The following is a 461,373-nucleotide window of genomic DNA, read 5'->3' as shown; positions in this document are numbered from 1 at the left end:
AGAGTCACCATGAGGCGTTGGCTACTGGCTTTGGGCGTGTGCGTTTCCACCGCGGCGTGTGGTAACGGATCGAATGGGGACGCTGCCGCGAGCGGGGGCGCGGTTGGCACGGACAGCGGTGGGACGGGCAGCGGGGGCACGGCCTCCGGTGGTGCGACGGGCTCTGGGGGAACGGCCGAAAGCGGCGGCGCATCCAGCGGCGGCGCATCCAGTGGTGGGGCTGGCGGCTCGGCGTCGGGCGGCTCAAGTGGGGCCACGGGTGGCGCGGCTTCGGGCGGGCAATCGGGCAGCGGCGGCCAAGGAAATGCCGGAAGCGGCGGCACGACCGGTAGCGGCGGCACGACCGGTAGCGGCGGCACGACCGGTAGCTGCGTCGGCGACCCGTTCCCCACGGCCGATCCTACCAAGACGGGCCCCTTCTCGGTCACCGCAGACAAGAACGTCGGCCCCCTCGCCGGCGTCGTTCCCGATCCGATCTATGGGGACGAGCAACAGCGCTTTCACGTGTACCGCCCGAGCAATATCGCAACCAGCGGCCACTGCCATCCGATCCTGATCTGGGCCAATGGCTACCGGGACAATCCGGAGCAGAACCCGCCGAAATGCGTCGTCAACGCCGGCAGCAATCAGTGGTGCGGACAATACGGACCGATCGTCAACCATCTCGCGTCCCACGGTTTCGTCGTGGTGGCTTCTCTCAGCACCGCGACCGCCGAAGGCGATCCTCTTCCCACGACCGCGGGCCTCGATTGGATCTTGGAACAAGCCGAGGATGCGAGCAGCCCGTACTATCACGCCCTCGACACCACGAAGATCGGCCAGCTTGGCCATTCCTATGGGGGCATGTCGACTTGCAAGACGGCCTCCGATCCCCGTTTCTCGGCCCTCGGCACGATTTGCGGCACCAGTGCCCTCAAGGGAGTGCACACCCCCATGTTGTTCTTCTGCGGGGGGAACGACTCCACGGTGAAATGCAGCGGGGTCCACGATGTCTTCAAGACGGTCACCGATCAGCCCGCGTTTTTCCTCAACGAGCTCAACGCGGATCACGGTAGCTGGGTCTATCAGGGCGCAAATGGCGTGTCCCTGTCGTCGGCCGCGGCCTGGTTCCGCGTTCATCTGATGGATGACACAGCGAACAGGAACTTCTTCTACGGCGACAACTGCAAGTTCTGCACCGATGGCCGCGTGCAAGCAGAGCAGAACGCCCTGATGAAGGTCCCCTGAGCGACGGGGCCGATCTGGCTAGGCTTCACTGACTCACGAACGTCGTCACGCTCATGGCTTCGAGGGCCATCGGGAGCGTGGCGTCCGTTACGGTGACGGGAGTTCCTTCGGCCCGGTTCTTCGAAGCGGCGGCGTTGAGAGTCAAACTGGTTGATGCTCTCTCGCTCGGCCTGGCTGATGGCCATCGCGACAGTGAGCGGGCCTCGGTCACAGGCGTGATGGTCGGCCCATCGCGTCCTGAGTGTGCCGGGGTGCTCGGGCGCGTCAAGGGTTCCCTCGCAGGGCTCGGCGGCTGCGCCGCCCTTGACGCGCCTCGCTCCTGTGCCGCCTCGCGGCCAGCGTCCCGCCGCCGCACTTTCACACCGTCAAGTACGCTGGCGTGCTCGCCTCGGCAAGTCGCCCACGTTGGCGCGCAAGCGCATCGGACCGCGCCCTGCGAAGCCACAAGAGCCTACGAAGGCGGACGATGACGCCGCTCCGAAACGCAAGCGTGGCGGCTATCGACCGTGGGCCGAGATCTTGCGCCGCACATTTGCGATAGATGTCCTCGAGTGCCCAGCTTGCAAGGGGCGGATGAAGCTCGTCGCCATGGTCAGGCGGGCGCCGACTTCTTCCGCGACGTGTTCGCCCGGCCGCACACTGTCAGCCCCGACCGCTTGGAGCAGGCGAACGTCCCGGTCGCCATCGACGAGGTGGAGTCCCTCAAGCGGTTCACCGATCTGGCGGGACGGGAGGTGGAACTCCACGTGATCGAGACCGAGCACGCGCAGGGGATGGTGGTCGTGTACCTGCCCGCGGAGAAGCTCCTCTTCAACGCCGACCTCTTCAGCCCTGGGGGCCCGATCAACGAGAAGTCGGCCGGCGAGCTCTACGACGCGATCACCCGCCTGAAGCTGGACGTCGAGCGGATCGTCGGGGCGCACGGCGCCGGCGCCGCGGGCCCGGTCGCGACCCTGGCAGCGCTGAAGGAAGCGGCGAAGCGCTGAGACGACGAGGCCGAGCACGAACGAGCCGGCCTCGGGCGGCCGCCGATGCGAGCGCCAGCGCGGCAGACGCGTGGGCCGGGCAGCGCCGCGGCTCACGCGTTCGGCTCCTCCTGTCCGCCCCGTGGGCCCGCGGATCACGGCCGGAAGACCCGACAGCGATCACCGCACGATTTCAGCGAGTTGTGCCAGAGCGTGACAGCCATGCCACACGCAAGAGCTGGAGTGCCCGGGCTTTTTTTCGGCGGCCCTCATCTTGCAATGCCGTTGCGCAGAGAAGGGTGAATTATGAAACTCTCAGCAAGGCTCTTGGCCGGTGTGGTCCTGTCAGCGCAGATGTTCTCCTGTACCGTGGATGGGGACGGTGGCGAATGCGTCAGCCCCACGCAGAACCTCGACACGGCGTATGCGCCAGGCGCGGTCGGCTGCGCCTGCACCGACGCGGACGAGGACGTGTGCGTCGATGACAGCACCGGGCGCGGGGTCGCCCTCGTCTGCAACGACGGGCGCTGGGACGCCGTCGAGGATGGCCCGTGCGCGCCTCTCCCTCCCGTGTGCTTCAGCCCCACGCAGAACCTCGAGAGGGCGTACGATCTCGGCGCGGTCGGCTGTGCCTGCGCCGACACGGACGAGGACGTCTGCGTCAAGGATAGTCACGGAAGAGCTGTCGCCCTCGTCTGCGAGGGCGGAGCCTGGCTCGCCGTCCTGGATGGCCCGTGCGGCGGCCGCTGAGGGACTGCTCGATACCAGCGCAGGGCGCGCTCTCGCCGATCGCCGCGTCGCCCCCTGGACGCGCCCCGCGCGCGTCCGCTGGAGGCCGCCGCGGGGGATTGCCCCTTATATACGCCCTGTACGTACTCGGTGAGCATCTTGATCTCGGCCTCTTGCTCGCGGCTCGCCCAGTGCACGAGATCGCCGATCGAGATCATGCCGACCACCCGCCCGCCCTGATGTGCGCGAGGCACGTGGGCGCGTTGCTCGTGAGCATCGACTCGTCCCCGAGCGGCATCCTCAGCGAACGGGACGTGATGAAGCTCGTCGCCATGGTGACCGAGCCAAGGAACATCGCCCGCTTCCTCTCCGCGCTCGGCGAACCGACCGATGTTCCAGCACGCTCTCCCAGCGCCGACGCGGCGGCCGCCGTACTGGAAGAGCACCGTTCTGCGCCGCAAGGCGCCCGGTGACGCCGCATAGCGTCTCGCGACGCGCCTCCCGGGCCAGACCAACGCCCGGACGGACACGTGGGCCCACGGCACGCCGATGCGCCCCGTAGCGCGCTCGGCGCCGCCCGGACCACGCTCACGACGCTCGCGGTCCCACCCTTTCGGTTTGCTGCGCTACACTGCTTCGCGCTGCGATCCGGCTTCTTTTACCTACGCGCTGATCGAGCGCCGGCACCGGCGGCCCACCCTGTTCCTGCCGCCGCAGACTGTGGAGTGAACGCGGCCCCGTTGACGACGCGGCGACGGAGGGCGCCCCGTTGGGCCACATCGGAGCCGCCCTGGGCGGGGAGACAGGCGGAAACCATGAAAATCGCTACTGTTTCCGGCGACCGCTCGTCATCGACCGATGTTTCTGGCGGGATTTCTGACACGCGGAGCTATTCCTCCGGCACCGGCGGGAAGTAGACCTGCTTGGGACCGATGGCGTGCCCGGCGGGGATGGGGGTGCCGAGCTCCTCGAGGCGGAAGACCTCCGGCGGGAGCCGGAGCGACTCCCGCAGCCGATCCATCGTGGTCGGGACGAAGGGGTAGAGCATGATCATCAGGTTCTTGAGCACGTAGAACGAGGAGAAGAGGGCGTCGCGGCGGCCCTCCTCCGGGTGCCGGTCGTCGTGCGGCTTGAACTGCGCGAAGAGGCTGTTGATGACGCGCGCGTAGTTCTCGATCTCGAAGAGCAGCGTCGGGTAGTCGGCGCGATCCATCGCGCGCACGTAGCGCTGGACGATGCGGAGGGTGTCCGAGGCGACCTTGTCGAGCAGCGCGCCGTGGGGCACGCGCCCGTCGAACTTCGAGTGCGCCGCGGAGATCGGCCGCTCGAACGCCGCGTTGAGCGGCCCGGCGAGGAACCGGTTGCGCTCGTCGAGCTTCTCGAAATCGAAGTTCGACGGCTTCTCCGCGAGGCCGAGCAGCGCCAGGTAATAACGGATCTGGTCCGCTGAATACCCCTTCTCGTCGAGGAGCTGATCGGCGGTGAAGAAGTTTCCGCGCGACTTGCTCATCTTGTCGCCCCCGACGAGCAGGTGGAAGCACCCGAGGACGTCGGTGAGCTGCAGCTCGCCGGGCGCCGGCATCCGGCGCGGATCGGGCTGCGTACCGAGCCACATCGCGCCCTGCATGAGCACGTAGAAGAAGACGTTATCCTGGCCGAGGAACTGGTAGATCCTGGCCTCCGGATCACACCAGAAGTCCACGTACCGGGCCGGATCGACGCCTCTTCGGGCGAGCGCGACCTGCGAGAAGGCGATGGGCGCGATCAGCGAGTCGGGCCAGACATAGAGCGTCTTGCCGCAGAGCTCCGGATCGAGATCCACCGGCAAGGAGAGCCCCCAGGCGACGTCGCGGGTGATGGCGCGATGAGCCCAGTCCTCGACGGGCTCGCTGGGGACGCCATGGCGCGAGAGGGCGGCGCGCGCCTCCTCCATCTCCGGCTTGCTGCCGAGCTGCAGCAGGACCTTGCGATCCTGCGTGAACTTCGCCTTGTGCTTCGGCAGCGACGCCTTGATCTCCTTGTAGGTCGGGGCGAGGTCGGCCTCGAAGCGGAGCGACGGCATCACGGTGTTCAGCACGTCCGCGAGCACCGCCGGGCGCCACGCGCCCTGCTTGCCCTGGATCCAGCCCCGGAGCGTCTCGGACACGGCCCACATGTCGAGCCACCAGTGCGCTGTGTCGCGCATCACCGGCGTGGCGTCGCTGAGCGCGCTGCGCGGACTGCCGAGCTGTGAGGGCGCGTGCTGGTGACCGCAGCGGTCGCACTCGTCGCTGTACGCGTCTGCGTTGTCGCACTTCGGGTTGGGGCAGCGCCCGCGCACGAAGCGGTCGGGGAGGAAGCACTGGAGCTCCGGATCGAACCACTGGCTGCTCGTGCGCTTCTCCAGGAGGCCGTTCTCGTGAAGGCGCCGGAGGAAGCCGTGCGCGAGCTCCTGCTGAATCGGGAGGCACTCCGGCCGCGAGGTCCCCGAGTAGACGTCGAGATCGATGTCATACCGCCGGAGGCTCGCGCGCTGCTTCTCGTGGATGCCGTCGATGAACTCGCGTATCGACACCCCGGCCTGCCGCGCCGCGATCTGGCTGGCGGAGCCGTGATCATCGGTGCCGCAGACGAAGAGGACGTCCTCGCGGCCGATCAAAAGGCCTAGCCACCGCGCGTGGATGTCCGCAGGGACGTGCGCCCCCGCGAGGTGCCCAAGGTGCAACATCCCGTTGGCGTAGGGCATGCCTGCGGTGACGACCGCCCGCCTGGGCCTGCGGACCTGGCGAAGGACCGAGGCGACGTCGGTCGGGGCGCCGTGATAAGATGCCATCGAAGCTCGCTATACCCCAGCGGGCCCATCAGCACAACGCTCGCGCCAGGCTTCCTTCGTCGCGTCCGTCGCGTCCGTCGCGTCCGTCACGTCCGTCGCGTCCGTCACGTCATGCGCGCGGTGAAGCCGCACCTGCAGAGGGCTCGGGCCTTGCCTGAGCTCCGAGGTGGCCTGGTCCTGAAGCATCCCCTCGAATAGTCCGGGAGAATTCACAGGGAGACGGGGAGGCGGGGAGAAGAAGAATAAAATCCCATCAATCTCCCCGTCTCCCCGCCTCCCTGTTCAATATTTCTCTAAAAAAATGCCGACGAGATGAAGGATCTGTCAGGTCCTGCTCGATACCCGTACTCCGTGCCGCGATTCCCCTCCTTGCCCGCTCGAACGGACGTCGTGAGGTTACGTGTCCACCGGTGTCCGCCATCCAGAGTGCCCCCAGGAGGACAGGAGGGAGGCCACTGAAGACTTCCACCTTCACGGCGATCAGGTTCCCTCGGATGACGCGCAGATCGCGGCGCGTGTCGTGTGCTCCTCCGGCGTTCGCTCGCTGGTCCGGGACCACCCGCCCATCGGCGCAGCCAGCGAAGGCGACAGCTCCCCACGGGTGGGCATCGACGCGACGAGGCCCGGCCAGGTGGGCCTCCAGGCCACGCCCATGTGACACCGGGACGCGCCGCCGCCAGGCCGCCGGCGGGCCTCTCCGGCGTCGCCTTGCGTCAGGCTCGGCGGGGCCGATCCGTCGCGCCCGGAACCCGCTTCTCGTCTAGACTCGCCGTCGATGGCCGACCTAGCCAGGCAAGCCGCCCCGGACCAGGCACGGCAGCAGGTACCCCCGGAGAGGCCCACCCGACGCTGTCCCGTGTGCGGCGTCCGGTACCCGCTCGACTTCCTCGTCTGCCCCATCGACGCGACGGCCCTGGAGCTCCAGGGCGTGACCGCGACCGACCCGATGGTCGGCGAGCTGCTCGCGGGCAGCTTCTGCATCACCGGCGTGATCGGCGCGGGCGGCATGGGCCGCGTCTACGTCGCCGAGCACATCCGCCTGCCGAAGCGCTTCGCCGTCAAGGTGCCGCACGAGCACTTCGCCAGCCACCGGGAGGCTATGGCGCGCTTCGAGCGCGAGGCGCAGACGATCGCGCGCGTCGGCAACGAGCACGTGATCGACGTCGTCGACGTCGTCCGCCTCAAGGACGGGCGCCCGTGCATGGTGACCGAGCTGCTCAAGGGCGAGGACCTCGGCGGCCTCCTCGACCAGGTCGGCAAGCTGCCGCTCCCCACCGCCATCACGATCTCGCGCCAGGTCTGCCGCGGCCTGGCCGCGGCCCACGCGACCGGCGTCGTCCACCGCGATCTCAAGCCGTCGAACCTGTTCCTCATGCGGCGCGAAGGGGGCAGCGTCCACGTGAAGATCCTCGATTTCGGGGTCGCCAAGGTGCTCGACGGCGCCGACCTCACGCGCACCGGCTCGGTGGTCGGCACGCCCCAGTACATGGCGCCGGAGCAGGCGCGCGGCTCGGCCGACGTCGACTCGCGCGCGGACATCTACGCGGTCGGCGCCGTGCTGTACCGCATGCTGACCGGCGAGCGGCCCTTCCCCGAGGAGGAGCCGACGCGGACCATGCTCCGCCTGCTCACCGAGGACCCCCGGCGCCCGCGCGACATCGACAAGACCATCCCCGAGGGGCTCGAGGCGCTGATCCAGCGCGCCATGGCCCGGGCGCGCGAGGACCGGCCGCCGTCCGCCCAGGAGCTCGATCGCCTGCTCGCGGACTTCGATCTGCAGGATCCGCTCGCGCCTTCCCGCGCGCTCGGCGTGGGCGTCGCGGCGACCGAGGGCGCCCCGAACGACGAGCGGGCCACGGTCGTCATCCCGAACGCCCAGGGCCAGAGCGCGGACGACGTGACGCGCAAGGCGCGGCGCGCTCGCCCCGTCGCGTCGCTGCTGTCCATCGCCGTGAGCCTCGCCGCGGGCGCGGCCGTCTTCACCAGCGCCGCGATGGTCCTCCGCAGGGTCTACGGCATCACCGAGCGGCGGGCGCTCAGCCAGAGCGAGGTCCTCCTCGCCGCGGGCGCCGCGGGAGCGCTGGCCTTCATCGCCCTCGTCGCCACCCTCCGGGTCCTCGTCGGCCGCTGGCGGAGCGCGCCGGCCATGGAGCGCCTCGGCCACGGCCTCCTGGGCGCGCTCGTGTGGCTGTTCGTCTCGTGCGGCGTCCTCGCGCTCGGCGCCGCCGCCTACAACGCGTTCGCGCTGCCGATCCCCACCCTGGGCCTCGACCCGGCCGAGTGGCTCGGCTGGATCGACGTCGGCGTGATCGCCGTGCCGACCCTGATCGCGCTCGTCGCGCTCACCGTGGCGCTGCGGCGCGTGACCCGCGTGTCGTAGAGCGGCGGTCACCCGCTTCGGATACGGGCCCATCTCGTCGTTTTCGGTGCTCAGCGCACAGGAGTGCGCTTCCGCGCCGAAAACGCCGATCTGGGCCCGTCTCCTGTGCGGGAGACCGCCGCTCTGCGTCGCGGGTACCAAAGGGGTGGCAACCGCTCCAGAAGCGGGCAGGTCGGCAAATTCTGCTCATCCCGCGAGCCCGCCAGCATTGTCGCATGCATTCGATAGCTTGTAAATAGTGGCTCTCTCGGCCAGATCCGCGTGCCCGCGAAGCACCCCACGAGGAGGCGAGCTCATGTCCGCACGATTCAGGCCCGAGGTGTATGCCGTCGATTTCGGTACCTCCAACTCGCTGCTCTCGGCGGCCAGCGCGGAGGCGACCTGCCCGCCCATCCCGCTCGACGCCGCGGCGGCCGATCCGACCGTCCTCCGGAGCCTCCTGTTCTTCGGGCAGGAGCGGTTCTCCTGCGGCGCGGCGGCGATCAGCGACTTCGTCGCGAACGGCATGCAGGGCCGCTTCATCCGCTCGATCAAGAAATACCTGCCCGATCGCAGCTTCTCCGGCACGCAGATCGGGCACCGGGTCGTGACCATCGAGGACCTGATCGGCCGCTTCCTCCGGGAGATGCGCGAGCAGGCGAACCGCCACTTCGACGCCGACGTCGCGCGCGTCGTGCTGGGCAGGCCGGCGAAGTTCTCGGCCGAGCCGGCCGACGATCGGCTCGCCGAGGAGCGCCTCGAGCGGGCGGCGCGCATCGCGGGCTTCCGCGAGGTCTCGTTCTGCCCCGAGCCGGTCGCCGCCGCGCACGACTTCCACCTGGAGCTCGACCGCGGGGCCGTCGTCCTCGTCGCCGATTTCGGCGGCGGCACGTCCGATTACACGATCGTCCGGATGCGGCCGGAGGGGTTCTCCCCGTCCGACGTGCTGTCGCTCGGCGGCGTCTCGGTCGCGGGGGACGCGCTCGACGGCAGCCTCATGCGCCACAAGATCGCCCGCCACTTCGGCGCGGAGGTCACCTACCGCGTCCCGCTCGGCTCGAACCAGCTGACCATGCCGCGATCCATCGCCGAGAAGCTCTGCTCACCGGCCGACATGACGGTGCTCCAGCACCGCGATGTCCTCGCCTTCCTCCGCGACGTGAAGGCGTGGTCCCTCGGGCCCGAGGATCGGGAGCGCATGGACCACCTGCTCTGCCTCGTGGAGGACTCGCTGGCGTTCCGGCTCTTCGAGGAGATCGAGCGCAGCAAGTGCGCGCTGTCCGGCGAGGCGGCCACGGAGTTCTGCTTCGATTACCCGTCGATGCACATCCGCGAGCGCATCGCCCGGGAGGAGTTCGAGGCCGGGAGCGAGCGGCAGATCGACGCCGTCCTCGGCGCGCTCGACCGGACGGTGGCGGACGCGGGCCTGTCGTTCGACGACGTCGACGTCGTGTGCTGCACGGGCGGGACCGCCAGGGTGCCGGCGCTCCGGCGCGGCATCGAGCGGCGCTTCGGCGAGGGCAAGGTGAGGCAGCTGCGGAGCTTCCACTCCGTCGTCCAGGGGCTGGCCGAGCGCGCGCGCAGCATCGCCGCCGCGTCCTGATGCGCGGGCGCCGGCCCCGCCGGGCGGCGCGGCGGCGTCCGCGGGCGGCGCGTCCCCGTCCGTGGGAGGCGCGGCAGCGTCCGCGGGCGGCGCGGCGCCGCCGTCGAGCCAGCGGGGATCACCCTCGACGACCCACGGGTACGCCTCGTGGAGCGCGCGTTCCATCAGGCCGCCGTAGGTGTGGCCGGCGCCCACGGCGTGGACGACGCGCGCCGTGACGCCGCCGCGCTCGAGCACCTCCCGCGTCTTGCGCGCCTGCGCCGCGCAGTCGGCCCGCCCGCACGCGAGCAGCACCCGCGCCCCGCCGCCCCCGCGAAAGCGCCGGGCGGCGCCGGGCGTCCACTCGTCGAAGCTGCCGTATCCACCCTCGATCAGCGCCGCCCGCGCGAAGCGGGCGGGATGCCCGGGCAGGAGCAGCGCGCCCATGATCGCCCCCTGCGAGTACCCCGCATAGATCGGGTCGCGGAGATCCACCCGATCCCCGAAGCGCGCCGACAGCGCCGAGACCGCCGCGGCGACCTCGCGGCTCAGCGCGTGATGGTCCGGGTAGTAGAAGATCCGCCCGGCGTCCGGCGCCCGGACGTCGATCGGCTTGCCGCGCGGGCAGAGCACGAAGCCGGCCCCCCTCACGATCCCGCGCCAGATGTCGCAGTGCCATTCGGGCCGATCACCCGCGCCGTGCGCGACGACGAGCAGGGGCCGCGGCCCCTTGCCTCGCGGCGTCACGACCACCGCGGGGCCGAAGTCCGGGACCTCGAGCGCGATGAGCTCGGGCTCGTCCGCGGCCGGCGGAGGCTCCGGCGCAGGCGGAGGCGCGCTCTCCAACCCGCGCCCGCGCTCCTGCTCGGCGGCGGGCGGATCGCTGCGGCCGACACGGCCGAGAGGCGCGGCGAGCGGCGCTCGCGCGCACCCCTCGGCGCCGATCGCGAGCGCGATCCCGAGGAGGAGCGCCCGCCGCGGGCGCGGGGCGGTCAGCGCGTGTCGACGTGCCGCACGTGTTGCGCTCATCGCACATCGGAGGGTGGACACCCTCAGCACGGGAATCAAGAACCGGAGAACACGCCACTCCCGGAGACCCGCGAGCGCCCGGGCGATCGCGGCGGCTCTCCGCGGCTCGACGGCGGGCTCGACCGTCCGCTCGCCATGCGAGCTCGACGGGGACGGCGTCGGGTGGTGACGTCAGGCGGCGACGAGGACGATGCGGCTCACCTCGGGCGGCGCTCCGACGCGAGCGGGCGGCCCGGCGGTGCCGAAGCCGCGGTTGATGTAGAGATGCGAACCGCCACGCTGGTAGAGCCCGGCGACGTAGCCGTGGGGGAGCAGCAGATCGGCGGGCCGCACGAGGAGGTTGATCTGGCCTCCGTGGGTGTGGCCGCTGAGCTGCAAGGCCACCTCTCCGGCCGCGTCCGGGAAGAACACGGGGTTGTGGCAGAGCAGCACGCGCGGCAGATCGCGGGGCACGTCCGCGATCGCCCGGCCGAGGTCCGGACCGCCGCCGGGGACCCGCCCTCGCGCCCACACGTCGTCGACGCCGAGCAGCGCGAAGGCGCCGCCGGGCCCACCCACGACGCACCCGCGGTTGCTCAGCACCCGGGCGCCGCCGCGCTCCAGCGCGCCCAGCGCCGCGTCGATGCCGGCGAAGTGGTCGTGGTTGCCCGGGATCGCCGCGACGCCATGCCGGGCGAGCGGGCCGAGCCTCCGCGTGAGGCGCCCGAGGTGATCGGCGTACCTCGGATCGAAATCGACGAGATCACCCGTCATCACGACGAGATCGCCGCGGGCCTCGCGCACGAGATCCTCGGCGGCGCGCATCTCCGGCTCGCCGACGAACAGCCCGAGGTGGATGTCGGACAGCTGCACGATGGTGAACCCGTCCAGGCTCCGCGGCAGGCCCGGTATCGGGATGGCGACCTCTTCGATGGTGTAGTCGTGTCGCCCGAGCAGCGCGCCATACACGGCGCTGCCCCCGCCGATGAGGAAGGCGGAGCCAGCGGCCCCGGTCGCGAGGAAGTCGCGGCGGGCGATCGCCGGCCGCTCGACCGGCGGCGGGAGCGGCAGGGCCGCGGGGCCGCCGTCCTCCTGCGCCCCTCGCTCCGCGGGGTGGGGCGCCGTGTCGGCGGCGCGGGCGTCCCCGCCGTCCGCGAGCGCGGCCGCCGTCGCGCGCCCGAGCGCGGCGCGCACGAGCCGCGCGATCAGCCGACCGAGGTCGACGACGGCGAGCAGGACCGCGGAGATCAAGACGCCCAGCGAGAGCGTGCTCCCGCCGAGCCCCATCCCGCGGAGCACGCCGTCGGGCAGCGCGCCGCGCCCGAACCGCGCGGAGACCATGGCGATGATGCCGGCGGCCAGCAGGCACGCCAGCGCGCGCCGGGCGCGCACACCGAGGCCGAGCAGCGTGGAGGCGCGCCGGTGCACGTACAGGCCCAGGACGCCGAGGACGAGGGCGAGGATCAGCGAGAAGACCGCGAAGCGCATGGGCAGCTCTGCACGAAGGGGGACGGAAGCCTAACCGATCGGCGACGGTCGGCCAGAAAGCCCTCCGTGACGGCCCGATGGCGGCAACGCGCCGCGACGGCGCCCCGCGACACGCGCCCGACGCGGCTCGGGATCTCGCCCGCTGTCACGCCATGCATCTCGGCCGGGGGAAGGTCCGGGCGCGCGAGGCCGGCGAGCGGCGCACTCCGCACCTCGACATCGGACGCGCCATGGCGCTGTGCGTCGCCCCCTCGCATGACGCCAGGCGCGGAGCTCCGAGCAGAAGCCCCGGTGTGTGTCATCGCTCGGAGAGGCGGAGTTTGTCGCCACTGACAAGCTTGGAAATAGAACTGAAACCCTTCTATTCGTCTGCCGTGTCACATCCGGACCCAGCCGTGCTTCAACCCAAGCTGTGGAGTCGTGGTGATTGCGCGTTGCGTTGAATGGACGGCGTACGCCCCCGTAACCCGTGGCCGGTGCGTTCTCCCCTTGCAGAACCGCCGCCCCCCCGCGCGCGGGGGCGGCAAAGGGAAGGGCAAGGGAAGGGCAGGGGATGGGCACGGCAAGGGCAGCAAAACGCACGCGTGACGCGCGTCGATGAGGTGTCGGACGTTCTAGCTGATGTGAAAAAATACCTGTACGACGTACTACGATGTAGCCGCTCTGGCGTGGGATAGCCGTCGTTTGTCCTTGCTCCAGAGGGGCCTTCGGTCTAAATTCGGCCCGCTATTTGACGCGTTGAATTGGCCTGGTTTCTTCATTGAAGTAATGAAAGGCTTAATATGCTGAGAAGGAATGCGCATCAGCTGGGGTTGGCAACGTCGGTTGCGGTCATCCTCGCGCTCGCGGCGTGCGGGGACGGCGGGGGTGGTGACAACACGACGGCGGGGGGCACGGGCGGCAACACCAGCGGCAGCGGCGTCGGCGCGGGCAACCCGACGAGCAGCGGCAACGTCGACCCGACGACGAGCAGCGGCAACGTCGACCCGACGACGAGCAGCGGCAACGTCGACCCGACGACGACGAGCACCGGCAACGTCGACCCGACGACGACGAGCACCGGCACCGTCGATCCGACGACCAGCGCGGCTTCGGGCGGCGGCAACTGCTCCCCCGCGGTCGACATCGCGGCGCCCAGCGGCAACCCGTTCGCGGGCGGGCACCTGTTCGTGGACCCCGGTTACGTCAAGAAGGTCGACTCGTCGATCGCGCAGGTGACCGATACGGCCCTGAAGGCGAAGATGGAGAAGGTCAAGCAGATCCAGACGGCGTTCTGGCTCGACCGGATCGAGGCGATCAAGGAGCTCCCGGCCTACCTCGACGCGGCGCTCAAGCTCCAGAACGAGCTCTGCGAGCCGGTCACTGCGCTCATCGTCATCTACGACCTTCCGAACCGCGATTGCTTCGCCGAGGCGTCGAACGGCGAGCTCCACCTCGATCAAAACGGCACCCAGCGGTACCGGGAAGAGTACATCGCCCCGATCAAGCAGATCCTCGCCGCTCACTCGGGTCAGCGCATCGCCGCGGTCATCGAGCCCGACTCGCTCCCCAACATCGCGACGAACCTGGGCGGGAAGCGATGCGACGAGACGACGGCGCAGTCCTACCGGGACAACGTCGCGCACACGCTCAAGGAGCTCAACATGCCGCACGTGTACCAGTACATCGACGCGGCGCACTCGGGCTGGCTCGGGTGGCCTGACAACCAGAAGAAGGGCGCCCAGATCTTCGCCGAGGTCATCAAGGCCGCCGGCAGCCCGGCCAACGTCCGCGGCTTCGCGACCAACGTGGCGAACTACACGCAGCTCAGCTACAGCTCGGAGAGCTACGATCAGCAGGACAATCCCTGCTTCGGCGAGTTCGACTACGTCGATGCCATGGCCTCGGCGCTCGCGGCCGAGGGCCTCGGCGACAAGCACTTCATCATCGACACGAGCCGCAACGGCGTCGGCAACATCCGGGAGGACTGGGGCTACTGGTGCAACAACATCGGCGCCGGTATGGGCGAGCGGCCCAGGGCCAACCCGGGCGGCGCGACGAACCTCGACGCCTTCGTGTGGGTCAAGCCGCCGGGTGACTCCGACGGCGTGGGCCAGGAGGGCCAGCCGCGCTACGACCTGTTCTGCGGCAAGGAGAACGCGGACACGCGCGCACCGCAGGCGGGGCAGTGGTTCCACGACTACTTCGTGGAGTGCGTGAAGAACGCCAAGCCGGCGCTTTGACGGGCGGGTCGGCCTGCTTCAAGCTGTGACGAGCGCGCTCGGCTGAGCGCGCGGCCGGCGGCCGGGGCAGGCGAGGAGCGTGAGAAAAAGGGGTCTACCTTCCCGCGGACGACGCGGGCCCGCTGGAGGGTAGACCCCTTGGGAAAACGCTCCTCGCCTGCCCCGGCCGCCGCGCCGCTTTCAGGGACATCACCAGCGCAGAGGGCCCGCGATCTCTGGCGCGCACGCGCGCATGCACGCGCGCACGCACCCCTACGACCGAACCACGCTGCGCCGCGCCGTGGCATGGTGAAGCGCGGTGCACGACTCCATCACGCTCGAACAGCTGCGCACGTTCATCGCGGTCGCCGACGAGGGCAGCTTCTCGGCCGCGGCAAGGAAGCTCCGGCGCGTCCAGTCGGCCGTGAGCCACGCGATGGCCAACCTGGAGAGCCAGCTCGGGATCGCCCTCTGGGACCGGTCGACGAGGATCCCGGCGCTCACCGAGCACGGCCGCGTCCTGCTCGGCGCCGCGCGGCGGGTGTGCGCCGACGCGGACGCCCTCAGCAGCGCGGCGCAGCGGCTCGCCGGCGGCCTCGACCCGCTCGTCTCGCTGTGCGTCGACGCCATCTTTCCGCTGTCCGCGCTCGTCGATCTCTGCGTCGAGTTCGCGCGCGCCTACCCCACCGTGGAGCTCGTCGTCCACACCGAGACCATGGCCGCCGTCGCCGATCGCGTCCTCGACGGGACATGCCAGCTCGGGGTCGTGGGGCCGGCGGCGACGGCCCAGGGGCTCGAGCGCCAGCACCTCACGTCGGTGCGCATGGTCGCGGTCGTCGGCGAGGCACACCCGCTCGCCGCCGCGGCGCCGCGCGGCGCGCGTGTCGCGACCGAGCAGCTGCGGGAGCACGTGCAGATCGTGCTGAGCGAGCGCGGCGGAGCGCGCTCGCCGGAGCAGGCCGTCCTGTCCCCCCGCACCTGGCGCGTCGTGGATCTCCAGACCAAGCGAGAGCTCCTGTGCGCGGGGCTCGGCTGGGGGAACCTGCCAGAGCACATGATCCGCGACGACCTCAACGCCGGGCGCCTGGTGCGGATCCGGCCGGCGGCGTGGGGGGACGACGAGCACGTCCTGCCGCTCGCCGTGGTCCACAGGCCGGGCCTCGTGCAGGGGCCCGCGGGGCAGTGGGTGCTGAAGCGCCTCGTCGAGCTCTGCCGCCAGCACGTGGGGGGCCCGGAAGCGCCGCGGTGACCTGACGTCGAGCGGGGTCGAGCAGGGAGGAGCGGCGAGCGCGCGCCCATCGCCCATGCACGCTCGCGCTCGCGCCGGGCTCCCGGAGCCGGCGCGGGTGTCAGAGCGAGAGCCGCGACAGCAGATCGTTCACGCGGAGCGCGGCCGCGACGCTCCCGGCGTCGTGCGCGAAGTCCATGGCCGCGAACAGGTGGGTCTGCTCGAGGTCGAGCCGCTCCGGAGAGCGCTCGAGGAGCGCCATGTAGTGCTCGAAGAAGCGGCGCTGATCCATCTGCGTGCGCTTCAGAACGGCGTGGCGCACCGTCGCGTGCAGCGCGAAGCGGCCCGCGAACGGCTCCTGCACAAGCCGGAAGCGGCGCAGCGAGGCCAGCGCGTCGCCGGCGCGCCGCCCGGCCCGCGCGAGCTCGGCGAGGGAGCCCTCGTCGATGTGGTCGCCGTTCGAGTGCGCCAGCACCGCGAGCATCCGCCGCGCCGGCGGCGAGAGCCCGCGGAAAGCCCACGCGACGAGCAGGCCGACCTCGGGGAGGTCGTCCTCGTGATCGATGACCCGCACGCGGTCGACGCCGCCCGCCACGAGCCACCGGTGGAGCTCGGCGACGTCGGCCGCGCCGCTGCCGACGATCGCGTCGGCGAGCTCCAGGGAGACCGGGTTCCAGCGGAGCAGGCGGGTCAGCGAGGCGACCGCGGGGAAGGGGCTCCGCCCCGAGGTCACGAGCGGCGCGATGACCGGAAAGATGGAGACGCCGGCGACGAGGCAGCGCCGCGCCGTGATGACCCAGGTCACCGCCTCGTCGCGGAGATCGTCGAGCAGCTCGGCGACGGCGCGGTCGTGCTCGTGGTTGTCGAGCACGATCAGCATCTCCCCGAGCGCCCGCAGGCGGCTCCGCAGCGCGGGCAGCGACGGCGACGGCCCTGCCCCGAAGCGGAGCGAGAGCATGCCGCGCAGCGTGCGCGCGTCCCACGCGCCGACCCGGAACCAGTGGATCCCGCCGGGGAGCTCGCGCGCGAGCTTGTGCCCGAGCGCGCACGCGAGCGTCGACTTGCCGCTGCCGCCGGTGCCGACGAGCGCGACGCGGGTCGGGCGCGACGCGCGGACCGTCGCCAGGAGCGTCGCGAGCTCGCGGCGACGGCCGCGCAGCGAGGGGGGGCGGGGAGGGAACACGAGCGGCGATGCGGTCATCCCCGCGCGAGCGTACCAAAAAGCGCGCGAGGCGCTCGGCGCGGCGGTCGCGGCGGTGCGCCTGCGGCATCGCGGCGTCGCGGCGGTCGCGGCGGTTCACCCGGGCGGCTGCGGATCGAGCATGATCTGCTCTATCGCGCGGGAGATCGGCTCCGGCGACATCGAGGTGAGGCGGAGCCGGAGGGGCTCCTGCCCCTCCCGGATCAGGAACAGCGCCGGCACGCCCCGGACCTGGAGAGCCGCCGCCTCGGCCCGCGCGGCCTCGAGCTGCTGCAGGACCTCCGGGCTGTCGCGCTGCGCCATCGCCTGCTCCGCGTCCACGCCCGGCACCTCGGAGGCGACGCGCAACAGCAGCTCGTCCGTGATCACCGGGCGCTCGCGCGCCTGGAGCCGGAAGAAGCGGTCGACGAAATCAAAGAGCCGATCCTGCATCCCGACCGCGGCGGCCATGCGCGCGGCCTGCACGGAGCTCGGACCGAGGAACGCGAGATTCCGGAATACGAGCTTCACCTGCTTCGTCCTCACATGGCGTTCGAGGATCACCGGCAAGATCTCGAGCCCGTAATCCCGGCAATGCGAGCAACGCAGATCCGAGAACTCGACAAGCGTGATCGGCGCGCTCGGCTCCCCGAGGACGATGCCGTCCTGGGGAATGCCGGAATAGAGGTCAATCCCGCCGGTGATCGCGCCGGTGGGCTCCTGCACCGGCGTCTCGCCGGCGTCGTGGCACGCCGAGATCCCGAGCAGGAGCGCGGCGAGCAGGGCGCCGCGCCGCGCCACCGAGCCAGAGCGTGAATTGCGTGAATGAGCGAGTGCGTATCGTTCGAACAGCTCAGGATTCATTCTCGAGCGTGCGGCACGAACCGTACCTCGATGGGGCGTGGGAGAGATGCTTTCACGAGGATCTCGGTAAACGGTGCTGGGGGAGGAGCTCCAGGCGAGGAAGGACTCCTCTCCACGGCGCCGCGCGGCGCGAGGAGCGACACCGGCGAGCGCCGAGACCGCCGGAGGGGTCAGGACATGGAGGTCTTCTCTCGGCGTTCCTCCCGCCGCGGAGGTTCGCGCGGCGGCGCGCCCGGCGCGGGCCGGCGCGACGCCGCGCCGGGGCGCTTGCATGCACCCGGTCCCATCCGCAATGCTGTTGCGGAACCTGCGTGTCCTCGGAATGCCCTCAGCTCAGCGCCGCCCTGGGCCGTGACCGTGAACGGGGCGGCGCCTTCGCCCCGCGCGGCGCCGCGAAGCGAGCGGGCGCGCCCCTCGATGGATCCGCGCCGCCCGCCGACGGCGTGGCGCGGCAGCTCCGCGAGCAGGCGCAGGGCGCGCTCGGCGAGGTCCTCCGCGGCTTCCAGGCGGCGGATCCGCAGGGCGGCGACGTCGCGTGCGCCGGCTCCGCCGAAGGGCGGCGGCGCCTCCGCGCCGGCCTCGTGTCCGCGTTGATGCGGCTCATCTTCCTCCTCTACGCCGAGGCGCGCGGCCTGCTCGCGGGCGTGGAAGGCGGCGGCGCGCCGCTCGCACGGCTCTTCGAGGATCTCCAGGAAGAACGGCGACGGCAGGGAGACGACCTCGAGCGCCGTCACGGCGCGTGGGCGAGGATCGCGGCGCTCTTCCGCGCGCTCCGCGATCGCGGCCCCGGGGGCGCGCGCGGCGGCCTCTGCGATCCGGACGCCCATCCCTTCCTGGAGGGGAGACCGTGGCTCAGCGACGGCGCGCTCCACCGGGTGCTCTCGGCGCTCCTCGTGCACGACGGCGTGCCGTTGCGCTACGGCGAGCTCGAGGTCGAGCACCTCGGCACGCTTTACGAGGGCCTCCTCGCGTTCGACCTCGAGGTCGCCGAGGGCGAGTCGATGGCGCTCTTGCCGTCGCACGTCGTCGTGGATCTCGAGGCGCTCCTCGCCCTCCCCGGCCGTGACCGGCTCGCGCGGCTCGAGGCGGCGGCGGACCTGAAGCTCGGCGCGCGGCCTGCCGCGCGCGTCGCCGCGGCCGGCAGCCTGGACGAGCTGTCGCAGGCGCTCGCGCGCCGCGCGTCCCCGCGGCAGCCAGACCGGATCGCGCGGGGCGCGCTCTACCTCCAGCCCGGGCAGCTCCGGCGGCGCGCGGGCTCGTACTACACGCCGCGGGAGATCACGTCGCATGTCGTCGAGCGCACGCTGTCGCCGCTGCTCGGTAGGGACGGCCGGCCGGCGGCGCCCGCGGATGTCCTCGCGCTCGCCGTGTGTGATCCCGCGATGGGGTCCGGCGCGTTCCTGGTGGAGGCGTGCCGCCAGCTCGCCGCGCGCCTCGTCGACGCATGGCAGAGCGCCGGCGCGGCGCCGCCCCTCGCCCCCGGCGAGCCGCCGCTCCCTCGCGCCATGGCGCTCGTGGCGGAGCGCTGTCTGCACGGCGTCGACCTCGACCCGCTCGCGGTCGACCTCGCCAGGCTATCGCTTTGGCTCGTCGTGCAGGACGCGCGCCTCCCGCTGAGCTTCCTCGACGGCAAGCTCCGCTGCGGCGATAGCCTCATCGGCGCCGAGCGCGCGGAGATCGGCGGCTTCCCGTCCGCCGCGAGGCTGCCCGGAGGCCCCGGGGAGCGGCAAACGCGGCGGGCCCTGCTGCGGCAGGCTCCTGCGCTCCCGCGGCCCGAGGGCGCGCCGCCGGAGGGCGCGCCGCCGGAGGGTGCGCCGCCGGAGGGCGCCGCCGGAGCGCCCCGCGCCGGGCCCGAGGGCGCCGAGGGAGCGGATCAGGCGGCGCTCGACGCCTGGATGGCCCTGTGGTTCTGGCCGCCGGCGGGTGAGCTCGCGGCCCTGGCGCCGGCGCCAGCCACGTTCGCGCGCTACATGGCCGCCGCGCGCGAGCCGGCCGATCCGCGGGCGGCGCTGTCGCGGCGTATCGCCGAGGAGCGCCGGTTCCTGCACTGGGAGCTCGCGTTCCCCGGCGTCTTCGATCGCCCCGAGCCGGGCTTCGACGCCGTGATCGGCAATCCGCCCTGGGTCGCGTACGTCGGCCGCGCGGCGCAGCCGATCGCGCCCGAGGTCTTTCGCCTCCACCTCCGGAGGAACCCGGCGTTCCACGGCTACCGATCGCTGCACGGCCTGTTCGTGCACAGGGCCGCGTCGCTGCTGCGGCCGGGCGGGCGGCTCGGCCTCGTCATCCCGACGTCGGTGTCGGATCTCGATGGATACGGCCCGACGCGGCGCGCGCACGACGCGCTCTGCGCCGTGGACTCCGATCTTCCGAGCTTCGGCAGCGACGCCTTCGACGGCGTGTTCCAGCCGTGCATGGGCCTCCTCTCGACCCGCCTCGCCCTGGCCGCCCCGCGGGCGGCGGAGGCCGCCTCGTGGCCGCTCGCGCGTTCGGATCTCGACGTCGTGTCCCGCCGGCTCCTCGAGCGGCTCGGCGCGCTGCCCCCGCTGCCGGCGGCCCTGTTCGGCGAGCGCGGGTTTCAGACGACGGCCGAGGACGCCGAGCGCATCCGGCGCGCGGACGCCCCGGAGCCGCCGTTCACCTGCCCCATCCGGGAGGGCACCGACGTGGGCGAGCTGATCGCGCGCGCGCCGCGCCACCACGTCGATCGGGCCGGCGTGAAGGGCCGCTTCCGGAAGGACGAGGACTGGAAGGCGGTGCGGCTGCTCATCCGCCAGACCGCCCGCTATCCGATCGCCGCGCTGAGCGACGGCCTCCCGTTCCGCAACTCGATCCTGGCCGGCTTCTCCGACGCCACCTGGAGCGAGTTCGCGCTGCTCTGTTACCTCAACTCCTCTCCCGTCCGCTGGTGGCATTACACGCGTCACCGGGACGCGCGCGAGGGCATGCCGCAGGTGAAGATTGCGCACCTGCGTGCGATCCCTGCGCCTCCGCCGGCGGGAGCCGGCCTGATCGCGGCGCTCGACGCGCTCGGACGGGAGCTCGGCCCGGCGAACGCGGGCCTGCCGGCCGACGCCCGGCGCCACCTGGACGGGATGGTGGCCGACATGCTGGAGATGACCGAGGAGGAGCGGGGCTGTGTCGCGCGCTGGGCGGCGGCGACCCCCCTCCCGCGGCCGGACGGCTGAGCGGCGGCCGAGGCACCCGGAGGAGCGCTCCTCGTCAGTCCTCGTTGGTCTTCTTCAGTAACCGCCGTCGAAGCCGGGCGCGTCCTTCAGGTTGAACAGCACGCTGCGGAGATCGTCCAGATCGAACGGCTTCTCGAAGACGGCCGAGGCGCCCAGGCTGCGTGCGGTCGCGTGGAGGTGCGGGTGGCCGAACGCCGTGATCAGGATGACCGGCGGCCGCCGCCTCACCTCGGCGAGGCCCTCCAGGATCTCCATGCCTGAGAAGCAGGGCATCTGGATATCGCTGACGATCGCGTCGATCGGCTTCGGCGGCTCGTTCCCACCGAGGCAGGGCGCCACCTTGTCGAGCAGCTCGAGGCCGTTTCGCGCCTCGGACACCTCGAACCCGTCGCTGCGGAGCGCCATGGCGATCGTGGACCGGAAATCCTCGTCGTCTTCAGCCAGGACGATATGCTGACCTTTGCCGAACAAGCCGCAAGGCGGGACCAAGGGCTTATCGCCAATCCAGCTTTCCGTCAGGTTCATGGCAACTTCTCCTTCTTCTGGCCCGCCAACGCTGCGTCGTTGGACCGCCTACCGCGGTCCTCGGAGCTCAGCCCCGCAGGATTTGCAGCGCCCGTGCCATGCTGTCCTGTCTTGCGGTGGAGCGGTCTCGACGGGCTCGACCCCGCTCCTTGGCGGGGCGCTGTTCGAGGCGTAGGCGGCGCCTGCAGGGGCCCCCTTCGGGGCGGCAGGGGCAATTTGTCGCGCGAGGGGCAGAACACGCCCATGCGGGGGTGTGGAGGTGTTCGCGGGCGTCGAGGGACGTTCCGTCCCGAGTACGAGGCGGCCCGCCTGCCAGGGGTGAGGAGAGCGATGGCGGAGGGAAGGGAGGGGGAGGCGGGGAGGGGGAGGCGGGGAGGGGGAGGCGGGGAGAGGCTGGGCCAGCCACGGCGGCTCTCCAGGCTGGTCGCCTGGAGCGGGCGCTGGCCCGGGGGCGCTCGCGTCTACGTCTCAGCGGCCGCAGCCGCGGTGATGGTCGCGATCGTTGCGGTTGTCCTCGCAGTCAAGGTCGTCGCGGTGGGGGGCGCAGAGATAGCCGTTGTTGTACTTGTCGAGCATCTCGGACAGGGGCTTGCCGGTCACCCACGGCGCGTTCCTGCTGCAGTTGTCCTTCACGTTGCTGCCGAGCTTGTGCTTCTTGAGCCAGGCGTCGGCCTTGGCGATGGTGTCCTCGATGCAGCTCGACCGGTTGCCGATACCGACGTTGAGCTTGGCGACGATGAGGTGCTTCGCGATGATGTAAGTGACGTCACCCTTGGTGGGACGGCTGATGATGTCGAGGAGCTGGGACTTCGTATAGGTCTTGCCGCCGATGGTCAGCTTCGTGATCTTCCAGGCGCTCGCGTGGTTCTTCCAGTAGCCGGGGGAGCCGGTGCCGGGGGAGGAGCACTTGCAGACGCCGCAGTCGGCCGCGCAGCTCGAGCAGTTCTCGACGCCCGCCTTGCAGACCCCGTCGCCGCAGACCGGCGGGCAGGCGCCGCAGTCGGCCGCGCAGCTCGAGCAGGTCTCACCGGCCTCGCAGACGCCGCTGCCGCAGACCGGCGGGCAGACGCCGACGTCGCTCGGGCACTCGAGGCAGTTCTCGCCGGCCTCGATGACGCCGTTGCCGCAGACCGCGGGGCAAGCGCCGCAGTCGCCGGTGCAGTTCGAGCAGTCCTCGCCGTTCTCGCAGACGTTGTTGCCGCAGACCGCGGGGCAGGCGCCGCAGTCGTCCGAGCAGGTGCCGCAGTCCTCGCCGGCCTCGCAGGTGCCGTTGCCGCAGACCGGCGGGCAGGCGCCGCAGTCGTCCGCGCAGGTGCCGCAGCTCTCGCTGGCGTCGCAGGTGCCGTCGCCGCAGACCGGCGGGCAGACGTCGCAATCCGCGCTGCAGCTCCCGCAGTCCTCGCCGGCCTCGCAGGTGCCATTGCCGCAGACCGGCGGGCAGGTGCCGCAATCGACGGCGCAGCTGGAACAGCTCTCGTCACCGCCGCAGACGCCGTTGCCGCAGGAGAGCTGGTAACCGAAGTCCGCGTCGAGCAGGTCCTGCGCCCAGCCGAGCGAGACAACGCCCACGTTGTCGAGCCCGCCGTCGGGGTCGGCCGTCGGCTCCTGTCCAGCGAGCGGACCGCTCGCCATGAAGTTGTCGGGCGTGACGACCACCGAGTAGGTGCCCGCCGGGAGCGTGTCGAAGAGGTAGAAGCCGGGCTGGCCGGTGTAGGGGCTCGTGCCGGTGATCGTGAAGTCGATGAGCAGGGACCCCTGGAACAGCTCGACACGGACGCCGTTGACGCCGAGCTCGCCGGTCTCCGGCTCGTAGAGCCCGTCGGCGTCGCTGTCGAGCCACACCGTGTCGCCGATCGACGAGTACGTCACGTAGCCGAAGTCGGCGTCGGCCACGTTCTCACCCGCGTCGAGGGACACGCCGAGCGGCTCGTCGTCGCTGGTCAGGACATGGCCGAGCGGGAGCGTCGCGTCGTCGACGTCGACGACGTAACAGCCCGCCTCGAGCTCGGTGAAGCGGTAGACGCCGTTCGCGCCGGTCACGGCCGTCTGGAGCAGGGCGCCGTCGGCGACGCCGTCGCAGTTCGCGTCGCCGAAGAGGTCGACGACGACCCCGGAGATGCCGAGCTCGGAGGCGTCCTCGATGCCGTCAGCGTTCGCGTCGAACCACACCTTGTCGCCGATCGAGCCCTTCGGCGCCGTGTAACAGACCTCGAGGAGAGGTCGATAAGACTCCTCGGTGTGGGCGCTGCCCTTGTACGACGTCTTCCCGCTGGCGTCCTCCTCGAGGAGGATCCCGTGGCTCGGCGCCGTCCCGTTCACCCAGTCCTGCACGATCCCGGTGAGGTCGACCGAGCTCCACCCGGTGACGTTGGGCACGAACGAGGTGAACGCGGCGGGGTCCATGCCGCCGAAGTTGTTCCACGTGACGAGATCCTCGCTCCAGGGGGCGAGCACCTGGTGGACGTACACGGTCTGCGCGGTGCTCGTGTACGTCTGGGCGTAGAACGTGGCCGACGTGACGAGAGAGCCGGCGGGGATGGGGCTGAGATCGAAGCGGAACAGGGCGCGCTTCTCTCCGACCGAGCTGGAGTACCCGGTGTTGACCTCGAAGGGGGTCGGGACATGGTAGCTCGGGGCGAGGCTCCAGATCTCCGCGTTGTAGACGTCGCCCAGGACACCCCGCTTGATCACGGTGCAGGTGGGAGACGGAGCGGTCGTGTTGGCGAGGCTGGTGGCGGTGATGAACAGCGTGGCGAGCGCGACAGAAGATGCGAGTGCGAACTGCTTCATTGGTAGCTCCTCGAGGTCCTCACGGGTGAACCATTGCTGGAGCGTCATCCGAATAGCAGGCGCCATGACACACGGGCCAGGCGAGGTCGGTTTCGCGGGCTCCGGTCGGAATGAGCCCCGCGGGCTGATCAGGATCGGATCAAGTACGCGGGTGTTTGTGCTTCGATCGGAGAGCGGATGCGCAAGGTAACAGTGTGTAAGTTAGCAACTCAGAGGTGGAGGTGTCCAGATCTTTTTGGTGGTAGGCGCGAGAAAAGTGTCGAGTTGCGCGGTGACAATTTTGGGTCGTGCGGTGACGCTTTTGGGCTGGTCGCGGTCTGGTCGCGGTCTGCTTACAGTCTGCTTACAGTCTGCTTACGGTTCGTCGAGACGAGCGCAGTCTGGCGCATCGAGTTCCGATGCTCAGCAGCCCTCTCCGACCCTCCGCAGGGGTCGAGGGACGAACAGGATCGGATCAGGTACGCGGGAGTTCCTGACGAGATTTGATGCAGAACGCGCACGGGACCATTTTTCAAGATAAAGAGTCTTTGCTTTGCCTGTCTAGATCCTTTTTCGAGGGCGCGAGCTTTTTTGTGCGGCTCTGGGTCTCGGGCTCGGTCTCGGGCTCGGTCTCGGGCTCGGTCTCGGTCCCGCGCGCGGGTCGGCCCGGGCGTTGCGTGTCAGGCCGCACGGCACCGCGCGCGCGGGCGGCGCTTCGAGCCTGCCGGCTGCCGCCCGCGCGCGGGCGCTGCTACGGTTCGCCTGTGCGACGCCCGCTGCTCGCCTCGTCGGCCCTGACCCACGCGCTTCGCCTCGCGTCGCTCGCGTACGCTGCCCTCGCCGTCGCCATCCCTCGCGCGGGCGCCGCGCAGGACCTGCCGACGCTGAGCGGGTCCTGGACCGCGAGCGCCCTCACGGAACAGTGGTCGGTCTCCGCCTGGGGGCAGGCATGCGGGCCCAGGCCTCGCCCGCAGGGCGCCCCGGGCGGCGCGGTGCAGATCCAGCAGCACGGCTCGGAGCTCTCGATCTCGGGCGCCGGACGGTCGTGGAGCACCGCCGAGTGCTGGGAGCAGATGCCCGGGCTCGCGCGGAGCAAGCACTCGGCGTCTGGCAACGCGCGCTCCTGGCAGACCCGCTGCACGACGCCGGCCAGCGATCCCCGCCGCGCCGTGGTCACCACCACGACCCAGGCGACCGACGCCAGCATCAACATGGTGGAGACGGGGCAGTACCAGTTCATCATCCAGGACACGACCTGCAGCGCGTCCGTCACGAGGACGCGGACCTACACGCTCGTCCGGCGCGAGGGCGAAGCGCCCCCCGCGGCGAGCGCCCCGCCGCCGGTGGCGAGCGCGCCGCCGCCGGTCGGGAGCGCCCCGCCCGCGGCGCCCGCCGCAGCCGAGAAGAAGCCCGCGGCCTCGCGCACCTGCGACGCCCCCGGCGAGCCGGCGCGCCTCGAGGTCACGCCGTCGCGCAAGCTCATGCGGCCGGGCGAACGCTTTCAGTTCCGCGCGCTGGTCATGGATGCGGAGGGGTGCGCGCTCCCGACGAGGCCCACGTGGTCGATCGCGCCGGGGCCGCTCGCGTCCGCCGCGACGGTCGACGCAACAGGCGCCCTCTCGCTCGGCGCCGGCGCGGGGGAGGGGGCGCTCGGCCTCGTCGCGTCCGTCGCCGGCAAGGGGGTGACCGTCGCGATCGAGGTGACGAGCCCCGATCGTTACGACGCGCTCCTCGCGGCGAGCGGGCTCAACGAGGCCGGCGAGAGCGAGCAGGCGGCCGTCGTGGTGATCGCGGCCGGCACCATCGGCGGGCGCACGACCTCGGGCGAGGACCTGGGACGCCAGCGCAAGAACCTGTTCGTGGCCATCGTGGGCGGGGTCGCGGCCTGCCTCGGATTTGCCGGGTTGATCCTGCTCCGCCGAGGCCGCCGGCGGACAGGAGGCGACGTGGAAGGCCCGGCCTCCACGGCCGGCGCCGCCGGCGAGCGCGACAGCGCAGGCGCCGAGGGCGCGCCGGCGCCCTCGGGGGCCTCGCCCGCGGGCGCCGCAGGGCCAGCCGCTGGGCCGGTCCGGCCGGCGCTGCGGACTCGTGGAAAGATCTGCCCTACCTGCGGCGACCGCTATCCGAGCGAGGCGATGTTCTGCGGGAAGGACGGCACGCAGCTGCTGCTGCTCAATTGATCGCGCCACACTGCGCGCGCCGCGCGAGGACGTGGACGCGCGCTGCGTCATCGCGCGGCGCTGCGCCGGCGGCGATCATAAAAGAAGTCGCCGCCTTGATCGGCCTCGCGCCGTCCCGCTATTCTGCGTCGACCGACCGGGCCGCGTGATCGTGCGCGTGTGTGGTCGTTGAACCCATGCCCGCATGCCGGAACGGGAAGGGCGACAGTCGCATGAAGATTACGTGTGAGTCGTGCCAGGCCAAGTACACGATTGCCGACGAGAAAGTCGCCGGCAAGACGGTCAAGATCAAATGCAAGAAGTGCAACCACTCCATGGTGGTCCACGGCGCGAATGAGGCTGCCCCGGCCGCACCGCAGGACGCGACCGCGGAGCAGCAGGGCGACCTGTCGGATGACGCCGAGGCGAAGCTCGTGGCCGATGTGGGCGGCGCGCCCGCGGCGGCGCCCGACACGTGGACCGTCAACGTCGCCGAGGGCGACGAGCGGACCATGACGACCGCCGAGCTCGTGGCCGAGTACGCGCGCGGAGGCCTGAGCAACGACACGTACGTGTGGAAGGACGGCATGGGCGACTGGCTGCCGATCGCCAGCGTCCCGGAGCTCAAGGAGCGATTCTCCTCGCAGGAAGACGCGGCGCCCGCGCCCGCGGCAGCCGTCGCCGCGGCGGCGCCCGCTGCCGCGGCGCCCGCGATCGCGACGCCCATGCCCGCTGCCGTCGCGCCCGCTGCCGCGGCCGTCCCTGCTGTAGCGGTACCGGCGGCCGCAGCGGCGGCTCCGCCCGCAGCGGCCTCTGCGCCGGCCGCCGCTCCGGCGCCTGCCGTTGCCGCTGCGCCGGTCCCCACGGCTCCGGCGCCTGCTGGGCTCAGGTTCGGGCCCGAGGGGACCGTGGTCATGAAGGACTCGCGGCGCGCCCTGAACCAAGCGGGGGCCGCGACCCCGGCGCCTGCAGCCGTCGCCTCGGCGAAGGCCCCGGAAGCCGCGGCGCCGGCGAGCCCAGCGGCCGCGGCGCCGGCGAGCCCAGCGGCCACGGCGCCGTCCCCGGGCGGCGCACCGGCGCCAGCGGCTGCGCGTCGCGCGGCCCGGGGGGCCGCGGTCGACGTCTTCAGCGCCGCGGAGCGCGCCGAGAACCCCGCGTCCGCCCCGCCGCCGGGCCTCGATCGCCAGGTGGGCGAGCGCAACGAGAACTCGGTCCTCTTCTCGCTCTCGGCGCTCACCGCGACCGAGAACGCGGCGGTGGCCAAGCAGAACGAAGAAGACGAGCTCCCGTCGGGCCGGCGTCCCTCGAACCGCCCCTCGAAGAACAACGGTCGAGCCGGCTATGACGACCTGCTGAACCTCGGCGGCGGCCCCATCGCCTCCGCGCCGATGCTCGCTCCGCCGCCGTTGCTGGCGCCGGTGACGGACTCGCGGCCGCCTCCCTCGATGTCGCTTCCGTCCAAGGCGTCGGTGCCGCCCGCGTCGCTTTCGTCGCTCTCTCCGCTCACGGCGCCGGAGGCCTCGGCCAAGAAGGGCCGCACGGGTCTGATCGCGGCCGCGATCGCCGCGGTCGTGCTGATTGGCGGCGTCGCCTTCTTCTTCATGCAGTCGCCGACGCCGGAGGCGTCGACGGCCACGCCGGAGCAGGTGAACACCGCCCCCGCCGAGGTGCCAAGCCCTGCGCAGACGGCGGCACCGGCGCCGACGCCTGCCGAGACCGCAGCGGCCGCAACGCCGTCCACGGCGGAGACGGCGGCGCCGTCCGCGGAGCCCACCGCCAGCGCCGAGGCCCCGAGCGCCGCGACGCCCGCCGCGGCGACGCCCGCCGCGGCGGAGAAGCCGGCGTCCGCGCCCGCTGCCGCGGCGGAGAAGCCGGCGGCATCGAAGCCGGAGCCGGCGGCGTCCAGCGGCGCCGAGTTCAACCGTGGCGCCGCGAGCTCGGCGCTCGGCGCGGCCGCCGGCTCTGCCAAGAGCTGCAAGAAGGCCGGCGGACCGACCGGAACCGGCAGGGTCAAGGTCACCTTCGCGCCGAGCGGCAGCGTCACGTCGGCCGAAGTCCAGGGGGCGCCGTTCGCCGGGACCAGCGTCGGCGGCTGCGTCGCCAGGCTGTTCCGCAGCGCGCGGGTGCCTGCCTTCGGCGGGGGCTCGGTCACCGTCAGCAAGTCCTTCACCATCAACTGATCGCGGCCCGAGCACGGGCGCTCCCGCGGAGAGGCCCTCGCGGCGTGCTGGAGGGTTTCCTTCGGGCGCGAGGGCCCGCGGCAGCGGGGGGCCGAGGGCTCCTGTCGCGCGCAGAGCCTGGGTTGCGCGCCGGGAGGCTTCTGGCGCGCCCACCAAGGTCTCTGCCAGCGGCGCGGGAAGGCCTCCGATGCGCGGCGCCCGGAGCTCCCGTCTCACCGGGGAGGAGGAGACGACATGGCGGTGCTCGTGACCAGGGCGGAGCGGCTCGGGCGGGCAGCCACGGCGCCGTCCAGGGGGACGGTCCCCGGGCATGGCGAGCAAAGCGCCTGTTCAGCGCAATCCCAAATCACTCGGCAGATATCCCCGTAATTCATGGATGACGCCACGTCGCCTGTGCGCGGCGCCTTCGGGGGCACTCGATGACACCCACTTCTTCTTGTTGGCCTGCGGGACGGCAACGTTGTCCTGAGGCAACCGAGCCAGGTTGCGCCAGCAGCACGGGCGCGTGTGAGGGTGTGAGGGACGATTGTGAGACGAGGTGGCTTGTATTGTCGTAATTGGGCGACACCGCTCGATGTCATCTCATGAATCGTATCCAGAAATAGATTTCTTTTTCATGGGCAATCTGTCTGCGACTTGCTAGCGAATCGGTCTCAGAGACGGCGCGCCGCCGTGACCAGCGGGAGATGTGTGAGCTCGGCGAGCTCGCAGCCAAGGTGCGCGCCGGCAGCGGTGGTGAACGATGACGCCTACCCCTCATGACGCTCTGTCCAAGTCCACGTCTGGACAGCCGGAGCACGCGGCCGGGGCGCTGCGCCAGGCGCTGCCTGCCGCCCTGGCGGCCCGCATCGACTTCGCGTCGCTGGCGTTGCAACCTGGCAGCTTCATCGATGAGGCGCTCGCCGCGAGCCATAGCGATCTGCTCTTCACCGCCAGGCTGGAGCGAGCGTCGCTGTTCGTCTACGTGCTCTTCGAGCACCAGAGCACGACGCACCCGCTGATGGGGCTGCGCTCGTGCGCGTGTGGCGGTATATCTTGAGCATCGCCGACCCGCGCGAGCCCGACAAGCTGCTGCCGAGGCTGCTCGTGGCGGCGGGACCGGATGCCGAGGAGGAGATCGTGACCATCGCAGATTACCTTCGCGAGGAGGGGCGCCGGGAGGGCCGGCTGGCAGGCGAGCGGGAGGGCCGGATCGAGGGGCAGCGGAGCACGTTGCTGAAGCAGCTCCGGCTGCGCTTCGGCGAGCTGCCGGAGCCGATCGAGGCGCGCATCCGCGCCGCCGACGCCGCGCAGATCGAAGGCTGGACCGAGCGTGTGCTCACCGCGCCCACGCTCGACGACGCCGTGGCCGAGCGCTGACGCGGCGGTGATCGTCTACCCCCTGCGCCGCCGGCGGAGCAGACCCGCCAGCGCGAGCCCCGCGAGCCAGCCGGCGCTCCCATCCCGGCCTCGCGGGCTGGCCGCGCAGGGGCCGAGCATGCCGCTGCCGGCCGCGTAGAAGGACTCCGGCTCCACGGCGAGCTCGGTCGGCGGCGCGCCCGGGGCGTCGCCGTTGCCGTCCGTCGGATCGGCGCTGACCGGCGCGCCGAACGCGCCCGCCGCGGCGATCTTCGCCTGGTTCTTGATGAGGTCCGGCGCGTCCGCGTCGACCGTCACCTCGAAGCGCACCGTCACGCTGCCGTCGACAGGGATGCTCCCGCCCTGCGCGCCGTCCGCCCCGTCCCCGAGCCAGAACGTGACGGTCCGCGTCGCGGGATCGTACTGCCCGAGGTCGTCGCCAGGCGCGTCCGTCTGGGGACCGGCGTTCGGCCCATCGACGATCGACAGCGAGCCGGGGACGAACGTCACCCCGGCAGGCAGCGCGTCCGTCAGCACCGCGCCCACGGCCTCGTCATTGCCCGTGTTCGTCGCCGTGATGCGGTATTCGACGGCGTCCCCACGGTAGGTCGGCAGCCCGCCGAGATCCGTGGCCACCTTGCTCGATTTGCTGAAATCAGGCCCATAGTTGGAGATCGACGTCACCCACCCCGCGAGGAAATAGAGCTCGTCCCTGCTCGTGGCGACGAGCGTGGCCCGATCGTCCCCCGGCTTGAGCTTCGCGCTGACATCCACGATGTCGATGTCGACCCCCGACATGCTCTGAGGCGTGCCCGGGATCCTCGGGAGATCGCCCTCCACCGACACCGCCTTTCCGAGCGCCGAACGGGTGCCGTTGAAGAAGTTGTCGGCGGGGTTCAGCTCGTCGCTCAGCGCCTCGGCCAGATCGGGCTTCCCCGGGTTCTTGGGGTTGAAGAACACGCTGTCCCCGGTGTTCGAGTTGTCGCCCTCGAACGCGACGATGCCCAGCTTCGCCACGAATCCGGCGTCGGGCACCTTGAAGCCCGAGAGCTCGACCTGCTGCCACCCCACGTCGGAGACCCGGTCGAGCCCGTCGAACAGCGCGAGGTTGCGCATCGGCGATCTCGGCGCCTCGTAAAACACCACCATCCACCACGCCACGAAGACAACGTCGTCGTCGCTGTCCCTCACGTCGACGACGTCCACGCCGCCCACCCGGTAAGCCCCGGCGCCGCTCTCCTTCACGATCGAGGTGATGTCGGCGACCGACTGGTAGTTGTGCGACTCGTTGGGTTTCCCCTGGTTGATCACCGTCTCGACCGAGTCGATGGCGGTCACCGTGCCGTCGTAGCCGCCCGCGTGGTGGAGCTCCACCTCCAGATCGGCGCCGGCGGTGTTGCGCGCGGCCCAGTACAGGAACGCGTGCGTCACCGTCGCCCCGTCGGGCAGCGTCAGCACCGCGGTCGTGCGCGCCATCTCCGGGGTGATATCGAGGTTCGCCTCCGCCCTGCCGTCAGCAGGCGAGTCGGACCTCCAGAAGAGATCGGGCCCCGACTCGACGGTCGACTGGCCGCATGCGCCCATCGTGCCCTCCGTGGGCCGCGGCGTCGCGGAGCGGCACTCCTGCCCGATCGAGCTCCCGATGAGGGCGAAGTCGCCCTGCTGATCGACCTGTACACGCAGCTTGGGCTCGGCCGTCGCGCTGGCGGTCGTGAGCCCGATCAGCGTGAGGGACGCGAGCCCCGTGATGCTCAACTGCTTTCTCATCGATCCTCTCCGGTCTCATCAGCCTGCGGCTTGTACGCGGCCTTCTTGATGATGTTGAACTGGACTCGTCGGTTCCGCTGCCTCCCGGCCTCCGTCGCGTTGTCGTCGATGGGCTGCTCCCGGCCGTAGCCCTGGGCCGTCAGCCGCGTCGAGTCGATGCCCCGGCGGACCAGCGCCGCCATGACGGAGTTGGCGCGGTTCTGCGACAGGATCCTGTTGTGCTCCACCGTGCCCCGGTTGTCGGTGTGACCCTGGATCTCGATGAGCACGATCTCCGGGTGCTCCTTCAGCACCTCGGCGACCTCGTCGAGCAGCGGATCGCTCACCGGCTTGATGGTGGCCTTGTTCGTGTCGAACTGCACCTGCTGGAGGATCACCACGTGCTTCTCGGTCACGCGCACCGCCTTCGGGCAGCCGTGCTTCTCCGGGTCCGGATCCGCGAAGCCCTTCTCCCTCGGGCAGGCGTCCGTGTCGTCGCGGAACGAGTCGCCGTCGGTGTCGCGCGGGCAGCCGTTCTTCGCCGGATCCTTCGAGCGGACCCCCTTGACGTCGGGGCACGCGTCCTCGGCGTCGGCCACGCCGTCGTCGTCCCGGTCCGGCGGGCAGCCGTTCTTCTTCGGGTCGTCGCTGCGCACGCCGGCGACGGCGGGGCAGGCGTCCTCGGCGTCGACGATGCCGTCGGCGTCGCGATCCGGCGGCGGCGGGCAGCCGTTCTTCTTCGGGTCGTCGCTGCGCACGCCGGCGACGGCGGGGCAGGCGTCCTCGGCGTCGACGATGCCGTCGGCGTCGCGGTCCGGCGGCGGCGGGCAGCCGTTCTTCTTCGGGTCGCCGCTGCGCACGCCCGGCACGCTCGGGCACGCGTCCTCGGGGTCGCCGATGCCATCCCTGTCCTGATCGGTCGGCTGCTCCGGCGTGAAGGCGGCCATCGCGACGGCGCGCACGTCCGGCGTCCCGATGCCCGAGGTGATCCCCGGCCCGACGCCGATGCCCGCCTCCATGAAGGGCAGGAATCGATACCTCGCGTCGAGGAGGAGCTCCGCGTTGGTCGAGCGACTGCTGATGTCCTCGAGCACCATCGCGGCGCTGAGCTCCGGCCCCACCTGGAGCCGGCCGTCCATCGCGAGGAACCCGACGCCGCCGCCCAGCGTGAGCATCGTCCCCTGCGCCACGCCGCCGAACGACTGGGAGCGCCGGACCTCGGTGCCCAGCGCGGTCGACCAGACGAGCCGATCCATGCGGCCGCCGGCCGCGACGTACGGCATCGCCCGGACGCTCCCGTCGCTCACGAACGAGTCGTCCGCGCCGGTCGGCAACCAGACGTAGGCGCCGACGGCGAGCTGGAACGGGTCGTGGTACGCGCCATGGATCTGAAAGCGCGCGCCGAGCCGCACGTCGCCGAGCGCCGCGCCGCTCGGCGACGGGAACTGCTGGCCGCCGCCGCTCGGGCTGTCCCCGGACTGCAGCGCGGTGAGCGGCGCATCGAGGTCGACGCTCAGCTTGTTCCAGAGCGGGAGCGACGCGCCGAGGTGGAACGTGAGCTGATCGCTGACGACCGCGCCGATCTCCGCGCCGTCGCGCTCGCGCCGCAGGACCAGCGGGTTGCTCGCGTAATCGGCGAGCAGCATCACATGCGGTGTGAGGTGCCCTGCCACGAACGGCGACGACACGCTGAACATGCGGTCCCCGGCCGGCGCCGGCACGAAGCGGCTCAGGGCCATGCCTCCGGGGTTGACCGGCGCGTCCTGCCCGTGCGCGGGCGCGGGAAGCAGAGGGACGACGACGAGGGCGGCCAGCGCGGCGGCCAGCGAACGGAGAGGCCAAAGTCTCATGAGGTGGCACCCTGCATCGGCGGGTTTCGCATGACGATATAAGACGCTGTCGCGGACGAGTATACAGGTCGGCAAGTGCGGAGTCTTGAGCAACGAGCGACGTCGTCGGCATGTTCGTAGGACTTGCGCGTACCTCCCCGGACCATTCCCCGGACGATTCCGCGCCACCCGACCATTCCGCGCCACCCCCGGCGCATTCCCCGATCCGCTGAACGAACGAGAGGCGATCGCGCGCAGGCGGCGCGCGCTTCATCGCAGCGACGCCGCCGCGAGCGGGCCGTGCCGCGCGGGCGAAGCCGACCTCATCAGAAGAGCGGATATCCCGCGCTGCGCGCCGGACGACTGAACGAGAGGGAGCGTCGAGCCGCAGAGAGGGCCGGGAGAGCCCCTGTCGTGAGGCGGGCGCCCGGGCCGGCAGCGCGGGATCGCCGGCGGTGCGGCGGCGCGCCGCACACCTCGCCCGGCGCGCCCCTCGTGGCGCCTGCCCGCCGCGCAGCGGGCGCGCTCGGCGCACGCAGCGGGCGCGCTCGGCGCCCGCAGCGGGCGCGCTCGGCGCACGCAGCGGGCACGCTCGGCGCACGCAGCGGGCACGCTCGGCGCACGCCGCTCACCGAGCGCATGGCACGCCGGGCGCTCGAACCGACGCGGCCTTCGAGGGCGAGCCTCGGAGGCCGCGGGCTCCCATCCGGACGGAGGACCTGCTGGACGGCACAGGGGGCGCTCGGCGCCTGCGCTCTGGACGCCGAGCGGCTATGGTTGGCGGGACATCGCGATGGGCACCCTCCTCAAGCGCGCGCTCGACCAGGCGGCGGTCTGGCATCGATCCCAGAAGCGCAAGTATCCGAACGCCGACGTCCCCTACATCAGCCACCTCGCCGGCGTGGCGGTCCTGCTCGCGCGCCACGGCTTCGACGACGAGGTCGTCGCGGCCGGCGCGCTGCACGACGCCATGGAGGACCAGGGCGTCACGTTCGACGAGCTGAGCCAGCGCTTCGGCGAGCGCGTCGCCACGCTCGTCCGCCACGTGACCGAGCAGGACAGGGCGCTGCCCTGGGAAGACCGCAAGCGGCTCTATCTCGAGGCGTTCCCGAAGAAGCCCTGGGAAGCGCAGGCGATCACGCTGGCCGACAAGATAGACAACTTCCAGTCGATCATCGTCTGCGCGCGCGAGCACGGCGATCCGTGGTCGATGTTCAAGCGCGGCAGGGACATGCAGCTCGCGAGGTTCGAGGAGCTGCGCGCGATGTGCCGCGGCCTGCCCCCGCACCCGCTGCTCGACGAGTACGGGGCCGTGCTCGACGAGCTCCTGTCGACGGGCTGAGCGCCGGATCCGCGGGGGGCTCGGCGACGCGCTCCGGAGCGTCGGGCCCGGCGGCGAGCGGAGCTCCGCCCGCGGCCAGGAGATCCTGGAGACCTGGGCCTCGGAGACGCGGTGTGTCTCGAACGTGCGCGAGGTGACGGCGACGCGCGCCGGATCCCGGAGAGGCCTTCTCGAGGCTGCGCGATCGGCGAGAGCAAGCGTGAAGGGGCCAGGGCTCCGGTGAGCCACCCTGCCCCGCTCCGTGCCGGATCGGGCTCACTCGCGCCCTCCGCTCCCTTCGTGTGAGCACGACGAGCACCCCTCCTGCCCGTCCCGGGCGCGCGACAACCCCGCTGATCCTGGCCGGCGCTGCGTTCCGGAGCGGCCGGGGCGCGCGCGCCGACAGCCGCTCACCGGCACATGCGATGCACCGGGTGAGGGGAGCTCCTCCAAGGAGGCACCGATGAAGCTTCTATCTCCCCGCCACCATGGATACGTCGATTACGCGGTCGTCGTCCTGCTCGCGCTCGCGCCGCTCGCGCTCCGCCTCGACCCGGTGCCCACGGCGGTCTGCTACGTCGCCGCCGTGGCGCAGCTCGTCGTGACGCTGCTGTCCGATCAGCCGCTCGGCGCCGCCAGGATGATCCCGTTTTCGGTGCACGGCGCGCTGGAGACGTCCCTCGCCGCCGCGCTCCTCGCGTCGCCCTGGCTGTTCGGGTTCTCCGCCGACCTCCCGGCGCGGACCTTCTTCGTGGTCGCCGGGCTCGCGCTCGTGCTCGTCGCCCTCCTCACGAGGTACTCGACAGGCGCCGCCTCCCGGCAGGAGCCGTACGACCGCTACGATCGCTGAGCCGCGCGGGCGGCGCTCAGCAGGCGGAGACGGCCGCCTGCGCCTCCCGCATCACCTCGGGCCAGGCCGGATCCGCGCGCGACACCTCCATGGCGATCGCCAGCGGATCCTCGCCGGCCGCGATGGCGAGGCGCGCGGCGGCGGAGCCGGTGAGCAGATCGAAGGCCGGGATCGTGTCGACGTACTCGTAGCGCTCGGTGCGGAAGCGGAACTGCTCGGGCTGCTGCCTGCAGGCGAACGCGATGAGCGCGACGTACGTCGCGACAGGGCGGAAGGCGCGCGGATCGGTGACGTGGATCTGGACGCCGCCGCAGATCTTGCCCGCGTGCTTCTGGAAGGTGGGCCGGAAGGTGAGCGGCCGCGCGACGAAGCCCGGCAGGGCCGTGGACGCGAGGCGCGCGGCGAGATCGTGGCCGTCGAGCCAGGGGGCGCCCACGATCTCGAACGGGCGCGTCGTGCCGCGGCCCTCCGACAGGTTCGTCCCCTCCAGCAGGCAGCCGCCCGGGTAGACGAGCGCGGTGTCCGCCGTCGGCATGTTGGGCGACGGCAAGACGAACGGGCGATCCCACCCGGACGCGAGCGCCTCCCGGCGATGACCCTCGACCGCCACGACCTGCAGCCCGCAGGCGACGTCGCCGAGCGGGATGCCCTCGCGCCGCGCGAAGAGCGCGACCAGCTCGCCCATCGTGAGCGAGTGGCGGACGGGCACCGGCTCCAGGCCCACGAACGACAGGAACCCCGGCGCCTGCGTCGCGCCCTCGACGCTCTCCGCCGCGCCCCCGAGGGGGTTCGGCCGGTCGAGCAGCACGACGTGCACGCCCGCCGCGTGGGCCGCCCGCAGCGCGAGGAGCGCCGTCCAGACGAACGTGTAGTACCGCGCGCCGACGTCGGCGAGATCGATGAGGAGCACGTCGATCTGCGCGAGATCCGCCGCGGAAGGCGAGAGGTCCTCGAAGCTCTCGCCGTACAGGCTGACGATGCCCGCGCCGGAGCGCGCGTCGACGCTGCTCATCACCGTCGCCATGTCCTGCGCCTCGCCGCCATAGCCGTGCTCCGGGCCGAAGAAGAGGCGCGGGCGCACGCCGAGGCGCTCGAGGACGAAGGCGATGTGGGTCAGCTCGCGATCGACGCTCGCCGGGTGCGCAAGGACCCCCAGGCGAGTCGAACGGAGGCGCTGGAGCTGCGGAAGATCCGAGAGGCGGTCCAGTCCGACGTGCACGTCGCTGTGGTACCAAGGCGAGCGCGGGCCGTCCATGTGTCCGCGGTGGATTCTGTGTGACGCGCGGCGAGGTCCACCGGCGCGGCGTCACTCCTCGGGGGCGCGCTCCGCCGGCGCGTCGAGGTCCACCGGCGCGGCGTCGTCCGCCGAGCCTCCGTCGGAGGGCCCCGCCGGCCAGGCCTCCTGCCCGTCGTCGCGCAGGTGGATGCGCTCGAGGTAGAGCCCGTCCGGCGGCGCCGTGATCCCTGCGTCGCGCCGGTCCAGCGACGAGAGCGCGCGCGCGATCGCGCCGGGCGCGAGGTGGCCGCGCGCCACGTCCATCAAGGTGCCGACCAGGATGCGCACCATGTTGTGCAGGAACGCGTTCCCCTCGACGTCGATCCGCACGACGCGCGGGTCCGCGGGATCGAGCGACAGCTCGACGCCGTACAGCGTCCGCACCGTGGTCGTCCGCTCGTCCGCGCTCGTCCGGAACGCGGCGAAGTCGTGGGTGCCCTTCGCGGCGAGCGCCTCGGCGCGCGCCCGCTCGATCGCCTCGTCCGTGATGCCCTCGACCCGCCAGGCGCGACGGCTGAGGAACGGGTCGCGGACCAGATCCCGGAGGACCAGGTAGCGGTAGCGCTTGCGGAGGCTCTCGAAGCGCGGCGAGTACCCGAGGCGCACCACGGCCGCGCGCCGGATCACGATCTCGTCCGGGAGGTGGCGCGCGGTCGCGAGGACCCAGCCGCGCGGCGGCAGCGGCGCCGTCGTGTCGAAGGCGACCCGCTGGTCGCGCGCGTGGACGCCCGCGTCGGTGCGGCTCGCGCCGCGGATCTCGCGGATGCCGGGGTCGATGACGCGCAGCGCGCCGAGCAGCTCTCCCGAGACCGTGCGCTGGTCGCGCTGGCGGGCGAAGCCCGCGAACGGGCGCCCGTCGTAGGCGACCGAGAGCAGGATCCCCCGGCTCGAAGCGGCGCTCCTCGCCACGGCGCGATCGACGCGCGCGGCCTAGCCGCCGCTCCCCCCGGCGCCGCCCGCGCCACCCGAGCCGCCCGCGCCACCCGAGCCGCCCGCGCCACCCGAGCCGCCGCTTCCCCCGTCGCCGTCCGAGCCGCCGTCGCCGCCCGTGCTGGCCGAGCCGCCGTCGCCGCCCGTGCTGGCCGAGGAGGTGCGCGACGCATACCCCTTGACGCACTCCAGGTTGACGAGGCCCTCCGCGTTCTTGCAGCACTCCTCGGGGGCCGCCAGCTGGCCATTCACCACGCAGGACGGGAGCTGATAACAACCGGCCGGATCGTTCTCGATTCCCTGGTCGGCGTTGAGGTTGTTGTCACAGAGCGCCGTGGTTCCTTCATCGACGTGGCACGCGGCGCTCTGCAGGACGAGCGGCGCGGGCGCGAGCGCGAGGAGGAGCAAGCTGGCCATCCGGGAGGGGAGCGTTCGCATCGGCTGCTTCCTATTGCTTGATGGTGAAGTTGATCGGAACGTTCACCACGACGCATCCGCTCTGCGGCGGAGGCAGTGATTTGCCGCGGAAACGTCCCAGGACGCAAGACGCAATCTCGCCCGAGCCCACCGTGTCGTTGAGGATCGAGGCGCTGCACACCGCGCCGTTGGAGGCGACCTGCACGCTCACCGTCAGCTTGCCGGAGACCTCCGAGGTGCGCAGCGCGCGGTTATAACAACCCTGCGCCGAGCGAGCGAGCCCCAGGACGGCGGAGTCGAGCGCGGGCGAGGTCGCGCCGTCGCCGCACTTGCCGGAGCAAGGCGACTTTCCGGTGGTGGCCGGGCCCTGCCCCGACGCGACCTTGCCGGCGTCCGCGCCGGCGTCCTCGACCTCCTCGACGGGCGGCGGCGGCGGGGGCGCGAACAGCGGCGGAGGCTCCGCGGGCTTCGTCTCGGCGGGGACAGCGGCGGTCGGCGCGGCAGGCGGCGCGGCCGGCTCCGGGCGAAGCTTCCAGTAGAGCAGGCCCGCCATGAGCGCAGCAAGGACGACCATTCCTGCGATGTAAGGCCCAGGGCCGCCGGATTTTCCCGGGATCTGCTGGGACGACGGAGGCATCGATGCGGACACGTTGAGAAGTCCTCCCGGAGAGACGCGCGAGGTCCGGCCGCTTCGGCGGGACCATCGTGCGCCGGAGCCGAGACGCGGGCGCGTCCGGCGGGGGCGAGTCTACAAGGGCGGGCAGGGAAGCGCGCCAGGAAACTGGATGCGGATGAACACGACAGCGCCGCGCAGTGGGCTGCTCGCGCGTGGCTGGCGCGCGCAGGCGGCTCAGCGCGCGTGGCTGGCGCGGCGGCTCAGCGCGCGTGGCTGGCGCGCGCAGGCGGCTCAGCGCGTGTAGAACGACACCGCGGTGTCACCGTAGGCGCGGCTCGCGGCGCAGGTGAGCCCGGCGATCTCCGGGGAGGGATCGCGGCGCGCGTGCTCGAGGACGAGGCGCCCTTCCGGGGCGAGCAAGCCGAGCGGGCCGGCGAGGCGCGCGGCCGCGGCGGCGGCCCTGGCCAGGACGGCGTAAGGCGGATCGAGCAGGGCGAGGTCGAAGGGGCCCTCGTCGCGGAGCAGCTCGAGCGCGCGCTCGACGGGGAGCGGGACGACCCGCGCCGCCTCGTCGAGGCCGAGCGCGGCGAGGTTCTCGCGGAGCACGGCGAGCGCGGGGCGGCCGCTCTCGACGAAGACCGCGCGCCGCGCGCCGCGCGAGAGCGCCTCGATGCCGAGCGCGCCGGTGCCGGCGTACAGGTCGCAGACGAGCGCGCCGGTGACGTCGCCGAGCGAGGAGAAGAGCGCCTCGCGCACGCGGTCGGCCGTCGGCCGCGTGCCCTCGCCGCGCGGCGCGGCGAGCCTCCGCCCGCCGAGCCGGCCGGCGATCACCCGCACGGTCGTCCCCCCGTCATCGCGGGCAGCGAGGCAGAGCTCACCAGCGGTACGTCACGTCGACGCCGCCGCCGCCGAGGCCGACGCTGGGCTGCACGCTCCAGCCCGCGCGCTCCGAGGTCTGGCCGTCGCTCGTCACGAGCAGGTACGCGCCGACACCCGCGGACGCCACCGCCAGCGGGTAGAAGACGTACTGGAGCGCCATGAACGTGTCGGCCCTCTCGCAGAGATCGATGCCCTTGCGGGCCGTCTTCGCGTCGGCGTTGAAGTCGTCCTGGATGGCCCTGCGGTTCTCGAGCGCGCAGACGTCCTCGACGTTCTCCGTGAACAGCCCTCGATAGGCCACGTACCGCGCGTCGCTCTGGATGCTCGCCACCTGGACGGAGCTGATGACGGCGACGGAGCCGAACACCGCCCCCGCGCCGAGGCCGATGAACCCGCCCATGCGCTTCCAGTTGGTCCGCGTCGATTCGGCTGGCATCTGGCTGAGCGCGACGTCCGTCGTGGCGACGGGCAGGACGACGACCGACGCCTGGGAGTCGAGGAAGCCGGCCGACTTCACGCGCACGTCGTGCGGCCCGGCGGCGACCGTGAAGGTCGCCTCGCCGTTGTGCACGTTGCCGGCGGGCTTTCCGTCGATGAAGACGCTCGCCTGCGCGGCGCCCGTCCTCACGCGGAGGGCCCCGCTCGGCGGCCCGCCGGTCAGCTTCGCGATCGCCTCCGCGGCGATCTTGCGGAGCGGCTCGTCGTTGGCCTCGGTGAGGTTCGCGCTGTACTTCACCGGCACGCTCGATTCGGGCTTGCCGCGGGTCCAGAGGTGCAGCTCGCCCTCGACCTCGGTGTCGCTCTTGCGGAGCATGCCCCAGATGTAGCGGTCGCTCTTGATCTGGTCGGCGATGCGCGCCTGGCAGCCCGCGTCGGGACGATCGTCGCACTGGAGGGAGAGCGTCAGGACCTCGAGCGAGAAATCCTCCTCGCGGACCGACCACCCCGGGGCCTCCTTGATGGCGGAGCGGAGCGCCTGGGTCAGCGCGCCGGCCTGGTCGTAGGCGTCGTCCGTCCGGAGGACGACGACGGTGATCGGTAGGGCGGTGGGCGACGGCTCCGCCGCGCGGGCGGCGTCGCTGCAGGCGAGGAGGGCCACCACGGCAGCGAGACCGGTCCTCTGTGCGCGCGTCATCATGTGGTCCTGGGCTCCACGCGCCCAAGTTACCCGCCCGGCGGCCAGGAAGGCAATCCGTGAGCCGGCGAGGCGGCGCGGCGGCGCGATCGCGATGTCGGCGCGGCGAGGGGCGCGAGCGCGGTGACGGGCGGTGACGGCGCGGCGAGGCGGCGGCGAGCGCGGTGACGGCGCGGCGAGGCGGCGGCGAGCGCGACGACGGGCCGGCGAGCCCACGCTGCGCGGGCGGCGTTTTTCGTTTCGCCCACGATTGCGCCGTGTCAGAGCGTCCTGGGCGCGGGCGCCGCGCGCTCCTCTGCCTGGTCCATGAAGGTCCCCAGACACATCTTCCGCGAGTACGACATCCGCGGCGCCGCCGAGCGCGACCTCACGAGCGAGCTCGCGCGCGAGCTCGGCGCCGCGTTCGCCCTGCTCCTCGGCCGCGAGCTCGCCGCGGGGGCGCCTCCTCGCCGGGCTCGGCCGGAGGTGGCGGTCTGCCGGGACGGCCGCCTCTCGAGCGACCGGCTGTTCTCCGCCCTCACGGACGGCCTGCTCGCGGGCGGCGCCGACGTGATCTCGGCGGGGGTCGGGCCGACGCCGCTGCTCTACTTCGCGGCGCACCACCTCCACGCCGACGGCGCGATCATGATCACGGCGAGCCACAACCCGGCGCCGGACAACGGGTTCAAGCTCATGCGCGGCAAGGCCTCGTTCTTCGGCGAGGACATCCAGGCGCTCGCCGACCTCATCGAGCAGGGGGCCGATGGCCCGAGCGCCGCGGCGGGGCGGGGCGCGCTCACCGAGGTCGAGCTCACGGAGGACTACATCGCGGCGGTGCGCGCCGCGTCCCGCCTGTCCGGCACCGACGTCCGCTTCGTGATCGACGCCGGCAACGGCGCGGCCGGCCCGCTCGGCGTCCGGACGCTCGAGGCGCTCGGCTTCGCGCCGGACGCGCTCTTCTGCGACATCGACGGCCTCTTCCCGAACCACCACCCGGACCCGACCGTGCCCGAGAACCTCGACGCGCTCCGCGCCCGCGTGCTCGCGACCGGCGCCGCGCTCGGCGTCGCGTGGGACGGCGACGGCGATCGGATCGGCGTCGTCGACGAGCGCGGCGAGGTGCTCTGGGGGGACAAGCTGCTGCTCCTGTTCGCGCGCGCGCTCCTCGCGGAGCGCCCCGGCTCGGCCGTGCTCGGGGAGGTGAAGTGCTCCGAGACGCTCTACGCCGACATCGCCGCGCGCGGCGGGCGCCCCATCCTCTGGAAGACGGGCCACTCGCTCATCAAGACCAAGATGAGAGAGGAGGGCGCCCTGCTCGCCGGCGAGATGAGCGGGCACATGTTCTTCGCCGATCGGTGGTTCGGGTTCGACGACGCGATCTACGCGACGGTCCGCCTGCTCGAGATCGTCGCCCGGGCGCGGCGGCCCCTCGGCGAGCTGCTCGCCGACGTGCCGGAGACCTTCGCCACCCCCGAGATCCGCGTCGACTGCCCCGACGCCGTGAAGTTCGAGGTCGTCCGCCGCGTGACCGAGCACTTCCGCCGCGCCCGTCCGGTCGTGGACATCGACGGCGCGCGCATCGACTTCGGCGGCGGGGCCTGGGGCCTCTGCCGCGCCTCCAACACCGGCCCGATCCTGGTGCTGCGGTTCGAGGGGCGGTCCGTCGCGGACCGCGACGCGGCCCGCGCCGAGGTCGAGGCCGCCGTCACCGCCGCCGTCCGCGACGCCGTCGGCGCCGCCCCGCTCCCGTGACCATGTCCGAAGGCGAGCAGCAGAGCGAGGCCTGGACGATCCGGCGCGTGATCACCTGGGCCACGGGCGACCTGAAGAAGCGCGGCGCGTCCTCGGCGCGCCTCGACGCCGAGCTCCTGCTCGGCAAGGTGCTGGGCATCGATCGCGTCGGGCTGCTCATCGACGCCGAGCGGCCGCTCGACCGGGCCGAGCTCGCCGCCTACCGCGAGCTGCACCAGCGCCGCCGCGCCGGCGAGCCGGTCGCCTATCTCCTCGGTGTGCGGGAGTTCTACGGCCGCCCGTTCCGCGTCGATCCGCGCGTGCTCATCCCCCGCCCCGACACCGAGATCCTCGTCGAGGTCGGCCTCGCCCGGACGAGGCACCTCGCCCTCTCCGCGCGCGTGCTCGACCTGTGCACCGGGTCCGGCTGCGTCGCCATCAGCCTCGCGTGCGAGCGGCCGACGAGCCGCGTCCTCGGCGTCGACATCTCGGACGGCGCGCTCGCCGTCGCCCGCGAGAACGCGCTCCGCCTCGGCGCGGTCAACGCGGGGTTCCTGCGCTCGGATCTCTTCGCCGGCGTGCCGTCCGGCCATCGCTTCGACCTGATCACCGCGAACCCACCGTACATTCCGGACGAGGACGTCGCCGCGCTGCAGATCGACATCCGCGGCTACGAGCCCCACCTCGCGCTCGCGGGGGGCCCGGACGGCCTCGTCTTCACGCGCCGGATCGTCGCGGGCGCGCCGGCCTTGCTCGCCGCCGGCGGGGTGCTGGCCATGGAGGTCGAGGCCGGCAAGGCGGGCGCGGTGGCAGAGCTCTTCGCCGCGGCGGGGTTCGGCGGCGTCTCGAGGCACCTCGACTACGGCGGGCACGAGCGCGTGGTCTCCGGCGTCCTGCCCTGATCGCCCGCCGCCCGAGGCGCGCGCCTCGGCGAGGGCCGCGCAGCGCCCGTGCCTCCGCGAGGATGGGGCTGGCGCGCCGTATGCACAGCGACGCACGGCGAGGGTGGCGTGGCGCAGTCGGTGGCGGGGCCTCGGTGGTGACCCGCGCGCCGCTGCCTGCGCCGCCCCCGAGCGCGTTCACGCCGCGAGGCGAAGAGGTGTCCCATGAGGCAGGTGGATCCCAGGCCGGAGAGCTCGACGGCAGATCTCGTGAAGGAGGCGATCGCCGAGGCCAGGGAGCTGATGCAGGTCGAGGTCGCGCTGGCGCGCGACGAGATGAACGAGGAGATCGCGCGGGCGAAGGCGTCGTGCGTCGCTCTCGGCGCCGCGGCGGCCGCGGCGCTGCTCGGGGTCGCGCTGGTGCTCGTCGCGATCGCGCTCGCGATCGCGCCGGAGCCGCTGCCGGCGCTGCTGATCGGGCTCGCGTTCATCACGCTGGCGATCGTGGTGGGCATGGTCGGCTACAAGCGCGCGCCGAGGAGGCCGCTCGAGAGGACCCGGGGCCGCCTCGGGGCGGACGTCCGGCTGGTCCGGGAGCTCGTATGAAGGGGCTGAACGGTCAACGCGCGGACTTCGAGCGCAGGGCGGACGAGCTGCGCGACCGGCTGATGCACACGATCGAGGCGCTCGATCGGCGGCGCCACGCGCTCGTCGACGTGCGGTCGAAGGTGCGCCGGCACGGCCCCGAGGTGCTCGCCGGCGGGCTCGTGCTCGCGATCGCGGGCGGCGTGGCGGCGATCGCGCTGATCAAGCAGGCCCGCGCGCGCAGCGAGCGGCCGGGCGGCGAGCGCCTCCGCGCGCTCGTGCGCTTCTGGCGGCACCCGGAGTGGGTGGCGCCGCGCGGCAAGCCGAGCGTGTCCCGCGAGATCGGCCGGAGGATCCTGGTGGGCATGGCGTCGTACGTGGCGATGCAGCTCATCCGGCGCGGCGTCCGGCGCACGCTGGCGCTCCCGGAGGGGGACGCGCAGGCGCGGCGGAGCCCGCTCGAGCTCGGCGCCGCGGCGTCGAGGACCAGGCCGCCGTCCGGTCAGGGCCCTGTGTAGAGGGCGGTGCGCCACCCCAGGTAGAACCCTGGCTGGCGGACGGACGTGCTCCACGTGTAGTCGGCGTAGAGCCACGGGCCCATCGCCACCTTCCAGAGCCGGATCCCCTCGTAGAACACGCCGCCGCCGATGCGGGCCGGCAGGGCGCCGTCGATGACCTCGGCGCCGCCTGTGTCGGCGGTCGTGTACGCGACGCCCGTGCCGGCGTCGAAGGTGACGCCGACGTCCCTCCACCGATCCGCGAGCGAGAAGAGCGGGAAGACCTCGGTGTGGAGCATGAACCCGCCGGCGAGGGAGGTGTGGTCCGCCGCGCTCAGGCCGTGTCCGCCGAAGGCCGCGCCGAACGTGAGCCAGTCCGCGAGCGCGCCGCCGATCCAGACGTAGCCTCCGCCGCCGATCCCGACGCCGGTCTCGGTGTAATGGCGCTCGAATCCGATCTTCTGGACGTCGTTCGGGAAGCCGGCGGCGCTCCCGAGCGCCAGGCCTCCGGCGATGCCCGCGGCGAGCCCGCCGCGCCGCACGGCGGGTCTGGGCGCGAACAGCGGGCCTTCGGCGGGCGCCTCTCCGGACGCCGCCGGCTGCGCCGCGGCGGCCGCGGGGAGCAGGCTGAGGCCAAGGAGCACCGGCAGCGCGGCTGCGCGGCGGAGGTGGGGACACGTCGCCATGGGCTCCCTTTCCTATACGATGACGCGGGGCTCGGCATCGCAATCCGGCGGCGCGCTTCGCTGGTGCGCCTCGTTTCATCCAGCGGTCGCGACGAGCTCACGTGAAGCCCGGCGGTTGCCCCCAGGGGGCACCGCCGGCCTGCGCGTCTCTCCCGAACGATCGCCGCTCGGCCGCCTTCTCGCGTCGCGTGTCGGCCACGCGCTGATCCAGGTGGCCCCGTAAGGAGGAGGCGATCGCGGGGGCGAAGCGCCTCCGTCAGGTCGCGGGGGATGGACGCTGCGATGTGCTGCCGCTGATGGATGGGCCGCCACCCTCCTGAGCGCGCCAGCTGCGAGCGCTACATTGACACAAGAATTGTTCAATGTGACGGCTGTCTGAAGCCTCCGGTCTGAGTTTCAACTCTCCGGGGAGGCTCTCGACAGCCTCCGGTTTGAGCTTCAACTCTCCGGGGAGGCTCTCGACAGCCTCCGGTTTGAGCTTCAGCTCTCCGGGGAGGCTCTCGACAGCCTCCGGTTTGAGCTTCAGCTCTCCGGGGAGGCTCTCGACAGCCTCCGGTTTGAGCTTCAACTCTCCGGGGAGGCTCTCGACAGCCTCCGGTCTGAGCTTCAACTCTCCCGGGAGGGTGCGGGTACCCTCCCCTCGGCGGTCCGAGCGTCGGAGCGCGGTGGAACCGCCCCCTCGACTCCGAGCGCTCGCTCCCTCTTGGTGCCGAAGTTTCACTTTTCGTGAGAAAGCACGGCGCGAAGACGCAATGCCAGGTCACCGAAGCCCTTGCTTCCTGACCGGCTATTCCTGACTGCCCGGATCGGGTACAAAGCAATGCCGTGCTGAATTGGGTCGGCACGGCGTAGGGTCCCCCTCGTTGGGGCCGAGGTGAACCGTGAGTGGTTCTGCACGAGTCGTCTTCGCATCGACAGCAGCAGCCTTCCTGAGCCTCGTTCTCGCCTCCCAGGTCCACGCGGCGGACCCTCCGCCCCGGTCACCAGAGCTGCAGGAGCTCTTCCGGCTGGCCGACGCGGCCATGAAGCGGGCGGACGTGGCCGGCGCTCGCGAATACTGGGCTCGGATCAACCATCTCGAGCCAACGACAGCGGCTCTCTGCCAGCTTGGCCAATTGGATCTCCGTATCGGTCGCTGGGATGCTGCCGCGAACGAGCTATCCCTTTGTGTTGAGCAGATGCCCGCTCCGAAGAACGACGCGGAGCGCCGCTTCTACGAGGTGAGGCACGCCGACTTTGCGGCCGCGCGGGGTCATGTGGGCGAAATTCGTGTCCTGCCGCCGCCGCGGTCGACACGAAGCCTGGTGGACGGCAAGGAGGTAGAAGCAACCAGGAGCGTTTATGTCCTTCCTGGCCAGCATGAGATCACTGCCACGGGTCCACAGGGAGAGATCGCGCGCGCGCTCGTGAAGGTCGCAGCGGGGGATTCTCTCCGTGTGCCTCTCACGTTCGACGCTCGACCAGCGGCGGCGGTGGCCAAGGCGCACGCCGTTCCTGCGCGGATCTCCCCGAAGCTCAGGGAGTCTAGCGACGGCCCGAAGCCGTGGCTCGTATGGACCGGCGCCTCCGCCGCGGTGATGGGGCTCGCCGTCGGAGTCGGGTTCCACGTGGCCGCGGATTCTGCGGACGATGAGTCGGATTCGATAAAGGAGAGCGCGCTGGACGGAAACATACCCCGATGGGATCCCGTGTATGGATCGCTTTACGAAGAGGCGAAGAGCGCACACGAGCGGGCCAACACGCTCCACGCCATCGGCACAGCGGCCGTCATCGCCGGGGCCGCGCTCGGCGCCGCGACGATCGTGGTTGTCGCGCTGCCTCGCAGGACCGAGGTTGAGCTTCGGGCACGAGGCAGCTACGCGGAAGTGAGGCTCGCATGGTAGCGGTCGGGGAGATCTGGGAGGGGCACGAGCTGATAAGCGAGCTTGAACGGGGCATGGTGCGAACGTTCCTCGCGCGGCCGATCGGAGATCCCAAGGGCCTGGTTTGGCTTCACGTCCGAGAGAGCGCGCGCATGGACCGAAAGCTGTTTGCGTCCGAGATCGAGCGCTTGCGGCGGCTGTCGGACAAGGTCCCGGAGATCGCGCGGGTGCATTACGGCGGCGTCAGGCAGGATGCAGCGTGGGCTGTGTCCACCTTTCACAAGGACGCGATTCGACTCAAGGACGCGACGCGCGGCGCGGACCTCGGCATGACCGCGATCGACGAGGTAGGTGAGATCGGCATCCTCGTTCAGAGGGCGAATGACCTCGGCTTCGTACACGGCGCCCTGAGCCCCGAGCGCGTGCTGATCACCGCCGACAAGCACTATGTCATCACCCACTTCGGATTCCCTCGGCTCTTTCAGATCAGCGGAGAGGAGGCCGTCCGGGAGCCGCGCTATGCGGCGCCTGAGATGGTCTTCGAGGGTGATATCGGCCTTCGCACCGACGTGTACGGGATCGGCACGATCTTGTATGAGCTCCTGTGCAATCGCGCGCTGTACTCTGATTCAGGACCAGGCGAGGCCGAGGGGCCCTCAGGCAAGCTCTGGGAGCCACGCATTCCCGTCTGGGTGCCCCAGGCGCTCGTCCATGTGATAAGGAAGGCTCTCGCGAAGGATCCACAGGAACGGTACTCCAGCGTCAGAGCGATGCTCCTGGAGCTCGCGGTTCGAGAGCGCGAGTTCAGCGACTTCTTCTCGCGCTCGCATCCAAACCGCGAAAGGGAGACAGACGTCGCCGTGCCGTTCGTCGCGCGCCGTCGCAGGCCGCGCGCGGAAGTGGCGGAGAGTGAGGATGACGCCTGGGAGCCGTTCGTACGTCCGGCGAACGAGGGCAGCGATGGGCTCGACGCGTCGGAGGAGGAAGACGGAGGCGTGGAGCGGCCCTCATCGCCCATCGTTCCGGCGTCTCCGGCAGTACAACCTCGTGAGCCTGCGCCGGCGACGGGCGCCACGACGCCCCAGGATGGCGTCGCCGGGCCGCTGTCGGATCCAGGGTTCGACGTGCCGGAGCTCGAGCCGCTGCCGTCCTCGCCGCGAGTCCAGCCGAGCCCTGTGCGTGGAACCGAGCGGACGAGCCCCCGTGGCCTCGCCCGCTTCCTGGCTCTGGCGCTCTCGCTGGTCAGCGTGCTCGGTACCTTCATGGCGCTCCGCTGGTCCGAGCGTCCCGTCAAGCTCCAGGCGCGCCTTCCGCGCATCGCAGGGTTGCCGGTCCCGCCGCCTGGCGATCTGCGTCCACGCGGCCCCTCCGCGGCCGACCGGCAGCCACCCTGCGTGGCGCTGGTCGGTGCACCGCGGCAACCCGCGAGGGTGCGCGACGCAGCGTCGAGGCGTCAACCTGCGGAGGCCCCGACATCGAAGGGCGCGAAGCTGGGCGCTGACGGCATCTATCTCTATGGCGGGGACACATCGTTCTGACACGACGCAAGGGGTCATGGCGCGAACGTCCGTCTGCTCGTTGGTAGTAACGCTCGCGCTCGTCGCGTGTGGAGATGATTTCGACATGGCGCCTCCCACGTCGAATGCACGTCCGATGTGGCTTTGGACGGGCCGTGATCCGGCGGAGGCGCCTCCGTGTCCCGGGAGTTCTCTGCCCCGCTGGGAGGGATGGGCGAACGAGGTCGCTTCGGCCGATTGCGGCGCCTGTGAATGTCAACCGGCGTCTTGCCTTCTCGCGCCGACGGTAGCGGCGCAAGCACCCATCTGCACCGATGGCGCGGGGCTTCCGATCCGCTTCGACGCCGGAGATGGGTGGAACGGTACGTGTGCCGCACCCGCTCCAGCCATCCCCGCGAGCGCGTTTGGTTCGGTCATCTACGGACCGCCGACGCTGGCCCCTTGTACCCCATCTCCTACGCCCGATCCGCCGCCGATCACTGGGACCTTCGCGAGAGCCTGCGAAGCCGATCCCCATTGGGTGCAGCCCGTCGACACTGTCTTGTGCATAACGCCTGAGGAGGACGGATCCTGTGCGGAAGGGTTTCGGACGCGGAGAGAGTTTGCGACGCAGCGTGTCGACAACCGGACCTGTACACCTTGCGAATGCGGCGAGCCGAGCGGAGGGAAGTGTACTGCCCGTGTCACGCTCTACGCGGATGCCACATGCGGAGCCGAGTTCGCCAGCTCAACGCTGTCAAACATCGATGCTCCACTCTGCCAAGACATCACGGTGGGTGCGCCGCTCGCGGCGATACGGGCCGAATTCACGGAATGGATACCGGCGGCGTGCGCTCCAAAGCACGCCAGGTCGGTCGTGCTCGGTACAGTGGAGCGCCCGTCCGTAGAGTTGGCCTGTTGTGCAGATTGAGCAATGCGTCCGATTGCACCGTATAGGAGTTGAGTTCCAATGCTCGGTACACAGACTCATGGGCCTAGATTCCGCCGGCTCGTCAGCTTGACACGCGGAAGGTTCCTTGGTCCGATGTGCGTCTTCGCGATGGCGCAGATCGGGTGCGGCGAAGACGAAGTGACGACCCAGATCAGAGGCAAAGCGGTTGGCACCATCGTATCGGAAGTGTCAGGTGTGCCTGAAGTCAATAAGGTCTTCGTCATGGACACTGGGAACACTGGTTCTACTACGGTAAAATCCGGCGACAATTGGGGTATTAGGTGCCGCGCCGGTGGCGACATGGCGCCGTGGTTTGAGCTGGTGAACGAGCAAACTATACGTGGAACCCCGCCGGATCAGTTCCTTAGCAGTGACTTTAATGCCATATTTCTGAGGGAATCCGACGGCGTGATCCAGGATCCACCTCAGGAGGCCAACGTTACTGTTATGCTAAGCGGATCTCTCTATTCCGGAATTTGCGAGGTCATGTTCACCAAGACGAATGATCATCCTTACGAGGCCGACGTTTATTCGGCGATATGCCGAGATCTGAGGGACGAATGGGGTACTCCGGCCCGTCTCGAATCCGCCGACTTTCACATCACGTGCTGCCAGGATGATTGCTAGAACACCGATCACGTCGATCGAGCGAGAAGTGAACCGCCAAGGCGCCATAAGACGCCAAGATTTTTGTGATTTTTTGGCGTCCTTGGCGCCTTGGCGGTTCGAATTCTGCTCTCTTCTGGCGGTTTCAACCCGTTTGTCGCTCTAGCGGGGCGACGCCCCCGAGCTCCGCCGCCCCGGAGCGGCAGCGGGGCCCCGTCAGGCCGCCCCGAGCGCGCCGCGCCGGGCGAGACGGCGCCGGCGCTCACCATCGCACGCTAACCCCCACGCCTTGCGTTCCCGCCCCGATTTGCGTGTCGTTCGGCAACACCACGTACAAAAGTGTGCCCACGCCCGCTATCGCGCCCGCGAGCATCGCGCCGGTCCCGAGGATCCTCATCAGCTTCGCGCTGCCAGGGTCGTCGATGCTCGTGCGGGAGTCAGGCGGGGGCGTCGCGCCCGCGATCCTCGGCTTGCCTTCGTGAACCTCGGCGGCCTTCGCCTCCTGCTCAAGCCGCTGCGCGCTCCGCGTGCACACGGCGCTCGCGGCCAAGAGCCCCGCGGAGCTCAGCGCGCCCATCACGATGAACCCGAGATCCGGCCCGGGACGGGCCACCCCCTGCGGCGGCCCTTTCGGCGCCGCCGGCCGCGGAGCCCGAGGCTCCGGCGCACCCTCCGGCGCCTTCGCGCGGTCCTCCAAGGCCGGCGCCGGCTTCGCCGGCTCGTCGAACGTTAGCGGCACCGGCTTCGACTCGCCTGCTCCCACCTTCACGGTCGCGCGCGCGACCTGCCCATCTCCACCGACGGCCGTCGCCTCGTGCTGGCCGGGCGGCACGTGGACGCGGCTGCTGCCGTGCTTCACCCCGCCGCCGTTCACGAGCATGCCCACGACACCAGGCGCCGGCACGAGGACCACCTCGCCCACCCGCGCCTGGGCACGGGCGAGATCGGCGTGACGCCGCTCATACAGGCTGCGCTCCTCCTCCGTGCGCGGGGCCGGCATCTCGTCGACACATTGCGACAGCTCCACCACGGCCTCCGCCCAGCGGTCCATCCGGGCGTCGAGCTGGCCCATGGCGCATACCGCGACGTTCGATCGGTCGATCTCGTGGACCACGGCCCACAGCGCCCGGGCCCGCGCGATATCGAGGCGAGCCTCGGCCGCCTCGGCCTCGCGGATGAGCTCCTTGACGGGCCGGGAGCGCTCGGGAGGCGCCGCCGCGCGCGCGGTGGCGGGCGCGAGCAGCGCGAGGAACAGCGCTGTTCCTGATAGAACCCAGGTCGCTGGCCGAGGACCGCGCATACACCACCCTTGGTCGACCGGCGGCGCTCGCCGCACGCGACAGCATGCGGCGGTGCAGCGTGCCTCTTCACTAACATCGGCCGTGCGAGCGTGGCCAGACGTTTCTGGAGTGCCGGCGGCGCGGAGGGACATCGCGATGTGCATTGCGCGTCGGGGAAGGAAATCCTCATCCGACGAGCGTCGAAGGTGGTCCCATGAACGCATCACCGGTTCTGCCGGACCGGCGAGCTTATGTACTTTGGGACGCGACAGGAGGGGGCGCCATGAAGGCGCCGGTAAGGATGGGGGCGGCGAGCCCCCGCGCGCGGCGAGGTTCGTCGAGCGACCGGCTGGTGCCGGTCCAGGTGTCGAAACCTACGGAGGCCGTCATGAGAAAGCCGCTTGGCATCATGGTGTTCGTCTGCGCTCTTTCTGTTGCATGGTCAGGCTGCGCGGTGCGTGCGTGCCCGGTCATACCGGAGCCAGACTGCGACAGGAGGGATCCAAACCACCATTGCTCGGCGGGAGTCCGCATGAAGGCGGGGAGGTCATTGACCCTTTCGTCCCGCCTACATGATCGAATACGACCACGACCACGACTAGGAGTACGGCCGCGCCGGGCTGAGGTGGGGACGGGGTGAAGAGCGAGGCGACGGGGCGCGGCGCTCGCCGCATCGAGCGCCGCGCCCGGGCGTTCGCGCTATAGTCCGGCCGTGACGCACGAAGCTTCCCTGGAGCGGGCGCCGGCGGGAGGGATCGTCCTCCGGTGGCTCGTCGGACTGCGCTGGGCGGTGTTCGCGCTGCTCGCGGCGACCCTGGCCGTCGACGAGGCGCTGTTCGGCTATCACGTACGGTACGCCATCGCCGTGCCCATCCTGGCGCTGGCCGCCGGGCTCAACCTCGCCCTCGACCGGCGGGTCCGCTCGGAGCGGGGCGCGCAGACGGCCCTCGTCGCCGGCGTCGTGGCGCTCGATCTCGTCGCGATCGCCGGGGTCCTCGCCGCGTCGGGCGGCGCGGGCAACCCGTTCAGCGCCCTCTTCTTCGTGCACGTCGCCCTCGCCGCGGCGCTCCTGCCGCCGCGGACGACCTTCGCGCTCGCGGCGCTCGCGGCCTGCCTCTTCGCGGCGCTCTTCGCGCTCCCCGCCGGCGCGTGTTGCCCGAGCCACCCGGAGCACGGCGCGTTCTCCACCCACCTCTACGGGATGCTCCTCGCCTTCGTGCTGAGCGCGGCGCTCGTCGCCCACGTCCTCCTGAAGATCCGCCGCGCGCTCGACGAGAGCGCGGCCGAGAACGCGGCGCTGCGCCGGCGCGCGGAGGAGGCGTCCCGCTTCCAGGCGCTCGGCACGCTCGCGGCCGGCACCGCCCACGAGCTCGGCACCCCGCTCGGCACGATCGCGGTGCTCGCCGGGGAGATTCTCCGCGACCCCGGATCGAGCGACGCCGCGCGGCGCCGCGCCCGGACGATCGCGGAGCAGGTCGAGCGCTGCCGCGTGGTGATCGCGCGCATGCGGGCGGACGTCCGGGCGAACGACCTGCGCGCCGGGGTCGAGGTCGGCGAGGCGGCCCGGCGCGGCGTCGAGGCCTGGCAGGCGGCGCACCCCGGCGTCGCGGTCGAGGTGCGCGGCGATCTCGCGCCGCGCCGCACGGTGCCGCTCGACGCGGCCGACGTCGAGGCGGCCCTGTTCGCGCTGCTCGACAACGCGCTCGCCGCGCTCGGGCCGAGCCCCGCGGCCGCGGAGCCGATCGTGGTCACCGTCGGGGACGAGGGCGGCGCGCCGGTGATCAGCGTCGAGGACGGCGGCGCGGGCGTCGCGCCCGGCCTGGAAGGGCGGCTCGGCGAGCCGTTCGTGACGACCAAGGCGCCCGGCGAGGGCATGGGCCTCGGGCTCTACCTCGTGCGGACGCTCATCGAGCAGGTCGGCGGCTGCCTCACCGTGTCGCCGAGGCAGGGGCCTGACGAGCGCGGCGCGCGCGGCACGCGCGTCGCCCTGCGCCTCGCGCCGGTGGACTCATGAGCTCCGAGGCCGCCGGCGAGCCGACGCTGCTCATCGTCGACGACGACGCGACCTTCCGGACCGCGCTCGGGCAGGCCCTCGGCAAGAGCGGGTTCGCGGTGTCCCTCGCCGAAAGCGCCGAGGAGGCCGCGGCGATGGCGCGAGGGCACGTGTTCGAGTACGCGCTCGTGGACGTCCGGATGCCAGGGCAGAGCGGCATCGACCTCGTGGGGACGCTGCGGAGCATGGATGACGGCATCCGTATCGTGGTGTTCACCGGATACGGCACCATCGCGAACGCGGTGGCGGCGATCCGGGCCGGGGCGGTCGATTACCTGACCAAGCCGGTGGACGCCGCCCAGTGCGCGCGGTCGCTGCTCGGCGTCGCCCCGGCCGCGCGCGGCGACGACGACGAGGACCTGCCGTCGCTCGATCGGGTGGAGTGGGAGTACCTCCAGCGCGTGCTCGCGGACTGCGAGGGGAACATCTCGGAGGCGGCGCGCAAGCTCAGGATGCACCGCCGCTCGCTCCAGCGGAAGCTCTCGCGCCTGCCGCCGAGGTCGTGAGGGCGGGCGGGGAGGATCCACGAGAGGCGGTTCCGCTCGGTCGAGCGGGCCCCTATGATGGAGAGGCCATGCCCTACAAACCGATCGAGTCCTACGGCGTCATCGGCGACATGCACTCCGTCGCGCTGGTCGGGATGGATGGATCCATCGACTGGTGCTGCCTCCCCCATTTCGACTCCCCGAGCGTGTTCGCGGCCATCCTGGACGACGAGCGCGGCGGCCGCTTCGCGCTCTCCGCGGCGAACGGCACGTCGCGCAACAAGCAGATGTACATGCCCGACACCAACGTCCTGCTCACGCGCTTCCTCGACGTGGACGGCGTCGGCGAGGTCTGCGATTTCATGCCCATCCACCGGGACACGTACGGCGCCTACCGCCGCGGGATGCACCAGATCGTCCGCGTCGCGCGGGCCGTCCGCGGCGCGGTGCGCTTCCGGCTCGCCTGCCGCCCCGCGATCGACTTCGCCCGCCGCCCCCACCGCCTGATCCTCGACGACCCGCGCGGCGCCGTCTTCGACTCCGATGGAGTCGACCTGGCGCTCATCAGCCCGGTCCCCCTGTCGAGCGACGGCGCCGGCGGCGTCACCGCCGACTTCGTGCTCCAGCCCGGCGAGTCGGCCACGTTCTCGCTGCGCCAGGTCGAGGACTGGACGACCAGCGACGATCTGCTCGCCACGCCGATCGACGGCGAGGACGCCCTCCGGCGCACGGTCGCGTTCTGGCGGTCGTGGCTCGCCCGCTCGCGCTACAAGGGGCGCTGGCGCGAGATGGTCGACCGCTCGGCGCTCGTCCTCAAGCTGCTCACGTTCGAGCCGACAGGCGCGATCGTCGCCGCGGCGACGACCAGCCTGCCCGAGGAGATCGGCGGGGTCCGCAACTGGGATTATCGCTACGTCTGGGTGCGCGACGCCGCGTTCACGCTCTACGGCTTCCTCCGGCTCGGCTACACCGAGGAGGCCGCGCGCTTCATGGAATGGCTGAGCGCCCGCGTCTCCGAGGAGGACGGCCCCACCGGGCCGCTGCAGCTCATGTACGGCATCGACGGACGCCACGAGCTGCCCGAGATCGAGCTCACCCACCTCGACGGCTACCGCGGGTCGCGGCCTGTCCGCGTCGGCAACGGGGCGACGAGCCAGCTCCAGCTCGACATCTACGGCGAGCTCATCGACTCGGTATATCTCTTCGACAAATACGGATCTCCCATCTCTTATGATTTCTGGCGCGAGCTCCGGCGCATGGCGGCCTGGGTGTGTCAGAGCTGGGAGCAGGCGGACGAGAGCATCTGGGAGGTGCGCGGCGGCAAGCAGCAGTTCGTCTACTCGAAGCTCCAGTGCTGGGTCGCGCTCGACCGGACGCTGCGGCTCAGCGACAAGCGCTCTCTGCCGCTCGACAGGCAGCGCGTCGCGCGCGCGCGCGACGACATCTACGAGGCGATCATGGCGCGCGGCTGGGACGCGCGGCGGAGGACGTTCGTGCAGGCCTTCGGCTCGAGCGCGCTCGACGCGAGCAACCTGCTCATGCCGCTCATGCGCTTCATCTCCCCCACCGATCCGCGCATGCTCGGCACGCTCGACCGCACGCTCGAGGAGCTCGCGAGCGACACGCTCGTCCACCGCTACGAGCTCGGCAAGGGCGCGGGCGACGGCCTGACCGGCAAGGAGGGCACGTTCAGCATCTGCACCTTCTGGCTCGTCGAGGCCCTCGCGCGCGCTGGCCGCCTCGACGACGCGCGCTTCATCTTCGAGAAGATGCTGACGTACGCCAACCACCTCGGGCTCTACTCCGAGCAGATCGGGCCGAGCGGAGAGCTGCTCGGCAACTTCCCCCAGGCGTTCACCCACCTCGGCCTGGTCAGCGCGGCGTTCTACCTGGATCGCGCGCTCGGTCAGGGCGGCTGAAGGTCAGGGCGGCTGAAGGTCGGATCTGGGTCCTCGCGCGCTCCCCGCCGGCGAGCGGCGGGGCGTGGCTCATGCGCGAGCGGTGGAGGGGAGAGGGCGTCTACCGGCAGCCCGGGATATCCAACCCCGGGCGGCCGGCGCGCGCGAGCCTCGTCAAAGGAGGGGGCTGGCGCGGCGCCGAGGGATCCTGCGACGTGGAGCCCCTGGCGCCGGCCAGCAGGGTGAGGTCAGATCACCAGCCGCAGCCGCCGAAGCCGCCGAAGCCGCCGAACGTCGGGATGATGGCCGTCGTGCAGCTCGTGAACGACGAGACGAGGGCGCCGCCGCCGAAGCCGCAGCCGAGGCCGCCGAAGCCGCCCCAGCCGCCCCAGCCGCCGAAGCCGCCGAGGCCGCAGCCGCCGCCGAAGAAGCGCTCGCCCTCGCGCTGCCCGGTCTCCTGCCCGACACCCACCTGCCCCACGCCGGCCTGGCCGATCTGCGCCGGTCCCGCCTGGCCGATCTGCGCCGGTCCCGCCTGGCCGATCTGCGCCGGGCCCGCCTGGCCGATCTGAGCCTGCGAGAGGTCGGACGCCTGGCCGAGCTGCGCCGGGCCTTGCTGCGCGTATCCGCCCTTGGTCGGGTAGCCGCCCTTGGTCGGGAGGCCCTTGGTCGGAAACTCACCCTTGCTGGGAAGGAGCCCGCCCTTGCTGGGCAGCTCGCCCTTGCTGGGGAGCATCGGAGCGCCCTTCGAGGGCAGACCCTTGCTGGGGGGCAGACCGAGCTTGCTGGGCCCCATCTGGCCGACCTGAGCCTGAGCCTGCGACTGGGTCGCGTACCCGCCGCGCTCGTCCGCCTCCAGCGCGCTGTCCGCGGAGTCGACGCTCTCGTCAGCCATATCGAAGTCGTCGTCCGCGCCGACCGCGCACCCGGCACCGAGCGCCAGCATCATCGCGAAACCCATCGTCTTGTGCATCGAGATCATTGGTCCTCCCCGGTGTTCCTGATGAGCCTTGCGGCCCCCGAACACCTTGGTGCACCCAAGAGCAGGCTGTGTGCCTCGCTCTTCTGTGCAGAGGCTGCCGCTTCGCACAGCATGGATTCGCGGGATGGCGCCCGCGAATCAGGCGCTCCTCGCATCTGCGCTCCCCTGGGATTTCTCCGCGATTCAATCGCGGTGGATCCGGGCGAGCGCGGCGCTCGCTGGAGCGGCGTCGCGATGACGATGGATAGGATAGAAGGCGCCCCGCCGCGCGCCGCGGGGCCGCGCGGGAAGAAGGAAGACGCGAGCGCGGCGCCCCGCCGCGCTGATCGCGCGCTCCCGCGCGGTGGCCGTGGCGAGCGGAGGTGTCCTCGAAACAGGGTGAACCTCCCTCCGGATCCAGAAAAGAGCGGGCTCACGACGCGTCGACATCACGGGACGCAAACGGACGTGATCGAACCCAAACGGACGTGATCGGACGTGATCGGACGTGATCGGACGTGATCGGACGCAGGCGGATGGGATCGGACACAACCGGACGTGATCGGGCGAATTCGATGGCGCCGTCCAGGCGAGACATGCGCCCTGCGCCCTGCCTGCTCAGCGCCTCGCGTTCCGACACGTTTGTGCATCCTTCTGCCCGTGAGAGCGGAATTATCGCTTCCGGTCGGAATCGTCCGCCGGGGCGCGACGCGACGCGGCGAGCGGGCGACGAGACCGCCCGCGTCGCAACAAGCCACTCCCGCTGCGCCGCTTTCCTGCTCCGGCGGCGGACGGAGTCGAATCGGCTGTTATTCCCACTTGCGCAGGACGTTCTGTAAATGGTCCAGTGGGGGATGTCGGTGACGGGGAGGGAGCATCTGATTGTGTAGTTTGCCCCACGGCTCTCGACGACTCGGTGGTGGGTTGTCTCATGTCGTCCAGGACGCTGGCTCTCCAGCGTGCTCGGCGTTGGCCGAACGGCGGTGGTGGAGCGCCGGATCGAGCTGCCCTGGCCAAGGTTTGCAGCATCGGCGCGCGCTGGTCGCGGCGCCGTAACAGAGCAGAAACATGGTCCAGCGTCGCATCGCGGCCGTCGCCGCCTATCTGCCGGAGCGCGTCGTCACGAACCAGGAGCTCATCACCAGCTACGGTCTCCCTCACGCCGCGGACTGGCTGCGCGAGGCGACGGGGGTCGCGGAGCGGCGCTTCGCCGGCGCGACGGAGACCACGCTTTCCATGGCCGCGGCGGTGCTGCGGGAGCTCATCGAGGTGGGGCGGCTCCGCGATCCCTTCGTCGATGTCCTCATCATGACGGGCGACGACGGCGGGGGAGGGGACGGCAGCGGGGCGGCCTTCGCCGCGTGCATGGCCGGCCTCGTGCCCGCGCTGACGATCGATCTCACGCCCGCTCAGGGCGGTTTTGCCGCGGCCGTCGAGCTGGCGAATCGGCACCTCGACAGGGGGTGTCGGCGCGTGCTCATCGTGGCGAGCGACGTGCGGTCGCGGCGCCTGCGCGAGGGGCAGCCGTGGGACAACCACCAGATCACGGAGATCCTGGGAGACGGCGCCACGGGCGTGCTGCTCGAGCGGGTCGACGGCCTCGGGGCCGAGGTCCCCCCGCGCTGCGCCGAGCCGCCCTCGTCCCGCGGCTCCCAGCCTTTCCTCTCCGCGGCTCACGTGAACCGCGGATAGACCTCCTCCTCGAAGAGCGCCTTCACCTGGTCCCCGGGGGCCTCTGCCACGAACTCCTCGTAATCCTCCCGCACCGGCACCCTGTATCCACCCCTCCACGGCGCGACCGAGTTGAGCCACGCCGTGTGGAGGGTCAGCCCCGGCCGGAACGTCGGGTGTCCCAGCTTGCAGAGCGGCCCTCGCGCCAGGTTCGTCGCGTCGAAGATCCAGACCTCCGCGCGGCACGGCGTCGCGACGATCGCCACGACGTACCCGTCCGTGTCGGCCCCGCTGCCGCCGCGCCGCGGGACGAACTGCAGCGAGCTGAGCCAGGACCCCACGGCGCGCCGCGGGAACTCGTAACGATCCTCGATCCGCATCGCGCGGTGGTTGAACCGGAACAGGCTGTCCGGGTGGCCGCCCTCCGCGCGCATCCGGCGGAGCGCCGGGAGGGGGAGCGACCTGTGCGGGTGCGCCGCATAGAGCCGGTCGATGAACTCGGTCGACAGCTCGTCCCATATCCCGCCGCCGCGCCAGTAGACGTTCTCGAGGCGATCGGGCGGCATCCACGACGCGCCCGTCTCCCGGTACGCATAGAGGCCGACGCCGAGCGCCCGCGCGGGATCGGCGAACACCGCCTGGTCCACGACGCGCTCGGCCGCCGCGTCGAGGGTATACCGGCCGATCCGGTTCACGTCCGCCTGCCCGAGCGGGAACAGGCCGCGCAGGCGCGGCGGCGCCGGCGACTTGTCGGCGGCGTGCCGATCGCAGGGCCGGAGCCACTCCCCATGATCGGTCGCGCAGTTGTGCGCCGCGTGCACGGTGATGCGGTCCCCCGCGTCCTCGTAGTCGACGAGGAAATGGAGAGTCTCCAGCGGGACGACGACCCGCTTCACCACGACAGGCCCGCCGCCCGGCCGCAGCGCGTCCCTCCGGACAAGGTAGAACGTCGTGCTCGGCTCGTGGGGCATCGTGAGGAGCGACCGGACGAGGCGCTCGACCCCGGGGCTCTCCTTGGAGCCCCGGAACGCCACGCTCTCCAGGCCGATCCTGAGCGCCGTGTCCGCGAGCACGACCCAGCGCCGCGTCAGGCCGATCTGGTGCACGCTCTGCTCGATGCGCACCGGCGCGCCGCTCGGCAGGACCAGCGCGTGCCGCTCGGGCTCGTTGTGGCCGTCCCATCGCAAGAGATGCACGAAGTCGCCCGCCGGCTCGTCGAGCGCCACGCCGCCGAAGCGCGCCGCCTGCCGCGCGAGGAGATCGCCCGGCCCAGGCGGCGCGCTCGGGCGGAGGCGCGCGGGCAGGAGCTCGAGCGCCCGCTTGGCGAACGCCTCGATCCGGTCCGCCCTCGGGCGGACGAGCTGCTGCTCGATCATCGACGCGGCCGCCGCGGCGAGCCGATCCCACGAGCGCGGGAGCGCGCCGAGCTCGTCGAGCCGCGGCAGCGACGCGACGAACAGGTGGAGGAGCGAGCGGCCGTAGTTGACGGTGACGAGCTCGCCCCGCTCCGCGTCGAAGCACGGGTGCGCGCTCGAGAGCGTCATCGGAAAGGGGTGATCGACGGGCGCGGCCGGGTACCACGTGCTGTTGCGCCCGACCGGCGTGACGAGCTCCAGCGTGGCCGGGTCGATCTCGTAGGGCCTGCCCGTGTCGCTCGTGACGAGCAGGCGCGCCGGCGCGCGCGGCGCGTGCATGGGCACGAACGCGGTGTTGAGGTGGTTCCGCAGGCCGAGGTGCGGCGAGAAGCGGAGCAGCCCTGCGTCGCGGAAGCCCAGCGCCTCGAAGCGCGTGCCGGGGCGCGAGGCGGCGTCCGCGTGATAGCAGGGCGTGCGCGCGATCTTCGAGGTCAGCCGGACGGCACCGCCGCGGCCGAAGTCGAGCCGGTAGATCATCCCATTGCCATTGAGGATCGGCGCGCCGTCCGCTCTGGGCAGGTCGCCGTCCACCGAGCCGACGGGCCCGATCGCGAACACGTGGCCCGTGAGGTCCCTCGGCACGCCGCCCGAGTGGGATGACTCCAGGACCGCGAGCTCGACCTTCGTCAGCTCTTCCGTGCTCGCTGCCATCAATGCATCGGGGACGCGCTGGCGCATGACGACCTCGGTCACACCAAGCTACGCCAATCCGCGCGCGGCGTGGGCGCCGCGCAGCGCTGCGCGCCTCCGAACACGCTCCCTCGCCGTGACTCCCGCCTGGGACGGACGCGCGCTGGCGCCCTCGCAGCGCCGCGCCCCCCTCTGCATTGCGCGGCGGCGCCGCGCGGCTGCCCTGGTCTTCCGCGCATTGGCGCTGTCTCGGCGGCTTGCGAAGGTGCTTGTCGGCCCCATCTGTACCTGTGGATCAGGAGGCACATGTTCGACCAGGGGCTGACAGTCCTGCGGATCCGCGGAATCCCGGTACGGCTGCACATCACATTGCTGATTTTCCTGCCGTACGTGGCCTATGTGGCGTCGTCGCAGTTCTCGTTGATCGCGTCGTCGCTCGGGATTCCGCGCGAGGAGATGCGCCTGCCGCCGCTCGCCTGGGGGGCGATCCTGGCTGTCGGGCTGTTCGTGGCGGTGCTCGTGCACGAGCTGGCCCACTCGTTCGTCGCGCTCAAGAACGGGATCCGGGTGCGCGCGATCACGCTGATGATGCTGGGCGGCGTCTCGCAGATGGAGCGCGACGATCCAGAGCACGAGGCGTGGATGGCGTTCGCCGGCCCGCTCATGAGCTTCGGTATCGCGCTCGCCAGCTACGTCGCGTATCGGCTGCTCCCGGCGCCGGCGGAGATCGGCGCCGCGCTCGTGGCCTTCGCGATCACGAACGCTCTCCTCGGCGCGTTCAACCTGCTGCCGGCCTTCCCGATGGACGGCGGCCGGGTGCTGCGCGGGCTGCTCCTGCGCCGTCTCGGGCGGACCCGCGCGACGCGCATCGCCACGGCGACGGGCAAGGTGATGGCGGTGGCCTTCGGGCTCTTCGGCTTGCTCTCGTGGAACCTGATCCTGGTGCTCATCGCGATGTTCGTTTACATGGGGGCGTCGGCCGAGCAGACGCGCTCCAGCACGAACGAGCTCCTCCGCGGCATCCCGGTCGCGCGGTTCATGACCGATCGGCTCGGCGAGGCGTATGCGGACGAGAGCCCTCGCGCGGTGGCCGAGCGGCTCCTGCGCCACAACCTGGTCGGCGCGCGGGTCATCGACGATCCCCGGGACGGCGCGGGGCGCCGCGAGATCGGCGTCGTCACGGTCTGGGATCTCGCGCGCCAGCTGCAGGGCGGCGCCGCGCCGGCGACGGTCGGCGCGGTGATGCCCGTGGATGTGCCGAGGGCGCACGCGGACGACGACGCGTCCCGCTCGTTCGACGCGCTGGCGAGCGGCGAGGCGAGCGTGATCGCGGTGCTCGACGAGGGCGAGCGCGTGATCGGCCTGGTGACGTCGGCGGAGATCCAGCGCGCGCTCGCGCTCGCCGGCGCGCTCCGCGCGGCCCGGTGAGCGCCGCGCCGGCGGAGATCCGGAGATCTCGAGTCGCGCCGCGCTGGCACTCGCGTTGCTGAGTCGCGCTCCGAGGAGCAATGACGTGAAGCAGAGCAACAACGTGACTCCGCCCGTGCGAGGGCGGTCCAGATCTCTCGGTGTGACGAGGGCCTCGCTCGCCGCGGCCGCGCTCGCGGTCGGCGCCTCGCTGCTCATGGGGTGTATGGGCACGGTCGGGACCGAGGGTGGGTTCGTCGTGTCCGGCGTTCCGGCGGTGCGCGCCGAGGTCGTCCCGGTGGAGATCGCCGCGTATCCGCGCGTCTTCTTCCGCGGGACGTATGCGTACCTGGTCGACGGCCGCTGGTATTACCCGACGAACCGGGGCTGGGTCATCTTCGAGGAGGAGCCCACGGAGCTCGAGCGCTACAGGCAGACGTACCGGACGTCGCCGCGGTACGTGCCGGAGCGCGAGCTGAGCTATCCGCGCGAGCGGGGGCGCCGTTACTACACACCGCGTTGACGGCGGGGCAGCAGCGAAAGGACGGGTACGAGGATGAATCAGGACAAGAGCGTCTTTCCCCTCTGCGGCCTCGCGTTATCGAGCTTCCTGGCCCTGGGGTGCATCGTCGACGTGGAGCCCAGCTCCCAGCGCCGGCCGCGGCCCGTGCAGGCCGTCGGGAGCCTGACGGTGGAGTGGACCGTGGCGAGCCGGATCGATTCGCGGGCGTGCTTCCAGCACAGCCGCGGAGGAGCGGATTTCGAGCTGATCGTTTACCGGGGCAGCCGCGAGGTGGCGAGAGACTACGCGCGCTGCGACGACTTCAGCATCACCGTGGATCTCCCGCCCGATGAGTACACGGCCACGGCGACGCTCGTGGAGCGCGGCAACGACCGCCCCGTCACCACGACGAAGCAGGTGGAGGACATCAAGATCCTGCGCGGCGCGACGCTCAACCTCGACATCGATTTCCCGTCGAGCTCGTTCCTGCGCTAGCAGGTCGCTCGACTGGATGTCGACGGCGAGGCGTCAGCCCGATCGCGGGATCGTGAGCCGCACCCGCGTCTCCCCCCGCGGCCCGTCCTCGATGGCAATACCGTAGTTGGTATGCGCGGCGATCGCGTGCGCCGCGATGAGCGGCAGCGCCGGCGGGCGGCCCTGGGCGACCGCCTCGAAGTCGCGGCTCAGCACGACGCTCCGCGCCGCGGCCGGGAGCGGCGGACCGGCGTCGTCGAAGGTGATCTCGACCCCGCTCGGGCCCTCGGCGAGGGAGACGAGCACCTCGCTGCCCGGCGGCGACGCGCTGATGGCGTGATCGAGCAGCGCGTGCAGCAGCACCGTCAGCGCGCCCTGCGGCACCACCTCCTGCGCGGTCTCCGGCGCCTCGACCACCACGCGCACGTCGTGGCGGGCCGCGCGCGCGAGATCGTCCTTCACGACGTCGCGCAGCACGTCGGCGACGTCGCAGTGGCGCGGGAACTCGTGGAGCGGACACGCCCCCAACCTGGCGAGATCACTGACGATTTCTGACGCCGCCGTCACGTGGCGCCCCACCGACGAGGCCGTCTCGCCCGCGTCGCCGCCGTGGGTCCGGAGCGGCGCGATGTCGCGGCCGATCGCCGACAGGATGCCGCGCAGCTGCGTGCCGAGCACGCGCACCGCGGCGACGAGCACCGCGAGGCTGTCGCCGCTCGGCGGCAGGTGCGACACCGGCTCGCTGCCGCCGAGCCGCGAGATGACGCCGGACAGCGACCCGCGCTCGCGCTCGCCCTCGACCCGCGAGAAGACCGCGGCGAGCTCGCGCGCGTACGCCTCGCCCTGGGCCTGCGCGGCGGCGAGCTCCTTCTTGAGGCTCTCGACCTCGAGGCGCTGGAGATCGACCTCGGCGGGCAGCGTCAGCGTCTGCATCAGGCCGTCGAGCTCGAGCCGGCCGCCGTAGCGCAGCGCCATGCGCGACAGCCACACCCGCTCGGTCTCGAAGTTCACGGGCGTCTCCGGGCCGAGGTTGACCCGGACGCTGACCTCGTCGCCGACGCGGTGGATGCTCACGTCGGGCGCCCCGGTCAGGCTCGAGGGGTCGCCGCCCTGCGCGATGAGCACCTGGAGCATCCGCCGGAGCTCGGTCTCGTCGCCGAACACGGTGGTCCCTTCGCCCATCTCGATCTGCACCCGCGCCTCGGGCGCGACCTCCCAGAGGAGGGCGGTCAGGTCGACGCGGCCGCGCCGCCCGCGCGGCAGGGGGCGGCCGTGGAGCGACGCGAGCATGCTCACCGCCTCGTCGAGCCGGTTGAGCGTGCTCTCGACGCCGCCCGAGCCGTCGTCCGGCGACGGCGTCGGCGGCGGCGCGCTCTCGGTCGCGATCATCCCCACGCCCTGGCGGAGCTTCTGGGCGGCGCTCCGCGCCTCCTGCGCCAGCAGCCACGTCAGCTCGGGTCGGGTCAATCTGTCGCTGGTCACCCTGTTTTTCCCTCTATCCGCGACGCTCGGCGGAATCGCGCGCCATGATGCCAGACCAGGCGGTGCCCTGCTACGCTCATTGCCGCTCACCTCGTTCGATGCGGACTCACACTTCCTCCTTCTTGATGCCTTCCTTCTTGACGCGTCTCGCTCTCCTCTGCGGAGCGGTCGCCGCGCCGGCGCTTTCCGGCGCCGCCTGCGCCTCGAGCGCCCCGAGCCCCTTCCCGTCGGCCGGGGTGGGCGGCGAGGGCGGTGAGGGCGGCGCTGGCGGCGCCGGCGGCGAGCAGGCTCCAGCGGACCCGACGCTGGGCGGCCCGTGCGTCGACGACGATCAGTGCGAGGACGGATTTCCCTGCACCTTCGATGCGTGCGACACCGCCCTCGGGCGGTGCCGTTTCACGCCGGACGACAGCGCCTGCCAGAACGACGTCCACTGCGACGGCGTCGAGCGCTGCAACCCGCGGATCGGCTGCGTGCCCGGCGCGCCGGTCGCGTGCGACGATCAGAGCACATGCACGATCGACGCCTGCGACGAGGCGACCAAGACGTGCTCGAGCGCGCCGCGCGACGCCGATCTCGACGGCGATCCCGACGAGCACTGCGGCGGGGGCGACTGCGACGACGCCGATCCCACGGTGTCGTCGGCGCAGCCCGAGGTGTGCGGCAACGATCGGGACGACGACTGCGACGGGCGCGCCGACGAGGGCGGCTGCGTGTCTCCGGAGCACGACACGTGCCTCGACGCGCTGGAGATCTCGGCGCCGGGCTCGTACGCGATGACGACGGCGGGCGCGGGCTTCCACTACGCGAGCTCGTGCGGCCTGCCCCGCCCTGCGAGCACGCACGACGTCGTGGCCGCGGTGATCTTGCCGCCGGGGCCGCCGGTCGACGTGGAGGTGACCGCGCGGACGGAGGCCCCCGATGCGGAGACGGAGGCCACCGACGTCGCCGTGACGCTCGCCGGCCAGTGCGGCGACGCCGCGACCGAGCTCGCGTGCGGGGGGCCGCACGCGACGGCGGACGGCGGCAAGCTCGCGAAGCTCCGGGCCCGCGGCCTCGGCGATCCGGAGCGGGCGACGGCGCTGCCGCTCTACGTGACGACGAAGGTGGGCGCGCCGGTCATCGTCGACGTGGCGTTCCTGCCGCCTGCGCCGGCGCCGGAGAACGAGACGTGCGGCACGGCGGCGCCCCTCTCGCCGGGCGCGCCGGCGCTGGCGACGATCCTCGACGCCGCCCAGGATCTCGGGACCGCGTGCGAGACAGGGCTCGGGGAGCTCGTGTACACGTTCGAGCTCGCCGAGCCCCAGGACGTCGATCTCTACGCGATCTCGACCGACGGCGACGGCGATCCCTCGCTCTCGCTGCGGAGCGCCGCGTGCGCGCTGCCGGAGGACGAGCTCGCCTGCCAGACGGCGGCGGCGCCGCACCTCTTCCGGCGCGCGCTGCCCGCGGGGGTGTACGCCGTGGCGGTCTCCGCGACGGCGCCGACCTCGGTGCTCGTCACGCTGGAGCTCTCGCCGCCGACCGAGCCGCCGCCGGACGAGGCGTGCGAAGGGGCGGCCGAGCTCGCGCCGAACCGGACGGTCTCCGTGTCGCTGCTCGGCCACCAGGACGACGTGGATCTCGGCTGCGGCCCGGCGGCCGTCGACGCCGTGTACGCGCTCGAGCTGCCGGTCGCGTCGGACGTGCTGCTCGTCGAGAAGCTGTCGGCCGGCGACACCGGCGCGATCGCCCTGTCCGCGCCGGCGTGCGGCGGCGAGGGCGATCGGCTCGCGTGCGGCGAGGGTGCGGTCACGCCGCTCCGGAGCGCGCGGCGCAACGTCGCGCCGGGGTCGTACCGGGTCGTGGCCGAGGCGCAGCTCGGCCAGCCCGTGAGCGTGACGGCGTTCGTCCGGCCGGCGGTGCCGCCCACGCTGGTGCCCTTCTCCGACGCGTGCGAGGGGGCGCTGGAGATCCCGGAGAGCGGCGGCTTCTTCCAGGGCAACACGGCCAACGCCGCCGCGGACTTCGACGCCGGCTGCGACCGCGCCGGCACGGCGGAGGGCGGCGCCCGGGACCAGCTCCTCCGGCTCACGCTCACCGCGCGCCGGCGGGTCGTGCTCGACATGGCCGGCTCGAGCTACGACACGCTGCTCTCGGTCCGCCGCGGCCCGGGCTGTCCCGGCGTCGAAATGCCGCTTTCTTGCACGATCGGTACGGATCCCCAGCGGAGCTTCCTCGATCTCGTGCTCGATCCTGGCGTCTATCACCTCCAGATCGACGGCCACGCGCTCGCGCACGGCCTGTGGTTCCTGGACGTGCGGGTCGTCGACCCCGGGGACGGCGCCGGCCCCTGACCCGCGGCCCTTTCAAGCTCCCCCCGTCCCTTGCTAACGTCGCCCCGATGTTCGGCCGCATCTCTGCGATCGCCCTCAACACCTACCGGGAATCGCTTCGGGCGCGCATCCTCATCGGCCTCGCGGGCGTCGCCTTCGCGGTCGCGTTCTACTCGATCATCGTCGGCGCCTACACGCTCCGCAACGGGGCGCGGGTCGTGAGCGACCTCGGCGTCGCGTCGATCTCGCTCTTCAGCATCGCGGTCGCGGTCATCATCGGCGCGACGTCGCTGTACCGCGAGCTCGAGCAGAAGACGATCTTCCCGATCCTGGCTCGCCCGGTGCGCCGCGGCGAGTACCTCGTGGGCAAGTACCTCGGCACGCTGCTCACGCTCGGGGTGTTCATCCTGGCCGACGCAGGGCTCGTGCTGCAGATCAGCGCCGTGCTGGCCGGCCGTCCGCTGGCGCTCGTGGCGGGCGCCGGGGCCGCCTCGCTCGCGGCGCTCGGGCTCGTGGCGTGGCGCTCGCCGCTGGCGCGCACGTACGGGTTCATCCCCTGGGCGGCGGTCTTCCTCGTGCTCGGCGCGCTCTTCTCGGACGGCGCGCCGACCGAGCGGCGCGTCGTGCTCGCGGGCAGCGCGCTCGCGTTCCTCGAGGTCGGCATCGTCGCCGCGGTGGCGACGCTGTTCTCGTCGTTCTCGACGCCGTTCCTGTCCTCGCTGCTCACGCTGGGCGTCTTCCTCATCGGGCGCAACGCCGACTCGCTCGCCCGGCTGCCGGTGAAGTACTTCGGCCCCCAGATCAGCGCCGCAGGGCGCGCCTTCTCCAAGGTGGTCCCGAACCTTCAGATCTACGTGCCGCCGCGCCCGTTGCTCGCGGGCGAGGTCGCTGACGCGAACCTCCTCGTGTACCTGGGCTGGGCGGCGATCACGTGCGCCGGGTGGGCGCTCGTTCTTCTGTCGGTGGCGGCGTTCGTCTTCAAGAGACGCGACTTTCTGTGAGGCTCTCGGTCGTGCTCGGCGTGCTGCGCGGCCTCGCGGTCGCCGGCTTCCTCGTCGGCGCGGCGTCGCTGCGGGTGGTGGCCGCGGGCGAGCGGGAGATCGCGGAGAGCACGGACGCCCTGCGCGCCGGCGACGCGCACGCGGCGGCGCTCCACGCGCGGCGGGCGGCGGGCTGGTACGCCCCCGGGGCGCCGCACGTCCGCGTGGCGTACGAGCGGCTGATCGCGCTCGCGACGGCCGCGGAGGGCCTCGGTCGGGCCGACACGGCGCTCTTCGCGTGGCGCGCGGTGCGCACGGCCGCCCTGGAGACGCGGTGGCTCACGACGCCGCACGCGGAGGACCTGGAGCTGGCCAACGCGGCCATCGCCCGCCTCTCGGCGGCCGCGCCGCGCCCGCCGGGCACCCGGACCGAGCCCGCCGCGGCGGTCGAGCGGCAGCACCTCGCGGCGCTCGCGCGCGACGAGGCGCCGCGGGTCGGCTGGGTGGTCGCCCTCGTCGGGGCGTTCGCGGCGTGGGTCGCGGGCGCCGTCTGGGTGGTGCGGCGGGGGGTCACGGTGACGGGGCAGTGGGTGTGGCCGCGGGCGGCGCCGGGGCTCGCGGTGTGCGCGGCGGGCGTCGCGGTGTGGCTCCTGGCGATCTGGCAGGCGTGAGGCGCGCTGGCGGGCGCATTCCGCGCTGAGCTCGCGTATCGCGGTGCCAGAGGTGGAATGGACCGCGAGGCGAAATGGGGCGGCGGGGCGAAATGGGGCGGGCCAGCAGGGCTGGCGGTCAGGACAGCCACAGGCGGGAATCCGCCGGACACGACATCTGCTGATCGGGGCGCGCACGGTATTGCAATGCGACGCGCGCGACACATCGATCTCGGGGGAGCGGCTCTTGCAGCGCTCCGTTCCGAGGAGGGAACGAAGTTCATGAAGAATCAGATCAAGACGATCCTGTTGCTCGGCGTCATGTCGGCAATCCTGGTGTCCATCGGCGGGGCGCTGGGGCCCGGGTACCTCGTCTTGTTCGGCGTGCTCGCGCTCGCGATGAACCTGGGTGCGTATTTCATGTCCGACCGCATCGTGCTCGCGGTGCACCGAGCCGCCGAGGTCTCGCCCTTCGAGGCCCCGGGGCTGCACCGGATGGTGGAGGAGCTCTCGAGTCGGGCGGGGATCCCGAAGCCCCGCGTCTATGTCATCCCGGACGCGCAGCCGAACGCCTTCGCCACGGGGCGCAACCCGGAGCACGGCGTCGTGGCGGTGACCGAGGGCATCATGCAGCTCCTGAGCGAGCGTGAGCTGCGCGGCGTGCTGGCCCACGAGATCGCGCACATCAAGAACCGCGATATCCTGGTATCGACGATCGCGGCCGCGTTCGCCTCGGGCATCACGTGGGTGGCCCATGCCGTGAGCTTCGCCGGGATATTCGGCGGGGCGTCGGACGACGAGGAAGGCGCGAGCCCGCTCGGCGGGCTGGCCCTCGCGATCGTGGCGCCGATCGCGGCGACCCTCGTGCAGCTCGGCATCTCGCGGTCGCGCGAATACATGGCGGACGAGCTCGGCGCGAAGCTGTCCGGGGATCCGGAGGCGCTCGCCAGCGCGCTGTCCAAGCTGGAGCACGGCGTGGCGCTCGTGCCCCCCGAGGCGGCGCGCCCGGCGACGGCCAGCCTCTTCATCGTCAACCCGCTGGCCGGGGCTGGCTCGGTGCTGAAGTGGTTCTCGACGCACCCGACGACCGAGGAGCGCGTGAGCCGGCTGCTCTCGATGGCGTCGAGCGGCCGGACGGCGCGAGGCTGGACGAGCGTGATGGCCTGACGGCGGGTAGCGGCCGCCTTCACTCCACGGATTGCGGATCCTCGTCGTCGTCGCTGTCGCCGTCCTCGCTGTCCTCGCCGTCGTCCTCGTCCTGCTCGGGGGGCTTCGGCGCGAGCGCCACGCGCGGGTAGCGCTCGCCAGAGGCGTCACGGCGCCCGGCCTCCCAGGCATCTTCGAGGTGGACGAGCTCATACCAGCCAAGGCGATTCACGGCCTCGAAGAAGAACTTGCCATCGGCGCTCGGCTCGAAGCTGAGGGGCTCCGGATCGAGCTCGGCGAGCGTGCGGACGCCGTCGTCGTAGACGCCCCAGACCCGGATGGGCTTGCCTTCGGAGACCTCCAGCACGGCCACGCGGCCCCCCGCGGCGCTCTCCACGACGCGCAGATCCAGGTCGCCGCGCGCCTCCAGCCTGGAGGCGCCGCCGCTGACCGAGAAGATCCAGGTCTCCGACGAGGTGCCGACGATCACCCGCCCGGAGGCGAGCGCCTCGAGCGTGTAGATCTCGTCCTCGCTCTCCTCCTTGCTGAAGTCGTGCACGAGGATCGGCTTGCCGTGCGGGAGGTCCACCCACCAGAGCTTGGCGTCGCCGTCGGTCGCCACGAGCGCGGCGCTCCGATCCGCGCTCACAAGGCCCGTCGACGAGGGGGAGCTCGCCTTCACCGCGGTCTCGATGAGCTCCCCGTCCTTCAGCACGGCGAAGACGAAGGAGCGCCGGGCTTCCTTCTTCCACCCGATGTACACGTCGGCGGGGCGGTAGCGCTCGAGCTCCCGCGCGCCCGCTCCGAAGCGCGCGCGCACGTCCTTCGGCACGTCCTCCTCGTCCTCCGGCAGCGGGCGCTGCTTGCCCAGGTAGCGCACGCCGACGCGGCCCGGCGCGGGCTCGATGGCGTACTCCTCGGGCGCCTTCCTCGGGCCTGACGCCGGCGCCTCGTCGTCGTCGTTCCCCTCGGACGGCGTGTACACGGCGACCTCGGGGAACGCGTCGGGGGTCGTGGCGAGCCGCTCGACAAGCGTGTCGAGGCCGAGCAGCTCGTAGGTGTCGCCGATGTGATCCATGAAGGCCCGGCCCTCGGCGATCCGGACGTCGCCCACGGAGGCCTTCACGCGGCCCACGCGGCGCAGCTTGCTCCCGTCGAAGCCGACGAGGGTCAGCCCGTCCTCGGAGTCCTCGCCCTCGTAGATCTTGACGAGGAGCAGCCGGCCGCCGAAGGCGGGGGTCAGGCCGTAACCGTTCACGTCCCAGCGCTGCTCGAGGACGGCGCCCTCTCCCTCGCGGCGGTAGACGTCGAGGGACTCGCCCGTGGCGAGGATGACGCGGCCCTCCGGGCCGTAGGCGATGTCGGAGATCGACGCCTCGTGCTCGAAGAGGCGGCGCAGCTTGCCGTCCGCGAAGGAGAGCTCGGCGACGAGCTTGTAGTCGAACCCGTACAGCACCGCGCCGCCGTCCTCCCGCGCGGCGATGTAGCCGTGGGGGCTGGGCAGCGCCTCGCCCTCGGCGCGCTTGAGCTCCCCGCCCTCGACCCAGGCGGCCGTCGCCGGCTTGCGCCGGAGCTTCGCGACGCCGTAGACGCGGCCGCCGGGCGCCACCGCGACGCACGAGGCCGACCCGAACAGCTCGCGCTCCGCGCGCTCGATCTCGGGCTCCGGCGGCACCTCGCGCGACCTCCGCCGCTCCAGGTGGAGCGCGCCCTCCAGCACCTCTGGCCGGGATTCCTCGTCCTCGTCGCCCTCGCCGGAGGCGCTCTCGTCCTCGTCTCCGTCCTCGTCCTCGTCGCCGGGGTTGCGCTTCTTCAGCTCGGGGAAGGCGTCCGGCTGCGCGGCGAAGCGCGCGGCGAGCTCCTCCAGGCCGAGCAGCGCGTAGTACTCGCTGCCGTCCTCCACCGTGACGCGGGCGCCTTCGATCACGATGTCGCCGATCGAGATGCGCACGCGGGCCAGCCGGCGCATCGTGGATCCGTCGTAGCCGAGGATCGTCACGCCGTCCGCGCTCTCGTCCTCGTCGTCGAAGCACTTCACGAGGAGCAGGCGTCCGCCGAACACCGACTGCATCCCGTAGCCGTCGAGGTCCCAGCGCCCCTCGAGCGCGACGTCCGAACCCTCCCGCCGGTAGGCGTCGATCGAGCCCGCGAGCACGAGCACCCGGCCCTCCGGGCCGTAGGCGACGTCGGAGAAGGGCTCGTCGTGCTCGAAGAGGCGCCGCACGGAGCCCTCCGCGAACACGACCTCCCATACGGCCTCCGAATCCTCCGCGATCAGCGCCGCGCCGCCGTCGTCGCGCGCGGCGACGTGAGCGTCGGTCGTGGTGGCGAGCGGATCGCCCTGCGCGGTGCGGAGCTCGCCGCGCTCGATCCACGCGGCGACAGGCGGCTTTCGCTTCGGCTTGGCGACGCCGAAGACGAGGCCGTTCGGCGCGATCTGCACCTCGCCGCTCCGCCCGAAGAGCTTCCGTTGCTCGTCGGGAAGCTCGGGCGCCTTGTACCCCGGCAGGCGCTCCAGCCGGAGCCCGCCGGAGATGACCCTGGGCGTGTCGTCGTCGTCGCTGGCCTCCTCGTCCGCCTCGCCCGCGTCGTGGTCGTCGCCCGCCGTGCTCGCCGACGAGCGCTCCTCCTCGGGGGGCGCGGCGCGCGCCGCCTCGCGCGCGGCTTCGACCGCCGGATCCACCGCGCACGCGGCCTCGAAGCGCTCGCCTCCGCCGAAGCGGGGCAGCTCGACGGGCCACCTCGGGCCCGTCGGGGGCTCGGGTCGTTGCTCGGTGGACCAGGCGTCCCAGTCGCTGTCGCTCTCGATCGCCTCGGCCAGGGAGGCCGCCTCGATCGGGTGCGCGCCGTGCACCGCGGCGAGGGCCTGCTGGACCGCGCGCGCCATGTCGGCGACGCACGCCTTGCTCCACCCCGCCGGCCGCACGCGCACGAGCGCCCAGCGATCGGCCCACTGGAAGGGCTCGCAGCGCTCCACCGCGCGCGCGTCGAGCGCCCGCTCCCACGCCTCGCCGACGGCGCGCCGCGCGGCCGCGTCCGGGGGCGCCACGAAGCAGAGCTCGTAGGAGAACAGGTCCCCTTCGAGGTCGAACCAGTCGCTCGGCGCTGCCCCGAAGAACGCAAACGGATAGGGCGGAGATCCCGGCATGGGGGCGGACGGTACCGCAGCTCCTGGCGAGCGTGCAGGCGTCAGGCGCGCTCCCGGCGTCGATCCGGGCCCTCTCAGGAGGAGCGGCCCAGCAGCCAGTCCCGGTGGAGCATATAGGCCCGCCGCCATGCCTCCCCCGTCGCTGCCTCCGCCGCGATCCGTGCTCGCCAGTGCTCATCCGCCTGCGCTCGTGTCGCCTCCGTCAGCCCGTAACGCGCGATGATCTCCGGCGCTTTGTCGGGGGCTATCGCGATCTCCGCGCACATCGCCGCATGTCGCTGGAGCGACAGCACCGCGGCGGGGGGTGCAGCGCCGGCGGGCGCCCTGGGGAAGGGCAGCGGATCCTGCTGGCCGAGCGCCGAGGCCACGGCGGTCGACAGGTCGGCGGTCTCGCCCCCGGGCGGGGCCGCGACTCGGGCAGGCGACGTCGACGACCGAGCGCGATCCGCGAGGGATGTCGCGCGCGCGTCGCCCTCGCCAGGGCCTCCGGGCGCGCGGGGCGCGAACGGGAGCGCCGGTCTGCGCAACGCGTCGGACGAGGCCTCCACGGTCTCCCGCAGGCTCGTGAAGTGCCGCATGCCCGGCGGGACCGCCACCAGCGCCGGCGCGATCGCTGCCGGCAGCGCGCCGAGCGACGCGAGCGCCGGCTGCTCGCGCCGAAGGCGCGCCTCGGCGGCGAAGGCCTGGCAGAAGCGGTTCGAGAGGGCCTCGCCGCCGTCGGCGCACTCGTCGGCGAGCGCGTCGGTCCACCCGCACACAGCGGCGTCCCAGTCCGCGTCCGCGACGTTCAGGCGGGCGAGGACCTCCGCCTTGGCGGATCGCGGGAAGCGGCGCAGGTGCGCGGAGATCTCGCCATACCGCTCGATGGTCAGCCCGCCGTGCGTCGTCTCGGGGGGATCGGCCGGTGTCGTTCCGGACGCCTTCGTTGCGTCTCTCGCCATCTTCCTGGTTCCTCCGGCGCGCGTCCTCTCCGGTCGAGCCGATCAGCTGTTGAGGTTCACGACCGCGCCCTTGATCGTCACGGTCCCATCTCCGGTGACGTTGACCGTCCCTCCGGAGACGTTGATCGTGCCGCCCTTGATCGAGATCGAGCTTCCGCCGTTGATCAGGACGGTCGCGCCGCCATTGACCTCGACGAGCGCGGCGCCGGCCCGGAGCTTCGGGCCTCCCTTGATGTCGATCCAGGGGGCGTCCACGTTGATGTTCCCTTCGCCCGTGATCTCGATGATCGGCGCGCCCAGCGACAGGTGGGATCCGGCCGTGAGGGTGTTGTTGCCGCTCGCGCCGAGCGACATGTTCCCGCCGGCCGAGCCGACGAACGTCGTCCCGGCCGAGAGCGTCATCCCGGTGCCGGAGTGGACGCCGACCGTGGTCCCGGCGCTCTGCGCGATGGATCCCGCGCTCGTCGACTGGGATCCGGCCACGCGGGTGCTCTGGTCCCCGCCCACCTCGGTCGCGTCGTCGACCCCGACGGTCCGGCTCGCGTTGCGGGTGATCTCCGTCGTGAGATCGCGCGCCGCGTGCAGGCGGATCTCCTCCTCGCCCCGGGCGTCCTCGAACGACAGCAGGTTGTAGTTGCCGTCGAACGGGCTCGTGTAGCTCTTGATGGCGCTGTACGTCGGGCGCTTCGTCGCGTTCTCCGGCGGGAGGTTGATCCCGTTGTACACGCGCCCCGTGATCAGCGGCCGGTCGGGGTCGCCTTCGAGGAAGTCGACGACCACCTCGTCGCCGACGCGCGGGTGCCAGACCGCGCCGTGCCCGCGCCCGCCGGCGAACATCTGGCTGACGCGCACCCAGCACGACGTCGCCTCCCTCTCGTGGCGGCCCACGTCGATGTCCCAGTGGAAGCGCACGCGCACGCAGCCGATGGCCGAGGGCCCTCCGACGTTGATCTCGGCCTCCGGATCGGACGGCTCCGCGGTGACGATCGCCGTCTGGCTGCCGTGGATCCGCGGCCGCGGCGTGATCCGGGCAGGGACGAAGCGCGACGCGGCCTCTTCCCCGTCCTGGCCGCAGCGGACGGCCTCGAAGCGGCACCGATACGGCTCCTGCTCGCCGCCTCCCGCCGCGAAGTGGCCGCGCTCGTGCGCGAGGTGCTCCATCGCGGTGACGAGATAGGACCCGTTCCATTTCGAGGTCGGGTGCTCGAGCGTGAACATCGCCCCGGCGCCCAGCAGCCGGCACGCCCCGCTCGCCGTCGCCCACGCCCGCTCGGCGGCGAGGCGCTGGGCCCGCTGCTCGGCGAGGCGCTCGCCCGTCTCCTTCGACTCCTCGTAGCGGCCCGGGTGCTCGTACACGGCGGCATCGGTGGCGCCGGCCGGCGCGGACGCGAGGAGATCGAGCTTCGGCTTGCGCCAGTTGTAGTCGCTCAGGACGACCGACGTCGGACGCACCCGGCTCCCCATCCGGACGTCGCTGACCTCCCGCCCGAGCAGGCCCGGGCCGAGCGGCCGCGCAGGGTCGAGCCGCGGGCGGCCCCCGTCGTTGTCGATGAGCACCAGGATGCACTCGGCCTTCGTGTGCTCGAAGTGGTACGAGATACCCTCTTCCTCGAGGAGGCGAGAGACGAAGTCGAGGTCGCTCTCCTGGTATTGCACGCAGTACGGCCGCGCCGCCACGTCGGCGATCCGGCCCATGTCGATGACGCGCCAGGCGAAGGTCGCCCTGGCCGGGCGGAACGCGCTCTCGTCGCCGTCGTCCTCGGCCGGCTGGGACGACGAGGGGACGAGCCCGGCGCCCCACGAGGTGCGGGTGAGCGCTTGCTCGACGATCTGTTGAATCGTCTTGTCCAGGTAGATGATGCTCTTCTTCAGCATCGTCGCGCGCCAGAGCGGCGGCGCGAGGGTGACGCGGTACCGCGTGCCCAGCTGGACCTCGCCGAGCTCCTCGGCGGCCGCGATCTGCCCGTGGACGAGCCGGAAAGGCGGGTTGTCTTTCGTCGCGATCCGCAGCGAGGCGGGTCTTCCCACGAGATCGGTCACGTCGACGTCCGGCGTGTGGTGCGGGCGCACGAGATCGATCTCGAACGAATAGAGCGCGCTGATCGCCTCGCGCCCGCGGATCTCCAGCACGCGGAGGTGGTGCCACGGGCCGTCGTCGGAGAGGTTCGCCCCTTCCCAGGCGAAGGTGAAGTCGCTGGCCATGCTGGTTGTTCTCCCGCCGTCTCCGGTGTCAGTTCAGGTGGATGTTCTCGCCTTGCACGATCACGTCGTCGGCCGCGTTCACCCGCACCTCGCCTTGCCGCGCGACGAGATCGATGCTCCTCGCGCTGATGCGGAGCGCGCCCTTCAGCTCGATGTCGGCGTCCTCGGTCATGAGCCGGATCACGGGGCCTGTCTCGGAGGCGAACACCTCGACGAGCGGCTTGCCGTCGGCGGCGGCGACCCGCAGCGCCTCGTCGCCGTGGAGGGTGAGGCGCGCGGCCTCGGCGAGCGGGGGCTCTGGCCGCAAGGCGAAGCCGTCGACGACGCCGGTCACGAGGGGCTCTGGCCAGTTGGATGGCTGGGAGACGAGCACGCGATCCTGCGCGCGTACGGCGAGGCCGTGGAGCGACGGCAACCAGCGCTCGTGCGCGCCGCGGGAGGTCGTCCAGCGGACGAGGAGCCGGCCGGTCAGCGTGGGGTGCCGCGCGTCGAGGCACTCGCCGACGAGCACCTCGCCCGGGCGCAGGCCCGTGATCGGCTCGGGCGGCGCTTCGTCGGGGCGCGGCGGGGAGGCGGCGACGAGCTCGTCGACGGGGGAGGGCGCTTCGTAGAGGACGGAGGTTTCGCGGTCAGAGCTGCGCTGCATGGGTCACACCGCCTTCCAGGCTGCTTGCGGGCGCGGGGCGCCGAGGGGAGGGGCCGATGACGTGTCCAGGGGATCGACGCTCAGGAGGGTACCCGTCTGCCTGGCCATGTAGAGCCGGTAAGGAAGATCGGGCACCAGGGCGCGATAGGCCTGCTCTTTTACCCGAAACCTTCCCTGCTCGACGACGAAGTAATGAAAGTGCTCCCACTGCCTCGACTCGTAGGGGCTCGCCCTGACCTGGACGTGACGCCTCACAAGACCGTCCACGGTTGCCACGCGCCGCGTGAACAGGTCGCGGATCGCCCAGAGATAATAGAGGACGGCGCCCACGGCAGCGGGACCGATGATCGTGAAGGGGACACGGCGCTCCATGACGTGCTCGATCACCGCCGAGATGGCCGTTGCGAACGCGACGACGGCCAGGATGCCGAACGGCGACATGAGACGCCGGCGCACCTGCCGCGGGGACATCATTCCTCGGCGGTTGTGATCGAGATCCTCGGCGTCGAACCCGAGCGCGCCAGCGAGCGCGCGGAGCAGCTCGGCGCGGTCGCCGATGTGCGGCGCGAGGGGGAAAGGCTGCGCGAGCGCGATCGTCCCAGCGCGTCTATGGAAGAGCCCCAGGTGTTCGTCAGGGACGCCGAGCGAGATGGACCAAGCGCCCCCCGGGACGACGGTCGATTCGGCGGCGATCAGCAGCCGGGAGCGCGGGAGGAGATAGCCGCGGTAAGGCCCAGGCGGGAGCGGCGCCGAGCCGGCATGGACAGGCGCCGACCCGTCCGCCGCCTCCATCACGTAGTCGCTGCCGAAGCGACGCGCGCGCCAGACGACGCGGCCGGGCAACACGACGACGTCGCCAGCGGCGATGTCCGCACGGAGGAGGGCGCGGAGGCGGCCGAGGCGCACTGGCGTCCACATCGTCGCCAGGCCGCCTGCTGCCATGAACGCACAGATGAGCTGTACGGCGAGATCATGCCTCAGATCCCTTTGCGCGAGGGCGAGCAGGACGGCGGCAAACACCACCGCGGCGATCACCGCCCCCCCTGTTTCGAGTCGCCGGACCGCTACGAGCCTCTCGAGCAAGGCTCGCTGCGCCGCGGAGAGCCGCCCCGCGCGGTTCCGCGCGATGTCATCGGCGAGCCAGGGAGGCATGTCCCCGGGGCTCACGGCCGTCCTCCGTGGCTGGCCGCTCTGTCAGCGCGCGGGGCGCCGCCGGGGTGGGTCGACGGAGCGTCCGCGAGCTCCGCGCTGAGCGCTCTTCCCGTGCTCTCCCAAAGATAGAGCCGGTATCGCAGCCTGGGCACGATGGCTCGAAACAATTTCCTGGGGACAGGGATCCTGTCGCCATGGATCAAGAGCCAATAGAGATTATTCAAATCCCCAGCCGTCACCGCATTGATCACGTGGCGCTCCACGACGCCCTCCACGCAACGAACGCGCCTCGTGAGCACATCACGACGGATCCAGATGCAAATGATCGCGGCGAGAAGGATAGGTATGGCGAGGATCGATGGGAAAAGTCCGAGGGCGACCGTCGCGAACGTCGCCGGGACCAGCCCGAGGCTGGTGATGAGCACGAAGGGAACGGCCGCGGAGGCGAGGCGCCGGCGCACCTGCCGTGGCGACGTGGTGCCCTGCCGGTTGTGCCCGAGATCCTCGGCGTCGAAATCGAGCGCAGCCGCCACGGCGCGGAGCAGCTCGACGCGGTCGCCGATGTACGGCGCTGCGGAGAACGGCTCGGCGAGCGTCCTGCCCGCGCTCCGGGTGAAGCGGAAGCTGAGCCCCATCTGTCTGGGATCGGTGAGCGAGATGGACCAGACGCCTCCGGGGACGACGGTCGACTCGGCGGCGGTGACGACCCGGGAGCGAGGAAGGCAATAGGCGCGGTACGGCCCGGGGGGGAGCGGTGCCCATCCGGCGAGGACGGGCGGCGTCCCGTCCGTTGGCTCGAGAGCATAGTCGTTACGAGAGATGCCCGCTCGCCAGATGACGCGACCGGTCAGCGCCACCACCTGGCCAGCGGCGATGTCGGAGCGGAGCGCTGCGCGGCGTATCGCTGCGCGCAGCAGCATCGCTGCCCACCCGAGGGCGAACGCAAGGAGGATTGCCATCGACATCAGAGCTACCTTCGCGTTCTCGTTGCCGGGCCTGAGCTCCGGCAGCATGGCCGCGGCGGCCGTGGGCGGGCCGATGAGGCCGGCGACGAGGGCCCGCCACGCTCCGCCTTTCATCCGGACCGAAGCCGCCCGATCGAGCGCGGCTCGCTGCGCTGGCGAGATGTAGCCCCCCCGGTTCCACGCGAGATCGTCGGCCAGCGAGGACGTGGCGGCTCGGTAACTCATGTTCGCTCCCGCGGCTCATGCCTCGATGACATCCGCTCGCGCATCGTGCGGGGAGCCTCGTAGTGGATGGGCCGATCGCCATCGACCGTCACCGCGACCGGGATGTGCTTGTGGATGCCCGGGATGAAGGTGCGCGGCAGATCCACCGTGGCCCCGTAGACGAGGGAGACGCGCTCGACGGCGGGCTCGACGACGATCGTATGGATGCGGGGGGCGGCGGGCACGCGGCGGCCTTCCAGCGTGAACTCGATCGACGGTGAGCCGGGCAATGTGAACTCGACAGAGGGCCGCTCCGCGTGCATGCCGTCGACGCGGACGACCTCGTCGCCGCGCACCGCGTCGCGCACGAAGCCCTGCGGCGCCTCCTGGCACAACCGGCGCGAGACCCCGGGCTCGCGCGCAGCACGGTAGCCTGCCGGGAGCACACCGAGGCGCACCTCGGGCGAGCGCTCATCGTCCGGCGCGGGGAACCACGGCTCGACCGAGGGCCCGAAGCCGAGGTGGCGCGGGAACGCGAGAGGAGGCACGAAGTCGAAGCACGCGGGGAGCGGCTGCCGGTACCAGAGCGCCGGGTCGCCGGTCACGAGCCGCTCGGGCGTGAGCCGATCGAGCGGATCTTCGAGGTTCGGCATCTCGGCTCCATGGAGCGGCGCGGGATCGACGAGGTAGCCCTTGCCGAGCGGATTCCGCGGGTACATGCCCGGGTGATCCGCGCCCATCGACGCCAGCGCGAGCTGCGACAGGGACACCTCGCCCCGGAGCTCCACGCGTGTATCGGTGCCGCCGTAGGCGAGCTCCCAGATCACCGGCATGACGGTGAACGGCTCTGGGTCGTCGATGACCGGCCTACCTCCAGCGGTCCAGCGGATCTCTCGCCGGCCGAAGACCGCGATGCGCTTCGACGTGGCGCCGATGGAGGCCTCCACGAGCATCTGCCCCGTCGGCCGGCCAGAGGGCGCGTACGCGGCGCCGCGGACGATGAAGTCGGTCGCCGCCTTGCTCGGCCAGAAATCGACGCCGGCGGGGAGGCGCGGGGCGAGCCGCTCGTCCCGGGGATCGTTGAGCAGAGGTCGCGGCGGCGCGGGCGCGCATTGCCGCCCGGCGATCGTGAACGTCTTCTTCACCAGCACGTACGCCGTCGGTCGAACCCCCTCCCAGGGGCCGAGCTCGAGGACGGCGTCATACGCCTCGCGCGCGGGGGTGCGTTCGATGCTCACAGCGGAGGACCCCAGACGTCGGATGCCGGTGTGCCCACGGCACGGGGCGGGCTGCCGCCGCGGCCAGCCTGCTCCGGGAGCGCCATGGATTCACCCGGCTCTTTACGGGTCGTCAGGGTGATCTTGCCGTCGCTGTTCTCGACGACGGTGGTCGTCCTGCTTCCGTCGGGGTTGTTCACCGTGGTCGTCCGCCGATCGCCGCTCCAGGTCTTCGCCACCGTCTCCGTTTGGCTCGATGTCCGTTGTCCGTCAGGGGCTCCGGGGTTGTAGTCCCTCTGCTCGGACTCCGACCCGAAGGGCGTCGCCGCTTCTTTCTTGAACGTCGCCTTGCCACGCTGTCCCTCGGGAGCGTCGGGGTGGTACTCGCCGCCGGCGGTCGCCTTACCGCCGAGGCCAGGAGCCGCCGTCGCGACGCCGACCTGGCCCTTGTACCCCTCCTTGGTCGTGTCGCCGCCGGCGTCCCACGTGTACTCGCCGGAGGCGCCGATGCTCGCCGCGCTGCGCTTGAGTGGATCTTCCCACTTCTTCTCGATGCTGATCGAGAACTTCTGTGGATCATTGCGCGTGTCCGCAGATCCCGCAGAGACGCTCATCTTGATCTCGGTGCCGAAGGGACCCTTCGTCGTGGCATCGACGCGCATCGGATACCGCGGATCGAGCGCGTGTTGAACGACGCTCGCGAGGAGGCTCGCGGCGGCTCCAGCGAGGCTCTTCTCGGACTCCTCCTGCGCCGTCAGGCTCACCCCAGGCGTCCTGACGTAGTAGCGCTCGATAGCCATCGTGGCGGCTGTCCGGACGATCCCGCCGATCAGGTCGGTTCCTGACATACCGACGTGGACGTTCGTGCATACGTTGGTGAACGTGAACGTCGCGGGCATCGACATCGGCTGACCGCAGGTGAGCAGCGGGAGCGGCGGCCAATGGCTCGTGCACGCCGTCGTCTTCCCGTTCATCCGGACGGAGAAGCAGGTCACGATCACCGCGCGCTTCGACTGCAAGAGCTGCATCGGGATGAACGAGTTCGCCGGCGGGATTGTGATCTGCGCTACGAGGGGCCCGCAATCGTGCTGATCGAGCATCACGTTCCTGCCGTTGGCGAAGACGGTCGTCGTCTTCTGGACCCTTCCCGCGCTCTCGCCCGGCGGCCACCCGTGCGGGATCGGGATCTCGAGCGCAGGCACGAACGTCGGCGGCGGCGCGGGCGGGATCGCCAGGAAAAGGTGGCTCGAGGAGCCCGCGCTCAGATCGTTCGACCGGGTGACGGGAACGGGAATCACCATGTCTCATGCTCCTCGGCCGGCCGGCTTGTACCAGCCGCCCCGCTCGACGCGCAGCCGCATCGAGCGCTCCGCGCTGGGGTATTCGTAGGTGAAGGCGTGGCGGAACACGAGGTAGAAGCGTCGCTCCTCCGGGAGCAGGACGAGCGCGTGGGGCCGAAGCTCGCGTGTACCGGTGCGGATCCCGGACACGTAGTCGACGAAGATCCGCACCGCCGGAAGCGCGAACGAGAGCGGCTCCGGCCCCGGCGTCAGCCCCGTCATGGTCACCGTGCTCCTCGCCGGCGGGAGCGCGATGACCCATTGCGGGTGCGCCCGGTGATACGCGCCTTCACCGAGCTCGGGCAGCCCCGGCGCGGATCCCGCGGGCGGCGGCGCCACGGTGCGCGCCGCCTGGAGGGCGGAGTCGACCGGCACCGCGCCCCAGTACGCCGGAACCGGCGAGTCCTCCGGGCGGCCGATCGGCGCCCTGGGATCTTCGATGTTGGGTAGCCGGCGGATCTCGTCGTAACGCGGGTAGCCCTCGGGCGGATTCAGCATCTCCACGAGCGACCTCACGGCGGGCGCGGGATCGAAGCCGCGCCCGGCGCGGTTGCGGGCGTCCATCGCCTCGACGAACGCCTCCCGGTCGACCTCGACCTCCACCGTTCCCCCGAAGGCGCGCTCGTGGGTCAGGGGCATCCGGGTGAACGGCACCGGCGCGCTGATCCGCGGGCTGCCGCCGCGCTCCCAGGTGCGATCTCCGGAGACCAGGAGCTCGCGCCGCTCGTCGCCGACGGCGAGGGACACGGTCCTCCGGTCGATCGGCCTGCCGTCGACCGTGTGCGCCGCGCCGAGCAGGACGACCTCGAAGGCGTCGTCGCGCCGCGGCAGATCGTCGCGCGGCACGAGGCCGAGCTCGGTCGCGCGATCTTCGTCGAGCAGCGGCCAGGGATCTTGCGTGTCGAGCTCGGTCCCGCGCGGCCCGATGCGGAACGTCGCTTTGGCCACCACCATGCCGATGCGGTGGGTCGCGCCGAAGAGGCGCGACGTCATCAGCTTGGCGGGGACGGCGGTTGCGTTGACCAGATGCATGACGCGACCGGCTAGGTCACCAGAGCGCGCCGCAACGTGTCAAGCCGATCGTGTGGGGTGCTCCCACCGTCACCTTCAGGCACTTCTATGAGCGGTGTCCCTGGCCGGACTCCTGGTGGGTGGAGCTAGGGACGCAACAGGAGCCGCGAAAACAGGCTTCGCTACGACGCCGCGCGCGGCGCCTCGCCGAGGAGCTCCAGCCTGGCCAGGCTCCCGCAGGTCTCCGACAGGGCGCGCATCAGCCGCAGCCGGTTGTCCCGCACGGCCGCGTCGTCGGTCATCACGAACACGTCGATGAAGTACTGGTGCAAGAGCGGGGCGAAGTCCGCCACCGCCCTGAACGCTGTGTCGTACGAGCCGCTCCGGACGTCCGACGCGATCTGCTCGCGCAGCGTGAGGTACCCCGCGAAGAGCGCCGTCTCGCTCGGGTGCACGTCCTGCCCGAACGGCGCCACCGGCTCGCCGGCAGGCGCCTTGTCGGCGATGTTCGTGGCCCGCTTGAAGACCTCGCCTACCCGCGCGCGGACCTCCGGGCTCAGCGCGTCGATCGCGCGCACGCGGGCCCTGAGATCGAGCGGGCGATCCGCGGCGACGCGCAAGCACGCGAGGACCGCGTCCTGCGGGAGCCGGTCGGAGAGCAGGCCCCGCAGCCGCTCGGAGAAGAACTCGCCGAGGCGGGTCGCGAGCTCGTCGCGCGCGACGTTGAGCTCCACCCCGGCGTAGCCGTCGTAGGCGGCGCCGAACGCGGCGCCGAGGCGCAGATCGAGATCGCGATCCAGGAGCGTGCGCAGCACGCCGAGGCACGCGCGGCGCAGCCCGTACGGGTCGGCGGTGCTCGTGGGGACGAGCCCGATCGCGAAGCAGCCGACCAGCGTGTCGAGCCGATCGGCCATCGCGACAAGCGCGCCGGCGTTCGTCGGCGCCGTCGCGTCCGCGGCGCCCTTGGGCAGGTAGTGATCGCGGACGACGTCGGCCACCTCCGGGCTGACCCCCTGGGCGAGCGCGTACGCCCGCCCCATCTCGCCCTGGAGCTCGGGGAACTCGCCCACCATCAGCGCGACGAGATCGCACTTCGCGAGGTGCGCCCCCGAGGCCGCCGCCACCAGCGTCTGCTCGGGCAGCATCAGGAGCAGGCCGAGCTCGCGGGCGAGCCGCTCGACGCGCTCGGCCTTCGCCAGCACGCTGCCGAGCCGCTTCTGGAACACGATCCCGCCGAGCTTCTCGCGGCGGTTCGCGAGCGGGATCTTGACGTCCTCCCGGTAGAAGAACTGCGCGTCCGACAGGCGCGAGCGCATCGTGTTGTCGTTGCCGCGCTTGATCTTCTCGGGCGCCTCCGCGGTGTTCACGACCGCCAGGTACCGCGGGAGCAGCGCCCCCGTCCTCGCGTCGCGGACGCCGAAGTAGCGCTGGTGGCCGCGCGCGACCTCGAGGATCACCCGCTCCGGCAGCTCGAGGAACCGCTCCTCGAAGCTGCCGACGATGACGTGCGGCTCCTCCACGAGGGAGAGGTTCTCGCCGATCAGGAAGTCGTCCTCGATCAGCACGCCGCCCGCGTCCCGCGCCGCGGCGAGCAGGCGCTCGCGCATGAGCTGCGCGCGCGCCTCGGGGTCGACGAGCACGTGCGCCGCGCGCATCGCCTCGACGTAGTCCTTCGCGGCGCCGATCGCGATCTCGCCCGGCGCGAGGAAGCGGTGGCCGCGGCTCGCGCGCCCGCTGCGGATGCCGGCGATCTCGACGGGGATGACCTCGCCGCCGGAGAGCGCGACCAGCCACTGGATGGGGCGGCCGAACGCGAAATCTCCCTGCCCCCAGCGCATCGACTTGCGGAAGGGGATGGCCGCGACGAGCGACGCCAGGACCTCCGGGAGCAGCTCGGCCGCGGGCCTGCCGGCCTCGCGGCGGGTGCCCGCGAGGTACTCGCCCTTCGGCCCCGCGACGCGGCGCAGATCCGCGACGGTACAGCCGAGCTTCTGCGCGAACGCCTCGGCCGCCTTCGTGGGCGCGCCGTCCTTGAAAGCCGCCTTGACCGGCGGGCCGGTGACCTCCTCCTCGAGGTCCGGCTGGCGCGCCGCGACCCCGGAGACGAGCAGCGCGAGCCGACGCGGGGTGCCGAGCGCGCGCACCGCGCCGTGGCGGAGCCTGAGCTCCGCGAGGCGCTTCGTTGCGAGATCCGGGAGCGCGCGGAGCGCGGCCTCGACAAACGACGAGGGGAGCTCCTCGACGCCGATTTCGAGCAGGAGATCGCTCGCTTCGTTGGACATGGGACCGCGGACGCTACCCCAGAACCGCTCGTTCGGCGAGGTGGTCGAGCGATCGAGCCGCGCTGTTCACCACCGATTGCGCCGGCCGTGCCGTCCGCGTCGCCCGCCACGTCACGTCGTGGCATGGCGCGCACCACGGGTACGCGCCATGCCACGACGTGACGTTCGCGCGGCTCAGCGGGCCTGTGCGGCGCTCCGGAGCGCGCGCGAGAGCACCTTCTTGAACGCGGTCGCCTCGCCTCCATTCGGCTTGTTCTTGCGCCCGTAACGGGTCGCCGCGCCGACCCGGGCGACGCACTGGGCTGCGCGCATGTACCGCCGCGCCGCCTTCGCGACCGCCCGATCGCCCGGAGCAGACGCCGACGCGACGGCCGCGCCGAGCTCGTTCAGGGTTTCGTCGAGCGGCGCGCAGCCCTCGGGCGTGGGGGGCAGCTGGAGGGGGGGCGGCGCGTGGCAGCAGCGGGCGCGCAGGGTCGCGAAGGTCGCCATGTCGTGCCAGCCGAGCACGGCCCATTCCTTCGTGGCGTCCGAGACGCCCTTGGGCCCAGCTGCCTGGCCGAGGTGGCTCTTGAGCGTCGCGACGCCCTTCATCGGGTCGGTCTCGGCGCAGGCGAACGACAGCTGGCCCGCGATGGCTGCGTCGACGCTCTTGCCGGGAAAGAGAGGCATCGCGCATGCGGCGAAGTCCGCCGTGGCCGCAGGATCCGGCGCTGCGCTCGCGGTGCCTGCGTCCGCCGGCGCCGCCGTGCCTGCCTGTTCCGTGCCCGCGTCACCGAGCGCCGGGGCGCTCGGCTCCACGGGCGCGGCGCATGCGGCGGGCGCAGGCTCCGCAGACGGCGGCGCCGGGAGGGACGGCGGCGCGGCGTCGGGGTGGCGAAGCCAGAACCAGGCTCCCCCCGCGGCGCCCGCGATGGCGACGACCCCCAGGGCGAGCGTGACCCACCGGCGCGCCCGGGACGGCGTCTCGCGGCTCGCTGCGGGCGCTGGCGCCGGCGCGCGAAGCGGCGGTGCGCCGAGCCTGGACGCGCCGCCGCGCACGGCGACGCCGCCGGGCGCCATCGGGAACGGGTGCGACGGCCGATGCGCGTCGTCTTCGCCCAGCCAGGGGAGATCGACGGCCGGGACGTGGGGCGTCGGCGCGCCGGGCCCGGGCGCGCCGAAGCGCACGGCGACGCTGCCGGGCGCCACAGGGAAGGGGTGCGACGGCTCGTGCGCGTCGTCTTCGCCAAGAAAGGGGAGATCGACGACCGGGACGTGGGGCGTCGGCGCGCCGAGCCCGGGCGCGCCGAGGCGCGCGGCGACGCTGCCGGGCGCCATCGGGAAGGGGTGCGACGGCGCGTGCGTGTCGTCTTCGCCCAGAAAGGGGAGATCGTCGATCGTTCGCGGGCTCGCCGGGGCATCCGCGTCGAAGAGGGGCACCGCGGTGGGCGAGAAGGGCGGTTGCGCCGTCGCTGCGGGCGCGACGGGCGGCAGCGCTATCGCTGCGGGCGCGACGGGCGGCAGCGCCGTCGCTGCGGGCGCGACGGGCGGCAGCGCTATCGCTGCGGGCGCGACGGGCGGCTGCGCCGTCGCTGCGGGCACGACGGGCGGCCGCGCGTGCGCGGTCGGGGCAGCCACTGCGCCCGCGCGCGAGCGGTCCTCCGTCGCTGCGCCGGCGAGCCGCGGCGATGCGGCAGGCAGCGCGGTCTGCGCCTTGGAGGCGCGGTCTGGCGCCTCCGGAGGCGGGGTGGTCGGCACGCCGAGCGTCGACCGGAGCCCCAGGCTCGCGAGCCCGTGGAGGGGCAACGGCGTCCGGCGGGCCGAGGCGCCCGCGATGGGCGGCGGCTGCGAGCTCGAGTGGCCATGCGGCGGCGCGCTCTTGCGGGGCGGCTGCGAGCCGGTGCCCTCGCGCGGCGGCGCGCTCTTGCGGGGCGGCTGCGAGCCGGTGCCCTCGCGCGGCGGCGCGCTCTTGCGGGGCGGCTGCGAGCTCGACGCCCCCCGCACCCCGCTGCTCGACGGGCGCGGCGCTGGAATGGTCCTCGCCGGCGCCGCGAGCGCGTGCTCATCGAGCGGCGGCAGCTCCTCCAGGCCTTCGCCCGGCCGCGCGGCCTCCAGCGCGCGACGGAGCGCCGCGACCTCGGTGATCCGCTGCTCGGCGGGGCGCGCGAGCGCCTGGTCCAGCACGCGCCACAGCGCGTCGCCCGCCGCGCCGGGCGGCGTTACCCGCGGCGCGGCGCCGGCGCCTTGCTTGCGGCGGAGCTCCTGGTCGCTCTCGGCAGGGAACGGGAGCGCTCCCGAGAGCGCCGTGTACAGGGTGACCGCGAGCGCCCACGTGTCGTCCCGGCGCGACGGCCCCTCGCCCGCGGCCCGCTCCGGCGAGCGGTAACCCACGAAGGCGGGCGTGGCGAGCGGATCCGAGAGCCACCCCGTCGACGTGCACGGCTCGCCCTCCATGACCACGCACGCGGCCGACAGGCGGCCGTGCACCGTCCCGCGCGCGTGCAGGCTCTCGACGCGCTTCGCCAGGCGGACGACCCAGCCGACCGCGTCCCTGTCCGGCAACGGACCGGCGCGTGCGATCCTCGCAGCGAGCGTCTCCATACGAGCGCCGCAGCGTAGTGCGGCGAACCGCCGCTGACCACATTGTGGCTCTCTCGCGGCACGCCGGATCGCGGATCGCCCGCGTCCGGCCCTGGCGCGCCGCGGTCAGCCGCCGATCACGTCGGCCATCGTGTATCGGCCGGGCGGCTTCCCGTGCAGGTGCCACGCCGCGCGCAGCGCCCCGCGCGCGAAGAGATCGCGGCTGGTCGCGCGGTGCGTGAGCTCGAGGCGCTCGCCGGGGCCGAGCAGGTGGACCGTGTGGTCGCCGATGACGTCGCCGCCGCGCACGGCGAAGATCCCGAGCTCGTTCGCCTTGCGCGGGCCGACGTTGCCTTCGCGGCCGTGCACGTCGTCGAGCGTCCCGGCCGGCTCGCGGGCCCCGCGTACGGCGTCGGCGAGCCGCACGGCCGTGCCGCTCGGCGCGTCCACCTTGGCGCGGTGGTGCACCTCCACGATCTCGACGTCGTAGCCGGGCCCGAGCCGCCGCGCCGCGCTCGCCGCGATCTCCGCGAGCACGTGGATGCCGATGCTCGTGTTCGGCGACCAGAGGACGGGGACGTGCTGCGCCGTCTCGTCGAGCAGCCGCTCGCACGTGCCGTCGAGGCGCGTCGTGCCGCTGACCACGGCGACCTTGGCGCGCATCGCGAGGTGCAGGAGGCGGGGGAGCGCCTCGGGCCGCGAGAAGTCGATGACCACGTCCGCGCCGAGCAGCCCGGCGCTGGTGTCGTCGCTCATCGCGACGCCGATGGTGCCTGTCCCCGCGAGCTCGCCGACGTCACGGCCGATGCGGGAGGAGCCGCGCGACACGATCGCGCCCACCACCTGGGCTCGCTCGTTCGCCGCGAGCCGGACGATGGCCTGCCCCATCTTGCCGCTCGCGCCGTGGATCGCGACCTTCAGCAGCCGGGCGTCGTCCCCCTGGGGCGCCCCTAAGAGCGCGCTCACCGGCACGCCTCGATGATCTCCGTTCGATTTCACGACGCCTCGCGCCTCGCCTCGAGCCGCCTCATCGCGTCGGCGATCTGCTGCCGCGTCGCCTCTCCGGCCGGCACGAGGGGCAGCCGGACGGCGGCGCTCATGCGGCCCAGGGCGGCGAGCGCGGCCTTCGCGGGGGCGGGGTTCGGCTCGACGAACAAGAGCCCGTGCAGCTCGAGGAGCGCGAGGTGGGCCGCGCGCGCGCCCGCGAGGTCGCCGGCCAGGAACCGCCGGGTCACCGCGCTGGTCTCGCGCGGCAGCACGTTCGACGTGACGCTGATGACGCCCTGCGCGCCGAGCGCCATCATCGCGAGCGTCAGCGCGTCGTCGCCGCTCAGGATCGTGAGCCGGTCGCCGAGGCGCCGCACGAGCTCCTGGCAGCGGAACACGTTGCCCGAGGCGTCCTTGATGGCGACGACGTTCGGCGCGGCGGCGCAGATGCGCTCGGTCGTCTCGGCGGAGAGGTCGACCACCGTCCGCCCCGGGATGTTGTAGAGCACGATCGGCGCCGGGACGGCCCTGGCCACGGCCAGCGTGTGCTCGCGGAGCCCGTCCTGCGAGGGCTTGCTGTAGTACGGCATCACGATCATCACGCCCGCCGCGCCGGCGGCGAGCGCGGCGCGCGAGGCCTCGATCGTCTTCTTCGTGGAGAACGAGCCCGTCCCCGCGATCACCGGCACGCGGCCGCGCGCCGCCTCGACGACGCGCCGGATGACCGCGGTCGTCTCGGCCTCGCTGAGGGTCGGCGACTCGCCCGTGGTCCCGCACGGCACGAGCCCGCTGACGCCGCCCGCGATCTGCGCCTCGACGAGCGCGTCGAGCGCGTCGAAGTCGACGGCTTCGCCATCGGGCGTGAATGGCGTGACGAGGGCGGTGAACGTTCCCGACAAGGGGAGCTGCGACATCAGACGACCATGATCGCCACCCCGGGTGCGCGTCAACAGGAGAGGACAGGTTCACCGCGGACTCCCCGCTCTCCGCTGGTTCCCGCGCGGGGCGGTGCCGAACGGACGCGGCGTTGTGGGCGGGCTGGCGGGAGCCCGTGGGCCTGCGGGGAGCGGCCCGGACGCTCCAGGGCAGGTCCGCGTCTGCTATCGTCCGCGGTGTGGCGCCTCGCTCCTTCGGGGGATTCGCCCGAGCGCGTCAGGTCCCTGAGAGGCACCGGCCATGGATCTCGCCCAGTACATCAAGAGCATCTCCAGCGCGGCCAATACCATCCTGGAGGGGATGGCGGTCACGTTCTCCCATCTGTTCCGGGAGCCCATCACCGTCCAGTACCCCGACAAGACGGACCGCCCCGTCAGCGAGATGCTCCCCCCGCGGTACCGCGGCTTCCTCGAGGTGCAGATGGACATCTGCACCGGCTGCAAGCGCTGCGAGCGCGCGTGCCCCATCGAGTGCATCGCCATCGATCTGGAGAAGGACCCGGCGACGAAGAAGCAGGCGATGAGCCGCTTCGACATCGACATGGGCAAGTGCATGTACTGCGGCCTGTGCGTCGAGGCGTGCAAGACGGAGTCGACCGGCGCGATCCGCCACACCCGCGAGTTCGAGGGGGCGGCGCCGACGCTCGACCACCTCACGTTCCGCTTCATCCCGGAGGGCCTCGTGCCGCTGTACAAGGCGCCGAAGGACCTCGGCGAGGTGCCCGTCGGCGAGTACGGGCCGCACGCCCGGGAGGCCCGCGAGCGCGCCATGCGCGACAACCCGGCCGCGCTGGAGGAGCTGCGCGCCATCTGGCGCAAGGAGCGCGAGAAGCAGCAAGGCGCCGAAGGCGCGGAGCCCGCGGGCGGGGGGGCCGGAGGAGGGGGGGCCGGAGGGGGGGCCGGAGGAGGGGCTGGAGCGGGGTAGGAGCGGGCGCCTGAGCGAGGGCGCGCGGCGAGCAAGAGGGGCGCAGAACGGCGCAGGAGCGCGCCGCGAGCGACGCGCGGGGGTCGCCCTTGATGGGCGGTGGGCAGCGGTCTAACGTCGCGGCCCTCACCCCATGCCCTCCCTGAGCGCACTCGTCTTCCTCGGGCTTGCCGCGCTGACGCTCGGCTCGGCCGGGCTCGTGGCGTTCTCCAGGAACATCATCCACTCCGCGCTGGCCTTGCTCGGCACGTTCCTCGGCATCGCCGGGCTGTACGTCTCGCTCTCGGCCGATTTCATCGCGGCGACGCAGGTGCTCGTCTATGTCGGCGGCACGCTCGTGCTCATCCTCTTCGCCGTGATGCTCACGAGCCGCATCTCGGAGATGAAGATCTCGAACCCGCGCGGCGGGCCGGCCGTGGCGTTCGGTCTGGTCACGGCGGTGCTGCTCCTGCTCGGCAGGGTGGCGACCCAGACCCCTTGGCCCGCCGAGGCCAAGCCGGCGATGCCGTCCACCGCCAAGCTCGGGCACGCGTTCCTCGGAGAGTACCTGCTCCCGTTCGAGCTCGGCTCGGTCGTGCTGCTCGCCGCGATGATCGGCGCGGTCGTGCTCGCGCGTCGAGCCGTCAGGCGCGCCTGGGAGAGGGAGTAGGCGATGGAGGTCGGTCTCATCCATTACCTCACCGTCGCCGCGGTGCTCTTCGGGCTCGGGCTGTTCACCGTCATGACGCGGAAGAACGCGGTGGGCATCCTCCTCGGCGTCGAGCTCATCCTCAACGCCGCCGCGCTCAACTTCATCGCGTTCGACCACTTCGTCGCCGGCGGCGTGGCTGGCCAGGTGTTCACGGTCTTCATCATCGTCCTCGCGGCGAGCGAGGCGGCGATCGCGCTGGCCATCGTGCTTCAGGTCTACCGCAATCACCGGAGCATCATGGCCGACCAGCTGACCTCCCTGAAGAACTGACGCGAGAGCGGTCATCCGTGCGGAAGCGCGCGGTCGGCGTGACGCGCGTGACGCGCGTGACGCGCGTGCCGCGCGGGATGGGCGTGACGCGCGCGACGTTCGGACCGGCGGCCGCCGCGTCGCGCCCGCGCCCCACGCCGATGCCGATCGTCGACCACCGACCGCCGATGTGCTCGATGCTCCCGTGCTCTGCCTCTTCACGTGGAGCTCGATCCCAGCGACAAGCAGGAAAAACCTGACCTTGCTAAGCCCCAGCGGGCGACCCACGTTCGAAGGCATGCAGAACCTATCCAAGACGGAGCTGGTGGGGTTCGTGGAGCTCGAGGTCGGTTCGCTTGCTGTGCAGGTGCCGATCCGCGCCGCAGCGGCGGCGACAGAGCTACCGCTCGCATCCTTCGAGGCTGAAGGGGACAATTGCGCCATCCTCGTGCGAGGCGACACGTCCTCGAAGGCGGTCGAGGTCGCGCTGCGAAACGCGGCGCAGGAGGCGGTCAAGCACCTCTCGAAGAAGTTGCTCAACTAGAGCGGAGCGATGGTCCCGCTGGCCCGGCGCAGGGCTGCGGGCCATCGTCCCCGCGATGTTCCGCGATGTTCCGCGATGTTCCGTGATGTTCCGCGATGCACGGTGCCCCGGGGCACCGGCGGAGCGGTGTGGACAGGTTTCTGCTGGCCGTCCGGCGCTCAGCGCGAGCGCGGCGGCGTTCCGGCCCGCGCTGGGGCCTCGCGTCGCGGGGGAGCCCGCCGCGCTCCGAGGTGAATTTCTCGACGCACGTCGTGCTACGCTGCGCCGCGAAATCGCCCGTGAAGCTCATCATCCAAATCCCTTGCTTGAACGAGCGCGACACGCTCGCGCAGACATTCGCGGACCTGCCGCGGTCGATCGACGGCGTGGACGAGATCGAGGTCCTCATCATTGACGACGGCAGCACGGACGGGACGAGCTCGCTCGCCGAGCAGCTCGGGATCCACCACATCGTCCGCTTCGCCAAGAATCGAGGCCTCGCCGCCGGGTTCATGGCCGGCATCGACGCGTCCCTGCGGCTCGGCGCCGATATCATCGTGAACACCGACGCGGACAACCAGTATCGCGGCGCGGAGATCCCGAAGCTCGTCGCTCCCATCCTCGACGGCCGCGCCGACCTGGTGATCGGCGATCGGCAGACAGACAGGATCGAGCACTTCTCGCCGCTCAAGAAGGTCTTGCAGCGGTGGGGCTCGCGGCTCATCCGGCGCCTGTCCGCCACGGAGGTGGCCGACTCGCCGAGCGGCTTCCGCGCCGTGAGCCGGAAGGCGGCGCTGCAGCTGTTCGTGCACAACCGCTTTACCTACACGCTGGAGACCGTGATCCAGGCAGGCCGCCGCGGCCTCGCCCTGGAGAACGTGAAGATCACGACCAACCCGAAGACGCGCGAGTCGCGGCTCTTCCGTTCGATCCCCGACTACCTGCGCCGCGCCGGTCCCGTCATGTTCCGGGCTTATGCGATGTACCGCCCCGTGCAGCTCGTGGGCTGGGTCGCGACGGTCCTGCTCGTGTTCGGCGTCGCGGTCGGCGTCCGGTTCCTCTACTTCTACCTGCGGAATCCGGACTACAGCGGTTATATCCAGTCGCTCATCGTCGGCACGGGCGCCGTCGTGATGGCGTGCATCCTGGTGGCCGTGGCGCTGCTCGCGGAGCTCATCGCGACGAACCGCCGCCTCGTCGAGGAGGTGCTGATGCGCGTGCGCCGGATCGAGACCGAGCTCGCCGGGCGGGAGCCGGCCCTCCGGCTGGAGGGGATCCAGTCCACGGGCGCGAAGCCCTGGCACAACCAGCAGGTGCAACCGGCGCGGGTGAGCGCGAGGTGAAGAGCCCGGTCCCCTGGACCGGGCCGCTGGTCGAACAGCGCTCGTAACCCCGGGCCGGGAGCTCAGCCGTCCGGGTCCTCCGGATCCTCGTCCTCCGGGGGAGCCACAGGGTCGGTCGGCTCCGGACCGGGCGGCGCGTCCGCGGCCGGGGGCTCCGGCGGCGCGCCCGTGGCCGGGGGCTCGGGCGGCGGCTCCGCCCGGGGGGTGTCGCGCTGCTGCCGCAGGTAGACCGTGTAGTTCTTGAAGCGCTCCGCCGCGAAGAACACGCCGTCCAGCTTCACGTTCCGGCTGCCCCGCGCGGCCTTCTTGCCGAGCACCACCGCCTCCGCGGCGTCGAGGAGCGCGGCCTGCGCGTTCGTATCCCTGGGCCACGCCCGCGCGGGCTTGGGCTCCTGGCCCCTGGGCGGCTGGAGCTTGGGGAGGATGTGGAGCGCCTCGACCGGGTAGAGCCCGTCCGTGTAGCCCGGCGCGCCGAGCGCGAGCACCTGATAAGGCAGCTCGTCGGCCGGCGGCGGCTCCTTCGGCATGGTCACGAGCTGAAGGCCGCCGAAGCGGCGCTTCTCGGTCGCGTGGCGGTGCACGAGCTCGTTGAACAGCACGGCGGCCTGGAGCGTGTCCGGCGGGCGCTGGTTCGGCGGGTACAGGATGTGGGTGATGCCGACGCTCCGGTAATGCGCGTAGAGCTCGGCCGGCCCTCGCACGGGCTCGTAGAAGATGAGCGATTGCCAGGCCTGGATATCGAAGATGATCTCGCGCTCGATACCGAGCGTCGTGCGGTAGTTGCGCGCGAGGATGCGCGCGTCGGGCGGGGTAGCCTGGTTGATCGCGCGGTGATCCGCGCGAAACTTGAACCGCTGCGCGTCGGTCCATCGCTTCTCGTAGGTGGAGCGGATCAGCGAGAGCGCGCTCTCCAGCCGGCGGGGGCCGGAGTAGAAGGGCACATCGCCGCTCCACACGATCTGGAACACAACGAGCGGCACGAGGCCGAGCCGCGCGACGGTCCCGAGCTGCCATGTGCGGACGAGCAGCGCCGCGGCGGCGGCGATCGGCACCGCGAGCATGCCCTGCAGGTACCGGTCCGCGGTGTACGTGTTGCTCCACATCCAGACGCCGGCGAACGTGGCGAAGGCCGCGAGCGCCGGCCTGCGACGGCCGCGGATGACCAGCAGCATCGGCAGGAGCAGCGTGAAGAGCGAGCCCATCGAGGGGACGTAGCGAGTGAACGAGTAGTGCGGGGAGAACGAGAACGTGAAGAAGTTGCCGGCCGCGATGAGCTGCCGCTCGAGCCCCTTCCCCTTGGGCAGGTAAGGCGCGTTGGGATACGCCTTCTCCATGAACTCCGCGGAGCGCGCGTGCTGCGGGTACGACCGCGTGAACACGCGCTGGGCCAGCGGAAAAACGGGGTTGTTATGGTAGATGGTGTTCTTGATGAAGTGCGGCGCGGCCGTGCCGAGCGCCACGCCCGACGCGATGAGCCCCGCCACGAGGACGCGGCGCGCCGAGAGCAGCGGCCGCCTGCGCTTCTTCAGGGCGCGGGAGGCCGCGCGCGCGAGCAGGTACGCGGCGCGCGGCACGACGACCGCCGCCGCCATGGCCAGGTGATAGACCGCCTGGTACTTCGCCAGCATCGCGCCCCCGAGCGACGCGCCGAGCAGGACGGCATACCGCCTGTCGAAGCGCTCCGCGAAGCGCATGGACGCGAGCAGGACCGGCGCCGCGAAGAAGCCCAGGAAATGGTCCGACGAAGCGCCGGGGTTCTGGTCCTGGACGAACAGCGACGGGAACAGGAAGAAAGCCGCCCAGAGGCCAGGGACGCGTTCGCCCTGGAGCAGGTACCGCGCCAGCGCCGCGACGCCGACCACCTTCCCCAGGACGAACACGAACTCCAGGTGGAGCGCCATCATCCACCGTTGCTCCACGAGCATCCCGGGGACGCTGAAACCCCACGCGTAGAGCATGCTCGCGAAGTGGGGGAACGAGCGGTTCACGTCGCCGTAGAACGGCACGATGCGGCCGGCGCGCGCATAGTCCTGCCCGATCGGCACGTGATACCAGGTCGCGTCGAAGCTGATGGAATCCGGGGTCAGCGACAACAGGTAGAGGAGCACGAGGCACACGGCGCCGACGCCCGTGGCCGTGAGCCACAGCCAGCGCATCGTCCCTCTCGGCGTCGTCGAGGCGTCGAGATCGTGCTTCAGCCGCGATAGCCAGCGTGGCAGCTCCAGGAGGCCGCCCGCGAAGAGGGCCGCCGGCATCACGAGCCCGTACCAGGGGCGGATCCACCCGACCACGCCCGCGAGGTACATGCCGAACACGAAGGCGATGGAGCCGAGCGTCATGCCGAACAGGCCCTCTTCGACCGGCGGCAAGTGCGCGAGGCGGAGCACCCGGCGCAGCAGCACGAGGCCGATGCCGAGGCTGGAGAGCAGGAACAGCAGCGAATAACCCCAGAGCGGCGCGAGCCGCCACAGGAGCCAGTGCTGGACTGGAATGTGCGCGTGGACCACGAGCGCGTAGCCGACGAGGCCCGTGAGGCACGCGACGGCCGCGAAGACGTTGCGCAGCAGCCTTTCCCGGGGTGAGCCGGAGGTCAGGGCGGCACAGAAGCGGGCCAGGGGGGAGTCGGAGTTCAGGGCAGCACGCAGGCGGGCCAGCATGAGAGGGGGCGCATCCTAGCGATGCGCGGCGCGTCGGCAAAGCAGCCGCGCGATGAGCAAGCCCCCGACGTCCACGGCGAGCGAGGTGGCGCGCGAGATGAGCGCGGCGCCCAGCGCTGCGGCGGGTCCGACGGCGGGGGCGAGGCCCACGGAGATCAGCGCCTCGCGCACGCCGATGCCGCCCGGCGTGGCCATCGCGAGGAAACCGGCGATGGGCGCCAGCACGAACAGGCCCGAACCGCCGAGCGCCGCGCCCGGCGTCGCGCCGACGGCGAGCGCGGCGCACGCGCCGTGGGCGGCCCAGGTCAGCGAGTACACAGCGTGCACGAGCGGCAACCGCGCCGGCATGAGCGGCCCGCGCCCCTCGGGCGCGAGGAGCTTGCGCACGCGCTCGGGCGCGCGGGCACGATCCACGGTCATGAGCGCGACGAGGACCGCGCCCAGGGCGAGGAGCACGGGCAGCCTCCATCGACCGATGAGCGCGTTCGCGCCCGCGAACTGCTCGCCGCCCGCCGCGAGCAGGCCGAACCCCACCATGGCGCCGACCGCGATGAAGCTGGTGAACTCGATCGCGAAGGACGACCCCACCTCCGCGCTGGTCGTCCCGATGCGCGGGGCGCCCAGCATGCGGAACAGCGGCACGCCGACCTTGCCGGGGATGTACCGCGCCGCCTGCGACTCGATGTGCAGCGCGATCGCCGGCCAGCGAGGGATGGGCCGGCCGGTCAGCTCTTCCAGGATGAAGGCCCAGGCGAGCCCCAGCACGACGAGGCCGAGCGCGAGGGGCAGCACCGAGAGCGCCACGAACGCGGGACGGATGTCGATCGGCGCGCCGCTCTCCCACCTGCGAGCGAGGTCCCGCGCGGCGAGCCCGATGAACAGGGCAGCGACGACGACCATGATCGGGCGCAGCGCCGTGCGCACCCTGGCGAGCGGGCCTCCGATCCGCTGCGGCGGGCCGGGCGCGGGCTCGGGCGGATTTGCCGAGATCGTCGGGGGGGCGGGCGGGGCGCCGGTGGGTGGGGTGCTGGGGAGATCGGCGAGCGACGCGGATCTGTCCTTCATGCGGCCCAGCGCTTCGCCACGCAGAAGACCGACAGGCCGAAGCTCGGCCGGTAGCCGCGCGCGATGAGGTCGACCTCGGCGCCGAGGACGGCTTCGAGCGCGGAGGAAGCGAGGCCCGACTTCGGCGAGGGCTGCTTCATGCTGGTCTTGCGAGGGCGCAGCTTGCGCGCGGCGCTCCAGACGGCGCGCGAGCCGACCGTGGCAGGGAAGAGGAGCTGGTTGAAGTAGGCACAAGCTTCCACGTGGAGCTCGGCCGGCAGCGCGGCGCGGAAGCTGCCAGCCGTGTACCGGCGGAAATGCTGCAATGCGCGGTCGTGGTCGCTGAACAGCCACGGATACGCAGGCACCGTGGCGACGAAGATCCCGCCAGGGCTCAGGTGGTCATGGATCCACCGGAGCGCGGCGCGGTCGTCCTCGATGTGCTCGATGACATCGAGCGCGCAGATCACGTCGTAGCGTCGGTCGAGCTGGAACGGGATGGATGTGCCGTAGAGCGTCCTCGCCGCGCCGGCCTTCGCGATGGCCTCCTGCTCGAGAGGGCTCACCTCGTTGGCATCGACGGCCCCGAACTCCGCGAGGACACCCAGGTTCTGGCCGACCCCGGCGCCGACCTCCAGCAGCTCGAGCGGCCGCCGTTCCGGGCCAAACTCGCGCACCAGATGGGCCAGCAGCCGGGCCCTCCCCTTTCTCAACCAGTCGCCGGATTCCTCAGAATATTGCTGATACGCAGTCGTTTCCACGCTTCACTCTGCATGCGGGACCGGATCGCCCTGGGGCGATCCGGTCGGGGGCGGCGACTCTGCTGGTGAGGTCGGCTCCGCCTCGGCCGGCTCCGGGGGGATCGGGATCTCGATCGTCAGGTCGTCCACCTTGCCCGGCTCTTTCCGCGGCTTCTTCGGCGGCGGCGGCGGCGGGCGCCGCTTCCGCGGCGGCGTCGTCGTGGCGGCCCTGGCCGACGGCTGCGCGGACGTGGCCGTGGCCGTGGCCGTCTCCACGGCTTTCGCCGTGACGCTCGGCTGGGGCGCGGGCTCTTGCGGCGGTGCGGGCTCTGCCGTGACGGCAGGCGGCGGGGCCTCGCTCTCGGCCGCCGGCGTGCTCTGCGGCAGGCGCTGCGAGCGGACGACCATCTGCCACGCGACGACGCCGGCCACGGCCACCAGCGCGAGCGCTGCCAGGCGGGCGCGTCGGCGCCGACGTGAGCCGGGGTCGAACTCCGGGAGCACGCTCTCGCGCGCCTCGTGCGCGACCCCGCTCACGCTGGACCCCTTCATCCATTGATCCGGCGACTGGCCGGAGGGCAACGCGCGAGCCCGAGGGGCGAGCGGCGGATCGACCGGGGGCGGCTCGCGCAGCGAGGCGGGGGGCGCGGCAGCCGCGACCGGTTCGGTGATCGCCCGCCTCACGTTGTCGCGGAGCTTCTCCGACGACGGATCCTGGCTCGGCGGCGCCTCGCGCTCGGGGGCGATCGCGTGCGGATCGGCCGCGCGTGGCGAGAGCACGTGTGGCGTCTGCGAGGAGAGCGGCGGCTCGGCCGTGGCGCCTGGCGCGACGGGTATGCCGCTCTGGGGCGCAGCCGTCGCGGGCTCGGCCGGCGCCTGGGCTGCGGGCTCGGCCGGCGCGTCGGCCGCGGGCTCGGCCGGCGCGTGGGCCGCGGCCGCGGGCTCCGCCGGCGTTGCGTCTGCGCGCGGAGCGAGCGCCGCGGATGCGGCCGGCGCGGTCCAGGGCTCGTCCACGTCGGTGTCGATCGCGTCCTCTTCGAACTCGTCGATGTCGACGTCGACGAGCGAGGACGCGCTGTCGGCGGCCTTCCGGAACGTGTCGCTGGGCGCCAGCGCCGGTGCAGGCGCGTCGGGTGGGGCGTTCGCGCCGTCTGTCGTCGCGGACGGTGCGCCGCTCGGCTGCGCGGAGACCGGCGTCCCGGTGACGACCGACGTCCCGGCAGCGACCGGCGTCCCGGCAGCGGCCGGTGTCCCGGCAGCGACCGGCGTCCCGGCAGCGACCGGCGTCCCGGTGGCGGCCGGCGCTTCGGCAGCGACCGGCGGCTTCTGCGATGCGCTGTCGCCGTGCTGCGGCAGCGCCGGAGGTCGATCGCCGGGCCGAGCCGAGAGCGGCGGCCGCTGGCTCAGCGGCGGCCGTTCGCCGAGCTCGGACGAGCCCGTCGTCTGCTCGCCGATCTGCGCCAGCGACGGCGTCGGAGGCCGCGCCGTGGGCCGAGGCGGCGCCGGAGGTCGCTCGGTGGCCCGCGGCGGCGCGAGAGGCCGCTCGCCGAGCCGAGACGACAGCGGCGGGCGCTCGCTGAGCGGAGGCCGCTCGGTGAGCCGCGACGGCGTCTGCGGCCGCTCGCCTGGCACGGCGGGGATCCTCGCGCTCGGCCTGGCCGACGGCGGAGCGGCCGCCATGTCCGCCGGCGGCTCGCCCGATCCTCGCTCGGGCGATCGCGTCGAGGCGGCGCCCGTGGGGTCGGCCACCCGGGGGAGCGGCGGCGCCTTCGGGATCACCGAGCCTGTCGCCGGCCGCGGCGGGGCCGCCGGCGGGCGCGTGGGCGAGGCCCGGGGCGGCAGCGGCGGCGGCTGCGGCGACGGCGATCGGATGCTGCTCGGGGCCTCGGTCGACAGGTCGGCGACGCGGGCGAGCGACTCCGCGAGATCGCGCGCGCTGCTGAAGCGCCGCGACGGGTCGCGGTCGCAGGCGCGCGCGAACCACCCGTCGAAGCTCGCCGGCAGCTCCGGGTTCACCCTCGACGGGACCGGGATCTCGCCGAGCGAGATCTTGATCAGCAGGTCGCCGACCCCCTCGCTGTCGAACGGGAGCTCGCCCGTCACGCACTGGTACGCGATCACGCCGAGCGCCCAGAGATCCGCGCGGTAGTCGACCTCCCGGAGCCCCTTCACCTGCTCTGGGCTCATGTAGTGCGGCGTGCCCATGAGCGTGCCGACGCTGGTGCGCTGGGCGACCCGCTTCCCCTGCCCCTTCACCTTGGCGATGCCGAAGTCGAGGATCTTGACGATCTCGTCGTCCTCGTTCGCGCAGAGGAAAAAATTCTCCGGCTTGAGGTCGCGGTGCACGATGCCGGCCCCGTGCGCGCGGGTGAGCGCGCGCGCGACCTGCGTCACGATCTTCGACGTCTCCTGGAGCGAGAGGCGGCGCCGGCGCGCGAGCCGATCGAAGAGGTCCTCGCCCTCGAGCAGCTCCATCACGATGAACGGCTGCTCCCCGTCGATGCCGTGATCGATGATCTGCACGACGTGCGCGCTGCGCAGCTGCGCGGCGGCCGTCGCCTCGCGGCGAAACCGCTCGCGCGCGTCCTCCTGCTTGGCGAGCTCCAGATCGATGAGCTTGACCGCGACGTGGGTGCCGAGCGCCAGGTGCTCGGCGACCCACACCGCGGCTTGCGCGCCCTGCCCCACGGGTCGGATGAGGCGGTAGCGCTCGCTCAGCACCTGACCAGCTGCAATAGACACGGCGGCAAAAGCCTACGTCGAGGACAACATCCGTGTCGAGTTCATGCGTACCACCTCAGATGCCCTGCGGAACGGTTTGCTTCATCAGCTCGCGCCATTCGTCGTGTGTGAGCTCTGGATAAATGTAGTCCCCCTCGAAATTTGTATGATGCAGGAGCAACCGGGCGACATCGACGATGGCCCGCGCGACGTCGCCGCCCTGCGCAACACCCGCCAGGGCGTCGGTCGCTTCACGCACGGCGGCGTGCTGCTTCAGCGCCACCTGGACCTCCTCGGCGAGCCCGCGCGCCTGGAAATGCGGGAAGATGGCGGTCTCTTCGTAGCGCATGTGCCGCTCCATCGGCCCGCGCAGGAACGCCAGCAGGCTCGCGCGCTCGGCGCGCGCCTCGTCCGCGGAGCGCTGCGCCAGCTCGATCAGCTTCTTCGCCGTGTCGCGAGCGAGCTCTTCCTCCTGGAAGAGCTCGCTCACCATCCGGTCCAGTTCCATGAGGTGCGGGCCGTCGTAGTCCAGATCCCGTGGAGGGTCGAGCGGGCGCGGCGTGCTCCCGCGGCGCAGCAGGTCCGTCGCGCCCGTCAGTCGTGCGCGCGGGCGCGGACGATCGCGGCGAGCCGGCCGACGACGCCGTTCGCGACCATGGCGAGCACCTGCTTCTCCAGGGCCTGTCGCTCGCTCGGCCTGCCGCCGAACGAGATGCGCGACCGGGCGGTGGGGCCGCCGACGACGCGGCCGACGACGGTGCAGCTCACGCGGTGGACGTCGCCCCGCGTGGCCGAGGTGAACTCGACGACACGCGCGCTCAGCACGACCGATTTCGCCTTGCCGAAGTCCGCCTTCTTCGCGGCGCTGGAGAGCATGCCGCGCAGCGCTCGAGCCCGCTGGGCCTGGCCCTCGCCCGCTGGGACGTCGACGCTCTTCCATTCGACCTTGGTGTCGCGGGCGAAGGTCGATGCTGGCGAGGCCGTGAGCGTGGTCAGGGCCATCACCGCCGAGAGCAGCCATCGTGACGCGCGGCGCATGAGCGCAGGGTAGGGGGCCGCGGGCTCGCCGGCCAAGTTCGCGCACGGCGCGCGGGTGCGGCGCGCGCGGCGCGGCCGCACCCGCGCGCTCGCGCCGCGCTCGCGCCGCGATCGGGCCCGCGCTATGCCGTGGCGGGGAAGCGAGGTTCGATGGAGCGCAGCTCGCCGGGGGGAGATCGACGGGATCGACGAGGACGAGATCGACGCGCGCGCGCCCGCGCGCTCCGCGGGGGCGGGTGGCTCGCCGCGCTGCTCGCGATCGCCGCCGCGCCCGCGGCGGGCAACGCACAGTCGCCGCGTCCGGGAGGCGCGAGCGCGCCCGCGGCGGGCGGCGCGCCGACGCTGCGTCCGGGAGGCGCGAAGGCGGGTGCGAGCGCGCCCGCGGCGGGCAGCGCGCCGGCGTCCGAGAAGCGCGCGCCCATCGTGCTGCCGCGGCGGTGGACCGCCGCGACGCCCGACGAGATGCTCGGCGCGGCGCTGACGCGGGCGCGGCGGGGCGGCGACGACGCGCTCGCCGGGCTCGTGATGGCGGCGGCGCTCGCGGACCGCGCCGCGCAGGGCCGCGCCCGGGAAGGCCTCGCGCAGATCGGGGCGTCCTCGTCGCCGCTCGCCGACGAGGCGCGCTGGCTCGCCGCCTCGCTCGCCCCGGAGCCGCCGGCGGTGACGTGGCCCGGCGCGCGCGCCGTCTCGTACGACGCGCCCCCGGACCCGTCCGGGCTCGTCAAGGCGTTCGCCGTCCTCGGCCCGTTCCAGGACAACTCGGGCGGCGGGCTCGCGCTCCGCGAGGGGCCCGAGGCCGAAGGCCAGCGCTTCTCGGACATGAGCGCCCGCTACGCGTGGGGTGTGTACGACGTCGCGTGGCGCAGGGTGCTGCCCGCCGCGTCGACGGCGCGCGGCGTGCCGCTCGATCTTTACATCCATCCGCGCACCGAGACGTGCACGTACCTCGCCTCGCGCGTGACCGTCCCGGCCGCGCTCGATCGCAAGCCGATGCTCGCCCATGTCGCCGCGACCGGCGCCGTGCGGCTCCTGTGGGACGGCGCCGACGTCGCCGCGAGCGACGCGGCGCACGAGCGCCTCGTGCTCGACCGCATCGCCGCGCGCATCGAGGCGCCCGCCGGCGATCACCTGCTCGCCCTCAAGGTGTGCACCGGGGCCATCGCCGACGAGGGGCGCGTCCGCGTGCGCTTCACCGACGAGGACCGCCGGCCCGTGGCGCTCGCGACCTCGTCGGACCTCACGCCGCTCAAGCCGCCGCCGGCCCCGCCCCCGGGCGCGCGCGCCGCGACCGCCGTCGCGACGGCGCTCGACAGGGCGCTCGACGCGGGCGCGTCGCAGTCGCTCGATCAGACCCTCACCGCCGTCGTGGCGCGGACGCTCGGGGGCGCCGACGACCAGCGGTCGCCCCGCGCGCCCGGGCTGCTCGACCGCGTGACGCGGTCGCCCGGGATCTCCGCCGACGCGCTCGCGCTGGCGGGGTGGGTGTCGCCCTTCGGCGCGAACCGCAGCGGCTGGCTCGAGGCCGCGCGCGCCCGGGGCCTCGCCGAGAAGGACCGGGCCACCGCGGCGTTCGCGCAGCGCCGGCTGGTCGCCGCCCACCTCGCCTCGGAGCGGGTCGACTGGGCCGCGGCCGCGCTGCGCGAGGAGCCGCTGCGCGCGGCGCGCGATCCCGAGGCGCGCGTCCTCAGGGCGCTCGTCAAGAAGAAGCTCGCGACGGCGGGGCTCACGCGGGCCGGGCTCGAGGAGCTGCTCGCGGTCGAGCGCGAGCAGAAGGACCGGACGCCGGTCGTCGTCTGGCAGGAGATCGCGGCCGCGGCCCGGCTGGACCCGGCGCTCGAGCTGCGGGCCGCGCGCAGGCTCGCCGAGATCGCGCCCGAGTCGCGGGGCGCGCCCTACGTGCTCGCGTTCGAGCCCGACGGCGGCGCCGCGCTGGAGGTGGCGGCCGCCGGGGCGCTCGCGCAGCAGACGTCGGCCGAGGACGTCATCCGGATCGGCCGCGCGCTCCACGACGCGGGCCGCGTCGCGTGGGCGCGCGAGGTGCTGTCGTACGCGACGCAGGTCGCGCCGAACCAGCCCGCCGCGTTCCAGGCGCTCGCCGCGGTGCGAGAGGATGGCGCGGGGGCCGCCGCGTCGCGCGTGGCCACGGCCGCGCTCGCGCGGGCGCGCGACCTCACGCCCGGCGATCCGTACCTCAAGGCCGAGCTCGCGCTCCGCCTCGGCGAGGGCTCGGCCGGCGCGCCGGGCCGGCAGCGCATGCGCGACGAGCAGCACCTCGTCGCGCCCGGCGTCTTCCTCTCGCGCGCCCGGCAGACCCCGGCGAAGAAGGGGGAGGTGGCCGACCGGCAGCTCCACTGGGTGCGCGTCGTGACGTACCACCCGGACAAGCGCGTCTCGCAGCTCATGCACTACGCGCGCGAGATCGTCATCGAGCCGCGCACCGATCAGGATCTCTACGAGCGCGACATCCCCGCCGAGGGGGAGGACACCGAGCTCCTGCTCGCGCGGGTCCACCGCAAGGACGGCACGGTGGCGCAGCCGGACGAGCAGGGCGCGGGCGGGCAGAAGCCGTTCGTGCGCTGGCCCGAGCTCAAGGCGGGGGACGTGGTGGAGGTCGCGGTGCGCTCGTGGACCCGGGGCCCCGTCGGCCGCCGGGGCGACGCGCCGTTCTACTTCATCGACTACGTCGGCTCGACCGACACGCGGCCGATCCTCTACAACGAGGTCGTCGTCGACTCGCCGGCGAGCGATCCCCTGGCGATCGACGTGCTGAACGGCAAGGCCGAGCGGGTGCTCAGGTCCGAGAAGGACGGCCGCCAGGTGACGCGGTACATCTGGGACGACCCGCCCGAGGTGCCCGAGGAGCCGCTCGCCCCGCACCTCGCGGAGGTGCTGCCGGTCGTCGTGGGCTCGACGTTCCACGGCTGGAACGACTTCCGGGAGTGGTACCGGGGCGCGATCGCCGGCTTCATGGAGCCCGACGATCAGGTCCGCCGGCTCGCCGCGGAGCTCACCAAGGGCAAGGCCACGCGCGAGGCAAAGCTGCGGGCGCTCTTCGACTTCGTGGCGGACGACATCCGGTATGTGAACTTCGTGTCGGGCGAGTGGTGGCTGCCGAACCGCCCCCAGGAGCTCCTGGCGCGGCGCCAGGGCGACTGCGACGACAAGGCGATGCTGCTCATCACGCTGCTCAAGTCGATCGGCATCGAGGCGACGGAGGTGCTGGTGCAGACGCGCTACACGGGCCAGCCCTCGCTGCTCCGGAGCGAGGTGGCGGCGATCCCGGTGTTCGATCACGGCATCGCCTACCTCCCGGGCGCGGGCGGCGCGCCGGGCCTGTGGCTCGACGCGACGAGCCCGCAGAGCCGCCTGGGGCCGCTGCCGGCGATGGACGCGCGCACGCTGGCGCTGTTCGTCGACGAGGGGCCGCCGAAGATCGTGGAGACGCCGGCGAGCTCGCCCGCCGATCACGGCGTCGACGCCGAGTGGACGATCGCGCTGCTCCCCTCCGGCGCGGGCGAGCTCGCGGCGAAGGAGCGGCACATCGGCGACGCGGCGTTCGAGCTCCGGTCGAACCTGGCGGAGGCCGACGCGCGCGCGCAGTGGGTCGAGCAGTACCTCGCGTACGGCTGGTTCCCGACGGTCGACGTGAAGCCCAAGGTGGCGTTCCAGGCCGATCTCCCGCACGGGGCGGCGACGCTCGAGTACGAGGCGCGCTCCGAGGGGCTCGCCCGCCGCGAGGGCGCGGAGCTCTCCGTGCCGCTCTCGGGCGCGTCCACGATGACGTCGCAGCTCGCGCCGCTCGTGAAGCGCACGCTCCCGGTGGTCCTGCCGCCGAGCTTCGCGCCGCGGCACCACAGCCGGACGATCACGATCACCGCCCCGCCCGGGTACGCGTTCGCCGAGCTCCCGCCGGGCGGCGACGAGAACGGCGGCGCGTTCGGGCGGGCGACGATCTCCTTCGCGAAGGTGCCCGGCAAGAACGCCGTGGTGGTGAAGGAGCGCGTGATCCTCGATCAGTCGACCATCCCGGTGGCGCAGTACGCCGCCTGGCGCGGCTGGCTGCAGCGGGTCGACGGGCTCCTGCACCGGATGGTGCGGCTCGCGCCGGTCACGCCCGCGACCAAGCAGGCGCGCAGCGCGCTGGACGCCGGGGCGGGCGGCGGCGCCGGCGCGGCGCCGCAGGCGCGCGGCGCGATCCGCTGACGGGCGGCTTCGCCCCTCTCGCGCTGGCGGCGCGCGAGGCTCTTGCTCGTCCGCTCGCGGCGGCGATCCCGAGCGCCGCGTCCACCCGCCGGCCACGCGCGCCGCCTCGGTTGGTACCGTTCTGGCTAGCCGCGCCCTGGCGTACGCACGCACAACCCCGAACGCGCTGCCCAGGGGAGGGACTCGCCATGTCGCTCGAAGAGTACCGACGCCCGCGAATGATCGTTCTTAGCCCGCGCTCGACCGCTTATGACGCCGTGAGGGCGATGATGGACAACCACGTCGGCGCGGTCCTGGTCCACGACGGCCAGCGCCTCGCCGGCATCGTCACCGACCGCGATATCGCGCTGGAGATCGTGGCAGGCGACCTCGACGCGCGCAGCACGATGCTGCGCGACATCATGTCGGACGAGATCGCGACGCTCGAGCTCGACGCGTCGATCGACGACGCCGTGCGCACCATGCGCGATCATGCGTGTCGGCGCGTGCCGGTGACCGAGCAAGGGCGGCCCGTCGGCCTGGTGACCCTCGACGATCTGCTCGCCGATGGGGTCATCGACGCGGAGGCCGCCGGCTCCGTCGTGAAGGCGCAGCTCGAGGTGGCCGCCCGCTTCAAGCCGGAAGGCGCGCTGCACCCCGAGGGGACCGCGCGCCCGGAGCGCTCGCACGGCCGCGTGCGCGCCCTCACCCGGCGCAAGGCGCGCGCCGACAGCGCCTATGGCCGGCTGATCCACGCCGTCGAGCGCCACAGCGGCCTCCAGCAGCGCGACCGCGCCGAGCTCGCGCTGCAGATCGTCCTCGGCTGCCTCTGCCGCAGGGTGACGCCCCAGGAGGCGCGGCACCTCGTCGCGCAGCTGCCCTCGAAGCTCCACCCGTCGCTCGAGCCGTTCCTCGACGGGCCGGACAAGCGCATCACGACGGCGACCATCGAGGCCGACGTCGCGCGCGAGCTGCGCATGGACCGCGAGGCCGCCGGCTTCGTGCTGCAGGCGATCTGCGAGGCCGTCGCGGACAGCGTGTCCGCGGGGGAGATCGAGGGGTTCCGCGGTCAGCTCCCGCTCGACATGAAGGACCTGTTCCCGCCGACCCCGCTGCGCCGGGCCGTCTGAGCGGGGATCGGCGCGGCGCGACGAGGCCGCGCGCCGCGCTCCACCTACGCTTGCGGCCAGACAACGCCGCGGGCGCGCAGATCGGCGACCGTGTCCGCGAGGGTCTCGAGCGGGTCGCGCGGCGTCCAGCCGAGCTCGCGCCGGGCCTTCGTCGCGTCGAGGTACCAGAAGTGCTGGCCCATCTCGGCCGACACAGGATCGACCGGCAGATCGAACGGCAGGCGCTTCCGCGCCTGCTCGATGAGGTGCGCGCCCGCCTTCGCGAGCGCGATGCTCCGCGGCAGCCGCAGGGCGGGGGCCGGGACGCCCGAGATGCGCGCGAGGCGGCGGAAGAAGACCTCCAGGCTCATGTTGGCGGCGCCGAGCAGGTAGCGCTCGCCCGGGCGGCCCTTGTCCATCGCCAGCGCCATGCCCTGGGCCGCGTCGCGGGCGTCGACGAAGGAGAGGCCGCCCGCGGGGGTGAAGGGGAGCCGGCGCTCGAGGAAGCTCACGATGTCGCCGGTCGAGGCGCCGTGGACGTCGCCCGGGCCGAGCAGGATGCTCGGGTTGACGGCGAGGACCTCGAAGCCGGGCCCGCTGCGATCGAGCGCCGCGCGCTCGGCGTACAGCTTCGAGCGGTAGTAGGGCCAGCCGGCGATGAGGTCGATCGGCGTCGCCGCCGCCTCGTCGCGGACCTCGTTCGGGTCCTTGCTGACCGCGACGACGCCGCTCGTGCTCGCGATCACCGCGCGCTTCACCCCCGCGTCGCGGCAGGCGTCGAGGGTGATCTTGGTCCCCTCGACGTGCGTCCGGTAGAGCGCCTCGGCGTCCTCGCGGCGCCGCGAGACGCGCCCCGCGCAGTGGAAGACCCCGTCGCAGCCCTCGGCGGCGCCGCGCACCGACGCCGCGTCGAGGATGTCTCCGCGGCGGAGCTCCACGCCCTGCGCGGCGAGCGCGGGCGCCTCTGCCCGGCAGAGCGCCACCACGTCATGGCCACCCCCACGGAGCGCCGTGACGAGGTGCGATCCCAGGAAGCCGGTCGCGCCGGTGACGAGATAGCGGCTCATGCGAGGTCGAAAACCTTCTGGAAGGTCTGCAGGAGGGAGATGTCGTTCGATTTCACGAGGCCCGTCATGAACTCCATCGGGCTCGGTGTGTAGGCCTCGCGGACGATCTTGGTGAATATCTCGGGCGTGGTCTTGAGGACACAGTCCGCTTGCTGGCTTGGCTTACCGATCCTCGCCTCGCAGCTGGCCGCGTCGATCCGCAGCGTCCACTTCGCCTCGTCCTCCGTGCCGAGCGTCACGTAGTAGGTGATCGGCTGGGTGACCCGCCCCGCCACGTACTTCGACTCGAGCTCGCGGAACAGGAGCGTGAGCGGGTGCTCCTTGGTGGTGGTGGCGGCCTGATCGATGCTCTCGACCCGGCTCAGATCGAGGGCGCCGCCCTCCTTGAGCTTGATGACGGCGAGCTGCGTGAGCTCCGCGACCTTGCGGCACGCCACCGCGTACTTCATCCCGGCGGTGAGCCGCCGGAGGTCGCCGATCGCGAGCGGCGGCCCGATGCGCGCGACGAGGTCGCGGCGGATCGGGACGGTGCGCCCCTTGGGGAGCGCCTCGAAGGTGCCGCCCAGGTAGAGCGGCAGGATGTCGACGTTGTGGGTGAGCGCGAGGTGCCCGATCGCCGGCTTGAACTCGAGGATGCCGCCGTCGGGGCTGCGCGTGCCCTCCGGGAAGAGGAGCACCGTCCGCCCGCGGTCCAGGATCTCGCCGGTCTGGCGCAGCGCCGTGCGGAGGCCGCCCTTGCGGTCGAAGGGCGCGAGGTTCGTGAGGTTCTCGAAGTAGGCGCGCCGCCAGCGGTTGCCCTCGAAGAAGTAGTCCTGCGCGGCCAGCGAGACGAGGCCGTCCCCGTAGCTGCCCAGCGCGAACTTCACGAGGCCCATGTCGAGGTGGCTCGCGTGGTTCGAGACGACGATCGTGTTGCGGTTGTGCGGGATGAACGCGCGCCCGTAGACCTTCGGGCGCATGACGTTCCCGTAGAAGCCGGACTGGACCTTGTTCATCCAGTGCTTGGCGAAGTCGGCCACCGGGCGGGGGATGTGGATCGGCTCGTCGCCCGCGCCGTGCGCCTTCGGCTCTGCGATCGCCGCGCCGGCGTCCTGCGCGACGGCCGCCGCGCCCGCGCCGGCCGCGGCGGCCTCGGCGGCGAGGCGCGTGACGATCGCCTTCACCTCGGAGCGCTTCACCTGACCGGCCGCGGTGCGGGGCAGGTCGGCGTCGTCGAGGTGGACGGCCATGGGGTGGCACGGCTTGGGCAGCGCCTGGATCGCCGTCCGGAGCGCGTCGAGCGCGCGCTCGTGCTGCGTGACCCGCGCGAGCGCCGGGTCGCCCTCGCCGTCCTTCGCGCCCGGCGCCGTGGGGACGGCGAGGCACGCGACCTGCTCGCCGCCGCGGCCGTTGTCGATCCCGACGATGGCGAGCTCCTTGACGTGCTCGATCTTGCCGAGCATTCGCTCGATGTCGGCCGGGTACAGGCTCTCGCCCTTCGCCGCGCTGATGACCTCGCTCTGCCGGCCGACGAGGACGAGCCGCCCTTGCTTGTCGAGCTTGCCGAGATCGCCGGTGCGGAGCCACCCGTCCGCGTCGAGGGCCGCCTGGGTCGCGTCCGGGTCGTCGGCGTAGCCCTTCATGACGTTGGGGCCGCGCGCGAGCACCTCGCCGACGCCGTTCGCGTCGGGGTTCGCGATCTTGATCTTCACCCCGGGGATCGGCTTGCCGACGTTCCCCGGGCTCGCCGCCGGAGAGGGCTTGGTGACGGTCAGGAGCGGCGCCGCCTCGGTCAGGCCGTAGCCCTCGGCGAGCGGCAGGCCGAGCCCCTTGAACACGGCGGCCGTGTCCCTGGGGAGCGCCGCGCCGCCCGAGATGAGGAAGCGGACATTGCCGCCGAGCGCGTCGTGGACGCTGCCGAAGAAGAGGCGCCCCGCGTTCAGGCCCAGGCGCTTGCCGAGCATGCGGTTCAGCTCCATGGCCCAGCTGAACGCGGTGGCCGCGGCGGGCCCCTGCTCCTTCACCCTGGCGACGATCTGGCGCTCAAGCATCTGCCAGAGCGCGGGCACGCCGACCATCGCCGTGACGCGCGCCTTCTTCAGCCCGTCGCTCACCCGATCGGCCGAGACCTCGTCGAGGTAGATGATCCGCGCGCCCTGCGACAGCGGCAGGAGCAGGCCGCAGGTGACCTCGAAGGTCTGGTGGAGCGGCAGCACGCTGAGCACGCGGTCGCTCGCCTTGAGCGGGAACAGCGGCGCCAGCGAGGCCAGCAGCGCCGTGAAGTTGCCGTGCGTGAGCAGCACGCCCTTCGGCTCCCCGGTCGTGCCGCTCGTGTAGACGACGCTCGCGACGTCCTGGCTGCCCACGCGCACGTCCGGGGGCGCGAGCCCGTCGCCGGACGCCGGGCCCAGGTCGGGCACCTGGCCCTCGGCGAACCCGACCATGTCGAAGGCGACGAGGTTCGGCAGCGCCGCGCGCACGTCGGCGCCGAGCTTCTCCGCCACGCCGCCGTCCCAGAGGACGACCTTCGCCGTCGACGAGCGGAGGACGTCCGCGAACGCCTCCGCGTCGAGCCCCGGATCGATCGGGACGGCGACGGCGCCTGCGCGGAGGATGCCGAAGTAGGCGACGGGCCACGCCGGCTGGTTCGCGCCGGAGAGCGCCACGCGATCGCCGCGGCGGACGCCGAGCGCGGCGAGGCGCGCGGCGGTCATGCAGGCCGCGTCGCGCAGCTCGCGGTAGCTCGTGCGCGAGAGCCCGTCCTGCTCGAACCGCTGCACCGAGAGCGCGTGATCGAAGCGCTCGGCGACCTCGTCGAGCAGGTCGACCAGGCTGTCGTAGGGCCGGAGCGGCTTGATCTCCCGGCGGAGCATCTCCTCCATGAGCGGGAAGGCCCACTTCTCCAGGCCGGGGAGGTGCACGTTCCAGATGTAGTCGCGCCAGTCGATCTTCTCGGGCGCCCAGACGAAGCGCGCCCGCTCCTCGGGGGGCATGCGGGCCATCGCCGCGCGCGTGTTGGCGCAGGAGTAGATCCAGTCGCCCTCCGCGACGAACGGCATGAAGACCTCGAGGAGCGTGGCCGTCTTCTGCTCGGTCCTGGCGGCGCTCTCGAGCGCGGCCGCCGCCGGCTTGAGGAGGGCCGCGGCGGGGCCGACGCTCGCCGTCTTGAGCAGCCCGCCCAGGCCGCGGAGGGCGCCCTCGATGGCGCGCGCGCCGTGCGCGCCGTACTGCTGCCGGGTCAGCCCGCGCGGCTCGAAGCGGGACGACACGACGTCGAAGAGCGAGGTCTTCTTCCCCTCGAACACCTGCCGCCGCTTGTAGAGCCCGGCGAGCTCCAGGTAGCGCGTCACGCGGCAGCCGTTCGTGTCGGTCGATCCGTACTGGTACACCGCGGGCGCGCGGCCCTCGATGAGCTCGCAGAGCGAGGCGATCATGCCGCTCGCGGTCATGTCGACCGGGATGAGGTCGAGCCGCACGTCGTGGTCGCCCGGGAACTGCACCTGCCCCTTCGAGGCGAGGTAGAGGTACGGCGCCGAGGTGTTGATCCCCTCGTTCCAGCCGGTGAACGGGAACTCGACCGCGGTCTCGACGACGGCGGGGCGGACGATGGTGAAGGGCAGCCCGGAGCTCGCGAGGACCTGCTCGCCGATGCTCTTCGTGTAGGTGTAGATGTTGGTCCACCCCCAGAAGAGCGCGCGCTCCTTGCCGGCCTCGATGAGCCGGTCCTTGATGAACTTGCGCTTCACCCTGGCGAGCTCGTTCTCGAGCGCGCTGCCCCGGCACGGCTCGCTGCGCGCGGCCAGGTTGGCCTTGGCCTCGTCGAGGAAGGCGCTCTGCCGGAAGGCGTCCTCGCACCGCTGGCGCGCCTGCTGCACGAGGTCGAGGCACTCGCTGATCTCGCGCTGCGGATCCCAGTGCGACCGATCGAGCGTCCGCTTCGGGCAGGCGGCGCCGAACCACGTCTCGCCCGCGGCGCGGGGGAAGGGGATCTCGGCCGGGTGGTTCTCCTCGATGAGCCCGGAGCGGTAGCCTGCGACGAAGCAGGTGCTCGTGTGCATCACCTTGGCCCCGAGGGTCCGCGCGAGCTCGACGAGGTTGCTGATGCCGAACGCGTTGACCTCGAGCGCCTCGTCGAGCGGCGGGTTGAAGTCGACGACGCCGGCCACGTTCACGACCGCGGCGATGTTGCCCGTGAGCTCCCCCACGCGGTCGCCCAGCCCGAGCAGCGGCAGGCCGACGTTGCCGTTCATGGGCGTGATCTTCTGCCGCAGGTACTCCTCGAAGGCGGGCCCGGGGTACTGCTCGCGGATCGGGTCGAAGACCGGCGAGGTCACGATCTGCGACCAGAAGCGCTCCTCCGGCGACTGGTTCTCCTTGGCCCGGACGAGCAGGTAGATGTGGGCGATCTCCGGGAACCTCGCGAGCAGCATGGCCAGCCAGACCTTGCCGAGGAAGCCGGTCCCTCCGACCACCACGAGCCGCTTGCCCGAGAGCACGTGCGACGGCACCAGCGGCGGGGCCGCCGCGGTTTGCTCGCCCTTGGCCCCACCCGGCGACCCCGGCGTTGCCTCTCCGGCGCCGGCCCCGTTCGTAACACCCATATGGCTCATCGAGACTCCAGGAAGGCCGCTCAATTCGCGCCTGGGCAGGAACGCGTCAAGGGTGAGGTGCCGCGAACCGGGGTTCGCGCCCTCCCGGCATGCGGTTTGCTCGATTTGCTCGCGGAATCGGGCTCATCGCAGGGGGACGGACGAGGCGGCCCGGGCGTTGCCCTCCTGCGTGAGGGCGCGCGGGTGCGCGCGGATGGCGGATGCCGTGGCAGATCCGGTGGGCTCGGGGCAATGCCTTGCCGGCGGCGGGGAAGCGCCCCAAGCAGTGCGGCCCATGATCTTCGGCGCGCACGAGTCCGTTGCTGGCGGCCTTCACCGCGCGATCGCGCTGGCGGGGGAGGACCGCTGCGAGGCGGTGCAGATCTTCACCAAGGTCTCGGGCCAGTGGCGGGAGCCGGCGCTGAGCGCGGAGCAGATCGCCGCGTTTCGCGCCGCGCGCGCGGCCTGGGCCGGCGCGGGCGCGGGCGCGGGCGCGGGCGCCGGCCGAACACTCGCCCACGCGAGCTACCTCATCAACCTCTGCGCGGACGACGCCGCGATCCTCGAGCGCTCGCGGGAAGCGCTGTTCCAGGAGCTCGCGCGGTGCGACGCGCTCGGGATCGACTTCGTGGTGTTCCATCCGGGCGCGCACCGCGGCCTCGGCGAGGAGGCCGGCCTCGACCGCATCGGCGAGAGCCTGTCGATCGTGCTCTCTCGCGGGAAGGGGCTCCGCGCGCGGCTGTGCATCGAGAACACGGCCGGGCAGGGGTCGACCCTCGGCGACCGCGTCGATCAGATCGCCGCGATGATCGAGCGCGCCGGGCCGGAGGGGTCGCGGCTCGGGGTCTGCGTCGACACGCAGCACGCCTTCGCGGCGGGGCACGACCTCCGGAGCGAGGCCGGCTACGAGCGGTTCTGGGGCGACTTCGGCCGGCTGATCGGGCTTCATCGGCTGCAGTGCATGCACGTGAACGACTCGAAGGCGGCGCTCGGCCAGCGGGTCGATCGGCACGAGCGCGTCGGCGACGGGGAGATGGGGCTCGCGCCGTTCTGGCGCCTCGCGAACGACGCGCGGCTCGCGCGCGTGCCGGCGGTGATCGAGCTGCCGCCGCTCTCGAAGGAGCGGCGCGGCTACCTGGAGGAGATCGCGCGGCTGCGCGCCCTCGAGGGCGCGGCGGAGCCGGTCACCCTGCCCGGTGCGGCACCCGGACGCCCTTCTCCTCCGCCACGCGGCGCGCCGTCTCGTAGCCCGCGTCGGCGTGCCGGATGATCCCCATCCCCGGATCGATGGTGAGCACCCGCTCGAGCCTCTGCCGAGCGGCCTCGGTGCCGTCGGCGACGATCACCATCCCGGCGTGCAGCGAGTTGCCGATCCCGACGCCGCCGCCGTGGTGGAAGCTCACCCACGACGCGCCGCCCGCCGTGTTCGCGAGCGCGTTGAGGATCGCCCAGTCGGCGATCGCGTCGGAGCCGTCCTTCATCGCCTCCGTCTCCCGGAACGGCGACGCGACCGACCCGCAGTCGAGGTGGTCGCGCCCGATCACGATCGGCGCCTTCACCCGGCCGGCCCGGACGAGCTCGTTGAAGGCGAGCCCGACCTTCGCGCGATCGCCGTAGCCGAGCCAGCAGATCCGCGACGGGAGCCCCTGGAACGCGATCTTCTGCTCCGCGAGCTCGATCCAGCGGCGGAGATCGGCGTCGCCCGGGACCGCCTCGAGCACCGCGCGGTCGGTGGCGAGGATGTCCTCGGGATCACCCGAGAGCGCGACCCACCGGAACGGGCCCTTGCCCTGGCAGAACAGCTCGCGCACGTACGCCGGCACGAAGCCGGGGATCGCGAACGCGTCCTCGGCGCCCGCCTCCATCGCGCAGGTGCGGATGTTGTTGCCGTAGTCGAAGACCTCGGCCCCGCGCCGCTGCATCGCGAGCATCGCCTCGACCTCCCTCCGCATCCCCGCCTTCGCGCGCGCGACGTACTCCACGGGATCGCGGGCGCGGAGCTCCGCCGCCTGCTCGAGCGTGAGCCCCGGCGGGACGTAGCCGACGAGCGGATCGTGCGCCGCGGTCTGCTCGGTGACGAGGTCGGGCGTGACGCCGCGGCGAACGAGCTCCGGGTAGACGTCGGCGGCGTTGCCGCAGAGGGCGATCGAGCGCGGCGCCCCGCGCTGGACGCTCTCGAGGACGGCGTCGAGGGCGCGGTCGAGATCGTCGATGCGCTCGTCGACGTAGCGGGTGCGGAGCCGCTTCTCGATGCGCGCCGGGTCGATCTCGACGCCGAGGCAGGCCATGCCCGCCATGGTCGCGGCGAGCGGCTGTGCGCCGCCCATGCCGCCGAGCCCCGCGGTGAGCACCCAGCGCCCGCCGCCCGGGGCGCGCGCCGCGTGCGCCTTCCGCGCGGCGACGAACGTCTCGTAGGTGCCCTGCACGATGCCCTGCGAGCCGATGTAGATCCAGGAGCCCGCGGTCATCTGCCCGTACATGGTCAGGCCGAGCGCCTCGAGCCGGCGGAACTCGTCCCACGTCGCCCACCGGCCCACGAGGTTCGAGTTCGCGAGCAGCACGCGCGGGGCGTCCGGGTGCGTGCGGAAGCGGCCCACCGCCTTGCCCGACTGCACGAGGAGCGTCTCGTCGTCCGCGAGCTCCCGGAGCTCGCGGACGATCACGTCGAACGCCTCCCACGATCGCGCCGCCTTCCCGGTGCCGCCGTAGACCACGAGATCGTCGGGGCGCTCCGCGACCTCCGGATCGAGGTTGTTGTGGAGCATCCGGAGCGCGGCCTCCTGGATCCACCCCTTGCAGCTCCGCTCGCTTCCCCGCGGCGCGCGCACCACCCGGGCCCCCTGCTCTCCGGTCGTCATGCTGTCGTGTACTCCACCCGGTCCGGATCGACCAGAAGGCGCGGCGTCCGCCGCGCCGCGCGGCGAGGCGCACGCCGCCGCGCGACGCGAGCCTGCTCGATCCTCTCCGGGGCAGCCGGCTTCGTCCGAACCGGAGTATGCTTGCTCGGGGCGCGCGCAGCGCCCGTGTGTCCGGGAGAATCCATGATCTCGACGATCCGTTCGGCCCTCGCGCGTTGTCCGGTCCGGGCCCTCCAGCTCGCAGTCCTGGCGCTCACCCTCGCGACAGCGGGGTGCGACAAGGTCGGGTGCTTCGAGTGGACCGAGATCGAAGGGGCATGCCCCTCCCAGGAGGAGGCGCTCGCCTATTTCGGAAGCGACTCGTGCGGCGGCGAGGTCGAGTCGGTCGACAGCGAGCCAGAGTACGACGACGGTTACTGCTGCTACGACATCACCAAGCGCGACGAGTACGGGGGCACCTGCACCTCGCCCGGCGGGCGCATCTCGCCGACGCAGCCGGCGCCGCCGCCCGCCCCGTCTCCGTCGAACTGAGCCGGCGCGCCGGACACCCCGCGCCCGCGCATCGCGGGCCTCGCGTGCGGCGCCGCCTCCGCCCTGGTTCATCGAGCCAGAGCTCGTCCAGCGCGTTCCTGTCGAGCTCCTCTAGAGCTCGTCCAGCGCGTTCCTGTCGAGCTCCTGGAGCGCCGCGAGATCCCGCGCCGCGAGCTCCTCCACGTCACCGGGAGCCTCGCGCGGATAGGCCAGCGTGAGCTCGCCGTCGTGGACGTAAAGATGCTGGCTGTCGATGCACCCGTGTGCGCCTCCGGCCGCGTGGAGCGCCGCGATGGCCTCGCCGAGGCGCGCGCGCTGGGCCCTGGTCAGCGCGCGCGCCTCGTCGGCGAGCGCGCGGCCCTGGGGCAGCGCTATCCAGACCTCGCCGCTCGCGAGATCGACCCGGAGGACGGACGTCAAGGCCGCGTGGCCGGCGCGCGCGAAGGCCCGGGCCCGGGCGAGGGTCGCGTCGTCGAGCTGGAGCACGAGGACGTCGCGATCGAGCCAGGCGTCGTGCCAGCGCCCCTCCGTGTCCCGGCCGTCGCCGACCTCCAGGGTCGCCGCGAGCCGGGCCGCCGTCGCCGGCGGCGCGTCGCTCGATCGCGGCCGGCCGCTCCCGCGCGACCGCCGCGGCCGCGGGCGCTCTGGCCAGGCCATCGCGGTGATCGCGCGGCGCGCCTCGAACGCGTCGCCCGGCCGCGCGGCGGGGTCCTCCGCGAGCAGCGCCGCCACGGCCGCGTCGTGGGCCGCCGTGAGGTCCGGATGGACCTCGCTCGGCGCGGGATCGAGCCGCCCGCGCACGGCGGGGGCGGGCGGCTCTCCGGTGAGCAGCTCGGCGAGCACCGCGCCGACGCCGTACAGATCGCTCGCCAGCGTCGCCGGTCGGCCCATGCGCTGCTCCGGCGACATGTACGCGAACGTCCCGATCGCGCCCGCCGTGGCGGTGGACGACAGATCCCCGAGGTGCGCCGCGCCGAAATCCGCGAGGTGAGCCGTCCCGATCTCGTCGAAGAGCACGTTGCTCGGCTTCACGTCGCGGTGGAGGATGCCGAGGCGGTGCGCCTCGCCGAGCGCGGACAGGAGCGCGCCCGCGATCTCGACGGCGCGCGCGGGCGTGACCGGATCCCCCCGCAGCCGCTCGATCAGGGACCCGCCCGTCATCCAGGCGAGCACCATCGCCGGCCCTTCGGGGTGGTACGCGCGGAGCGCGACGACGTTCGGGTGCCGGAGCTGGGCGAGGGCGCGCGCCTCGCGCTCGAACCGGAGGAGCGCGTCGCGGCCCGCTCCGAACGCCGCGCCCGCGAAGATCTTCACGGCCACGCGCTCCGCCGTGATCCGGTCGCGCGCCTCCACCACGCGCGCGTGGGGCGTGGCCGTTACCTCGCGCAGGGTCTCGTAGCGCCCGAAGAGGAGCGGCCCGACGGGCGCGGGGCCCGCGGGAGGAGCGCCCGCGGCGGCGCTGCCGGGAGCGGCGCCTCGCGACGAGAGCGCCTCCTGGCCGGGCGGATCGAGCCGGGCGAGCTCCTCGCGGACGGTCCGCGCGGCGTCCTCGAGCCCGAGCTCGCTCAGGCAGCGGCCGAGCAGCGGCAGCGCGCGGGCCCGCTCGGCGGCGGCGGGCGGCAGCTGCTGGAGCGCCCGCACGGCGGCCTCGGTGCGGCCGTGGCGCGCGAGCAGATCGCCCAGCGCGAGCCACGCCGCCGCGTCGCCCGGGCGGCGGCGGAGCGCGGCCTCGAGCACCCGCGCGCCGTCGGCGGGGCGGCCGGCGAGCTCGAAGCTCTCGGCGGCGCGGCACGCGTCGTGGGCCGCGGTGAACGCCTCCGCGGCCGCCGCGTGAGCGCCGAGCGCCGCGAACAGCGCGCCCGCGTGCCGCGAGAACCCGCGCGCCGCGAGGTCGGCGGCGGCGCGCAGCGCGGCGTCCCTGGGCGACGTGGCGGCGATCCGATCGAGCGCCTCGCGCGCGAGCGCCTCGTCGCCGCCGAGCGCGGCCATCAGCGCGGCGCGGGCCGGGTCCCCGGCCGCCAGCGCCTCCCGCGCCGCGCCGGCGAAGTCGCAGACGCGCTCGAGCAGCTCGGAGGCGCCCGCGTGATCTCCGGCCGCCGCGAGGAGCGCGGCCCCGCTGTCGCGCTGCCCGATCGCGGCGAGCTCGGCCGCGCGACGTCGCAGATCCTCGTACGCCACGCCGATGTCGGCGCCGTCAGCGCGCGGCGATGCGCGCTCGGCCGTTCACGGAGAGGTCGAAGCGCACCTCGCCGAGGTCGATCCCCGAGGTGTTGATCGGCACCTGCCGCGTCCGGTGAACGGCGAGCGTCGCGTTCGCCGGCAGAGGCCCGAGCGTCGAGGGATCCAGCAAGGAGCCCGGGATCACGCCCCGCCCGGTGTCCTTGAACGCGCACCGCACGGTCGCGCCGTGGGTCGAGGTCACGTCGACGTAGATGATGTCCCGCGTCCGTCCGGCCCCGCCGCCCTCGTCCGCGCGCCACTGCACGACCGCGCCGACCCCTGCGTCGAGATCGACGCCGTCGGCCAGCTCGGCGTCGCCGATGCGCACCTCCTCGGGACCCGCGGGGGCATCGGCCTCGAACGCGAACCGGTCGAGCTGCCCCGAGCCGGAGCTCTCGAACACGTACCGCGCCGGCGCAGGCAGATCGCTGGTGGCGTCGCGCGACGTGTAGAACACGCCGAAGACCAGGGCGCCCACGTCCGGGAACGCGCGGGCGGCGAGCGGCATCTCGGTGCTCTCGGTCTTCATCGTCACGTCGCCCGCGTCGAGGAGCTCGATGGGGCTGAGCGAGCTGAAGCTGCTCGCCTCGTCGTCGGCGGCGGGCGAGAGGACCATGCAGCTGCCGGCGGAGGGGAGGACGAACGGCTTCCCGACGGCCCCCTCGGCGAGCTCGGGATCCATCGCGGACGAGAGCCGCATGAACTTCGCCAGCACGTTCGTGACCGCCCCCGCCCCCTCGGCGTTTGCGCTCGGAAGCGCGGCCTCGTCGAGCTCACCGGGGGTGGCGGCCGCGGCGGCGTCCCGGCTCAGGTTGATCGCGCGTTCGACGCGCACGACCCCCTGGGTGACCACCCCGTTGACCTCCGTCGCGTCGCCCGCGACAGGCGCCGAGCAGCCGACGAGAGCCGCACCGGCGAGCAGGCATGAGGTGGCGAGGGCGCCGTGGGGACGCATAGATCCGAGTCTAAGACGGGTCCTCCGGCCGGGCAAGCGCCTGTGCTTGCCACCGAAAATGGCAGGGAATCCGTATCGTTGCGTTTTGTGGCGTTTTCTTGCGCTTTGCCGCAGCTCGTCACGCTTTGTTGCGTTTGGTTACGTGCGTTTACGTGCGTTTACGTGAGGTTACGCTCCGACGCCGTGCTCGACGACGTTGCAACGTCGTTGCGTTTATTTCGACCGTGTCAGAAGGTGACCGTGAGGCCGCCGCCCGGGGCGACGGTGCCCTGATCGATCGCGACCGGATCGCCGGCGATCTCGCCCTCGGCGTGGTGGTAGGTCGCGCTGGCCTCGACCGCGACGTGCACATGGCGGAAGCCCGCGCGGATGCCCAGCACGAACCCGAGCTGGAGATGCTGGCCCGACGCGTCGACGAGCGGTCCTCGGAGCGCCGCTCCGGCGGCGGGCAGCCGCACCTCGCCGCCGAGGAGCTCGAAGCCCAGCCGGGGACCGAACCAGAGCGCGTAGAGATCCGCGTCCGACCGGAAGCCGAGCAGGAGAGGGACGTCGAGCCCTGCGCCGTGGACGTCGATCCCCTCTGCGCTGGGGCCCGGCCCGCCCGCGAGCAGCGCCGAGGCGCCGAGGCCGATCGACAGGGCCGCGCCGCCGAGCGGGAACGCGTGGCGCCCGTCGAGCCGGATGGCTCGCCCCGTGTACGTCAGCCCCGCCTCGTTCTCGCCCTCGATCCCGACGCGGGCGCTGGCCCAGGGCGCGACGCCCGGCGACACGGTGATCTCGGAGAGCTTTCGCCGCGCGGCGCCCTCCGCCGTCGCCGGGCCTGGGGCGCTCGCCCCTGCGTCCGCCGCTCCGGCGACGACCATGTCACCCGACAGGCCGCCGCCGAGGCGCACGGCGCCGGGACGGAGGACGTGGGCCGGGTGGAGCAGCGGACCGCTGCCATGGCAGCCCGCGCAGGCACCCGCGAGGACCACTGCGGCCCAGCGCCGGATCACGGTGTGACCCGGGCGCCGCATCGAACCGACGGTGCCGGCGGAGGCATGGGAAGCGCGGCCGGAGAGGCGACGCGATCGTGCGCGAAGACGCGCGCTACTTGCGGAAGCGCGAGGGGTAATCGTTGGCGGCGGCCCGCTTCTTCAGCTCCCCATCGTCGGGGTGCAGCCTCACGGCGCGCGCGATGAGGACCTCCTCGGTCTCCACGATCTGCGGGTTGGGCAGGCAGCATTCGACCGGGCACACGGCCTGGCACGCTTCGTGATCATAGAAGCCGACGCACTCGGTGCAGAGCTCCGGATCGATCACATAGATCTCGTCGCCCTCGCTGATGGCTTCGTTCGGGCATTCGGGCTCGCAGGCGCCGCAGTTGATGCAGTCTTCGGTGATGTAAGTCGCCATGGCCTTCGCTTCGTTCTCCGGGGTCACCCCGGTCCGCTCGTTTGTAGAGGCCTGACCGCAAGGTGTCAATTCGGGCGGAAGCCAGCGCCGGTTCCGGCACGGCATCGTGGGCGTCGTGGGCCTGCGCTTGCGCGCGGGCGCCCCTGCCGGTACTAAGCGGCCTCCTCGATGCTCCGCCTCACCGAGCCCGCCCACCTGCTCGTCGTCCTCGGCGCCTCCTGGCTGCTCGCCGGATGTGGCCCCCAGATCGGCGATCCGTGCACCTCGTCGCTCGATTGCGTGCAGGCAGAGCAGCAGCTCCTCTGCGATGGGACGCAGCCTGGCGGTTACTGCACGGTCTTCAACTGCGAGCCGGACAGCTGCTCCGGGAGCAGCGTCTGTGTCGCGTTCAACCCGGTGATCGATCCGGCGTGCAGCGAGCTCGAGAACGTCCGCTGGCCGCGCTTCGAGCGGACCTTCTGCATGGCCACCTGCGATGAGGACGACGACTGCCGCAGCGGCTACTCGTGCGTCGCGCTGGGCAACATCCAGGGGGCCGCGGGGATAACGCCGGGCGAGCGCAGCGCCGCGATCGTCGACGCCAGGCCGGACGGCTCGAGGGCTTGCCTGCCGAACCCGCCGTCTGCGTCGAGCGTCGCCAGCGAGCCGCCGGGCGGCGCCGAGAGCGAGCCTGGGGTGTGCAGGGCCGCTCCTGAACAGACGGAGGAATGGACCCCCTACACTCCGGATGCCTCGGGCGCAGGAGGCGCCGGCGGCGCTGGAGGGTCGGGTGGCGCGGGAGGCGCCGGCGGCTCGGGTGGCGAAGGCGGCTCGGGTGGCGAAGGCGGCTCGGGCGGCGAAGGTGGCGGCGCTGGCGGCGGCTCGGGTGGCGCTGGCGGCGGCGGCTCGGGCGGCGCTGGCGGCTCGGGCGGCGGCTGAGCGCCGCTCGGTGCGGCCCGGCTTTGCGCATCGACCGTGCTAGCGTTGGCCGCGTGTTCGGACCGGCCCCCGCGAAAAGGACGCTCGAGGCTGCGCTGCGCGACGTCGCTTCGCAGAAGCCCGCCGTGCGCGCCGAGGCCGTGAGCGACCTCGTCCCGTATGCCGCGACGGCACGGGAGCAGGTCGTGCGCGCGATCGAGGGCGTGCTCCGCGTCGATGAGCACGCGGCGGTCCGCGCGGCGGCGGCCATCGCCCTCGCCGACACGAAGGCCGTCGAGGCGCTCCCGGCCCTGCTGCTCGCCGTCGAGGACGCGGATCCCTACGTCCGGCAGATGGCGATCACGGCGCTCGGCGAGATCGGCGACATGCGGGCCACGGGCCGGCTCCGGCGCGCCCTCTCGGACGAGCGGCCCGAGGTGCGGTTCCAGGCGGTGATCGCGTTCCCGCGCGTCTGCGCCCAGCAGGCCGACGCGATCGAGGCCGTCATGCAGGCCACCCACGACGACGACCCGCTCGTCTGCCACATCGCGCTGCGGATGTTCGAGGAGCTGGGGGAGTCCAGCGGCGAGCTGCCTCCGCTGGGCATGGAGCGGGCCCGCGCGCTGCTCGGCCACGCCTCCCCGCTCGTCCGGGCGGGGGCGGCGGTCGTCACCGCGCGCTTCGGCGATCCGGTGGGCCACCCCGTGCTCGCCGAGATCGTGGGAGGAAAGCTCGACGGGGTCGATCGCGAGGACGAGGCCGCGGCCATCGAGCTCTGCGGCGAGCTCGGCCTCGCCGCTTCGCGGAGCGCCCTGGAGCGGCGCGCGTTCGGGCTCAGGCTCGGCTTCGGCCGCGATCCGCTGCGCTGGCACGCGCGCGTCGCGCTCGCGCGGATGGGCCACGAGCGCGCCATCCGCGACATCCTCAGCGAGCTCGGCGCGTGGGACCGCCACAAGCGCACGCTCGCCGTCGCGGCCGCCGGTCGCGCCCGCCTCTCGGCCGCCCGCGCCGCGATCGCGGCGATGCGGGGAGACGAGCGGAAGGCCGATCAGGGGGCCGTCGAGGAGGCGCTCGCCGTCCTCGCTGCGGAGGTGGATGCATGAACGATGGAGCCCAGTTCAGCGAGGCGGACCTCGCCCCGAGCCCCGAGGAGCGCGCCGCGTCGCGCCGCTCCCTCATCGATCGCGTGGCCGCGAGCGTGGCCGCGCTCGCGGCGGGGGCCTGGGTCGGCGGCATCGTGGCGCTGGGCGCCTGCGCTGCCCCGTTCGTCTTCCGGCTCGCCCCGGCCCCCTTCTCCGGCGACGCGATGAGCGCGGCGTTCGCGCGCTTCGATCAATTCGCGCTCGGCGCCGCGGTGATCCTCCTCGGCGCGGAGGTGGCGCGCACCTGGGCCGCGTACCGCCTGGGCGCCGGCCGCGCGGCGCGCGTGCGCCGGGTCGTCGCCATGGTGCTGGCCGGGTGCGCCGCGTACGTCGGCCTGGCGCTCACCCCCCGCATCGCGGCGCTCCACCGCGAGGGCGTCCGGCGCGGCGAGGGGGAGCTCGGCATGGAGCTCGAGCGCGTCCATCGCCGCGCCGAGCTCGTGAGCAAGTCGGAGGTGTTCCTCGGCGCGAGCCTGGTCCTCTTGCACGTCTTCACGCTCGGCGCGCGCCGCCCCGAGCAGGACGACGACGAGGAAGCGGCCGCCCCGCTGCCGCCCGGCCCGCGGTGAGGACGCCGCGCGTCGCGCCCCACGACACGGAGGGATCCGATGCCGCGTGACAACAAGCTCTACAGCGGCTTCGTCAACCACGACTACATCCTCACCTTCTCGATCGCCGACGAGGCGAGCCGGTCGCGCCTCGTCGCGCTCTGCGCCGGACCGTGGCAGGGCGACGAGGTCACGCCCGACACGTGGGAAGTGTCCAACACGCTGAGCCCCGATCAGATGGAGCGCGCCATCCTCGATCTGATGGGCGACGCGGACCGCGCCGCTTACTACTACCTCTCGGACAGCAAGCGGATGTTCCGCGTCCTGCTCGGCTGAGCTCGTGCGCGGGCGATGTGATCCGCTTCCCCCCGGCGCGCCGCGGGGGCGGGAGGGGCGTCCCCGCGGGCCGAAGGGGCCGCGAGCGCGGTCATTTCGCGGTATGGTCCGGCCATGAGCGAGCTGGAAGCCACGCCGCCCGGCGCCTCCGCGAGGTCCGCCGCCGACGCCCCTCCACCTCACGCGCCCACGTCCCGACCCGGGGAGGGGGCCGACGAGGGCTTGCTCAGCGTCCTCCGGGACGATGGATCCCTGGATCCCGCGACCGACCCCTGCCTGAGCGACGCGCTGCTGCTGCGCGCGTACCGCGAGATCAAGCGCCTCAGGCTGCTCGACGCGCGCATGCTCCTGCTCCAGCGGCAGGGGCGGGTCGGCTTCTACGGCGCGTGCACCGGCCAGGAGGCGACGCCGATCGCCACGGCGCTCGCGGTCGAGCCCACGGACTGGATCTTCCCCGCGCTGCGCGAGAGCGTGACGATGCTGGTGCGCGGCTTCCCGCTCCGCACCTATGTGGCCCAGGTGTTCGGCAACGCGGGCGACCTCCTCCAGGGGCGCCAGATGCCGTCGCACATGAGCGGGCGGCAGGTGAACCAGGTGTCCTGGTCGAGCTGCATCGGCCCGCAGCTCCCGCAGGCGGTCGGCGCCGCGTGGGCCGCGAAGCTGCGGCGCGACAGCACCGTCGTGGTGGGGTTCATGGGCGACGGCGCGACGAGCGAGCCCGATTTCCACAGCGCGATGAACTTCGCGGCGGTCTTCAGGGCGCCGTGCGTCATGATCTGCCAGAACAACCACTGGGCCATCAGCGTGCCGACGGACCGGCAGACGGCCTCGAGGACGATCGCCGTCAAGGGGCGCGCCTACGGCGTGCCGTCGGTGCGGGTCGACGGCAACGACGTCATCGCCGTCTACCGCGCCGTCTCCGAGGCGGTCGCGCGGGCTCGTGGCGGCGGAGGCCCCAGCTTCATCGAGGCGCTCACCTACCGCGTCGGCGCGCACTCCTCGAGCGACGACCCGAGCCGCTACCGGTCGCAGGAGGAGGTCGATCGCTGGACGCAGCGCGACCCGCTGCTGCGCCTCGGGCGCCACCTCGCCGGCCGCGGGCTCCTCGACGACGCCGCGGAGTCCTCCCTCGAGGCGGAGCTCAACGCCGAGATCGCCGCCGCCGTCGCCGAGGTCGAGGCCATGGGCCCGCCTGCCCGAGAGACCCTGTTCGACGACGTCTACGCGGAGCTGCCCTGGCACCTGCGCGACCAGCGCGCAGAGCTCCTGCGCTCCCCGAAAGCGCCGCCGCACGGCGGCGGGCGCTGACCTCGGGGAGGGATTTCCCCTCGCTGCGAGGTCGTGTAAGCCCCGGGCACCCAGGGACGGCTCGCGGTTGCGGGCGCGGCCTCAGGGCTGTCGGCGAGGGGCTTGCCTGATGAACCCCGGCGCCCCTAGTTCCAGTCTTCGAAGCGCACAAAAGGACAAGGATGAAGACCTACGACGCAATCGTGATCGGAGCCGGCCCCGGCGGTTACCCCTGCGCCATCCGGCTCGCTCAGCTCAAGCAGAAGGTGCTCTGCATCGAGAAGGAGAACGTCGGCGGCGTCTGCCTCAACTGGGGGTGTATCCCCTCCAAGGCGCTGATCTCCGCCGCCCACCTCTACGAGAAGTCGCAGGCCGGCGCCGCGATGGGCATCAAGGTCAGCGGCGTCGAGCTCGACGCCAACAAGATGCAGGACTGGAAGGAAGGCATCGTCAAGAAGCTCACCGGCGGCGTCGGGTCGCTGCTCAAGGGCAACGGCGCCGACGTCGTGAACGGCACCGCCACGGTCGTGGGGCCGAAGCGCGTGGACGTGACGCGGGCGGACGGCTCGGTGGAGCAGTTCGAGGCGACCAAGGCGATCGTGATCGCGACCGGCTCGACGACCATCGAGATCCCGACGTTCAAGTTCGACGGCGACGCGATCATCGGCGCGAAGGAGGCGGTCAGCCTGCGCCGCATCCCGAAGCGGCTGATGGTGATCGGCGGCGGCGTCATCGGCCTCGAGCTCGGCATGGTCTACCAGGCGTTCGGCGCCGAGCTCATCGTCGTCGAGGCGCTGCCGGAGCTGCTCACGGGCGTCGACCCCGACTGCACCAAGATCGTCGAGCGCAAGATCCTGAAGCGCGGCGGCACGATCCACAAGAACGCCAAGGCGCTCGGGTACGAGAAGCAGAAGGACGGCTCGGTCGGGGTGAAGATCCAGTCCGACGGCAAGGAGCAGACGATCGTCGTCGACACCGTGCTCGTCGCCGTCGGCATGCGGCCGAGCAGCAAGGGGCTCGGCCTCGAGAAGGTCGGCGTGACGGTCGATCAGCGCGGGTTCGTCCCCACGGACAAGTTCTGCCGCACCAACGTGCCGTCGATCTACGCCATCGGCGACGTCAGCGGGCCGCCCCTGCTCGCGCACAAGGCGACGAAGGAGGGCGAGATCGCCGCCGAGGTCATCGCGGGGCACAAGGCCGAGAAGGACTGGGTCGCGATCCCGGGCGCGATCTTCACCGATCCGGAGATCGCCACGGTCGGGCTCACCGAGGCGGAGGCGAAGGCGAAGGGCCTCGAGGTCAGCATCGGCAAGTTCCCGTTCTCGGTGCTCGGCAAGGCCATGGCCATGAACGAGACCGAGGGCTTCGTGAAGATCGTCGCCGACAAGAAGACGAAGCAGGTGCTCGGCGTCCACATCGTCGGGCCGGAGGCCAGCACCATGATCAGCGAGGCGTCGCTCTCGCTCGAGATGGCGGCCTTCCTCGAGGATCTCTCGCTCACGATCCACCCCCACCCGACCCTCGGCGAGTCGCTGATGGAAGCCGCCGCCCACGCCATGGGCGCCGCGATCCACATCGCCAATCGCTGACCCGCCCGCTCTCGATCATCACCAGCCTGCATCACCAGCCTGCGCCGTCGACGAAACCATCGAGTCGACGGCGCGGGCCACCGCCCTCATCAATCACGCATGAAATGGCACGTGTACCCGGCCGGGTACTTCTCCAGGTACTTCTGGTGGTACTCCTCGGCGCGCGTGAACGGGCCGGCCTCCACGATCTCGGTCACGAGCGGGGCGCGCCACTTGCCGCTCTTGTCGACGCGCGCCTTCACCTCCTCGGCGATGCGGCGCTGCTCGGGCGTCGTGAAGAAGATCGCTGAGCGGTACTGCGTCCCGACGTCGTTGCCCTGGCGGTTCCGCGTCGTGGGATCGTGCATGCGGAAGAACCACCTCTCGAGCAGCTCGGCATAGGACAGCTTCGCGGGATCGAAGACGATGCGCACCGACTCGGCGTGGCCCGTCGATCCGGTCTTCACGTCTTGATAGGTCGGCGCCTTCGTCCGGCCGCCGGCATAACCGACCTCCGTCTCGAGGACCCCGGGGATCTGCCGGAGGAGCTCTTCCATCCCCCAGAAGCAGCCGCCCGCCAGGACGGCCGTCTCCAGCGTCGTCTGGCACCCAGGCGCCTCCCCCGGCGCCGGCACGGCGCAGGCGTTCGCGCTCGCTTGCGCCCGAGGCGCGCCGCGGCGGCCCTCGAACAGCGCCCGATAGGCCCCGTAACCCTCCGCCTCGAGGCGAGCCAGCGGGATGAACCGGAGGGACGCCGAGTTGATGCAGTAGCGCAGCCCGCGGGGCGCGGGCCCGTCCTCGAAGACGTGCCCGAGGTGCGAGTTGCCGGCCTTGGAGCGCACCTCCGTTCGGACCATCCCGTGGGTCCTGTCCGAGCGCTCCACGACCCGCTCCGGCTCGACAGGGCGCGTGAAGCTCGGCCAGCCGGTGCCCGAGTCGAACTTGTCGAACGACGTGAAGAGCGGCTCGCCGCTCGCGACATCCACGTAGAGGCCCGCCTCGTGGTTGTCCCAGAAGGCGTTGCGGAACGGCGGCTCGGTCGCGTCGCGCTGGGTGACCTCGTAGGCGAGCGGCGTGAGCTGCTTGCGCAGCTCCTCATCCGACGGTTTGCGATAGGTTCTGTCCGACATCGTCACAGCCTCCTTGGACCCCGGAATCACCTTGCTCGCCCTCCCTGTATCGCCAGCGCGAAAGCACGCGAACACGGCGGCGCACGCGATGAGGACGAGCGCGAAGAGAAGACCAGCAGCGCGGAGCCGTTTCATCATCCACCTGGCCTGTCGAGGGTAGCGCACCTGACCCTCCTACGCCCCGCGGCGCCGCCGGTTTCGCCCGGCGAGCGCGGCCCGCACGGCGCCGGCCCCGGCGTTACGGGCCGCCGCTCTCGAGTGAGGCGTCGCGCTCGCCGTCGCTCTCGCCGGCGCCCCGCTCGAAGCACTCGGCGGGGATCTCGCGCGCGCGGCGGACGAGGCGGGTCGCCCCGATGAACGCCGACGTGACAGGATCGTAGTAGCCGCTCGCCCCGTGCAGGCCCGGGACCGCGCGCTGGTAATGGCGAGCGACCCGCTCCATGAGCGCCTCGCGGACGTACTTGCCCACCATCGACGCCATCGCGACGCACAGATCCGAGGCGTCGCTATCGCGGACGAACGCGATCTCGCCGAGGCCGGGGAAGCGGTAGGCGCTGCGGGCGCGGCCCTCCTCGAGCACGGCGTGCATCCTCCCCGCGAGCGGGCCGAACACGGCGCCATACTTGCCGAAGCCGCCGACCTTGCCGCACACAGCGAAGACCTCCGCGCCGGCGAGGCCGCGGAGCTCCAGGACGAGGCGCTCCATCGCGTGGAGATCGAGCACGAACCTGTTCTTCCCGGCGCGCGCCCCGTCGTTCATCCGCTTCGCGCAGAGCAGCACCGAGCGCACGGCGACGACCTCGACCCCCTTCTCCGAGAGCTTGTCGAGGTCCTTGCCGATCGCGCAGACCAGCTCGTCGGGCGCGGTGAACGCCTCGCCCTCCGCCGACCAGCACTGCTCCTCGACGTGGCTCGGGCAGAGCGCGCGGAGCGCGGGGCGATCCTCGAGCGCGACGGCGTGGAGCAGCTCGTCCACCGACGACGCGCCGCTGGCCGTCCCGTCGCGGCCGCGGCCGCAGCCGCGCGCGACCAGCGCGCGAGCCCAGGCCTCGCCGAGCGAGACATCCCCGTGCGCCACGAGCTGCTTCGAGTCGCCGAGCCGCTGGGCGAGGGCGCCGCGAGGGGCGCGGCCGGCGACCTGCCAGCCCGCCTCCGTGACGCGCGCGAGGACCGCCGTCACCACCATCGGGCCGAGCCGCGGGCCCAGCCCGTTCTCATCGACGCCGATGCGGTAGCGGACGGAAGGCTCGGCGGACGTCATGCCGGCCCCTCTGCCACACCCTCGCGCCCGCGTCACCGCGCGGATCTCCGCCAGGCCGCCCGCCGTCCCGCTCGAGACCACTTGCCGGTTCGGTCGCAAAATTCTCAAATTTTCTCGAGCTCATGCGCGATCCGCCGCGCCGCGCGCACCTTTTCCCCGGCTCCTGCCGGGGGCGCCGCTATAGTCGACGCCTCATGCGCATCCTCCCCGTGCCCTGCCTCAGCGACAACTACGCGTACCTCGTGGCCGCGGACGGGCGGCGCGAGGCGATCGTCATCGATCCCTCGGAGGCCCAGCCGATCATCGCGGCGCTCGAGCGCGAGAAGCTCAGTCTGGTCGCCATCGTCAACACGCACCATCACCACGATCACGTCGGCGGCAACGAGGCGCTCCGCGAGCGTTACGGCGACCTCCCGGTCTATGCGCACTCGAGCGACGTCGGGCGCGTTCCCGCGCAGACGGAGCGGGTCGAGGAGGGCACGCCGGTCCAGGTCGCCGGCCTCACGCTCCAGCCGTTGCATGTCCCCGGCCACACGCTCGGCGCCGTCTCGTATTGCGTCGAGGACGTTGTGTTCACCGGAGACACGCTCTTCATCGCCGGATGTGGCCGCATGTTCGAGGGGACGCCGGAGGTGATGCACGCCTCGCTCTCCAAGCTCGCCGCGCTCCCGGCGCACACGCGCGTCTTCTGCGGTCATGAGTACACCGTGAACAACCTCCGTTTCGCCGAGGCGGTCGAGCCCGAGAACGAGGCTGTCCGCAGGAAGCTCGCGGCCGCCCGCGCGGCCCGGGAGCGCGGCGAGCCCACGGTCGGGAGCACGATGGCCGATGAGCTCGCGACGAACCCGTTCCTGCGCTGTGGCGAGCCGAGTTTGAGGGCGCGCTTCCCGGGCGCCGCGCCGTCCGACGTGTTCGCCGCCGTGCGTCGCGCGAAGGACGATTACCGCTGACTTCCGGCGTCGCGCGCGGCCGTATTCCGCTCGCGCCCGCCGTCCGATTTCTATACGACTAGGCCCATGGACTCCCGCGCTCCCATCTTCGGGTTCAACGACGCGCGCGACGAGATCGTGCGCACCGTGGTCGACCGGGTCGTCGGCTCCACGAGGGATCCGCTGCTCGCCATGAACGAGGCGGCGTATCAGGAGGCGAAGCGGCTCGAGGGGTCCCGGAAGCCGCAGGACGTCCGCGAGCTCGCCGAGTGGCAGCGGCTCGCCCGCTCGCTCGGCCGCATGCACGACGCCGAGCGCCGCCGCCGCCTGCGCGAGCTCTCGGAGGAGTACGCGTGGGACATCGCGGGGAACTTCGACCGGCGCGTCTACCAGCTGTCGTCGCGGCTCCTGCCGCCGGTCGTGAGCGCGCTGCTCGCGCCGCGCAAGCTCATGACGGTGGTCCGCGACCCGCTCAAGCTCGTCAGCCTCGAGCTCCTGGCCGACCGGGTGCTCGTGGAGGGCCCGCTCGCGAAGCTCCGCTCGCTCGTGCAGCGCGGCACGGCCGTCTACGTCCCGACCCACCTGTCGAACATGGACTCGATCGTGTTCGGCTATGCCCTCGAGCGCGCCGGCCTGCCGCCCGCCACGTACGGCGCCGGCAAGAACCTGTTCACGAACCCGGTCCTCTCGTTCTTCATGCACAACCTCGGCGCCTACCGCGTCGACCGGCGCATCCGGCACAACCTCTACAAGGACGTGCTGAAGACGTACTCGGGCGTGCTCCTGGAGCGCGGCTACCACTCGCTGTTCTTCCCGGGGGGCACGCGGTCCCGCTCGGGAGGCGTGGAGCGCAAGCTCAAGCTGGGCCTTGTCGGCAGCGCGTTCGAGGCCTACACGCGGACGCTGCAGAGCGGCCGCGAGCGCCGCGTCTTCTTCGTCCCGGCCACGATCAACTACCTCATCACGCTCGAGGCCGAGACGCTGATCGCCGATTTCCTCTCCGAGGCCGGCAAGGGCCGCTTCATCATCGAGGACGACGAGTCGAGCCGCATCGGCCGGATCGCCTCGTTCCTGCGCAAGCTCCTCGCGATGAACGCCGCGGTGGTCATCCGCTTCTCCGACCCGCTCGATCCGTTCGGCAACCGGGTCGACGAGCTCGGCCGCTCGTTCGACGCCCGCGGTCGCGAGGTCGATCCGGCGAGCTACGTGAGGGATCAGGGCGGCAAGGCGGTCATCGACGCGGCGCGCGACGCCCAGTACGCGCGCGAGCTCGGCGAGGAGATCTGCCGGGCGTACGCGCGCGACACGGTCGTGATGGCGACGCACGTCGTCGCGGCGGCGAGCTTCGCCCGGCTCCGCAGCCAGGCGCCCGCCGCGGATCTCTTCACGGTGCTCCGGCAGCGCGACGTGCTCACGGTGCCGCGCGACGACCTCGCGGCCGACGTGGTGGCGCTCTGCGATCGGCTGCGCGCGCTGGAGCAGCGGGGGTGCATCGTGCTGGGGGAGGACGTCCGGCTCGGCTCGGGCGGGGACATCGTCGAGCGCGCGCTGCGCGCCTTCGCGGGCTACCACTCGTCGCCGGTGCTCGACTCGAGGCCCGACGGCATCGCGATCTGCGACACCAACCTGCTCTTTTACTACCAGAACCGCCTCGCCGCCCACGGGGTGGCGTGGGACGTCATCGCCCCGCCCGGCGTCCCTTCCGGCCTGCAGGTCCAGCCGCCGCTCCCGCCGCTCGAGCCCGCCTCGTCGCCGCCCCTGGAGGAGCCGCGGGGCTTGGCCTCGTCCGTTTCGTCGTCCTCACCGGCCTCGTCCCGCGCGGGCGAGGCGGACGCGCACGTGGGCTCGATGAACGGCGCCGGGGGTGGCCAGTGAGCGCCCCGGGGAGCGCGCTTCCGGCGCCTTCGGTGGGGGTCATCGGCGGCGGTTTCTGGGGCGTGGCGCTGGCGCTCGCGGCCAGCCGCACCGGCGCGGAGGTCCTGCTGTACTCGCGCCGCGAGCAGCCGCGGATCAAGGGCGGCCCGCGGATCGTGCGGGACCACGCGGAGGTCGCCCGGGCGCGGCTGCTCGTGATCGCGGTGCCGTCGAACGCGGCCCGGACGGCGCTGCGCTCGCTCGGCGATCACATGGACGGCTCGCACCTCGTGATCCACGGCGTGCGCGGCCTCGAGGGGGAGGCGCTGAAGACCGTCTCGGACCTGGTGCGCGAGGAGACCCCGGCGCGCCGGGTGGGCGCGCTGGGCGGCCCGGTGCAGGAGGACGAGCTCCGGGAGGGCCGCCCTTCGGCGATGGTGTGCGGCTCGCGCTTCCCGGAGGTCCACGCCGCGGTGACCGCGGCGTTCCAGTCGGACGCGCTCCGCGTCTACACGACGCCGGATCTCCAGGGCCTGGAGTGGGCGTCGGCGCTTGTCGGCTGCCTCGCTGTCGGCGTCGGCTTCGCCGAGCAGGCGGGCGCGGGGCCGGGGTTGCTCGCCGCGCTCATCTCGAGGGCGGTCGACAGCGCGGCCCGCATCGCCGCCGCGGCGGGCGCGGAGGAGCGGACGATGCTGGGGCTCGGCGGCTACGGCGACCTGCTCGCCTCGATCCGGCTCGAGGGCCGCCCCGAGGTGGTGCTCGGCAAGGCGCTCGCGCGCGGCAGGACGCTCGACGAGGCGGTCGCGGAGGCCAGGCTGCGGGTGGAGGCGATCCCGCTGATCCCGCGCGTCGTGGCGTTCGCCAAGGCGCGGAAGGTGGATGCGGGGGTGTTCGAGGCGCTCGAGACGATCCTGAAGGGCGGCGCGCCGAGGGCGGTGCTCGATCGGATGTTCGCGGCGTGAGCGACTCGCCTCCGGGGCGACGGCGCCGCCTGGCGGGCTAGCTCAAGCTGCGCGCGAGGTTAGCGGGATGCCGGCGCCGGCGGCGATGCGACGAGCTAGCGCCTCGAAATCGCGCCTGCAGTCCTGGACAGCCGCGGCATGGCTGCCGATGGCGCCGTCGGCGGGCTTGAGCAGGAACATCGGCTTCCGCGCCTCCTGCGCCATGGGCATGAGGCTGCGGTAGTGCCGGATCGTCGCGAGCAGGTGCGGATCCGGGCTGGGCGCGCCTCCTTCCTCATTGAGGAGCGCCTGGCGATAGACCTCCGGAATCTTGTCGATCCATCGCTGGTACGCCTTCACGGGATGCCCCTCACGCGCTGCATGCTGGAGGATGACGTACCCGATGGGGCACATTTCGCCCCTGGGAACGGAGAGCTCCGTCGGGCGCGCTTCGTTGTCGAGGCGCTTCTTCCAGCCGCGCCGCCACTGCGCGAGCGTCGGCCCCAGGTTGCGCAGCCCTTGGAGGGAGAAGACGTCGGCGCCGAGCGGCACGACGACGAGATCCGAGGCGACGAGCGCTGCGCGGTTGAGAGCGCCGAGGTTCGGGCCCACGTCGACCAAAACGAGCTCTGCCTCCGCCTGCGCAGCTGCGCGCTCCATGATCCGGTGGAATGCGCTCATCACCCGGAACGCGTCCGGCGCTTCGCCCCGGCTGTCGCTCAGGCACTTGTTCCACGCCTCGGCGAGCCGGTCCTCGAAGAGGCTGAGGCCGAGGTCGCCCGGGACGAGCGAGAGCGCGCTCCACAGATTGCTGTCCACGAGCTCCACGTGTGGTTGCGCGAGATCGCCAATGTGATCCATGAGCGGCTGGATCGCGCCGAGGATCGTGTGCGGGTGCTCATGGTTCGGCCAGAGCTGCTCGAGCCGATCGACGGGCAGAAATGCCGTCGTCAAATTGGATTGAGGGTCGAGGTCGACGGCGACGACGCGCTCGCCGAGCTCGTGGTACATCCACGCGAGGTGATAAACGAGGGACGTCTTCCCGACTCCCCCCTTGTTGTTGAAGAACGCGATGGTCTTCACGGACGCCTCTGCACCAGGGCGAGGAAGCGGTTGTATGCGGGCTCGAAGGTCGCCGGTGGAGAGCCGTTCGCGGCCAGCTGAGCCTGCGCGAGCGCGATGCCGCGCCCGAACCGGTTGACGAAGCCCAGCACCTTCGCGGCCTCGGCGAGGACGGGGTTGCGGTAGGCGGTGCCGTGCGGGAACTGCTCGGGCGTGAGATCGGGGTAGAGCCCGCCCGGGCTCAGGATCTCGAGGCGGTCCGCGAAGTGATTGACCATCACCTGCGTGGTCGATCCATCGTAATTGCGGTGGATGATCGCGTTCATGAGCAGCTCATGGAGCGCCCGTCGCGGGTAATCGTACACGGTCCGGTCTCCCCCCGCGTCGAGCGCGACCGGACGGGCACCCTCGATCTCGGCCGCCAGCTCGTCGAGGCCTCGCATCACGCTCAGCAGGTCGCCCGAGAAGCGCCGCTCTTTGAGGACATCCGCGGCCTGCGTCGTGCCGTCGTACCGGACGTACTGCACGTAGTCGCCAGGCAGGAAGTATAGCGGATCCTTGGCGAAGAGCAGGACACCGGCGTTCGTGGGGCAGCCTGCCCTCGGATCGAAGAAGCGCAGGGCAGCGAGCTGCTGCTCCGGGGTGCGGTGGTTCTCCTCGAACACCTCGGGCGCGACGGCGTACAGGCGATAGCTCAGCGTGAAGAGGTCGAGCGACAGATCGGACAGCGAGGCCTCGCGGCACGGGCGCGCGTCCCAGGTCCGGGCCAGCGTCGTCCTGCGCTCGGCGAGGACACGCTCGTCCTGCTCGCTGGCGATGGCCTTGCGCGGGCCGACGCGGATCCAGATGCGGCCCCGATAGCGGACAGGAGGCAGATCGGAGGGGAGCACCTCCACGACCGCCATGTCACCTCCGTCGAGGGACCACTTCTGCACGGTCATGACCGGAAGTGGCTGGATATTACCGTCCGATCGGAAGGCTGCCAGGGTCTGGAGCAGGCGGTCGTCGATGAGGAGGTTGGATGGCGTCCCGTCGTCGTTCGCGCCGATGAACAGGTAACCCGGCTTGCGGTGACCAGGTAGATCGTTGGCGAACGCGCAGATCGCCTGACCGATCTTGTCGGCATCCTTCGCCGACTGGGTACGCTCGACCCGATCGGACTCGATGTCCTGGAGCGTCTCTTCCAGATCTTCCCGTCTCATGAGGTGCATCAGCTCCGAGGACCGCAGCGCCTCCAGGGAGGTGAGGGCTGCTTCGCGGGCAGTATGTCCTTGGATCGGCAGCGGAACAACGCTCCCGGCGGCGCGATCGCTCCGGCGCCTCCGGTGGGGATGAGCTCGAGGCCGCCCTTGACGAGCACATCGATGAGCCGGCGCAGGTCGGTCACGCGCGCTTCCTTGCTGCGCGGCCGGCGCGCTGGAGCTCGGCCGCGAAGCGCTGGAGGTCCATCAGCTTCAGCAGGCGCTGTTCCGGCGTCAGCTTCAGGTTCTCCCGGAGCAGGCTGCGGTCGACGTGCTTCTTATAGAGCTCGATGATCGGATCAGGCCGGTCCACCGGATTCACGCTCGGCTCCTCGGCATGCTGCGGCGGTGACGAGGCTGCCGCCTGCGGTCCGCCGTCCTGCCTGTGCTGCTCGCCATCCATGGGCCGATCATGCCACGCCGGGCCCGGGCCGAGCCATGACGGGGTGTCACCGAATCGCTCGTCGATGTCGTAGCGATTGCCGGGGAAGGCAGCGAACGTCTTCCGCTCCTCGCGTTGGTAGCGGCCGGCTGCGTCCATGTCGACGGGGCGGTCGAACCGCCCGTTGCACTATCGTCTCGACAGCGGCGGAGCGGTCGGACCGCCACTCCGGCATCGATTCAAGACCCGGGGAGGCGGTGGGATCGCCGTTTCGGCGTCGATCTCGACCCACGGGAGGCGGTGGGACCGCCTTCTGAACAGCTATCCCGACAGCAGCGGGGCGGTCGGACCGCCCCGCCGGCGTCGCGATGCCGCCTGCAGGGGCGAGCCGACCGCTCGAAGGGCGTACTTCCGGTGGGATTGGACCGGTCGGACCGGTCGGTGCCTAGGCCGTCTGTGCGTCCGACGGATCCGCGGGCTCTCCCCCCGCCCCCTCGTCCGCTGCCTCCTCCTTCGCCGGCCCCGCGCGCCGCGCGCCGCCCCGGCTCGCGAAGAGCGACGGCGCGATCGCATCGTGGTCCCCCTCGGCCCAGCGCAGGTACGTGACCCCGCGGCGGCACTGGTCGTACGCCCGCACGAGCAGCGTGAACGCCCGCGCCCGCCGATCCGCCGGATCGGCGGCCCTGGGCGCCGGGAGCCCCGGCTGGTTGCGGGCGCCGAGGGCGACGAGCAGCTCCGGGCCGAGCTTCGAGGCGCGCTCGACGTCCGCCCACTCCACCGTCGTCCTGTTCTTCACGGCGTCCCACGCCTCGCCGAACAGCGCGCCCAGCGCGACCAGATCGTTGGCCGTGTCGAGGTGGCCCTTGCCGCTCCGGATCTCCGCGACCCGAGCCGCGTCGACGAAGCCCTTGTGCGCGAGCGCCTCCGCCGCCACGAGCAGGTCGGCGCGCAGCGCGGACGCCTCGTCGAGGAGCGGCTTCAGCCCGTCCTCGCCCGGACCGGCGGGCAGCGCGAGCAGGTGCGCGTACCAGGCGCCGAGCGCGTAGCTCATCAGCTTGTCCAGCGCCTCGATCGGGAACCTGGGCAGCTCGTCCACGAAGCGCGCGCGCAGCGCCTTGAGGTGCGGGACGGCGCCCACGGCGACGGCGACCGCGCGCGGGATATCGACGTTGATGGGAACCACCTTCTCGACGCGCTCGAGCTCGGGCTCGATCTGCGCAAACGCCTCGGCAGCTTCGTTCGGCGCGCTCGGCTTGGCCGGCGCTGACTTCTTTTGTCTCGGTCTCGCCACGATTCCTCCCTTGCGGCCGCGATGGCTGCCCGCTGAATGCGGACATGGGCTATCCGTGCGAACAGCCCAGCGCCATCTCGGCCATCGGGCATCCTATCCGGAGGCGCTGACAACCTGTCAACGACCCGCCGCCAGCGTTGCGCGACGGATTCTTGCCTCGGCCGATCGAGACCGAGGTTCCGGTCGCACCGGCGCGGCGCGCGTGCGCCGTCCGGGGAGGAGCGAACGGCACGGCGACGGGAGAGCGCTCACTCGTTCGCGAGCGCGAGGACGGCCTGGGCCACGCCGGTGACGACCTTTGCAGCGCGCGGGTAGTCGAGCGTATCCGGCGTGTCCTTGTCGGTGTGGTAACGCCGGTTGCGCAGGAACGCCGTGTCCGTGATCATGACCGCTGGATAACCCGCTTCCCAGTAGCTCCGGTGGTCGGACCAGTCCACGCCCTGAACGAGCGCCGGAGCGCTCAGGGAATAGGCGGGCAGATCGGTCGCGCCGCGCATCGCCCCCTTGACGGTGCGAACGAGAGAGAGCCCCTCCAGGTTGCCGATCACGGCCACGAAATTCCCCTTCGTGGGATAGAGCAGGGCGAGCGGCGCCAGCGGGAACGCCTGGCTGTCCTCTTCGTCGGAGAAATACCCGATCAGGCGCCGCCGCGGGCGAGCTCGCCGGGGCCAGCGGGCGCCGAGGCCGGCGGGCGCCGGGCGATCTCGGCGCCGGCCCGCGCGTCGCGGCCGGCCGCGACGTCAGCCGCCGTCTCGCTGGCTCGCGTCGGTCGCCGCCGGCGCGGCGGGCGGCTCGACGCTGTCGCAGCAGCGGAATCCCGTGGAGTAGTCGTGATAGGTCGGCTCGTGGGCGATGGTGGTGAAATAGCAGCCGGGGCCGAGCTCGCTTGTCGTGCTGAAGAAGCCGCCCATGAACACGCCGTTTCCCTCGTGCCACGGCTGATCGCGGCGCTCGACGCCTTCGGTGCTCATCCGCATCACGAGCTCGCCATCGACCATGTCGCCGACCCACTCGTGCAGGTTCCCGACCATGTCGTGGACGCCGAGCTCGCTGGCGCAGCCGGCGTGTTCGCCGCTCCTCGCGAGGAAGCCTGGTTTCTGGTCGAGGTCGGGGCTGTTGAAGTGCCGCTCGTAGCTCCACCCGCCCGGCGGGTGCTCGCCGAAGAGCTCTCGCAGGAGGTGGGGTTTGCCGGTGTTGCACCGCCCGCGCTCGCCGCGCGGGCCGTAGGGGTAGCGGTGGGCGCCGTTGCCGCGGCAGGCGCGCTGCCATTCCCGCCGCGTGCAGAGGCGCTTGCCGGCGGCGACGCAGGCGGCCTTGGCCTCGACGCGGCTGATGTACGCCTGCGGAAAGACGCCGGCCGCGCTGCGGGCGAGGTAGCGGACGCCCGGCTCGGGGCGCTTGAAGTGCGGGTGGACGGCGAGCTCCCCGCCGGCGTCGATGACAAGGTGCGCCTCGTAGCGATCGATGCAGAAGCCGCCGACGAGGGCCATGTCGGCGGGGCAGGGGCCGGGGGCCGGCGGGAGCCCGGGCGGCTGTGGGGGGAGGGGGGGAGGACCGGCGCTGGCCGAGCCGAGCGGATGGGGCTCGGCGAGGGCGGCGCCCGCGTCGTCTGCAACGGGCACGGGAGCGGCGGCGGACAGGGGCGCGGCGCTGGCGATATCCGGGAGGGCAGCGCCGGCGTCCGCGCTTCCGCCGGGCGCACGCGCGGCGTGCGCGGAAGCCGCGCCGAGAGCCCCAGCCTGGGCCGTGTCCGTTGCGGGGACTGCGCCGGCCTCGCCCGTAGCGTCCGACTTGCTCGCTGAGCCACCGCCGCTTGGCGCAGCGCACGCCGTGAGCCATATCACAGCACCGAGCCAGCCTGGCGCCGTGTGGCCCGGCACAAGGCGCCGGGAGGGTGTGGGGGCGTTCGATAGGGGAGCCCGGAGGGGATCGCGGGTCGGCGCGGTCGACACGAGGGAGAGTGTACACGCGGCCGGCGTGCTGGCTGGAGGCTATCCGCCGTCTGCCCTTCGACCTGACGTGCGATCCAGGAGGTGAAGGAAAGCGCTCATACGGGAGGAGCCGTCGTCGCGCCGCGACGCGGACCGCTCAGTTGCACGGAGCCGCGACCGTGTCGCAGCTCTCATCGCAGTTCGTGCACGCACAGCTATATACGGCGTCAAACTGACGCTCGGCGCCAGGGAACTGCGTGTCGCACGCGTCGAAGCAGGTGGGTTGCGGGTCGTTCTGGAAGCACCCCTGAGCGCACTCAAGCCAGCTCTGGCATGTGCCGCTGAGCGCGCAGAGGGTCAGACAGCTGTTCGCGATGGCGCAGGACCGGCACGCTGTAGCGTCAGCGTTTCCGCCCCCAGCGCCGGCATCGCAGTCGCTGAGGCAGACCAGCAGGTCGGTGTTCGTGACGTTCAGGTCTTCGCACGCTGTGTCGAGGATGCACTGTGAAGCGCACTCGTAGCCCGGCTCAGAGCAGTTGATGGAAAGGGATTCGCAGCTGAGATCGCTGCATTCCTCGACCTTCGCGCACGCCTCCTCGCACTCGGTCAGTCCCGCCCCTCCGCCCGAACCGCTCGATGCCGCCGTCGTCGACGCGGCTGTGGTCGAGCTCGTGGCCGAGCCAGTGGTCGTCGTCGTGGTGCTCGACGTCGTCGTGCTGGTCGTCCCCCCGCCGCTCCCGCCGCCCCCGCCGGGGTTCTCCGTCGTTTCCCCGGAGCACGCCGCGAACGCCGCGATACTGAACACGATAACCAAAGAAGAAGTCTTGCTGCGCATCGCCATTCTCCTTGGGCACGCCGCGGCCATTTTCCACGTCATTGCCCCAACGCGGCGCGATCGTTCGCCTGTTTCTCACCCCCGGCAACATTTTTCGCTCGCAAGCGCCCACGCTCGCGGGGGGCGTCGCCATCATTCCAGCGTCCGTTGGCATCTCAGCGCGCCCGGGCATAGCCGTCGTGGTCGTGCCCGAGGGCGCCTGCGCCTGGCAGAGCCGCGGCTTCGCGGCGCTCGCTGCCGCCTGCCTTCCCTGCCTCGCCGATGCGCCTCGCCAGCTCGCCATCGCCCGGCCGCCGCGGCCGGCGGCGCTGACCCCTGCGTCGCCGCCTTCCCTCACGGCCCCGGCGACAGGGCCCCGAGCTCCGCGCCGCTGCGCTCCACGCCCAGCAGATCCCGCGGGGGCACCTCGCGCGCGTCGCCCTGCCCTAGCAGCATCTTCGACGACCGCTTCGGCCGGAAATCCGGCCGGTTCGGGTTGAGCTTCCACCAGCCCCCCTCGAGGATCACCCACGGCTCCTCGCTCGCGCGCACCACCTCCGTCGCGAACCGCGCGCGCGTGATGCCCGTGATCGCCCGCGTCTCCGGAAGCGCCGCCGCCAGGCGCTTCAGCCCCTCCGGCATGCCGCCGTAGCTCACCTGGGTCACCACGTTGTGGCCGGCGTCGAACCGGTAGATGCTCGTGCTCAGCACCTCGATCGACGGCGAGGCGTCGCTCACGAGGACGTTGTTCCGCAGGCGGCAACCCCAGCTCCCATTGCCGCACTGGAGCGCGGGCCGGCCCCTCGCGCTCAGCACGACGGTGTTGTTGCGGATCAGGTTGTTGCGGCAGCCCCAGAGCGGCAGCGCGTCAGGTCCTGTCACCTGCTCCGGAGCGCGCGGGCCGGGCTCCACATAGGCCCGGTCGAACGGGTTCGCGTTGTCCCATTGCGCGATCCCGCTGGCGAGGTTGCCATAGATGAGGTTGTTCTGGACGACCGAGTCCGACACGCCTGCGAGGTTGATCGCCCCCCCGCCGCTGCGCCCGTTGCCGTTGATGACGTTCTGCTCGATGATGAAGTTCACGCCGCGGCCGTCCGGGAACCCGTGCTCGCCGAACCGCTCCGTCGCGCGCTTCATCAGCTCCGCGGCCCAGGCGCGGGTCGGCTCCCTCCGCGGATGATCCCGGAACGACGGGTGCTCCAGCACCGCGTCGAGCGAGGCCTCCGGATCGAGGTTCGCCTGGAACCCGCTCGCGTTGTTGCCGAAGAACACGTTGCGACGGACCACGTAGTTGTCCGATCCGTCGGATATGTAGGCGCCGTGCTCGCCCGCCGAGAAGGCGAACAGGTTGTCCTGCAGGAGGACCGTGTGGCTGTCGGTGGAGTGAAACCCCCACGTCCGATGGTGATGAGCGAAGTTGCCGACGATGGCGATGTGGTGCGCGAGCCTGCTGGTCTCGCCGAAGGCGCCGTCGATCATGATCCCCGCCTTCGGCTCAGCCGCGCTCTGCCTGCCAGGCGCGCTGCTGCCAGCGAGACGGAAGCCCTCGATCACGACGTGGTGCGCTGCCTTCAGGTAAATCATCCAGTTCGGATCGGCGGCGCACGCCCGGTTGATCACGACCTCGCCCGGGCTCCCCATCGCCTTGAAATGGATGTACCGCTCCTGGCCGGCGCTCGGCTTGTCACCCACCGAGAACCCCGCGTACGTCCCGGGCAACACCGCGATGAGATCGCCGCCGCGCGCCGCGTCCGCCGCCTCCTGGAGCGTGGCGAACGCGCGTGTGACAGGGAGGTCCCGCGGCTCGGCCGCAGCGCCGCGCGCGCTCAGATCGAGCGCGGCCACGCGGATCGCGGCGGGGGCCGGCGCGCCGACGACGAGGACGCGCTCGTAGCGCGCCTGCAGCTTGAGCGTCTGGCGCACCCACTCGTCGGAGTCCCGCGTGGTCACGAAAGGCTCGACGGCGGCGGGCGCTTGCGGCGCCGGCGCCTCGGGGGCCTTCGCCGGCGGGGGCCGCTTCTGCGCCTGCGCCGGCGGGGGCGCCGTTTCCTCGGGCGGCGGCCCCGCGACCTGGATCGTGCCGCTGCACGCGATCGCGGCGACCGCGACGAGCGCGCCGCCGATGCGCGCGCAGCCACGGGCCAGCTGGATGACGCTTGTCGATCCTCTCATCTCGACGCTCCGGGGAAGGCCGCCCCTCCGAGGTGCGCCGCGCGTGCGGCGCTCGGCTCTGGCTACCCCGGCTTACCCCAAAGCGCGCGCTTCAGCCAGACGAGCGCGCGCCTCGGCCAGGGCCCGCGCGCGCTCGGCTCGCGCCGGGCGATGTGCGACATCACCTTCCAGCGGCGGCCGTCATGCAGCCGACACGTGCCCGTTTGCTTCCGTCGCTGCCCTTCCTTTGGTACGAAGAGCTGATGAAAGCGCTGCCCTCGCTCGTGAGCGTCGCTCTAGCCGGCGCCACCCTCCTCACGCTCGCGCCCGAAGCGCAGGCGAACATCAAGAATCCGAACGATCACCCCCGCTACTTCGCCGAGCTCGAGCCGCACGGAAATTTCGTCTTCCTGCACCGCGACTACGGCCTGGGGCGGTACGGGCCCAGGCGCTACAACGACTTCGGCGACCCGGAGTTCGGCGTCGGCTTCAGGGCGAGCATCGAGCTCGCTGACCCGGCGTTCATCCCGAAGCTCAACAACACTGTCGCCATCTCGTTCGGGCTGGATCTCACCAACTGCAGGTACTGCCGCCGCGACTTCACCATCTGGAGTCCGGTCACCATGCAGTGGAACTTCTTCTTCACCGATCAGTGGAGCGCGTTCGCGGATCTCGGCGCCGTCGTCCGCACCGACGGGTTCTACAACGACGTGTGGCTCGACTTCGTCACCATGGTCGGCGGCCGCTACCACTTCAACGACAACATGTCGCTCACGATGCGGATCGGGTATCCCTTCTTCAGCGTCGGCGTCTCGTTCTTCGTCGGCTGAGCCGCTCCCCGCCGGCTCTGGCCCTCTGGCGGGCTGAGCCGCCCCGGGCGCCGCCCTGCTGTCGCGCTCTCCTGGCGCATCCGGGGCCGGCGGGAGCGCACGGCCTCCGCCGCGGGCGGCATCTCGCCGGGGCGGGCGTACGGCGCGGACATCGGGCGCGTGCGGACAGGGCCCGCCCTGGTTAGACTAGCCGGAGATGGTCGGCTGGTATTTCGTAGGCATCCTCGGTCTCGCCCTGCTGATGGTGGTCCACGAGGGGGGGCACTTCCTCGCCGCGCGCGCTTACGGCATGCGCGTCTTGAAGTTCTCGATCGGCTTCGGCCCCACCTTCTTCAAGGTTGTCCCGAAGGACGGGTACTACTGGTTCACGACCGCCGCGGACAAGGTCCGCGTGCGGCTCTTTCGCCACGACCCGGTGAAGCACGGCCCCACCGTGTTCCAGGTCGCCATGATCCCCTTCCTGGCGTACGTGCAGATCGCGGGGATGAACCCCCTCGAGGAGGTCGATCCCGAGGACAAGGGCAGCTACGCGAACGCGAGCCTGATGGGCCGGATCGCCGCGATCTTCGCCGGTCCGCTCGCCAATTACCTGTTCGCCTCGGTCCTCTTCTTCGCGAGCCTGATGGTGGGCGGCAAGCCCCACCGCCTGACCGACATCGGCGTGGTCGCCGGGATGCCGGCGGCGGCCAGCCTGAAGGACGGCGACCGCATCGTCGAGATCGACGGGACCCCGGTCCAGGACTGGGAGAAGATGGCGGAGATCATCTCCAAGAGCCCCGGCCGCCCGCTCGACATCGTGGTGGAGCGCGCGGGCGAGCGCGTCGAGGCCAAGGTCACGCCTGCGAACGAGGGCGGCTCGGGCAAGATCGGCGTGATCCCCGTCGGGCCGGTCCAGCGGGTGCCGGTGACCGCGGGTGAGGCCGCGCTGCTCGCGCTGAAGATGCCGCCGAAGGTCGTGCAGGACCTTGTCGTCGGGCTCGGCCAGGTCCTCACGGGCAAGATCGAGGGCGAGCTCGGGGGCCCGGCGCGGATGATCGGGGAGACCGCGCACGCGGCCAAGCGCGGCTTGCCGCACGGGCTCGAGTTCCTCGGGGTGCTCTCGGCCTACCTCGGCGCGTTCAACCTGATCCCGTTCCCCGCCCTCGACGGCGGCCGCCTGATGTTCCTGTTCTACGAGGCCGCCACGCGGCGCCGGCCGAACGCGCGCGTCGAGGCGCACATCCACCTGGTCGGCGTGTTCATGCTGCTCGGGCTGATGCTCTACGTCACCGCGAACGACTTCGGCCTCGGGTCGAAGTAGCCCTCGCTGCGTGGCGACGAGGCCGCCCGCGCGGGTTCCAGCGCCCGACGGGCGCCTCGCCCGCGCGGCGATGCGGCTCCTGCTGCGCTGCCTGCCGCTGCTCTCGCTCTGGCCGTGCGCGCGGCCGGCGTCCGCGCTGGCCGCGGCGCCGGGCGCGTGGTCCGACGAGGAAGACGAGGCCGTCTTCGACGTCCCCGCGCCCCCGACGCTCCCCGGGCTCACGCTGCGCGATCCGACCTTCACCTTCGAGTACACGGCCGCCGTGATCGAGCCCGACGCGGCGAGCCGGGCGGGCGGCAAGCTCGCCTTCGCCTGGTACTCGCACGGCGAGATGGAGGTGCCGCTCGTCCCGCGCAAGTGGTTCGTCGGCGCGGTGCATGACAGCGCCGCGGCGAGCGTCCCGGGGGTCGAGCGGTCGATCCTGCTCGGGAGCCCCGAGCTGTACGGGCGCGGCGTCTGGTCGAGCGTGCGCGGGCTCGCCTCCGGCGGAGGCTTCGGCCTCGTGCTCCCCGTCCCGCGCGACGTCTCGCGCGACCAGGCCGAGGTGCTCCGGACGGCGCGCGTGGTGCGGCCGTGGGACGAGACGCGCTTCCGGGAGCTCACGCTCACGTTCCGCCCCTGGTTCGACATGCGGCACATCACCGGGCCGTTCATCTTCCAGCTCAGGCAGGGCCTCGACTGGTCGCTGGTCGTGCGCCGCGCGCGGTCCGGGGAGCGCCGCACCGACATCACGGCGCACACGGCGTTCTACTTCGGCTACCGGCTCGCGAGGCCGGTCGGGGTGGGTCTGGAGCTGTGGGAGGTCTACCAGCTGACCCAGGACCTGCCGGACGACCGGCGCGCGACGTTCGCAATCTCGCCGAGCGTCCGGTTCATCCTGTGGAACGTGCAGCCGGCGCTGAGCGTGCTCTTGCCGGTCACGACCCCGCTGCGCGGCGACGTCGCATCGTATTACGCCGCGCGGTTCAGCGTCGGGTTCACCTTCCCGACAGGCGCTCGACGGGCTCCCCCGTGAGCGCGGCGGGCGCGCTCGCCGGGCGCGCTCCTGGCTGAAGGCGCGCCGAAGGCGCCGAAGGCGCGGGATCGGCTTCGAGTGTGCGTGCATCCAGCGCGGGCGCTCGGTACCCTGGCCGCGTGGTCAACGCAGGATGGCTCCGGCGCGGTCTGGTTCTCGCGGCGCTACTCGGCCCGGCCGGCTGCTCGACCCAGCTCGTGAGCCTGAACGAGGGCCCCCGCGAGTACGTCGCGACGGACTACGAGAACGTGCTGCGCAACTGGACGCGCACGGAGCACCTGTTCGCGCTCTCCGAGCTCGACAACTTCCTCACCGCCACCGCGACCTTCGAGTCGTGGGACTTCCGCTGGGCCTACGTGGTCCGCTACGCGCAGGACTACCGGCTCACGATCGAGCAGCGGCAGAAGCTGCTCGAGAAGACGCTCGAGGAGACGCGCCAGCGCCACCAGTTCTTCGTCGCGATCTTCGGGGGCGAGCGCAAGTACAACGACCTCTCGACGCCGAACAGCGCGTGGATCGTGCGGCTGATCGACGACACAGGGAACGAGACGGCGCCCGAGGAGATCGTCGCGATCGCCAAGCCGAACGCGCTCGAGCGGACGTACTTTCCGTACAACACGGTGTGGCGCCAGGCGTTCCGCATCCGCTTCCCGCGCGCGACCGCGGACGGGAAGCCGACGATCTCGCCGAGCGCGAGGTGGTTCGGGCTCCGCTTCGCCGGGGCGCAGGGCAACAGCGAGCTCGTCTGGCAGGTCAACGAGGAAGCGGAGCCCGTCGATCCCGCCGAGCTGGAGCAGGGGGCCGCGCGGCCGCTGCGGCCGCTGCGGCCGAACAGCGGCCAGCTCTAGCTCCGCCCGCCGGGCATCCCGCCAGGGCTCGCTGACGCGCGGAGCCAGCCGAGCCCCGCGCGGCTTTGGCTCCGCGCGCCGCCTCAGCCGCGCTGAGCGTCCATCGAGACCGACTGCGCCAGGATGGAGAGCAGCTCGGGCGTGCTCTCGAACAGCTCGCGCAGCGTGGGGTGGTCGGCGAGGAGCACGAGCGCGCCGCCCCCGGCGGCGCGGGCGATCGACGGCGCCGGCTGGCCTCCGAGCAGCTCCGAGGCGAACAGGAGCTCGCCGGGCCTCGCTGTGCCTGTGAGCGCCTGCGATCGCTCCGCGATCAGCTCCAGCGCGCCGGCGCCGATGATCACGAGCCCGGGGATGGGGTTGCCGGCGTGGATGAAGTGCTCGCCGGGCGCCAGGCCGCGCAGCCGGAGCCGGCCGAGGACGCGGCGCAGCAGCGGATCTTCGAGCTCGCCCAGCGGCCCCATCGTGGCGCCTGCGAGCGACTGGATCCGGTCCGCGACCGTGCGCAGCTCGTCGAGCACCCAGGGGCAGCTGCGGAGCGCGTGGTCGATGGTCGCCTGGCCCCAGATCGCCACCCGCGCGCCGTCCGCGCCGGCGACGACGCGCAGGGGGATGCCTTCCTCGAGCGTCCCTCGGGACGGCACGAGCGTCCGCGTCGCGGCGCGCTCGGCGGGGATATCGACGATGTTCGCGCACACGGCGGCGTCCCCGCGCAGGACCAGCGCTGCCCCGTCGACGGCGAGCTCCTCGTCGGACGAGAGGTCTTCCACGCGCGCTGCGAGCGCGAGCTCGTCGTGCATCTCCTCGGGCAGGTCCGCGAACGCCTCGATCTGCTCCAGGTCGCGGCCGGTGAGGGCCGCGGCGTCGGCGGCTGGCGCGGCGCTGGCCGCGCCGGGCCGCGGCAGATCCGGCGCGATTTCCGGTGCGAGGTCGACGGCCGCGAGCGCCTCGGTCTCCGGCGGCGCGTTGGGCGGCGCGTCGAGCGCCATCGCGGCGAGGTCGGCGCTCTCGCCTGCGGCCGACCGCCGCCCCTCGACCGCGGGCACCTCCACGCGCGGCGCCGCGGCGAGATCGGGGAGGGCCTCGACCGAGGCCGGCGCGCGGGCGTCGGTGGCGGACGCGGGCCGCTGCGCGGCGGCGGGCGCCTGGGCCGGGGGCTCCTCGACGAGCGCGAGGTCCGCGTCGTCGAGCACCTCTTCCACGGGTTCCGGCGCGGGCTCGCCGGAGGCTTCGTCGAGCGCGCGCGGGCGCGGCGCCTGGACCTCGGCGCCGTCGGGCGCGGGCTCGCCGCGGGACGGGGTGGCCTTCGTCTGCAGGTCGTCGTCCTGCTCCGCTGCCTGCGGCGAAGGCGGAGGGGTGGCGAGCCGGCTCGACATCGGCGCTTCGAGGTCGCTGTCGGAGAGCTCGATGACGATCGTCCCCTCGATCGTCGACTCCGCGGGCGGCGCGTCTGCGCTCGCAGGGGGGTCGATCTTTGCGCTGTCGCTCGCGGAATTCGCGGTGCCCTTCGCGGGAACGCTGTCGGCCGAGGCCCCGAGGTGTCCTGGGGGTTCGTTTCCGGTGGGCGTCGCCGGGCGGGTGCGCGCCGCCGCAGGCGCCGGGGGCGCGGGAGGTCGCGCGGAGATCGGCTTCCGCTTGAGCGTCAGATCGAGCGGCGCTGCCGAGGTGACGACCTCGTCTTCCTCTTCGTCGCCCGGCTGCGGCGTCGAGGGATGCCTGCGGGCGACGAGGTACGTGTCGCCGTTCGACGTGATGATCTCCTGGGGAGGCCGCGGCGGCGCGGCTGGCTCCGCGTCCTCGGACCAGGGATCGAGGATCGGCTCGCGCGGCCTGCGTTTGGAGCTGATCGCTCCCTGTGCGGGCGCGGCCGTGCCTGTGCGGGCCGGGGTGGGCGTCGGGGCCTCGGCCTCGACGACGATCTCGCCGATGTCGTCGCCGGGCGTGTGCTCGTCGGCGGGGGCTGGAGGGCTCGGGGCCTGGTGCGACGCCGATGTCTGGAGCGAAGCCGCTGCGGCCAGAGGTGCGGCGGATACCGGCAACGATGGCGCGGCGGGCTGCGCGGGCTGCGCAGGCGGCGGCACGGACGCCAGCGATGGCGCGGCGAGCGGCGGCGCGGCAGGTGACGGCAGTGGCGCGGCGGCCGCCGAGGGCGCATCGGGAGGCGCAGCAGGCGGCGCGACCGGCATCGACGAGACCAGCGGCGGTGTCGCGGGCGGCGGAAGCGCGCCGGGCGGCGGTGTCGCGGAGGTCAGCGTGGGCGGCGGCGACGTCGGGGCAGGCAGAGGCTGCGGGTGTGGCGGCGTGCTGATCGGCGGCTGCGGCGGCGCGAAAGACGGCGGCGCCACCGGCGGCGGGAGCACCTGCGGGGGCGCAAGCACGCCAGCTGGCGGCGCAGCGGGCGTCGGCACGGCGGGCGGAGGCGGAGGTTGCGGGCGCGGAGGTTGAAAGGACGGCGGATGCGGTACTGGCGCAGGCTGCGGGCGCGGGGGCGCAAAAGGCGGCGGGGGCGACGCGGATGGAGGCCCGAGCGTGGGCGGAGGCGGCGCTGGCGGAGGTCCGAACGACGGCGGGTGCGACGCAGATGGAGACCCGAGCGTGGGCGGAGGCGGCGCTGGCGGAGGTCCGAATGACGGCGGGTGCGACGCGGGTGGAGGCCCGAACGACGGCGGGAGCGGCGCTGGCGGAAGTCCGAGGGACGCCGGATGCGGCGCTGGCGGAGGTCTGAACGACGGCGGGCGCGACGCGGGCGCGGCGCCTCCTGTCGCCGGCGGCTGCGGCTCCGCGATGAGGCTCGGCAGCGGTGGAGCGGGTACAGGTACCGCCGGAAGCGCCGAAGGAGGTCGCGGTGCTGCGGGCGGCGGCTCGCTCGTGGAGCGTGTCCCGGCGGGGCGCGGGGGCTGCAGGGGGCTCATCGCGGGGTCGGACCGGCCGCGCTCCGGCGATGGCGGTAGGGCAGACTGCAGCTCCTGCGGCGTGGGCACGGAGGCAGGGCGAGGGGGGATCGATGACGGCCGCCGCGATGCTCCCCGCGGTACGGCCGGCGGCGGTATCGGGGCGGGCGGCCGCGCGCTCGGTGTCTTCGCCTGCGCTGTCACCAGAAGCGGGTCCGTGGTGAGCTGCTGCCGGAACGACGGAACCCCCGGCGCGGGAGGCAGCGGCGGAATGGCGTTCGCCATGGGGGCGGGCAGCGGAGCCGCCGGCGGTGGCTGACTCCGGTACATCGCGCCGGCCTGGACGTTGGGCCCAGCCGTCGGCGGTGCGGAGGGCGCGGCCGACGGCGCCAGCGGTTGCGCGTGCGGTGGGTCGAGCCGCTGCGGGTACGCGGCGGGCGGCGGCTGCGAGCGCGACACGGGCGGTGGCTGCGAGCGCGACACGCCGGGCGGGGCCGCCGGCGCGAAGGGCGGCGGCTGCGAGCGCGACACGCCGGGCGGGGCCGCCGGCGCGAAGGGCGGCGGCTGCGAGCGCGACACGCCGGGCGGGGCCGCCGGCGCGAAGGGCGGCGGCGGCTGAACGGGCGGCGCAGCCTGCGGGGAGGCACCGCCGGGAGGCTGCTGCGTCGGCCGCTGCGCCATCGGCGGCGTGGGGGGCGACATGTTGCCTTGCGCATGGCCGGGCGGCGCGGGGGAGAACGGCGCGATCGGTCGCGCACCGGCGCCCTGCCCGCCCTCTGCGCCCGGGCTGAGCGGCGGCGATGGCCGGGACGATCCCGTCAGTCGCTCTGCTTCGGCCGCCAGCTCCGGCTGCGAGAGCGGTTCGAACATGTCGATCTCGATCGAGGGCATCGAGGCGCGCAGCTCCTGGGTGAGCGACATGCGGCGGCGCCAGGTCTGCTCGTCCGACGGCGGCGCCTCGTCGGAGGACGGGGGCGGCGCGTCGCCTTCGCTGTCGATGGTCTCCAGGAGATCGGGATCACTCGGCTGCCCGACCTCCGAGGCCATGACCTCCTCGAGCGCCGTCACGCACAGCCCGAGCTCCGAGGCGCGGAACGGCTGCCCGGCCGCCCCGGCGGCGTCGGCCGCGCGTCGCAGCCACACGATAGCGTCGCGCCGCTCGCCGCGCGCCCACAGCGCGCTTGCCGTGGAGATCCCCCACACGACATCTTCATCGTCATTCGGGTGAGGTTCGGGGAGGGCGACCACGCGGTTCGCCATGAGCAACACCACCTATCACAGGCCCCACTGCGGCCGTTTACCCCATGGTACCGAGCGAGCCGACGTCCCGGATCGGGCGTCGCGAGCCCCGCGGCGCGGAAAGCCGCGCCACCCAGGAGCTTAGCCGCGCTCGCTACGGCACGTACAAATTACGGTATGGATGTCGCTTTTAGAGCTCGCCTCGCCGTCGTTACCCATCAGGTACCCATCAGGCGCCCATCAGAACCCAGTGCTGGCACACATGCGGGCGCGTCCGCGGCCTGCGCAATGACGCCGGGTCAGGTGGAGCGCCGTCCACCGATGCGCCGCGGCCGGCAGCCCAGGACCGCCGCGCGGCGGCACATCTCCTCGACACCATCCCGCGATGCGGCCTCTCCGGGCATGCGTCTCGCGAGCCAGCCGATGAGCGTCAGCCCCGCTGCGCGGGCGTCTGCGGGCATCGTCCCGTCGTTCAGGAGGCTCGCGATCTGGGCGATCAGACGCGTGCGCGTTTCCTCGGGCGCCATCCTGGGTGCTCCATGAAGCATTCGAACGGGAAAGTCAAAAGAACCGCCATGCCGGCGCGCAGCCCCGTCGGCGGGCACCTCGATGCTGTGTGCTCCTCGACATCCCGTCTGTCCTGCTTGCCTGGGTCGGCGGCGTGCCAACACCCTCTGTGCAGTGGCGTCAAGATAAATCACATAGGGTCAAATCGGCGCGATCAGCACCTCGCGATCCTTGGCGCCGTTCGCGGGCCCGACGAGCCCGCGCTTCTCCATCGCCTCGACCAGCTTGGCCGCGCGGTTGTAGCCGACGCCGAGCTTGCGCTGCAGCCACGAGGTCGAGCAGCGCCGGGTGTCGGCCACGATGCGAACCGCGGCGTCGTACATCGGATCGGCCTCCGCGTCCGACGTGTCGGGCTCCTCGCCGTCCTCGTCTCGGGGCCGGAGGATCGCCTCGTCGTAGACGGGCTCGCCCTGGAGCCGGAGGAAGTCGGTGATCTTCTGGACCTCCTCCTCCGAGCAGAACGGGCACTGGACGCGGCGCGTATCGTTCGAGCCGTTCATCTTGATCAGCATGTCGCCGCGGCCGAGCAGGTGCTCGGCGCCCTGCTCGTCGAGGATCGTCCGGCTGTCCACCTTCTGCGCGACACGGAAGGCGATGCGCGTCGGGAAGTTCGCCTTGATCATGCCGGTGATCACGTCGACGCTCGGCCGCTGCGTCGCGAGGATCACGTGCATGCCGGCGGCGCGCGCCTTCTGCGCGAGGCGGGCCACGCTCGCCTCCACGTCCTTGCCCTGCTGCATCATGAGGTCGGCGAACTCGTCGACCACGATCACGATGAACGGGATCTTCTCCGGCAGCGCCGCGTCCGATCCGTCCTTCGCCGCGTCGATCTCCACCTCGAGCCCGTCGGCGCCGACGGCGCTCACCTTGGCCGGGGGCTTCGGCGGGCGCGCCTCGCCGCGCTGCACGCGCTCGACCCAGGCGTTGTAGGTCGTGATGTTCTTCGTCCCCGCGTTCGCGAAGAGCTGGTACCGGCGCTCCATCTCGTCGACGGCCCACTTGAGCGCGTTCGCCGCCTGCTTCATGTCCGTCACGACCGGCAGGAGCAGGTGCGGGATGCGGTCGAAGGGCGCGAGCTCGACGACCTTGGGATCGATCATCAGCAGCCTGAGCTCCTCCGGCGTCTTGCGGAAGAGCAGGCTCACCAGCATCACGTTGAGGCCCACGCTCTTGCCCGCGCCGGTCGCGCCCGCGACGATGACGTGCGGCATCGACGCGAGGTCGGCGAAGTACGGCGTCCCGATGATGTCGCGGCCGAGCACGCACGGCAGCGGCGCCTTCATCTCGACGAAGCGGCGATCCTCGACGAGCTCGCGCAGATTGACGGGCAGGCGGTGCTCGTTCGGGATCTCGAAGCCGATCCGGTTCTTGCCGGGGATGGGGGCGACGATGCGGACCTTGCGCGAGAGGCCGAGCGCGAGGTCGTCCGCGAGGCCTGCGACCTTCGACACCTTGGTGCCGGCGGCGGGGGAGACCTCGAACGTCGTGACGGTCGGCCCCGGGTGGATCTCCTCGACCTTCCCGCTGACGCCGTAGTCGGCGAGCGTCTTCTCGAGGAGCTGCGCGGTCGCCTTCAGCTGATCGGCGTCGAGCTGCAGGCGCCCGCCCGCGGGCGCCTCGAGCATGTCCGTCAGCGGCAGGCGGAAGCCCGCTCCGGCCGCCGGGACGACCTTCACCACGGCCGGCTTCTCGCTGACGAGCTCGCGGCTCGTATCGACGATGGTCGGGTCGCGTGGCGCGACCCCGCGAGCCCGCTCCGGGCCGATGGCGGGCGAGGGCTCGCGGTGGGCCGCCGCGGCGTCCGGCGTGCGCGCGGGCAGCTCGCGATGAGCCGCCGCGGCGTGCGGCTCGCGCACCGGCAGCTCGTGATGAGCCGTCGCGGCGTGCGGCTCGCGCAGCGGTAGCTCGCGATGAGCCACCGCGGCATGCGGCTCGCGCACCGGCAGCTCGCGATGAGCCACCGCGGCGTCTGGCGCGCGCGCGGGCAGCTCGCGTGCAGGCAGCTCGCGCCGCTGGCGCACGGGCAGGATGGGCGACGGTGTCGGCACGTCGACCTCGTCCGGTTCCCCGAGTGCGGTCACCATCTCATCGTCGCCCGGGTCGGGCGCCGCGAGCGCCACCGGCTCGTCCTCGTCGAGGTCGCCCCGCTCCTCGTCAAGGTCGCCCCGCTCCTCGTCGAGGTCGCCCTGCTCCTCGTCGATGTACGCCTCGCCTCCGAACGGCGGCTCTTCGCTGTCCTCCTGGGCGGCGGCGCCGCTCGGCGCCGCGGGAGGCGCGGCGCGACGCCGTGCTGCTCGGCGCTGCGTTCCCTCGCGCGGCTCGGCAGCGCGCTGCGCCCGGCCGCGCGGCTCGGCGCCGTGCGACACCGCCTCGCGCGGCTCGGCGCCGTGCGACACCGCCTCGCGCGGCTCGTCGTCCCGCTGCGCTGCCTCGCTGGGCTCGGCGCCGCGGGTCACCACCTCGTGCGTCTCACCGCCGTGGATCACCAGCTCGTGCGGCTCGGCGCCGTGGGTCACCACCTCGTGCGCCTCACCGCCGTGGATCTCCACCTCGCGAGGCTCGGCGTCGCGCGGCTCTGCCCCGCGCGGCTCCGCGCCCTGCTGCGCCGCTTCGCGCGGCTCCTTGGCCTGCGCCTTCCGCCCGCGCCGCGGCTTCGCCGGGGCGGCCGGCTCCTCGGGGGACGCGTCGAACGGCGCGCTCTTCCAGAGATCGAGCGCCGGCGCCTCGACGGAGGCCGGCTCGACGGGCGTCGCCCTGGCGGCGGGATCGGAGGGCCGCTCGTCGGTGTCGTCGGCCAGCGCGGCGATGATCGCGTCCGGACTCGAGTTGCGCGCGATGATCGGCGGCGCGTTCTGCGTCCTGGCCTCGGTCTGCCGCTCCAGGTCGCGCGCCGCGGCCCACGCCCCGAAGAGCGCGCGCGCCCAGCCGGCGACGCGCACGGCGATGGCGATCGCGAGCTGCTCGGCCCGGTGCGCGAGCTCGATGAACGAGAACGTCGCGCGGCCCATCAGGATGAGCGCGACGATGGTGAGCCCGATGATGTAGGACCCGATGTTCGAGAAGAGCGCGCGCAGCACCTCCCCGAACAGCTCGCCCACGGCACCGCCGAGCGGCATCGCGCCGAACGCGACCGCGCTCGGGAACGCGACGTGCGCGAGCGCCGCGAGCACGACGACCACCACGATGTCGCCGCTCAGCCGGAACAGGCTGGCGATCGAGCGCTTCGCCCCCAGGAGCGGCATCGCGAGCAGCGCGAGCTCGAGCGGGACGAACCACGCGATGACGCCGATCGCCTCGATCGACGTCCCCGCGAGCGCAGCCCCCACGGGGCCCACCCAGTCGTCGCCGGAGACCTCCGGCCGCAGCGGATCCCCGCGATAGGACGCGAGCGCCAGCGCGCTGTACAGGGCGGAGACCAGCAGAACCAGCGCCGCCGCATCCCGGGTGTAGCCATGGCCCGGCGGCGCAGCAGGACCCGCGATCCCTGCTGGGCTGGTCCGCGCGGCGCCGCGCGCCCCGGACCGCAAGGGCTCGCCAAGGCCGGCGGCGGGCTGGGCACGGCGAGGAGCGAACAAGGGGACGTGCATACCTACCTGTACCTACTTTGCTCACATATGCGCACTTCGCTCCGGGGGCAAGAAGTATGGGAGGGCTGCAAGAAGTGGAAGACACCGGAAGAGGCGGGACAGTCAAGGAAGGGGCGAGGCGGCGCGAGCGCCGCCATGCGTGCGCGCCCGAGCTCGTCGGGGACGGCGAAACGCAGCCGCTGCCGGGCAGCGCAGGCGAGGGGGGAGGGAGCCGGCAGGGCGGGGAGCGCCGGCCGCCGGCGCGCTGGAGTTCTGGCCAGATTTCGCGCAGACTTTGGAAAGGCTCCTCTCTATTCCGGCCTTGAAATTCTTTCAAACAGAGCGCTGCGGGCGGTACCATCCCGACCCTCCTGGGACGTGCATGGAAACTGTCGAACGAGCAGGGCGGCGCGCCGGCGCTGCGGGCCTTCTTTTGCTGTGCCTCGCGACCGCGGGCGCAGGGCTCGCGACGAGCGGGTGCCGCGTCAACGAGAACGACATCCACCGGTGGGAGACCACGGCGCACGGCCCGGACAAGCTCAGGGCGGTGCTGTTTCACGATAAGTACGACGGCTCGCTCCGCGTCGAGGCGGCCACCTCCCTCATCCGCATGAAGCCGCGGCAGGGCCGGCGCGTGGGCATCGGCATCATGGTCGAGACCCTCGCGACCATGGCGCCGGAGGCCCGGCAATCCATCGTGGCCGCGCTCGTGCCGTCGATCATCGCCGAGCTGAGGAAGCCGCCGCCCGTCGCGCAGCCAGGGCAGCCGCTCCCGCAGGACACGTCGTTCCCTTACAAGGACGCGGCGTACGCGATGCTCACGTCGGATCGGACCGTGATCATCGCGGACGAGGGGCTGAAGGAGGGGCTCAAGGCCGCCCTCATCGACTGGGCGATGGCGGACTTCGAGCACCGGCTCGAGGACCGCTCGCAGGCCTACGGGATGGAGCAGCTCCTGCGCTTCATCGGCCCCGCCGCGGTGGCCGGCCTGCCGAAGCTGATGACCCGCGAGGCGAAGCGGCTCGACCAGCTGGCGTCGCTCGTGGCCGAGTACGGCGACCCGCCGACGAAGGAGGCCGCCTCGGCGAACCTGGTCGCCATCGCCAGGTTCGTCACCTCCAGCGAGTGGACCGCGGTCAAGAAGCCCGAGCTCCAGGCGGCGAACGCCGCGTCGAAGCTCTCGCCGACCGAGAAGCAGTTCGAGGCGCAGCTCGCGCAGTACCAGGAGGAGGAGCTGTTCCGGGTCTTCGGGTCGATGAAGAAGCTCGGCGGCCGACCGTCGGTGGACTTCCTCCTCGGGTTCGCGGCGAACAAGGAGCAGCCGGAGAAGCGCCGCCAGGCCGCCCTCGCCGCGCTCGAAGGCCGGCTCGATCGCAACAACCCGAGCGACATCCAGCGCATCCTCGAGATCGCGACCGCGGACGCGCCCGACGCGGTGCTCGACCAGGCCTTCCGCCGCGTCGGCGAGATGCCGCGCGAGCTCGTCGTCGAGAAGCTCTACGGCCTCTTCAAGACCGACAAGTGGAAGATCCGCCGCGCCGCCGCCGCGACCATCCTGAAGATGTCGACGGCGAAGCACATCGACGAGTTCATGGGCAGGCTCCCCGACGGCAAGGACAGCAAGGGGTTCGCCATGCCGGAGGCGCTCACGTACGGCGCCGCGCTCGGCGACCTGAAGGAGGGCTCGCCCGTCGAGGCGCTGAAGAAGCACTTCGCCGCGGGTCCGGCGGCGGTGCGGACGAGCGCGATCGCCTACTACTTCACGTTCGGCACGGCGGCCGATCTCCCGGCGGTCAAGCCGCTCGAGGGCGACACCACGCGCGTGCCGGTCTGCGAGGCCGACCCGGACTGCAAGTGGGCGTGCGAGGTGCAGAAAGAGGGGTCGACCGAGCGCGAGCTCAGGGACGTGAAGACCGTCGGCGAGTTCGTTCAGTACTGCATCGAGCCGGCCATGCAGGACAGGAAGCCGGAGCTCGAGAAGGGCGAGAAGAAGTGACGCGCTTCTTCGCCCGCCGCGCGCGTCACGCGCGGCAGAGAGCCGTCAGTTGCTTGCAGGGAAGAGGCCGGGAGGAGGCTTCCCAGCGCAATTCATCCTCCATTATCGTTGGGTAGAGATGAGCGCGGATCCGAACAAGAAAAGCGCACGGACGTTCCAGTGTCGCGATGTCCTTTGGGAGACGTTCGAGCAGATGGCGCGCGAGCTCGAGTGCTCCATCGACTACCTCATCAACGAGTCGATGAAGCAGTACGCGCGGCAGCGAAGCTACAGCCCCCGCACGCCGTTCCCGCCGCCCGCCAGGGGCGACGCGGTGCCCCCCTCCGGGCACATGGCGGTCCCGCACGCTCATCAGGCCAGCGCGCCACCTCCCCTCGCGACGCCCCAGCCGCCCGGGCTGGCGACGTCCGGCTCGGCGCCGCCCCTGGGGGGCTTGCAGCAGCAGCCGGCAGCCGGGATGCCCTACGGCGCCCCGGCGCCTGCGTATGGCGCGCCGTCGCCGCAGTACGGCGTGGCGCCCGTCGGGCCAGGGCCGACGCCGGTCCCGGCGATCACGCCGCCTCCTCCGCCTCCAGGGCAGGTCCGTCCGGGCGCGCCGCCGCCGCCGCCGCCGCCCCCCGGCAGCAGCAACGCGGGCGGCAAGCGGCCCAGCCTGCCCGTGCCGCCGCCCATTCCGGGTCGCGTCGGCGGCCCGCCGCCTCCGCCGACCAGCGTGACGCGCCTCGGCGCGCCGCCGCCGCTCCCGTCGCAGGTCACGAACCCCGGCGGGCGCCAGAGCCTCCCGGGCGCCTCGGTGAGCCGCTCGGGGCCGCCGCCGCCGCCGCTGAGCAACGCCGCCGGTTACGCCTCGCCCATGGGGCCGCCGGTGGCGCCGCCCCTCGCGCCCCCGCTGTCGCCGCCGCCGTACATCGCTCCGCCGCAGGCCTCCAGCAGCGTGCCGGGTCCGCCGCCGATGGCCATGGGGATGCCGAGTCAGGTCCCCGTCGGCCCGACGCTCGCCGCGTTCTACGCGGGGCAGCGGTTCGTGGTGAACAAGGATCGGTTCATCATCGGGCGCGGCAAGCAGTCGAGCGACCTGACGATCAAGGACCCGAACGTGTCGCGCCAGCACGCCATGGTCGAGTTCCTGAACGGCCAGTACTACATGGTCGACATGGGCTCGACGAACGGCGTCGAGTACAACGGCCAGCGCATCGCCCGGAAGGCCATCGTCGAGGGTGATCTCTTCCGGATCTGCGATCACGAAGTGCGCTTCTCCTACCGCTGAACCCGCCGACCGCGGGCGCGCAGGCGGGAGTTTGGCTCTAGCGCAGGCGAAGGCTTAGGATCTCGCCGCAGGATGACGAAGCGTGGAGGCGCCGAGGCCGGCTCGCAGGAACGGCCACGCGGCGCGCTGCGGCGAGCGCGCCGCGGCGCGCTGCGCGGCGGCGCCGCGGCGGTCGGCCTCGGCGTGGCGATCTGGGGTGGAGCGGTCCTCGCTTCGCAGCTTCCGCCGTGGGTCTCCGCGGGCGACACGCCGCTGCCGGCGTGGGTCAGGAGCGCGCGCGTGCTCAAGCGCGACCAGCCGCTGTTCGACGCCCCCGGCGAGGGCGCGCGCCGGCGCGGCTCCGTCGATCGCAACGTGCAGCTGCCCGTCTTTGCGGCCAGGCGCGCCGGCGGATGCCTCGGGCGCTGGCTCGAGGTGGGCGCCGCGGCCTGGGTCTGCGACGACGCCGTCGAGCTGTCCGCCGCGGGTCCGATCGGCCCGCTGGTGCGGACGTGGCGCGAGATGCCCGATGGGCTCCCTTACCGCTACTACTTCGTCGGCCCCGACGGGACCTTCGGTTACCGGCGGGCCGAGGCGGTCGACATCGACGCGCCGGACGCGCAGCTCGAGCCCGGCTTCGCGGTGGCGATCGTCGAGGAGCGGATCGAGGGAGGCGCCCGGTACGGCCGCACGAACAGCGGCTTCTGGTTGCCGATGCGAGATCTCGGTCCAGTGCGCGCGTTCGCGTTCCACGGGGTGGACGTCGCGCCGGGCGCCGCGCAGATCGCGACCGCGTGGGTCGTGTCGGAGCGGGCTCCGCTCTACACGCGGACGGGGGCGGGCTTCACGCGAACCGAGGAGAGCAAGGTGCGGTTCGAGGTGGTCCCCTACCTGGAGGAGGCGCAGGGCGCCTCGGGGAAGCTCGCGCGCATCGCGGAGGGCGACGTCGCGGCGTGGATCTCGACCCGCGATCTCCGGCGCCCCTCGGTGGCGCCGCCGCCCGAGGTCGACGTCGAGGCGGGTGAGCGCTGGATCGACGTCGAGCGCTCGACGCAGACGCTCGTGGCCTACGAAGGGCCTCGCCCCGTGTTCGCGACGCTCGTCTCGACCGGCAAGGGAGCGCCCGGGTCGCAGCGCGCCACGCCCGCCGGCACCTTCCGGATCTGGGCCAAGCTGCTCACCTCGGACATGGACAACCTCGAGGACGAGGCCGCCGAGCGGTACTACCGGATGGAGGACGTCCCCTACGTCCAGTACTTCTCGAAGGGCGTCGGGCTGCACGGCGCGTTCTGGCATCGCTCGTTCGGGCAGGTGCGCAGCCACGGCTGCGTGAACCTGGCTCCGCTCGATGCGCAGCGGCTGTTCTGGTGGACGTCGCCCCGGCTCCCCGCCGGCTGGACGGCCGTGCTCCCCACGGCGCACGAGCCGGGCACCGTCGTGCGCGTGAGGTAGCGGCAGGCGCGAGGCCCGTCGCGGGGTAGTGGGCGTAGGGAAGGGGGGCGGGAAGGAGCAGCGGAGCCGGGCCCGGTAGGCGCGGCGAGCGCTCGCTCAGGGGGCGATCTTGCCCTGGAGGAAGAACGCGATGACCCAGGAGAGGAGCACGAGCGACTCGATGAGCGCCAGGCCGAGGATCATCGGGGTCTGGATCCGGGCAGCGGCGCCCGGGTTCCGGGAGATGCCCTCCAGGGCGGCGGCCGCCGCGCGCCCCTGGCCCATGGTGCCGCCGAGGGCAGCGATGCCGATCGCGAATCCGGCAGCGACGGCGAGCCACGAGTTCGCGTCGTACTTGTTCGACGCCGCGCCATCCTGCGCCAGCGCCATAGCGGGAACCAGTACCAGCGCAGTGCCGACAACGGCGGACAGCGACAGCTTGCTCTTCAGCGACATCCGAATCTGCTCCTTTCAAGCCACACAGCCCGCGGGGCTGCATGCGAAACATCTGCTTGGGTCGGGGGCCGCGGGGCGGTCCCCCATCGAGATCCGGGGATCGCTCCAGGGACCTCTGCTACTGCTCGGCAGGGGCCGCGCTTCCGCGATCCACCACCGCTGTGGGGCAACCCATCGACAGCGGGGCCCCTCTAATCCGATTTTCGAGGGCTGGCTAGCCTTCTCTTCACCTCCAGCGCCATTCTCCGCGGCGCCGGTGGGCGGCTGACCAGGCGGTCAGGCGAAGCGGTCAGTGGTGATCTGCCTTCTCGGTCGCGAGCCCGATGTAGATGCAGCTCAGCAGGCAGAACACCAGCGTCTGCACGACGATGACGATGATCGCCAGGAACATCAGGGGCACCGGGACGAACAGCGCGACGAGCCCCAGGAAGATGCTCGCCACGAGGTGATCGACGCCGATGTTGAGCATGAGCCGGATCGAGAGCGTGACCGGGCGGACGCAGGTGGAGATGACCTCGATGGGGAAGATGAGCGGCGCCAGGTACCACTTCGGCCCGGCGAGGTGAGCGAGGTAGCTCCAGCCGTTCTCCTTCAGCCCGTAGTAATTGAACAGGACGAACACCACGACCGCGCACCCGATCGTGACGTTCAGGTTCGAGGTCGGCGGGTTCACTCCCGGGATGAGCGCCGACGCGTTCGAGAAGAAGATGAACGCGGCCGAGCCCCCGATGAGCGGGAAGTACCGCTTCGCGTTCACGGGCCCCATCACGTCCCGGGCCATCCCGTAGAAGTAGCCGAAGAACGCCTCGAAGAACGTGCGCAGCGTGAGCTTGTCCTCCGGGATCACGGACTCGTTCAGGCGCCGGTACTGGCCGCGGACCTCGCTGGCGAGGAGCACGAACAGCACCATGATCAGAAGGCTCATGAAGATCGGCTCGGTCCCGCGGTAGTCCACGGTGTGGTGACCGATGAACGTCTTGCCGATGTTGCGAGCGTTCTCCCGGAGTCCGGGGAGCTGCGCCAGGAGGTACGTGAGGAACCCTGTGTGCTCAGGCATGGCTTTCGTCGTCGATGCGCCGCGCCGGGAGCCGCGCGGCTGTGCCGGCACGGCCGCGAGCGCTGGCGCGCCTTGTGGGAGTTCGCCCTCGATCGAGGGGCCTCGCCTCTACCACAACTCGTTTACGGTGGGCACCCTGGAGCGCGCCAAGTCTCCCCACGCCGCGCGGGTCGCTCCCGGAGGCCGGTTCCGGCGGGAGCTCAGCCGCGAGCGCCCGGCGGGCTTCCGTCCGCCGGGGGCTTCGGTCCGAAGAGCGTCCCCAGGGTGATGCCGACGACGAGCGAGGCGTAGCCGACCATCAAGGCGACGCCCGAGACCACCTCGCTCTTCAGGAGGAGCCACACGCCGCCCATCAGGCCGAGCAGCTTGATCATCGCGATCAGCGTCCACGACACCGTGTGGCCCCGGCGCGAGAGGAACGCGTCGACGATGCGCGCGAAGACGTACAGGTTCACCGTCGCGATGGCGCCCCCGATGCACACGCCGAGCGCCGCGCGCGTGCCGTACGCGAGCAGCGCGGCCACGGACAGGACCGCGGCCGTGCCGGCGACCCAGCGGAGCACGGACCGCATGGTGGCGTCCCCGACGCCGGGCCGCTCCTCCGCGTCGGGCTCCTCGTGCGGCGGATCGCTGCCGGGCGCCCCCGGCCTTCGCTCAGCGCTCATCGTTCCCCTTCGCGTCCTGCAGCCCGTCGGGATCGCGGACCTCGCCGCTCGAGCCTGTCCGGCGGTCGCCGTCCGGCGCGCGCTCGTCCTGCCGTGCCTTCCGGTCGTCGAACCTCGGCGCAGGGTTCCCCTGCTCGCGCTCCTCGCGCTCGGCCACGGCCTGCATTTCCTTCCACGCCCGGAAGACCGCCTTGCCGGCGGCGCCGAGCCCGAAGAAGAACCAGAGCACCGAGAGGTACGGATCGGTCCCGAGCTTCCCGTCGAGCCAGCGGCCGATGAACAGGCCGACCAGGATGCACAGCACCACCTCGAGACCGACGGTCCCGTAGCTTCCGACGGCCTTCCAGTCCTGCTTCATCAGGGGATCCGATCACCGGGCAGTACGTGGGTGCCTCCGGTCGCGATTACAAGCGGTCCCGGACGGGGTCAACCGCCGTCCGGCGTCGCCGCTCGATCGGCGCCCACCGCGCACCGCCTGTCGTCCTACCGTCGCGCGACAAGCGCCTCGAGCGAGGAGCGCATCTCCCGCGCGGCCTTGCCGCGGTGGCTCACGAGGTTCTTCTCGGCCTCGCCGAGCTCGGCCATCGTCCGTCCGTAGCCCTCCACGACGAACAGCGGATCGTATCCGAAGCCGCCCGCGCCCCTGGGCTGCCTGCCGATCCACCCCTCGCAGCGCCCTTCGGTCACGATGGGCTGCGCCTCGGTCCGCGGATCGAGCAGCACCATCACGCAGCGGAAGCGCGCTCGGCGCCGGTCGTCCGCGACGTCCGCGAGCGCCGCGAGCAGGGCCTCGTTGTTCTCCGCGTCGGTCGCGCCCTCCCTCGCGAAGCGGGCGGACCGGACGCCCGGTCGTCCGTCGAGCACGTCCACCTCGAGCCCCGAGTCCTCGGCGAGCGTCACCATCGCCGATCGGAGCGCCCCGGCGCGCACCTTGAGGAGCGCGTTGTCCAGGAACGTCGCGCCGTCCTCGACCACGGGCGGCGCCCCCGGCAGCACATCCGAAAGCGAGAGCACCTCGATCGGGAGGTCGGAGAGCAGCGAGCGCAGCTCCGCGAGCTTTCCTCGGTTGGAGGTCGCGGCGAGCAGGCGCAGCGGCTCCCGGCTCACGCGACCCTCCAGCGGTCCGTCTGGAAGAGCGCGGAGAGATCGACGCCGGCGCTCGACAGCGCCCGGTGCTGCGCGCTCGCGAGCGACGCCACGCCCGCGAGCGCGAGGTCGGTCATGCGATCGAGCTCTGCCCGGGGGATGGCCTCGTCCTCGGCCGTCGCCTGGACCTCGACGATCGAGCCGACCGCCGTCGCCACGACGTTCATGTCGACGCGCGCCGAGCTGTCCTCGGTGTAGACGAGGTCGAGCGCGAGCCCGCCCGGGAGGTGGCCCACGCTGATCGCCGCCACCTGATCGCGGAGCACCGGCGCCTCGAGCGATCCGGCCGCGCGCATCCGGTCGAGCGCCAGCGCGAGCGCCACGAAGCCGGCGGTGATCGACGCGGTCCTCGTGCCCCCGTCCGCCTCGAGGACGTCGCAGTCGATCGCGATCGTCCGCTCGCCGAGCTGCTTGAGATCGATCGCCGCCCGGAGCGCGCGGCCGATGAGCCGCTGGATCTCCTGCGTGCGCCCGCTCGGGGCCTTGCCCCGCCCGTCGCGCGGCTCCCTGCGGGCCGGGCTCGATCGCGGGTGCATCTGGTACTCGGCCGTGAGCCAGCCCGCGCCCTTGCCCATCATCCAGGCGGGCACGGTGGGCTCGACCGAGGCCGTGCAGAGCACGACCGTCCTCCCGGCGCGGTAGAGGACGGAGCCCTCTGCGTTGCGGTGGAACCCGAGGATCATCTCCACGGGGCGGTGGACATCGAGGGCGCGGCCGTCAGGGCGATTCACGGGGCCGCCTTAGCACACTTCGCGCGTCGCGCGGGCTCGCCTCGCGGCGGCGCGCGGCGGGCTCGCGCCGCTACATCCCGAACCAGGGACCCGGATCGATCACCTCGGCGCCGCGCCTCAGCTCGAAGTAGAGCTTCGCGCCGTCCGGTCCGCTCGCGACCGTGCCCACCCGCGCCCCGCCCTGGAGCTGATCGCCGGCGCGCACGTCCGCGGCGCCGAGGTTCGCGTACACCGAGTAGAGCCGCTCGCCGTGATCGACGATCACGGTGAGCCCGTAGTCCGCGTACGTGTCGGCGAAGGCCACCCGCCCAGCGGCCACGCTGCGGACCGGCGCGCCGTCCAGCGCGGTGAGCTCGACGCCGGGGCCTCCGGCGCTGCGGCGCGACACCTTGCGCACCTCCGCGCGGCCGGCGATCGGGAAGGGGAGCCGCCCCATGAGCGCGCGGAAGCCGGCGCGGCGATCGAGCTCGGCGGGCCCGGTGTCCGCGCCGTAGATCGCGAGGTAGTCGGGGCGCACGCTCGTCTCGAACGCGCGCGAGAACGCGGCGCGGCGCTCCTCCTCCTGGGCCAGCGCGACCCGGGCGCGGTTCATCGCCTCGCGGTGCACCTCGAGGGGCGCGCGCTCCGCTCCGAGGTGCGTGAGCCGGTCCGCGAGCTCGGCGCTGCGCCGGGTCAGCTCCGCCTCGCGGGCGAGGTCGCGCTCGAGGGCGAGCCGGGTGCGCTCCACGCGGGCGGCGTGGTCCACCAGCGCGTCGAACCCGCCGCCCACCGGGAGGAACCCGGCGCGGACGTGGCGGTAGTACGCGCGCCCGCGCGCGATCATCCGGCGGCGGGTGAGCTCCAGCGCGGGGCCGATCGTGTCGAGCTCCGCGCGCAGCGCCTTCTCCTCGGCGTCGAGCTTCGCGAGCAGGCGATCGAGATCGTTCTCGGCCAGCGCGGAGCCCGGGCGCGCCGCCGGGGCCGGGGCCCTGGCCGCCCAGGCGGACGTGGGCGCCGGGGCGTCCGGCGCCGGCACCTCGGCGCCGCTCGTCGCGGCGCCGGTGAGGAGCGCCAGCGCGAGCGGCGCGAGCCGGACGCGGCGCCTCACACGGCCACCATCTTGCGCAGCGTGAGCAGCGCGGTCGTGGCGCCGAGCGCCGCCCCGAGGGTGACCATCCCGAACGCGACCTCCCACGGCAGGAACGACGGCGAGACGCCGAGCAGGTTGGCGAGCTCGTGATCGAAGCGTCCGCGCACCATCATGAACAGGGCGCCCAGCACGAGCAGCGCGCCGGCCGCGCCCGCGGCGCCCTGCGTGGCGCCCTCGACGATGAACGGCCGGCGCACGAAGCCGTCGGTCGCGCCGACCAGCTTCAGCACCTCGACCTCGATCTTCCGGCGATGCAAGAGCAGGCGCATCGTCGAGCCGATGACGCTCACGACGGCGCAGAGGACGATCGCGGCGAGGCACGCGCTCGCGGCGACGCCGCCGCTGAGGAGGGACGACAGCCGCTCCGTCCAGCGCTGGTACGTCTCCACCGTGTCCACGGCCGGCAGGGCGCGCAGCTTCACCGTCATCGAGGCGAGCGCCTCGTCGGAGACCTCCTCGGTGAAGCCGACCTCGAGCGACGCGGGGAACGCGCTCGGCGGGAGCGCGGCGAGGGCCTTGTCGCCGTCGTCGTGCACCACCTCGCGGCGCGCCTCGGCGCTCGTCACGAGCCGCACCTTCTTGACGCCCTCGGTGCCCTCGAGCGCGCGGGTGAGCTCCGCGGTCTGCGCCTCGGTCGCGCTGTCGCGCAGGTAGACCGTGGCGCGGCCGGCGCGCGACCAGCGATCGCGCACCGCCATGAGGTTCGTGACCACGAGGAGGGCCGACGCGAGGCAGACGAACGCGACCGCGAGCGAGAAGATCGACAGCGCCTGCAGCCGCCAGTCGCTCCTCCCTGCCCGCCAGGTGCGAAGCCATCTCCGCCGATCGTCACGCTCGCTGGTCTGCATCCGGTTCCCTCTATCCGTCTCGTGAGGCGGAGCCCTCGGCGCTACGCCGCGCCGCGCACGCCGCTGTCCATCTCGTCCTCGTCGCCGTCCGCGAGCTCGCCGCCGGATCCGAGGCCGTGCGGCACGTCGGTCGCCTTCCCGTCGTCGAGCACGACCACGCGCCGGGGGCGCACGTCGAGCAGCGTCCGATCGTGCGTCGCGAACAGCACGGTCGTGCCGGTCTCGTGGATGTCCTCGAACAGCCCGAGCAGATCGATCGCGAGCTGCGGGTCGAGGTTGCCCGTCGGCTCGTCCGCGAGGATCAGCGTCGGCTCCCCGACGATCGCCCGCGCGATCGAGACGCGCTGCTGCTCGCCGCCGCTCAGCACCTGCGCTCGGTCGCCGCCGCGCCCCGCCAGGCCGACGCGCTCGAGCGCCTCGCCGACCCGGGTCCGGAGCAGGCGCGACGGGAGGCCGAGCACCTCCAGCGTGATGGCCACGTTGTCGAACACGGTCCAGCCCGGGACCAGCTTGAAATCCTGGAAGACGAAGCCGATGTTGCGCCGGAGCGCGGGGATCGACGCGTCGGTCAGGCGCGCGATGTCCCGGCCGAGGAAGAGGATCCGGCCATCGTCGACGCGCTCGGTGCGGTGCACGAGGCGGAGGAGCGTGCTCTTGCCCGAGCCGCTCGGGCCCGTGATGAACACGAACTCGCCGCGCTCGATCGAGAGCGACATCCCGCGGAGCACCGGCTGATCGGCGCGGTACGATTTGTAGACGTCCTCGAAGACGAGGATCGGCCGGCGCGCGGCGGACGCGTCGTAGCGGTGGCCGGGCCGGAGCGCCGGACGAAATGAGCCTTGCAGAGGGGGCGCCGCCATCGGAGCCTTCACCTATCAGCCTGCTCCCACACGGAAAACTTTTCGGCCGACGCTCGGGCGAGCGCCCTCTGCGGGTCGCCTTTTTTGGCCTCCCGCTGGCGGCGTTGCTGCTCCACGGCGACGGTCACGACATCGCCCTCGCCGCGATCAGCCGCGCCGACGCGGTGGCGCTCCGCCGGGCCCGCCGGCTCTTCGGCTCGCGCCTCCTGCTGCGTCCCGACGTCGAGCGCCCGGAGCTCGCGTCGCGCGTCGAGGCGCTCGCGCCCGATCTCCTGGTGAGCTGGTTCTGGACCACGCGCCTGCCGATGTCGCTCGTGAGGGCGGCGCGGCTCGGCGGGATCGGCGTGCACCCCTCGCTGCTCCCCCGTCATCGCGGGCCGGACCCCACGTACTGGGCCATCGCCTCGGGGGACGCCGAGAGCGGCGTCACGGCGCACCGGATCGAGGCGGAGTACGACACCGGCGAGATCCTGGAACAGGAGAGGCTCCCCATCGATCCGGGGTGGACCGCGTGGCAGCTCGCCCGGGCGCTCGACCGGCCGAGCCTCCGGGTCCTGCGGCGCACGGTCGATCGGTTCGCGCGCGGCGAGGAGGTGGCGGGCGTCGCCCAGGATCCGGCGCTCGCGACGCAGGCGCCTGCGCCGGACGACGAGGCGTGCGCCATCTGCTGGTCCTGGCCGACGGAGCGCGTCCTCCGGCACGTCCGCGCCCTCGCGCCGGCTCCAGGCGCGTGGACCGAGATCGAGGGCGCCTGCGTCATCGTCTTGCGGGCCGCGCCGGCGGCGAGCTTCCCCGAAGCGCTCGCGCCCGGCGAGGCCGTGGTCGAGGGCGGGATGGTCCTGGTGAGGACCGGCGACACGGCCGTCGCGCTGCTGGAGGGGGAGATCGACGGAGAGCCGGCGTCGGTCGGTGAGCTCGCGGCCCTCGTGGCGTCGGGGGCGTCGCGCGGGTGACCGCCGGCTGGGGGGCGCTTGACGGCCGGCCGCGTCGCCGGCGGGGTCGCCTGGCCGGCTCGCGGCATCGAATCCTGAACCTATGCGCGCGCGACCGCGTAGGATGCGCCCTTCGGAGGATTCATGTCGGAACCCGCGCAGCTTGCGAAAAGCGCCCGCGAACTGCTCGCCGCGGCGCTCAATGCGCTCCAGTCGAACGGGGGGGTGTCGCCTGAGATCGAGGCGCTCGCCGAGCCGATAGCGCAGGCGATGGGCATCATGCACCGCATCGAGCGCTCCGGGGGTCAGGCCCTCGACGGCAGCGAGATCGCGCTCGGCCATGTGCGCGACGTCCTGAACCGCCTGCAGAGGATCACCGCGGCCGATCCGGTGGTGGACGTGCTGATGGAGCACGTCGCCTCCTCGCTGAGCAAGGTCAACGCGCTGAGCAGGGCGCAGGCCGCCGGTGCCTCCGCGCAGGCGCGTGCGCCCGTGGCGGCGGCCGCGCCTGCGCAGGTAGCGCCAGCGCCTGTAGCGGTGGCCGCGCCAGCGCCGGTTGCGCCTGTAGCGGTGGCCGCGCCAGCGCCTGCGCCGATAGCGGTGGCTGCGCCAGCGCCTGTAGCGGTGGTCGCGCCAGCGCCGGTTGCGGTGGCCGCGCCCGCGCCGGTTGCGCCAGCGCCGATCGCGCCAGCGCCCGTCGTGGCGGTGGCCGCGCCCGCGCAGGTAGCGCATGCACCTGCAGCGGTGGCCGCGCCCGCGCCGTTCGCGCCTGTTCCCGCGGTGGCCGTGTCTGCGCCCCTCCAGCACACGCTCCCCTCGCCGCAGCAGCCGCGGCGTGCGCCGGCGCCCGCCTCGCCGTCCTCGCCCGCTTACCCCGCCGCGTCGCACCCGGCCGCGAACCCACGCGGCGCTCCGCCGTCCCAGGCCGTGCCGCAGCCCGTCGACCACCGCACGCACGCGGCGGTCGTCGATGTCGAGCTCGGCGCTCTGACGCCGTCGAATTTTTACAAGGGACTGGCGGGCAACGACGTCATCGAGCACGGGGGCATCTTCGTCGCGACCTACAAGATCCCGCCGACGGGCTCCGTCGTGACCCTGCGCGTCCGCCTGCCGGGCAACTACGAGTTCACCGCGCAGGCCGCGGTCCGGTGGACGCGCGAGGCAGGCGGCTCGAGGGACTCGGCCGAGCCAGGCTTCGGCGCCCGGATCATGCAGATCTCGGCGGAGGGCCGGCAGCTCGTGTCCCGGTTCACGCGCAACAGGGAGCCGCTCTTCTACGACGACCTCTGAGGTCGCCACGCCGCCTCGATCGTGGTGAACTCTTCTCCCGCGCGCGCCGGCTCGCGAGCGAGCCGGCCGCTCCACCGCGCAGCGTCCGTCCTCTCTGCCGTCGCCCTCGCGGCGCTGCTGCTCCTCGTTCCGCGGCCGGCCCGGGCGACGGGCGATCCCGATCTCGCCTTCTGGACGTTCGAGACCGCCCACTTCCGCGTGCACCATCCGCAGGGCCTCGAGCCCCTCGCGGCGCGCATCGCCTCGCTCGCCGAGACGATCTACGGGCGCGTCGAGGATGCGCTCGGCTACGCCCCGAAGGGCCGCACGGAGATCCTGATCACCGACGACTCCGAGATAGCGAACGGGTCGGCCGGCACGATCCCCTACAACTCGATCCACCTCCTCGCATCCGGTCCGGACGACCTGTCGACGCTCGGCGACTACGACGACTGGTACCTCGATCTCCTCACGCACGAGTTCACGCACATCGCGCACATCGACAACACCTCGGGGATCCCGGCGATCCTGAACGCGATCGTGGGCAAGACGTTCTCGCCGAACCAGGTGCAGCCGCGGTGGATCATCGAGGGGCTCGCCGTGGTGAGCGAGAGCCACCACTCGAGTGGTGGCCGGATGCGCTCGAGCATGTTCGACATGTACCTGCGCGCCGACGTGCTCGAGGACAACATCGCGCGGCTCGATCAGATCTCGAGCTCCGCGTACCGCTGGCCGCAGGGCAACCTCTGGTATCTCTACGGATCGAGGTTCCTGGGCTGGATCATCGACGTCTACGGGCCCAACACGATGCGCGCCGTCTCCGCCGACTACGGGGCGTCGCTCCTCCCGTGGGGGATCAACCGCGCCATCCGCCGCGTGACCGGCAGGACCTACGTCGAGCTGTACGAGGGCTGGAAGGACCACCTCCGCCGGCTCTACCGAGAGCAGATGGCGGCCGTCGAGGCGCGCGGGCTCCGCGAGGGCGCGCGGCTCACCTACCACGGGCGCAACGTGCTCTACCCGCGGTTCGTCCCGCCCGCCGCGCGCCGGACCGCTGCAGACGAGATCGTCTACTTCCGCGACGACGGCGGGGAGCGCCCCGGTATCTACCGCGTCCCCCTCGCCGCGCCCGCGCCCGGGGGCGAGCGCCGCGAAGCGCTGGTCGCGCGCACCAACGCGCCCTCGCGACCGGCGTTCACGCCGGCGGGTGACCTCGTCTTCACGGCGCTCCTGCCGTGGCGCAACCACTACTACCGAAACGATCTGATCTTGCTCCCGCGCGGCAAGGCGGCGCCCGACGGCGACGAGCCCTGGCGGCGCCGGTTGACGCACGGCCTCCGATCCGCGGCCCCGGACGTGAGCCCGACCGGAGATCTCGTCGCCTTCTCCCTCAACAGCAAGGGCACCCGCTACCTGGAGATCGCGCGGCTCTCCAGGGATGGCGCCCTGTCCGAGCGGCGCGATCTCGTCCCGAGCGCCCGCTTCGAGCAGGCCTACTCCCCGTCGTTCTCGCCCGACGGCAAGCGCCTCGCGTACAGCGTCTGGACCGCGGGCGGCTATCGCGACATCCGCGTGGTGGACGTCGCCACCGGCGGCTTCCGGCAGGTGACGCGCGATCGCGCGACCGACATGAACCCCGTCTGGTCGCCCGACGGCGAGACGCTCTATTTCACCTCCGATCGCACCGGCATCCACAACGTCTACGCCTACGACGTCTCGTCCGGCGCGCTGCGCCAGGTCACGAACGTGAGACTCGGCGCCTTGCACCCGGCGATCAGCCCCGATGGCAAGACGCTTGTCTATGTTGGATATACCTCTCGGGGCCACGACCTCTTCGCCATGCCGCTCGATCCGGCGCGCTTCCTCCCGGCGCCGCCGCCCCCGGGCGATCGCCCCGATCCCGCCGCCGAGCCCTCGGCGGCGCGGCTCGAGCGCGTCCCTTACAACCCGCTTCCCACGCTCGCGCCGCGCGCGATCACGCTCGACTACGCGCCCGGGAGCTATGGCTCGAACGCGCTCACGGTGAGCGTGACCGGCACCGACATCGTCGGTCGCCACACGATCTTCGGCGAGCTCACCGTGCAGCCGGACGCGCCGGCCCCGAACGTCCTGCTCGGGTACAACTACGGCCGGCTGCCTGTCGATCTCGGCGTCCGCGTGTACCACAACATCTCGCCGCGCGGCGGCTACCGCCTCAACGGCCGAAACGTCGTCTACGACGAGCGAACGATCGGGATCTCCTCCGGCATCAGCTATCCGATCCGCGGCGAGTTCTCGCGGCATACCCTGAGCGCGTCGTTCGGCAGCGCCGCGTTCAAGGGGCAGCTCCCCGTCGGCGACAAGCTCGACCCGTACGCGCCCCGGACCATCCTCCCGCCGCGGGGCACCCTGAACCTCGCGCACCTCGGCTACGCATTCTCGAACGCCGAGGGCTCGCTCGACGCCGCCGGCGCGCCCCGCGGGGTGTCGCTGAGCGCTGGCCTCGATTACGCCGGCCCGGAGACGGGCAGCAGCTATACGACCTACGCGTTCTCGACGGGCCTCACCGCCTACGTCGCCATGCCCTGGTCAGGCGATCACACCCTCGCGTTCCGCGTCGCCGGGGCGGTGTCTGGCGGCAACTTCCCCCGGGGCGCCAGCTATGGCGTGGGCGGGTACGATCTCGAGAACCTCACCCTCGTCGACACATTGCTCACCGGGGTCACGAATAGCTCGTTCACGCTCCGCGGCTACGCGCCGGGCGCGATGTTCGGCCGCTCCTATTTCTCGCAGACGTTCGAGTACCGCGTGCCCCTCCTGAAACCCGACCGCGGCCTCGTGACGCTGCCGATCTACCTGCGCCGCGTCGACGCGAGCCTCTTCCTCGACCACGGCGGCGCATTCAACCGCTTCGAGATGGACGACCTCGCCCTCTTCACGCGGAAGAGCCTGCTCTACTCGCCCCAGCTGCACGCCTCGGTCGGCGGCGAGCTGTGGCTGAGCTTGAACATCGGGTACGTCCTCTCCTCGCAGCTGCGCTTCGGGTACGCCTATGGCCTGAGCGATCTCGCGATCCCCGGCGGTCAGCTCTACTTCGTCGCGACGAACTCGTTCTGAGCGCCGCGCGCCTGCTGGAAATTTTGCCCGCGCCGACCCCTTCGCCCAGGGTGCTCGGCATGCGCCGCGTCCTCCTCGCCCTGAGCCTCTTGCCCCTCGCCGGCTGCGGCATCGCCCCGAGCACGTCCCAGCGCCTCACCGAAGCGGCGCTCGAGATGAACACGGCTGCCCGGTTCGGCCGCATGGATGTCGCGCTCGAGCGCGTCGGCGCGAACGCGCGCCAGGATTTCATGAATCGTCACGCCGGGTGGGGCACCCGCCTCCGGGTCGTCGACGTGGAGTTCGGCGGCTTCGAGATGACCCAGCGCGAGGAAGCCGAGGTCTACCTCGACGTCCTCTGGCTGCGGAACGACGAGGCCACGGTCCGCAGCACCCGGGTCGCGCAGCGCTGGCGCGACGAACGGGGCCATTGGGAGCTCATCGACGAGGAGCGAAGGGAGGGCGACGCCGGGCTCCTCGGCGAGCCCCCGCCCAAGGAGCCCCAGCCCACGCAGAACGGGGCTGGCGATTCGGCGGGCGCGACCGACATGGGCCGGCAGCCCGGCCTGAGCCTGCACACGCGTGTGATTCGCGACGAGTGAGCGCCCCCGCTGGCGAGGAGTGCGGCCGCGCGCCGGGGGGCGCGCCGGGCCGAGCACGACGCCGCCGTGCGAGGCCTGGGTGAGCGACGGGATCGCAACAGCGCGGCGATGCGACGGGTGGCGCGTGGTGCGCGGCCGATCGACCGCGCCTCGCACCCCATCAAGCAGCCGGCGAAGGGCTCGCGGGAGCGGCGCTCTTGGGAGCGCGGGGCTTCTTGGCCTTGCCAGCGACCTCCGCCGGGGCCTTCGCCAGCTTGCTGCGCTTGGCGCGCTCCTTCTTGGCAGCCTGCGCCTTGCGGCGCCTCATCTTCATCGACTGGCGGCGATCGCGCTTGCCCATCTGCTTCAATCTCCTCACGGTCGGGGGCGCGGCATCATGACGACAGCTCGCCAGGCGAGCCCCATCCTGCACCGGTGGATGGCCTACCGCGGGGCCCCTCAAAGGGAGCGGGACTGTGCCCAAGAGCGAATGGAAGCGCAAGGGGCAATGCGCGCGGAGATGCAGTTCTCGTGCTAGACGAGTGTGCAGTGCATCGCGCCGCCGTGAGGCGTTGACCTCCGCCTCCCCGCGCGGTCACGTCACAGTCACGTCAGTCACGTCAGAGGCGCGCGCTCGTTCTGAAGAACTGAAGGAACCGAAGGATCCGCGCCGCCTGGGTCGCACCTGGCAGGGCTCAGCCGCCGACCGCGCCGTCCAGCGCGACCTCGCGGCCGCGCACCTCGAGGCGGTACCGGGAGTTCACGGTCTCTATGTAGAAGACTTCGCGCCCAGCGAGGCGCAACACGCGCTTGACCGGCGTCGTGACATATTCATGCATTCCGTCGGAGAACTCGATGACGATGACCGAGCCTTTCCGTGGTGCACGGACGAGCCGGCCAACGACTGCGCGTGATCCCCGGCCGAGCTTGCGGAGCACAACCTGCACAACAGAGATGCTAGCACGCGGATCTCGGCCGAGCACAAGCTGCACAAGCAGCACCTCTCGCAACTAGGTCCCACCCTGGCCCAGGGTGTCCGGCTGCATCGGAGCGGTCCGGACCTTCGCGCCGCGGACGGCGAGCCGGCGGGAGGGCTCGCCCCCCGGGCGGAAAGTTTCCATGAATCGATCGCCGCCGCGGCGTTTACGATGAGCCTGCACACCTGCCAGCCACCAGGCAGGCACACGGGTCCGTGACGCACCGTCATCGCCGGATCCTGGTGAGGGCGGAAATCGAATGATTTCGGCCCTACGGGGGGCCTCGTGAAGGTTGCGCGGTGGTCTTCCTGACGGGCCGACGGTCCGCTGGCGTCGTCGGTCTCGAGGGAACCTCGCTGGGGGCACGGTGCCGCGTTCAGGTGCATCCGCGCAGCGCGGCGCCGCGATCGGCCTGGCGCGCTGCGGCTCGGCGGCTCGCCAGCCCCGCGTCAGCGGCGGTGGGCTGTCGCGCCGGTCCGGTTGTTCGGGTCGCTCACGCCGGGCGCGCCCTTGTCGGCGAAGTAGGTGCGGAGCATGTCGCAGGCGACGTTCGTCGCCTTGACCCGCCATTTCGCGCCGTTGGCGACCATCACGGAGATGGCGACCTCGGGCTTGCGGCTCGGCGCGAACCCGACGAACCAGGTGTAGAAGGGCCCCTCGGGCGTCGGCTTCGTGAGCGTTCCCGTCTTGCCCGCGACGCGGATATCCGGGAGGTAGGCGCGGCCGTTGCGATCATGGAACGAACGGTAGCTCGTGCCGTTATTCACCGTCGCCTCCATCATCGCGGTCACCGCGTTGGCCGTGCTCTCGTCCATCACCCGCTTGAGCACCTGGCGCTCGCTCGGGCCCTGGTAGATGTCGCCGATCTCGTCCTTGACGCTCGACACGACGTGGAGCCGGATCATCTCGCCGCCATTGGCGATCGTGGTCGCCAGGTTCGCCCCCTGGAACGGCGACAGCGTCGTGTTCCAGAAGCCCGCCGCGGTCCGCGCGAAGCCGAGATCGTCTTCCGGGAGCGAGATCGTGCTCGGCGCGACCTTCACGTCGAACGGCGTGTCCTGACCCCAGCCGAGCTTCTCGGCCACGGCGCCGAGCTTCTCTCGGTCGAGGTTCCTCGCGGCGAGCCGCGCGAACACCGTGTTGATGCTCCGGCCCATCGCCTGCGCGAGCGTCGCGCAGTACTTGTCGCGGCGCTTGTTGTCGACCATGTCCGCCGGCCGGATCGAGTGCTCGCCGCCCGAATAACACTGCTTGGTGTTCGGGCTCAGGCCCGCCTCGACGAGGGCGGTGCCGGTCACGACCTTGAAGACGCTCGCCGACGGCGCGGTGGCCTCTGCAGCGACGTCGTGCAGCGCCCCCTCGTTCACGTAGCTCGCCCAGACGAGCACCTTCCCGGTGCGGATATCGGTCATGACGACCGCGCCCTCCGGGACCCGGCCTGCCCGCAGGAAGCCGATCGCCGCCCGCTGGTACATCGGGTCGATGGTCAGCTCCGCGACGCGGTCGCCGTGCGCCGGCGCCGTGGGCGGGGTCTTCCGGTCGTCGATGCGCGTCAGATCGAGGTCCGTGAGCGGCGGCGGCGTCACGGTCCGCGTGATCGTCGGGCCCCCGGCGTTCGTCTTCTTGGCGAGCAGCCCCCCGAGCTGGACGTCGTGCTCGCGCAGCATGGGGAGGGTCACGGCCACGAGCCCCACGGCTGCACCGACGGCGATCCACTGACGCATGTCGCGCATGGCCCGACGGGTACCCCGCCGCGCTGTCCTGGGCCAAAATTGAGGCGCGCGACCTCGCCGGCGGGGCTCCGGCGCCGCGGGATGTGCGCGGCAGGGAATCCTGCCGGCGCGCTTCGTTGGAGGGCAAATGAACGAGGGCGCGGCTGGGGCTCCGCGCCGCGCGGGGACGGGACGCGGGGAGCTAGAAGGACAGGCCGACCCGGGCGCCGAGCTCGTGCAGCGCGTGCGCGTCGGTCCGCTTCAAGGTGTTGCCCGGCACCCGGAGGAGGTTCTCGTCGGAGCCGCTGCCCGGCGTCAGGTATGCGTTGTAATTCACGCTGAGCCGCACGTTCTTCGTGTGCCAGTAGTTGGCGGCGAGGCCGACCTGCATGACGTTGAGGTCGGTGCCCGGACCGCCCTCGGCGCCCGGCGTGTTCTCGTCGTACGCGCCGCCCCGGGACGCGCCGTCGTAGGTCGCGTTGATCCCCGCGAGCAGCGCCGCGACCTCGAGCCCCGACTTCGGCTTCTCGGGCTCCTTCGTCAGATCGACCTTCACGGGGCGCGGGCTGTACCCCGGATCCCCGGTGACGAAGGCGTCGCCCACGGGCCACGCAGAGAGCTGCACGTACCAGCCGAGGCCCTTCACCTGGCCGAGCCGCTCGGTGTGCGCGAGCTGATAGCCCTCCACGGCCTCGCGGGTGTTGTTCGCGAGGTAGTAGGCCTCGGCCCGGAGCTCGACCCTCTTGATCGGCAGCCGGAGCTCGCCGCCGATCGCGCTCTGCGCGCTCGACGGGATGACGTGGATCTGCCGCCCGAGCGAATCCTTGTAGCCGCCGCTCCAGAGCGTGTAGCCGTGCCCGGTCCTGATGGGCGCGTAGTCGTAGCCCACGTAGTCCTGGTCGCGCTCCCCGTGCTGCGCGCTGAGGCCGATCTGCGCCTTGGCGAGCAGCCCCTTCTTGTCGCCGGCGAACGGGCGCGCGAACACGCGGCCGATGAAATCGACATCGCCGTCGACGCCCGGCCGGTTCTGGCCGTCACCGGCGACCACGCTGAGCCCGTAGAAGAACATCTTGTCGGCGACGTCGCCCCACGCCATCAGCCCGATGCTCTTGCCCTCGGGGTGGGCGAAGCTCCGCATCGCGATGTTGCGCTCCATGAACGTGATGGCGTTGCTGCTCGACTGGATCTCCATCCCGAAGGGGGAGTTGAACTGGCCGAGCATGAAGTTCAGCGCCGGCATGACGGAGTAGTTGATCCAGAAGTCGGCGAGCGCGGCGTTCGCGCTCGTGCTCTGGACAGCGGCGAAGCGCGCGGTCTCGGCCGTCGGCTCAGCGCCCGCCGACGCCGCGGATACCTCGGTCTTGCCGTTGGCATTCCCGAGCGCCTGGCCGCCGAAGTCGACGTCGAGCTTGAACGACCAGCGCTTCAGGAACTCGCCGTCGAACTCCAGCCGGGCGCGACGGGCGAAGAAGCGCGGCTGCAACGCGTTCCCTCCGTCCGCCGCCTTCACATCCGAGACCCCGCTGCCGAAGCTGCTGACGAAGTCGAGCTGCAGCCGCCCCTTCGGGTACAGCCGGAAGGTGTCGTTGGCGTCCCGGAGGAAGAAGCCGCCGTGCCAGCCGGCGAGCGGCTGCCGCTCTTCTTTCACGATGGCGGCACCGGCGGTCGGCGCGAACACCTGCGCAGGCGGAGGAGGCGGCGGCGCGGCGGTCGGTGCCGCTCCAGGGGGCGGGGGCGGCGGCAGCTGCTCTGCGGGCGGCGGTGCGTCGGGCGGCGGTGCGGGCGTCGGAGCGGCAGCGGCAGCGGGCGGAACCGCGTCGGCAGGAGCCGCCGGGGCAGCGGCCGGAGGCGGCGGCGGGGCAGGTTGCGCTGGGCCCTGGGGTCCAGGCTGTGCTAGCGCCGAAAGGCTCGACAGCGTAACAGTCATGCCCAGCAGCGCCGATGTAGCTAACCTCATGCAGTTCTCCCTGTGTGCGGCTCGCCCGCTCGCCGGATCTCGCATGCACTGCGACGCGAAATTATGACCAGGACGTTACGATTCTGTGTAAGCCATACGGCGAGCGAGCGCGACATTCGAGCCAGAGGTGAGCCGCGTCAAGGTCCTGCTCATGGAGCGGCGGCACGTGCCGGCGACGGAGCGCCGGGGCAGAGGCGGGGAAGGATCACGGGATGACGACCAGCGTGCGGATCACGGCGGATGTCGAGGTGCTCGACAACAGCACCCTGGTGGCCCTCGCCGGGCCGGGGAACGAGCATCTCAAGCTCATCGCGCGCACTCTTGGCATCGAGTCGGGCATTCGAGGCAACACGATCCGGCTCGCCGGGGACGCCGACAAGGTCGCGCTCGCCGAGCGGTGCCTGGCAGAGGCCGCGCAGATGTTGAGGAGCGGCGTGGTCCTCGATCCCCAGGACTACGTGCGCGGCGTGCAGGCGCTCCGGGACGACCCGGGGATGACCTTGCGGGAGCTGTTCGAGGACGTCGTCCTCATCTCGGCGCGCCGCCGTCCTATCTCGGCGAAGGGGCTGGCGCAGAAGCGCTACATCCAGGCGATCCGATCGCACGACATGACGTTCGGCATCGGGCCGGCGGGGACGGGCAAGACCTACCTCGCGATGGCCATGGCGGTGCATGCGCTGCTCGAGCGCCGCGTGAAGCGGATCATCCTGACCCGTCCTGCCGTCGAGGCGGGAGAGCGGCTCGGCTTCCTCCCCGGCGATCTCGCCGAGAAGGTGAATCCTTACCTGCGCCCGCTCTACGACGCGCTCCATGACATGATGGATGCGGACAAGGCGCAAGGCCTCGTGACGCGCGGTCAGATCGAGGTCGCGCCGCTGGCCTTCATGCGCGGCCGCACGCTCAACGATTGCTTCGTCATCCTCGACGAGGCGCAGAACGCGACGAGCGACCAGATGCGCATGTTCCTCACCCGCCTCGGCTACGCCTCCCGCGCCGTGGTGACGGGCGACGTCACGCAGGTCGATCTCCCGCACGGCGCGCGCAGCGGCCTCGCGGAGGCGCGCGAGCTGCTCGCGGGGATCGAGGGGATCGCGATCTGCTCGTTCACCGAGGTCGACGTCGTGCGCCACCCGCTCGTGCAGCGGATCATCGTGGCGTACGAGCAACGGGACGCCGAGGTGGCGCGCCAGCGCGAGGAGCGGCGGGCGGAGGCGGGTCGCGGCGGCGCGCGCGGCGGCGCAGCGGGAGAGGCCGGGCCTGCGCCGCAGCAGGAGCCGCAGGGCCGCGCGCCAGCAGGCGAGCCGGGAGGAGCCGGCGCGGCGGGCTGACGCGCGACCCAGCCGGGCGAGACGCCGGCGTCGACGTCTCGCCCGGCTGCGCTGATCATTTCTTCTTCAGCTCGATGGGGGACTCGCGCACGAGGAGGGCATCGGGCCCGGTCACCCGGATCCTGCCGTGGATGACGTTCTCCTTCAGCTCGCCGACCAGGACGCCGGTCATCGCGTTCGGCGCCCGCGGATCGTCGGGGAAGACCGACGCGCGGACCATGCCGTCCTCGGCCTTTCCCACGAGCGTCGCGTCGCCGAGCGCCCCCTTCGCGGTGCCCTTCAGCTCACCGCTCGGCTCGATGGTCAGCGTCACCGTCCCGGGGCCTGTGACCTGCTTCCCGTCGTCCTTCTGGCGCGCGGCGTCCTTGACCTTCGGGGGCATCACGACGCTGCCCTTCTTGGCGTCGTAGCGCCCCTCCCATGTCCCTTGCCATGCGGGCGTGCCCTTCGGCTCGCCCGCGTCTCCCGGCGCGCCTGCGCCCGGGGGCTCTGCTGCGGCCGAGCTGGCCGCGGGCGGCGCGAGCCCCGCGCTCGGCTGAGGCGGCGGGGGCGCGGGCCGCTCCGGCTCGCTCGGGCGAGGCGGGCCCTCCTCGCATGCCGCGAGGACGACGGCGAAGGACAGGAAGAGCGCGCGGGCAACGCCGCGCGCCCGGCGAGCTCGTGTTCCGGTGGCGTTCACGTGGACGCTTTTATTACGAGCCGGGCTGGCCGTCGCGTCGATTTGACATGCCCCGGACCAGCGCGCGGCGCCTTCGGATCAGGAGGCCCTGCGGAACGCGAGGGTCCAGTGCCGGTCGCTCGTCACCTGCGCGCATTCGGGGGGAATCCGGAGCGAGCGCAGCACCTCGCGCACCTCGTCGAGCGAGAGCGCCGCGCGCAGCGACGCGTCGAAGAGGGCTCGCTGGTACGCGGTGTCGTTCGCTGCGTACGTGTCGACGAGGGCGGCGACCGACGCCTCGTCTTCCGGACGGACCAGGTCCCGCACGAACAGGAGCCCGCCGGGCTGGAGGACGCGGAGCATCTCGCGCAGCACCTGCGCTGGCTCCGGGACGTGGTGGACGATGCTGTTCGAGAGCACGGCTGAAAATGTCTCATCCGGTTCGGGCAGCGCCTTGGCATCCACGAGCGCGAGCGCGATGGCCTCGGTGAGCCCGGCCTGCTCGACATGGCGGCGCCCGAGATCGAGCATCGCCGCGGAGAGATCGATCGCCTTGATCCGCGCGGCGGGGGCGCGCCTGCAAAGCTCGATGGGCAACAGGCACGTCCCTGTGCCGACGTCGAGGGCGTATGCGAGACCGGGGTTGTGGGAGAGGAGCGCGTCGCAGAACGCCGTGTTCACGGCGGCGTGGTCCATGCTGTCGTAGGCCCGCGCGTCCTCGTCGGTATCCATGACCTCTGGCTCGAGCACGCGCACCAGTGACATGCGCGCATCCTTCTCCGCGGCCGAAGCGCGTGTCAACCGATTGTCGGCGGCTGGTCAATCTCGGCCGCCGGTCGGGAGGAGCTCTAGCGGGGGCGGGGTGGACCCTGGGCGTCGTAGATATGGACAGGAAGGCGTTTGAAGAAGTCGAGGCGGCGCCGGCCGGCTCCCCGCCTCGTCCTCCTCCCATTGGAGCAGGCGCCAATGTCGTAGAGGACGTGCCCCCACGGTGGACGCGCGGACGCGCGGACTCGCGAGCGCGGGGGCCGAAGGCTGAGCTCTCTCGGAAAGGCTCGATCGGAGAGGCCGGAGACGACGATGAGCGCGCCTCCGCGCTCCGCCATGTAACGAGGTGTCTTGCGGGATGAGCCTGAGCCGCGCGTGCACACCGGTCCGCCGGACACGACGGCCTTCAGGCGCCTACCCCGCGGGAGCCGCGGGCGGCGGCCGCGCGTGATGTTGAGAGCGGCGCTGCGCGGCCCGAGCGCCTCCGGCGGCGGGACCGGCGCAGAGTCGTCATTTCGAAGAGCTCGGCGGGTTGGCGCGCGATCGGGCGGTCAGCGTGGGTCCGCGCAATCCCCGGCGTGATGAGCGGATGTCGTGTCGAGAGCTCGACCCGGACTCCCGCCCCGCCGGCGCTCATAGCGAAGCGTCCGTGCTGCGCCCCACCCGCCGAGCGGGGCATCCTATCACGCCTCCGCATAGGTCAGTCGTGCGCCCGGGGCGTGCAATGTAGCCACGCGCCGGTCGCCTGTGTGGGGTCGCCAGGCGGTCGCACCCTGCGTGAGGCGCTTCAATGATTGGGGGTGGGGAGGCTCGCGCCGGGCCGCTGCGCCTCGCGGATGTGCGCGTGCCCGCATTGCCGCCCGTGACGGGCGCGCCCCCGGGGCGCGGGGTTGCTCGGTTCTCGGACGGTGCTTACCTGACCGGACCCGAGCACCCGAGACAGGCAATGCCGCGGTGCATCGTCAAGGGGATCGAGAGAGGATTGGCGCCGCCTCGAGGCCGTCCTGCGCGGGGGAGGGGTCTCGGCCATCAATCGACGCTGGCGGGGTTTCATCGCTCGGCGCCTGTCGAGCAAAGCAGCCCAGCCGTTCGGGGCCGTCCCGTCCAATGAGCTCTCCGATTGAGCCCGCCCGCAGCGCCTATTGAAAGAAAAGACGGCCCTCTATCCTCAATTCGCTTGACCAGGCAAGTGGCAACGGCATAGTCGTATCCAACCGCCGAGCTGGATTCGGCGACGAGGGAGAGCACATGGCAACGGACGCCTTTTCACAGCAGATTGTAAACCTCGTGCGGAAAATGCCGGACGAGGCGATCCTCGCGCTCGTCAAGAATCAGCTGGGCGCCGTGACAGGGGAAGCGCCGTTGGTTCCTCCTGCGGCGCCGCGCCGCAGCCGCGCGCGCGCCCGCGCTGCTGGAGCGGTCCAGTCCAAAACGTCTTCCGTCGCGGCCAAGCGCGGCGCCGCGCCGAAGCGTCGGCCTGGTCGCCCGCGCAAGTCGCCGGCCGCCTCGGCGGAGCGTCAGGAGACGCTGGATGCCGTCGAGCGCGTCGTCAAAGCGAGCTCAGGCGTCAGCGCGAGCGAGGTGGCGAAGCAGGCGGGTATCCCGCAGACCCGCGCCGCCGCCGCGCTGAAGGAGCTGAAGCTGGAGAAGCGGATTTTCCAGGGTGGCGACCGTCGCTTCGCCCGTTATGCAGGCGACGCGAAGACCGCCGAGCAGGCGAGCGCGAACGCGCGCAAGACCGCGGCTGGGCCTGCGCCTGTCGTGAAGAAGCCGAGCGCCAAGGGCCGCAAGCGCGTCGCTCCGGCTGCCGCTCCTCCGAAGTAGGTCTGGGGACCACCGTGCACGTCAGCATCAGATGGAATGCAAGCTGTGCTGACGCGCCGCGTTTGGAATGACTGTCCCGTTCGAGACGGAGCTCAGGGCGGGCTCCAGGTGAGCCCGCCATCATCGGAGGCCGCGACGTACCAGCCGCGGCGCGATGTCCCGGTGACGTCCGCTTGGAGGAGCATCAAGAGTCGGTTTCCGAACGAGAGGAGGGTCCCGAGCTCGATACGGCCGCGCTCGCCCGTGGCTTCTCCGATTACCCTGGGGACGTCGTAGATCTTACCCACTTCCGGCGATAGCGCGATATAGAGCCCCCATCGCGCTGCCGCGCGGGAGGTCAGCACTGCGGTGACGCCTTCGCGTGTGGGCGCCAGGGCGACAGACCGTTCATGCGGCTCCAGCCAGGGTCGGAAGGGCGGCTTCTCGGCGATGACGCAGGTGCCTTGGAGGGTGCAGGTCGCGAGCGTTCGCTCTCCGGTTGTGGGCGTCATGACTTCGACCATGATCCGGTCGGCTGCGCAGCCGACCGACGCTCCAGGCGGGGCTTTCGCCGGGAGCTTCAGCACGGCTGTCTGGGCAGCGGAGACGGCGACCACGGCGGTCTTGTCGGGCGGCTGAGGAACGAGCTGGATCGACCAGCCGGCGAAATCGCATGCTGGTGTCGCGGAGAGCGCGGCGATGGCCGCTGGGGTCATCGCGAGTCCCTCGACGCTCTTCGGTGCGTCGAGCGGCTTCCCCGGCGCGGGGACGGGCCGCACGAGGAGGTTGCGCCCGCGCACCGACAGGAGCATCGGTGGGCGGCCATAAGGCACGGGCAGCGCCTGTTCCTGCGTGGGGAGCGGGACGGCAGGCGCCGGCTCGGCGCCCGCCGGCCCCGCATAGACGAGGGTCGCGTGCCGAGGCTTGGGCTCCACGAGCAGCGCGGCGCTCTCGGCGGAGAGCACCGCGGGCACGGCGTTCACCAGCGGCCGCGCTCCGCGGCTCAGCGCGGGTAGCGTGACCGGTGAAGGCGCCGACAGGTCGGTCGCCTCGAACGGAGCGAAGAAGAGGCTCGGCGGGTCCAGCGCGGACGGCGTCCCTCGATTCCCGCGTGTCTCCGTCGGGAGAGCCGGGCCGCGCGGACCGGTGGTGAGCACCGTGGCGCCGTCTCCGCCGACCGACCAGGTCGACCACCCCTCGCGGACGCGCCGCAGAGATCGCCAGGTCCGGCCTGCGTTCTCGGTCACGAGCGCGATCGCCTCGTTCTCGACCTCTCCTGTCACCACGGCTCGCCTCTCATCGAGCACGAACGCCCGTCGCCATCGGGTCGACGACGGCGCGAGCGCCGAATCGATGCCACGCGCCTGGCCAATGGCGGTGGTGAGCTCATCCGAGGACGCCGCGCCCGGGGGCGGCGGGACGGTGATGGGCGCTGCCTTTTCCTTCTTCCCGCAACCGAGCGCCAGGAGGGCCGTCAGGGCGGCAAGGGCGGTCGCAGCGGCGCGGCGCCGCGTGGGCGCGCTCACTATGGAGTCGAGCATCGGCAATCTCTTCGTTGGTGTCGCCGTGGCTTGCTGCGCGGCGGCCCTGGCTTCTCCACGACTCGCACGCTCGCCCGCGCCGCGCCCGAGCCGTCGTGCCGGAGCGTCCGTCGCGTCACGGAGAGATGCGCGCGCGGCGATCGCCCTGTCTCCCCGCTGAATCGCCCCGAGCTCCGCGTTCGATTAGCGTCTGCGCCACCGCCGGCCGCACGCCGCGCGGCCAGCACTAGTCGGCCTGCTCCGGATCCATGCAGCACCGGAAGCCCGTCGAGTAGTCGTGGTAGCCGAACGAGTGGGCGGTCGTGGCATATTTGCAGCCCTCGCCGTTGCGCGCCGTGTCCATGAAATAGCCGCCACGGAAGGTGCCGCTCGGATCATCGACCCACTCGTGGAGGTTGCCTACCATGTCGAACACGCCGTAGGCGTTGGTGCATCCCGCGCGCTCGCCCGTCGGGAGCAGCGCCTGGGACAGCTGGTTGATGAGCGGGTTGTTCATCGCCGTCGTCCAGCGCTCCTCGGGCTTGATGTCGAGCAGCGCCGCGATCTCGGCGACGGGGTGAACCCGTCGCTCGTCATCGTTGCACACGCCCTGCTGGCGGAGCGCGCCGTAGGGAAACGCCGTGTCGTCCGGCCCTCGGCAGGCGGTCACCCACTCCTCCGAGGTGCACAGGCGCTTGCCCGACGCCGCGCACGCCAGCTTGGCCTGCCGCCCGCTGATGTAGCCTTGGGGGATGACCCCCTGCCAGGACACGGCGCGGACGCGGCGCTCGTTCCCGTCGATCGGATCGTAGGGCGACCAGGGGCGCTCACCGCTGGGCGTCACCTCGACCAGAGCGCCCTCCCAGCGGTCGACGCACACGCGATCGTCGACGAGGGACATCTCCGCGGGGCAGCGCGCGCTGGCCGTCGAGGAGGACGTCGGGATGGCGCCGATCTCGGTCTCCATCCCCGACGCGAGCGTTGCGCTGTCCTTGACGGCAGCGAGCGCGCTCTCCTTGGCCTTGATGCGCCTTTCCGTCGGGACTGCGGCGGTCCCCTCGAGCGAGGCGCGCACCATCAGGCGCGGCGTGATCTGCTCCGCTGTCGTCGACCCCGGAGCACAGCCGGCCGACGCGACGAGCACGCCGAGCAGCGCTCCACCGCCGAATGGACGCGCCCCCGGCGATCGCGGAACGGGGGCTGCCAGGCGCGGGCGGGAGGAGTCCTTGGCCACGGAGGAGCCGAGGATCCCTTCCCGCGATCTTTTTTGCAACCGAATACCGCGCTCGGGGGCTCCCCGAACGGGCCTACATGAGAGGGTGCGCGCCCCGGGGCGCTAAGGTGGGTGTGAGCTGGTGAGGGGCCCAGAGGTCATCTGGTGTGCGTCGAATGCCAGGGGAAAAGAACGGCGAGAGCAGAGCGCGCACGGTGGGCGCGCAGGCCGTGCACCCGTGGCGGCGGCCGGGTCAGTCGAAGGCCATGATCTCCTCGTAGCATGCGTCGTAAGCCTCCTGGCAGGAGACATTCGGGTTGTCGTTCATGCACGCGACGAGATCGTCCGTTGCATCTCCGTTGAGGGGGTTCATCTGAGCCGCGCACTTGGCGGGGTCGAACGTGCCGGCGTCGCAGAAGCCGGAGATGGTGTCGCAGATCTCGTCGGCCTGGTGCGGGCACGCGTTGGCGTACGTGCGGTTCATGCACGCTTGAACGGGATCCACATCGCACGCCCGCTCCACGCCGATGTCGCTCAGGCAGTCCCAGAGGTCCGCGGCGTGACCCGGGGAGAAGACGGCGAAGCCGTGCTTGCAGAGCCCGTAGCCGATCGGGTCCTCGTCGCGGTTCGCGCCGCACTGGCTCGTCGCCCCCTGCGCAGGCGAGATGTTGAGCTCGTCACAGGCCGCGACCGTGAGGTCGCCGTCCGACGCCTCGATACACGCGTCGCTGCCGCCGGAGCCGCCCTGGCCGCCGTCGCCACCCTGGCCGCCGTCGCCGCCGTCGCCGCCGTCGCCGCCGTCGCCGCCCTGGCCGCCGTCGCCGCCGTCGCCGCCCTGGCCGCCGCTGGTCGTGGACCCGTGGGTGACGCCGGGTCCGACCGTCTGGTCCACCTCGTTGTCGGTGCCCTCCGTGGTCACGACGCAGCCGGTGTAGATGGCGGGCAAGAGGAAGGTAAGCGCGAGGAAAGAATGGCGATGGCGAGCAAGCATGGTCACGTTGCCTCCTACAATGTCAGGGAAGAGTTCCACGGTCTGGTGCGTTCGACTGAACCTGGGGCTCCCCTATTCCCCACGCAATCCTGCTCTTCGGCCTGGTCCAGCCGTCCGACGCCGACGCTCCGGGGGTGCACCTCCGCCGCCGACGGCTCAGGCCGACGTCGACAGCTTGTTTCAGGTGCATTTCGTCAGTGTCAAGAACAGATTTCGGCCTCGCGCTCGTCCGTCCGCCTGCCCGGGCACCAGGCCCGGCGTGCCCGGACCCTCCCCACGTCCGTTCAGGAGGATCTGAAAAGCTGCACAGCCCGCGGGGACGCGCGAAACAAACTGAAAGGGAGCGGAAGGATCGCGCTTGCGTACCGCCCCTCCCGCTGGTAATCACCGCGCTCCGTTTTCCCGGGCGATCGGGTGTCCTCCCGGTCTCCCAGTAGAAGAGCCGTAACGGCGCTTCGATCCCAGCTCCGCCCCTTCGGCCGCCGCGGGAACCCCCCCGGTGACGCGAAGGGGGCCCACGTCGATGGACGTCGGGCTGGGACCGGAAGCGTACGACGGTGCAACCGGTTCGCAGCGAACCGAAACCCGGTACGGAGTAACTCCGCCCGCCGGTGTCGCGAGGTGTCTCGAATGGTAAGCAAAGCCAGTGCGATGTTTTCGCGGATCGCCCCGCGCAAGGCTCGCATGATCGCCGATCTCGTTCGAGGTCGCGACGCGGACGAGGCGATCCAGCTGCTCTCGTTCACGCAGAAGAGCGGAGCCCCCGTCCTGCGGAAGATCATCGAGAGCGCGGTCGCGAACGCCCAGCAGGCGGGCGCCGACATCGACGCGCTCTTCATCAGCAAGGCCACCGTCGACAAGGGGCCGAACAAGTTCAACCGCCGCTGGCGGCCGCGCGCGATGGGCCGTGCGACCCGGATCACCAAGGGCGTGTCGCACATCGTCATCGAAGTCGACGAGAGAAAGTAAGTAGAGGACCTGCCGATATGGGACAGAAGACCCATCCGTATGGCTTCCGCGTCGGTGTCATCAAGACGTGGAGCAGCAAGTGGTACGAGGACGGCGCTGCGTATCAGAAGTGGCTCCACCAGGACATCCGCATCAAGCGCGCGATCAAGCAGTACCTCTACAACGCCAACATCGCCGGCGTGGAGATCGAGCGCGCCGCCAACCGCGCGAAGGTGATCGTCTTCACCGCCCGCCCCGGCATGGTGATCGGCAAGGGCGGCAAGGGCATCGAGACGCTGAAGAGCGGGAACGTCGGCACCGCCTCCAAGGGTGAGACGCTCTTCCCCGGCGTGTCGTCGTTCACCGACAACGAGGTGTTCATCGACGTGCAGGAGGTCCGGAAGGCCGAGACCAACGCGCAGCTCGTCGCCGAGAACATCGCGACGCAGCTCGAGCGCCGGATCGCGTTCCGCCGGGCGATGAAGAAGGCGGTGTCCACCGCGATGAAGTTCGGCGCGAAGGGCATCCGCGTGCGCTGCGCCGGCAGGCTCGGTGGCAGCGAGATGAGCCGCGTCGAGACCTACCGCGAGGGCCGGGTGCCGCTGCACACGCTCCGCGCCGACATCGAGTTCGGCCTGGCCGAGGCGAAGACGAAGGTCGGCATCATCGGCGTGAAGGTCTGGATGTTCAAGGGCGAGGTCCTGCAGCGTAAGGCGCGCCGGATCCAGTAGAGGGATTGCAGAATGCTGTCTCCGAAGCGAACCAAGTTCCGCAAGATGCAGAAGGGGAACAACCGCGGCCTCGCCATGACGGGCAGCGACGTCTCCTTCGGCGACTTTGCGCTCCAGTGCGTCGAGCCTGCCCGCGTGACCTCGCGGCAGATCGAGGCGGCTCGTATGGCGATCCAGCGGCACGTGAAGCGCGCGGGCAAGCTCTGGATCCGCATCTTCCCGGACCGCCCGGTGACGAAGAAGCCGCTCGAGGTCCGCATGGGTGGGGGCAAGGGCGCGCCCGAGGAGTGGTGCGCGCTCGTGCAGCCGGGCCGCGTGATGTACGAGATCAGCGGCGTGAGCGAGGAGACTGCGAAGGAGGCGTTCCGCCTCGCGTCGCACAAGCTCCCGATGCAGTGCAAGTTCCTCGCCCGCGGGCTGACGTGAGGTAGGCGATGAAGGCGAAGGATTTGCGTGAACGCACCACCGAGCACCTGCGCGAGCTCGAGAAGTCTCTGGCGGCGGGCCTGTTCGAGGCGCGGTTCAAGAATTTCACGAACCGGCTGAACGACACGGCGACGATCCGCAAGGCGAAGCGGGACCTCGCGCGGGTGAAGACGATCCTCACGCAGCGCGCGCGTGCCGAGGAGAAGGCGTAGCCATGGCGAAGAAGAAGGCAGAGACCCAGCAGCCGGCCGCTGCGGCGCCCGAGCTGGCAGCCGCGGCGCCTGCGCAGGCCGAGACCGAGGCGAAGGCGCACGGCTTCCGGCGCAAGCTGGTCGGCAAGGTGACCAGCAACAAGATGAACAAGACGGTCACCGTCGAGGTCATCCGGAACGCGCTCGACCCTGTGTACAAGAAGTACGTCCGTCAGCGGGAGCGCTACAAGGCGCACGACGAGACGAACCAGTACAAGGTGGGCGATCGCGTCGAGATCACGGAGCACAGGCCGATCTCCCGCGACAAGCGGTGGCTCGTGACCAAGCTCGTTGCCCGCCCGGTGGAGGAGTAGCGCCATGATCCAGGTGTCGACGCATCTCGAGGTCGCGGACAACTCCGGCGCCCGAATCGTGAAGTGCATCAAGGTGCTCGGCGGCTCGCGCCGCAAGTACGCCGCCCTCGGCGACGTCATCGTCGTCTCGATCAAGGAGGCGTTGCCGGGCACCAAGGTGAAGAAGGGCGAGACGGCGCGCGCCGTCGTCGTCCGCACCGCCCGGGAGTACCAGCGCTCGGACGGCAGCTACATCAAGTTCGACGGGAACAGCGCGGTCCTCATCAACAAGGAGAAGGAGCCGATCGGTACCCGTATCTTCGGGCCGGTCGCTCGTGAGCTCCGCGCGAAGAAGTTCATGAAGATCATCTCTCTCGCTCCGGAGGTCCTCTGATGAAGCGCCTCAGGGTCGGTGACCTCGTGCAGGTCATCAGCGGCAAGGAGGAGGGGAAGCAGGGCCGGATCACCAAGATCCTCGCTGACGAGGATCGCGTGGTCGTGGAAGGCCTGAACACGGTGACCCGCCACCAGCGGCCCACGCCGCGCAACCAGGAGGGCGGGAAGATCACCAAGGAGGCGCCGATTCACGCCTCGAATGTCATGCCGGTCGATCCGGCGACGGGCAAGCCGACGCGCGTGAAGGTGCGCGTCGGTGAGGACGGCAAGAAGACGCGCGTCGGCAAGAGCGGCAGCGCGATCGGTGTGGGCTAGCCATGGCGGACAAGAAGGACAAGGACAAGGCGGCCAAGGACGCCGGCAAGGGCAAGGACAAGCCCAAGCCGCAGCAGGCCAAGCCGCAGGCGCCCGCCAAGAGCAAGGAAGCCAAGGGCGCGAAGGCCAAGGGCGCCGAGGCCGAGGCCTCCGGGCCGGTCGAGGAGCGCCCGCGCGACCCGAACTACGCGCCGCGGCTCCGCACGCACTACAGGAAGAGCGTGACGGCCGCGCTCGCGAAGAAGTTCGGCTACAAGAACCCGATGATGGTGCCCCGCCTGCAGAAGGTGGTCATCAACATGGGGCTCGGCGCCGCGGTGCAGAACCCGAAGATCATCGACTCCGCCGTCGAGGACATGCGGGCGATCTCCGGCCAGAAGCCGGTGGTGACCCGGGCCCGGAAGTCGATCGCGACCTTCAAGCTGCGCGAGAACCTGCCCATCGGCGTGATGGTGACCCTGCGTGCCGAGCGGATGTGGGAGTTCGTCGATCGCCTGATCGCGTTCTCTCTCCCGCGCGTTCGCGACTTCAAGGGCGTGAGCCCGAAGGGGTTCGACGGCAAGGGCAACTTCACGATGGGCCTGCGCGAGCAGATCATCTTCCCTGAGATCGACTACGACAAGATCGACGTCGTGAAGGGGCTCAACATCTCGTTCGTGACGACGGCGAAGACGGACGAAGAAGGACGCGCGCTCCTGACCGAGCTTGGCATCCCGTTCCGGCATTGAGGGATTTTCGATGGCCCGTGCAAAAGAGTTTGCGAAGCTGAACCGTCCGCCGAAGTTTTCTACGCGGCACAAGAACCGTTGCAAGGTGTGCGGGCGCGCGCGCGCTTACTACCGCGACTTCGAGCTCTGCCGCGTCTGCCTTCGGTTGTTCGCGCTCCGTGGTGAGCTCCCTGGTGTGATCAAGGCCAGCTGGTGATTCTATGATGACCGATCCCATCGCCGACATGCTGACCCGCATTCGCAACGCGGCGCTCGCGCGGCACGACAGGACCGAGGTCCCCGCGAGCCGCATCAAGGCCGCGGTCGCGGAGATCCTCAAGTCCGAGGGCTTCATCGCCGACGTGCGCGAGACCGAGGGCGAGGGTCCCAAGAAGCTCACGATCGTGCTCAAGTACGGGCGCGATCGACAGAGCGCGATCGACGGCGTGCGCCGCGTCTCCCGCCCCGGGCGCCGCGTGTACGTGCGTCACGACAGGATCCCGCGCGTGTTCAGCGGGCTCGGGATCTCGATCCTGAGCACGTCCCGCGGGCTCATGAGCGACAGGGATGCGCGCCGTCTCAAGATGGGTGGCGAGCTGATCTGCGAGGTGTGGTGATGGAAGCTCAGGCGAACGCAGCCCAGCCCGCGAACGGTGAAAGCCGGCTCGCTCCGAAGACGTCGCGCGTTGGCAAGCGCCCGATCGACCTGCCGAAGGGGGTCACCGCGACCGTCAACGGCCGGAAGATCGACGTCAAGGGCCCGAAGGGCCAGCTCTCGCGCGCGATCACCGACAAGGTGGACATCAAGCTCGAGGGCAGCAAGCTGCACGTGAGCTCGGTGGCGCCGGGGCGCGACGCGTCGCGCCTCCAGGGCCTCACGCGGGCGCTCGTGGCCGCGATGGTGAAGGGCGTCGCCGAGGGCTACGAGCGGACGCTCGAGCTCAAGGGGACCGGCTATCGCGTCGAGCTCAAGGGCACGACGCTGAACTTCGCCCTCGGCTTCTCCCACCCGGTGACCTTCCCGGTGCCCACGGGGCTCACGGCGACGATCCCGGCGGACTCGAAGGGCACCGTCCTGATCCTGACGGGCGCGGACAAGGAGCTCATCGGGCAGACGGCCGCGACGATCCGTGGCTTCAGGCCGCCGGAGCCGTACGGCGGCAAGGGCGTCCGTTACCGCGGCGAGCGCGTGCGGGAGAAGGCTGGCAAGGCCGGCAAGGGCGGCAAGAAGTAAAGGCGAGCGGCGGCGTGTTCGCCGCTGCACCGAGGGACGAGACGGTCATGGGCATGAAAATCGTCGGTCGGGAGCGCCGGAAGCTCCGCATCCGCAAGAAGGTCGAGGGGACGCCGGAGCGCCCGCGCCTCAGCGTCTTCCGCAGCTCGAAGCACATTTACGCGCAGGTCATCGACGACGTGAGCGGCAAGACCCTCGCCCACGCTTCGACGCTGTCGAAGGACCTCAAGGGCTCCCTCGACGAGGACAACAAGGTCGAGGCGGCGAAGAAGGTCGGGGCTCTGATCGCGAGGATCTGCAAGGAGAGGCAGATCGACAAGGTCGTCTTCGACCGCAACGGCTATCTGTATCATGGGCGCGTCAGCGCCCTCGCCCAGGCGGCGCGCGAGGCAGGTCTCGATTTCTGACTCCCACAGCCGCTGCCCTGATGGTGAGGGCGGCGGGCGCGGTCAACTGCCGCGGCGGAGAACGTGATAGAGGACGGTTATGGCGTTCGATCATGTCGACGAAGAGAAGCTGAAAGAGCGAGTCATCCACATCAACCGCGTCGCCAAGGTCGTCAAGGGCGGCCGGCGCTTCAGCTTCTCGGCGCTGGTCGTGGTGGGCGACGAAGCGGGGCACGTGGGCATCGGCCTGGGCAAGGCCAACGAGGTGCCGGAGGCCATCCGCAAGGGGAACGATCAGGCTCGCAAGAACCTGTTCCGCATTCCCCTGGACGGCGTGACCATCCCGCACGACTCGTTCGGCCACGTCGGGGCGGGCAAGGTCCTGCTGAAGCCGGCCAGCCCTGGGACGGGCGTCATCGCCGGCGGCGCGGTGCGCGCCGTCGTCGAGTCGGCGGGGATCCACGACGTGCTGTCGAAGTCGCTCGGCACGAGCAACCCGCACAACGTCGTGCACGCGACCGTCGCCGCGCTCCGTGGGCTGAAGAGCCCGGAGAGCGTCGCCGGGAAGCGGTCGATGCAGCTCGACTCGCTCGACTACCAGCGCCGCGGCAGCACGAACACCGCGGGTCGACGGCGCGCGAGCGTGGCGCCGCCCCCCGGGAAGCCGGGCAGCGGCGGTGGTGCACCGAGCGGCGGCGGTGAAGGAGGCTCGCAGTGAAGCTCCGGGTACGTCAGAAGGCCAGCAACATCGGCCAGGTCGAGCACACCCGCAAGATCATCAAGGGGCTCGGCCTGCGTGGGCCGGGGTCCGTGGTGGTCGTCGCGAACACGCCCTCGTTCCGTGGCATGGTGAAGAAGGTCCTCCACCTCGTCGAGGTCGAGGAGGTCGCCGACGGAGCGACCTCCTCGAAGGCCTGAGAAGCGAGATCGTCATTCCAGCGGAGTCGCCGCGTACGGAAGTGTGAAACATGGACATTCTTTCTAAGCTCCAAGCCCCTGAGGGCGCCGTAACCAAGAGGCTCCGCGTTGGCCGTGGCGTGGGGTCGGGCGTCGGCAAGACGTCTGGCCGCGGACAAAAAGGGCAGAAGGCGCGAGCCGGCGGCAACATCAACAAGAAGCACTTTCAGGGCGGGCAGACGCCGATCCAGCGTCGCCTCCCGAAGCGTGGCTTCCGCAACCCGCTCGCGGACATCGTCGTCAACGTCAACGTCGGCGACCTCGAGGCGTTCGACGATGGCGCCCAGGTCGATCTGATCGCGCTCCACGAGCGCCGCCTCGTGCAGGGGCGGTTCGACGTGCTGAAGATCCTCGGCGACGGTGAGCTCACGAAGAAGCTCACGGTGACGGCGCACCGCTTCTCCAAGGGAGCGGTCGAGAAGATCGAGAAGGCGGGGGGCAAGGCGGTCGTGCTCGCGGCGCCTGCACCCCAGGGCAACTCGACGGACTCCTCGTCCTCGTAGTCAGCGCGCACGCGCACCCACCAAGCCGGAGTCCAGGATCGCCTATGGCCAGCCTCGCGGGAATCACCAACTTCCACAAGATCCCCGAGCTCCGGCGACGCGTGATCTTCACCCTGGTGATGCTCGCGGTCTACCGGGTCGGCGTCTTCGTGACGACGCCCGGCGTCGACCGGAACGCGATGCGCCAGTACGTCGCGAAGCAGTCCGGCGGGCTCCTGAGCTTCTTCAACATGTTCTCGGGCGGCGCGCTGGAGAACCTGTCGATCTTCGCGCTCGGGATCATGCCGTACATCTCGGCCTCGATCATCATGCAGCTCATGGGCATGGTCTACAAGCCCATCGACGAGCTGCGGAAAGAGGGCGAGCAGGGTCGCCGGCGGATCGATCAGTACACGCGGTACGGCACGGTCGCGCTCTCGCTGTTCCAGGCCTTCTCGATCGCGAAGATGCTCGAGGGCCTGTCGAGCAGCGAGACCGGGGCCGGGATCGTGAACCACCCCGGCATCGGCTTTCAGCTGATGACGGTCATCACGCTGACGACCGGGACCGCGTTCCTGATGTGGATCGGCGAGCAGATCACGGAGCGCGGCGTCTCGAACGGCGTCTCGCTCCTGATCTTCGCGAGCATCGTCACGCGCGTCCCGCAGGAGATCGGCAACTACTTCGCCCAGAACGCCGGCGATCTCCAGCCCCTGACGATGGCCGCGATCGTCGCGTTCATCGTGTTCGTCATCGCCGTCATCGCGTTCTTCGAGAACGGCAGGCGTCAGATCCCGATCGTGTACTCGCGGCGCCAGGTCGGTCGCCGCGTCTACGGCGGGCAGACGGCGCACCTGCCGCTGAAGGTGAACACGGCCGGGACCATCCCCCCCATCTTCGCGTCGTCGCTGCTGATGTTCCCGCAGACGCTCGCGAACATGAACGTCCCCGGGGCCGAGCAGATTCAGGCGATCATCAACCGGGGGGACTGGGTCTTCAACACCGGCTACGCGCTGCTCATCATCTTCTTCTGCTTCTTCTACACGAACGTCACGTTCCAGCCGGTGGACGTCGCGGAGAACCTGAAGAAGCAACAGGCAAATATCCCCGGGATCAGGCCAGGCAAGCAGACGGCGGACTACATTCACCGCGTGATCCAGCGGATCACCGTGGGCGGCGCGCTCTATGTCGCCGCGGTGTGCGTGGTGCCCTCGATCGTCGGCAACCTGCTGCGTGTCCCCTTCGGCTTCGGAGGCACGTCGCTCATGATCGTCGTCGGCGTCGCGCTCGACACCGTGAACCAGCTGGAGGCGCACCTGATCACGCGGAGCTACGAGGGGCTGACGGGCCCCGGTGCCACCCGCATCCGGGGCCGCAGGCTCCCGGAAGCGTGATGGAGGGCAAATGATCTTGGTTCTGGTGGGGCCTCCTGGAGCTGGGAAGGGTACGCAGGCGAAGCTGCTGTGCGCGCGCTTCGGCATCCCGCAAATCTCGACCGGCGACATGCTGCGCGAGGCAAAGCGGTCGGGGACCTTGGAGAAGCGCTATCTGGACATCATGGACTCTGGCGGACTCCTGCCGGATGAGGCCGTCATCGGCCTCATCGCGCGCAGGACGGCCGAGCCCGACTGCAGCGCTGGCTTCCTGCTGGACGGATTTCCGAGGACTGTGCCCCAGGCAGACGCGCTCGACGAGCTGCTGGCCAGCGCCAACCAGGGCGGCAAGCGGATTGATGCGGTGATCCAGCTGGACGTGGCGCGTCCCCTGCTCGAGGAACGGCTGATCCATCGCCGAACTGACAAACGCAGTGGACAGATATATCATCTCGTCTATAATCCGCCGCCCCCCGGTGCGGAGCTAGAGCATCGGGCCGATGATCGGCCCGAGGCTGTTGCAAAGCGTCTCGACGCCTACGAGGCGATGACGGCCGCCCTTCTTCCGTTCTACGAGCAGAAGAAGCTGCTGCATCGCGTCGATGGAGTCGGGAAGCCTGAAGACGTGACGCACAGGGTGCTGTCGGCCATTGGCCGGCCGGGCTCGGGTGGAGAATGAGGCGTAAGAATCAGACCAGACCGCCGAAGGAACCGAAGGGCGACAAGCTCGAGTTCGACGGCGTGGTTCAAGAGGCCCTGCCGAACGCCATGTTTCGCGTGAAGGCGGACAACGGCCTCGGCGTCCTCGCGACCATCAGCGGCCGGATGCGGCAGTACTACATCAAGATCCTGCCGGGCGACCGCGTGACCGTCGAGGTCTCGCCGTATGACCCGAGCCGAGGCCGGATCACGTACCGGCACAAGTAACGTAGTTTTTTGAGGAATCTGGAGGCTCCCCGTGAAGGTGCGCCCGAGCGTCAAGAAGATCTGCGACAAGTGCAAGGTGGTCCGGCGGCGTGGTGTCGTTCGGATCATCTGCGAGAACCCCCGCCACAAGCAGCGCCAGGGGAACTAGCTCTTTCGGCGGAAGCCCGCCCCCGTTTCGGTTTGGAGTAACCATGGCTCGTATCGCTGGTGTCGATCTCCCGCGTCGGAAGCATGTCGCCTACGCCCTGCCGTACCTGTTCGGCATCGGGCGGACTCTCGCCTTGCAAATCTGCGAGAAGACCAACATTCCGCAGAACAAGCGGGTCGAGGAGCTCAGCGATGCTGAGGTGAAGGCGATCCGCGACCTCCTGGACGCCGAGTACAAGGTCGAGGGCGACCTGCGGCGCGAGGTGCAGCTCAACATCAAGCGGCTCATGGACCTCGGCTGCTACCGAGGGCTCCGCCACCGGCGCGGGCTCCCGGCGAACGGGCAGAGGACGCATACGAACGCGCGCACCCGGAAGGGACCGCGCAAGGGCATGTTGCAGCGGCGTCCTGCCGCGACCAAGTGACGAGCGGGGATTAGGACGCCATGGCGCAAGCGAAGACGGCTGCCGCTACAACGAAGGCCAAGCAGAAGAAGAAGGTCAAGAAGAATGTCTCCGCGGGCATCGCGCACATTCAGTCGACCTTCAACAACACGGTCGTGACGATCACGGACATCAACGGCAACGCGATTGCGTGGTCGTCCGCTGGCGCTCGCGGCTTCAAGGGATCGCGCAAGTCGACGCCGTTCGCCGCGCAGCTCGCGGCGGAAGAGGCGGCGCGCCGGGCGCAGGAGCACGGGATGCGCTCGGTCGCCGTGTTCGTGAAGGGGCCGGGGGCCGGGCGCGAGAGCGCGCTCCGTGCGCTCCAGACCGCTGGCTTCAAGGTGACGCTGATCCGCGACGTCACGCCGATCCCCCACAACGGTTGCCGGCCGCCCAAGCGGCGCAGGGTTTGAGGTAATTCACGATGGCTCGCTACATTGGTCCGGTCTGCAAGCTCTGCCGCCGCGAGGGGATGAAGCTCTACCTCAAGGGCGAGCGGTGCTACTCCGAGAAGTGCGCGTACACGCGGCGCCCGTATCCCCCCGGCCAGCACGGCCAGGGGCGCATCAAGCTGAGCGAGTACGCCGTGCGCCTGCGCGAGAAGCAAAAGGTGCGTCGCATCTACGGCGTGCTCGAGCGGCAGTTCAGCGGGTATTTCCAGGAGGCCAACCGGCGCAAGGGCCGGACGGGCGAGGAGATGCTCGGGCTGCTGGAGCGGCGGCTCGACAACGTGGTGCACCGGATGGGCTTCGGCTCGTCCCGCGCCGAGGCGCGCCAGCTCGTCCGGCACGGGCACGTGCACGTGAACGGCAAGCGGCTGGACATCCCGAGCTACGTCGTTCGGGCGGGTGACCGGGTCGAGCTCACCGAGGGGGCGCGCAAGTTCAAGAGCGTCCTCGCCTCCATCGGCGGCGCGGACAAGCGCCCGGTCGCGAGCTGGATCGACGTGGACCGCGCGGCGTTCACCGGCGCGATCAAGGGCGCGCCGATCCGCGAGGATCTCAACGAGCCGGAGATCCGCGAGCAGCTCGTCGTCGAGTACTACTCGCGCTGATCGCGCGAGGGCGGCGCGGAGGAGGGCGGCGTCGCGAGCGTACCTTGCAGGGTGCGCTCGCTCGCTGCGGGCTCCTCTCGGCGCCGCCGTCCCGCGCTCGCGCGCGGGGGCATGGAGCCTAGGATGCGGGCAGGAGGCGGCGCCGACCGGTCGAGTGCGGCCGCGGCGTGAGACCTCCGCGCAAACCTCATGAAGGAAGGAGATCGCCATGACGATGAACAACCCGAACCTCACGATGATCGCCCGTAACTGGCGCGATCTGATCCGGCCCAAGGGCATCTCGATCGACGCGGAGAGCGGGACCCAGTTCTACGCCAAGTTCACGTGTGAGCCCCTGGAGCGCGGCTTCGGGATCACGATCGGCAACTCGCTGCGCCGCGTGCTGCTCTCCTCCCTCCAGGGGGCGGCCGCGACGGCCATCCGCATCGAGGGCGCGCTGCACGAGTTCACCACCGTGCCGGACGTGGTCGAGGACGTCAGCGACATCATCCTCAACGTGAAGGAGGTCGTCTTCAAGGCGGCCACCCCGAAGACGTACTCGGTGCGGATCGATCGCGAGGGGCCCGGGCCCGTGTACGCGCGCGACATCCAGCTGGTCGAGGGCCTGTCGGTGCTCAACCCCGACCACCTCATCGCCGTGCTCGACAAGAAGGGCCCGCTCTCGATGGAGCTCACGGTCAACGTGGGCCGCGGCTACGTGCCCGCCGAGCGCAACAAGACGCCGACCATGCCGATCGGGACGATCCCGATCGACGCGCTGTTCTCGCCGATCCGCAAGGTGAACTACACCGTGCAGAACGCCCGCGTCGGGCAGGTGACCGATTACGACAAGCTCACGCTCGAGGTCTGGACCAACGGGTCCGTCTCGCCCGCGGACGCGGTCGCCTTCGCCGCGAAGATCCTCAAGGAGCAGCTCTCCATCTGGGTGAACTTCGAGGAGAGCGAGGAGACGAGCTACCAGGCGGTGATGAGCGACGACGAGCCGCTCAACGAGAACCTGTTCCGCTCCGTCGAGGAGCTCGAGCTGAGCGTCCGCTCCGCGAACTGCTTGCAGAACGCGAACATCACGCTCATCGGCGAGCTCGTGCAGCGGACCGAGCAGGACATGCTCAAGACCAAGAACTTCGGTCGCAAGTCGCTGAAGGAAATCAAAGAGATCCTCGCGAACATGGGGCTCTCGCTCGGGATGAAGATCGACAACTGGCCGCAGCTCCTCGAGCGCTGGAAGGCGCAGCAGGCGCAGGCGTGAGTCGGTACTGAGGGAACGTCATGCGTCACAAGAAAGCGGGCAGGCAGTTTGGTCGGGATACCTCCAGCCGCAGGGCGATGCTTCGCAACCTGACGGCGAACCTGATCACCCACGAGCGGATCGAGACGACCGACGCCAAGGCGAAGGAGCTGCGGCGCGTGGCCGAGCGGCTCATCACCAAGGCGACGCGCCTCGGCAAGGTCGCGTACACCGCGCACGGGGAGCTCAGCCCCGGCGACAGAGCGCGCCGGCTCCACGCCGAGCGGCTCGTGGGCAGCTACATCCCTCGCTGGGGGGTCGCGACCGACGGCAAGAAGGTCGACATCATCGCGAAGGTGATGATCGATCTCTCGAAGCGCTTCGAGGGGCGGCCGGGCGGGTACACGCGGATCATCAAGCTCGGTCCGCGCCGCGGTGACTGCGCGCAGATGAGCCTCATCGAGTTCATCGACGCGCCGCCGGTCGAGGACGCGCCTGCGCAGGCCGCCGAGCCGGTCGCCGCGCCGGAGCCGGCCACCCCGGCGACGACCGCCGGCTGAGCCGGAACCAAGCCGGCGCCGCGTGGCGCCGGCGCAGTCGCAGCCAGCACGCCGGGAGAGCGCTCAGCTCGCCCGGCGTTTCTGCGTTGTGAGCTTGGCCGGCGCCAGGGGCCGAGCGCTGCGTGGGCCTGTGCGGGCCTGCTGCGCGCGACGGCTCAGCGGTCGCGCGCGCCGGCTTCCGGGGCGTCGTCGCTCCGCGGTTCCGCCTCCTCGGTAGGCTGTGCCGGCGGGTCGGGGTCTACCCTCGAGGCGGAGGCCGGGGCCGGCTCGGGAGACGTCTGGGACTGCGGAGGAGCGGCGCTGTCCTGCCTTCGGGGCGGCGCCGAGGCAGGTGATGCGGTCGGCTCCGGAGGGGGCGGCGCCGGGGCAGGAGACGCCGGCGGGGGCGGAGGAACGGTGCCGGCTCGCGCTCGAGCGGGCGACGGAGCGCTCCGTCGCCGGGCGATGAAGAACATCGAGAGCACCGCGGCGAGACCTACCGCTCCCGCGGCGATGTGGCGGTTCGTCTGGCTCTTCCGCTCCGCGACCTTGTCCCCGAGGGAGGTGAGCGCCGCCCTCGCGCCGGCGTGGGAAGGGTCGAGCTCGATCGCGCGCTCCAGCACGAACTTGTCCGGCGTGCCGCGCTCGATGAGGAGCGCGCCCTCGAGGTAGGCGATCTCCGCCTCGATCTTCTTCGCGCGCTCGCCTGGCGCGTCGAGGCGCAGCGCCTTGCGCAGCATGGCGAGCGCGTCGTCGCGCCGGTCGGCAGACAGCGATCGCGCCCGCTCCACGTAGGCGTCCACCATCTCCTTGCGGCGCTCGAAGAGCGGCGCGCGGGCGAGCACCTTGTCGAACGCGTCGGTCGCCTCGGCGGGCTTGCCCGCGCTCGCCGCGGCGACGCCCTCGTCCATCAGCTTGTACACCTCCGCGAGGCGCGCGCGATCGTACGTCCCGAAGAGCTCGCGCGCGACACGGTCCCACGACCACTCGCGCGGCGGCTTCACGCCGGTGAGGTCCAGGTAGGCGTCGCGGAGCTGCCAGATGCCGGGCTCGCCGATCGCGGAGATCGCCTCCCGCGCGGCGTCGCGCAGCCGCGCGCGGTCGCTGTTGCAGAAGCTCAGGATCACGCGCATGGCGTCCACGTCCCGGACGCGGCCGTAGGCGCGGAGGACGTCGGCCAGGATCTGCGTGTCATTCGACGCGATCGCCTCGCCGGGGATCGCCCGGCCGAGCAGATCGAGCTGCTTGTTGGCCCACCGCTGGACGATCTTGGCGTCGTGCTGGCGCGCCTCGATCAGCGCGGGGACCGCCTTGTCGCGCAGCTTGGCCACCTGGCGCTGGAGATCGATGCGGAGCAGCTCGCCGAAATAGGCGTGCAGCGCGATGAGCTCGCGGACCGCGGGCGTCGTGCCTGCAGCGACGAGCATCCGCTCCATCGCGAGCAGCTTGACGACATCGCGCCACGCGCTGTCCCGCGGCCGCGCCACGGCCAGCATGAAATCCAGCCAGTCCCCCTCGTCCTTCTCGTCGTCAGCGCCCTTCTTGGCGCTCTGGTCGGCCTTGGTGTCCTTCTTCGCGTCGCCGGCGTCCTTCTTTGCGCCCTTGTCGGCCTTCGCGTCCTTCTTTGCGTCGCCGGCGCCCTTTTTTGCGTCGACAGCGCCCTTCTTCGCGCCCTTGTCGGCCTTCGCGTCTGCAGTCTTCTTCTTGTTGCCGTCGCGCTCGTCCTCGCCCTTCATCGCCTTGCGGCCTTCTCTGCGCGCGTCCGCGAGCACGCGAGGCGCCGCGGCCCGATCGAGCGAGCCGCGGATGTCCTGAACGCGCAGCCGCACCGCATCGACGATGCCGGGGATCGGCTCATCGAGGGCCGCGCGGGCGTTCTCCCGCGAGCGCGCGTCCTCCGACGTGATCTGGTCGAGTATCCGGTCGAGCTCGCGGACCGCGGTGATGTCAGGCTCCGGGCGGGCGATCGGGGCGAGGCGCGGGAGCTCAGGGAGCGCGGAGGAGGCCGGCGCGGAAGCGCCGGCGTCGCGCTCGCCGGCGGCGCGCGCCGGAGGCGTCGCGAGCGGCGCTGCTGCGAGCAGGCCGATCAGGACGAGCCGCGCGCGTCGCCGCGCCGATCGCGCGCCTGCGCCCCTCGGATCCGACGTGTGGCGTGCCAAGCGCCTCAATCCGTGATGCGAAAGTCGAAGAAATCGCCGGAGAAGCCCCGCCACCGGACGTCGACGCGCTCGACCCGCGCGGCGCTCGGGCCGCGGTTCGCCCAGGCGATGAGCTCCTTCAGCTCGTCCTCCTCCCCCTCGGCGAGGACCTCGACGCTGCCGTCGGAGCGGTTTTTCACCCAGCCGGTGAGGCCGAGCCGCTTGGCCTCGCGCTGCGTGGAGGCACGAAAGAAGACGCCCTGGACGCGACCGCGGACGAACAGCTGAACCTGTTTGAGCCCCATGGAACCAGCTTGACTTAGCCGCGCGTTCCGGGGGAGGCAACTTCAGGCAGCACCTGGGAGCCATGGGCAGTTCGCCCGCGCCGTTCTTCGTACGGACGGCGCGGGCGGCCTGTGTCCGCGCCGCGCCCGACGATGCGCGCGCGCCGTCCGTGCCTCCCGCCGCGCATTGACAGAGCAGACGCGCTTGATAGAGTCGCCGCCCGATCGGCAAGCGCAGCCCGCCGATCGAGCGACATGAACGTGAGGGGCGCCGGTTGCGAGGCGAGCCCTCTTCCCTCTGGCGACCCGCCGACATCGACGACATGCTCGGCCCCGCCTCGGGTCCGACCCGCTAGACCCCCCCAAACAAAAACCAACGACCGACGGCCTCCACGCCCTTGACAGGGCACCCGCCGTCGCATCCTGGAGCTTTCCGACTCATGCACCTCAGGGAACTGAAGCAGAAACCGATGGCCGAGCTCGTCCAGATGGCGAAGGGGCTCAACATCGAGGGCGCTGCCGGGCTGCGCAAGCAGGAGGTCATCTTCGCTCTCCTGCAGGCCCACGCGGCGCAGGACCAGCCGGTCTACGGCGAGGGCGTGCTCGAATGCCTGCCCGACGGCTTCGGCTTCCTCCGGGCGCCGGACTACAACTACCTGCCGGGTCCGGACGACATCTACGTCTCGCCGTCCCAGATCCGGCGCTTCAACCTCCGCACCGGCGACAGCGTGAGCGGCTCCATCCGGCCGCCCAAGGAGCGCGAGGCGTACTTCGCGCTGCTCAAGGTCGACAAGATCAACGGCGAGCCCCCCGAGGTCGCCCGCGACAAGATCCTGTTCGACAACCTCACGCCCCTCTACCCGCAGCAGAAGTTCAACATCGAGAACGGGACGAAGAGCTTCTCGACCCGCATCATCGACATGCTCTGCCCCATCGGGAAGGGGCAGCGCTGCCTCATCGTCTCGCCGCCCCGCGCGGGCAAGACGGTGCTGCTCCAGCAGATCGCCAACGCGATCTCCGCGAACCACCCGGACACGACGCTGATCGTGCTGCTCATCGACGAGCGCCCGGAGGAGGTGACCGACATGCAGCGCACCGTGAAGGGCGAGGTGATCAGCTCGACCTTCGACGAGCCCCCGACGCGGCACGTGCAGGTCGCCGAGATGGTGATCGAGAAGGCGAAGCGCCTCGTCGAGCACAAGCACGACGTCGTGATCTTGCTGGACTCGATCACCCGCCTGGCGCGCGCGTACAACACCGTCGTCCCGCCGAGCGGCAAGATCCTCTCCGGCGGCGTCGACTCGAACGCGCTGCACAAGCCGAAGAGGTTCTTCGGCGCCGCGCGCAACGTCGAGGAGGGCGGCTCGCTGACGATCGTCGCCACCGCGCTCGTCGACACGGGCTCGCGCATGGACGAGGTCATCTTCGAGGAGTTCAAGGGCACGGGTAACAGCGAGATCCACCTGGATCGCAAGCTGATGGAGAAGCGGATCTTCCCCTGCCTCGACATCAACAAGAGCGCGACCCGCAAGGAAGAGCTGCTGCTGCCGGAGTGGATCCTCCAGCGCGTGTGGCTGCTCCGCCAGCTGCTGCACCCCCTCAACGTCATCGACTCGATGGAATTCCTCCTGGACAAGGTGAGCCGCACCGAGACCAATCAGGAATTCCTCGAGAGCATGAACCAGTAACGGCGTGTCCTAGGGGCGCTCCCGGCGGTCGTCGGGAGCGCTCTCTGTCACGCGAACGGTCCGCCCAGGGGCCCGCGCGCGCGCTCCTCCGGGCGAAGTCGTGTTAGCGTCTTCTGGTGACCGCGAAGGCGGAACAACGCACGAAGGCGCTGCAGGCTCGCGTACAGGAGCTCGAGGCGCGCCTCGCCCACGCCGACAAGACAGTGCGGGCGCTCCGGGATGTCGGGCTGGCCCTTGGCAGCACCCTGGATCTCGACCAGCTCCTCGCGCTGATCCTGAACAAGATCACCGAGCTGCTCGACGCGGACCGAGCCACCCTCTACCTGCTCGACGAGCAGCGGCAGCGGCTCCTGTCGCGCATCGTCATCGGCGAGGAGGCGCGCGCGATCGAGCTGCCCGTCGGCGCGGGGATCGCGGGCCATGTCGCCAAGATGGGGCGCACCGTCCGCGTCAAGGACGCCTACCGGGATCGCCGGTTCCAGCGCGACTGGGACGAGGTCACGGGGTACCGCACCCGCTCGATCCTCGCCGCGCCGATGAAGAACCACGTCGGCCGGACCATCGGGGTCATCCAGGTCCTGAACAAGCACGGGGAAGGGGAGTTCTCGGTCCACGACGAGGAGCTCCTGAGCGCGCTGGCGACGCAGGCGGCCGTCTCGATCGACAACTCGCGGCTGTTCCTCTCGGTGATCCAGAAGAACACGCAGCTCGTGGAGACCAAGGAGCAGCTCGAGCACCGCGTGAGCGACCTCAAGCTGCTCTTCGACCTCGAGAGCGCGATGGGCCGCGCGACCACGATGGAGGACCTCGCGCGCGCGGTCATCACGGAGGCCGGCAGGGCGTGCGAGGCGCGGGCGGGGGGGATGCTCGTCGACGAGATCGAGGGCGGGCTGTTCCTCTACTTCTTCGATCTCACGGCGTTCGACGGGGGCAGCGCGCCACCCCGCGCGCCCGCCCTCGGAGAGGAGCCGGAGGGCGTCGTGGTCGGGGCCGCCCCGAGGCCGGCGGTGAAGCGCATCGCGATGCGCCGCGGCGAAGGGGTGGTCGGGCGCGCCATGGTGAACAACGAGGCGGTGTGCTTCTCGCGCGAGGGCGCGGGCAAGGATCCGGACGACTCGCTCGTGTCGCCGCGGCTCGCCCAGCTCGTCGGCGCGGAGCTCAGGACGGCGATCGCCGTGCCGCTCGAGGGCGAGGACGCGGTGCCGATCGGCTCCATGGCCCTCTACAACTCCAGGAACCCCCACGGCTTCTCGAAGGACGATCGCGCGCTGCTGCGGCTCGTGTCGGCGAACGCGTCGACCGCGCTGCGCCTGTTCCGGTCGCGCCTCGAGCGGGAGCAGAGCGAGCGGCTCACCACGATCGGGCGCCTGCTCTCGGGCGTGATGCACGACATGCGCACGCCGCTCACGGTGATCAGCGGTTACGTCCAGCTCATGGCCGGCGCTCCCGACGCGGCGACGCGGGAGGACCACGCGCGGCTGATCCTCAAGCAGTTCGACGTCATCAGCGCGATGCAGCGCGAGGTGCTGGAGTTCGCGCGCGGCGAGCGGAGCATCCTCGTGCGCAAGGTCTACTTGACCAAGTTCTTCGGCGACATCGAGAAGCAGCTGGAGCACGAGCTCGCCGGGACCGGCGTCTCGCTCTCCCTGGAGCTCGAGGACCGAGGGACCGCGCGGTTCGACGAGGCGAAGATGACGCGGATGCTGCACAACCTGGTCCGCAACGCGGTCGAGGCGATGCGGCCAGGCGGGGGCACGGTGACGATCCGCGCCTACCGCGACGGGGGCGACCTCGCGATCTGCGTCGCGGACACCGGGAAGGGGATCCCCAAGGAGATCCAGGGCCGCCTCTTCCAGTCGTTCGTCACCTCCGGCAAGCGCGGCGGCACCGGCCTCGGGCTCGCGATCGTGAAGAAGATCGTCGACGAGCACGCCGGGACGATCGCGGTCGCGTCGTCCGACAAGGGCGCGAAGTTCACCATCCGCCTGCCCCAGGAGAGCGCGCCGTCGCGGTCTCCCGGGACCGCAGGGGGGCAGCCCCAGCTGGCGTCGACGGACGGCAGCTCGGCGACCAAAACGGGCGCGAGCGTCGCGCCGGTCGTCCACGAGGGCATCCCTCGCCGCAGGCCGGCGGGCTCAGCTCCCTCCGTCACCCCCGTGAACGAGCGGGGCCGACGCTCGTCCAGCAACGGCTCGGGCGCCTGACGCGCTCCCGCCGCTTGCGCGAGGCGCACCCGATGGAGAGACTCGAACGGTGTCCCAGCTCCGCCTGAAGCTCCTCGAGCCGCACCGGACGTCGCTCGAGAAGTGCGTCTACTGCCCCAAGCTCTCCCGCGCCGCCTGCCCCGTGTCGAACGTCGAGGCGAACGAGACGGTGACGCCGTGGGGGAAGATGTCGATGGCGTACTTCGCCGCGCGCGGCGACGTGCCGCTCGACGCAGGCCACGCGGATCCGGCCTGGGCGTGCTCCGCGTGCTTCGGGTGCCGCGAGCGCTGCGATCACAAGAACGAGGTGGCCACGGTGCTGACGGACGCGCGCGCGGAGCTCTTCGCGCGCGATCTCGCGCCGGAGGGGGCCAGGCGCGTGGCGGAGCGCTTCTCGGCCCGCGAGGAGGGCCGCGCCGGTGAGCTCGACGCGCGCTCTCGATCGGCCGCGGCCGCGCCCGACGCGGTCCACGTGCTGCTCGGCTGCGGCTACGAGCGTCACGCGCCGGACGTCGCCCGCGACGCGCTCGAGGCGACCGAGGCGCTGGCGGGCGCCCCGGCCCGCCCGGTGCGCGCCTGCTGCGGGTTGCCGCTCCTGTACGCCGGCGATCGCCCGGGCTTCGAGGCCGCCGCGCGGCGGCTCGCCGCGGAGGTCGCGTCCGGGGGGCGCTTCGTCGCCGTCGATCCCGGGTGCGCGCGCGCCGTGCGCGTCGAGTACCCGCGCGCGGGGGTGAGCGTGAAGGCCCCGGAGCTGTTCGTCGATCTCGCGCGCTCGTCGCTCGACAGGCTGCAGCGATCGGCGTCGGAGCGGCGGGTGCGCTACCACGATCCCTGCCAGCTCGGGCGCGGCCTCGATCGCTACGACGCGCCCCGGGAGATCATCGCCCGCATCACGGGGCGCCCGCCCGAGGAGTTCATCCACCGCCGCGAGCACGCCGACTGCAGCGGCGGCGGCGGCCTCCTGCCCGCCACGCGCCCCGCGTCGTCCGCCGCCATCGCCGACGCCAGGATCGCGGAGCACCGCACGCTCGGCGGCGGGCTGCTCGTGACGCACTGCGCGCAGAGCCTCCAGCGGTTCAGGACGCGGGGCGAGCCGGCGGAGGACCTCGCGAGCCTCGTCGCGCGGGCCGTCGCGCCGCGATGACCGCGCCGCCGCCAGCCGCGGACGAGGCGCGCGGCGGCGCCGCGGGGCCGGAGGAGCGCGCGCCCCAGAAGCGGCGCACGGTCGCGGGGAGGCTCCTCGCGAGCTACCTCGTGGTGCTCGCCGCCTTCGCGCTGACCGTCGGCTGGAGCGTCCAGGCGCTGCGGGCGGCCTCGCGCGACGCCCAGCTGCTGCGCGCCGGGTACGTCCCGCTGCTGCTCCGCATCGGCGAGGTCCTGGCCGAGCAGAACGTCTTCAACGCCCAGCTCAACCACATCACCGCCGCGAAGAACCCGGGGGACGTGCGCGAGTGGATCGAGACCGCGAGGCGGACCCGCCCGCTCGCGTTCTCGATCGTCAAGGACGCCGCCCGGGCGCTCGCCGGCGCCGATGAGAAGGCGACCGGCGGGGACGCCCGCGTCGGGCAGGCGGCCGCGTCGTCCGGCGTCCGCCGGTTCAGCGACGAGGTCGCGGCCGAGGTGGCGGCGATCGAGCGGCTCGTCGGCGCCAGTCCGGAGCGGTTCGCCCAGCTCTTCCAGGCGCTCGCCGTCGGCGACCGCGACCTCGCCGAGCGCACGCGCGACGAGCTGGTCAAGCGAGAGGTCGAGGGCGCGCAGCGGCTGCGGGCGATCAGGAGCCGCGTCGAGGGGCAGATGCAGAGCCTCACCGACGAGGCGGAGCTGCGCGAGGAGCGCTCGATGCACCTGCTCCTCGGGCTGGGCGTGCTGACGCTCCTCGTCGGCGTGATGATGTCGCTGTACGCGCGGCGCGTGCTCGCCCCGCTGACCGCGGTCACCGAGCGGGCCAACGCCGTCGCGCGCGGCGACCTCACCCCGAAGCAGGCGCTCGCGACGAACGACGAGATCGGCGAGCTCGCGACGACGTTCGAGGACATGGTCGCCGCGATCCGCCGCGCGCGCGCCGAGCTCGTGAACGCCGAGCGGCTGGCGGCGATCGGGAAGATGGCCGCGCACGTCACGCACGAGATCAGGAACCCGCTGTCGTCGATCGGGCTGAACCTCGAGCTGCTCGAGGAGGAGGTGGCGCGCGCCTCCGCCGCGGACACCCCTGACGCGGAGCTCAGGCCGGTGATGAAGGAGTCGGCGCAGCTCGTCACCGCCATCCGGGCCGAGGTGGACCGGCTGTCTCGCATCGCGGAGCAGTACCTCAGCGTCGCCCGCCGCCCCCGCCCGCGCCTGGAGCCGGAGCGGGTGGACGACCTGGTGCAGGAGCTGGTGGCGTTCGTGAGGCCCGAGCTCGACCGCGCCGGCGTCGCGGTCCGCGTCGAGGTGGAGGAGGCGGGGCCCGAGCTGCTCCTCGACGAGTCGCAGATCCGTCAGGCGCTCCTGAATTTGCTCCGCAACGCGCGCGAGGCGATGCCGAAGGGCGGCGAGATCGTCGTGAGCGTCAGCTTCTCGAGCGGCGCCGCGACCATCGCGGTCGACGACACGGGCCCCGGCGTGCCGGAGGAGCTGCGCGCGTCGATCTTCGACCCCTTCTTCACGACGAAGCAGCGCGGTACGGGGCTCGGGCTCGCGGTCACGCGGGACATCATCGAGGCGCACGGCGGCACGATCTCGTGCGAGCCGCGCGAGGCGGGGGGAACGCGGTTCCGGATCGCGCTGCCCGCCGGGCGCTCGCCGGCCCAGGGCCGCGCCGCGGACGAGGTGCTGTGAGCCGCGCCGGCCGCGGCGCGCTCGCGCGGCGGAGAGCGGCACGTCCGACGCGGCGCCGCTGCGCGCGGCCTATTTCGGCATGTCCAGGTACTCGAGGGCATACCCCATGAGGAGGAAGCCCACGACGGCGAACAGGATCGCCGCGAGCACATAGACGATGGTTCGAAGCGTCCGCGCCGGCGGCGGCGCCGGAGGCCGCTGCTCGATCGGCTCTGGCTCACCGGCGGTGCCTGGCCCCGGGCTCACCGAGCCCATGCTCGGCCGCACGGGTTTGTAGACGAGCGTCGGACCCTGGCCGGTCGTCGACCCGCCCGAGCTGTCCTCGGAGAAATCCGGGAGCGTCCGCGGCGTCACGGGGTGGGACACGAGCGGGGCCACGAGCTCTCGGGCCGCGTTGTTGAGCACCATGGTGCCGTTCGGGCCGGTCCACTGGACGGGCGCCGCCGCCGTCGGTCCGGCCGGCGCGCGCCCGCCAGGCATGTACGGCGGGAGCTGGCCGTCGTTCTGCGTGAGCGGCGGCTCGGCGAGGGGGTGGGCCGGCCGCTCCGGCTCGCCGTGCGGGCGCCCCGCGCTCTCGACCCACGGTTGCGCTCCCGGATCGGTCGCCGTGCGGATCAGGATGGGGTCGATCGGCGGCACCGGGAGCTTGACCGCGCCGGAGGACGGGGGCTTGTAGCTCGGGTGCGCTTGCGGGATGGGCGAGCTGCGCGCATGGCCGGAGGCGCTGCTCGCCGGCAGCGTGGAGATGGGTGAGCCGCTGACCGGATGGCTGGAGCTCCTCGCCGGCCGCAGCTCCCGCCAGGCGGTGAGCCCCTCGAGCGCGCTCTGGAAGCGGTCCGCGGGCTCCCGCGCCAGCCCCTTCGCGAGGAACGCCTCGAGCCGCGGGTCGACGGGCCCGTCCATCGCCTCGGCCAGCGTCCGCGCGTCGGTCTTCTGCTTCATCTCGACCATGATGAGCAGGTTGCGCGCCTGGAAAGGCAGCTGGCCGCTCATCGACTGGTAGATCATCGTGGCGCAGGCGTAGATGTCCGCGCGGTGGTCGACCGTCTTCGCCTTGCCGATCTGCTCGGGCGGCATGAACGAGAACGTGCCCAGGCTCTGGCCCATCTCGGTCAGGGTCTCCGCTCCCATCTCCTTCGGCAGCTTGGAGATGCCGAAGTCGAGGATCTTGACCCGCTTCGACCCGTCGGGGCGCGCCTCGATGTACACGTTCGACGGCTTCAGATCGCGGTGGATGATCCCGGCGCGGTGCGCGTCGGCGAGCCCCATCCAGACCTGCTCGATGATCGGGTGAAGCTCCTCGAAATCGATCGGTCCCGTCCGCTTCAGCCGATCGATCAGCGACTCGCCCTCGAGCAGCTCGAACACGAGGACGATGCCGTGCTCGGGGTCCTCCTCGACGTCGAGGATCTCGGTGACGTGATCGCTGTTGATGGACCCGGCGGCGCGCGCCTCGCGCCGGAACCGCTCGGCCGCGGACGACTTGGCCTTCGACTCGGCGCGCAGGAGCTTGATCGCCACCTGGCGGCCGGTGCGGATGTTCTCCGCGGCGAACACCTCGCCCATGCCGCCGCGGCCGAGCTGGCGGATGATGCGATACCGGTTCGCAACGACGGTTCCAGCTTCGAGCTCCAAGCGCGCCCTCGCCACAGAGTATCCTCCGCGACGATGCGGGGGATCAAATTCTCCGGGGCGAACGAGGTGATCCGACCGTAAGCCGCGGGATGCCGGTCGTGGGCCGCCGTCGCTCTTCCCAGGGCCGAGCGCGGCGGAAGAGCCGCAGGATCGAGCTCTTCCGTGGGGTCTCCTCCCTTCGCCGAGGCGCAGGCGCTGCGCCGTCGCGCGCGTCGCGTCGGTCGCAGGGGCAGGCCGCGCCCCTGCGCCGCCGCGGGCTCACTCCTCTTCTTGCTGGCGGAGCTTCGCCATGACGCTCAGGTCCTCGAGCGTCGAGGTATCGCCGGTCAGCTCTCGACCAGCGGCGACGTCCTTCAGGAGCCGGCGCATGATCTTGCCGCTGCGGGTCTTCGGCAGGGCGTCCGCGAAGCGGATGGCGTCGGGGCGCGCGAACTTGCCGATCTCCTTGGCGACGTGCTCGGCGAGCTTCGCCTGGAGCTCCGGCCCGGCCTTCACCCCCGGCCGGAGCGAGACGAACACGACGAGCGCCTGTCCCTTGAGGTCGTCCGGGCGACCGACCGCGGCCGCCTCCGCGACGGAGGGGTGAGACACGAGCGCGCTCTCGATCTCGGCCGTCCCGATGCGGTGGCCGGCCACGTTCAGCACGTCGTCGATGCGGCCGACGACCCAGAAGTAGCCGTCCTCGTCGCGGCGCGCGCCGTCGCCGGTGAAGTAGCAGCCCTCGACGTCGCTGAAGTACTGCTTACGGAAGCGATCGTCGTCGCCCCACACCGTGCGCAGCATCGACGGCCACGCCTGCTTCAGGACGAGCAACCCGCCCTCGCCCGCCGCGACGGGCTTGCCGTCCTTCGTCACGACCTCGGGCACGACGCCGAACATCGGCAGCCCGGTCGACCCCGGCTTCGAGGACGACGCGCCGGGCAGCGTGGTCATCATGATCGAGCCCGTCTCCGTCTGCCACCAGGTGTCCACGATCGGGCAGCGGCCGCCGCCGATGGTCCGGTGGTACCAGACCCACGCCTCGGGGTTGATCGGCTCGCCGACCGAGCCGAGCAGCCTGAGGCTCGACAGATCGCTCTTCGCGGGCCACTCGTCGCCCTGCCGCATGAAGGCGCGGATGGCCGTGGGGGCGGTGTAGAGGATGGTGACCCCGTGCTTCTCGATCAGCCTCCAGAAGCGGCCCCAGTCGGGGAAGTTCGGGGCGCCTTCGTACATGAGGCACGTCGCGCCGTTCGAGAGCGGGCCGTACACGATGTAGCTGTGGCCCGTCACCCAGCCGACGTCGGCGGTGCACCAGTAGACGTCGTCGTCGCGCAGATCGAAGACGTACTTCGTCGTGACGTGCGCGCCGACCAGGTAGCCGGCGGTCGTGTGGAGCACCCCCTTGGGCTTCCCGGTCGAGCCGCTCGTGTAGAGGATGAAGAGCGGGTGCTCGGCGTCGACGACCGTCGGCTCGCAGGCCGGGGCGGCCCCGGCGAGCAGGTCGTGCCAGAAGACGTCGCGGCCCTCCGTCATCTGCACCTCGCAGCGCTCCTTGCCGAGGTGCTGGTACACGACGACGCGCGTCGCGCTCTTCGCCTCCGGCTGCGCGAGCGCCTTGTCGACGGTCGCCTTCAGCGGCACGACCTGCCCGCGCCGGTACGCGCCGTCCTGCGTGATGACGAGCTTGGCCTGGCTGTCGTGGATGCGGTCGCGGAGCGCGTCCGCGGCGAAGCCGCCGAACACGACGGTGTGCACCGCGCCGAGGCGCGCGCAGGCGAGCATCGCCACGGCGACCTCGGGGACCATGCCCATGTAGATCGCGACCCGGTCCCCCTTCTCGATGCCCAGCCGCTTGAGCGCGTCGGCGAGCAGCAGCGTCTCGCGGTGGAGCTGGGCGTAGGTCAGCGTGCGCGTGGCGCCGTGCTCGCCCTCCCAGATGATGGCGGCCTTGTTCTTGGTGGCCGTCGTCAGGTGGCGATCGAGGCAGCTCTCCGTGACGTTGAGGGTGGCGCCGAGGAACCACTTGGCGTGCGGCAGGGCCCAGTCGCTGATCGTGGTCCACGGCGTGCGGAACACGAGGTCGCTCGCCTCCCGGCGCCAGAACGCGTCCGGCTGCTCGATGCTCTCGCGGTAGAGCGCCTCGTAGGTCGCCTGCGCGCCGACGCGCGCACGACGCGAGAACTCGGCCGGCGGCTCGAACCGGCGCGTCTCCTTGAGCAACGACGTGATGGCATCCTGCGACATGGTCACCCCTTGAGGGGACGGCGGCAGCCGATCCCCGGCTGACGTTGAAGGGGACGGCGGCAGCCGATCCCCGGCTGACATGATTGAAGAGGACGGCGGCAGCCGATCCCCGGCCCACGCTCCCCGCTGGAGAGCGCGGCGAACCCTCGACGGCTCACCGCGAGGGCGTGCGAGGATACATCCGTCAAGCGGCAGAACAAGGATGGAACGAGCGCCCGGGATCGGCAGAGGCCGATCACCAGAACGCATAGCCGGCGTGCAAGCTGCCTCCCAGCTGCAGCAGCACGGCCGAGTAGAGCGTGACGTCGTCCTGGTCGCTGTTCTTGTAGCTGATGCCGCGCGACGACTGGAAGTAGCTGTCGAGCGAGAACCCGAGGAGCACGCCCCCGAGGTCCAGCTCGACGCCCACCTCGGAGAACACGAACGCGTTCACCCCGGCGGCCTTCTGGCACAGGCCATCGCAGATGTCTCCGTCCTGCGTCTTGATGCCGTCGAACTTCACGGAATCGTAGGTGAGGCCGCCCCCGATCGAGCCCACGAACCGCCATGTCTGCCCAGGGGTCATCAGGCGGACGTTCAGCCCGAGGCGCGTCGAGCCGAGCGTGTAACTGGCGTTCGGGTACGCGGGGTCGTCCGAGCCGGTCGCGATGTTCGCGTACTGGAGCATCACGTCGAACGCCGCGGGGGTGTTCACGCGGTATCCCACCCGGATCGAGCCAGCTCCGCCGCTGTTCGCCTCCGGCGCCGGGAAGGCGCGCGGGTGGCCGAGCGGCCAGAGCAACGACGCGGCGCCGATCACGTAGTAGCCCTGCGGCGGGAGCGAGAGGGGCACCGGCTTCGGCGGAGGGGGCAGGGGCGGCGTGAACGGCTGCGCCGCCGGGGCCGCGGGGGCTCTGTCCGGGACCAGCGCGAGCCTCACCTTCTTGTCGCGCTCGCCGCTCACCACGGTGACGCTCTCGTCGGCGCTCGCGTACCCCTCGGCGCGCGCGCCGATGCGGTGCACCCCCGGCCCGAGCTCCACGACCCGCGTCCCCGAGGACGAGGGGGGCTGTTCCTCGCCGTCGATGATCAGCGTGGCGGCCTCTGGGCTGAGCTCGATCGTGAGATGGGCGAGGAGCGCGCGCATCTCCTCGATGGCGCTGCGCGCCGTCTTCTCGTCGCCCTCATCCATCGTGTCGCGGTGCTGCGCGAGCGCGCGCTCGAGCGCCGCGATGGCCCTCGGGTAGTTGAAGAGGGCCTTCTCGGCGAGCGCGATGTTGAACAGCGGGCTGGCCTTCGGCTTCTCCTTGTAGGCCGCCTCGAACTCGACGACCGCGGCCCGGTAGTTCCTGTCCTGGAACAGCTTGATGCCGTTCGCCATGTGCTGCCGGTACGGCTCGACCTGCGCGAGCGCCGGCGAGAGCTGCACGGCCAGGCCGAGCGTCGCCGCGCAGAGCGCCAGCGTGAGTCGTCCGTGTGATCTGCGCAAACCCGCCTCAGTCGACCTTGAGCTGCAAACCAGCCGCGACCCCCGCCGGCTTCGGCGTCGTGACCACCGGGGTGGCCTGCGCCGGACCGGCGGGCTTCGCCCCGGCGCCCGTGCCCCTGGGGCGCGCCGCGAAGGGGAGCGCCGTCGTCTTCTTCGGGATCGGCTCGGCCTTCGGCGCCGGGGCGGGCGCGACGGGCGCCGCGGTCGCGGCCTCGGCCGGTGGCGGCGCCGGTGTCACGGCGGCCGGCAGCGGCTGGAGCAGGACATCGATCGGGGAGTTGCCGTCCTGGAGCGTCACCTCTTTGTCCACGGGCGTGTAGCCGGAGGCCTCGATCCGCACACGCTTCGTCTCGCCCGTGCGGCCGCGCAGCGTGCGGTCGGCCAGCGCCGCGCCGTCGACGGTGAAGAGGGCGCCCTCGGCGTTCGTCCGGAGCTCGACGGAGACCTGGGTGGGCAGCGCAGGCGCGGTGGCCACCGTGCCCGCCTCCGGCGAGCGGCGCGCGTGAAGCACCGCGCCGGCGAGCCCGCCAACCAGCGCGACCAGCGCCACCGCGGCGAACGCGAGCCGCCGCGGGCCGCGCGCGCCCGTGGGCCCGCTGCTCGACCAGCCCACCTTCGAGCCGCTCCCGTGCACCTCGAGCGTCGGATCCAGCCCGATGCTCGGATCACCCGGCGTCTGCTTCGCAGGCGTCTGCCCGAGGGCGCCAGGAGCGCTCGTCGTGTGCGCACCGAGCTCGTCGCTCGAGCTGCGCCGTGACGCGAGGAGCCCGCCGGCGCCGACGACCAGGGCGTCCAGGAAATCTCGCGCGGAGGAGAACCTCGCGTCCCTGTCCCGCGTGAGCGCCTTCGCGATCACGCGCGCGATCGGCTCGGGGACGGCCGGGTTGCTCATCCGCACGTCGAGGGCGTCCTTCATGCAGATGTTGACGATCACCTGCTCGTACGAGCTGCCGCTGTGCGGCGGGTGTCCCGTGAGGCACTCGTAGAGGATCGCGCCGACGGCCCAGAGATCGGTCCTGCCGTCCACGTCGGGCATCGCCTGCGCCTGCTCCGGCGACATGTAGAACGGCGTCCCGAGCACCGTGCCCTGCCGGGTCAACGTGTGGGCCGGAGCGCCGTCGGCGCGGCGCATCTTCGAGATGCCGAAGTCCAGGATCTTGGCGAAGTTCGGGTCGTCGTCGCGGTCGACGAGGAAGACGTTGTCCGGCTTGAGGTCGCGGTGGACGATGCCCGCCTCGTGGGCGCGGTGGAGGCCGCGGAGGAGCTGCGCGGTCAGGTGGAGCGCCTCGCCGAGGTCGAGCCTGCCGCAGCGCCGGATACGGTGGCCCAGGTCCTCGCCCCGGAGCAGCTCCATGACGAGGAAGGGGGTGTCGTCGGCGAAGCCGGCGTCGAAGATCTCGACGATGTGCGCGCTCTCGACGGCGCTGGCCGCCTGCGCCTCGCGGTGGAACCGCGCCACCGCGTCCTTGTTCTGCGCGAGATCGCCGTCGACGAACTTCATCGCGACGCGCTTGCCGATGGCGGTATTCACCGCCTCGTAGACCGTGCCCATCCCGCCACGCCCGATCGTCCGTACGATTTCGTACTTCTGAACCCGCTTTCCGACGAGCGCCCCCTCGACCGGCTGGGTCGCTGCGGCGGTGGTGTCGGTGCTGCTAGGCATGGCGGTTCGACGTGGGGGAAGCGGACGAAGCCCGTGAAGCCCTTTGGACGAACCGCATCAAAGAAAGCTGCGCCCCGTCCCCGCGCGGCAGCTTATCACCTCCTCACGCCGGGGTGCACCTTCGCCGGCGGGGCCCGAGGGGTGCGTCCGACGAGGATTCTCCGTCGTACCTCAGCCACCCTCATCCGCCTCAGCGCGGCATGGGAGGTGCGTCCGCGCTCGGCGCCTCGCCGAGGCGCGGATCGAGCCCCCCCTCCTTGTCCAGGGCCGAGAGGTCGCTGAATCCGCCGATGCTGGCTCCATTGATGAAGATCTGAGGGACCGTCCGCTGTCCGGACGCCTTGACCAGCCAGGCGCGGAGGTCATCGCGGTTCTCCACGTTGATCTCCGTGAAGCGCGCCTGCTTCTGCGTCAGCAGGCGCTTCGCCATGGCGCAGTATGGGCAGTAGTCGGTGACGTAGATGGTGACTTCGGCTGCTTGCATGGGCATCTCGTCCTCTTTCCTTTCCCGGGCAGGCCAAAGATGCAAGCGCACAGGGCTCCACCTTGCGGTAGGCTGCGCGCATGGCCGAGAAAGAGGGCACGATTCACCTCGATCGCTATACCGGCGACGCGAAGCAGGTCGTCGCCGGCGCGCAGCAGATCGCGGACGAGCGCCAGCACGCCGAGGTCACGCCGCTGCACCTGCTCATGAGGTTGCTGGAGCGCGACCGGGGCGTGTCCGAGGTCTTTCGACGGGCGGGCGCCGACCCGAACGAGGTGCTCCAGCTCGCCGAGAACGCCCTGAAGAAGCTGTCCAGGGCGGGCAGCAGCGGTGTCGCGTACGTGAGCCCTCGCCTGCTCGATCTGCTCGGGCGCGCCGAGCGGGAGGCGACCCGGGACAAGTCGCAGAACGTGGGCATCGAGCACCTGTTGCACGCGCTCGCCCAGGAGATCCGCGGGCCTGCCGGGGAGATCCTCTCTTCGTTCGGCATCGGTCCGGGCGCGTTCCGGCCGCACCTCGGGGCGCTGGAGGCGGCCTCGCGGGAACCCTCGCCCGCGCCGGCCAACGCGGCCGAGCCGGGTCAACCCGCGCCCTACACGCGGGACCTCGTCGCGGACGCGCGCGAAGGGCGGTTCGATCCGGTCATCGGCCGTGACGTCGAGGCGCGCCGCTTGCTGCAGATCCTCGAGCGGCGGTTCAAGAACCACCCCCTCATCGTCGGCGAGCCCGGCGTGGGCAAGACCGCGCTCATCCGGGGCCTGGCCGACCGGATCGCGCACGGCGACGTGCCCACGAACCTCGCGGGCGCCCACCTCTACGAGCTCGACACCGGCGCGCTCGTCGCCGGGGCGAAGCTCCGCGGGGAGATCGAGCAGCGCCTCAAGGTCCTGGTCGATCGGCTGCGCGGCGAGCAGGACGCGGAGAGCATCCTCGTCGTCGAGGATCTCGACGCGCTCTTCGGCCAAGGGGTGCAGGGCGCCGGCGTGGGCGAGCTCCTGAAGCCGCTCCTGTCGCGCGGGGAGATCCGGATCATCGCCACGACGACGCCCGAGGGCGTGCGCAAGATCAACGAGCGCGATCCCGGGATCATCCGGCGGTTCTCGACGATCACGCTGGAGGCGCCGAGCATCGATCAGGCGACGGAGATCCTGCGCGGGATCGCCACGAAGTACGAGGCCCACCACCGCGTCCGGGTGGGGGAGAGCGCCATCACCTCGGCGGTCGCGCTGGCCAAGCGGTACATCTCGGACCGCGCGCTCCCCGACACGGCGGTGGACCTGCTCGACGAGACGTCCGCCCGCAAGCGGGTGGAGGTCGACGGCGTGCCGGCCGAGCTCGACACGCTGACCCGGCGCGTCGACGCGCTCCGCGCCCAGATCGCCGCGCTCGCGGACGATGACGACAAGCTCAGCGTCCAGACCCGCACGCGCCTGGAGGCGGAGCTCGCGGAGATCGAGCCGAAGGCGTCGTCGATGCGCAGCCGCAACGCGTCGCGCCGCGGCGTCATCGCGGCGTGCCAGGCCATCCGCCGGGAGCTCGTCGCCGCGACGGAGGCCTTGAAGGCTGCCCAGCGCGACAAGGCGTTCGCCAAGATCGGCGAGCTCGAGCACGTCACGCTCCCGGAGATCAGGCGGCGGCTCCAGGCCGCGGAGGAGGCCGCGCAGCGGGAGGGGGTCGCGCCGACCTCGAACGTCGTCGCCGAGTCGGACGTGGCGGCGACGCTCAACGACTGGACCGGCATCCCTGTGGCCAAGATGCTCGAGGGCGAGGCCGAGAAGCTCCTCAAGATGGAGGCGCGGCTCGCGCAGCGGGTGGTGGGCCAGGACGAGGCGGTGCGCGCGATCGCGAAGGCGGTGCGCCGCGGGCGGGTCGGCCTGCGCGATCCGGGCAAGCCGATCGGCTCGTTCCTGTTCCTCGGGCCGAGCGGCGTCGGCAAGACGGAGCTCGCGAAGGCGCTCGCCGAGTTCCTGTTCGACGACGAGCAGGCGCTGACGCGCATGGACATGAGCGAGTTCATGGAGCGCCACATGGCCCAGCGCCTGATCGGGGCGCCCCCGGGCTACGCGGACAGCGAGCAGGGCGGCTTCCTCACCGAGGCCGCCAGGCGCCGGCCGTACAGCGTGCTCCTGTTCGACGAGGTCGAGAAGGCGCACGCGGACGTGTTCAACCTGCTGCTCCAGATCCTCGACGACGGCCGGCTCACCGACGGGCGCGGGCGGCTCGCCGACTTCTCGAACACGGTCGTCATCATGACCTCGAACATCGGGTCGAAGCGCGTGCTCGAGACCGACGCCAAGCTCTGGACCACGGAGGACGGGCGCGAGGCGATCCGCGACGTCCTGCTCGAGGAGCTGCGCGGGTTCTTCCGCCCCGAGTTCCTGAACCGGGTCGACGACATCGTCGTCTTCAAGGCGCTCAGCAAGGAGGACCTCCGGGGCATCGTCGACATCCAGCTCCGCCGGCTGGAGCAGCTGCTCACGGACAAGGACATCCGCCTCGCCCTCACGGACGCCGCGAAGGCCCGGCTCGTCGAGCTCGGCTACGAGCCGAGCCTCGGCGCTCGCCCGCTGAAGCGGGCGATCCTGCGCGAGCTCCAGAACCCGCTCGCCGAGACCATCCTCGCCGGCGGGTACCAGCCCGGCCAGACGATGCAGGTCGACGTGATCGACGAGAAGTTCGTCTTCACCAAGGCGTGAGGGCGAAACAGGCGCGCGGTACGCGACGAGCGGCGAGCGCGACCCGCGCCGCGACCGGGCGCGCGGCCCGGGCCGCGCTTTGCAGGGGCTTTTCAGGGCCTTGCTCACGCCCGGAGGCCGCGGGCGTCGCTCCGGCGAAGAACCTGGGCGACGCCGCTGCGAAGCACTTGCCAAGCCGGAGAAGGTCCGTATACTGCCGCTCCCTCGCTCACCGGGTCCTCCGATCGAGGGCCATTTGCGTGGCGTATGGCGAGGGATCGCGGTCCCCAGGTTGAGGAAGACGCACCATGTACGCGGTCATCAAGACGGGCGGCAAGCAGTATCGGGTCGCCGAAGGTCAGAAGCTCCGGGTTGAGAAGCTTGTCGGCAATGCCGGTGACAAGGTCACCTTCAGCGAGGTGCTCCTCGTCGGCGGTGACTCTCCCAAGATTGGCAAGCCCCTCGTGAGCGGCGCCTCCGTCGCCGCCGAGATCACCGGGCAGGACCGCGGCAAGAAGATCGTGGTCTTCAAGTTCAGGCGGCGGAAGAACTACCGCCGCAAGAACGGCCATCGCCAGCCGTACACCGAGCTCAAGATCACCGGCATCACCGCCTAGCAGGAGAAGTAGAGATGGCTCACAAAAAAGGCGGCGGCTCCTCCAGGAACGGCCGTGACTCGAACGCGCAGCGCCGTGGGGTGAAGGTGTACGCCGGGGCGCCCGTGCGCGCTGGCAACATCCTGGTCCGGCAGGTCGGCTCCTCGATCCACGCTGGCCACAACGTCGGCACCGGCCGCGACTTCACGCTCTTCGCCCTCGTCGACGGCGTCGTCACGTACGAGTGGAAGTCCAACACCAAGAAGCAGGTGTCGGTCTACCCGGCTTCCTGAGCCTTCCTCACCGGGAGGGCGTCCTGAACCGTTCCATCCCGTCCCGCCTGCTGCGCTCCGCGCGCTTCCGAGCTACTCAAGCGCGGTGACGACCTACAAACTCCTCGCCCTAGACGTCGACGGGACCCTCGTCCGTCGTGATGGGTCCATCCACGACGAGGACTTCCGCGCCATCCAGCGGCTCCAGGATGCCGGCGTCCCGGTCTCGATCGCGACCGGGCGCCTGTACTCGGGGACGCGCGAGGTCGCGCGGCGGATCGGCGTGCTCGGCCCCATCGCGTGCGTCGACGGCAGCCACATCGTGCACACCGAGGGCGACGCGCACCTGTACTCGCGCACGATCTCAGGCGCCGAGGCGTCCCTCCTGCGCTCGATCACCGAGCGGCACGCGACGGCGTCGTTCCTCTTCGCGCAGGACAGCATCGTCCACGACGCGACCGGCGCGCCGCACGTCCACTATGTCCGGGGCTGGTCGCACGCCATCGCCGAGGTCGAGCGCGTCTCGTCGCACCCGTACTGGGAGCACGAGCACGGCCTGCTCGCGCTCGTCGCGCTCGGGACCGAGCTCCAGATCGCGGCGGCCGGCGAGGAGGTCCGGTCCGAGCTCGGTGAAGCGGCCTTCGTCGTCTCGTTCCCCCTCCTGCGGGACGACCAGGCGAGCCTCTTCGCGATGATGGTCCGTGCCGCTGGGCCGACGAAGGGCACGGCGATCGCGTGGCTCGCGGAGCACCACGGCTGCGAGCTGTCGGACGTGGTCGTCGTCGGCGACTGGCTCAACGACGTGCCGATGTTCGAGGTGGCGGGGCGATCGTTCGCGATGGCGCAGGCGCCCGAGCAGGTGAAGCAGGCGGCGACGGACCGCCTGAAGGCCGACGGCCTGGTGGGCGGCGGCATCGCCGAAGCCATCCGCCGCGCCTTCGGTCACTGAGCGCCGGCAGACGGCGAGCGGCGAGCGGCGACGGCAGCGGGGGAGCGCCGCTCAGCGCTCCCCCACGCCTTCGTGCGCGTCAGGCCTTGCGCTGCGCCGGCTGGGCCGCCGCGGCGAGCTGCTGCTGCTGCTGCTGCAGGTACTGAGCGACGGCGCGCGACCGCTCGATGGCGAACTGCTTGACCTCCTTGTTCGGAGAGCCCGCGAGGGCGTTCAGCAGCTTGGTCACCTTCTCGAGCTGGCGCGACTGGAACAGCGCCTCGAAGTAGTTGTTCGCCAGGCGCACGTCGCGGCTCATCTTCGCCTCGTGCGGCTGGAGCAGGCGGACCACCGCCTCGAGGTCGTTCTTCTGCCCGTAGAGCGCCGACAGGCAGAGCAGCGCCAGCGGGTTGTCCGGGTTCTGCGCGACCGCCTTCTTGGCGTACTCGACCGCCTTGTCCCGCGTCTCCTCGTTGGCCGCGTAGAAGCCCTGGATCGCGATGTACGGCGCGGCCGTCTTCTTGTCGGCCGAGAACTTCTCGATCGCGGCGACCGCGCTCGCCTCGTCGCCGCGCTGCTTCTCGTACTGGAAGAGGTAGGCCCACGCGTCGATACAGTCCACGTCGATCGAGAGCGCCTTCTCGATGAACTCGCGCTCCTTCGCGTCGTCCTTCTTCGCCTGGTAGAGCTTCGCGAGGTGCAGCGAGGGGTAGGGGTTGTCCTTGAGCAGGTTCTGCGCGCCCTTCAGCGTCCCCTCGGCCTTGTCGTGCTTGTCCTGCGAGAGCTGCGCGATGCCGAGCGCGAGCCAGTCGTCGCCCGTGCCGCCCTTCGCGACCACCTTCGAGAGCACCTGCTCGGCGCGCGCCAGCCGGTTGTGCTTGAGGAGCTCCTGCGCGTAGATGCGCCCGCGGTTCAGGTCGTCAGGCTGCTCGGTCCAGTGCTTCTCGAGCCCCGCGAGCAGGTCCTCCAGGCCGATCGCGATCGGGCGCCCCTGATCGTCCTGCACCTGCACCGCCGGCCCGTTGAAGCCGAGGAGCTGCCACATCTGCTCGAGGGTCACCGCCGCGGGACCCTGCTCGAGCAGGCCCTTCAGCTCGTCGGTCGGCTTGTTCATCGGGATGACGATGAGCGCGTTCCCCGGCACACCGTTCGGAAACGCGCTCACGGGCGCGACGATCGCCGCCCCTCCGGTGATGTTGAGCCCACCCGCCTGCTGCTGTCCGTTGGTCGTCATCGTCGATGCTCCGAGATCTCTCCCCCACGCGCGCCGAGGCGCAGGCATCACCCAGCCTCGCCCCGGTACCCTGCGCGCCGTATTGATGGGGGCAGTAGTTCGTGTAGAAGGGGCGCGAACGCTAGCAGGGAGGGCCCAGCCGGGCAACGGGGGAGCTCGGAGCGCGCGCGGCCTCATCACGGCCATCGCGTTCGGGTCAGACGCGCTTCCTCCCGTGCTTCCACCGCTTCCGCCGCCTCCACGGCTTCCACCCGTGAATCCGCGCGTCGCGACCGTGAACCTCGCCGCGGTCCCCGCGCTCGAAGCCGGCTGCGCCGCTGCGGTTCGCGTCGCCGTCGCCGCCTCGCGGTCGCTCGTGTGATCCCCGTCGTGCTCGCTGTCGCTATCGCCGTCTCGGACGCCCATCTCGCTCGCCCTCTCGCTCGGGCGCCGTCCTAGTCGAGTCGTGGGCCGGCGGCGAGGGGTGCCTCGAGCGTGCGCGCCGATCCAGCGCGCGCCGGCGCGCCGCCGCGCAGCCGCTCCGCGAGGTGCGTGCGGCGCTCCTCACGGCGGGTCTCCGCCAGCGCCAGCGACACGGCCCGCGGATCCGCCACGAGCACCACGAGCCGCTTGCCGCGCGTCACCGCCGTGTAGATGAGGTTGCGCGACAGCATCACGAAATGCTGGGTGAGGATCGGCACGATCACCGCCGGATACTCGCTCCCCTGGCTCTTGTGGATGCTCGTCGCGTACGCGAGCGTCAGCTCGTCGATCTCCGCTTCCTCGTAGCTGACCTCGCGATCGTCGAAGCGCACCTGGAGCTTCCGCTCCTCGGTGTTCACGTCGGTGATGAAGCCGACGTCGCCGTTGTACACCTCACGGTCGTAGTCGTTGCGGAGCTGCATCACCTTGTCGCCGAGCCGTAACGTCCTCGCGCCGCGCGTGACGCTCGGGCCCTCGGGGTTCAGCGCCGCCTGCAGCCGCGCGTTCAGCGTGATCGCCCCCGCCTCGCCCTTGTGCATCGGCGTCAGGACCTGGACGTCGCGCCGCGGATCCAGCCCGAACCCCTTGCCGATGCGCTCCGTCACGAGGTGGAGGATCAGATCCGCCGCCGCCTCGGCCTCGATCCGCTCGATCACGTAGAACTCGCCGCCGGGACCGCGCGCGCCCTCCGGCGGCTCGCCGTCGTGGATCCGGTGCGCGTTCCGGACGATGAGGCTGCCCTCGGCCTGGCGGAAGATCTGCGTGAGCCGCGCCGTGGGCACCTCGCCGGAGGCGATCACGTCCCGCAGCACCGCGCCCGGCCCCACCGACGGGAGCTGATCGACGTCGCCCACCAGCACGAGGCGCGCGGCGTCGGACGTCGCCTGCAGGAGCGCGTCGGCGAGCGCCAGGTCGAGCATCGACGCCTCGTCGACCACGATGGCCCCCGCCTCGATCGGCCGGCCCCGCTGGCGGCCGAACTTGCGCTGCTTGGGATCGAACTCCAGCAGGCGGTGGAGCGTGACGGCCTCGCGCCCCGTCGCCTCGCTCATCCGCTTCGCGGCGCGGCCCGTGGGCGCGGCGAGCCGCACCGGGAGCCGGGCGCGGTCGAAGAGCGCCAGGATGGCCCGGACGATGGTCGTCTTGCCCACGCCCGGGCCGCCCGTGATGACCAGCACCTTGTTCCGCGCCGCCTGCGCCACGGCGTCCCGCTGGGCAGGCGCCAGCGAGACCTGCGTCTTCGCCTCGAACGCGGCGATCGCCGCGTCGACGCCCTCCACGAGGCGCGCCTCGGGCGCCGCGTCGTCCTCGTCGTCGCCCAGCAAGGAGCGCATCCGGCGCGCGAGCCGCACCTCGGCCTCGTGGAGGTCCTTCGGGTAGACGGCCACCTCGCCGGTCTCGAGCGTCTCGACCCGCACGTGGCCGCTCGCCACGAGCGCGTCGATCGCGCTGTCGACCTCGGCCGCGTCGCGCTCGAGCATCGCCGCGGCGAGCTCCGCGAGCTCCGGCCGCGCCGCCAGCGTGTGGCCGCGCGTCGACAGATCGACCAGCGTCTGCAGCACGCCCGCCTGCGCCCGCTCCGGCGAGTCGGCCCGGACGCCGATCGAGCGCGCGATCCGGTCGGCGGTCTTGAAGCCGATGCCCCACACGTCGAGCGCGAGCCGGTACGGGGAGCGGGAGACGATGTCGATCGCGTGGGGGCCGAACCGCTTGTAGATGCGGCTCGCCAGCGCCGGGGAGGCGCCGTGCGCCTGGAGGAAGATCATGATGGCGCCGATCGCCCGCTGCGCCGCCCACGCCTTCGCGACGGCCTGCGCGCGCCGCTGGCCGAGCCCGGGGACCTCGGCGAGCCGCTCCGGCGATCGGTCGAGGATCTCCAGCGTCTCCGTGCCGAACGCCTCCACGATCCGCTTCGCGTACGCCGGGCCGATGCCCTGCACCATGCCGGACCCGAGGTAGCGCTCGAGCCCATCGAGCGTGGCGGGGGCGATCGGCAGCAGGGTCTCGACCTTGAGCTGCTCGCCGTGCTTGGGATCGCGCTCGTAACGCCCCGTCGCGCGCACGCGCGTGCCCGGCCCGACCTGCGGGACCACGCCGACCCAGACCTCCGGCGGGGCGCCGGGGGTGACCTCCACCCGCAGCACCCGGAAGCCGCTCGACTCGCTCTCGTACGTGACGCGGACGACCTCTCCCTCGACCGTCGCCGCCCCGTTGCCCGCCACCTCCCGGGCCGAGAAGAGCTTCTGCTGGCCCCCGCCGCCCGGCTGCCGCTCACCGGTCCCACCCGTCCCGCCCGTGCGCTCGCCGCGATCGTCGTGGCGCGGCGCGTTGTCCGGCCCCGGCGTCGGCGCCGGCGCGGCTGCCCCCCGGGCCGCCCGGTCGGCGCGGCCGCTCCGCTGGGACGGTTGCACGAGGGCAGCATGTAGCCGCCGGCGCGGCGGCGGCAACGTCCTCGTGCGCGGACGCGAGCGCCGCTGCAAAACATCGCGCAACGCCGCATGGCGCCCCGTTACCTGGGCTCACGCTGAACGCGCGTCGCGTGGAGCGCGCCGCACGCGAGCGCGGGGCCGCGGTTGGCGTCGCTCCCTCGCGTCAGTATAGTGGCCCGCGATGGGGCGCAGCACCTTGGTTTCCGTCCTCTGCGCCCTCCTCCTCGCGGGCTGCGCCGGGAGGGCGCCGGAGGCGGCGCGGTCCAAGGACAGCCTGCTGCGCGCGGCCTCCGGGGTGTCCCCGGAGCAGCGAGGCGCTTCGCCTTCGCCCGCACCCGGGACGGCGGCGGAGGAGGAGGCCGCGCTCGCGGACGCCCACGATGACGAGGTCGACGACGACGGTGAGGTCGACGACGGCCTGGAGCTGCCGGCGGATCCGGGCACCGGGGCGCGGGCGCACTCGCCGCTCTCGGCGATGACCGAGGCCCAGATCGAGGAGCTCTTCTCGAAGGACCCCGCGGCGCTCGGGCCGATGTCGCTGGGCGCGACCAACGCGGGCGCGCTGTTCAACGGCGTCCGGATGCCCGAGGGCGATCGGTGGGAGCTCGTCGATCCGGCCCACGCCTGGGGGACGCGCGAGACGATCGACGCGCTCGACCGGGCGATCGCCGAGGTGCACCGGCAGTTCCCGGGGAGCCCGAAGCTCTACATCGGGCACATCAGCGCCCGGGAGGGCGGCCGCCTCTCGCCGCACAAGAGCCACCAGGCCGGGCGCGACGTCGACATCAGCTATTTCCTCGACGCCCGGCACCGCTGGTACCAGCGGGCCACGGCGGCGAACCTCGATCGGGAGCGCACCTGGGCCTTCGTCCGGGCGCTCGTCACCGAGACCGACGTGGAGCTCATCCTCATCGACACCAGCGTGCAGCGGCTGCTCAAGGAGCACGCGCTGAAGATCGGGGAGGACAAGGACTGGCTCGACGAGGTCTTCCAGCTCGGGTCGAGGAAGCCGCGCCCGCTCGTCCGCCACGCCCGGGGGCACGCGAACCACATCCACGTCCGGTTCTACAACCCGATCGCGCAGGAGTCGGCCGCGCGCGCGTATCCGCTGCTCGTGAAGCGCGGGGCCATCAAGCCCACGTCCCAGTACGTGCGCCACACCGCGAAGAAGGGGCAGACCCTGGGCTCGCTGGCCCGGCAGTACGGCACCACCGTGGAGGCGATCAAGCGGGCCAACGGCCTTCGATCCACGGCGATCCAGGCGAAGCGCGTCTACAACATCCCGCGGCCGTCCAGCGGCCCCGCGGCGCCGCCGAAGCAGGTCGTCGTGCCGCCGCGGCGGCTGCCCCCGCCGAAGGCGGCCGACGCGCCTCCGCCGCCGGCGCGCCGCGGCGAGCCCGGGCCCGCGCTGGACGGCTGAGGGGCGGGAGGCGCGCGCGCCCTGCGGCCCGCCCGCGGCGCGGGGAGCCGCAGGGGTGCTGCGGGCGCGGCCTCAGTGCTTCACGTCGACGACGAGCCGCGCCGGCTTGGTCAGCTCGAGGACGCGGTACCGGTTCGGCGACGAGACCCCGAGCACCCAGGTCACCTCGGCCTCGAAGTCGCACGTCCGCTCGATCTCGCGCGCCACGCCGAGCGCGAGCTTCCGCTCGCGGAACGGGACCGTGGCGTTCCCCGCGTCGTTGTGCGCCGCCGCGGGGGTCATCCGCACCGCGAGCCATCCGTCGCCCGCGATCTCCGTCGCCTCGCCCGAGCCGCACTGGCGCACCGGCTTGTCGATGTAATCGATGTGGTAGCCCGGCACCGCGTCCCCCTCGAACTCGAACACGACGCGGTCGTAGTGCTCGTGCCGGGCCGCTCGCACGTCGCGCAGGACCGCGACCTTCGCGCCGGCGCGCGGCTTGTCGGTGGCGCCCGCGGTGCCCTCGAACGCGTCGGTGCTCGTGGGATCGGCCTCCTTCGGTGGCCGCGGCGTGGGAGGCTCGTCGTCGACCGCCGGCTCGGCGGAGGCGCGCGTGTCGATCGGCGTGACGTTCGGCATGGGCTGGGCAGGCTCGCTGCCGGCGCCGTTGCGGCAGCCCGCGGCGAGCGACACGGCGGCGGCTGCGAGCAGCAGGGCGGCGGTCCTCATGAGGTCCCTTCCATGGTGCCGCGGCCTCCGCGCGTCCACCGAGACGCCGACGCGCACCCCGGCGCGGCGGCGCCCGCGCGGGCGGGGCGGCCGGCGCGCCTCGAGGATCACCGCGCCGAGGCCCGCGCTCGGCTCAGGATGACCGCGAGCCGGGGCACGATCTCGTCCACCGCGCGCTCGCCCTTCACCGAGCCCTCGACGCGGAGGGGCGTTCCCCGGCCGTCCTCGCCGGGCACGACGAAGAGCGGGATCATCTCCGACGCGTAGCCGGCCTCGGCGAGCCGCTCCCGATCGCGGTCGACGTCGAACTCCAGCAGGCGCAGCGCAGGCAGGACCGCGTCGAGCTGGCCGGCCTTCACCGCGTCGTGAAACCTCGTGCACGGCTCGCACCAGGGCGCGCCCACGTAGACGACGAGCTCGCGGCCGTCCCGCCGCGCTCGCTCCCGCGCCTGCTGCACCAGCGCGGCGAGCTCGCCGCCCTCCGGCGCCGGCTCGAGCTCGGCCCGCAGCGCCGCCGGCCGCGTGGTGACAACGGCGGGCGCCGCGACCGGCATGGGGGCGGCCTGGACGGCGTCAGGGGTGCTCGTGGCGTCCGGCACGCGCCAGCCGAGCGCCAGCACCAGGCCCCCGCCGACGAGCGCCGCCACGAGCGCGACCAGGTAGAGGGACACGGTCGCGTGACGGGGCGGGGCGACGGAGCCGCTGAAGGTCGCGGGAGCCTGCGGCGGAGAGAGCGAGTCGAGCTGCGCCGGGCGGAGCGACACGAGCGGCTCGCTGGGAGAAGGCGACAAGGCCGAGATGCGGAGCTCCGAGATCGACGACGCGGAGGGCAGCGCGCCCCGCGGCTGCGCCAGGGACAGGCGATCCGGGGTCGAGGCCCGCGAGGCGTGCGAGACGTGCGAGACGTGCGAGACGTGCGAGACGTCGAACGGCTCGCCCGCCGCGCTCTTCAGCGCGGTGAGGCACTCCCTCATCGACTGGAAGCGCCTGTCAGGGCTCTTCTCGAGACACCGCATCACGATGGCCGTCATCGCCGGCGACACGAGCGCGCCCTGGGCGTGATCGGCGAGCGGCGGCGGCGGCTCGCTGACGTGCGCCATGAGCGTCGCCGAGGCCACCTTCCTGTCGAACGGCGCCCTGCCGCAGAGCATCTCGTAGAGCAGGACGCCGAGCGCATAGATGTCCGCGCGCGGCGAGAGCTCGTGGCCCATCGCCTGCTCCGGAGCGGTGTACTTGGGAGAGCCGATGAACACGCCCCTCTGCGTCAGCTCGTCCAGCTGCCGCCCCGAGACGTCCTTGACCAGGCCGAAGTCGAGCACCTTGACGAAGTCCTTCTCGTCCTCCTGGTCGACGAGGAGCACATTGCCCGGCTTGAGATCCCGGTGCACGAGGCCGAGGCCGTGCGCCTCGGCGAGCGCGCGGCAGATCTGCCGCGCGATCCGGCCCGCGCGCGCCTCCGGGAGCGCGCCCTCGTCGTGGAGCACGCGGTGGAGCGTGCGCCCGGCGATATACTCCATGGCGATAAAGTAGATCCCGCGCGGACCGTCCCGGCCGTAATCGAAGACCGTGACGGAGTTCGGGTGGGTGAGCCTCGCCGCGGTCGCGGCCTCGCGCGAAAAGCGTCGAAAGAACTCCGGATCTTGCTCGAGGCGCTCATCGGGGAGGAGCAGCTTGAGGGCGCAGATCCGGCCCAGCGCGAGCTGCTCTGCCCTGTAAACCCTGCCCATCCCCCCTCGCGCGATGAGCGAGATGATCCGGTATCGATCGGCGATCGTCGCGCCGATGAGGGGGTCTTGACCGCTGCTCCTGGCCGCACCCATGGTCTTCACTATATGCGCGATGACGGGCGCACCGCCACCCCAACTCGTGTGTTCTGGCCGACTGCGCGGCTCTAAATCAACGATGCGGCTTGGATCGTACGGCGGCGGAGCGCGCGCGATGCGGCGAGTTGCCGACACGTTTTCCTGACGGCCTCGCCCCACGGGTCCGCCGCGGTTAACCAGCGAGCGCCGAACGATTGCGATCCGGTTTCGCGCGGCCCGCGCCCGCGCGCCGTCCAGCGCCGGGCGCCTCTCCTCCGGCGCGCCCGTCACTGCGCGGCGACATCGATGTCGACCTCGCGCGGCTCCTCGGTGACGCCGCTGGGCGTGGCCCCGGCGCCCAGGATCGCGCCCACGGTCAGGGTCAGGGTCACCTCTCCGCTCGTGAGGGGCGTGGCGACGTACTTCCATCGCAGCCGCACGCTGCCGCCCCTCTCCCCCTCTGCCGAGAGCGCCGCCACGGCGCGCCGCTCGATCTCCGGCGCCGTGAGCGCGGTGCGGAGCCGGTGGCCCGTCGAGGCGATGGCGGGCCAGCGGATGAGGGCGCGGTTGAAGGTCCCATCGAGCGTGTGGGTCACGACCGCGCGATGCCCCTGGACCCGGACGCCGTTCACGGCCCGGAACACGAACGTCTTGTAACGATGGACCTCCGGGGCGGAAGCCGCCGTTCCGTCCTGATCCTCGCGCAGCGTCCTCCGCTGCACCACGGCCCCGATCTCGTCGTTCGGTATGCCCCAGCTGTTCAGGCGCGCCAGCGCGTTCCGGCGGAGGAGCGCCTCGTCCGGCGAGATCCGCGGCCCGCTCGGCGTCTTTCGCAGGACGAGCACCTGGCCGTTCGACGGGTCCTTCTCGTAGGTCCAGTCCGCCGACTCGTGCTCCGTCCGGCGCCCCAGCTCGGTGAGCGGCGTGAACTGCTGATCGGCCCCGATGAGCGAGCGCTGGATGAGCGCGTCATCGAATGAACGCAGCGTCAGCCGGGCCGCCGGGAGCCTCGCGGCGGGCGCCGTGGCGAGCTCCCGCGCGTCGAACGTGAACCCCTCGATCTCCTGCGCGGCCGCGGCGATCTCGCCGTCGTCGCCGCCCCCTTCGGTCGCCACCTCCGGCGCCCCGCAGGCGATGAGGGTCATCGAGAGCGCGGCCCAGAAACCAATCGTTCGCGTCGTCATCGTCATGTCTCCTGTCGTTCGAATCCCTCGGGCAACACGCGGCGTTCGTCGTTCATCCGCCGGGCAGCACGCGCCCGTTCGAGGGGTCGCAGCCGGCGATGTAGTAGATGGTCGAGCCGGTCTTGAGGCCGGTGTTCTTCCGGTCGCGCCACCCGCCGTACTCGTACATGAGCTCCCGCGACGCGAACGACGCGCCGAACACGATCGAGACGGGGCAGTCGTCGTCGTTGCTGAACTGGCTGTCGTCGTAGGCCTCGTCGATCCAGTTCTCTCCCACCCCGTTGGAGATGGAGCTGATCGCGTAGTCGCCCACGTAGTCCTTCACGTGATTGCCGCACGACGAGTCGCCGTGGAACGCGTTCCACATCGTCATGGTGCTGTCCGAGGTCGTGATCTGCTGCCGGTATCCGCCCTTCTTCCACACGTCGTAGTCGCCTGACTGGCACGCTTTGACGACGGCGATCTCCAGATCCCCGCCCGTGCCCGGGTTGCCGAAGAGCATGTTCTCGTTCGTCAGGACGCGGCAGTCGTAGCTGCCGTTGCCCATGACCAGGCCGCTGTAAGCGGGCGTCGACGAGCTCCCGGCGTCGTGCCAGCCGTGCGTGTGGATGAAGACGACATCGGCCTCGTCCGCGCCCGAGCCGGAGGCCATGTCGTTCGCCGAGCAGGCGCAGGACGCCGCCTGGCTCGAGTCGGTCCAGTAGCTCCCCCGGGCGCTCGTGTTGTTGCGCGTCGAGACCTCGTCCCAGAGCGAGACCATGCGGAGGAGGTTGAACGTGCCCGCGAAGGCGGCGGCGGTGCTCGTGTGCACCGAGTGCGACAGGCTGGTGTCGTCCTCGCACTCCCCCGTGTGTCCGAAGTTCGCGACCCCGTAGACGTGCGCCTCGTGCTGGGCGCGCGCCGACGACGGCATCGCAAGGAGGCACCCGAGCACCGGAACCCCTGCGAGGACATGGAACGATCGCCTGTTGCTCATACGCTCGACTCCTTCGTTGTCTAGATCGGTGGATGTTCGCCGCCGCCCGCCGCCCGGCGCGCGCTCCACGGGCGCGCCGCCCGTGGATCTCGGGCGTGGACCGGCGCCGGGCAGCGTCGACGGGCGCGGGCGTCAGCGCGCCGCGCTCCGTTCAGCGCGGTCGCGCGTGGTTGACGTCGACAACGGCGTCGACCTCGACGACGTCGCCAACACACCCAGCGTTATTCGCAGCTTCCGTGCCATCGCCAGGCGTCCTTCGACGGGGGCGTCGCGTCACCCGGGACTTCAGCGATCTCCCTGGGATGCGCGGGGATCGCGCCCGCGCGGGCGCCGTCGACCGCCGCCGGCCGCCGCCGGCTGCTCTACGGTTCCGCTCGAGGTGGCGGCGCGATCCCGCGGGGTGATGGCGCGGGCCACCACCACCTCGAGGGGTCGGGCGGCGGTCCAGGAACTGGAACCCCCCGGCGCGGGGATGTGCCGCTGAAAATCGCGGCGCGGCTCCGGAACCTGGGGCGGGCGGCGCTGTCGATCCCTGGCGTGGACGCGGTGCTCCGCGGCGCACGCAGAGAGCGGTGAAGCTCGCCGCGCGTGCGCCGGGGCGCGCCGAGAGAGGCGGGCCCTCGAGGGCTCGCTCCATTCAGACCGCTCGCCGCGCGGACATGCGCGCGAGCGCGAGCAGGGAAAGGGCTGTTCTCCGATGGACACGTTCAAGATGGCTCCGGGCATCGCACCCTCGAATCCGTTCCTCAGCAACCTGCCCTTCAGCCCGTATCCGGCCATCGAGGCCGACGTGCCCGCGGACGCGCCGGAGGGCTCCTATACGTACGCGCTCGTCAAGAGCGCGCCGGACGTCCCCGCCGACGAGTGCGAGACGGACGCTCTTTCGCTCGAGGTGATCATCCGGTGGGGGAACACCCCGCTTCACGTGGCGCACCTGACGCCGCCGCGCGCATTTCATGTCGGCGAGGCGGAGGGCCCCGGGGGCGGGTGCGATTTCTTCCTCCCTGCGGAGCGCCTCGGCGCGGCGCGGGCGCCGCTCGTGCTCGTCGCCGAGGGCGGGGAGGTGAGCGCCGTCATCCCGCCGGGCGCGTCGGGGACCATCGAGTTCGGCAGCTGCAGGATGACGATCGCGCAGGCGATCGCTACCGGCCGCGCGGCGCCGTGCGCGGAGCTCGACGGGGCGCGGCGGATCGCGCTGCCGCCCGGCGCTCGCGCGAGGCTCGAGCTCGGCGATTTCGGGTTCGAGGTGGCGGTGGGCAGGGCGGGCCGCCGCGTCGCGGGCAAGGCCAGCATGGACCGCCGCAACCTGCCGTTCGCCGCGCTGTCGACGCTGCTCCACGTCGGCCTGCTCGGGGCCATGGCCGCGTTCATGCCCCCGCTCGCCATGGCCGACGACGGCGGCGTGAGCGCGGAGCAGGCCTACCTCATGGCGCAGGCGATCGGCGCGATCGCCGAGAAGGAGCTGCCCGAGGCGAAGGACGTCACCGACGCGAGCGGCCGGACCGAGCGCGAGGGCGGCTCCGGCGCGGCCGCGATGGGCGAGTCGGGCAAGGCCGGGAGCGAGACGAGCCGGAAGACGGGCGGGCGCTTCGAGATCCAGGGGCCGAAGGACAACCGCGACGTGCGGATCTCGCGGGCCCAGGCGCTCGACGACGCGGCGCGATTCGGCATGATCGGCGTGCTCCAGGCGGGGTCCGGCGGCGATCCCAACGCGCTCTCGGCGCCCTGGGGCGGCGCCGACACGCTCGGCAACGGCGAGAGGAGCGTGATCGCCAACCTGTGGGGCGAGACGATCGACGAGTCGGGCGGCGTGGGCGGGCTCGGGCTGACGGGCGTCGGCGAGGGCGGCGGCGGGCGCTTCACGGGCATCGGGATCGGATCCATCGGCACCATCAACCACGGGAGCGGCGTCGGCGACGGGCCGGGCTTCGGCCCGGGCGGCGGCGCGTCGCGCTTCGCCAACGGCCCTGGCCACAAGGTGAGGGCGCCGCGCATGCAGGTCGGCTCGACCTCGGTGTCGGGCCGGATCCCGCCGGAGGTCATCCAGCGCATCGTGCGCCAGAACTTCGGCCGCTTCCGGCTCTGCTACGAGAACGGGCTGCGCAACAACCCGAACCTCACCGGGCGCGTGTCGGTCGGCTTCGCGATCGGCCGCGACGGGGCGGTATCGAACGTCCAGAACGGCGGCTCCGATCTGCCGGACGCCGGCGTGGTCTCCTGCGTGGTGCGCTCGTTCTATGGGCTGTCGTTCCCGCCGCCGGACGCAGGCATCGTGACCGTGACCTATCCCCTCCTCTTCAGCCCCTCTGGCGGCTGATTCCTCGCCTCGGCCCCTCCAGAGGCGCGATTCGCCTTCTCGGTTTCTCTGTGGGCTGCTGCGTCCCTCTCTTCCGCCGGATCCCTACGGCCCGCCGCGCGCGGTGATCTGCCCGACGGCCCGCTCCGCCTCCGCAATCTCCCGCTCTCGCTGCTGGATCATCACCCCCTGGGGCGGGCCCTGGAAGCGGCGGCGCTCCAGCGCGAACCAGACGATGGCCGTCACGGCGAACACGATGAGCATGATGCCCAGGGCCTTGTCGTTCGGCGGCTGGACGCTCACCACGATCAGCATCAGGCACGCGAGGACGCTGATGATCGCGAGCGGCCGGTACAGCGGGCCGAGGTCCCACGGGCCCATCTTCACCCAGGTGCGGCCGTAGGCGCGCACGCCCATCATCGTGGGCATCACGTACGAGATGTAGAGGAAGATCACGCAGACGGCCGTGATCGTCGAGTAGACGGGCGTGTACACGGTGAAGCCGATCGTCAGCGCGCTGACGACCCAGATCGCCGTCGCCGGCGTCCGGAACCTCGGGCTCACCTTGCGCAGCTGCTCCGAGAGCGGCAGCCCGCCGTCGCGGGCGAACGCGAAGGTCATGCGGGAGGCGGACGTCACCGTCGCCAGCCCGCAGAGGTACTGGGCCACCGAGATGCCGGCGTAGAGCGCGATCCGGAGGTTCTCCGGGATGACGCGCTCCATGACCCAGAAGAAGACGCCGCCGCCCTTCGACGCCGCCTCATCCATGTCCGGGATCGCGAGCACGATCGCGCTCAGCATCAGCGCCCCGAAGACGCCGGAGACGAGCACCGCCCGGACGATGCCCCGCGGGACCGTCTGCGCCGCGCCGATCGTCTCCTCGGACGTGTGCGCCGACGCGTCGTACCCCGTGATCGTGTACGCGGGCAGGAGGAAGCTCAGGAGGAACAGCGTGGTCATGCTGCCCGTCTCCGGCCACACGTCGCCTCCCTTCGGGCCGCTGTAGTTCGTGAACGTGACGAGCCGGCTGGCGTCGATCGCGGGCGCGTAAAAGAGCATCGCGGCGGTGAGGACCACCGAGACGACGAGGATGAGGTACCCGCTGAAGTCGGTGAGCAGCGTGGTGACGCGGATGCCGAGGTGATTGAAGAGCGCCTGCGTCCCCGTGATGAGCGTGACCCCGACGGCCTGCGTCACCAGCGCGCGATCCGGGGACATCGCGGCGAGATCCACGCCGAACAGCGGGCCGAGCGAGCTCATGATGAACAGGTAGGCGCCGACGTTGATGGCCGCGAGGACGGTGATCAGCCCGATCAGGTTGAACCACGCGGTGGCCCAGCCGAAGCCCCGGCCGCCGAGGATCGAGGCCCAGTGGTACAGGCCGCCCGCGGTCGGGAACGCCGACGCGACCTGGCCCATCGTGAGCGCGATACAGAGCGTGAGCGCGCTGCACACCGGCCAGCCGACGCCGATGCCGGCGCCGCCGACGCTGCAAAAGCCCATCTGGAACGACGTGATGCCGCCCGCGATGATGCAGATGATCGAGAACGAGATAGCGAAATTGGAGAAGCCCCCCATCCTGCGCAGCAGCTCCTGCGCATAGCCCATGCTGTGGAGCGTCTTCACGTCGTCCGCGATCACGCCCTCCACGCTGCCCGGCGCGCCGCCTGGGCGCGGCCCGACGTCCCCCTTCGTCTCACGGCTCATGAGCGGTCCCCTTTCGTCACGGGTCTCTCGCCCGGGGCCGACGGAGCCGTTCGGGCCTCGTCAGGATCGGCGCGCCTCGCCGATGAGCGCTCCCCCGTTGAGGGCCTCCGCCCGGACCCATGCAGCCTACATGGGGGCATGTGGGCCTGCCCAGGGCTGCGCCCGCGCCGGGCTGCTACCCTCGCCGCCGATGGCCGCCACGACGATCCCCCCGCTCTCGCGCAGGCGCGCGCTGCTCGGCCTCGCCGCGCTCGCCGCGCCCTCGTGCCGGCGAGGCTCCTCACCGCCGGCGCCGGAGGAGGCGGCGCCCTCGGCCTGGAGGGATCTCCGGTTCGAGCCCGCCTCCGAGGGTGAAGGCCCGCCCGCCTCCGAGGGTGAAGGCCCGCCCGCCTCCGAGGGTGAAGGCCCGCCCGCCTCCAAGGGTGAAGGCCCGCAGCGCGCGCTGCTCCTCGCGCCCGAGGCCGCGCCGGCGCCGCCGCTCCTCGTCGCGCTGCACGGGCGCGGCGAGGCGGTGCGCGGCCTCGAGGTCGGCGCGCGCGGCTGGCGCGACGACTACGGCCTCGACGCGGCCCTCCGGCGGCTCCGCTCGCCGCCGCTCACGCCGGACGATCTCGGGCAGATGGTCACGCCCGAGCGGCTCGCGCAGCTCAACGCCTCGCTGAAGGAGCACCCCTACCGCGGGCTTTGCATCGCCACGCCGTTCACGCCCGACCTCCGCGACCGCTCCGTCGAGGCGGCCGCGGGCTTCGGCCGTTTCCTCGTCGAGCGCCTCGTGCCGCGGGCGCGCGCCGAGGGCGGCTGCCAGGCCACGCGCGAGGCCACCGGCATCGACGGCGTGAGCCTCGGCGGCCGCCTCGCGCTGCTCGTCGGCCTGTCGTTCCCCGACGTCTTCGGCGCGGTCGGCGCCCTGCAGCCCGCGCTGCGGGCGGGCGAGGCGGAGATGTTCTCCGCGCTCGCGCGCCGGGCCATGGAGCGCCGCGCTGTCGCGCTCCGGCTCGTGTCGAGCGAGGCCGACCCCTTCTTGCCCGCCATCCAGGCGCTCAGCGATCGGCTGCGGCAGGACGGCGTGACCCACACCCTGCTCGTCGTGCCCGGCCCGCACGACTACGCCTGGAATCGGGGGCCGGGCGGCGTTGAAATGGTGCTCTGGCACGAGCGGATCCAGCGCGGTTTGCCGCCGCCGTGATCGCGGCGGCCCGGCCGTCACATGCCCCTGACCCAGGCCGCCGAACCGTGTTACTCCCTCGGCATCGACGTGGCCGACCCCACACGCACCGCCCGCGCCGACGGCGCGACCGATCCGCCCACCGTGCGCGAGTGGCTCAAGCCGCTCGAGAGCGCCGGCCTGCGCCGCCACACGAGCGCGAAGCGCGTCGGCGGCAAGGCGGCCTCGCTCGGCCGCTTGCTCCGCGACGGCTTCCCGGTGCCGCGCGGGTGGGTGCTCGATGCGCGGTGCTTCACGGAGCTCGTCGACCGGCAGCTGCCGCCGGGGCACGACCTCGCCACGCTGATCCGGCTCTCGGGCACGAGGGCGGGCGTCGACCGGGCGGCGCGCGCGCGCGACCGCATCCTGAGCGAGCCGCTGCCCGAGGCGCTCTCGACCGCGCTGCGGGCGCTCTGGCAGGCCGTCGAGCAGGAGGCGCCGTGGGGCCTCGCGGTGCGGTCCAGCGCCACGTGCGAGGACAGCGAGGAGACGTCGATGGCGGGGCTCGCGACGACCGTGCTCGGCGTGCGCGGCGAGGCCGCGCTCGACGCCGCGATCCGGCAGGTCTGGGCGAGCGCCTTCCTGCCGCGCGCGCTCGCGTACCTCGCGCACGCCGGCGTCCGCGACGTCGCGATGGGCGTCGTGCTGCAGGTGATGGTGCGCGCCGAGGCCGCGGGCGTGCTGTTCACCGCGCCCCCGCCGGGGCTCGAGGGCGAGCACTGGCACGCCGGCGAGCGGCTCGTGAACGCCACGCTCGGGCTCGGCGCGCCGGTCGTCGACGGCGCCGCCGCGGCCGACACGATCCGGCTCGCGCGCGACGGCGGCAGGGTCGTCGCGTCGGCGGTGGCGCAGAAGCGGCGCGCGCTCGTCGTGGGCGCGGCCGGGCTCGAGGAGGTCCCGGTGCCCGAGGCGAGCACCGAGCAACCGGCGCTCGGCGAGGCCGCGCTGCGACAGCTCGCCGAGCTCGCCGAGCGGCTCGAGCAGGGCGGCAAGGGCCCGTTCGACGTGGAGTTCGCCGTCGAGGCGGTCGAGGAGGGCCCGCCCGGCGCGGCGCTCGTGGTCGACGGGGAAGCGTCGTCCCACCCGCCGGAGGCCGCCGCCGCGGCGGGCGCATCCTCCTCGGCAGCGTCGGAGGGCGGCGAAGGCGCGCCCTCCCCGGCGGCGCGGGAGGCCGGCGAAGGCGCGCCCTCCCCGGCGGCGCGGCGCGTGTGGCTGCTCCAGGTGCGCCCGGTGAGCGGCGGCGGCTTCCCCGAGGGCGGCGACGCCGACACGATCTGGTCGCGCGCCAACGTGGGCGAGGCGCTCCCCGGCGCGGCGACGCCGCTCACCTGGTCGGTCGCGCGGGCGTTCTCCGACCGGGGCTTCCGCGAGGCGTTCGCCGCGCTCGGCTGCCGCGTGCCGCGGGGCGCGCGCCTCGTGGCCAACGTGCACGGGCGCTTCTACCTCAACCTCACCGCCTTCATGCGGATCGCGGCGCAGGTCCCGGGGCTCTCGCCGCGCGCGCTGCTCGGCATGAGCGGCGGGGCGAGCGAGGCGCTCATCGCGCGGCTCGCCGAGCAGAGCGAGGGCGTCTCGCGGCGCGGCTTCTATGCGCGGCTGCCGCTCACGGGGCCGCGGCTCCTCCTCCGGCAGGCGCGGCTCGAGCGCGAGGTGGCGGCCTACGAGGGCGAGGCGCTCTGGGCGCAGCGCGCCCTCTCCGAGCTCGACATGACGCTCCTGCCGGACGACGCCATCGGCACCACGCTCCGGAGCGTCTTCCTGCTGCTCGAGCGGACCGGCACGCGGATGCTGCACTGCGCGTCGGCGTCGCTCGCGAGCCACCTCGCGCTGTGCAAGGCGCTCGAGCGCATCGCGGGCCGCCGCGCCTCCGCGCGCTCGGCCTCCGGCGAGGCGCACCTCGACGCGCCTGCCGGGCGCGCGGAGCCGAACGTCGAGCACCTGGCGCAGGTGCTCGCGGGCGGCGTGCGCGAGCTCGACAGCGCGGGGCCGGGCATCGAGCTCGCGCGGGTCGCCGAGCTCGTCATGCAGGATCGGACGGCGCGCGAGCGGCTCCTCGCCGGCGGGGTCCTGTGGCCGCGCGACCTGCCCGAGGGGCCGGCGCGCGACGCGTACGCGCGGTTCCTCGACGCCTACGGCGATCGCGCCGTGCGCGAGGCGGAGCTCGCGACGCCGCGCTGGCGGGAGGACCCGTCGCCGGTCGTCGCGATGCTCACGGCGTCGCTGCGCGGCGCGCCGGGCGATCCGGAGCGCGCGCTGGCGCGCGCCCGGGCGCTCGCCGATCGGGAGATGGCGATGCTCGAGACGCGCGTGCCGCGGCTGGAGCTCGCGCTCCTGCGCACGCTCGTCGGCCGCGCGAAGCGCTACGTGCGCCTGCGGGAGCGCATGCGCACGTGGGTGACGCGCGTCCTCGGCATGCTGCGCAGGGTCGCGCTCGACATCGACCGGCGCCTCCGGCGCCTCGATCCCTCGCTGGAGCCCGGGAGCGTCTTCTTCTGCACCTACGAGGAGCTCGCGACGGCGCTCTCCAGCGGCCGCGCCGACGTGGGCCACCTGGTCCGGCTGCGGCGCGCCGAGCACCTCCGCGACGCCGCGCGCCCCGATCCGCCGGCCACCTTCATCGGCCGGCCGCCGCCGGTCGTGCTGCCGCCCGCGTCCGGGGAGCGCCTGCTCGGGCTGCCGGCGAGCCCTGGGGTCGTCGAGGGGCGGGCCCGCGTGCTCGAGCCGGGCGCCTCGGCGCTCGACGCGGTGGCGCCGGGGGAGGTGCTGGTCGCGCGCACGACCGACGTCGGCCTCTCGCCCCTGTTCCTCGTGGCCGCCGCGGTCGTGACCGAGCTCGGCGGCCCCATGTCGCACGCCTCGATCGTCGCGCGGGAGTACGGCATCCCCGCGGTGGTGAACGTCCCCGGCGTGACGCTGGCGATCAAGACGGGCGATCGGCTCCGCATCGACGGCGATCGCGGCGTGGTCGAGCGCCTGGACGAGCGCGCCTCGCCGACGTCGCCGGGCGTCGTCGCCGGGGGAGCCCCTGGCGGCGGCGCTGCCCCGCGCGCGGCGCCGCCCGGATGACGGCCGCGCGCTTCCGCGTCGGGCCCTCGGACGGCCCCACGGTGGCCGACGTCCTCGAGCGCGCGGGCGGCGCGTCGCGGGGCCTTGCGGGCGCGGCGGCGGAGGGGCGCGCGTTCCTGAACGGCCGGCGCGCGCGGCCCGGCGACGGCGTGGCCCTCGGCGACGAGCTCGCCGTGTGGCCGGCGCGGCGCGACGCGCCGGGGGCGCCGCCGGTGGAGGTACTGGCGCGCTGGGGGGAGCTCCTCGTCGCGTCGAAGCCTGCGGCGCTGCCGACGGAGCCGGAGCGGCGGGGCACGCGGTCGCTGGTCACGGAGGTCGCGGAGCTGCTCGGGCTGCGCGACCTGCCGCACGCCGCCTCGCGGCTCGACGTCGGCGTGAGCGGCGCGGTGCTGTGCGCGACGGGCGCGCGGGGCCGGCGGCACCTGGCCGCGATGCGCGAGGCGGGGCGCATCGCGCGGGTGTACGCCGGCGTCGCCGGCGGGCGCGTCGAGGGGTCGGGCACGTGGGATGCGCCCATCGGCGCGGCGCGGTCGCGGGGCGGGCGCAGCCTGCCCGCGGTGGGCGGCGCCGGGGCGAGGGACGCGTCGACGCGTTACCGCGCTGTCGCCTCGGCGGGCGGCGGCGCGGCGCCGGCCACGCTGCTGCGCCTGGACCCGGTGACGGGCCGCACGCACCAGCTCCGGGTGCACGCGGCGCACGCGGGGGCGCCGCTCCTCGGCGATCGCGACCATGGAGGAGCCCGATCGGTGACCACGGCGAAGGGGCGGGTGATCCCGCTCTCGCGCGTCGCGCTGCACGCCTTGCGCGTCACGGTGCCGGACGAGCGCGGCGAGCTCTGCGCGGCGATCGCCCCGGTGCCGGACGAGCTCCGCGAGCTCTGGGTGGCGCTCGACGGCGACGGCTCGACGTGGGAAGAGGTGCTCTCCGCGACGCTCGAGGTGGCCCTGCCGCTCGGGCCTCCTCCCGGTGCCCGATGACCTCGCCTCGCCCTCTCACCCGCGCCGCCCTGGGGCTCCTCGCTGGCCTTGCGCTTGCCGCCGCCGGCGTGGTCGCCGTCGCCGAGCCGCAGGCTCCGCCATCCCGCGCGGGGTATGCGCCGGACCCTGCCCCGCGGCCCAGCGCGAAGCAGTGGGTCTTCGACGTGCACTACGCGAAGGGGAGGGGCTCGATCGTGCGGGTGCGGCCGGTGGCGCTCGACCGGCCTCTGGCGACAGCGCGGGTGATGGGCCGGTTCGCGATCGAGCTGTACGTGGGCCAGGAGCTGCTCGATCGGGTCCGCTTCGACGTGCCGCTGACGGGGGACGCGCCGGAGCGGCCGCCGGGCGCCCTGCTCCGCCGTCCGACGTTCGACAGCGGCGTGACGACGCGGCTGCGCGTGCAGATGGCGGACAACCCGCGCGCGAGCTGGGCCAAGCTGGTGGACCGGAAGACGGGCGCGGAGGAGCGCTTCTTCTGGCCGCCGGAGCCGGACGGCCGGCTCGTGTCGCTGAGCGCGCAGGGCGGGGTGGCGCTCGACGGCGGCGCGCCGGGGGATGCGGGCAAGCTGCCTGCGGACGCCGGGGGGCAGGCGGATGCGGGCTTGCCGGACGCTGGCCCCGATGCGGGCTTTCCGCCGGTGGACGCGGGGTGGCCGGACGCGGGCTTTCCGCCGGTGGACGCGGGGTGGCCGGACGCGGGCTGGCCGCCGGTGGACGCGGGGCGGCCGCCGGATGCCGGGTTGCCGCCGGATCCGTTCAGGCCGCGGCGGAAGTAGCGCGCCCCGCCCGAGCTGCGGTACCTTGGCGGGCATGCAGGACCGCTCGCTCGCTGTCGTCGCATCGCTCGCCCTCGCTGTCGTCTTCTCCGCGGCGCCGGTCGCCGCCCAGCCGCCCGCGGGCAAGGAGACGCCGCAGGCGGCCGCATCTGAGCCGGCGGCGGCCGCGCCCGACGCTGCTTCGTCGCAGCGCAAAGATCCCAGCGGGCACACAGGCATCAGCCCCTACACGGAGCAGGTCCTGAAGGGCCAGGCGTCGTTCGTTGCGCGCGACATCCCCGGCGCGATCGCGGCGTTCCAGGAGACGATCAAGCTGGATTCCTCGAAGATGCTCGGCTTCTACCTGCTCGGCGAGGCGATGCTCGAGTCCGGCAACATGGCCGAGGCCGAGACGGCCTGGACCACGGCGCTCGGCAAGAAGGGCACGGAGGAGCTCCACGCCAAGGTGCTCTTCTGCATCGCCGATCTGCGCGAGCGTCAGAAGAACTGGCAGGCCGTGAAGGAGGCGTGGGGGGCCTACAGCGCGTACCTGACGAGCAACCCGAAGGCGACCGGCTATCCGGCGACCGCGGCGGAGCGGCAGAAGCAGGTCGACCGGCGGATGAAGGACGAGAAGGACTACGCCGCCGTCAAGGAGCGCATCGTCCAGCGCGAGGCCGAGCGCCAGAAGGAAGCCGAAGAGAACGCCAAGAAGGACAAGCGGAACCGGTAGCGCGCCCTCGGCCGCGCGCGGCGCACGCCGCGGCCCCGATCCCGCCGTCGATGCGGAGCGCCCTGCGCGCGGCGAGGCGACGCCGTCCCGCACCGCCTCAGGGGGCGGGCGAGTCGACGCGCATGAACGAGAGGGTGCGGAACGTCCGCTTGCTGAGCTTCCACCCGGAGGGCGTCCGGACCGCCTCGTTCTCGTACGTGCCGTGCGCCACCTGGACGCTGCTCAGGGGGTCATAGACGTGCGTCGCGATCAGGTACGAGGTGATCTTCGCCCGGTTGCCGCCGGGGAGGATGTCGACACGGACGTTGCTGATCAGGTGCTGTGTGCCGACATAACCGGAGTCCGCGAACAGGACATCGATGAAGTCGGCCCAGGCCTCGGCGCTGGGCACCGAGACGACCGGCGGATCATCCGGAGCGGCGCCGGCTTCCCAGATGAGGACCGGCGCGTCCGGCGTGAAGCACCTCGAATAGATCTGCTTGCCCGTCGCCAGATCCCCGCGGCCGATCGCGTCGGTCCCGGCCGCGTAACAGTATTCTAGCTGCTCGATCTCCCGCACCGCCTGGAGCGCGGGCACGCCGTTCGGGGGCGTGCCCTCCGCGGGCCTCGCGAGCGACACGGTGACGGCGCCTGCCAGCGCGAGCGCGGAGACCAACGGGATGACACGACGCACAATGCCGCTGAGACCATCGCTGTTCGTGCTCAAGGAGCTCACCCCTTTCGTTGGGTTCCCGAGTCGTCAAGAATCAACCTGACAATATAAATGTGTGGACAGACCCGGTCAAGCACGGCCAGCGAAGGGCGTTACGTCGTTACTCCTTCTTCAATGTCGGCTTCAATGTCGGCTTCAATGTCGGCTGGAGGTACGATGATGCCCCCAGAGAGCGTATCGATTTCGGACCTGCGAACACGCGGAGAACACCCTCTACCGCGCGCCCGGGAACCTGCCGGAGCCACCTTGGCTCACCTGCGTATTCTTCCGAGGAACCGTATTCTGAGGAGGCGTATCAAGTAGCGAGCTGGCGCCGCGCTCCCTACCCGCGACGCCAGCCGTCGCTGGGCTGGGCCCCCGCCTCCGTCCACCGATAGAACCCTTCGCCCGTCTTCTTCCCGAGCTTCCCCGCCCGCACCATCTGCCGCAGGATCACCGGCGGCCGGAACTGCTCCCCCACCTCGCGGTGCAGGTGCTCCAGGATGGCGAGCCGCACGTCGAGCCCCACGAGGTCCGTCAGCTTGAGCGGCCCCATCGGGTGCCGGTACCCGAGCTCCATCGCCCGATCGATGTCGACCGCCGACGCCACCCCGGCCTCCAGCATCCGCATCGCCTCGGCGCCGAGCGCCACGCCGAGCCGGCTCGTCGCGAAGCCGGGCGTGTCGTTCACCACGATCGGCGTCTTGCCCAGGCGCCTCGCCACCGACAGCGCCGCCGTCACCGTCGCCTCGTCGGTCTCGAGCCCCCGCACCACCTCGATCAGCTCCATCACCGGCGGCGGGTTGAAGAAGTGCAGGCCGATCGTGCGCCCGCCCGCGTCGAGCCGGCGCCCGAGCTCGGTGACGCTCAGGCTCGACGTGTTCGTGCCGAGCAGCGCCCGCTCCGGCGCCGCCGCCTTCACCCGGCCGAGCACCTCGACCTTGAGGTCCATCCGCTCGGGCACCGCCTCGATCACGAGATCGGCGTCCGCCGCCGCGCGCTCGAGATCCGGCGACGCCACGAGCATCCCGATCATCTCGCTGCGCGCCTCGTTGAGCATCTTGCCCTTCTGGACGAGGCGATCGGTCGCGCGCTTGATGTCCTCGATCACCGCGCCGATCCGCGCGGCGTCGACGTCGTAGAGGCGCGTCACGTAGCCGGCGATCGCCGTGACCTGCGCGATCCCCTGGCCCATCGTGCCCGCGCCGAGCACCAGCACCGCGCGCATGCGCGCTGCGGGGGGGTCCACCGCGATCTCGCTCACTTCGACGGAGCCGGGGCGCCGTCCTTCTGCCGCGCCTCCATGCGCTTGCGCACCAGATCCACCTCCTGCGGCGTCAGCTTGCGCAGGTTCGCCGGGCCCGGCGCGGCGGTGCCGGCCGCGCCGGCGCGCAGGGTCTCCGCGGCCGGCCCCGCCCCGGGCCCGGTCGGCGCCGCCGGGCGCGCGCCGGGCTGAGCCGCGGGGCGAGCCTCGGCGGTCGCCGGGCGGGCGCCAGCGGGGGCGGGGCGAGCGCCGGCCGCGGCCGGACGAACCTCGGCCGCGGCCGGGCGGGCGCCCGCCGGCGCGGCCTGCCCCGCGGCGCCGTCGTCGTCGCTGCTCAGCGCGAGAAACGTGACGCCAGCCACCACGAAGACCGCGAGCCCCAGCACAGGGACCCAGTTCGGGGTGGGCGGCTCGTCCGCCGGCAGCGCGCGGGCGGGCTCCCCGTCGAAGCCATGGTGATCGCTCACGTCGTGCGCCGGGGCCGCGTGAGCCTCGTGATGGGCCGTGCTCATGCGCGGACAGTTGCCGCACTTCGAAAGCGGCGTCGAGGGGGTTCCACGCGCTTCCACGTGCTTCCACGCGCTTCCACGTCCCGCCCGCGCCCCGCCGGTCAGAACGGCCGGGCGCGCTCAGCCCGCGAGGCGCCGGTGGCTGTCGAGCGCCGCGCGCTGATCCTCGAGATCGTCGCCGTAGACGGCCTCGATCGCCTCCGCCGCGAGGCGGTGCTGCCGCTCCGCCGTCTCCTCCGGCTGCATCCCGTACGCGGCGTCGCGGATCAGCACCGTGCAGAACTCGAAGCGGTGCTCGCCCATCCGCGACCAGATCCGCTGCGCCTCGCCGAAGCGCAGGTGATCCACGAGCGCCGAGGCGTCCGGGATCATCCGGGCGAGCACGCGCGTGTCGAACTCGCGCCCCAGCACCGCGGCGGAGATCACCGTCTGCCGCGTCCGCGGCTCGAGCCGCTCGAGCCGCGCGACGAGCAGGCTGTTCACGGTCCGCGGCGGCATGAACCGGCTCGAGCGCGCGGCGTCGTGGGCCGACCCGTACCGCCCGTCCTCCAGCCAGTACGCGAGGATCTCCTGCGCGAAAAACGGGTTCCCTCCCGCGGTCTGCCCGAGCAGCGACCCGAGCATCGTGGGGAGCGGGCCGCCGAAGAACGGCTCCGCGAGCGCGAGCAGCCGCTCCGCCGGGAGCGGCGCGAGCTCGATCGCCTGCGACGGGATGCCGGCGTCGAGCGGGATGCGGGCGTCCAAGCCCTCCCCCGAGGACGCCGCCGGCCGCGCCGAGCAGATCACCGCCAGCGGCAGGTCCCTGCAGGCGGCCGTGATCGCGCGCACCGCGTCGAGCGAGGTCCGATCGGCCCACTGCGCGTCGTCGAGGTGCACCACCACCGGCTGCAGCGAGCTCTCCGCGACGAGCAGCGCGGCGAGCGCCCCGAGGACCTCGTCGCGCCCCTCGGCCTCGGCCCCCGCCTCCTGGCCGCGCAGCCTGAGCAGCCGCGCGAGCGCCTCGCGCGACCTGTCGATCCCGGCCCGCGCCTCGGTCCAGCTCTCGGGCAGCCGCTCCAGGAGCAGCTCCAGCGCGAGATCGAGCCCCGCCTGCTTGGCCCGCTGGCCGAGCTCCGACGAGATCCCGAGGTACTCCTTGAGCGCGAACTCGAACGCGTAGAGCGGGGTCCTCAGCGTCTGATCGCAGCGGGCCTCGATCCACAGGAGCGGGCGCATGTCCATGAGCTGCGCGCGCTGGTGGCGGTAGCTGTGCACGAGGTAGCTCTTGCCCATGCCCGCCTCGCCGAGGATGTACACGACGCCCGCGGAGCGCCCGGTGAACAGGGGCTCGAGCGCCTGCGTGAGCCGCCCGAGCTCGACCTCGCGGCCGATGGGGCCGAGGTCGTAGAACTCCTCCTGCACCGCGATGCGCCGCCGCTCGAGCGAGTAGACGAGGATCGGCAGATCGAACCCGTCGAACCGGAAGATGTTCTCCGTCGACCACTGGTGGCTCGCCTCGCCCGCGCGGAACGCCCGCTCGTCCGCCCAGATCGACGACGGCGCGGCCTTCCGCGCGATCTGCGCGGCGAGGTGGATGGCGCGGCCGACGCACGCGAACTCGCGGCGGCCCACGGCGCCGAAGAAGCCGACGAGGCAGCGCGCGCGGGTGACGCCCACCGCGAGCCGGGGCACGCCGAGGCCGTTGCTCTTCAGCTCGAGCGCGAAGTCGAGGGCGCGATCGTGGTCGCTCTCGTGCGCGACGGGCGCGCCGAAGTAGAACTGCGCGCCGAAGCCGCGCTCGGTCACGGTCATGCCGGCGAACGTCGCGCCGTACATCGCCGAGATCTCGTGCAGCTGCTGGAGGAGCTCCGTCGGGCTCTCCACCCGATCGAGCGAGACCGACACCGTCGTCACCTCGCGGATCTCGCCCTCCGGCGCGAGATCGCCCGCGCCCGGCGGCAGGAACGCCTCGACGTCCGCGTCCGTCGGGGCCGACGTGATCGTCAGCGAGGGGGGGCCGCTCAGGAGATCGGCCTCGTCGAGCTCCGCCACGCTCTCCCGCGCGCTCGCCGCGGGGAGCCGCTCGCGGAAGCTGCGATCGAGGTGGAGCTCGCTGTCGTCCGCCCCGCGGTCGGTCGCCTGGCAGGCCTCCATCGCGGGCCCGTAGATCAGGAAGTACGCGCGATCCGGGGCGATGCGCACGATCGTCCAGTGGACCGTGCCCCAGGCGAGCCCGATCCTGAACGGCGTCTGCGCGCCCCCGGCGCCCAGCGTGCGCCGCGCCGCGAGCTCCAGGAGGCTGCGCCGCATCGCGAGCGCCGCGCTGCGGGCGTGCCGGGTGACGTTGCGCCCTGGCCGATCGGGGAACAGCGCGGTGAACCCGCCCGCGGGCGACAGCGTCGCGACGAACCCGCCCGACTGGTGCACGGCCTCGAACAGCGGATCGAAGAACGAGCGCAGCGCGTCCGGATCGAGCGCCTGGCGCGCGATCATCTGCTCGGCGAGCTCCACGATCGCCGGCAGCGAGACGTGCAGGACAGCCGCGTCGACCGCTCCCGCGTATTGCCCTTCGGCGTCCTGTTCGAGGATGAAGTCCGGGACGAGCGGATTCATGTCGAAACTGTATCGGGTATCTCCGCCCGACACGAGCGCGGCGGGAGGGCCGCTCGATCCCCGGGCGAGCGCGCCCGGGGGGGCGATGAAGCTGTTGTTACGGAAGCGCGCTGCGAGGGTCGTTCAGGACATGTGAAGGGAGGGGTGCGCAAGAGAGAGCGGGCGCGCGTGGGCGGAGGTCGGTCCCGTCGGGTTCGTCTTCGTCCGTTCCGTCAGGTTCGTCCGTTTCTTCAGAACCGCGGGGCCGCCAGGCCGTCGACCGGCACCAGGCGGGAGGTGAAGAAGACGCGCACCGTGCCGAGCTCGAGGCGCGCGCCGTCGAGCGTGAAGGGCACCTTGCGGGTCTCTCCCGCGAGGCGCAGGGTGAGCTCGCCGCGGATCGGGCCCGGCGCGCTGGCCCCGGGGCTCGAGGCGCCGGCGCCCTCCTCGGCCGACGCGCGGGCGATCTCGACGACGTAGCTCCCCTTCGGGAGGCTCCGCAGCGCGAGGGACTCCGAACGCGTGCTCGTCGCGTCGCGCGAGCGCACACCCACCGACGGGAGCGTCGTGCCCATCCATGAGACGCGCCGCCCCTGCGCGTCGATGAGGGAGAGGTCGAGGTCGGCCCCGCCGGTCCACTCGGCGCTGAGCCGCACGTCGCCGGGCAGGTCGGCGGCCGGCGCCGCGTCCGGCTGCGCGAGCCGCCGGTCGATCTCCGCGCGGAGGGCGGAGGTCGCGTCGAGGCGGAGCTGGCTCGCGAGCTCGCTCATGCCGCCCTCGCCGGCGCACCGGATCGCGGCGGCGACGAGCTTCGCGTCGGCGGGCGCGAGATCGGCGAGCGCCACGCGGTGCTGGCACGCGAACGCGGGCCGCCCCGCGGCGTCCCAGAGCTCGGCGAGCCGCGCCTGGGTGGCCCGGTCGCCCGGGCGCACGTCGGCGAGGCCGCCGAGGATGCGCGCGGCGCGGTCGCGCTGGCCCTGCCGCGCCGCGAGGTCAGCGCGGGCGATGAGCGCGTCGGGATCGAGCGCGTCGCGCCCGCTCCAGCGCGCGGTCAGCTCCTGGGCCTCGCCGAGGCGGCCGGTCGTGGCGTAGAGCGCGTAGAGGCCCACCGTCCTGTCGCGGCTGTCCGGGGCCGCCGCGAGCGCCGCCTCGGCGGCCGCGGTCTTCGCGGCGCTCTCGGGCGCGAGCGTGTTCGTCGCCTCGAAGCTCACCTTGCGATCGAACACACGGCGCATCGGGATCATCCGCCGCGGGCGCGGGCGCGACCACTCCTCGTCGGCGAAGACGTCATCGCGCGACCTCCGGGCGCGACCGTCCTGCGGGAGCGCCGGCTTCGGCTCCGCGGGCGCGGCGGACGTCGGCGCCGGCGCCGGCGGCGGCATGTCATCGAGCGGGCCCGAGGGGCGATCGAACGACTTCTCGAGCTGCGGCTTGGCGGGCGACGCCGGGCGGGCTCCGGCCGACATGCGCCCCTTCGCGGCCGGCGCGGCGTCCGGCCAGCCGGAGCCGCCGCCGCCCCTGCCGCTGCCCGACAGGCCAAGGCCCGACCCGAGCGCCTCGCCCTTCTCCTCGGCGCCCTCGTCCGCCGCGTTGCCGGGCTCCTCCCCCTCGGCGCTCGCGCTCACGCGCTCGGCCTGCTCCTCGCCCGTGAAGGCGGAGGTGATGCCGTCTCGATCGAGGCCGAACGCCTTGAACATCGCCTCGCTCTCCAGGACGAGCAGCGAGGTGAACCGGCTCGCCACCGAGAAGCGCCGCGACAGCTCGATGATGGCGGGCTTCTGCGCGTCGCCGCCTGTCTCCTCGAGCTCCGCGATCTTCGCCGCGGCGTAGAGGCGCGGGACGAAGGCGTTGCCCGCGCCGGTCGTGGCGACGATGTTGACGGGGTAGGTCTGCTCGAAGCGCTCGCCCGAGACGCGGCCGCGGAGGCGGATCGCGCCGGTGACGTCGGCGCCGGAGCTCATCCTCGCCACGACGAGCGCCTCGCCGCCGGCGCGGATCGGGTCGAGCCGCGCCGGCGTGACCTGGGTCAGGCCGGGCGGGAGCTCGATCTCGGGATCGCGCAGCGCGAGGCCGTACGCCGCGCCGAGGACCGACTGCGCCGCGCTCGCGACCTTCTGGCCGGGCACGTAGGGGACCATCACCCCGCCGCCGCCCCGCGCGAGCGCCCTGAGCGACGTGGTGTCCGCGTCGCTCCCGAGCGCGACCGCGACCACGGCGGCGGCGCCGTCCGCGGGGACCGCGCCGCGCGCCGCGGCCTCGATGTGGGCGGGGCGTGTCGGGCCGACCGACGGCGTGCCGTCGCCGAGGTAGATGATCCGGAGCTCCTTGCCGTCGAGCGGGCCGGCGGCCGCGCGCGCCGCGATCACCGCCGCGGCGAGATCGCTGCCGCCGTCGGGCTCGATGCCGCCGAGGAAGCGCTCGACCTCGCCCGCCGAGGCGGCGCCGGGGGCCATGGGGCGCGCGGCGCCGCCCTGGCCGGCGTCGCCGAGCGAGCGGCAGAGGGTGTCGCACGCGAGCACGACGACCTCGTCGCGCCGGTCCATCTCGCGGACGAGCGACGAGGCGAGCCGCGTCGCGCGGGCGAACCGCTCGCCGACCATGGATCGGCTCGAGTCGACGACGATCGCGTGGCGCCGCGAGGTCGACTCCTGCCACCGGGGGAGACGGGGCCGGATCGCGATCGCGACGTAGGGCGACGTGTCGCTCGCGATGGCCCGCGCCGCGGCGAGGGAGGCCTCGTGCTCCGCGCCGTCGCGCTTCGACGTTCCGGCCGCGCCGCGCCGCGCGCTGTCCACCCGCGGCGTCGCGGGCGGCGTGGCCGGCGCCGGGGCGGGGGGCATCCGGTAGGCCCAGGCGGTGACGGGCCGGTCGCGATCGGGGAGCGCGTACTCGACCGTGAGGTCGCCGGCCGGCGTGAACCCGCGGGCCTCCAGCGTGCGGCGGTCGGCCGCGCCGTCCGCGGGCGCGGCGGCGAGATCGTAGCCGCGCGTCGCGACGCCGAACTCCCGGTCGTGGCCGAGCACCTGCACGTCGAGCGAGAAGTCGCCGATGTTCGTCGTGCCGCTCTGGTCGTGCGCGAGCGGGTAGGTGAAGCGCCGGACGCCGCCGGCCTGCTCGACGAGCTGCGTGTAGGTGAGCACGACGCGCCGCGAGCCGCGCTTCGGGATGGGGAAGATGCGCAGCTCGAACCGGCCGCCCCGCTGCCACTCGAGCAGCGCGGGGTCGCGCCACGGGCCCGGGACCCAGATGATCTCCTCGCGCGGCTTGGGCGCCTTGGGGGCGGCGTTCTGGAGGACGCCGCGCCAGATCGCGGCCCCGCGATCGCGATCGACGAACGCGCCCTCGATGAGCTTGCCGTCCACCTCGAGCGCGAGCCGCTCGATCTGCGCGCCCGGCGGGAGCGGGAACCGGAAGATGCCCTCGAGCTCCTCGTCGGTGTCGTTGGCGAAGGTCTCGTCGATCTCGGTCCTGGCGACGACGTCGACGATCCGCACCTTGACGGCGTGCCTGGCGAGCCGGACGGCCCGCTCTTTCTCCTGCGTCGCGCCCGGCTTGCGCGCCCTGAGCTCGCCGAGGCCGCGGAGCGCCGGGGCGTCGGCCTCCTCGGCGGAGCGGTCGCTCCACTCGAGCGTGTCGGCGAGCGACGTCGCGCTCGCGACCTCGGGCGCGGCGCCCTTCGCGAGCGTCGCCTCCTCGCCGGCGCGCACCTCGACGGGCTGGCCGCGCTCGCCGGTGACGCGCACGGCGCCGCGGGCCACCTCGACCGAGGCGCGCGCGGCGCCCGCGGTGATCGCGAGCTTGGTCCCGAGCACCTCGATCTGGCCGTGCGGCACCTCGATGCGCGCGGGCGGCGCGCCGGGGGCCGGGGTGACGTCGAGGACGACGGCGCCCTCGTCGACGCGCGCGCGGCGGCCGTCGCCGGCGATCCACACGCGGGAGCCGCGGTCGATGGCGAGCGCGGAGCCGTCCGCGAGCGACAGGTGGGCGCGCGTCCGCGCGTCGGTGCGCAGGGTCGCGCCCTCCGGGAGCGCGGCGCCCGCGGCGAGCGGCGCGCAGGCGCCCGCGGCGTCGCACGCCTCGAGGCCGCCCGACCTGTCGGCCGACGCGCGCGACACCGAGGCGACCTTGCCGGACCACGGCGCCCCGGCCGCCGCGGCGACGGAAGGCTCCGTCGCTTCGCCGCCGCGCCGCAGGGCGACGCCGGCCGCTACCGCCGCCGCCGCGGCCAGGGCGGCGGCGGCGAAGGCCGAGCGCCGCCCGAAGGCCGTGCGGCGCGCTGCCGGCGCGGTTCGCTCCGGCATCGTGGAGCGCGGTCCGCCCGTGCGCGCTTCGGCCGCGCCGGATCGCGCTCCGGAAGTGTCGGAGCGCGGCGTGAGCGTAGGGGAGCGCTCTTCGGTGGTGCCGGATCGGACGTCGGCCGTGTCGGATCGTCCTTCGGCGATGTCGGATCGCTGCTCGGCGATGTCGGATCGGACTTCAGCGATGTCGGATCGCTCTTCGGCGGTGTCCGATCGCCCGTCGGCGGTACCCGATCGCCCTTCGGCGGTGTCCGATCGCCCTTCGGCGGTGTCCGATCGCCCTTCGGCGGTGTCCGATCGCCCTTCGGCGGTGTCCGATCGCCCCTCGGTCACGCCGGATCCCGCGCCAGCGGCGCCGTGTTGCTCCTCGGCCGCCACCTTCAGCACCGCGCCGCTCGTCGCGCCCTCCGAGGGGCGCGCCGCCTCGAGCCGCCGGAGCAGCGCGTCCGCGAATCCGTCTGCCGGCCGGAAGTCCGCGCCGGCCGCCGCGGCCACCTCCGCGGCGCGCGCCGCGTCGTGGCGGAGATCGCGGCACGCGTCGCAGCCGGCGATGTGCTCGTACAGCGCCGGCCGCGCCGTCCCGTCGAGCACCTCCGCGAGTTGCTCCTCGACCTCGCCGCAAAGCCCAACCGAACCCGTCTCTGTCGCGCCCATCGCCCTCACTCCTCGCCCAGCTCGGCCCTGAGCCGCGAAAGCGCGCGGCTCACCCGCTTCCGCGCCGCCGCCTCGTCGATCCCGCACGCGATGGCCACCTCCTTGAAGGAGAGGCCCGCCTCGAAGCGCAGCACCACCGCCTCGCGCTCGCTCGGCTTCAGCCGCGAGAGCGCGGCGCGGGCGCGCTCGGCCCGCTCGCGCTCCGCCGCGAGCTCGCTCGCGTCGGGCCGCGGCCGGGTGTCGTGCACGAGGCGCAGCCGCGCCTCGCGCCGCGCCCTGAGCTCGGTGTGCCGCCCGCAGAGGCGCCGCGCGATCCCGAAGAGCCAGGCCCGCACGCTCCCCTCGGCGCGGTACTGCGGGAACGCATCGAACGCCGCGAGCAGCGTCTCCTGCACCAGCTCCTCGCTCTCGGCCTGCGACCCCGTGAACGCCATGCACAGCCGGCCCAGCGGCATGGCGTAGGCCTTCGCACATCGCGACAGCGCTTCCCGGAAGTCGCCTGTCCCGATCAGCCCCTCGATCGCGCGCGCCTCGTCGGCCCGCGCGTCGCCCTCCGACCCAACGAGCGCTAACCCAGCTGCCATCGCTGCCTCATCGCCGGCCATGTGCCCCCGTCCCCCGAGTTCGTGACCGGATTTTTTTCGCCCCCCGCCCCCGGCGGACTCCGGTGCCCGATCCCACGGTACAGCGCGGTCCGGCCTTTGCCTTTTGCAATGCGATCCCCGCCGCAGCAGAATCGGCCGTCGCCTCAGGAGCCGCGCTTATGAACGAGACAAGCCCGCCTGGTGTCACAAACGCCGCCGCGCCCCGGGGCGCGGCGCCGAGCGATCCCGTTGACAGGTCGCGTGTGAAGCGATGGAGACGGTCGCTGGCGCTCGCCGCCGCCGTGTCCGCCGCCGCAGCGCTCGCCGCCCCCGCGGCGCTCGCGCAGGGCGAGGCGCAGGTTCAGGGGGAGGGGGACGCCCCGCCGGCCGGCAAGCGGGGGGTGCTCCCGACCCGGGCCAGCGCGGGCGGGAAGGAGAAGAAGGCGGCCGCCGCCGAGCCGAAGGGGGGCCCGGCCGAGAAGGACAAGGCGGAGCCGCCGGTGGAGGAGCGCGCCGCGCGCGGCGTGGTGGTCATCGAGCGCGGCGGGCAGGTCCTCGGCCTCGGCGCGGCGCTCGCCGGCGACGGGCGCATCCTGACGGCGCTCTCGCCGCTCGGCGCGGGCAACGACCTCACGGCGCGCTTCGCCGACGGGACCACCGTGCGGGTGAAGCCCGGCCACCACGACCGCGTGTGGGATCTCGCGCTGCTCGTGCCGCAGACCGGCAAGTGGACCGAGGGGCTCACCGCCTCGTCGCGCGATCCGGTGCGGCCGGACGCGCAGATCCGCTCGTTCTCGGCGGCGCGCGGCAAGGTCGCGGCCACCGCGCTCGTGCTGCGATCGCACAGGACGCTGATCGGCGGCGACGACCGGCCGCTCGATCGCGCGATCGAGCTCGGGTCGCGCGTCTCGCCGCTCGATCTGGGCGCGCCCATCATCGACGAGGACGGCCGCGTGGTGGCGGTCCTGGGCCGCGGCTGCGCCCCGAACGAGGGCAAGCCCTGCACGCCCGTCGCCTTCGGCGTGCCGATCAGCGCGGTCAGGGCGTTCCTTCGCGCGGTGCCGAAGGACGCCGTGCCGCCCGCGGCGTGGCTCGGGATCCAGGGTGTCAGCGAGGCGGCGCCGGTCGCGAAGGGGGTCCGGGTCACGGTGGTGCACCCCGAGAGCCCTGCGGACGAGGCTCGCTTGACGGGCGGCGATCGCGCGGAGAGCGACATGATCCTCGCCGTCGACGGCGTGCCCGTCACCAGCCCCGAGGCGCTCTCCGACGCCATCCGGACGCACGCGGTCGGCGAGAAGGTCCCGCTCACCTTGCTGAGCCGCGGCAAGTACCGGCAGGTCACGGTCGTGCTCCGCGCCGCGCCGGATCCGTCGGCCGCCGCGGCGAGGCGGCCGGAGGCCGAGCTCCCGCCGCCGAGCTCGAGCGGCAAGGCGACCGAGGAGTACCGCAAGTAAGCAAAAAATGATGCGGGGCCGCGCGCGGATTCTATAAGCTCGGCGCTCGGGCCCGATCCGGTTGACACTCCGTCAACCGGACCTCCAGGATCGGGCTCGAGCGGCTCGGACGGGCGCGCTCGCGGTTCTCATTCAACCCCGCGCCTCGCGCGGGGCCATCGATCGGGTGATCCGTGTCCCAAACGTTTCGAATCGAAGTGGCCGGCGAGACGAACGTCGGGCGCAAGCGCAACCACAACGAGGACAACTTCGGCATCATGGTGGAGTACGGCCTCTTCATGGTCGCCGACGGAATGGGGGGGCATGCGTCGGGCGAGGTCGCGTCGAAGATGGCCGTCGAAGCGATGCAGGACTTCTTCGCCCAGACGCAGGACGACCCGGAGCGGACCTGGCCCTACAAGATGGACCGGTCCAAGGGCTACGAAGAGAACCGGCTGATCACGGGGATCAAGCTCGCCAACCTGCGGATCTACGAGACCGCGCAGCGCGAGGCGAAGAAGCGGGGAATGGGGACGACGTTCGTCGGCATCTTCACGGCGAACGACGGCGTCTACGTCGCCCACGTCGGCGACAGCCGGGTCTACCGCTTCCGCGAGGGCCGGCTCGAGATGCTCACCGAGGATCACTCGCTCCTCAACGACTACATCAAGATGAAGCGGCTCACGCCCGAGGAGATCGCGAACTTCCCGCACAAGAACGTGATCGTGCGCGCGCTCGGGATGAAGGACACGGTCAAGGTCGACACCCGCTTCGAGGTGCCGCAGCTGAACGACACGTACATCCTCTGCTCGGACGGGCTCTCCGGGCCGGTGAGCGACCTGGAGATGACGCAGATCCTGACGGAGCATCAGGACATCCAGGTCGCGACCGCCAAGATGATCGAGCGCGCCAACGAGAACGGCGGCCCCGACAACGTCACGTGTGTCCTCGTTCGTTGGACTCAGTGACCGCCGCTCGGCGACGGTGATCAGGGCAGGGCGCCGCCGCTCCAGGGGATCAGGACGAGGAAGACGAAGGCGATGAGGGCGAGCATGAAGAGGCTCGTCATCAGGTAGGTCGAGCGCGGCGAACGCGCGGTGCTCCAGCCGTCGCCGTAGAACTTCCCCCGCGAGCGCACCCGGATCCGGCGCTGCACGCCGCGCAGAAGGCTCGGCGGCGCCGCGGGCGGCGGGCGCATCGCCCCTCGGACCAGCTCGCGCAGATCCAGCTCGTCGACGAGCGGCAAGTCGCCGTCCTCGGGCAGATCGCCGTCCTCGGGCAGATCGCCGTCCTCGGGCAGATCGCTCAGGGGCGCGGCGGCGGCGGGCGGGCGCTCCACGGGGGGCGCCGAGGGACGGCTGCCGCTCTCCGCGCCCGAAGCGGCCGGCTCATCGGCTCGCCCCGTGCGCTTCGGGTCGTCCGCTCCGCTCATTTCCCGCCTCTCACCTTCTCGCCCATCATCTTCTCGACCAGCGCGCGGAGCTGGCCGCGCGCGCGATGGATCCGGCTCTTCACCGTCCCGTCCGGCAACCCCGTGACCGAGGCGATCTCTTCGTACGACATGTCCTCCACGTCGCGAAGGATGAGCGCCTCCCGGAACTCGGGATCGAGCTGCCCGATGGCGCGCTTCACGACCGCCTCGAGCTGCATCCCCTCCACCAGCTCGTCAGGGCGGCTCACGTCGCCGACGCTCACGCCCTTGGCCGCGGACAGCGGCACCCGCTCGGCCATCGCGTCGACGTCGTCCTGGGCGCCGGCGTGCCGCCGCGAGAGGTACTTCGTCCGGTTTTTGCAGAGATTCACGGCGATCCGGTAGATCCACGTCGAGAGCTTCGATTCGCCGCGGAACTGATCGATCGCCTTGAAGACCTGCACGAAGACTTCCTGGGACACGTCCTCGGCCTCGTCACGCCGGCCGAGCATGCGGTAGACGAGCGCGAACACGCGGCGCTCGTACATGAGCACGAGCTCGTTGAACGCGCTCTCGTCACGCGCGACGAGCCGCGCGATGAACTGCGCCTCGCCCGCCTCGAGCGGCGCCGCCGACGCGCGCCCGTGCTCCGCGCCCGCAGCGGGCGGAGAGCCGCCTCCGCGGTCCGTATCTACATGGGTAGGGGCTCCGCGTCCGCGGGCCCCTTCATCGCTCGCCACGCCGTCCGGTCCTCCAGGAGCCAGGGGCTCGCGCACGCCGCGCGGCAGGCGCAGAGCCCTCGGTGAGACCACGGTAAACAACCCCGGCTCGACCGCGCCAGACAATAGCGAGCAGGTGACGGCGCAGGACGCACCCGCGAGGCGGTGCGACCTCACCCGAGGCGCTCCCGCCCACGCGATGAAGATTGGCCGCCATGACCCCCCTCAGAGGGCGCGGGGGCTCGATGGTTCCGGCGCGTGGATTCGAACCACGATTAGGGGATTCAAAGTCCCCCGTCCTGCCCTTGAACGACGCCGGAGTGCTGCGGGACGGAGCCGACCGCCGCGCGGCGCGCACCTTAGCGCGAGTCGCGCAGGATGGCACCCGTCCCGATCCATGAGTCGGCTCTGCGGGCCGGATAGCTGATGCCGCGCGTGGTGTCCGCCTCGGATCGGCCTCGCCTCAGGCGGAACTGCCCGCGCTCGCGGCGACCCGCCGGCGCCGGCTTCGCGCCGGACGCCGAGGCCTTCTCCGCCCGGTGGAGCGGCAGCGCGGGCGCGCCGGTGTCCTCGCCCGGGGTCGCGGCCGCTTCCTCGCGCGCCGGCGTCGCGTCGGCCGCCGCGCCGTTCGCCGGGGGCGCCACGGCGGCCGCGCCGTCGCGCGCCGGGGCCGCCACGGCGAGCGCCGCGGCGCCGGCGCTCGCGGCGAGCTCCGGGGCAGGCACGGCGACGTGCGCGGCGGCGGCCGCGACGCCCTGGGCCACGCCGAGGTGCGCCGCCTGCGCGGCCGCAGGCCTCGCAGGCGAGGCCCCAGGGGCGACCACGCTCAGCACCGAGAGGCCCAGCACGAGCACGAGCGCCGCGCTGCCCGCGGCCGCTCCGGCGGCGCCGCGAGAGACGCGGGCGCGCCGCGCGAGCCGCGACCAGGCGCCCGACACACGCCCGCGCGGCGTCGGATCCGCGTCGCGCGCGCCACGCGCCGGCCCGGGCCCGGGCTTCGCGGCGCCGGGCCTCGGCGCCCCGGCGCTCGGGAGCGTGTCGGGCGGGGACGAGGGGGCCGCGGGGAAACAGGACGGAATATCAAGAGAAATCGGCTGCGAGGGGCTGTCCCGCCGCAGCACGGCCTCGGCCAGGGGGAACCGGCCGAGGGTGAAGGCCTCGGCGCGCTCGCCGCGCGCCTTCGCGGGGGCGTCCTGGTGGAAGCGGGGCGCGACGGCGCTGAGGTCGTCCGGCGTCAGCGCGAAGCTGAGCGGGCCGGTGGACTCAGGCGCCTCGCCCGCGGCGGAGACGGCAGGCGCCTCGTCGCGCGGGGGCGGCTGGGAAATGGTCCAGCCGAGCGCCTTCACGTCGCCGGCGGGCGTCCAGCACTCGAGGCCCTCGCGCCAGACGCGCGTGCTGTGGGGGAGCTCCCCCAGCTCCAGCGCGCGCCAGAGCGCGACCGTGCTCATCGCCTCGAGAAAGTCGCCGCGGTCGATGCACCAGGGCCTCGACTCTGCCGGTGCCTCCTCCGCGCCGCCGGCGTGCGACGTGAACGGCATCGTGGGGGCGCTGCAGAGGCTGCTCAGCTGCCCCTGCCCGCACCCCTCCGCGCCGCCCGACGCCGGCACACCGTCGCCAAGCCCCTCCACCTTGTACGCTGCGCTCGGGCCCATCGCTGTCTCCCTAGCGAGCCGCGGCGGCCCACCCGATGCTGCTCCCGGGTGCACCTCCGCTGCTCTCGTGCGTCGGTAGCGGATGGTGGCGCGGTGGGCCAAGAAAGGTGAGGGGCGTGTCGCGGACCGACGTCAGAGGTCGGTGTAGTTGTCGGCGAACATCGCGCGCTGGCCGAGGAAGGCGATCTCGAGTGTGCCGCTGACGTCCGTCCCTCCGGTCGAGCTACGGATCACGTTGAGCGCTGGCATCAGCCGGATGAGCCCGCGGTACTCCGTCCCCACCGGCGCGCGCGCCAGCGTCACGTGGACCGGGGCGCGCAGGCTGAGGCGGACATCGGCGGGCGCCTCTTCGTTGAGCGCGACCGCCACCTTCGCGCCGAGCGCCGCGCGGAACGTGGCGTTCGCCACCTTGTCGACGAGCCCGGCGTGCGCCGCGATCGTGAGCTCCTGGCTCCGCACGGGCGCGCCGAGCACCTCCTGCCTGCAGCGCGTGGCAGGGACGAAGGCGGCGGACTGGGTGACCGGATCCACGCCGTGGACGACGTCGCCCGCGGGCTCGCACCACTCGAGCGTGTCCGTCGACGCGGTCCAGCGCGAGTCGAACTCGATCTGCCCTTCGAGCGTGGGCGCGAGCTTCTTCCCGCCCTCGCCGACGTAGACCGCCGCCGCGCCGACGCTCCAGGGGACGGCGGTGAGCTCGCGCTGCGCGTAGGTCGGCGGCAGGCTCTGGTCGCGCCGCTCGGGGCCCGGACCCAGGTAGCTGAACCGGGTGCGGCCGACCGCGCCGCCGACGTAGAGGATCAGCGGGGGATGGGCCGAGCTGCCCTCCCCCTCGAAGTCGAGCCGCGCGAACGAGGCGGACAGGCGCAGGGTGCCGGTGGGCGTCCGGGCCGCGTCGTCGGCGCCGGAGAACCCGATCAGCGTGGCCAGCCCGTCCTCGGCCGCCACCTCGGCCTCGAGCACGGCGCTCACGTCCCATGCCGTCGGATCCGTCACCTCGCCGAACCCGGCCAGCACGCCGAAGCCGACCCGCGCGAGCGCCGCGCCCCCGGAGCTGCTCGTGACCCCGACCGGAACGAGGTAGACGAGCTCGCGGCCCGTGGCGGCCGGCGCGATGGCCGCGCCCCCGGCAGGCGCGAGCGGCGCAACGGGGGCGATGGGAGCGCCCGACGCGGCCGGGGCGACCGGCGCAATGGCGCTGCCCGGCTGCGCGGGCGCCACGGCCGCGCCAGCGCCCGGCGCCGCCGTCGGCGCGGCAGGCGCAGCGGGTGTACTCGGCACGGCAGACGGGACCGGCGCCGTGGGGTCGCTGGCCGCCGTGGGGGCGCCGGGCGCGCTGGCGGCCGGGCGGACGGGCGCCGGCGGCGCTGCGCCCGGCGGCACGGGAGCCGACGGCTGCCCCGCGCCCTGGGCGAGCGCGGGCGCGGCCAGCGTGAGCGAGAGCAGCGCCGCGGCGCGCTGGAGCAGCACGGCGGCCCTCACGGCGCCACCGTGAACCGGAACGTGAGGCAGTCGGCGCCGCTCGACGTGTCGTATTCGGCGCGGGTGCTCTGGTTCGTCTTGGGATCGAAGGCGAAGATCTGGAACTTGCCGCTTCCGTTCCGGACCCTGAAGCGGAACACGTAGTTGCCGGGATCCAGATCGAACTCGGGGAACACCGTGTTGCGGATCGAGAACGGCTTTACACCCGCCGGATCCGCGGTGGGCGCCGGGTCCTCGAACAGATAGCCGACGGCGCTGAGGTGGTACTCGTCGCTGTGGAGCTTGAGCTTGATCCTCTTCATGGTCGCGCGCGATCCTCTCACACGCGCGCGGCACGGTACAGCGGCAGATCACCGCCGCACGGCGTGCCTCGCCGACACCGCTTCATCGCGCTGGAGCTGGGCGCCGGCGCCGCCCATGTTGCTCAGGCGGATGCACGTCTCCAGGCCATGCCGGAGGTTGCGGAGCGTGAGCAGCGGGCCGAGGTCCACTCGCAGCGACGCCAGGGTCTGAGCCACCGCAGGGCGGACCCCGGTCAGCAGGCAGCGCGCGCCGCGCAGCTCCACCGTGTCGGGATAGTAAATGCCGTAACTCTCGCTCCACTGGTCCGGAGGGAGATCCGGCGAACGGGCGCCGATGAGATCCTCCGCGACAGGGTTGAAGTACGTGAGCCTCCCCTGATTGTCGGCGAACACGACCGCATCGGCGATGCTGTCCAGGATGGCTTGCTGCGAGCGCGCCCGCGCCTCCCAGTCGACGTTCGTGTCGTCGAGCGCAGCGGTCGAGGAGCGCTGGTGGCCCCCGTTCTTGCGCAGGTCCGCGCTGCGCTGGACCGCCGGGGCGGCCCGCTGTCGCGGGGCGCGCGCCGGCTTGTGCCTGGCGGACTTCGACGAAGCGAGCGCGACCCCGTTGTTCGACCTGGACGACGGCATAGTTAGGCCCCCTAACGAACCATGTCGTGCGTGATCCTTGCCTGATCCCTCGCTTGTACGAGATCGCTTTGGTTGTAAATCGATGATCTCTCGCATGGTCGGTGATCGCCGCACGGTGCCAGGCCGCCGAGCCTGCGTTCTGGACGCACGATCGTGATTCGGCGTTTCCGTCCGTCGCTGCAATTCATCAGGTAGCTGGCGCCTGCGACGTGGGGGAGGAGCGTGGCGCCTCGAGGCGCTCAGCCGCCGCTGGCGCGCCGCACGGCGACGCCGACGCCGGCGGTGCTGTAGCAGCCGCTCACCGTCCAGGAGATGGTGGTGTTGGAGCTGGCCACGAGATAGCCGGCCAGCGCGACCATGGTCGTCGGATCGGTCAGGCGCCGGTTCATGGTGGAGGTCGCCGCGGTGGGGCTGATGGTGGCGCCGGTGTTGCCGTTGCGCGCCGCCATCACCGTGTACACGAACGAGTTGGTCGCGCTGAAGTTGGTGCTGACCCCTCGGGACACCGTGCCGCTGCAGTCCGTCGTGTTGGTGTGGATGCCGGTCGTGGTGGCGCTCGCGAACGGGTTCGACTGGTGCACGGCCTTCAGCTCCACCACGTTGGCGAAGTACACGCCCCAGGTGTTCGAGCTCGCCATCTGCACCACCACGGGCTTGTTGCCGGTGGCGGCCGGAAGCTGGCTGTCCAGGAGGTAGTAGATGTGCGCGGCGGAGTTGTTGTCGGCCTGCCGCGTGTTGAAGAGCGTCATCGGCGTGCCGTCGTAGGTGACGCTCACCGGCGCGAGCGAGTTCTCGGAGGCGACGATCCCGACAAGGACCATGCGATCGTTGTCCCGCGGCGTCTGCAGGGCGTGGCTCACGTTGATGTTGGGCGCCGAGTTCCCGATGGTGCTCAAGGTGCCGGTCGTGCCCGAGTTGACGACGACGATGTCCGGCGAGACGACGCAGTTGCCGTTCGAGCAGATGGACCTCGTCCCCGAGCACACGTGGCCGCAGTCGCCGCAGTTGCTGGCGGTGCCGAGCTGGGTCGTGCAGCCGCCGCTGGGGTCGCCGCAAGCCTTCCAGCCCGGGTCGCAGGTGGGCACGCAGGTGCCGGCCGTGCAGGCGGTGGCGCTCGCGTGCGCCTGGAGGCACTGGGTGTTGCAGGCGCCGCAGGCGTTGACGTCGCCGGAGACGTCCTTCTCGCAGCCGTTCATGCCGTTGCCGTCGCAGTTGCGCCACAGGCCGCTGCACACCGGGTTGCAGCCCGACGAGCTGCATTGATTGCTGGCGACGTGGGCGCTGGCCCCGCTCTGGCACACGAGGTTGCAGCCGAGGCAGTTGTTCTCGTCGTCCCACAGGTCGATGTTGCAGCCGTTCCTCGGTACCCCGCAGTCGTCGTACTGCGCGCTCGTGCACACCGGGTTGCAGGTGCCGTCGAGGCACAGGTTGCTGGTGGTGTGGATGATGTTGCACTGGGTGCCGCAGGCGCCGCAGTTCCCCTCGTCGGTCCTGACGTTGGCCTCGCAGCCGTCGGTCAGCGAGCTGTTGCAGTTGCCGTAGTCCGCCTTGCAGCCGACGAAGGAGCACGCGCCGGTCTGGCAGGTCGCGGTGGCGTTGGCGTAGATCGTGTTGCAGTTGACGCCGCCGGCGGCCGCGCAGGCGCCGCAGTGGGTCTGGTTCGAGTTGACGTTCGTCTCGCAGCCGTTGTCCGGATTGCCGTCGCAGTCGCCCATCCCGCTGTTGCACGTCCGCACCTTGCAGTCGCCGCCCTCGCACTTGGGGGTGCCGCCGGCGATGGTGCAGGTCTCGCCGCAGGCGCCGCAGTGGCTGAGGCTCGTGTCCGTGCTCGTCTCGCAGCCGTTGTCGTAGCTGCCGTCGCAGTCGGCGAAGCCCGGCTCGCAGCTGCCGATGGCGCAGCCGGTGGCCGTGCACTTGCCGGTGCCGTTGGCGACCGTGCACAGGCCGCCGCACGTGCCGCAGTTCTCCGGATCGGCGGCCAGATTCACCTCGCAGCTGTCCTCGGGGTCGCCGTTGCAGTCGCCCGTGCCGGCCGGGCAAATCGTCTCGCCGCAAACGCCGTCGCGGCACCAGGGCCTGCCGCCCGCCTCGGGCACGCACGCGATGCCGCACCCGCCGCAGTGCAACACGTCACGGGTGGTCGCCCTCTCACAACCGTCGTCGACCTGGCCGTTGCAGTCGGTGAAGCCCGTGTCGCACTCGACCTTGCACTCCGACGCCTCGCAATAGGCGTCGCCGTTCACGGCCGGGCAGAGCTCCTCGCACCCGCCGCAGTGGCTCGAGTCGGTCGCGGTGTTCACCTCGCAGCCGTTCTCGGGATCGCCGTCGCAGTCGGCGTAGGGCGCTTCGCACGCCTTGACCTTGCAGGCGCCGCCCTGGCACTCCGCCGTCGCGTGCGGCAGCGCGCACTTCTGGCCGCAGCTGCCGCAGTTGTCCGCGTCGGTGCGGACGTTGATCTCGCACCCACCTTCGGTCAGGCGATCGCAGTTGGCGTAGCCATCCGGGCAGGTGGGGCCGCACACCCCGTCGATGCAATCGTCGCTGAGGCAGTCCCCGCTCGAGCGGCAGCTCCTGCCGTCCTGGCAGCCCCCGCAGTCGGCGCCGCAGTCCACGTCGCTCTCGGTGCCGTTGGGCACCCCGTCGGTGCAGGTCGGCGCGACGCATTCGCCGTCCTGGCACACGCCGCTCTCGCAGTCGCTGGCCCGGTTGCACGTCTGGTCGGTCGCGCACTTCCTGTCGCAGCTGCCGCCGCAATCGACGTCCGACTCCGAGCCGTCGCGGGCGTCGTTCATGCAGCCCGCTTCCTGGCAGACGCCGTCGATGCACTCGCCCTCGGCGCAGTCGCGGCTCGCGGCGCAGCCGGAGCCGAGCGGGCATGGATCGCACTCGCCGCCGCAGTTCAGGCCCGTCTCGCCGTCGGACTGCGCGTCGTCCGTACAGTGCGCCGGCGGGCCGGATACCGACGCGAACTCGAAATCCGGCACGCTGCACGAAGCGGCGGCGGCGAAGATCCCCGCCGTCAGCGCGGCGGCCGAGAACGCGCGGAGCAGCGCGAAGCGACGCAGAAAGCTAGGGGTCGACATCGAACGACAAAAGTACCATTCGCTGGCGGATTTCGCGGCCATAAAGTGAGAAGGCGGCGTCGGGATCCGCGCATGAAAGCGCCGCCGGCGCGCGCGCACCTCCGACCACGACGCGGTGCGGCGCCACGTTGACGCGCGCGGCGAAGGCCGCGGCGCCACGTTGACAGGAGCGGAGGCGTCAAGTCACCATGGCAAGCGCCGCATGAGGAATTTCCCGCGAATTTTCCGCGTCGCAGCGGTGCTGCTGCTGCTCGAGGCGCCCGCGCTCGCCGAGGACACCGACGCGCTCAAGCAAGCCCGCGCGCAGTTTCAGCAGGCGACCGAGCTCGAGCAAGCGGGCAACTGGGCCGCGGCCCTGCAGCGGTTCCGCGAGGTCGGCCAGGTGCGGATGACGCCTCAGGTGCGCTTCCACATCGCCGTGTGCGAGGAGAACCTGGGGCGGCTCGTGACCGCGCTCGGCGGCTACGAGCTGGCGCTCGCGGAGGCCGACACCGTCGGGCCCGATTTTCGGGCCGAGGTCGAGCAGTCGATCGGCCGGCTGCGCGCCCGGATCCCGAAGCTCGTCATCGTGCGCGGCAAAGGGGCGGCCTCCGCGGCCATTGCGCTCGACGGCGTCGCCCTCGGCGGGACGTCCATCGGCGTCGAGGTGCCGCTCGATCCCGGGCCTCACGCGCTCACCGCCAAGGCCCCCAATTACAAGCCGTTCCAGCAGACGGTGGAGCTGAAGGAGGAGGGGGTGGCGCGCGTCGAGGTGACGCTCGAAGCATTGCCGCAAGAGCTGCTGATCCAGGCGGGCGCCTTGCGGGAGAGGCCGCCGTCCAAGGTGGTGCCGTACGTGATCGGGGGCGTCGGCGCCGCGAGCCTGATCGGCTCCGGCGTTTTGTTCGGGCTCCGCCAGGGAGCGCTCAAGGATCTGGAAGACGCCTGCGGTACGGACGGCAAGTCGTGCCCGCCCTCCATGCAGTCGCGCTACGACGACCTCAAGTTCTATCACTATGGCGCGCAGGTGGCGCTCGGCGTCGGCGTCGCCGCGGTCGGCACCGCGACCGCGATCTTGCTTCTTCAGAACAGGAAGCCAAAGCAGCCCGAGAAAACCTCGCTCGAGCTCGTGCCCGTCGCGGGCGGCTCCGAGATCGGCGCGAGTCTCTCAGGAACCTTCTGAGGGAGCCGAGCTCGTCCAGAGCGGGGTGCTAGAACCCCGGATCGTGCTTCCACGACTTCGGCGGCGTGGGGCTTGGCGTCGGGCTCGGCGAGCTGCTCTGCTCGGCGGGCTTGCTCGGACGGCGGGGCGTCGCGCGCGCGGGTGACGCCGGGAGCGGAGTCGGCGCCGTCGGCGTCGTCAGCGCCGGCGCAGCGCTGGCCGAGGCCGTGGCAGAGGGCTCGCCCGGGGGCGCGCCGGGCTCGGTCGCAGAGGGCGCCTCCGCCCTGGGAGGCGCGGGCGCCGGGGCGGTGGACGCCGGGGCGGCGGGCGCGGCGCCGGAAGGAAGAGGGGCCGGCGCGTCGCCGGTCTGGAGCAGTACGGCGAGCCCGCCGGCGGCGAGGAGACCGAGGATCACGACGGCGGGCAGCGCGCGGCTCCTGGGGCGCGCGAACGGCGGGATCTCGTCGTCGAGCGCGCTCTGTCCGGCCACGCCCCGGGCCGCGCCGCGGAGGTTGACGGTCCTGAAGGCGCTCACCGACGAGGGGCTCCGGCCGGTCACGTCGGAGGCGCCCGGGTGGTTGCTCAGCTGATTGCGGTCGGCGCGCTCCAGCGCCTCGGTGAGGGCCGCGCGCGTTTGCTCCTGCTGGTCCTCGAACAGCTCGCGGACGAAATTGGCGACGTCCTCGTCGGTGGCTCGCTGGTGCGGCGGGAGCGCCTTGTCGAGCGCTCGCATCAGCTCGTTGGCCGTGGCGTAGCGCTCGTCGCGCTCCTTTTCGAGCGCGCGCATCAGCACGGCCTCGAGCGACGCCGGGTAGTCGGCCTGGAACTCGTGCGGCGCCTCCACCGGGTCCGTGGACGAGATGGCGAACAGCGTCGCGCCCTCGGATTCCCTGCGGAACGGGTGTTTGCCGGTGGTGAGCGTATAGAGCACGATGCCCATCGCGAACACGTCGACGCGCCGGTCGATCGCGTCGCCGCGCACCTGCTCCGGCGCCATGTAGCTCACCTTGCCCTTGAGCTGCCCGGCCTGCGTCGTGCTGTCGTTGAGCGCGGTGGCCTTGGCCACGCCGAAGTCCACCACCTTGGCCAGGCCGTTGTACGTGACCAGGATGTTCTGCGGCGAGATGTCGCGGTGCACCAGGCCGACGAGCTTGCCGCTCTTGTCCTTGAGCTCGTGCGCGGCGTGCAGGCCGGCGCAGGCCTGCGCCACGATGCGCACCGCGATCGGGAGCGGCATGCCGGTCTGCCGCTTCGCGACCTTCATCACCTGATTGAGCGGAATGCCGTCGATCCACTCCATCGCCAGGAACAGCACGCCGTCCTGCTCGCCGAGGTCGAGGATCTCGACGGCGTTCGGGTGCCGGATCTGGGACGCGAGCGACGCCTCCGAGAGGAACATGCGCTCGAACTGGTCGTCCTCGGACAGCGTCGGCAGCATCGTCTTCACTGCGACGATCTTCTGGAAGCCGCGCGTTCCCTTCAGCCGCGCCGCCCACACCATGGCCATGCCGCCCGCCGCGATCGGCAGCAGCAGCTCGTAACGCCCCAACACGGACCCGGGCCCGAGCTCGGCGGGGGTGTTGGGCAGGAGGTTCGGCGCAGGATTCACGCTACTCAGAAGGTTTGTTAAGTTCCCTGACCGTACGAGTGTGCGGCGTCACGAAGCGAGTGCCCAGCGATAAGAAACACCGCGGAGACAAATTGCGGCTATCGCACCAATGACCCCACCTCCTTACATCTGCCGACGGCTCGCGGCGGCGCTTCGTGGATGGGCAGCTGCCGCCAAAACGCCGTTAGCAAGTCCAAACGTCGTCCGGAAGTCAAGCTGCTCTTATCCACCCACCATCGTACAAGGACGGCGGACGGGCGCGCCGTCACGTCTCGTCGCGCGTCCGTCGCGCGCCGTCACCGCCGCACGATGAACATCGCGGCGAAATACCCGTCCGTGCCGTGCACGTGCGGCAGCAGCCGGAACGCGTCGCCGCCGCCCGCGAGCTCGCGCGCGAGCTCCGCGTCGAACGGCGCCGGCTCCAGCCGGACGCCGAGGTCGTCGTCCGCCGGGGCCGCGAGCCGCGCCGCCACGGCCTCGCACTCCTCGCGCAGCACGCTGCACACAGCGAACACGAGCCGGCCGCCGTCCCGGGCGCGGGTCGCGGCGCGGCGCGCGATCGCGACCTGGAGATCGGCCAGGCGCGGCAGATCGTCCGCCTCGCGCCGGAGCGCGATCTCCGGGCGCCGCCGCAGCGTGCCCACGCCGGAGCAAGGGGCGTCGACGAGCACCCGGTCGTAGCCCTCGGGGACGTCGCCCGCGCCCACCGTCCAGTCGACGGCGTAGGTCTCGCGCACGGAGGCAGCAGCCCGCCCGAGCCCGCCGCGCGCGCCAGCCTGCGCATCGCCGGCCTCCGCGCCTGCGCCCTCGTCCGCCGCGCTCGCCGGAGGCGCGCCCAGCGCCGCGCGGAGCTGCGAGAGCTTCGCGGGGTACAGGTCCGCCGCGTCCACCGCGCCGGAAGGCAGCACCGCGCGCGACAGGAGCCACGACTTGTTGCCCCGGCCGGAGCAGGCGTCGAGCACGGCCTCGCCGGGCCGCGCGCCGAGCGCGAAGGCGAGCGCCTGCGCCCCCTCTTCCTGGCCGATCCACGCGGCGCCGAAGCCCGGGAGCCGCCGGAGATCGCCCGCCCCCCGCGCGACGATCGCTGTCGGTGAGACGTGCCCCGCCTCGAAGGTCGCGGTGGGCGCGGCGGCCCGCAGCGCCTCGAGCCACGCGCCGCGGTCCTCGCCAGGGGCGAGGCAGAGGCCGGTCGGCGGCGGCACCGGGCCGGCCGACAGGAACGCCTCGGCCGCGGCACGGCCGAGCGAGCGGCGCAGGGCGCCCCGCAGCCACCCCGGCGCGGAGGCGACCACCGCGCTCGCGAGCGGCGGGCGACCGCCGGACTCCACGGCCGCCGCGAGCCGGCGCAGCACGGCGTTCGCGAACGCGCCGACCCGCGGCCCGCCGGCCGCCTGGGCGCCGTCCACCGCCTCCGAGACAGCGGCGAACGAGGGGACGCGATCGAGGAAGCAGAGCGAGTACGCCCCCATCAGCACGTGGGCGCGCACCAGCGGGTCGGCCGTCCAGCGGCTCTTCGCGGCGAACTCGGCGATGCGCGCCTCGAGCGCCGCCTGCGCGCGCAGGACGCCGTAGACGAGCTCCGTCGCGAGGCCTGCGTCCCGCGGGTCCAGCGCCGGCGCGCGGCGCAGCTCGGCGTCGAGGGCCGCCGAGGCGAAGGCGTCCGAGCCCCACACCCGCGCGAGCACGCGCGCCGCGACAGCGCGCGGCGCGCTCTCGGGCGGGTGCGGCGGGCGCGCCGCGCCGCGGCCGCCGCCGCGCCCGTCACCTTGGTCCCGGTCAGCCAACGAGCTCCTTGAATTGCCCCTGGATCACGTCCCAGCGGCGCTCGACGTCGTTCTTGAAGGCGATGCCCATCAGGCCGATGAGCACAACGAGCCCGACCAGGCTCGCGATCTCGCGGACGCGCAGCGGCAGCGGGCGCCGCAGCACGGCCTCGAACGTGAAGAACAGGAGGTGGCCGCCGTCGAGCACCGGGATGGGCAGCAGGTTGATGAGCCCGAGGTTGATCGAGATGACCGCCATCGCCCAGACGAAGTAGCTGACGCCCTTCGCGCCCTCCTCGCCGATCACGTCGTACACCGTGATGGGGCCGCCCAGCGTGGAGATGCTGACCTTGCCCTCCATGATGCGGACGATCCCGACCACGATGAACCGGATGACGTCGTACGTCTCGTCGATCGCGCTCTCCAGGGCGAACTGGAAGGCCGACGGGCTGTCGACGAACGGCTCGGCCACCATCGGCGACCAGTTCGACGCGCGCAGGTAGAAGCGCGGGCGGTGCTGGCCGTACTCGTCGATCCAGTCCTCGCGGCGGAGCTCGATGGTGCCGCTCTTGCGCTGGCCCGAGCGCTGCCACGTGATGACGTGCGGCCTGTCCGGAGCCGCGAAGAGCCGCTCCACGAAGGTCGACCAGGCGGTGACCTCGACGCCGTCGACCTCCGTGACGCGATCGCCCGGCCGGAGCTCGGCGTCCCACTCGGCCGAGCCCTCGGGGACCTCGGCGACGTAGAGGTCGGCCGGCTCGATGCCGGTCCGCGCGAGCAGGTCGCCGTGGCCGCTCTCCGGCGTCAGCGCGGCGACGCCCGACTCGTAGACGGCGAGCTCGGCCAGGCCGCCGAGCGCGCGCGGCACCGTGACCGGCCGCAGGTACGTGACCGGCACCGTGGCGCCGCGGCTCTCCTCGAGCGCGAGCTCCAGGTCGGCGAAGGTCTTCACGGGCGCGCCGCGCACCTCCGTCACGACGTCGAACGTGCGCAGCCCGGCCCGGAACGCGGGCGAGTCGGGCCGCGAGACGCCCACCACGGCGGCGGGGCGGCTCGGCCGGATGCCGATCTCGCCCACCCGGTCCACGATCTCGAGCGGCTTCTGGACGACCTTCTCCTCCGGGACGACCGTGACCTCGACGTGCGTCTTGTTGCGGAAGACCTTGAGCCGGAGCTCCTGGTTGGGGCTCTTCGCCACGATCCGGTGCAGCTCGGCGAAGGTGCTGACGCGCTCGCCGTCCACCTCGAGGATGCGATCGCCCGGGACGAGCCGGCCCTCGGCCGGGTGCCCCGGCAGGACCACGCCGACCGTCGGCGGCACGAAGCGGGTCTCCCCGATGAAGACGGCGAAGTAGAGCAGCACCGGGAAGAGCACGTTCATCGCCGGGCCGGCCATGACGATGATCACGCGCTTCCAGAGCGCCTGGGACTCGAAGGTGCGCTTGCGATCCTCGGGGAGCACGGCCTCCTGCCGGTTCTCCTCGAGCATCTTCACGAAGCCGCCGAGGGGCAGGAGCGCGACGCAGTACTCCGTCTCACGGCCCCGCAGGCGCAGCACCCGGGGGCCGAAGCCGATCGAGAAGGTGAGGACCTTCACGCCGAAGATCTTCGCGCACACGAAGTGGCCGAGCTCGTGCACGAAGATGAGCACGGAGCAGAGCAGCGCGAAATACAGGAGGTCCACGGCGGCGGCTCTCTTTACGCGAGGCCGGGCTCGGTGACCACTGGCCACTGAGGGGCGCACGGCCGCGGCGCCCCCGCGCGAAGGGCGGCCTCCGGCGCAGGGCCGGCGCCCGGTCCGTGGAAAGGCGCCCTCCGGCGTGACGACGCCTTCACGGCGATGGCCCCGGTCGGCCGTCCACAGACACCCGCGGTTCCGCTACGTGGCGAAATGTCACAGAGCGCGGCGCGCCATGCGCGATGGGATGCTGACGAGCGCCAGAGGGCCGCAGGCCCCGCGCATCCGTGTTATCTCACCGCTTGGAACTCGGCCGGGCGCCGCGCCCGCGAGCGACGCCTCGCGGCGCGCGGTCCCATGGCCGATTCTCGCGATGTGCCCTGATACGAACTGCGAGGTCCCATCATGAAGCACACGATTGAGCACGACCTGAGCGACAGCGAAGCCAAGCTGGCGACCGAACGAGCGATCGCGCAGTACCGGGAGCGGTACGCCGAGTACGAGCCTTTCCTCGTGTGGCGCGACGCGAAGCGCGCCGAGCTCGGCTTCTCGGTGAAGGGCGTCAAGCTGAAAGGCAGCATGGAGCTCCGCCCCGGCGCCGTTGACGTGGATCTCGACGTGCCTCTCCTGATGCGCCCCTTCAAGGGGGTAGCGATCTCCGCCATCGACAAGGAGGTTCGTCACTTCATCGCAGAGGCGCACCGCGAACGGGCCCAGGGAGGCGGCAAAGCCACCTGAGCGAGCGGGCTGTTCCGCTATGGACATGAGCGCCAGCCGGCGCTATGTTGCTCCAACAGTATCTACTTCGCCGGCCGAAGTACGCCCCGCGACACGACTCACTCCAGTGCTCGGCCGGCAGGGGGCTGTCTCCTCGCTGCTCACCTGCCGGTCTCGCCGCCGCGCTCCCTCGCCGTCGCACTCACGGAGCGAGCGCCTTCACGGCCGTCAGCTTGTGCGAGGCCAGCACGGAGTGGATCGCCGTGATGAGGCCGCGCGCGTCGATCTCGCAGCGCATGACGAACCGCGGCGCCAGCTTCTCCACGGTGGTCGTGCGCTCGATGACGACCGCCGGGAGGCCGTTGATGAGGCGCAGCTCGTGGCGGAGCGCTCGGGGGTCGTCGATCCTCAGCAGGCCGACGTAGAACCGCGCGACCCGGTTCGGGCCGACGACGATCCGGCGCGCCGCCTTGAACTCGCCGTTCGCGTCGTTGATGACCCGGACGCCCTCGCTCAGGAGCGCCTCGATGGCGGCGACGTCCTGCGTCGCCAGCGTCTGCAGGAAGCGCACGAGCGCCGCGCCCGAGCGCTCGACGAGCTCGGGTGAGGGGCGGCAGCGGTCGCGCTCGTACGGCTCGAGGGCGCGGCGGGCGCGGTGGTGGGTGGTCTTCACGCTGGCCTCCGACAGGTCGAGCGCGGCGGCGGTCTCCTGCACCGAGTAGTCGAAGACGTCGCGGAGCAGGAGCACCGCGCGCTGCTGCGGGGTCAGCGCCTCGAGCGCGATGAGGAAGGCGAAGGACGCGCTCTCGAGGAGGTCGTAGCGGCCCTCGGTGCCCTCCTTGCCCGGGATCTCGAACGACGGGGGCTCGGGCTCCGCCTCGATCGGGGAGGGGAGCCACGGTCCGTCGTAGGCGAGGCGCTTGCGGCGCCGGAGGGCGTCGCGGCCGAGGTTCAGCGCGACGCGCGCGAGCCAGGGGCGGACGGGCTCCTCGGTGCGCGCGGGCGGGCGCTCCAGCGCGCGGACGAACGTCTCCTGCACGATGTCGTCCGCGTCCGCGGCGCTGCCGGTGAGCCGGTAGGAGAGGGCCCAGAGGAAGCGCTCGTGCTCGCGGTAGCTCGCGGCGACGAAGCCGGGGGCGGCGAGCCCGGCGCTCGGGGCAGGAGAGGCCGTGGAGCTGCTCATGGAGCGTCGGGTACCCCCGTCACGCCGCGCGGTCGAGCGCGCGGCGCGTGAGGATGGCCCGCGCGGCGTCCCGCGCGCTGGCGAGGCTCGCGTCGGCGAGCATGCCCGTCGGCCCGACCCAGTCGCCTGCGAGGAAGAGGCCGTCGAGATCCGGGACGCGGGCGCCGGGGCGCCCTGCGGGGCCGCCGCCCTCCGCCGTGACCACGGCGTTGGAGACGACGAGCGAGGGCAGGAAGCGGCGCTCGACGATCGCGCCGCGGTAGCCGGGCTGCGCGCGGTCGAGCAGATCCTCGAGCTCGCGCTCGGGGTCGCCGCCGGCGAGCTCGGGGCTGTACTGGGCGGTGTGGATCACGGCGCCGCCCGCGGGGGCGAGGCGCGCGGCGTCGGAGTGGACCGACAGGTAGAGCGGGCGGTCGATGCCGAGCACGAGGCCCGGGCGCGGGCGGGGGAGCCTCGACAGCGCGACGTCGAGGCACGCGGCGCGGACCGGGACGGCGCGCTCGGCGTGCGCGGCGAGCGCCGTGCTCGCGGGCGCGAGCGCGGCCGCGGCGCGCGGGCTCGCGGCGATGAGCACGGCGCCGGCGCCGAGGCGGTCGCCGTTCGCGAGCTCCACGGCGGAGACGGCGCCGCCCTCGGCCGCGATCTGCGCCGCGCGCGCGCCGGTGAGGATCTCCACGCCGGCCGCGACGGCGGCGTCGCGCAGGCCGGCGACGAGGGTCCTCCAGCCGCCGTCGAGATAGAGCACGCCGTGGCTCAGGGCGAGCTGCACCTGCGAGAGCGCCGCGCCGGCGCTCTGGCGATCGTCGTCGGCGCAGTAGGTCGACAGCCGGACGAGCGCGCCGACGAAGCGGCGCGCCTCGGGCGTCCGGAAGGCGTCCCGGAGCCAGGCCGAGACAGGGACCGCCGCGAGCGGCGCGGGGTTCGCCGCGGCGAGGCTGCCGAGGACGCGCCCCATCTCGATCTTCGCGGCGAGGGGGAAGAGGCCCGTCGTGAGCAGCGACAGGGCGCCGGACGGCAAGGTGTGGAGGGCGCCGCGGTCGAGCGCGAGCGCGCCCGACGGGGACGGCGCCGCGCCGGTGAACCGGACGCCGAGCTCGCGGAGCACCTCGTGCGCCGCGCCCCCGCGGTAGAGCGCGTGGGCGCCGAGGTTCAGCGAGAAGCCGTGGCTCTCCTGCGTGGAGGCGCGGCCGCCCGGCGCGTGCGCCTTCTCGACGAGGGCGACCGACCGACCCGCCCGGCCCAGGTACGCCGCCGCGGCCAGGCCCGCGAGCCCGCCGCCGATCACCACCACGTCTTTTGTAGTACGCATCACATGACCCCTTTCCTGGCGGTACCACGATCGGGGGGCCGGAAAGGTTACGCGCGCCCTGTCGAATTCTCGGAGCGCGCCGGAGGGCTGGACGGGGAGGGGCTGGACGGCGAGGGGGGAGCGGCGTGCCGGCGCTCAGGTGGCGCGGACGAGCGGCGTGTTGACGAGGTGCTCGGACAGGAACCACACCTGCATCTCGTTCGTGCGGAGGACGTCGCTCATGAGCAGGTCGGCGGTGCCATCGTCGCGGTTGTCGGTGGTGAGCTTCACCGCCTCGCGTGTCTCCGCGAGGATGAGCTCGTGCGCGTCGAGCAGGCGCGAGAGCTGGGCGGGCACCTGCTCGCGGCCGCGGGGCGCCCGCTCGATCCTCGTCATCTCCGCGACGTCGTGCGCCATGGCGATCGCGACGCCGCCCAGCATCTGGACGCGCTCGGCGAGCATGTCGATCAGCGCGGCTTGCTCCTTGAAGTGCTTGTCGAAGAGCAGGTGGAGCTGGAAGAAGGTCGCCCCGGACACCTGCCAGTGGTGCTTCTTGTACATGTCGCGCAGGACGAGCGTGTCCGACAGGATCTGATTCAGCGCCCGGATGCTCTCCGCGCGCGACTTCGCGGCGAGCGCCAGCGGATAGTCCACGACCGTCCCGAAAGGCTGGATCTCCTTGCCTCGCTGGCGGAGGAGGGGCTGGGCCTCCAGCGCCCGCGCTCCGCCTTCCTTGCCGCCACGCCGCTGTTTCCTCTGTTGCTTCCCCTGTACTGCCATGGCCCCCTCCCCGTCGATCGGTTCACTGCGTATCTAGAGCCCGAGCCCGCTCCGTCCATGGCTGCACGTCCGCTGTCGTGTCCACGCGGGCCCGCGCGGCGTTCCGCTGGAAGGCGCGCCCGCGCGGCATCGCGCCACCGCGCGGCTCGCATCCGGCTGGGATTTCGTGCAAAGTCCAGCGCAGCATGAAACGGCTCCTGCTCACCAGCGCGCTGCCCTACGCCAACGGGCACATCCACATCGGCCACCTCGTCGAGTACACCCAGACCGACATCTTTGCCCGTTATTGGCGGATGACCGGGCGGAGGTGCATTTATCTGTGCGCCGACGACACCCACGGCACGGCCATCATGATCCGCGCTCGGCAAGAGGGGCGGAGCGAGGCCGACGTCATCGCGGACATGAGCGCGGCGCACCAGCGCGATTTCGCGGCGTTCCAGATCCGGTTCGACCACTACGGCAGCACGAACTCCCCCGCGAACCGCGCGCTGTGCGAGCAGATCTGGGCGTCGCTGCGCGAGCGCGGCAGGGTGACCACGAAGGAGGTCACGCAGCTCTTCGATCCGCAGGAGGGCATGTTCCTGGCGGATCGCTTCGTCAAGGGCACCTGCCCGAAGTGCGCGGCGCCGGACCAGTACGGTGATAGCTGCGACCGGTGCGGCTCGACCTACGCCGCGACCGATCTGGTCGAGCCGAGGAGCGCGCTCACGGGCGCGCGGCCCGAGGTGCGGAGCGCGCAGCACCTCATGGTGGCGATCGAGCCGGAGCGGCCGTTCCTGTCGACCTGGACGCAGGGCGAGGGGCGGATGCCGAAGGAGATCGCGAACTACCTCGCGGGGCATTTCCTGTCGGAGCCGCTCCGCGACTGGGACGTGTCGCGCCCCGCGCCGTACTTCGGGTTCGAGATCCCCGATGCGCCGGGGAACTACTGGTATGTCTGGTTCGACGCGCCGATAGGGTACATGGCGGCGAGCAAGGAGTGGTGCGACCGGGAGGGCGAGGCGTTCGACGACTGGTGGCGTTCCGAGGAGACGGAGATCGTCCACGTCATCGGGAAGGACATCGTGTATTTCCACACGCTCTTCTGGCCGGCGATGCTGAAGAGCGCGCGCTTCTCGCTGCCGTCGCGCGTGCAGGTGCACGGGTTCCTCACCGTGAACGGAGAGAAGATGTCGAAGAGCAAGGGCACGTTCGTGCTGGCCTCGACGTACCTGAAGCACCTCGACCCGGCGTACCTCCGTTATTACTACGCGAGCAAGCTGAGCTCGAAGGTCGACGACATCGATCTGAACCTGGAAGAGCTCGTGAACAAGGTGAACGCCGAGCTCGTGAACAAGGTCGTGAACCTGGCGAGCCGGTCGTCGCGCTTCGTGGCGCAGACGGGGCTGTCGGCGGTGTACCCCGAGGATGGGGGGCTGTTCGCGGCGGCGGCGGAGGAGGGCGACGCGATCGGGGCGGCGTACGCGGCGTTCGACTATGCGCGGGCGACGAGGAGCATCGTGGCGCTGGCGGACCGGGCGAACGAGTATGTCGATCGGATGCAGCCGTGGGCGCTGGCGAAGCAGCCGGAGAAGAAGGCGGAGCTGCAGGCCGTCTGCACCGTGGCGCTCAACCTGTTCCGGCAGATCGTGCTCTACCTGGCGCCGGTGCTCCCGAAGCTGGCCGACGACGTCGCGCGGCTGCTCGGGTGCCCCATGGACCGGTGGGCGCTCGCGAAGACGCCGCTTGTGGGCACGCCTGTGGCCGCGTATGAGCACCTCATGAAGCGGGTCGAGCCGGGTGCAGTGGAGAAGATGATCGCGGAGGGCCGCCCTGCCGAGGAGGCGGCGGCGCCGGGCGGCGCGGCGGGGGCGAACGCGGAGGCGGGCGCGGGCCAGGCGGCGGGCGGGGGCGCGGCCGCCGAGGACGACGGCGCGGCGCTCGCCAAGGAGCCGCTCGCGCCGGAGTGTACGATCGACGATTTCAGCAAGGTCGACCTGCGCGTCGCGCGCATCGTCGCGGCGGAGCACGTGCCCGAGGCGAAGAAGCTGCTCAAGCTGACCGTCTCGCTCGGCGGGGAGGCGCGGAGGACGGTGTTCGCCGGGATCAAGGCGTATTACAAGCCGGAAGACCTGATTGGCAGGCTCGTCATCGTGTGCGCCAACCTGGCGCCGCGGAAGATGAAGTTCGGCCTCAGCGAGGGGATGGTGCTCGCGGCGGGGGACGAGACGGTGCACTTGCTGTCGCCGGACTCGGGGGCGAAGCCGGGGATGCGGGTGCACTGAGGAAACTCACGGAGTCGCCCGCGCTATCGCCGAGGTGGGCCAATGGCTCCCCTAGCTCCGCGTGTCACAAATCCCGCCAGGGATCCGTCTCGTAAACGAAGAGAGATTTGACGCAAAGACGCCAAGAGCGCAAAGACGCAAAAATACATAAGAATCTGTTCTTTTTTTTTGCGTCTTTGTGACTTTGCGTTGAAATCTCTCTCCGGATCCCTGGCCGGACCTCTGGCGGGCGGAACCAGTTCTCTTCACCGATAAGGCCCTGCCGCCGGCGCTCCCGGCAGCCGGCAGGAGCCGCTCGCGCAGGACGGGTGGCCGAACCAGCCTGCGAGCCACTTCCTGTTTCCCGACAGCGCGTGGAAGAAGCGCTCTGCCATCTTCGAGAGCGTGTCGCCGCTCAGCCGGTACGACCACTCGCGGTACCCCTCGAGCGCCCAGAGCGCCACGATGAAGGCCGCGGGGCCGGCCCAGACCTCGCCGCGATCGCTGACCACGACGAGCTCCTCGCCGAGCCAGGGCACGGCGCCGTACCGCTCCGCCGCCTCGGGCGAGCCGGCGGGCAGGAACTCCATCTCGACAAGCGCCGTCTGGTGCTCCATCCAGTGGCGGCACCGCGCGCACAGCGCGCACTCGGCGTCATAGAGCACGGTGATTCGCTCGATCATGGCCCGCTCTCCTCGCAGCGCGGAGGCCAGGGCGCCTGGCCGCGCCGCCGGCGCGAGGCGCCACGGCGCCTCACGCCCGCGCCTGCGCTCATCACGCCGAGACCTCCGCGACGGCCCGCCGGCGCGCCCGCTGCGCGGCCATCTCCTCTTCCGCGCGCTCCGAGCGCGGATCGATGCGCATCTGCGGCGCGACCGGAGGCGGCAGCACCGCGAGCTTCGCGCGGCGGCGGATGCGGTGGAACACGAGGAGGTTCGTGAAGTGCATCAGCGCGAGCGACAGCAGGAGCAGGCCCAGCTTCGACGACAGCACCTCGACCGCCTCCGTCATCGTCGCCGAGCCTTCCGCCTTCAGGATCAGCGACGCATACCCCAGGTTCACCAGGTAGAACCCCACGACGAGCAGGCGGTTCACCGCCTCGGCCATCCTCGGGTTGTCGGCGAACACCTCCTCCAGGAACACCGATCCATTCTTGAACAGCGTGCGGGCGATCCAGATCGTCAGTCCGACGCTGATGACCGCATAGGCCCCGTACACCGCGATGAGATAGCTTTCGACCGCTTCTACCATGGTTCGTCTCCTCGACAGGCCTCTCAGCAGCGCCCGTGCCATCCGCGGGATCCGCGCTGATCGACCGGATCGAGGCGCGGCGGCGGGCCGCGGTGCCCAGGCCATGGGCAGGCCGGTGTCCACGCCGTGGACACCTCGCGCCCCCGGGGCCTCTGGCGCTATCGTCGGGGCTTCCTACCCTGCCGAGGCCTTGTGAGACCCCTGGTCGCTCTCGCGTACTACCCGCTCTGGGCCGCTGCCGTGACCGTCGCGGTCACCGCGCTGCGGCTCGGGCGCAACGTGGGCCGCGGCCTCGTCGCGCTCTGCTTCTTCCTCGCCTTCTGGGTCACGGGGCTCATCCTGCTCGAGACGGACGGCACGCTCGTCCTCGCCGAGCACGTCATTCCGAGCGGGATCATCGTCGCCGCGGGCCTCGCCCACGCCTACGCCGACGTCGCCGGCGCCTCGCGCCGCCCCGTCGTCTTCGCCTACGCCGTGTGCGCCGCTGTCGCGCTGCTCGGGGCCGTCGACCCGCGCCTCCTCTACGGTCCTGGCGCCCGCTCGCCGGGACCGCTGTTCTTCCCGCTCTCGGTCGTGATGGGCGTCGCCTGGGTCGTTGTCGGCGTTCGCCTCGGGCGCGCGGCGCTCGCGGCCCGGGGGCTCCAGCGGCGGCGCATCGCCGCGCTCTTCTTCGGCAGCGTGCTCGCGACGCTCGGCGGCGGCTTCGTCGTGGTGCTGCGTGTGCTCCGGCTCGGCGACGTGCTCCTCGGCGCGCCGCTCCTGCTCCTCGCCATCCTGCTCGTGGCCTACGCCGTGCTCATCGGCGAGCTGGGCCGCTCCCGCCGCGTCTTCGCGCAGGGGCTCGCCTACGCCGGCCTGACAGCGCTCCTCTCGACGCTCGGTCTCGTTGTCTTCTTCAAGGTCCTGCCCGCGCTCGCGCCGGGCGGCGGCGCGTCGCTCGGCTGGCTCGCCTTCGTCGTCTTCCTCGCCGCGCTCCCGTCCGATCCGCTGCGCATGCTCGTCGTGGAGCACCTCGGGCGCCGGCTTTTCTCGAGGCCCATCGGCGTCCGCGACCTCGCCGACGAGATCGAGCGCGTCGAGGTGCGCGCCGACCAGGCCGAGCGGCTCGCGGAGCTCGGCCGCCTCGCGAGCGCTGTCGCGCACGAGATCCGCAATCCGCTCGGGGTCATCGCCGCGCAGGCGAAGCTGCTCGAGCGGCAGGGCGCGAGGCCCGAGACCGTGGCGTCGCTGCGCGCCCAGGTCGACCGGGCGAGGCGCTTCCTCGACGATCTGCTGCGGTACAGCCGCCCGAGGCCGATCGAGGTGAGCGAGGTCGACGTGCTCTCCACGCTGCGGCTCGCGGCGAGCCAGGTCCGGCAGATCGTCGGCGAGGGCGCGCCGCCCATCGAGGTGGCGCCCGAGGCAGGCGGGTCGATCTTCGTCGAGGCCGACCGCGGGGCGTTCCTCGACGTCGCCACGGCGCTGCTGCAGAACGCGGCCATCGCGCTCGACGGGAGCCCCGAGGGGCGGATCCGGGCGGTTGTCACGCGCGGCGAGGGCGGCTTCGTTGTCGTGCGCGTGGAGGACAACGGCCCTGGGGTGCCGGCCGAGATCGAGGCGATGCTGTTCCAGCCGTTCGTGACGGGTCGGGGGCGAGACGCGAAGCACCCGGGCACGGGCCTCGGCCTGGCCGTCGCGGCGCGCTGGCTGGAGCGGCACGGGGGAGCGCTGCGCCACGAGCGCGCCCCGGAGGGCGGCGCGCGCTTCGAGGCGCGGTGGCCCGAGCGGGCGGGGGAGGCGGCGGGGTGAGGTGACGCGGATGACCGCGGCTGGGTGGGGCTCGCGATCGCGACCGCGGATCCGTCCCGGGAGCGACCTGCCGGAACGTCTCTCATGATGCGTGCGCACGGCTCGATGACGTCTGCTGCTCGCCGACATCCCACGTAAACTGAGTCTCGCCGTAGAGGCTTCCAGGCGACCGCTTCAATCGTTATGAACCTTGCGGACACAAGGAGGTCGCCATGAAGTGTTCCGTGTTTGTCGGGGGACCGTTTGCCGCAGCCCTCGGCTTATCGACCCTCTCTCCTGTCCGGGAAGCCATGGCCGCCCAGGAAGGCGTGTTTTCCGGAGGCCATGGCGTCATCTATGGTGTCATGTCCGGCGGCCAGCTCCAGTGGTATCGGCACGACGGCTGATGGGACGCAAACCGAGCGGAAATGCCTTGAAACCAAGGCGTCGCGCGATCGAATCGTCACGGCGAAGTGTCCGCGCACCCCGCCGCTGAGCTCCGCCGGGGTCGAGGTCGAGGTCGAGGTCGAGGTGCTGAGCGACTCCGCCGATCATGAGGGCGCCGAGGTCGAGGTCGAGGTCGCGATCCAGCCTGCGGCGATCGGCATGCGCGCCCGCCCTGATCCAGCACGGCGAGGTGGGCGACGGACACCAGCACCAGCCCGACGGCCAAGCTCGACGCCAAGGGGGCCGGCCAACAACGGCAGTCGGACGCGCGCGGCGTTTCGGGGCCCGTCGGCCTCGAGGCCGGCTATGCTCGTGTCCACCTCGACCGCTTGAAAGGACTCGACCATGCCCAGACTCCGCACCGGAACTGCTCTATCCCTCGCGTTCGTCTTCGGCTGCTCTGCGTCGTACGTCGTACCGCGATTCGTAGTGCCACCGGTTCAAGCCGGGACCGACCCGACCCGTTGGGAGAGCCTGTGCATCGGTTCCGAAGCTGCGGGGGTGACGGAAAGGCACGTCGACGATGCAGCCAAGGCAGGCGGCTGGAACGCTGCCCTGAACCGGTTCGGAGCGCAGGGCTGGGAGCCTATGGCATACAGTTTCCACCCAACCGATGCCCTGCGGCTCTACGCCGTCTGCTTCAAGCGCTCGCTCTGAGCCCGTCCTCGCCCCTCTCTTCCTGGCCTACCTCTCTTCTCCCTTGGCCCACCTCTTCTCTGCCCCTCTCGTGTTCCTGCCTGACCCGCTCCGCTCTCGCGGCGAACGTGTCAAGTGTCCCGCGGTGTCCTGACGTGTCCCGGACACGCCGTGCGCATCGTGTCCCGTGTCCGGGGGCCACGCGGCGCCGGACCTCGGCCGCAGTCGCGAGCGCCAGGCCCCAGAGCGCGAGGGCGAAGCCGATGGCGGAGGCGCTGTACACGCGAAGGCCGAGCACACCGCGAGGAACGACGAGGAGCACGGCGCCGCACGAGACGCAGCGATAGCCGCGGGCGGTCACCGTGAGCATCTCGGGCGGCTGGTCCGGCCCTGACGGGCCCCAGACCTGCCGCTCGCGCTTGCCGTGGCCCTGGAGCCGAACGGCGCCGCAGAGGGGGCAGCTGGCGACGCCGCACGCTGGGCACCGAGCAGGTCGCGCTTCGACGACCGTGGGCGTTTGCTGCTGCCAGCGCTTGATGTCGATGGCGCTCTGGACGACACTGCGACCGCTTCGATTCCTGGGCACGGGAACCGGAGCACGACGAGGAGACTGTCGGCCAAGATCAGGTCTCCTCGTCGCCTATTTTGTGGCCGGCCCCGCGCCGCTGCTCCGCTCCTCGGGTGGACCTACCCCGTCGTGAGTCGGGCGTGCGAGCAACGATAGCTGGAAATCTTCGATGGCTGAGCGGAAGGGGTTGCGATCGGGCATCAGCGGCGTCTTTGGCCGACGCGAATGTGCTGGGAGGGGTCCATGGTGAGAATTTTGAGCAGCTGAACGGAATGCACGGCGCCGCGACTCGCCGGACGCCATCGCCCTCGTTGCCCGTGCGGAGCGAGCACGATCCATGATGGCCAGCTCCGCCGGGCAGGGCTCCTCGCCATCAAGAAGCATGCTCGATACGAGGAGCTTCGGCATCAACGAGAGTGTGCGGCAATAGCTCGAAACCCACGGAATTCTGCCCGATCGTGTCCTCCCGCTCCCCTGGAAAAGCGGCGCTATATCAACAGCTTATCCATGTATCGAAGGAGCCGCCTTCACTCCACAGCCTGCGGGGCGCACAGCGACCTACATCAAACGGCCCGCTCCTGAAGTCGGCACCCACGGCGTCGAGATGGCAGCTATGATGTTGCCCCGCCACGGAGACTGGGCGCTGTGGGGCAGCTGAACGGAAGGTAAACGACGTGAGAAGCAGGGATGTCATCAGCTCGTCCATCGCGCTGGGGGCGGCGTTGATCCTCGCCGGCTGCGGCGCGAGCGAAGGCGACTGTCTTGGCACGGCACACTTGGCCGTCGGACAGGAGCTCGCTTCGGAGGCGGAGCCCAACGGGACGGCGTTGCAGGCGAACGCCATCTCCAGCGACACGGTCGTGCGCGCCAACCTCTTACCAGACAGCGACACGGATCTCTTCTCGTTCCATGCGCCCGCCGGGAGCCGTGTCTACGCCGCCGTGATGACAGCGTCTTCCACCGCGTCGCAGGACGCCGACCTCGACATCCTCGATCAGGATGGCACGACAGTGCTGGAGACCGACGTCTTCAACGGGTCGTTCGGGGGCTCCTCTCCGAGCATCGCTGGCACGCCCCTCTCGGCTGCGGGAACCTACTACGCGCGCGTGCGCGCGCCCTCCGCGACCGCCCAGCTGCGCCCCTACGACCTCCACCTCAAGGTGCAGAGCGGCGCGCCCACGGCGGAGGTCGAGCCGAACGACACGACGCCGCAGCCGCTCCCCGCGACCGGCTGGATCGCTGGCACGCACACCAGCGCGAGCGACGTCGACAGCTACTCGCTCTCCCTCAACGCCGGCGACACCCTCTTCGCGAGCCTCGATCAGGACCCGACGCGCGACCTCACGCAGTTCCCCGCCGCGCTCGCGATCGGCCCCTTCGGGTCCGGCTTCGACATCCAGGTGGACAACCAATCCGGGCCTGTCGAGACACCGTACTCGGACGCCATCTTCGCGACCGTCAAAGCAGCGGGCACCTACAGGGTGACCGTGACCGGCTCGGTGACGGAGGGTGATTACGGGCTCAGCGTGAGCGTGCATCCGGTGGCGCCGAGCGTGGGGTGCACGACGTACGATAGCGCAAACGTGCCCAGGGAGATCCTCTTCGGCGCGCCCACGACGTCGTTCATCGACGTCCCGGGCGCGCCCCGTATCGGCGACCTGAACGTGAGCGTCCGGCTCAGCCATCCCATGCCCCCCGACATGGACGTGTACCTCGTCTCGCCGGCCGGCAACACCAACGGTCTCTTCACCGATATCGGCGATAGGACCTACCCGAACCTTGAACTCACGATCGACGACGAGGCTGCGTTCCCGGCCGGACACTTCACCCTGCTGAACGGCATGATGGTGCAGCCGGAGCGCGACTACCGCTTGCGCTGGTTCGACGGGGAGAACGCTGGAGGCCGGTGGACGCTCACGCTCCGGGACGATACGGACAACTCGAACAACCTCGGCGTGTTGTCCGCGTGGAGCCTCACGATCTGCGACGCGCCGGTCCCCGCGCTCTCGTGCTCGAGCGGCGACGCCCCGGCCGCCCTGCTGTCGGCGGGCTTCGAGGGCGGCGCGCAGGGCTTCACGCACGCAGGCACAGCCGACGCGTGGGCGCTCGGCACACCGAGCGCCGCGCCGATCGCGACGTGCAACAGCGGAACGCAATGCTGGAAGACGAACCTCTCGGGCGTGTACAACGCGAGCTCGAATCAGGACCTCGTCTCCCCGCCGATCGACCTGTCCGGGGTGCAGGCGCCCATCCAGCTCCGCTGGGCGATGAAGTACCAGCTCGACAACGCGTCCTCGGATCACGGGTGGGTGGAGATCCGAGAGGTCGGGGGTGCGAACGCCAGGCGTCTGTGGGAGTTCCTCGACGCATCGATGACCACGACCGTCGGTAGCTCCAACCTGGTGCTCCAGGAGAGCGCGGGATGGGGCACGCACCACGCCGACATCAGCGGATACGCCGGGAAACGAGTGGAGGTGGTGTTCCACCTCGACAGCGACGCGAGCGTCCAGCTCGCCGGTCTCGCGATCGACGACGTGTCGGTCCTGGGCTGCCCGCGCAGCAGCACGGGCGAAGGCGGCGGTTCCGGTGGCGGAAGCACCACGGGGGAGGGCGGCGCGAGCGGCAGCGGCGCCGGCGGCGCGGGGACGGGCGGCGTCACGGCGACCAGCGGCGCCGTCACGAGCGGCGCAAGCACCACGGGCGAAGGCGGCGCGACCGGCAGCGGCGCTGGCGGCGCAGGGGTTGGTGGCGCCGTGGCGGGCAGCGGCGGTGGCGGCGCGGGGGTCGGCGGCGCCGCGGCAGGCAGCGGTGGCAGCACCACGGGCGAAGGCGGCGCGACGGGCAGCGGCGCCGGCGGCGCGGGGACCGGCGGCGCCGTGGCGGCCAGCGGCGCCAGCACGAGCGGCGGCAGCACCACGGGCGAAGGCGACGCGACGGGCAGCGGCGCCGGTGGCGCGGGGACCGGCACCCCCGCGTCGGGCAGCGGCACGGGCGCCAGCCCGAACGGCGACCCGCCCGCCAGCAGCGACACGACGGGTGGCTGCGGGTGCCGCTTCGTGGGTCGCGAAGAGCCCCCGTGGCCATGGCCCGCGGCGCTCACGCTCATCGCGCTGCTCAGAATGCGTCGCAATCGGTTGCGCTCGCGAAGCTGCTAAGGCGATCCTCCCCAGATGACCCCTCAAACCATCGATATCCTCGATCCGGACCTCTACCTCGCGGGCGCGCCGCACGATTGCTTCGAGATCCTCCGCCGGGAGGCGCCCGTCTATTGGCACCCCGAGCCGGCGGGCAGGGGGTTCTGGGCGATCACGCGGCACGCCGACGTCGCCCGCATCTCGCGCGATCCGGCCGCGTTCTGCTCGGGGCGCGGCCTCTTCATCGAGGATCTCCCGCCGGGGGACATGCGCGACAACCCCGATGTCATGATCATGATGGATCCGCCCCGGCACGCCCGGTTCCGGGCGCTGGTCAGCAAGGGGTTCACGCCCCGTGTCATCCAGCGCCTCGAAGGCCACGTGCGGGAGCTCGTGACGAGGCTCATCGACGACGCCTGCGAGCGCGGCGGGTGCGACTTCGCCAGCGACATCGCGGGCCAGCTGCCGCTCTCCGTGATCCTCGAGGTGATCGGCGTCCCCCGCGAAGATCAGGAGCAGATGCTCGACTGGACGACGCGGTTCTTCGGGGCCAGCGATCCCGCCTATGGCGTCACGCCCGAGGAGCTGAACGCCGTGCTCCACAACATGAACGCCTATGCGCACCAGCTCGCCGAGCAGCGGCGGAAGGAGCCCAAGGACGACATGCTGAGCTTGCTCATGGCCGCCGAGGTGGACGGCGAGAAGCTGTCCTACACGGAGTTCGGCGGCTTCTTCAACCTGCTGCTCACGGCCGGCCACGATACAACCAAAAACCTCATCTCCAACGGGATGCTCGCGCTCCTCGAGCACCCCGACCAGCGCCGGCGCCTGCTCGACGATCCCTCGCTCCTCCCGACCGCCATCGAGGAGATGCTGCGCTTCACGCCGCCGGTCTATTACTTCCGGCGCTCCGCGGTGCGTGACATCGAGCTCCACGGGCAGCGGATCGCTGCCGGCGACAAGGTGGTGCTGTGGTACGTCTCGGCCAACCGCGATGAGGCGGTCTTCAGCGATCCGCAGAAATTCGATGTCGGCCGGACACCCAACGAGCACCTCTCCTTCGGCATCGGCCCCCACGTGTGCCTGGGCCTCGTGCTCGCGCGCCTGGAAGCGCGGGTCGCCTTCGAGGAGCTCCTGCGCAGGCTCCCCGATCTCGAGCTCGCCGGGCCGGCCGTGCGGCTCCGCTCGAACTGGGTGAGCGGCGTGAAATCGATGCCGGTCCGGTGCGTGCGCTCCGCCCCGTAGCGCGCGGCGGCGAAAAATAGGCATCCCGTGCTTGCTGCGAATGGGCACGAGCGACGGCGAACGAGCACGTCTCCTCGATCGGTGCGTCGGGGAATGCCAGGGCGGGCGGTCGGCCGGATGCCGTAGCCGGCACCCGTTGCGCCGGACGCAGAAGGGAGAGGCTTCCTTGCTTGTGCCGCGCGGCCGCCGCATCGAAAGAGCCCCTGGGCCAGCCATGAGGAGAAGCCTATGGGAGACCAGGTGTACCCGCTGCAATCGAAGGAGACCTCGCAGAAACGGCACGATCTGGCGCCCGAGCCGGACGAGGCCTTCCGCGAGTTCAGCAAGCGCGTGTTTGCCGAGGGCGCCCTGCCGGCGAAGGTGAAGCAGCTCATCGCCGTCGCCGTGGCGCACGTCACGCAGTGCCCGTATTGCATCCGCGGCCACACCCAGGGCGCCCTTCGACACGGAGCGAGTGAGCAGGAGATCATGGAGGCCATCTGGGTCGCCGCCGAGATGCGCGCGGGCGGCGCGTTCGCGCACTCGGCCATCGCGATCGCCGCGATGGGGGAGCAGCCGACCCGATAGGCCGGCGTCCAGGCCCATGTGCGAAGCAGGAGGGCCATGCGCACCGGGGAGGCGGAGTCCACGAATCACGGGCAGATTGGCCGGGAGACCGTCGTGCAGCGCGAGGGCCTGGAGGATCTTACGCTCGTCGTGGTCAAAGCGCGCCTCGCCTCGCAGGGTTTGCAGCGAGAAGGGAAGAAGGAAGAAGGGTGCATGGCCAGCGTGAGGCGACGAACGGCGACGAGGAGGTCGCGAACTGCGCGCGTTGGTGCCGAGACGGCGGGCGCGGTGCTCCTCAAGCGGGCTTACGAGCAGCCCGAAGCGGCCGACGGGTACCGTGTGCTCGTGGACCGGCTGTGGCCGCGAGGCGTGCGCAAGGACGCGCTCGCGATCGACGCCTGGATGAAGGAGATCGGGCCGAGCGACGAGCTCCGCCGCTCGTTCGGTCACGACGCTGCCCGGTGGGAGGAGTTCGCGGCGCGCTATCGCGAGGAGCTCCGCCGCCAGCCGGCCTCGGGGCTCGTGGACGAGCTCGTCGCGCAGGCGAAGCGCGGGACGCTCACGCTCGTGTACGGAGCAAAGGACGAGCTCCACAACCAGGCCGTCGTCCTCCGCGAAAGGATCGAGCAGCGGTTGCGCAGGGCTCGCCCCCGTGCACCGGCCGCCCGCGTCCCGGCAGAGGCCGCCACCCGGGCGCGAGATCGATCCCTCGCGGCGCCACACCCTACCTCGTCGAGGGGACGGGCCCTGGGCGCGACGAAGGCGCGTGCGTCGCCCGCGCGGCGCACCGGCCCACGCGTGCGCTCGCATTGAGCTCGGCACGATGTCGCACCGAACCGGAGAACCGCCGGATACTCGCTCTCGCCCGCGAATGGATCGGTGAGCGAGACGGTGGGTGAAGCTCGCAGCTCGCCTCGATCCGCCTGACGCCGGCTCCGCCCGCCCCCCACCCCGCGCAACCCTGGATCCGCGCCCTGGCAACGCGGTACGGTCACCCGTGACCGAGACCGTCCTGCTCATCGACGACGATCCGGGGTTCCGCGACGCCTACCGCGAGCTGCTCGCGCTGGAGGGGTACGCCGTCGCCGAGGCCGGGGCCGCCCCGAAGGCGCTCTCGGAGCTCCGCCGCACGAGCGCGCGCCTCGTCGTGCTCGACCTGATGCTCCCGCCGACGGGCCGCGCCGAGGAGGGCGCGGCGCTCGCGGACAAGCTGCTCGCCGAGCGGCCCGCGGCCAAGGTGATCGTCGTCTCGGGCGCGGGCGAGACCCCGCTCGCCTTGCGCCTCGTCGAGCGCGGCGCGTACGACTTCCTGGCCAAGCCCGTCGACCCCGACGTGCTGCTCTCCGTGGTCGCCCGCGCCGCCGCGCGCCTCGCGCTGGAAGATCGGGTGGCGGAGCTCGAGCGCTCGCTCGCCGCCCGCGAGGGCGACGCCTCGGCGATGCTCGGCCAGTCGCCGGCCTTTCTCGAGGCGAGGACGCTGTGCGAGCGCGCGGCGCCGACCGACGTGCCGGTGCTCATCACCGGCGACTCGGGCACGGGCAAGGAGGTGTTCGCCCGCTACCTGCACGCAAGGAGCCGCCGGAAGGACAAAGCCTTCATCGCGGTCAACTGCGGCGCGCTCGCGCCGACGCTCCTGGAATCGACGCTGTTCGGCCACCGGAAAGGCGCCTTCACGAGCGCGATCAAGGACGCTCCCGGCCTGTTCGTCGAGGCGGACGGAGGGACCTTGTTCCTCGACGAGATCGGCGACATGGAGCTGGCGCTGCAAGTGAAGCTCTTGCGCGTGCTCGAGACGGGCGAGATCCTGCCCGTGGGCGCCGCGCGCCCGCTGACCGTGGACGTCCGTGTCGTGTCGGCCACCCACAGAGCGCTCGAGTCGATGGTGGCGGACAGGACCTTTCGCGACGACCTCTACTGGCGCGTTCGCGGGATCGAGATCGCCTTGCCGCGGCTCGCGGATCGCGTGGGTGATCTGCCGCTCCTCGCGCAGCACTTCCTGAACCTGTCGCGGGCCCTCGTGCCGCGCTCGCCGGCGACCGCGATCTCGCCCGGCGCGATGCGCCGGCTCGAGGCCTGCGACTGGCCCGGCAACCTGCGAGAGCTCCGGCACGAGATGCAGCGCGCTCTCGTGATGGCCGGGGGCAGGGGAGAGATCCTCGAGGAGGACCTCTCGCCGGCGCGGCGAGGCGGCGCGCCCGCGGCCCCGGCAGGCGACGAGCCGGCCGAGGGGGCGACGCTGGAAGAGAAGATCGCGGCGCTGGAGCGGCGCGAGATCGCCGCCGCGCTCCGGGCGACCCAGGGCAACAGGAGCCAGGCAGCAGCGCGGCTCGGACTGTCGCGACAGGGGCTTCTCAACAAGATGGACCGTCACGGGCTGAAGTGATCTCGGTCGCTCGTGTGCTCATGAAGGAAGATTTTGATCGAGCGAGAATGATACGGGATCTCACGGCCTGACGTGATCTCGGTCACTCATGTGTTGGTGAAGGAAAAATTCAACCGATCGAGAACGACACGGGATCGGAAGGCGCCCACAAAAACATGAGCCGCGCCGAGCGCGGGCCGGCACTGAAGGAACCGAGAGCGCGGCTCCTCATGGGCTGCAGCTGGGGCGGGTGGATCGAGAACATGGTCCCGCCGGCTCGGGGTCGCCTGTGCGCCCCGGTCCGGCGCGATGCCCGCCGCCTGACACGCGCGATGTCGCTGCCTCCTCGCGAGGAGCGCCCATCGCGCGATGCGCAACTTCAGGAGGAATCATGACGCTTGGCAGGTTGGTGCTCGTGGGGTGTCTGTCGCTGGTTGGCTCCGCTCTCGTCGCCTGTGGGAACGGCGACCTGGATCGCCTGGGCGAGGGCAGGGGCAACGTGGTCGGGACTCCGCCCCCGTCCGAGGGCGACGGCTGTACGCTCACCCAGGGCTACTGGAAGAACCACGAGGAGAGCTGGCCGACATCGAAGCTCACCATCGGAGGCGTCGAGTACGCCCAGGCCGAGCTGCTGGAGCTCCTCGAGACGGCGCCGCGGGGCGACGCCAGCATGATCCTGTGCCACCAGCTGATCGCCGCGCTGCTGAACGTGGGTAGCGGCGCGAGCGACGCGGCCCTGGACGGGGCGCTCGCGGAAGCCGAGGCGTGGATGGCCGACAACAAGGACGCCGATGGCCGGCTACCGTACGACATCAAGCAAGGCGACGCGGCCGAGGATGCCGTCGCGCTGTCCGGTGCGCTCGCGGACTTCAACGAGGGCGGCATCGGCCCTGGCCATTGCGATGGCGGCCCCGGCAGCGGCTCCGGCGACCCCGGGGAGAGCAGCAGCTCCGGCGATCCGGGCGGCAGCGACGACGGCGGGCACGATTGCCCCGACGACGGAAGCACGGGTGAGAGCGATGGCGGCGGCGGCTCCGACCCCGGCGGCAGCTCCGACCCCGGCGGCAGCCCCGACCCCGGCGGTGGCGAAGGCGGGTCGGCTCCGACATGCGCGGATCCTTGCAGCGACGGCTGCGCCGACGGCTACATCTGCGTCGTCGGGTGCTGCGCGTTCATCGCCAACTGAGCCGGGAACGGCGAGCTCGCGCGAGCCGAGCTCTCATGACAGCTCACGGGTGTGCCGCGGCTGCCGCCGCGGCGCACCCGCCGGTATCTAAAGAGGGCGTCGCGCAGATCCAATTTCATTGACGCCGCCCATGTGAGCGCTCACAGTCGATCCGTCGCTCCTTCTTCCGCTTTGCCACGGACAGGCGTGCCATGCGCACCGGGCCTTTCGTCACTTCCGCGCGTCCGCCGTGACGGTCGGGCTGGTGCCTCCACGTGAGGCGCATCCTCGCCCGAGATCATCGCGGGATCGGCACGCGGCGAGCGCGGATAGGCGAATCGGGCGATCACGAGAGGGTCCAGACGATGCCGAGATCAGGTGTTCATTCCTCTTTTCCTGTCGTTCCTGTCGTCGCTTTGATGTTCCTCGCTTGCTCGTCCGAGACAGGCTCGCCCGGCGCGGGAGGCGGCGGAGCCGGTCAGGCCACCGGCGGCACAGGCGGGGCCCACTCGTCCGCGAGCGGCGGAGAGACCGCCTCGACAGGGGAAGGGGGAACGAGCGATGACGCCAGCTCCTCCAGCAGCGGCACGACAGGTGGGTCGACCGGGGGCGGACCGCAGGCCGGGAGCGGTGGCATGGGGACCGGCGGCACGGGATCGCCGGCGGGCAACCCGAGCCCGGGCTGCGGCAAGTCGGGGCGGCCCGAGAGCGGAACGGTGAAGGTCGACGGCGATCACATCTACACGTTTCCGGACAGCTACGATGGCAATACCCCGCTCCCCCTCTTGATGGGCTTCCACGCCTGCGGCAACCCGATCGACCAGTTCATCAACCTCACGCGAGGGTCGGCCTTCGAGACGGAGTACGTGCGCGCCGTGGGGAGGTCGTCGGACCAGGGGGGATGCTGGAACTACAACAACGACATCGCCAGGGTCCTGCGGATCTACGACGACCTCATGGACAGCTACTGCATCGACATGGACCGCGTGTTCGCCACCGGCCACAGCTCCGGCGCGCAGATGATCGTGCAGATCTTGACGCACAAGTCCGATGCCGAGCACATGAACTTCAAGGCGGTCGCGCCCGTCGCCGCCTCCGATTACGGCGCGCTCCAGGTGCCCACGCCCGTGATGTACATCCAGGGCAAGAACGACACCGTCCGCGGGGGAGACGGGGCGAGCACGGTCGCGAGGTTCTCCTCCGCCAACATGTGCGAGAGGGGCTCGACGCCGTATTCCCAGGTGATGGGCTGCCAGAGCAGCGGCAAGACGGTGAACCCCGGCTGCGTCTCCTATATCGGCTGTTCGGAGCCGACGATCTGGTGCTCCCACGACGATCCCGCGTACAGCAACACGAGCCACGGCGTGCCGTGTTTTGCCATCGAGGCGATGGTCGACTTCTTCACGAGCATGCCGTGAGGCCGCGCCGAGCCGCGATCGCGAGCGCCGCCTGCGCGCCGCCGCCCTGAGCTCACGGGTTCGGGGCAAACGCCACGCGGACCTTCACCGCGGAGGTGACACGGATATTGCCGGGCTCGAAGGGGAAGCCGTCCGCGCCTCCGAACGCCTTCATTTGCTGCGCAAATTCATAGCGCTCCTGCGGAACGACCGCGATCGACTTCAGCTCGACGATCCTGACGTTCGCCGCTTTGGCCACCGCCTTGGCGTTTGTCTGCGCGTCCTGCACGGCGGCCGCGATGGCGCTGCGGCGCGCCTCGGTGCGGTCGCTCAAGAAGAACTCGAGCCCGCCGACGTCATTGGCGCCCGAGGCGAGCGCGGCATGGAGGATCCTCGAGCCTGCGGCCTGGAGCTCGGCCGGCGACGCGCGCCGCAGCGCGACGGAGAGCTGGCTGGAAGCCGAATAGCCGATGATCCTGGGCTCGGTCACTTCCCCGGACGCCGGCTGCGACTCCCGGATCGGCGAGAGCGAGATGTCGACCGTGCGGATCTCCAGCCCGGGGATGGCGAGGCCACGCAGGGCGGCGAGCACCGCCTGCGATCTGCCCGCGGCCTTGTCGCGCGCGGCCCCGAGCGTCTTTTCGCGCACCTCCACGCCGATGCTCGTGCGCATCGAGTCCGCAGGCCTCGCGACCTCGCCGATGCCGCCGATCGTGATGGTCCGGTTCTCGTCATTCTCCGCCGTGGCGCCGGGTTCCTTGGCTGCGAGGCGATCCCCCGCGAGGGCCTGGGCGACGGGGCGCCCGGCAAGCGCGGTCGACGAAACGCAGGTCATGACGCCGAGCGCGAGCCCTGCAATCAGGCTTCCCGTGAGGGTCGGCATAGTAGGACGCATCGCGATTCTCCTCCTTCGAGCGGATCGTCTGCCCTGGCAGTCGAACTGGCTGTCAGCGCACCGAATCTAGGGCGGAGGCGGCTCGACCGCGAGGGGCGGGCGCAAGGGGCCTTCGCGTCGGTAAAGTACGGCCTCTGCCCGCGAGGCGCCCGCATGCCGAGCTGCGGGCCTGCCCCGGGTTGACAGAACGTCCTCCACTGCCCGGTTCGCGCCTCACGCGCCCAGCTCGAAGAGCTGCATCGCGACCAGCGCGACGCAATCGGGCTCGCGCGAGTCCGACACGATCTGCCGGAGCTCGTGAAAATACCGCACGTGCAAGGCCCGCAGCCGCGCGAGGTCGCCGCGCGCGACGCTGACGAGGTTGTAGGAGTACAGCCCCGGATCGCCGCGGCGCTGCCGGCCCGCGGCGACGTCGAGCCAGTGCGCTTTCAATCGCTGTCGCGGCTCGGCCGCGCCGCGGGTCATGTCGACCGTCTCGGCCGTGGCCGCGTACCGCCCTCCGCGCCATCGGATCAGGCCTGCCCGCGACAGGGCCTCGAGGCACGCGCGCACCTCGTCGCGCGGGAGCGCGAGGCGAGCGGCGACCCACGCGTCGTCATGGCAGGGGAGGGCCGCGTAGCCCGCGAGCTCGAGGACGCGCAGGACCGCGTGAGACCAGGGGAGCTCCGTCGCTATCCGCCGGCGCTCCTCGAGCACACCGAAGTCGCGCGCCACCGAGGGCAGCTGCCCCGGAGGGACGAAGAGCGCGAGGAAGTCGAGCAGCCGGTCGGTTGTCGCGTCGACGAGGGCCAGCACGTCGGGCAGCCGCGGCTGGGAGGTGCCCGCGATGAAGCGCGACACCTGGGACGCGCTGCGCCCGACGCGAGCGCCGATCTCGGCGTTGCTCAGCCCGCCCTTGACGGCCTGAAGGAGGGTGGCCGTGAGGGCCGGATCGGAGACGGCGACGCCCGCGCCGAAGGCCGACTCCTGGCGCACGAAGTCCGAGAGCACACGATGGACGTCAACGCCGTTGTACGCCGCGACGCGCAGCACCGTGGGGAACGTGGGAAAGCGCCGCCCGGACTCCCAGCCGAAGGCGACGTTCGTCCCGTAGCCGAGCCGGACGCTCAGCTGCCGCTGCGAGCGCCGGCCGCGGAGCGCCCGGCAGAAATCCCTCGCGATTTCATCGTATTGCGATGGTTTGTATCGCATTTATGCATCGATACTAGCACATCGGAGCGATAGATAATGCGTAACTGCGCTACAAGGCGCTTGCGGGGGCTCCTGCGCCGCGGCAGGTGGATGCCGATGGAGGCTTCGATGAACGTACGGATTGCTTGCTGGCTCGTGGCGGGGCTGCTCATGGGGTGCACGCGCGGGGGACAGACGGGGGAGGTCGCCGCCGACCCCTGCGACTTCCTCCCGCAGTCGACGGGTCAGGGCGTGGAGCATGCCCTCTCCGACCCGACGCCCCTCGGCGTGAGCGGCCAGGAGGCCATCGACGCGACAGGGGGGGCCGGGAGCTTCGACGTGACATGGGCCAACGGGACGACGAGCGCCGTGAGCTGGTCGCTCGTCGCCGACACCGAGAGCTCGCCGGTCGTGGCGTACATCGACCGCAGCAGCCAGTGCTCCGACGGGTATCTGCAGATCCTCGTGCTCGGGCATCTATCGAGCAGCGACGGCATCCTCCACCACGAGCAGCGCGGGGCGCTCTATCGGGGCGACGACGGGGCCGCGCAGCTTCGCCTGTCCTTCCTCTTCGACGAGAACCCGTTCCCGGACGTGTACGCCGGCCGCGCATCGGGGGACGGCTGCGCCGGGTGCGGCGGCGCATTCGAGCTCTCCGTCGAATCGCGCTGGGCGGCGGGCGAGTCGACCCCTCGGGGCCATGTGGACCTGATCGAGGGCGGGACGCTGCTCGGTGAGGTCGGCGCCTTCTGAGGGCGCGCCGGTCAGGGCAAGGCGGTGGTGATCACCTCCTTGATGGTCGCCGTGCTCTGGCCGGGGCGGTCGACACAGGACGGGTAGTACTGGCCGGCCCCGTTGAGGGCCTGGCAGACCTGGCTGCAGGGTCCGACCCTGCGGATCACCCCGCACCCCACGAGCTGGCCGTCGGACAGCAGGTGGCCCGCGGCGCAGTCGCGCTGGTAGGTGCGCGAGTTGTCGACCGTCGCGCTGTTGTAGCAAGCGTTGAGGTAGGGCTGCGCCGCGAACAGGTTGCCCCAGAAGGCCCCCTCGACGTCCGGATAATCGATGAGCTCCTGGCTGGAGGAGAGCGTCTTCAGCGGAGCCCGCAGCGAGCGGGCGGAGAGGAGGACCGGTATGCGATAGTAATTCACGCGCGCCGCCACGCAGCTGGAGACCATGCGCTGCCCGAGCTCGTCGAGCGGCCCGGTCGCCCAGGTCGGCGCGGCGCCGAGCAGCCCGGGGTAGCGCTCGTTGTGGACGGTGCCGCCGGAGTCCGTCCACGAGAAGTCGAACGACGCCGTGCTGCTCAGGGCGCAGCTCGTCGCATACCGCATGAACTCGCGCGCCAGCGCCCCGCTCGGGCCGGGATCACGGATCGCGGCGAGGTTTTGCGCGCTGAGGCCGTTGAGGTTCAGGGCGTTGAGGTTCAATGCGTTGAGGTTCAAGGCATTGAGGTTCAGGGCGTTCGCGCTGAGCGCATTGCCACCCAGAAGGGCTCCCCGGGATTCCCCCACGAGCTCATCCAGCGCCTCGGTGTCCCCCACCTCCGCGGCGCAGCCCGACAGCACCCCAGCCCAGACAAGCACGATGAATGTCTCCTTGAGCGACATGGGTTCCCCCCCCATTTCTGGCGCATACCCGGCGGCTCCCTGCGCGCGGCGCGCGAGCGCGGGCTCACCAACTTCGCCCATAGGTTGACTATGGGTTCATTATTCTATATTTTCGCATTATCACGCCCGTGCAAGGTGATTCAGCGGCGACGAGGGTGGGTGTCCGGGGCGTTCGATGCTGACAGCGCCGTCAGCTCCGCGTGCCAGCGACGGAGGCGACTGCCCATGACGGTCGGCGTGGTGGAGGCGGCCGCGAGGGCGCGCTCGATCTGCAGCCGGGCATCGACGTAGCGGCCGCGACGGAAGGCGGCGAGGGCCCGCGCCTCGAGCACCTCGATCCGCTCCTGTCCTACCGAGCAGCGCGCGGAGCGCTCCTCGAGCGCGGCCCACGCGGCGCGGTCGTCGTCGCGCGTCGCGAGCTCGATCATCGAGCAGAGCACGTCCTCCGAGGGCTTCAGCGCGTCGCCGCCGGCTTCCTCCTGCGCCGCGCGCAGCCGCAGGGCGATCCCGCGAGCGCCCGCCTCGTCGCCCTGGTAGAGGCGCAGGCGCGCGGTCAGGAGCGCCACGGCGATCGGCGCGTGGTGATCGTCGCAGCGCGGCCCCATCGCCTGGACGGCGTGCGCATGGGGCGCCGCGGCCTCGAGATCGTCCATCAGGTACAGGTACTCGGCGAGGTTGAAGCGGCCGACGAGCTCGAACGCGGGCTGGCCGAGGTCGCGCCCGAGCGCGATGGTGCGCTCGCAATCGGCGATCATCCCGGCGCGGTCGCCCTGGAGGGCCCGCACGAGCCCGCGGTTGTTCAGCGCTGCGCCGAGGTGCATGAGATCGCTGCGCTCCTCGCAGCTCCGGATCACCGCGTCGAGGTCCCGCGCCGCCTCGTCGACCCGGCCGAGGCTGGCCAGGATGAAGCCGAGCATCAGCCGGGCGATGATGTGTGTCTCATAGCCCTCGTCCCCGAGCCGCGCGGCTTGCTCCGCGGCGCGCGACAGCACCATGGCCGCCTCGTCCTCGCGGTCGTCCCGGTGGAGCGAGCGGCCCACGCCGAGGAGCAGGCGGGCGCCGAGCAGGGGCGAGTCCACCCAGTCGGCGAGGCGCTCGGCGGCCTCGACCCGCTCGCTCGCGGCCCGGTACTCGCCCGTCCAGTCGAGGATCATGGCCTCATCGAGGAGGAGCTCGATCTCCGCCCCTGGCTCCGACGCCTCGGCCGCCTCCTCGCGCGCCGCGGCGAGGTCGGCGAGGGCCTCGGTGTGCCGCCCGAGCCGGAAGCGAGCGAGGCCCCGCGCGTGGCGCGCCGCGGGGAGCAGCGCGCCGACAAGCGCCTCGGCGCGCCCGTAGCAGCCCTCGGCGTCGAGGTAGGCCCGGCGCGCGGCCGCGAGCTCGGCGCCTCGGACGAGCAGCGACGCCGCCCGGGCGGTCAGGCCGCCGCGCTCGCAGTGCGCCGCGAGCACCAGCGGATCGGCCTCGCCCGCGCCCTCGAGCCACTCGGCGGCGAGGCGGTGGCCGAGCGCTCGATCGTCCTCGGTGAGCTGCGCATAAGCGCCCTCGCGCAGGAGCGCCTGGCGGAAGCAGTACTCCTCCTCGCCGGGGAAGCGGCCCTCGCGGCGGCGGACGCAGAGCTCCCCGGTGACGAGCGCGGAGAGGTGATCCGCGAGCGGCGCGGCGTCGCCGCCGAGCAGGTGCGCGACGGCGCCTCGCCAGAACACCTCGCCGAGCACGCTGGCGGCGCGCAGGATCCGGCGCGCAGGCGGCGAGAGCGCCTCCAGCCGGACCTGCACCATCGCCACCACGGTCTCGGGCATCGCTTCGCCCCGGCCCTCCGCCGTCGCGCGGATCAGCTCCTCGAGGAAGAAGGGCTGGCCCTCGGACCGGGTGACGAGACGATCGACGAGCGCCCCGTCGGCCGCGCCGCCCAGCGCCTCCCGCGTGAGCTGCGCGCACGCCTTCGGCGAGAGCTGCCTGAGCCAGATCTCCTGCCGCCCGCGCTCGCCCCAGAGATCGGGGTAGGCCTGCTTGATCTCGGGGCGCGCCGTGGCGAGCACGAAGAGCGGCTGGTCCGCGAGCTCGCGCAGCGCCGCGTCGATGGCCGCGACCGAGGCGCGATCGGCCCAGTGCACGTCCTCCAGCGCGAGCACCACCGGCTGGGCCGCGCACTCGGCGCGCAGAAAATCGCGCAGCGCGCGCTGCATCTGCTCGCCGAGCAGCTCGGGATCCTGCCGGGCGGCGCGCAGCGGGAGGCTGTCCTCGTCGGGGAAGCGGACGCCGGCCAGCTCTCCGAGGAACTCCTCGATCCGGCGGCGCTCCGCCTCGGGCGCGCGGCGGGCGACGCGGGCCCGGAGGAGCGCGCGCCGCTCCTCGATGGGCTCGCCGCCCTGGATCCCCGCCGCGCCCCGGATCACCTCCGCGAGCAGGCCGCCGATGGAGCCCGCGCGCAGCGGATCCCCGAGCGCCGCCCAGATCTCCGCGGGCGCGCTGGCGCGCCGGAGGGCCGCGAGGTGCTCCTGGAGCAGGCGGGACTTGCCCATGCCCGCGGCGCCGATGACGAGCACCGCCCGGGCGGCGGGCTCGCCGGCGCAGGCGGCGAAGGTCTGCTCCAGCAGGCGGAGCTCGTGATCGCGGCCGACGCAGGGCGTGGGCCTGCCGAGGAGCGGGCGCCACGGCTCGGCGGCGCTGCGCTCGCCGCGCAGCGCGACGGCGCCGGACGTGGTGATCGCGGCCTCGAAGCGGGCCTCGAGCAGCCCGGCGGTGGTCCTGTCGAGGAGGATCCGCGGCCCGCCCGCGCGGCCCGCGCCCCGGAGCAGCCCCGCCGCGCGCTGGATGGCGTCGCCGACCGGCAGGCCGCGCCCGAGCTCGCCCCAGCCGACCGTGATCGCGATCGGGCGATCGGGGACGCGCTCCCGCAGCGCCAGCGCGCAGCGCGCGAGCTGCGCGGCGACGTCGGTGGGCACGTGCGGGCGGCCGACGATGAGCACCGCCGTCCCGTCGGCGAGCAGCTCCAGGCGCCCCTCGAAGCGGGCGGCGACCTCCCGGAGCGCGCCGGCGTTCGCGTCCACCTCGCCGACCGAGAGGGTGGCGTCCAGCGCGGACGCCGGCGCGCGGCCGATCACCGCGACGCCGTGGAAGCGGCGCTCGCTGCTGGTGAGGGCGGAGCTCGTCGGCCCCGAGATCGCCCCGCCGTGGACCTCCTGCGCCGCGAGCGCGGCGTGGGCCGCGGCCCCGTCGCGCGGGCGCCGCGCCGGATCCTTCTCGAGCATCTGCGAGACGAGCGCGTCGAGCCACGGGGGCGCGCCGGGGCAGCGCTCGGACAGGCGCGGCGGATCGTCGAAGATGATCCTGGCCAGGAGGGCGACCAGGTGATCGGCCTGGAACGGAGGCGCGCCGGTGACGCACTGGAAGAGCACGCAGCCGAGCGAGAAGATGTCGGCGGGCGCGCCGACCTCATCGCCGCTGCGCGCCTGCTCCGGGGCCATGTAGTCGGGCGTGCCGACCAGCACCCCGGCGCCGGTGATCGGCGCCATGTCCGGGAGGCGGGCGACCCCGAAATCGAGGAGCCTGGGCTCCTCGATCCGGCCGCCGACGAGGAAGATGTTGGCCGGCTTGAGATCGCGGTGGACGATCCCCAGCGCGTGGGCGGCGCCCAGGGCCGCGGCGACGCGCGCCCCGAGCTCCACGGTCTCGGCGACCGAGAGCCGCCGGCGCGAGAGGAGCCGGGAGAGGTCCTCTCCCTCCAGCCATTCCATGACCAGGAAGGGCGTGCTCTCGCGCGCGGCGCTGTAGGCGACGTACCGGACGATCCCGGGGTGTGCGAGACGGGCAAGGAGCTCGGCCTCCCGCGCGAAGCGCGCGAGGTGGTGCGGCGACGGATCGTGCAGCACCTTGGCGGCGACCCGCCTTCCGGTGGTGACGTCCCAGGCGCGGTAGACCGCGCCCATGCCTCCGCTCTCCGCGAGCGCTTCGACGCGGAAGCGCCCCCCCAAGAGCTCCCCCGAGCGCACCGCTCAAGGATAGACGGAGAATGCCGTTCGTCCAGCGATCCCCTGGATTCAGGCCGCGGATCCTGCGCGCGCGGCGCCCCGGACGCATCGATGGTTTGCCCCGATGCCGACCCTGGCCGATGTCGGCCCGGGCTCGCCGGGGGCGCCGATCGGGAGATCGGCGCTCCTGCTTGAACGTCCCTCCCGAGAGATCGAGGAGGGGCGCGGCGTCACTTCTCGAGCGTGATCAGACCCAGCTTGTACGGCAATCTTTCGTAAGCCCCTCCGGCGTTCGGATCTCTCCCCTGGTAGAGGAATTGCATGTTGCACGCGTTGATGGTCATTCGCTCGTCGCTCCCGGAGCGGACCATCTCACCATGGCTGATGTCGTCGCTCCACTTTCCGCCTTCGAACGTCACGTTGGCAGGGCCGGCGAAGGGCTTCTGCTTGGTGTCCGCCAGGGGAGCCCAGGGGCCGTCGATGCTCTCGGAGGTCCACGACCTGAAGAAGCGAGGGCTGTTGTCGAACGCCTCGACCAGGAGCAGGTACTTGTTCGTGCCATCCACCTTGTAGACGTTGCTGGCCTCGAACAGGAGCCCCGAGCTGGGGGCCGTCATGACGGTTTCGTAACCGTCGAAAGCCGGGAACTTATCGATGCTGACCTTGGAGCGGTAGAGCTTCCCGTCGTCCCGCGAGAAGAACAGATGGCAGTTCTTGTCGTCGCAGATGTTCCAGAAATCCAGCGCGCCAAGGGTGTTCCCCATCTGGCCTGGCTCGCCCTTGAGCAGCGCCTGGGGCCGGCTCCAGCCGTTGACGTTGCTGATGTCGTCGTTGGTCGAGTACCTGCCGTTCCACTGGTAGATGAGGTACCACTTGTTGTGCGGCCGGAAAAAGAAGACCTGGGGCGCGACCGTGCCGCCGGTGGGCCAGTTCGCCATGTGATGCTGCTGAGCGGAGGCCGCCTGAGAGAAGTCGGTGAAGTTCAAATACACGGAGCTCCACCCCCCGTTGCCCGCCGTGTCGTACACGGTGGCAAATACGTGGTACTTGCCGTCGTGGAACACGATCGTCGGGTCCTTGATGGAGACGAAGTTGCGACCGGAAGCCGACTTGGGGTTGATCACCGGAGGCCCCGACTTCCACTTGAACGTGGTGGGCAGGTCGCAGGTCACGGGCGAGCCGCCCGCGCCCGTGCCCGCGCCCGCGCCGCCGCCGCCGCCGTCCCCCGGATCGCCGCCGCTCCCCCCGGCCCCGGACGTCGGGTCGCCGCCCGTGCCCGGGTCGCTTCCGCTGCTCGTGCTCGTGCTCGTGCCGGGGCCTGATCCACCCGTGCCGCTTGCGCTCGTGCTCGTGCCCGCGCCCGCGCCTGTCGTGCTGCTGGCGCTCGTCGTCGGGTTCTCCGAGCCACCCGTGCCACCACTGGACGGCTGGTCGTCCCCCGTGTCGCTGGCGCAACCGGCGAGCGCGGCGAGCACACAGCCGAGGGCAGAGAGACGAAGGAGGGAACGGGAAGGAGTCAGGGTCTGACGGTGCAAATCGAAGGGAGTGATCATGCTGGTCTCCAGAGGGATGCCCAGTCGGGCAGCGAGCTCCTCAGAGCCCGACCTTCAAGGTGGATGTGCACGAGGACGAAGCGCGCCCGGCGCCGCACGGCGGCCTACCCAGGGCAAAGCGGAAGGATACCTGGGACATTGTGAGCGTTCACATTGCCGGCGTCAAACAAAAACCGGCGCGCGCTCCTCCTCCTGGCGGCTCGCGCGCACAGGCGCGGAGCGCGGCGAAGTACGGCGCATCTTGGCGCAAATTCGTGACGGGTTGTGCCGCTGCACCTGTGCGCTAGGCGCGAGATCCAGAGATCCCGTTCATCTCCGCACTGGCCTCCTCGCGAAACGCTCTACCGTGATGCCGCGGCTGCCACCGGCGCGGCGGCGCGGCCGGGGAGGAGGAAGGCGCAGCCGATCGTCAGGAGCAGCGCCGCGCTGAAGATGGACGTGGCCATCGTGTGCTCGCGGTTCACCACATCGACCGCCGGGCCGTCGGTGAGGACGAGGCCGAGCACGGTGAGGCCGACGATGCCCCCCATGTAGCGCATCGTCGATGTGAGGCCCGCGGCCATTCCGCTCTTCTCGCGCGGGACGTCGCTCATCGCCGCGGACTGCGCCGGCGGGGACGTCAGGCCGAGGCCGGCCCCGAGCATCACGAGCGCGGGGATCGCGTCCGTGAGCGCGCCCAGCGGCCGCACCGCGAGCAGGAGCATGCCGGCCAGGGCGAGCGAGCAGCCGGCGAGCGCCAGCGCGCGCGGCCCGAAGCGATCGGAGCCGCGCCCCGCGAGCGGCGAGACGACGACCATCGTCCCCATCATGGCCAGCAGCGTCGTGCCGACGTCGCGCGGCCCGACGTGGAACAGCCGCCCCGCCACCTGGGGCAGCTCGAAGATCGTCGCGTACATGGCGAAGTTCTGGAGCGCGATGAGCAGGCTGCCGCCGAGGAACGCGCGCCGCCTGAACAGGGAGAAGTCGATGACGGGGTCCGCCGCGCGCCGCTCCCAGAGCACGAAGGGCACGAGGCCCAGCGCGCCGAGCACCGCGGCCCAGCGGAGGTGCGCGGACTCCAGGCCAAGGACGAGCCCGATGAGCGACCCACCCAGCAGCACCGAGCCCACGACGTCGAACCGCGGTCGCGGCGCGGCGGGCGTCACGGCCGCGGGGCGCGGCGGCGCGCCGAGGTGCGCGAGCGCGGCCGAGAGGAGCAGCACCGGGACGTTCGCGAGGAAGATCGAGGTCCACCCGAAGGTCCCCACGAGCAGCGCCCCGATCGTCGGTCCGGTGCCCGCCGACAGCCCCATCACCGCCCCGAAGGCGCCGAAGGCGCGCCCGCGCAGCTCGGGCGGCAGCTCCGTGCGGAGCATGGCCGTCGCGCTCGGGACCACGATCGCGCCGCCCGCGGCCATCACGACGCGCGACACAGCGAGCACCGGGAGCACCGGCCAGAGGTAGGCGAGCGCGGCCCCGAGCGCCAGGAGGAGCTGGCCCAGCCCGAGCGCGCGCCGGTGGCCGAGGCGATCTCCGAGCTTCCCGCCGGGGCTCTGCAGGACGATGTTCGTGAGCAGGTAGCTCGTCACGAGCGCCTGCCGGAGCGCGCCGGAGTCGACCCGAAGCGCGCGCGTCATCTCCGGCAGCGCCACGGCGACCATCGTCGAGTTGAGCGGCGCGAGCGCCGTCGAGAGGGCGATGGCGGCGAGGAGCCGCACCGGCAGGCGCGGCGGAGGCTCAGGCACGGGCGAGCTCGCCCGCGCCGTCCCGACGGTCGCCCCGGCGCAGGAGCGCCACCCGGCCCTCCGTCCCGTCCACGAGGATCTCCTGGCCATCCGTGATGCGCTCGGTCGCCCCGGCAGCCCCGAGCACCGCCGGGATCCCGTACTCGCGCGCGACGATGGCCGCGTGGGAGACCGCGCCGCCGACGTTCGTCACGACGCCCGCGGCCAGCGTGAAGAGCGGCGTCCACGCGGGGTTCGTGTAGCGGCAGACCAGGATCTCCCCCGCCTTCAGCCGCTCGAACTCCCGCTCGTCCCGCACGATGCGCGCCTTGCCGCGGACCACCCCGGACGACGCCCCGATGCCGCGGAGCTCGTCGCCCGAGGCGCCTGCCGCGCCCGCCCCGAACGACATCTTCTGCCACCGCGCGTTGACCACCCCGTACGTCGCGCGCCGCCGTCGAACGAGCCGCTCCACCTCGTCGAGCGGCGGCGCCGGCCCCTCCAGCCACCCCCGGAGCTCGGCTTCCGTCAGGTAGAAGACGTCGTCGGGGCGCGGCAGGCGCCCGCGCTCGCAGAGGCGACGCGCGATCTCGGCCACGATCGCCTGCAGCGCGGAGAACGAGCGCACCAGATCGAAGTGCGTGCGCTCCCGGAACACGATCGCGCTCCGCAGCCGCTCGAGGGTGCGGCGGAACGCGTCGGGCAGACCCGGCACGAGGCGGAGCGCGCCGGTGACCTCCTCGAGCGCCGCCCGGTAACGCGCTTGCCCGGCCTCCTCGGACGGCGGCTCGGCGACGTCGAGCAGGCCGCGAAGGAGCCCCCACAGCGGCGCGGGATCCTGCCGCCACGTCGGCGCCGAGAGGTACAGACCGGTGCTCTCCCGGTGCCCATGCTCGTCGAGGAACGCGTCGACCTCGGCCAGGTAGGCCCGGCCGGCCTCCGATCCGCGGAGGGCCTCCGGGCGCCCCTCCCGGATCGCGCCGGCGACCTCCGGCCCGGCGCTCGCCGCGCTGCGCGCGAGGTGGAAGAGCGCGAGGTTCACGTCGGACGTCCGGGTGCGCAGGCCCGAGACGAGGTCGCGCATGACGGTCGCTGTCCGCTTCGGTCCCACGGCGAGGGCGATCGGGACGCGGAGGGCGATCGCGGCCAGCTGGCTGGCGCTCCTCTCGAACCGCTCGCCCAGGACCGCGGTCGTCGTCTCCGTGATCCGGTCGGCGCGGCGGAGGAGCGCGGCGTCGTCGAGCGCGCGGAGATCGACCGGCGCGCAGGCCTCCTGGATCCGCTTGAACCCGTCGCCCTCCCACCACGCCATCGCGTCGTCGCGCAGGCTGGCCGCGACCTTCTGCGGCAGCTGGAGCAACCGCAGGGTGGGTCGCGCCTGCGGTGGGACGAAGACCGGGCGCCACACCTGGTCGACCCACGCGCGCTCCTCGGCCTCGTCCACGTCGAGCCCCAGGAAGCGCACCATGCGCACGATCGCGGGGAGCGTCGTCCGGAAGCCCCATTGATCGAGCGGCCTGGGGGCGACGGGGAACCTGTCGTTGTCGTTGGCCTCGAGCATCCTCCGCTGCATGCGGTTGAGCCGCGGGGGCGGAGGGAGGGGCTCGATCTCGGCCGCGCCGAGCGTGGTGATCGGGCGCGACTGGAGGAGGTGAATGGAGCCCCCGGCGAAGGCGAACTCCACGTCCTGCGGGCAGCCGAAGTGGGCCTCGAGGCGGAGCCCGATGCGGCCCAGATCGAGCACCAGCGCGTCGCTCGGCGCGGGACGGCCGGCCTCCCGGCGGTCGCGGTCGTCGATCGCGAGGTCGTTCGCCCCGGGGTCCGCGGCGCCGTTCGGCTGGTCCGGGCCGGGCGCCGCGGCCCCGGCGAACGGCGCGCGCCGCAGGCGGTACACGTCGCCGGTCGTGTGCCCTGACACCACGGCCTCGCCGAGGCCCGGGGCGACCTCCAGGAGCATGCGGTCGGCGCGCTGGGCCACCGGATCGACGGTGAACAGGACGCCGGCGAACTCGGCCGGGACCATGCGCTGCACCACCACGGCGATGTTGACCCCCAGGTGATCGATGCCCCGCGCCGCCCGGTAGCCGAGGGCCCTCGGGCTCCAGAGGGACGCCCAGCACCGCCGCAGCGCGAGGAGCAGCCCTTCCTCTCCCGCCACGTCGAGGTACGTCTCGTGCTGGCCCGCGAACGAGGCGTCGGCGAGGTCCTCCGCCGTCGCCGAGGAGCGAACCGCGACCGGCGGCGCGCCGAGCTCGCGGTACGCGTCCCGGACCGCGCTCTCCAGCCCGGGCAGCATCGCGCCCCGCTCGAAGAGCTCCGCCGCCTCCGAGGCCGCCGCCTCCCAGCGGCTCGCGGCGAGGTGCGCCGAGACGCGCTCGGCGAGCCCCCATGCGCGCGCCTGCTCCGCGTACGCGTCAGCGCTCACAACGAACCCGGGCGGCACGGCCAGCCCGAGCTGGATCAGCTCACCGAGGTTGGCGCCCTTGCCGCCCGCCGTGGCGAGGTCGGCTCGGGACAGCTGGCTCAAGCGATGAACAAGCATCAGGCATCTCCTTCGGCCAAGAAAGGCTGCTTCCGCCGCGCCCCGCGCTCCCCGGCGCTCGCCCGCGCTTCGGGCAGCGCGCAGCGCCTCGCTCGAGCCGCCAGCGTCCGCTCGACCGTCACCTGAAAGTCATTGTGACGTCACGAAGTAAGTATCATGATACTTATAAATGGCAAGGCCGCGTAACATCACCGACGCGCAGATCCTCGACGAGGCGCGCGCGTGCTTTCTGGAGCACGGCGCGGGCGTCTCGACGACGCTCATCGCGGAGCGGCTCGGCGTCTCGCACGGGGTGCTGTTCCAACGCTTCGGCACCAAGGAGCAGCTCCTGCGCGCCGCGCTGCTGCCGCCGTTCGAGCCGCCGTGGATGGCGCGCGCGCGGGCGGGCCCGGACGACCGTGACGCGCGGATCCAGCTCCTCGAGCTCGCAGAGGAGCTCTCCGCCTACCTCGAGCGCATCGTGCCGTGCCTCGCGGTGCTCCGCTCGGCCGGCATGCACGTCGAGTGCATGGCCGAGCGGCGCGAGGACCTGCCGCCGGTCCGCGCGCGGCGCGAGGTGGTCGCGTGGTTCTCGCGAGCGATCGACCGCGGCCTCCTGCGCCCGGTCCGCCCGGAGCACGCGGCCGATCTCTTCCTCGGCGCGCTGCACTTCCGGCCGTTCCACCAGCACCTCTCGAACCAGGGGTTCGATCGGTCCGAGGGCCAGGCCTACGTCACGTTCGCGATCGACGCGATTCACCGGACGCTCGCGCCCGCGGCGGAGCGACCGTGACGCGCGGCGCGCCCGCCGCGTCCGGCAGCAGCGACGGCCAGCTCCGCGGCGGCTTGAACCGGTGGGTCGGCGCGGGCCCGTCGACGATGTGCTCGACCTCGTCGAGGTGACCGCCAGGGAGCAACACCCCGCCCAGCGACTCCCGCACGAGCGGTATCCGCGCCGGATCGAAGCCCATCACCCGCGAGGCGATCGCGTCGACGAGGCCCGGATCGAACCCGCCGAGCAGGAGCCCCGCGCGCACGGGCGTCGCCCCGAGCGGCCCTTCGCCCTCGCCCGCGACGATGCCGTCCACGATCGTCAGGTACCGCCGCTGCGGCTCCCCGCGCAGCGCGCCGCCGCGGTCCGCGAAGAACAGGATGCGGTTGAGATCCAAAATGGTCCGCCAGAGCGTGTTGTTCCCCTCCCAGCTGCCATCGATGACCTTCGGCGGCGCCCCGAGCCGCGGCGCGCGCGCGACGAGCGAGTGATCGCCGGGGAGCGGGAGCCGGCTGAGCTTGTTCTCCACCGCGTCTCCGAGACCTTGAGGCCGATCGAACTCGTCGCCGCCGACCGATGGATCACCCTCGGTGAAGTGCGGGAGCCAGTACTTCTCGTTCGTCAGGCCGATCACGCTCTTCAGCGAGAGCGTGATACCCGTCTTCTTGTGCGTCTTCAGCTTGGGGAGGTTGATGACGACATCCGCGTCGAGGAGCGTCTGGGGGATGCTGTACTCGTGCCGTTGCCCCGCGTGGTGCGGCACCGGCGTCGCGTAATGGCTGCGGTGGAAGCGGAGCGCGGCGCCGCGCGGGGCGCCCGCGCCGGCGAAGAAGCTGCTCGATCCAAGATCGACGACCCGGTAGCCCCGCGGATCGCCGGGCAGGCGGCGGCGGAGGAGCAGGCCGAGGTTCCAGGAGCGGCCGAAGCGGCGCACGTCGTCGAGCGCGAACACCGGCGCGATCCGGAAATACCGCAGGTCGATGAAATCGACGTCATGCCCCTGGGCCCTGAGGTGCTCGATGACGTCGAAGATGCCGAGCGGGCCGGCGACCTTCTCGATCTCGCAGCCCTCGACCGGGGAGTCGACGACGCGCACGCTGCCGCGCGGGCCGGCGGCGCGGAGCGCGTAGTCGAGCACGGGCCGGAGCAGCGAGCCGTGCGTGCTGGAGGCGGCGAGCCGCTCGCCCGTGATCTTCTGGTGGAGGTTCTTCGAGGAGACGAGGTTCGGCTTGACGACGACGCGGTCCCCCGGCGCGATCAGGTCGCCGAGCGGGTTCCACGCGGGCGTGCCGGCGCGGGCCGCGTCGAGGCCGAGCCGGCGGAAGAGCGCCTCGACGGCCTCGTAGACAGGGCTCGGCGGGCCATAGGGCGCGCTGCCCCCGTAGCTCACGCCGGGCCGGGAGACCGTCACCACGCGGCGGCTCGTCGCTGTCATCGAGAGCCCCCGGTCAAGCGCCCGGGCCGCTCAGGCCGGACGAGAGGATCTCCGCCGGCGCGGCGCGCTGGAAATCGACGTTGAGGCGCGAGACGCTCGCGAGGTGCTTGCCCGTGCGGACGAGCGCGATGTCGTCGGCGAACTCGACGTCGATGCGCATCCGCTCGCCGAGGTGACGGCGGAACGTCGCGAGCACCTCGTCCAGGACCTGCTGCGAGAACCGCCCGCCCTTGACCACGCGGAAGGTGATGGCGTCGCGCTCCTCCTGCACCACCTGGAAGCGCTTGATCGCGTAATCGAACTCCTTGAGGTAATGCGCGAAGAACGTGCCGGGCAGATACCGCCCGTCCGTCCCGCGAATGATGGACTGGACGCGCCCCTCGATGCGGCCGACGCGCGGCGCCCCGCGGCCGCAGGGGCACGGCGCGGACGGGGACATCGCCTCGGCGAGATCGCCGATGCGGTAGCGGACGAACGGCATGCAGAAGTTGTTGAGATCGGTGATCACGACCTCTCCGATCTCCCCCGGCTCGGCGGGGCGCCCGTCGCGCAGGACCTCGACGATGTACCCCTCGGCCACCACGTGGTGGCCGTCGTGCGCGTCGCACTCGTACGCGATGCCCGAGAACTCGCGGCTGCCGTACTTGTCGAAGACCTTGCAGCCGAACGCCTCCTCGATGAGCCGGCGGCTCGGCAGCGGCAGCGTCTGCGCGCTCGACATGATCGCGCGCGGCCGGGCCGCGACCTTTCCGGTGCTCTTGACGTAATGGGCCAGGAAATCGAGCGCCTCGGCGTAGCCGTCCATGAGCACCGGCCGCGCGCCGGCGATCCTCGCGATCATCTCGCCCAGGTTGTCGTCGGACAGCTCGAAGATCGGGATGAACGTCCGGTTCGAGAGGACGGCGTCCGCGCGCTCGCGGGCGGCCTGCCACTTCGTCATGCCGATCGTCTGGTGCCAGAGGCGCACCGTGGGGTCGCCGAAGCGGTAGCCCGTCCACTCCTGCGCCCGGAGCGTCGCCGCCCAGCGGAACTCGAGCTGAGCCCGGTCCGCGTAGCAGACGAAGGGCTCGCCGGTGGAGCCGCTCGTCGTGATCTTGAGGACCTGCGACTTGTCGTGGTTCTCCGACATGATGTCGAAGTACAGGTGGCGCCGGATATCCGCCTTGGTGAGGAACGGCAGCTTGTGGAGGTCCTGCTGGCCGCGGATGTCCTCGGGCCGGAGCTTGAGCTCCTGCATGCGAGCGCGGTAGTAGGGCACGTTGCGGTAGCAGTGGCGGAGCAGCCGCCTGAGCTTCTCGTCCTGGAGCTCGCGGGTCTGCGACGGCGTGAGCCACTGCGTCCTGCGCAGCGTCTCGTAGTAGTGCTCGACGTCGCGCGTGATCATCCAGTGGGTGTGGTTGAACGCGGCCAGGTACGCGCGCCACTTCGCCGTGGAGAGCGGGTCGCGCTCCGGCGAGCGGTCGACCACCGGGTTGCGGCGGAGGTACTGAGTCGCCACGTCCGGCGGGATCCGGTCCACGCGGTACTCCCACGCGGCCTTGCCGAGGTCGTAGAACGATTTGACCACGGCGCGCGCCGCGGCCTGATCGAGGAAGGAGACGCCCTGCCGCCGCTGCTCGAAGAGCGTCTCGACCTCCTTGTACGAGTAGCCCTTGGCGTGGGCGGCCACCAGGATGAAGGACTGCCAGTAAAAATAGCTGCCCTTGTACGTCAAGAGATCCTGGAACACCTCCCGTGCGCACATCACGAAGCCGCTCTTGTTGTCGTGGAGCGACATGCCGAAGGTGGTGTTCAAGAGGTGGTTGAGCCCGCGGCTCAGGTGGTACCGGCGGTCCCTGCGGCGCCCGACGGCGCTCCGCCAGCCCTGGACGACATCGACGCTGTGCTCGTAGAGCTCGCGCCGGAGGCGCAGCAGGTCCTCGGGCTGGTACTGGAGATCGGCGTCGATGGTGGCGACGAGCTTGCCGCGCGCGGCGGCGGCGCCGGTGCGCCACGCCGCCGTGATGCCGCGGTTCTGCGGGTGGAAGCACCCCACGACGAGCCCCGGGTGCGCGGCCATGAGCGCGCGGATCGTCGTGGCGGTGCCGTCGGTCGAGCCGTCGTCGACCAGGATGAGCTCGCCCGTGAGCGCCCCTTCGCGGAAGACGCCGAGGATGCGGTCGGTGAGCTCGGGGATGTTCAGCTCCTCGTTGAGGCAGGGCACGAGGACGGAGAGCTCGATCGGCGTCTCCGGCGCAAGCTCGGTTCGGGGTTCGGACATGGAGTGTTCGCCTATCTTGCCTTGAAGGAGACACCGCAGCAGGGCGAGGGGCGCGCTGGGCGGCCCGCGCGCACCGCGCGCTCCGCGCGCGCGGGAGCGCTCACCGGGGGACGCAGCGGAAGCACGCGCGGATCGGCAGCGCGCCGTGCGGCGCCGCGCGGCGCTCGGTCACGCGGAAATGGCGGTCGAGGAGGCGGCCGAACTCGTCGGGAGTCCACTGGTGCAGATGGTAGGCGTCGCCGCCCCACTGGACGCGATCCCGCAGGAGGTAGCCGACGGGCGTGCGGCGGACGATGTCCTTCAGCCGCCCGATGAGCGGGTCGTTCGGCACGGTGATCGCGGCCACGCCGCCGGGGCGCAAGAGGCGCGCGATGGCCGCGAGGACGGCGGCGGGGTCCACGGTGTGCTCCAGGACCTCGGTGCAGACGATGCGATCGAAGCTCGCGGCGGGGAGGTCGAGCTTGTCGACCTCGCCCTTGAGGAAGCGGGCGTCGTAGCCCGCGAGGTTCTTGCGGGCGGTGTCGAGGAAGACGTCGGAGACATCGATCGCCGTGATGCGGGCCCGCGGGAACATCCGGAGCACGTGCCCGCCGCCCGAGCCGACCTCCGCGAGGTCGAGGCCGGCGCAGTCGCCCAGCATGCCGCGGATGATGGCGAGCCGCTCGCGCTCGATGAGCCGGATCGGCAGCGGGGCGCGGTCGTAGTAGTCGTCGATCGGGTGCTCCCGCGCGAGGCGGTCGTTCAGCGCCTCCACGTCGATGTCGCCGGCTGGGTTCGGCATGGCGGCCCCATAGCACGGGGGCGGCGGAGCCTCACCCCGGCGGCGGCTCCGCGCCCGGCGATGGGACCGCGCGGTCATCCGCCGACGTGAGCGCCCGGTCGGCGGCGGCTCCCTGATCGCGTGAGAGGCCGCTGACGGTGCCGTGGGGCGCGCATCCAGCACGCCCGCCGGCAGACGCTGTTGAGCGCCCCCGGACGCATCCCGCGCGCATCACGTGATACGTGATACGTGACCGCGCGCTGGTTGCCGCTGCGGGCGGAAAGAAAGAGAAAAGATCGCCGAGACACTCCTTGCTGTTGGTGCCCCGAGGGAGTAGCTTGGGCCCTTCACGACGTCACTGGCTCTCGACACGATGCGTTCTCTCCTCCACGCGAGGGAGATCGTTGCTCGCGCGGATGACTGGACGACGCACCGTGTGCCTGCGCGGGTTCGCCGCGCGGCACGTCCCCGTTCGATCCGCGACGGCTTCATCGAATGGCAGGCGAAGAGCGCTCACGAGCGCAGCTGCAAGCCGTGAAAGCAACGTGTCATGGGTAATCGTCTCTACGTCGGCAATCTCTCGTACAGCACCACCCGCGAGTCCCTCGAGGCCGCGTTCGCTGGCAGCGGCGAGGTCCGTGAGGTCTCGATGCCGACCGATCGCGAGACCGGCCAGCCGCGCGGGTTTGCGTTCGTCACGATGGGCTCGGCCCAGGCGGCGAACAACGCCATCTCGCAGCTCAACGGCGCGATGCTCGATGGGCGCTCGCTCAAGGTGAACGAGGCGCAGGAGCGTCAGGCAGGCGGCGGCGGCGGCGGTCGCGGTCGTTACTGATCGCTCCTTCGTCGCGTCGGAACATCGCGGCGGGTCATGAAGGCCCGCCGCGTTTATTTTGTCTTCGAGACGCCCGAGCCGCGCGCCGGTGCGCGCGAGCGCCGCGCCAGGCGAGAGGGCCACTGGAGCATGGGGCCCTCTCGCCTGGCGCGGCGCCATCGTGAGCTCGTGCGGCCACCAGCGCAGGATCGTGAAAAAGCCCCGCATCGATGAGATCGGCCTCTGTATTATCGTGGTGCCGCGGCGCATTCTCTGGTACATGATGACGGTTGCGCAGCGAAGTTGGACGCTCGCGCAGCGAAGTCGACAGCGATGCCGCCTGGACCCGCTGGGCTCGAGCGACAGGCAAGGCCGTAAAGAGCCGCTCGAGGCAGCTCCTGCATGCACATGCGGAAGCGCGCGCCCGGCGTGCCTTCCGCGTCCGTGCGGCTGAGCGCAAGGAGAGTGGTCGCCATGAAAGCGTGTTTATCGCGGGTCGTGGATGGCGTGGAACAGAGGCTCTGCTGGCGCTTCCAGGTGCACGGGAGGAGCGAGGCCATGTACGAGCCGGCGGATGGCCCGCACGGTCCGTTCGATCGCGACCGCCAGCGGAACCTCAAGCTGGGAGAGACGTTCCAGCGGCTGGACCGCTCGGGATCTCCCCGGAAGTACCATGGGCTCTTCTGGCAGCCAAAGAGCTCGATCGCGTGAGAGGCTGGACCGTGGCGGCCGGGAGCGAGGGCAGCAGCCGTCTCCGGCATGACACGGGACCGTGAACTTGTCGCCGAGCCAGCAACCGAGTCGTGCAAACACAGCCATGTCTACCTCCCAGAAGCCCGTCACCTCCGCCGCCTTGCTCGCCACCGCCGCCCACCTCAACTTCCGCGCGACGTCCCGCGACCGGAGCGGCTCGACGCTCGGCGTGCTCGTCAACGCGTCCGGCGCTCAGCAGTACCTCGTGATCGCCTCTGGCGGCGCGGAGGGCACCTGGACGCTCGCGAGCGAGCTGCCCGTCGGCCTCGCGCCCTTTCTCCTCTACGAGAGCGCCGCCAACGTGCTGCGCGGCGGGAGCCTGAGCGAGGATGGGAGCATCTCCTTCCATGGAGCGCTGTATACGATCGAGTCATCGGTCGACGGCAGCACCCGCACCGCGAAGGTGAGCGGCAGTGTTTGAGCGCTGTCGCGCTCGGAGGCCGCTCCGAGGAGCTGGTTCAGCGCGGTTGCAGCGCTGAGGGCCGAGCCCGGCTCCCATCAAGGCTCGACGCGGCACCTCGCGCTGCACCCGTCGCCAGCCGCCGTGTTGCCGTCATCGCACGTCTCGAGCCCCGCGACGTCGCCGTCGCCGCAGACGATCGCGGGATCGACCAGCGTGCGGCGCAGCTTCAGATCGCTGCGCAGGGCGCCCACGTTCGCCTTGAACTCGCTCAGGTCGCCCCGAGTCGCGTCGCCGGCGGCGGCCTTGCCGAGCACCTGCTCCGCCCGATCGATGGCCGCGAGCACGGCGCCCTCGTCCCACGCCGCGCTCACGATACGGGCGAGCTCGGCGCGATACCGCTCGTCGAGCGCCGGGATCTCCCGGATCCGGCGCGGGAGCACGGCGACGGGCTCCGTCTCGGTGTCGAAATGCGGGTCGTCCAGGATGCGGTCCATTCCGTGGGCGATGAACACGAAGCGCCCGTCGGCCGGGTTCTCGTACAGATAGTAGTTGTTCGCCCGGTAGGCGTAGCCGTCCCAGTGGCCGAGCAGCGTCTCGAGGGCGTAGCTCGTGAGGAAGCGATTCAGGTCGAAGCGCTTGCTCACCTCCGCGGCGAGCTGCTCGTCCGGCGCGTCCTGGATGGCGGCGGCGAGCGACCGGAGCTCTGCCCCGCCGCCGTCATCGCCGCGGTCGAGCTCCACGGCGTCGATGTCCTCGGCGAAGTCGCCGCAGCACGGACCCTCGTAGAGCACGCCCTCGTCGTTCACCTCGCCGAAGTGCAGCCGCAGGAACCGCTTGTCGATGGCCTCGGTGACGACGTAGATCCCCGCGTCCACGCCGTTGACGCTCACCACCGCGTGCGCGGTGCGCGCCGCGGGCACGCCGGCGCGGTCGTGCAGGACCTCGCCGATCTGCTCGCGAAGGAAGCTCGGGTCCTGCCTGGAGTTGTTGAGCAGGAGCTTCTTGAGCCCGTGCAGGTTCACCTCTTCATCGAACTCGTCGAACTTGATGCTGAAGCTCGGCTTGTCGGACAGATCCACGGCCGAGTTGCCCTTCTGCCGGATGCCAGCGCCGCTGACGACGTCGCCGTCGTAGACGATGGTGCACGGGACGCGGTTGTCGAGGTCCGTGCGGAGCTTCCCCAGGTGGGCCTCGTCGATGGTGATCGCGATCTCGTGCAGCGCCGTCCGATCGAAGACAACGTCGCTGCCCGGGTCGAGGGGCACACAGCCGCCCTGGCTCGCCGCGGCGAGCGCGAGGGCCGCGGAGGCATGAAGGGATCTCATCGTTCGCGGCTTACTGCTGAGCATCTCTCCTCCTCTCCGTCCCCTCCGCCTTCCGGCGATGAGCGCCCGCCTCGGCGGGGAGCCGGCCGCCGACCGCGTGCCGGAGCTCGCCGACCGCGGTCCAGTAGCGGCGCACGAAGCGCAGCAGCCGGAGCTCCAGGCGCACGCGGCGCTCGTCGATCTCGAGCGCCCGCCCCACGTCGACGTTGCGGCCCTCGATCGCCCGCTGCGCCTCGACGCCCGCGCGCTCGGCGGCAGGGGTCATCCGGCGCCGTAGCTCGGTCACGAGGGTCCGGGTGGCCTGGGCCTCGGCCAGGCTCGTCCGCACCTCGCGCGTCACGAGCTCGACCGCGGCGCCGAGCGAGCGCTGCTCCGCCTTGCGCGCCGCGTCCGCCGCGGCGACGGCCGGGCGGTGCGTGTCGAACACCGGAAGCTCGATGGCAAGCCCGAACGTCCACCCGAGGCCGAGCTCGTTCTCTCGCCGGAAGTCGTAGCCGACCTCGACGAAGGAGAGCCACGGCCACCGCGCGGCGCGCTCGGCCTGGAGCGCCGCGTCCGCCGCGTCGCCCTGCGCGGCCGCGAGCTCGATCTCGGGGCGGCGCTTGAGCGCGAGCTCGACGGCCTCCTCCTCCGTGGGGAGCTCCGGGGGAGGCCACGCGCTCTTCGGCGCGCCGATGAGGCGCACGGGCACGGCAGGATCGAGCCCCATGCGCGAGAGGAGCGCCGCGAGCGCCGCGCTCCGCTGCGCGCGCAGATCCACGCCGTCCTGCTCCGCGTCGACGGCGGTGAGCTCCGTCATCGCCTCGTCGACCGCCGTCGTCCGCGCGGCCGCGAGCTGCCCCTTCATCCAGGTGGCGAGCGACCGGCGCGCCTCGGCCACCGCGTCGGCGGCCGCGATCTCGGCGTCGAAGAGCAGCACCTCGTCGAACAGCAACCGGATGTCGGCCTCGAGGGCGACCTCGATCTCGCGCGCGTCGGCGAGCGCCTTGGCCTCGTCCACGCGCGCCTCCGCGACGTTCGCGTCGACCTCGCCCGGGCGGGCCACCGGGAAGCGGAGCGCGGTGCTCACGCGCGGCTCGCGCTCGCGGATGCGCTGGAGCTCGATGTTCGTGATGCGGAGCTCCGGGTTCTCGAGGTGGTCCTCCGCGTCGACCTGCGCCGCGGCCGCCTCGGCGCGCGCGTTCTGCGCCGCGAGCTCGGCGCTGTGGTCCCTCGCCCAGGCGACGGCGTCCTCCACGGTCATCGCGAGCGGCCCCGCGCTGGACGCGCCCGGGCCCGCGCGGCGGAGCGCCGGCGCGCCGGCGGGCGCGCGGCCCTCGCGGTAGAGGGCGATCGCGCGGTCGGACGCCGCCGGCCTCGGCGAGGAAGAGCAGCCCGAGAGGGCCGCGCAGAGCACCATGACGGGGATCGCCGCGCGGCGGCAGCGCTGGCTCACGGGCCCCACGAGAGCTCCTCGAACGAGGGCGCGGCGCTGCCGGCGTCGAACACGATCGTCAGCGAGCCCGGCGTGAGCGACGGCGAGATCCCCTCGGGCTTGAGCCCAGGGAACCGCTGGACGAGGCGCGGCGAGAGGACGCCGCCCTCGGGGCGATCCACCCGCCACAGCGCGCCGGCGTCGCCGTCCGCCGTCGAGGGCGTGGACGTCATGGCGAGCGCGCCGTCCGGCATGAACACGAGCTCCGAGATGCCGCCCGGCGTGGGCTTCCCGGCGACCTCCACGTCGACGCGCGCGCGGGCCCACAGCGAGACGCGGGCCGCGTCGAAGCGCGCCGCCTCGGCCGCGAGCCGGTGCTTCTTCTTCGCGCTCGCGGCCTCGACCGCCGCGGCCCCCTCGCCGAACAGCGCGCTCGGGGAGCCGACCCGCCAGATCATCGCGTTGCCCTGCGCGTCGAGCGGCGCCTTCAGCCCGAGGTACAGGGCGCCCTGCCGGAAGGCGAGGCCCTCGATGTCGAGCGCCCGCGTCCCGTCGGGGAGGCCGAGCGCCGCCGCGCGCGCGGGGTCCGCGTCGAGGACCTCGGCCAGGTGGATCCCGCCGTCGACGCGGAAGCCCTGGCCGTCCTGGCGGAGGCGCAGCAGCGCGGTCCGCTCCGACTTGCGCTTCCCCTTCTTGCTGTAGCTCTGCGACGACAGGAGGTAGATCTCGCCCGCGTCGCCGGCCGCGATCCCCTCGATGTCGCTCAGCTCGTCGACGCCGCTCACCAGCACCGGATCCGCGGCGACGGCGCCGCCCGGGGACATCGCGAAGAGCCACGGCGCGCCCTCGTTGTTCTGCTCGTGGCCCGTGTCGTCGCTGACGACGAGGTACCGGGACTCGCCGGGGCGCGCGAGGACGCCGGACGGCTCGAAGCGCGTCCGGCTCGCCAGGGTCGGGGGCACCTTCATGGGGGACTGCGACGCGACCGCCCCGGCCTTCGGCGCGGCGCCGGCCTTCGGCGCGGTCGTGGTGGGCTTCGGCGGTGGCGGCTGGGCGGGGGCCGCGCCGCGGCGCGCGTCGAACGTGATGTCGAAGGCCTGGCCGGGGACGAGCGCCATCGGCGCGTCCAGCGAGATGGTGACGACGCGGCCCCACGCCGGCAGCTCCGGCGTGAGCCAGCAGCGCGGGGGGAGCTGGGAGACGAGCGGGCCCACCGAGATGACCGTGCCCGGGATCGGGTCGCCGAGCTGGCCCCGGACGTAGAGCTCGGCGGCGTCCCCGTCGCTGACGCCGAGGGCGAAGCGCTCGGGGACGCAGGCGACCGCGCGCGCGCCCGTGCGCGCGCTCAGGAGCTGCACCAGGGGCATCCCGGCCGGGACCACGTCGCCGGGCTGCCTGTCGATGGAGATGACCCGCCCCGCGTTCGCGGCGCGCAGCACGTAGCTCGCGCGCCGCTGCTCGAGCATCGCGATGTTCTCGGTCGCGACGCGCACGTCGGCGTCGAGCTTCGCCGCCAGCCCCGACGTCCGGTCCCGGAGGCCGTTCCGCCGCCGCTCCGTCGCCTTGAGCTGCTCCGTGAGGACGCTCAGCGTCCGCGGCTTCTCGCTGGCGATCGCCGTGACCGTCGCGTGCTGCAGGTCGAGCTTCGTCAGGTCGTCGAGCACCGCCTGCCGGTCCTCGATGAGCTGCTTCATCCGCGAGATCTCGCTGTCCAGCACCTTCGCCTCGGCGACCGCCCGGCGCTGCTCCTCGCGGTGCACCGCGAGGTGGCGCTCGACCGTCTCGCGGTTCGTGTCGAGCTCCTGCTCGAGGAGGGCGAGCTCCATGTTCAGATCGGCCTCGACCTGGGTCTTCTCCGCCTTGGCGACGGCGATCTCGGCGTCGATCACCGACGTGTCCAGCGTCGCGATGATCTGCCCGGCCTCGACCTCCTCGCCGACGGTCACGTCGATGGAGGCCACCCGGGCGGTCTCGACCGGCGAGAGCACCTCGGGCAGCGCCTCCGCGTAGCCGAAGACCCGCCCGTGCGGGCCGCTGCCCACGTGGAGCCACAGGGCGGCGCCGAGCGTGAGCACGAAGGTGATCGCGGGGGCGGCGTCCTGGAGCGCCGCGCGGAGTCGCTGGTAGCTGTACATCGATGATCCTTGCGCGGTGATGACGGCGGCGGCTGCGTCAACGAAGCGAGAGCGCCCACGAGGGCGTGAACGACAGGCATCCTCCGCGATGGACCTCGGCCGCTAGAGATCCAGCGTCGGCTCCTGAAGCATGAGAGAGACATCCTGCACGCCCGGGATCGCCTGGAGCTTCGCGACGAGCGCCGAGCGGAGCTCGGGCGCGAGGATGGTGAGCTGGTAAGCATGCTCCATGACGGTCCCCTGCGCAGCCTCCCTGAGCGTCACCAGCGAGAAGGTCCGGCAGTGCGCGCGGAGCACCCTCGCGAGCGCGTCCTCCACCTCGGGCACGGCGGGCGCGGTGAAGCGGAGCAGGCCATCCGGCTGTCGCCGCGAGCCCCAGCCGGTGAAATGGAGGACCAAGGTCCCGGCGGCGAAGATCGCCGTCCCGCCGAGGGCCGCGCCGATCGCCTGGAGCCCGCAGGCGATGCCGACGCCGAGGGCGGCGAAGATGAACATGACGTCGCGCGGATCGCGCATGGTCGTGCGGAACCGGATCGCGCTCAGGCCCACGGCGACGCCGATGCCGGCGGCGATGCTGCTGCCCACGGAGAGCATCAGCATGCAGGTGATGACGCTGCCCATCGCCATGCTGTGCACGGACGAGCGGGAGTAGGAGAGCCCGCGAAACGTGGCCATGTAGACGAGCGCGACCGCCTGGCCGAGCCCGAACGCCAGCAGGAGCGCCACGACCGCCCTGCGGAAGTCCGTGGCGCTCCCCTGGGTGACCCATCCGAGCCAGTCTATCACGGCGAGCCGCTCTTTCCCGGGGCGATCGCCGGGCGCGGCGCGCGCCCGGCGCCATCCACGCCATCTACGTCATCTACGCGAGCCACGCCATCCACGCCATCCACGCCATCCTCGCGCGTCCGCGTCACGGCGCCCCGGAGGCGGCGCCGCGGCCAGGGTAGGGGCGCGCTTGCTTGATGTAGAGCGTCGGCGGCTCGTCGGGGTTCGCGTCGTCGTCGAACTTGAACTCCACGTCCATCGCGTACCAGCCGTCGTTGCCGCTCGCCGGCCCGTACGCGGGGGAGAACCGCTCGTGGATGGCGTCGAGCGCCACGCCGAGCTGGTGGACCTGCGCCGTCGAGAGGACGGTCTGGCCCTCCGGCATGAGGCTCGAGTGCGTCAGGTAGGTGACCGGCTGGTTCGGCTGGTTGAAGAAGTAGAGGAACGCGTCGTTCGTCACGCCCGCGGGCGGGGCGACCACCTCCACGTCACCGCCGAACTGCACGTTGACGTAGAACGCGGGCTGGACCCCGGCCGTGTCGAACGGGTTGTTGGTGATGGCCACGCCGTTCGCCTCCTCGTCCGGGAAGTTGTGGTGCACGAGCAAGGCCATCCCGATGGTCCGGTGGTCGATGCCGTAATAGGTGCGCTCGTCGAAGGTGCGGAGCTTCCAGGCGCTCGCGTACGTCTTGCGGATGGCGTCGAGGACGTCCTCCCAGTCCGTCGGATCGCCGGTGTTCGAGTCGTAGCAGCCGGCGCACGGGAACCCGTCGAGATCCTCGCTGTTCGTGCTGGTGCGGAAGCGCATCGGGTGCCCGGCGTACTCCGCCTCGATCTTCGCCCTGAGGAGCTCCTGGAGCTCGGCGTCGACGGGCGCGGTCTTCATGGCGTCGCGGAGCGCCTTCAGCTGCTTGTCGCGGGCCGCGGCGTCGGTGGTGAACTTCGGGTCGGCGAGCATCGCGTCGATCTGCTCGTAGAACCCGTTCTGCTTCATGAACTGGTCATAGTAGTACATCGGGATCGAGAAGGCCTTCTGGATGGGGACCTCGGGGATCCTGGCCAGGATGGAGTAGTGGGCCGACTTGCCGCCGAAGGCGAGCACGGCCTTCTTGATCGCGTCCCGGAGCGTCTCGCCCTCCGGCGGATCGGGGGTCACCTCCTCGAGGTCGCGCAGATCGGTGACCGTCAGATCCATCTCGGGGAGCGTGACGGGCGTGGGTTTGTGCGCCTCCCAGAACGCCTCGGCCTCCGCCTCGGTGACCTCGCGGACGCTCCAGGACGTCGGCCCCGCGGTGAGCTCGACGAGCTTGTCCTTCAGCGCGAGCAGGTCGGGGTGGTTCATGGCGTTGCGCAGCCCCATGTTGGGGGTGCGCCGGTTCTGGGACAGCACGTTGACGTGCGAGAGCGGCGTCTGGAACTCCTCGGTGATGATCCCCTGGACGACCGAGATGTCGTTGGGCGCCTCGTCGAGGACGACGATGTCCTGGTGGGACAGGTACTCCGTGGCGAGATCCGCCGCCTTCGCGAAGTGGAGCCGGCCCACCGCCGTGCCCAGCGAGAGCGGCTGGTAGTCGATCCCGGCGTAGAGATCGCCGGTGCTGACCACGGGGATGTCGGCGGGGAGCTTCTTCGCCTCGGCCGCGACGGCCTCCGACGTCGGGTGGAAGGCGAGCTTCGACCCGAAGAAGGAGGCCGCCTTGACCGCCCTGAACAGGGTGGCGATCATGTCCGCGGACGCGGTGTCGTAGGGGGAGAGCTCGACGGCCCACACGCCGGGGCCCTCGTAGTGCGTCACCGCGCCGAGGACGAAGCGGCGATCCGGCGTGAAGTACTCGGTCGCGTTGAACTCGGCGAGGGGCGGGACGATGGGCAGCGCGTCGCCCGAGAGGTGCGATGACACGAAGTCGTAGTGGATCAGGTAGAGAACGCTGTTCTGGAAATACAGCGCGTTCTGATCGGCTTGATCCAGCACGACCTTGACCGACCGCGCGCCGGGCAGGCTGGCGTCGATGGGCACCGAGGCGAGCGCCTCGAAGTCCGCGGCGCACCCGACGCGCTTCAAGAACTCCGTGGTTTCACCGGCGTCCGTGCGTTCGCAGACCTCTTCGGTCACGCCGGGGTCGTCCGTGCCGCCGCCGCCGCACGCGCCCGGGAGCGCCGAGGCGAGCAAGGCGAGCGCGACGATCGACGTGATGCGAGTGCCTTTGTACATGATTCCTCCTGAGATAAGGATGCTGACCGAGCAGCGGCGCGCGCCGGTGATCCCGCGTCAAGGCGTCAAGGTATCAGGGCTTCAGGGCTTCAGGGCGTCAGCGCGAAGCAGTAGAACCCGCCGTAACCGCCGCCGGACCCGACGGTGACCGTGCCGGGCAGCGGCCCCCCCTGCTCCAGGAGGTTGATGCCCGGCGCGCACCCCGCCTCGTCGAGCGACGACATCCAGTTGGCCATGTTGATGTTGCCGCCGGGGCCGGCGCCGGTGCTGCCGCCGGGGCCGCCGGGGCCGCCGGCCCCGCTGCTGCCGCCGGGCCAGGTGGAGCCCCCGCCACCGAAGTTCCTGGGCCACGAGTGACCGACGCGCGGCCGCCCCTCGCTCGTGTCGCCCGACTTGGCCGTCCAGTCCTTGCAGGTCGCGGTCGCGCTGTAGAGCTGTCCCTTGTCGTTCGTCCCCGTCAGCATGTCGTGGTTGTCCACCTCGGGCTGGCTCGGATCGGGCTGGTGGTTGGGGACGCCGTCCTCGTTCGGAAAATCGTCGATGATCGCAGGGTCGGCCGCGGAGGGGCGGTCGTTGAGCAGCTCCTCTTTGTTGTTGGCGAGCAGCCGGCCTAGCCGGTCGTACCAGGGACCCTCGCCGATCCGATCGATCGCGTCGACCTGCTTGCCGTCCTCCCCTGCGACGGCGCTCAGGAAGGCGCGCCACTGCTTGCTCCCCGCGCCGGGCATGCTCTTCTCGGCGATGGTCGCGCAGATCTTGTCCGCGCCGCGGAGCCCGGCGCCGGGGCCCGTCTCTCCGAAGCGGAGATCGCCGCCGAAGCCGTCCTGGGAGCCCGACAGCTCCTGCAGGGCGACGAGGCTGGTCACGAAGAAGCTGAATTTCTCGGTCGTCCCGCCGGAGCTGGACGAGGTGGTGGGGTCGCCGGAGCTGGACGAGGAGGTGTTGCCGCTGGACGACGAGGAGGTGCTGTTGCCGCCGGAGCTGGACGAGGAGGTGTTGCCGCTGGACGACGAGGAGGTGCTGTTGCCGCCGGAGCTGGACGAGGAGGTGTTGCCGCCGGAGCTGGACGAGGTGCTTGTCGAGCTGTCGCCCGAGGCGCCCACATCCGAGTCCGAACCGGAGCAGCCGACGCCGACCACAGGGGAGAGCAGCGCGAGGGCGAGGGGCAGCAGCAAGGGGCGATAAGTGCGTGTCATGGTCTCTGTGTCCTTTTCCTTGTTAAGCTAGACGGTCGGCCGCGCCGCGGATCGGCGAGGCTCACTTGCAGGTGAGATCGCTCTGGCAGGTCTGGCCCTCGGGGCACTGCGAGTCGTCGTTGCACGACGTGAGCCCCGCGATCACCACCGCCCGCTCGATCTGGGACGAGACGACCAGATCGACCCGGCCGGCCGGGATCGTCGTGGAGCCCACGGACCTGCGCGTGACGATGATCGTCGGGAAGCCCGCGACGCCGAGGTCGAGGAGCTGCTTGACGAGTGATGCCGGGACATCGAGCGAGCCGGTGTCGTCGACGTTGCACTCGATCATCCCCTTCGTTCCCCCGTGATGGCTGATGTCGAGCTTCACGTGGAGCCTGGCGATGTCGGCCTGCCCCGGCGGGGTCCACTCGATGTGCAGGGGCTCTTCGGGCTTGAGCTCTATCGTCTCGCTCAGGAGCTCGAGGGGGCTCACGCCCTTGGTCTCCACCGTGAAGGCGCTGAAGAAATCGCCGCTCGCCTCGAAGCGGAGCACATCGCCCTCGTCGACGGGCGGGTAGAGGAGCTTCACGCCGGCGGGAGGCTGGTAGTTGTTCGCCGTGGGGCTCATGACGAGGGACGCCTCGCCCGACTCGAGGTTCAAGCCGGTCACCGTCACGTTGCCGGCGCTGTGCGCGGCCGGGTAGGGCTGGCACGTGTCGTCCTCCACGCAGACGGCGCTGCCCCCGCAGGGCTCGTTGCAGAACGGGACGCGCGGCGTGAGGAGCTGACAGCCATCCTCCTCGGCCTGCACCTCCCAGACGAGCTGCGAGGGCGTGGGGCCGTCGTAGATCTTCCCGATCACCGACGTGCTGCCCGTCCCCGGCTCGGCGGCCGGCAACGAGCGCACCTGGAAGGCGCCGACGAGCTTCATGGGGTCGCCGGTCGGTTCGCCCGACCCGGTGGAGCCGCCGGAGCCGCCGGGGCCGCCGGCCGAGCCCCCCGAGCCCGACGGGTCGTTGGTACCACCCCCGGAGCTCGAGCAGGCGAGCGCCGCGAGGGCCACGACCCCGCCAAGGACGCCGGCGCGCCATCCGCCTCGTGAAGAGAATTTTTCAATTCGGCAAAGGTTTTGCGACATCTCGATGGCCAGGTGGCGACGCGGCGGGATCAGGGGTCAATCTTTTTTGAAGAAGCCCCACCGCGCGGACGCCGGCGATCCGGCGTCAGGCCCCTGCGCTCAGCCGCCGCCGAGCTCGGACAGGCGCGCGCGCAGCCGCGGCGCGTGGACGCTCTCGCCGTGACGCGCGAGGAAGTCGGCGATGGCCGCGCGCTCGTCGGCCGCCCGCCCGAGCCGGCGCAGGCTCTGCACCCGGCCGACCCGGGCCTCCGCGGCGAGGGGGCCGCCGGCGCCGGCGAGGTAGCGATCGAAGTAGCCGAGCGCCTCCGCCGCCTTGCCCTGGTGGAGCGCGATCTGCCCGAGCGACACCAGGGCCGCCCGCGCCTCGGGGCTCGCCGGGTACTGCGCGAGCAGGGCGCGGTAGGAGGCGTTCGCCTCGGCGCTCTTCCCCTGGCCGAGCTGGGTCTGCGCGCGCAGGAGCAGCGCTTGCGGGCCCGTCGCGGGCTCCTCCGCGCGCGGCCTGGGCGGCTGCTGCGCGCGATCCCGGGCGCTGGCGGCGCTGGCGGTCGCGGGCTCGCCGGTGGGCGCGCCGGCGCCGGGCGACGGCGCGGCGGCGGGCGCGCTCGCGCCGGGTGGCGGTTCGCCGCTGGGCGCGTCGGCGCCTGACGAGGGCGCGCCGGCGCCTGGCGAGGGCTCACCGGCGCCTGGCGAGGGCTTGCCGGTGGGCGCGCCGGCGCCTGGCGGAGGCGCTTCCGGCACCGAGAGCGTGGGGAGGCTCAGGACCGTGCGCCGCGCGCCGCTCGGATCGAGCGCCTCGCTCGGCGTCGGCGGGGGCGCCTGCGCGGGCCCGTCGAACAGCTCCGCCGCGAGCGCGGCCAGGAGCGTCGCCGCGACGGCGACGCCCGCGAGCGACCCGGCGATCCCGCGCCGCAGCATCGGCCGAGGCGCCGCGCGCAGCCGCGCCGTGCTCTCGGGCGCGGCCTCGACGCGGGCGCCCCTCGGGTCGAGGCGAGCGGCGTGGGGCTCGACGCGGGCGCCCCCGGGCCCGAGGCGGGCGCGCGCGAGCACCTGCTGCAGCATGGCGGCGTCGCTGAGCTCGCGGCCGTCGCCGCGCGCGTCGCCGAGCCTGCCGATGGCGGCCCAGAGCGGCGCCTCGCCGCGGAGCTCGGGGTCGTCCTGCTCGGCGCGGCGGAGGAGCTCCGCGTCCTCGGGGCGGATCGGCTCGCCGCGCGCCTCCGCGGCGAGGATCGCGGGCAGGAGATCCAGATCGATCTCGGACTTCTGCGTCCCTGTCATGATGCTCTCTTCCGGCCGACGGCGAGGTCCTGTCGCACCTGCTTGCGGAGCGCGCCGATCCCGAGGCGCAGCCGGCTCTTCACCGTATCGGCGCTGACCTCGGTCATTCCGGCGATCTCCTCGATGGAGTAATCGAGCGCGTGGTGCAGGAGGATCACATGGCGCTGCGCCTCCGGCAGCTCGTCGAGGTACGCGCGCGCCTCGCGCGGGAGGGCCTCGAACGGGGGTTGGTGCGGCGCCTGGGCGATCTCCTCGTCGATCGCGCTCTCCGGGGCCACGGGCGCGCCTTCCCTGCGCTGCTGCCTTGCGTACCGGAGGATCGTCCGGACGGCGACGCGCCTGGCCCAGGCCTCGACGGCGGCGTCGCCGCGGTAGCTCGACGCGCTCTCGAGGATCGCGAGCAGGGCGAGCTGCGCGGCGTCGTCGGCGTCGGCCGCGCTGCGGAGGAACGTCCGCGCGATCCGGCGGACCCGCGAGATCACGTGCGTCATGAGCCAGGCCTGGGCCTCCGGGTCACCCGCGCCGGCGTGGCGCATCCGTTCGAGCTCAGACGGCGAGGACACGGCGGTCGACGGGGCAGGCGGCGGTGCGGGGACGGGGCGCGTCATGGCGCTGGCCAGGAGCGGCTCGGGCAGGGGGCCGAGGCTCCTGGAGAGAGCTCGCGCGTGCTCAGCGTCCATCGCATCGTCCTGGTGCGACGCACGGCCCGAAGCGGGTCAATTTTCCTTTCGTGTTGGGTCATGCGGCGCGGGTGGTCATTTCCTGACCATGCCCGCGGGGGCCGGCGGGGCCGACATGTCGAGGCCGAGCTCGAGCCCGACGCCGGCGAGGATCCGCACCGGATTGGCTGAAAGCGCGAGGGCCGGGTGTACGGTGGCGTCAGGCTCCGTCAGGAGCACGTCCACACCCAGCGTCGTCTTGAGGCGGAGCCACCCGGTGAGCGGGACCCCGAGCTCCGCGACAGGCGCGACGCTCACGAGCACGTCGGTGCGGGCCTCGGGCGGCGGCAGCTGCTGCGGAAACATCCTCGGCCACCGCCACGGGGGCGGCGCTGGCGGGAAATGACCGGGAGGTGGCGGGAACGGGGGTGGCTGCTCGAGCGCCTGCTGGGTCGTGCCTTCCTCGGGGACGCGCTCGACGATATCGACGGTGGCGCGCGCGCCGAGCTGCAGGTCGAGGCCCAGGGGGAGCCTGACGCGGACCTGGCCGGTCGTGATCACCGGGTGGCGCAAGAGCTCGAACGTGGACTGCTCGTTGCCGAGGGAGGTCGAGGGGATCAGCTCGTACCCCAGGCCGAGGACGGCGTAGTCCACCGGCGCCCAGGAGGCGCGGAGCGCGGCGGCGCTCTGCCAGGGCGCGGCGCTGCTGAAGCTCGCGCCGGCGTAGCCGGCGAGGACGGCGAACGTGGGCAGCGGGCTCGCTTCGCGGCGGGCGCCCGTGGATGGCGACGGCGGGCCCGCGGGCGGCTGCAGGTCCAGCGCGGCGTCCGCGGGCGCGGTGGCCGCGGGCGCCGCGGGGGATGCGGGGGACGCGGCGAGCCCGGGGGCACCGTCGGGCTCGGGCGGAGCCGCTGGAGCCGGCGCGGCCGGGGCGACCTTCACCTCGGCCAGGCCGGCGACGTGGCCCTCGCGGAGCTCCTCGGCGACCGCGCCGGCGATGTTGGCGAGCGACTCGAGGGCGGTGGCGGTCTGCCCGGGCAAGACCGGGATGCGGCGGCCGTAGATCTGCTCGCCGTCGCGCTCGACCACGTACAGGGCGAGCTCGTCGCTCGCGCCGGCGTCGATCCAGAGCACTCCCCGCGCGTCCCACGCGTCGGCGAGCGCGTTGGCCTCGGGGAGGAGCGTCTGCAGCACGGGTCTCGGTGTGCCGGGGCGGACGATCTGAACGCGGACGCCGACGGGGCGGATATGGGCGACGACGAGGTCGAGGGCGCGTTTGTCGATGCCGCCGGCGCCCGGGAAGGCGGCGAGGACGAGCACCGGCTCGCCGGCGGCGGGCGGCTCGCCCGCTGCGGCGGGCAGGGAGACGGCGGCCAGCAGGGTGCCGGCAGCCGCGCTCGCGGCCGTTCGGGCAGCGCGGAGGGCGAGCGCGAGCGACGCGGCCGGCACGGGCGCGGAAAATTATCACCCTTCGCCGCGGGGCACCATCCCCCGTCGCGGCTCGGCGGGATGGCCGCGCCCGCGCCTCAGCGCGCGCCGGTCGACCGCGGGTAGCTCCCGAGCACCTTGACCATCTCGCAGCGCGCGCGGAGCCGCTCGATCGCGTCGGCGACGCGCGGATCGCTCCGGTGGCCTTCCAGATCGACGAGAAAGACGTAGTCCCAGTGCTTCTGCCGGCTGGGCCTCGACTCGATCCGGGTCAGGTTGATGCCCGCGTCGTCGAAGATGGCGAGGACCCGGCGGAGCGCGCCGGGCTCCTCCTGCACGGAGAAGACGATCGAGGTCTTGTCCGCGCCCGTGGCGGGCGCGTCGGCCGGGGCGATGACGATGAAGCGCGTCGCGTTCTCGGCGCGGTCGTGGATGCGCTCCCGCAGGAGCGGAAGCCCGTAGAGCTCGCCCGCCCCGCGGCTGCCGATCGCCGCCGCGGCGGGGTCGCCGAGGGCCTCGTGCGCCGCCGCGGCCGCGGAGACGGTCTGGACGATCTGCGCGCCGGGGAGGTGCTTCGCGAGCCAGAGGCGGCACTGCGAGAGCGCGTGCGGGTGCGCGTGGACGCGCGCGACGCCGCTCAGCCCCTCCGCCTTGCTGAACAGGCAATAGGCGACGTCGAGCACGAGCTCCTGCCGGATCTGGAGGTCGCTCTCGATCAGGGCGTCCGCCGTCAGGGTCACCGAGCCGTCGGTCGAGCTCTCGACGGGGACGACGCCGCAGGCCGCCTCGCCCGCGCGCACGGCGTCGAAGACGCCCTCGATGGTGCCCGTCTCGCGGTAGCGCGCGGCCAGCCCGAACAGGTGCCGCGCCGCGACCTCCGCGAAGGCGCCCTCCGTCCCCGGAAAGGCCACCTTCATGGGCTCCTCGAGCGACAGGCAGGCGCTCATCACCTCCCGGAAGACGACCCGGATGGCGTCGCCCGGGAAGCGGCCCGCGCCCTTCGCCTGCAGGCGGGTGAGCACGCGCCGCTCCCGCTCCGGGTCGTGAAACTGCGTGGCGTTCGCCGCGCGCTTCGCGTGCGCGACCTCGACGGCCACCTCGGCCCGCTCGGCGAGGAGATCGAGGATCCGGTCGTCGATGCTGTCGATGCGCTCGCGAAGGTCGCCAAGGGTCGCCATGGTTCGTTCCACCTCGGATGGGGAAGGGCGGGCATCAAAGCGCAGGGGGCGCTGCAGCGCAAGGCTCGCCTCGGCGCAGGGAATGCGGCGCGGAACGCGCGCGAGGGAGATGCGCGTCCGGGGCGAAGCGGCACCCGTGCGGGCTCGACGCGTGGAGCGGATGGGTGAGAGAGAGCCGGTGAGGGGGCAGAGGAGAGGAAGAGAGAGCTCTTGGCGCGGGAGCGAGAGGATCGGGCGCGGGAGCGAGAGGATCGGCTGCCGGGGTGAGAGGATCGGGCGCGGGAGCGAGAGGATCGGCCGCCAGCGTGAGAGGATCGGGCGCGGGAGCGAGCGAATGGCGCCCGTGGGAGAACTTATGCTTGCGGGCTCAGCTCGGGAGCGGCGGCGGGTTCGGTGGTCTGGGCCTTCCTGCGGGAGCGCCGTCGCACGTTCGTCCGGTAGCGCGATACGAACTTAGCCGCGATCTTGGGCTGGTCGCGAAACGCGTACCGGCCGCCCTCACGGGTTTCCTTGGCGAGCTCGTCGGCGGCCCAGAAGCAACGGTTGCGAAGATCCAGCGCGTGTGCGGCGCTCGCGTCCGATGCCTCGTTGGCGGCGGCGTGTTCGAGCGCGTCGGCGAGCGCCGTGGCCCGCGCGAGATCCTTCGTCGTGATATCGGTCACGCCGAGCGCGCCCTCGTGATCGGACCAGAAGTCGACGAGATCGCGCAGGTCCTGGATGGTGTCCGAAAGGCCGGAGCCGTCGGCGATGCGCGAGAGCTCTGCCTGGGCGGCGTCGTCGTTGCGGCAGCCCCAGCGGCCGCCGGCCACGAGCTTCGCGTCGAGCGCCTCGGCCTCGTCGCGGAGCTTGCGCTGCGCAGACGCGAGCGTCACGGCGCCGCGCGCCCTCTGCCACCCCTTCTCGAGGGCGCCGAGGCGCCGCGCGAAGCGCGCGAGGAGATCCACCTTGTCGGAGGTGATACCGATCCTCGACATGCGTGATTGCTGCGCGTGCGCGAGGCGCGCCAGGGAGGTGAGCTCGTGCTCCGCGACGCTCGCAGGCATGTCGGGGGCAGAGGCGTAGGCCGAGTCCAGCGCGAGGAGCGCCTCCTCGCTGGTCGGATCGTGGGGCTTCGCCGCCGGGCGCTTCGACGTTGCGGCCGGCGTCCTGCTGGACGACCTGGCCTTGGGAGACGTGGATCCGGGCGTGTTCTTCACGGTGCGTGTCGGGGGCATGAGCTCCCTCCTGGTTGAGAGTAATTGGAGGATGATCGCGTATCGAGGGTGGCTGTCAAGGTCGTTTGGCGCGCTGAGGCGTCTGAATGCTGCTGCGCCGAGGCGTGCGCGAGACATCGAGGGAGAGGCGGCCGGCGAGGCGAGGAGAGGGCGGCGCGCTGTAATCGGTTGTAATCGAGTCGGTGTTGACACGGCGGGTCATGCGGGACATAGGTGGCCGCGAATTCAACAGACCTTGCGTCGGGAGTGTCTCGAATGCGACACGCGGGCTGGTTGTGCCGTCTTGCTTTGTTCTGTGTGGTGGTGCTGCTGCTCGGGCGGGGGCATGAAGGCCTGGCGCTGGCAGGGCCGCCGGAGCCGCGGCTCATGCCGCTGTCGCCGCCAGGCGGCGGGGTAGCGCTCTCGTCGATTCCCTTCCAGTTGCCGAGCGACGGTGTCGGGGGGCTGTCCCTGGGGCCTCGTGTGGACGCGCCGCCGGTCGAGGACGTGGGGGCGCCGTTTGGCGAGATGGTGGTGCCCGACGAGGCGCGGGTGGTGGCGTTCGAGGGGGCCGTGCTGGAGATCCCTCGAGGCGCGGTGGATGAGCCGGTGCGGATCACGATTCGCCCGCTCGACCAGGGCGAGGTGCGTCCGATGGGGCGCGCGATGGTCAACGTCACGCCCGGGGGGAGAGGATACCGCTTCGGGCCGCACGGGCTCAGGTTCAAGAAGCCGGTGCGGCTGACGTTGCCTTATGACGAGCGCGCGATTCCCCCGGGGATGACCGCGCAGCATGTGACGGGCTTTTACTTCGACGAGGCGCTGGGCCAGTGGGAGCACGTCGCGCGGGACGGCGAGGCTGCAAAGGGCAAGCTGGCGAGCCTGACCGACCACTTCACCGACTTCGTGAATGCCACGCTCGCGATGCCGGATGCGCCGGGCACGCGCAGCTTCGATCCGAACAGCATCAAGGGGCTCGCGCTGGGGAGCCCGTTCGCCGCGGTGACGCTGGTGGCGCCGCCGGAGGCGAGCTCCAGCGGCGCTGCGCGGCTGAGCCATGCGATCGAGGTCCCGCCGGGGCGCAACGGGATCGAGCCGGCGCTCGCGATCGCCTACGACAGCGAGCACCGCAACGGTTGGCTCGGCGTGGGGTGGGATCTGCGGCTGTCGAGCATCGAGATCGACACGCGCTTCGGGGTGCCGGCGTACGCGGCGGGTGAGGCGCCGCGCTACCTGCTCGACGGGAGCGAGCTCGTGCAAGTCGAAGGCGGCGCCTGCGGCGACCCGTGCCTGTTCCGGCGGCGGGTGGAAGGGCGGTTCGACCGCATCGTGCGGCACGGCACCGGGGCGGCCAGCTACTTCTGGGAGGTGACGGACAAGGACGGGACAACGGCTGTCTATGGCCGCGACGCGAACGCGCGGCTCGATGATCCCGAGCCGGGGCCGGGCCAGCCGCGCAACGTGTTCCGCTGGTACCTCGACGAGGTGCGCGACACGTTCGGCAACCAGATGCGGGTCCGCTATGATCGGGAGGTCGAGGCCGGTCCACCGCCGCGCATCGAGGTGCACCCCGAGCGCATCGAGTACACGGCGAACGCGTCACGAGGGGTCGAAGCGGCCTATGCCGTGGACTTCGTGTCCGAGAGCGGGCGGCCCGACGTCATGCTCAGCGGCAGGCCCGGCTTTCTCGAGCAGACCGAAACGCAGCTCTCGCGTGTGGACGTGCGGTTCGGCGACGTCGTGGTTCGCAGCTACGCGCTCCATTACATCGACGGTGATTTCGGCAAGCGCCTGCTGCAGGCCATCGCGTTCCACGGGCGAGGCGCGCGGCAGGCGGGCGGGCAGGTGACGCTCGGCGAGGAGCTGTACCGGCATACGTTCGAGTACTTCACGGCGCCGCGCACCGCGTCCGGCGAGGTGGCGGCGTTCGCGCAGGCGGCCGAGGCTTGGGGACAGGCCAAGGCCAAAAGCGGCCTGTCGCGCACGGAGGACTCGACCGCGGGCGGCAGCGCGTCGGTGGGGCTCGGCATCGGAATGTTCTCGATCTCGGTCGGCGGGGGCGGCTTCTTCGGCGACGAGACGGTGCGCAAGAGCGTGTTCGACCTCAACGGCGATGGGATGCCCGACTTCCTGGAGGACAGCGGCGATGTCGGGCTGAACCTTTTCCGCGCGGCGTCCGGGAGCCATGTGACGGCGGCGAGCGCGCTCGGCTTGTCCGACAGGGATCTCGGCCTGACGGACCGCTCGGGATGGAGCGTGTATGCGGGGCTGAACGTCGCGGCGCTGAGCGGCTCGGTGGGGTACACGCGCAGCAGCACGGAGGACGAGCAGATCGTCACGGACATCAACGGCGACGGCTACCCCGATCTGGTGTCGGGCGGCCCGCTCGGGGGCGTCTACGCCGCGCTCAACGACCGGCGAGGCCGCTTCGGGAGCAAGCAGCCGTGGGGCGCGCTCGACACGAGCGGCGCGCCGTCCGGCCGTCCCGACCTGGCCCAGGCGGCGCGCAAGGACTTGCATCCTGCCGATCCGCTGCTGCGCTGGATCGCGCCGTTCGAGGGAGACGTCCGCATCGGCGGAGCGCTGCAGAAGCAGGAGGCGGGCGGCGATGGGGTGCGGGTGCAGATCGTGCGGAGCGGCGAGGCCGAGCCGCTCTTCGACGATGTGCTCGACGGGGACGAGCTGACTCCGTGCCTCCTTGGCGCGCATCGGTGCGGCGGCGAGGTCCTCACGACGCATGTGGCCGCGGGCGACCGGATCTACTTCCGGGTGAGCGCGGCGCCGGCGATCGACCCCGAGCGGCGCGTGGACACGGCGGCTGACCTGGTCTCGTGGAGCCCGTCGATCACCTACGAGGTGAGCGAAACGCAGCTCGCGCAGGCGGGGCCGGACGGGGCGCCGATCCACCGCTTCGAGTACAGCCACGACCACCGGCTCGCGGGGCGCCCCGACGTGCCGTGGGTGGCACCGGCCGACGGCAGTGTCCGGATCTCGGGCGACCTCACGAAGTGGGCGACGAGCGATGAGCTGTGGGTGGAGATCGTGCGGGAGCGCGGCAGCGCCGCGGCGGAGTCGATCCTGACGCCGCAGCACGTCGATGCGGGCGCCGGCGGGCTCGGGCTGGGCGCGCTGCTGCCCGACGCGATCCCGGTGCTCGCGGGCGATCGCCTCCGGTTCCGGGTGAAGGCGGAGCTGCCCGATGACCCGGCGCGCATCGCATGGAGCCCGGTGGTCCGTTACGAGGAGTACACGCGCGTGGACCGGGCCACGGGCGCGCCGCGGCGCGGGCAAGTGCAGTGCAGCGCGCAGCCGAACGGCCGCACCGGCTGCACGCTGCACAACGATGGGCCCGGGGACGCGCCGCTGCCGCTCGCGCTCATCGAGCAGCGGGCGCATGTGTCGATGCCTGTCGCGAGGTGGTCGCATGCGACGCGCCCGCGGCCGTGGATCGCGCCGAGCACGGGGACAGCGCGGCTCGAGGGAATGCTGTTCGTGCCGGGGACCTATACATTCACTCAGCCGTTGACCCTGGTCGTTCAGGGCGTGCATCGGCTGCTCTTCAAGCAGGCGTATTCCGCGCCGAGCGCTGCTGGGACGGCATTCCCCGTGGACATCGACCTGGAGGTCCAGGCCGGCGAGCCGATCTTCGTCACGGCCTTCGCGCAGGTGCCGCCCACGGGCGCCGCGCTGAACGCGACGATCGACGGGGAGCCGGTGTCGCTCGGCGTCTTCGCGCCCGAGGCGGCGGCGAGCGCCGGGTCAGAGGACCCGATGGCCGGCGGGTTCCATGGCTGGTCGGTCGGCTTCCTCGACGGAGATCGCGCGTTCTCGGAGGCGGACATCGCCTTTCCGACGCTCCACCCGGAGCGCGGCTTCACGCTCGCCGTGCCGCTGCCGCAGGGGAGCGCGCCGGTGTGGGGCGCGGCCGCGTCGGAGGCGTTCGTCGGGGGGAATGCGGTCAAGCCGTCGATCGTGGGCAAGGTGAGGCGGGGAGACGGTCAGCTCGGCCGGCTGCGCAGCGCGGAGACGTGGAACGCGGAGATCAGCGCCAACCTCGGGCCGCTGGGGGCGGGCTACAGCTTCGGCAGCACCACGTCGGACCTGGACCTCATCGACATCAACGGCGATCGCTTGCCCGACAGCGTGACGCGCGAGGGCGCGGTGCTCAATACGGGGCGAGGGTTCGGGCCGCGGGACAGCTGGTCGCTGCCGGAGGCGCTGCGGCGGATCGAGCACCGTGCGATCCGGCTGGAAGGGAGCGCATCGGTCACTGTCGACAGCGAGATCCAGGCGATCTCCAAGACCACGAGCGAGGGGCGATTCGAGGGGTACCTGCACACGCAATTCCGCGTTGGGACGAGCTACGGCCTGTCTGCCACACACGTGGATCTTGTGGACGTCAACGGCGATGGTCTGGTGGACCAGGTGACGCAGGATCCCCAGAGCGGGGTGATGAAGGTGGCGTTCAACCTGGGGCATCGGTTCGCGGGGCCGGCGCCGCTGGAGCGGGCGCGCTTCGAAAAGAGCGACTTCAACGCGGGAACGCTGCGCGAGACGCTCGGCGACATCTTGAGCGAGTTCACGGACGCGGCCGGGGTGGACGCTGTGCGGCTGGAGGACACGGGCGCGAACAGCGTCGGCGTCGGCGTGGACGCGACCGTGGCCGCCGCCGGCGCGGGGTACACGTACACGACGGCGCGGACCGTGGTGGACTTCGCGGACGTGAACGGCGACGGGCTGCCGGACAAGGTGATGAAGGACCCGGAAGAGTCGTGGTTCCGGGTGCAGCTCAACCTCGGGAGCCGGTTCGCGCCGGAGGAGCCCTGGCCCGCTGGGGCGTGGGGTGTGTCGATCGATCCGCCGGAGTACGCGTTCATGGGCGGGGGCGACGCGGTGAGCTTCCGCAGGTCGGAGAGCTACGAGGGCAGCTTTAAGGTCGATGTCTGCTACTTCGTGTGCGTCGGCGGGTCGGTGTTCTACTCGGAAGGCGCCGGCTCATCGCACCTCGCGTTCGAGGACATCGACGGCGATGGGCTTCAGGATCACGTGCTCAAGCGGGACGGCGACGCGACGGTGTACGCGCGGGTCAACGCGCTCGGCAAGACGAACCTCTTGCGGCGGGTGAGCCGGCCGCTCGGCGGGAGCATCGAGCTGGACTACCAGCGCGAGGGCAACCTGGTCGTGCCGAGCGAGGGGGCGCTCGGGGAGATGGATAGGGCACCTCAGGTCGACATGCCGTCGAGCCAGTGGGTGATGAGCGAGGTGACGTTGCACGACGGCGTGGAGGGCGCGCCGGGGGTGTACGGGGTGCATGCGTACCGGACGAGCATCGCGACGCACGCGGATGGGGTCTACGACAGGGAGGAGCGGGTCGAGCTCGGGTACGGGCTCGTGACGACGACGGCGCTCGGCGAGGATGGCGTCACGGCAATGTCGAGCGAGGACGTCGAGTATCTGAACCACGACGTCTACCGCCGCGGGTTGGTCGCGCGCTCGACGCTGCGCGACGGCGACGGGCTGCTCCACACGGTGAACGAGGTCGACTACGCGCCGCCGCCCGAGGGGCTGGAGCCCAGGGTGGGCTCGTTCTTCCCCAGGGAGACGGAGAGGAGGAGCGCGTTCTACGAGGGGACGACCGACGACCCGAGCGCGCCGCACAAGAGCACGCGCGAGACGCGGGTCTTCGACGAGCTCGGCAACCTGATCGAGCTGCACGCTGACGGCGAGGCCGATACGCCGGACGACAACGTGCATCAGAGGGTGGAGTACACGGAGCCTGGCTCGGCTTACATCGTAAAGCCGGAGCTCGTCGAGACGACGGACGAGCAGGGGCGTGTGCTGCGCCGGCGAACGGCGACGTACTGGCCGGGAACGGGCGCGTTGCACACCGTCACGAACGTCATCTCCGGCGGCAAGCGGGCGGATGGGACGACTTACGCGAACGCGGAGGCCACGTGGAGCTATGAGTTCGACGACTTCGGCAACCTCGAGACGTCGACCGACCCGAACAGCTACAAGCTGACGTACAGCTACGATGACGTGACGCACAGCTACCGCACGTGCGCGAGCGATAGCTTCGGGTACCATTCGAACAGCGTGCCGAATCTGCTGTATGGCACGGTGGCGCAGGAGACCGACGTCAACGGGCACACGATGGTGCACCGCGTGGACGACTTCGGGCGGCTCACCGAGGTCTGGGGGCCGAGCGACCTTTCGGAGGACGGCGAGGACGCCGGGCCGGTCGGATGCACGCCAACGACGGTGTACGATCCGGAAGCGCTCGTGGGCGAGGGCGAGCCGACGATCGGGTTCGAGTACGCGCTCCAGCCGGATCAGACCGCCGCGCTGCCGGCGTGGGCGATGACGAGCCACAAGGACGTGGAGCACCCGGGCGATCCGATCGTGACGATGACGTTCGCGGATGGGCTGGGGCGCGTGCTGCAGACCAAGAAGGACCACGAGCGGGACACGGGCACGGGCACCGAGGTCGGGATGACGGTCAGCGGTGCGGTGGCGTTCGACGCGCTCGGCCGCGTGGTGGAGCAGGGGCAGCCGGGCTTCAGCGCGGAGCCGGACACGGCCTTCGTGAGCCTGGCGCTGCTGCGGCCGACGCTCACGCGTTACGACGCGGCCTCGCGTGTGCGGGAGGTCGCCATGCCGGACACGAGCGCGCCGGACGGCTACGCGCGGACGGCGATCGAGCACGACCTGGTGGCGCTGGAAGGACGGCTGCTCTTTCAGGAGATGGTGATCGACGCCAACGCGAAGATGCGGAACACGTACCGGGACGTGGGTGGGCGGATCGCGGCGGTGGAGGAGTTCAACCGGATCCAGGGGGTGGAGACGCAGATCGTGACGCGCTACCAGCACAGCCCCCTCGGCGAGCTCGTGCGGGTGACGGACGCGCGCAACAACGCGACGACGGCGACGTACGACTCGGTGGGCCGGATGGTGACGCTGGTCAGCCCCGACGCGGGCCGCACGGAGTGGCGCTACGATCTGGTCGGGAACCTTCGGGCGAAGCTGACGGCGGAGCTCGCGGCGCGAGGGCAGCTGATCCGGTACGAGTACGACTTCAACCGGCTGCGGAAGATCGACACTCCGGTGACGCAGGACGTTGTCTACACGTACGGCGAGCCGGACGACGCCGGGGATGAGGAAGGCAACCGAGCGGCGCGGCTGGTGGAGGAGACGAGCGCGGCGGGCAAGCGGAGCTTCCGTTACGATCGGTTCGGCAACACGGCGGAGCTGACCTCGGAGTTCCCGAGGCTGCGGGAGCCGCATAGGGGGCCGTACCAGGCGACGATGAAGTACGTGTTCGACGCGCTGGGGCGGATGCAGGAGCTCCACTTCCCCGGCTCGGGCGAGGAGGTTGTGCGCTACGGGTACGACCGAGGCGGCGCGGTGGTGTCGGTGGTCGGAGAGAACCAGCGCGTCAATCCGCAGCACCCGAGCGAGCCGAGGACGACGGAGTACCTGAGGCACATCGGGTACGATGAGTTCGGGCAGCGGGTGCGTGTGGTGGCGGGCAACGGGATCGAGACGAAGTACCGGTACGACGAGTCGACGCGGCGGATGACGGAGGTCAACGCGGACCATCAGAGCGCGCAGATGCGGTCGATGGGGCGATCGCCGAGGCCGTTCCAGCGGCTGCGCTACCGGTATGACCTCGTCGGCAACATCCGGGAGCTGAACAACGAGGTGCCTTTCGACGAGTCGCTGGGCGGGGCGGTGATGGTGGCGCGGACGCAGCAGCGGTTCGCGTACGACGACCTGAACCAGCTGACGGAGGCGTCGGGGATCTACCAGGAGCGGGGAAACGAGCAGGAGCGGTACACGCTGGGCGTCGACTACGACGTCCTCGGGAACGCGACGGCGAAGCGGCAGGAGGTCGCCCGGTACGCGCGGAGCGGGGGCAACAACTGGCAGATGCAGTACCCGATCCGGGAGCGGACGTACCGGAACGACTACCGCTACACCGGGCCGAGGCCGCACGCGGCGACTCAGGTGGACGAGTACGTGCCCGCGGAGTCGCAGCCGCGGCTGAGGGAGCTGTCGTACGACGCGAACGGCAACCACAAGCAGTGGAAGTACCGGGGCAACCTGCAGCGCACGCTGAGCTGGGACGAGGACAACCGGCTGGTGTCGGTAAGCGAGAACGGGCAGGAGATGTCGCGGGCGCTGTACGACGGTGCGGGCGAGCGGCGGATCCACCTGCACCGGGTCGCCGGGGAGGAGGAGACGGCGTACGTCGACCAGCACCTCGTGGTGCGCAACGGGGTGATCGCGACGAAGCACCTGTTCGCGGGCGAGACGCGGATCGCGAGCAAGATCGACGCGGACTGGTTCCAGAGGCCGCCGGTCTTGTACTACCACCCGGACCACCTCGGGAGCACGCAGTACGTCACCGATCAGGACCAGGCGCTGAGCCAGCACGTGGAGTACCTGCCGAGCGGGGAGCTGTGGGCGGACCAGACGGACTCGCGGTTCCAGAACCGGCAGCCGTACCTGTTCACCGGGAAGGAGCTCGACCTGTCGACGGGGCTCTACCACTACGGGGCGCGGAGCTATGAGCCGCGGCTCGGGGTGTGGCTGAGCCCGGATCCGATCCTGGACCAGTACATGAGGGGGGCGCCGAACGGCGGCGTCTACAGCCCCTCGAACCTCTGGCTGTACACCTATACGGGCAACAACCCCGTTGTATGCATCGACAAGGATGGCCAGTTCGCCTGGGTTGCTGTCGCCGCCGTAGCCGTCGGTGTGCTCCTTACGCCGCAGTACGCGAACGCACCTCGACACAATGAGCCCATCCACAACAGCAAGTCGAGCCTAAAGCTTGGCCATGAGATGGCCCAGAACTCCCTCACGGCGTACAGCGTGATGACCAATCCTGCTGCATTCGCTCAGGCCTACATGCAGCAGCAAGCGATAGCGACGATCAAGGATGCCGCCGATACGGTCGATCCGAGCGGGACGCTCCGTGGGGCCATCGAGAAGGTTGAGCCTGTCGCGTCAATGGTGACCCCAGCGGGCAAAGGAGGCGGGCCAAAGCTCGGCGTCAAAGCCGCCGCACCCAAGGCGCCGAAGGCAGCAAAGCCCGATGGCTACGCAGGGCGATATGCGGATGGAACCTTGGTGAAGGAGAGCCAGCGACCCCCGCACGTGAGTGGTCCGGACCCGGCTGCGGGGGGGCGGCCTCACACGGTCCTGCGATGGGACGCGAACGGCAGGCTTTACGGCGCCAAGGAGTTCGGCAACGGCGGCATCCATCCCACCAGGGACATGAGCTTCACCCAACCGACATTTCCGAACGGGACCGTGCGTCCAGGCCATGGGTCTCCTCCCACTGCGCATCCATATTCCCCAAACCCGACGGGAGGCTCACCAAAGAGAGGAAAAGAGGGTCCCCTGAACCCATAGCTCGGAGAACGCCATGAACCAAGAGATTAGTCGACTCGGTTGTGTGCTGAAATATAGAATTCAGTCTGATTCCTATATCGAGAAGCGATCGTTTCTATGCTCGAAGGCGTGGGCCATGGCCGCGGTGGCCGCGTCTGAACGGTTCTACTGCGATTTCTTTACGTTTCCCGGCTGGACGTCGCCTGATGATATGATGGATTTCGGTCGTGTCTGGGGGCGATTCCCCCTGACGGACCATAGTGCTCTTTGCGTCCAGATTAATGCGTCTCCCATTGATGATGCTCTCGGAGATTCCGTGTTCGATCTGCTCCCAGAGCCGCTGATCGAGCAGGTTCGCGCAGATCTTCCTCGCATCAATTGCCTCGAAGGCCTCTCCCAGAACGATTGGCCGCGCTCGCTTCAGAAAGCTCTTGATACGCCGCTGTCGCGGTTGCTCAACGGTGTCGTCCTTGCTGATGATGTCGAGAGTTGTGCACTGATCTACGGCGACGTGAACGATGAAACGGATACCGTCGTCTGCGAACCGAGTCGGATGGTTGCCGCATTCATGGTTCATCTGTCGCTGCGGTGCGACGAGCCTTTGCTGGTGATGTCGGGTCAAGGTGCATAGTGAGGCGATGCTTGAAAATGAAATTGTGATTGCCGAGAACGGTAAAATTTCTGCACGGGTACGAGTGCTTCACTGGCTGAGGCGGAGCGACTATCCGGTGACGCAGCTCGTGGTCTACATTCGGGCAGCGGGTGCGCGTGGTGGCGGGCAACGGGATCGAGACGAAGTACCGCTATGACGAGTCGACGCGGCGGATGACCGAGGTCAACGCGGACCACCAGAGCGCGCAGATGCGGTCGATGGGGCGATCGCCGAGGCCGTTCCAGCGGCTGCGCTACCGGTACGACCTCGTGGGCAACATCCGGGAGCTGAACAACGAGGTGCCGTTCGACGAGTCGCTGGGCGGGGCGGTGATGGTGGCGCGGACGCAGCAGCGGTTCGCGTACGACGACCTGAACCAGCTGACGGAGGCGTCGGGGATCGACCAGGAGCGGGGAAATGAGCAGGAGCGGTACACGCTGGGCGTCGACTACGACGTCCTCGGGAACGCGACGGCGAAGCGGCAGGAGGTCGCCCGGTACGCGCGGAGCGGGGGCAACAACTGGCAGATGCAGTACCCGATCCGGGAGCGGACGTACCGGAACGACTACCGCTACACCGGGCCGAGGCCGCACGCGGCGACTCAGGTGGACGAGTACGTGCCCGCGGAGTCGCAGCCGCGGCTGAGGGAGCTGTCGTACGACGCGAACGGCAACCACAAGCAGTGGAAGTACCGGGGCAACCTGCAGCGCACGCTGAGCTGGGACGAGGACAACCGGCTGGTGTCGGTGAGCGAGAACGGGCAGGAGATGTCGCGGGCGCTGTACGACGGTGCGGGCGAGCGGCGGATCCACCTGCACCGGGTCGCCGGCGAGGAGGAGACGGCGTACGTCGACCAGCACCTCGTGGTGCGCAACGGGGTGATCGCGACGAAGCACCTGTTCGCGGGCGAGACGCGGATCGCGAGCAAGATCAGGTTTTGGAAACGGCCGTGAAGACAGCCGGTTCGGCCACTGCGGTGGCGCTGGCCGAGCCCTCGCCCTTTGGGGAGGTGATCGTTGCTGGTGCGGTCATTGTCGGAGGCGTAGGCCTCGTGGGCTATTTGATCTATGATGCCATCACGGAGGGAGACTCCGCCAAGCCATCTGAAGCTGCGCCTGCGCCCGCGCCTCCCGCGGAAGTACCGTCGCCACCCCCGCCGCCTGCAGCGGGCGGGGGCGGGGCGAAGGAGCCTCCCAAGCCGCCAGCCCCGGCTGCGGTGGAGCCGCCGAAGAAGCCGGCCGCAAGGGGGGGACCATCCGTTGACGCTCTCTCGAAAGCAGGGCAGGCGTTAGACCCGGCCGATAAGGCAGGACTACTGACGAGGGCTGGGCGGGCACTGCAAAAGCATCGGACCGGCGGGAGACCTGGGACCACGAAGTTTCCTGGCACCAAGGGGCCACCCGAAAACTGGAACAAGGCTGGACAGGATCAGTTGGATGACATCCTGACCAGCCCAGGGTCAACAACAACGCCCCTCGGTCGAGGGGGCTGGCAGGTCAGCGCGCCTGATGGAAGAGGTGATCAATTCAATTCGGACGGCTCCTTCGGTGGTTTCGTGGAATGGTACTAGGTGAGGCAGATGTCACCCGACATGCTCTGGAACCGTGTGCGGCAGTGCTTTGAGACCAATGATGGCTCTCTTCCAACCGTCGAGCTTCAGAACCTAACAAGCGGTGAAGTCGCGGACCTATATTCGTCGATTCGACGCGGGTCCCATGTTGTCAGTCGAGATGCGACATTCTGGGACGCGCAGACAACAACAGATCGTGGGCTGGACGAGGTGCCCAATGCCGCTTTGCTGGTCAGCGCCGGCCAGGCATCACCCTTCCACTTCGCAATCGAGGGAGCTAGCGCTTGCGAAGTCATCATTCCGTGTCTCGGCGTTCACGTCTTTCAGGACACCATCGCGCTCGACTACCGCATGGGAGCAGAGTGGGGTGGGCAGCAGGTATTCGCGCTTTTTCATGGCTGGAGCATCTGCTGTCAAGGACACGTGCAGGGGTTCTCGCTCCCAGTGCGAACGAGGGGCCTCCGGACCCGGAAGCGTTCATGCTCGCGTGGGAGCTCTTCCGAGAGTGGAGCGCCGGTGGAGTAGACAGGGAGTGACCCATGCGTGCGACACCCTCGCGTTCGTCAAGCGCCGGGCCTGGACCGTCGCGGACACCTTCGTGACCGGCGGTGACAGCCCAGTGAAACTTTTTAGCCTCACTCGCTGTCCTCTTCGTGAAAGCCACCCGCTACCTCCGTGGCTCGACGATCGACCAAAGCACGGACAACCAACTCCCTGATCTCGAAGCCTTGGCGTCTCGCAGCCGAACGCCCAGTCCATGCGCCGTCGACCTACCCGCTGGCTGGTCGAGCGTTATGCCCAGTCGGGCGCTTCCTGGTATGCGATGATTCGTACGAGAGATCCAGGTTGCTCGTAGCTGGCGCCTCCGGCTCCTCCGAGAGCGGCTCCCCGCAGCGGGCGCAGCGCGGGTTGAACGGCGAGTCGTCCGCGCTGCAGCGCCGGCAAACGACCGCGCTCTCCCCCGAGATGACGGGGCGCTCGCACCACGCCCTGGCGCCGGCCGCCCTCGGCGTGGCGGCCTGAGGTCCCGATCCGAACCTCGCCTCCGCAGGGGCGCGTTCGTGCTGGAAGAGCAGGGATCCGTCGCGCTGGAGCTCCGCATCCTGGCGCGATGCCCCACTCGCCCTGTCTCTGTGGAGGAGACACCTGGTCCTCCCGGGGCGACACCTCGCTCGGGACGACGGGCTCGCGAGGGGGCCGGAAGAAGCGCACTTCCCGCTCCTGCGCATCGACGATCCGCGAGGGCGAGCGCCGCCCCGACCCGGCACGTGCGTTGCTGAAGGCTGAAGAGCGAAGCGTTGCTGAAGAGGCCCGCTGAACGCCCTCCGAAGACCGGGGGCGCGAGCGCGCACCAGAGCAGCAAACGATGCGTGTCCCCTTCGCGCGCCACCGCGGCGGGCGAAGCGAAAAGGAGGGTAGCGATATGATGATTGAATCGATGACTCAAGAGCATGTTCGTCTACGGCGCTGGCTGTATCCCTTGCTGGCGGCGTCGCTGGCCGCCTGCGCGGCCGACCCCGGCGAAGCGGGCGACTTCGAGGAGACGGCTGAGGTCGCATCTTCGATCGTCGACCCGACGCCCGCGGGGCCGAGCGATCTGCTCGCGATGGTGAAGGTGACGACCTCGCAGGGGAGCTGCTCGGGCATGGTCATCGCCGCGGACACGGTCCTCACCGCCGCGCATTGCTTCTGCGAGGACGGCTACGTCGGCGGCAACGGCTGCTCCACGAATGCAACGGTGACCTTTCGCCCCGACCCGGCGACGCCGGGCGCGGGCCCGCGCGTGCTGAGCGGCGTGGCCAGGATCCAGCCGGACTACAACCCATCCTGGACCGAGCGGCAGATCGAACATGACGTCGCGGTCATCAAGCTGAACGGCGTCGCGCCGGCGCACGTGAAGCCCTTCGTCGTGGCGAGCGATTACCCCGCAGAGGGCTCGAGGGTCACGATCGCCGGCTTCGGGCGCACGGGCGCCGATTGCAGCACCCCCTTCGGCACGCTGAACTTCGACGCCGCCAAGGTCGGCGGGTACGAGGACGGCCACGATATCCTGCGCTTCGACGACCAGGTCTTTTGCGGCGGAGACTCGGGCGGGGCCGTCTTGAACGCCGAGGCGAGCCGGCTCTACGCCGTCCACTCGATGCACACGTGGACGGTGAGCCACGGCTGGGTCAGCAAGGGCGTCACGACGGGCTCCGAGTTCGACTGGATCAAGTCGCACATGTGCCCGTCGTCACCCTCGAACCAGTGCAGCGGCGACGGTGACACGTGCTCCTGCTCGGCCAGCAGCAGCTTGCTGTGGCGGCACACCAATGGCCAGGTCGCCATCTGGTTCATGGACGGCGGCGACATCGTCGGCGAGGCCTACCCCGGCGGCCAGGACCCGAGCCTCTCCTGGAAGATCCAGGGCACCGGAGACTTCGACGGCGACGGCCAGAGCGACCTGCTCTGGCGACACACGACGGGTCAGGTCGCCATCTGGTTCATGAATGACGGAGCCGTCGTCGGTCAGGCCTACCCCGGCGGCCAGGACCCGAGCCTCTTCTGGAAGGTGGCTGGCGTCGGCGACTTCGACGGCGACGGGCGCTCGGACGTGCTGTGGCGCGACGAAAGCGGCCAGCTCGCCATCTGGTTCAAGGGCGACGCCGCCCAGGCCGCCTATCCCGGCTACAACAACCAGCCGGCGCCGGTCGACAACGCGTGGAAGGTGCAGGGCGTCGGCGACTTCGACGGCGATGGGCGCTCGGACATCCTGTGGCGAAACACGAACGGCCAGGTCGCCATCTGGTTCATGTCGGGCGGGACGCGGGTGGGCGAGGCCAACCCCGGCGGCCAGGACCCGAGCCACTTCTGGAAGGTGCAGGCCATCGGCGACTTCGACGGCAACCTGCGCTCGGACATCCTGTGGCGGGACGCCACTGGCCAGCTCGCCATCTGGTTCGGCGGCGAGCTGGGCTTCGACTCGCCCTCGTACAACAACGCGCACGGGCCCGGCGACCTCGCATGGCAGGTGCAGGGCGTCGGCGACTTCGATCACGATCGCCGCGACGACATCGTCTGGCGGCACACGAACGGCCAGGTCGGCATCTGGCTGATGCACGGCGCGCACTTCGTCGGTGACCTGTACCCGCGCCAGGTCGACAGCAGCTGGGCGATCAAGGGCATGCTCCACGACGCCGGGCGGTGAGCTGTCGACGAGGGGTCCCCGGTCGCCCGGGGGCCCCTCTCACAGGTGGGCGCCGCCGGCGAGATCGTCGATCTCGCCGGGCGCAAACCCCACCAGATCCGGCTCGGCCGAGAGCGCCACGCCGAACCGGTCGAGCACGCCGCGCCGGACGCGCCGCGCGAGATCGAGCAGCTCCTCCGCCGTGGCGCCGCCGCGGTTCACCAGCGCGAGCGTGTGGCGCGTCGAGATGCCCGCGGCGCCGTGGCGCGTCCCCTTCGCGAAGCCGGCGCGCTCGATCAGCCAGGCCGCGGACAGCTTCACCCGGCCGCCTTCCGCCGGATACCGCGGGATCGCCTCGCCGGGCGCGAGCACGCCCGCCGCCTCGATGCGCGCGACGACGGCCGCGGCGGCGCCAGGGGCGAGCGTCGGGTTCATGAAGAACGACCCCGCGCTCCGGCCGTTCTCGTCCGCCGGATCGAGCACCATCGACTTGCCGCGGCGGAGCGCGATCACCGCGCTGCGCACCTCGCCGAGCGGCGGCGCGGCGCCCCCCGCGGGCGCGGCGAGCGCCCGCTGGAGCTCGGGGTAGCGCACCGCCGCGGCGCCCCCCGGGCGCAGCGCGAACGTGACGGCCGTGATGACGTACCGCCCGCGCCACGCGCGCTTGAACCGGCTGTCGCGGTAGCCGAAGCCGCAGTCCGCGCCGGAGAGGACCGCGGCCGCCCCCGTCGCGCGATCGATCGCCCGGACCTCGACGATCGTCTCCGCGACCTCCTGGCCGTACGCGCCCACGTTCTGGATCGGCGTCGCGCCGACGTCGCCCGGGATGCCCGACAGGCACTCGACGCCCGCCCAGCCCTCGGCCACCGAGCGCGCCACGAGGTCGTCCCACGCCTCGCCCGCCCCCGCGCGCACGAGGGCGCGGCCGGCTTCTCCGCCGCCGATCTCCCGGCCGCTGGCGTCCCCGCCGCTGGCCTCCCCGCGCCCGCCCATCAGCTCGATCCCGCGGACGCGCACGCGCAGCACCAGCGCGTCGACGCCCCGGTCCGCGACAAGCAGGTTCGAGCCGCCGCCCAGCACGAAGAGCGGCACGCCGCGGGCCTCGGCGAAGCGGAACGCCTCGACCACCGCGGCCTCACCTTCGGCCTCGGCGAAGTAGCGCGCCGGCCCGCCCACGCCGAGCGTCGTGAGCGGGGCCAGCGGGACCGACTCGCGGACGTCGAGGCTCACGGCTTCTTCTCCGGCGCCTGCGGCCGCGCCCCGCCGCGGGCAGCGCCCGGCCCCTGCGCGGCGCCGGCTTGCCGCGCCGGCGCCGCCGGCCGCTCCACCCGGATGCCCGCCATGAAGCCGCTGTCGACCGCCTGCACCCGCTCGACGAACGCCTTGTACTCGTCGATCGACACCGTCCCCGTCGGCAAGCTCAGCGCGAAGTCCTCCTCGATCGCCGCGCCGTAGCTGCCCTTGCGCGACGCCGCCAGGCCCGCGTGCTCGACGCGCACGCCCTCGGGCGCGCGCGCGACCGTGTAGCCGTCGGGCAGCTCGATCCTGCGGCGCACGTGGTACTGGAGCGCGGTCTCGATCGCGAGCGCGCTCTTGCGGGCCCCCCGCGAGGCGTACGAGGCGCCGAGCGTGCTCGTGTACGCGCGCGGGAACACGAGGTGCACCGGCTCGAGCCCCGGCAGCGTCCACGCCGCGCCGTCCTTGCCCACCGGCTGCGCGAAGCCGTGGATCGTCACGGCGGCGCGGAGCGCGACCTCCCACGAGCCCTCCGTCGACGAGACGACGACGTCCTCGACGTCGGCCCACGGGAGCCAGCCGAGCACGACGCCCCGGAGCATCTCGCGCCGCGCCGTGCCCACCACGGTCTCGAACGCCTCCGAGAGCGCCTGCGCCGCCCGCCCGTGCAGCAGGATCGTGAACGTTCCCGCGGCGTTACCCTGCGCGTCGACCGTCAGCCGCAGGTCGACCTCGTCGCCTGTCTCGCCGCTCGTCCCGGCCACGGTGACGAGCTCGCCGCCCGGCAGCATGGCGGCGCGGCCGCGCAGCTCGGGGCTGATGCGGCCGGGGGGCAGCGGCGGGCCCTCGACGTCGGCGTCGATCCACATGTCGCCGCCCGGAAGGCGGGCGATGACGAGCGGGTGGCGGAAGCGCCCCGCGTGCGGCGGGAAGTCCGCCGACGAGCTGAACGGCTCGGTCTCGGCGATGGCGAGATCGGCGCGCACGCCGAGCTCGCGCAGCGCGCGGTAGACGACCCACGATCGGCTGCCCTGGCCGAGCTCGATCATCGCGCGCGCCGTCGTGCGCTGCGGGCCGCCGCCGAGGAACGCCGCCATGTCCGAGAGCTCGGCGCCGCCGGCGACCTTGATCGCCTTGCCCGCGGCCGCGACGACGCGCTCGAGCAGCGCGGGCGACGGCGTCCGGTCGGCGCCCGCGGCCTCCCGCGCCCAGCGGGTCATGTACGGATCGCGGTCCTCGAGCGCGCGGACGTTCTCGTCGAGCGCCGCGGCCACGTGGGCCCAGGTCTGCGTCCCGAGGCTGACGCCGACGCCCATCTCCACGCGAGGCACGCCGTCCTCCATGCGCCGCGGCGGCTGGTCCTTGATGCGCCAGACGCTGACCGTGGAGGCGCCCTCGGCGCGCTGCTCTGCGGCGCCGAGCAGCGGGTGCGACCAGAGCGCGAGCGGGAGCGACGCCGGGCGGCGGACCTCGATCGTCGCCTCGCGGACGCTCGTGCGCTCGGGGAGCAGGTCCCACGTGTCGATGACGAGCTGGCCGCCGTCGCCCGGCAGCGCGTGGCCCTCGGTGACCTGCTCGATGTAATCGCCCTGCTCGAGCTGGGAGAGGTCGCTCTGGTCCTGCGCGGCGTTCGACGCGGCGTCGGGCGCGAGGATGCGGCCGTCGCGCTTGTGGATGCGGCGGCGCAGGAGGCGCGGCATGGCGCGGCCCTCGATGAGCGGGCCGTAGGTGGCCGCGCCCTGGGCCACGTCCGTGGTGCCGGAGACGCGGCGGAGGTCGTACGTGACGTAGTGGACGAGCCCGTCGGGCGAGATCGTGAACCGCTCGACGTGGCGGAGCACCGCGGTCGCGGCGCCGGGGAGGAACGCCTTCTTCTGGTCCTCCAGCACGAGCTTGCGGCCCTCGGCCTCCAGCGCCGGCGCCGGGTCCGGCGCGAGGCCGAGGGCGCGGGTGATGGGGCCGATCCCGGCGGGGGTGTCGCGCGCCGTCGTGCGGTCGCGGGCGAGGCGGCCCCGCACGGCGCGGGCGTCGCCGCGGCCGGCGGCGAGGCCGAGCGCCTCGAGCATCGCCCGCTGCCCCGGCGGCATGGCGTCGTACACGGCGAGCGCGCCGCGCAGGTCGCCGCGGGCGACGCGCTCGCGGAGCTCGACCTCGCGCAGGGCGTCCGGCGCGCGGCGGAGCCGGCGCAGCCGCTTGATCTCGGCGAGGACCGCGTCGCGGTCGCTCGCGTCGAGGAGCGCGCCGAGGCACGCGGCGCTCGAGCGATCGAGCCCGCCCTCGCAGGCGGCCTTCACCGCGTCGACGCCGGCGCGGCCGTGGATGCGGTCGTCGACGACGGCGAGCAGCGTCGAGCCGGGCGCCGCCGCGGCGAGCTTCGCGTAGGCGGCCTCGGCGACGTCGGTGACGTTCGCGCGGCGGGCGACCAGCGCGAGCTCCGCGAGGACCATGCGATCGGCGTCGGCGACGGCGGGCGCGCTCAAGCCGGTCGGCCCCGGTGGCGCGACCCGGACGCCGAGCTCGCGGAGGGCGTCCATGGTGCCCTCGCCCCGGCCGCCGCGGCGCTCGGCGAGCTGCGCCTTGTAGAGGCGCGCCTCCCAGGAAGCGGGCCACGCGGCGAGCACGCGATCGACGGCGGCGCGGGTGCGCTCGACGACCTCGGCCTCGGGGAGATCGCCCACGCGTCGGATGGCCCTCGCGTAGAGCAGGTCGAGGCGCGGCGAGCGCGGCGCGGCGGTGGCCGGGGGCGGCGGGGAGGCGGGCGAGCGCTGCGCGGCGGTGGCCGGGGGCGGCGCGGCGGCCGGCGAGCGCTGCGCGGGGGCGGCCGGGGGCGGCGCGGCGGCCGGCGAGCGCGCGTCGCTCTGGCGGAGGCCGCCGTCGCCGTCCGGATCGAGGAGGTGCTCGGCCGCGCGCGCGTCGCCGAGCGCGAGCAGGGCCGCGGCCGCGACCTCGACGCTCGCCGCGCCCGGGCGCTGGTCCGCGGCGCCGCGCGACGCCGGGGCCAGGCTGACGGCGGCGGGGCGGGACGCGGCCGCTGTCGCGGCTGCGCCGGGGCGCGGCGCGCGGGCGCGGAGCGGCAGGCCGTTCTCGCCCCACGCGGTGAGCTCGATGGCGTCGCCGTCGCCCTTCTGCGCCACGCGCACGACGACGCGCAGCGTCCCCGGCTGGGCCTCGACCGTCGCGAAGCGCGTGACCTGCGCGCCGCCGGCCGCGTAGTCGCGGTGGAGGGCGGGCACGCCGCCCACCTCGAGCACGGCGGCGGACGACGAGGCGAGCGCGAGGCTCACCCGCTGGGCGATCGGGTTGTGGAGGTCGACGACCACGGCGCGCGTCCCCTGGAGGGCGCTCACCGCGTCGATGTCGATGGCGCACGCGTCGGCGCGGACGACGATGGGCGAGGCGCTCTGCGCGAACGGCGCGAGCCCCGGGTAGGCCCTGGCGAGCGGCGCGCCGGGCGCGGAGCTCACGGGGGACGGCCGGGCGAGGCCGTGGAGGGGCGCCGCGTCGAGCGGGCCGACGAGGGCGGCCTCGCCCGCGCAGCCGCGGCGCGCGCTCCAGGTCGCCGCCGCGGCCTCGTCGCCGACGAACAGGGCGATGCGGTGGAGGGCGCTCGCGAGCGCGCCGCGCACGAACGGCATCTCCGGCGCGCCGCGGCCGTCGACGTCCGCGAACGCCCAGGCGTGCTGGAGCCGGCGGGCGACCTCGGGGAGCGCCTCGCGCGAGCGGAAGGCGATGGCCGCGGCGTCGGGATCGGGGCCGCCCGCGGTGCCGGCGCCGAAGACGAGCGCGTCGAGCGACGCGATCACGGTGGCGAGGGCGCCGCCTTCGCTCGGCGCCCCGACGGCGCGGTCGAGGGCGTCGAGGTACGGCGCGGCGGCGGCGGAGCTCGTGATCTCGGCCTCCAGCGCGGCGGAGAACGCGGCGGGGAGCGGCGCGTCGGCGGGGAGCGGCGATGCGGCGCCCCGAGGGGCGCACGCGGCGGGCGCGGCGGCGGCGAGCGCGAGGGGGAGCGCCAGGGCGGCGCGGCGAGCGACGAGGAGGGGGCGGCGAGCGACGAGGGGGCGCTCGGCGAGGCGAGGGCTCCCGGGGCGCTGGCCGCCGCTCCTGGGGCTGCGGGGGTGGGTGGTCACGATCGGCGTCTCCACGGCGCCGCGCGCGCGGTGCCTGTCCGCCGTTCCTTACGGGCCTGGGATTGCCGACGCAAAGGTGAACTTCCGCAGGCCACCGCGATCTACCCGACCTCCGAGGCCCGCCTCGCGTCCTTCGACCTCAGCGCCCGCCGCTTCCCTGGAGCCTCGGCGCTGCGCCCCCGGGGGCGCGCGGCGGCGCGCCGTTCGGCGCCGCGCCGCCCGCCGCCACGCGCTGCATGCAGAGCTTCAGGCCCGCGCGGAGGTTTCCGACGGTGGCGATGCCCGACAGATCGAGCCCGAGGGAGACCATCGTCTGCGCCACGTTGGGCCGGATGCCCGTGATGACCCCCTCGGCGCCCAGGAGCCGGATGGCGCGGATGAGCTCGATGAGATAACTCGCTGTCTTCGTGTCGACGACCTCGACGCCGGTGAGGTCCAGGATCGCGAAGCGGGCCCGCTTGTCCACGATGGCGGCCAGGAGGTCGTCCATCACGTCGGCGGCCCTCCTGCTGTCGACGACGCCGACCATCGGGAGGGTCAGCACGCTGTCCCAGACCTCGATGATGGGCGTCGACAGATCGCGGATCACCTGTTGCTGGCGCTCGATGAGGTCGAGCCGCGCCTTCAGCTCGTCTTCCCGGAGCTTCGCCTCCGTGGCGTCTTGCGTGAAGCTGACCGCGCCGTTGCGCTCCCCGCGCTCGTCGGTCAGCGGGACGAGCCACGTCTCCCAGGCCATCCCGAACGCCTCGACGCGGGTGCGGACGAGCTCGCCCCGGACCGCCCTTCGCATCGGCTCCATGTCCATCGGCGCGGGAGGCTCGTCGAACACGTTCATTCCGACGAACTGGCCTGGCGTGAGGCCGAGAGACGGGAGCGTCTTGCCCTCGTGGAAGGTGCAGACTCCATCCCGATCCATCCGGGTCACCGCCGTGTCCACGGCGCCGAGGATGGCCCGGAGGATCATGTCGCCCTCCTTGAACTTCTCGACGGCCTCGACCTCTTCCGTGACATCCTGGCCGAAGCAGAGCAGCCGGATCGGCTCGCCGCCGTCGTCGAGCACGGGCGCAACCCGCCACGTGCACACGACGGCGCGCCCGTCCTTGCGGAGGTGGGTGTAGCGGTGCGGGGCGCTCTCCTGCCCGAGCGAACGCCCGAAGGTCCTGGCGTCCGGCTCGCTCACGATCGTGTCCGCGAGGCGGCGGCCCACCGCTTCGTCAGCGGTATATCCAAAGATGCGTTCTGCCTCGGCGTTCCACTCGGCGACCACGAGCTCGTCGAGGTTCCCGGCGCACTCGATCACCGCGAAAGGCGCGCTGCGGACAGCCCTCATGTAGCTCGCGGCGAGGCCCGGGGAGCCGGGAGCGGTCACTGTGCTCATCATTTTTCGTCCAAGGTAAACGGGGCCGGTTGTCGGTGTCGAGGAAGAGCGACGGGTGGCCGGCAGGGAGGACGGTGGGTGAGCTGAGCGTGTGAGATGAACCTCGTTAGGACGCAAATGCGGACTTCCGCAGGCGAATGTGGCCTGACCGACGGCGGGGCGGGTTGCCGTGAGCCTCGCGTGGGCGCGCGCACGGGGCGGGCGCGCTTCGCCGGCGGGTGTGGCACGCTCCGAACCACGGCGGCCGGGTGCGAAGGGCCATTTCGATGGGATGAGGAAGGCGACCCGGACCTGATTTACGTCCCTGCTTCATGAGGTCGAGGGCGATCGGGTGCCCCTGGGCGCCGGCTAGACGGCGTGGCTGGACCGCGCTCTGCAGGTGCGAAGAGCGCGCTAAGCAGGCGACCTGGGGTGTACGATGGGCTGCATGTGGAACGTCGAGGGTGCGAGGTGGTCGCGGAACGGCGGATGTTTGAGCCGATCCGCGGCGGCGACACCAGCCAGGGCTCAGGGAAATGGGTTCGATGGGGCTGCGCTTCGCGCGTCAGGGCGGGTTTCGGCCGGCGGGGTTCGACCGGGCGGTCTGACGGTGGTCGGGCAGATCGTGGGCTTTCTGCTCCTCCTCTGGCAAGCCGCGCGCTTTCCACTCCTGCTCGGGGCTGCGCTCATGGCGTCGGCGTGCGATCCGGGAACTCGACTGGACGGGCGGGTAACCGAACGCGACGGGCAGCCGCTCGCGAACGTCGTCATTCGCACGGTATGCCGGAACCAGAGCGGCGCCATGAGCGCGACGTCAGACGCCAGCGGCAATTTCTCCGCCGAAGGCCTTGGTTGTATTCGCGAAGAATGTCGTCTCGAAGTGTCACGTCCCGGACACGCCACGAAGATTTTTCCCGTCAGGCCTTACTGCACTGGCGCCGTCCTCGGCTGTCGTTCGGCGTGCTCGACGATGCGCGCTGAGCTCGTCCTGGAGTGATTCTCTCGCCGGTCGTCGGGCGGCGCGCATCGTTCAGTGCACGCCACCGCGGCGTCGCCTGCATCGAGATCCGCAAATCGGCTTTTGCCGGAGCTGAGTGTCATCGTGTTAGATCGGACGGATATGGGTGACATCGACGGGCAGCGTCTCGCGTTTCGGAACCGGCTCGCCGCCGCCTTCATCGCGCCTTTCGCGTTCCACCGCTGGCGGTCGCTCCGGGCTCGGTCGTACTGGGTGAGCCTCGAACGCTGGCAGGACTCGATTGCAGGGCCGCTATCGTCCATCGCGAACCATGGGGCCTGCGAGTACGTCTACGCGCGCGACGACGAGCTGTTCTCGGGAATCGATCGACCGCAAGCGCTGCGCCAGCGGCTGCTCCTCTGGCATGGAAGGCTCGCGGACGCGGTGGAACGGTTCAAGCCAACCACACCGTCACAGGTCGTCGATCTCGCCTTCCTGCGACGCTTGATCTTCGACATCCGTGAACTCATCGAGCGCGGCTGCGACATCGAGCAAGCGCGATGGGACGCCGCCGGCCGTGCGGGCAGGTAACGGAATTTCCGGGGCCGCCGCTGGTTCGACGGACCGACGCCTGGAGACGTGACGCACTCGGAGAGCACATGGGAGTCAACCTCACGCTTGTTCTGGGACATTCACTGGGAGCCGCCGATCTGCTCGCATTCCCCGAGCGAGCGTCGGCTTCCCTCGAGATGCAGCGCGCGGCCCGGCAGCTGTGGCAGGTGGTGCGCCCGCGGTGGCCGAACCTGAGAGGGGAAGAAGAGTTCGCGACGATCGTGGCCTGGGAGCGTCTCACGGAGGACGAGGTCCAGGTGGCCTGGGCGCGGGGCGAAACTCCGTTGTTCGAGTGGGCCGGCTTCAACCTCTACTTCGGTAGACGAGCCGTCGAGGCGACCCACCTCGAGAGGCTCGCAGCCTTCGCCCTCGACCTCGACCAGCTCCGTGCCCCGCTGCAGGCCTGCGCGCGAGCGCTCGCACGTGAGCTGCAGTCGCCCAGCATCGTGTACGGCCCGGATTCGAACTCCCCATTCGAGGCGGCTCTGGACGTCGTGGAGGTCAGCTCCTTGTCCGAGATCATCGCGGTGGCGGCCCGCAACTGTGGCGCTCCGGCGCGCAGCATGCGTGATATGGTCGTCGGGGATGATGGTATGCCTCTCGATAAAGATGGCTATTTCATCGAGATCGTCGACCGTGTGACGAAAGAAGAGATCCGTGCGTTGTGCGCGCTCGCGCTTGAGTCCTTCGAGGGCGTGCTCCCCCCGGAGCGCTTCCGCGATGCGTACGACTGGGTTCACCGGTACGGGGAGTGGGGGCTCGCCATGGAGTTCATCATCGACTGGATCGGCGACCTCGATCTCCCTGTCGACCAGGCGCAATTTGACGCCATCGAGCACGCCATGGCCACAATGGGATGGGGTGAGAGCTCGAGGATGAAGTGGCTGCGTGACTATTTCGCGTCGCTCAGAGCGGAGAATTCGCATGACGATGAGTCCGCGTGAAGCTTTGCACGCGCCTGCTCGTGCATGGCGCCGGACAGGAGGACGTTCAAGTGCCTGAGATCCATTTCCGCCGTGCCCATCCCGAGGACGCGGCCCGCCTTCAGGACATCCGGCGCGCGGCCTTCGCGCCAGTGTTCGCGTCGTTCCGATCGATCCTCGGCGACGAGCTCTACGAGCTGGCGCAGCGGCGGGACGACGAGGCGCAGGAAGGGCTGCTGACGTCGCTGATGGCGGCCGACTCGGGCTGGGAGCTGTACGTGGCGCAATCCGGCGACGAGGTCGTCGGCTTCGTGGCGCTTCGGCTCGCTCCGGAGACGCTCGTCGGCGAGGTCGGCCTCAATGCCGTCGACCCCGCGCAGGCCGGCAAGGGGATCGGCACCGCGATGTACGAGTTCGCGGCGGCGCGCCTGAAGCAGGCCGGGATGAAGGTCGCCACCGTCGGCACCGGCGGCGATCCGAGCCACGCTCCGGCGCGACGCGCGTACCGGAAGGCGGGGTTCGACATCGAGATCCCCAGCGTGTGGATGTACCGCAAGCTCTGATCCAGCCAGCACGGGTGATCGCATGAAGATCTACAAGAAGGCCGATTTTCCGGTCGCGAACGTCCGGCGCTTTCTGGAGCCGGGTCCTGTGGTGCTGGTGAGCTCTGCGCACAAGGGCCGGCGGAACATCATGACGATGGGCTGGCACATGGTGATGATGCAGGAGCCGTCCCTCGTGGGGTGCTTCCTCTGGGACCAGAACGATAGCCATGAGATGGTGCGGCGCAGCAAGGAGTGCGTGATCAACGTGCCCACGGTCGATCTCGTGCGCGCCGTGATCGGGATCGGGAACAGCCACGGGTCCGAGGTCGACAAGTTCGAGCAGTTCGGGCTCACCGCCGTCGCGGCGACGAAGGTCGGCGCGCCTCTCATCGCCGAGTGTTATGCGAGCTTCGAATGCAAGCTCGTCGACACGAGCGCCGTCAAGCGCCTCAGCCTGTTCGTCTTCGAGGTGGTGAAGGCGCACGTCGCGACGTCGCCGCGCTATCCGACGACCGTCCACTACCGCGGCGACGGGGTGTTCATGGTGTCCGGTCGCAACGTGAGCTACCGGAGGCTCTTCAAGCCGGAGAACCTGTAGCTCGCCAGGCGCTGTAGACGAGGACGGCAGGCCGGAGTGTGTCCTGTCGACCGGGGCGGATTCTCGGCCGAGCGCGCGCGGTGCCGGCTGCGGCGCCGGGACGGTGTCAGGAAGAGGGCACAAGGAGGAAGCTCGGTGCGGGGCGCTGGCCTGCTCGCGCCGAGCCGGATCCGCCAAACACGTGCGGAAGTATATATCAATGTATATACTGTTCACGCCATGGGCACGAGCAGGGCGAAAATATTACAAATCGGCGGAGGTCAAGCTGTCAGGCTTCCGAAAGCTTGTCGGTTCCCCGATGGCGAGGTGCTCGTACGTCGAGAGGGACGCCGCGTGATCCTGGAGCCGATCGACGAGTGGCCTTCGAGCTTTCGTGCCTGCCTTGGGGCCTGGCCGGATGAGGTTGAGCGGCCGGCACAGGAGCCAGTCACGGTCATAGAAGATCCGTTCGGATGACGCTCCGCTACATGCTTGACATGGACACCGTGAGCTTTGCTCTCCGCGGATTCGGTAGCGTTCCCACGCGGTTGCTCGAACATAAGCCGTCTCAGCCGTCGTCGTGGACGATCGCCCAGCCGAACTCGGGGGCGAGCGCGCCGGTCGCGGCTTCCTGCGTGACGCCGAAGAGCCCTGCGACGAAGCGCAACGGGTGCTCCGTGCCGTCGCGCACATCGACGAACCTGACGGGGGCGCTGGAGATCGAGCTCGGGATCTGCAGAAGGTCCGGTCCCTCGGGGTTGAAACTCCAGTCCGTGCGCTTCTCCGCGGCGCGCAGCGCCTGCTCCCACCGGCCGAGATACGGGTTCGGCACGATGCGCTCGCCGTTCCGATCGAACGTCTTGAGGTACGGAAAGAGGACGAGGATCCAGCCGGTCAGCTCGCTCGGCCCGGAGCCGCTCTCGTAGCGGAAGAACGAGCGCCAGAAGCCTGGGTCGACGTGCCCCTCGGCGGCGCGGACGACCTCGTCGAGCACCGGGAGGAGCGCGTCGGTCCAGGCCTCCAGGCCGAACTCGGACAGCATCGCGGCGCGCCGGCGAACGCTCTTCCAGTCGTCGACGCTGCCCAGCAGCGTGACCGAGGGGATGCCGCAACCACAGCGCATCTCGTACTCGAAGTAGGGCTGGAACGCGTCCATGAGCACGACCTCCGAGGCGGCGCGCTCCACGGCGCCGGTCGTCGAGAAGTCGGCCACGATCAGGTCGCGCAGGCGGCCGATATGCGCGGCGATCTGGTCCGAGAATGCCGTGAACACCTCGGGCCATGGATTGGGCTGGCCCAGGAAGAAGTCGGGCCGAACGACGACGAGCTTCTTCTTCCCCTGGTGACGGACGAACCGCCCGCGCAGCGCCTCGGCGTTCAGCGCGACATGGTGGGCGAACCCCTGCGCGAGGCAGAGCCACACGGCATCCGGCGACAGAACCAGCGGGTGGTGAAGGTAAAATGCGTCGTGCGCCGCCTGCGCGAGCGCGTGGGCGTCGGTCGCGGAGACCAGCGGCGCGTCGCTCGACGAGAACGCCTCGATGCGCGCCACGGGAGGTCGCGGCTTGCCCCAGAGCATTCGCCGCTGCTCCGGCGCGGCGCGCTCACCCCCGCCGAGCAGGCTCGGGATGGCCTTGGCGCGATCGAGCACCTGCATGAGTTGCTGCGGCCGCTCGACCTCGGACACGGCGAAGGTGATTGACATCGATGCATCCTACCCTTGGCGTCGACGACACCTCCACGTCGAGACGCTCCCGCCGGATAGAGAGCTGAACCACCTCTTGCGATGTGCCGGCCAACCCGCCGACACGACCGAGAAATCAACGTCCCCGTCGGGAATTCCCCTCAGGACGGCTCGGTAGAAGCCCTGTCGGCGCTTGCAAGAAAGTGGACCGCCCGGCGAAGGTTCTGCTAGGGGGGTCTATCATGATCATCGCGCTCACCGGACAGAAAGGTGGGATCGGCAAGAGCACCACGGCCGTGAGCCTCGCCGTGGCCGCGCTGGCGAGCGGCCGGCGTGTGCTGCTCGTCGACGCCGATCCCCAGGGGACCGTCCGCACGTGGGGCGACGTGGCCGCCGAGGCGGGGCACGATACGCCGACCGTCATGGCCATGGGCGCCTCGATGCACAAGCCGGGACAGCTGCCGGAAGTCGCCGCCGCGTACGACCTCACCGTCATCGACTGTCCGCCGCGCCACGGCGAGATCGCGCGATCGGCGCTGATGGTCGCCGACATCGCCGTCTACCCCTGCGGCCCCACGGCCGCGGACGCCTGGGCCCTCACCGCCGCGCTCGAGGTGTTCCGCGAGGCCGCCGCGCTGCGGAGCGCGCTCAAGGGCTGCATCCTCATCACGCGCAAGCAAGGCCGCACGGCGCTCGGCAAATCGGCGCGCGCGGTGCTCGAGACGTCGGGCCTGCCGGTGCTCTCCACGGAGCTCGGCTATCGCATCGCCTACCAGGAGTCCCTCGCCTGCGGGCAAGGGGTGACGGGCTACGCGCCGCGGGACGCCGCGGCCAGAGAGATCACCCACCTTCTCGAAGAACTGGAGAAGCTTCATCATGGCCAAAAAGCAAGTCGCGGTCTCGCTACGAAAGCCGCCGTCGCCTGAAAAGGCCGACGCGTTCGTCGCGGGGGGCGAAGGCGGCGAAGCGGCGGTCGACGTCGTGAGGTCGAAGCCCGCCGCCGATCAGCGCGCGCACGACGGCGAGAAGCCCGTCGAGGCGCGGCAGGGGCGAGAGCGAGCGCAGGAGGCGCCGCAGGAGCGAGCACCGGAGGCGCGGCCAGGCGCAGAGCCGCTCGCGGCGACGGCGCCGCAGGCAGCCAGCGCCGCCGCCGTGCCCCAGGCCGCCGCGGGGCCCCAGGCGCTCGCCACCACCTCGGAGCCGCACGCCGGCCCGCCGGTGCTCCTCGGCAACGACGGCCGCTCCCGGCGCGCGGTCACCGTCTACCTGCCCGATCCGCTCGCGGATCGGCTGCTGCTCCATTGCATCGAGAACGATCGCGACATGAGCAACCTGGTCGGCGAGGCGGTCGAGGTCCACCTCGACAAGCGCCTCGGGCCGGCGTCCGTCTCCGCGACCCCGGCTGAGGCCGCCGCCCCCCGCGAGGCGCCGCCCCCGAGCGCGAGCTACCGCACCGAACCGTTCCGTCCGGCGGACACCGGCCCGAAAGGGCGGGTCGGCCGCGTGGTCCAGGTCGGGCGGGTGCTGATGACGCTCTGGCGCCAGCGGCCGCGGGCGAGCTGATCGACCAGCGCGCATCGGCTCCGCCCGTATCGCACCTGACTGGCGCGGCCGCCTCGACGGGAGTTGACGTTCACGTCCATCTCGCCAATGAGAACCTAGGAGACAATGGACGTCGAAGAAAAACTCTTGAACATCCTCCTCGTCGAAGACGACGACGTCGACGTGATGAATGTCCGCCGGGCGTTCAAGCGGAACAACATCTCGAATCCCCTCTGGGTCGCCGGCAACGGCGTCGAGGCCCTCGAGATGCTGCGCAGCGGCGTCGTCCCGGCCGAGCGGCGGCTCATCCTGCTCGACCTGAACATGCCCAAGATGAACGGGATCGAGTTCCTGCGCGAGCTGCGGGCCGATCCCGAGCTCGGGGCCACGTCGGTCGTCGTGTTGACCACGTCGAACGACGATCGCGACAAGGTGGGAGCCTACAACCTCAACGTGGCTGGCTATCTCCTCAAGCCGGTCACGTTCCTCAGCTTCGTCGAGCTCATGGCGGCGCTCAACAAGTACTGGAGACTTGTGGAGCTACCGTAGCGGAACACATCGGCTTTCTCGTCCTTGCCGTGGCGAGGAGCGTGCCGCGCGGCGCGCGCACTCCCGCTCTCCGAGAGACAGCGCGCGTCGCGCCTTCAGGCGCGGTGTCGCGGCACCGCGCTACTTGCTGCGCTTGACGACGCCGAGCGCCTTCTGCGCCGCCTTGACGGCCGCCTGCGCCTCCTTGCCGGGGGCGCTCGAGAGCGCCGAGATGAGCGCCGTCGCGACCTCGCGCCGGCTGTGCGCGTGCACGTCCGCGAGCTTGAGGTAGAGCGGCGCCCTGTCGGCGAGATCGGCGTCGCCGCGCCGCGCCTCGATCCGCTCGACGAGGCAGGCCGCCACCGCGGTGTCGTCCATCTTCTTCAGCGCGTCGAGCGCCGCCGCGCGCTTCGCGAGCTCCGGCCGCGACTCGATGAGGTCCACAAGCGGCGTGAGCGCCACGGGGCCGAACGCGCGGATCGCGTCCGCCACGATGCCGGGCTTGTATCCGTCGGCGTAGGCCGAGAGCAGCTCGCTCAGCCCGCGGACGTCGCCGAGGAAGCCGAGCGCGTACGCGGCGATCTTCGCCTCCCGCTCGTCCACGCCGCGGCTCGCCAGCATCCGCACGAAGGTCTCGACCATCTCGACGTCGCCGAGCTGCGCGAGCGCGTAGGCGGCCTCCTCGCGCACCTCGCGGGAGGCGTCGGCGTAGAACGCGCGGCGGAACGCCGGCAGCGCGGCGAGGTCGCCGAGCTCGGAGAGCGCCTTCAGCGCCTCGAGCCGCTCCTCCTTGGTCGGCGCGGCGCCCAGCGCCTTCGCGAGCTCGTGCACGCGCCCGAGCCGCGCGGCGCGCCGCGCGCGCACCGCGTCGTTCCCCGGCCCGCCGGACGGCGCCGCGTGCGTGAGTTCGATGACGTCGAGCGCGTCGCGGGCGAGCGCCCGCAGGCCGGCGTCCTTCGCGTGCTCCGCGACCTTGCCGAGCATCGCCGTGGCCTCGGCGCGGGCCGGGCCGCCGTGCAGCACGACCGCCTGAAGCACCCGCACCGCCGTCAGCTTCGCCACGCGGCCCGCCTTCACCGTGAGCGCCTTCTCCGCGGCGGCGATCGCCTCGGCCCCGAGCGGCGCGAACGTCCTCGCGATGGTCGGCGTCGCGGTGCCGTCCGCCCAGATCGGGAAGATGCTCGCCACGAGCTCGCTCGCCGGCAGCGACGCGTAGTAGCGCGCGTGGTGGACAGCGGCGACGTAGCGGTTCATCGCGCCCGCCGCGCGCCGCCGCGCCACCTCGTCCGGGGAGAGCGTCTTGTCGGGCCGCGCCACCGCGACGCTCTCGTAGGTCGGCACGCGCTCGGTCGAGGCGCGGTCGATCTGCGTCGCGCCGGCCAGGCGGACGAGCGCCATCTCGAGCACCTGGTAGAGCTTGATGAAGTCGTCGAGCCGATCGGCCGGCTCGGGCCGCTGCGGCAGCGCCTGGAGCAGCGCGGCCTGCTTCTCGAGGCGGAGGTCGCGCAGCCGCGCGGCCAGCGGGTCCGTCGCGCGCGCGCTGAGCCCGGTCAGGCCCGTGACGAGCGCCTCGGCGAGCTCCTCGCGGACCTCGCCGAGCGCGATGGCCGCGGGCGACGCGCCCGCCTCGCGGGCGGCGGCGTTCCACGCGGAGCCCTCGAGCGGCCCGCCCCGCGCGGCGAGGCCCTGATCCAAGACAGCGCGCAGCTCCAGGCCGAGCGGCCCCTCGACGACGGCGGCGAGCGGCCACAGCGTGGGCAGCGCGGCGTCGATGCCGACGTCCCCGAGCAGCGCGCGGAGCCGCGCGTCGCGGAGCGAGCCGGCGAGCCGCTCCTCGAGCGCCGGGTCGTCGGGCAGGTGGAGCGCCTCGCCCTTGTCGTCGACCGCCGCGAGCCGCGCGCCGCGCGCGAAGAGCGTGTCGGTGAGCACCGCCACGGGCACGAGGTCGGGCGCGAAGACGTCCTTGCGGTGTTCCTGGAGCGCCGCGAGCGCCGCGCCGACGTCGGGCAGCGCCCGCGCGAGCACGGCCTCGAGGGCGCCGGCGTCGAGCGGGCGCTTGTCGCCGAGATCGCTGAAGTCGACGCGGAGCGGCGGGTAGCCCGGGTAGGTCGTCGCCCGCGCCCCGGCGAGCACCTCGCCCGCGAAGCTCCGCTTCGGCTCGGTCCGCTTCGCCAGGAACACAGGGAGGATCTGCTTCTCGCTGACGTGGCGGCCCGACTCGAGGTCGATGAACCGGCTCTCCCGGATGACGAAATCGTCGCTCGTCGTCCGCGTCGAGAAGGCGTACTCGACGAGCGTGAGGTCCCCGGCGGGCTTCCTGTCGGACGCCTTCCACGTCTTGCCGACGAGCTCCTCGACGTGGCGCTCGTCGAGCGGCTCGCCCGCGAGGTGCTTCTCCAGCTTGCGGGCGGTGAGCAGGAGATCGGCCATCACGTTGGCGTAGGCGACCGCCGGCAGCGCGCCGCGGGGGGCGCCCCGGGCCTGCCGGCCCCCCGCGGCCTGCCCGCGGAGCAGCGCGGCGAGGTCGAGCGTGCGCGCCGAGAGGCGCCGGAGGCGGTTCTCCCGGAGCGCCTCGGCGAGCTTCTCCATCTGCTCGATGCGGTCGCCCCCGATCGTCGCGACGCCGGACACGCCGAGCTCGCGCACGAGCGTGCCGACCTGCTCGACCCCGGACTTCATCATGGCCTGCGCGTTGGCGCTGCCCTTCTTCACGCTCTTGCGCGCGGTGTCCCCGCCCGGCGCGCCGGGCGGCGGCGCCTCGCTCACGGCGAACGACTCGGGCGCGCGCGCCCACGCGACGAGCAGCGCCGCCGCGTGCTTGCAGAACGCGGTGTTGAAGGTCCGCGCCGGGCAGGAGCAGCGCCCCTTGAACGCGGGCGCCGGCGCGTCGCTGTAGACGAGCGACACCTTGTAAGGCGAGGCCCCCGAGCCCTTGGCGTCGCAGAACAGCTTGTTCTCGTAGCGCGCGAGGTTCAGGAGCTGCCCGCCGTCGTAGAGCAGCGTGCCCTTCTTGAGCTCTCCCGCGTCCTGGATGAACGTCCGGAGCTCGCCGGCCCCGATGCGCTTCACGTCGCCCGGGGCCGCGCTCACGGCGCCTCCGCGGGCGAGCGCGCCAGGCGCGGCGCCGTGGGGATCTCGTCGTTCGGGAGCTGCGGATGGGCGGCCGGCATCGGGCTGGAAGCCTATCACGGGCGGCGGCGCGGGAGCTCCTCGCCATCTCCGCCCGCCTCCGCCCGATCAGGCCATCGGATCACGAGATCAGGCCCTCGGGCCCTCGATCCGTCAGGCCAGCTGTGCGCCGGCGCTGGCGCGCTCCGCCGCGGCCTCGCCGAGGCGCGGGTAGTCGATGTAGCCGCGCGGGCCCTCGGAGTAGAAGGTCGCGACGTCGGGCGCGTTGAGCGGCGCGCGGCGCGACAGGCGCTCCGGAAGATCGGGGTTGGCCAGGAAGGGCGCGCCGAAGGAGACGAGATCCGCCGCGCCGGTCCGCAGCGCTGCCTCCGCGGTCTCCAGCGTGTAGCCGCCGTTCACGACGAGGGCGCCGCGGAACCGCTCGCGGAGGAGGGGCGTCACCCGCGCCGCGGCGTCGAGCGCCTGCCCCGAGAGCGGCTCCACGACGTGCAGGTAGACGACCTTGCGCGCCGAGAGCTCGGCGGCGACGTGGCCGAAGATCGCCCTCGGATCGGAGTCGCTCATGTCGTTGAACCCGGACAGCGGCGAGACCCGCACGCCGACCCGGTCGGCGCCGAACACCCCCGTCACGGCCTCGGTGATCTCGAGCAGGAACCGCGCCCGGTTCTCGACCGAGCCGCCGTACCGATCCGTCCTCTGGTTCACGCCGTCCCGGAGGAACTGGTCGATGAGGTAGCCGTTCGCCGCGTGGATCTCGGCTCCATCGAAGCCGGCGGCCTTGGCCCGGCGCGCGCCGTCCTCGAACTGCGCGACGACGCCGGCGATCTCGCCCGTCTCCAGGGCGCGCGGGGTCGAGTACGGCTGCGGGCCCTCGGGCGTGTGCGCGTGGCCGTTGCGGATGGCGACGGCCGAGGACGAGACGGGCGCCTGCCGGTTCGGCTGGAACGAGGGGTGCGACGCCCGCCCGACGTGCCAGAGCTGAAGGAAGCCGCGCCCCCCCGCCCGGTGGATCGCGTCCGTCACGAGCCGCCACCCGGCGACCTGCGCGTCCGTGTGGATGCCAGGCGTGCGGAGATATCCCACGCCCTCCGGGGTGACCTGCGTCCCCTCGGTGACGATGAAGCCCGCAGAGGAGCGCTGCTCGTAGTACCGCGCGTTGAGCTCGGTCGGCACGTTGCCCTCGCCCGCGCGGCAGCGCGTCAGCGGCGCCATCACGAGCCGGTTCGGCAGCGAGAGGGGGCCGAGGGCGAAGGGGCTGAAGAGCAGGTCTTTGGCGGTGGTCACGATCGATGCTCCTTGCAAAGAAGATGTAGCTTCCGAAAGGGAAGTCACATCCGTTCGGCGAGCATCATGAATCTGCACTGCGCGATGTCAAGTCACTTCCCTTTTGGAAGTGGATAGGTCATGCTGGTGTCTGGGACGACACATGAAGCGCGCGTGCCAGCACCTCTGCGAGAAGTTTCAGGTCGCGATGGACGTGCTCGCGAAGCCCTGGAACGGGCTCATCATTGCGACGCTCGAGGAGGGGGCGCTGCGCTTCGGCGAGATCGGCGAGCGGCTCGACGCGATCAGCGATCGGATGCTCTCCAGCCGGCTGAAGGAGCTCGAGGCGCTGGGCCTCGTGGTGCGGCGCGTCCTGCCGGGGCCCCCCGTGCGCGTGGAGTACGAGCTGACCGACGCCGGCCGGGGATTCGGCGAGGTGGCGCAGGCGATCTCGCGGTGGGGAGAGCGGCTCGCGGTGAGCGCCGCGCGCGGCGGGGGGGCGAAGCGCGCCGCGCGGGCGGCACGAGCCGCGCCGGCGGCGAAGCGCGCGCGGGCGTCCTCCACGTCATCCACGTAGGAGCCTCCACGCAGGTCGCGTGACGAATGTCACGAAGGAGTCCGCCCGCTCCTGAGCAGCGCTCAGGCAATACCTGACGCCGCGCGCTCGTGTGGCGAGGTAGCGGCGAGGTAGCGGCGAAGTAACGAGAGGAGCGCCTCTGTCGAGCTCGAGGTTGCGCTTGCCGCTCAGGTGGAATGGTGATGTAATTCGAGGGCTTCGCATCTCGGTGGCTGTCAAAGCGGGGTGCAGATTCGTGGGATACGAGCTCAGCCGTTAGGCAGGCGAGCGCGGCGTACGAAGGTACGCGGCGACGAGCCGGTCGACGCGGATGAGCTCGCCAAATATGGAGACGCACCCCGCGGTGACGCGGAGTGTTAACGCGTGGGCGTCCCCTGGGGGTCGCGGTGGATCGCCGTATGGTACTGCAACACCAGCGCCGACCGGGGGGGATGAGGCTCGCGCACCAGTTCTGGTTGTCTCTCGTCCTCCCGATCGCGATGGCCCTCCTGCTGTATGGCATCTTCGCGTCGGCGCACCGCAAGCAGGTCCTACGGGAGGAGGCGACGGCGGAGCTCCGCAACTACGCCACACTGCTTCAGGCGTTCGTGGAGAGCGCGCTGGAGCGCAAGGACGTCGCGCTCGTCCGGCGGAGGGCAGAGGACTTCGCGAGCGCCGAGCGCATCCTTGGCATCGCCGCGTTCACCAGGGAAGGCGAGGCGATCTTCATCACGAAGGGAGTCGAGCGCGAAGCGGCGCGCCTCGAGCAGCTCGCGCACCGGGCGTTCCGTGAGGGCGGCGACATCGAGGAGGCCGCCAGCCTGACCGAGCAATCCGTGCTGCTCCGCACGGTCGCCATCCGGCCGAGCCGCGCCAATCAGCCCCTGGTCGCCGTCCTGGTGCGCGATCGTCACTACGTCGAGGTGCTGGAGAGCACGTTGAATAACGGCCTCGCGGTCACCGGCGTCGTGCTGCTGCTGATCAGCGCGGTCGTCGCCGGGCTCGTCGGGCGCTTCACGGTCGCGCTCCCGGCGCGGGCCATCCTCGCCGGGGCCGAGCGCGTCGCGAGCGGCGATCTCGACGCGGCCGTGCCCGAGCGCGGCGCGGAGGAGCTCTCTCGCCTGGCGAGCGCCTTCAACACGATGACCTGCTCTCTCCGCGAGGCGCGGGAGCGCGCCGTGCGGGAGCAGGCGGCGCGGGTGGACGGGGAGCGCAAGCTGCAGCAGGCGCAGGCGCTCGCCGCCGCGGGGCAGGTGGCGACCTCGCTCGGCCACGAGATCGGATCTCCGCTGAACGTGATCCATGGCCGCGCGCGCCGCGCGGCCGACCTGCCCGGCTGCCCGGAGCACCTGCGCGTCGAGCTGGAGACCATCGCGCGTCAATCCGAGCGGATCACGCGCGTCGTCTCTCGCCTCGTCTCCCTCGCTCGGCCGCCGAGACAGCAGCAGGCGGACAGCGATCTCAGGCGCGTCATCGACGATGTGGTCGCCTTCGTGGGCCCCGAGTGCAGGAGGCGCGGCATCGAGCCGATCGTCGTGTGCGAGGGCGCCGCGAGGGCGCGCGTCGCCCTCGACTCCGATCGTCTGTTTCAGGTCGTGTTCAATCTGTGCTTGAACGCCGTCGAGGCCCAGTGCCGCGGCGGCGAGCTCGAGGTGCGCGTCCTGCCCGAGTGTGATGGTCCAGCGGGCTCTGCCGTCGCGTGCTTCGAGGTCGCCGACGCGGGGCCGGGGATCCCCGGCGAGGATCTGCGCCGGATCTTCGACCCGTTCTTCACGACGAAGGCGGCCGGGAGCGGGCTCGGGCTCGCGATCGTCCGTGGGATCGTCGAGGAAGCCGGCGGCTCGGTGGAGGCCGTCGCCTCGTCGACAGGCGGGGCGCGTTTCCGTGTCGCGCTACCCGTGATCGTGTCCGGTTCACCGGCGAGCGTGGAAGCGAGCTCAGAGGCGAGCTCGGAGTCGAATAGAGGGGGTAGAGAGGAAGGGCAGCAAGCATGAGTGTGAGCTCACCGAGCGTATTGGTTGTCGAAGACGACGATGATCTCGGCAGGTTCGTCGTTGACATCGCCACAGACCACGGCTATCAGGCGACGCACGTGGCCGATGCGATGTCGGGCCTCGATCTGCTGCCGTCGGGGGACTTCGACCTGCTGATCACCGACATCCGCATGCCGGGGATGGATGGCATCGAGCTGATCGCGCGGGCCAAGGAGCACGACCCGTCGCTGGCGATCATCGCGATCACCGCGTTCGGCTCCGTCGAGACCGGGATCCGCGCCCTCCGCGTCGGCGCCTCCGACTACCTCTCCAAACCTTTCCGCTCCGATGAGCTAAGCTCTCGCATGCGACGCGCGCTCGAGCGCCGCGCCCGCGATATCGAGCATGCTCGTCTCCAGCGGCAAGTCGCGGAGGTCTTGCGCCGCGGTAAATCGTGAAACGGCGGTACTCCAGGGTCTCGTGACGCCGCGCTCCCCTGCGTCGACGAGGCCCGGACACCTGAAACGGGAACTAGCACTCCAGGCGCGCTATCGTCGCCGGGAAGGTGGTCATGCAATCGAACAACATCGCGGCGACCTCGAAGGACAAGCACGGGAGCGGAGCGAGCAAGAAGAAGCCGCCGCCCCGCAAGCGCGGCGCCAACGGGAGCCACCTGGATGTGCGGGAGATGCAGCTCCAGGCGGTGCTGGAGGTGCTCAAGGCGGTGAAGGCCGGCAACTTCTCCGCGCGCGTCGGCATCGGCGAGGTGCCTGGGACCATCGGTCAGATCGCCGATGAGGTGAACGACGTCGTCCAGCAGCTGCAGACCGTCGGCTCGGAGATCACGCGCGTGGCGCGCGAGGTAGGCACCGAGGGCAAGCTCGGCGCGCAGGCCGAGGTGCAGGGCGTCAGCGGGACGTGGAAGGACCTCACGGACAACGTGAATGTCCTCGCGGGCAACCTGACGAACCAGGTGCGCAACATCGCGGTCGTGACGACGGCGGTGGCGAACGGCGACCTGTCGAAGCAGATCACGGTCGAGGCGAAGGGGGAGATCCTCGAGCTGAAGAACACCATCAACAAGATGGTGGAGCAGCTGCGCGCGTTCGCGTCGGAGGTGACGCGCGTGGCGCGCGAGGTAGGCACGGAGGGCAAGCTGGGCGCGCAGGCGGAGGTGCGCGGCGTCAGCGGGACGTGGAAGGACCTCACGGACAACGTGAATGTCCTCGCGGGCAACCTGACGAACCAGGTGCGCAACATCGCGGTCGTGACGACGGCGGTGGCGAACGGCGACCTGTCGAAGCAGATCACGGTCGAGGCGAAGGGGGAGATCCTCGAGCTGAAGAACACCATCAACAAGATGGTGGAGCAGCTGCGCGCGTTCGCGTCGGAGGTGACGCGCGTGGCGCGCGAGGTAGGCACGGAGGGCAAGCTGGGCGCGCAGGCGGAGGTGCGCGGCGTCAGCGGGACGTGGAAGGACCTCACGGACAACGTGAATGTCCTCGCGGGGAACCTGACGAACCAGGTGCGCAACATCGCGGTCGTGACGACGGCGGTGGCGAACGGCGACCTGTCGAAGCAGATCACGGTCGAGGCGAAGGGGGAGATCCTCGAGCTGAAGAACACCATCAACAAGATGGTGGAGCAGCTCCGGACGTTCGCCGCGGAGGTGACGCGCGTCGCGCGTGAGGTCGGCACGGACGGCAAGCTCGGCGGCCAGGCGCAGGTGCCGGGCGTCGCCGGCACGTGGAAGGACCTCACCGACAACGTGAACCAGCTCGCGGGCAACCTGACGAACCAGGTGCGCAACATCGCCCTCGTCACGACGGCCGTCGCCAAGGGCGATCTCTCTCAGAAGATCACCGCCGAGGCGAAGGGGGAGATCCTCGAGCTGAAGGACACCATCAACAAGATGGTGGAGCAGCTGCGCGCGTTCGCGTCGGAGGTGACGCGCGTGGCGCGCGAGGTAGGCACGGAGGGCAAGCTGGGCGCGCAGGCGGAGGTGCGCGGCGTCAGCGGGACGTGGAAGGACCTCACGGACAACGTGAATGTCCTCGCGGGCAACCTGACGAACCAGGTGCGCAACATCGCCCTCGTCACGAAGGCGGTCGCGAGCGGCGACCTGTCCCAGAAGATCGCGGTCGAGGCGAAGGGGGAGATCCTCGAGCTGAAGGACACCATCAACAAGATGGTCGATCAGCTGCGCGCGTTCGCCGCGGAGGTGACGCGCGTGGCGCGCGAGGTAGGCACGGACGGCAAGCTCGGCGGCCAGGCGCAGGTGCCGGGCGTCGCCGGCACGTGGAAGGACCTCACCGACAACGTGAACCAGCTCGCGGGCAACCTGACGAACCAGGTGCGCAACATCGCCCTCGTCACGAAGGCGGTCGCGAGCGGGGACCTGTCCCAGAAGATCACGGTCGAGGCGAAGGGGGAGATCCTCGAGCTGAAGGACACCATCAACAAGATGGTCGATCAGCTGCGCGCGTTCGCCGCGGAGGTGACGCGCGTGGCGCGCGAGGTAGGCACCGAGGGCAAGCTCGGCGGCCAGGCGCAGGTGCCCGGGGTCTCCGGCACGTGGAAGGACCTGACGGAGAACGTCAACGTCATGGCCTCGAACCTCACCTCGCAGGTGCGCGGCATCGCCAAGGTCGTGACCGCGGTCGCGAACGGCGATCTCCGCCAGAAGCTCGCCCTGGAGGCCAAGGGCGAGATCGCGTCGCTGGCGGACACCATCAACGACATGACCTACACGCTCCGCGTGTTCGCCGAGCAGGTGACCACGGTCGCGCGCGAGGTCGGCATCGAGGGCAAGCTCGGCGGCCAGGCCAAGGTGCCCGGCGCGGCCGGCACGTGGAGGGACCTCACCGACAACGTGAACCAGCTCGCGGGCAACCTCACCACGCAGGTGCGCGCCATCGCCGAGGTCGCCACCGCCGTGACGAAGGGCGACCTCACGCGGGCCATCTCGGTCGAGGCGCAGGGCGAGGTCCTCCAGCTGAAGGACAACATCAACCAGATGATCTCGAACCTGCGGGACACGACGCGCGCCAACCAGGAGCAGGACTGGCTGAAGACGAACCTGGCGCGCTTCTCCGGGATGATGGCCGGGCAGCGGACGATCGAGGCGCTCTCTCGCCTCATCATGTCCGAGGTGACGCCGCTCGTGTCGGCGCAGCACGGGGCCTTCTACGTGCTCGAGTCCGAGGAGAAGTACCCGGCGCTCAAGCTCACGTCGAGCTACGCGTTCCAGAAGCGCAAGGGCATCTCCAACCGGTTCGCGCTGGGCGAGGGGCTCGTCGGGCAGTGCGGCCTGGAGAAGAAGAGCATCGTCGTCACGGATCTCCCGGACGACTACATCCGGGTGAGCTCGGGCCTCGGCGACGCGCCGCCGCGCAACATCTGCGTCCTGCCGGTGCTCTTCGAGGGCGGCCTCAAGGCGGTCATCGAGCTGGCGAGCTTCCAGAACTTCACGCCCATCCACCTCACGTTCCTCGAGCAGCTCACGCAGTCGATCGGCGTCGTGTTCAACATGATCGGCGCCAGCATGAGGACGGAGGAGCTGCTCCAGGAGCTCCAGAGGTCGAACACCGAGCTCGGCTCGCGCTCGCAGGAGCTGGAGGAGAAGGCGTCGGAGCTCGAGATCAAGAACCGCGAGATCGCGCGCGCCAGCGCCTCCCTGGAGGAGAAGGCGAGGGAGCTGTCGCGCACCTCGAAGTACAAGTCCGAGTTCCTCGCGAACATGTCGCACGAGCTGCGCACCCCGCTGAACAGCCTGCTCATCCTCGCCAGGATCCTCGCGGACAACGAGGAGCACACGCTCACGCCGAAGCAGGTCGAGTACGCGAGGACGATCGCCGCGGCGGGGCAGGACCTCCTGCAGCTCATCAACGAGATCCTCGATCTCTCGAAGATCGAGGCCGGCAAGATCGACGTGAAGACCCAGCGGGTGCTGCTCACCGAGCTGGCCGAGTACGTCGAGCGGAGCTTCCGGCAGATCGCCGAGCAGAAGGAGCTCGAGTTCTGGGTCCGGGTCGCGACCGGCGTCCCCGCGGGGATCATGACGGATCTGCAGCGGCTCCAGCAGATCCTGAAGAACCTGCTGTCCAACGCGTTCAAGTTCACGTCGTCCGGGCGGATCTCGCTCGAGATCGAGGTGGCCGGCAAGGGGCTCACGTTCAAGCGGGAGACGCTCATCAAGGCGAAGACCGTCCTGGCGTTCGCCGTCACGGACACGGGGATCGGCATCCCGACAGAGAAGCAGACGCTCATCTTCGACGCGTTCCAGCAGGCGGACGCGTCGACCAGCCGCACCTACGGCGGCACGGGGCTCGGCCTGACGATCAGCCGGGAGCTGGCCAGCCTGCTCGGCGGGGAGATCTCGCTGAACAGCACGCCCGGGCTCGGCAGCAAGTTCACCCTGTACCTGCCGGCGGAGCGGACGGAGCCGAAGGCGACGAGGCCGGCGCGCGCCGAGCTGCCCGAGCCGGTCGCGCCGCTCCTCACGAACGGCGCCTCCTCGGTCGCGCTCGCCGGGCGCAGCGTGCTTGTCATCGACGACGACGCGCGCAACGTCTTCGCCATCACGAGCCTGCTCGAGCGGCGCGGGGCGCACGTGGTCCTGGCCGAGAACGCGAGGCACGGTATCGAGATCTTGCGCGAGGCCGATTCGTCCATCGATGTCGTCCTCATGGACATCATGATGCCCGAGCTCGACGGCTACGAGGCGACGCGGGAGATCCGGAGCGATCCTCGCTTCAACGAGCTGCCGATCATCGCGGTGACGGCCAAGGCGATGCCGGAAGATCGACAGAAGTGCCTGGACGCCGGCCTGAACGATTTCGTGGCCAAGCCGGTGGACGAGGGGCGGCTGATGTCGACCATCCTGCACTGGGTGCGGCCGGATTGAGCCGCGGAGCCGTACCGTGTCCACCCCGCCCGCGACGACCAGCATTCTCCTTGTCGACGATCAGCCGGAGAACCTGACGGCGCTCCGGGCGATCCTTGCCGACGAGAGCTACCGGCTCGTGACCGCCGCGAGCGGGAAGGACGCGCTCCTCAGGATCCTGTCCGAGGATTTCGCCGTCATCCTGCTCGACGTGCGGCTGCCCGACATCGACGGCTTCGAGGTCGCCTCGCTCGTGAAGCAGCGGGAGCGGTCGCGCCACACGCCGATCATCTTCCTGACGGCGGCGACGGACGATCTCGCGGCCATTTACAGGGCGTACGCGGTGGGCGGCGTCGACTACCTCCTGAAGCCGCTCGAGCCGGAGGTCGTCCAGGCGAAGGTCGCCGTGTTCGTCGAGCTCCACCGGCGCGGCGAGCAGATCAAGGAGCAGGCGGAGCTCCTGCGCCAGGCCGAGCAGCGGCGGCGCGACGCCGAGGTCGAGGACCTCCGGCGCGCCGCGCAGGCGAGGTACCAGAACCTGGCCGACGCCATCCCGCAGTGCGTCTTCACGGCGAAGCTCGACGGCGGCATCGATTACGTGAGCTCGCGCTGGCTGGAGTACACGGGGCTCGCGTTCGAGGCGCTCCGCGGCTGGGGCTGGCAGGCCGCTGTGCACCCGAACGATCTGAACCAGTTCGTCAGCAAGTGGCGGCGCTGCCTGGAGTCGGGTGAGCCCTTTCAGGGCGAGTGTCGCCTCAGGTCGATTCACGGCGTTTACCGATGGCATCTGTGCCGGGCGGTCCCGGAGCGGGACGTCTGGAAGCGGGTGGTCGCCTGGCTCGGCAGCTTCACGGACATCGACGACAGCAAGCGCCACGAGCAGGAGCGCCTGCACCTCCTGACGCGCGAGCGGGCGGCCCGCGCCGAGGCCGAGGCCGCGGTGCGCCGCTCGGAGATCCTCGCGGAGGCGTCGAGCTCGTTCTCGGCGTCGCTCGACGAGGACAGCGTCACGGCGGCGCTCGTGCGCATCTCCGCGGAGCGCGTCTGCACCTGGTGCGTGCTCGACCTGCGCGAGGAGGGCGGCGCGCGCCGGCTCGCGGCCGCGCACAGGGCCCGCGACGCGGCGCGGTTCATGGCGCGGTTCGGTCCGCGGGAGCTCGCCTTGACCGCGGACGGCGTCGGCGCGGTGCTCACGACCGGCCGCCCCGACCTGCGCGTCGAGTGCGCTCCGCGCGACGTCGCGGCGGCGCTCGACATCGACGATCCCGCCGTGATCCAGGAGATCGGCGCCAGCAGCTACCTGTGTGTGCCGCTCGTCACGCGCGGCGAGGTGCTCGGCGCGCTCAGCATGGTGTGGGTCGAGCCGGGCGAGCGCTTCGAGCCGCCCGATTTCGCGGTCGCCCTCGACATCGCGCAGCGCGCGGCGCTCTGCCTCGAGAACGCCCGGCTGCTGCGGATGACGCGCGAAGCCGTGCAGATCCGCGAGGATTTCGTGGCGGTCGCCTCGCACGAGCTGAGGACGCCGCTCAGCGCGCTGGTGCTCCAGGTCCAGGGCCTCACCCGCGCCCTCCACCGCGCGGACGGCGGGCTGCCGGCGGAGCAGGTGCTGGCGAAGCTCTCCCAGGCCGGCGGGCAGATCGACCGGCTCACGCGGCTCATCGACACGCTGCTCGACGTGGCGCGCATCAACAGCGGCCACCTCGAGCTCAGCCTCGACGACGTGGATCTGTGCGACGTGGCGCGCGACGTGGCGGGCCGCCTCGAGGCCGAGCTGGAGCGGGCCGGCTGTACGCTCGACCTGGACATGCCGGTGACCGCGGTCGGCCGGTGGGACCGCCTGCGCATCGATCAGGTGATCACCAACCTGCTCGTGAACGCCATCAAATACGGGCGGGGCAAGCCGATCCAGGTGCGCATCTCGGTGGATGGGCGGTCCGCGGTGCTCCAGGTGGCAGATCAGGGCATCGGGATCGCTCAGGAGTACATCGCCCGGATCTTCGGGCGCTTCGAGCGGGCGGCGCCCACCAGCTCGTATGGCGGGCTGGGCGTCGGGCTGTACATCGTGGACCAGATCCTGAGGGCCCACGGCGGCAGCATCCAGGTGGAGAGCGCCCCGGGCATGGGGGCGAGGTTCCAGGTGGCGTTGCCGCTCCCGCCCCGAGCGGCTGGTCCGTCCGGGCCCCTGGGCGAGCGCCCTGGATCGCCGTTGACCGGTCCCGCCGGCTGAGAGGCGCTCTCCGAGCTCACCTGGCGCCCGCGGAGGCAGGGATGCGGTCGCGCTGCGCCACCGTTGCAACCGGTGGTTTCAACCGTGAAAGACGCCTCACGGCCCCCCTGGGAAAAGCGGCGATGCCGGCATCCGGCCATCGTTGGCCTGCATCGTGCAACAAGCTCGTGACAGAGCGCCCGGTGCGACACCCGGGGGCAGTCCCTCGCCGATCACCACGGAGACACGGAGGCACGGAGCGAACCCAGACCCGTGCCTTCGTGCCTCCGTGGTGCCTGCGTGCATCCGCCGTGAGAGGCGGAAGGCGAGCGGATCTCCCGGGTGGACAAGTTCACGTCCGGACGGGCGCTCAGGGCTCGTGATCTTCGCACTGCGACGCTGCGTAAAAGATCAAAACGGTTTATAGGTGATGAGCCCTCGCTGAGCGACGTGATCAGTCCGCCAAACATATCGGTAGTTCAAGTGAAACTTTCTATCAGCCTAGTTGGCCCCTCGATCAGCGCCGTGGACAGCGCGGGTCCCCTCCTGGTCAAGACACCCTCTCTCGAAGAGGTGGTTCGGGCTGCCGGGGCCCGTCGGCGGGTCTCTGCGACCGCTGCCCGGGGCGCCACGTCCCGGAAGCGCGCCGCCGCCCGTCGGACGGACGAGCGCTCGGCGAAGGCGACCCGCCGCGCGCGGTGACCGCCGCTCGGCGGCGCGAGGGGCGACGGAGGCACAGACGACGCAGAGGAAGGGAAAGAACCTCTGTGTCCTCTGTGCCTCCGTCGTCTTTGTGCCCCCGCCGGGCGCTCAGCGCGCCTCGGCGTCGAGCAGCGGGCCGAGGTCCTGACCTCGCATGAGCCGCTCTACCACCTTGACGAGGAGCTTCGGGGTGCAGCCGAAGCACGGGGTCCCGAGGGCGGCGAGCTTCTGCGCCATGTCGTGGTCGTACGAGGGTTTGCCGCTGTCGGACAGCGCGAGCAGGCAGATCGACTTCACCTTGCTGTCGGCGAGCTGGCGCATGCGGGCGAGGAGCTCCTCGGCGTTGCCGCCCTCGAACAGGTCGGTGATCAGGATGAACAGCGTCTTCTCGGGGCGCTCGATGAAGTTCGCCTGGGCGTAGGCCACGGCGCGGTTGATGTCGGTGCCGCCGCCGAGCTGCGCCGTGAACAGCACGTCGACCGGATCGACGAGCATCGGAGTCACGTCGACGACCTCGGTGTCGAAGAAGAGGAGCCGAGTGCGGAGGACGTCGAGGGACGCGAAGATCGCGGCCATGATGGAGCTGTAGACGACGCTCTCGCCCATGGAGCCCGACTGGTCGACGAGGATCGCGACGTCCCACTCGTGTCTCCGCGTCTGGTTCGCCCAGAAGTAGAGCTTGTCCGGGACGAGGCGGCGCCGCTCCGCGTCCCATCCTCTGAGGTTCTTGCGGATGGTGCGCTTCCAGTCGAGGTTCCTGAGGACGCGGAGCGGGCTCGTCGTGTTTCGCCGCAGGGCGCCGAGGACGGCGGTGCGGATCTCGGACTCCAGCGCGCGGCGCACCTCCTCGACGACCTCGCGCACGATCTGCCGGGCGGTCTCCCGGGTGGCGTCGGGGATGAGGCCCTTCGCGCTCATGAGGGTGGCGACGAGCTCGACGTTCTTCTCGAGGAAGGGCAGCGTCTCGGGCTCGAAGAGCAGCTGCGTCAGCCCTCGTTTCTCGATGGCGTCCTTCTGGACGAGCGCGACGATGTCGTGGCTGAAGAACTCGCGCACCGCGGAGAGCCACTCGGGGACGTACGGCCGCGAGCCGCCGAGGTTGCCGGCGCGCTCGTCGTAGATGAACGAGAGGGCCTTGTCGAGGTCGCCGAGCCGCCGCGGATCGACGTGAAGAGCGGACGCCCCGCCGCCGAGCCCCCCGAGGGAGAGCCGAGGATCGACGCGCTCTGCCTCCGGCCCGAGCGCGAGCCGCCAGCGCAGGAGGGCGTCGCGGTCGCCGTCGGTGAGGTCATCCGTCGCGCCGGCGAGGGGGGGAGGCGGAGGGGCTTTCTTGGGGGTGCGGGCGCTCATCGCTGTAGGGTGTCGGAGGGATCGCGAGCTCTCCAGAGAGCCTGTCTGGCGGGAGCCCGATGAGCCGCCCCGCGGCGCGAGCAGCGAGCGGCCGCGAGCGCCGTGCGCGCGTGCCGCACGGCGGCAGGATAGGGGGCGTGGCCGCCGGGCACAAGGAGGACGGCGCGGCGGAGCGCGGCGGCGCTGCCGGGCTCCGCCGGCGCGGCGGAGCTACGCCTTCGGAGCCCCGACGGTGAACTCCCAGACGAACTTCCCCTTTCCTTGCCTCTCGTCCGGCGGGGTGAGGACGAGCCCGTCGATCGACTTCACGACGCAGCTCGCCACATCGTCCGACGCGGTGGTGCCGGCGGGGTCGACGGCGACCTCCGTGATGCGGCCGCTGTCCTCGAGCACCGTGAACGCGACGGTGACCTTGCCCTGCGCGCGGGGGTTCCGCGCGAGCTCCGCGTCGTAACACGCGCTGATCTCGTCGCGCCTCGTCTCGAGCAGCGCGGCCGTATCGTCTCGGTACATCTCGGCGTTCCGCACTGCGAAGGAGCAGCCCGCGGACGCGATCGCCAGAACCATCATGGTGAGACCCGACAACCACTGCTTCATGCTCGCCTCCTTGCGGGGAGCGCCGCTCGCGGGCGGCTTCGGACCGGCCTTCATTTCGCGGCGTCCGCGGTCTTCTCCGCGGTGTCCTGCTCGACGATGTTGAACTCGACGCGGCGGTTCTTCTCGCGCCCCTCGGGCGTGTCGTTGTCCGCGATGGGCTTCGATTTGCCGAAGCCCTTGGCGGTGAGCATGCCGGCGGCGATCCCGTGGTCGACGAGGTACTTCATCACGGCTTTGGCGCGGCGGTCCGAGAGCTTCAGGTTGTGATCCTCCGACCCCTCGGCGCTCGCGTGGCCCTCGATGGCGATCTTCTTGATGTGCGTGTGCTTCTTGATCGTGCCGACGACCTCGTCCAGCAAGCTGTGGGACTCCGTCCGGATCGTCGCCTGGTCGTACTCGAACTGGATCTTCTCGTTGATGACGATCTTGTCGTCCGTCACGACCACGCGCTCCGGCGGGGGCGGCGGCGGCGGCGGGGGCGGCGCGGGCGGCCGGCCCACGACGGCGAGCGCCTTCCCTCCTTCGAACGTGGTGACGCCGCCGCAGGCGATCGGGCCCAGGGCCATCGCCGCGAGCACGGCGCCGGCGACCCAGGGCCCGAGGCCCGTGGCTCGCCGCGCGACGAGCCAGCGACGGGGGCTCGGGCGGCTCGTCACATCTCGTTTATCGTCGATATCGTTCATGATCGCGTCTCCATGGCCCGCTGTCACGGGCCCAGGCCACCGGGGCGCTCTGCGTCGCCCCTCGATGAAACCGCGGGAATCGGCAGGCCGGAGCGCGTCGCGCGCAGGAACTCCGCGAGCGACGTGAGCGCGTGGAGATCGCCGGGCGCGAGGGCGCTCGCCGCCGCGTCGAGCCGCTGGCGAGCCGAGTCGGCGGCGCGAGATCCCCTCGGCTCAGCGCTTTCGCTGGGCCACGCATGCTCGAACGAAGCCGGTATCAGGCCGCGGGTGTGAAACCACGCGAGGATGGTGGCACGGATCTGCGCGAGCCGGAAGACGCGCCAGCGTCGGAGCTGCTCGGGCCTGCCAGCGAGCGCGGCCTTGAACCGCCGAAACGATCCCCGCCCCTGGAGGCACTGCAGGAGCAGCAGCTGGAGCTCGAGGTCGTCGACCGTCGGGATGAACGCCTGCAGCCATCGGTACTGCTCCGGCGCGCCGATGGCGTCGACGCGCACGCAGCCCGGATCCGCCTCGATGCGCGCGCGCGTGTCCGGGTCGGCGAGCCCGTCGACCAGCCGGATCACCGCGCCTGTCTCGAGGTGAAGGAAATAGCGGATGTGCCGAGCATTGTTGTCGAAGGCGTTCGCGAGGGCGTTCCAGTCGACAGGGATGCTCCGGTTCGCAGCGGCGGACTCCGTCGTTGTGGTGCTCATCTGCGCGACCGGCCGGCAGGCAGCTCGCATGCCAGTCGCGCAGGAGGCGCGCGGCCGCGCGGCGCGCCTGGGAGCGTGTTTTCCGCCAGCAGCCGCGGGTGTCGCGTTGTGCAACAGGCCGACGAGGAGCGGAGTCGCGCCCCCTGGGAGGCCGCGGCGCGCGCTCGACCAGGCGCGGCGGCGCGGCGGCGCGGCGGCGCGCCTTGTCGAGCACGCGGCCGGGCGCTGCTGCGGGGCCGCCGGGCGGATCACGGCTTCGGGTCGCTCGAGCGGCCTCCGCGCATGCCGTACCGCTCGAGCTTCCGGTAGAGGGTCGCCCTGTCGAAGCCCAGGATCTGCGCCGCCTGGCTCTTGTTCCCGCCGACCACCTCCAGGACGCGCAGGATGTAGCGCCGCTCGACCTCCTCCATGGGGACGAGCTCGGTCGGGTCGTCGCTCGAGACAAGGACGTGGGAGCGCCGGTACGTGCGGATCTTCTCGGGCAGGTCGTCGACGGTGATGTGATCGTACCGCGCGAGCGCGACCGCCCGCTCGATGCAGTTCTGGAGCTCGCGCACGTTGCCGGGCCACGCATAGGCCATGAGCTTCTCCGCCGCGGGCGCCGAGAGGCCCTGGATGGGCCTCGCCTTGACGGTCGCGAAGTGCTCGAGGAAATGCTGCGCGAGCAGCAGCACGTCGGCGCCGCGGGAGCGGAGCGGCGGCAGGTCGACGTGGACCACGTTGATCCGGTAGTAGAGATCCTCGCGGAAACGGCGCTCTTCGATCGCTGTCTCGAGGTCGCGGTTCGTCGCGGCGATGAGCCGGACGTCCACCGGGAGCTCCTCGTCGGCGCCGACGGGCCGGACGACGCGCTCCTGGAGGGCGCGCAGGAGCTTCGGCTGGAGCCCGATCGGCAGCTCGCCGATCTCGTCGAGGAACAGGGTTCCGCCGTGGGCCCGCGCGAACAGGCCGCTCCTGGCCCCTTTGGCGTCGGTGAACGCGCCCCGCGCGTGGCCGAAGAGCTCGCTCTCGAGGAGGGCGTCCGGGACGGCGGCGCAATTGACCGCCACGAACGCGCCCTCGCTCCGCCGGCTGCGCTGGTGCACGGCGCGGGCGACGAGCTCCTTGCCGGTCCCGCTCTCTCCCGTGATGAGGATCGACGTGTCCGAGTCGGCGATGCGATCGAGCAGGTCGAACACGCTCCTCATCACAGGGCTGCCGCTGAGGATCTGCTCGTAGCCGCGGGCGTCGGCCACGGCGCGCCGCAGGCGGCGCACCTCCTCGCGGAGGGCGCGGTGGCGCAGGGCGCGCTCCACGGTGAGCCGGAGCGCCTCGAGCTCGAACGGCTTGGTCACGAAGTCGTACGCGCCGGCGCGGATGGCGGACGTGGCGGTGTCGAGGCTCCCGAACGCGGTGATGACGATGACCGGGAGATCGGGCCTGTTCTGGACGATCCGCTCGCAGAGATCGAGGCCGCTCATGCCGCGCATGGTCATGTCGGTGATCACGACGTCGAAGTCCTCCACGCCGAGGAGCTCGAACGCCTCGGCGGCCGACGTTCGCCACGCCGTCCGGAACCCGCGCTTCTTGAGCCCGGCGTCGAGGAGCTCGCAGACGCCGCGCTCGTCATCGACGATAAGGACGCGCCCTGTCATGAGTTCCCCCGCGGCAGCATCATCGTGAAGCGACTCCCGGAGCCCACCCGGCTGTCGACGTGGATCCAGCCGCCGTGCTCCTTGATGATGCCGTAGGCGACCGACAGGCCGAGCCCGGTCCCTTCGCCCACGGGCTTTGTCGTGAAGAACGGCTCGAAGATGTGCTCCAGGACGTCGGCCGGCATGCCTTGCCCCTCGTCACGAACGGACAGCGCGACATACTCTCCCTCGGCCCCTCCCTGGTCGGCCGGGGGACTGGCGCGCTCTGCCCGGAGGCCGACGGTCAACGTGCCGCCGGACGGCATGGCCTGGATCGCGTTGACCACCACGTTGGTGAGCGCCTGCTGGAGCTGATCGGCGTCGGCGTGGACGACCAGCTCCGGCGTGTCTCCTTCCTGGACCATCGTGACGCCCTGCTTCTCGGCCAGCGGCCTCAGCATGACGAACGTGCTGTGAATGACGCTCCTCAGGGGGGTCTCCTGCTTCTCTGCGCTGCGGCGCCGGGCGAAATCGAGCAGCTGGCGGATGATCTGCGTCATCCGCTGCGACTGCTCGAGGATGATCTGCCCGTTGGCCGGCACCTCATCTCCCGTGACGTCCCCGTCCACCAGCATGCGCGCGCGCCCCGCGATGATCTGGAGGGGCGCTCCCAGCTCGTGTGCGATCCCCGACGCGAGCTTTCCGACCGTGGCCAGCCGCTCGGCGTGGCGGAGCTGCTGGAGCGCGGCGAGCCGCGCGGTCGCCTCGGACTCGAGCTTCCGGTTCGCCGCGGCGAGGCGATCACACATCGCGTCCATCTCCCGTCCGAGCTCGCCGATCTCGTCCTCCTGGCGCAGCGACAGGCGCCGGGAGAGATCGCCCGCGCCGATCCGCCGCGCCTGATCGATCAGCGTGCGCATGGGACGTCCCACCAGGCCGACTCCGAGGGACGTCGCGAGCAACCCGCATACCAGCGTCAGAGCGGCCGTCGTGACCGCCGTGTTCAGGATCATGCCGTGGATGGTGCGGCGGGCTCCCGCCAGCGACTCGGAGAGCTCCAGCGCGCCGACGCGGTCGCCGGTCACCGGCACTGGCACGCATGTGACGAGCACGTCCGCGTCTTCGCGAGGGAGCCTGTGCACGACCGCCTGCCCTCGCGAGACGGGGACGAGCAGCTCCGGCGCGAGGCGGGGCCGATGGGCGTCATCCGCCTGCGCGTCGAGCCAGACCCACCGGAGGTCCACCTGCCTCTCGCGCTCGTTGGCGTCCTCGACGAGGCGCAGCGCCCGCGCGGGCCCTTCCGTGCGCCACACCCCCGTGATGGCGGCGGCCAGCGCGCGGCCCATCGCGTGATGGTCCCGCTGGACGTCGTTCTCGAAGGTCTTGGACTCTCTGCGGATCTGCACGTAGGCGCTCAGCGCGAGCACAAGGAAGACCCCGAACACCAGGGCGAGCGTCAGCTTGCGCGCCAGCTTCATGCCCGACGTCGTAGCGCAGGTGGCGCGCGGCGAGCCAACGCCGCTCGACGCCGCCGCAAAGTACGACATGCCGCATTTTGCGGCACCGGCGATGGCCCGCGCGCGCGACGCGCGGGCCGCCGGAGCGCGCTCCCCTGCGGAGCCTGGTTGGCCGCTCCGGGAGGACCTGTTACCGCGGCGTGGCGGGCGCCTTCTCCGGGCAGCAGAACAGGTGATCTGGCACCAGCATGGCGCAGCCGTCTTTCCAGGGGTCGTCAGGCGCGTAGTCCGTCCGGTTCTCCGCTGGATAGAAGTACGCTTTGGGCTTCGATGGATCCGCGCAGGCGCCGTCGCGCTCCGGCGCCGCCTCGCGGCCCTTCGGCGCGCCGGTGACCCTGGAGCAGGCCGCGAGCGCGGCGCCCGCCACGAGGAGCACGAGGAGCGCCGAGACGGGCTTATGCACCCACGGCGACGGGCGACCGGGCTGTCGCCGCGGACATGGCTGTTGTCGAGAGCTGCCCATGGCCGCGCCCTCCGGGGGCATGAACATCAGGGGGTGCATTGGGCCTGCGGGGGGTGCGATTTCAAGAGCTCGCAGGACGTGAGAGAGCAGCCGAGGCTCGCACAGGCCGCTTCGAAGCCAGGGTAGCAGCAGCCGGCGGCGAAGACCTCGCGGGCGACGCAGTCGACGAAGTCCTGAGCAGGTCGGGCTGGAGCCGCGCATCGCGCCGGCCTGGCGGGCGGCGGGAGGTCCGCTCTGGGCGCGTGACCGGGAGCAGGGCTCTGGTCGGGATCGGAAGTCGGCGCGCCGCCGGTCGCGGGCTCGGGCCCTCGGGCCGGCTCCTGCTCGGGGGCCGGCTCCTGCTCGGGGGCCGCCTCCGGGCCGGGCCCTCGCTCCGCGATCGAGCCTGGCCCTCGGCCGGGCGGAGCGTCCGGGGTCGCGGCCGAGGTCGTCGGGCTCGGCGTGCTCGTGCAGTGAACGAGGAGCAGAAGAAGGGAGAGCGACCGTCCGAGGGCGAGCGCCTGGAACGATGCGATCTTCCGCGTCATCAAGGGAGCATTGCACGATGGCCTGCGCGAAACCAGGGGAGCCCGCGCCGTACGCGCGCTCGTTCAGCCGCCAGAGCGGCCCCCCGCGCCGGCGACGTCGGTCAAGGCATAGTGCCTCATCTCCTGGATGCACCCGTAGAAGGGCTTCACCTTGGCGAAGAAGGACGGGAACGACGCGTCCTTGCGAAACCCCTGGAGGTGGCCTTCCAGCGAGTCCCAGCGGATGCGGACGACGAAGCTCGCCGGCTCCTCGGTGCATCGGGAGATCTCATAGTCGAGGCAATGCTCTGAGCCGCGCAGCTCCGTGGCCGCAGCGCGATAAGCGGACAGGAACGCCTGCTCTTGCTCTGCGGGGATCGTGTAGCGAATGTACTCGATGATCATGGCAGCTTCCTGGGTTGGGGGCGCCCTGGGGGCTCCGGCTCTGTGCGGCGGCACCTGGGGGCGCCGTGCGGCAGCACGAGCCCTCCGGAGACCAGAGATACACGCCGGCGGATCGATCGTCGAATCGACAGTCGGTGAACCGATCCATAGACGATGTCTATGGGTCGGCGTGGTATCCATCGGCCATGCGTCTGCCGTCGGTGGACACCCACCTTGTCGTGGCCTTGCACGCTTTGCTCCAGGAGAGGAGCGTCACGCGCGCCGCGCGCCGGGTGGGCGTGACGCAGCCCTCGATGAGCCACGCGCTTTCACGGCTGCGCGCCCATTTCGGGGATCCGTTGCTCGTCCAGGTGGGCAGGCAGATGACGTTGAGCGAGCGCGCGCGGGACCTTCTGCCGAGAGCAGCCGAGGCCGTCGAGCGGCTCGAGCAGGTCTTCGGCCAGGCCGAGCGGTTCGACCCGAGGCGCTCGACCCGCACGTTCCGGCTCGTCGCGACCGACAACCTGGAGCTGCTCGTGCTCCCGCCGTTGACCAGGATCCTCGCCGCCGAGGCGCCGCACGTGAACCTGCGGTGCCGCAACATCCCGCCGGATTTCGCCGAGCTCCTGCGCCGCGGCGAGCTCGACGCCAAGCTGGGGCGCGGCGGGCCGGTGCCCGACGGATGCCGGTCCACGCAGCTCGCGGCCGAGCAGCTCGTCTGCCTGATGCGGCGGGGCCACCCGGCCTCCCGGAAGGCGCTCACGGCGGCGCGCTACGCTGCCTGCGAGCACCTGATGATCTCGCCGCACGGAGAGGACCACAGCGTCATCGATCAGGAGCTGGCGGCGCGGGGGCTGCGTCGTCGGGTGACCCTCACCGTGTCGCATTTCCTCGTCGCTCCGTTCATCCTCTCCAGCTCTGACCTGCTGCTCACCGCGTCCGCGCGGGTCGCCGTGGCGCTGGCCCGGAAGCTCGATCTCGTGGTGCGGCCGTGCCCGCTCGAGGCGAGGGGCTACACCTTGACGCTCGTCTGGCCGGAACGCTGCGTGGGCGACGAGGGCCACAGCTGGCTTCGCACCGCCATCGAGCGCGCCGTCGCGTGTGAGCCTGTCGCGGGCCCGGGCGAGGCCGATGGGCCCCCTGCGCGAGGGCGGTGAGCGATCTTATCGCTTTCGGTTGCGGCCGCTTGGCGGCCCAGGTGTAGCTCAGGACGAGCGTCCAGCCGGATCGGCAGCTATCGCGTCATGCACCTCGTCGCGCGTCCCGGTTCCGGCGAGCAGGTGCCACCTCCGGAGCGTCGGCAGGTCGCGCATGGCTTCCACGGCGGACCGCAGCGCTGGCGGCATGGGGCCGAACCGCGCTTCGTACAGCTCGATCGTCCCCTGCGCCATCCCCTGCTTGCGCCCCTGCTCGATGAACTGCTCGACGAGCTCCTGGGTGGTCATGACAAACTCCTCTTCCTCGGGCGTCGCCGGTCCGGGCTCGACGAGCGCCGCTCGGAAGCGTAGCAGAGGGCCGAGCGCGATGGCGCGCTCCGGCGCCTCTTCCGGTAACAGGCGGAGCTCTTCGATCGCCTCGCGCAGCACGCGCCGACCGCCCATCAGCCGGATCAGAAGGGTCGAGCGCTCGCGGGGCAGCTCGCCGAGCACGACGACGACCGTCCGCAGCAGGTCGGGGCCTGCGTACACGCCCGCAGGCCAACCAGCCATGGGATCCATCCGCAGTCCGTCGAGCACGGCCTTGGGGCGCCCGGTCGAGAGAATCCATAAGAACGGGGCTTCGGCCGTACGATCCCGGGCCACGCAGCTCCGCCAGGCGCCGAGGTGCTTCTGCAAGCACGCACGCACCTCGTCTGCGCTCGGGCTGTCGCTGTAGGCCTCGATGGTGCACGCCGTCGCCGCGAGGCGCCCGAGCATTCCGAGGCGCTCGCGGCCAGAAGCGCGCGCCGGATCCGGCTCATACCACACGTCTGCGTGCTGCGACTCTCCGGGAACCTCCGCGTCGGTCACCACCTTGCCCGTCGCCGTCAATCCCGCCTGGGCGACGTCCTTTGCGAGCCGATCGAGCCGATTTCGCATGGCCGGCGCAGGCTCGCATGCCACCCAGGAAACACGAAAGGAGAAAGCGCTCTCCGGCGACACGCCGCGAGCACCGCAAAGAACGCGCTAATGCTTACGTGCTCCCGCGGTCCGACGTGCTTGTTTTCTGCACACGCACGATCGATCTCGCTTCGGGGTGCAGATCGTCCTCGCCCGGCGGGTCAATGACCCGGGCGAGAGCGCCCTCGTGGCGACGTGGCCGACCCCTCTTGCCCTCTGAAGGGCCATGATGGTTCCCGGCTGCCACGCGGTGTGGGTCTGCGGAGACACCCGCCCCCTGCGCGGCGCGGCCTTTCCCGACAGCGCCCTGCGGCACGCGCCGTGCTGTTTCGGGCCGGCATGCCGCGCCCCCGACTCGCCACGTCGATCGCTTTGCTTGCGCTGATCTCCGGCTGCGCCGCCCGCCCGCAGTCGGCTCTTCCCGTTGCCCTCGACGTCCCGCCTTCGCCTGCCCCGCGTTCGTCCGAGTCCAACGGCGCCGAGGGCGCCGCGCTCGGCGGGGAGCTCCTCGTCTGGGGCCGCACGGGTGATGGGCCGCCGAGGACATGGCACCTCACCGAGGAAGGCGCGGTGATCCGCGAGGAGCCCGGGATCGTCGTGGCGACCCGTCGAGGGGAGTGGCGCTGGGAGGTGCGCGAGGTGAAGGTGGAGACCTCGGCCTGCGAGTTCGGGCCCGACGAGATGAACGAGCCGGGCGAGGGCACCGCGAGCCGCGCGGAGCTCGTGCTGCGCGGGACGGGCGCGCGCCAGCAGGTGATCGCGCCGTCGGACGCGGACGGGAGCAACGTGATCCAGCACGAGGCGGAGGCGATCGGGAGCGTCGGGCCGTACCTGTTCATCGAGGAGCGGACGTACACCTACGCGTGCGGCGCGCACGGCTTCGTGGGCGTGGAGTTCACTGTGTGGGACGCCGACACGGGGGCGATCGTCGACCTGCTCACCGAGGTGTCCGGCGTGCCGGCGCTGCAGGGCAAGGCCAAGGCGCTCCTCGACGAGGACGAGGACGACCCCGTGGCCGCCCAGCAAGAGGAGAATGCGCCGGACCTCGTGCAGATCGCGCCGACCTACGACGCGCGGGGGGCGCTCCGGGTGACCGCGAAGCTCGCGCGCGCTGCGTGTTATGCCTGCGGCGACGGCGCGTGGAGCTCCTACACGCGCTCGGCGGTGGTGCCCACCAGGAAGGCGCCGGAGCGCCTCGCGGCGTGGGTGTCCCCGCCGCCCGGCATGCAGAGCTTCCTGGCGGCGCACCCGGGGCTCAACGTCGGCGGCTGGTCGCGGGCTGGCCGGAAGGAGTGAGGCGAGCGAGCCCCGCTGGCCCGGCCGGCCGCGTGGCGAGGGCGGCGGGCCGTATGGCGACAGCGGCGGGCCGCATGGCGAGGGCGGCGCGCGGCCCGCCCCGGCCACGGCCCCGCGTCAGAGCAGGTCGTCCAGGTCGTCCATGGCCTGCGACAGGTCCTCGCTCATCTCCTTCAGCTTCTCGCGGTCCTTCTCGAGCAGCACCGCCTGCGCCGCGCGGGCCTTGTCCCCGAGCTTCCGCGCGGCGAGCACGTTCTCGAGCAGGTAACGCCGCTCGGTGGCGCCGAGCGCCGCGAACGCGCGCCGCAGGACCGGGAGCGTGTCCTTGAAGCGCTCGGGCAGGATGCCGCCGAGGAACGCGTCGAGCGCCTCGACCACGGGGCGGCTCTTCACGAGCACGAGCGCGTTCACCTCGAGGAAGCCGGCCAGGAACGACGCGGCCGCCTCGGGCGGGGCCGCGCTCCCGAGCCGCAGGCCGACGATCCGCGCCACCTCGGCGTCGTCGATCACCTGCGCCAGGTAGAGCAGCCCGCACGCGAGGCCCGACGCCGTGGGGTTCACCGCGTCGCTGTCCACGAGCGCCCGCGCCGCCTCGAACCACGCGGCGCGGTCGACGATCGGCTGCGACAGGGCCACGTCGTGCAGCGTGCGCAGCGCCTCCTTGGCCGGGGCGACCGCCTCGTCGCTGCCCGTGCAGCCGCCGTGGACGCGCAGGACCGCGCGCGCGAACGTCTTCTCCAGCATCGTCGCGATCACCCCGTCGCCGAGCGACGACAGCGAGCGCGACGACCCGAACGACGCGAGCCCCGCGAAGGCGCGGCACGCCCGGGCGAGCGACGGCAGATCGCTGTCGCCCGCGGCGAACCTGTCGCACGCGTCGAGCGCCGAGGCCGCCGCGCGGGCGCTCGACGCGAGCACGGCGTTCAGCAGCACGTCGGCGGCCTCGCCGGTCGTGTGGCACGCCGCGAGGTCCTCCTCGAGCAGCCGCGTCGCCACCTGCTCGAGCGTGTCGCCGAGGACGATCTTCTCGACGAGCGCCACGTCGGTCGCCGGCGTCCACTGCGCCTCCCACGTCTCGCTCAGCTGCCGGAGCAGCTCGTCCGGCGGCACCTCGCTCGCCGCCTGCCCGCGCCGCTGCCCGCGAGCGCCCGCGCCGCCCCGCCCGGCCGCCCGGGTGCCGGCGTACGCGGCGTAGGGGATCTTCGCGATGCGGAGCCGGTGCAGGAGCACGCTCGTCCCGACCTCGACCTCGTTCGTGAGCGACAGCCGGAACGACTCGGGCGCGTCGGTGGCGGGGAGCCTGCGCTCGCGCACCTCGCGCCAGAACTCCTCCTGGAGCGAGTTCTTCCCGATGCCGCCCCCGACGCGGCCCACGTTGCGCCCGATGACGGCCGGCCAGAGGAAGCCGTCGACGTGCGTGGCGTCGCCGCGGCACATCGTGGCGATCGTCGCCTCGCGCACCTCGTCGAGGCCCGGCTCCGCCTTGCCGCGGAGCTCGGCGAGCGAGACCGCGAGGCGGAAGGCCTCGATGGTGTCGGCGAGCGAGGCCATGAAGCCGCGGAGGCGGAGGTGCTCGGTGAAGTCGATCAGCACCTCGAGGGTGGCGCGCCGGAAGTCGCCGCCCGCGTCGTGCGCGCGCTGGTAGTACTGCGGCGCCCGGTTGCCCGCGCCGTAGCCGAGCTGCTCGGAGAGCCGCGGAAAGCTGAACGGGATGAGCGTCACGGCGCACGGGATCGGCGCCGGCAGCCGCGCCTCCAGCGCCGGATCGACGTCGCGCGCCGCGAAGGCCGCCGCGTGCGCCGCGCCGAGCACGGCCGCGACCTCGCTCGGGGCGAGGTCCGGCCCCATGCGCTCGAGGATGCTCCGCGCCATGTACGCGTCGCGCGCCCTGTGGATCAGCCGGTCCCCGTCGCTGCGCACGAGGTCCGCGTACGCGAGCAGGGCCTCGCGGAACGGCCCGGGATCGTAGCGGGGCGCCTCGAACGAGGCCTCCCAGAACTCCTCGAACGAGCGGAAGCCCCGGGCGCGCGCGCACGCCGCATAGATGCTCTCCTGCTCCCCCTCCGCGCTGGCGGGCTCGCCGTCGCCGCCGTCCCCTGCGCCGCCGTCGTCCGCGTGCTCGCCGTGTCCGCCGTGCTCGCCGTGTTCCCCGTGCTCGCCGCGGTCCTCGTCGATCTCGCGCTCGTGGCCGCCCGGATCGTCGGCGTCATCGTGGCCGACCTGGGCGCCGTCGAAGGGCGCGAGCGTCGTGCCGACGGGGATGTCGATGAGCTCGACGCGCACGCCGTGCTCGAAGGCCCATTTCACCGCGACGTACTCGGGCGAGTAGGCGGCGAACGGCCACAGCGACGACGCGGGCTCCCCGTCGGTGCGGTAGCCGAGGATCGCCACGGGCGGGACGGTCTTCGGGTCGACGAGCGCCTCGAGGAGCGGGGTGGCGTCGCTCGGGCCCTCGACGAAGATCGCCTTCGGGCGCACCTCGTCGAGGTAGGCGCGCAGCGTCGCGCTGGAGCGCGGCGAGTGGTGGCGCACCGGGAAGAGGTGGACGGCGGCGAGCCGGTCGAGGTCCATCGGGTCCCTTCAGGTCGCGAGGCGCTTCTTGGCGGAGGCGTAGAACTCCTTCCAGAGCCCTGCGCGGCCCTTGGCCACGGTCTCGCAGTACTCGCGGACGGCCTTGAGGTCGTCGCCGCCCTCCTTGCTCACGGCGCCGAGCAGCGAGCGGGAGAGGTCGTCGGCGGTCACCTTCCCGGTGCCGAAGTGCTGCGCGAGGATGCCGCTGTTGAAGAGCACGCTGATGGCCTCCGCGGTCGACAGGACGGAGCCCGGGGTCTTCACCTTGGTCTTGCCGTCCTTGGTGACGCCGGCGCGGAGCTCCTGGAAGAGCGTGACGAGCAGCTTGGCGAGCTCGGCGGGCGGCTCGACGCCGACCTGGTAGTCGCCGCGGAGCTCGGCCTCGCGCTTCTGCACGATGCGGATCTCCTGCTCGAGGTCGTCGACGACGGGGACGGTGATGAAGTTGAAGCGGCGCTTGAGCGCGGCGCTCATCTCGTTGACGCCGCGGTCGCGGGTGTTGGCGGTGGCGATGAGGTTGAAGCCGCGCTGCGCGGGGACGACCTGGTCGAGCTCCGGGACGGCGATCTGCTTCTCGGACAGGATGGAGATGAGCGCGTCCTGGATCTCCGACGAGGTGCGGGTGATCTCCTCGAAGCGCGCGAAGCGCCCGTCGCGCATGGCGCGGAGGATGGGCGAGGGCACGAGCGCCTTCTGCGAGGGCCCTTCGGCGAGGAGCAGGGCGTAGTTCCAGCCGTATTTGACGTGCTCCTCGCTGGTGCCCGCGGTCCCCTGGACGACGAGGGCGCTCGTGCCGCTGATGGCGGCGGAGAGGTGCTCGGAGAGCCAGCTCTTGGCGGTGCCCGGCTCGCCGACGAGCATGAGGGCGCGGTCGGAGGCGAGGGTCGCGAGGGCGACCTGCACGAGGGCGCGATCGCCGATGTACTTGGGGGTGATCGCGACGCCGCCGACGGGTTTGTCGCTGCCGAGGATGTAGGTCTCGACGGCCCTCGGCGAGAGGCGCCACCCGGGCGGCCTCGGCGCCGTGTCGTTGGCGGCGAGGGCCGCGAGCTCGTGTTCGTACTTGGTCTCGGCGGGCTGGCGGAGGTCGCTCATGGGTGGCGCAGGAGGTTACCGCAGAACGGGGCGGAGAGAGGGGGGGAGAACGGCGCGAGCGCCTTCGAGCTCCTCGCCATCACAGCACCTGCTCGACGATATGGTCGAGCTCCTCCTGTGGAAGGCCTGGATCGGGCACGCGCCGCCCGAGCCATTCGATCTGCTCGACGGTCGGGACCCTGAGGTTCCTCAGGTCGGTCGCGTTCACCTGGGTGTGCCCGTTGAACTGCCGAACGTGGGTATCCACGAGCGTCGAGTTCAAGAAGGCCACGAGGCCGCGCGCCATCACGGCCGGCAGCCCCTCGCCGCTTCGGTGAAGCACGTTGAGGTGGTTCTCGAACCCGATCCTGTCGCCCGGCGCGCTCTCGGGCGTGAAGAGGGCGGCGACGACCCGCCGCCGCTCCTCCTTCGACGAGAAGCGCTTGACGAGCACGTAGTTCCCGCTGGGCATCCAGAGATCGGCCGTCTCCGGCGCGTCCACGAGGGCGTTCGGCTTCTTGCCATGTTTGGGCCAGTGAACGACGCCCGACGCGAGGTGCGTCGGGTAGATCAGCGGGCCGGTGCCCCTGCCGGGCTCCTGCCGCAAGAACTCGCGCGCTCGGAAGTCGACGACCTTTCCCGTCGAGACGCCCACGTTCAAGTCCGTCAACCGGGAGGGCATGCGCGCGAACGTGGCAGCGACCCTCTCCCCGGCGTCGTCCGGCACCACGTGGATGAACAGCTCGGGATCTCCGGGCCGGACGACGTGCTCGAACGGCACGGAGCGGACCGACAGCAGCTCGCCGTCGGGACCGCGCGACGACGAGATGGTGACAGGATCGCGCCGGCCGCCCCTGATGGCGTGAATGATGACGTTCTCTTGAAGGACCTCGTCCTCCGCGAACGCCGCCTTGCGCGATTCGAAGACGTGCACCCTCCGCAGCGACATCTCTCGGAAGAACAGCGCCCGGAACGGTCGAAAGTAAGGACCATTGCAGAAGCTCCGGGGGGTGATCGCGACGAGCTCCCCGCCCGGCTCCAGGAGGAGGATCGCGAGACCAAGAAAGGCCGTGTACAGGTTGCTGGTCTCGAGGCCCACGCGCCGCAGCGCCGCCCTGGCCTCGGTGTCCGAGTTGAGCTTCTTGTAAGGTGGATTCAGGATCGCGTGCGTGAACGAGCGCGGCATGCCCGGGCGAGGCCGGCCGCCGTCGAGCTGCTCGACGGCCGACCGGATGAAGTCGGCCTCGATGACGCGGGCAGCGAAGTCGATCCCGGCGCCGGCGCACTCGTCGCGACACGCGCGCGCCGTCCGGCGCAGGTACGCCGCGAGCCGCGGGTCGATCTCGAAGCCGGTCGCGCGGATCGCGCTCGGGCGTTTCCGGCGGGCACACGCGCTGGCCGTGAACGCGGCGAGGAGGCTGCCCACGCCGGCGCCGGCGTCCAGCACGCGGATCTCCTCGCTGGGCCGCTCGAACAGCGACGCCATGAACGACGCCACCGGCGGCGGCGTGAGGAACTGACCCAGCTCGGACCGCGTGCGGGGATCGAGCGCCCGCGAGGCTTCGACGCGGTGGAGGTCGACGCGGTCGAGGAGCGGCGGCGGGGCGGCTGCCTCGAGTCTCGCTGCCCGGCTCATCGATGACGTGGTTACCGCAGCCGGGGCATCGAGCCAACCGTGCCTGGGCGGTGAACGCGCCGTGGGCGCCTCGCCAGCGAGGCGGCGCCCGCGGCGCGCCGCTCAGGCGGCCTCTCGCCGCGCCGCGATCGCGGCGAGCGGCGGTATCCCGAAGCGCTCGCGCACCTCGCCGAGCGGCAGATGAACGACGTCCCAGAAGTTCCAGCGGTCGCTCAGATCGACCTTGCAGGCCGCGCCGCGCGCCAGCGCGCGCAGCACCTTGCGCGCCTCGAAGAGCCCGACCTGCGGCGCGGCGACGGGCGTGATCTGGATCCCGAGGTGGAACTGCAGCATCACGAAGAGCAGGAAGGCGAACCCGTCGCGCCGGATGAACCCCGCCTGGAAGGAGCCGGCCTGGATCTCGCCCGCGGGATCGGTGTCGTACTCCGCGAGCACGTGGCCGAGATCGTGGAACACCATGCGCTCCGGGATCGCGTCCCGGCTCTCGCCGGGGAACAGGAAGCCGCGCGCTGTGCAGTGCTCCCAGAACACCCGGCCGAACGTGCCCTCGGGCAGCAGCCCGAGCTGTTTGTAGCGGAGGGCCCGCGAGCGATCCTCGACGCCCGCGCGGAAGAAGGGCCCGAGGAGCCTGCGCACGCCGGCCAGGCCCTCTTTCCTCAGGACCTCGCCGGCGAACGCGCCGACGAGCCGGCGCCGCACGGCGGCCTTGGCGAGCCCCCTGTGGCCGCGCGCCACGAGGCGGAGCACGCCCACGCCCTGCTCGCGCACGCCGAGCGCCCGGTCGAGCGCCTCGACCGCGTCCACCTCGGCCGCCGTCACCTCGCCGTCCGCCATCGCGGTCACGAGCGCGAGCTGCACCAGCCGCTTGCGCCGGTGCGGATCCGGGATCGCGCTGGCCACCGCGTCGGGCGTGACGCGCGGCAGCCCGTCGACGTCGGCGCGGGCGCCGTGCAGGGCCGCGAGCTCCTCCAGGACGGCGCGCTGCTTTGGGTCGAAGCGCGCGAGCGCGCCGCCGGCCAGGGCCACCTCCCGGAGCGCGCCGAGCGCGGCCGGGATCTCATGCGACAGAAACACGACGATATCCATGCTGACCTCCTCTTCCGACAAGGGGTTTCACGCACCACGTTCCGCGAACGTGGCTCACTCTCGCTGGAACGCGCTGATCGCCGACAGGATCGCCGCCGAGATCTCGGGCGGCAGCGACCTGGCCGTCTCCAGGATCACCCGGACCCGCTCCGCGCTCGCCTGGTCGACGAAGCGGCGGCCGAGCGGCGTGAGCGCGAGCGTCTTCGCGCGGCGGTCCTCGGGATCCTCCTGCCGCGCCAGGAGCCCCCGCTGCACCAGGCCGTCGACGAGCCGGCTCCCGGCCGAGGCCGAGAGCCCGAGCGACGTGGCGAGCGCGGTGACGCGCACCGGGCCCTCCTGATCGACGAGGTGCAGCGCGGCCACCTGCGCCACGCTGAAGTCCTCCTCGTGCAGCGCGCGCGCGAGCCCCGCGATGATGCGCGAGAACATCATCCGCGTGAACCGCTCGAGCGGCGAGCCCAGGATCTTTTGCTTTCTCACAATATTATCTATTACGCATTAGTTGCTCATGTGCAAGTAGTTGCCGGCGCGATCGCGCGATCCCGGCGCGGGTCCGTCCGCCGCGTGAAGCGGCCGGGCGGCAGCTCTACGCGCGGGCGCCGGTCACTTGCGGGCGCCGGTCACGCGGATCTCGCGGAGGCGCGCCCGCGCCGCCGCGTAGTACGGCTCGATCTCCTTCGCCGCCGGCGTGCCCCAGAGGTTCTTCCGCTCCTCCGGGTCGCTCGCCAGGTCATAGAGCTCGAACCGGGCGCCGCCCGAGATCGTCAGCTTCATGTCGCCGCGGAGGAACGACCGCCGCGCGTCGTTGTAAGGCCCGGCCGGCATGTCGATCAGCACGTCGCGCGCCTGGGCCTGCTCGCCCGGGGCGAGGAACACGTCGGGCAAGAGCGACGCACCCGACAGGAAGTCGCTCGCGGCCGCGCCCTCGGCAGGCCCGGGTACCCGCATCAGATCGAGCAGCGTCGGCGCGATATCGATCAGGCTGCGCCGCGCCGAGACCCGGGACGGCGCCGCGCCCGGCACGTGGACGACCAGCGGCACCCGCACGAGCTCCTCCCAGAGCTCGAAGCCGTGGCGGAACATCTTGTGCTCGCCGAACGCCTCGCCGTGATCGCTCGTCACGACGATCGCCGTGCGCCCGCCGTAGGGCGCCGCCGCGATCGCGTCGAGCAGCCGGCCGATGTGCCGGTCCGTGAAGGCCACCTCGCCGTCGTAGAGATCCCGCTGCGAGGCCGCGCCGAAGCTTGCGACGTCGTCGTGCCGGAGGTAGTCGGCGTGCGGGTCGAGGTAGTGGACCCACAGGAAGAAGCGCCCGCCCGTGTTGTCCGCCGACCCGAGCAGCCGCAGCGCGGCGTCGGTCAGCGCGGCGCTCGTCGCCTTGTTGTCGACGTCCCAGGGCGCGCCCTCCGGCGGCGCCGCGGACATGTCCACCACGTCGAAGCCGCGATCGAGCCCGCCGAAGCTGCCGAAGTAGCGGTGCCCGTGCACGCTCATCGTGCGCACCCCGGCGCGCTTCAGGCGCTCGGCGACGAACGTGTCCTCCTCGCTGAACTTGTTGAAATGCCCCCAGTTCCTGTGGGTCTCGCTCCCGTACTTGCCGATGAGCATCGGGCCGACGCTCTTGCCCGTGTAGGACGCGAGCGAGTACGCGCGCTCGAACACCGTGGAGCGGGCCGCGAGGCCGTCGAGGTTCGGCGATACGGGCCGCGGGTTGCCCGCGTAGCCGAGGTCCCAGCGGAGCGTGTCGACGGTGACGAGGACGACGTTCAGGTCCGCCGGCAGGCGCGCTTCTGACGACCCGCGGGCGTCGGCGCGCGGGGCCGCCTTCGGGGCAGGGGCGAGCGCGGCGAGCGCCGCGGCCGTCAGATCGCCGCCGGAGCAGTCGTCGTCGACGCCGTTGTCGAGGATCTCCTCGGCCAGCGGGTGGACGCGCGCGTCGCGGTCGTCGCAGTCCCCGCCGCCGAAGAGGCCGGCCGCGCGGTCGCCGTCGCGATCGGCGAGGCGGCGCAGGACCGCGAGGCTCTTGCCCCCGACGGGCGCGCCGCGCTCGATCGCCTGCGCCACCGCGGGCTCCGCGTTGAGCGCGGAGGCGGCGCGCGCGGTGAGCGCGAGCGGCAGGAGCGCGGCGAGGAGCGCGACGGGCGCGCGCGCCGTCCGGACCGCGACCGGCGCGAGGAAGGCGGCGAGCGCGACGACCAGAAGGAGCGCCGGGGCGCGCAGGTCGAGCTCGGGGCGCTTGAAGATGCCGTAGACGCCGAGGAAGCCGCCCTCGCCGGAGACGCCGCCCGTGGCGACGCCGACCGCAAACAGGGCCGCGGCGATCGCGAGCGCGACGCCGCCCGTGACCGCCGGATCGACGCAGGCGGGGCGGCCGTCGCTGGCGTTGGCGAGCGCGCGCCGGAGCGGCGGCGTGAGGGCGAGGACGGCGAGGCCCGCGATGAGGCCGAGGCCGAGCGCGCCCGCGGCGACCGCGGTGCCGACCAGCAGGGGCGCGGCCTCGAGGCCGAGCAGGGCGCGGGCGAGGTGGGCGCACAGGGTCATCCAGAGGAAGGCAGCGAGCACCGCGAGCGGCACGAACGCCGCGATGTCGGCGGGCCGGCCGATCGCCCGCACCCGCAGCGCGCCCACGAGCGTGGCCGGCGACGGCGGGCCCGACGGGTCGACAACGATCGCGGCGGCGCCCGCGAGCAGGCCGACGACGAGCGCGACGGGCGCGAACACCCCGATGTCGGCGAGGTAGGTGGCGAGCTGGAAGGCGGCGTCGTCGCCGGCGCCCGCCGTGGCCCACCCGGCGTCGAGCGACGCGGCCACGACGCCGAAGACGCTGGCGCCGAGCGCGCTCCTGGCGAGCCGCCCCGCCCACGCGCGGGCCAGCGTCGGGACCGCGGGGCCCGGCGAGCTCGAGGCTCGCTTCACGCCGGGCCCCGCTTCCGCGCCATGGGGTGAGCGGCGTCGTAGACCTTGAGCAGGTGGTCGATCGAGACGTGCGTGTACCGCTGCGTCGTGGCGAGCGAGGCGTGCCCGAGCAGCTTCTGGATGGCCCGGAGGTCGGCGCCGCCGTCGAGCAGGTGGGTCGCGCAGGTGTGCCGGAGCGCGTGCGGGTGCAGGTCGGCCCGGCCGGCGCCGAGCGCGCCGTAGCGCTGCACCAGCGCCTGGACGCGGCGCACGCCGATGCGCGCGCCGCGGCGGGACAGGAAGAGGGCGCGGGGGTCGCGGGCGCCGGTCGTCGGATCGGCGAGCTCGTCGCGCCGCTCGAGGTAGCGCTCGATGGCGGCGAGGGCGTGGGAGCCGAGCGGGACGATCCGCTCCTTGTCGCCCTTGCCGACGACGCGCACCGCGGCCCTGTCGGCCGGGCGCCGGTCGACGTGGGTGAGGTCGAGCCCGCAGAGCTCGGAGACGCGCAGGCCCGCGCCGTAGAGGGTCTCCAGCATGGCGCGGTCGCGGAGCCCCTCGGCCGTCTCGGCGCCGGGGATCTCCATGACCTCGGCGGCGGCGTCGACGTCCAGGAAGGTGGGCAGCGGGCGCCGGACCTTGGGCAGGGCGAGCTGGGCCGCCGCGTTCTTGTCGACCTCGCCGCGCCGCTCCAGGTAGCGGAGCAGGGCGCGGGCGGCGCCCACCTTGCGCGCGATCGAGGCGGGCGCGTGGGTGCGCGCGAGCGAGCCCAGCCAGCTGCGCAGGAGGAGCACGTCGAGGCCATCCACGGCCGTGGCCTCGTCCGGAGAGGGGGCCTCGCCGGTGGCCGGGACCTTGCCGGTGGCCGGGGCCTTGCCGGCGACCGGGGCCTTGCCGGTGGCCGGGGCCTTGCCGCGCGCTCGCGCAGGGCGGTGATCGGCGTTCGCGGCCGCCTTCTCGCGGGCGAAGCACGCGAGCTGCTCGAGGTCGCGCCGGTACGCCGCCACGGTGTGGCGCGAGGCCCGCCGCTCGGCCGTAAGGTAGGTCAGGAAACGCGCGATCGCCTGCTCCAGCGTGGTCCCGCCGGATCGATCGCCGCTCCGCCGCGCGTGCATCACGGGTTTGCCCTACCACCAGGACGGCGCCGCAGGCAAAGACTCGCCGGCGGCCAAGGTGGAGCGCCGCTCGGCCGGCGCCGCTGCGCGGCGCGGCAGGGAAGGCGGGCGCTGGCCGGAGGGGACCGCGGTCGCCACGTCCCGCGGCAGGCAGGTGGAGGTCGCGGGGCGCGTCTCGCCATGCCCTGACAAGAAAACGCCCCTCACGGATCATGAGTGAACCACCCACCCGGTGGGCGACATGGCGCGAGCGCCGCGCACTCCCGGTTCTGCTGTCCACGAGGATCCATGATCCGCGCTGTCGAAGCGTGAATCGAACTGCAGAGCGCGGCGGTGAAGACCGGCTGTTTCGACGCGCGTGAGACCGGCGCCCGCTCGCCGCGAAGGAGCTGCTCAATCGTGGTTGCCCCTGACGGACCGCGGCGGGACACGCTTGTGATCCAGGTGTGTACGCCGCTCTCGGTGTGGTACGAGGGCTTGCCCGGGGCCCGGGCGCACGAGGAGCATGAAATGACCAACGCAGCCGTGAGCGTGCCGGCCGTCGAGGCGCCGACGAAGCTTTCCTTTGCTCAGACCCTGAAAAGCCTGCCGCGCTCCTTCTGGATGGGCTGCACCATGGAAATGTGGGAACGGCTGGCTTACTACGGTGTGCGCGTCGTCATGCCCATTTACATCGCCCAGGCCGACGAGCCTGGAGGGCTCCACTTCAGCCAGCAGGACAAGGGCACCATTTACATGGTCTGGGCCCTCATCCAGTCGCTGCTCCCGATGATCAGCGGCGGTTACGCCGACCGGTACGGCTACAAGCGCACGATCTTCATCACGGTGTGGCTGAAGATCATCGGTTATCTGCTGATGGCGACGCAGCGGAGCTTCACCGGCTTTCTGCTCGGCGTGGTCGTCCTCGCGACGGGCACGGCCCTCTTCAAGCCCGGGATCCAGGGCACCCTGGCCCAGTCGATGGACAAGTCGAACTCGTCGGTCGGCTGGGGCCTCTTCTACTGGCTCGTGAACGTGGGCGCGGCGATCGGCCCGCCGCTCGCCGGCTACCTCCACGGCAAGAGCTGGTCGTGGGTCTTCTATGGCTGCGCCGCCATCATCTCCCTGAACTTCCTGATGCTGTTCACGTACAAGGAGGTCGACTCCGGCGCTGACAAGACCTCCGGGGCGTGGAGGGTCTTCAAGGACACGATCAAGAACATCTGGGACGCGCGGCTCATCACCGTGATCCTGCTGCTCTCGGGGTTCTGGCTGATGATGTACCAGCTCTGGGATCTGATGCCGAACTTCTACACGGACTGGATCAGCAGCACCTCCTTCGTGCAGAACAACCCCTGGCTCCCGGCGTCGTGGCTCGAGCTCAAGGATCCGCGCGGGGTCCAGCTCAAGCAGGAGAACGTGATCAACCTGAACTCGGTGAGCATCGTCCTGCTCCTCGTGCCCTTCTCGTACCTGGTGGCGAGGATGAAGGTGCTCTCGGCGATGACGCTGGGCATCCTCGTCGCCATTTTCGGCATCCTCGTCGCAGGGACCACGACGTCGCTCTACGTCCTCTTCGGGGGCATCCTGCTCTTCTCCATCGGCGAGATGCTGACCGGCCCGAAGAAGAGCGAGTATTTCGCGCTCATCGCGCCGAAGGGAAAGAAGGCGCTTTATCTCGGTTACGTCAACATTCCGGCGGCGATCGGCCCCGCGATCGGCGCGCAGATGGCCGGGATCCTCTATGGGACCCGGGGCGAGAAGGCCACGCTGGCCCTGCGCTACCTCGCCGAGAAGACCGATCTCGCCAAGGGGAAGGCATGGAACGGCGATGTGGCGTCGCTCTCGGAGCTCCTCGGGGTGTCGCGCCAGCAGGCCTTCAGGACGCTGCAGGAGACGCTGCACATCGACGCCGCCGAGGCGACGCGCCTGCTCTGGGACACCTACCGGCCTTACGAGATCTGGTATTCGTTCGCGGCGATCGGGGTCGCTTCGCTCGTCGGGATGCTGATCTTCTCCCGGCGCTCGAGGAGGTGGAAGGACCTCGACGTGTAGGGCGCGCGGCCGCGCCGGCGCGGGCGAGGGGGCCTGGCGCCGGCCGGCGTGGCCGGTCGCCGCACGAGCGGCGCCTCCAGGCAGGGCAGCTCGCGGTTACGTCAACGCTTCGGCCGCCGTCGTGGCGGTGACGGCGCGTTCGAGCCACCGTTCCAGGACCTCGAGCTCGGCGCAGCCCTCGATGCGTGCGTCCTCCTCAGGACGCAGCGCGAGCTGCCGCTGCGCGAGCACCCTGCGCAGCGCGGTTCGGGCCTCGGAGAGGCGACCCCGCTCGATGCCCTTCTCGACCAGCTTCTGCTGTACGTCCGGGTTTGCACCGAGCAGAGCCTGAAGGATCTCTCGCTCCCGCGCCTTGACCTCGGGGTCTTCACCCTTGCCAACCCACCACAACAGCTCTTCGCGCACGGTCGCCGACATCGCGGTGAATCTTACCATGCCGAGCACCCATGCGAGCGGCATTCGCGAGGCGACCCACCGGGCAAACTCGTCGAGCGCCCGTCCGGAGCGGGCGACCAGGAAGGGGACGAGCTCGTCGCGCAGCGGAAGGTCGTTGGCTGCGATCCACAGGAAGGGGAAGCTCGACGGCTCCACACGGTAACAAGCTTGCCCGACGGCGACGAGCGCGCGTTGCGCCCGCAGCCAGTCGGGCACGTGCGGCGCGACGAGCCAGAGCGGCTCCTGGCCCGACCACGCATGTGTGCTGTCTTCCGCCCGTTGCACCTGCCTCGCCTGCCGCCGGAGCAGCGCGCGCTCGACGGCCGGGAAATCGAGATGATCTCCTGGCATTTTCAGCTCGACCAGGACCTCCTCGTGGCTCCCGGCCTCTGGCCATGGGGCGGGCAGCGCTGCAATACGGTCGGGGTGGCGTACGAGCAAGAGCCCATCGCTCTGCACCTTCACCAGGCCAATCTCGGGCGGATCCTGCCATGTGACAGCACCGCCGGTGATCCGCTCCGTCTCTGCGGCAAAGGTGCGTTTGGCGAACTGGTCCGGCTGCCCCACGCGCGGCTCAGTAGCAGAGCGTGTCCACAGGAACCAGCGCGTTATGCCGTGTTCTTGGCCGCTTCGTCTCTTACGCGCGGCGGTGCATGCGCATCACGAGATCGCATTACCAACGAGTTTTTTTCGGACCAGCCACTCCGCTGCTGGACTCGCAGCGCTGCGGCCTACTCGCACGCCTCGCCGAGGACGTACCCGTGCTTGCAGATGCAGCGGCACTCGACCTCGAACTCGGGCTCGTTGCACGCCGGCCGGACCTGCCGCACCTGCTTCGCCGTCCGGCCCTCCCTGTCCTTCACCTGCACCTCGATCTCGTAGTCGTGATCGAAGATGTCGCTGCCCGACCAGTTGTTCGGGCAGACTCCCACGTTCGCGAAGGTCGAGATGTCGGCGTCGACGCTCGCTCCCCAGCCGTCGCCGGTCGGCCTGAGGTTGACCGTCCTCGACTCGGACATCACACGCCCGGACAAGGGATCGCGGAGCGAGCCGGACAGCTGGACGCCGCAGGCGCTCAGGTTCGTCGCGCGGACGCCCAGGAAGAGCACCCGCCCGCCCTGCGGCGGCATGATGATGTCGATCCCGTCGCCGTCGCTCACCGGGTGCGCCGCGTCGCTCGAGTCGAGCGCGGTGACCTCCATGCGGATGTCGGCGCCCTCCTCGCCCAGGTACCCGAGCTTGCAGGCGTGCTCGACCGGCGGGGGATCCCCGCCGTCGTCGGCGCACGCCGGCGCGGCGAGCAGCAGCGCAGCGAGCCCACGGCTCACCGCAGCGGGCCAGGCCATCAGCGGTCCCGCCCCTCCGGCGCCGGAGGATCCCCCCCGTCGTCCTCGGGCTCCTCCCGCGGGATGGGCGCGCGCGGGCGCCTCGTGGCGCCGAAGGAGCTGGAGCTCGTCGGCGCCATGGTGATCGGCGCCATCGCCCGCGAGTCGGGCGGCGGCCGCTGGGACAGCGCGTCGCCGCGCCACCTGCCGTCGGCGTCCGCCTCGGCGCGCCCCGGCGCCTCGCTGGGCGCCGAGCTCCATTCAAGAAGACCAGCCTGCGGGAAGGGCGTGCGCTCGGCCAGGTACGCCGCGAGCAGCCGATCGCGCTCGAGCTCTTCCGTGCTCGGCGGCGGGGGAGGATCGAGCGTCGGCAGCTCGTCGGTCCACGTCAGGTCCGCCTCTTCCAGGCTCGAGCCGGACCCGGCGCTGGAGAACGCGCGCGGCGCGTTTCGCTCCGTCGGGACAGGCTCCGGGGCGTAGCTCGGGGCACCGCCCGGCGCATGGCTGGAGGCACGGGCCGGCGCCGGGCTGAGGGTACGGGGCGGCACGTGGCTGGAGGCACGGGCCGGCGTCGGGCTGGGAATGCGGGGCGGCGCGTGGCCAGGGGCGCGGTCCGACGCGTGGCTGGAAGGACGGGGCGGCGGATAGCCAGGAGCACGGTCCGACGCGTGGCTGGAAGGACGGGGCGGCGGATAACCCGGGGCGCGGTCCGACGCGTGGCTGGAAGGACGGGGCGATGGATAGCGAGGGGCAGGGGCGCGGTCCGATGCGTGGCTGGAAGGATGGGGTGGCGGATAGCCCGGGGCCCGGTCCGACGCGTGGCTGGAAGGACGGGGGGGCGGATAACCCGGGGCGCGGTCCGACGCGTGGCTGGAAGGACGGGGCGATGGATAGCGAGGGGCAGGGGCGCGGTCCGACGCGTGGCTGGAAGGATGGGGCGGCGGATAGCCCGGGGCACGGTCCGACGCGTGGCTGGAAGGACGGGGCGATGGATGGCGAGGGGCAGGGGCACGGTCCGACGCGTGGCTGGAAGGACGGGGCGATGGATGGCGAGGGGCAGGGGCACGGTCCGACGCGTGGCTGGAAGGACGGGGCGGGGTGTACGTGGGCGCGTGATCGAGCGCGCTGGCGGGCGGAGGCTCGGACGCGAAGGAAGGGCTCCGCGAGGTGGGCGGCGGCCCCGGCGGCGGCGGATCGATGGTCGGGAGCTCGTCGTCCCAGTCCCAATCCTCCGGATCAACTCGGGAATCCGACCGGCGCGACGGCGCGCCGAGCCGGAGATCCCCCGACCTCCGCGACGCCGGGAACGCCGCCGGAGGGCCGATCGTCGGCAGCTGGCCCACGCCCGGGTCCCGCGCCGGCGCGTCGTCCCGGCGCTCGATCTGCCGCGACGGGCGCGTCGGCTCGGGCGCCGGCACGGAGTACCTCGTCGACGCGACCTGCCCGAAGGGCCGCGAGTCCCGCGGCAACCGCGGCGGAGGAGGGACGGCCATCGCCGCGCGCGCCGCTGCCGTCGAGGGGGGCGGCTGCGTCGAGATGAGGTTCTCGTCGCGACCCCGCTCGGCCGCCGCCGGGCGATCGGCCGGCGCCGCCTGCCGGGGTTGCACGCTGGTCGGCGACGGCCCGGCCTGCGCGGAGCCCGCGAGCGGCCTGCCGAGCCACGCGGCCTCCTTGCGCGCCTGCGCGGAGCGCGCGCCTTCCTCCGAGCGGATCGCGCGCGGCGCGAGCGTGTCGCCCGGCTCCGTCGGCGGGACCTCGTCGCCGAAGAGCACCGGCGCGGCGGCCGTCACCCGCGACTCCACCCCCGCGGCGCCCCTCCCGGAACGGAAGCCGAACGCGGCGCGGATCGCCCGCTCGTGGTGAGGCTCGACCTCGACCGGCCGGACGATGAAGCACGGCTCCGCGCCCGGCGCCCGCTGCGAGAGGTCGACGTCGAACGGCGCGCCGAGGAGGTGGCCCTGCTCGTCGAACAGGACGCGCACCGGCGGCTGCGCGAAGTGCGCGGGCGACAGCGGCGTCGAGAGGACGACCCCGAGCTCGCCGGTGCTCAGCTGCACGAACGTCCCCGTCGGGATGATGCCGAGCGCGCCGACGAGCAGCTTGCCGATCGCCCGGTCGGTCGCGCTCTCGGCGCCCGAGATCATGCGCTGGAGCACGGCGTCGAGCGACGAGGCGCCGCCCGACGCGGTCTCGATCGTCGGGAACGGCGCCGTCCGGAGCTCCGTGAACTGGCGGGCGGCCGCCAGGATCCGCGCGAGCACCGTGGGGCTGCGCCGGCCGCCGTAGAGCGGGCCCTGCCGGCCGCCTTGCCGCAGCGCGAGCGCCTCGTAGGCGATCACCGTGCGCGTGATCGAGGGCGCGTGCAGCTTGCCGAGCGCCGTCAACATGACGGCCGCGCTCGCGGGCAGCCGCTCCTTCTCGTCGTCGCTCAGGCCGCGCTCGAGGAGAGAGCGCGCGACAGGCTCCCCTTCGTCGGCCGAGCCGGCGAGCACCCCCGTGAGCCGCAGCCGGCTCACGTCGTAGAGCAGCGCCGCGGTGACGAGGCTCCCGAGCATCCTCCTGTCGGTCGTGAGCTGCCGGGCGATGCCCAGCGCGACGATCGCCGTGGACACGCTGAGGCCCCCCTCGTCCGGGTCGGCGATCTTGCCCGCGGCGACCGAGAGCAGGAGGCGCGCGTCCTCCTCGGCCGCGGCGACGAGCTTCTGCGCGACGCGCTTCACCCGCTGCGGCAGGATCGCCGGGGACGAGCGCAGGGCCGCGTAGAACGACCGCATCACGAGGATCGCCGCCGCGTAGGTGCGGCTGATCCGGCCGATGCGGGTGCCGTCGCCGTCGATGGCCCCGCCAGGGAACGGGTTCGTGAGCTTGCGGACGCGGACGCCCCGCAGGCTCGACTGGAGGAGCCGCGCGGCGATGCTGCGGTCGCGCTGGGCGTCGGCGAGGAGGCGGGCGAAGGCGGCGAGCTCGGCCCGACGGACCGCCTTGTCGAGCACGAGCTCGGAGACGTCGCAGGCCTCGAAGAAGCTGCCGAGCTCCAGGGCGACCTCGTACGTCTCGCGCGAGGCGCGGAGCATCTGGCCGTTGATGAAGAGGGTGTTGCCCGCGAACACGATCGTCGCGGCCTCGCTCCCCGACAGCTCGCAGAACTGGACGATGCTGTCGATGGCGGACGGGACGAGCGACAGCACCGCCTGGTTCGAGTCGCTGTGCAGGAGGCACGCCTTCGCGAGCCGGTAGATCATCTGCACGAGCCCGAGCGCCGCGCGGCGCCGCACGTCGGCCTTCACGCCCGAGATCGCCGTGTCGCCCGTGCTCTCGTGGAGGTTCGCTTTCTCCTCGCTCACGGCTTCCTCCCGCCGCGGGGCGACGGAGACGGCGCCGGCTTCGTCGAGGGCACCGCGCTGCCGGGCGCGGGCTCGATGGCCGTGCGGGACGGCGCGCCGAACGGCAACGAGGCGGGGCCCTGCCGCGCGCTGTACGGCGCGGCGCTGGCGCTCGAGGGCGGGGCGGGGGACCTCGGCGGCATGGCCGGGCGCGGCATCGACGGCGGCATCGGCGGCGGCGCGGCCGTCGGGGTGGACGCCGACGTGGAGGAAGGCGGCGGCCCGCGCCGGCTGAACGGCACGGAGGTGGGAGGCGCCGAGGCGGCGCTCGTCGAGGCGGGCACCGGCGAGACGAGCGGCGGCCTGTAGGCGGCTCGGCCGGCGTCGCCGTTCGGGGTCATGGATCCGGGGCGCGGGGTGCTCCACGGCTCGAGCTGGTCCGGCAGGCTGAGCGGCCCGCCCGGGCTCACGCGCCGGACCGAGACGGGCGAGTACGAGCGCCTTGCGCGCGAGGGCGGCGCGCTCGCGTCCGGGTGCGCCTGCGCCGCCGGGCGATCGCTCGGGCGGGTCGGCGCGACGAGGCGCGCGGCGATCGCGACCGCGGCGCGCGCGGCGGCGTCGCGCACCGGCGGGGTGTTCCACCAGCGCGGCTTGGTCGCCTCCTTGACCGCGCGGAGCGCCTCGTAGCTCCGCGCCTGGCAGAGGAAGTGCGCGGCCAGCTCGCGGGTCTGCTCGATCGCTTCGGACGGGATGAGCTGGCGCTTCTCGAGCAGCTCGATCGCGAGCTTCTCGGCGCGCGCGGGGTTCAGCTGCGCGACGGTCTCGAGCCACTGCCGCCGCTCTGCCCCCGAGAGGTCGTGGAACGACGGCGCGACGATCCGCCGCACGAGCGTCGGGCCCGCGGCGAGCACGCCGAGCTTGCCGATGAGGCGCAGGGCCTCGCAGCGCACCGGCGGCGCGGGGTCGTCGAGGAGCTTCTGGAGCTCTTCCCGGACGCGCTCGGCGGCGGAGCCCGCGGAGCCGCCCTCGCCCGCGGCGGCGTCGGGGAGCTCGGCGAGCGCGTTGATGCGCACCTCGACGTGCGGGCTCGCGAAGCCGGCCTCCAGCGCGGCGAGGGCGCCGGGGGTCTTGAGCTGCGCGAGCAGCTGGAGGAGCGTCAGGGCGAGGGGGGCCGGGGCGCGAGAGAGCAGGTCCCCGAGCTCGGCCTCCCGGCCCGGCGCCCACCGCCGCATGTAGGCGAACAGGACCTCGCGCAGGCGCTCGGACTGCACGGCGCCGTGGCACTGGCACGCGGCGCTGAAGAGCGAGCCGTCCTCGAGCGCGTCGAGCGCGTGGGCCAGCCCCTCGACGATCGCCGGGTCGAGCGGCGCCACGCTCCGGCTCGCGCCGGCCTGCGCGGTGTTCCGGCTCGTGCCGGCCTGCAACGTGTTCCGGCTCGTGCCGGCCTGCGCCGCGCTGCGCCCTGGGTCGGCCTGCGCCGCGCTCCGGCCCGCGTCGACCTGTGTCGCGCTCCGGCCTGCGCCGGCCTGCGCCGCGCTCCGGCCCACGCCGGCCTGCGCCGCCGCGCCTGCGGCCGCCGCGCCGCCGGGGGCAGCGCCCGCGGCCGCCACGCCGTGGCCCGCCGCGCCGGTGGCCGACGCTCCCGTGGCCGCCGCGCCGGTGGCCGCCGGCTCCTCCGGGTGAGCCGTCGCGAGGTCGTTGAGGATCGCCCTGAGCGCCTCGACCGGGAACATCGCCTGCGCGAGCGTCCGGTCGACGGCGCGCGGCGAGAGCTGCGGCAGCGCGGCGCTGGATCGACCTGCCGCGCCTGCCGCACTGGCCGCGCCTGCCGGGCCGCGCTGCATGCCGTCGAGCCGCGCGAAGAACGCGCGCCGGAGCATCGTCTGCACCTCGAACGCGAGCTCGTAGCTGTGCAGGACGATCTGGTCGGCGGTCCACGCGGTGAGCGCCCCCGTCATGCGGTCCTCGTCGCCGTGCCGGACGGCGTCCACGTAGCCGTCGACGAACGCGTCCATGTAGCGCTCGTTCCACTGCTCCGACGGCAGCGCGATCTGGGCGCCGAGGGTGCTCCGGGTCAGCGGGTCGATGGCGAGCGCCGAGGCGGCCGCGCCCGTCTCCGCGAGCGCGGCCTCGACGTTCCGCTGCAGCGCCCTGCCCGCGAGCGAGCTCTCGTCCCACAGGCTCTCGATCTGCGCGAGGGCGCGCGCCCCCACCGCGACCTCCCGGCACTGCTCCTCGAAATCCTCCAGGTCCGCGTCGCCCTCGGCGAACTGGTCGATCGCCATGTACGCGATGTGCTCGAAGCGCCGGTCCCAGAGCGCGGTCACGGCGTCGTCGTCCTCGCTCATGCCGAAGCTCTGGTCGCGGAGCAGGATGGCCGCGAAATCGCGGAGCTCGGCCTCGGTGATGCCGGCCTTGATCTGGATCTTCCGGACGCCGTCGGCGAAGAGCTGGTAGGGGATGCGATCGAACGGGGGCCTGTCGGGCTGCCAGATCGGCTGGCCCCCCGAGGTGAACGCGCTCGGGGTGACCTCCCAGCGGACGCCGAGGGGGTTCTGCGAGAGCGTCCGCGTGATCTCGTCGAACGCGAAGTGGATGCCCTTGTTCACGTGGGGGTGGTTCCACCCGTACTGTCGGATGTTGCTGAGCACGAGCGCGAGCTGCCTCCAGACGCCGACGAGCCGCTGGCAGGTCTGCTCGACGATCGACGGCGGATCCTGGTCCTCGTCGATGGTGTCGTTGCCGCGGACGAGCACGCGCGGCGCCTTCTTCTCGCGCGAGGGCGTCAGCTGGTTGGCGGCGTGCGCGGCCGTCAGCCGGCGGAGCTCGCCGCGCATCGCGGCGGCGCTCTGGAAGCGGCCCCCGCGCTCGAAGGCGAGCGCCTTGTCGACGAACGCCACGATCTCGACCGGCAGGTCGGGGACCTCGGTCGCGATCGACGGCGCGGTCTGCGTCGCGGCGAGGAAATACGACTCGGACTCGCTCCGGCCGCGGTTGAGCCGCTTGCCCGACAGCAGGGTGAACAGGCTCGCGCCGACCGACCAGACGTCGGACCGGCCGTCGATGCCGGACACGCCCATCGCCTGCTCGGGCGACATGAAGGCCGGCGTGCCGAACGTGAGCCCCGCGCGCGTGGCCTGCCGCTCGGGGTCGCGCATCCGGGCGATGCCGAAGTCGAGGACCTTCACGTGGCCGGCGCTCGTGACGAAGATGTTCGCCGGCTTGATGTCGCGGTGGACGATGCCGATCGAGTGGCACTTCTCGAGCAGATCGAGCACCACGTCGAAGACGGGCAGCACCTGGGCGAGGGGGAGGGTGCCGCCGGCGCTGCTCGCGAGCCGCTGGAGCGTGGTGCCGGAGAGCAGCTCCATGACGAGGAACGGCTCGCCGCGGTCGCTGAGGTCGTCCTCGACCACGGCGACCCGCGCCGGGTGATCGACCCGGTTCGCGATCTTGCCCTCCCGCAGGAAGCGGTCCCGCAGCTCGGCGTTGCGCGCGAACTCGATGTGGAGGACCTTGACCGCCGCCCGCGTCCCCCTGCGGTGGGTCGCCGCGAACACCGCGCCCATGCCGCCGACGCCGAGCAGATCGTCGAGCCGCCACTTGGCGTTCAGGGCTGTCCCGATCCGCGCAGCGGCGGTGTCCACGAGGTTCGGCTCCTCGGCGTGCGGGTCGAGCGGGGCCATAGACCGGGCAGCGATCAGGGGCCGCGCAGTGCGCGGCAGAGGGCGAGCAAGCCTGGCCGAGCATACATGGTTCCCGCTGAAGCGCGAACCATGACAAGAACGTCCGCCCCCACGGAATAAAGGTGGGAGAGGCATCCTGTGCGGCTGCTGCCAGGCGTTTCGCAGCGCGCAGCGCGCAGCGCGCAGCGCACTGCGCACATTTTACGTGGGTTCACGTGGGTTCACGTGAGCTCGCGTGAATTCAGGTTTCGCGTGGCGTGCAACCAATAGAGAAGATCACGGCCCGCCGGGGAGCGCGCCGACACGCCCGGACAACCACCGACGATTCCCCGCTTCAGCGCACGTCCAGCCGCGGCGCTGCGCCGGCGTCCTGCTCGGGGGCGCCTGGCCACTCGGGGCACGTGGCGCGGTAGTCGATGCCGGGCATGAGCTGCGCCCACTCCTCGCGCGTGAAGTTGCGCCCGGCGTAGGCGCACGCGCGCGCCATCAGGGCCTCGGCCGCGATCGAGAAGACGCGCGCCGCGCCGTCGTTCGCGGCGGTCACGACGCGGGTGGCGTCGGGGCTGAACACGGCGTCCGTCAGCGTGACGCCCTCGGCGCGGAGGGTGATCGCCTCGCCTTGCCCGTCGACGGGGAGCACCCGCGCGATGCCGTCGCTCGACACAGCGACGAGGCGCGCGCTGTCGCTGCTGAACGCGACGGTCCGGACCGCCGCGCCGAGGCCGCTCAGGAGGGCGGGCTGGCCCTGGCCGTCGTTGCGCAGCAGCCGCACGCAGCCGTCGAGCGCGGCGATCGCGACGTGGCTCCCGTCCGGGCTCACCGCGATCGCGGCGATCGCCCGATCCTCGTACCCCGACGGGAGGACGCGCGGGGCGCCGCGGCCGTCCGCGGGCCAGACCTTCACGTCGGGGCCCGACGTCGCCACGATGTGCTGGCCATCCGGGCTGAACGCCGCCCGGAGCAGCCCCGCGCGCTCGTCGCGCAGCACGACGGGCTCGCCCGGGACGCCGTCCTCGAACACGCGCAGGATGCCGTTCCACGAGGTGGTGACGATCCGGGTGCCCTCCGGGCTGAAGGCGACGCCCACCACCCGGTCGTCGTGGATTCCGAGCACGATCGGCTGCCCCCGTCCATCGGCGCGCCAGATCCGCGCCGTCCTGTCGGCCGAGCCGGTGACGAGGCGGCTCCCATCGGGGCTGAAGTCGACGCTGAGCAGGTGCTCGGCGTGCCCGCGCAGGACGACGGGCTCGCCCGAGCCGTCGGCCCGGAAGACGCGCGCGGTCTTGTCGGTCCCGGCGGTGGCGATCCTGCTGCCGTCGTGGCTGACGGCGATGCCGGTCAGCGGCCCCTCGTGGCCGCGCAGGAGCAGCGGCTCGCCCGGCCCGCCGAGCCGCCACACCCGCGCGGTCCCGTCCTCCGACGCGGTGACGACGCTCGCGCCGTCGCGGCTGAAGGCGGCGCTGTTCACGACCCCCTCGTGGCCCTCGAGGACCACCGGCGCGCCCTTGCCGTCCGCGCGGAAGACGCGCGCGGTCCCATCCGCGGAGGCCGTGACCACCTCGCTGCCGTCGGTGCTGAAGGCGGCGCTGCGCACCGAGCCGTCGTGCCCGCGGAGGACGACGGGCCCACGCCGGTCCGCGCCGAGGATGCGCGCCGTTCCGTCGCCCGTCGCGAGGACGATGCGGTCGTCCACCGGGCTCGTGTCCGCGCTCTCGACGCCCGGCCCGTGCCCCTTCAGCGCCGCGGGGGCGCCGTGCCCGTCGGCGCGGACGACGTGGACCGTCCCGCTGATGGCCGTGGCGAGGATCCGGGCCCCGTCGTGGCTGAACACCGCGCGCCGGATGAGCCGCTCGCCCAAAGGCACGACGAGCGGCGGCTCGCCCTCCATGCCGTGGCGCCACACGTAGATCGCGCCGCCCGTCGTCCCCGCGACGACGCGGCTGCCATCCGGGCTGAACGCCACGCTCGTCGGCGCGGCGTCCCTCGTGCCGAGCGCGCGAACCTCGTGGCCGTCGGGGCGCCACAGGCGCACAGCGCCGTCGGTCGATGCGGTCGCCAGGAGGCTCCCGTCGTGGTTGAAGGCGACGGCGACGACGCCGCCGGGGGTGGCGGCGCGCAGCACGAGCGGCTCGTCGCGCCCGCCGAGGCGGAAGATCCTCGCGGCCCCGTCGGCCGAGGCGGTGGCGACGAGGCGGCCGTCGGGGCTGAAGGCCGCGTGGTGGACCGCGCCGCCGTGCCCGACGAGCACCTCCTGGTCGACGGCGGGGCCCCAGACCGCGTCGCCGAGCGCCTGCACCACGGCGGGGCCCGCGGGGCGGCCGCTCGCCCTGGCGGCGAGGGCCGCCTCCACGGCGAGCAGGCGCGCGCGGGGCAAGAGGCCCTTGGCGCGCTCCTTCGCCGACTGGGCCGCGAGCCGCCGGGCGTCGTTCTCGCGCGACTCCTGCTGCGCGCGGACCAGCGCCCGCTCCTCCTTCCCCATCTGCCAGAGCAGCACGAGGCTCAGGCCGCCGAGCAGCGTGACGGCGACGGCCAGCACGGTGACGAGCCGCCGCGTCGACCGCTTCTGGCCCTCCGCCCGCGCGCAGGCGGAGAGGAACGCCCTCTCCTCCGCCGAGAGGTCCGCCCGCCCATCGCACCACGACGTGAGCTCCGCGAGCGCCGCGCCGCCGACGAGGTAGTCGTCTCTCCGCCCGTGCGACAGCCAGCGCGCGAGCGGCTCCCTCGTGGCTCGGTCCGCCTCCCGCGACAGGACCCACGCCCGGTCGAAGACCTCGCGGACGACGCGGTTGCGCACCTCGAGGTACGGCGCGCCCGAGGCCGCCGTCCGCTCCACGGAGAGCCCCGAGAGCAGCAGCGCCCGCTGGACCGGGTCCCCGGCGTCGACGCCCACCCGGTGGCCGTCGAGCAGCTGCTTGTAGAGCTGGAGGAGCGCCGGCGCCCGCCCGCAGCGGGGCCCCTGCGCCTCCACGCACCGCTCCGCGTGGCGCAGGTTCGGGTCCTCGGTCCGGCCCTGGTCGAGGAACCGCCGCGCCACGGCCTCGTCGACGTCGAGATCGCGCCGCTCTCCAACGAGATCGGCGCAGAGCCGCTGCGTCATGTAGGGGTGCCCCGAGGTCCACGCGAAGACCGCGTCGAGCAGCGCGTCGGGGTCGGCCACGAGCCCCGTGAGGCCCGCGCGGAAGCCGCGCGCCTCGGCGCGGGTGAAGTCGTCGAGCCGGATCGGGCGGCCGATGTTGAACGGCGCGCGCGCCGGATCCGCGACGAGCTCCGAGGGCGCCGCCGCCCCGAGCAGGCAGAAGGTCAGCCGGGTGTTGGCGGGGCGCTCCGCGCGCCGGTTCACGAAGGCCCGGAGGATGGCGAAGAAATCGTCCCGCGAGAACGGGAGGGCCAGCGTGGCGTCGACCTCGTCGATGAACAGGACGATCGCGGAGGAGATCTCCACGAGCACGACGTCCTCGAGCCAGCGCAACCAGCAGTGCACCGGCCCGAGGTGCCAGTGGGCATCCCAGAACTCGTCCGGCGGCTCCAGCCCGAGCTGCTCGGCGATCTCCGACGCGATCCCGAGGTACCAGCTCACCGGCGAGGTGGTGTCGGTGCCGAGCGCCCCGAGATCGACGCTCGCGCACTCCACCTGCTCGGCGCGGAGCCGCGTCGAGACCTGGAGTCGCAGGCTGGACTTCCCGATGTGCCGGGTCGACAGCACATAGCAGAGCTCTCCGCGCAGGAGCGCCTCGAAGAGCTCTCTGTCGGCGGGGCGCTCGATATAGATCACGCCCTCGCCCACGGTCCCGCCCGCCTGGAACCGGCGCCTGTGATCTCCGGCACTGGCCTTCGCCTGATCGAGGTCGGGAGGCGCCGAGAAGGTCACGAATCTGACGGTGCCATGCGACGCCAGGACCGTCAACGGAACGACAGCCCGTGTCGCCGGCGTCCGCGGTGAAACAACAGGGCTCGCGACGTCGCGGTGAATGTCACGCGAATGTCGCGTCGACCGGATGGGCTGGCGCTCACACGATCGCGTTTCGTCGGCGAAGGCGCTGGCGACGCGCGCCCCGGCCTTGCTGCGCGCCTGTGTTGCGCGCGGCGCGATTGCGTGTGCGTCGATGGTGTCGCGCCGCGAAAACCCGCTTTTACGTCCAGAAATCGTGGACCGGGCCACCGCTGCTGGTGTAGCGTTCGCGCCGTGCGAGGGGTGTTGAGGGCGGGGCAGAACCGCGTCGTGGCCGCGCCGGCCGCCGTGCCGCTGCTCGTCTGCGCATTGCGCTCCGCGGCTCGGAAGGCTCCTGTAGACACTACGGCTTTGCCTGACACTCCAGAAGCTCCCGCCGGAGCGCGCGGGCGGCCTGACCCGGCCGCGCTCGCGCCGGCCGCGCCGCTGGCCGCCGGGCTCATCCGTCGAGAGGGGCTCTCGTCCGGCGCGTGTGTCGGCGCGCGTGGACGCGTGATGGCTCGACGCGCCGAGCTAAGGTGATCGCGATGGACCGGCGGCGATCGCGACTCTCTCTCTGGCGGACGGCGCGCGCGGCCGCCCTCGCGCGGGCGGCCGGGGCCGCCTCGCTCGCGCTCCTCGCGGCGGCGTGCGCCGAGCTCGACGAGGAGCCCGTGGGCTCGGCCTCCTCGCTGCGCGCGCGCGAGGGCGTGGGCAGCTGGCGCGGGGAGATCATCTATCAGGTGCTGATAGACCGCTTCGGCGACGGCGACGCGGGGAACAACCACCGGGTGTCCTCGGCGCCGGGCAGGTGGCACGGCGGCGACTGGAAGGGGCTCGAGGAGGGCCTGCCCTACCTCGATGCGCTCGGCGTCACCGCGCTCTGGATCTCGCCGATCGTCAAGAACGTCGACACCGACGCCGGCGTCGACGGATACCACGGTTACTGGACGCAGGATTTCACCGAGCTGAACCCCCATTTCGGCGACCTCGCGTCGCTGCGCCGGCTCGTCGCGTCGGCCCACGATCGCGGCATGAGGGTCATCGTCGATATCGTGACGAACCACGTCGGCCAGCTGTTCTATTATGACATCAACGAGAATGGGCAGCCCGACGAGGACGTCCCCGGCGGCGGCGAGGACGGGCGCCTCCAGCTCGAGGCCGTGAACGAGTACGATCCGGAGTTCGACCCCCGCGGCGTCCAGGCGCGGACGCCGCTCGGCGAGTCGGGGCCGGCGCCGATCGTCTTCCGCCACGAGCCCGCGACCAACCACCTCCCGCCGCGGCCCGAGCTCTTCCAGGACCCCGAGGTCTACAACCGCAAGGGGCGCATCCTCGATTTCGAGGATGTCGACCAGCTCGTGCACGGCGATCTCCCGGGCGGCCTCAAGGACATCGACACCTCCCGCTGCGACGTGAAGCGGGCGATGGTCGACGTGTTCGTGCGCTGGGTCGAGCTCACCGACGTCGACGGGTTCCGCATCGACACGCTGAAGCACGTCGAGCACGAGTTCTGGCGCTATTTCACGCAGAACGTCCGGCTGCAGCTGGCGGCGACGGGCAAGACCGATTTCTTCATGTTCGGCGAGGCCTTCGACGGCAAGGACGACCTCGTCGGCAGCTTCACGAAGCACGAGGTCCCGGCCCACCCGCACGACGAAGCGCTCGGCGGCGATCTCGAGCGCGAGAACGGCGACGAGGCGGAGGGGGGCTGTCCGGGCGCCGCGCCGATCACGGGGGACTCGGTCGACTCCGTCCTGTATTTCACCCAGCATTATCGGGTCTTCCGCGACGTCTTCCGGGACGCCCGGGCCACGCGGCGGATCGAGGAGCTCTGGGACGCGCGGGCGCTCAACTACGGCGCTGAGCCGAACGCGAACGGCATCGGCGTCCCGCCGCTGAAGGCGCTCGTCAACTTCATCGACAACCACGACGTCCCGCGCTTCCTCCATGTCGGCCCGGGCGCCTCGCCCTTCAAGGCCGATCCCGAGGCGGCGCTCAAGAATGCGCTCCTGTTCCTCTTCACGGAGGAAGGCATCCCTTGCCTGTACTACGGCACGGAGCAGGGCTTCAGCGGCGGCGACGATCCGGCGAACCGCGAAGATCTCTGGGAGAGCGGCTATGACACGGAGCACCCGCTCTTCCGGTGGATCCAGCGGCTCACGGCGCTGCGCAGGGGCTACCAGGCGCTCACCGTCGGCGAGCAGCGGGTGCGCTGGTCGACGGAGCGGACGGGCGAAGGGGACGAGGACGCGGGGATCTTCGCGTTCGAGCGGGGGGAGCCGGACGGCGACTATGCGCTCGTGGTGCTCAACACGCACCCCCGGAAGCAGAGCGCCACGCGCTTCAACGGGGCGGCGATGGCGACGGGGCTGACGCGGGGGACCGTGCTCGTCGACGTGCTCTCGCCCGAAAAAAAGACATATAGGGCGGGCGCGAACGGCGCTGTCACCGTCAAGCTGCCTCCGCTGAGCGGGGCGCTGCTCATCCCGGAAGACCAGATCATCCATGGTCTCTGATCCTGCCTGGCACTCCTCCCTTCCACGAGGGTCTCCAACATGGCGTCTGTCAAAGTGCGCGGACTCAACAAGCGATTCGGCCAGACCCACGTGCTGCGCGGCGTCTCGGTCGACGTGCCCGACGGCTCGTTCGCCGTCCTCGTGGGACCGAGCGGCTGCGGCAAGTCGACGCTGCTCAGGCTGCTCGCCGGGCTCGAGGAGGCGGACGACGGCACGATCGCGCTCGGCGACCGCGACGTCACGCGGCTCGAGCCGCGCGATCGCGACATCGCGATGGTGTTCCAGTCGTACGCCCTCTACCCGCACCTCACGGTGCGCGAGAACCTCGCCTTCGGCCTGAAGCTCCGGAAGACGCCGCCGGCCGAGATCGAGGCGCGCGTGAAGGAGGCGTCGGAGATGCTCGGGCTCGGCCCGCTCCTCGACCGGCACCCCCGGGCGCTCTCCGGCGGCCAGCGGCAGCGCGTGGCCATGGGCAGGGCCATCGTGCGGCGGGCGCAGCTCTTCCTGTTCGACGAGCCGCTCTCGAACCTCGACGCCGCCCTGCGCGCGCAGGTGCGGGTCGACATCCGCAAGCTGCACGACCGGCTCGGCGCGACGAGCGTCTACGTCACCCACGATCAGGTCGAGGCCATGACGCTCGCCGACGAGATCTTCGTGCTCAACAAGGGCGTCGTCGAGCAGTCGGGGCCGCCCCTCGAGGTCTTCGCCCGGCCTCGCACCCGGTTCGTGGCGAGCTTCCTCGGCAGCCCGTCCATGAACTTCGTCGAGGCGCGCCTGGAGAGCCGGGGCGACCGGTGGGTCGCGGCCCAGGGCGACCTCGCCATCGACGTCGACGCGGCCGACTTCCCGGGCGCGCTCTCGTCCGGGCGGCAGGTGACGGTCGGCGTGCGCCCGCACGAGGTGGACCTCGCGTCGGGCGACGGCGGCGCCCCGTTCGAGGTGGCGATCGTCGAGGCCCTCGGGGCCGAGTCGTATGCGCACGGCACCGTCGCGGGGGCGCCGTTCGTGGCGCGCCTCGACCCGGCCGCGCGCGTCGCGAAGGGGGACACCGTGCGGGTCGCGCTCCGCCAGGTGCACCTGTTCGACGCGGACTCCGGGCTGAGCCTGCGAGAAGCGTGAGGCGACCGTGCCCAGCCGTCGCTGTCGTCTCGCGCTCACGCTCGCCGCGTTCGCCGCGCCCGCGCTGATCCTCCTCTTGCCCGCGCTCGCGGCCGCGGCGCCGATCCGGCTGTGGCACGCCTACCGCGACGACGAGGCCAGGGCGCTCGACGCCATCGTCGCGGCCTTCGAGGGCGAGGAGGTCGAGGTCCTCGCCGTCCCGTTCGACGCCTACGCCTCGAAGCTCCAGGCCGCGATCCCGATGGGGGAGGGGCCCGACCTGTTCATCGACGCCCACGAGCGGCTCGGCGACTTCCGCGCGCGCCACCTCGTCGCGCCCGTGGGCGACGCGCTCGAGCCGGGCGGCGAGGCCGTGTTCCTGGGGCCCGCGCTCGCCGCGGTCCGGCAGGGGGGCGAGCTCCTCGGCCTGCCGATCAGCCAGAAGTGCGTGGCGCTCTACATGAACACCGCGCTGGTGAAGGAGGCCCCGGCGACCCTCGAGGACATCGCGGCGCTGGCCGGCTCGCTCCCCGAGGGCGTGTTCCCGCTCGCGTACGAGGCGTCGAACGCCTACGCGCACATGCCGATCCTCGCGGCGTTCGGCGGCGCGATGCTGGGCGAGGACGACCAGTTCGGCTTCGTCGGCCCGGGGCCCGAGCGCTCGCTCGAGCTCGTCCGCACGCTCATCGAGCGGCGGGTCGTCCCGGAGGACGCGAACGGCGCGCTGGTGACCGACCTGTTCAACGCGGGCCGCGCCGCGTTCGTGATCAGCGGGCCGTGGTTCGCGGGCGGCCTCGGGGAAGAGGCGCGGCGGCGCGCCCGCGTCGTCCCGCTCCCGAAGGTGCGCGAGACCGGCCTCCCGATGCGGCCGTTCCTGACCGTCGAGGCGGTGATGCTCTCGCCCCAGGGCGCGCGGCGCCCCGGGGCGCGGGCGCTCGCGCGCCACCTCGCGGGCGCCGCCGCCGCGGCCACGCGGCTCGAGATCGCGCGCACGCCGCCGGTGCGGAGCGACGCGGCGGTCCCGGCCGGCGATGCCTTCATCGCGGCGTTCACCGAGCAGGCCAAGGCGGCCATCCCGATGCCGACCTCGCCGGCGATGCGCTCGACCTGGGAGCCGTCCACGCGCGCGATCCGCAAGGTGCTCCGGGGCGACGCGCCCCCCGACGTCGCGCTCTCCGAGGCCAAGCGCCGGTTCGACGACGTCCGCCGGCCGCTCCCGCCCCCCGCCTCGCCGGCGCCGCTCCTCGTCGCGCTCGGCGCGCTCGCGCTGCTGCTCACGCTCCGGTGGGTCCACGCCGCGAGGGCCGCGGCCCCCGGCGCCGCGGGCTGGCGCTCGTTCCGGCGGTCGCTCGGGCGCTCGCTCGGGCGCTCGATCGGGCGATCGATCGGGCGATCGATTCCTGCCTACAAGTACGTCGCGCACGCGGTCGTCGCGATCGGCGTGCTCGTTGTGATCCCGCTCGTCATCGGCGCGGCCACGTCGCTCTTCGCCGGCAGGGGCGAGGACCTCCGGTACGTCGGCCTCGCCAACTTCATCAGCATCCTCACGGCCCGCGGCGGGCCGCTCTTCGCGAGCGGCTCGTTCTACCTCGTGCTCGCGGTGACCGTGCTCTGGACCGCGGTGAACCTCTGCCTCCACGTCCTCCTCGGCGTCTCGCTGGCGCTGCTCCTGCACCGCCCGACGCTGCGCCTCCGGGCGCTCTACCGGGTGCTGCTCATCGTGCCCTGGGCCGTGCCGAGCTACGTGACCGCGCTGTCCTGGAAGGGCATGTTCCACCGGCAGTTCGGGGCCGTCACCGGCCTCATCGAGGCGGTGAACTCCGCGCTCGGGACGAGCATCGAGCCCATCTCCTGGTTCTCGAGCTTCACGACGGCGTTCACGGCCAACGTGACGACCAACGTCTGGCTCGGGTTCCCGTTCATGATGGTCGTCACGCTGGGCGCGCTCACCGCGGTACCGGAGGACGTGCTCGAGGCCGCCGAGGTCGACGGCGCCACGCGGTGGCAGCGTCTACGGAAAATTACGTTACCTCTGATCAAGCCGGTGCTCGCGCCCGCGGTGACGCTGGGCGCGATCTGGACGTTCAACATGTTCAACGTCGTGTTCCTCGTGTCCGGCGGCGACCCGGACGGCACCACGGACATCCTCGTCTCCGAGGCGTACCGGTGGGCGTTCACCCGCGAGGCCCAGTACGGCTACGCGGCGGCGTACTCGGTGCTCATCTTCCTGCTCTTGACGCTCGCGACGCGCGACTGGCGTCTCCGGCGGCGGCGGACGCCCGTCTCCGCCATCCCGCAGGGCGGGGCCGAGGCCGGATCGGCGCCCGTGCCGGCGGCGGCGACGGAGACCGCGTGACGCGGAGGCCCTCTCCTGTCGAGTCGATCGCGGTGCACGCCGCGCTGGTCGCGGCGGTCGCGTTCGCGCTGTACCCGGTGCTCTGGGTCGCCTCGATCGCCTTCTCCGGGGCGCGCCCGCCGGTGCCGGAGGTGCTGCCCATCCCGAACCAGCCGACGTTCGAGCACATCGTGGCGGTGGTCACGACGTCGAAGAAGGTCGGCGGCGAGGCGATCTGGCTCTTCCCCCGCCAGCTCGCCAACTCGATCGTCGTCGCGCTCGCGACGGCGGCCGTCGGCGTCTCCGTCGCGGTCCCGGCGGCGTACGCGCTCGCGCGCTTCCGGTTCCTCGGCAAGGACCGCGGCCTGCGCGCGCTGCTCGCGACGCAGATGTTCCCCACGGTCGCGAGCGCGATCCCGCTGTACCTCCTGCTCGACGCGCTCGGCCTGCTCAACTCGCGGACAGGGCTCGTGCTCTGCTACGCGTCGACGGCGGTGCCGTTCTCGATCTTCCAGCTCCGGGCGGCGTTCGAGGCGATCCCGGTCGACCTGGAGGAGGCGGCGATGGTCGACGGGGCGACGCGCTTCCAGGCTTTCCTCCGGGTCGTGCTCCCGGCGGCGCGGCCGGCGATCGCCGTGACGGCGCTGTTCGCGATCATGACGGCGTACAACGAGTTCATCCTCGCGGCGACGCTGCTCGGCAAGGAGGAGATGTTCACGCTGCCGGTGGTGCTGCAGCGGTACATCGGCGAGTACGACGCGCAGTGGGAGCGGTTCGCGGCGGGGGCGCTCCTCGTGTCGCTGCCGGTCATGGCGGCGTTCTATGGGGCGCAGCGCCACCTGATCGCGGGGCTGACGACGGGCGGCGTGAAGGGGTGAGCGCGCCGCGGTGAGCGTGGCCGCGGGCGCCCCGGCGCCCCGGCCGCCGCGCGCCGGGGCGCCGGCCGCCAGCGCCCCGGCCGCCGGCGCCGCGACCCGCGCTGCCCGGCCTCGCCGGCGCCGCGACCCGCGCTGCCCGCCCTCGCCGGCGCCGCGATCCGCGCTGCCCGGCCTCGTCCCGCTCGGGGCCGAGGGGCGTCCCTCCTACTTGCCCGCTGTGCCCCGGCGCCGCCCGTCCATGGGACCCGGCCCTCGCGGCCGTGGACGCCCGATCGCGACCCCGCTATCTCCATGAAGCCATGCCGAAGGCCGAGGATCCCCCGCCCGCCGCCGCGCCGGGGACCGCTCACGCGGACCCCCGCGCATCGGTGGGCGTGGGCGTGGGCGTAGGCGTGGGCGGCGACGCCGACGGCCGCGGCACGTTCCTGCCGCTCCCCGCCGCGCTGCAGCGGCGCCTCAGCCGGCCCTCGTGGGAGAAGTTCGTGCTCCCGCTGCTCGGCCCCCTGCTCGCGCTGCTCGTCATCGGCGCCGTCGCCACGCTCGAGGCCGCGCTCGACTGGACCGTCCCGAACCCGCCCGCGATCCTCTCGATGATCATCGTCTTCGCGGCGTTCAGCGGCGGCCTCTGGAGCGGCATCGTCACGGCGCTCATCTCGTGCGTCTTCTTCGCGCTCTACTTCTCCAAGGAGGGCGTCCTGTTAACGTACGACGAAGACAACCTCCTCCGGGTCATCGTCTACGCCGTCACCACCCCCGCGATGGCGGTGATGGCGAGCATCGCCAAGCGCCGCGCGGACGCCATGGGCGAGGCCTCGCTCGAGAACGAGCGCGAGCACTCCGCGAGCCTGCGCGCCCTGCTCATGCAGCGCCAGGCGGTCGAGGAGGAGCTCCAGCAGGCCAAGGAGGCCGCCGAGGCGGCGAGCCGCGCGAAGAGCGAGTTCCTCGCCAGCGTGAGCCACGAGATCCGCACCCCGATGAACGGCATCATCGGCATGACGTCGCTCGCGCTCCAGACCGAGCTCACCCAGGAGCAGCGCGAGTACCTCGAGATGGTCAAGATCTCGGCCGACGCGCTGCTCTCCATCATCAACGACGTCCTCGACTTCTCGAAGATCGAGGCCGGCAAGCTCGAGATCGAGCCCGTCGTCTTCGACCCGAGCGAGATCATCGGCGACGCCGTGAAGACGCTCGCGCTCCGCGCCCACGAGAAGCGGCTCGAGCTCGCCTACCACGTCGGCCCCGACGTGCCCGAGGCCCTCGTCGGCGATCCGCTGCGCCTGCGCCAGGTCCTCGTCAACCTCGTGAGCAACGCGGTGAAGTTCACCGACGCCGGCGAGGTCGTCGTCCGCGCCGAGGTCGACTCGCGCGCGCCCCTCAGCGCCGAGGAGGAGGCCAGCGCGGACAGCCAGGGCACGCCGAGCCTCTACGCGGGCGAGGTGCTCGGCGACGCCGTGGTGCTCCGCGTGAGCGTGATCGACACGGGCATCGGGATCGCCCCGGAGAAGCAGCGGGTCGTCTTCGACGCGTTCGCCCAGGCGGACGGCTCGACCACCCGCAAGTACGGCGGCACGGGGCTCGGCCTCACGATCTGCGCCCGCCTCGTCGAGATGATGGGCGGCAAGATCTGGATCGAGAGCGAGGTCGGCAAGGGCAGCACGTTCCACTTCACCCTCCAGCTCCGGGCGCTCGACGGCGCCGCCCGGTCGCGCCGCCTGGAGATCCCGAAGGACCTCCTCGGCACGAAGGTCCTCATCGCCGACGACAACGCGACAGCGCGGCGCATCCTCGCGGACACCATCGAGGGCTGGGGGATGAAGGCGGTCCCCGTCGACTCGGGGGCGGCGGCGATCGCGGCGCTCTCGGAGGACTCGGGCGTGTGGGCGCTGCCCTGGGGCAAGCCGGGGGGCAACGCGGTCGGGCCGAGCAGCTCGTTCGGCCTCGCCATCGTCGACGCCCGCATGCCGAAGGTCGACGGCTTCGCCGTGGTCGAGCACTGCCGGAAGCGCGAGATCTTGAAGGGGCGCGTCCTCGTGCTGCTCAGCTCGACGTCCGCGCAGGCGGACGTCGCCCGCTGCCGCGATCTCGGCGTCTTCGCCATGGTCACGAAGCCCGTGAAGACGTCCCACCTCCAGGAGGCCGTGTTCCACGCCTTCGGCGTCCCGACGCGGACCTCGCTCCGGTCGGCCGACCCGCGCCGCGCCGCGCCCGGGCCGCGCGCCCGCGGCCTGCGCGTGCTCGTCGCCGAGGACAACGCGATCAACCAGAAGCTGATGCGCCGCTGGCTGGAGCGGCAGGGCCACCACGTGCACATCGTCGAGAACGGCCGCCTCGCCGTCGAGAAGATCGCGGGCGGGCAGTACGACGTGGCCCTGCTCGACGTGGAGATGCCCGAGATGGACGGCCTCCAGGCCGCGCGGGTCGTCCGCGCCCGCGAGCGGCGCGAGGGCGGGCACATGCCGCTCATCGTCGTGACCGCGTACGCGATGAAGGGCGACCGCGAGCGCTGCCTCCGGGCCGGCTTCGACGGCTACGTGTCGAAGCCGGTGCAGGTCGAGGAGCTCTACGACATGATCGACCGGCTGGCCGCCGGGCCCTCCGCCCTGGAGATCGAGGACCCGGCGCGCATGTCGCTCGGCGCGCCGAGCTCGTACGCGTCGGCGCCCTCGCCGGCGTCCGACAGCGGGCCGCCGAGCACCCGCTCGGAGGAGCGGCTGCAGTCCTCGCCCTCCTCGATCGCGGCCCGGCCGATGTTCGATCGCACGAAGGCGCTGGAGCGGACGGGCGGCGACGCCGATCTCCTGCGCGAGCTCGCCGAGGTCTTCCTGGAGGAGTGCCCGCGCTGGATGGGCGACATCGACGACGCGGTGGCCGCCGGCGACGCCCGCAAGCTCCAGCGGGCCGCGCACAGCCTGAAGGGCGGGGTCGACAGCTTCGGCGCGCGGGGCGCGTTCGAGGCCTCCTTCGCGCTGGAGAAGATGGCGCGCGCGAACGAGCTCGGCAGCCTGGCCGAGGCGCAGTTCGCGCTGCGGGCGCAGATCGAGCGCCTGCTCCCCGAGCTCGCCGCGTTCGTGCGCGAGGGCGCGCCGGCGGACCCGGCGCCGCCGGTGCAGGGCGAGCGGCGCTCTGACAGCGAGGTGACGCGATGGTGAGGGTGCTCGTGGTGGACGACTCCCCGATGGATCGGCGCCTCTCCGGGAGCTTGCTCAAGAAGCGCGCCGGGATGGAGCCCGTGTACGCCGAGAACGGCGTCGAGGCGCTCGAGACGATCGCCAGGTCGATGCCCGAGATCGTGCTGACCGATCTCCAGATGCCGGAGATGGACGGGCTGGAGCTGGTCGAGGCGATCCGCCGCGAGCACCCGTACCTCCCGGTGATCCTGATGACGGCGCACGGCAGCGAGGAGATCGCGGTGCAGGCGCTGCGGCGCGGCGCCGCGAGCTACGTCGCGAAGCGGAACCTCGCGGCGGAGCTCGTGAACACGGTCGAGAACGTCCTCGCGGTGGCGCGGCTCGATCGGCGGGAGCAGCAGCTCCTCTCGTGCCTGACGGCGACCGAGTCCCATTTCGAGCTCGACAACGACGTGGCGAAGGTCCCCGCGCTGGTGGGCCACGTCGAGCAGAGCCTGGGACGGATGCGGCTGTGCGACGAGACGGGCCGGATCCAGGTCGCGGTGGCGCTGCGCGAGGCGCTCGTGAACGCCATCGTGCACGGCAACCTCGAGGTCAGCTCGACGCTGCTCGACGAGCAGCCGAGCGCCTTCTCCGCGCTCGTCGAGCGCCGCCGGGCGGAGAGCCCGTACCGGGATCGGCGCGTGCTCGTCGTGGCGCGCGAGACGCGCACCGAGGCGACGTACGTGGTGCGCGACGAGGGGCCCGGCTTCGACCCGCGCAACCTGCCGGATCCGACCGATCTCGCCAACCTGGACAAGCCGAGCGGCCGCGGCCTGATGCTGATCCGCACGTTCATGGACGAGGTGCGGCACAACGACAAGGGCAACGAGATCCGCATGGTGATGCGGTGCCGCTCGCCGGGGGCCGGCGGCGAGCAGGGCGAGGACGGCGGCTGACGCCGTCTCCGGTCGCGGCTCGGGAAGATCAGGCGGTGAAGCCGCCGTCGATCTTGAGGTTGGCGCCCGTGACGAAGGCGCCCTCGGGGCCGGCCAGGTAGGCCACCATGCCGGCGACCTCGTCGCCTTGTCCGTAGCGCTGCACGGCGATCTGGCCCTTGAACTCGGAGGCGAGCGGGCCGTCGGCCGGGTTCATGTCGGTGTCCACGGGGCCCGGCTGGACGTTGTTGACCGTGATGCCGCGCGGACCGAGATCCCGGGCCCAGCCGCGGGTCAGGCCGGCGACCGCTCCCTTGGTCGCGGCATAGATGGCCATCCCGGGGATGAGCGCTCCGTCGCTGCTGATGCTCCCGATGTTGATGATGCGCCCGCCCTCGCCCATGTGGCGGGCGGCCTCGTGCGTGGCGGCGAAGAGGCCCCTCACGTTCACCGCCATGAGGCGATCGAACTCCTCCAGCGAGGACTGATCGAGGGGGGTGATGGCGGCGACGCCGCCGCGCTGGCCACGTTCTACGTGACCGTCTTGCTGGGGATGTCGGTCCAGGCGCGGGACGGCGCGTCACGGGAGAGCCTCCGCGCGGCCGTGGAGGCCGCGATGCGGGCATGGCCTGGGCCCGACGCCCCGCGCAGTCCGTAGGCGCCCGCGTCGTCCCGTGGAGAGCTCGTGCGTGGGTCGACGCGGTGGTGAGTCGCCGAGGACGACCCGTGCGACCGGCTCGTGGGGCTCACCGAGCGCGGGCGCGCCGCGGTGAACAGGCGGCTCCGGGCGCTGCTGCGTAGACCTCCGCGATTGGCAGGACGGTTGTGTGGCCGGCTGGCGCGCTCAACCGATCTTGGTGCGGGTCGTCGAGGACGAGCAGGCCGCGTGGCACGATCATGGCGACCAGCGCATGGGTGTCGATGGGAAGATTGGCAGCGTTGGCGTTCTGCACGAATCACCGAAGTGGTTTGCGAGCGCGTAATCGAGCGAGTAATTCGACATCGCCCCGTCGCAGAGGGATACGTCCGGACCGTGGTATAGAGGTGGGCACGCGAGCGCAGCCGTGGGACGGGGAGCAGGGAGACCGGGGCGATGGTTCAGGGTAGCCGGGGCAGTGAAGTCGAGTTGCCGGAGCAGCGGGGCGGCCGCTCTGACGGCCCGGTCCAGGGAGATGGCGCGAGCGGGCAGCCGGCCACGGCGGGAGGAGATGCCGGCCGCTCGACGCGTGATGTGAATCGCCTTGCGGAGCCGCCTCGCCGCGGTACAGGCGCCCATGAGACGCCACGTGGGATGACCGTGGGCGTCATCACCCCCTACCTGGACGGCTCGTTCTGGAACCCGGTCCTGACGGGTATCCACGAGGCGGCGCGGCAGCACGGCTGTCGCATGCTGGTGATGCGCGGCACGGCCGCCTCGCTGAAGGCCCCTTCGCTCGCCAGAGAGCAGGTGGACGGGTGGATCGTCGTGATCGGGGTGGACGGCATCGAGCGGCTCGCTGCCGAGCGGGTCCCGCTCGTCGTCGTCGGCACCCATGTCCACAAGGGCGACTGCCCGTCCGTGATCCCGGACAACCACAGCGGGATCCGGGGCGCGGTGCGCCATCTGCTCGGACACGGGCACCGGCGGATCGCGTTCGTCGGCTGCTTCCACGAGTCCGATGTGCGCGAGCGCTTCGACGCCTACCGGGAGACGCTCGCCGAGGCGGGGATACCGCTCGATCCGGAGCTGGTCATCCGGACCGACGACAACTGGTATACCGGCGGCGAGAACGCCGCCCCGCGGCTCATCGCGCTGCGGAACGCGTGCACGGCGGCGGTCTTCGGGACGGACAAGAACGCGATCGGGATGATGCCGTCGCTGAAGGCGGCGGGCGTCCGCATCCCCGAGGAGCTGGCGATCGTCGGCTTCGACGATGTGCCGGAGGCGCAAACATCCGACCCGCCGCTGACCACCGTGCGCCAGCAGTTCGAGATGCTGGGGAGCGCCGCGTGTGAGCTCGTCGTCTCGATGCTCTCCGGCGAGACGGCTCTGCCAGAGCTCGTGCTCACGCCGAACACGTTGATCCCGCGGATCTCGTGCGGATGCGACGTGGTCCAGAGCTTCCTCGACGAGGACGCGGCGTCGGGGGAGCACGGCGGCGGCGACCTGGATCGACGGATGGTCGAGCTGCTCCTCGCGCCCCGGCCCCTTCCGCCCGAGACGCCGCCTGCCGCGGTATGGCCGGGGGTCGCCCTGGTGATCGAGGCGTATGAGGCGGCGATCGAGGGCGCCGCGCCCCCTCCGGCGAAGGCGCTGGAGCGCGCCTACAAACAGGCCGTCGACATCTCCTCCGATATTGGCACGTTGATGGCGATCGTGCGCCTGCTCCGCCGGTCCCACGAGCGGCGCCGCGAGCGGCTGGGCGGGGATGCGGCGTCCGCGCAGCGGGTCGAGGCGTTCCTGGACGGCGCGCACCTCTCGATCGCCCGGGCTCGGCTCAGCGTCGAGGCCGAGTTCGTGGCGCAGCTCGGGATGCTCGTGCGGTCCAATCACGACGTGGGCCTCGCGCTGGTCAGCGGCTCCCAGGAGGAATCCATGTCGCTCTCATGGCTCGCGAGGACCAGCGCGACCTGGGCCTGCCTTGCGCTCCGGGAGGACGCGGAGACGCTCGTCGTCGCCGGCGCCTACAGCCGTGACGGCAGCGCGACGCCCCCGATCGGCAGCCGCCATCGGCTGGAGGCGTTTCCGCCGGAGCACCTGCTGCCGCCCGCGGCCGCGAGCGGCGCGCTCATGATGATGCTGCTGCCGATCCGCACCGAGCGGCGCGACTGGGGCGTCGTGGCGCTCATGGGGCCGACCCTCCGCGAGCTGGCCGGCGACGAGGGCACCGTCGGGGTCTGGGCGTCGCTGCTCGCCGCGGCCCTCGAGCGCGGCGAGCTCGTCCAGTCGCTCTCGGCGAAGAACGCGGAGCTGCAGATGGCCTATGCGAGCGAGCGGACGCTCTCGGAGACGGTGCGCGAGCTCGGCTGCCCGCTCATCCCGCTCCTGCCCGGCGTGCTGCTCGTGCCGCTCATCGGCGCGCTCGACCGGGACCGCGCCCTCCAGGTGCTCACGGCCGTTGTCGAGGGGGTGGGCCGGCACGAGGCGCGCTTCGTGTTGCTCGACATCACCGGCGTGCCGGCGGTGGACGCCCAGGTCGCCCATGCGCTGGGCCAGACGAGCCGCGCGGTCGCCCTGCTCGGCGCGCGCCTCTTCCTGGTCGGCGTGCGCCCCGAGCTCGCCAGGAGCCTCGTGGACGTGGAGCTGGGCAGTCTGGCCACGTACTCGTCGCTGGCGGGGGCCCTTCATGAGCTGACGACAGGAGGCCTCCGCCCTGGCGGCGCGAGGCGCCGCGCAGCGCGCATCGCCTGATGGCCGGGTTGCTTGAACTCCGGTGCAGGTCAGCGCTGGCAATGGAAAGCCGTGAACGACGATGCGCGCCTCGGAACAATCCTTGATGAGAGCGGTCCAGGCGCTCGCCCAGCCGGCGGGCGTGCAGCGCGCGCTGTTCCCCGATGTCGTGTGTGTGGGTGACGAGCTCGCGAATGACGTTGACGTCAAAGCCGCAAATCAGAACGATTCGTGCATTTTTGCGCCTTTGCGCTCTTGGCGTCTCTGCGTTGAGCTCTCTCTTCGCTCGCGAGATCACGCACGCGCCCCGGCCGCGCAGGGCCGGCGCTCATAGACACGAGTACACGGCCTCGATCAGCGTCGGCCACCGCGGGTCGCCGCCCTGGCCGCTCGCGATCGTCTGGTTCGGCGTGTAGCCGAACCCGAGGCCCGCGTCGGGGTCGGCGAAGCCGAGCGCGCCGCCGGCGCCGGGGTGGCCGAAGGTCCGCGGGCCGCGCCCGAAGGGGCGCAGGGCGCTCGGCAGCATGAACCCGAGCGAGAACCGGCTCTCCGCGAGGAGGACGGCGTCGAGCCCGGCCGATCGCTCCGCCAGCGCGGCCTCGACCGCCTCCGGCGACAGCACGCGCGCGGTGCCGGCGAGGGCCCCGCCGTTCGCGAGCGCGCCGTACATCCGCGCGAGCGCGCGCGCGTTCGCGTGGCCGTTCAGCGCGGGGATCTCCGCGCGCCGGGCGCGGGCGGTGTTGACGAGGCCCGGCGTCACGAGGTCGCGCGGCCTGGTGAAGGCCATCGAGGTGAGCGACGCCGGGTCGCGCAAGCTCGCGCCGAACGCGCCGCCCAGGCCGCTCGGGCGCGCGATGGTCGGCGGTACCTCGGCGATCCGCCCGTCGTGCTCGGCGCCGGTGCCGATGTGGAAGTCCAGGCCGAGCGGGCCCGCGACGGCCTCCCGGAGGACCGCGCCGACCCGCTGGCCGCTCGCGCGCCGGATCACCTCGCCCACGAGGAAGCCGAACGTGACCGCGTGGTAGCCGTGCCGGGCGCCCGGCTCCCAGAACGGCTCCTCCGCGGCGAGGGCGGCGGTCATGGCCTGCCAGTCGTAGAGCGCGCCCTCCTCCGGCTCGGCGCGGAGCGCCGGCAGGCCGGCGCTGTGGTCGAGCAGCTGGGCCACGAGGACGCGCCCCTTGCCGGCCGCGCCGAACTCCGACCAGGCGGCGGCGACCGGCGCGTCCACGTCGAGCGCGCGCCGCTCCGCGAGCGCGTGGGCGCACAGCGCCACGGCGCCCTTCGTCGCCGAGAAGACGTTCACGATCGTGTCGAAGCGCCACGGCGCGGTCCTCGCCGCGTCCCGGAAGCCGGCCCAGAGGTCGACGACCACGCGGCCGCGCACGGCGGCGCACACGGCGGCCCCGAGCTCGGGAAACCGCTCGAAATTCGAGGCGAACGCCGCGCGCACGGGCGCGAACGCCGGGTCGCAGGAGCCATGGATCGCGAGGTGCATCGGTCGTCCCTTCGTCCCTTCCTCGGGGCAGCACGGGCCCGGGCGCGCGCGGGCGAGCCGTCCGGCCCTTCGCGCCCGACCCCGATGATGCGCAACCCATTTTGCGCAACCTTGGTTGATGAATAGGGCCGCCGCCCGCGGCCGTCAACGTCATTTGCGCAACCTCGGTTGCGGGTTACACGCTCCGGCCGTGAAGCCTGCGCGCCCGGACGAGGACCTCGTGCTGCTCTTCGCCGCCATCGCGGCCGCGAACAGCGACGAGGTGATGCGCCGCGTGGAGCGGGCCGGCCACGGGGATCTCCGGCCGAGCCATGGATACGTGTTCCAGCACCTCGTCCCGGGGCCTGTGAAGGTGAGGGAGCTCGCGGAGCGGCTCGGCATCACGGCGCAGGGCGCCTCGAAGGCGGTGGCGGAGCTGGAGCAGCTCGGCTACGTGCGCCGGCGCGTCGCCGAGGACGACCAGCGCAACCGGCTCGTGGAGCTCACCGACCGCGGGTGGGCGGCGGTCGAGGCGGGGCGCGCCGCGCGCGCCGCGGTGAACAGGCGGCTCCGCGCGCTGCTCGGCGAGGAGCAGGCCGGCGCGCTGCTCGCGTCGCTCCAGCGCATCGCGGAGCGCACGGGAGGGCTCGAGCTCCTGTCCTCGCGCCGGCTCCGCAAGCCGTAGCGCGCCCGGGTCCGATCCGGCGGCTCCTCTCGTAGCGTCGAGGACCCAGGCGTCGAGGTGCGGCGCGCGTCTCAGTCGCCTGGCGCGGCGGGCGCGAGGAGCGACGTGTCGATGCGCAGCACGCGCGCCGTGAAGGGCCCCTCGCGCGACGCCTGCGTGCGCATGGCCACGGTGAGCTCCGTGCCGAACGCGGAGACATCGACGGGCGGGTGCTGCTCGTGCAGATCGTTGAAATAGCTCTCGCCTCCGATCGCGGGGAGCGGCAGCGTCACAGCGACCTCGGGCGCGCCTCCGGCGGCAGGCACGCGCACGAGGCGCAGCTCGCCGCGGCTCTCGTCCGCCACGGTGTGGCCGACGCACACCCGCTCCAGGTTCATCTCCCGCACCTCGTAGGCGATCGTCTCGTCGATGTGGCTGATCAGGAACGCGATCCACACGTCGCCATCGCTCGTGCGCGCGGCCGCGAAGGCCGACCATTGGAGCCCGGAGCCCACCTCGTGGCATTCGGCCGGGCAGTCCAGAGACGGGGGCGGGGCGGGGGTGACGCCGCCCTCGCAGTCGTAGTCGTACGTGGGCGGCGCGGTGCCGGGGATCGCGACCTCGTCGAAGCCGTCGCCGTCGCTGGCGCTCGCCAGCCGCAGCCCGTCGGGGTGCCGCACGACCGCCGCGAAGCGCGGAATCGTCGCTTGTCCGGCGGGCTGCGGCGGCGGGACGGGCTCGTAATCGAGCGGAGAGCTCGCGTAGAACGGGGCGCCGAGGCTGCGCTCCGTGGTGCCGTCGAGCACCACGAGCTGCCAGTTCCCGGAGAGATCTTCGACTTCGACGAACCCGAACGAAAGCGGCGCGCCGTCGGGCGCGAGGGCGAAGCGCGGCCAATCGCTGCCGCTCGGCCGGCTCGCCTGCGCGACGTCCCAGGCGCCGCTGGACGTGCGCGTCGCGTGCACGGGGCTGTCGGGCGCATTCGTGTTGATCCAGATGTGGGGTTCTCCCCGGGAGTCCACCGCGACATCGAGGACCGGCATGTAGGGGTCGTCTCGATCGAACACGAGCTGCTTCCCGGTCGCGCCGCCGGCGAGCGGCAAGAACACGATACGACCGCCGCGATCGTCGTCACCGCCGCCCTCTGTCTCGTTCACCGCGGCATACGCGGTTCCGTCGGGCGACAGCGCCACGCTGACGCTGTCGCTGTCGGTCAGCACGTCGAAGTCGCGTTGCGTCGCCCCATCGCCGTCGAGCTCGAACAGCCGTGTCGGGGCGTCGCTGCTCGTCACGAGGTACGTCGCGCCCGCCGCCGGAACGGCTCGCACCCCGCCTGCTGCAAAGTCGGAGTCGGTGCACGTCACCTCCACGTCGAGCGTGATCGCGCAAGGCGCGCCCGCGGGACAGGCGTCGCCGTGGTCGCCCCGCCGCGAATCGCACGTCCCCGGGGCGCCGCCCGCGCCGCCCTGACCGCCCGCGTCGCCCTGACCGCCCGCGTCGCCTTGGCCCCCGGCGCCGCCGGTCCCTCCTGTGCCAGATGCCGTATTGCCCTGACACCCGAGCGTCAGCGACAGGCCGGCGAGCATGCCGGTCCCGAGGATTCGAAGGATGTTCAACTGCAATTCTCTGTGCATGAGCGCTCGCCTCCCTGCGATGCGCTGGCACTCAGCACCAAACATACCAGTCGATTTTCTGCGCAAAAGCCGGCGTCCTACGCGATGGCTTGTGCCGCTCTGTGTCGGAATGGTCATTCACCATGAGCCGCACCCGTGGTCACCTGTCGAGCTGCCGGAGCTCCATCGTGTCGATGCGCAGCACGCGGGCCGTGAAGGGCCCCACGCGCGACGCCTGCGTGCGCATGGCCACGGTGATCTCCGTGCCGAACGCGGAGACATCGACGAGCGGGTGGCGCTGGTACACATCGCTGAAATGGCTCTCGCCTGCGATCGCGGGCAGCGGCAGCGTCACAGCGACCTCGGGCGCGCCTCCTTCGGCAGGCACGCGCACGAGGCGCAGCTCGCCGCGGCTCGCGTCCGCCGCGATGTTGCCGACGCACGTCGGCAGATCGGCGTTCTGCACCTCGTAGGCGATCGTCCAGTCGAGGTGGCTGATCAGGAATGCGATCCACACGTCGCCGTCGCTCGTGCGCGCGGCCGAGAAGGCCGACCATTCGAGCCCGGAGGTCACCTCGTGGCAGTCGGCCGGGCAGCCCGGCGACGGGGAGTCGCCGAAGCCGCGCTGGCAGCTGTACGTCGGCGTCGCTGTGCCGGGGATCGCGACCTCGTCGACGTCGCCCTCGCCGGCGCTCTCCAGCCGCAGCCCGTCGGGGTGCTGCACGACCGCAGCGAAGCGCGGAATCGTCGCTTCACCGGCGGGCTTCGGCGGCGGGATGGGCTCGTAACGGACCGGCGAGCCCGAGGGGACCGGAGCGCCAAGGCTCCGCTTCGTGGCGCCGTCGAGCACCTGGAGCTGCCAGCTGTCGGAGCCCGCCTGGACCATGCCGAACGAAAGCGGCGCGTCGTCGGGCGCGAGGGCGAAGCGGGGCCAACCGCTGTCGGCCAGCAGGCTCGCCGGCGCGACGTCCCAGGCGCCGCCGGACGTGCGCGTCGCGTGCTCGATGACCTCCGGCGCGTCCGTGAGGATCCAGATGTGCGGCTCGCCCTGGGAGTCCACCGCGACATCGAGGACCGGCACGTATTTGTCGTCGCGATCGAACACCATCTGCTTGTCGGCCGCGCTTCCGGCGACCGGCAGGAACACGACACCGCCGGGATAGCCGTCCCCGGTGCCTTGCGTCTCATCCACCGCGGCGTACGCCTTTCCATCCGGCGAGAGCGCCACGTACACGGCATTGGACTGCACGTCGAAGTCGCGTTGGGTCGCCCCGCCGCCATCGAGCTCGAACAGCCGCGTCGGGGCGTTGCTGCTCGTCACGAGGTACGTCGCGTCCGCCGCCGGAACGGCCCGCACCCCGCCCGCTGCGAAGTCGTACCCGGTGCACGTCACCTCCACGTCGAGCGTGATCGCGCAAGGCGCGTCCGCGGAACAGGCGTCGTCGTGGTCGCCCCGCTGCGACTCGCACGTCTCCGGGTCGCCGCCCGCGCCGCCCGCGCCGCCCTGACCGCCCGCGCCGCCCTGACCTCCTGCGCCGCCTGCGCCGCCTGCGCCGCCTGTGCCAGCTGGCACGCTGGTATCTCCCTGGCATCCGAGCGTCACCGACAGGCCGGCGAGCATGCCGATCCCGAGGATTCGAAGGATATGATTAGGCAATTCCCTGCTCATGAGCGCTCGCCTCCTGGCGATGCGCTGCCACTCAGCACCAAATGTGCCAGTCGAGCTCCTTCGCAAAAGCCCCGGTTGCGCTCGATGACCTGTGCCGTTCTGTGTCGGAATGCTCGTGCTGTTCGCTGGCCCGTTGCAGGCGCGGGCCCGACGACCACGCGCCTGCCGCGAGCTCGGAGCGCCTCAAAGATTCATGCCGCCTGAGGCCTCGATGCGCTGGCCGGTGATCCACTGGCCCTCGGGCGAGAGCAGCACGGCGACCGCGCCGCCGATGTCGTCGGGGAGGCCGACCCGGCCGAGGGCGGTCTGGGCGGCGATCATCTTGTTCAGCTCGGCGTTGTCGCGCACGACGCCTCCCCCGAAGTCGGTCTCGATCGCGCCGGGCGCCAGCGTGTTCACCGCGATCTTCCGCGGCCCGAGCTCCTTCGCCAGGTAGCGGGTGAGCACCTCCACCCCTCCCTTCATCGCGGCATAGGCGGCGTAGCCCGGGAAGCTGAACCGCGTGAGCCCCGACGAGACGTTGAGGATCCGCCCGCCGTCCGCGATGAGCGGGAGGAGCTTCTGCGTGAGGAAGAACGTGCCCTTGAAGTGGACGTTCATGAGCGCGTCGAACTGCTCTTCGGTCGTCTCGGCGAAGCTCGCGTGGCCGCCCATGCCGGCGTTGTTCACCAGGTAATCGAAGCGATCGCGCTTGAAGCGACCGGCGAGCTCCGCCTTCACCGCGGCGGCGAACGCGTCGAATCCGCGGGTGCTCCCCAGATCGAGCGCGATGGCCGCCGCCGTCCTCCCCTTGGCCTCGATCTGCTTCACCACGTCCGCCGCCTCCGCCGCGGCGCCGCGGTAGGTGATGATGACGTCCACGCCGCGATCCGCGAGGTGGAGCGCCATGCTCTTTCCCAGCCCGCGGCTCCCGCCGGTGACGAGGGCGACGGGGCTACGCTTGGATGTGCTCATGGTCGGGTCCTTTCGATGGCGACGCGGCTGCCCGCCGCTGTCCGTGGCGGCTGCTCGCCGCTGTCTGCGACTGTGAATAGCGACCCGATCCCGGTTGCGGAAGGCCCGAGGCTCCGACACACTGTTTCGCCAATCGAAACAATGACCGTCGACGTCGGATCGCTGAAGATCTTCGTGAAGGTGGCGGAGCTCGGCAGCTTCACGCGCGCCGGCGAGCACCTCGGCATGCCCAAGGCGCGCGTGTCGCTGCGGCTGAAGGCCCTGGAGGCCGAGCTCGGCACCAGGCTCCTCCAGCGGTCGACGCGCGTCGTGCGCCTCACGCCGGACGGGGAGGAGCTCCTCCCGCGGGCGCGGCGCCTCGCGCTCGAGGCCGACGAGCTCGGCGCGATGTTCCAGGCCGCGCGGGGCCTGCGCGGGCGGGTGCGGATCGATCTGCCGGTGAACTTCGCGCGCGACGTCATCATCCCGCGCCTGCCCGAGCTGCTCGCGCGCCACCCCGAGCTCGAGGTGCTCCTCAGCACGACCGATCGGCTCGTCGAGCCGCTCCGCGAGGGCTTCGACTGCGTCCTGCGCGTCGGCGCCCCGGGGGGCGACGGCCTCGTCGGCCGCAGGCTCGGCGTCCTGCGGATGGTGAACCTCGCGAGCCCGTCCTATCTGCACCAGTACGGTACGCCTCGCCGGATCGAGGATCTCGATCGGCACCTCCTCGTGCATTACTCGTCGACGCTCGGCGCCGAAGCGCCGTCATTCGAGTACCCCCACGACGGCGGTTACCGCGAGTGGCCGATGCGCAGCGTGGTGACGGTCAACAGCGCTGACGCCTATCTCGCGGCGTGTCTGGCGGGCCTGGGCATCATCCAGGCGCCGCGGGTAGGCAAGTTCGCCAGCATCACCGCGGGGGAGCTCGTCGAGGTTTTACCCTCCCTCACGTGCGCGCCGATGCCCGTCTCGCTCCTCCACACGCACGGCAGGAGCGTGCCGCGCCGCGTGCGCGCGGTGATGAGCTGGCTCACCGAGGTGCTCTCTCCGCACCTCGAGGCGCTCGCCCGCTGATCCACGCGCTCCCGGCCGGCGAGCCCTCCCGCTCGACCCCGCGAGGGCTCACGCCGCGCGCCCCGGCGCGATCCGCAGCCGACCGAACTCCGCCACGAAGCCCTCGCCGAGCGGGCTGCAAGCATAAAGGCCGCACTCCACCTCGCGCGCGCCGTCGTCCTCGTGCAGGTGGGCCATGCGGATCTGCGTCCACGCCGCGCCGTCGTCCGAGCTGTCGACGAGGTAATCCGGCCCCTCCCGCCGGACGCGCAGCCAGATCTCGCGACGATCCGAGGGAAATGGCTGGGTCGACCAGTCGCTGTAGCCCGCGTTCGTCACCACCGCGCCGAGCCGGCTCGGGCCGTCCGGCTCGAACTCGACCGACGTCTTCAGCCAGCACGACTCCGCGATGCGCACCATGAGCCCTGCCTGGTCGTACTGGTGCGCCGGCCGGAACCGCACATGGCAGGTCATCACGAAGTCGCCGCCGGCGCGGGTGAAGAGGAAAGGCCCGTTGTCGTTGCGAAAGCCGTAGTGCGTCCGCTGCCAGTAGTCCGTCTTCGCGGCGGGCTCGACGACGAGCACGCGCCTCTCCGGCTCCACCGCCCAGCGCGCCGGCGGGTTGCGCCACGTGAGCCGCGGATCGATTCCAGCGTTGGTAAAGCCCTCTTCCAGAAGCTGTCCTGTCATGACGCAGACCTCCGAGTGCCGCACCCGCGCGCGGGCGAGGGCCGGGAGGCTACCACGGAGCGCGCGGCGTCCGGGGGCGCCCCGCTGCGATCGGCCGCGCCGCTCATGCCGAGGGCTCGCGCGGGCCGAGCACCGCGTCGTAGAGCTGGTCGAGATCGAAGGGTTTGGCGAGGAACCGCGCGAGCCCGAGCTCCGCGGCCCGCTCCGAGACGTCCACCGCCGCGCTCACGAGCACCACGCGCACCGCCGGATCGACCCGCGCGCGGATCGCCCTCGCGCAATCGTCGGGGGAGAGCCCGGGCATGAAGTAGTCGCACAGCACCGCCCGCAGCCCGTCGCGCTCGCGCTCGATCAGCGGGAGCGCCTCGGCGCAGGCGGAGACCTGGAGGCACTGGAGCCCCCACTCGGTCAGGCTGAGGGCGACGAGCTCCCGGAAATCAGGGTCATCGTCGATGACCAGCACGAGGTTTCGCACCATGTTCCCTCTGCCAGCTAGCGCCTCAGCTCCAGCGAAAAGACCATGAGGTCACCGGGCCTCCGCTCGATCCAGAACCTCGCGCCGTGGAGCCGGGCGATCCCCTGGACGAGGTGGAGGCCGACGCCCGTGCTGCGCGGCTCGCCACGCCGCCCCTCGAACGCGACGACGGCGAAGGGCTCCAGCAGCTTCTCGAGGTCCTCCGGGAGATCCTTCCCGCCCCGGACCTCGACCGTGATGAGCACGCGCGCGGCGGCGCCGGCGTCGATCGTGACGAGCACCGGATCGTGCTCCAGCGCGATGGACACGGCCTGGACGAGCAGGCTCCAGAGCGCCTGCTCGACGAGCTCTGGATCGCCCAGCATGTGCGCGTCTCCCCGGGGCACCAGGCGAATGCTGTGATCTTTGGCCACGAGCTCGAACTCTCCGATCACCCGGCGGGCGAGCTCCTCGACGTCGATCGCCTCGGGCCTGAAGGGGAGCTCGCCTCCGGAGATGCGCGCCGACCACAGGAGATCCTGGACCAGGCGGCCGAGGCGCGTCGCCTGGCGATCGATGATCGCGAGGGCGCGCTCGCGGATGGCCGGGTCGTTCCGGTGGGCGAGCGCCACCTGCGAGAACCCCTTCATGGTGGTGAGCGGCGTCTTCAGCTCGTGCGCGGCGACGGCGAGGAACCGGTCGCGATCCTTGTCGCGCTCGGCGATGGCCTTGAAGCTCGTGTTCAGCGTGTGGGCGAGCACGGCGAGCTCGTCGTCCCCCCGGTCCTCGAGCGGCTCGTAGACGCCGAGCTCGCGAAAGCATTGGACGGCGGTCACCATCCGGTGGATTCGCGGCGCGATCGCGCGGCGCACCGCGAGGCCGAAGAACGACGCCGCCATGACGCCCCCGAGGCCGACGGTCATGAAGACGAGGAGGATGCGCCGCCGGATGCGGTCGAACGCGTCATAAGCGACCTCCATGTAACGCAGGTTGATCTTGTGCAGCCTGACGAGGGCGCCGCTGAGGTTCTCCACGTCGGCGCGCCGCACGTGCGGCGCGGCGAGCGTCGGGCCCGCGAGCCCGGTCGTGCGCTCGATGTGCGCCACGGCAGCGGCGATGGTGTCCGCCGCCTCGCGCTCTTCCTCCAGGAGCGCGAGCTCACCGGCCCGCGCGAGCGCAGCGCGGAGGTGAATGGCCTCCGGCAGGGTCGAGGTCGCCGTCAACCACTCGCGCTGGTACCGATCGATGAAGGAGCGGAGCCGCATCATCGGCTCCCGGATCTCCTCAGCGACGTCCGACGGCGGGCGAGCGAGCAGGGGATAGAGGGCGTTCGATGACTCGATGCCGCTGCTGATGACGACGAACGGCTGGAAGACATAGTGACGCAGGTAGGATGTCTCGAGAGCCAGCCGCTTGAGCGCGACGATGGACATCGTGATGCCCAGGGCGGCCAGGATCAGCTGGCTGAACACGAGCAAGGAAAGCCGCCTTCCTATGGACATCCTCCCCGAAGGCCCGTTGCCCCCGCCGCTCGGAGGCGAGCCCGCGTGCTGAGCGCGTTGAGACCACCGAGGCATCGGCCACCTCCTCGGTGTCGCCGTGGAAGCAAGGGAGGCACCACGACAAGGCCGGAGCGACCCTGGCGATCGACCCCTCCCGCTCGTCCGCTATTGCGGCCGCCCCTGAGCGATCCAGCTCTCGACGAGCTGGATCTCCTCCGGCCCGACCGCGGGTAGCCCGAGCGGCATCCCGCGCACCGCCGGATCGGCGCGGCCCGCCTCCTCCGCCTGCCGCGCCAGCAGCGCGGCGACGAGGCGAGGGGCGCCGTCCGGCCCGCGCGAGAACACGCTCCGCCGCTCGCCCTGATCGTCGACGTAGCCCGCGGCGATCCCCTCGTACGTGGCGAGGTTCAGCCCGCGCGGCTTGAACCCGAAGCCGCCCGTGTTCCCGGGCCCGCCGTCGCCGAGCGCGTAATCCGGCTCGGAGTGGCAGTGCCTGCACGTGACGCGGAACACCCGGCGATCCACCTCGGCGTACGTCACCCGCCGCGACAGCAGCGGTAGCCGCTCGGGCGCGCTCGCCGGCGCCCGCGGCGAGCGCGCCGCGGTCGTGACGAAGGCCGCGATGTCCCGCGCCTCGGCGGGCGACATCGGCACCTGGGGCATCGGCGTGCCCGGCTTGATCGCCGCGGGGTCGAGCACCCACGCGACGAGATCGGCGGGCTCCATCCGGTCGCGCGCGTGCCTCAGATCCGGCGCCAGGGCGATCGCGGCCCGCGTCTCCCTCTCCATCCCCTTCACGGGCGCGACCGCCGTCACCCCGGCCGCCCCGGAGAAGGCGTGGCACGTCCCGCACCCCTTGGCCTCGTAGAGCTCGCGCCCCCGTGCCGCGCTCGCGCCCTCCAGCGGCGCGCTCGGACGTTCGCGCTCCTCGCGGCGATCGCGCGTGAGGTAGGCCGCGATATCGCTCGCCTGCTCGGGCCCGATCGCGAGCCGCGGCATCGTCGCGTGCAGGCGCGGGCGCACGTCGTGCGGCGACAGCAAGAAGGCGCGGATCCAGTCGCGGCGCAGCCTGTCGCCGGCGGCGGCGAGCGACGGCACGTCGCGCAGCTGCACGAGGTTCTCGTTCCACCGCTTCATCGCCGCGGCCGGCGCCTGGAACCGCCCCGCCGCGATGTCCTGGTGGCACTGGACGCAGTGGGCGTCGCGCGCCGCGGGCGCCTGCCCGGTCCCGTCGTGGCAGCGGTTGCACTGGAGCTCCGCGACGAGCCGCTCCCCGCGCGCCGGATCGCCGGCCGGCGCCGCGGCCACGGCGGCCGGAGCGGCTGCCGCGGCGCCCTGGTCGCTCGCGCGCGGCGCCGCGGCAGGCGCAGACCCTCGCGCGTCCTCGGAGGTACACCCCGCGGCGCCCGAGGCGAGCGCCGCGAGCAGGGCGAGCAGCGGGCGGGCGCGCATCGGCGTCAGCTCTGCGGACCGACCGCGCCGCTCGTCCGGCAGAGCGCCTTGTTCTGCGCCATCGTCTCGCACCGGGTGGCCGCGGCGTCGTGCCCCGCGTTGTCCCCCGAGAGCGCGCGGAGCCGCGCCAGCGTCGCGTACGCCTCGGGGCTCGTCACGAGGTCCTTCTCCGCCAGATCGCCGAGCAGCCTGAGCGCCTCGCCGCGGTGCTCGGGCGCCCTGGCGAGCGCCTCGCCCAGGTCGGTCTGGAGCGCCGGATCGTTCTTCCGCTGCTCGTTCAGCCGGCGCAGCGCGCGGATCGACCAGTCGATGTTCCCCTTGCGCTCCTCGGCCGACGCCCCGCCCCACGTCTCGAGCAGCTCGCGCGGCAGCTGCGGTCCGACCTGGAGCGCCCCGTCCGCGCGCGCGGCGGCCACCGCGAGCACGCGGAAGGCCCGGTTGATCAGCGGGTCCTTGTCATGGGAGATCCGCCGGATCTCGGGGAACATCCGGATCACGCTCCCCGCCGCCGCGGTGAACCGGCCGTCGTGAAGCGCTTGCTCGGCCTGGGCGATCCCCATCACGCGGTGGTCGATCGCGGGCATGATCTCGACTCCACCGCAGGCCGACGCGTCCGCCGAAGGGACGAGGGCGGACGCGATGAGAGCACAAAAAAGCGTGAATCGAACGGCGGGACCATTCATGGAAGGACCTCCTCGGGAAGGCTGCGCCGGCGCGCCCCGTCGCTCATCGGGCGCTGCCGATCGACTGTGACAACGCTCGAGGAAAAAATGTTGCTCCCCCGATCGCGATCTCGAGGGAAGGCTCGAGGGAAGGCGCGCCGTGCTCCGCTCAGCCGGCCGAGCTCCCGCGCAGCGGATGAGAGCGCTCGTGTGAGCGCCGTGTGGGTAAATATGCGCCAGTGCGATGCGGTGGTTGCCTTGGTGCGCGGCCCGGTGTCCAATGCGGGCCTTCCAAGGAGATCCGCCATGTTGAAGAAGCGGCGCGTCGCGATCGCGGTCCTGCTGGCCCTCGCCAGCGCGCTCGCGGGGTGTAACAGCAGCAGCAAGAAGGCCGACTGCGCGAGCCCCGAGGTGTTCTGCGTGGGCCTCGTCACCGACATGGGCAAGATCGACGACAAGTCGTTCAACCAGTCGGCCTGGGAGGCGATCCAGCGGGCGCAGAAGGAGCTCGGCGCCACGACGCAGTACATCGAGACGACGGATCCGAAGGACTACCCCAAGAACATCGGGACGTTCGCCGAGGAGCGGTACGACGTGGTCGTCACGTCGGGCTTCGGGCTCACGGAGGCGACGCGCGCCGCGGCGGATCAGTTCAGCGGCGTGAAGTTCATCGGCATCGACCAGTTCCAGATCGCGAACAAGCCGAACGTCGTGGGCCTGGTCTTCCCCGAGGACCACGGCGGCTTCCTCGTCGGCGCGCTGGCCGCGATGATGACCAAGACGGGGAAGATCGGCGCCGTGCTCGCCACCGACGCCGTCCCGCCCGTGTGGCGGTTCGGGGAGGGCTTCCGCGCCGGGGCGCGCCACGTCAAGCCCGACATCGAGCTCAGCGTCGTCTACCACAACGACGTCGGCTTCGATAAGACGTTTACCGATCCCGAGTGGGGGAAGACGACCGCCGTCTCGATGATCGACAAGGGGGTCGATATCGTCTTCGGCGGCGGCGGCAAGACGGGCAACGGCGCGCTGCTCGGCGCGGCCACGAAGGGCGTTTACGCCATCGGCGTCGACACCGACCAGTACTTCACGGTGCCCGAGGCCCAGAAGGTCCTGCTCTCCAGCGCCGTCAAGCTCATCTCCGACGGCACCTTCGACCTCATCAAGGCGGCCAAGGAGGGGAAGCTGCCGTCGGGGAACTTCCAGGGAAAGTCGGGGTATGCGCCGTATCACGATCTCGACGCCAAGGTCCCCGCCGAGGTGAAGGCGAAGATGGAGGAGCTCCGGAAAGGGCTGCTCGACGGGACGCTCAAGACGGCGGTGCCGCCGGCCAAGGGGCCGTGATCGCCCTGGGCTCTTGAGGATGCGAGAGAAGCTGATCCGGCGCCTCGAGTCGTTGCACCGGCGCTTCCGGCGCCTCCGGCCGCTGCTCCTGCCGGCCCTCTCGGTGTTCACCGCGATGGTCCTGGGCGGCGTCCTCATCGCCGTGGCCGGGGGCAACCCGCTCGAGGCCTACGCCGGCATGCTCGAGGGCGCGCTCGGGTCGCCGCGGGCGGTGAGCGAGACGCTCGTGTGGGCGACGCCGTACATCCTGGCCGGCCTGTCGGTCTCGCTGGCGCTCAAGGGCGGCCTCTTCAACATCGGCGCGGAGGGGCAGCTCGCGCTCGGGGCGCTCTCCGCGGCCTGGGCGGGCCACTGGCTGCCGCAGCTCGTGGGCGGTGGCCTGCCCGCGGCGCTGCACGTCCCCGTGACGCTGCTCCTCGGCGCGCTCGCGGGCGGGCTGTGGGCCGCGGTGCCCGGCTGGATCAAGGCGCGCGCCGGGGGACACGAGGTGATCAGCACGATCATGCTCAACTACGTCGCCCTCAACGCGGTCAGCTTCCTCCTGAACGGCCCGATGAAGGACCCGGGCGCGTCCAACGTGCTCTCCCGCACGCCGCTCATCGACGAGAGCGCGCGCCTCCCCGCGCTCGTGGACGGCTTCCGGCTGCACTGGGGCTTCCCGCTCGCCCTGCTCGCGGCGGCGCTCGTCGGCTGGGCGCTCCGGCGGACGACGTTCGGCTTCGAGATCCGCACGGCCGGGCAGAGCCCCGACGCCGCGCGCTACGCCGGCGTGCGGGTGAGCCGCACCGTGATCGCGACCATGGCGCTCTCGGGCGCCTTCGCCGGGCTGGCGGGCGCCATCGAGGTGAGCGCGCTGCACCACCGGCACGAGCTCGGGTTCTCGCAGGGGTACGGCTTCGACGCGATCGCCATCGCCCTGCTCGGCAAGACGCACCCCGGCGGGACGGTGCTCGCGGCCCTCTTGTTCAGCGTGATGCGCAGCGGCGCGACCCGGATGCAGTACCTGACGCAGGTGCCGATCGACGTGATCTCCATCATCCAGGCGCTGATCCTGCTCTTCGTCGCGGCGGACGCCCTGGTCCGGCGCATCTACCGCGTCCGGGGCGAGGGCGAGCGGCTCGTGCTCACGCGCGGGTGGGGCGGCTAGCGCGCCGGATCGGGCGAGGGGCCGGGACCGGAGCGGGGAACGGGAGCAGGGAAGGACGAAGATGGGCTATCGACGCTACGCATTCATCGCGGTGGTCGTGGGCGTGCTGGTCCTCGTCGTGACGCTCGTCGGCGCGTCGCAGGTGCCGCCGCTGACGATCGTGGCCAGCATGGCGGCCACGACGCTGGCCGTCGCCACCCCGCTCACCCTGGGCGCCCTCTCGGGCGTCTTCTGCGAGCGCTCCGGGGTCGTCAACCTCGGCATCGAGGGCATGATGCTCGCGGCGGCGTTCTCGGGCTGGTTCGGGTCGATCTACGCGAGCGCGATCCTGGGGCTCCCGCCGCTGCCGAGCCTGCTGATCGGCGTCGTGATCGCGGTCGCCACCGGCGCCGCGCTGGGGCTCTTGCTGGCCGCGCTTGCGGTGACCTTCTCGGTGGACCAGATCCTCGCGGGGACGGTGATCAACTTGCTCGCCGTGGGGCTCACCGGCTTCTTCAACCGCCAGCTCTTCTTCGGGTCGGGCAGCGTGTTCGGCGGGCAGGTGCCTCACGCGCCGGGCGTCCTTCCGCGCCTCGGCGTCCCGCTGCTCTCGGACATCCCGGTCGTGGGCCCCGTCTTCGAGCAGCAGCCGATCGCCGTCGCCGCCGTCGCGCTTGTCGCGCTGACGCACCTCGTGCTCTTCCGCACGCGGTGGGGCCTGCGCGCGCGGGCCGTCGGCGAGCACCCCCGCGCGGCCGCGACGGTCGGGATCGACGTGGCCCGCGTGCGCTACGTGAACGTCGTGATCGGCGGGGCGATCGCCGGGCTCGGCGGGGCGTATTTCACGCTGGAGTCGGTGCCGTCCTTCGAGCCGCTGATGACGAACGGGCGCGGCTTCATCTCCCTCGCGGCGATGATCTTCGGCGACTGGACGCCGTTCGGCTCGTGGGCCGCGGCGCTCGTCTTCGGCGCGGCGCAGGCGTTCCAGATCAACCTGCAGCTCTTCCGCGACCAGATCCCGCCGTCGTGGTCGTTCCTGCAGCAGTCGTCGGTCGTCGGGCTGGTGCCTTATCTCCTGACGCTGCTGCTGCTGACCGGCGTCATCGGCAAGACAACGCCGCCGGCCGCCGACGGCCTGCCGTACGAGCCGGAGGGGCGGCGGTGACGGCCGTCCTCGAGGCCCGGGGGATCACGAAGCGGTTCTCCGGCGTCCTGGCGAACGACAAGGTCGATCTCGACCTCCGAAAGGGCGAGATCCACGCCCTGCTCGGGGAGAACGGCGCCGGCAAATCGACCCTGATGAACATCCTCTACGGGCTCTTGCGCCCGGACGAGGGGGCGCTCCTCCGGAGCGGGCGCCCGGTCGCGCTGCGCTCGCCGAGCGACGCGATCGCGCTCGGGATCGGCATGGTGCACCAGCACTTCATGCTGATCCCGGTGTTCACGGTCGCCGAGAACGTCGTGCTCGGCGCGGAGCCCGTGCGCGGGGCCCTGCTCGACCGCCGGCGCGCGAGCGCCGAGGTCCGCGAGCTCTCGGCGCGCCACGGGCTGGACGTCGATCCCGACGCCCGGGTGGAGGACCTCCCGGTCGGCGTGCAGCAGCGGGTGGAGATCCTCAAGGCTCTTTACCGGAAGGCGGAGATCCTGATCCTCGACGAGCCCACGGCCGTGCTCACGCCCCAGGAGGCGGACGAGCTGTTCCGCGTGCTGCGGGGGCTGACGGCGCGGGGGGTCTCGGTCCTGTTCATCACGCACAAGCTCAGGGAGGTGCTCGCGGTCGCGGACCGGGTGACGGTCATGCGCGCCGGGCGCGTGGTGGGCGCCGCGATCCCGGCGGAGACGGACGAGCGCGGCCTGGCGGCGATGATGGTGGGCCGCGAGGTGGCGCTCCAGGTGAGCAAGGCCCCGGCGAGCCCCAAGGACGTCGTGCTCGAGGTGCAGCGCCTCGGCGTCGCGGGCCGCCGCGGATCGGGCGCCGACGTGGTGCGCGAGGTGAGCTTCTCGGTGCGCGCCGGCGAGATCCTGGGGATCGCCGGCGTGCAGGGAAACGGCCAGACCGAGCTCTGCGAGGCCATCACCGGCCTGTCGCCGCCCCGCGCCGGGCGCGTTCTCATGCGGGGCCGCGACGTCACCGGCGCGCTGCCCCGCGCGCTCATCGAGCGCGGCGTCTCGCACGTGCCCGAGGACCGCCAGCGCCACGGGCTCGTGCTCTCGTACGCGATCGCGGACAACCTCGTGCTGTGCACTTACTACAAGGCTCCATTCGCCGTGCGGGGTGTGCTCCGCGACGACGCTCGCGAGGAGAACGCGAGGCGGTTGATAAAGACCTTTGACATCCGCGCGCCCGGCCCGGAGACGCCCGTCTCCGCGCTGTCGGGCGGCAACCAGCAGAAGGTGATCCTCGCCAGGGAGATGAGCCGCCCCGTCGAGCTGCTCGTGGCCAGCCAGCCGACCCGGGGCGTGGACGTCGGGTCGATCGAGCACATCCACCGCGAGATCGTGGCGGCGCGCGACGCGGGGGCGGCGGTGCTGCTCGTGTCGGCGGAGCTCGACGAGATCCTGGCGCTGTCGGACAGGATCGCGGTCATGTACCGGGGCGAGATCGTGGCGACGCGGGACGCGGGCGCTGTATCGCGGACGGAGCTCGGGATGCTGATGGCCGGGGTGGTCCCCGGCGAGGAGGCCCCGCCGCCCGCCGCGGAGGAGGTCGACGCATGAGGGGCCGCGCGCTGCGCGCGCTGGCCGTGGCGGCGCCGCTCGCGGCGGCGGCCGCGGCCTCGTTCGCGCCGCCGTCCGCCGCCGCGCCGACGCTGGAGCGGTACCGGTATTTCCGGGCGCTCTCCCTCGACCTGAAGGGGAGGCTCCCGACGCGCGAGGAGCTCGCCGAGCTCGAGTCGCCGGGCTTCGATCTGGACGCCTGGATAGAGCGCCACCTCGACGGCCCGGGGTATGCCGAGCGGCTCACGCGCATCTACATGGATGTCCTGCGGCTAGAGCTCGGCCCGGCGGGGCTGTTCACGCCGGCTGCGACGACGCTCCGCCGGGTGGAGGTGCTCGGCCCGGAGGGCAAGCGGCTCTACGTCTATTACCGCGTCGGCCAGCGCCGCCTGAACCCGGTGATCGACGGCGAGTTCTGCTTCTCCGACGCCGAGAGCGGGCTCGCGGTGGCGGCCTACGCGCCCATCAAGGGGACGCCTGCCCGCATCTCCCGGAAGCTGCTCGACGAGCGGACGACGCTCGTGCGCCCCTACTGGCTCTATCGCGATTACCTCTCCGTCGTCCCGACGCAGCGTTATGGCGACGGGTGGAAGGACCCGGACAGCGCCTATGTCCCGCTGCCCCAGCTCCTTGTCGAGCCGGACGGCAAGACGCCGACCGTCGAGGTCCGGGTCTGCAAGGAAGAGGCGCAGACCGCCGAGGTCGGCCACCTCTACGCGAGCGACATCCCTGCGCCGCCGAAGGGGGCTCCGCCGCCGCCGGGCCGCGCGCGCCCGCCGGTGCGCGAGGATCGTTATGCGAAGGCGCACCGGGGCGAGCCGATCTCGTGCCGGAGCGCGCTCGCGCCCGTGATGAGCGTCGACTGCGGCTGCGGCATCGGCCTCGAGCATTGCTTGCCCGCCGACAGCGCGGGCAGGGATCCGCGCAGCTTCGTGCTGCCGGCGAATACCCCGCTCGGCATCGAGGCGCCCATCGGCTCCGCGCCGCACACGATCACCGGCTGGAACAAGTTCTGGTGGTCGCAGGAGGCGATTCATCTCATGAATCACGTCTTCGCGGCGGATCGCGATTTCCGGGAGATCCTCACCGGGCGCTACACGTTCATCAACGGGCCGCTCGCGCAGTTTTACCGGTCGAGCGCGCCCGCGGCGTGCTGCTCGCTGCACCCGTCGTTCGGGATGCGCGAGGACGAGGCGCCCGTGTTCTTGCCGGGCGCGGTGCCGCCGGTCGTCGCGCCGCACGACGTCTCGGCCTGGACGTTCATCCCCGATCGCGGGCCGCGCGCGGCGGGGATCCTCACGACGCCTGTGTTCCTCACGAAGTATTCCTCGCGGCGCGCGCGGGCGGCGGCGCTCTACAGCGCGTTCCTGTGCAAGAGCTTCACGGCCGAGCACGCGGAGCTCCCGCCGTCGGAGGAGCCCGACCTCATGGTCCGGCCGGGCTGCTCGAGCTGTCATGCGACGCTGGAGCCGCTCGCGGCGTATTTCACGCGGGTCGAGGAGACGACGTGGACCTATCTGCCCGCCGAGCGGTTCCCGATCGAGAACCCGGTGTGCAAGCTGAACGCGGAGGGGAAGACGGGGCAATCGTGCCAGCGCTTCTACGACCCCGTGTTCTCGAGCCGGGAGCGCGGCGTGCTGCGGGGCGCTTATGCCTCGGCGGATCACGCAGAGCGCGGCCCGGCGGGCGCCGCGGCCGATCTCACGCGCATGCCGGAGTTCGCGTCGTGCGCGGTCGAGCGCGTCACCGAGTCGTTCCTGGGGCGGCCGCTGCGCGAGGAGGACGAGGCGCTGCTCGGCGCGCTGCGCGAGCGGTTCGTGTCGCGCGGCTACCGGATGCGGCCGCTGGTCGAGGCGATCGTCCGCTCGCCGGCGTATGCGCGCGCGAGCAACGTGCGGCCCGCGCTGGAGCGGGGCGGGGCGGCGAAGGGCGGGGCGGAGCGGGGCGGCGCGGCGAAGGGCGAGGCGGAGCGGGGCGGCGCGGCGCGCGGCGAGGGGGCGCGGTGATGCAGGGCCGGGGGAGGGCGCCCGGGCGGACGGGGGCCTTCGCCCTCGTCGGCGTGGCCGCGGTGGCCGCGCTGGCCGGCGCGTGCGGCCCGCCGGAGGCGATCGCGCCGCGGCCTGCAGCGCCGCTCCGGGAGACGGGGCGCGTCGCGCAGAGCCGGGCTCCGAAGGAGGATCTGCGGCTCATCCCGGCCGAGGCGTACCTGAGGACCTATCTCCGGCTCTTCGGCGGCCTCGCGCCCGCCGAGGTCGAGCGCCGCGCGCGGGGGGACGACAAGGCGGCGCTGTTCGACACCTGGGGCGACTACCTCGCGGCGCTCGGGCTCCCCGATCACGGCCTGGATCTCCCGCGCGCCACGCAGACCAACGCGCTCATGCTGGCGGCGTTCGAGCGGCTCGGGATCGCGCTCTGCGACCGCGCCCTGGAGCACGATCTCAAGGCGAAGGAGCGCGTCCCGATCGAGCGACGGCTGATCTTCGCGTTCGATCTGCCCGCGCAGGACCCGGACGAGGCGGCGTTCGCCCCGCGCTTCGACGTGCTGCACCGGACGTTCCTGAGCTACCCGTCGCGGCTCGGGCCGCCGGATCGGCAGGGGAAGTTCTTCGCGCTGTACGAGGGGACGGTCGCGCGGCACCGCGCGAAGGGCGCGGCGAAGTCGCGGTTCTCGCCGGAGGAGGCGGGGTGGGCGGCCGTTTGTTACGGGCTCGTGCGGCACCCGGAGTTCCACCTGTATTAGGGGTACGCTCAGCGGGCCCACGGCGCGGCCGGCGCCGCGTGTGGCTCCGGCCGCGCCGGCCGTGCCCTACTCGTCGCACTCCTTGACGTGAAACAGAGCGGAGACGAGCAGCGCGGGATGGCCGTCGAGGGACCGCTGCAGCTCGCAATCACCCGTCGAGAACTCCACCTCGCGCGGATCGCTGCCGATCGTCGCCACGACGTGGCAAAAGCCATCGTAGAAATCGTCTCCTGTGTACATCCCGACATTCGGTAGAGGCTCGCCGCCGTCATCCTCGTGCTTGACGAGCAATGCAATGGAGCTGATCGGCGGGTCGTCGTCGCGCGCGCGGTCCAGGTACATATCTGGCAAGGAGTCATTCAGGTAGCACCCCGTCGACCACCTCTCCCCTGTTTTCACGAACCTCCGTCCATCATCGCCGGTGTCGTAATTCAGCGTTTTACCGTCGAGGGCGACGACCGCCTTCCCCGCGATGTCCGGATGGTTGGCGCACGCCATCGCTGGCAACGACAGCACAGCCAGGAGCGTGAGCCGCGCGCTCGACATGGACATCGTCATCCGCCTCACGGTGTCTTCCACCACATCTCGGAATAGGAACATACGATGTGCGGCTCGCGTCGCTCCAGGGTGCCAAGCACGGCAGCGACGCTGGGGGAGCAGGCGCCTGGCTCTTCCTCCACGAGCGTGGCGCGCATCGCGCTGAGCGGGAGGGGCGAGGTGACGTCCGCGCAGGCCGTCTCCCCGAGGCCGACGGGGAGCCCCGCGTCCATGCGGTCGCTGCATGCGCTGTCCGCATACAAGCCGACTTCGGCGACGCACCTGCCGCCCGCTGGGGGACCACACTCGCACGGAGCGCAGGCGCGGTTGTCGATCAGCTGTTCGAAGAACTCGTGTCGTGTCAGGCCACGCCGGCAGGTCCCCTCGCTGCTGGCCTGCATGCAGGGGATGAACCCCGGCGGTTCCTGTGCCGTGTTGCCGGCGCACACCCGGACGAACCTTGCCGGAACGGGCGGCGGCTCGGGCGTCGCCGAGGGGATGCATGGCGAGAGCGTCGGCGGCTCGTAGACGACGGACGCGAATTCGTCCGGCTGGACGGGCGACGGGAGCGCAGCGCATGTCCCATCCCATCCCGCTCCGGCGTCGAGCGCGATGGAGGTGCTTCCGCCTGGGCAGGTCATCGCGTTCGCCATGACCGTGGAGGGCAGCTCGCACGCCGCCGGACCACATTCGCACGCATCGCATGTGTCCGGCAGCCCTTCAGGCGCGTCAGCCATCCAGCCTTCCCACTTCGGCGGCTGGCCGTCGATACAGGGAGGCGCATCGTCCTCCGCACCTACCCACATCCACAGCACTGGACCCGAATCGGCCGGCGGCGCAAGCAGCGGCACAAACCACTCGTCTTCGCACCCGAGCAGCGCCGTCGCGGAGAGAAACAGCAACATCGGACGTCGCATCAGGAAGGCCTCCGCGCCAGCTTCACCATGCTCTCGCACCGACGGCCCTCAGCGACATCGCCGACGCTCACCATCGAACGCGAACCTCCGCGCCGTGCGCCGCCACTCGAATCTGCGTATCGTTCGGCAACCAGACGTACACGAGGGTGGCCGCGCCTGCTGCCGCCCCGGCGATCAACGCGCTGGTACCCAGGAGACGCATCAGCTTCCCGCTGGCGGCAGTATCGACCATCCCGTTGTAGTCGGGTTGAAATGCGGGATCGAGCTTGCTCATCACCAGGGCGTGATATCGAGCCGCCGTCGCCTCCTGCCCGTACCCCCGCGCGCTCTGCAAGGACACGGTGCCTGCCACCAAGAACCCGATCGAGGCCACCGCGCCCGTCGTGACGATCCGGAAGTCCGGCCCGGGCCGGCCCGCGCCCTGCGGCGGCCCTTTTGGCGCCGCAGGCCCGGGCGCTCCAGGCCCGGAAGCCCCTTTCGGCGGCTGAGCGCGGTCCTTCGGCGGCTGCGCGCGGTCCTCCGGCGCTTGTGCCGGCTTGTCGAACGTGAGCGGCACCGCCTTCGACTCGCCCGCCTCCACCCTCACACCCGCGCGCGCGACCTGCCCCTCCTGCCCGACGGCCATCACCTCGTGCTGGCCAGGCCTCACGTAGACGCGGTTGCCGTCCTTCACCCCCCGGCCGTTCACGAACATGCCCACGATGCCGGGCGGCGGCATGAGGACCACCTCGCCAACGCGCCGCCGGGCCCGGGCGAGGTCGGCGTGCCGGTACTCGACCAGGCGCCGCTCCTCCTCCGTACTCGGGGCCGGCATGTGCTGGACGCACTGCGAGAGCTCCCCCACGGCCTCCTCCCAGCGGCCCATCCGCACGTCGAGCTGCCCCAGGTTGCACATCGCGACGTTCGACCGCTCGATATCGTACGCCACGCCCCACAGCTCCCGCGCCTGCGCGAGGTCGGACCGATCCAGCGCCGCCCTCGCCTCGCGAATGAGCTCCTTGACGGCTTCCGAGCGCTTCGGAGGCGCCTCCGCGCGCGCGGGGGCAGTCGCAACCAGCCCGAGGAGCAACACTGCCCACGACAAAAGCCAGGATGCTGATCGAGGACCTCGCACGCTCCACCTCGGGCGCGCCAACGCACGTGACCGCGCGCCAGCGTCACGCTCGCTCTCTACCATCCTCCGTGTGTGCCTGGCCAGCGTCCCGGCGCGTGAGCGATGTCGAAAGGCATCTGGCGTTGCATTGCATTTCGGCGACGAAATTTCTCATTCCACCCGCATCGCCCGGCCGAGGCGTACCTGAGGACCTATCTCTGGCTCTTCGGCGGCCTCGCGCCCGCCGAGGTCGAGCGCCGCGCGCGGGGGGACGACAAGGCGGCGCTGTTCGACACCTGGGGCGACTACCTCGTGGCGCTCGGGCTCCCGGATCACGGCGTGGATCTCCCGGTGATGTGATGTCGTGGTGGCTCTGTATGGCCCCGTTCGTCGGCATGACCAGTGCCGTTGGGCGAGCCGTGCTGCTGTGCTGCTGGTGATCTTGGCTTCATGGTTCACGTGGCTCCCCGCGTCCCTTGGCGAGCTCGACGAGAACCGAGGTCCGCCAGGCGCGCCCAGAGCTGCTGGAGCGCCTCGGTCAGCTTGTCGAACTGGGCGCGGGTGCCGCTCTGCACGAGGTCGCCGGAGATTCGTTCCGCGCAAGCCCGTCAAGCGCACCGCTGTCCATGCAGCTGCCTGCGCAGCTCCGGGCTCGCCTGCCACCGGTCCGTATCAGTCCGCCCATCAGCCTCGTGGAGCGCGCCCAGCGATCGCCGGCACGCGTGCCCGAGCTGCTGGTCGGGCTCCAGGATATGTTGGCCCGTTTCCTCCGCTGCTGTCACGGCTGCGGAGGGCCGCATCGTCTACGGCTCGAGTCCTCCCGAACCCCGGTCTTGCGTGACTCCCGGCGCTCCCATGGCAGGATGGCGCCCCGATGGCGCGTTTCTTCAACACCGCCGGCCCGTGCAGGCCCGACCTGCACTACATGGTCGACCCCCTCCGCCGCATCGAGCGGCTGCGGCGGCTGATCGACCGCCAGAGCTACTTCGTCGTGCACGGTCCGCGGCAGACGGGCAAGACCACGTCGCTCCTCTCGCTGGCCGCCGCGTTGACGCAGGAGGGCCGCTATGCGGCGGCGCTCCTGTCCCTCGAGGTCGGCCGCGCCTTCCCGGAGGACGTCGGCGCTGCGGAGTCAGCGATTCTTCAAGCCTTCCGGGATGACGCGGCCTTTCAACTCCCGCCCGATCTGCGTCCGCCGCCCTGGTCTGACGGGGCGCCGGGCCACCGCCTAGCCGCCGCGCTGGCCGCGTGGACGCAGGCCTGTCCTCGCCCGCTCGTGCTCTTTCTCGACGAGATCGACGCGCTCACCGGCCCCACGCTGCTCTCGGCGCTGAGCCAGCTGCGCGGGGGGCACCGCCGCAGGCCGCAGGGCTTTCCCTGGGCGATCGCCCTGATGGGGATGCGCGATGTCCGGGACTACCGGGTTACGGTGGGCGACGAGGGCCAGCTCGGCGGCGCCTCGCCGTTCAACGTGAAGGAGGAGTCCGTCCTCCTGCGCGATTTCACGCGCGAGGAGGTGGCGGGGCTCTACGCCCAGCACACGGCTGACATGGGGCAGGTCTTCGCGCCCGAGGCGGTCGACCTCGCGTTCCAGCTCACCTGCGGGCAGCCGTGGCTGGTCAACGCGCTGGCCAGGCAGATGGTGGACGAGCTCGTGCCCGACCGCAGCGTGACGCTCCTGCCCGCGCACGTTCGCGCCGCGCGCGACGCGATCGTCGTCCGGCAGGACACGCACCTCGACAGCCTCGCCGAGCGCCTGCAGGAGGACCGGGTGCGCGCGGTGATCGAGCCCATCCTCGCCGGTTCGGCGCTGGGCGCGGTCCCCGAGGACGACCAGCGCTACGCGATGGATCTCGGGCTCGTCCGCCAGGCGGCGAACGGCGCGCTGGAGATCGCCAACCCGATCTACGCGGAGATCCTCCCGCGTGCGCTGTCCGCGACCGCGCGGCGCTCGATGCCGTCGATCACGCCTACCTGGCTCCGGCAGGACGGGCGCCTCGATCCCGAGCGCTTGCTCGAGGCGTTCGTGTCGTTCTGGCGGCAGCACGCGGAGGCCTTGCTCGCCAGCACGCCCTACGCGGAGATCGCGCCGCACCTCGTGCTCATGGCCTTCCTGCACAGGGTGGTGAACGGCCACGGGCGTGTGGAGCGGGAGGTCGCGATAGGCAGCGGCCGGACGGATCTGCTGGTCGAGCACGGACAGGACCGGCTGGCGATGGAGCTCAAGGTGTGGCGCCCCGGAGAGCCGGATCCGGTGCGGGAAGGGCTCGCTCAGCTCGATGGATACCTGGAGGGCCTGGGGCTCCACCGCGGCTGGCTCCTCATCTTCGATCGGCGCCCCGGGATCCCGCGGCTGCGCGATCGCACCGCGACCGAGGCGGCGCGGACGCCGGGCGGCCGAGAGGTCACGGTGATCCGGGCTTGAGCCCTGGCCAGATCGACGCTCCGCTCGGTGGTCGGGGAGAGGCGACGCGCATCGGCCAACCCTCTCCGCCGCGCGCACGGCTACCTGCTTGCCGCTGAACGCCACGGCGAGCGCGTGCACCGGAGACGCGCCGGCAGCGCGGAGCTCGGCCGCCGCGAGCTCGCGCCCTGCCCGGACAGCGGCCTCGCCGCCTCAAGGCGGCATCACGATCAGATCCCCGATGAGCTCGTCCGTGTAGCGCCGATGCTCGCGATGGCGGTCGCGTTCGTCGTGCGGGCGCGCGCGGCCGCGGAGGGTATCCTGAGGAGCGCGTCCGATGTCTCGCCCCGCCCGCCGCCCCCGCCGCCTCGCCGTCCCGCGCCGCGCGCTGCTCGAGGCCGCCGCGGGCGCGGCGCTCGCCGGCGTCCTCGGCCTGCCGGCGCGCGCGCTCGCCGCGCAGGGCAAGGCCGCGGAGGACGAGTTCTTCCTCTTCATCCACGCGTCGGGCGGCTGGGACGTGACGCTCTGGGCCGATCCTCGGAACGAGGCCAGGGGCCTCGTGAGCCCCGCGACGACCGACAACACCGACACCGCGGGGCTCCGCCTGTGGGTCGACGCGCCCGCGGCCGGCGGGGCCAAGACCTTCGCGCCGGTGACGCCCAGGGGCTCGAGCCTCGTGTTCGGCCCGGGCATCGGCGCCCTCGCGGACATGCATGACCGGCTGTGCATCCTCAACGGCCTGGCGATGAACACCGTGAGCCACCCCGACGGCACGGCGTTCTCGACCACGGGACGGCACCTCAGCGGCGGCCGCACCCTGGCCTCCAGCGTCGACGCGATCTGCGGGAGCGAGCTCGGCGCGAGCCAGACCTTCCCCGTCGTCTCGGTCCAGTTCCCCTCTGCGTTCGTCGGCGACCGCCTCGATCGGCGCGCCGTCCCGCTCATGGTCGGGGAGATCGGCACCCTCAGCCGCTCGCTCTCCCGCGCGCGCCACTACGACACCGACGAGGACCGCGCCGCGGTGACCGCGCTCCTCTCCGAGGAGGCCAGGTCCCTCGCCGCGCGATCCAGCCACACCGACGCCCTGCGCGGCTTCGCCATCCAGGCGGACGGGCTGGGCAAGATGCTGAGCTCAGGCCTCCAGGAGGTGTTCTCCAGGGGCAAGCTCATCCAGGCGCACCCGGAGTTCAACCACGCGGCCCGCTTCGCCAGGCAAGCGGCCGTCAACGCCGCCTTCGCGATCGAGGCCATGCGGCGGAACGTGGTCCGCTGCGTGAGCTTCTCGAGCAGCGGGTTCGACACGCACACGAGCACCTACCGCCAGCACGCGGCCACCCAGCAGGAGCTCTTCGATCTGATCGCCGCCCTGCTCGGCTCGCTCGACAGGACCCCGCACCCGACCCGGGCCGGCAAGAAGCTCTCGGATCACACCCACCTCCTCGTGACGAGCGACTTCTGCCGCACGCCTCAGCTCAACACGGCGATGGGCCGCGACCACTATCCCAACAACTCCGCCATGGTGATCTCCCCGCGCTTCCGCGGGAGCTTCGCGTTCGGCAAGACCGACCCGGAGCAGCTCCTGCCGGCCCCGGCGAAGACGTTCCAGGGCGGGCCGCGGCCGATCGCCCCGCCCGACCTGCTCGCCACCTTCCTGTTCGCCTTCGGCATCTCCCCGCGCGAGCACCTGCGCGACGGCGAGGTGGTGCCGGAGCTGCTCCGGTCGCCGTGACGCTCCTCCGCCGAGCGGCGTCCGCCGCCGCGCTGGCGCTTTCATCTTCCGCGCTGGCGCTCTCGTCCTCCGCACTGGCGCTCTCGTCCTCGGCGCTGGCGCTCTCGCTCGCGGGATGCGCGGCGCAGGCCGCGGCGCCCCTCCCGCCGCTCGTCGTGCGCGAGGTCGCGTGGCCGTCCCCGGGGGAGCTCGGCCCGGTGCGCGCGGTCGCCGACGACGGGCGCCGCGTCGTGGTGTTCCACGACGGCGCCGCGGCCGTCTTCGTGAACGGCGCCCTCGCCAGGGTGGAGCGCGCGCCCCACCGCTGGGTGAGCGCCGCGGCCCTGCCCGCGCCCGACGGCTACGGCACGTGGATCGTCGGCGTCGATGCCGAGGGCCGGCTGCTGCGGCTGCCGGGCCAGGGGGCCTTCGAGGCCGTCTCCGACCGCTACGGCCTCGAGCGCGCCGCGGTGCGGTCCGCGATCGGCCTCGGCGAGGGCGGCGCCGCCTTCGCGCTGGACCGCGAGATCGCGGTGGCGGACGGCGAGACCGTCACGCGCTACGCGACCGGCCCGCTCGCGACGCTCGCGGCGGGGGCCGGGCGCGTGGCCTTCGCGGCCGGGGGCGATGAGCTCGGCGCCCTCGACGTCGCCACGAGGGCGCTGCGATCGTACCCGCTCCCGGCGGGCGGCGCCGCGCCGCTGCTCGCCCTGACCGGCGCGGGCGCGCTGCTCGCGGCGACGCCCGCGGCGCTCTACGCGGAGGACGGCGCCGGCGTCCTGCGCCTCCGGTTCCGGGCGCGCGCCGCGCTCCACGGGCTCGCCGTCTCCGGCGAGCGCGCGTGGTTCGCCGACGGCGACGAGCTCGGCGTGCTCGATCAGGCCGGCGCGCGCGAGACCCGCGGCGCGCGCCTCCCGCAGGGCGGCAGGCTCGTCGGCTCGCCGAGCGGCGACGTGTGGATGCTCGCGTCGGGCGCCCTCCGGCGCTTCGCCGCAGAGGACGGCGACGGGCCCGCCTGGGGCGAGATCGCGCCCGTGTTCGCCCGCGCGTGCGCGCGCTGCCACCTCCCGCGCGGCGAGGGCGGCGTCGACCTCTCCACGCCCTCGGCGTGGGCTTCGCTCCGCGAGGCCATCGCGCGCCGGGTCGTGGACGAGCGGAATATGCCGCCCCCGGGATACGCGCTGTCCGAGGCCGACCGCGCGCGGATCCGCGCCTTCGTCGGGCGCGCAGGGCCGCCCGCGCGGCCGTGATGTGAGCTCGCCGCCGTCGCCGCGATGCGCGCTCGCCCGCGCGACCGAGAGGCGCGCTCGCCGCCGCCGCGCGCCCGTCTTGCGCTACCCTGGGGCACCATCGCGAAGAGGAGAGCTGCCTGATGATGTCGTTCAGCCCGGATCCGCGCGTCGCAGAGCAGCAGATGCACGCCATCATCTACTACCTCACGGGGTTCGGGTACATCGACGGCGAGCTCGATCCGACCGAGAAGTCCTTCATCCGCGGCTACATCCACGACCTCGTCCGGCAGCGCGCGCGCGACGCCCTCGGCGGCGAGGGCCAGGAGAGCCAGGACGTCGTCGGCCGGTGGACCAGCCACTTCCACGAGGTCTTCTCCGAGATCGACCACCAGATCCAGAGCCATTTCACCGAGAGCGTCGCCGAGGGAGAGGACCCGAAGGACTTCGTCCTCTCCAAGATCAAGCTCCGCTGCTTCGAGCTCCTCGACGGCTTCGACGACGACAACCGCAAGGCGCTGCTCGCGACCGTCGACGAGCTCATGCTCGCCGACGGCGTCGTCCACCCGAACGAGCAGCGGTTCCGCGACGAGCTCTCGTCGCTCCTGTCGGCGTCCCCGATCGAGATCGACGACGTCGACATCGAGACGATCGAGCAGGGCGCGGTGGTGATCGATCCGGCCACGCGCAAGCAGGCGCGCGAGGTCGATCACCCGTTCTTCAAGGCGTTCGAGTGGGACTACGCGAGCGATCCGGCCACGTTCGCGGAGCAGGCCAAGGTCGACATGGACCTGATGCGCAGGTTCGAGGCGAAGCTCGAGGAGCAGCGCGCGCGCGGCGCGGGCCGGCTCGACGGCGCCGCGGATCTCGCGGGCTTCGCCGGGCAGGCGCCGTTCCTCGACGGCCACGTCTACGTCGCCTCGCCCGACCCCGCCGAGGACGTCGAGCTCCTTGTCATCGGCGATCTGCACGGCTGCTACTCGTGCCTCAAGGGGGCGCTGATGCAGGCCGACTTCTTCGCCAAGGTGCAGGCCCACCGCGACGACCCCGCGCACAACCCGCGGATGCTGCTGGTGTTCCTGGGCGACTACATCGATCGCGGCAGGTTCAGCTACAACGGCGTCCTGCGCACGGTGATGCAGCTCTTCCTCGCCGCGCCCGACAACGTCTTCGTGCTGCGCGGCAATCACGAGTACTACGTCGAGCTGAACGGCCGCGTCCTCGCGCCGGTGCGGCCCTCCGAGGCGATGAGCTCGCTCGCGGCCATCGCGCCGAACGAGGTGTTCGCCGCCTACATGCGCCTCTTCGAGGCGCTCCCCAACATGCTGGTCTTCGACAGGATCCTCTTCGTCCACGCGGGGATCCCGCGCGACGAGACCATCGCCGCCCGGTGGACGTCGGTGTCCTCGCTCAACGACCCGGAGATCCGGTTCCAGATGCTCTGGAGCGATCCCAGCGAGGTCGACGCGATCCCCGCGGAGCTCCAGAAGTCGACGGCGCGCTTCCCCTTCGGCAAGCGGCAGTTCAAGAGCTTCATGCAGAAGCTCGGCTGTACCACGCTGATCCGCGGCCACGAGCGCGTCCCGGAGGGCTTCCGCGTCGTGCACGACGACCCCGACGGGGTGCTGCTGACCCTGTTCTCCGCGGGCGGGAAGACCAACGACGACCTGCCGCTGACCAGCAACTACCGCGAGGTCACGCCGATGGCCCTCACCATCCGGTACAAGGGCGGCGTGAGCCAGCTGACCCCGTTCGCGATCGAGTACGAGCGGTACAACGATCCCAAGTACAACGCGTTCTTCCGCGAGCAGCTGCCGTCGATCCATCCGTAGGGCGCGATGGGAGGCGCAGGACGCCGTGCGGGACGGCGATCCGTCGGCCGCGCTCGATCGCCTCGACGACCTCGGCGCCCGGTTTCCAGAGGGCCAGCTCCGCGAGGAGCGCATGGCCGCGCGGGTGCTCGCCCTCTGCGCCGCAGGGCGGGCGCCGGAGGCGCGCGCGGAGGCCGAGCGGCTCCTCGGCGAGGCGCCGGGCTCGGTGCACGCGGGCCGCGTCCGCGCCTCGTGCGCGTTCCGAGAAAATCTCGACTGACAGAGACGGATGTTCCTCGCGCCGGCCATGTAGCGATGGACCGCAAGAGACAGGAGGAACCATGAATCATTCGACTCGCGTCGCGCTCGCGTTGCTCTTCGCTGCTGCCTCGCTCGGGAACACCGGCTGTCAGCCGCAGGACCTGCCCATCGGCGGCGATGAGGCCAGCTCGGGCGGCGGTGAGGCCAGCTCCGGCGGCGAGGGATCCGACACGGCCTCCCTGCTCATCGCTCACTGGGAGGGATACGTCGAGAACTTCAAGTTCCGCGCGGGATCGGACGTGATCCAGATCGACATCGACACCGTGGAGGGCACATCGATCCAGGGGAAGGTGCGCTTCGGCACGGGAGCCTCCCTGCCCCCGGCCGTGGATCCGGACGTGCCCTATCCCGAAAACCTCGGGCTGTTCGGCGACTACAATATCGGCCTGCCTTACGAAGGGTTCGATTTCACGATGCTCGGCGCGCAGCTCACCGACCGCCGGCTGCGTTTCGCCATCGACCCCCGGGAGCTCTGGAAGGGCTGGTGCGAGCTTCAGGCGTCGTCCCCAGGCTCAGGCTCCTACGAATGCGTGCACAACGGGGGGGCGTGGGAAGAAACGTCCGAGGGCTGTTTCGCGGGCGGGCGGCCTGTCGACTGCGGATACCTCGCGCTGTGTGAAAGCGGCGTTTGCGGTTGTCGTGAGCCCGGATGCGCCGCTGCGCGCGACGTGCTCGCCTTCGATCTTCTCGTCGACCAGCAGAGGGCGGACGGCAGCATCGCGTTCGAGAGCACCACTTACAATGTCCGGCTGACGCGCGACCCCTGACGGCGAGCCGCTCAGGGACCGGTCCCCTCGACGACGCCGTCATGGTGTGCCGCGCCGCCTGGCACACCGAGGCCCGCCGCCCGCGCGATCCGGGCCGAGATCGGCGGGCGCACCGACCGGACGCCCAGGGCATGCCCGTTGCAACTCGCCCGGCATGCCTCGGCGCTTATCCCTGGGTCTTGGCTTGCTTACCTCCCTTCTGCTCGCCGCAGGCTGCTCCGGGAAGGTGGATCCCGCGGGCTCGGGCGGCGGGGACCCAAGCGGAGGCGGTTCGTCCGCGGAGACCGGCGGCGGTGGCGGAGGCGGGCAGTTGCCCGTCCGGTGCCTGCTGCCGGCGGATCCCGGCCGGTGTGACGCGGCGTTCCCGAAATACTGGTACGACCCGGCCGCCGGCGCGTGCAGGGAGTTCACCTACGGCGGCTGCGAGGGCAACGAGAACCGCTTCGATTCCCTCTCCGCGTGCGAGGAGGCCTGTCGGGGCGAGCTGCCCGACATAGGCGTCTGTAACGCGCCGAGCGATTGCATCCTCGTGTCGCGGGGCTGCTGCGGCGCCTGTGACACGGCCAAGGCCGAGAACTTCAGGGCCATCAACCGCGCCGGGACGAAGCTCAACGAGATCATCCAGGGGTGCGGGGGCGTCTCGTGCGGGGCGTGCCCGGAGGTCACCGAGGCGGAGCGCACGACCCAGTACTTCACCGCCACGTGCGAGGCGGGGCGCTGCGTCGTCCTCGACGTGCGCGAGTCGCCGCTGACGGAGTGCACGGTCGACTCGGACTGCGTCCTGCGCGACGGCCTCGGCTGCTGCGAGGGGTGCGACGGGACAGGCATCGTCGCCCTCACCCAGAGCGCGGAGCTCGACGCCCTGGTCTGCCCCGCCGGCATGGGCGCGTGCCCTCCGTGCGCGCCCGTGTTCCCGGACGGGATGACGGCGGTCTGCTCGTCGGGCAGGTGTCAGCCGCAGATGCCCCCGACACCTTGAACGACAAGGGACGACCAGCGCTCCGGGCGTGCGTGGTCAGGCGCTGTCTCCCGAATCGTAGATAAGACACTTTCCTGTGCCCACCTGGGCGCCTTTCGCGGCTCGGCGCGTCAATGGCCGCGCTGCGCCGATTCCGGTGAACAGCGCTGGCGCATTGGACGGGAAGGACGGAAACTGACCGCTCCACCGCCACCTCGCATTGACGCTGAGCGCGTGGCGCCGATAGCCTCTTCCATGGAGCGCTCGTAGATTCTTCTTTCTTCGACCTCATTCACGAAGGAGCTGCCCGTGAATCGAAGCACCCCGAGGATGCTGCTCGCGGCCATCGCGCTCTCCAGCGCGGCCGCGTGCTCGGGATCGTCTGGAGACGGCGGATCGAATCCGGGCGACGGTCCCGGCCCTGGTCCCGGCCCCGGCCCCGGTCCCGGCCCCAGCGCCCAGTGCGAGCCCGGCGTCACAGCGCCAGGCCCCACCCCGCGCCTGACGCGGCTGACGCACGCGCAGTACGACAACACCATCCGGGACCTCTTCGGCAAGGACATGAAGGCCTCGGCGGCGTTCCTCGCGGACCCGGCGTTCGAGGGGTTCAACAACAACGCCAAGGGGCTCCTCGTCTCCGACCGCCTCGCCCGCGATTACCGCCGCGCCGCGGAGACCATCGCGGCCGACGCCGTCGTCGACCAGGCCGTGCTCGGCAAGATCGTGCCGTGCGCGCCGGAGGGCGACGGCGCGGCCTGCGCCCGGCAGCTCATCCGGGAGCTCGGCAAGCGCGTCTACAGGAGGCCGCTCTCGGCGGAGCAGGAGGAGGCGTACGCCGCCGCGTACGCCCGCGGCAACGGCCTCTTCGACGCGGGCACGCCGTTCGAGCAGGGCGTGCGCCACGTCATCGAGGCGATGCTCCAGTCGCCGCACTTCCTCTACCGCATCGAGCTCAGCGAGGAGCTCGACGGCGCGGGGATCATCCCGCTCGACGCCTACGAGGTCGCGACGCGGCTCTCGTACCTGCTCTGGAACAGCCTGCCCGACGACGCGCTCCTCGAAGCGGCGGAGGGCGGCGCGCTGGGCACGCCCGAGGGCATCGAGGCCGAGGCGCGGCGCATGCTCGCCGACCCCAGGGCCACGAGCGCTCTGGACGACTTCCACGCCCAGTGGCTCCACATGAGCCGTTACGCGGATCTCTCGAAGGATCCGGCGCTCTACGAGGACTTCGACGCCAGCGTGTCCTCGGCCATGGCGGCCGAGACGAGGCAGTTCATCCGGCACGTCGTCCTCGAAATGGAGGGTGACTTCAGGACGCTGATGACGGCGCCCGTCGGCTTCGTGAACGACAGGCTCGCCCCGATCTACGGCGTGGAGGGGTCGTTCACGAGCGAGCTCGTGGAGACGCCGCTCGACCCGGCGGAGCGGGCGGGGCTCCTCACGCAGGCCGGCTTCCTGAGCTCGCACGCGTTCTTCAACAAGAGCTCGCCGATTCACCGCGGCGTGTTCATCCAGCGCCAGATCCTCTGCACCGACCTCCCGGACCCGCCGGCGGACATCAACACGACGCTGCCGCCCATTCAGGGCGAGATCAGGACGACGCGCGACCAGGTGGAGGTGCACACGTCGCCGGACGCGTGCAACAAGTGCCATAGCGTGATCAACCCGCCGGGCTTCGCGCTGGAGCACTTCGACGCGGTCGGGCGCTACCGCGCCGACGAGGACGGCGAGACGATCGACGCGACAGGCACGATCGCCGTCGGAAAGGCCGAGATCCGCTTCGACGGCGCCGTGGATCTCGCGACGCAGCTCGCGGAGAGCCCCGTCGCGCAGCGGTGTTATCTGACGAACTGGTACCGCTACGGCAATGCGCGCCAGCTCTCGCGCGAGGACGCGTGCACGATCGCCGAGCTCGACGAGAAGCTCGGCGCTTCCGGGTACAACATCAAGGAGCTGCTGGTCGCGCTCACGCAGACGAAGACGTTCAGGTACCGGGCCGTGGAAGAGGTGGACCAATGAATCGCAGAACGTTCTTGCGGGGCGCGTGCGGGGTGATGCTCGGCCTCCCGCTCCTCGAGTCGCTGCGCCCGCGCGACGCCAAGGCCGACGCGACCGCGCCGCGCCGGTTCATCGCCTTCTTCATGTGCAACGGCGTGAACATGGCCAAGTTCTTCCCGAGCACGCAGTACGGCGCGCTGACGGCCGCCTCGTTCGGGTCGACGCGGGCGATAGCGCCGCTCGCCGCGTACCGGGACAAGCTCCTGATCCCGCGGGGCATCCACATGGTGCCGCGCGGCTACGGGTTCGACCCGAGCGCGGGCGACGATCACGCGAAGGGGATGGGCTGCAAGCTCACTGCGCAGCCGCTCGTCCAGGGCACCCAGTACGCGGCGGGGATCTCGCTCGACCAGTTCATCGCGAACAAGATCAACCCGCCGGGCACGCCCGCGCTCACGCTGATGGTCGGGGCGAAGACGCCGAACGTGCGCGGGCACATCTCGTACACCGGAAGCGAGCAGCCCGTCAGCGGCGAGAACAACCCGTGGCTCGCGTACCGGGACCTGGTCGGCGGGACGGACCTCGAAGAGGAGGCGCTCGCGCGGCTCACGAAGCGCCGCGAGAGCGTGCTCGACCTGGTCTCGGTCGAGTACGAGGCCCTGCTCAAGAAGAAGCTCAGCAAGGCCGATCGCGACAAGCTCGACATGCACTTCCAGACGGTGCGCGACCTCGAGGTGGGCATGGGCGGCTCGGGGATCATCCCGCGCGAGCTCTCGCCGGAGCGCGCGGCGGAGATCGAGGGGATCGACCCGGACACCGTGGGGTTCGACGCGGAGTTCAAGAAGGTCGGGCGGATGCAGATGGACATCCTCGCGCTGGCGATCGCGACCGGCGCGACGCGGTCGGCGACGCTGCAATGGGGCTCGGGCGCGGCGGGGCCCATCTTCAAGTGGGATGGGATGGCCCACGAGTACAACCACCACAAGCTCTCGCACGGGAACACGAGGGACGACGACACCGGGAGCGCCGTCGACGGCTACGAGGAGATGCTCTTCGACATCGATCGCTGGTTCATGGGCGAGTATGTCTATCTGCTCGACCGGCTCGCGGGCTACGAGGAGGGCGGGGCGACGGTGCTCGACAACAGCGCCGTCGTGTTCATGAACGAGCTCTCCGACGGCCTGCGCCACGATTTCCGCGACCTGCCGTACATCATCGCGGGGAGCTGCGGCGGCTACTTCAAGACGGGGCAGTACATCAAGGTGACGCGGCAGTCCAATACGGTGCAGGACAAGGACGCGCCCCACAACAAGCTGCTCACGACGCTCGCGAACGCGGTCGGCTGCACCGAGCAGGGCGGGGGGCCGATCACGAACTTCGGCTCCTTCGGCCAGCCCGGCGAGCTCGACGAGCTCAAGGCCTGATCCGGCGCGGGCCCTGGACAGACCTGGTCCGCAAAAATATCACATCACGTCAAGGTTCCAATCATGGCCGCAACGTAAAGAACGTGTTGCCGGCCAGCGTACGAACCCTCGCGAATCCGGGCCCTGGACTTCCAGTCCCTGCGGCTCTCCACCCGAACAAGCCTGTTGGGCTTGGGTCGCGGACGGCGACCCGCAGCCGAGCCACGTCGATGGCATTCTGTATGAACCTTCGAAAATCCGACTGCATTCGGTCATTGTCATTGTTCGCGATATTGACCATCTGCTGCAGCCGACGACGGACCCCCTGATCGTAGTTCGGATAATCGGAGAACCCATCGAACTGATCGGCGGCGCGAATGATGTCGATCAAATTTCTCGCCCCGCGTGCCCCGAATCGAGAAGGATCGGTCGCCAATCGATTCTCCAGAGCCCGTTGCATCCACCCCATGCTCTCCAAGGTGTCTGCTGCCAGGTAGTCTGCGTGGGAAGGACCGCGGGCCTCCGACATCAACAGCCTGGCGACAGCTCCAGCTTCAGTAGCAGGATCTGGCAACTCTATCGCAGCATCAACCACGACCCTCAGCGTCGCCTGGATTCCGGACCGCGTCGCCGCGGTCACCGTGACAGCGCCGCTGCCTGATGTCGTGGCAAGCGCGCTGAGGTAAAACGAAAAATTGCCAACGGCGCGTACGCGAGGTACGCCATCGACGCTGACCACATCAGGATCACTGCTCGTTATTCTGGGAAGACCATCCGCGCGTGGAACATCGGCGATCTCGATGCCGGCCGAAGAGTTCCCTTCGGTGCTCGATATGTGAATGGTCACATCCGTAACGTCGGTTCCATGTCGCCGAAAACGCATATATCACCTTCATACAGCGCAAGGCCAGATCGACGCTTTACCCCTGCATCACTCTCCAGACCTGTGCAAGGCCGGGGTCTCTCCCAGCGACTCGCAATTTTACCAGCTGTACTGGCGCCGCTGCAAGCTGCGGGCCTACGGACCTTCGCAGCCCCTGCCGTGGTCCTCGAGCTCGCGCCGGCGGGCAAGGCGTGCGTCGGCTCACCGGGATGTGGGTGTGCTCGGGGAGGTGGAGCGAGTCGAAGGCGCGCGCCTCCACGGCGCGCGCCAGCTCTACGATGCCGATACCGCGATCAAGTCCCAGGCATCTTGATGCCGCGCTCGTCCATCACGGCCTTGTTGCGCGCCTCGCTCTTCGCGTACGCCGGGCGGGCTCTGACCCGCTCGGCATATCCGGTGAAGCTCGGGCGCGGCTCGAGCATCTTGAAGTCGAGCATGTACGCGATGGTGCCGCCGAAGATGACGTCGGCCATCGAGAACTCCTTGCCGAGGACGAAGTCACGGCCAGAGATGGCCGATTCCATCGTCGCGATCATGTCGTCGTAGTTGCCCCAACCGGCGGAGCCGGCGCGGAACTCCCAGTTGCCGGCCCTGGCCATCGAGCCGGGCTCGATGACCGAGGGGGCGAAGAGCGCCCAGCGAAAATAGGTGCCGCGCGCCGCGTCGTCGAGCTTCGGCGCGAGGCGGCCCGAGGCATAACGATCCGCGAGATAGAGGCCGATCGCCGCGGATTCGGTGACGGCGGTGTCGCCGTCGACGAGCAAGGGCAGCTTGCCCATCCGATTGAGCTTCGTGAAGTCCTCCTTCTTCTGGTCGCCGGCCATGATGTCGACGAACTTGAGCTCGTACTCGACGCCGACTTCCTCGAGCATCCACACAGTGTTGGCGGCGCGCGAAAACGGGTGGTGGTAAAGAACGATGGCCATGGTGGTGTCTCTCTCTCTGCTAGTTTGAAGCGTCGTAGTTGAGGTTCGGGCCGAGCCAGCGCTCGACCTCCTCGACGGTCATGCCCTTGCGGCCATGGTAGTCGATCACCTGGTCGCGATCGATCTTTCCCAGGCTGAAGTACCGGGCCTCCGGGTGAGCGAAATACAGGCCGCTCACGCTCGATCCGGGCCACATCGCGAACGACTCGGTGATCTGGATGCCGGTGCTCTTCTCGACGTCGAGCAGCCGCCAGAGCGTGCCCTTCTCGGTGTGATCCGGGCACGCGGGGTACCCCGCCGCGGGCCGGATGCCGCGGTACTTCTCCTCGATGAGCTCGGCCTTGGTCAGGTCCTCCTGCCGGCCATAGCCCCACTCGTCGCGCACCCGCTTGTGCAGGCACTCGGCGAACGCCTCGGCCAGGCGATCGGCGAGCGCCTCGGCCATGATGGCGTTGTAGTCGTCGTGCACCGCCCTGAACCGCTCGCACAGCTCCTTCAGGCCGATGCCGGCGGTGACCGCGAAGCCGGCGATGTGGTCCCGGAGGCCGGTCTCCCTGGGCGCGATGAAATCCGCGAGCGACCGGTTCGGCTCGCCGCTCTCCTTCGCCGTCTGCTGGCGCAGGAAGTGAAACCGCTCGAGCACCTTCGTGCGCGTCCCGTCCGTGTACACCTCGACGTCGTCGCCCACGGCGCTCGCGGGGAAGAAGCCATACACGCCGCGCGCCGTCAGCAGCTTCTTCTCGATGATCGTGTCGAGCAGCGCGTTCGCCTCGGAGAAGAGCTGGCGCGCTTGCTCGCCGTACTTCTCGTGCTCCAGGATCCGCGGATAGACGCCCTTCAGCTCCCACGTGTGGAAGAACGGCGTCCAGTCGATGTACTCGCGCAAGGCGGCGAGCGGGAAGTCCTCGAGCACGCGCGCGCCGGTGAACTCGGGGACCGGCAGATCCTCGGCGCGCCACGCGATCCGCGTCCGGTTCGCGCGCGCGGCCTCGAGGGAGACGAGCTTGTGCTTCGGCGCCGCGTGGAGCCGCCGGAGCTTCTCGTACTCGGCGCGGTGCTGGGCGACGAACGCCGCCTTGCCCTCCTCGCTCAGCAGGCTCGTCGTGACGGGCACGGCGCGGCTCGCGTCGACCACATGCACGACCGGCTCGCTGTAATGCGGGGCCACCTTCACGGCCGTGTGCGCCTTGCTGGTCGTCGCCCCGCCGATCAGGAGCGGCAGCTTGAAGTTCTGCCGCTCCATCTCGCGGGCGACGTGGATCATCTCGTCGAGCGACGGCGTGATCAGCCCGCTCAGGCCGATCAGATCCGCCTTCTCCTGCCTGGCGCGCTCGAGGATCTTCTCGCACGGGACCATGACGCCCATGTCGATCACCTCGTAATTGTTGCACGCGAGCACGACGCCCACGATGTTCTTGCCGATGTCGTGGACATCGCCCTTCACTGTGGCGAGGACGATCTTCCCCTGCGTCTTCACCTCCTGCCCGGCGGCGGCCATCGCGGCCTTCTCCGCCTCCATGAACGGCGTGAGGTACGCGACGGCCTTCTTCATCACGCGCGCCGATTTCACCACCTGCGGCAGGAACATCTTGCCGGCGCCGAAGAGATCGCCGACGACGCTCATCCCATCCATCAGCGGGCCCTCGATCACGGAGAGCGGGCGGCCGAGCTTGGCGCGCGCGTCCTCTGTGTCGATATCGATGTACGTGTCGATGCCCTTGACCAGCGCGTGCGACAGCCGCTCCTCGACGGTGCCTTTGCGCCACTCCTCTTCTTTCTTCTCGGTCGAGGCGGCGCCGGCGCTCCTGGCCTTCAGCGCTTCGCCGAAGTCGACGAGCCGCTCCGTCGCGTCCGGGCGCCGGTTGAGCAGGACGTCCTCGACGAGCTCGCGGAGCTCCGGCTCGATCTCCTCGTACACCTCGAGCATGCCCGCGTTGACGATGCCCATGTCCATGCCGGCCCGGATGGCATGGTAGAGGAACGCCGAGTGCATGGCCTCGCGCACCCGGTTGTTGCCGCGGAAGCTGAACGAGATGTTCGACACGCCGCCGCTGACCTTGGCGTGCGGCAGGTTGGCCTTGATCCAGCGCGTGGCCTCGATGAAGTCGACGGCGTAATTGTTGTGCTCCTCCATGCCGGTGGCGACCGTGAGGATGTTCGGATCGAAGATGATGTCCTCGGGAGGAAACCCCACCTCGTCGACGAGGATGCCGTACGCGCGCTTGCAGATCCGGATCTTGTCCTCGTAGGTGGCGGCCTGCCCTTGCTCGTCGAAGGCCATGACCACGACGGCGGCGCCGTACTTGAGGACGGTCCTCGCGCTCTCGCGGAACTTCGCCTCACCCTCCTTGAGCGAGATGGAGTTCACGATGCCCTTGCCCTGCATGCACCTGAGGCCCGCCTCGATGACCTCCCATTTCGACGAGTCCACCATGAACGGGACCTTCGCCACCTCGGGCTCGCTGGCCAGGAGCAGCAGGAAGCGCGTCATCGCGGCGACGCCGTCGATCATGCCTTCGTCCATGCAGATATCGATGACGTTGGCGCCGTTCTCGACCTGCTGGCGCGCGACGCCCACCGCTTCCTCGAACTTCCCTTCCTTGATGAGCTTCGCGAACTTCGGCGATCCGGCGACGTTGGTGCGCTCGCCCAGGATCATGTAGACGCCGGGTTGCTGCGTGAACGGCTGCGAGCCGGACAGGCGCAGGGGGATCGGCGCGCCGGACGAGGCCGCGCCGCCGGGCGGGGCTTCGGCGCGGGTCTTGAGGTCGAGGGCGCGCGGGGGCTTGCCGGCGAGCGCCTTGGCGATGGCCGCGATGTGCTCGGGCGTGTTGCCGCAGCAGCCGCCGGCGATGTTGAGGAGGCCTGCGTCCGCGAAGCCGCCGATGTGGCGCGCCATGTCCGGCGGCTCCAGATCGAAGCCGGTGGGGGAGAGCGGGTTGGGCAGGCCGGCGTTCGGGTAGCAGGAGATCGCGGCGCTGGACTTCTCCGAGAGGTCGGACAGGAACGGATACATCAGGTCCGGGCCGAGCGAGCAGTTCAGCCCGATGGCGAGCGGGTCGACGTGCTTCACCGCGTTCCAGAACGCCTCGACCGTCTGCGCGGAGATCATCGTCTCTCCGCCGCGCCCGACCGCCGCCGAGATCATCACCGGCAGGGTCTTGCCGTCCTTGTCGAACACCTCTCGAATGGCGACGAGCGCGGCCTTTGCGTTGAGCGAGTCGAAGATGGTCTCGACAAGCAGCACGTCGGAGCCGCCGGCGATCAAGGCGCGGATCTGGTGGACGTACGCTGCTTTCACCTGATCGAACGTCACGACGCGGAAGCCGGGGTCGTCGGCGTCCGGGGAGTTGGACAGGGAGACGGTGAGCGGGCCGATGGCGCCCGCGACGAACCGCTGCCGCCCGTCGGCGTTCGCCACGCGATCGGCCCACTCGCGGCACTGCCGCGCGGACTGCTCGTTGATCTCCCAGGCGAGGTCGTTGAGGAACGGGTCGTCGATGATCCCTTGATAGAAGGCCGGATCCTTCCGCCCGCCGTGCTCCCGCGGGTCGTCCACGAAGAACTCGCTCTGGGTGATGCTTGTCGCGCCGAAGGTGTTCGTCTCGATGATGTCCGCGCCGGCCTCGAGGAACCGCCGGTGGATGTCGCAGATCATCTCCGGCTGCGTGAGCGAGAACAGATCGCCGTTGTTCAGCAGGTCTTTCTTCGAATCCGCGAAGCGCTTGCCCCGGATGTCCGCTTCCTTCATCCCGTAGGTGCGGATGGTCGTCCCCATCGCCCCGTCGATGATGACGATGCGGCTCTGGAGGAGCTTCTGGAGTGGGTGAAGGGGAGGCGTGGTGTTGTTGGACGGCATGATCAGCCTCGCTTGGCGCTCTTGGAGGGACCGGGGGTCGGCTTGTCGGCGATGGCGAGCACGACCTGGAAATGGGGTTTCTTCGTCTCGCGGCAGGCGACTTCGGACGCGGCGACATCGAGCTTCACGCGGGTGAGCATGGCGCGGATGTCGGAGGGCGAGAAGCCGGGGTGGCGCTCGCCGTAGGGCACGGTGATCTCCCGCTGCTGGTGCGCGTCGAGCGACAGGATGACCACCCGACCGCCCGGGCGGAGCACGCGGGCGCACTCTTCCAGCGCCCGCGGTGGGTCCTCGGCGTAGGTCAGCGTGTGAAACACGAGGACCGAGTCGAAGGAGGCGTCTCCGAACGGCAGCGCGTGGACATCGGCGACCTGGACGCGGACGTGGGGCTGGGTCGAGAACCGCTCTCTCGCGGCCTCGATCATCCGGCTGCTCGAGTCGACGCAGGTGAGCGAGCGGCAGTAAGGCGCGAGCGCGCTGGCCGCCGCGCCGTCGCCCGACCCGACGTCGAGGACGTCGCCGAGGCGGAGCAACGCGGCGATGCCGGCCGCGAGCGACTGCCACGTGCGGCCCGGGGAGTAGTGCCGCTCCATCTCGCCGGCGAAGGACTCGGGCAGGCCGCCGCGCCGCTCGGCGTCGAGCTCCAGGAGGCGCCGCTGGTCGCCCTCCAGGGTCGGGTCGGGCGATTTCGTTGCCTCATCGAGGAGGGCCTTCGCGGTCCCGGGCAGCGTGTCGACCGCGAGCGCATAGAACGACTGCGGCCCCTGGCGCCGATCCCGCACGAACCCCGCCTCGCGGAGCCGCCCGAGGTGCGTCGAGACGCGCGACTGCGCGATGCCCGTCACGCGAACCAGATCCGTCACCCGCAGCTCGCGCTCGCGGAGGAGCACGCAGAGCCGTATCCGGCTCTCGTCCCCGAGGAGGTTCAGCGTCTCGATGTATTCGGAAAGACTCATGTATTTGTGTATCTAGATGCGCGAATGTCATAGGAGCGCTGGCTGCCGGAGTCAAGCGCCCCTCGAGCGCGAAGGGTGGGTCAGAGCTCGAGCGTGCCGCCGAGCTCGAGGAAGCGCGTCCGCTCCTCGAGGCCGGCGGCGACGAACGCGCCGCGGAGGTCGTCCTCGGGCTGCCGGAAGTGCGCCCACCCGGAGCGATGGACCGGCAGGATGGTCTTCGCGTCCAGCAGGCGGCACGCGGCGATCGCCTCCGCCGCGTCGAACGTGAAGCGCGCGCGGCGGAAGCCGGGCGCGCGGGGGAAGCCGACCGCGCCGCAGTGGACGACGGCGAGGTCGACGGGGCGCTGGCGTCGGATCTCCGCGAGCGTGGCCTCGAGCGCTGGAAAGAGCACGGTGTCGCCCGAGATCCAGACGCGCGGGCCGTCGTCCACGTCGATGAGGAAGCCGGTCACCTCGTGCGCCTGCGGCGCGTAGCCCGGACCGTGGCGGGCGACGATCGTCGTGACGGTGGCCGGTCCAACGCGTGTCTTCGCTCCAGGCGCGAGCCCGACGGCGCGTCCGCCGAGCCCGAGGCCGCGGCCCGGCGCGTCCTTGGTCGCCGCGGGGCGAGCGAGCCGCCGCGCGCTCGGCACCGTCGTCACCACCCGGCCGACGCGCGCCTCGTCGGCGACGAGCGCTCGCCCGGCCATGTCGAGGTTGTCGGCGTGATGATCGTGGCTCAGGAGGACGGCGTCGAAGGAGCCGAGCGACGCCGGGCTCTCTGGCGTCACATAACGCTTCTCCGTCGCGAACCACGATCGCGGCGCGAACCATGGCCCGAAGTCGTAGGCAGTCCCCTCCTCGTCGAACACCGGATCGGTCAAGAACCGTGTCTCACCGATGCGGAGGACGAGCGTCGCTGTCCCGAGGTATGTCAGATCCATCGCGCAGCTTACGATCGCGCGAGCGCGGCGCTAGCCCGGATCGAGCTCGGGGAGGCGCTCGCGCGCTGAATGGATCAAGACGGTCGAACCGGCGGATCTGGGGCCGCCGCCGTGACCCTAGAACGCCGATCAGCTTGGCAACCATAAAAATGAGACGCCAGAAGACGCCAAGAGGCGCCAAAAGACGCCAAGAAAACAATAAAATTTTGGCGTCTCTTGGCGTCTTCTGGCGTCTCTTGGCGTCTTCTGGCGTCCCAACTTCTCGCTGTTTGCGTGCGGGTTCAACCCATTTGCCGCTCTAGTGCCTTCCGACTGCCTGCTGAAGAGAGGAGAGCAGCTCCGACGTGGTCACGATCGCATGCGCGAACGTCGGCCCGTTGAGCTCGTGGGCGGCGCGCATCATCTCCGGCCCGAAGGCGGCGGTCGCGTCCTTCACCAGCGTGACGTGATAGCCGAGCTCCATCGCGAACCGCCCCGTGGCCTCCACGCACGTATTCGCGATGAGGCCGACGAGGATGACCCGCTGGATGCCGTGCTGCTTGAGCTGCTGGTCGAGGTCGGTGTTCGCGAAGCCGTTCTGCGCCCAGTGCTCCTTGATGACGACATCGCCCTCTCGAGGCGCGAAGTCCGGGTGCCATTCTCCACCCCACGAGCCCTTCGCGAAGACCTGCAGCTTGGCGGACGAGAGCTGGTACGGAGTGGGGTGTTTCCACGTGGAGTAATCCGTCGGCTCGGCCCTGTGGTGGGGGACGACGAACACGCGAATGCCCGCGCCCCGCGCGGCGGCGACGATCTGGCGGAGGTGATCGAGGACGGCGTGCTCCTGAATGCTGTCTTTCAGGAGGGGCCAGAGCTTGCCCCCCTCGCTGAGGAAATCGTTGTACGGATCGATGAACAACAGGCCGGTCGAGTCCGGCGCGTAAGTCTCATTCATGACGGTTCACTCCTTTCGCTGGTGCGGGACGCGACGTTCGCCAGCGGGGGCCGCAGCCTCTTCCACGTCGACGGATCACGGATGAGCGCGGCGGCCCGCGATGGCCCAGCGCCGTCAGAACGCCGACGGCGCCACGTAGGGCACGCTCCACAGCGTGACCTGCAGCGTCACCGCCTTGAACCACGCGGCGTGCATCCCTTCCACGTCGGCGGCCGTGTGGCCCTTCCTGGCCAGGAACGGCTTGATCGTGGCGGTGATCGGGACGATGAAGGCGATCAGGTAACGGAGGTGAATGTGCGGCGCGGCCGACGTCACGCCGTCGGTCCGGTTCTTCTTCGCGCTGGTGTGGCGCAGGCCGATCTCGTGCTGGTAATCGAGCCACGCGCGGTCGTAGCGGGCCGCGCACGTATCGCGGATCCACTGGCCGAAGCGCTGGCGCACGCCGCTCAGGTAGCGCGGGTTGGGCTGACCGTCAGCGCCGCTGAAGTAGTGCAGGAGGTGAGGGTTCGCGCCGACGAAGCCGTACCAGACGTCGAGCACGGCCTCGATCTGGTCGCCGAGCACCTCTCCCGCCATGCGCAGGTAGCGGAGGTCGTCGTCGCCGAGCAGGACGGTCTGCTTGAGCAGCGCGAAGTCGGCGTCCGTGATGGGCGACGCGGAGACGTGCGGCGTGCCGAAGGTGTAGCCGGGGATCGAAGATTGCGTCATTGGAGGGCCTCTCTCGGGTGGA

Annotated in this window: 351 protein-coding genes, 1 tRNA gene and 3 pseudogenes; 170 read left to right on the top strand and 185 right to left on the bottom strand. The window is 71.9% G+C overall.

The window, feature by feature from the left end:
• Window positions 1-9 precede the first annotated feature (9 nt).
• The 4 genes from WMF44_RS43380 (at window position 10) to WMF44_RS43365 (ending at window position 3,394) form a co-directional block, all read left to right on the top strand.
• Window positions 10-1,227, top strand: a complete 1,218-nt coding sequence (locus tag WMF44_RS43380) for a poly(ethylene terephthalate) hydrolase family protein (protein WP_437295907.1) — start codon at window positions 10-12, stop codon at window positions 1,225-1,227.
• Window positions 1,228-1,778: 551 nt separating this feature from the next.
• Entirely contained in the window at window positions 1,779-2,213 is a 435-nt protein-coding gene (locus WMF44_RS43375; RefSeq protein ID WP_437295906.1) for a hypothetical protein, read from the top strand.
• A 285-nt stretch (window positions 2,214-2,498) separates the two neighbouring features.
• Window positions 2,499-2,942, top strand: coding sequence for a hypothetical protein (locus WMF44_RS43370; RefSeq protein ID WP_437295905.1), 444 nt, complete (start codon window positions 2,499-2,501; stop codon window positions 2,940-2,942).
• A gap of 296 nt (window positions 2,943-3,238) precedes the next feature.
• Window positions 3,239-3,394, top strand: a complete 156-nt coding sequence (locus WMF44_RS43365) for a hypothetical protein (protein ID WP_436626287.1) — start codon at window positions 3,239-3,241, stop codon at window positions 3,392-3,394.
• A gap of 416 nt (window positions 3,395-3,810) precedes the next feature.
• Here the strand turns inward: WMF44_RS43365 and WMF44_RS43360 are convergent, their stop codons facing one another.
• Window positions 3,811-5,733 (bottom strand): methionine--tRNA ligase, encoded by a 1,923-nt coding sequence (locus WMF44_RS43360; RefSeq protein WP_437295904.1) that lies wholly within the window; start codon window positions 5,731-5,733, stop codon window positions 3,811-3,813.
• A gap of 856 nt (window positions 5,734-6,589) precedes the next feature.
• Here WMF44_RS43360 and WMF44_RS43355 point away from each other — a divergent pair.
• Window positions 6,590-8,113: a serine/threonine-protein kinase gene (locus WMF44_RS43355; RefSeq protein WP_437295903.1), complete on the top strand. Its 1,524-nt coding sequence runs from the start codon at window positions 6,590-6,592 to the stop codon at window positions 8,111-8,113.
• Window positions 8,114-8,408: 295 nt separating this feature from the next.
• Entirely contained in the window at window positions 8,409-9,695 is a 1,287-nt protein-coding gene (locus tag WMF44_RS43350) for an Hsp70 family protein (protein WP_437295902.1), read from the top strand.
• A 1,179-nt stretch (window positions 9,696-10,874) separates the two neighbouring features.
• Here the strand turns inward: WMF44_RS43350 and WMF44_RS43345 are convergent.
• Window positions 10,875-12,170, bottom strand: a complete 1,296-nt coding sequence (locus WMF44_RS43345) for a metallophosphoesterase (protein WP_437295901.1) — start codon at window positions 12,168-12,170, stop codon at window positions 10,875-10,877.
• A gap of 812 nt (window positions 12,171-12,982) precedes the next feature.
• Here WMF44_RS43345 and WMF44_RS43340 point away from each other — a divergent pair.
• The gene (locus tag WMF44_RS43340; RefSeq protein ID WP_437295900.1) at window positions 12,983-14,392 is read left to right on the top strand and encodes a glycoside hydrolase family 6 protein; all 1,410 of its coding nucleotides are present in this window, start codon (window positions 12,983-12,985) and stop codon (window positions 14,390-14,392) included.
• Between the two features lie 298 nt (window positions 14,393-14,690).
• Window positions 14,691-15,620, top strand: coding sequence for a LysR family transcriptional regulator (locus WMF44_RS43335; protein ID WP_437295899.1), 930 nt, complete (start codon window positions 14,691-14,693; stop codon window positions 15,618-15,620).
• 100 nt (window positions 15,621-15,720) lie between these two features.
• Here the strand turns inward: WMF44_RS43335 and WMF44_RS43330 are convergent, their stop codons facing one another.
• A complete protein-coding gene (locus WMF44_RS43330) occupies window positions 15,721-16,800 on the bottom strand; it encodes a hypothetical protein (RefSeq protein WP_437295898.1) in 1,080 nt (359 codons plus the stop codon).
• A 96-nt stretch (window positions 16,801-16,896) separates the two neighbouring features.
• Window positions 16,897-17,580 (bottom strand): DsbA family protein, encoded by a 684-nt coding sequence (locus tag WMF44_RS43325; protein WP_437295897.1) that lies wholly within the window; start codon window positions 17,578-17,580, stop codon window positions 16,897-16,899.
• Between the two features lie 374 nt (window positions 17,581-17,954).
• Here WMF44_RS43325 and WMF44_RS43320 point away from each other — a divergent pair, with 374 nt between their 5' ends.
• Window positions 17,955-20,828 carry an Eco57I restriction-modification methylase domain-containing protein gene (locus WMF44_RS43320; protein ID WP_437295896.1) on the top strand — a complete coding sequence of 958 codons (2,874 nt, stop codon included), beginning with the start codon at window positions 17,955-17,957 and terminating at the stop codon, window positions 20,826-20,828.
• A gap of 54 nt (window positions 20,829-20,882) precedes the next feature.
• Here the strand turns inward: WMF44_RS43320 and WMF44_RS43315 are convergent, their stop codons facing one another.
• Complete coding sequence (locus WMF44_RS43315; protein ID WP_437295895.1) at window positions 20,883-21,353, bottom strand: response regulator; 471 nt, start codon at window positions 21,351-21,353, stop codon at window positions 20,883-20,885.
• A gap of 468 nt (window positions 21,354-21,821) precedes the next feature.
• On the bottom strand, window positions 21,822-24,143 hold the full coding sequence (locus tag WMF44_RS43310) for an SdrD B-like domain-containing protein (protein ID WP_437295894.1): 2,322 nt from the start codon (window positions 24,141-24,143) through the stop codon (window positions 21,822-21,824).
• A gap of 743 nt (window positions 24,144-24,886) precedes the next feature.
• Here WMF44_RS43310 and WMF44_RS43305 point away from each other — a divergent pair.
• The 4 genes from WMF44_RS43305 (at window position 24,887) to WMF44_RS43290 (ending at window position 29,820) form a co-directional block, all read left to right on the top strand.
• Entirely contained in the window at window positions 24,887-26,302 is a 1,416-nt protein-coding gene (locus WMF44_RS43305; RefSeq protein WP_437295893.1) for a hypothetical protein, read from the top strand.
• A 212-nt stretch (window positions 26,303-26,514) separates the two neighbouring features.
• The gene (locus WMF44_RS43300) at window positions 26,515-28,461 is read left to right on the top strand and encodes a zinc-ribbon domain-containing protein (RefSeq protein ID WP_437295892.1); all 1,947 of its coding nucleotides are present in this window, start codon (window positions 26,515-26,517) and stop codon (window positions 28,459-28,461) included.
• Between the two features lie 742 nt (window positions 28,462-29,203).
• Window positions 29,204-29,500 carry an Rpn family recombination-promoting nuclease/putative transposase gene (locus WMF44_RS43295; RefSeq protein ID WP_437295891.1) on the top strand — a complete coding sequence of 99 codons (297 nt, stop codon included), beginning with the start codon at window positions 29,204-29,206 and terminating at the stop codon, window positions 29,498-29,500.
• On the top strand, window positions 29,497-29,820 hold the full coding sequence (locus WMF44_RS43290) for a DUF4351 domain-containing protein (protein ID WP_437295890.1): 324 nt from the start codon (window positions 29,497-29,499) through the stop codon (window positions 29,818-29,820). Before WMF44_RS43295 ends, WMF44_RS43290 begins: the two co-directional genes overlap by 4 nt.
• Before the next feature lie 15 nt (window positions 29,821-29,835).
• Here the strand turns inward: WMF44_RS43290 and WMF44_RS43285 are convergent, their stop codons facing one another.
• On the bottom strand, window positions 29,836-31,566 hold the full coding sequence (locus WMF44_RS43285; protein ID WP_437295889.1) for a DUF3344 domain-containing protein: 1,731 nt from the start codon (window positions 31,564-31,566) through the stop codon (window positions 29,836-29,838).
• Window positions 31,563-33,395: an OmpA family protein gene (locus WMF44_RS43280; RefSeq protein ID WP_437295888.1), complete on the bottom strand. Its 1,833-nt coding sequence runs from the start codon at window positions 33,393-33,395 to the stop codon at window positions 31,563-31,565. Before WMF44_RS43280 ends, WMF44_RS43285 begins: the two co-directional genes overlap by 4 nt.
• A 772-nt stretch (window positions 33,396-34,167) precedes the next feature.
• Between WMF44_RS43280 and WMF44_RS43275 the strand changes: the two genes are divergently transcribed.
• Window positions 34,168-34,716, top strand: a complete 549-nt coding sequence (locus WMF44_RS43275; protein WP_437295887.1) for an HD domain-containing protein — start codon at window positions 34,168-34,170, stop codon at window positions 34,714-34,716.
• Between the two features lie 442 nt (window positions 34,717-35,158).
• Window positions 35,159-35,545 carry an SPW repeat domain-containing protein gene (locus tag WMF44_RS43270; RefSeq protein ID WP_437295886.1) on the top strand — a complete coding sequence of 129 codons (387 nt, stop codon included), beginning with the start codon at window positions 35,159-35,161 and terminating at the stop codon, window positions 35,543-35,545.
• Window positions 35,546-35,561: 16 nt separating this feature from the next.
• On the opposite strand, the gene WMF44_RS43265 is transcribed toward WMF44_RS43270, so the two are convergent.
• The 6 genes from WMF44_RS43265 to WMF44_RS43240 all read right to left on the bottom strand — a co-directional run bounded on the left by WMF44_RS43265 (window position 35,562) and on the right by WMF44_RS43240 (window position 40,801).
• Window positions 35,562-36,764 carry an exo-beta-N-acetylmuramidase NamZ family protein gene (locus tag WMF44_RS43265; protein ID WP_437295885.1) on the bottom strand — a complete coding sequence of 401 codons (1,203 nt, stop codon included), beginning with the start codon at window positions 36,762-36,764 and terminating at the stop codon, window positions 35,562-35,564.
• A gap of 87 nt (window positions 36,765-36,851) precedes the next feature.
• Window positions 36,852-37,730 carry a tRNA pseudouridine(38-40) synthase TruA gene (gene truA, locus WMF44_RS43260; RefSeq protein ID WP_437295884.1) on the bottom strand — a complete coding sequence of 293 codons (879 nt, stop codon included), beginning with the start codon at window positions 37,728-37,730 and terminating at the stop codon, window positions 36,852-36,854.
• Between the two features lie 21 nt (window positions 37,731-37,751).
• Window positions 37,752-38,189, bottom strand: coding sequence for a hypothetical protein (locus tag WMF44_RS43255; RefSeq protein WP_437295883.1), 438 nt, complete (start codon window positions 38,187-38,189; stop codon window positions 37,752-37,754).
• Between the two features lie 10 nt (window positions 38,190-38,199).
• Window positions 38,200-38,742: an AgmX/PglI C-terminal domain-containing protein gene (locus WMF44_RS43250; RefSeq protein ID WP_437295882.1), complete on the bottom strand. Its 543-nt coding sequence runs from the start codon at window positions 38,740-38,742 to the stop codon at window positions 38,200-38,202.
• Between the two features lie 333 nt (window positions 38,743-39,075).
• Window positions 39,076-39,621 (bottom strand): 16S rRNA (guanine(966)-N(2))-methyltransferase RsmD, encoded by a 546-nt coding sequence (rsmD, locus tag WMF44_RS43245; protein WP_437295881.1) that lies wholly within the window; start codon window positions 39,619-39,621, stop codon window positions 39,076-39,078.
• A 37-nt stretch (window positions 39,622-39,658) separates the two neighbouring features.
• Entirely contained in the window at window positions 39,659-40,801 is a 1,143-nt protein-coding gene (locus tag WMF44_RS43240) for a PEGA domain-containing protein (RefSeq protein WP_437295880.1), read from the bottom strand.
• A gap of 303 nt (window positions 40,802-41,104) precedes the next feature.
• Here WMF44_RS43240 and WMF44_RS43235 point away from each other — a divergent pair, with 303 nt between their 5' ends.
• From WMF44_RS43235 to WMF44_RS43220, 4 genes are all read left to right on the top strand, one after another.
• The gene (locus WMF44_RS43235; RefSeq protein WP_437295879.1) at window positions 41,105-42,529 is read left to right on the top strand and encodes a phosphomannomutase/phosphoglucomutase; all 1,425 of its coding nucleotides are present in this window, start codon (window positions 41,105-41,107) and stop codon (window positions 42,527-42,529) included.
• Between the two features lie 2 nt (window positions 42,530-42,531).
• The gene (prmC, locus tag WMF44_RS43230) at window positions 42,532-43,410 is read left to right on the top strand and encodes a peptide chain release factor N(5)-glutamine methyltransferase (protein WP_437295878.1); all 879 of its coding nucleotides are present in this window, start codon (window positions 42,532-42,534) and stop codon (window positions 43,408-43,410) included.
• Window positions 43,411-43,614: 204 nt separating this feature from the next.
• Window positions 43,615-43,995: a phage holin family protein gene (locus tag WMF44_RS43225; RefSeq protein ID WP_437295877.1), complete on the top strand. Its 381-nt coding sequence runs from the start codon at window positions 43,615-43,617 to the stop codon at window positions 43,993-43,995.
• The gene (locus WMF44_RS43220; RefSeq protein WP_437295876.1) at window positions 43,992-44,492 is read left to right on the top strand and encodes a hypothetical protein; all 501 of its coding nucleotides are present in this window, start codon (window positions 43,992-43,994) and stop codon (window positions 44,490-44,492) included. The genes WMF44_RS43225 and WMF44_RS43220 overlap by 4 nt, the downstream gene beginning before the upstream one ends.
• Here WMF44_RS43220 and WMF44_RS43215 read toward each other — a convergent pair.
• Both WMF44_RS43215 and WMF44_RS43210 read right to left on the bottom strand, forming a co-directional pair.
• The gene (locus tag WMF44_RS43215; RefSeq protein WP_437295875.1) at window positions 44,477-45,157 is read right to left on the bottom strand and encodes a hypothetical protein; all 681 of its coding nucleotides are present in this window, start codon (window positions 45,155-45,157) and stop codon (window positions 44,477-44,479) included. The two genes, WMF44_RS43220 and WMF44_RS43215, sit on opposite strands and share 16 nt — an antisense overlap.
• Before the next feature lie 256 nt (window positions 45,158-45,413).
• A complete protein-coding gene (locus tag WMF44_RS43210) occupies window positions 45,414-45,767 on the bottom strand; it encodes a hypothetical protein (protein ID WP_437295874.1) in 354 nt (117 codons plus the stop codon).
• A gap of 271 nt (window positions 45,768-46,038) precedes the next feature.
• On the opposite strand from WMF44_RS43210, the gene WMF44_RS43205 reads away from it, so the two are divergent.
• The 3 genes from WMF44_RS43205 to WMF44_RS43195 all read left to right on the top strand — a co-directional run bounded on the left by WMF44_RS43205 (window position 46,039) and on the right by WMF44_RS43195 (window position 50,094).
• Window positions 46,039-47,040: a hypothetical protein gene (locus WMF44_RS43205; RefSeq protein ID WP_437295873.1), complete on the top strand. Its 1,002-nt coding sequence runs from the start codon at window positions 46,039-46,041 to the stop codon at window positions 47,038-47,040.
• Between the two features lie 131 nt (window positions 47,041-47,171).
• Complete coding sequence (locus tag WMF44_RS43200) at window positions 47,172-48,557, top strand: protein kinase domain-containing protein (protein WP_437295872.1); 1,386 nt, start codon at window positions 47,172-47,174, stop codon at window positions 48,555-48,557.
• 1,003 nt (window positions 48,558-49,560) lie between these two features.
• Window positions 49,561-50,094: a hypothetical protein gene (locus tag WMF44_RS43195; RefSeq protein WP_437295871.1), complete on the top strand. Its 534-nt coding sequence runs from the start codon at window positions 49,561-49,563 to the stop codon at window positions 50,092-50,094.
• Between the two features lie 241 nt (window positions 50,095-50,335).
• On the opposite strand, the gene WMF44_RS43190 is transcribed toward WMF44_RS43195, so the two are convergent.
• A complete protein-coding gene (locus WMF44_RS43190) occupies window positions 50,336-51,373 on the bottom strand; it encodes a hypothetical protein (protein WP_437295870.1) in 1,038 nt (345 codons plus the stop codon).
• Window positions 51,374-52,065: 692 nt separating this feature from the next.
• Between WMF44_RS43190 and WMF44_RS43185 the strand changes: the two genes are divergently transcribed.
• The 3 genes from WMF44_RS43185 (at window position 52,066) to WMF44_RS43175 (ending at window position 55,810) form a co-directional block, all read left to right on the top strand.
• Window positions 52,066-53,367: an ATP-binding protein gene (locus WMF44_RS43185; protein ID WP_437295869.1), complete on the top strand. Its 1,302-nt coding sequence runs from the start codon at window positions 52,066-52,068 to the stop codon at window positions 53,365-53,367.
• Window positions 53,364-53,912, top strand: coding sequence for a response regulator transcription factor (locus WMF44_RS43180; RefSeq protein WP_437295868.1), 549 nt, complete (start codon window positions 53,364-53,366; stop codon window positions 53,910-53,912). The genes WMF44_RS43185 and WMF44_RS43180 overlap by 4 nt, the downstream gene beginning before the upstream one ends.
• Window positions 53,913-53,980: 68 nt before the next feature.
• A complete protein-coding gene (locus WMF44_RS43175; protein ID WP_437295867.1) occupies window positions 53,981-55,810 on the top strand; it encodes a glycoside hydrolase family 15 protein in 1,830 nt (609 codons plus the stop codon).
• A 232-nt stretch (window positions 55,811-56,042) separates the two neighbouring features.
• On the opposite strand, the gene WMF44_RS43170 is transcribed toward WMF44_RS43175, so the two are convergent.
• Window positions 56,043-56,771: a hypothetical protein gene (locus WMF44_RS43170; RefSeq protein WP_437295866.1), complete on the bottom strand. Its 729-nt coding sequence runs from the start codon at window positions 56,769-56,771 to the stop codon at window positions 56,043-56,045.
• A gap of 1,047 nt (window positions 56,772-57,818) precedes the next feature.
• On the opposite strand from WMF44_RS43170, the gene WMF44_RS43165 reads away from it, so the two are divergent.
• Window positions 57,819-58,442 (top strand): hypothetical protein, encoded by a 624-nt coding sequence (locus tag WMF44_RS43165; protein ID WP_437295865.1) that lies wholly within the window; start codon window positions 57,819-57,821, stop codon window positions 58,440-58,442.
• On the opposite strand, the gene WMF44_RS43160 is transcribed toward WMF44_RS43165, so the two are convergent.
• Entirely contained in the window at window positions 58,424-60,514 is a 2,091-nt protein-coding gene (locus WMF44_RS43160) for a carotenoid oxygenase family protein (RefSeq protein ID WP_437295864.1), read from the bottom strand. The genes WMF44_RS43165 and WMF44_RS43160 overlap by 19 nt on opposite strands.
• A 321-nt stretch (window positions 60,515-60,835) precedes the next feature.
• Between WMF44_RS43160 and WMF44_RS43155 the strand changes: the two genes are divergently transcribed.
• The 3 genes from WMF44_RS43155 (at window position 60,836) to WMF44_RS43145 (ending at window position 62,870) form a co-directional block, all read left to right on the top strand.
• On the top strand, window positions 60,836-61,894 hold the full coding sequence (locus tag WMF44_RS43155) for a site-2 protease family protein (protein ID WP_437295863.1): 1,059 nt from the start codon (window positions 60,836-60,838) through the stop codon (window positions 61,892-61,894).
• Window positions 61,895-61,979: 85 nt separating this feature from the next.
• Window positions 61,980-62,396, top strand: a complete 417-nt coding sequence (locus WMF44_RS43150) for a hypothetical protein (RefSeq protein WP_437295862.1) — start codon at window positions 61,980-61,982, stop codon at window positions 62,394-62,396.
• 33 nt (window positions 62,397-62,429) lie between these two features.
• A complete protein-coding gene (locus WMF44_RS43145) occupies window positions 62,430-62,870 on the top strand; it encodes a hypothetical protein (RefSeq protein ID WP_437295861.1) in 441 nt (146 codons plus the stop codon).
• Window positions 62,871-62,903: 33 nt separating this feature from the next.
• On the opposite strand, the gene WMF44_RS43140 is transcribed toward WMF44_RS43145, so the two are convergent.
• Window positions 62,904-64,331, bottom strand: coding sequence for a sensor histidine kinase (locus tag WMF44_RS43140; protein WP_437295860.1), 1,428 nt, complete (start codon window positions 64,329-64,331; stop codon window positions 62,904-62,906).
• Between the two features lie 137 nt (window positions 64,332-64,468).
• Here WMF44_RS43140 and WMF44_RS43135 point away from each other — a divergent pair, with 137 nt between their 5' ends.
• From WMF44_RS43135 to WMF44_RS43120, 4 genes are all read left to right on the top strand, one after another.
• Entirely contained in the window at window positions 64,469-66,667 is a 2,199-nt protein-coding gene (locus WMF44_RS43135; RefSeq protein WP_437295859.1) for a MopE-related protein, read from the top strand.
• A gap of 47 nt (window positions 66,668-66,714) precedes the next feature.
• The gene (locus tag WMF44_RS43130; RefSeq protein ID WP_437295858.1) at window positions 66,715-67,647 is read left to right on the top strand and encodes an ABC transporter permease; all 933 of its coding nucleotides are present in this window, start codon (window positions 66,715-66,717) and stop codon (window positions 67,645-67,647) included.
• On the top strand, window positions 67,644-68,297 hold the full coding sequence (locus WMF44_RS43125) for a hypothetical protein (protein ID WP_437295857.1): 654 nt from the start codon (window positions 67,644-67,646) through the stop codon (window positions 68,295-68,297). Before WMF44_RS43130 ends, WMF44_RS43125 begins: the two co-directional genes overlap by 4 nt.
• Before the next feature lie 261 nt (window positions 68,298-68,558).
• Window positions 68,559-69,443 (top strand): zinc metalloprotease HtpX, encoded by an 885-nt coding sequence (locus tag WMF44_RS43120; protein WP_437295856.1) that lies wholly within the window; start codon window positions 68,559-68,561, stop codon window positions 69,441-69,443.
• A 19-nt stretch (window positions 69,444-69,462) separates the two neighbouring features.
• Here the strand turns inward: WMF44_RS43120 and WMF44_RS43115 are convergent, their stop codons facing one another.
• The 13 genes from WMF44_RS43115 to dapA form a co-directional block, all read right to left on the bottom strand.
• Window positions 69,463-72,570 (bottom strand): hypothetical protein, encoded by a 3,108-nt coding sequence (locus tag WMF44_RS43115; RefSeq protein ID WP_437295855.1) that lies wholly within the window; start codon window positions 72,568-72,570, stop codon window positions 69,463-69,465.
• Window positions 72,571-72,644: 74 nt separating this feature from the next.
• Window positions 72,645-73,511: a hypothetical protein gene (locus WMF44_RS43110; RefSeq protein WP_437295854.1), complete on the bottom strand. Its 867-nt coding sequence runs from the start codon at window positions 73,509-73,511 to the stop codon at window positions 72,645-72,647.
• 42 nt (window positions 73,512-73,553) lie between these two features.
• Complete coding sequence (locus WMF44_RS43105) at window positions 73,554-75,713, bottom strand: type VI secretion system Vgr family protein (RefSeq protein ID WP_437295853.1); 2,160 nt, start codon at window positions 75,711-75,713, stop codon at window positions 73,554-73,556.
• A 28-nt stretch (window positions 75,714-75,741) separates the two neighbouring features.
• Window positions 75,742-76,359, bottom strand: a complete 618-nt coding sequence (locus tag WMF44_RS43100) for a hypothetical protein (protein ID WP_437295852.1) — start codon at window positions 76,357-76,359, stop codon at window positions 75,742-75,744.
• A gap of 3 nt (window positions 76,360-76,362) precedes the next feature.
• Window positions 76,363-77,526: a hypothetical protein gene (locus WMF44_RS43095; protein ID WP_437295851.1), complete on the bottom strand. Its 1,164-nt coding sequence runs from the start codon at window positions 77,524-77,526 to the stop codon at window positions 76,363-76,365.
• Complete coding sequence (locus tag WMF44_RS43090) at window positions 77,523-78,701, bottom strand: hypothetical protein (RefSeq protein ID WP_437295850.1); 1,179 nt, start codon at window positions 78,699-78,701, stop codon at window positions 77,523-77,525. The genes WMF44_RS43095 and WMF44_RS43090 overlap by 4 nt, the downstream gene beginning before the upstream one ends.
• Complete coding sequence (locus WMF44_RS43085) at window positions 78,698-79,918, bottom strand: DUF2169 family type VI secretion system accessory protein (RefSeq protein ID WP_437295849.1); 1,221 nt, start codon at window positions 79,916-79,918, stop codon at window positions 78,698-78,700. Before WMF44_RS43085 ends, WMF44_RS43090 begins: the two co-directional genes overlap by 4 nt.
• Window positions 79,915-81,198 carry a hypothetical protein gene (locus tag WMF44_RS43080; RefSeq protein WP_437295848.1) on the bottom strand — a complete coding sequence of 428 codons (1,284 nt, stop codon included), beginning with the start codon at window positions 81,196-81,198 and terminating at the stop codon, window positions 79,915-79,917. Before WMF44_RS43080 ends, WMF44_RS43085 begins: the two co-directional genes overlap by 4 nt.
• A 3-nt stretch (window positions 81,199-81,201) precedes the next feature.
• Window positions 81,202-82,269, bottom strand: a complete 1,068-nt coding sequence (locus WMF44_RS43075; RefSeq protein WP_437295847.1) for a DUF2169 family type VI secretion system accessory protein — start codon at window positions 82,267-82,269, stop codon at window positions 81,202-81,204.
• Between the two features lie 161 nt (window positions 82,270-82,430).
• The gene (gene glyS / locus WMF44_RS43070; protein WP_437295846.1) at window positions 82,431-84,530 is read right to left on the bottom strand and encodes a glycine--tRNA ligase subunit beta; all 2,100 of its coding nucleotides are present in this window, start codon (window positions 84,528-84,530) and stop codon (window positions 82,431-82,433) included.
• Window positions 84,531-84,704: 174 nt separating this feature from the next.
• The gene (locus tag WMF44_RS43065; protein ID WP_437295845.1) at window positions 84,705-87,110 is read right to left on the bottom strand and encodes a hypothetical protein; all 2,406 of its coding nucleotides are present in this window, start codon (window positions 87,108-87,110) and stop codon (window positions 84,705-84,707) included.
• Between the two features lie 105 nt (window positions 87,111-87,215).
• Window positions 87,216-88,013 (bottom strand): 4-hydroxy-tetrahydrodipicolinate reductase, encoded by a 798-nt coding sequence (gene dapB, locus WMF44_RS43060; RefSeq protein WP_437301677.1) that lies wholly within the window; start codon window positions 88,011-88,013, stop codon window positions 87,216-87,218.
• A 71-nt stretch (window positions 88,014-88,084) separates the two neighbouring features.
• Window positions 88,085-88,990, bottom strand: a complete 906-nt coding sequence (gene dapA / locus WMF44_RS43055; RefSeq protein ID WP_437295844.1) for a 4-hydroxy-tetrahydrodipicolinate synthase — start codon at window positions 88,988-88,990, stop codon at window positions 88,085-88,087.
• Window positions 88,991-89,252: 262 nt separating this feature from the next.
• Between dapA and WMF44_RS43050 the strand changes: the two genes are divergently transcribed.
• The 5 genes from WMF44_RS43050 to WMF44_RS43030 all read left to right on the top strand — a co-directional run bounded on the left by WMF44_RS43050 (window position 89,253) and on the right by WMF44_RS43030 (window position 92,742).
• A complete protein-coding gene (locus WMF44_RS43050) occupies window positions 89,253-89,936 on the top strand; it encodes a NuoI/complex I 23 kDa subunit family protein (RefSeq protein ID WP_437295843.1) in 684 nt (227 codons plus the stop codon).
• 133 nt (window positions 89,937-90,069) lie between these two features.
• Window positions 90,070-90,585 carry an NADH-quinone oxidoreductase subunit J family protein gene (locus WMF44_RS43045; protein WP_437295842.1) on the top strand — a complete coding sequence of 172 codons (516 nt, stop codon included), beginning with the start codon at window positions 90,070-90,072 and terminating at the stop codon, window positions 90,583-90,585.
• 3 nt (window positions 90,586-90,588) lie between these two features.
• Window positions 90,589-90,897: an NADH-quinone oxidoreductase subunit NuoK gene (gene nuoK, locus WMF44_RS43040; RefSeq protein ID WP_012240633.1), complete on the top strand. Its 309-nt coding sequence runs from the start codon at window positions 90,589-90,591 to the stop codon at window positions 90,895-90,897.
• Window positions 90,898-91,174: 277 nt separating this feature from the next.
• Window positions 91,175-91,420 (top strand): hypothetical protein, encoded by a 246-nt coding sequence (locus tag WMF44_RS43035; protein WP_044967022.1) that lies wholly within the window; start codon window positions 91,175-91,177, stop codon window positions 91,418-91,420.
• A gap of 278 nt (window positions 91,421-91,698) precedes the next feature.
• A complete protein-coding gene (locus tag WMF44_RS43030; protein WP_437295841.1) occupies window positions 91,699-92,742 on the top strand; it encodes a glycosyltransferase family 2 protein in 1,044 nt (347 codons plus the stop codon).
• Between the two features lie 62 nt (window positions 92,743-92,804).
• On the opposite strand, the gene WMF44_RS43025 is transcribed toward WMF44_RS43030, so the two are convergent.
• The 6 genes from WMF44_RS43025 to WMF44_RS43000 all read right to left on the bottom strand — a co-directional run bounded on the left by WMF44_RS43025 (window position 92,805) and on the right by WMF44_RS43000 (window position 100,942).
• Window positions 92,805-95,399 (bottom strand): hypothetical protein, encoded by a 2,595-nt coding sequence (locus WMF44_RS43025; RefSeq protein WP_437295840.1) that lies wholly within the window; start codon window positions 95,397-95,399, stop codon window positions 92,805-92,807.
• Window positions 95,400-95,414: 15 nt separating this feature from the next.
• Window positions 95,415-96,464, bottom strand: a complete 1,050-nt coding sequence (locus WMF44_RS43020) for a lysylphosphatidylglycerol synthase domain-containing protein (RefSeq protein ID WP_437295839.1) — start codon at window positions 96,462-96,464, stop codon at window positions 95,415-95,417.
• Window positions 96,461-97,156 carry a class I SAM-dependent methyltransferase gene (locus WMF44_RS43015; protein WP_437295838.1) on the bottom strand — a complete coding sequence of 232 codons (696 nt, stop codon included), beginning with the start codon at window positions 97,154-97,156 and terminating at the stop codon, window positions 96,461-96,463. The genes WMF44_RS43020 and WMF44_RS43015 overlap by 4 nt, the downstream gene beginning before the upstream one ends.
• 51 nt (window positions 97,157-97,207) lie before the next feature.
• Complete coding sequence (locus tag WMF44_RS43010; RefSeq protein WP_437295837.1) at window positions 97,208-99,925, bottom strand: serine/threonine-protein kinase; 2,718 nt, start codon at window positions 99,923-99,925, stop codon at window positions 97,208-97,210.
• 55 nt (window positions 99,926-99,980) lie between these two features.
• Window positions 99,981-100,412 carry a hemerythrin domain-containing protein gene (locus WMF44_RS43005; protein WP_437295836.1) on the bottom strand — a complete coding sequence of 144 codons (432 nt, stop codon included), beginning with the start codon at window positions 100,410-100,412 and terminating at the stop codon, window positions 99,981-99,983.
• A gap of 86 nt (window positions 100,413-100,498) precedes the next feature.
• Window positions 100,499-100,942, bottom strand: coding sequence for a hypothetical protein (locus WMF44_RS43000; protein ID WP_437295835.1), 444 nt, complete (start codon window positions 100,940-100,942; stop codon window positions 100,499-100,501).
• Window positions 100,943-101,092: 150 nt separating this feature from the next.
• Here WMF44_RS43000 and WMF44_RS42995 point away from each other — a divergent pair, with 150 nt between their 5' ends.
• Window positions 101,093-105,145: a transglutaminase-like domain-containing protein gene (locus WMF44_RS42995; RefSeq protein ID WP_437295834.1), complete on the top strand. Its 4,053-nt coding sequence runs from the start codon at window positions 101,093-101,095 to the stop codon at window positions 105,143-105,145.
• A 188-nt stretch (window positions 105,146-105,333) separates the two neighbouring features.
• Entirely contained in the window at window positions 105,334-106,254 is a 921-nt protein-coding gene (locus WMF44_RS42990) for a DUF2267 domain-containing protein (RefSeq protein ID WP_437295833.1), read from the top strand.
• 44 nt (window positions 106,255-106,298) lie between these two features.
• Here the strand turns inward: WMF44_RS42990 and WMF44_RS42985 are convergent, their stop codons facing one another.
• Window positions 106,299-107,300 carry an NAD-dependent epimerase/dehydratase family protein gene (locus WMF44_RS42985; RefSeq protein ID WP_437295832.1) on the bottom strand — a complete coding sequence of 334 codons (1,002 nt, stop codon included), beginning with the start codon at window positions 107,298-107,300 and terminating at the stop codon, window positions 106,299-106,301.
• Complete coding sequence (locus tag WMF44_RS42980) at window positions 107,297-111,880, bottom strand: AMP-binding protein (protein WP_437295831.1); 4,584 nt, start codon at window positions 111,878-111,880, stop codon at window positions 107,297-107,299. Before WMF44_RS42980 ends, WMF44_RS42985 begins: the two co-directional genes overlap by 4 nt.
• Before the next feature lie 283 nt (window positions 111,881-112,163).
• Here WMF44_RS42980 and WMF44_RS42975 point away from each other — a divergent pair, with 283 nt between their 5' ends.
• The gene (locus WMF44_RS42975; protein ID WP_437295830.1) at window positions 112,164-113,138 is read left to right on the top strand and encodes a deoxyribonuclease IV; all 975 of its coding nucleotides are present in this window, start codon (window positions 112,164-112,166) and stop codon (window positions 113,136-113,138) included.
• On the opposite strand, the gene hutU is transcribed toward WMF44_RS42975, so the two are convergent.
• Complete coding sequence (gene hutU / locus WMF44_RS42970) at window positions 113,053-114,726, bottom strand: urocanate hydratase (protein WP_437295829.1); 1,674 nt, start codon at window positions 114,724-114,726, stop codon at window positions 113,053-113,055. The genes WMF44_RS42975 and hutU overlap by 86 nt on opposite strands.
• A 183-nt stretch (window positions 114,727-114,909) precedes the next feature.
• Here hutU and WMF44_RS42965 point away from each other — a divergent pair, with 183 nt between their 5' ends.
• Entirely contained in the window at window positions 114,910-115,257 is a 348-nt protein-coding gene (locus tag WMF44_RS42965; RefSeq protein WP_437295828.1) for a hypothetical protein, read from the top strand.
• A gap of 111 nt (window positions 115,258-115,368) precedes the next feature.
• On the opposite strand, the gene WMF44_RS42960 is transcribed toward WMF44_RS42965, so the two are convergent.
• The 4 genes from WMF44_RS42960 to WMF44_RS42945 form a co-directional block, all read right to left on the bottom strand.
• Window positions 115,369-117,435, bottom strand: coding sequence for a protein kinase domain-containing protein (locus tag WMF44_RS42960; protein ID WP_437295827.1), 2,067 nt, complete (start codon window positions 117,433-117,435; stop codon window positions 115,369-115,371).
• Between the two features lie 16 nt (window positions 117,436-117,451).
• A complete protein-coding gene (locus tag WMF44_RS42955; protein WP_437295826.1) occupies window positions 117,452-118,432 on the bottom strand; it encodes a hypothetical protein in 981 nt (326 codons plus the stop codon).
• 227 nt (window positions 118,433-118,659) lie between these two features.
• Window positions 118,660-119,427 (bottom strand): hypothetical protein, encoded by a 768-nt coding sequence (locus tag WMF44_RS42950; RefSeq protein ID WP_437295825.1) that lies wholly within the window; start codon window positions 119,425-119,427, stop codon window positions 118,660-118,662.
• 94 nt (window positions 119,428-119,521) lie between these two features.
• Entirely contained in the window at window positions 119,522-119,827 is a 306-nt protein-coding gene (locus WMF44_RS42945; protein WP_012240614.1) for a YfhL family 4Fe-4S dicluster ferredoxin, read from the bottom strand.
• A 168-nt stretch (window positions 119,828-119,995) separates the two neighbouring features.
• Between WMF44_RS42945 and WMF44_RS42940 the strand changes: the two genes are divergently transcribed.
• From WMF44_RS42940 to lpdA, 6 genes are all read left to right on the top strand, one after another.
• Window positions 119,996-120,745, top strand: coding sequence for a hypothetical protein (locus tag WMF44_RS42940; protein WP_437295824.1), 750 nt, complete (start codon window positions 119,996-119,998; stop codon window positions 120,743-120,745).
• Window positions 120,746-120,798: 53 nt separating this feature from the next.
• Window positions 120,799-121,827: a HEAT repeat domain-containing protein gene (locus WMF44_RS42935; RefSeq protein WP_437295823.1), complete on the top strand. Its 1,029-nt coding sequence runs from the start codon at window positions 120,799-120,801 to the stop codon at window positions 121,825-121,827.
• Complete coding sequence (locus tag WMF44_RS42930) at window positions 121,824-122,435, top strand: DUF4149 domain-containing protein (RefSeq protein ID WP_437295822.1); 612 nt, start codon at window positions 121,824-121,826, stop codon at window positions 122,433-122,435. The genes WMF44_RS42935 and WMF44_RS42930 overlap by 4 nt, the downstream gene beginning before the upstream one ends.
• Window positions 122,436-122,474: 39 nt before the next feature.
• Window positions 122,475-122,750: a hypothetical protein gene (locus tag WMF44_RS42925; RefSeq protein WP_437295821.1), complete on the top strand. Its 276-nt coding sequence runs from the start codon at window positions 122,475-122,477 to the stop codon at window positions 122,748-122,750.
• Window positions 122,751-122,864: 114 nt separating this feature from the next.
• Window positions 122,865-124,058, top strand: coding sequence for a thiamine pyrophosphate-dependent dehydrogenase E1 component subunit alpha (locus tag WMF44_RS42920; RefSeq protein WP_437295820.1), 1,194 nt, complete (start codon window positions 122,865-122,867; stop codon window positions 124,056-124,058).
• 161 nt (window positions 124,059-124,219) lie between these two features.
• Window positions 124,220-125,626 (top strand): dihydrolipoyl dehydrogenase, encoded by a 1,407-nt coding sequence (gene lpdA, locus WMF44_RS42915; protein ID WP_437295819.1) that lies wholly within the window; start codon window positions 124,220-124,222, stop codon window positions 125,624-125,626.
• Between the two features lie 89 nt (window positions 125,627-125,715).
• On the opposite strand, the gene WMF44_RS42910 is transcribed toward lpdA, so the two are convergent.
• Entirely contained in the window at window positions 125,716-126,870 is a 1,155-nt protein-coding gene (locus WMF44_RS42910) for a bifunctional methionine sulfoxide reductase B/A protein (protein WP_437301676.1), read from the bottom strand.
• Window positions 126,871-126,973: 103 nt separating this feature from the next.
• The gene (locus WMF44_RS42905; RefSeq protein WP_437295818.1) at window positions 126,974-127,996 is read right to left on the bottom strand and encodes a hypothetical protein; all 1,023 of its coding nucleotides are present in this window, start codon (window positions 127,994-127,996) and stop codon (window positions 126,974-126,976) included.
• A gap of 194 nt (window positions 127,997-128,190) precedes the next feature.
• On the opposite strand from WMF44_RS42905, the gene gloB reads away from it, so the two are divergent.
• The 3 genes from gloB to WMF44_RS42890 all read left to right on the top strand — a co-directional run bounded on the left by gloB (window position 128,191) and on the right by WMF44_RS42890 (window position 131,741).
• Window positions 128,191-128,946, top strand: a complete 756-nt coding sequence (gene gloB / locus WMF44_RS42900; protein WP_437295817.1) for a hydroxyacylglutathione hydrolase — start codon at window positions 128,191-128,193, stop codon at window positions 128,944-128,946.
• Between the two features lie 66 nt (window positions 128,947-129,012).
• Window positions 129,013-130,800, top strand: coding sequence for a 1-acyl-sn-glycerol-3-phosphate acyltransferase (locus WMF44_RS42895; RefSeq protein ID WP_437295816.1), 1,788 nt, complete (start codon window positions 129,013-129,015; stop codon window positions 130,798-130,800).
• On the top strand, window positions 130,797-131,741 hold the full coding sequence (locus WMF44_RS42890) for an NAD(P)-binding domain-containing protein (RefSeq protein ID WP_437295815.1): 945 nt from the start codon (window positions 130,797-130,799) through the stop codon (window positions 131,739-131,741). Before WMF44_RS42895 ends, WMF44_RS42890 begins: the two co-directional genes overlap by 4 nt.
• Before the next feature lie 42 nt (window positions 131,742-131,783).
• Here WMF44_RS42890 and WMF44_RS42885 read toward each other — a convergent pair whose 3' ends face one another.
• The 9 genes from WMF44_RS42885 to WMF44_RS42845 all read right to left on the bottom strand — a co-directional run bounded on the left by WMF44_RS42885 (window position 131,784) and on the right by WMF44_RS42845 (window position 140,613).
• Window positions 131,784-132,803 carry a ParA family protein gene (locus WMF44_RS42885; protein ID WP_437295814.1) on the bottom strand — a complete coding sequence of 340 codons (1,020 nt, stop codon included), beginning with the start codon at window positions 132,801-132,803 and terminating at the stop codon, window positions 131,784-131,786.
• On the bottom strand, window positions 132,800-133,984 hold the full coding sequence (locus WMF44_RS42880) for an ATP-binding protein (protein ID WP_437295813.1): 1,185 nt from the start codon (window positions 133,982-133,984) through the stop codon (window positions 132,800-132,802). The genes WMF44_RS42885 and WMF44_RS42880 overlap by 4 nt, the downstream gene beginning before the upstream one ends.
• Before the next feature lie 8 nt (window positions 133,985-133,992).
• The gene (locus WMF44_RS42875) at window positions 133,993-134,169 is read right to left on the bottom strand and encodes a hypothetical protein (RefSeq protein WP_437295812.1); all 177 of its coding nucleotides are present in this window, start codon (window positions 134,167-134,169) and stop codon (window positions 133,993-133,995) included.
• Window positions 134,166-134,564: a hypothetical protein gene (locus WMF44_RS42870; RefSeq protein WP_437295811.1), complete on the bottom strand. Its 399-nt coding sequence runs from the start codon at window positions 134,562-134,564 to the stop codon at window positions 134,166-134,168. The genes WMF44_RS42875 and WMF44_RS42870 overlap by 4 nt, the downstream gene beginning before the upstream one ends.
• 286 nt (window positions 134,565-134,850) lie before the next feature.
• Window positions 134,851-135,696 (bottom strand): hypothetical protein, encoded by an 846-nt coding sequence (locus tag WMF44_RS42865; RefSeq protein WP_437295810.1) that lies wholly within the window; start codon window positions 135,694-135,696, stop codon window positions 134,851-134,853.
• 248 nt (window positions 135,697-135,944) lie between these two features.
• A complete protein-coding gene (locus tag WMF44_RS42860) occupies window positions 135,945-136,250 on the bottom strand; it encodes a M28 family peptidase (RefSeq protein ID WP_437295809.1) in 306 nt (101 codons plus the stop codon).
• Window positions 136,251-136,436: 186 nt separating this feature from the next.
• Entirely contained in the window at window positions 136,437-137,318 is an 882-nt protein-coding gene (locus WMF44_RS42855) for an SUMF1/EgtB/PvdO family nonheme iron enzyme (RefSeq protein WP_437295808.1), read from the bottom strand.
• 836 nt (window positions 137,319-138,154) lie between these two features.
• The gene (locus WMF44_RS42850; RefSeq protein ID WP_437295807.1) at window positions 138,155-138,541 is read right to left on the bottom strand and encodes a hypothetical protein; all 387 of its coding nucleotides are present in this window, start codon (window positions 138,539-138,541) and stop codon (window positions 138,155-138,157) included.
• Window positions 138,542-138,795: 254 nt separating this feature from the next.
• Window positions 138,796-140,613, bottom strand: a complete 1,818-nt coding sequence (locus WMF44_RS42845) for a right-handed parallel beta-helix repeat-containing protein (protein WP_437295806.1) — start codon at window positions 140,611-140,613, stop codon at window positions 138,796-138,798.
• A gap of 242 nt (window positions 140,614-140,855) precedes the next feature.
• Here WMF44_RS42845 and WMF44_RS42840 point away from each other — a divergent pair, with 242 nt between their 5' ends.
• From WMF44_RS42840 to WMF44_RS42825, 4 genes are all read left to right on the top strand, one after another.
• Complete coding sequence (locus tag WMF44_RS42840) at window positions 140,856-141,422, top strand: hypothetical protein (RefSeq protein ID WP_157907259.1); 567 nt, start codon at window positions 140,856-140,858, stop codon at window positions 141,420-141,422.
• A gap of 196 nt (window positions 141,423-141,618) precedes the next feature.
• Window positions 141,619-142,722, top strand: coding sequence for a M50 family metallopeptidase (locus WMF44_RS42835; protein WP_437295805.1), 1,104 nt, complete (start codon window positions 141,619-141,621; stop codon window positions 142,720-142,722).
• 10 nt (window positions 142,723-142,732) lie between these two features.
• Window positions 142,733-143,737: a hypothetical protein gene (locus WMF44_RS42830; RefSeq protein ID WP_437295804.1), complete on the top strand. Its 1,005-nt coding sequence runs from the start codon at window positions 142,733-142,735 to the stop codon at window positions 143,735-143,737.
• A 119-nt stretch (window positions 143,738-143,856) separates the two neighbouring features.
• The gene (locus WMF44_RS42825; protein ID WP_437295803.1) at window positions 143,857-144,585 is read left to right on the top strand and encodes a hypothetical protein; all 729 of its coding nucleotides are present in this window, start codon (window positions 143,857-143,859) and stop codon (window positions 144,583-144,585) included.
• 83 nt (window positions 144,586-144,668) lie between these two features.
• Here the strand turns inward: WMF44_RS42825 and WMF44_RS42820 are convergent, their stop codons facing one another.
• The gene (locus WMF44_RS42820; RefSeq protein ID WP_437295802.1) at window positions 144,669-146,990 is read right to left on the bottom strand and encodes a hypothetical protein; all 2,322 of its coding nucleotides are present in this window, start codon (window positions 146,988-146,990) and stop codon (window positions 144,669-144,671) included.
• Between the two features lie 829 nt (window positions 146,991-147,819).
• Between WMF44_RS42820 and WMF44_RS42815 the strand changes: the two genes are divergently transcribed.
• Together WMF44_RS42815 and WMF44_RS42810 are read left to right on the top strand one after the other, a co-directional pair.
• Entirely contained in the window at window positions 147,820-148,092 is a 273-nt protein-coding gene (locus WMF44_RS42815) for a hypothetical protein (protein ID WP_437295801.1), read from the top strand.
• Between the two features lie 249 nt (window positions 148,093-148,341).
• A complete protein-coding gene (locus WMF44_RS42810; RefSeq protein ID WP_437295800.1) occupies window positions 148,342-148,701 on the top strand; it encodes a hypothetical protein in 360 nt (119 codons plus the stop codon).
• A 310-nt stretch (window positions 148,702-149,011) separates the two neighbouring features.
• Here the strand turns inward: WMF44_RS42810 and WMF44_RS42805 are convergent, their stop codons facing one another.
• Window positions 149,012-149,239 (bottom strand): hypothetical protein, encoded by a 228-nt coding sequence (locus tag WMF44_RS42805; protein WP_162144043.1) that lies wholly within the window; start codon window positions 149,237-149,239, stop codon window positions 149,012-149,014.
• Window positions 149,240-149,419: 180 nt separating this feature from the next.
• Entirely contained in the window at window positions 149,420-152,866 is a 3,447-nt protein-coding gene (locus WMF44_RS42800) for a DNA translocase FtsK 4TM domain-containing protein (protein ID WP_437295799.1), read from the bottom strand.
• A gap of 361 nt (window positions 152,867-153,227) precedes the next feature.
• On the opposite strand from WMF44_RS42800, the gene WMF44_RS42795 reads away from it, so the two are divergent.
• The 3 genes from WMF44_RS42795 (at window position 153,228) to WMF44_RS42785 (ending at window position 157,539) form a co-directional block, all read left to right on the top strand.
• Window positions 153,228-154,841, top strand: coding sequence for a hypothetical protein (locus tag WMF44_RS42795; RefSeq protein WP_437295798.1), 1,614 nt, complete (start codon window positions 153,228-153,230; stop codon window positions 154,839-154,841).
• 118 nt (window positions 154,842-154,959) lie between these two features.
• Window positions 154,960-156,108, top strand: a complete 1,149-nt coding sequence (locus WMF44_RS42790) for an FHA domain-containing protein (RefSeq protein WP_437295797.1) — start codon at window positions 154,960-154,962, stop codon at window positions 156,106-156,108.
• Between the two features lie 72 nt (window positions 156,109-156,180).
• Entirely contained in the window at window positions 156,181-157,539 is a 1,359-nt protein-coding gene (locus WMF44_RS42785) for a L,D-transpeptidase (protein ID WP_437295796.1), read from the top strand.
• A gap of 96 nt (window positions 157,540-157,635) precedes the next feature.
• On the opposite strand, the gene WMF44_RS42780 is transcribed toward WMF44_RS42785, so the two are convergent.
• The 9 genes from WMF44_RS42780 to WMF44_RS42740 all read right to left on the bottom strand — a co-directional run bounded on the left by WMF44_RS42780 (window position 157,636) and on the right by WMF44_RS42740 (window position 164,410).
• On the bottom strand, window positions 157,636-157,974 hold the full coding sequence (locus WMF44_RS42780) for an ATP synthase F0 subunit C (protein ID WP_012240589.1): 339 nt from the start codon (window positions 157,972-157,974) through the stop codon (window positions 157,636-157,638).
• A 289-nt stretch (window positions 157,975-158,263) separates the two neighbouring features.
• On the bottom strand, window positions 158,264-159,031 hold the full coding sequence (gene atpB / locus WMF44_RS42775; RefSeq protein WP_437295795.1) for a F0F1 ATP synthase subunit A: 768 nt from the start codon (window positions 159,029-159,031) through the stop codon (window positions 158,264-158,266).
• A 200-nt stretch (window positions 159,032-159,231) separates the two neighbouring features.
• Window positions 159,232-159,696 carry an ATP synthase subunit I gene (locus tag WMF44_RS42770; RefSeq protein WP_437295794.1) on the bottom strand — a complete coding sequence of 155 codons (465 nt, stop codon included), beginning with the start codon at window positions 159,694-159,696 and terminating at the stop codon, window positions 159,232-159,234.
• On the bottom strand, window positions 159,686-160,054 hold the full coding sequence (locus tag WMF44_RS42765) for an AtpZ/AtpI family protein (RefSeq protein WP_437295793.1): 369 nt from the start codon (window positions 160,052-160,054) through the stop codon (window positions 159,686-159,688). Before WMF44_RS42765 ends, WMF44_RS42770 begins: the two co-directional genes overlap by 11 nt.
• 125 nt (window positions 160,055-160,179) lie before the next feature.
• A complete protein-coding gene (rdgB, locus tag WMF44_RS42760) occupies window positions 160,180-160,803 on the bottom strand; it encodes an RdgB/HAM1 family non-canonical purine NTP pyrophosphatase (RefSeq protein ID WP_437295792.1) in 624 nt (207 codons plus the stop codon).
• Entirely contained in the window at window positions 160,800-161,573 is a 774-nt protein-coding gene (gene rph / locus WMF44_RS42755) for a ribonuclease PH (protein ID WP_437295791.1), read from the bottom strand. Before rph ends, rdgB begins: the two co-directional genes overlap by 4 nt.
• A 70-nt stretch (window positions 161,574-161,643) precedes the next feature.
• Complete coding sequence (locus tag WMF44_RS42750; RefSeq protein ID WP_437295790.1) at window positions 161,644-162,660, bottom strand: murein hydrolase activator EnvC family protein; 1,017 nt, start codon at window positions 162,658-162,660, stop codon at window positions 161,644-161,646.
• Window positions 162,657-163,550 carry a cell division protein FtsX gene (locus WMF44_RS42745; protein WP_012240582.1) on the bottom strand — a complete coding sequence of 298 codons (894 nt, stop codon included), beginning with the start codon at window positions 163,548-163,550 and terminating at the stop codon, window positions 162,657-162,659. Before WMF44_RS42745 ends, WMF44_RS42750 begins: the two co-directional genes overlap by 4 nt.
• 41 nt (window positions 163,551-163,591) lie before the next feature.
• Window positions 163,592-164,410, bottom strand: a complete 819-nt coding sequence (locus WMF44_RS42740) for a cell division ATP-binding protein FtsE (RefSeq protein ID WP_437295789.1) — start codon at window positions 164,408-164,410, stop codon at window positions 163,592-163,594.
• A gap of 104 nt (window positions 164,411-164,514) precedes the next feature.
• Between WMF44_RS42740 and WMF44_RS42735 the strand changes: the two genes are divergently transcribed.
• From WMF44_RS42735 to WMF44_RS42720, 4 genes are all read left to right on the top strand, one after another.
• Window positions 164,515-165,363, top strand: coding sequence for a methionyl-tRNA formyltransferase (locus WMF44_RS42735; RefSeq protein ID WP_437295788.1), 849 nt, complete (start codon window positions 164,515-164,517; stop codon window positions 165,361-165,363).
• Window positions 165,364-165,486: 123 nt separating this feature from the next.
• Window positions 165,487-166,632, top strand: a complete 1,146-nt coding sequence (locus tag WMF44_RS42730) for a hypothetical protein (protein ID WP_437295787.1) — start codon at window positions 165,487-165,489, stop codon at window positions 166,630-166,632.
• A gap of 24 nt (window positions 166,633-166,656) precedes the next feature.
• Window positions 166,657-169,707, top strand: coding sequence for a BamA/TamA family outer membrane protein (locus tag WMF44_RS42725; RefSeq protein ID WP_437295786.1), 3,051 nt, complete (start codon window positions 166,657-166,659; stop codon window positions 169,705-169,707).
• 59 nt (window positions 169,708-169,766) lie between these two features.
• A complete protein-coding gene (locus WMF44_RS42720) occupies window positions 169,767-170,288 on the top strand; it encodes a hypothetical protein (RefSeq protein ID WP_437295785.1) in 522 nt (173 codons plus the stop codon).
• A 160-nt stretch (window positions 170,289-170,448) separates the two neighbouring features.
• Here the strand turns inward: WMF44_RS42720 and WMF44_RS42715 are convergent, their stop codons facing one another.
• From WMF44_RS42715 to WMF44_RS42700, 4 genes are all read right to left on the bottom strand, one after another.
• Entirely contained in the window at window positions 170,449-170,628 is a 180-nt protein-coding gene (locus tag WMF44_RS42715) for a hypothetical protein (RefSeq protein WP_044967002.1), read from the bottom strand.
• A 334-nt stretch (window positions 170,629-170,962) separates the two neighbouring features.
• Window positions 170,963-171,268, bottom strand: coding sequence for a hypothetical protein (locus WMF44_RS42710; protein ID WP_157907252.1), 306 nt, complete (start codon window positions 171,266-171,268; stop codon window positions 170,963-170,965).
• A 425-nt stretch (window positions 171,269-171,693) separates the two neighbouring features.
• The gene (locus WMF44_RS42705) at window positions 171,694-172,977 is read right to left on the bottom strand and encodes a penicillin-binding transpeptidase domain-containing protein (RefSeq protein WP_437295784.1); all 1,284 of its coding nucleotides are present in this window, start codon (window positions 172,975-172,977) and stop codon (window positions 171,694-171,696) included.
• A 181-nt stretch (window positions 172,978-173,158) separates the two neighbouring features.
• Window positions 173,159-174,604 (bottom strand): porin, encoded by a 1,446-nt coding sequence (locus WMF44_RS42700; RefSeq protein ID WP_437295783.1) that lies wholly within the window; start codon window positions 174,602-174,604, stop codon window positions 173,159-173,161.
• A 521-nt stretch (window positions 174,605-175,125) separates the two neighbouring features.
• Here WMF44_RS42700 and WMF44_RS42695 point away from each other — a divergent pair.
• On the top strand, window positions 175,126-176,241 hold the full coding sequence (locus tag WMF44_RS42695; protein ID WP_437295782.1) for a PhoH family protein: 1,116 nt from the start codon (window positions 175,126-175,128) through the stop codon (window positions 176,239-176,241).
• 55 nt (window positions 176,242-176,296) lie between these two features.
• On the opposite strand, the gene WMF44_RS42690 is transcribed toward WMF44_RS42695, so the two are convergent.
• Entirely contained in the window at window positions 176,297-176,920 is a 624-nt protein-coding gene (locus WMF44_RS42690; protein ID WP_437295781.1) for a hypothetical protein, read from the bottom strand.
• A 78-nt stretch (window positions 176,921-176,998) separates the two neighbouring features.
• Complete coding sequence (locus WMF44_RS42685; protein ID WP_437295780.1) at window positions 176,999-177,664, bottom strand: class I SAM-dependent methyltransferase; 666 nt, start codon at window positions 177,662-177,664, stop codon at window positions 176,999-177,001.
• A 1,251-nt stretch (window positions 177,665-178,915) separates the two neighbouring features.
• Here WMF44_RS42685 and WMF44_RS42680 point away from each other — a divergent pair.
• Complete coding sequence (locus tag WMF44_RS42680) at window positions 178,916-179,491, top strand: hypothetical protein (protein WP_012240571.1); 576 nt, start codon at window positions 178,916-178,918, stop codon at window positions 179,489-179,491.
• A gap of 92 nt (window positions 179,492-179,583) precedes the next feature.
• On the opposite strand, the gene WMF44_RS42675 is transcribed toward WMF44_RS42680, so the two are convergent.
• The 3 genes from WMF44_RS42675 to WMF44_RS42665 form a co-directional block, all read right to left on the bottom strand.
• The gene (locus WMF44_RS42675; RefSeq protein ID WP_437295779.1) at window positions 179,584-181,011 is read right to left on the bottom strand and encodes a hypothetical protein; all 1,428 of its coding nucleotides are present in this window, start codon (window positions 181,009-181,011) and stop codon (window positions 179,584-179,586) included.
• 226 nt (window positions 181,012-181,237) lie between these two features.
• Window positions 181,238-182,134 (bottom strand): SUMF1/EgtB/PvdO family nonheme iron enzyme, encoded by an 897-nt coding sequence (locus WMF44_RS42670; protein ID WP_437295778.1) that lies wholly within the window; start codon window positions 182,132-182,134, stop codon window positions 181,238-181,240.
• A gap of 322 nt (window positions 182,135-182,456) precedes the next feature.
• Window positions 182,457-183,194 carry a hypothetical protein gene (locus tag WMF44_RS42665; protein ID WP_437301675.1) on the bottom strand — a complete coding sequence of 246 codons (738 nt, stop codon included), beginning with the start codon at window positions 183,192-183,194 and terminating at the stop codon, window positions 182,457-182,459.
• Window positions 183,195-183,824: 630 nt separating this feature from the next.
• Between WMF44_RS42665 and rplV the strand changes: the two genes are divergently transcribed.
• The 24 genes and pseudogenes from rplV (at window position 183,825) to rplQ (ending at window position 196,052) form a co-directional block, all read left to right on the top strand.
• Window positions 183,825-184,163: a 50S ribosomal protein L22 gene (rplV, locus tag WMF44_RS42660; protein ID WP_012240567.1), complete on the top strand. Its 339-nt coding sequence runs from the start codon at window positions 183,825-183,827 to the stop codon at window positions 184,161-184,163.
• Window positions 184,164-184,180: 17 nt separating this feature from the next.
• Window positions 184,181-184,873, top strand: a complete 693-nt coding sequence (gene rpsC / locus WMF44_RS42655) for a 30S ribosomal protein S3 (RefSeq protein ID WP_020740980.1) — start codon at window positions 184,181-184,183, stop codon at window positions 184,871-184,873.
• A 12-nt stretch (window positions 184,874-184,885) separates the two neighbouring features.
• The gene (rplP, locus tag WMF44_RS42650) at window positions 184,886-185,299 is read left to right on the top strand and encodes a 50S ribosomal protein L16 (protein ID WP_012240565.1); all 414 of its coding nucleotides are present in this window, start codon (window positions 184,886-184,888) and stop codon (window positions 185,297-185,299) included.
• An 8-nt stretch (window positions 185,300-185,307) separates the two neighbouring features.
• Window positions 185,308-185,511, top strand: coding sequence for a 50S ribosomal protein L29 (rpmC, locus tag WMF44_RS42645; protein WP_012240564.1), 204 nt, complete (start codon window positions 185,308-185,310; stop codon window positions 185,509-185,511).
• 53 nt (window positions 185,512-185,564) lie between these two features.
• Complete coding sequence (gene rpsQ / locus WMF44_RS42640; RefSeq protein WP_044970145.1) at window positions 185,565-185,864, top strand: 30S ribosomal protein S17; 300 nt, start codon at window positions 185,565-185,567, stop codon at window positions 185,862-185,864.
• 4 nt (window positions 185,865-185,868) lie between these two features.
• Complete coding sequence (rplN, locus tag WMF44_RS42635; protein WP_012240562.1) at window positions 185,869-186,237, top strand: 50S ribosomal protein L14; 369 nt, start codon at window positions 185,869-185,871, stop codon at window positions 186,235-186,237.
• Window positions 186,237-186,554: a 50S ribosomal protein L24 gene (gene rplX, locus WMF44_RS42630; RefSeq protein WP_272102121.1), complete on the top strand. Its 318-nt coding sequence runs from the start codon at window positions 186,237-186,239 to the stop codon at window positions 186,552-186,554. Before rplN ends, rplX begins: the two co-directional genes overlap by 1 nt.
• Window positions 186,555-186,556: 2 nt before the next feature.
• A complete protein-coding gene (gene rplE / locus WMF44_RS42625; protein ID WP_437295777.1) occupies window positions 186,557-187,282 on the top strand; it encodes a 50S ribosomal protein L5 in 726 nt (241 codons plus the stop codon).
• Between the two features lie 10 nt (window positions 187,283-187,292).
• Complete coding sequence (locus WMF44_RS42620; RefSeq protein WP_012240559.1) at window positions 187,293-187,478, top strand: type Z 30S ribosomal protein S14; 186 nt, start codon at window positions 187,293-187,295, stop codon at window positions 187,476-187,478.
• Window positions 187,479-187,482: 4 nt separating this feature from the next.
• Window positions 187,483-187,878: a 30S ribosomal protein S8 gene (gene rpsH, locus WMF44_RS42615; protein ID WP_012240558.1), complete on the top strand. Its 396-nt coding sequence runs from the start codon at window positions 187,483-187,485 to the stop codon at window positions 187,876-187,878.
• Window positions 187,878-188,495, top strand: coding sequence for a 50S ribosomal protein L6 (gene rplF, locus WMF44_RS42610; RefSeq protein WP_437295776.1), 618 nt, complete (start codon window positions 187,878-187,880; stop codon window positions 188,493-188,495). The genes rpsH and rplF overlap by 1 nt, the downstream gene beginning before the upstream one ends.
• A gap of 47 nt (window positions 188,496-188,542) precedes the next feature.
• Window positions 188,543-188,902: a 50S ribosomal protein L18 gene (gene rplR / locus WMF44_RS42605; protein WP_012240556.1), complete on the top strand. Its 360-nt coding sequence runs from the start codon at window positions 188,543-188,545 to the stop codon at window positions 188,900-188,902.
• Between the two features lie 79 nt (window positions 188,903-188,981).
• A pseudogene (rpsE, locus tag WMF44_RS42600) lies at window positions 188,982-189,461 on the top strand (30S ribosomal protein S5); the annotation flags it as partial.
• A 134-nt stretch (window positions 189,462-189,595) separates the two neighbouring features.
• A complete protein-coding gene (rpmD, locus tag WMF44_RS42595) occupies window positions 189,596-189,799 on the top strand; it encodes a 50S ribosomal protein L30 (protein WP_437295775.1) in 204 nt (67 codons plus the stop codon).
• Between the two features lie 50 nt (window positions 189,800-189,849).
• A complete protein-coding gene (gene rplO, locus WMF44_RS42590; protein WP_012240553.1) occupies window positions 189,850-190,341 on the top strand; it encodes a 50S ribosomal protein L15 in 492 nt (163 codons plus the stop codon).
• Window positions 190,342-190,385: 44 nt separating this feature from the next.
• Window positions 190,386-191,714, top strand: a complete 1,329-nt coding sequence (secY, locus tag WMF44_RS42585; RefSeq protein WP_437295774.1) for a preprotein translocase subunit SecY — start codon at window positions 190,386-190,388, stop codon at window positions 191,712-191,714.
• Between the two features lie 10 nt (window positions 191,715-191,724).
• Window positions 191,725-192,372 carry an adenylate kinase gene (locus WMF44_RS42580; protein WP_437295773.1) on the top strand — a complete coding sequence of 216 codons (648 nt, stop codon included), beginning with the start codon at window positions 191,725-191,727 and terminating at the stop codon, window positions 192,370-192,372.
• On the top strand, window positions 192,369-192,620 hold the full coding sequence (gene infA, locus WMF44_RS42575) for a translation initiation factor IF-1 (protein WP_012240550.1): 252 nt from the start codon (window positions 192,369-192,371) through the stop codon (window positions 192,618-192,620). The genes WMF44_RS42580 and infA overlap by 4 nt, the downstream gene beginning before the upstream one ends.
• A gap of 31 nt (window positions 192,621-192,651) precedes the next feature.
• Window positions 192,652-192,768: a 50S ribosomal protein L36 gene (rpmJ, locus tag WMF44_RS42570; protein WP_012240549.1), complete on the top strand. Its 117-nt coding sequence runs from the start codon at window positions 192,652-192,654 to the stop codon at window positions 192,766-192,768.
• A 43-nt stretch (window positions 192,769-192,811) separates the two neighbouring features.
• On the top strand, window positions 192,812-193,192 hold the full coding sequence (gene rpsM / locus WMF44_RS42565; RefSeq protein WP_012240548.1) for a 30S ribosomal protein S13: 381 nt from the start codon (window positions 192,812-192,814) through the stop codon (window positions 193,190-193,192).
• 20 nt (window positions 193,193-193,212) lie between these two features.
• Window positions 193,213-193,623: a 30S ribosomal protein S11 gene (gene rpsK / locus WMF44_RS42560; RefSeq protein ID WP_272102128.1), complete on the top strand. Its 411-nt coding sequence runs from the start codon at window positions 193,213-193,215 to the stop codon at window positions 193,621-193,623.
• A gap of 11 nt (window positions 193,624-193,634) precedes the next feature.
• A complete protein-coding gene (gene rpsD / locus WMF44_RS42555; protein WP_012240546.1) occupies window positions 193,635-194,264 on the top strand; it encodes a 30S ribosomal protein S4 in 630 nt (209 codons plus the stop codon).
• A gap of 208 nt (window positions 194,265-194,472) precedes the next feature.
• The gene (locus tag WMF44_RS42550; RefSeq protein WP_012240545.1) at window positions 194,473-195,513 is read left to right on the top strand and encodes a DNA-directed RNA polymerase subunit alpha; all 1,041 of its coding nucleotides are present in this window, start codon (window positions 194,473-194,475) and stop codon (window positions 195,511-195,513) included.
• Window positions 195,514-195,533: 20 nt separating this feature from the next.
• The gene (gene rplQ, locus WMF44_RS42545) at window positions 195,534-196,052 is read left to right on the top strand and encodes a 50S ribosomal protein L17 (protein WP_437295772.1); all 519 of its coding nucleotides are present in this window, start codon (window positions 195,534-195,536) and stop codon (window positions 196,050-196,052) included.
• Window positions 196,053-196,207: 155 nt separating this feature from the next.
• On the opposite strand, the gene WMF44_RS42540 is transcribed toward rplQ, so the two are convergent.
• Together WMF44_RS42540 and yccX are read right to left on the bottom strand one after the other, a co-directional pair.
• Entirely contained in the window at window positions 196,208-198,190 is a 1,983-nt protein-coding gene (locus WMF44_RS42540) for a hypothetical protein (protein WP_437295771.1), read from the bottom strand.
• Window positions 198,191-198,195: 5 nt separating this feature from the next.
• Complete coding sequence (gene yccX / locus WMF44_RS42535) at window positions 198,196-198,474, bottom strand: acylphosphatase (RefSeq protein WP_012240542.1); 279 nt, start codon at window positions 198,472-198,474, stop codon at window positions 198,196-198,198.
• Window positions 198,475-198,893: 419 nt separating this feature from the next.
• Here yccX and rho point away from each other — a divergent pair, with 419 nt between their 5' ends.
• From rho to WMF44_RS42515, 4 genes are all read left to right on the top strand, one after another.
• Window positions 198,894-200,141: a transcription termination factor Rho gene (rho, locus tag WMF44_RS42530; protein ID WP_012240541.1), complete on the top strand. Its 1,248-nt coding sequence runs from the start codon at window positions 198,894-198,896 to the stop codon at window positions 200,139-200,141.
• A 116-nt stretch (window positions 200,142-200,257) separates the two neighbouring features.
• Window positions 200,258-202,345 (top strand): GAF domain-containing protein, encoded by a 2,088-nt coding sequence (locus WMF44_RS42525; RefSeq protein ID WP_437295770.1) that lies wholly within the window; start codon window positions 200,258-200,260, stop codon window positions 202,343-202,345.
• A gap of 49 nt (window positions 202,346-202,394) precedes the next feature.
• The gene (locus tag WMF44_RS42520) at window positions 202,395-203,489 is read left to right on the top strand and encodes a (Fe-S)-binding protein (RefSeq protein WP_437295769.1); all 1,095 of its coding nucleotides are present in this window, start codon (window positions 202,395-202,397) and stop codon (window positions 203,487-203,489) included.
• A complete protein-coding gene (locus tag WMF44_RS42515; RefSeq protein ID WP_437295768.1) occupies window positions 203,486-205,162 on the top strand; it encodes an ATP-binding protein in 1,677 nt (558 codons plus the stop codon). Before WMF44_RS42520 ends, WMF44_RS42515 begins: the two co-directional genes overlap by 4 nt.
• Window positions 205,163-205,231: 69 nt before the next feature.
• Here the strand turns inward: WMF44_RS42515 and WMF44_RS42510 are convergent, their stop codons facing one another.
• From WMF44_RS42510 to grxC, 5 genes are all read right to left on the bottom strand, one after another.
• Entirely contained in the window at window positions 205,232-206,797 is a 1,566-nt protein-coding gene (locus tag WMF44_RS42510) for a serine/threonine protein kinase (RefSeq protein WP_437295767.1), read from the bottom strand.
• 258 nt (window positions 206,798-207,055) lie between these two features.
• On the bottom strand, window positions 207,056-209,023 hold the full coding sequence (gene acs, locus WMF44_RS42505) for an acetate--CoA ligase (RefSeq protein ID WP_437295766.1): 1,968 nt from the start codon (window positions 209,021-209,023) through the stop codon (window positions 207,056-207,058).
• Between the two features lie 235 nt (window positions 209,024-209,258).
• Window positions 209,259-210,491: a hypothetical protein gene (locus tag WMF44_RS42500; RefSeq protein WP_437295765.1), complete on the bottom strand. Its 1,233-nt coding sequence runs from the start codon at window positions 210,489-210,491 to the stop codon at window positions 209,259-209,261.
• Between the two features lie 7 nt (window positions 210,492-210,498).
• Window positions 210,499-212,154 (bottom strand): serine/threonine-protein kinase, encoded by a 1,656-nt coding sequence (locus WMF44_RS42495; RefSeq protein ID WP_437295764.1) that lies wholly within the window; start codon window positions 212,152-212,154, stop codon window positions 210,499-210,501.
• 190 nt (window positions 212,155-212,344) lie between these two features.
• A complete protein-coding gene (gene grxC, locus WMF44_RS42490) occupies window positions 212,345-212,638 on the bottom strand; it encodes a glutaredoxin 3 (RefSeq protein WP_044966993.1) in 294 nt (97 codons plus the stop codon).
• A gap of 80 nt (window positions 212,639-212,718) precedes the next feature.
• Here grxC and WMF44_RS42485 point away from each other — a divergent pair, with 80 nt between their 5' ends.
• From WMF44_RS42485 to WMF44_RS42470, 4 genes are all read left to right on the top strand, one after another.
• Complete coding sequence (locus tag WMF44_RS42485; protein WP_437295763.1) at window positions 212,719-215,334, top strand: ATP-dependent Clp protease ATP-binding subunit; 2,616 nt, start codon at window positions 212,719-212,721, stop codon at window positions 215,332-215,334.
• Between the two features lie 287 nt (window positions 215,335-215,621).
• A complete protein-coding gene (gene rplU, locus WMF44_RS42480) occupies window positions 215,622-215,930 on the top strand; it encodes a 50S ribosomal protein L21 (protein WP_012240531.1) in 309 nt (102 codons plus the stop codon).
• A 14-nt stretch (window positions 215,931-215,944) separates the two neighbouring features.
• Window positions 215,945-216,202, top strand: coding sequence for a 50S ribosomal protein L27 (gene rpmA, locus WMF44_RS42475; protein ID WP_012240530.1), 258 nt, complete (start codon window positions 215,945-215,947; stop codon window positions 216,200-216,202).
• 85 nt (window positions 216,203-216,287) lie between these two features.
• The gene (locus tag WMF44_RS42470) at window positions 216,288-217,130 is read left to right on the top strand and encodes an HAD family hydrolase (RefSeq protein WP_437295762.1); all 843 of its coding nucleotides are present in this window, start codon (window positions 216,288-216,290) and stop codon (window positions 217,128-217,130) included.
• Window positions 217,131-217,209: 79 nt separating this feature from the next.
• Here the strand turns inward: WMF44_RS42470 and WMF44_RS42465 are convergent, their stop codons facing one another.
• On the bottom strand, window positions 217,210-218,343 hold the full coding sequence (locus tag WMF44_RS42465) for a tetratricopeptide repeat protein (protein WP_044966990.1): 1,134 nt from the start codon (window positions 218,341-218,343) through the stop codon (window positions 217,210-217,212).
• A 434-nt stretch (window positions 218,344-218,777) separates the two neighbouring features.
• Window positions 218,778-221,216, bottom strand: a complete 2,439-nt coding sequence (gene recD2, locus WMF44_RS42460) for an SF1B family DNA helicase RecD2 (protein WP_437295761.1) — start codon at window positions 221,214-221,216, stop codon at window positions 218,778-218,780.
• Window positions 221,217-221,415: 199 nt separating this feature from the next.
• Here recD2 and WMF44_RS42455 point away from each other — a divergent pair, with 199 nt between their 5' ends.
• Window positions 221,416-222,654 (top strand): LysM peptidoglycan-binding domain-containing protein, encoded by a 1,239-nt coding sequence (locus WMF44_RS42455; RefSeq protein ID WP_437295760.1) that lies wholly within the window; start codon window positions 221,416-221,418, stop codon window positions 222,652-222,654.
• Window positions 222,655-222,726: 72 nt separating this feature from the next.
• Here WMF44_RS42455 and WMF44_RS42450 read toward each other — a convergent pair whose 3' ends face one another.
• The 4 genes from WMF44_RS42450 to WMF44_RS42435 all read right to left on the bottom strand — a co-directional run bounded on the left by WMF44_RS42450 (window position 222,727) and on the right by WMF44_RS42435 (window position 227,324).
• Complete coding sequence (locus WMF44_RS42450; RefSeq protein WP_437295759.1) at window positions 222,727-223,362, bottom strand: AMIN-like domain-containing (lipo)protein; 636 nt, start codon at window positions 223,360-223,362, stop codon at window positions 222,727-222,729.
• Window positions 223,363-223,469: 107 nt separating this feature from the next.
• Entirely contained in the window at window positions 223,470-225,182 is a 1,713-nt protein-coding gene (locus tag WMF44_RS42445) for a protein kinase domain-containing protein (protein WP_437295758.1), read from the bottom strand.
• 269 nt (window positions 225,183-225,451) lie between these two features.
• Complete coding sequence (locus WMF44_RS42440; protein WP_437295757.1) at window positions 225,452-226,348, bottom strand: hypothetical protein; 897 nt, start codon at window positions 226,346-226,348, stop codon at window positions 225,452-225,454.
• Between the two features lie 52 nt (window positions 226,349-226,400).
• Window positions 226,401-227,324: a hypothetical protein gene (locus WMF44_RS42435; protein ID WP_437295756.1), complete on the bottom strand. Its 924-nt coding sequence runs from the start codon at window positions 227,322-227,324 to the stop codon at window positions 226,401-226,403.
• 697 nt (window positions 227,325-228,021) lie between these two features.
• On the opposite strand from WMF44_RS42435, the gene WMF44_RS42430 reads away from it, so the two are divergent.
• On the top strand, window positions 228,022-229,641 hold the full coding sequence (locus WMF44_RS42430; RefSeq protein ID WP_437295755.1) for an AgmX/PglI C-terminal domain-containing protein: 1,620 nt from the start codon (window positions 228,022-228,024) through the stop codon (window positions 229,639-229,641).
• An 84-nt stretch (window positions 229,642-229,725) separates the two neighbouring features.
• On the opposite strand, the gene WMF44_RS42425 is transcribed toward WMF44_RS42430, so the two are convergent.
• Entirely contained in the window at window positions 229,726-231,228 is a 1,503-nt protein-coding gene (locus WMF44_RS42425) for an amino acid permease (RefSeq protein WP_437301674.1), read from the bottom strand.
• 289 nt (window positions 231,229-231,517) lie between these two features.
• Between WMF44_RS42425 and WMF44_RS42420 the strand changes: the two genes are divergently transcribed.
• The 5 genes from WMF44_RS42420 to WMF44_RS42400 are packed head-to-tail and all read left to right on the top strand — an operon-like array spanning window position 231,518 to window position 238,062.
• A complete protein-coding gene (locus WMF44_RS42420) occupies window positions 231,518-232,513 on the top strand; it encodes an alpha/beta hydrolase (protein WP_437295754.1) in 996 nt (331 codons plus the stop codon).
• 21 nt (window positions 232,514-232,534) lie between these two features.
• Window positions 232,535-235,597 (top strand): PEP/pyruvate-binding domain-containing protein, encoded by a 3,063-nt coding sequence (locus tag WMF44_RS42415; protein WP_437295753.1) that lies wholly within the window; start codon window positions 232,535-232,537, stop codon window positions 235,595-235,597.
• The gene (locus WMF44_RS42410) at window positions 235,594-236,574 is read left to right on the top strand and encodes a pseudouridine synthase (RefSeq protein WP_437295752.1); all 981 of its coding nucleotides are present in this window, start codon (window positions 235,594-235,596) and stop codon (window positions 236,572-236,574) included. Before WMF44_RS42415 ends, WMF44_RS42410 begins: the two co-directional genes overlap by 4 nt.
• Window positions 236,571-237,350, top strand: coding sequence for a hypothetical protein (locus tag WMF44_RS42405; RefSeq protein ID WP_437295751.1), 780 nt, complete (start codon window positions 236,571-236,573; stop codon window positions 237,348-237,350). The genes WMF44_RS42410 and WMF44_RS42405 overlap by 4 nt, the downstream gene beginning before the upstream one ends.
• A 34-nt stretch (window positions 237,351-237,384) precedes the next feature.
• Complete coding sequence (locus WMF44_RS42400) at window positions 237,385-238,062, top strand: hypothetical protein (protein WP_437295750.1); 678 nt, start codon at window positions 237,385-237,387, stop codon at window positions 238,060-238,062.
• Window positions 238,063-238,159: 97 nt separating this feature from the next.
• Here the strand turns inward: WMF44_RS42400 and WMF44_RS42395 are convergent, their stop codons facing one another.
• From WMF44_RS42395 to WMF44_RS42370, 6 genes are all read right to left on the bottom strand, one after another.
• The gene (locus WMF44_RS42395; protein WP_437295749.1) at window positions 238,160-238,768 is read right to left on the bottom strand and encodes a nuclear transport factor 2 family protein; all 609 of its coding nucleotides are present in this window, start codon (window positions 238,766-238,768) and stop codon (window positions 238,160-238,162) included.
• A 328-nt stretch (window positions 238,769-239,096) separates the two neighbouring features.
• Window positions 239,097-239,981 (bottom strand): 3-hydroxyacyl-CoA dehydrogenase family protein, encoded by an 885-nt coding sequence (locus WMF44_RS42390; RefSeq protein ID WP_437301673.1) that lies wholly within the window; start codon window positions 239,979-239,981, stop codon window positions 239,097-239,099.
• Window positions 239,982-240,013: 32 nt separating this feature from the next.
• Window positions 240,014-240,529: a hypothetical protein gene (locus WMF44_RS42385; protein WP_437295748.1), complete on the bottom strand. Its 516-nt coding sequence runs from the start codon at window positions 240,527-240,529 to the stop codon at window positions 240,014-240,016.
• Between the two features lie 117 nt (window positions 240,530-240,646).
• Window positions 240,647-243,118 (bottom strand): AAA family ATPase, encoded by a 2,472-nt coding sequence (locus tag WMF44_RS42380; protein ID WP_437295747.1) that lies wholly within the window; start codon window positions 243,116-243,118, stop codon window positions 240,647-240,649.
• A 230-nt stretch (window positions 243,119-243,348) separates the two neighbouring features.
• The gene (locus WMF44_RS42375; protein WP_437295746.1) at window positions 243,349-248,049 is read right to left on the bottom strand and encodes a VIT domain-containing protein; all 4,701 of its coding nucleotides are present in this window, start codon (window positions 248,047-248,049) and stop codon (window positions 243,349-243,351) included.
• A 5-nt stretch (window positions 248,050-248,054) separates the two neighbouring features.
• Entirely contained in the window at window positions 248,055-248,633 is a 579-nt protein-coding gene (locus WMF44_RS42370; protein ID WP_437295745.1) for an RNA polymerase sigma factor, read from the bottom strand.
• Window positions 248,634-248,896: 263 nt separating this feature from the next.
• On the opposite strand from WMF44_RS42370, the gene WMF44_RS42365 reads away from it, so the two are divergent.
• Together WMF44_RS42365 and WMF44_RS42360 are read left to right on the top strand one after the other, a co-directional pair.
• Window positions 248,897-250,087, top strand: a complete 1,191-nt coding sequence (locus WMF44_RS42365) for a S1C family serine protease (protein ID WP_437295744.1) — start codon at window positions 248,897-248,899, stop codon at window positions 250,085-250,087.
• 173 nt (window positions 250,088-250,260) lie between these two features.
• The gene (locus WMF44_RS42360; RefSeq protein ID WP_437295743.1) at window positions 250,261-251,034 is read left to right on the top strand and encodes a Stp1/IreP family PP2C-type Ser/Thr phosphatase; all 774 of its coding nucleotides are present in this window, start codon (window positions 250,261-250,263) and stop codon (window positions 251,032-251,034) included.
• A gap of 20 nt (window positions 251,035-251,054) precedes the next feature.
• On the opposite strand, the gene WMF44_RS42355 is transcribed toward WMF44_RS42360, so the two are convergent.
• The 8 genes from WMF44_RS42355 to WMF44_RS42320 form a co-directional block, all read right to left on the bottom strand.
• Window positions 251,055-251,498 carry a hypothetical protein gene (locus WMF44_RS42355; RefSeq protein ID WP_437295742.1) on the bottom strand — a complete coding sequence of 148 codons (444 nt, stop codon included), beginning with the start codon at window positions 251,496-251,498 and terminating at the stop codon, window positions 251,055-251,057.
• Entirely contained in the window at window positions 251,495-252,217 is a 723-nt protein-coding gene (locus tag WMF44_RS42350) for a sigma-70 family RNA polymerase sigma factor (RefSeq protein ID WP_437295741.1), read from the bottom strand. The genes WMF44_RS42355 and WMF44_RS42350 overlap by 4 nt, the downstream gene beginning before the upstream one ends.
• A gap of 225 nt (window positions 252,218-252,442) precedes the next feature.
• A tRNA-Gln gene (locus tag WMF44_RS42345) sits at window positions 252,443-252,516 on the bottom strand.
• A 39-nt stretch (window positions 252,517-252,555) separates the two neighbouring features.
• On the bottom strand, window positions 252,556-253,848 hold the full coding sequence (locus WMF44_RS42340; protein ID WP_437295740.1) for a hypothetical protein: 1,293 nt from the start codon (window positions 253,846-253,848) through the stop codon (window positions 252,556-252,558).
• Between the two features lie 132 nt (window positions 253,849-253,980).
• Window positions 253,981-255,330, bottom strand: coding sequence for a hypothetical protein (locus WMF44_RS42335; RefSeq protein WP_437295739.1), 1,350 nt, complete (start codon window positions 255,328-255,330; stop codon window positions 253,981-253,983).
• Window positions 255,327-255,632, bottom strand: a complete 306-nt coding sequence (locus tag WMF44_RS42330; RefSeq protein WP_437295738.1) for a hypothetical protein — start codon at window positions 255,630-255,632, stop codon at window positions 255,327-255,329. Before WMF44_RS42330 ends, WMF44_RS42335 begins: the two co-directional genes overlap by 4 nt.
• 48 nt (window positions 255,633-255,680) lie before the next feature.
• Window positions 255,681-256,262, bottom strand: coding sequence for a PAS domain-containing protein (locus WMF44_RS42325; protein WP_437295737.1), 582 nt, complete (start codon window positions 256,260-256,262; stop codon window positions 255,681-255,683).
• A gap of 239 nt (window positions 256,263-256,501) precedes the next feature.
• Window positions 256,502-259,345, bottom strand: a complete 2,844-nt coding sequence (locus tag WMF44_RS42320; protein WP_437295736.1) for a hypothetical protein — start codon at window positions 259,343-259,345, stop codon at window positions 256,502-256,504.
• A gap of 202 nt (window positions 259,346-259,547) precedes the next feature.
• Here WMF44_RS42320 and WMF44_RS42315 point away from each other — a divergent pair, with 202 nt between their 5' ends.
• Complete coding sequence (locus tag WMF44_RS42315) at window positions 259,548-260,507, top strand: PEGA domain-containing protein (protein WP_437295735.1); 960 nt, start codon at window positions 259,548-259,550, stop codon at window positions 260,505-260,507.
• Between the two features lie 28 nt (window positions 260,508-260,535).
• Here WMF44_RS42315 and WMF44_RS42310 read toward each other — a convergent pair whose 3' ends face one another.
• The 3 genes from WMF44_RS42310 to rseP all read right to left on the bottom strand — a co-directional run bounded on the left by WMF44_RS42310 (window position 260,536) and on the right by rseP (window position 265,542).
• Window positions 260,536-262,095 (bottom strand): serine/threonine-protein kinase, encoded by a 1,560-nt coding sequence (locus WMF44_RS42310; protein WP_437295734.1) that lies wholly within the window; start codon window positions 262,093-262,095, stop codon window positions 260,536-260,538.
• 296 nt (window positions 262,096-262,391) lie between these two features.
• Window positions 262,392-263,879, bottom strand: coding sequence for an RsmB/NOP family class I SAM-dependent RNA methyltransferase (locus WMF44_RS42305; RefSeq protein WP_437295733.1), 1,488 nt, complete (start codon window positions 263,877-263,879; stop codon window positions 262,392-262,394).
• On the bottom strand, window positions 263,872-265,542 hold the full coding sequence (rseP, locus tag WMF44_RS42300; protein WP_437295732.1) for an RIP metalloprotease RseP: 1,671 nt from the start codon (window positions 265,540-265,542) through the stop codon (window positions 263,872-263,874). Before rseP ends, WMF44_RS42305 begins: the two co-directional genes overlap by 8 nt.
• A 399-nt stretch (window positions 265,543-265,941) precedes the next feature.
• On the opposite strand from rseP, the gene WMF44_RS42295 reads away from it, so the two are divergent.
• Window positions 265,942-266,274, top strand: coding sequence for a polyhydroxyalkanoic acid system family protein (locus WMF44_RS42295; protein WP_437295731.1), 333 nt, complete (start codon window positions 265,942-265,944; stop codon window positions 266,272-266,274).
• Window positions 266,275-266,455: 181 nt separating this feature from the next.
• Here WMF44_RS42295 and WMF44_RS42290 read toward each other — a convergent pair whose 3' ends face one another.
• The 3 genes from WMF44_RS42290 to WMF44_RS42280 form a co-directional block, all read right to left on the bottom strand.
• Window positions 266,456-267,436, bottom strand: a complete 981-nt coding sequence (locus WMF44_RS42290) for a sigma-70 family RNA polymerase sigma factor (RefSeq protein ID WP_437295730.1) — start codon at window positions 267,434-267,436, stop codon at window positions 266,456-266,458.
• Between the two features lie 19 nt (window positions 267,437-267,455).
• Window positions 267,456-268,745: a phytoene desaturase family protein gene (locus WMF44_RS42285; RefSeq protein ID WP_437295729.1), complete on the bottom strand. Its 1,290-nt coding sequence runs from the start codon at window positions 268,743-268,745 to the stop codon at window positions 267,456-267,458.
• 135 nt (window positions 268,746-268,880) lie between these two features.
• Window positions 268,881-269,504 (bottom strand): Dps family protein, encoded by a 624-nt coding sequence (locus WMF44_RS42280; RefSeq protein ID WP_437295728.1) that lies wholly within the window; start codon window positions 269,502-269,504, stop codon window positions 268,881-268,883.
• A 185-nt stretch (window positions 269,505-269,689) separates the two neighbouring features.
• Between WMF44_RS42280 and metG the strand changes: the two genes are divergently transcribed.
• Window positions 269,690-271,768 carry a methionine--tRNA ligase gene (metG, locus tag WMF44_RS42275; protein WP_437295727.1) on the top strand — a complete coding sequence of 693 codons (2,079 nt, stop codon included), beginning with the start codon at window positions 269,690-269,692 and terminating at the stop codon, window positions 271,766-271,768.
• A 245-nt stretch (window positions 271,769-272,013) separates the two neighbouring features.
• On the opposite strand, the gene WMF44_RS42270 is transcribed toward metG, so the two are convergent.
• A complete protein-coding gene (locus WMF44_RS42270; RefSeq protein ID WP_437295726.1) occupies window positions 272,014-272,430 on the bottom strand; it encodes a thiol-disulfide oxidoreductase DCC family protein in 417 nt (138 codons plus the stop codon).
• Window positions 272,431-272,521: 91 nt separating this feature from the next.
• Window positions 272,522-272,998 (bottom strand): hypothetical protein, encoded by a 477-nt coding sequence (locus WMF44_RS42265; protein ID WP_437295725.1) that lies wholly within the window; start codon window positions 272,996-272,998, stop codon window positions 272,522-272,524.
• A 192-nt stretch (window positions 272,999-273,190) separates the two neighbouring features.
• On the opposite strand from WMF44_RS42265, the gene WMF44_RS42260 reads away from it, so the two are divergent.
• The 9 genes from WMF44_RS42260 to WMF44_RS42220 all read left to right on the top strand — a co-directional run bounded on the left by WMF44_RS42260 (window position 273,191) and on the right by WMF44_RS42220 (window position 286,286).
• On the top strand, window positions 273,191-274,786 hold the full coding sequence (locus WMF44_RS42260; RefSeq protein WP_437295724.1) for an ATP-binding protein: 1,596 nt from the start codon (window positions 273,191-273,193) through the stop codon (window positions 274,784-274,786).
• Window positions 274,787-274,998: 212 nt separating this feature from the next.
• Window positions 274,999-275,172 (top strand): hypothetical protein, encoded by a 174-nt coding sequence (locus WMF44_RS42255; protein ID WP_437295723.1) that lies wholly within the window; start codon window positions 274,999-275,001, stop codon window positions 275,170-275,172.
• Window positions 275,173-277,090: 1,918 nt separating this feature from the next.
• On the top strand, window positions 277,091-279,571 hold the full coding sequence (locus WMF44_RS42250; protein ID WP_437295722.1) for a proprotein convertase P-domain-containing protein: 2,481 nt from the start codon (window positions 277,091-277,093) through the stop codon (window positions 279,569-279,571).
• 15 nt (window positions 279,572-279,586) lie between these two features.
• Complete coding sequence (locus WMF44_RS42245) at window positions 279,587-280,795, top strand: cytochrome P450 (protein ID WP_437295721.1); 1,209 nt, start codon at window positions 279,587-279,589, stop codon at window positions 280,793-280,795.
• 228 nt (window positions 280,796-281,023) lie between these two features.
• Window positions 281,024-281,362 carry a carboxymuconolactone decarboxylase family protein gene (locus tag WMF44_RS42240; protein WP_437295720.1) on the top strand — a complete coding sequence of 113 codons (339 nt, stop codon included), beginning with the start codon at window positions 281,024-281,026 and terminating at the stop codon, window positions 281,360-281,362.
• 36 nt (window positions 281,363-281,398) lie between these two features.
• Window positions 281,399-282,154 (top strand): DUF488 domain-containing protein, encoded by a 756-nt coding sequence (locus WMF44_RS42235; protein ID WP_437295719.1) that lies wholly within the window; start codon window positions 281,399-281,401, stop codon window positions 282,152-282,154.
• A 184-nt stretch (window positions 282,155-282,338) separates the two neighbouring features.
• Window positions 282,339-283,724 (top strand): sigma-54-dependent transcriptional regulator, encoded by a 1,386-nt coding sequence (locus WMF44_RS42230; RefSeq protein ID WP_437295718.1) that lies wholly within the window; start codon window positions 282,339-282,341, stop codon window positions 283,722-283,724.
• A 370-nt stretch (window positions 283,725-284,094) separates the two neighbouring features.
• A complete protein-coding gene (locus WMF44_RS42225) occupies window positions 284,095-284,889 on the top strand; it encodes a hypothetical protein (protein WP_437295717.1) in 795 nt (264 codons plus the stop codon).
• Window positions 284,890-285,287: 398 nt separating this feature from the next.
• Window positions 285,288-286,286, top strand: coding sequence for an alpha/beta hydrolase family esterase (locus WMF44_RS42220; RefSeq protein WP_437295716.1), 999 nt, complete (start codon window positions 285,288-285,290; stop codon window positions 286,284-286,286).
• A 52-nt stretch (window positions 286,287-286,338) separates the two neighbouring features.
• On the opposite strand, the gene WMF44_RS42215 is transcribed toward WMF44_RS42220, so the two are convergent.
• Together WMF44_RS42215 and WMF44_RS42210 are read right to left on the bottom strand one after the other, a co-directional pair.
• Window positions 286,339-287,160, bottom strand: coding sequence for an SIMPL domain-containing protein (locus tag WMF44_RS42215; protein WP_437295715.1), 822 nt, complete (start codon window positions 287,158-287,160; stop codon window positions 286,339-286,341).
• Window positions 287,161-287,373: 213 nt separating this feature from the next.
• Window positions 287,374-288,351: a DUF4423 domain-containing protein gene (locus WMF44_RS42210; RefSeq protein ID WP_437295714.1), complete on the bottom strand. Its 978-nt coding sequence runs from the start codon at window positions 288,349-288,351 to the stop codon at window positions 287,374-287,376.
• A gap of 108 nt (window positions 288,352-288,459) precedes the next feature.
• On the opposite strand from WMF44_RS42210, the gene WMF44_RS42205 reads away from it, so the two are divergent.
• Entirely contained in the window at window positions 288,460-289,083 is a 624-nt protein-coding gene (locus WMF44_RS42205) for a hypothetical protein (protein WP_437295713.1), read from the top strand.
• Window positions 289,084-289,094: 11 nt separating this feature from the next.
• Here the strand turns inward: WMF44_RS42205 and WMF44_RS42200 are convergent, their stop codons facing one another.
• From WMF44_RS42200 to WMF44_RS42180, 5 genes are all read right to left on the bottom strand, one after another.
• Complete coding sequence (locus tag WMF44_RS42200) at window positions 289,095-289,916, bottom strand: hypothetical protein (RefSeq protein WP_437295712.1); 822 nt, start codon at window positions 289,914-289,916, stop codon at window positions 289,095-289,097.
• 164 nt (window positions 289,917-290,080) lie between these two features.
• Entirely contained in the window at window positions 290,081-293,932 is a 3,852-nt protein-coding gene (locus WMF44_RS42195; RefSeq protein WP_437295711.1) for a serine/threonine-protein kinase, read from the bottom strand.
• A 209-nt stretch (window positions 293,933-294,141) separates the two neighbouring features.
• On the bottom strand, window positions 294,142-295,464 hold the full coding sequence (locus WMF44_RS42190; RefSeq protein WP_437295710.1) for a non-reducing end alpha-L-arabinofuranosidase family hydrolase: 1,323 nt from the start codon (window positions 295,462-295,464) through the stop codon (window positions 294,142-294,144).
• A gap of 341 nt (window positions 295,465-295,805) precedes the next feature.
• Window positions 295,806-297,188 carry an MFS transporter gene (locus tag WMF44_RS42185; protein ID WP_437295709.1) on the bottom strand — a complete coding sequence of 461 codons (1,383 nt, stop codon included), beginning with the start codon at window positions 297,186-297,188 and terminating at the stop codon, window positions 295,806-295,808.
• Window positions 297,181-299,709, bottom strand: a complete 2,529-nt coding sequence (locus WMF44_RS42180) for a PEP/pyruvate-binding domain-containing protein (RefSeq protein WP_437295708.1) — start codon at window positions 299,707-299,709, stop codon at window positions 297,181-297,183. Before WMF44_RS42180 ends, WMF44_RS42185 begins: the two co-directional genes overlap by 8 nt.
• A 169-nt stretch (window positions 299,710-299,878) precedes the next feature.
• On the opposite strand from WMF44_RS42180, the gene WMF44_RS42175 reads away from it, so the two are divergent.
• A complete protein-coding gene (locus WMF44_RS42175; RefSeq protein WP_437295707.1) occupies window positions 299,879-300,481 on the top strand; it encodes a TetR/AcrR family transcriptional regulator in 603 nt (200 codons plus the stop codon).
• Here the strand turns inward: WMF44_RS42175 and WMF44_RS42170 are convergent.
• The 3 genes from WMF44_RS42170 to WMF44_RS42160 all read right to left on the bottom strand — a co-directional run bounded on the left by WMF44_RS42170 (window position 300,423) and on the right by WMF44_RS42160 (window position 304,936).
• Window positions 300,423-301,895 carry a DUF362 domain-containing protein gene (locus WMF44_RS42170; protein WP_437295706.1) on the bottom strand — a complete coding sequence of 491 codons (1,473 nt, stop codon included), beginning with the start codon at window positions 301,893-301,895 and terminating at the stop codon, window positions 300,423-300,425. The two genes, WMF44_RS42175 and WMF44_RS42170, sit on opposite strands and share 59 nt — an antisense overlap.
• 13 nt (window positions 301,896-301,908) lie before the next feature.
• Window positions 301,909-304,155, bottom strand: a complete 2,247-nt coding sequence (locus WMF44_RS42165; RefSeq protein ID WP_437295705.1) for a glycosyltransferase — start codon at window positions 304,153-304,155, stop codon at window positions 301,909-301,911.
• 100 nt (window positions 304,156-304,255) lie between these two features.
• A complete protein-coding gene (locus WMF44_RS42160; protein WP_437295704.1) occupies window positions 304,256-304,936 on the bottom strand; it encodes a methyltransferase domain-containing protein in 681 nt (226 codons plus the stop codon).
• 529 nt (window positions 304,937-305,465) lie between these two features.
• Between WMF44_RS42160 and WMF44_RS42155 the strand changes: the two genes are divergently transcribed.
• From WMF44_RS42155 to WMF44_RS42145, 3 genes are all read left to right on the top strand, one after another.
• On the top strand, window positions 305,466-305,750 hold the full coding sequence (locus tag WMF44_RS42155) for an RNA recognition motif domain-containing protein (RefSeq protein ID WP_437295703.1): 285 nt from the start codon (window positions 305,466-305,468) through the stop codon (window positions 305,748-305,750).
• A 453-nt stretch (window positions 305,751-306,203) separates the two neighbouring features.
• Complete coding sequence (locus WMF44_RS42150; protein WP_437295702.1) at window positions 306,204-306,440, top strand: hypothetical protein; 237 nt, start codon at window positions 306,204-306,206, stop codon at window positions 306,438-306,440.
• A gap of 106 nt (window positions 306,441-306,546) precedes the next feature.
• Window positions 306,547-306,903 carry a hypothetical protein gene (locus tag WMF44_RS42145; protein WP_437295701.1) on the top strand — a complete coding sequence of 119 codons (357 nt, stop codon included), beginning with the start codon at window positions 306,547-306,549 and terminating at the stop codon, window positions 306,901-306,903.
• A 77-nt stretch (window positions 306,904-306,980) separates the two neighbouring features.
• On the opposite strand, the gene WMF44_RS42140 is transcribed toward WMF44_RS42145, so the two are convergent.
• From WMF44_RS42140 to WMF44_RS42085, 12 genes are all read right to left on the bottom strand, one after another.
• Window positions 306,981-308,210 carry a CotH kinase family protein gene (locus WMF44_RS42140; protein ID WP_437295700.1) on the bottom strand — a complete coding sequence of 410 codons (1,230 nt, stop codon included), beginning with the start codon at window positions 308,208-308,210 and terminating at the stop codon, window positions 306,981-306,983.
• A gap of 10 nt (window positions 308,211-308,220) precedes the next feature.
• A complete protein-coding gene (locus WMF44_RS42135; protein ID WP_437295699.1) occupies window positions 308,221-309,654 on the bottom strand; it encodes a TolC family protein in 1,434 nt (477 codons plus the stop codon).
• Window positions 309,642-311,759 (bottom strand): DUF3616 domain-containing protein, encoded by a 2,118-nt coding sequence (locus tag WMF44_RS42130; protein ID WP_437295698.1) that lies wholly within the window; start codon window positions 311,757-311,759, stop codon window positions 309,642-309,644. The genes WMF44_RS42135 and WMF44_RS42130 overlap by 13 nt, the downstream gene beginning before the upstream one ends.
• A gap of 102 nt (window positions 311,760-311,861) precedes the next feature.
• Window positions 311,862-312,545, bottom strand: coding sequence for a DUF4956 domain-containing protein (locus WMF44_RS42125; RefSeq protein WP_437295697.1), 684 nt, complete (start codon window positions 312,543-312,545; stop codon window positions 311,862-311,864).
• A gap of 124 nt (window positions 312,546-312,669) precedes the next feature.
• A complete protein-coding gene (locus WMF44_RS42120) occupies window positions 312,670-314,736 on the bottom strand; it encodes a PEP/pyruvate-binding domain-containing protein (protein ID WP_437295696.1) in 2,067 nt (688 codons plus the stop codon).
• Window positions 314,737-314,825: 89 nt separating this feature from the next.
• Window positions 314,826-315,932, bottom strand: a complete 1,107-nt coding sequence (locus WMF44_RS42115) for a hypothetical protein (protein WP_437295695.1) — start codon at window positions 315,930-315,932, stop codon at window positions 314,826-314,828.
• A gap of 61 nt (window positions 315,933-315,993) precedes the next feature.
• Window positions 315,994-316,977 carry a hypothetical protein gene (locus WMF44_RS42110; protein ID WP_437295694.1) on the bottom strand — a complete coding sequence of 328 codons (984 nt, stop codon included), beginning with the start codon at window positions 316,975-316,977 and terminating at the stop codon, window positions 315,994-315,996.
• A 174-nt stretch (window positions 316,978-317,151) separates the two neighbouring features.
• Window positions 317,152-318,327 carry a tetratricopeptide repeat protein gene (locus WMF44_RS42105; RefSeq protein WP_437295693.1) on the bottom strand — a complete coding sequence of 392 codons (1,176 nt, stop codon included), beginning with the start codon at window positions 318,325-318,327 and terminating at the stop codon, window positions 317,152-317,154.
• Window positions 318,324-318,890 (bottom strand): RNA polymerase sigma factor, encoded by a 567-nt coding sequence (locus WMF44_RS42100; protein ID WP_437295692.1) that lies wholly within the window; start codon window positions 318,888-318,890, stop codon window positions 318,324-318,326. The genes WMF44_RS42105 and WMF44_RS42100 overlap by 4 nt, the downstream gene beginning before the upstream one ends.
• Window positions 318,891-319,082: 192 nt before the next feature.
• A complete protein-coding gene (locus WMF44_RS42095) occupies window positions 319,083-320,435 on the bottom strand; it encodes a hypothetical protein (RefSeq protein WP_437295691.1) in 1,353 nt (450 codons plus the stop codon).
• 77 nt (window positions 320,436-320,512) lie between these two features.
• On the bottom strand, window positions 320,513-321,592 hold the full coding sequence (gene pheA, locus WMF44_RS42090) for a prephenate dehydratase (RefSeq protein ID WP_437295690.1): 1,080 nt from the start codon (window positions 321,590-321,592) through the stop codon (window positions 320,513-320,515).
• Between the two features lie 353 nt (window positions 321,593-321,945).
• Window positions 321,946-322,806: a hypothetical protein gene (locus WMF44_RS42085; protein WP_437295689.1), complete on the bottom strand. Its 861-nt coding sequence runs from the start codon at window positions 322,804-322,806 to the stop codon at window positions 321,946-321,948.
• 297 nt (window positions 322,807-323,103) lie between these two features.
• Here WMF44_RS42085 and WMF44_RS42080 point away from each other — a divergent pair, with 297 nt between their 5' ends.
• From WMF44_RS42080 to WMF44_RS42060, 5 genes are all read left to right on the top strand, one after another.
• The gene (locus tag WMF44_RS42080; protein ID WP_437295688.1) at window positions 323,104-332,205 is read left to right on the top strand and encodes a SpvB/TcaC N-terminal domain-containing protein; all 9,102 of its coding nucleotides are present in this window, start codon (window positions 323,104-323,106) and stop codon (window positions 332,203-332,205) included.
• Between the two features lie 13 nt (window positions 332,206-332,218).
• Window positions 332,219-332,815 carry a hypothetical protein gene (locus tag WMF44_RS42075; RefSeq protein WP_437295687.1) on the top strand — a complete coding sequence of 199 codons (597 nt, stop codon included), beginning with the start codon at window positions 332,219-332,221 and terminating at the stop codon, window positions 332,813-332,815.
• A gap of 131 nt (window positions 332,816-332,946) precedes the next feature.
• Window positions 332,947-333,789 (top strand): hypothetical protein, encoded by an 843-nt coding sequence (locus WMF44_RS42070; RefSeq protein WP_437295686.1) that lies wholly within the window; start codon window positions 332,947-332,949, stop codon window positions 333,787-333,789.
• A gap of 1,463 nt (window positions 333,790-335,252) precedes the next feature.
• Entirely contained in the window at window positions 335,253-335,429 is a 177-nt protein-coding gene (locus tag WMF44_RS42065; RefSeq protein WP_437295685.1) for a hypothetical protein, read from the top strand.
• 415 nt (window positions 335,430-335,844) lie between these two features.
• Window positions 335,845-337,593: an FG-GAP-like repeat-containing protein gene (locus tag WMF44_RS42060; protein WP_437295684.1), complete on the top strand. Its 1,749-nt coding sequence runs from the start codon at window positions 335,845-335,847 to the stop codon at window positions 337,591-337,593.
• A 39-nt stretch (window positions 337,594-337,632) separates the two neighbouring features.
• On the opposite strand, the gene WMF44_RS42055 is transcribed toward WMF44_RS42060, so the two are convergent.
• From WMF44_RS42055 to WMF44_RS42045, 3 genes are all read right to left on the bottom strand, one after another.
• Window positions 337,633-338,802, bottom strand: coding sequence for a UDP-N-acetylmuramate dehydrogenase (locus WMF44_RS42055; protein WP_437295683.1), 1,170 nt, complete (start codon window positions 338,800-338,802; stop codon window positions 337,633-337,635).
• Window positions 338,799-342,935 (bottom strand): hypothetical protein, encoded by a 4,137-nt coding sequence (locus tag WMF44_RS42050; RefSeq protein ID WP_437295682.1) that lies wholly within the window; start codon window positions 342,933-342,935, stop codon window positions 338,799-338,801. The genes WMF44_RS42055 and WMF44_RS42050 overlap by 4 nt, the downstream gene beginning before the upstream one ends.
• A gap of 139 nt (window positions 342,936-343,074) precedes the next feature.
• Window positions 343,075-344,316 carry a PAS domain S-box protein gene (locus WMF44_RS42045; protein ID WP_437295681.1) on the bottom strand — a complete coding sequence of 414 codons (1,242 nt, stop codon included), beginning with the start codon at window positions 344,314-344,316 and terminating at the stop codon, window positions 343,075-343,077.
• 586 nt (window positions 344,317-344,902) lie between these two features.
• Between WMF44_RS42045 and WMF44_RS42040 the strand changes: the two genes are divergently transcribed.
• The 5 genes from WMF44_RS42040 (at window position 344,903) to WMF44_RS42020 (ending at window position 347,928) form a co-directional block, all read left to right on the top strand.
• Window positions 344,903-345,289, top strand: coding sequence for a carboxypeptidase-like regulatory domain-containing protein (locus tag WMF44_RS42040; protein WP_437295680.1), 387 nt, complete (start codon window positions 344,903-344,905; stop codon window positions 345,287-345,289).
• Between the two features lie 84 nt (window positions 345,290-345,373).
• Window positions 345,374-345,841, top strand: a complete 468-nt coding sequence (locus WMF44_RS42035; RefSeq protein ID WP_437295679.1) for a hypothetical protein — start codon at window positions 345,374-345,376, stop codon at window positions 345,839-345,841.
• Window positions 345,842-345,909: 68 nt separating this feature from the next.
• Window positions 345,910-346,806, top strand: a complete 897-nt coding sequence (locus tag WMF44_RS42030; RefSeq protein ID WP_437295678.1) for a MafI family immunity protein — start codon at window positions 345,910-345,912, stop codon at window positions 346,804-346,806.
• A complete protein-coding gene (locus tag WMF44_RS42025; protein WP_437295677.1) occupies window positions 346,803-347,348 on the top strand; it encodes an N-acetyltransferase family protein in 546 nt (181 codons plus the stop codon). Before WMF44_RS42030 ends, WMF44_RS42025 begins: the two co-directional genes overlap by 4 nt.
• A 22-nt stretch (window positions 347,349-347,370) precedes the next feature.
• On the top strand, window positions 347,371-347,928 hold the full coding sequence (locus WMF44_RS42020; protein WP_437295676.1) for a flavin reductase family protein: 558 nt from the start codon (window positions 347,371-347,373) through the stop codon (window positions 347,926-347,928).
• A 547-nt stretch (window positions 347,929-348,475) separates the two neighbouring features.
• Here the strand turns inward: WMF44_RS42020 and WMF44_RS42015 are convergent.
• Window positions 348,476-349,612 carry a DUF4419 domain-containing protein gene (locus tag WMF44_RS42015; protein ID WP_437295675.1) on the bottom strand — a complete coding sequence of 379 codons (1,137 nt, stop codon included), beginning with the start codon at window positions 349,610-349,612 and terminating at the stop codon, window positions 348,476-348,478.
• Between the two features lie 221 nt (window positions 349,613-349,833).
• Between WMF44_RS42015 and parA the strand changes: the two genes are divergently transcribed.
• The 3 genes from parA to WMF44_RS42000 all read left to right on the top strand — a co-directional run bounded on the left by parA (window position 349,834) and on the right by WMF44_RS42000 (window position 351,682).
• A complete protein-coding gene (gene parA / locus WMF44_RS42010; protein WP_437295674.1) occupies window positions 349,834-350,517 on the top strand; it encodes a ParA family partition ATPase in 684 nt (227 codons plus the stop codon).
• Entirely contained in the window at window positions 350,468-351,154 is a 687-nt protein-coding gene (locus WMF44_RS42005) for a hypothetical protein (protein ID WP_437295673.1), read from the top strand. Before parA ends, WMF44_RS42005 begins: the two co-directional genes overlap by 50 nt.
• A 105-nt stretch (window positions 351,155-351,259) precedes the next feature.
• Window positions 351,260-351,682: a response regulator gene (locus tag WMF44_RS42000; RefSeq protein WP_012240421.1), complete on the top strand. Its 423-nt coding sequence runs from the start codon at window positions 351,260-351,262 to the stop codon at window positions 351,680-351,682.
• A 120-nt stretch (window positions 351,683-351,802) separates the two neighbouring features.
• On the opposite strand, the gene WMF44_RS41995 is transcribed toward WMF44_RS42000, so the two are convergent.
• Window positions 351,803-354,751, bottom strand: a complete 2,949-nt coding sequence (locus WMF44_RS41995) for a HEAT repeat domain-containing protein (protein WP_437295672.1) — start codon at window positions 354,749-354,751, stop codon at window positions 351,803-351,805.
• Between the two features lie 192 nt (window positions 354,752-354,943).
• Window positions 354,944-356,074 (bottom strand): alkene reductase, encoded by a 1,131-nt coding sequence (locus tag WMF44_RS41990; RefSeq protein WP_437295671.1) that lies wholly within the window; start codon window positions 356,072-356,074, stop codon window positions 354,944-354,946.
• A 142-nt stretch (window positions 356,075-356,216) separates the two neighbouring features.
• Here WMF44_RS41990 and WMF44_RS41985 point away from each other — a divergent pair, with 142 nt between their 5' ends.
• The 5 genes and pseudogenes from WMF44_RS41985 to WMF44_RS41965 all read left to right on the top strand — a co-directional run bounded on the left by WMF44_RS41985 (window position 356,217) and on the right by WMF44_RS41965 (window position 365,694).
• Window positions 356,217-356,630: a winged helix-turn-helix transcriptional regulator gene (locus WMF44_RS41985; RefSeq protein ID WP_437295670.1), complete on the top strand. Its 414-nt coding sequence runs from the start codon at window positions 356,217-356,219 to the stop codon at window positions 356,628-356,630.
• Between the two features lie 398 nt (window positions 356,631-357,028).
• The gene (locus WMF44_RS41980) at window positions 357,029-358,603 is read left to right on the top strand and encodes an ATP-binding protein (protein ID WP_437295669.1); all 1,575 of its coding nucleotides are present in this window, start codon (window positions 357,029-357,031) and stop codon (window positions 358,601-358,603) included.
• Entirely contained in the window at window positions 358,600-359,040 is a 441-nt protein-coding gene (locus WMF44_RS41975) for a response regulator (protein ID WP_437295668.1), read from the top strand. The genes WMF44_RS41980 and WMF44_RS41975 overlap by 4 nt, the downstream gene beginning before the upstream one ends.
• A 314-nt stretch (window positions 359,041-359,354) precedes the next feature.
• Window positions 359,355-363,488 (top strand): annotated as a pseudogene (locus tag WMF44_RS41970) (HAMP domain-containing protein); the annotation flags it as partial.
• A gap of 16 nt (window positions 363,489-363,504) precedes the next feature.
• On the top strand, window positions 363,505-365,694 hold the full coding sequence (locus WMF44_RS41965; RefSeq protein WP_437295667.1) for an ATP-binding protein: 2,190 nt from the start codon (window positions 363,505-363,507) through the stop codon (window positions 365,692-365,694).
• 789 nt (window positions 365,695-366,483) lie between these two features.
• On the opposite strand, the gene WMF44_RS41960 is transcribed toward WMF44_RS41965, so the two are convergent.
• From WMF44_RS41960 to WMF44_RS41920, 9 genes are all read right to left on the bottom strand, one after another.
• Window positions 366,484-367,725, bottom strand: a complete 1,242-nt coding sequence (locus WMF44_RS41960) for a VWA domain-containing protein (protein WP_437295666.1) — start codon at window positions 367,723-367,725, stop codon at window positions 366,484-366,486.
• Between the two features lie 210 nt (window positions 367,726-367,935).
• A complete protein-coding gene (locus WMF44_RS41955; protein WP_437295665.1) occupies window positions 367,936-368,322 on the bottom strand; it encodes an AgmX/PglI C-terminal domain-containing protein in 387 nt (128 codons plus the stop codon).
• A gap of 50 nt (window positions 368,323-368,372) precedes the next feature.
• A complete protein-coding gene (locus WMF44_RS41950; protein ID WP_437295664.1) occupies window positions 368,373-369,005 on the bottom strand; it encodes an OmpA family protein in 633 nt (210 codons plus the stop codon).
• 23 nt (window positions 369,006-369,028) lie between these two features.
• Complete coding sequence (locus WMF44_RS41945; protein ID WP_437295663.1) at window positions 369,029-369,697, bottom strand: UPF0158 family protein; 669 nt, start codon at window positions 369,695-369,697, stop codon at window positions 369,029-369,031.
• Window positions 369,698-369,945: 248 nt separating this feature from the next.
• Window positions 369,946-371,331: a sigma-54-dependent transcriptional regulator gene (locus WMF44_RS41940; protein WP_437295662.1), complete on the bottom strand. Its 1,386-nt coding sequence runs from the start codon at window positions 371,329-371,331 to the stop codon at window positions 369,946-369,948.
• Entirely contained in the window at window positions 371,328-372,788 is a 1,461-nt protein-coding gene (locus WMF44_RS41935; protein WP_437295661.1) for a sensor histidine kinase, read from the bottom strand. The genes WMF44_RS41940 and WMF44_RS41935 overlap by 4 nt, the downstream gene beginning before the upstream one ends.
• Before the next feature lie 169 nt (window positions 372,789-372,957).
• Window positions 372,958-373,230 (bottom strand): hypothetical protein, encoded by a 273-nt coding sequence (locus WMF44_RS41930; RefSeq protein WP_437295660.1) that lies wholly within the window; start codon window positions 373,228-373,230, stop codon window positions 372,958-372,960.
• Window positions 373,231-373,316: 86 nt separating this feature from the next.
• Window positions 373,317-373,817 carry a hypothetical protein gene (locus WMF44_RS41925; RefSeq protein WP_437295659.1) on the bottom strand — a complete coding sequence of 167 codons (501 nt, stop codon included), beginning with the start codon at window positions 373,815-373,817 and terminating at the stop codon, window positions 373,317-373,319.
• 63 nt (window positions 373,818-373,880) lie between these two features.
• Window positions 373,881-374,201, bottom strand: a complete 321-nt coding sequence (locus WMF44_RS41920; RefSeq protein WP_437295658.1) for a putative quinol monooxygenase — start codon at window positions 374,199-374,201, stop codon at window positions 373,881-373,883.
• Between the two features lie 185 nt (window positions 374,202-374,386).
• Between WMF44_RS41920 and WMF44_RS41915 the strand changes: the two genes are divergently transcribed.
• A complete protein-coding gene (locus WMF44_RS41915; protein WP_437295657.1) occupies window positions 374,387-375,337 on the top strand; it encodes a LysR family transcriptional regulator in 951 nt (316 codons plus the stop codon).
• Window positions 375,338-375,385: 48 nt separating this feature from the next.
• Here the strand turns inward: WMF44_RS41915 and WMF44_RS41910 are convergent, their stop codons facing one another.
• Window positions 375,386-376,258: a hypothetical protein gene (locus WMF44_RS41910; protein WP_437295656.1), complete on the bottom strand. Its 873-nt coding sequence runs from the start codon at window positions 376,256-376,258 to the stop codon at window positions 375,386-375,388.
• 360 nt (window positions 376,259-376,618) lie between these two features.
• Here WMF44_RS41910 and WMF44_RS41905 point away from each other — a divergent pair, with 360 nt between their 5' ends.
• On the top strand, window positions 376,619-377,575 hold the full coding sequence (locus tag WMF44_RS41905; RefSeq protein ID WP_437295655.1) for a hypothetical protein: 957 nt from the start codon (window positions 376,619-376,621) through the stop codon (window positions 377,573-377,575).
• A gap of 117 nt (window positions 377,576-377,692) precedes the next feature.
• Here the strand turns inward: WMF44_RS41905 and WMF44_RS41900 are convergent, their stop codons facing one another.
• The 7 genes from WMF44_RS41900 to WMF44_RS41870 all read right to left on the bottom strand — a co-directional run bounded on the left by WMF44_RS41900 (window position 377,693) and on the right by WMF44_RS41870 (window position 387,949).
• Window positions 377,693-380,146, bottom strand: coding sequence for a DUF5682 family protein (locus WMF44_RS41900; protein ID WP_437295654.1), 2,454 nt, complete (start codon window positions 380,144-380,146; stop codon window positions 377,693-377,695).
• 9 nt (window positions 380,147-380,155) lie between these two features.
• A complete protein-coding gene (locus tag WMF44_RS41895) occupies window positions 380,156-381,241 on the bottom strand; it encodes an ATP-binding protein (protein WP_012240402.1) in 1,086 nt (361 codons plus the stop codon).
• A gap of 79 nt (window positions 381,242-381,320) precedes the next feature.
• Entirely contained in the window at window positions 381,321-382,856 is a 1,536-nt protein-coding gene (locus tag WMF44_RS41890; RefSeq protein ID WP_437295653.1) for an Eco57I restriction-modification methylase domain-containing protein, read from the bottom strand.
• A 102-nt stretch (window positions 382,857-382,958) separates the two neighbouring features.
• On the bottom strand, window positions 382,959-383,942 hold the full coding sequence (locus WMF44_RS41885) for a hypothetical protein (protein ID WP_437295652.1): 984 nt from the start codon (window positions 383,940-383,942) through the stop codon (window positions 382,959-382,961).
• A gap of 54 nt (window positions 383,943-383,996) precedes the next feature.
• A complete protein-coding gene (locus tag WMF44_RS41880; protein ID WP_437295651.1) occupies window positions 383,997-384,422 on the bottom strand; it encodes a MarR family winged helix-turn-helix transcriptional regulator in 426 nt (141 codons plus the stop codon).
• Between the two features lie 123 nt (window positions 384,423-384,545).
• The gene (locus WMF44_RS41875; RefSeq protein ID WP_437295650.1) at window positions 384,546-386,858 is read right to left on the bottom strand and encodes a sulfatase-like hydrolase/transferase; all 2,313 of its coding nucleotides are present in this window, start codon (window positions 386,856-386,858) and stop codon (window positions 384,546-384,548) included.
• Window positions 386,855-387,949 (bottom strand): tyrosine recombinase XerC, encoded by a 1,095-nt coding sequence (locus WMF44_RS41870; RefSeq protein ID WP_437301672.1) that lies wholly within the window; start codon window positions 387,947-387,949, stop codon window positions 386,855-386,857. The genes WMF44_RS41875 and WMF44_RS41870 overlap by 4 nt, the downstream gene beginning before the upstream one ends.
• A 510-nt stretch (window positions 387,950-388,459) precedes the next feature.
• Between WMF44_RS41870 and WMF44_RS41865 the strand changes: the two genes are divergently transcribed.
• Window positions 388,460-389,983: an MFS transporter gene (locus WMF44_RS41865; RefSeq protein ID WP_437295649.1), complete on the top strand. Its 1,524-nt coding sequence runs from the start codon at window positions 388,460-388,462 to the stop codon at window positions 389,981-389,983.
• A gap of 96 nt (window positions 389,984-390,079) precedes the next feature.
• On the opposite strand, the gene WMF44_RS41860 is transcribed toward WMF44_RS41865, so the two are convergent.
• The 5 genes from WMF44_RS41860 to WMF44_RS41840 form a co-directional block, all read right to left on the bottom strand.
• Window positions 390,080-390,985, bottom strand: coding sequence for a hypothetical protein (locus tag WMF44_RS41860; protein WP_437295648.1), 906 nt, complete (start codon window positions 390,983-390,985; stop codon window positions 390,080-390,082).
• 164 nt (window positions 390,986-391,149) lie between these two features.
• On the bottom strand, window positions 391,150-391,764 hold the full coding sequence (locus WMF44_RS41855; protein ID WP_437295647.1) for a hypothetical protein: 615 nt from the start codon (window positions 391,762-391,764) through the stop codon (window positions 391,150-391,152).
• Window positions 391,764-395,087, bottom strand: a complete 3,324-nt coding sequence (locus WMF44_RS41850) for a hypothetical protein (RefSeq protein ID WP_437295646.1) — start codon at window positions 395,085-395,087, stop codon at window positions 391,764-391,766. Before WMF44_RS41850 ends, WMF44_RS41855 begins: the two co-directional genes overlap by 1 nt.
• The gene (locus tag WMF44_RS41845) at window positions 395,084-398,752 is read right to left on the bottom strand and encodes a protein kinase domain-containing protein (protein ID WP_437295645.1); all 3,669 of its coding nucleotides are present in this window, start codon (window positions 398,750-398,752) and stop codon (window positions 395,084-395,086) included. Before WMF44_RS41845 ends, WMF44_RS41850 begins: the two co-directional genes overlap by 4 nt.
• A gap of 334 nt (window positions 398,753-399,086) precedes the next feature.
• The gene (locus WMF44_RS41840) at window positions 399,087-402,620 is read right to left on the bottom strand and encodes an AAA-like domain-containing protein (RefSeq protein WP_437295644.1); all 3,534 of its coding nucleotides are present in this window, start codon (window positions 402,618-402,620) and stop codon (window positions 399,087-399,089) included.
• A 608-nt stretch (window positions 402,621-403,228) separates the two neighbouring features.
• Between WMF44_RS41840 and WMF44_RS41835 the strand changes: the two genes are divergently transcribed.
• The 6 genes from WMF44_RS41835 (at window position 403,229) to WMF44_RS41810 (ending at window position 413,576) form a co-directional block, all read left to right on the top strand.
• Complete coding sequence (locus tag WMF44_RS41835) at window positions 403,229-405,199, top strand: alpha-amylase family glycosyl hydrolase (protein ID WP_437295643.1); 1,971 nt, start codon at window positions 403,229-403,231, stop codon at window positions 405,197-405,199.
• Between the two features lie 39 nt (window positions 405,200-405,238).
• A complete protein-coding gene (locus WMF44_RS41830) occupies window positions 405,239-406,318 on the top strand; it encodes an ABC transporter ATP-binding protein (protein ID WP_437295642.1) in 1,080 nt (359 codons plus the stop codon).
• A gap of 7 nt (window positions 406,319-406,325) precedes the next feature.
• A complete protein-coding gene (locus WMF44_RS41825; protein ID WP_437295641.1) occupies window positions 406,326-408,653 on the top strand; it encodes an extracellular solute-binding protein in 2,328 nt (775 codons plus the stop codon).
• Window positions 408,650-409,510, top strand: a complete 861-nt coding sequence (locus tag WMF44_RS41820; protein ID WP_437295640.1) for a sugar ABC transporter permease — start codon at window positions 408,650-408,652, stop codon at window positions 409,508-409,510. The genes WMF44_RS41825 and WMF44_RS41820 overlap by 4 nt, the downstream gene beginning before the upstream one ends.
• 299 nt (window positions 409,511-409,809) lie before the next feature.
• Window positions 409,810-412,659 (top strand): response regulator, encoded by a 2,850-nt coding sequence (locus tag WMF44_RS41815; RefSeq protein WP_437295639.1) that lies wholly within the window; start codon window positions 409,810-409,812, stop codon window positions 412,657-412,659.
• On the top strand, window positions 412,653-413,576 hold the full coding sequence (locus WMF44_RS41810; RefSeq protein WP_437295638.1) for a response regulator: 924 nt from the start codon (window positions 412,653-412,655) through the stop codon (window positions 413,574-413,576). Before WMF44_RS41815 ends, WMF44_RS41810 begins: the two co-directional genes overlap by 7 nt.
• Before the next feature lie 28 nt (window positions 413,577-413,604).
• Here WMF44_RS41810 and WMF44_RS41805 read toward each other — a convergent pair.
• Together WMF44_RS41805 and WMF44_RS41800 are read right to left on the bottom strand one after the other, a co-directional pair.
• Window positions 413,605-414,069: pseudogene (locus WMF44_RS41805) on the bottom strand (SDR family oxidoreductase); the annotation flags it as partial.
• 232 nt (window positions 414,070-414,301) lie between these two features.
• Window positions 414,302-414,508 carry a glucuronyl esterase domain-containing protein gene (locus tag WMF44_RS41800; protein WP_437295637.1) on the bottom strand — a complete coding sequence of 69 codons (207 nt, stop codon included), beginning with the start codon at window positions 414,506-414,508 and terminating at the stop codon, window positions 414,302-414,304.
• Window positions 414,509-414,648: 140 nt separating this feature from the next.
• Here WMF44_RS41800 and WMF44_RS41795 point away from each other — a divergent pair, with 140 nt between their 5' ends.
• Window positions 414,649-416,946 carry a substrate-binding domain-containing protein gene (locus WMF44_RS41795; protein WP_437295636.1) on the top strand — a complete coding sequence of 766 codons (2,298 nt, stop codon included), beginning with the start codon at window positions 414,649-414,651 and terminating at the stop codon, window positions 416,944-416,946.
• A gap of 307 nt (window positions 416,947-417,253) precedes the next feature.
• On the opposite strand, the gene WMF44_RS41790 is transcribed toward WMF44_RS41795, so the two are convergent.
• A complete protein-coding gene (locus WMF44_RS41790) occupies window positions 417,254-418,420 on the bottom strand; it encodes a serine hydrolase domain-containing protein (RefSeq protein ID WP_437295635.1) in 1,167 nt (388 codons plus the stop codon).
• A gap of 190 nt (window positions 418,421-418,610) precedes the next feature.
• Here WMF44_RS41790 and WMF44_RS41785 point away from each other — a divergent pair, with 190 nt between their 5' ends.
• Window positions 418,611-419,084 carry a MarR family winged helix-turn-helix transcriptional regulator gene (locus WMF44_RS41785; RefSeq protein WP_437295634.1) on the top strand — a complete coding sequence of 158 codons (474 nt, stop codon included), beginning with the start codon at window positions 418,611-418,613 and terminating at the stop codon, window positions 419,082-419,084.
• Between the two features lie 71 nt (window positions 419,085-419,155).
• Here WMF44_RS41785 and WMF44_RS41780 read toward each other — a convergent pair whose 3' ends face one another.
• The 3 genes from WMF44_RS41780 to WMF44_RS41770 form a co-directional block, all read right to left on the bottom strand.
• Window positions 419,156-420,679 (bottom strand): hypothetical protein, encoded by a 1,524-nt coding sequence (locus tag WMF44_RS41780; protein ID WP_437295633.1) that lies wholly within the window; start codon window positions 420,677-420,679, stop codon window positions 419,156-419,158.
• 157 nt (window positions 420,680-420,836) lie between these two features.
• Entirely contained in the window at window positions 420,837-422,333 is a 1,497-nt protein-coding gene (locus WMF44_RS41775) for a hypothetical protein (RefSeq protein ID WP_437295632.1), read from the bottom strand.
• A 195-nt stretch (window positions 422,334-422,528) separates the two neighbouring features.
• Window positions 422,529-423,299, bottom strand: coding sequence for an SDR family NAD(P)-dependent oxidoreductase (locus WMF44_RS41770; RefSeq protein WP_437295631.1), 771 nt, complete (start codon window positions 423,297-423,299; stop codon window positions 422,529-422,531).
• Window positions 423,300-423,440: 141 nt separating this feature from the next.
• Between WMF44_RS41770 and WMF44_RS41765 the strand changes: the two genes are divergently transcribed.
• Window positions 423,441-424,352 (top strand): LysR family transcriptional regulator, encoded by a 912-nt coding sequence (locus WMF44_RS41765; RefSeq protein WP_437295630.1) that lies wholly within the window; start codon window positions 423,441-423,443, stop codon window positions 424,350-424,352.
• Window positions 424,353-424,400: 48 nt separating this feature from the next.
• On the opposite strand, the gene WMF44_RS41760 is transcribed toward WMF44_RS41765, so the two are convergent.
• The 5 genes from WMF44_RS41760 to WMF44_RS41740 all read right to left on the bottom strand — a co-directional run bounded on the left by WMF44_RS41760 (window position 424,401) and on the right by WMF44_RS41740 (window position 429,013).
• The gene (locus tag WMF44_RS41760; protein WP_437295629.1) at window positions 424,401-425,021 is read right to left on the bottom strand and encodes a DUF1349 domain-containing protein; all 621 of its coding nucleotides are present in this window, start codon (window positions 425,019-425,021) and stop codon (window positions 424,401-424,403) included.
• A 103-nt stretch (window positions 425,022-425,124) separates the two neighbouring features.
• Window positions 425,125-425,499, bottom strand: a complete 375-nt coding sequence (locus WMF44_RS41755; RefSeq protein WP_437295628.1) for a response regulator — start codon at window positions 425,497-425,499, stop codon at window positions 425,125-425,127.
• Window positions 425,500-425,513: 14 nt separating this feature from the next.
• Entirely contained in the window at window positions 425,514-426,947 is a 1,434-nt protein-coding gene (locus WMF44_RS41750) for a sensor histidine kinase (RefSeq protein ID WP_437301671.1), read from the bottom strand.
• Window positions 426,948-427,142: 195 nt separating this feature from the next.
• Window positions 427,143-428,429 (bottom strand): c-type cytochrome, encoded by a 1,287-nt coding sequence (locus WMF44_RS41745; protein WP_437295627.1) that lies wholly within the window; start codon window positions 428,427-428,429, stop codon window positions 427,143-427,145.
• A gap of 5 nt (window positions 428,430-428,434) precedes the next feature.
• A complete protein-coding gene (locus tag WMF44_RS41740; protein ID WP_437295626.1) occupies window positions 428,435-429,013 on the bottom strand; it encodes a hypothetical protein in 579 nt (192 codons plus the stop codon).
• 384 nt (window positions 429,014-429,397) lie between these two features.
• Between WMF44_RS41740 and WMF44_RS41735 the strand changes: the two genes are divergently transcribed.
• The 6 genes from WMF44_RS41735 (at window position 429,398) to WMF44_RS41710 (ending at window position 437,016) form a co-directional block, all read left to right on the top strand.
• Entirely contained in the window at window positions 429,398-430,432 is a 1,035-nt protein-coding gene (locus tag WMF44_RS41735) for a BMP family lipoprotein (protein WP_437295625.1), read from the top strand.
• A gap of 19 nt (window positions 430,433-430,451) precedes the next feature.
• On the top strand, window positions 430,452-431,579 hold the full coding sequence (locus WMF44_RS41730) for an ABC transporter permease (protein ID WP_437295624.1): 1,128 nt from the start codon (window positions 430,452-430,454) through the stop codon (window positions 431,577-431,579).
• Window positions 431,580-431,640: 61 nt separating this feature from the next.
• Window positions 431,641-432,723 (top strand): ABC transporter permease, encoded by a 1,083-nt coding sequence (locus WMF44_RS41725; protein WP_437295623.1) that lies wholly within the window; start codon window positions 431,641-431,643, stop codon window positions 432,721-432,723.
• Window positions 432,720-434,276, top strand: coding sequence for an ABC transporter ATP-binding protein (locus tag WMF44_RS41720; protein WP_437295622.1), 1,557 nt, complete (start codon window positions 432,720-432,722; stop codon window positions 434,274-434,276). The genes WMF44_RS41725 and WMF44_RS41720 overlap by 4 nt, the downstream gene beginning before the upstream one ends.
• On the top strand, window positions 434,273-436,282 hold the full coding sequence (locus WMF44_RS41715; RefSeq protein WP_437295621.1) for a DUF1585 domain-containing protein: 2,010 nt from the start codon (window positions 434,273-434,275) through the stop codon (window positions 436,280-436,282). Before WMF44_RS41720 ends, WMF44_RS41715 begins: the two co-directional genes overlap by 4 nt.
• Window positions 436,282-437,016 carry a hypothetical protein gene (locus tag WMF44_RS41710; RefSeq protein WP_437301670.1) on the top strand — a complete coding sequence of 245 codons (735 nt, stop codon included), beginning with the start codon at window positions 436,282-436,284 and terminating at the stop codon, window positions 437,014-437,016. The genes WMF44_RS41715 and WMF44_RS41710 overlap by 1 nt, the downstream gene beginning before the upstream one ends.
• A gap of 66 nt (window positions 437,017-437,082) precedes the next feature.
• Here WMF44_RS41710 and WMF44_RS41705 read toward each other — a convergent pair whose 3' ends face one another.
• The 3 genes from WMF44_RS41705 to WMF44_RS41695 all read right to left on the bottom strand — a co-directional run bounded on the left by WMF44_RS41705 (window position 437,083) and on the right by WMF44_RS41695 (window position 439,554).
• Complete coding sequence (locus tag WMF44_RS41705) at window positions 437,083-437,595, bottom strand: hypothetical protein (protein ID WP_437295620.1); 513 nt, start codon at window positions 437,593-437,595, stop codon at window positions 437,083-437,085.
• Complete coding sequence (locus WMF44_RS41700) at window positions 437,580-438,290, bottom strand: hypothetical protein (RefSeq protein ID WP_437295619.1); 711 nt, start codon at window positions 438,288-438,290, stop codon at window positions 437,580-437,582. The genes WMF44_RS41705 and WMF44_RS41700 overlap by 16 nt, the downstream gene beginning before the upstream one ends.
• A 247-nt stretch (window positions 438,291-438,537) precedes the next feature.
• Window positions 438,538-439,554 (bottom strand): tetratricopeptide repeat protein, encoded by a 1,017-nt coding sequence (locus WMF44_RS41695; RefSeq protein ID WP_437295618.1) that lies wholly within the window; start codon window positions 439,552-439,554, stop codon window positions 438,538-438,540.
• Between the two features lie 132 nt (window positions 439,555-439,686).
• On the opposite strand from WMF44_RS41695, the gene WMF44_RS41690 reads away from it, so the two are divergent.
• From WMF44_RS41690 to WMF44_RS41645, 10 genes are all read left to right on the top strand, one after another.
• On the top strand, window positions 439,687-439,923 hold the full coding sequence (locus WMF44_RS41690) for a hypothetical protein (protein ID WP_437295617.1): 237 nt from the start codon (window positions 439,687-439,689) through the stop codon (window positions 439,921-439,923).
• A 514-nt stretch (window positions 439,924-440,437) separates the two neighbouring features.
• A complete protein-coding gene (locus WMF44_RS41685; RefSeq protein ID WP_437295616.1) occupies window positions 440,438-441,988 on the top strand; it encodes an AAA family ATPase in 1,551 nt (516 codons plus the stop codon).
• Between the two features lie 316 nt (window positions 441,989-442,304).
• A complete protein-coding gene (locus WMF44_RS41680; protein ID WP_437295615.1) occupies window positions 442,305-443,696 on the top strand; it encodes a DUF1501 domain-containing protein in 1,392 nt (463 codons plus the stop codon).
• The gene (locus WMF44_RS41675; protein ID WP_437295614.1) at window positions 443,693-444,925 is read left to right on the top strand and encodes a c-type cytochrome; all 1,233 of its coding nucleotides are present in this window, start codon (window positions 443,693-443,695) and stop codon (window positions 444,923-444,925) included. The genes WMF44_RS41680 and WMF44_RS41675 overlap by 4 nt, the downstream gene beginning before the upstream one ends.
• Window positions 444,926-445,047: 122 nt before the next feature.
• Complete coding sequence (locus tag WMF44_RS41670; protein ID WP_437295613.1) at window positions 445,048-446,736, top strand: metallophosphoesterase family protein; 1,689 nt, start codon at window positions 445,048-445,050, stop codon at window positions 446,734-446,736.
• 25 nt (window positions 446,737-446,761) lie between these two features.
• Window positions 446,762-446,995, top strand: a complete 234-nt coding sequence (locus tag WMF44_RS41665; protein WP_437295612.1) for a hypothetical protein — start codon at window positions 446,762-446,764, stop codon at window positions 446,993-446,995.
• A 61-nt stretch (window positions 446,996-447,056) separates the two neighbouring features.
• Entirely contained in the window at window positions 447,057-447,803 is a 747-nt protein-coding gene (locus WMF44_RS41660; protein ID WP_437295611.1) for a hypothetical protein, read from the top strand.
• A 184-nt stretch (window positions 447,804-447,987) separates the two neighbouring features.
• Window positions 447,988-448,782 (top strand): BPTI/Kunitz domain-containing protein, encoded by a 795-nt coding sequence (locus WMF44_RS41655; protein WP_437295610.1) that lies wholly within the window; start codon window positions 447,988-447,990, stop codon window positions 448,780-448,782.
• 288 nt (window positions 448,783-449,070) lie between these two features.
• Entirely contained in the window at window positions 449,071-450,780 is a 1,710-nt protein-coding gene (locus tag WMF44_RS41650; protein ID WP_437295609.1) for a DUF1592 domain-containing protein, read from the top strand.
• Window positions 450,777-452,183 (top strand): DUF1552 domain-containing protein, encoded by a 1,407-nt coding sequence (locus WMF44_RS41645; RefSeq protein ID WP_437295608.1) that lies wholly within the window; start codon window positions 450,777-450,779, stop codon window positions 452,181-452,183. Before WMF44_RS41650 ends, WMF44_RS41645 begins: the two co-directional genes overlap by 4 nt.
• Window positions 452,184-452,244: 61 nt before the next feature.
• Here WMF44_RS41645 and WMF44_RS41640 read toward each other — a convergent pair whose 3' ends face one another.
• The 7 genes from WMF44_RS41640 to WMF44_RS41610 form a co-directional block, all read right to left on the bottom strand.
• The gene (locus WMF44_RS41640; RefSeq protein WP_437295607.1) at window positions 452,245-453,009 is read right to left on the bottom strand and encodes a hypothetical protein; all 765 of its coding nucleotides are present in this window, start codon (window positions 453,007-453,009) and stop codon (window positions 452,245-452,247) included.
• Between the two features lie 329 nt (window positions 453,010-453,338).
• Window positions 453,339-453,971, bottom strand: a complete 633-nt coding sequence (locus WMF44_RS41635; protein ID WP_437295606.1) for a glutathione S-transferase family protein — start codon at window positions 453,969-453,971, stop codon at window positions 453,339-453,341.
• 19 nt (window positions 453,972-453,990) lie between these two features.
• Window positions 453,991-457,830: a methionine synthase gene (gene metH, locus WMF44_RS41630; RefSeq protein WP_437295605.1), complete on the bottom strand. Its 3,840-nt coding sequence runs from the start codon at window positions 457,828-457,830 to the stop codon at window positions 453,991-453,993.
• 2 nt (window positions 457,831-457,832) lie between these two features.
• Window positions 457,833-458,786 (bottom strand): ArsR/SmtB family transcription factor, encoded by a 954-nt coding sequence (locus WMF44_RS41625; RefSeq protein WP_437295604.1) that lies wholly within the window; start codon window positions 458,784-458,786, stop codon window positions 457,833-457,835.
• A gap of 80 nt (window positions 458,787-458,866) precedes the next feature.
• Window positions 458,867-459,709 (bottom strand): MBL fold metallo-hydrolase, encoded by an 843-nt coding sequence (locus WMF44_RS41620; protein ID WP_437295603.1) that lies wholly within the window; start codon window positions 459,707-459,709, stop codon window positions 458,867-458,869.
• A gap of 298 nt (window positions 459,710-460,007) precedes the next feature.
• Entirely contained in the window at window positions 460,008-460,643 is a 636-nt protein-coding gene (locus WMF44_RS41615; RefSeq protein WP_437295602.1) for a cysteine hydrolase family protein, read from the bottom strand.
• 114 nt (window positions 460,644-460,757) lie between these two features.
• Window positions 460,758-461,351, bottom strand: coding sequence for a protoglobin domain-containing protein (locus WMF44_RS41610; protein ID WP_437295601.1), 594 nt, complete (start codon window positions 461,349-461,351; stop codon window positions 460,758-460,760).
• Window positions 461,352-461,373 lie beyond the last annotated feature (22 nt).

This window comes from Sorangium sp. So ce426, from assembly GCF_051475585.1.
GTDB lineage: Bacteria > Myxococcota_A > Polyangia > Polyangiales > Polyangiaceae > Sorangium > Sorangium cellulosum_B.
This window is presented reverse-complemented; position numbering and strand designations above follow the sequence as displayed.

Coding starts and splice junctions, on each gene's coding strand:
- WMF44_RS43050 (WP_437295843.1), top strand. CDS start 89,253: ATGGATCTCGCCCAGTACATCAAGAGCATCTCCAGCGCGGCCAATACC.
- WMF44_RS43090 (WP_437295850.1), bottom strand. CDS start 78,701: ATGAGTTACCGAGCCGCCACGTCCTCGCTGGCCGACGATCTCGCGTGG.
- WMF44_RS42975 (WP_437295830.1), top strand. CDS start 112,164: ATGATCTTCGGCGCGCACGAGTCCGTTGCTGGCGGCCTTCACCGCGCG.
- WMF44_RS42030 (WP_437295678.1), top strand. CDS start 345,910: ATGGGAGTCAACCTCACGCTTGTTCTGGGACATTCACTGGGAGCCGCC.
- WMF44_RS42210 (WP_437295714.1), bottom strand. CDS start 288,351: ATGCGATACAAACCATCGCAATACGATGAAATCGCGAGGGATTTCTGC.
- WMF44_RS42465 (WP_044966990.1), bottom strand. CDS start 218,343: ATGACGACCAACGGACAGCAGCAGGCGGGTGGGCTCAACATCACCGGA.
- WMF44_RS42995 (WP_437295834.1), top strand. CDS start 101,093: ATGGAGCGCAGCTCGCCGGGGGGAGATCGACGGGATCGACGAGGACGA.
- WMF44_RS42020 (WP_437295676.1), top strand. CDS start 347,371: ATGAAGATCTACAAGAAGGCCGATTTTCCGGTCGCGAACGTCCGGCGC.
- WMF44_RS41910 (WP_437295656.1), bottom strand. CDS start 376,258: ATGCGAAATCGGCTCGATCGGCTCGCAAAGGACGTCGCCCAGGCGGGA.
- WMF44_RS42740 (WP_437295789.1), bottom strand. CDS start 164,410: ATGGCGGCGCCCCCTCTGCAAGGCTCATTTCGTCCGGCGCTCCGGCCC.
- rplR (WP_012240556.1), top strand. CDS start 188,543: ATGGGCATGAAAATCGTCGGTCGGGAGCGCCGGAAGCTCCGCATCCGC.
- WMF44_RS42920 (WP_437295820.1), top strand. CDS start 122,865: ATGAGCGAGCTGGAAGCCACGCCGCCCGGCGCCTCCGCGAGGTCCGCC.
- WMF44_RS41985 (WP_437295670.1), top strand. CDS start 356,217: ATGAAGCGCGCGTGCCAGCACCTCTGCGAGAAGTTTCAGGTCGCGATG.
- WMF44_RS42930 (WP_437295822.1), top strand. CDS start 121,824: ATGAACGATGGAGCCCAGTTCAGCGAGGCGGACCTCGCCCCGAGCCCC.
- WMF44_RS42220 (WP_437295716.1), top strand. CDS start 285,288: ATGTTCCTCGCTTGCTCGTCCGAGACAGGCTCGCCCGGCGCGGGAGGC.
- infA (WP_012240550.1), top strand. CDS start 192,369: ATGAGGCGTAAGAATCAGACCAGACCGCCGAAGGAACCGAAGGGCGAC.
- WMF44_RS42340 (WP_437295740.1), bottom strand. CDS start 253,848: ATGGGCCCGAGCGCAGCGTACAAGGTGGAGGGGCTTGGCGACGGTGTG.
- WMF44_RS43160 (WP_437295864.1), bottom strand. CDS start 60,514: ATGCGCCAGCGCGTCCCCGATGCATTGATGGCAGCGAGCACGGAAGAG.
- WMF44_RS42105 (WP_437295693.1), bottom strand. CDS start 318,327: ATGACAGGGACGCAGAAGTCCGAGATCGATCTGGATCTCCTGCCCGCG.
- WMF44_RS42015 (WP_437295675.1), bottom strand. CDS start 349,612: ATGTCAATCACCTTCGCCGTGTCCGAGGTCGAGCGGCCGCAGCAACTC.
- WMF44_RS42045 (WP_437295681.1), bottom strand. CDS start 344,316: ATGATGAGCACAGTGACCGCTCCCGGCTCCCCGGGCCTCGCCGCGAGC.
- WMF44_RS42375 (WP_437295746.1), bottom strand. CDS start 248,049: ATGGGCGCGACAGAGACGGGTTCGGTTGGGCTTTGCGGCGAGGTCGAG.
- WMF44_RS42870 (WP_437295811.1), bottom strand. CDS start 134,564: ATGGACGCAGCCGGCCGCTACCAACGCGAGGAGCGGAAGACGTTCGCT.
- rplN (WP_012240562.1), top strand. CDS start 185,869: ATGATCCAGGTGTCGACGCATCTCGAGGTCGCGGACAACTCCGGCGCC.
- WMF44_RS43345 (WP_437295901.1), bottom strand. CDS start 12,170: ATGCGCTTCGCGGTCTTCTCGCTGATCCTCGCCCTCGTCCTCGGCGTC.
- WMF44_RS42770 (WP_437295794.1), bottom strand. CDS start 159,696: ATGAGCGCTGAGCGAAGGCCGGGGGCGCCCGGCAGCGATCCGCCGCAC.
- WMF44_RS42965 (WP_437295828.1), top strand. CDS start 114,910: ATGATCTCGACGATCCGTTCGGCCCTCGCGCGTTGTCCGGTCCGGGCC.
- WMF44_RS42705 (WP_437295784.1), bottom strand. CDS start 172,977: ATGCGCGACATGCGTCAGTGGATCGCCGTCGGTGCAGCCGTGGGGCTC.
- WMF44_RS41625 (WP_437295604.1), bottom strand. CDS start 458,786: ATGAGTCTTTCCGAATACATCGAGACGCTGAACCTCCTCGGGGACGAG.
- gloB (WP_437295817.1), top strand. CDS start 128,191: ATGCGCATCCTCCCCGTGCCCTGCCTCAGCGACAACTACGCGTACCTC.
- WMF44_RS42980 (WP_437295831.1), bottom strand. CDS start 111,880: ATGGGTGTTACGAACGGGGCCGGCGCCGGAGAGGCAACGCCGGGGTCG.
- WMF44_RS41885 (WP_437295652.1), bottom strand. CDS start 383,942: ATGGATATCGTCGTGTTTCTGTCGCATGAGATCCCGGCCGCGCTCGGC.
- WMF44_RS43200 (WP_437295872.1), top strand. CDS start 47,172: ATGGACCGAAAGCTGTTTGCGTCCGAGATCGAGCGCTTGCGGCGGCTG.
- glyS (WP_437295846.1), bottom strand. CDS start 84,530: ATGTCCAACGAAGCGAGCGATCTCCTGCTCGAAATCGGCGTCGAGGAG.
- rpmC (WP_012240564.1), top strand. CDS start 185,308: ATGAAGGCGAAGGATTTGCGTGAACGCACCACCGAGCACCTGCGCGAG.
- WMF44_RS43065 (WP_437295845.1), bottom strand. CDS start 87,110: ATGGAGACGCTCGCTGCGAGGATCGCACGCGCCGGTCCGTTGCCGGAC.
- WMF44_RS41815 (WP_437295639.1), top strand. CDS start 409,810: ATGCCGAAGGCCGAGGATCCCCCGCCCGCCGCCGCGCCGGGGACCGCT.
- WMF44_RS42315 (WP_437295735.1), top strand. CDS start 259,548: ATGAGGAATTTCCCGCGAATTTTCCGCGTCGCAGCGGTGCTGCTGCTG.
- WMF44_RS42440 (WP_437295757.1), bottom strand. CDS start 226,348: ATGACGACGCGAACGATTGGTTTCTGGGCCGCGCTCTCGATGACCCTC.
- WMF44_RS43165 (WP_437295865.1), top strand. CDS start 57,819: ATGGTCCAGCGTCGCATCGCGGCCGTCGCCGCCTATCTGCCGGAGCGC.
- WMF44_RS41670 (WP_437295613.1), top strand. CDS start 445,048: ATGATGTCGTTCAGCCCGGATCCGCGCGTCGCAGAGCAGCAGATGCAC.
- WMF44_RS42785 (WP_437295796.1), top strand. CDS start 156,181: ATGACGAAGCGTGGAGGCGCCGAGGCCGGCTCGCAGGAACGGCCACGC.
- WMF44_RS42355 (WP_437295742.1), bottom strand. CDS start 251,498: ATGAGCGGAGCGGACGACCCGAAGCGCACGGGGCGAGCCGATGAGCCG.
- WMF44_RS42445 (WP_437295758.1), bottom strand. CDS start 225,182: ATGGGTGCGGCCAGGAGCAGCGGTCAAGACCCCCTCATCGGCGCGACG.
- WMF44_RS42115 (WP_437295695.1), bottom strand. CDS start 315,932: ATGACACGCACTTATCGCCCCTTGCTGCTGCCCCTCGCCCTCGCGCTG.
- WMF44_RS41730 (WP_437295624.1), top strand. CDS start 430,452: ATGCGAGAGAAGCTGATCCGGCGCCTCGAGTCGTTGCACCGGCGCTTC.
- WMF44_RS41615 (WP_437295602.1), bottom strand. CDS start 460,643: ATGAATGAGACTTACGCGCCGGACTCGACCGGCCTGTTGTTCATCGAT.
- WMF44_RS42910 (WP_437301676.1), bottom strand. CDS start 126,870: ATGAAACGGCTCCGCGCTGCTGGTCTTCTCTTCGCGCTCGTCCTCATC.
- WMF44_RS43280 (WP_437295888.1), bottom strand. CDS start 33,395: ATGAGACTTTGGCCTCTCCGTTCGCTGGCCGCCGCGCTGGCCGCCCTC.
- WMF44_RS42235 (WP_437295719.1), top strand. CDS start 281,399: ATGCGCACCGGGGAGGCGGAGTCCACGAATCACGGGCAGATTGGCCGG.
- WMF44_RS42955 (WP_437295826.1), bottom strand. CDS start 118,432: ATGCGTCCCCACGGCGCCCTCGCCACCTCATGCCTGCTCGCCGGTGCG.
- WMF44_RS42945 (WP_012240614.1), bottom strand. CDS start 119,827: ATGGCGACTTACATCACCGAAGACTGCATCAACTGCGGCGCCTGCGAG.
- WMF44_RS42390 (WP_437301673.1), bottom strand. CDS start 239,981: ATGCGCGCGGTGCTGGTGCTCGGCGCGGGCACGATGGGCCAGGGGATC.
- WMF44_RS41890 (WP_437295653.1), bottom strand. CDS start 382,856: ATGAGCCGGGCAGCGAGACTCGAGGCAGCCGCCCCGCCGCCGCTCCTC.
- WMF44_RS42730 (WP_437295787.1), top strand. CDS start 165,487: ATGTCGGAACCCGCGCAGCTTGCGAAAAGCGCCCGCGAACTGCTCGCC.
- WMF44_RS41685 (WP_437295616.1), top strand. CDS start 440,438: ATGGCGCGTTTCTTCAACACCGCCGGCCCGTGCAGGCCCGACCTGCAC.
- WMF44_RS42805 (WP_162144043.1), bottom strand. CDS start 149,239: ATGGCGCCCGAGGAAACGCGCACGCGTCTGATCGCCCAGATCGCGAGC.
- WMF44_RS42240 (WP_437295720.1), top strand. CDS start 281,024: ATGGGAGACCAGGTGTACCCGCTGCAATCGAAGGAGACCTCGCAGAAA.
- WMF44_RS42895 (WP_437295816.1), top strand. CDS start 129,013: ATGGACTCCCGCGCTCCCATCTTCGGGTTCAACGACGCGCGCGACGAG.
- WMF44_RS41620 (WP_437295603.1), bottom strand. CDS start 459,709: ATGGATCTGACATACCTCGGGACAGCGACGCTCGTCCTCCGCATCGGT.
- WMF44_RS42280 (WP_437295728.1), bottom strand. CDS start 269,504: ATGGCAGTACAGGGGAAGCAACAGAGGAAACAGCGGCGTGGCGGCAAG.
- WMF44_RS42145 (WP_437295701.1), top strand. CDS start 306,547: ATGTCTACCTCCCAGAAGCCCGTCACCTCCGCCGCCTTGCTCGCCACC.
- WMF44_RS43110 (WP_437295854.1), bottom strand. CDS start 73,511: ATGGCGAGAGACGCAACGAAGGCGTCCGGAACGACACCGGCCGATCCC.
- WMF44_RS42420 (WP_437295754.1), top strand. CDS start 231,518: ATGGCCGCCACGACGATCCCCCCGCTCTCGCGCAGGCGCGCGCTGCTC.
- acs (WP_437295766.1), bottom strand. CDS start 209,023: ATGTCGCAGGATGCCATCACGTCGTTGCTCAAGGAGACGCGCCGGTTC.
- WMF44_RS43025 (WP_437295840.1), bottom strand. CDS start 95,399: ATGCTGGCCCGCCTGCGTGCTGCCCTGAACTCCGACTCCCCCCTGGCC.
- WMF44_RS43225 (WP_437295877.1), top strand. CDS start 43,615: ATGAGGCAGGTGGATCCCAGGCCGGAGAGCTCGACGGCAGATCTCGTG.
- WMF44_RS42085 (WP_437295689.1), bottom strand. CDS start 322,806: ATGCCCCCGACACGCACCGTGAAGAACACGCCCGGATCCACGTCTCCC.
- WMF44_RS42225 (WP_437295717.1), top strand. CDS start 284,095: ATGACGCTTGGCAGGTTGGTGCTCGTGGGGTGTCTGTCGCTGGTTGGC.
- WMF44_RS43220 (WP_437295876.1), top strand. CDS start 43,992: ATGAAGGGGCTGAACGGTCAACGCGCGGACTTCGAGCGCAGGGCGGAC.
- WMF44_RS42515 (WP_437295768.1), top strand. CDS start 203,486: ATGACCGCGCCGCCGCCAGCCGCGGACGAGGCGCGCGGCGGCGCCGCG.
- WMF44_RS42130 (WP_437295698.1), bottom strand. CDS start 311,759: ATGTACAGCTACCAGCGACTCCGCGCGGCGCTCCAGGACGCCGCCCCC.
- WMF44_RS42385 (WP_437295748.1), bottom strand. CDS start 240,529: ATGAGCACGGCCCATCACGAGGCTCACGCGGCCCCGGCGCACGACGTG.
- WMF44_RS43175 (WP_437295867.1), top strand. CDS start 53,981: ATGCCCTACAAACCGATCGAGTCCTACGGCGTCATCGGCGACATGCAC.
- WMF44_RS42285 (WP_437295729.1), bottom strand. CDS start 268,745: ATGCGTACTACAAAAGACGTGGTGGTGATCGGCGGCGGGCTCGCGGGC.
- WMF44_RS42620 (WP_012240559.1), top strand. CDS start 187,293: ATGGCCCGTGCAAAAGAGTTTGCGAAGCTGAACCGTCCGCCGAAGTTT.
- WMF44_RS43120 (WP_437295856.1), top strand. CDS start 68,559: ATGAAGAATCAGATCAAGACGATCCTGTTGCTCGGCGTCATGTCGGCA.
- WMF44_RS42075 (WP_437295687.1), top strand. CDS start 332,219: ATGAACCAAGAGATTAGTCGACTCGGTTGTGTGCTGAAATATAGAATT.
- WMF44_RS41830 (WP_437295642.1), top strand. CDS start 405,239: ATGGCGTCTGTCAAAGTGCGCGGACTCAACAAGCGATTCGGCCAGACC.
- WMF44_RS41835 (WP_437295643.1), top strand. CDS start 403,229: ATGGACCGGCGGCGATCGCGACTCTCTCTCTGGCGGACGGCGCGCGCG.
- WMF44_RS42270 (WP_437295726.1), bottom strand. CDS start 272,430: ATGATCGAGCGAATCACCGTGCTCTATGACGCCGAGTGCGCGCTGTGC.
- WMF44_RS42430 (WP_437295755.1), top strand. CDS start 228,022: ATGGACACGTTCAAGATGGCTCCGGGCATCGCACCCTCGAATCCGTTC.
- WMF44_RS41865 (WP_437295649.1), top strand. CDS start 388,460: ATGACCAACGCAGCCGTGAGCGTGCCGGCCGTCGAGGCGCCGACGAAG.
- rplP (WP_012240565.1), top strand. CDS start 184,886: ATGCTGTCTCCGAAGCGAACCAAGTTCCGCAAGATGCAGAAGGGGAAC.
- WMF44_RS41950 (WP_437295664.1), bottom strand. CDS start 369,005: ATGAACGATATCGACGATAAACGAGATGTGACGAGCCGCCCGAGCCCC.
- WMF44_RS41770 (WP_437295631.1), bottom strand. CDS start 423,299: ATGAGCACATCCAAGCGTAGCCCCGTCGCCCTCGTCACCGGCGGGAGC.
- WMF44_RS43300 (WP_437295892.1), top strand. CDS start 26,515: ATGAAGATTACGTGTGAGTCGTGCCAGGCCAAGTACACGATTGCCGAC.
- hutU (WP_437295829.1), bottom strand. CDS start 114,726: ATGACGACCGGAGAGCAGGGGGCCCGGGTGGTGCGCGCGCCGCGGGGA.
- WMF44_RS43190 (WP_437295870.1), bottom strand. CDS start 51,373: ATGCGCGGTCCTCGGCCAGCGACCTGGGTTCTATCAGGAACAGCGCTG.
- WMF44_RS43145 (WP_437295861.1), top strand. CDS start 62,430: ATGAATCAGGACAAGAGCGTCTTTCCCCTCTGCGGCCTCGCGTTATCG.
- yccX (WP_012240542.1), bottom strand. CDS start 198,474: ATGGGGCTCAAACAGGTTCAGCTGTTCGTCCGCGGTCGCGTCCAGGGC.
- WMF44_RS43275 (WP_437295887.1), top strand. CDS start 34,168: ATGGGCACCCTCCTCAAGCGCGCGCTCGACCAGGCGGCGGTCTGGCAT.
- WMF44_RS42400 (WP_437295750.1), top strand. CDS start 237,385: ATGCAGGACCGCTCGCTCGCTGTCGTCGCATCGCTCGCCCTCGCTGTC.
- WMF44_RS41755 (WP_437295628.1), bottom strand. CDS start 425,499: ATGGTGCGAAACCTCGTGCTGGTCATCGACGATGACCCTGATTTCCGG.
- WMF44_RS42695 (WP_437295782.1), top strand. CDS start 175,126: ATGACGACCAGCGTGCGGATCACGGCGGATGTCGAGGTGCTCGACAAC.
- WMF44_RS43295 (WP_437295891.1), top strand. CDS start 29,204: ATGACGCCTACCCCTCATGACGCTCTGTCCAAGTCCACGTCTGGACAG.
- WMF44_RS42840 (WP_157907259.1), top strand. CDS start 140,856: ATGAAAGCGCTGCCCTCGCTCGTGAGCGTCGCTCTAGCCGGCGCCACC.
- WMF44_RS43195 (WP_437295871.1), top strand. CDS start 49,561: ATGTGCGTCTTCGCGATGGCGCAGATCGGGTGCGGCGAAGACGAAGTG.
- WMF44_RS42720 (WP_437295785.1), top strand. CDS start 169,767: ATGCGCCGCGTCCTCCTCGCCCTGAGCCTCTTGCCCCTCGCCGGCTGC.
- WMF44_RS43100 (WP_437295852.1), bottom strand. CDS start 76,359: ATGCAGCGCAGCTCTGACCGCGAAACCTCCGTCCTCTACGAAGCGCCC.
- WMF44_RS42715 (WP_044967002.1), bottom strand. CDS start 170,628: ATGGGCAAGCGCGATCGCCGCCAGTCGATGAAGATGAGGCGCCGCAAG.
- WMF44_RS42665 (WP_437301675.1), bottom strand. CDS start 183,194: ATGCTTGCTCGCCATCGCCATTCTTTCCTCGCGCTTACCTTCCTCTTG.
- rplF (WP_437295776.1), top strand. CDS start 187,878: ATGGAAGCTCAGGCGAACGCAGCCCAGCCCGCGAACGGTGAAAGCCGG.
- WMF44_RS41900 (WP_437295654.1), bottom strand. CDS start 380,146: ATGGACCTCGACCGGCTCGCCGCCGTCCACCTCTTCCCGGTGCGCCAC.
- WMF44_RS42495 (WP_437295764.1), bottom strand. CDS start 212,154: ATGCCTAGCAGCACCGACACCACCGCCGCAGCGACCCAGCCGGTCGAG.
- WMF44_RS42265 (WP_437295725.1), bottom strand. CDS start 272,998: ATGGTAGAAGCGGTCGAAAGCTATCTCATCGCGGTGTACGGGGCCTAT.
- WMF44_RS43240 (WP_437295880.1), bottom strand. CDS start 40,801: ATGATGACGCGCGCACAGAGGACCGGTCTCGCTGCCGTGGTGGCCCTC.
- WMF44_RS41760 (WP_437295629.1), bottom strand. CDS start 425,021: ATGACAGGACAGCTTCTGGAAGAGGGCTTTACCAACGCTGGAATCGAT.
- WMF44_RS42330 (WP_437295738.1), bottom strand. CDS start 255,632: ATGAAGAGGATCAAGCTCAAGCTCCACAGCGACGAGTACCACCTCAGC.
- WMF44_RS42380 (WP_437295747.1), bottom strand. CDS start 243,118: ATGAATCCGCTCGTCCCGGACTTCATCCTCGAACAGGACGCCGAAGGG.
- WMF44_RS42685 (WP_437295780.1), bottom strand. CDS start 177,664: ATGTCACTGGTGCGCGTGCTCGAGCCAGAGGTCATGGATACCGACGAG.
- WMF44_RS42005 (WP_437295673.1), top strand. CDS start 350,468: ATGGCCAAAAAGCAAGTCGCGGTCTCGCTACGAAAGCCGCCGTCGCCT.
- WMF44_RS41940 (WP_437295662.1), bottom strand. CDS start 371,331: ATGACAGGGCGCGTCCTTATCGTCGATGACGAGCGCGGCGTCTGCGAG.
- rpsD (WP_012240546.1), top strand. CDS start 193,635: ATGGCTCGCTACATTGGTCCGGTCTGCAAGCTCTGCCGCCGCGAGGGG.
- WMF44_RS42800 (WP_437295799.1), bottom strand. CDS start 152,866: ATGCACGTCCCCTTGTTCGCTCCTCGCCGTGCCCAGCCCGCCGCCGGC.
- WMF44_RS42810 (WP_437295800.1), top strand. CDS start 148,342: ATGTCGATCTCGATCGAGGGCATCGAGGCGCGCAGCTCCTGGGTGAGC.
- WMF44_RS42410 (WP_437295752.1), top strand. CDS start 235,594: ATGACGGCCGCGCGCTTCCGCGTCGGGCCCTCGGACGGCCCCACGGTG.
- WMF44_RS42155 (WP_437295703.1), top strand. CDS start 305,466: ATGGGTAATCGTCTCTACGTCGGCAATCTCTCGTACAGCACCACCCGC.
- WMF44_RS43330 (WP_437295898.1), bottom strand. CDS start 16,800: ATGACCGCATCGCCGCTCGTGTTCCCTCCCCGCCCCCCCTCGCTGCGC.
- WMF44_RS42435 (WP_437295756.1), bottom strand. CDS start 227,324: ATGAGCAACAGGCGATCGTTCCATGTCCTCGCAGGGGTTCCGGTGCTC.
- WMF44_RS42485 (WP_437295763.1), top strand. CDS start 212,719: ATGGCCGAGAAAGAGGGCACGATTCACCTCGATCGCTATACCGGCGAC.
- WMF44_RS42580 (WP_437295773.1), top strand. CDS start 191,725: ATGATCTTGGTTCTGGTGGGGCCTCCTGGAGCTGGGAAGGGTACGCAG.
- WMF44_RS42160 (WP_437295704.1), bottom strand. CDS start 304,936: ATGCCGAACCCAGCCGGCGACATCGACGTGGAGGCGCTGAACGACCGC.
- WMF44_RS41645 (WP_437295608.1), top strand. CDS start 450,777: ATGAATCGCAGAACGTTCTTGCGGGGCGCGTGCGGGGTGATGCTCGGC.
- WMF44_RS42120 (WP_437295696.1), bottom strand. CDS start 314,736: ATGTACAAAGGCACTCGCATCACGTCGATCGTCGCGCTCGCCTTGCTC.
- WMF44_RS43250 (WP_437295882.1), bottom strand. CDS start 38,742: ATGGTCGTCCTTGCTGCGCTCATGGCGGGCCTGCTCTACTGGAAGCTT.
- rho (WP_012240541.1), top strand. CDS start 198,894: ATGCACCTCAGGGAACTGAAGCAGAAACCGATGGCCGAGCTCGTCCAG.
- WMF44_RS42165 (WP_437295705.1), bottom strand. CDS start 304,155: ATGTCCGAACCCCGAACCGAGCTTGCGCCGGAGACGCCGATCGAGCTC.
- secY (WP_437295774.1), top strand. CDS start 190,386: ATGGCCAGCCTCGCGGGAATCACCAACTTCCACAAGATCCCCGAGCTC.
- WMF44_RS42745 (WP_012240582.1), bottom strand. CDS start 163,550: ATGCAGACCAGCGAGCGTGACGATCGGCGGAGATGGCTTCGCACCTGG.
- WMF44_RS42940 (WP_437295824.1), top strand. CDS start 119,996: ATGCTCCGCCTCACCGAGCCCGCCCACCTGCTCGTCGTCCTCGGCGCC.
- WMF44_RS42765 (WP_437295793.1), bottom strand. CDS start 160,054: ATGAAGCAGGACTGGAAGGCCGTCGGAAGCTACGGGACCGTCGGTCTC.
- WMF44_RS42325 (WP_437295737.1), bottom strand. CDS start 256,262: ATGCCGTCGTCCAGGTCGAACAACGGGGTCGCGCTCGCTTCGTCGAAG.
- WMF44_RS41980 (WP_437295669.1), top strand. CDS start 357,029: ATGGTACTGCAACACCAGCGCCGACCGGGGGGGATGAGGCTCGCGCAC.
- WMF44_RS41790 (WP_437295635.1), bottom strand. CDS start 418,420: ATGCACCTCGCGATCCATGGCTCCTGCGACCCGGCGTTCGCGCCCGTG.
- WMF44_RS41920 (WP_437295658.1), bottom strand. CDS start 374,201: ATGATCATCGAGTACATTCGCTACACGATCCCCGCAGAGCAAGAGCAG.
- WMF44_RS42180 (WP_437295708.1), bottom strand. CDS start 299,709: ATGCTTGTTCATCGCTTGAGCCAGCTGTCCCGAGCCGACCTCGCCACG.
- dapA (WP_437295844.1), bottom strand. CDS start 88,990: ATGTCGCAGCTCCCCTTGTCGGGAACGTTCACCGCCCTCGTCACGCCA.
- WMF44_RS43130 (WP_437295858.1), top strand. CDS start 66,715: ATGTTCGGCCGCATCTCTGCGATCGCCCTCAACACCTACCGGGAATCG.
- WMF44_RS42425 (WP_437301674.1), bottom strand. CDS start 231,228: ATGGGCTATGCGCAGGAGCTGCTGCGCAGGATGGGGGGCTTCTCCAAT.
- WMF44_RS42680 (WP_012240571.1), top strand. CDS start 178,916: ATGGCAACGGACGCCTTTTCACAGCAGATTGTAAACCTCGTGCGGAAA.
- WMF44_RS42190 (WP_437295710.1), bottom strand. CDS start 295,464: ATGATCACTCCCTTCGATTTGCACCGTCAGACCCTGACTCCTTCCCGT.
- WMF44_RS42835 (WP_437295805.1), top strand. CDS start 141,619: ATGGTCGGCTGGTATTTCGTAGGCATCCTCGGTCTCGCCCTGCTGATG.
- rpsC (WP_020740980.1), top strand. CDS start 184,181: ATGGGACAGAAGACCCATCCGTATGGCTTCCGCGTCGGTGTCATCAAG.
- pheA (WP_437295690.1), bottom strand. CDS start 321,592: ATGGCGACCCTTGGCGACCTTCGCGAGCGCATCGACAGCATCGACGAC.
- metG (WP_437295727.1), top strand. CDS start 269,690: ATGAAACGGCTCCTGCTCACCAGCGCGCTGCCCTACGCCAACGGGCAC.
- grxC (WP_044966993.1), bottom strand. CDS start 212,638: ATGCAAGCAGCCGAAGTCACCATCTACGTCACCGACTACTGCCCATAC.
- WMF44_RS42370 (WP_437295745.1), bottom strand. CDS start 248,633: ATGGCAGCTGGGTTAGCGCTCGTTGGGTCGGAGGGCGACGCGCGGGCC.
- WMF44_RS42845 (WP_437295806.1), bottom strand. CDS start 140,613: ATGAGAGGATCGACAAGCGTCATCCAGCTGGCCCGTGGCTGCGCGCGC.
- WMF44_RS43170 (WP_437295866.1), bottom strand. CDS start 56,771: ATGATCTCGATGCACAAGACGATGGGTTTCGCGATGATGCTGGCGCTC.
- WMF44_RS42905 (WP_437295818.1), bottom strand. CDS start 127,996: ATGACGTCCGCCGAGCCTTCCGTCCGCTACCGCATCGGCGTCGATGAG.
- WMF44_RS42985 (WP_437295832.1), bottom strand. CDS start 107,300: ATGAGCCGCTATCTCGTCACCGGCGCGACCGGCTTCCTGGGATCGCAC.
- WMF44_RS41690 (WP_437295617.1), top strand. CDS start 439,687: ATGTCGAAAGGCATCTGGCGTTGCATTGCATTTCGGCGACGAAATTTC.
- WMF44_RS43000 (WP_437295835.1), bottom strand. CDS start 100,942: ATGCGCCGCGCGTCACGATGGCTGCTCTCGGCGGTGATGGCCCTGACC.
- WMF44_RS41735 (WP_437295625.1), top strand. CDS start 429,398: ATGTTGAAGAAGCGGCGCGTCGCGATCGCGGTCCTGCTGGCCCTCGCC.
- WMF44_RS43255 (WP_437295883.1), bottom strand. CDS start 38,189: ATGCGAACGCTCCCCTCCCGGATGGCCAGCTTGCTCCTCCTCGCGCTC.
- WMF44_RS42205 (WP_437295713.1), top strand. CDS start 288,460: ATGAACGTACGGATTGCTTGCTGGCTCGTGGCGGGGCTGCTCATGGGG.
- WMF44_RS42170 (WP_437295706.1), bottom strand. CDS start 301,895: ATGACAGCGACGAGCCGCCGCGTGGTGACGGTCTCCCGGCCCGGCGTG.
- rplE (WP_437295777.1), top strand. CDS start 186,557: ATGGCGGACAAGAAGGACAAGGACAAGGCGGCCAAGGACGCCGGCAAG.
- WMF44_RS41710 (WP_437301670.1), top strand. CDS start 436,282: ATGCAGGGCCGGGGGAGGGCGCCCGGGCGGACGGGGGCCTTCGCCCTC.
- WMF44_RS41700 (WP_437295619.1), bottom strand. CDS start 438,290: ATGGCTGACGCGCCTGAAGGGCTGCCGGACACATGCGATGCGTGCGAA.
- WMF44_RS42060 (WP_437295684.1), top strand. CDS start 335,845: ATGACTCAAGAGCATGTTCGTCTACGGCGCTGGCTGTATCCCTTGCTG.
- rplV (WP_012240567.1), top strand. CDS start 183,825: ATGGTAAGCAAAGCCAGTGCGATGTTTTCGCGGATCGCCCCGCGCAAG.
- WMF44_RS41845 (WP_437295645.1), bottom strand. CDS start 398,752: ATGGCCCCGCTCGACCCGCACGCCGAGGAGCCGAACCTCGTGGACACC.
- rpsH (WP_012240558.1), top strand. CDS start 187,483: ATGATGACCGATCCCATCGCCGACATGCTGACCCGCATTCGCAACGCG.
- WMF44_RS41925 (WP_437295659.1), bottom strand. CDS start 373,817: ATGACGCGGAAGATCGCATCGTTCCAGGCGCTCGCCCTCGGACGGTCG.
- WMF44_RS42320 (WP_437295736.1), bottom strand. CDS start 259,345: ATGTCGACCCCTAGCTTTCTGCGTCGCTTCGCGCTGCTCCGCGCGTTC.
- WMF44_RS41740 (WP_437295626.1), bottom strand. CDS start 429,013: ATGCCCGCGATCGACCACCGCGTGATGGGGATCGCCCAGGCCGAGCAA.
- prmC (WP_437295878.1), top strand. CDS start 42,532: ATGTCCGAAGGCGAGCAGCAGAGCGAGGCCTGGACGATCCGGCGCGTG.
- WMF44_RS42245 (WP_437295721.1), top strand. CDS start 279,587: ATGACCCCTCAAACCATCGATATCCTCGATCCGGACCTCTACCTCGCG.
- WMF44_RS42215 (WP_437295715.1), bottom strand. CDS start 287,160: ATGCGTCCTACTATGCCGACCCTCACGGGAAGCCTGATTGCAGGGCTC.
- WMF44_RS41960 (WP_437295666.1), bottom strand. CDS start 367,725: ATGAGCGCCCGCACCCCCAAGAAAGCCCCTCCGCCTCCCCCCCTCGCC.
- WMF44_RS43080 (WP_437295848.1), bottom strand. CDS start 81,198: ATGGTGATTCCCGTTCCCGTCACCCGGTCGAACGATCTGAGCGCGGGC.
- WMF44_RS43035 (WP_044967022.1), top strand. CDS start 91,175: ATGCAGAACCTATCCAAGACGGAGCTGGTGGGGTTCGTGGAGCTCGAG.
- WMF44_RS42925 (WP_437295821.1), top strand. CDS start 122,475: ATGCCGCGTGACAACAAGCTCTACAGCGGCTTCGTCAACCACGACTAC.
- rplO (WP_012240553.1), top strand. CDS start 189,850: ATGGACATTCTTTCTAAGCTCCAAGCCCCTGAGGGCGCCGTAACCAAG.
- WMF44_RS43005 (WP_437295836.1), bottom strand. CDS start 100,412: ATGGAACTGGACCGGATGGTGAGCGAGCTCTTCCAGGAGGAAGAGCTC.
- WMF44_RS43115 (WP_437295855.1), bottom strand. CDS start 72,570: ATGCCGGGATCTCCGCCCTATCCGTTTGCGTTCTTCGGGGCAGCGCCG.
- rpsK (WP_272102128.1), top strand. CDS start 193,213: ATGGCGCAAGCGAAGACGGCTGCCGCTACAACGAAGGCCAAGCAGAAG.
- WMF44_RS43180 (WP_437295868.1), top strand. CDS start 53,364: ATGAGCTCCGAGGCCGCCGGCGAGCCGACGCTGCTCATCGTCGACGAC.
- WMF44_RS43105 (WP_437295853.1), bottom strand. CDS start 75,713: ATGGCCAGCGACTTCACCTTCGCCTGGGAAGGGGCGAACCTCTCCGAC.
- WMF44_RS41725 (WP_437295623.1), top strand. CDS start 431,641: ATGGGCTATCGACGCTACGCATTCATCGCGGTGGTCGTGGGCGTGCTG.
- WMF44_RS43370 (WP_437295905.1), top strand. CDS start 2,499: ATGAAACTCTCAGCAAGGCTCTTGGCCGGTGTGGTCCTGTCAGCGCAG.
- WMF44_RS41855 (WP_437295647.1), bottom strand. CDS start 391,764: ATGGCCTGGCCCGCTGCGGTGAGCCGTGGGCTCGCTGCGCTGCTGCTC.
- WMF44_RS42450 (WP_437295759.1), bottom strand. CDS start 223,362: ATGAGGACCGCCGCCCTGCTGCTCGCAGCCGCCGCCGTGTCGCTCGCC.
- WMF44_RS41915 (WP_437295657.1), top strand. CDS start 374,387: ATGCGTCTGCCGTCGGTGGACACCCACCTTGTCGTGGCCTTGCACGCT.
- WMF44_RS43045 (WP_437295842.1), top strand. CDS start 90,070: ATGCCCTCCCTGAGCGCACTCGTCTTCCTCGGGCTTGCCGCGCTGACG.
- WMF44_RS41975 (WP_437295668.1), top strand. CDS start 358,600: ATGAGTGTGAGCTCACCGAGCGTATTGGTTGTCGAAGACGACGATGAT.
- WMF44_RS41955 (WP_437295665.1), bottom strand. CDS start 368,322: ATGAAGCAGTGGTTGTCGGGTCTCACCATGATGGTTCTGGCGATCGCG.
- WMF44_RS41635 (WP_437295606.1), bottom strand. CDS start 453,971: ATGGCCATCGTTCTTTACCACCACCCGTTTTCGCGCGCCGCCAACACT.
- WMF44_RS42880 (WP_437295813.1), bottom strand. CDS start 133,984: ATGAGACGGGAAGATCTGGAAGAGACGCTCCAGGACATCGAGTCCGAT.
- WMF44_RS41895 (WP_012240402.1), bottom strand. CDS start 381,241: ATGAGCGACCTCCGCCAGCCCGCCGAGACCAAGTACGAACACGAGCTC.
- WMF44_RS41810 (WP_437295638.1), top strand. CDS start 412,653: ATGGTGAGGGTGCTCGTGGTGGACGACTCCCCGATGGATCGGCGCCTC.
- WMF44_RS41715 (WP_437295621.1), top strand. CDS start 434,273: ATGAGGGGCCGCGCGCTGCGCGCGCTGGCCGTGGCGGCGCCGCTCGCG.
- WMF44_RS41680 (WP_437295615.1), top strand. CDS start 442,305: ATGTCTCGCCCCGCCCGCCGCCCCCGCCGCCTCGCCGTCCCGCGCCGC.
- WMF44_RS43310 (WP_437295894.1), bottom strand. CDS start 24,143: ATGAAGCAGTTCGCACTCGCATCTTCTGTCGCGCTCGCCACGCTGTTC.
- rplU (WP_012240531.1), top strand. CDS start 215,622: ATGTACGCGGTCATCAAGACGGGCGGCAAGCAGTATCGGGTCGCCGAA.
- nuoK (WP_012240633.1), top strand. CDS start 90,589: ATGGAGGTCGGTCTCATCCATTACCTCACCGTCGCCGCGGTGCTCTTC.
- WMF44_RS41765 (WP_437295630.1), top strand. CDS start 423,441: ATGACCGTCGACGTCGGATCGCTGAAGATCTTCGTGAAGGTGGCGGAG.
- WMF44_RS42675 (WP_437295779.1), bottom strand. CDS start 181,011: ATGCTCGACTCCATAGTGAGCGCGCCCACGCGGCGCCGCGCCGCTGCG.
- WMF44_RS43380 (WP_437295907.1), top strand. CDS start 10: ATGAGGCGTTGGCTACTGGCTTTGGGCGTGTGCGTTTCCACCGCGGCG.
- WMF44_RS42000 (WP_012240421.1), top strand. CDS start 351,260: ATGGACGTCGAAGAAAAACTCTTGAACATCCTCCTCGTCGAAGACGAC.
- WMF44_RS42990 (WP_437295833.1), top strand. CDS start 105,334: ATGTCGCTCGAAGAGTACCGACGCCCGCGAATGATCGTTCTTAGCCCG.
- atpB (WP_437295795.1), bottom strand. CDS start 159,031: ATGCCTGAGCACACAGGGTTCCTCACGTACCTCCTGGCGCAGCTCCCC.
- WMF44_RS42290 (WP_437295730.1), bottom strand. CDS start 267,436: ATGAGCAGCTCCACGGCCTCTCCTGCCCCGAGCGCCGGGCTCGCCGCC.
- rplQ (WP_437295772.1), top strand. CDS start 195,534: ATGCGTCACAAGAAAGCGGGCAGGCAGTTTGGTCGGGATACCTCCAGC.
- WMF44_RS43215 (WP_437295875.1), bottom strand. CDS start 45,157: ATGGCGACGTGTCCCCACCTCCGCCGCGCAGCCGCGCTGCCGGTGCTC.
- WMF44_RS43350 (WP_437295902.1), top strand. CDS start 8,409: ATGTCCGCACGATTCAGGCCCGAGGTGTATGCCGTCGATTTCGGTACC.
- WMF44_RS43235 (WP_437295879.1), top strand. CDS start 41,105: ATGAAGGTCCCCAGACACATCTTCCGCGAGTACGACATCCGCGGCGCC.
- WMF44_RS43360 (WP_437295904.1), bottom strand. CDS start 5,733: ATGGCATCTTATCACGGCGCCCCGACCGACGTCGCCTCGGTCCTTCGC.
- WMF44_RS43315 (WP_437295895.1), bottom strand. CDS start 21,353: ATGAACCTGACGGAAAGCTGGATTGGCGATAAGCCCTTGGTCCCGCCT.
- WMF44_RS43285 (WP_437295889.1), bottom strand. CDS start 31,566: ATGAGAAAGCAGTTGAGCATCACGGGGCTCGCGTCCCTCACGCTGATC.
- WMF44_RS43270 (WP_437295886.1), top strand. CDS start 35,159: ATGAAGCTTCTATCTCCCCGCCACCATGGATACGTCGATTACGCGGTC.
- rpmA (WP_012240530.1), top strand. CDS start 215,945: ATGGCTCACAAAAAAGGCGGCGGCTCCTCCAGGAACGGCCGTGACTCG.
- WMF44_RS41945 (WP_437295663.1), bottom strand. CDS start 369,697: ATGAGCACCACAACGACGGAGTCCGCCGCTGCGAACCGGAGCATCCCT.
- WMF44_RS42150 (WP_437295702.1), top strand. CDS start 306,204: ATGAAAGCGTGTTTATCGCGGGTCGTGGATGGCGTGGAACAGAGGCTC.
- WMF44_RS41870 (WP_437301672.1), bottom strand. CDS start 387,949: ATGCACGCGCGGCGGAGCGGCGATCGATCCGGCGGGACCACGCTGGAG.
- WMF44_RS41935 (WP_437295661.1), bottom strand. CDS start 372,788: ATGAAGCTGGCGCGCAAGCTGACGCTCGCCCTGGTGTTCGGGGTCTTC.
- WMF44_RS42175 (WP_437295707.1), top strand. CDS start 299,879: ATGGCAAGGCCGCGTAACATCACCGACGCGCAGATCCTCGACGAGGCG.
- WMF44_RS42405 (WP_437295751.1), top strand. CDS start 236,571: ATGACCTCGCCTCGCCCTCTCACCCGCGCCGCCCTGGGGCTCCTCGCT.
- WMF44_RS42140 (WP_437295700.1), bottom strand. CDS start 308,210: ATGAGATCCCTTCATGCCTCCGCGGCCCTCGCGCTCGCCGCGGCGAGC.
- WMF44_RS42295 (WP_437295731.1), top strand. CDS start 265,942: ATGAAGCACACGATTGAGCACGACCTGAGCGACAGCGAAGCCAAGCTG.
- WMF44_RS42795 (WP_437295798.1), top strand. CDS start 153,228: ATGGAAACTGTCGAACGAGCAGGGCGGCGCGCCGGCGCTGCGGGCCTT.
- WMF44_RS41795 (WP_437295636.1), top strand. CDS start 414,649: ATGGTTCAGGGTAGCCGGGGCAGTGAAGTCGAGTTGCCGGAGCAGCGG.
- WMF44_RS42550 (WP_012240545.1), top strand. CDS start 194,473: ATGACGATGAACAACCCGAACCTCACGATGATCGCCCGTAACTGGCGC.
- WMF44_RS41610 (WP_437295601.1), bottom strand. CDS start 461,351: ATGACGCAATCTTCGATCCCCGGCTACACCTTCGGCACGCCGCACGTC.
- parA (WP_437295674.1), top strand. CDS start 349,834: ATGATCATCGCGCTCACCGGACAGAAAGGTGGGATCGGCAAGAGCACC.
- WMF44_RS42780 (WP_012240589.1), bottom strand. CDS start 157,974: ATGTCGCTGAAGAGCAAGCTGTCGCTGTCCGCCGTTGTCGGCACTGCG.
- rplX (WP_272102121.1), top strand. CDS start 186,237: ATGAAGCGCCTCAGGGTCGGTGACCTCGTGCAGGTCATCAGCGGCAAG.
- WMF44_RS42455 (WP_437295760.1), top strand. CDS start 221,416: ATGGGGCGCAGCACCTTGGTTTCCGTCCTCTGCGCCCTCCTCCTCGCG.
- metH (WP_437295605.1), bottom strand. CDS start 457,830: ATGCCGTCCAACAACACCACGCCTCCCCTTCACCCACTCCAGAAGCTC.
- lpdA (WP_437295819.1), top strand. CDS start 124,220: ATGAAGACCTACGACGCAATCGTGATCGGAGCCGGCCCCGGCGGTTAC.
- WMF44_RS41905 (WP_437295655.1), top strand. CDS start 376,619: ATGCCGCGCCCCCGACTCGCCACGTCGATCGCTTTGCTTGCGCTGATC.
- WMF44_RS43075 (WP_437295847.1), bottom strand. CDS start 82,269: ATGCATCTGGTCAACGCAACCGCCGTCCCCGCCAAGCTGATGACGTCG.
- WMF44_RS42415 (WP_437295753.1), top strand. CDS start 232,535: ATGCCCCTGACCCAGGCCGCCGAACCGTGTTACTCCCTCGGCATCGAC.
- WMF44_RS43020 (WP_437295839.1), bottom strand. CDS start 96,464: ATGAAGGACAGATCCGCGTCGCTCGCCGATCTCCCCAGCACCCCACCC.
- WMF44_RS41745 (WP_437295627.1), bottom strand. CDS start 428,429: ATGCGCGCCCGCCCGCTGCTCGCCCTGCTCGCGGCGCTCGCCTCGGGC.
- WMF44_RS42790 (WP_437295797.1), top strand. CDS start 154,960: ATGAGCGCGGATCCGAACAAGAAAAGCGCACGGACGTTCCAGTGTCGC.
- rpsM (WP_012240548.1), top strand. CDS start 192,812: ATGGCTCGTATCGCTGGTGTCGATCTCCCGCGTCGGAAGCATGTCGCC.
- WMF44_RS43365 (WP_436626287.1), top strand. CDS start 3,239: ATGAAGCTCGTCGCCATGGTGACCGAGCCAAGGAACATCGCCCGCTTC.
- WMF44_RS41660 (WP_437295611.1), top strand. CDS start 447,057: ATGAATCATTCGACTCGCGTCGCGCTCGCGTTGCTCTTCGCTGCTGCC.
- WMF44_RS42255 (WP_437295723.1), top strand. CDS start 274,999: ATGAAGTGTTCCGTGTTTGTCGGGGGACCGTTTGCCGCAGCCCTCGGC.